This window comes from Brumicola blandensis (genome assembly GCF_031846165.1).
Lineage (GTDB): Bacteria > Pseudomonadota > Gammaproteobacteria > Enterobacterales > Alteromonadaceae > Glaciecola > Glaciecola blandensis.
In genome coordinates, this window is record NZ_JAVRIE010000001.1 from 115,343 (window position 1) to 576,715 (window position 461,373).

The window sequence follows — 461,373 nt, forward strand, 5'->3', positions numbered from 1 at the left end:
CTGATTCTCCAAAACGTGCTGATGCAATTTTGAAGCTAGGAATGGTCGAAAAATCGGTGAATAATTTGTCACAAGCCAGAAGTTTGTTCGAGCAAGTGATAAATGAGTACCCAGATTCGACACCAAGTCGCTTGGCAAATGAGCAACTAAAAAGCTTGTAATTTTCTAATTACGAGCTTTTTGTTTACTTTACACGCAAATCGTAAATTAAATTAAATAAAACGCATTTAAAGGTTGCACCGCGTTTCGATTTGAGTATTATATGCCGCCGTTGACGTAGATACGCAACTGAAAGAGATGCAATTGGGTCGTTAGCTCAGCTGGTAGAGCAGTTGACTTTTAATCAATTGGTCGCTGGTTCGAATCCAGCACGACCCACCAATTATCTACATCAACTATCCTTTTGAAAGTGGGTCGTTAGCTCAGCTGGTAGAGCAGTTGACTTTTAATCAATTGGTCGCTGGTTCGAATCCAGCACGACCCACCACTTCAAAATCTATGTGCAAATATTTACATCCTTCCTTGCACATTCAAATTAGCAAATCACAGAAATAGACAGCAATAGTTAATAACATTGCATTCAACGTAAAATTTATTTCCCCAGCCTACTAGCAAATTGTGAACTTTTTATTGCACTAGGTTATAATAATCAAACCATTGAAAAATACTTTAAAGCTCATGACAAACGCGGTAAAAGCAGAACGAATTTCATATCCTTTTCCAGCAAAGCCTATTCCAATCACTTCAGATTATGCAGAACAACTGAAAGCGGAAATACGCACCTTGCTGCAACAAAAAAACGCGGTATTAGTTGCACACTATTATACGGACCCCGTGATTCAAGCTTTAGCAGAAGAAACGGGTGGCTGCATTTCTGATTCTCTTGAAATGGCTCGCTTTGGTCGTGACGCGGAGCAAAAAACCTTGCTTGTTGCTGGCGTAAAATTCATGGGTGAAACTGCCAAAATATTAAGCCCAGAGAAAACCGTCATCATGCCAACCCTAGAAGCAACTTGTTCTTTGGACTTAGGTTGTCCAGTAGAGCAGTTTTCAGCTTTCTGTGATGCACACCCTGATCATACTGTGGTGGTGTATGCGAATACTTCAGCTGCGGTGAAGGCGAGGGCAGATTGGGTAGTAACATCTAGCATTGCACTAGAAATCGTTGAACACCTAGATAGCCAAGGCAAAAAAATTATTTGGGGTCCAGACCGCCACTTGGGTGCCTACATTCAAAAAGAAACGGGTGCTGAGATGCTCATGTGGGACGGCGAATGTATTGTACATGATGAGTTCAGCGCGCAGGCCCTAGAAAAAGCTAAGCACTTACATCCTGATGCAGCTGTCCTAGTGCATCCAGAATCGCCCGCTAGCGTGGTAGAGATGGCCGATGCAGTTGGTTCTACGTCTCAATTAATAAAAGCCGCGACAGAGCTTCCTAACAACAAATTTATTGTGGCAACAGATAAAGGCATTTTCTACAAAATGCAGCAGCTAGCGCCAAACAAAGAATTTATCGAAGCACCAACAGCAGGTAATGGAGCAACGTGTAAAAGCTGTGCTCATTGCCCGTGGATGGCGATGAACGGTTTAGAAGCAATGCGTGATGCGCTACTAGACCATGACGGTCGCGAAGTCTTTGTGAACGATGATTTACGTCAACGCGCTTTAGTGCCACTAGATCGTATGTTGGGCTTTGCTGCTGAGTTAAATATGAAATTAAAGGGCAATGCGTAGCTAATACTCGGTAAACGAAAATCAATGCTTGAAAGGTGCGATGGTTTTCCCTACTATACGCGCCGCATTTGCTAATTCCTGATTAGCAAACACAGTTTAGGAGAGGTGGCTGAGTGGCTGAAGGCGCACGCCTGGAAAGTGTGTTTAGGGTTAAACCTAACGAGGGTTCGAATCCCTCTCTCTCCGCCAGATAATCACTGAAGCCCTGTATTTACGGGGCTTTTTTGTATCAATTATATGGCGTAGAACAAAACTCTGTCTCAGAACTCTGTCTCAACAAGGCAGAAGACGATGCAAAAAAATACATCAACCTACCTCTACAAGTACAAAGATTCATCAAATTATTTTTTTCGTATCCGCGAGGGTATTGTCGACCGGAACATGCAGAAGGCTCGGTTGATATTGAAGCGCATATGATAAAATGTCGCCAATTTACCGATATTGACTACAAATTTTTTCATTTTGATAATCAATCCAATCGTATTATCGTACTTTCTTAGACTAGTAGCTTGCTGATAAATCCCTTTTATATTCCCCTTGGCGATTTCTATAGTGAATAAATCTAATGTATCGGGGTTTTAATGCTTTTATAGTGAAAATGTACACTATTAAAAGGGTTGCATAATAATGAATATAAACATTATAATTGTTCTTATATTCTACAATGATGTTAATTAGCAATATTATGAAGCTAGAAAAAATGAACAACAAGGCTATCATGATGGAGATGGGGCAGCGCTTTTTGCTGGCACGTTTAAATGAAGGCTTAGAACAAATAGAGTTGGCAGACAAGGCTGGTGTGAATGTAAGCACTGTCCAAAGCTTGGAAGGTGGTAAGCGAAGTGTTGGTTTTGAAAAAATCATTTCGATATTACGTGCTCTAGGGAAGTTGCACGAGTTGGATAACTTCATGCCTAAACCACCTGTGCGATCTACTTCGTTGCTCACCACGAAGAATCAAGTACGTAAACGTGCAGCAAAAGGTAAGAAGAAGCAATCCAGTAACGAGCCGTTTGAATGGAATAAAGTCATACCACACACAGATAATACTAAGGATTGAAAATGGGTGATGTGCTAGAAAAAGCCGATGTGTATTTGTGGGACACTAAAATAGGCTCAGTCATTTGGCAAAACGAATTAGGGTACTTTGAGTATGACCGGTATTTTCAGCGCTCAGGAATTCAGCTATCCCCAATTAAGATGCCGCTAAGCAACAAAGCGTATTCGTTCAGTGAGCTATCAAACGAGACTTTTAAGGGCTTGCCAGGCTTGTTGGCTGACAGCTTGCCAGACAAGTTTGGTAATCGTTTGATCGATCAATGGCTAGAAAGAAATGCGCGTACACCTGAGTCATTTAGCCCCATTGAGCGTTTATGCTACATCGGCTCTCGCGGAATGGGGGGATTGGAGTTCAGGCCAGCGGTCGGCTCGATAAAAGAAACAACATCCGAAGTGCAATTAGATGAATTAGTGGCGCTTGCCAATAAAGCCCTGCAAGAAAAAACAGAGCTTGATGTTCCCCTTGAAAATTCGGAGCAGGGTAAGCAAGAGGCAGTTGAACAAATCATTCTTGTGGGCACCTCAGCAGGCGGTGCCAGAGCAAAAGCTGTTATTGCATGGAATAAAAAGACCAACGTGATCAAAACCGGGCAAGCACCAGCAGGGCACGGCTTTGATTATTACCTGTTAAAGTTTGATGGTGTGGATGGCAACAAAGATAAAGAGCTGTTGGCTGATCCAAAAGGGTTTGGTCTACTGGAGTATGCCTATTATCTGATGGCAATCGACGCTGGCGTCAACATGAATGAAAGCCGAATATTTAACGAGAATGGTCGCTCTCACTTTATGACTAAACGTTTTGACCGATTAAATGGAGGTGACAAGCTTCACATGCAATCACTGTGTGGGATTGCCCACTACGATTTTAATGAATCGGGTGCTTATTCCTATGAACAGGCCATTGGCGTTATGCGTGAATTAGGCTTGTCAGCAAAAGAGATTGAGCAGTTCTATGTTCGTATGGTGTTTAATGTAGTGGCCGTCAACCAAGATGATCATACTAAGAATATTTCGTTTTTAATGGATCAAACCGGTCAGTGGTCACTGTCGCCAGCCTATGACATCACTTATAGCAATGGCGCTGGCTGGACAAGCCGACACCAGATGACGATCAATGGCAAGGCAAAAGAAATAACAATAGATGATTTGTTTGCCGTTGCCAGTCATGGAGATCTATCCAAAGCGAAAGCGAAAAAGATAATTAGGAGAGTGGTGTCGTCTGTAGCTAATTGGTCCCATTTTGCAAAGGTGTCCGGCTTGGCTGATTTTGGTAATATGTCTCAATTAGTTAAAGAGGTCGGCGAAGCTCATCGACTTTATCTTGGCGAAGATTTGTAGCCAGTATTTGATTTAATAGTTTGCTCTTGCCTAATCTGGTTTTAGTTTAAATGCAGAAGGCACCGTAATTTGAAATTGTGTATCAAAACACCGCAAAGCACTCCAATACACCTTGATTAAAACCTTATTTTCTTCACACACTCAAGCCCAGATATATTACACTGCTGACAATATTCTCTGGCATCAATCAAAGTTCGTCACCTAAATGCACATTCCCCAACACACAGGCTTTTTATTAACCCGACATGCCCAAGACACTCGTTCAGGTATTGTTATCACCCTGTGGTTAAAAACTGAAAGTGGGCCTGTAAAACTGACGATTGAAAACGAGCAGGCTTTGTTCTTTATTGAATCGAGTCAAATCGATAATGTATTAGGCTTATTGTCGAAGCATAAACTTCACTTCGTCTCTTATAAGCAACTGCCAATAAAAACCTTTGGTCATGAATCGGTATCGGCTATTTATTTTAAGCTCATGAAAGACTTCTATGTCGCTCGAGATACTTTAAAACAGCACGGTATTAAAGTTTATGAGGATGATTTTCGTCCCGATGAACGCTATTTAATGGAACGCTTTATAACTGCCAAAATCGCATTTGTGGGCAACGAAATAGATAGAGCTCAATATAAAGGAAACGTCAACAAAATAGCTAACAACAATGAGGCTAATAGCAAGCACCTCACGATAAAAAACGCTAAATGTAAGCCGGGTGATTGCGATGTTCACTTGTCAATGATTTCAATTGATATTGAATGCGCGGTTACTGATGATGAGGGCCATGGTGCTTTGTATTCGATTGCAGCATACAGTGATACTGAGCAAGTGGTGTTCATAATTGGCGATGCTCAAGAAAATTCTCCCCCTTACATACGTTGGCTTGAAGATGAGCACGCATTACTGGTTCAATTCATAGCATGGTTCAAGGACTACGATACTGACGTCATTATTGGCTGGAACGTGATCAACTTTGACTTCGATTTATTGCAAAAACGCTGTGATCTACACAATATTGACTTTGCTATTGGTCGCGATGGCCGCAAGCCGTATTGGCGAAAAAATCGAAACAGTGACAACAAATATATTTCAATTGCGGGTAGGGTAGTGCTTGATGGTATCGACTTATTAAAAACAGCCACTTATAGCTTTCCTAGCTTCTCATTGGAAAATGTCGCTAGAGAGCTGCTGGGTATTGGCAAAAAGGTCGACAACGTAGAAAGTCGCTTGGCCGAAATTACCGAAAATTTTATCAATAATAAACCTGCGCTGGCTGCATACAACCTTGAAGATTCTCGTTTAGTGTGGCTCATTTTCGAAAAAACGCATCTGCTAGAATTTGCCATGTTAAGAGCACATCTAACAGGTTTGGAGTTAGACCGAATGGGCGGCTCTGTTGCGGCCTTTACTAACTTATACTTACCTAAATTACACCGAGCAGGGTATGTCGCGCCGAATATGGGAGATGGTACCTCAGGTTTAGTCTCGCCTGGCGGCTTTGTGATGGATTCAATTCCCGGCTTGTACAACAATGTGTTAGTGCTCGATTTTAAGAGTCTTTACCCCAGTATTATCAAAACCTTTAATGTTGATCCAATGGGCTTGATCGAAGGACTAAATTCACCTTCAAGCGCAATAGAAGGTTTTGACGGCGCTTACTTTTCCAGAGATAAGCATTTTCTGCCCAACATAATTGATTGCTTGTGGAAGGAGCGAGATAAAGCGAAAAAAGAAAAGAACGCCGCCTTATCTCAAGCCATAAAAATTATCATGAATTCATTTTATGGTGTGCTGGGTTCAACAGGTTGTCGGTTTTTCGATCCTCGTTTATCAGGCTCTATTACTAAACGCAGTCATGAATTATTGATTACCACGAAAAAGTGGATTGAAGCCAAGGGCTACAAGGTTATTTATGGGGATACCGATTCGATATTCGTGCATGTGGGGGATGATAAAAGTGCCGATGAATGCAAGCATTTAGGCAAACAATTACAAACGTTCATCAATGATGAGTGGCAGCAAAATATTCAAGAACGCTTTAAGGTCGATAGTCAGTTAGAAATTGAATTTGAAACGCACTTTATTAAGTTCTTTATGCCAACAATACGCGGCTTGGATATTGGTACGAAGAAGCGCTATGCAGGCACAGTTGATAAAAACGGTGAGCAAGCACTTGTTTTCAAAGGCTTGGAAAGTGTTCGTACCGATTGGACCGAACTTGCCAAAGAATTCCAACAGACGCTATACCACAAAGTATTTAACGAGCAACCTGTTGAAGACTACGTGCGCAAAACGGTTGCCGATACGCTAGCAGGAAAATTTGATAGCAAATTAATATACCGCAAGCGTATTAGGCGCAATTTAGAAGATTATGTGAAGAATGTGCCACCGCATGTAAGAGCTGCGCGCTTAGCTGATGAGCACAACAAGCTGCTAAAGAAGCCACTAAAGTATCAAAAAAAAGGATGGATAGAATACGTGATCACGGTGAGTGGTCCGCAGCCTGTGGAGTACATTAATTCAGCGATTGATTATCCATTCTACATCGAGCGGCAATTAGCTGCGATAGCAGATGCTATCCTACCTTTCATATCAACAAGCTTTAATCAGATCACGAACGACCAGTTAGATTTGTTTAGGTAGTGTGGATACTGTGCCCCTTGAAAGAATATTTCAGAAATAGTTTGTAAAAATGCACGCTTAAATACTCCTTTTCCGGCGTGCAATGTGTTTTTTTAAGAACTAAAAGACGTAGTTAACTGCGAAGCGAACTAACGAATCTTCTTCGTCATTAATGTCGTTGGTGAATTTAGTGATATCCGCTTTCAGTGCAATGCTTGTGCTTAAGTCATATCGAGTTCCCACTGATAGTGTATTGTTTTCAGACATAACACTTTGCTGAATACCAACCACTAACTGAGTTAATGGCACCTGCAACGGAGCGGGGAAGGCAGCGATGTCGCCAACAAATTTCGGATCACGGTTGATGTCAGACTTTTCGTAGGTAATAAACGGTGTCCATTTACCCGCACGAATACCCGCGGTGACATAGTAGTTTTCTTCTTGAGGATAGAATGAATCCTCAATTTCGATGCCTGTATATTCAGCGGCAACAAACCAGTTAAAAGCATCGTATTCTATACTCGCGCCATAGAATACGCCCGAATCATCAACAGCTTGTAATTTGCTTTCAAAGTCGCTTGATATTTGGCCTAGTTGTCCCAGAGGTGCGTCTAAAGCAGGAATATCAAATGTGACCTTACCCGCGGCATAGACACCTCTAAACTTCCAATTCTCATATGCAAGATCTGCACTAACAAGAGCGACATTGTTGATGGTTAACTCACCTGGCTGACCACCTAGCGTAAACTCGTTGTTAACGTTACCCGTCACGAATTGCAGTCCGTACTCCCAATCACCGCTGTATCCTGTATAGTCCACACGAATACCGTCGATGTTGTTAAATGGCACGTCGTATACCGACGCTGGAGCAACTACCCAGTGATACGAATAAGCAACATCTAGTGATGACGAATATCTAAATAGCGGCATTCTTAGGCGACCAATTGATATACTCGTGTTTTCGGTTGCGGCGTAAGTAAGATAAGCCCACTCAAAGTTAGCACTAAAGTCATCTGAACCTCGAGTAACTATTTGACCTGTAGCCGTGACATTTTCAGAGACATCACCACTGACTTGAAGACCAAATAAACTCTGGTTTGCATAATCGATGGAATCTTCGAACCCGTACAAAGTATCTTCACTGGAAGCAATTCCACCAGTAAAGTTAGCGAACCCATTTATTCGAACATCGGCATGAGCAACAGAGCTTACTGCCAATGTAACTAATGACAGAGTGAATAGTTTATTAAATGATTTCATATTGAGTCCCCTTACAGTGAAATAACTTTGACAGCATCAGTGACGGATGCTTTATCAACATAGCCAATAACACTTGGATTCTGAGAAACCAGTTCAATGACGGCTGCGTCGTTGTCTACTTCTTTAGGTGGTACACCTTTACCAGTGAACACCAGTTTTGACCAATGAGCTGATACTTGGCTAGAAGTTCTTCCTAAAATATCGGAATCAAAAGATTGTCTAACTTCGCTGCCGCCAACTTGATTGACGGCAACTGTTTCGGCGCCGCTTGGAAATTTCTTTTCTTTGCCCAAAAAGATTCGTTGTACAACTTTTGTGTCTATAGCGTCGTTATTGGACGGATGCACAATAACCGCAATTTCTGCCATTGCTGTGCTAGACAGCAACACCAGTAGCGCTCCAATTAATGCTTTATTTAACATAGAGTGTTTCCTATAGTTGTGAGTGAATGTTATCGAAGTGAAGTGCTACTGCTTAATAAATCTTTACCTCTCCCTTATGTAACGGCACATTCACGGCAATTTTTAGGAATTTTATTTTATATTTATGAGTATTTTTTTGACTGACGCGACATCTTCATATTAAGTAGTATGCAGGTCAGAATAACCACGCGACTTTATCGCCCCCTTAATCACTGCATAAAACGCAAACGTAAGCCGAGAGAACATTGAAATGGACCACAATAAATTAATCGCTAAAAATGCAAAGGAAACACTAAAACCTTTAGGTTTTGTTCGCTCAGGAAAGTCCAGAATTTGGTTTAAAGATAATGGTTGGTGGGCAGTGCTTATTGAGTTTCAACCGAGCTCATTCTCAAAAGGTACGTATGTGAATATTGCTGTGAATCATTTTCTCTACGAATCTTCTGGTTGGACTTTTCATATATCCAAAAGGCTCTCACCTTTCGCAGATGCGCAAACAGATGATTTTGAATCAACGCTTGAAAGTATGGTTAGTCAAGCAGCAGCAGTTGCCCAAGAGCTACAAAATAAATTCAGTTCAGTGAAAGCATTCTTTGATTATTATCAATCCATGGAACAGCGTACTATTTGGAATAGTCTGTATGCTGGTATTTTTTCGGCATTGTTAGGAAATACCAAGAAGGCAAAGGAAAGCTTCCAAATAATATGCGATGACGTTTATTCAATGGGCTGGGAGTTGGCTATACAAAGTAGAGCGAAAGACTTAATGTTTCTTTTGCAGGATGAGAAAGCGTTTATTAACTCACTTCATGGCACTATTTTGAGAAGCCGAAGCATGATGGGTTTGGAGACTGCTAACGGTAACTTAGTAAAACTGCCAGAATAGGTACTATGCGTCCATTAGCAAAAAACGCAATTTTCATTACGTTTTTTGCTCTTATTTATATTAACTATTAATCCTGCACACGCACTGCTAACACGTCTTGTTTAACACCGTGCAAGACAGAATTAGCGGTAGATCCAAGTAATAATTTAATACCACTTCTTCCATGTGTTCCTATGACTATTAAGTCTGCATGAATTTGATTTGCAATGTTATGAATTTCGTCAGCGGCATCGCCCACCTTAAAGTGTACGTTTTGCTTGTCGATACCAAACTTTTCAGCGATATCGTGAAGTTGCTGACGCGCTTTACCCATTCGCTCTTCTTCATTGATTTGGTTGTAATCTAATCCATAAAGATAAGGGTTGATGTATGTCATTGGTAGTGGCACGTAGACCAAATTAAGCTGTTCTATCGACGAGCAAACATTCAGTGCTTTATTTATCACCTGCTCATACTGCGCATGAATATCGATTGCCACTAAAATTTTCGTGTAGTTACTCATAGTGTTTCCCTCTTAATATTATGTCAATGTATGTGTCGTCTTTCTTACTTCACTATAAGCTTAGCAACTGAGGTGAAAACAAGTTTGAGGTAGGTCAAGAGATGAGCGGAAATAGTCTGTCACAGTAATTTGTGTAAAAACGCAAACCTAGTAGTAGAACGCAAGGGCGTTATGATGCTTAGCTTTGTTAGAATGCGATCGCTTGCCCCTTTGTCGGTATGATGCTGTTGATGTTTTGCTTATCCCATAAAACGAAAGACAGCTTATCTAAGGCTAGCGCATCGCCATGAACCAATACGACGTTTGGTGTTGGTTTGAATTGCGTAATCCACTCTATAAGCTCTCTTTGTCCTGCATGAGCAGAAAACCCACCTAGGGTTTCTACTTTAGCTTTAACGGCAAAACTATCATTGAATATTCGGATCATTTTTTTACCATCCACTAACAGTCTGCCCAAGGTTCCCATTGCTTGGTAACCACAAAATATAACTGTGTTTCTACTGTCCCAAATTCGACTTTTGAAGTGATGTCGAATCCTGCCGCCGGTGCACATGCCACTTCCGGCAATAATAAGCGCTCCTTTGTTGATTCGATTAATTGCCATTGAGTTCTCTGGCGTAACAGATAAAAATAAACTAGGAATGAAGTCTTTGGTGATGGAGTGCGCGTCTGGGGTTGCTTGATCAATATCCTTGCTATCTAAGGAGGAAAACCATTTGTCATAAATTTTTGTAATTTCAATAGCCATCGGACTGTCGAGTATCACTTGCCAGTTTTGCAAAAGTCCCTCTCGATGCAACTGGCCGAGATAAAACAATATTTCTTGAGTTCGACCAACCGCAAAAGCCGGGATCATAATGTTGCCACCACGTTTTTCAGTTTCTACAATAATTTCCCTAAGCTGTTTGACGGTGTCTTCAATTGGACGGTGATTTCTGTCTCCATAAGTTCCCTCAACTAGCAAAATGTCTGCTTTGTCTAAAAAGCTCGGGTCCTTCATTAAGACGGCTTCTTTATTGCCTAAATCGCCCGAAAATACGAGTGTTTTTGAACTGCCTTTTTCTTGAATAGTTAATTGTACAATCGCAGACCCTAGTATGTGGCCAGCATCAAAAAATATGCAACTTGCTTGCTCACTGAGAGTAAAGCGTTCGTTATAATTCTTCGTAACGCAAAGAGACAGTACTTCATGCACATCGTCTTCACTGTATTCTGGCTCAAGTGGGCTTTTTCCTTTGCGCAACAGTTTTCTGTTTTCTCGTTCGAGATCACCCAAATAAATATTGATTGAGTCTAGCAACATGATTTTTAACAAATCAGCAGTAGCGTCAGCACAATAAATAGGTCCTTTAAACCCCAAACTAACTAACTTGGGTAGCAGTCCGCTGTGGTCTAAGTGAGCGTGAGATAACACCACAGCATCAATATCAGAAGGTTCAAAGTCAAAATCTTCTCTTCCTATTTTCTTAAGAGAATTTGCTCCTTGATGCATTCCGCAGTCTAACAGGACTTTACCCAAGGCAGGAGATTCAACTAAGTGACAAGATCCCGTAACTTCTTGTGCTGCACCCAATATTCTAACTGTCGCCATGTTAACTTTTCCGTTTTATAAAACCTGTATCTATTAACCTTAGCAAACAGTTAGGAAAGTGCGTAATTACATTAATCCTTGAACTGAACTTCCACTGTAAATTCAACACTAATGAACTACACTATTGTATTACATGATGTGAGCACAAAAGCTCAGGTATTTAGTCAACATGGACAACTCATATGAATAAAGTTTTTCGTTTCGCCGCTGCCATAGTAGTGCTCGCCTTAGCAGTCTATTTAATGGTGACATTATTCTTTGTATTTTTGGTTCTCGCTGGTATCGGCTTGCTGTATGTCCTATTCATGCGGTTTTTCGGTAAGTCGCCAAAGGCAAATATGCATGAACCAAGCGATGGGATAGTAATAGAACATGACCCCTTAGATAGTGATGACAAGAGTCGTAAAGATTGATCACGCTTTTTTCACTATCTTGCATTTTACATTTTAGCACCTCATACTGTTCATAAAACAAACAAGCTGTTACCTACATGGATGTACGCAGCCGAAGCGAGTGATTCGGTACTTTTAAAGGAAGAACGTAATGAAACGCCTTTCTGATTACATCAAGTTAGTGCCTGAAGAATTACTTGTCGTCGGCAATCTAAAAGACCTCATTGAAAAAATTAACGAGATTGACGAAAAACTAGATGAGGCGAGTGCTGCGATTGATGATGCTCAACTTATCAAAGATTTGCTAATACGCCTAAAAATGAATGCTCAAGAGCTTTTAGCAAGTCCCTCTATCGAAAAGCTCACAAATTTCATCAATTTGACCAATGATGAAATGAGCCATCTAAACCTAAATGCTAGCACTGATGTAACGAGTACCGACGCCTTCAAAAAAGCCTTAGTGAGCGTCGAAAAAGCGAAAGCGTTTTTGGCTAAAGGCGAAGAGTTAGTCCTGCCCATTGGTCAACAGGAGTCTTTTGAAAAAGATATCAAGTTTACGAAAGAGCATACAGTGTCTCCAAAAGAAGAGTTTGAACTGGGCTATTCAGTAAAAGCTGACGCTAAGTTCAGTATTAATGTTCTAAATCACGAGCAAGCAAAGGATTTATTGGCGATGCCGGTGAAAGAGGGCGATGTTGTTATTAATCAGGATGCCTTCGCCAGTTTCCTTGTAGGCGGGAAGGCATCGGCTAAGTTGCAATCGATTTCAGCATCAATTGGCGCTAGCTTTGGCGCAGAAATTGAGCTCGATACTTATTACCAAATAAACACGGCAACACCGAGTTATAAAGCGCTGTGGGCAATGTACTCTGATGGCATGAAGCCTTGGAATATCAAGAGCATGCAAAAACACCTGCAGTTCATCAATAACCAAGGTTTTCGAGCAATTACGGTAAGAGGAAGAAGGCAGCTATCGATTTGGGGGGAAGTTGCCCTTGGCGAATCATTTAGTACAAGTACAGATATAAATAATCAATCGCTAACTGCCGAGGTTACTGCCGCCGCTGGGTATTCGCGTAAACACACCTATGAGGGTGATACAGAGCTGTTTATGCGCAAAAATAAAGATAATCAACTCGAAATAAAAGTGAGCTTTGATGAGAAAACGGTGAATTCGAGTAACTTTAGCTTGTCGCTAAAATCTGAGTTCACAGGGCTTGATAAAATCGTCACAGAATATACCGATATTATATTTGGCCGAGGGGACGAGTTGATCGCCGAGCTTGAAAAATATAGCACTCCAGGCAAGACGATATTGAAGAAGATTAAAGATGAGCTTGACGAAGGTGCTTGGTACGCCTCAATCTCGCAGCTAGTCTTAGGTGAGAAAAATACTGATCAGGTTGTCACAGAAATGCTCGGTGAACAAATACAAGAGTTCTTCGATTCCGAGGTGTTGAGTGTAAAATTGGATCCTACAGAGTTATCTCGAAAGGTCATTGATACTTTGATGGAACAGTTTGGTAGTGAACTGGATAAATTACCCGGTTCAAACGCTGAAAAGAAACAGATATTAAAAGCTGCTGTTGATGGTTTGAGTACGGTTATTGGTGGTTGGCAAACCGAGGTAGAAGCCCAAGCACAAAGTTTTGTTGATAAGATAAAAGCCAAGGTAACAAATGAAGGTCGAAAGGTGCTTGCACCAATTGAATCCTTGAGTAAAGAAATAAAATCTCAGTTGGAAAGAGTAGACCAAATTACGACTGACATCTTTTCAGAAGCATTAACAAAGTACCAAGAATTTAAAACGCGAGTGAACGAAGGAGTCAAAAAAGCACAAACGATCAAATTAGCGATTGCACATGAGCAAAGCAAATCACTGATGGAGTCCGAAGCTTTAGGTTTTACAGTCGTGTTCCTCAGCAATTCAAAGTCCGCGCAAAGTTTGTATCAATTGCTAGTTGTCGGTGCTGACCAAGCAGCGAATCGATTAATGAGAAGCTTAGCGATAGATGGTCAAATTCTCATCAAAGACCGCACCCAAAGAATTCAACGAACCATGCAACAAGAGCTATCTCAGAGCTTGTCCATTATGGGCATAGATTTCAGCCAAAAAAAGGTTAGCGTTGGAGACCTCAGCATTGAAACAGATGCCGGTGGAAGTCTTAGCGTAATTAATCGCTTGGAAATTTCAGATACGGCCTTAGGAAAACATGAAGAGCGTAAAGCCGTTGCAAACCTAGCTTATCAATTCGCTAATGCTGCGTTGAGCGGTAAAACAGACACAACCTTTAATCTAGCTTACCGTAATGTTGACAAACATATGCATTCAAAGCAGCAAATGGAAGACATTTTTAAGTCATTTAGCTTTACAAAAGCACACCTAAGTAATCTAGAGCATGAATTGCCAGAGATTGTGTCACCTAAAGCAATCGAAAGGGCATTGGTAGAGTTCGATAAATACCGTGGTCTCTACAAAAAAAGTACGGTTAGTATACAAATGCTTTCTAGTAAGTTCGTTTATAAGCAATTAACAGAGCTAGAAGCCGATCCGTTATTTGATATGGCTGCTGATTTTTTAAGAGCTATTTATGTGAACGTTGATCGGCGAAAATTTTTAGAGCCTATCTATAGTGCATACAAAGCAGTAGAAAGAGAACTAGACTATTCAGCGTTCTTTGATTTCGCCGTAACAAATAAAAAGAATTTCATTATTAACCCTAGAAAATTTCGGTCTAATTTAAAAAGTAAATTTAAGAATACGAATTATCTTGATGATAATTTTTGGGAAAGTACCAAAATGGATGGGGCTATATCGGGCAGTGCAAAACGCTTTAAAGCTGCAGTGCTAGACCTAACAGACTTAGGGCAAGAATCTAAAGGCCTGTCGAGTTTACCCAGTATTCTCAGTCATATTGACAAAGAAGTTAGGTTGTTCTCTTCCTTATCACAAGCAGAAAAAGAAACAGGCATGAAGGTATTTAAGCAACAATTAGCGAGTCTACAAGATGCTATGGAAGAAGCTATTAACCCATGGATTGACGTTAATTCAGTTGGCGCTACCTGGGTCAAGGAAAAGCTACGAATTCCATCAAATGTGAACTATCAGTTACTGATGTTCATGTCTGTTCTATCAGAGTTGTGCAAACCAGCTGAAGCTGAGTCTTTGTTCTTGGTGACGATTACTTTGGAGAAAGAAGGTAAAGCGCCAAGGGTGATTGTTTTGAAATAAAAGCAACATCGTTTCTATCGAAAACGCAGAGTTGGTGAATACAAATAAACCAACTCTGTTTTTACCTCTATTTCACCCGTCATACATTATCCTCCTGATTTTAAGTCAAACTTATAAACAAGCTATAAATAGGAGATAGCACTCATGAAAATCTTTTTAGCTCTCGCGTTAGCATGCACTCTTTCGGCCTGCGTGTCTGTTAGCCCAAATGTCATTGATGAGGAACAGCCTTATGCAACAGTGACTATTTATCGAAGTGATCAAGTGCAAGGAAGTGCTGTTGATGTTTATGTAGGATGGGCTGATAACTATCATGTTGCGTTGTCCCCAGCGGATAAACTAGATGTTCAAGTGCCTGCTGGCTTACAAACGTTTCAAATTAGAGCACATGCTGATTTAAGCAATGATTTAACGATTAAAGTAATGCCGAATGAACATCTTTGTCTTTTAGCTGAAGTTAACCCACAAAATTTCGTCGGTCTAAATTGGTTTGTTTCCGGTTATCAGCTTCGCCAAATTGAGTGTGTTAGCCAAAACTAACTCTGACCCCTTTTCTGCTGGTTGGTGACAATTTCTTACATTTCCTAGCTGAATAAATTGAAATAGCGACTTATAATGGCGCTCTGAATCAATCGTAAGAAGCCCATTTTTGTCTGAATTAAGCAGTGTCCACCTTCGTAATAGAAAGCGACAACTACACGGTGTTGTCGCGGCTTTGATTTGTGCGAGTAGTTTCATACTTGGTTTAACCCTTATCCTTGTGGTTGTCCCAGACTTTAACAGTGGGCCAGACGCGAGGCTTGAAACTCTCACTAAATTTACTGGCTTTATGCAGTTTTGGTACTTTCTTGTCTACGTGGTGTTTGGTGCCAGTTTGTTGGTGTTGAGCGTCGCTCTGCTAGAGCCGGATGGCCGCGAGCACAAACCTCTTGAGCAAATGACGACCTTAGCGAGTTACCTATGGGCTTGTTATATCTTTGCCAGTGGCTTTATTGCTATTTTTTCCATCGAATTTTTATTTTCTCAAGACTACGAGTTCTCAGCTGGTATCACCGAGCTATGGCGTGACATCTATGCAGTTCAAATGGGCTTAGGTGAAGGAGCGGAATGGGTGGGGGCTATCTGGGTGCTTATGATGAACGCATGCCTACAAAAAGAAGGTCGCTTTGGAAACAGTATCGTATATTTTGGCTACGTGATTTGTGGGTTTGGCTTATTGACGCTAGTGCCTAGTTTAAAAGAAGTGGGAGCTGTATTTGGCTTGCTGCAGGTTGTTTGGTTTTTATGGGTTGCGAGACTCCTGTTTCTTGAACGATACAAATATATAACGCCATAAATTCACCCGCTATTCACTCTCAAAATGGAAAATGGACTAGGTCTATTAATAATCTATTTTGAGGAAATTATGAAAAAAACACTTTTATCTATCGCGCTTTTAAGCACCTTTGGCTCAGCTTCAGCTGAGCAACTCTCATACGACTTTGTGCAGGTAGCAGCAATTCAAACTGAATTTGCAGATATTGTAGGCTTCAAAGCAAAAGGTTTTGAAGTAAAGGGAAGCTACGAATTTTACCCTAATGTATTTACTGAAGTCACTTACTTCAGTGCTGATGATACTGCCAATGATATCAAGTTTGATGTTGACCAATGGCAAGTTAAGGCCGGATATATTCAGCGTTTATCAAGCAACACGGCACTCGATTACTCTTTGGGCTACGGGAAAATTGAATTTGATTATCGCAAAGGTGAACTGAGAGCAGGAGATGAGACCAATTACTACAGTCTTAATACAAGTATCAGGCATATGCTTGTTGAAGACGTAGAAGTGTATGCTGGTCTTGGCATTCAAAAATGGAAAAAAGGATCTGATCAGAAGTATTACACACTTGGTTCACAGTACACTTTTGGCGACTTTGTTGCAGGGGCTTCTTATACTAAGTTTTCTGATTCAGAAGTGTTTGCGATCACTGGGCGCTACACCTTTTAAACTATTGAAATACAATAAAGCACAAAAAAAGGTAAAAACGATGTTTTTACCTTTTTTATTGCCCGCTGATTTAAGCCTTTAAATTTTAGAACAATGCTACTTGAGCAATGAAACCACAATAGATTGCATCAGTTGTTGACTTTGACTAATACAGGCATCATAACCATTACAGTTAACAAACATTGAAATAGTTGTCTCTTCATTCACAAGGTGGTAATTCTCTGTTTTATAACCGGGTTCATCGCCACCATGATGATATGCTGCTCTGCCATTACCAGCCTCTTTGAATAGACCTAGGCCGTAAGAATCGTTTGAGTTAATTGTCACCATGGAATTTTCGCCAATTAACAAATCTCGAATGTCTTCTCCAATAATTGAGTCGTCAGTCAGTATTGCGTTTAGCAATAGGTTCATGTCTTGTACTGATGATACGAGAGGGGCATCGGCTACACCAATGTTCTCATAGATTACTTTAGAATCTTCTAAATCTTCGTCAAAGATCACGTAACCCGAAATAGTTGAGCCAAGATCCTTTTCTAAACCATTATAGTAGGTATGATTTAAACCTAAAGGAATAAAGATCCTGTTTCGCATGGCAACAGAGTGATGTTCGCCAAGCACTGAATCCATAATTAAACCCGCCAATAAGTAGTGTGTATTTGAATAATGAAAGCCTTCTCCAGGCTCGAAGTAAGCCGGTTTATCCAGAGCAAATTCAAGTGCAAAGCTATCTGTTTTCAGTGATGTAGGGTCGTTGATTAAGGCATCGTACCATTGTGCTGAACTAGCTGGGTCGAGGTAGTCGTAAACACCCGCAGTGTGGTTTAATAACTGACGAAGTGTGATGCTTTCGCTGTTCTCTATTTTTGACAGAATTGAGTCTGGCAGCCAAGTATCAATAGTATCATCAATATCAAGCAAGCCATCTCTGTGCAACATCGCGACAAGAAGAGCTGTTGCTTTTTTTCCTGAACTGCCGGTGGGCATGACGTCATCAATCTGCATTGGAGCTAATGTTGTTAAATTTGATACACCAGCGCTACCAACAAAATTCATTTCTGGTGATTCAATAGCTAAAATAACACCCGGCAAGTCACCCTCTACAGCTTCATTGATAATTTGCTGATAATCAATGTCTTGTGATGGAGTGAAGAACTCGTTGTTATCACTGCCATTGCAGGCACTTAAGCCCAGTGTGATTGCTGAAACCAGCAATAAAGGTTTAAATGGATTTTTACTAAACATAGTCGTTTCCTTAAAGTATGAAATGGATAATTGTCCAATTAAACTTTAAGGTGGCTGCGGTGAAGTTGAAGTGAATTTTCTAGCTCAGTTGGGTATCTACGATCACCCGATAGACGCCTGTTTTCTGGCTGATATCAATCTGCCAATTCATTTCTTCAGCTATCCGATTAACAAGATATTGTCCGTGACCAAGTCCCTGATAATAGGGGCGTTGAACCTCTCCCTTTATGTTGTTTTCAAATATTAATAGTGCGCCATCAGAACTAATTTTCATACCTGCACTGTTGCTATGGTAAAAGCCATTATTCACTAAGTTTTGGCATAACAAGCTGATCAGATAAGGATTACCTGTGGCTCTGAGTTTAGTGTCTACTTTAATACTCACATCAAAACTTGAATCAGGATAGCTATTATAAATATTCAGCACTGTTTTCTCGATAATTGGCAATAAGACTAACTCTTCAAAACATAAGTTTTCTTGTCGCGCTAAAGCCAATAATACTTCAACAGTTTGTTCTAGTTCATTTGATGCCTGAGAAACAACCTTTGTTGCTTCATTTCCTAGTTCTTTACTTGGATGCATCGCAAGCGTGTTTTTGATAAGCGTAATCGGTGTTCGCAACTCATGACTTACATCACGAGTAAAATTTTGCTCACGTTCAAGTAAAGCTTGAATTTGGGCATAAGATGCATCTAGTGCACTCGCAAGTTGACCAATCTCATCTTCGCGATCAATGCCATAGAGTGTTTGGGTAGGTTGTGAATGTCTATTGGCAATATCTTTAGTCAGCAGCCTAATTGGTGACGATAACCACTTGGCCAAATACCACGAACTAAGTAAGCAAAGTACCACTACACTGGCCGAAATGCTGTATAAAAATAATGACTTAAATCCACTCAAATGTTTGTTAGCGTTCAACTTTGAGATATCGAATATGATATAAATTGGCCGACCCTGAGTATCGATGATGGAATCATAAATGAAGTAACGCGTGCTAGCCTCATTGTTTTCTTTGTTAAGGTGAAATTCGCCAGACGACGAGCGTTGAACATTCGCTGCTATTGAAGGCGGAATTGTTGATTCACTTGTATAGATAGCAATGTAGTCGAGTGGAGAGTTCTTGTGGCTATGAAGGGGCAATTGATTCTTGAGTTTGCTCACTTCATTCGCTAATAGTGATTGGTAAACATTATTTTCAGCAGTCTCAATAAGCAACGCCGATAGGCGAATGAAAAACAAACAGATGATGATTGATAGCCCTGCAAATGCCAGCAATAGTCGGCTGTTTAGGCTATTAAGTTTAATCATTAAGGGCCTTCAACTGGTAACCAATATTGCTGATAGTATGAAGAATTTGTTGTCCAGCCACTTTATCAATCGCTTTGCGTAAAGCATATATATGTGATTTGAGTGCATTGCTTTCGGGCGGCTCATCGCCCCAAACATGTTGCAATAGTTCAGAACGGCTTACTGGGTAGGGGTACTCTTCCAGCAGTTTTTGTAAAAGAGTAAAGCCCACCTTTGTTGTTTTGAATACCTCACCATCCCATGACGCCTCATAGGCTCTCTTATCAATTTTTAGCTTACCTTCAGTAATTGTTGTGTTTTCATGTAACTTCGGGCGTCTTGCCATCGCTTCGCATCTAAGGACTAACTCGCGTAGATCAAATGGCTTCGTTAGATAGTCATCAGCGCCTTGTCCGAATCCTTTTACTTTGTCTTCGAATGCGTCTCGCGCAGTTAACATTAAGATGGGAACATTAACTTGTGCTTGCTTTTTCACTTCAGTACACACTTTCAAGCCGTCTATATCTGGTAAATTCAGGTCCAAAATAATTACATCAAAATGATGGTTTAGGGCAAGTTCGACGCCCTGTGTACCTGTCGCCGAGTAATCGACTAACCATCCAAGATTTTCAAGGAAGTTAGCTATTTGAGTGGCGATGGCTTGGTTGTCTTCTATCAGTAAGACACTCATTTGGGTTTTCATTTACTTGCCTTGTAAGTTAATCAAGCTGAAAGCAAACACTATCTTGTTTACAGTGATTTTAGGGTGAAATTTAGTTTATGAAAAGTGAATACACCATAAATTTCACCTCTTATTTACCCTTACTAGCTCAAGCTCGACTTTATCTAATTACTGAGTTATTTCCCTTGTTATTGATGGAGCTAGGCATTATGTTTGAAATTATTCACGGTAGGCACAACTATTTCTTTGCATTGTGCAGAGCGATGGTCTTTTCTCTTACACTCAGTCTCTTATTCTCAAGTGTGTCAATTGCTAAGGATACAGCAACAATCGAGAGAAAACGTGCCATTGTATATGCTTTGCAAGAGAGCATAGAAAGTCACTATGTCGAAACTACTCTCATTCCTGGTATTAAAGCAGCGTTATCAGATTTTATTTTGTCAGAGGATAAGGCTGCAAATGAAGATGAAGCGCAATTTCTTCTTGAGCTCAGGAGCCTTTTAAAGGAGTTCGACGAGCACTTTTCTGTTTCCCACCTACCCGAAACCACGCCAAATAAAGTTGAAAAACTATCTTGGTTTGAGCGTCTGGCACAAGACAATTATGGTTTTACTCGAATTGAAAAGCGGGACAACAATATAGGTCTAATCGACTTCTGGGGCTTCGCCGACGCTACCCAAGCTGCAAGGCAGAGCGTCAAAGAAAAACTTGAGTCTCTGCAGGGGGTGAAAGGACTTATTATTGATTTGCGCAACAATGGTGGGGGAAGTGCTCAAATGGTCCAGTACATCTCTAGTTTTTTTCTAGCAGGGAAAGTGCATTTAAACAGTTTTTATTCTCGTTCAAGCGAGCAAACGCAGGACTTTTATACATTTGAACTTATTGATTATCCTGCTTTTGAGCGTATACCTATTGTCATTTTAATTTCCAACAAGACGTTTTCAGCAGCTGAAGAGTTTGCATACACTTTCAAGCACTTAAATCGCGCTGTCATTATTGGAGAACCAAGCAAAGGCGGGGCAAACCCTTGGCAGTATTTTAACTTGCCACTTTTGGAGGAAACAAAGCCCGGTATTCGTGTTGCGATTCCAACTGCAAAAGCGATTAACCCGATCACACAGCAAAACTGGGAAGGGAAAGGTGTGCAGCCTCATCAGCTGGTTGAAAGTGAGAGTGCAGAAGAAATAGCGCAGTCTATGTTGCTCAGAAAAATGAGATGGTAAGTCCTACTACGATGTTTTTTTAGACCATCGTAAATCGAACTTGAATCTTCACGCTAAATTCACCAGCGAAAGAGTAGTCTGTTCTTTTTAAGGAGGTATTTTATGTTGAAAAAAGTCGGGTTTTTACTATTAGCCATTGTGCTAATCATTGGTGGTTCGGTCACGTGGTTTATTAGTCTGCTTGGAGATGAGTTGACCTACGATTATTCTCAGCATAGGCCAGAACAGATCCCTTACATTACGAATGCCATACATGAAAGTCGAGGTAGAATCTTGGCTGTTGTAACTAGCACCGAATTTATTGGTGAAACAACTAGAAAAACCGGTTATGAGTTAACGGAGTTGTCGCGTGCTTATTACGTTTTTAGGGTAAATGGCTTTGCTGTAGATGTAGCCAGTATTAGAGGGGGAAAGCCCCCAATGGTTTTAGATGCAGATGATATGGGAACGTTTGACTACGCCTTTCTCAATGATAAAGAGGCCATATCGAAAGTTGAAAACTCAATGCCAATCGATGAAGTTGACCCGCAAAAATATGATGCGATTTACTTCGTTGGCGGCAAGGGGACTATGTTTGATTTTCCGAATAATAGACATGTTCAGGCACTCGTAAACTATTTTTGGAAACAACAAAAAGTGATCGCAGCCGTGTGTCATGGGCCAGCTGCTTTTGTCAATGTTCAATCAGAGAACGGCGATTTCTTCGTGGCGAATAAAGCGCTCTCTTCATTTACAAATGACGAAGAACTATTTTTGATACCAAAAGCAAAAGAAATATTCCCATTTTTGCTCCAAAGTAAACTCGAAGAGCGAGGCGCCGATTTTATCGCAGGTGAAAATTATTTAAATAAAGTAGTAGTCGACGGCAATTTGATCACCGGGCAGAACCCTTGGTCAGTGTGGGAACTCGCCGAATCGACAATTAGAGCGCTTGGCTATTCACCCGTGCAACGGATGTTTACAGCTGAAGAAAACAGTATCCAAGCCCTTGGAATCTATTCGGCTTCCGGTTATGACGAAGCACACTCATTTGTTGTATCAATTAATCAAAATGCAGAACAAGAAGTCAGTCGTTTATCGCTTGCGACGCATGCAGTGGTAGCTCTCATTAATTCAGAATTTAAACGTGCAGCTCGTATCTTAATGCTTTTAAACGCGATCGAATAAACCCACCTGACTTTAATCACCAAAACTTTGTAGGTACTTAATATGACAAGATTAATCAGAACGATGTGTTTTTTACTGTTCACAACTATGAGCTTAAGTGCATGCTCAATTGCGAATAGCCTGCGCATGATGAATGCTAATAATGGTATTGAGCCCATCTGGAATCAGGATACTACTGGTATGCCATATACTGCGTTGCAGGCATTTTACATCGGAGAAAAACCCTATATAAAAGTCAAGGCCAACGGCCAGCAGGAGCTATTGTTCTTAATCGATACAGGCGCTTCCTTTACGATGCTTTTTGATACGAAAGACAGTGCGAAGCTGACATTTGAACGCGGTTTTTCTCTTGAAGTGGCGGGATGGGGAGAGGGGAAAAATACACCCGCTTATCAAACCGAGTTAAGGTCGCTTAGCTTTGGTGATATTGAGTTTAAAGACGTGAAGGTAGCCTATATTCCAATTTCGACAAGCCAGTATTATATGACACCGGATGAGGCGATTTTTGATGGCGTATTAGGGCACGATTTGCTGCAACATTTTGTATGGACCTTCGATAAACGGGAGGGCTTGATTAGTGCTTCCGAATTAGCATTTTCAGCCAATGAAAATGACGTCGTTTTACCTTTTGATGTCAGCCTATCAAAACTCAGTATACCGGTAAGCGTGACGTTTAACGACAAAGATACAATCAACAGAGAAGTACTCATTGACACTGGTAGTCGGCACTATATGAAATTAAACTCGGCATTCCCCAAAAACAACGATATAGAGCTACCAAAAGCGTCGATTCAAGCCGCAGACTTTGGTCTCAGTGGAAAAGCTGAGCACATAAGAGTGACATTGCCTAAGCTCGAGTTAGGTTCGCTTGTATTACACAACGTAAAAGCAAACATTATTGACAGTAACGATGAAGACGATTGGTGGATTATTGGTAGCGCGTTAATGAACCAATTTGTCACCATTTTTGACTACCCCAATAAACAGTTTGTCATACGTCAGTATCCCCATATGGAATTTATCACAAAGTTTAATTTAGCAGGGATTGATTTACGCAAACTCATCGACGGTAACTTTTTGGTACGCTATGTTTATCCTGGTTTACCTGGTGAACTAGCCGGCCTTAAAGCGGGGCAGCGAATCATGTCTATCAACGGTATTCAAAGCAATGAGCTTAGTGAACAGGATTGGCTAGAAATGAACGCGATACCTAGCAACTTTGTATTTTGCTTTGAGGATACAAGTTGCCAAAACCTCAGTAGTAAGCACATTTCAGGTTACTCTGATAATGAAGTTAACTAGCTTGTTTATTCACCTTTCATTTACCTAATGGCATCTATTATTGTGTTAGTTAATTAACACTAGGAAATGTAATGAAACGTATCGCGATCTTTGGAGCGAGCGGCTATCTAGGGACTTACCTCGTAGATGTTGCTCGCAAATTTGGCTTCGAGCCAATCTCGTTTGTGAGAGTAAACAGTACTATCAGTACCCAGCTCGAGAATAATAGCGAAATAAGGCTCGTCGATGTAACGAGCCCAAGCACGCTTATTGGTCAGTTGGATGATTGTGACTATGTCATTTCTACCGTCGGCATTACTCGTCAAAAAGACGGTTTAAGTTATGATGATATTGATTATCAAGCTAACATGAATATTTTGTGTGAAGCTCAATCAGCTGGCATTTCAAAGTTTATGTACACTTCGGTTTTTAAAGGTGCAGAACACCAAGAAGTGGGTCTGTGTGAAGCTAAAGAGCGATTTGTGAAGCAGCTACAAGTTTCAGGAATTGATTATTGTGTTGTGCGCCCAACAGGCTTTTTTTCTGACATGCTAGCGTTTTTGCAAATGGCACAGAAAGGTAGCGTGCATCTATTCGATCAAGGAAAGCAGAGAATTAACCCCATTCATGGACAAGACTTGGCGGAAGCCATGATTCATTTGTTTCGTATTGGACTTCCTTCCTTTATGCAAAACGAGGTACTCATCGGTGGGCCGAAAATATTTACCTATCGCCAGATTGCAGAACAGGCTTTCAGTGTTATCGGGCAACCAACCAAAGTAAGGTACTATCCTGATTGGTTACGCAGGTGCGCTATTTTTATGGGAAAGAAGTGTTTGTCTGAGTCAAGCTTCGGACCCTACGAATTCTTTTTGACGTTCGCAGCAGTAGAGATGGTAGCCCCCAAATATGGGTCCCACCAATTAGAAGCTTTCTTCGCTGAGTCAAAAAGGGGTCAGAGTTAATTTCTATACCTTGTTATTCGTATTTCAGTTCGTATTTCTGAAACTTGCGATACAGGGTTCGAGTGCTCACACCTAAGCAGGCTGCGAGCTCGTCTATTGGTAGCTTTTCTGTTTCGCAAATCCGACGAAGGTACACTTCTTCAGCTTCTTCTAAGGAGACCAATTGTTTTAAATGACTGTCTTGATGATTTGAAAAATGCACTTGCTCTGGCAGGTCGTCAATGGTGATCACATCTTCATTGGCTAATAGCGCAGCCTGTTCAACGATGCTTTTTAGCTCTCGAATATTACCTGGGAAGCTATATTCAGAGAGCCGATCCAACGCTTTTTTATCGAAACGTTTGTGGCGTAACTCCGAATGACTAAGAAAGTGTAAGGCGAGGGAAGGGATGTCTTCAGCCCGTTCATATAGCGATGGTAAAGTGATGGGAAAGCCAGCGATGCGATAATAAAGATCCTTTCTAAATTCACCTTTTTCGACTAGCTCGAGCAAATTTTTATGGCTGGCACATATTAGGCGGAAATCCGCTTTTCGTTGCTTTATTCCGCCGACCGTTCTGTAACATTGAGTTTCTAATAAACGTAGTAATTTAACTTGCATACTGAGCGGAACATCGGCTATTTCATCGAAAAATACCGTACCACCATTGGCAATTTCAATCAGGCCTTTTTTGGCATAACTGGCACCAGTGAATGCCCCTTTTTCATGACCGAACAATTCTGATTCGAATAAGTTTTCGTTTAAACCAGTACATTCGATTACTACGAATGGCTTTTCGGCCCGACGACTCGACTCATGTAAGGCTTTTGCTACTAGTTCTTTACCTGTCCCTGTTTCACCATGCAGCAGCACGGCAATTTCTGAACTGGCAGCACGATTAATTTTGGTGAGCATCGTTTTAAATGGCGCAGATGCACCAATCATTTTGTTGGCGTGCGACTCCGCGGTCGCAAATTCAATTTTATCTAAAATTTCTAAAAAACCAGTGGTGATCCCGTCAGCGTCTTTGACCGGCCGCATAATGATATCGCAATAGGTTTTCCCTTGCTCCGTATTGTGAATATGGATCACGCTGCTGGCACGTTCTGTTTTCACACACTGCCGAATTGGGCATTCTTCGCCATGCTTGTCGCAGGGTGAACTATGACCGTGAGAAACTTCAAAACAACGGCTACTGCCAACTCTAACTTCGGTCTCGTAGGTATCTCTGTATGCTTCATTAACCGCTAAAATAGTGTAGTCGGTATTGATAAAGATAGCGGGTTTATCAATAGAGTTGATCATAGCTTGAACGATCGAAACATTCATTTGGGTGATTCCAGAAGTGTGCCAACAATGTCTTATTCTGTGTCAATATTGACACCAATATCAAGGTGAATTCGCTAAAAATAAAAGTAATATACGAAATATACAACTAAAACAGTGTGTTAGCTTTTTAATTGGATTGGCATGCGTTTTGTTACTACATTCATACTACATTGTAATGGTGGGGATTGTGTGGCTGTCACACATCTGCCGTTTTTACGGATGATAAATAAGAGGCGAAAATGAATAAGACCAAACACATTTTTTGCGTGGCGTTACTTTTTTCGGTATCCCAAGCGATATCGGCGAACTCTCCACAACAAACGTTTCCGGAAACTCTCTCCAAGCAAGGTTCACCAGTGGAAGCCTTGGAATTTCATGCAGAGGATATGCAATATAAACAACTCGAAGCGCAAGCGAAGCAGCGCATCAAACTTTTTTCAACCAAGTTGAAGTCAGCATTAGTTGGCGCAATTCAAGAGGATGGCTTCAAGCACGCCGTGTCTGTTTGCAAAGACCAGGCGCCTGCGATTGCGCAAGAGCTGTCAAATGATGGTTGGACGATATCTCGAACAAGCATGAAGGTAAGAAATGCGGAAAACGCGGCGAATGATTGGGAGCAAACGATGCTCGAAAAGTTTGAACAGCGCTATAAAGCAGGGGAGCTAGCGTCTAATTTGCACACAAGTACCCTGGAAAATGAATCCTACAAATACATGCAAGCAATTCCGACTGGCGAGCTCTGTTTGGCGTGTCACGGCAAAAGTGTCGACCCTTCACTTTTGCAGCATATTCAAACTAACTATCCCTCAGACAAAGCAACAGGATTCACGCTCAAAGATATTCGAGGAGCGTTCGTTGTAACAAGCCCTGTTTTGAAGAATCTAGATTAAATCCTTTCATCGAATTATCTTATAAAATCCAGTGTCATTAATGGCGCTGGATTTTGTCATATGTGGCATTGGACTTTTGGTGGAGTTCAATTAATTGCGACGCCTTAATTTATTTTTCATTAAAAACAACGGTTTATGGTGATCTGTGAGTTTGGCATGTCTTCTGCAAACACACTAACAGCAATATAAATTAATTTACTTTTCTGTGTATTTTAGGAGAAACAGCATGAACGAGACTCTCGTTGAATTATCTCGTTGGCAATTCGCCATGACTGCCATGTTTCATTTTATATTTGTTCCTTTGACGCTCGGCATGACTTTTATGTTAGCTATCATGGAATCGGTATACGTGATGACGGGCAAAGAAGTCTACAAACAAATGACCAAATTTTGGGGCAAACTCTTTGGTATTAACTTCGCTATTGGTGTTGCTACCGGTTTGACCATGGAGTTCCAGTTTGGCATGAATTGGTCATACTACTCTCACTATGTTGGTGACATATTTGGCGCTCCACTGGCTATTGAAGGCTTAATGGCGTTCTTCTTAGAGTCTACTTTCGTTGGCTTATTTTTCTTTGGGTGGGACAGAATGTCTAAAGAGAAACACTTAATGGCTACCTGGTTAGTCGCTTTAGGCTCAAACTTCTCTGCATTGTGGATTTTGATTGCGAATGGTTGGATGCAATATCCAGTTGGTTCAGAGTTTAACTTTGAATCAATGAGAATGGAAATGACAAGTTTTACTGAAGTGATGTTCAACCCGGTTGCACAGGTGAAGTTTGTTCATACCGTTTCTGCAGGTTATGTAACTGCCGCTATTTTTGTTCTCGCAATATCTTCCTATTACTTATTAAAAGGCCGTGATATTGCCTTTGCTCGTCGCTCTTTCGCCATAGCTGCTAGCTTTGGTCTGCTGTCAGTTTTATCAGTGATCGTTTTAGGTGACGAAAGTGGCTATGAATTAGGTGATGTTCAACAAGTAAAATTAGCCGCGGTAGAGGCAGAGTATGAAACTCATCCCGCGCCAGCACCTTTCACCTTGATCGGCTTACCCAATGATGAAACTCAAGAAGTGGATTATGCCGTTCAAGTACCTTATGCAATGGGGATTATCGCCACGCGTTCACTGGATGAAGAAGTCACCGGTCTGAAAGACCATAAGATAGCTCATAGAGAACGCATTTTATCTGGTATCAAGGCTTACGAATTACTTGATAAAGTGAGAACAGGCGAAGCAACGGAAGCCGAGCGAGCTGTGTTTGAGCAGCACAAAGATGACATGGGTTATGCCATGCTGCTAGAGCCTTTCACAGATAATATTTCTGAGCCAAGCGAAGAGGCATTAGCTAAGGCTGTTGAGTACAGTATTCCTGCGGTCGCACCATTATTTTGGAGCTTTAGAATAATGGTAGCTTCGGGTTTTGCCATGTTGGTGTTGTTTGCATTGGCTTTCTATTACTCCACAAAACATCAAATTACGAAACCTCGTTGGTTGTTAAAAGCAGCATTATTGAGCTTACCATTACCATGGATCGCTTCTGAAGCCGGTTGGTTTGTAGCCGAGTATGGCCGTCAGCCATGGTCGATTGCGGAAATTTTACCGGTACATACCTCTGTTTCTAATCTCAGTGTATCGGATGTTGTGATTACGATGGTTGCTTATTCCAGTTTTTACGCAGTCATGTTCGTCGCCGCTTTTTATCTGATGCAAAAATATGCCAGAAAAGGGCCGTCTGCGACCTTTGCTGAGCAGGAAGAGCAAGCGCTTGAAGAAGCATCCAACCTCCTAACTGAAACTCAAACTCAAGGGGCACACTCATGATCGATTATGAATTTCTTCGTGTTATCTGGTGGGTACTTGTCGGTGTCCTTTTAATTGGTTTCGCAGTAAGCGATGGCTTCGATTTAGGCGTAGGAGCATTGCTTACACTCGTCGGTAAGACTGATGCGGATCGACGTGTCATGATCAATACAATTGGGCCGCATTGGGATGGCAATCAAGTTTGGTTTATTACTGCAGGTGGCGCCATATTTGCGGCATGGCCAATGATTTATGCCACAGCTTTCTCAGGCTTCTATTTAGCATTGGCTTTAACCTTGATTGCCTTGTGGATGCGTCCATTGGGCTTCGATTATAGAGGGAAAATCGCGAATAAAAAATGGCGTGCTGGATGGGATTGGGCACTTTTTGCCGGCGGTATTATTCCATCGCTCATTTTTGGTGTTGCTTTTGGGAACTTGTTCTTGGGTGTGCCATTCAGTCTTGATGACACCTTAAAATCAAGCTATGACGGTGGCTTCTTCGGTCTGTTAATGCCATTCGCTTTATTATCAGGTTTAGTCTCTGTCGCTATGTTGCTCAATCATGGTTCTAGTTGGTTGCAACTTAAAACTGACGGGGAACTTCGTCGTCGCGCTAGAGCGGTATCGGTAGTGTTGTCAGTTGCCACAGCTGTACTATTTGCTTTGGCAGGTTTATATCTGGCGTTCGGTGTTGATGGTTATGTGATTACGTCAGTAGTGGATACCCAAGCGACAAGTAATCCCCTTACTAAAACTGTAGAGGTGGTACCAGGAGCTTGGATGAATAACTACGCAACGTATCCATGGATGATTGTTGCACCATTGCTAGGTATTGGTAGCGCGATTGCTTGTGCATTTGCATCATACCGAGGGAGATGCGGACTTGCGTTTGTATCAAGTGCATTGACTATTACTGGCATCATTCTTACGGCAGGTTTTTCAATGTTCCCGTTTTTAATGCCAAGTAGCATTATGCCCGACGCCAGTCTCACTATGTGGGATGCCACTTCATCGTTACTCACGTTGCAGACTATGTTCATTGTCGCCTGTATTTTTGTTCCAATTGTGTTGGCCTATACCGCCTATGGTTTCTGGGTAATGCGTGGACGAATTAAACAAGCTGACCTTAATAAATCTCACGCCATTTACTAACGAGGAGTTTCAATATGTGGTATTTCACTTGGATTTTAGGCGTACTGCTCGCCTGTTCATTCGGCATTATTAATGCGATGTGGTTAGAAGCTAACGAAGATATGGACAGGAAAATGGAATCTGATATTCAACCTGACTCTACTTCGAACACAGAAGCTCAGAAAAACTCAGAGCTTGAGTCTTCGGACAAGTAAGTTATGAAGCAGACAACAGTAAATCAAGATAGCGCTCAACGATGGTTGCGGGAAACGACTAGTCAAGTTCGAGCGCGTCAAATGGTGCTGTTGTCTGTCCGTTTAGTGCAGCTTGTTGCTCAAATCAGTGCATTTTGGTTCTTGGCTTTCATCATGCATTTGATTGTGGTTGAGCAACAAGCGGCTCTTTTTAATGATCTTTTACCTTTGGTTGCATCATTATGCGTTTGGGGTTTATGCGTTTACTTAGCTGATTTCCTCGGTACAAACGTAAAGCAATCTATTGAGAGAGAACTAGAACACTCGATTCATCACATACTTAATTCACAGCAGATCGCAATCACCCGTCGTTTTTCTGCGACTTTTTGGCAACAGTTATTACTTGTTAATTTATCGGACTTAGGGGATTACTTTGTGCAGTACAGTGTGCAAAAGTACTTATCTGTTTGTACGCCAATTGTCGTGCTCTTAGTTATTTTCCCAATTAATTACCTGGTTGCTTTGTGCTTGCTACTAACCTTGCCCATCGTACCCTTATTCATGATTCTGGTTGGCTTTGGTGCCGCCAATTTACATCGAAAGCACTTTGTAGCGTTGGAACGTTTGGGCGACTTGTTCTCTGATCGCTTAAAGGCACTTCCTATGATTACAGCAAACGGGCAACATCAACAACAGGCGGAACGCTTGAGCACGGCTAGTAATATCGTTAATCGACGAACGATGAATGTTGTATCTATCGCGTTTCTGTCCTCGAGTGTGCTCGATTTCTTCGCCACGGTATCTATTGCACTTATCGCAGTATTCATTGGTTTCACGATGCTCGGCGAATTAAGTATAGGCCCGAAAATCAACTTGCATACGGGCTTATTTATGTTGCTAGTTGCACCGCTATTATTTTCTGAATTGCGCGCATTGGGAAAGTTTTATCATCAAAAGGCAAAAGCGGATGCGGGTGCTGAACGATTTTCACAGGTGCTCGCTGAAAGCGCTAAAGAAAATGTAGGTGTGAAGACTAAATCTGACCTCGTTGAAGGCAGTTTTAAAGGTGTTGCATGGCTCAATTATCAAATCCATACACCCGCATTGCACGCTAGCAAATTAGTATTGCAGCCAAATGATTGGATACTATTAAGCGGAGTATCAGGTAGCGGAAAAACAGCCTTATTGGAAGCGTTCTTAGGTTGTCGGCAAGCCACTCATACCATGAAAGCTGAGATAGCGTTATTATCACAACACGCCTGTATTCTGGATGCTAGCTTAGCGTTCAATCTTCATTTAGGGAGCGCTGCTTACTCAAGCTCTACATTAGAACGAATGCTTGCAGAGGTTGGACTTGCTGACTGGCTGTTATCTTTACCTGACGGTTTGCATACTCAACTGGGTGATCTCCCCGCAATGTCAGGTGGTGAAGCACAAAGGTTGGCACTGGCTCGCATTTTACTATTGCAAAAAGAGATTGTGCTGCTAGATGAACCAACGGCTCATTTGAGTGACGAGCAACGGAGAGATATCGCCAACCTTATCCGAGAAAAGCTTGCTGATAAAACGGTCATTTGGGCTTCCCATCATTCTTTACCCGAAAAGTGGTTTACACAGAGTTGGACAATCATAGATAGTGAAATACAGGTGCTATCATGAAGCTCTTCACCACGCTTGTCCTAGCAGTTTTGCATGCCGCTGCTGCTTTTCTAATACTGATGGTTGCTTCTTGGTTTATAGCGGCTTGCAGCGTCGCAGGGATCGGGTTTAACTACATGCTCCCAGCAGTTGTTATTCGGGCTCTGGCAATTCTTAGGATAGCCTCTGGCTATTTCTCAATGCTTGTTGGGCACTCACAATTACTCGACTCTCTCGCTCGCTTAAGAAGTACTTTGTTTGCTTCCCTAGATAACCACGTGAACGTTTCACGGAAAGACTCACTGCAAGCACTCGACCATCAGAGTGAAACTGTTGCTGCAATTTGGGTTGCTTGGGTAGGGCAAAATGCGGGTATGTTTACTTCTTTATTGTTACTTATTATTGGATGCTGGTGGTTGAGTCCTGAGTTGACCTCAGTGCTGACCGTATTTAGCCTTTTTTACTTGTGTCTTTATTTGGTTTTGTTGCTAACAATGCTGCGCAAAGCTAAAGACCTAGTGAAAGCGAAAAGTGATGCTCAGTTTGCGCTAGTACAACATATAGAATCGGCGCCTATCTGGCATTTGTTAAGTGACTATCAAGCCTATTCGCCTTCATTACGTACCCTTCGTTTACAAACGGCACGACTGCAAAGCCTAGTCAGAGTCGCAAGCCTTTTGTTGTTTGCCGGAAGCATGCTTAGTTTATGTTGGATATTGTCATTCTATGCGAACAAGTTTGCAGGGAATGCTGTCTTTTTAATTGTGCCTATAGCCTTACTTTCAGTAAGTGATTGGCTAACACCGTCACTAGCAAGTCAACGTCAACTGATTGATTACTTTGATGCAAAAGAGGGTTTAGATAAGTGTGCCCATGATACTTCCTCTCTCAATGTACTATCTAACGACATTCATAGCATTGAATTGAGTCAGTTTGTGCCAAGTTTCACTGCGTTGAAAGCCTTGGAACTAAACTTTGAAGCCAATACATTGAGTATCTTAGTTGGTAGTTCTGGGGTAGGGAAGTCGAGGCTTCTTCAATCGATAGCGGGTTTGGCAGACTATAAGGGTTTACGTCGGCTTATCTCTCCAAATGAGGAAGTAGAAAGTAGTATAGAAAAAGGTCTACTGTCCAGTGCCTTATATGTTGAGCAATTTCCTTACGTCTTAAGTGACACTTTGCGTGCCAACCTGCATATTGCCAATCCAAACGCGAGTGATGCACAAATTCGTCAAGCATTGAAACAAGTAAATTTGGACTACCTTCATAACCTAGACATGTGGCTTGGAGATGCTGGACGACCTTTATCAGGCGGAGAAAAGAAGCGCTTGGGTATCGCTAGAGCAATATTGACTGATGCGAACATCTTGTTAATAGACGAACCTTTTGAAGCGCTTGATCAGCAAAGCATCGCCAAATTGTGCAAGATCTTTACACAGTTAGCTGAGAATAAAACACTTATTTTGGCGACTCATTTAATCCCTTCAGATTTACCTTACGACCAGTGTATCTCACTTGAAAAAGTGGATGGCAGGTCTTCAGAACTTGTTATAGGAAACAAACACTATGAATAAACTTAATATTCAATCATTTTTTGATAATGCTACAAATACAATTACTTACGTGATAAGTGATTTGGCCAGTAAGCAAGCCGCTGTTATCGATCCTGTACTCGATTTTGATCCTAATGCTGGGACATTGAGTGCTCAAAGCGCGGACACAATTATTACTTTCTTAGATGATCATAACTTGAGTTTGGAGTGGATACTTGAGACTCATGCTCACGCAGATCACATTACGGCCTCTCATTATTTGAAAGAGAAAAGAGGGGGGCAGATTGGCATCGGTGAGCATATTAAAAAAGTCCAAAGCACCTTTAAAAAAACATTTAATTTGAACGGTGATTTACCATGCGATGGTAGCCAGTTTGATCACTTGTTTGAAGACGGAGAAATGATCAAGCTAGGCCATTTATCGATTGAAGTAATCCATACACCTGGTCATACACCTGCCTGTGTCAGCTACAAGGTAGAGGACGCTATATTCGTTGGAGATACCCTATTCATGCCTGATTATGGTACTGCTCGCGCAGATTTTCCGAGCGGAAGTGCCAGAACACTTTATCAGTCTATCCAACGAATTTTATCTTTACCTGATTCTACTCGCATATTTGTCGGTCATGATTACCTCAACGAAAAGCGGGATGTGTATCAATGGGAAACCTCAGTGCTTCAAGAGAAATGTCATAACATCCATTTGCGCAACGGAACCAGCGAACAAGACTTTGTGGAGCTCAGAAATACGCGAGACGCCAGCCTTCCCGTTCCTCGTTTGTTGTTACCCGCAATACAGATAAATATTCGTGCAGGCCATTTGCCCACGGAAGAGTCGAATGGCGTGAGCTATTTAAAAATACCAATCAGTACTGAGTTGAACTAGCTGTGTTTGATATCAGTGTCTGGGTAGGCGCGATTTGTATGGGGCTGAGTTTAGGTCTATTAGGCTCTGGTGGCAGCATTCTAACGGTTCCATTGCTTGTATATCTGGCACATGAACCGCAAAAAATTGCGATTGCTGAATCACTTTTGATCGTGGGAATAGTCGCACTAGTGGGCAGTATCAACCATATCTTGAAACGCAAGGTTGCGTTCCGGTCAGTTTTGGCTTTCGGCTTACCTAGTATGGCTAGCGCACTATTAGGCGCGTATGCCTCGCATTGGGTGAGCGGGCAAGTTCAGTTGTTGACCTTTGCGGTCATTATGTTGGCAGCCAGTGTGTTTATGCTCAAGCCGGTATCAAATAATCAAGAACAGCAAACCACCCGTCAAACTTTGAGTTTGCTGCTTGCTGGATTGTTTGTGGGTGCTTTGGCGGGCTTTGTTGGCGTTGGGGGCGGTTTTTTAATTGTTCCAGCACTCTTGTTGTTTGCTAACACTCCGATGAAAGCCGCCGTGGCCACAAGCCTAGTGATCATTGCAATGCAAAGCTTTGCTGGGTTTTCACAATATGCTTTTGAATTCGCTAAAACGAACACGTCACTCAATTGGCCGTTGATTGCTTTGGTAAGCACCTTTGCTGTTGCTGGTTCATTTGTTGGCATGTTTGCAGCCGAACGTTTACCACAACAGCACTTAAAAAAGCTATTTGGGATAGCGCTTATTCCATTATCGACATTTATTTTTATTTCGAATTTCTAAGAGAGTTTAATTATGACAATCAAACAACTATCCGAAAACTTTTCCGTGTCAGGTGAGCTGTCAGAGCAAGACTTTTCGACTTTAAAAGAGTTGGGGGTCAATCTCGTTATTAATGTAAGACCCGACAATGAATCAAGTGAGCAAGTTAGTAATGAAGACTACCAAGAGATTTCTAGGGCCCATTCGATTGAATATGCATTCATGCCAGTAAAACCTTGTGAGTACACAGATGCTGACATAAAAAAAATGCAAGCACTCATCCAGTCGACAGACGGCAGAGTGCATAGCTTCTGCCGAACAGGTGCAAGGGCTGCACATCTTTGGGCACTAACTAACAAACAGAAATTGTCCTACGCAAATCTACAAGAAATACTAGCGCAGCACGCTTACGACTTAAGCCCAATTGCACTTCGTTTTAAATAGGCTCGAAACGGGTTTAGACTTTGTTAGACAATTATATTGTTATTACTGTCATTCTAGTTTGGCAACAAACCCCTTGTTTTTAAGAGTGTTTGATTGTTTGGGAAGTCTTCTAATGCCTTAGTAAGTATTATAGTAGCTTGCTCATATTGCTTAGACTTTATGAGTGCGTAAGCGAAGTTGTTTAGATACGCAGGCTCAAACTTGCCTACGTGATAGCCTTTTTCAAACCAATCAATGGCAGCATCATGGTCAACGTCTACAAAGTGATTAGCCAGTAAAAAATAAGCTAGCCATTCTGAAGGCCATTGAGTTGTTGCGGTTTTTAAGAACGATATAGCTAAGCGAGGTTCACCTATTTTAAATAAGTCATATGCAGCACTTGTATACACAAATGAATTCATACTTTGGCTACTAACATCGGGTGGGACTGGCGCTAGAAACCAATAGTTTGCTCGTGCCCACGTTCTCTCGAATAGCTCAAACGACATTGAGTGATTTGGTGTTAGGCCAGTGTGTAAGGTAAACGTTCTCTCTTCTTTGTTATAACCAATGACTAAGGCATAGTGCCATTGCGGGAGCATTTGTATCGAAAGGTTTTGGAAAACAATGACTGGAATGTCATCATTTATGAGTGTCATAATTTGACTTAAACTACCTCGTTCCGAGTAAGGTAAAAAACCATAGCGTCTGCTTGCTCCAACCATTTCAAGCTGCAAGCTGCCTTCTTTACCAGGAATAAACAGATTAGGTGCAATTTCGTCAGCACTTATAGTGGCTCCATGGAAATTAAAAACTTCAGCTAGAGTGGTCGGGCCGCAATAAAACTCTTGTTGTGGGTAGAAAGGTACGTTTTCGATTGTTTTTGAGGCTGGTAATAATGTTAATTTCTGTGCGCCGAGTTTGTCTGCCTGTGGAGTTCCTTGACAAGCAGCGAGCAATAAAAAGCCCGCTATAAAGCAGGCTTTATTGATTAGTTTACTTAACATTCTTAGCTATTGATTGGTCGTATAAAAGGGAAAACATCTGTCACACCAACTAAATCTAGAATGGCAATTACTGCGAAAACAGTAAGCACCGCACCAACGATACCACCTGCTGGAGCTTCATTTAACTCTTGGTTTAACAATGCAATTTCATTGTCGGTTAAAGCATTTATTCTTGCTATCGCATCGTTTTTGTCGACACCTAGGCTTTCGAGTTCGCTCTCGACGTCGGTTCTATTCACCATGTCTAATAGTTGTTGCTTATTGTAGCTAGCATGCTGAGCTTGCATAACGCTATCGGAACTAACGACCTCAGCTTGAGCACCAGCCGTAAAAAGAATGAAAGAGCTAGCCGCAGCACATAATAATTTTGTTAAGTATTTCATATAATCTCCAACAGTTAATCACATTACTGAATATTGGAGTCTACGCTAACACTGCTCTTGTTGTTTTTCAAATGCTTAGAACGGTTATTGCCGCTAATTCTAAAAAGGGGTCAGAGTTACTTTCACGAAAAAGCACATGAAAACTGAGTTTGTAGCAGTAAGCAAAGCCTAAGCTTAGCAAACCTTCTAATGGCATGGATGCCATTAGAGAGCGGCCATGGATGGCGAAAAGCGTGTTTGTTAAGCTTAGGCTTTGCTTGCTGATGCTAACTCATTAAAAACAGGCGCAGTGAAATTAACTCTGACCCCTTTTTTGGCTTTTAGTTGAGCTGGTTTACTAGGTATGCGGCGACTTTGTCAAAACGAGGGTCGTCCGGGTTAGACTCCATGGTAGTGCCCAGAATTTTACCGTCGTGAGAAACGAAGAGAGTGGTTGGTGTTCCAAATATCTGAAACACATCCTCCGCCACTTCGTCACCATCGACCAAGGTTTGAAAGTGAATACCACGTTCTTTTAATGAGCCTTCTGGGTCAGCACCAATCGGTTCGTTCACGCTGATGCCCAATACTATAAGTCCCTGTTCTTCATATTTGGCTCGCACTTTTTCAAGCCCAGGATGGAGCTTTTTACAATAAGGACACCATGTTCCCCAAAATGTAATGATCATAGGTTTGCCAGCAAAATCACTGAAACTCACTTCTTCGCCACTTTGGGTTTTTAAGGTCCAGTGGGGCGCGTCGGGGTGACTTGGTGATGCTTTTTCAGAAACTGGTTTGTCTTGCGCTTGCGCAGGCGCCGAGTAGGAAGAGATAAAGGCAATAAATCCTGCAACAAACAGCGCGCTGATAAAAGATTGGGTGAAAGACTTCATTATAAACTGGCTCTTAGTATGTCGTATTAGTGCAATAGACAGACTAAGAGGCTTGAAACTTTCATACTAGTGGCTTCTTTCTCTTTATAGCTTACTCGCCTGAATCGCTAGACCTTCGCAGACAGAGTTAAACGCGTCACCCTCGATAACGGGCAGGTCAGGCAGCATAATTTCTTGTAGCTGCTTTTTGACAATAGGCGATAAGCTCATGCCACCGGTGATAAAAAGCATCTCTGGAGCTTGTTCGCTGTTCTTTAAACAATCTGAAACTAAGCGTTTAACCTTATCTAACCAGGGTTGCATTGATCTATCTAAATCTGCGAGTGAGATGTCTACTTGATAATCAGGCTCTACATAACTCAGTGGAAGCGTGATTTGTTGTTTTGACGATAGCATTTCCTTCGCAAGCCGTGATGAGTTCACCAGTCTGGCCGATAGTTTTTCTTCTTGAACCGTTAACAAGCGACCCAGCTGTGCTGGCTCTTTGACGATTGACATGGTTTGCGCAATGTCCAATCCATAATCGTCAGAGAAAAAGCGATTCAATTTTGGAATATCATCAACAGCACACATATCAGTGTAATAGGTAGGGGGAATAGGCAAACCACTTTGCATTTTTAAACCTGAACCCATGGTTGGCGCGATAGATTTAATAATCAGATTTTTGTCGCACTCCATACCGCCTAGTCGAGCTCCTGTGACTGACAGCACATCCTGTTGGCGATGTAAGTTAGTCAGTTTTTCAGGAGATAAAGTAATACAACAGATGTCGCTCGTTCCGCCACCAATATCGACCACTAAAACATTGGTTTCTTTGTCCAGTTCTCGTTCTATTTTATATGCTGCGGCAATGGGCTCTTCCAAAAACTCCACGTGGGTGAACCCCGCTGTTTTTGCTGCTTCACGCATAATATCAATAGCTTGACTATTACCGTCCTCGCCACGAGTCCCGTGAAAACGTACGGGGCGGCCAATCACTGCAGTATCAACAGTTTGCTGTAATTGCTTTTCAGCACTTTCTCGGAAGAAAGCTAATTGTTTTGCAATCATCCCAACAAATGCTTGTTGTTGACCTGACACTAAATTTGCGCCAAGAAAGTTCTTGGGAGAATAAATGAGTCGACCTTTGTCAGGTGATTTTAGATATCGGCGAAAACCTTCTTCGCCGAAAGCAAAGTCGCCACTTTCTACCAGTTGTAACAGGCTTAGATCGTCAACAGTCATATTTTTCAATAACAGCTGTATTGCTTTTCGCTGAAGAGCTGGACGGTTATGAAACTCAGCTCGAAGTTCATCAATTTTGTCGCCGTAGCTTTGTTGTTCGCGTGGATCTTGAGCTTCGTAGTAGTGTTGCTTGGCTTTGTCTATTTGGTCTGTGATTGCACGTTGAATTTGCGAGACTTTTGCCTCAATTGCGCTAGCAGGTGGTGTGGGTAATTCATCTTTGTAATAGATAAAGACAGACGAGCGAATTTTGTTCGAATTTTCTAGGCTTGGATCGAGTCTAATGTAATGATGTTTTTGCCCATCAAAATAAACTACTTCTGAGTTTGATGTGCCGTAGTCGATGCCAATTGCAGCCATTATGTTCCTAACTTTTTGTTTATTACGCGATAAAAAAGAACCGCGGATTGTAATGAAATAGATGCGTTAAACAAGCATTATTACCAAGCTCTGTAAACTTAAGCGCAGACTTTCCCTCAAGTATAGCAAAGACACTAAACCATGCGATATCGACTCCACTGTTGTTTGCAATAATGCGAGGTTTGTCATGTTCGATACCAAGTGCTACTCTAACCAAGACGTATTTAGGAGTTTGGCAAAATGTCCAGAACACACTTCACTTTCAGCACCACAAAAAAAATTATTTGTGAGTTGAACGGACTTAAAAATATAGCAGAAGAATGTCACAAGCTAGGAATGCAAACAGTGTTGATCGTGACTGATGTGGGTATCATTAATGCCGGTATCCTAGAACAATTGACCGCTGTTTTGGACGACTCGAATGTCAGTTTTCATATTTTTCAAGATGTTCAGGCTGATCCCAGTGAAGATAAAGTGCTCGATGCGAGTGAGTTTGCACTGTTACGCAATGTTGATGGTGTTATTGGCTTTGGTGGCGGTAGCCCCATGGATGTTGCAAAGCTAGTTTCTATGCTGTGTTCGCAACCTGTTGACTTCAAGGATCAGCGAGAAGAGTTGACGCGAAAGCTTAAAAGTAGTTATGGCTTGGAACAAGTTACTGGGGGAAGATTACCTCTAATATTAGTGCCAACGACTGCAGGTACAGGTTCAGAAGTGACGCCTATAGCCATTGTGACTACGGGAGAAACAACGAAATCGGGTGTTGTTTCACCCGTGTTACTGCCCGACGTAGCCGTCTTGGATGCCACTTTAACAGTAAAACTGCCAGCACACGTTACAGCGGCAACTGGCGTTGATGCAATGGTGCACGCAATCGAAGCTTATACCAGTCACATAAAGAAAAATCCTATTTCAGATATATTAGCGCAACAGGCACTTCGTTTATTATCGGCGAACATCAAAGTAGCGACGTTTGAAGGCCATGATTTGGAGGCAAGGCAAGCGATGCTGTTGGGAGCGTGTTTAGCTGGACAAGCATTTGCCAATGCGCCTGTTGCTGCTGTTCATGCCTTAGCTTATCCATTAGGCGGTCAGTTCCATTTACCGCATGGCTTGAGTAATGCCTTAGTCCTTGTCCCAGTCATGCAATTTAATCTGAGTCACTGCACAGACCTATATTCAGACTTAAGTGAATGTATGCATGGACTAGTGAGTTCGGGGGAGCAATCTGGTGCACAAGACCTGGTCAATTATCTGTCTGATTTAATTCGGGATTTGGCATTGCCTTCTTGCCTGCAAGATGTTGGTATTAAACACAGCGATATTGACCTATTGAGTGAAGATGCGATGAAGCAGACCCGTCTATTAGTTAATAATCCTAGGGCACTCTCGTTAGAAGACGTTAAAACGATATACCAAGAGGCTTTACATAGACAATGACGACACAAGATAAAAGCAAGGCAATGCCAGCCCGCAAAGATTTTCACAAAGAGTATGAGATAACAACGCGATGGTTAGATAATGATCAGTTTGGTCATATCAATAACGTTAATTATTATTCATTTTTCGATACCATCGTGAATCAGTTTTTAATCAATGAAGCGAATTATTCACCCATGCAAAGCGATAAGATTGGTCTTATGGTGGAATCAAATTGTCGCTATTTGAAATCATTGTCCTACCCAGATAAATTGATAGGTGCATTTAGGGTTAAAAAGCTAGGAAATAGCTCTGTTAGCTATGAGGTAGGCATCTTTAAACAACACCAAGAGCAATTGTGTGCACTGGGCACACTTACTCATGTTTTCGTTAATCGCGATGACTCAAAGCCTAGCCCGATACCTGAAGCGCTGCGTACAGTGCTCAGCAAGGCTATCTATAATTGAGCAAATAAGCCGCGGTTTACAAGTTTCCGATGGCTTTGTTCAAGAGTTTGGTCGCTTTATCGTATTCCAAATAACGAATATGCTCCTTCAAGGACTTAAATTGGTCGTCGTTTAAACACGTCTGAATATAAGGAAATTGCTCCTCGAGGTCTAACTCTGATAAAAACGCACCAGAGCGCAATGTATCAAGCAGCATTTCAATATAACGTTCTTTCTCGTGTGCAGGCATTTCTGCAAGCAGTGGCCGCATATTCGAATCCGTGGCTTCTGCTGAGTCATCCAATATTCTCTCGATTTCTTGTAATGCAATAGCCAGCTCATTCGTTAAGGCTTTTATTTCAAATGGCTGCGCTTTTTCAACGGCAGTCTCTACCTTAAAGGCTTCTCGTTGAACTGCACTAGCGCCAACTGTGCCCGCCGCCCCCTTAATAGTATGTGCGATACTTTGTGTGAGCTCAAAGTCGTGAGCCTCTACAGCAGCTTCTAAATTCTTTATACTCTCTTTGTGATCGTGTAAAAAGCTAGCAAGTAGTTGCTTGAACAGGATGAAGTTACCCGCCATGCGGCCCAATGCAGCGTCTATATCGAAGTGTTGCAGCTTTTGTGTAAACGTTGATTGCTCTGCATCGATTCCTTTTTGATTGAGTCGGCCCATGGAGTGAGTTGCACTTGTTAACTGAGCGTCACTTTTCCACGAAAGGTAAGTCGATAGTTTACCGTGCAATATCTCTATATCGATAGGTTTACTAATATGGTCAAGCATACCTGCATTCTTCACCTTATCTTGGGCGCTATCTAATACCGCTGCCGACATGGCTAATATTGGTATGTCTCTATCGTTTTCCTGTGCCATTTCAAGAATAGTAGAAGCTGCACTATAACCATCTAAGATGGGCATTTGTAAGTCCATTAGAATCAAATCAAAGCGCTCATTTTGAAAAGCAACAATTGCTTCTTCACCATTTTTAGCATGCACAGAGCTTATTCCAAGCATAGCAAGCATTTCTTCAGCCACTATCTTATTGGTCTCATTATCCTCTACCAGTAAAATATGATTTCCTGACAATGATTGAATAATCTGCTGATGGTTTCTATTCGGTTCATCATCTCTTACATCTTGAGGTTTTGTAGGCTGTAGAGGTAAACACACAGTGAAAATACTGCCTTTACCAAGTTCGCTTTCTACTGAAATCTCACCTGCCATTAAAGCACAAAGCGATTGGCTAATCGCCAAGCCTAGGCCGGTGCCGCCATACGAGCGCATAGAGCTATTATCTACTTGATGGAATGAGTCGAATAATTTATCAATATCTTTCGAGGCTATCCCAAGGCCAGTGTCTCTCACTTCAAAACAAACATACTCAATACCATCTTCGAAATGACTGCTAACGTTCAAAGTAACCCCGCCTTCAGTAGTAAATTTGACAGCATTGCCAATAAGGTTGTTCAGTACCTGGTTAATGCGAAGTTGGTCCCCGACATAATGAGTATGAAGCGTGCTTGAAATGCGAGTGTTTAAAAATAAGCCTTTGTCTTTTGCTACAAGACTATGAATACCTGTTGCCATATCAAGTAGTTTTTGCAGTTCAAAAGTCTTGTTTGATATTGAAAATTTTCCAGCCTCAAGTTTAGAAAAGTCCAGAATGTCATTTAAGATTTGCAGGAGTGCTTTAGAGGATACTTCCATTCTTTCTAAATGTTCACGCTGTTTATCACCCAAGTCCATTTTAAGCGTTAGACTGATCAAACCCAGTATTGCATTCATAGGAGTGCGCACTTCGTGACTCACATTCGCTAAAAAGTTGGTTTTTGTTTCGTTTGCTTGTTCGGCGTCATTTTTGAGTTTCACCAACTTAAATTGCATCGCTTTCTGGCTATCAATATTTAAAAAGCTACCCATCAGTTTACTTGCATTGCCCTCGGCGTCTCGCTCCAGGATCAAGTACTTGGCTAGGCACCAAACGTAATCACCGTTTAAGTGACGCATCTGAAACTCAATGTGCTCGTGATTGATATCTTTATGTTCGTTTATAATATTAGACAGGAAGGTCTTTAAATCACTGAGATGATCTGGGTGAACAAGGCTGAGTAGGCTATCAGTATTTGCGTCTTGAAAGTCGTCTAAGGTATAACCTGTTTGTTCGCTAAATGTTTGATTGAGATATTCAATTCTCTTATTCTGCAAATCGAAAATATAGACCGCGGTAATTGCTGCATTGAAGGCAGCATTAATGAAACTATCCTTTTGCTTAATGGCGAGTTCTTGTTTATGTGCCTGAGTAACATCGTCAAACAGCACGATTGCTGAATTCTGTTTACTTTGAAAGCTTTGCACGCGATAAACACCGCTGGCTTCTGAGTCGTCATAGTGCACGGTTTCGTCTTTCCATTCACCGCCATTGACAGCAATATTTTTATAGGTATCGACAATCTCTTTGCCTGCCACATCGGGGAAGGCAGCTTCAATAGTTTCACCTACATGCTTTGTATGGGCTTCGCCCAATATTTTTACCGCAGCTTTGTTGTACCCAGCAAAAAACAATTCATCACCTTTTAAGTCAAACATATGCAAGCCAATAGGCAGGGAGTTGAATATGCTCCGAAGTGTATTCTCGCTCTCTTTTATTGCTTCTTGAACGGACAGGTGACTTTCAGCCGTTAAGCGTTCAAGCTTCTCTTTGTGAGCGAGTTCGAGTACTTCTTTCATTGCGCTGGGTGTGGGTATTTTCAGTGCGTCGGGGATAATAGAGAACAGCTTGTAAGCGGTGATACATGAGACTATTGCTGTTGCCAGTTTGAATAAGCCATGCACTCCATATGCACCATGCCAAATAACAAAAATACTGACGACATGAGTCAAACCACACAGCAAAATAAAGGCAGAAAACAGAATAAAAATACCTTTGAACTCTAATTCTGGACGTTTTTTTACGAAGTAATACAAAATCACCGGTATTGAAAAATAAGCAAAAGCAATCATGCTGTCTGAAATGACATTTAACCATAAAATATCTGGCTTCCACAGATAGCAATGGCCATGTGGCATGTAACCAGTATTGAACAAGGATTCGAGCGTGTCGTTCATGCAATTGCCCCTTAATAATTGGTGGCTTTTTGTTCGATTCCTTGTTAGCTTAGCGTTAGCTTGATACTAAAGTCTAATAAATGTTAAAAAAAGGATTCTTTATCAATCGCATACCTGTATTAATTATCGATGACGACCCAAATATCATTAAGCTCATTGCTGAGTCGTTTAAGCATGATTTTAGCGTGCATTTCGCCACTAGCGGTGCCGCAGGTTTAGACTTGGCTATTAGTAAAAAGCCCGACGTTATACTGTTAGATGTGAAGCTACCAGATGTGCATGGTTATGAGCTTATTCGTCAACTTAAAAACAATCCTCAAACACATGACATTCCCGTCATGTTTGTCAGTTCGATGTGCAGCGTAAATGAGCAAGAAGTTGGTTTTAAAATCGGTGCAATTGACTATGTCGTCAAACCGATAGAAATTCCTTTATTAAAAATGCGCGTAAGAACACATGCGAAAATTCGCCAACAAGCCTTGATGCTTGAACAACTTGCCGCTACTGATTCCCTCACAAACATTGCCAATCGACGCAAGTTTGACGAAGTGCTGTCACATGAATTGGACCGCGCGAGGCGAGAGAAAACGTCTCTGAGTTTGTTGTTCATCGATGTCGACAACTTCAAAGCGTATAATGACAATTATGGACACGGCAAAGGCGATGAATGCCTTGTTGCTGTGAGTAAGCTTTTTAAACAAACCGTGCATCGCCCGGGTGATTTTTTAGCAAGAATTGGTGGTGAAGAGTTTGCTATCATCTTGTCTGATACTAATGAAACTGGTGCATGTAAACTTTGTGATGATATAAAACAAGGTTTGCAAGACTTGTGTTTGCCGCATGAGTACTCAGATGTTGCGCAACATGTGACGGTGAGTATTGGGGTGACGGTAGTGGAAGGCGAAAATCATGCTCAAGATGCCAAACAGGTTTGCGCATGGGCCGACTCAGCTTTATATTATGTAAAAGAAAATGGTCGTTCAGGCTATTCGGTATTTCGACACAGCAAGTAAAACAAGGAACAATGGAATGAAACAGTTGAAACAAGGCCTTTTTGTTTTAGGTCTATTTGCTTTACTTCAGGGCTGCTCAGCCACATCAGAACAAGCGAAGAATAAGGGTGTCGATAACACCAAGGAAACCAAATTGTCCTTGGATAAAATTTATAAAGATGCGTTCTATCGAAGTGAAAGAGGTGAATACTTTCGCTGGCTTGATGATGGTTCTGGTTATACCGTACTTGAGACTAGAAAGCTTGATGTAAGCAGCGACGACACGCCGACAGAAACAGAAGATGAAGTCGCTATCGAGCGTCAAGGTATCACTGGCAACGATATCGTATTCTATAATGTCGACGGTAGTGGGCGGAAAGTGCTTGTACCTTTTGAGGCATTAACGCCAGTGGGCCAAGCGGCGCCAATCGCAATAGATGACTACATTTGGTCGGAAGACGGCAAATGGGTACTTATCTATACTAACTCGAAAAAAGTGTGGCGTTCGCGTAGTCGAGGTGACTACTTTTTATTAAACCTAGCAAACCAGTCATTGCAACAAGTAGGACCGCAAATCGTTTTAGATGCGTTTAAAGAAAAAAAACAGGGAAGCACAGAAGCGTTGCCAAACGAAGCCCGTCTAATGTTCGCCAAGTTTTCTCCAGACTCGAGTAAGATAGCTTACGTATATCTTAACAATATCTATTACCAAGATATTCGAGGGGACGAAGGGCTAGCCCCAGAGGTGCATATGCTGACTACCGACGGTGATGATATTATCATCAACGGAAATTTTGACTGGGTTTACGAAGAAGAGCTCGCTATTCGTGATGGATTTCGCTGGTCCCCGGACAGCCAGAAGATTGCTTATTGGCAACTTGATACCTCAGGTGTGAAAGAGTTCATTATGATTAACAATACTGATTCTTTGTACCCTGAGCTGACTACTTTTCCTTACCCGAAAGCGGGGGAGACAAACTCTGCTGTCAAAGTAGGTGTGGTTTCACTCCAGAATAAGACAACACAATGGTTAGCGCTGGAGGGCGACAACAGAGAACGCTATATTCCAAGAGTTTCTTGGGCGAATGGGAACGAATTGTTAGTGCAAGATGTCGACCGTCCACAACAAAATAATCGACTATGGCTTTACAATGTAGCCTCTGATTCAAAAGAGCTCGTTTTTACGGATTCTGATAGCGCCTTCATCGGTTGGTATTACGATGCGGAGTTTATTCAGGAAGGAGAGCGCTTCTTATTTCACAGTGAACGCAGTGGCTGGCGACATCTTTACAGCATTTCAAAAGATGGTAACAGTGTGATCGATATTACCCCGGGTGAGTTCGATGTCATCAATATGTTAGCGTTCAATGAGAATGACAATGTGGTTTACTTCATGGCATCACCAGAAAACCAAGGTCATCGCTATTTATACAAATCCTCCTTAGACGGGACTTTACCGGTTGAAAGAGTCACACCAAAAGAATTTGCTGGGAATAATCGTTACCTTTTATCAAAAGATGCGTCCAACGCCTTGCATCAGTATAGTAACTTTATAACACCAACCAGCTCTCAAACTATTAAAGTAGAGGGTCACAAAGTCATAAAACCGCTGGTTCAAAATGCAGAGTTAAAAGCGAAATTGGCTAATACGACCTTACCCAAGCATGAATTTATTCAAGTAAACGCTCAAGATGGCACTGTCTTAGACGCTTACATCATGACGCCAAGAAGTATGACCGCACTTAAGAAATATCCTGTGATTTTCTATGTTTATGGAGAACCTGCGGGCTCGACCGTTCAGGATGCATGGGGAGGCTCTGGATATTTGATGCGTTCACTGTTAGTGCAAGAGGGGTTTATTGTTGTCTCAGTAGACAATAGAGGTACACGTTCACCAAAAGGAAGAGATTGGCGCAAATCGATATACAAGAAAATTGGCGGCATCACCGTCCAAGACCAAGCTGACGCATTGGATCAAATTGCGGCTAAGTATGACTTCATTGATACGAATCGCGTCGGTGTATTCGGACACTCAGGAGGAGGAAGCTCTACCCTAAATATGTTGTTCAAACATGCTGATAAATTTCATGCGGGTGTTGCAATTGCGCCGGTTCCAGATATTCGTTTATACGACACTATTTATCAAGAGCGATATTCTGGCCATCCCGAAACAGATCCTGACAGTTATTTTAACACTTCATCTATTAATTTCGTCGAAGGTTTTAAAGGCAAATTATTGCTGATACACGGCACAGGTGATGACAATGTGCATTATCAGGGAACAGAAAAGCTAGTGAATGAATTGGTAAAGCATAATAAAACGTTTGAGTTTATGGCTTATCCAAATCGCTCACACGGCGTGAGCGAGGGAAAAAACACAACATTGCATCGTCAAACTTTGTTACTTGAGTTTTTTAAACGCCACTTACTCTAAAGCTTATCGATATATTTAAGGATACTGCCAAAGGCGCGAGCTCCATGTTTTTGTATTTGCTTATCGAAATACAAATTGCCGAGTAGAGGGATCGTAATGTGACCTTGCGAGCGCCAGCTTACATGGGTGGTATTATCATCTTTCGCTTCGAGCTTTACTTCACCCAACTGATGGTCATAGGGGAGAGGTTTAGAATAAATAATCTTGTACCCCAATAGCACAGGAGCTTGATATGCGACGATTTCCTCATGCAAAGTGCTACCAGCAGCAACAATTTCTCTTACTGCACCCAGGCCGTTTCGCTCTTCTTTTCCTTCAACCAGCAGTGTTGAGGCGTCTACGCCTTTAAATTGAGAATAGTTAGCATGATCGCTTATTAAAGCGAATACTTCCGTAATGGGCTTATTAATTGTGCGCTCTACTTGGATCGAAAACATACAACTTCCTCGTTATTCTATGATTATCAAAGCGATGGGTTTATGATACCCCTTAATCTAAATGAAGAGTATCTCGCTTACGCTCAAAGTGGAACATTATTTCTTCATAATGCGAGCAAACTCAATACAAACATATGGAATAAAGAATGCGACAGACATTTATAAGCTTGACCATTGCTGCAAGCCTAGGTTTTATGCTTGGCGGTTGTGCAGTTTCAACACACTCAACGTCTGCTGACGCAAAGCAAGAAAGCGCAATTACGATAGCCAACAAAACGCCAGAATTAGCGCTTGCTATGCAAGTTAAAAACGCCAGCGAAGAAAGTGATTTAGCCTACGAAATTGTCAAATCACTCACTGTTGAAGTAGGCCCCCGAATTCCAGGTTCGCAAGGCGACAAGCGTGCCGTCGCATGGGCTGAGGCAAAATTCAACGAAATGGGTTTTGATAAAGTTTACAAGCAGCCCGTCAGAGTGCGTAATTGGGAGCGCGGATTTGCAGACGCAAAAGTCGTTGCTCCGTTTCCACAGGAGCTTGTCATTACGGCATTGGGCGGTTCGATTGCAACGCCTGAAAGTGGTTTGGAAGCAAAAGTGGTGATGTTTGATTCTTTAGCATCTTTAAGTGAAGCGGACAAAGCAACGGTAGAAGGCAATATTGTATTTTTGAATACGCGTATGCAGCGAGATAAGGCCGGGAAATTCTACGGTAAAGTCGTTCCTAACCGAGTAGCCGGCGCGGTAGAAGCTGCCAAAATGGGCGCGAAAGCAGTCATTATTCGCTCTGTTGGTACCGACAATTCACGATTCGCGCATACGGGTGTTATGCGATACGACGAAGAAGTAGAGAAAATTCCAGCCGGCGCAATTTCAACAGCAGATGCTGATAATTTAGAGGCAATGTTCTCTAGTGAGCAAGATGTCGTTTTGAATATCAATATGCAGGCAAAAGACGCAGGTTGGCAGACATCGTATAATGTGATTGGTGAGTTTACTGGTACTGAGAAGCCAGACGAAGTGGTGCTAATTTCTGCTCATTTAGATTCATGGGATGAGGGCACAGGCGCCCTAGACGATGGTGCTGGTGTCGGTATCGTTACTGCTGCCGCTAAGATAATCAAAGATACTATCGGTCAACCCAAACGCACTATTCGCGTGATTTTATACGCGGCGGAAGAGATTGGTCTCGTCGGCGCATATCAGTATGTGAGAACGAATAGAGAGAGTTTGGAAAATATTATCTTTGCTGCTGAATCAGACTTTGGTGCTGGAAAAATCTACCAGCTAGATACCCGCTTTGACGAAGCTGTCAGAAATGATCCGAGTGATTTGTATGCAGCATTAAAAAGTATGGGCGTCGAACTTGGCAATAACACAACAAATGGTGGTCCAGATGTGTCAATGCTGCCAAATTATGGCGTGCCAGTGATTGCCTTGAAGCAAGACGGGACCTACTACTTTGATTATCATCACACGCCAAATGATACTTTAGATAAAATTGAACTGGACGACATTCGTCAGAATCAAACAGTATGGGCATTAATCACAGCCTATATCGCCAACTCTGACTTTGATCCAAGGCCTGCGCCGAAGAGGTAACGCTTAGAAGCGCTTACCTATTCTCAGTGAGACGTTGTGATCAGACGTCGCGCTGGTTAATCCACTCAGATAGCGCCCATAAATATACCAACCATCTTGGCTATACATGATGGTTGGCCCTAATTGGTGTCGTTGCTCATTGCTATCACTGATATCGTTCAGTTCGCCATAGTTATTGTACATTTCCGCGCCAATCATCAGGCCATTGTTAAGCCGTTTGGTGATCGAAAAACGACTTGCTATTGTCGTCGGTTTTTCACCTGCACCATTTTCTGTGATGTTTTTATCGAGGATGGCGATTCCGCGCACGAACAGCGATTTATCTATATTGTATTGGTGAGTCCAATGAATTGCGATATCTTCGGGTCGTTGACCGCGACGTGTTCTAGCGTCGATTCTGACAGCTGCCGCATAGTTATCGCTGCTCGCTTTTTTATAGTTATACAGGAATTCCGCTTTTACGTTATCGTATTCAACGCTGCCGAAATCTCGATATTGTAAGACCATCCTTACTTGTAAACGATCATTAAATGCACGCTGATAATGCACTCTGTATTGCTCTCTACCGTCGGTATTGTCATCCGAATTAGTCGTATTCATTCGGAATTCTGCTGAGTGTGTGTCGGCATTGACATTCGGCCCATGTACGCCGCCATTGTTAGCTTTAACAAAGTCTGCGGGGCATAATAAGGTCATTGATAATAAACTAGCCAAAACGGTAGCGCGAGACATACAAAACATCAAAAACACTCTTGTGTGACAAAATAGGCGCGTAAGATACCATAAAATTACTTATGTTAACAAAAATGCTCATTCACCTCATGAATGATGTAGACTAAAGTTTAGAATTTAAACGATTCATAAGAATGGACTTTACTGGGATAGTTTAATAGCAGACTATAAAGACTCGCTAAGCCAATATTGGCGTGTCTTTACCCTAAATAGTCGCAGGTTGTCATGGAAAAAAAACGTAGCAATGCGGACGCCGAACAGTTTCTTAAGAGTGTACTGGACACCCTTCCCATGCGTGTTTTTTGGAAAGACACCGATTCGAATTTCGTAGGCGCAAACAATCTCTTTTTAAATGATCTCAAAGTTGCTTCCTTAGCTGAACTCATTGGTAAAAACGATTACCACTTCACCTTAAATAAAAAAGAGAGTGAGGCTTTCCAACGAGACGATAGAGAAGTCATGGAGAGCGGAGTTGCCAAGTTGGGTATCGAAGAGCCGCAAAGTATTAAGGGTGAAGCAACTCGCTGGTTGCGCACAAATAAGATGCCTTTAACAGATAAACATGGAAAGGTGATTGGTTTAGTCGGCACCTATGAAGATATTACGGAGCAAGTAAACTATCGAAAGGAAATCGAACTACAAGCCTTAATAGATCCGCTTACCAAACTAGCAAACCGGCGCAAACTCCAACAAAAGATAGATTTATTTACCGGCGAATGTGCAGGTTTGTTATTTATCGATCTTGACTACTTTAAGTCAGTCAACGATTCATTAGGGCACTTTATTGGCGACCTCTTACTCACCTTAGTGGCAGCTCGTTTGAAAAAAATAGCGCTAGATAAAGGCGGCTTGGTAGCCAGATTGGGTGGCGACGAGTTTAGTATTTTTGTGCCTTTAGAAAATCATCCTCAATACCAAATGAAAATGGCAAAATTAGCGGGTGCTGTCATTGATGAGTTGCTTCAGCCTTTTGAAGTTGACTCTCATGTATTGAACATTGGTGCCAGCATTGGTATTACAATGATGACGGGAAAAGATGCTGAGTACACTAAGGCCTTCAGAGAAGCCGATATGGCTATGTACGTTGCGAAAGAGAAGGGACGAGGCAACTTTCAGTTCTATAATGAAACGATGCGTTTAGAAACCGAGCGCAAACACTTAGTTCAACAACATTTACATTTGGCGATAGAAGCCGGTGAATTTTCCTTGGTGTTTCAACCCCAAGTGAATACTCAAGGCGATGTGATTGGTGCAGAAGCCTTACTTCGATGGCACAACGCTGAATTAGGTATGGTCGCTCCTGATGAGTTTATTCCATTAGCAGAAGAAACAGGGCTGATTCATAAGTTAGGTAAATGGGTATTTGAATCTTCTATGGAAACACTTGTACGGTTTCAGGAAGCCAATAATATTCATCCAGATTTTAAACTCGCTATTAATGTCAGCAGCAAGCAGTTCCGCAATTTGAACATTGTTAGTGAGGTTGAGCATGCAATTGTGTCGAGAGGTTTGAGTCCAAATAACGTGCAAATAGAAATTACAGAGAGCCTACTCATAGACAACAAAGACATTGCGGTTCGCTCAATGTTGAAACTGCAAAGTTTAGGCGTAAGCATCGCTATTGACGATTTTGGTACAGGGTATTCGTCATTAGCATACATAGCGAATTTACCGATTGATAAGCTAAAGATAGATCGAAGCTTCATCACCGATTTACACTTGAAAAGTACTAATCGTAAACTTGTAGACACTTTAGTGAATATGTCTAAGAGTCTGCACCTTGAAGTCATCGCAGAAGGGGTTGAGAATAAACAGGAACGAGATGTGCTAATCGATCTGGGTTGTTCCCAGTTTCAAGGTTACCTGTTCAGTCGACCGGTTCCAGCCGACAAACTCATAAAGGATTTTCTTGCTTAAAATACTAATGAGTTTAAGCCTAGGTCAAGGTCTGCTTAAGCATTACTAAGCGGCATGGCGGTGCTGTTCTTTATTTTTTCCATAGCAAAACTAGAGGTGACATCTCTGAGCTCAATTCCTGCAATAAACCGCTTATAAAAGTGATCATAACCCTGCATATCGCTTACCAGTACTTTTAGCATATAATCTAGTTCTCCACTTAAGCGATAAAACTCAACTACTTCTTCAAAAGAACTCGCATGATCTGCAAACTTTTTTAACCATGTCGAGTCATGTCTGGCTGCTTTTACGTGAACAAAGACAGTTAACTTTAAATTTAATTTGTCTGGATTGAGTAAAGTGACAGTTTTATGGATCACGTTTTGCTCTTGCAATCGTTGTATACGTCGCCAGCAAGGCGTTGTTGTTAAACCCACTTTCTCAGCAATCTCAGCCGTTGTGATACTGGCATCATTCTGTAATAAATTAAGTATGGATTTGTCTAACTTATCTAGTTGGGGCAAAATCATTCCCTATATTTTGTTAATGGTAGAATAATAAGCTAACATTTTGGTTTAATTTTCGCTATATGCAAAATGAATCTTGTTGCCTAATGTCACTATAAACCCTCATACATTCGCAAGTTGTCGAGCACAGCATGCCATCTGAGGAAATTTATGAAAGCAGTCAATGTATTAGCCGTTGATAATCAAATACACAGTGATTCAAGTCAGCTAGACAATGAAGTGAATTCTGGTGTTTACGCGAGTATCATCGACACTGTTGGTAACACCCCATTAGTGGCTTTGCCCAAACTTAGTGCTGAATATAATGTGCTTGCAAAATTGATGGCGAAATTAGAGTTTTTTAATCCGATGAGCTCTACAAAGGATAGACCGGCCAAGGCAATGATCGATGCCTTAATACGCTCACCAGATTTTTCCGAGAATACCCATATTATTGAAGCGACCTCTGGAAACAACGGTGTTTCTTGTGCTTGGCTATGTGCTATTTATGACATTCGGCTGACTATTGTTATTCCTGAGCATATGTCCTTGGAAAGGCGCAAAATGATCAAACATTTTGGAGCTGAATTGGTGACTACACCGAAGGCGCTTGGCACAAAAGGAGCGATAGACTTGGCCAAAGAGTTGGTTGCAAAAGATCCAAATGCAGTATCGCTAGATCAGTTTTCAAACTGTCACAACGCAGATGCTCATGCTCAGTCAACAGCGACTGAGATTTGGAGAGATACCGCTGGACAAGTCGATATTTTTGTTGCGGGTGTTGGCACTGGTGGCAGTATTACGGGTATAGGAAAAACACTCAAAAAATATAACCCTCAAGTGCATATAGTAGCGGTTGAACCAAAGAGTTGCCCCATATTAAGCACTGGTAGAAAAGGAATTCATGCGATTCAAGGATTAAGTTCGGGACATGTCCCTGAACTATTGGATAGAGGTGTATTGGATGAAATACTCACAGTATCTGATGATGATGCCTTGGATATGGCTAGAAAATTAGCGAGAACAGAGGGTATTGCGGTAGGCATATCATCTGGAGCAACGGTTGCAGCTGCGATTAGGCTTGCTCAAATGCCTGAACATACCGGTAAAAACATGGTCATGATTTGTGCAGACACCGCCGAGCGTTATTACAGTACAGCCTTATTTGGTGAGTGAATTTGCTAAAGAAGTGTGTTTTTCTCATAGTTGTCAGCGTGATTTGAACTCAGCACTGGACGAGTTTGATTGCGACCAGCCTTTTTAGCTTCATATAAATAATGATCGGCCAAGTTAATCGCTTGGTCGATATTCATGTCAGGAGTAATTTCGTTCAAACCGATGCTGATAGTGACAGAGATTCGCCTACCAGCAAATTCGAGGTCGTGCTTTTCTACGGCGAGTCGTATTTTCTCCGCTAAAGTAAACGCGTCAGTTGAATTAGTCTCAGGAAGCAGAAATAAAAATTCTTCCCCTCCCCAGCGTGCCACACGATCTTGCTCTCTGACACTGCTCACAAATAAACGAGATAAGTCTTCCAAAACAAAATCCCCACCATCATGAAGGAATTCGTCATTGATCTTTTTAAAATAATCGATATCAACAAGCAGCACGCTGAGAGGAGAGTTTGAACGGCGTGAACGTTTGTACTCGTGATCTAAAAATTCACGCATGCCGCGACGATTTGGCAAGTTCGTTAATGGGTCATGCATGGCTTGTTGCTCGAACTTATCGCTGAGCTCTCGGATAAACTCATACGACTTTTGCCTTGAATATTCGTAAAAACCAAACAGTAAGGTCACCGTAACAAACGAATACAATAAGCGCGTTTTAAACTCAGTACTATAAGCAGTCCCAACAAACATCTCATTCGGTGCAAAAAGCATCAACGAAACAACGACAATAAAAAACAGTATGTTGATTAGACCTATTTTGAGGCCGCTGAAAAAGAATGCAACGGGGGGGACGATATAAATCCATAAAGGCCCAGTTTGCGCATGTCCGCCAGAGTAGACTAAGAACAACATTAAGCTCATCAACATAACAAAAATAATACGTGTCGATATTTTTATCGTGTCACCTAACTGTTTAAAACGATGCACATGATGGCAGAAAAAGAACACGCAGCTAGACACGAATAACCATATTGCTAACTCATTATTGTTTCTCACTAGCGCGCTAATTGCGAGCACAAACGTAACCATATATCCAATGAAGGAAAACAGGTTAGATACGAATAACTGCTGATTCGTGTCATTATCGAAGCTAGAGTCAGTGCCTACTTTTAAGTAGTTTGCCAGCAAGTTTTTTAAAGGGCTTATCATATCAATTATGTTTATTCGTTTGGTCTTCTATATTCTCATCATGAGTGAATACGTGCAGCACTAATGGGCGCTTTATGCTCGTAAACTCCTTGGCTAACTATTCGCGTGCGTTTTTGTCGCGTGCGTTCTTAATTAACCGCGTGCGTTTTATCAAGCCGATTACCTTAATGCAACATATATTTTACAATGTTGTTTTAATTCCTAATACCTTAAAGTCCTCTTTCGTATAAACTAAACGTCAGATTAAGAGCAAGCTATAGAATAGCTCAATAATATTTATCGGAAAGTATGAAGTATGAATGGAATCACACCTACACCAATTGCATCTCAGCAAAGTGAGAAGCTTGAAGCACTCATTGATCAAGGCCAATTTAAAGATGCCTTAGACTACGCGCTTGATGAGTGGGGTCCAATGCAATCCTGGCAAACTATCGAGCAACGTATTTATTCCATTAAGCTTTGTTATCACTTGGGCGGCGACCGACTTTCTGATGCTATTTTGTTGCGAACATATCGAGAAAACAAGCAATCCACTAAAATCTTAGATCGAATGATGTATTACAAGTTGAGCCATCTCGGTTTGATCCTCGGAAGCGAGTTTATGCAAGAGCATGAACAAACAATGCTTGCAGACCATGCTATTCGCCCTCAATTTTATGCGTTTAAGTCAATAATTAGTAGAGAGCAGAAAGACTTTGAAGTCGCCGAAAAATTGCTTGAGGCTGCGCAAGAAGAAAGTCAAAAAAATGCTAACTGCACTCAATCTGATATGCGTTTTTATCGGATTCTTAAAGTGCGTCTTTTACTGGAGCAAGACCGAGATGAAGATGCCTTAAATTTAGCTCAGGAATTATTTAGTGCAGAACCAACAGTGGGAACACTTAGGGTATATATTCAAGTAGTTCAAAAAATCGAGGACTTAAAAGCGGGCACGAACCTTTTGAAAGCACATATTGAACGCTTCCAATCATGCCTTCTTTGGATGCAATTGGCTTCTATGTCAGCAACAGAGCTCGATTGGGATACGTGCCAGGTCGCTTTAAAGCGTCACCATGAACTCAAAGTATTCGATGATAAATACGACAAGCAACGAGCAATCGCATACGAGGGGCAAATTAAACTTCATCACGGAGACTATGAAGCCGCCCGTGAAATTCTTTCAAAGCATAAATCAAAATACTGGCAGATTGTCTGTGAAAACCTAGCGAAACACCAAGAACTTGAAACCGACAAAGCGACGCTCGGCGTGAAAGTGCTCGATGTACCTTTTTATCGCCAAGAACATTTGACGTGCGCACCCACAACACTGTCAGCAATAGCTGCTTATTTTGGTAAGAAGCACGACTCAAAGAGTATTGCTGACGAAATCTGTTATAGCGGCACGCCAGATACTAGTGAGAGACGGTGGTTACGAGAAAATAACTTTTACTTCGTAGAGTTTGATTTACAAGAACAATACCTTACTCAACTCATCGATAGCGGAGTGCCTTTTGGTTTGGTGACAACAAGTGCTTTTTCTGCTCATTTGCAAGCGGTGATTGGCTACAATTCCCATACCGGCAGCATGTTTACCATGGATCCTGGCTATTCTGGTATGCAGGAAATGTTAATTAAGGAAACCTTAGAAAGTGAGGCTTTTGCAGGGGCTAGGTGCGTCGCCTTTGTTCCTAGAGAAAAACAAGACCTCCTAACGAACTTTGTGCCCAGCGATCACGCTTTTTATGAGCTATGGGACAAATATATGCTCGCGAAAGAGCTTAACGATGTGGCTGTAGCAAAGCAATTTGTTGAGGCTTTGCATAATGAAGACGCACAACATCGTTTAAGTGTGAAGGCTGGGCGGGATTTTGCGCTTTGGAGTGGACAGTTAGATGTGCTGCAAGAGCTGAATGAATCCTTATTAGAACAGCACCCAGACCAAACAATCTTACTTTCCTCTCAGTATTACTGCTTGAGAGATTTAGGAAGGCGCGAGGAAGCCTTAAATAAGTTAGCAACTTACTTAGATAAAAATAAAAACCTCTATCTCTCGCGCGTGTTGTTCGATGAAATATACGATACCAATGAACGTCCTGAACTAAGCAAGAAACTCCTGACCTTTTTGAAGAAATATGGCAGTTATATAGAAGAGGTATATCAATCACTCGCACATTATTACTGGAATGAGGGCGAACGTGTAAAAGCACTTACTCATTACCGAATAGCCTTTTGTATGGATGATACCAGTGAGGCTTACGTCGAGAGTTACTTCAAAGCAAGTCGTTTTCTGCAAGGCGAGGATGAGGTCCTAGCGTTTTTAACTCGCCGCTTTAATAAGTACATCAAGCGCTCTCCTTTGCCAGCAATATCTTTACTTAGAGCTTATGAACTAAGTAATGAGGAACACAAAGGCATAGAGTTTTTAGAGCAGGCGCTTGTTGTGCATCCTCATCATATTACCTTGCTCAATACGCTAGGCAGTAAGTTAATCACCTATGGTCAACTTGATAAGTTTGAGTCTTACAGAGAGCAGTTTGAACGCTATTTGTCTGCAGATGATGTTAATTACTTGAATGCGAAATATCAGGTTAGACAGGGGGCCTTGCAGGATGCGCTTCCGCTTTACAATGCATTATTCGAACAGTCTCCGTTGCAGTCAAAAACAGCCGATGCATATTTTGGCTTGCTACAAAGCTTAAGCATGACGAAGGAGTTGGACGACGAGTTAAACAAGGCCATGTCATCCTATCCAGACAATGCCACTGTACAAGACTATCTTATCTATTGGCACTCTGATGCAGAGACACAAAAAAGGACATTGGAAAGAGCGATTTCACATCGTCCTGATAATGGTTCATTGCGCCGCCAATTGATTGATAAGCTGATTTACCTAGGGCAGAAAGAGAGAGCGTTGACGGTTGCGAAAGAGAGTTTCCTTGTTTTACCCAAAGATATAGAGTGCAAAGCGTACTTGGCTAGAGCAAATGCTGTTATTGGGAATTTTGATGAAGCAAAAGACATAGCAAAATCTGTATTGATGAGGAATATAGACAACGATTTAGCCTTCAATGTGCTAATGACATCCAGTCGTCACAACGATGATAAAATAGAGAGTCTACAGTTTGTCTTTGAACAAATTAAACTACAAGTTGTGTTTGGTGACAGTGCTTGGAATTATTGGTTTGAAGCCTGTCGAACGGTGTCGGATGAGGTTTTACAGTCTTTCACCGATTATCTGATTTCTGATCTACCTCACTTATGGTACGCCTACGCAATTAATGGATTCTATCAAAAGCAGCAGGGACACTTAGATAAGGCACTTGAGTACTTTCAGAAAGGTATTGAAAAGTTTCCGTTTACCCCTCGTTTACATAAGGAAGAGGGCCATCTATACGAACTTCTGGAGCAAACCGAGGCTGCAAAAAAATCCTATTTTAATGCTCTAGAAATTAACCCTGGTTGGTCAGAAGTCGTTAAGTTGATCGTAGATTTGTTTGAAAAAGAAATGCGATTTGACGAGGCGATTAATGTACTGAAAAAAGCGCTGAAACACACCCATGATGACGGCATTTTACATGGTTACTTAGCCGACTTATATTTACAAAAGAACGATGATGAATCGGCTTATACATGCTTAGAAAAAGCGGTTGAACACCAAGCCGATTATAACTGGGCCTGGCATCAGATTAGCCAAATTGGCGACCGTACAGACAGGCCAAGCTTAGCGTTAGAACTCGCTCGAGAACTCAGCGAAAAGTATCCTTATTTAGCGCAAGCTTGGTGTAATTTGTCGGCACAGAGCGAGGATAGAGATGAAAAGCTAGCCTATATTCGTAAAGCGATTGCGGTCAATCCTTTGTTTCAAAACGCCTATTCTGCTTTAGCTGATTTTTATCGAGAAGTGGGGGACTATCATCAGGCTTTAGCGGTATTCAAGGATACGCCGTGGAACGGCGAATTGCCGTTCCAATTAGCTAGCTTGCAGGCCCAAATTTACGCTCAAACTGGGCAGTACGAAAATGCTGCGCAAGTATTGCAAAATTTGCTGTCTGGCTCTGAAGGCAATAGTCATCTCTGGCAGAAACTGTATGAATGGCTTTATCAGTTGGACCGAAAATCTGACATTGTCAAAGCCAGTTATAAGCAGATTGAGTTAAATAAGCACGATGCAAATAGTCTTTGTATTGCAAGTGAAATGCTAAGTTTATACGGCGGAGAACAAGATAAATTAGCAGCTGATCAGCATTTGCTGCGTGCACACAAACTCGCGCCAAACGACCAGTATATCACCTTGACGCTAGCAGACGCATTAATGGAAAAAGGTGAGTTCGATGAGGCCTTGAGTACCTTAATTGATTTTGAGCGTTTTAGTACCTCACCGTTTGCAACAGCAAGAAAGGTAATGTGCCACTTAGAGCTTGAAGAACAAGAAACAGCACTGAGTTTGTACAAGGACCTATTGAATGACCTTGAGTCTGATTATTGGAGTTTGAACAAACCTTTCGAAGCGATGATTAGAAAGCTTGGTTTTAATGACGCAATTTCAATTTATACCGAGCGACTTAGTGAACTTAATGAAGTACAGGCCTATGTGTGGGCTGACAATAATTTAACCGTACTGGGTGTTGCAGAATACAAAAAGCTACTCAAAGAAATCAAAGAAATTAAGCATGATCCGCTGCATGCAGGTGCTACTAGAGCAATTTTTGAAGCCTGGAATGACCAGCACAAAAAAGGTGACAAAAAGGTTATTCAAGAATATGAAGAGATTATTTGCCGATACTCCCCAGTCTTTGAGCAAGCCAGTATGCAGCTCATTGCAAGAAATGATTATCAGACTCTAATTAACCTGTATGACCGCTTTGAAAATGTGAGTGATTTATCGATGTTTTCGTATTACCAAGTTCGCTGTGCTTATCAACTATTGAATCAATGGGATAAAGCGGGTGAGGTGATCCGTTTAGGTATACAGCAACAACCAGATAATACGCTTCAGAACATGAAGCTTTGGTATTTTTATGAGCTATGGCGCACAGGTCATATTTTCTCCGACGAAGAGCTCAGTGTTATTGATTATCATGAATTAATCGAAATAGAACGATATGTCTTTGCTACCCTGAAAGTCGCAGTGAAATTAGGTGAACGAGACCTCGAATCTTGTTTAGATGATATTACTCCTGAGCTTCGAAAATGCCAGCAAGATAATCAAGAAGTGAGTGGACATCCACTCGCTAGCGCTGCCCAATCACTGTTAAAAGAACGGCTACTTGCGCGTGTGAGTAGCTCGGGATTCTTTTCTAAGTTATTGATTAAATGGAAGTTAAGTAACAGGTTTTAAATAATAACAAAAATTAACAATTTTATAACGAAATTGTAAAATTATGTTGACGTTTAATTAATGATCTATTAGGTTAATAAAGCAACCCAGCTGTTTTGCTTTTTTTTGCACAATAATGAAAGCGCTTACATTTTATTTGGGGAGCAATGAAATGACGAGTAGTTCAGCCTTATCGACACAGATATTGCAGCGCCATAAAGTGAATAATAAGAGATAATTAAACAAGGACTTCAACTACGGTTGAGTGGGAATAATCATGAATAACACACAACAAATTTTTAAAAAAACGAGGCTCGCAACTAGCCTCTCTCTAGCTATTGGTGCGGCAACCATCGCTCCTCAAGCATTAGCGCAGGAATCGGCTGAAGATAAGGTCGAAGTCATTCAAGTAACCGGTATTCGCGCAAGTATTCAAGAATCAATGGGCGTAAAGCGTGACGCTGCAGGGGTAGTGGATGCAATTTCCGCAGAAGATATTGGTAAATTTCCAGATACTAACCTCGCTGAATCCTTGCAACGTATTACGGGTGTTTCGATTGACAGAGTTAACGGTGAAGGCAGTAAAATTACCGTGCGTGGTTTAGGGCCAGAGTTTAATATGGTTACTCTAAATGGCAGAACGATGCCAGCGGCGTCTCTTCCAGCAGGTGGCGGAACACCTAACTCTCGTGCTTTTGATTTCTCCGATATCGCGTCTGAAGCGGTAAGGTCGGTCGAAGTTTACAAAACGGGAAAGGCACAAATCGCAACAGGTGGTATTGGCGCTACAGTCAATATTAAAACGTCACGTCCAATGGATGCTAGCGAATCTGGATTAAGCGGCTCTATTGGAGGCAAAGCACTCAGTGACACGACTAACCGTGTGGGTTCTGACATTACGCCAGAAGTATCAGGTTTTATCAATTACCTCGACGACGATCGAGTTTTTGGTGTGAGCTTAAGTGCTAGTGTGCAAAAACGCGATAGCGGTGCAACAAGAGCGTTTGTGAATCAATGGCGAGTTAATCCATACACTGGCGTTATTCCTCAGTCTCCCGATGTTGATGCGAATCCAGCTTCTGGTCCTGCAGTCGTTGTTAACAATGAGCCGGCATTGGGGGCGTTATTCGCCATACCCTCAGATTTGCGTTATGCACAATCAGATCGTGAAAGAACAAGAACCAATGCACAGCTAACCGTGCAATATGCACCAAGTGATGCTCTGGTTGCTACACTCGACTATACATACAGTCGCCAAGACCTTTTTGAAGCACGTGCAGAACAGTCAATCTGGATGGATGACCGTTATTTTGCCGAACTCACCTTTGACGATAACCCTAATGTGGCCGCACCAGTCGTGATTCGTCAGGAGCGTCGTGAACTGTTGCCTCGTGATTTAGGTTTGGCGGTGCAAGAACTAAATCAGGTAAACGAAAACAAATCGATTGGTTTGAATTTAGAATATCAAGTGAATGATGAGTTGAGCTTTACCTTTGATGCTCACCACTCAACAGCAGAAGGTCGTCCGGACGCACCATATGGTACTTGGGTAAATGCTGGCTTGGGTGCAAATGTTGTGCAAGCGCAGGGCGTTGACTTTAGAGGCGACTTCCCAATCATGACGGTAGATTATAACGATGTTGCTCGCGGTAACCTATCCCCAAACAATAGCTTAGATGCCGGTGATGTAGGCACTTCTATCTTGGATATGAATTTCAATCAACAAGAAACAGAGATTGATCAAATCCGAGTGGATGGTAAATATGAACTCGATAATGGTTCAATTCATTTTGGAATTGAATCGCGAGCTATGGAGAGCACATCACTACAATCTTTGACACGACGCACGATGGGCAACTGGGGTGTTGAAAACCCAGGTGAATTACCCGCTGACTTTCTCACTCCCATCGATTTTGCACAAGAGTTTAGCGACTACAATACTGGCTCTGTGTTTAACCAAGGCTTTACAGCAAGTGCTCGCCAAATTGGTGAGTTTGCTGCCCAAGAGTATGGTTTTGTTTTTGCTGCAGATAACCCATTTGCAACTAACAGAACAATCAAAGAAGACATCACAGCGGCTTATGTTGCTGCGAGTCTAGAGGGTGAGCTAAATGAAATGCCTTGGAACTTACTAGCAGGTTTGCGATATGAAAGTACAGATGTCACTTCTGTTGCCAACGTTTCTTTGCCAAGTGGTATTGCTTGGGAAGGTAATAATGATTTCAATGTACGATTTGGAAGCGATACACAAGACTTTGCTCTCGGTTCTGATTACAACCATATGTTACCTTCGTTCGATTTTGATATTGAAATCGTAGACGACTTCATTGCTCGTGTTTCTTACAGCAAAACCATATCTCGGCCATCGTACAATAATTTAAGTGCTGCTTCGACAGTTGGCAGCCCGAGTGGCCCAGCGTTAACGGCTGGCACACCCACGGCAACAGCAAGTTCGGGTAATCCAGGCTTAGTGCCACAAGAGTCAGATAATGTTGATATTTCCTTCGAGTATTATTTTGGTGACACAAGTTATGTCTCTATTGGCTACTTTGAGAAACGTGTAAGAAACTTCATTGGTAATGCACAAGTAGTCGAAAACGTCTACGGTCTGCGCGATGCAACCGCGGGTCCGCGGGCGCAAGCTGCCTTGGCTGAGTTAAATCGTTTGGGTGTATCCGTTAACGATACTAACTTGTTTAACATGGTGGTTGCTATGGAGAATGGCATCGCTTTTGATTCTCTGACAGATGAGCAGTTTGAAGCACAGTATGATGTACTGCCTAACAGCGACGATCCTTTGTTACAATTCACTAATGCTAAGCCGGTGAACAATCAACAAGAGCGTATTGAAGGTGTTGAGCTAGCTGCACAGCATTTCTTTGGTGATACTGGGTTTGGCTTGCAAGCTAACTACACCGCTGTGAACAGTGGCGCTGAATTCGATCTATCTGCAGATCCTTCCGTGACACAGTTCGCCTTAGTTGGTTTGAGTGACACCGCCAACTTAATTCTGATGTACGAAAAGCATGGTATTCAAGCTCGTTTAGCTTATAACTGGCGTGACAAGTTCTTAGATGGTGCTGCTGTATACATCAATGAACCAGGCTTTACTGAAGCGACCACACAAGTTGACTTTAACGTGTCCTACGAAGTGAATGAAGATCTGACTGTTTTCTTCGAAGGGATTAATATCACAGAAGAAGACTTAAGAAGACATGGTCGCTCTGAGCGTTTGTTATGGAACCTAGATCAATTAGGTGCGAGATATGCCTTAGGAGCTAGATATACATTCTAGATGTTAGGTCACAACCCGCACGCTAGTGCGGGTTGTATTTCTGTATGTCAATAGAGTAATGTATTGACATACCTACACTTTTACAAGGAAGGATAGTGAGCGGTCCAGCAATTCAAGAAGTCGTTGTTGTTGGTGGTGGCACAGCCGGTTGGCTAGCCGCAGGTGTGCTCGCAGCTAAAAATAAACAGCTAGGTGAAGCCAAAATAAAAGTCACTTTAGTCGAGTCTCCTAATGTTGCGAGTTTAGGCGTTGGGGAGGGCACTTGGCCTTCTATGCGACATACCCTACAAATTATTGGTATTAATGAACAAACCTTCATCCAACGTTGCAATGTGAGCTTGAAGCAAGGCTCATTGTTTCAAGGTTGGGTAAACGGTAGTCCAAATGATGCCTATTATCATCCCTTTGTTACTCCACCACATTATGGTCAATATGATTTGGCGGGGGCCTGGCAACAACTCTCCAATAGAGAAATGAAGTTTGCAGATTTTGCGAGTGTGCAATCAAGCGTTTGCGAACTTAATCTAGCACCTAAACAATTATCAACGCCAGATTACGCTGGGGTAACGAACTACGGCTACCACCTCGATGCAGGTAAATTTGCGGAGCTCTTGTGCGAGCATTGCACCAAGCTTTTGGGTGTTAGACATATTAAAGATCATGTCACACAAGTGCACGCGGCAAAAAATGGCGATGTCAGTCATCTATCGACTAAACTTTCTGGCAATATTAGCGGGCAACTGTTTGTTGATTGTTCGGGGATGAACAGCCTTTTAATCGACCAGCACTACCATATTCCGTTCCTTAATCAGGAACATGTATTGTTTAACGATAGGGCTCTGGCAGCTCACGTGCCATACGCTTCAGACTCAGCACCGATTTTATCTGCTACGAAGTCAAGCGCGCAGACCAATGGTTGGATATGGGATATTGGTTTGCAAACACGAAGAGGTGTGGGTTATACCTATTCTAGTCAGTTTGAAAGCAAACAAAGCGCAGAAGATACGCTTGCAAAATATATTAATACGCTGACTGAAGACGGACTTAATAGCAGTATTACTCCAAGAACCATAAAGTTCACACCAGGTTATCGAGAAAAATTTTGGCAAAATAACTGCGTTGCCGTCGGAATGTCCTCTGGTTTTTTTGAACCACTGGAAGCATCAGCGATAGCCATGGTGGAACTCTCGCTAACAATGTTATCCGAACAGTTTCCTCGCAACAGACAACATATGGATATTGTCGCTGAGCGTTTTAACGAGCGCTTTACCTATCGCTGGCAAAGGGTCATCGACTTTTTAAAGCTACACTATGTATTAAGTGAGCGTCAGGATAAGTATTGGTTAGCACACCGTGATGCTTCGAGCATTCCGGATAGCCTGCAAAAATTATTGGATACTTGGCAATTTCAGGCACCCAGTCGTTATGACGTGATTCAAAACGAAGAGGTGTTTCCTTCTGCCAGTTATCAGTACGTTTTGTATGGAATGCGCTATAAGCGCTCTATTGAGAATACACTAGCTGCAACAACACTTTCATCGAGCATGTTGCAATATGCGGAACAGTTGATGCAACAAAACGAGCAATTAAAACACCAGTATCGTGCCGGTTTACCAAGCAATAGAACATTTATCAATAGTCTATTAGGCAAAGTTAACAAGGGCTCGGCTGTTTAAAGGATCTGTCATGGATGTAAAACCTGTATCAAAAGTTGTGATTGCCGGCGGAGGCACAGCTGGCTGGATGGCAGCCGCTTCGCTTACTCGGCTGCTAGGAAAGTCTGTTTCTGTGACTCTTATTGAATCAGATAGCATCAGTACTGTCGGTGTGGGTGAAGCAACCATTCCTCCGATTAGAACGCTGCATAAGTTACTTGGCATAAATGAGCAGTCCTTTATTAAAGCAACGAATGCTACCTTTAAGTTAGGTATTGAATTCAGTGGTTGGCGAAATGAAGACCATGCTTATATTCACTCATTTGGTATCACCGGCAAAGAATGCTGGGCAGGGGAGTTTCACCACTTTTGGCTACGAGGTTTAGAAAAAGGCATTGATGCGGACTTCGGTGAGTATTGCTTTGAATTGCAAGCTGCCAAGGCGGGTAAATTTGGAATGTCGAACCAACAACCAATTAATTTTGCTTATCATTTAGACGCCTCAAAGTATGCTCAATTCTTACGTGAATTTAGTGAGAATTTAGGGGCTAAACGAATAGAAGGGAAGATCTCAAAAGTAAACAAACAATCATCTAACGGCTTTATTAGTTCGTTGACCCTAGCGGACGGAAGTGAGGTAGAAGGTGATCTGTTTATAGACTGCACCGGTTTTAGAGCCTTACTCATAGAGCAGTCCTTACACACTGGCTACGATGATTGGTCTCATTGGTTACCGTGCAATACCGCTGTCACAGTGCAAACAAAATCTGTTAGTGAGCCTCTTCCATACACTAAAAGCCTAGCGCATGACGCAGGCTGGCAGTGGCAAATACCCTTGCAAAATCGAGTAGGAAACGGTTTAGTATTTTGCGATAAGTATTTGAGCGAAGATGCTGCTATCGCGCGCCTGAAATCCAATGTAGAGGGAGAGCTCATCAATGAACCGAGAGCGATTAAATTCTTAACTGGACGACGTCGGAAAGGGTGGCACAAAAACTGTGTTGCCTTAGGTTTATCGAGTGGCTTTATTGAACCACTTGAGTCAACCAGTATACATTTGATCATGACGGGCATTGTTCGCTTAATGCGATTGTTTCCCTTTAAAGGCATCACAGACAGTTTGATTGATGAATACAATACAAAACTCGACAGTGAATTAAATAGCATTCGCGACTTTATCATTATGCATTACAAGGTGAATAATCGTCGAGATGGTGCATTTTGGGATTACTGTCGGCAAATGGATATTCCGGAATCACTCAAGCATAAGCTTGATCTTTTCCAAGAAACAGGGAGGGTGTTTTTGGATGATGGCGATATTTTTAGAGTGGACTCGTGGACTCAAGTTTTATTGGGACAGGGTATGGTGCCACAACAGTATCATCCAATTACCGCTGAAATGTCAGATGCGGAACTAACTAAATTTTTGTCTGACCTAAAAGCTCAAGTCGACAATGCGGTTGCGCAACTGCCTAGCCATCAACAGTTTATCAATCAGCATTGCAAAGCGAATGGAATAGCGAGTGAGGCAAGAACTAAATAAGCACGCCAATTGCGAACAACTATTTATCTTGCTCGCAATGCTCTTTCGACTCTAAGGGGAGTTTAAAACCGGCTTTTGTAAGCCATTCAGCTGCTTCGCCTTTGGTTGAGAATAACTTTCTCTTGTATCCACTAAGAGAGGGTGCCACTTCATTTAATACATCTAAATGAGGGCTATTGCCTTTTATAATGTACGCAGCGTGAGATGAGCCAGCAGCCACTAAACGGTTGAGTTCAGCCCTTGCCGCGAAGATAAATTCATTGTCGCCACCTTTCCATGGTCGTAAATCGGTCATACTTCCCCATTCTTGTCCTTGCAAACGGATTAAATTTACTTTGACTTCAGAAATAAAGGAATCAAAAACATCAGCATCCCAATATTCATAGAAGGTGGCTTCAAGAATGTGACCGTTCAAACGTAGTTTATAGTACTTGATAAGCTGCCTCCTTGTGTTGCACCCGAAAATATAGATCACCAGAATCTGCTTTCCTGTGAGTTTAGTGGCTGAAATAAGAAGAATCAATCAGTTAAAGCCGATGAACAAATTCGAAAGCTCGGTCTGTAAGCGTTTTCGGTGCTTACAGACCTTTATCTTTTTACTTTTAGCTAGCTGGCTATGTATTTTGTAAGTTAGTGTTACGTTGTTTACGTTTCTTTAGCTTAGCCTTTATCGCGTTAAATGGGCGTGCTAAATCTAGCAAAATAACATATAGACATGGCACCAGAATAAGTGTGACGAACGTGGCATACAACACAGCAAAACCAAGTGCGACTGCCATTGGGATAACAAACGCAGCTTGAAGACTGGTTTCGAACATAATCGGCAAAACACCAGCGAAGGTGGTAATTGACGTGAGTGTTATTGCTCTGAAGCGGGCACATCCAGCTTCTATTACAGATTCTTTAACACTGTAGCCTTGCAAACGTCGTTGATTAACAAAGTCAGTCATGACCAAACTGTCATTTATGACGACCCCCGCGGCAGCAATTAAACCGAAGGTTGAAAACAGACTCATATCTAGGTCGAGTAGGAAGTGCCCCCAAATAGCGCCAGTTAAACTAAAAGGGATGACTGACATAACTATTAGCGGTTGTGCATAGCTTTTTAGTGGCACTGCCAACAAGATATAAACCATAATCATACCCGCAATAAAGAAGGTAATTTGTTCACTTTGCTGCGCTTGTTGTTCTTTGATATCGCCACCCAATTCGGTTTTTACCCGAGGAAAGCGCTCTTGCATTTTGGGCAAGAGTTCATCTGCAATCGATTCAACGACTTCACCTGGCTCTACCAATTGTTCGTCAATTGAACCGTACACATAAACGCTGCGATAGCCCCCTTCACGCCGTATATAACTGATCCCAGGCTTTTCAGAGAGCTCAACAACATCACCTAACAATACTTCTTGTCCGGTCGGTGTTGTAATGACGGCATACTTCAATTCGGCAAATCGTTCACGAGTGAATCGAGGGTATCTCACCATCACTTTTACTTCTTCACCGCCACGCAATATGCGTTGTGCTTCACCGCCATAAAAGCTTGCACCTACCTGTGACGCAATGCTTGCTAAATCCAAACCCAAATCATAGGCGACAGGTTTTAAGGTCATTTGGACTTCTTTACTTACTGGGTCGATACTAGAACTCACGTCAAACAAACCTTCTTGCCCTTGCAGCAGCTCAATCAGATAACGGCCTGCGTCATTGAGTTCATTAACATCTGGCCCGAATAGCAAGTAACCAAATTCACCGCCGCCACCGCTGCTATTGACGTCGTCTCGGACTGTGAAGGATTTCATGCCAGGAATGTTGGGGACCGCTTCCCGCCAACGGCGGCTGAGTTCGAACGTATCGAAATGTCGATCGTCTTCGGCAACGAGTGGCGCTAGTACTTGGCCAGAAGTTCTGCCTCGGTTGAATACGAGAATATCCGAAACCATGGGGCTACCGTATTCCTCAACGATTTTTTTGTCGACATCCATAATCACTTTTTCAATGATTTGTAAGGCATCGATGGTGGCTTGGTCACTGACGGTTTCTGCCATCTCTATATCGATCGAAGGGTAATCAGTTGGTACTTGGGGATTGGGAACAACTCTTACGTAGTTCGCGTTTAACAAGCCTATGCTAATAAAAAGCATTGCGATAAATACTGCAAATACCGGCCAGCGCCATGTTACACAGTTAGTGATAAAATTGCGGTACGGGCCGTTAACGATACTGAAGAAACGTTTATTAAAGCGTTGTCGCCAGCTTGTTGACTTAAGTGGCGGAAATTTGCTGTGGGCAATATGTGCAGGCAGAATTAACTTTGATTCGATCAAGCTGAATATTAAGCAGAAGATAACGACTGCGGCAATATTGTAAAAGAAAGTTCCCTCTGGCCCTTCACCCATGGTAAAGGGGATAAATACCGCAATAGTAGTAAGCACACCAAAAGTTGCTGGGGTAGCCACGCGTTTTGCACCACGCACGACATTATTAACGCCGCCACCTTTTGATTCTATTTCGCTGTAAGCACTTTCGCCAATCACAATGGCATCGTCGACAACAATCCCTAGCACCATAATAAAAGCGAACAATGAGAAAATATTGATGGTAATGCCGAACGCAGGCATCAGCATAACGGCACCGAGGAAACAGACTGGCAAGCCAATCATTACCCAAAACGCTAATTTAAAGCGTAAGAACAAAGCCAACATTGCGAAAACCAAAAACGCACCTTGTGCTAAGTTTCCAAGCATCATGTCAAGCCGACCGTTCAAGTAGTAGGTAAAATCAACCACAGTGTAAATTTGCACGCCGTTCGGAAGCGTTTCGTTTTTGGCTTCCATATAGGCATTCACTGAACTCGCGACTGGAATAATACTTTGATCTTTGGTTGCTGACACGACTAGGGAAATTGCGTTAATGCCGTTATAGCGGAAGTAGCGTTCTCCTTCAGTAAAGCCATCTTTGATATCAGCGACATCTTTTAATAAAACACGTGAACCACCACTACCAATTTTCACAGGAATATCACGGAACTCTTCCCCGTCATAAAACTGGTTTTCGATGCGTACTGCAATCATACCTGATTCGGTTCTGATTTGGCCGGCGCTGAAATTGGCAGAATAACGACGAACAGCTTGCGTTACATCATTAATTGTCAGGTTATATTTGCGTAAAACTTCAGGTTTGATTTCGATTGCTATTTCATCACTCGGGGTTTGCGCATTAGCTAATTGAATATTGTTTAGCTGGAGGAGTTCGATTTCAATTTGTTCAGCAATTGGCTTCAATTCGTCGAGTGGCAAGTCTCCAACGATTGAGAGATTCATTACCTCTTGCCTAAATTCATTCAAGGAAACGGTAACAGGCTCCATTGCGGCAGGGAAGGTACCAATGCTATCCACCCTCGATTTTACTTTATCCAGAACGTCAGATAGCTCAGCGCTTGGATATATTTCCAGGTTAACTCGACCACCACCGCGCCATGCATTACCAACGCTCTTTTTAACTTCAGCGAGGTCGCTCAATTGCTCCTCGATTTTGATAATGATATTTTCTTCAATCTCTTGAGGAGAAGCACCTGGGTATTGCACTGACACGTTTATTGAATTGAATTCTAGTGTCGGAAACATTTGTCGTTGGATCGTAGAATAGCTAAACAACCCCATGATAATGATAAACACCATCATTAAGTTTGCCGCTACCGCATTATTGGCGAAAAACGCAATAATGCCAGTGGGAGCATTATTCTCATCCTGATCGAGTGACGAGTTTGTTGAGTTTGAGTCAGTCATCCTTTTTCCCTACTGGTCGTTTGCTGCTACTTTATCGCCATCTTCACCCAATAATTTTACACCCATGCCGTTTTGAGGGTATTCAGGTAGCGTCATCACGACTTGGTCTTGCTCATTGATACCGCTAGAAATGAGGAAATAGGTACCTTCTTCTCTGACAACTTCAACATTTTTCGATAGTAGTTTTTGGTCTGCATCGATGACCCAAACTTTACGTTTATTGACTAAGTTTTGTGGAACCTTATACACATTCTCAATGAGTTTGCCGGCAAACGCTACTTCCACATAGGTGCCAAATTTGAGCTGTGGTGCATCCGTATTCAAGCTATATGGGTCATCAATTCTAACCACTAAGTGATTCATGCGAGTGCTCTGATCGACAATGCCAAGATCACGTTGTAAATAGGCAACTCGGGAAATGCCAGCGACATCTTTTGCTCTTACAGTAGCTGGGTTATTGTCGATTTTTTTAGGTAAAAAGGGACTGTCGAAACCCGCTACTGGAAATATCACTTCCGCCGCTTCAATGTTGTTAATTTCAGCGACTGTCATACCGACATTGACGAACTGTCCGGAGCCGATTTCTCTGGATAGCACCAGCGCATCATAAGGCGCTGTTACATCACAATTTGATAGATCTCTTTGAGCAATGCGATAGGCCGCTTGAGCAGACTTTAATTGAGCTTGAGCGCTTAATACTTGTGGTTTTCGAAGGTAGAGATCACTCACCTGATTAGCGGGTAAGTTCTTCGCTTCTCGCATCGCTACTTTTTGACGCGCTTGTTCTTCAATTAGACTTGCTTCAGCAAGAGATACTTGTGCTTCAGCTTGCAATAAAGCTGCCTCGTATGCATCTTTTTCGATTGAAAAGAGGATATCTCCGCGTTTTACTAAGCCGCCGGCAACAAAATTTGGGTTCCAACTGGTCACTTCGCCAGATACTTGAGCAGCCAAAACGGTTCTCTCCAAAGGAACAACTTCACCGAAGCTGCTAATAGCAACTTGGTGATCAATGGCATTTAATGCTTCAACACTGACAGTTGGGCGATTGTCAGTCTTTTCCTGTTCCTCTGGCTCTGGTTCACTGCCTTCGATTAACGCTTTAACCGCAAAGCCGGATCCTAGGATAACAATGAATATTGCTAATTTGATCAAATTTGATTTCATCTATGAATTTCCTCAAGCGTGTTGCTGCATATTACGTTATTTACGCAGAACTCGTATGTGCCAAATGTCACGATTCTTTGTTTTTCTTTTTGGGTGACACCGCTTAGATTATCTCTTCCATTTAGGTTTAAGATTGCGCATATATTAAACGATACAGATGATATCAAACTAAAGATATAAAAGCTTTAAATCTATGTGAGGAATTTGTGAATATCTGTTGAAAATTTGTACAAATTTCAATTGCTTGAATGAGACATTTGTGACCAGACACAAAAAAGGCAGGTAGCTTAAACGACCTGCCTTCGAGAATGTCAGCGTGTTGCTATACTGTCTAGTATTGAGCGTTGCCAGGTGTTCTAGGGAAGGGAATAACATCGCGCACGTTTTGCATACCAGTCACATAAGCCACTAAACGTTCGAAACCTAAACCAAAACCAGCATGTGGCACTGTGCCATAGCGACGTAAGTCTCGATACCAAGCATAGTCTTCTTGGCTGAGATCCATTTCGGCAAGACGGCGATCAAACACATCAAGGCGCTCTTCACGTTGTGAACCACCGATAATTTCACCAATACCAGGTGCTAAGACATCCATAGCAGCTACCGTTTTGTTGTCGTCATTAATGCGCATGTAAAATGCTTTAATATCTTTTGGATAGTTTTGCATAATAATTGGCGCACCTACGTGCTCTTCAGCAAGGTATCGTTCATGCTCTGACGATAAATCAACGCCCCATTCCACAGGGAATTCAAACTTTTTACCGCTCTTTTGCAGAATATCAATCGCATCTGTGTAGTCCATACGAACAAACTCAGAATTGACCACGCTTTCCAAACGAGTAATCGCTTCTTTATTTACACGTTGCGCAAAAAACGCCATGTCGTCTGGACGTTCTTCAAGCACGGCCTTGAAAACATATTTCAGTAAATCTTCGGCTAGCTGTGCAACTGTCGCGAGATCAGCAAAAGCAACTTCAGGTTCAATCATCCAAAACTCAGCTAAGTGACGACTTGTATTTGAGTTCTCAGCACGGAAGGTTGGGCCAAAGGTATATACTTTTGACATAGCAGCGCAATAGGTTTCAACGTTAAGTTGTCCAGACACGGTGAGGAAAGTTTCTTTACCAAAGAAGTCTTCTTTGTAATCCACTAGGCCTTTGTCGTCGCGAGGAATATTCATCATATCTAATGTAGACACTCGGAACATTTCACCCGCACCTTCAGTGTCCGACGCTGTCAGAATTGGAGTACTTATCCAAAAATAACCTTGCTCATGAAAGAATCGATGCACGGCTTGTGAAAGACAATTTCTAATGCGGGTCACTGCACCGATAATGTTTGTGCGAGGGCGTAGGTGAGCGTGCTCACGCAAATATTCGATACTATGTCGCTTTGCAGCCATAGGGTATGTGTCTGGGTTCTCTACCCAACCTAGCACTTCAACACTTTGTGCTTCGATTTCAAGTGCTTGTCCTTGACCTTGAGACGCTTTTACTGTGCCTACAACCGAAACAGAGCAGCTAGTGGTCAGTTTGGTAATATCTTCATAATTTGCCAATGAATTCATTGCAACGACTTGGATTGGGTCAAAGCAACTGCCATCATGCACGTTAATGAATGAAAGGCCTGCTTTTGAGTCGCGACGGGTTCTCACCCAGCCTTTGATGGTCACAGTGTCGTCGACACCATATTTGCCAGCCAAAACATCGGCGACTGGTGCATATGTCATATTATTCTCCATTGGGCATGACTAGACAAAACGATAAACGCTAGCTTTATTATCCGTTGTGGACAAATAAAGTGCTAATTCCGTATGATAGCAATAGGTAGTCTGAAAAAGAAACCTGTTGGCTCACCACGTTTGAGTTCGCGATGCTGACTTATATAAACGTCGGAAGCAAAGCATTTTTCGTCGGGTCTTATTTAGTTCTACTTTTAGCGGCTAAGTATACTTAACTATGCAAGGGATAACAGTAGGTAAAGTAGAATATGCACGATAAAAATGAAAAAAATACGAGAGGGAGAGAGGGTGGAGCCGAACCTTTGGGTTTTGTTGACCGCCGACAGACTCCAGCGAGCAAAGAGCCCTTGTTTCGAGTCATGGTCATTTTAAATGTGTCAGCTTGGTTTTCTTTGCTTGGTGCACTCGTTTTGTTCCATTATGCTCGTCCAGAGTTTATTAGTGGTGTACAGAAATTCTGGGGAGTTGAAGGCCGAATTTACTGGTCACAGGCTCACGTGGATGGATTGTTAGCAACCCTTCAGGTCTGTCTCGGTTTGAGTTTAGTTTCGATGATCCTGCGCTTGCGAAGAAACCGCAGGAAAACAGATAACTTTGGCATTAATTTGTTCATCTTATTAGCGATCACTGTCATTAGCTTAATTACGCTTTACACCACAATGTATATGTAAAGATACTCCCATCTTTTTTCATACTGAGATGACGGATGCGAGCGGTGCGTTGTTTCGACTGTCTGTATATTGCGACACCATCATTATCGCTTTAACTATCTGAAAGTATTGCACTATTTTGAATGTTTTCACTGTATTGTAAGAAATGACTAAAGCGGTGTCTTATATTAGCTTCACAATTCCGTTGTTTATTTTTTTGATTTCTTCTATGTTGTTGAATATGTTGTATAAATTAAGTTGGCATGTTCCTTGTAATACTACTTCTGCATGGTCATTTCGAACCAAACACCAATGGTCTAAATGAACCGTAAAAAGCACACTCAAACTGATAAAAATAATAATACAAGATGTCAGTAGGAAACAAACGTAAGTGAAGCTGCTTGTTCACCGCCGTTAATCCAATACTGAATTTAGGAGAGCGTACCATGGCTAACTTTTCAAAAATGATGAAGATCGCATTATCAATCATGCTGGTGCAAGGCATCTTAGCAATTCTTATATCAACTGCAGCGAATGCGCAAGAAAGTCTAATGGCAACATTAGACGATGATCAAGATGGGCTTATTTCCCTGCGAGAAGCCGTTGGTCATAAAACCTTACTTGAAAACTTCAATAAAATAGATGCGAACGAAGATGGTTACATCAGTCTTGATGAACTAGACGCAAGCGAAATCTCTAAAGGATAACGATGTAGTGACAGTTATGGCTCAATACACGGATGAGTGGGCCACTTTCATCCTTCCAACCTTCCCAATAAGATTGCATCGCTTTGTTGAAGCAAAACGCTGGCTATGTAATGCTTGATGACACTTACACTAAATCGTCCAGACTATTGCAAATTCGATCGCTAAAACAACTCATTTTAGGTAGCTTCTTTGTTGCACTCGTTCCTCTGTTTACTTTGCTTTGGCAAAGTCAGAGTGACTTGGCAAAACTGAATGATGCCATTGTGAAGCAGACTCAGTTTTTCGTTGAGACAGCAGGTACCATGCGCAACTTAGAAAGCATGGCACGAGATATCGAAAGACTTATGCGGCAGCACTTTGTATTACCCAACGCAACACTGAAGCAGTTGAACGACGATACATTAACGCTATTTCAACAAGAGTTGGAACCGTTTTGTCAGCAACTCTCTGATTCCGATGCTTGTGGTAAATTGCACCGCAATTTAATTCAGTTAGGAAATTATCCGAGCATGACAGACAAGCTAGTCTTGGACGCTCACTTAGCCTCTTTTACGCAAGCAATTAACGCACTGAGTGATGACGTGAAAGCAACAGTGAATCAACGAGTATCTGAGCAGCAAAGCTTCATGTCTGCACTGCAGCAAAAGCAGGCTTGGTCTACTGCAGCGCTCACTTTAGTCTCTCTTATACTCATTTTATTTGCCGCTAAGTTAATCACCAAGCCTGTAAATAAATTGAAAAATATCATTGCGGCTATCGCAGATAATCAAAATGAATTACCGGTGAAGTCGTCATCGGGACCGCGAGAACTTGTCGCAGTAGAAAAAGACCTTTATTTGCTACACAAGCGCATTCAACAACTTGAAAAAGTAAGAACAGCGCTGTTGCGTCATGCTTCACACGAATTGAAGACGCCTTTGGCGAGTTTTAAAGAAGGCTGCGCACTGTTAGCAGAAGAAATGGTAGGGCAACTGAATAAACAACAAAAAGAAGTGGTCAATCTACTCCAAGCATCAACTAACAGATTAAACCTTTTGATTGAGAAGTTGCTTGATTATAATGCTTTGCTACAACAAGCTGAGCCGTCTTTTGAACAAATAGATACGCAACAGATTATCAACGAATGTCTAACCCAGAACGGTTTGGCGTTGAAACAGTCTTTGTGCACTGTGGAAACTGACATTGCTGATGATTGCCAACTCATCGTATCTGATGCGGAGTTATTCAGGCGTATCTTAGATAATCTGATATCAAATGCAGTCGCCCATGGTACAGAAGCCACTGCCATTTATATTAAATTGCACCAGGCTATGGGTGATTACGTATTAGATGTTGCAAACCATGGTAATGAAATTTCGGCAGATGACAGAAAGAATATCTTCGAACCTTTTAAGCGCGGCCTGTTAACTAGAAATGACAGAGTGATTGGCGCGGGTCTAGGCTTATCTATCGTGTCAGATTGTGCTCGTTTGCTAGGAGGCGCTGTGTCCATAGTGGATGTGAAATACGCGTCAGTTTGCTTCAGAATAAAGCTACCTTTGAGAGATGAATCATGAAAGCGCTAGTTCTTCTTGCACTATTAATCCCCTTATCTGGGTGCGAGTTATTACAAAAAAATATGAATCAGGATCCGCCTGAAGTGCTTGATCTAATGCTCAGTACTTATTGTACCTCGCCTGAAAGTATGGCGACCTTTGAGGAATATTGTGAGCTTAAAGCGTGGGCTGATAAGCTGATCGAAGCTTCAAGCACTGCCTGGCCAGAGCGAAGTAAATTAATCGATAGTTTGGGTGATGAACCAAAGCAACTTTTAGAAAAAGTACTATTGAGTCAAAGCGAAGATACGCCTTACCGTAATCGCTTGCGCGCACAGAATTGGATTGAAGATTTACAAACTCGCACCGACAAAGCGATGACTCAAGTGCTAGATGTGATTATTTATTCACAAAGCCAACAATTACTTGAACTAGAGTCCGCTATCACTATCTTAAGTGAGGTGAACGGTAGGCAAGCAAAAACCATCGCATCACAAGAAATTCAATTAGAAGAAAAAAATAAAGAGATTGAAAACCAACGCAAGCAAGTCGAGCAGTTGTTAGATATTGAAGCGTCGATGGTGAATCAAAACAGGAGCGACAACAAATGAGTTTTTCTCAACCCTCTCAATTGCCGTCATCGAATACACATTCGAGCAATGATAATACGTCAGCGCGTGACCAGAATGCAGACGCACCAAAATTACTATTAGTAGAAGACGATGAAAACCTACTGCGCCTGCTTACTATTCGCTTGCAAGGAGAGGGCTATCAAGTGACTTCTTCTGAAAATGCCACTCAGGCATTGCGCCTCATGTTCAATAATAAATTTGATGTGGTGCTTAGCGATATTCGTATGCCGGGTTTAGACGGTCTCAGCTTTTTTGATGAAATTTTGAATCGCTACAATGATTTACCCGTTGTTTTGATGACGGCACACGGCACCATTAAAGATGCTGTGACGGCTACGCAAAAAGGCGTTTTTGGCTTTCTAACTAAGCCGATAGATCATGATGAATTGCGCAAAGTACTCTCAAGAGCTACGCAGAAGAACACATCTTCACAAATGGGCGATTGGTGCAAAGACATTGTGACTCGAGCGCCAGAGATGACGAAGCTGCTGAGCCAAGCTCATCGTATCGCAGATAAAAATGTCAGTGTGCTGATTAATGGCGCAAGTGGCACAGGTAAAGAGCTGTTAGCAAAGGCAATTCATAAAGCGAGTGACAGGGCAAACAAACCCTTCGTTGCAATTAATTGTGGTGCCTTACCTGAAAACTTATTGGAATCTGAGTTGTTTGGACACACCAAAGGTGCTTTCACAGGGGCGGTTCAATCATCCACAGGCTTATTTCGTGAAGCGCATGGCGGCACACTCTTCCTTGATGAAATTGGTGATATGCCAAGCTCCTTGCAAGTGAAGTTATTGCGCGCCATTCAAGAACGGACCGTGCGCCCAGTGGGCAGTGCGACGAATATCGATATTGATGTACGGATCATTTCTGCCACTCACAAAGACTTGCAAAAAGAAATGGAAGAGGACCGCTTCAGAGAAGACTTGTACTACCGTTTGAATGTGGTTAATTTACGCATTCCTTCACTGAAAGAGCGCTTTGAAGACATTCCTTTGTTAACGGATTATCTATTGAAACAAAGTGCTGAAAGGCATGGCGTTAAAGCCACACAATTTGCCCCTGATGCCTTGAAAAAACTGGTGACGAGTGATTGGCCTGGTAATGTTAGGCAGTTAGTGAACGTTGTTGAACAGTGCGTCGCGCTGACCCAGACTCCCGTTATATCTTTGAGTCTTGTCGAACAAGCGTTATCCGAGCTGTCTCAGAACTGGCCAACATTAACCCAAGCTCGTGACTCATTTGAATATCAGTATTTATGTCGCTTACTGCAATTAGCCGACGGAAATGTGACTAGAGCCTCTGATTTGGCAGGGCGTAATCGGACAGATATGCACAAGCTAATGAAAAAACACGGTCTGAACGCGGCAGACTTCAGGCTTAATAATTAAGCCTGAGCTAGTTGCCTCTTAATCAGGATAGAGTCGCCCGATAGCAAAATCGATTGCCTGCACAAGGGTGGCAAGCTCATCACTAGTAATAAGATAGGGCGGCATTATGTAAATCAACTTGCCAAATGGCCTTATCCAAGCACCTTTTTCAATAAAGAGTGCTTGAATTTCTGCGACGTTCACAGCCTGCTTCATTTCAACAACACCAATCGCGCCGAGTACTCTGGTGTCAGCAACACTGCTGTATCGTGATAAGGGTAGCAGTGTTTCAATGAGTTGATGTTCAATCGCAGAGACTTGTTCTTTCCAGTGACCTTCTAAAATGATTTCCAAGCTGGCGTTTGCAACTGCGCATGCGAGAGGATTTCCCATGTAAGTTGGCCCATGCATGAAAACACCGGGTTCAGAGGCACATATTCCTTCAGCAACTTCGTCGGTACAAAGTGTTGCAGCCATGGTCAAATAGCCACCTGTTAGTGCTTTACCTAAACACATAATGTCAGGGCTAATATCGGCGTGCTCACAGGCGAATAACTTTCCTGTGCGCCCAAAGCCCGTGGCTATTTCGTCACAGATTAAAAGGACATTGAACTCGTCGCATAGTTTTCGGCACGCTTTGACATATTCCGGATGATATAAACGCATACCGCCAGCACCTTGAACAACAGGCTCCATAATAATCGCAGCGATTTCGTGGTGATGTTGTTCGAGGATTTCTCTTACTGGTAAAACATCATCTGGGTTCCACTTTTGGCCGAATCTCGTTTGTGGGGCGGGAGCAAAAAAATGTTCAACTAATGTCTTTTGAAACAGACTATGCATGCCGTTAACCGGATCGCAAACCGACATGGCTGCAAAGGTGTCTCCGTGATAACCGAAACGAGGTGCAAGGAGCTTGGATTTTTGACTACGACCTTGGCAAGCCCAATACTGCAAGGCCATTTTAATGCCGACTTCTACTGATACCGAACCTGAGTCGGCTAGAAAAACACGATTTAGACCATCAGGCGTCATATCGATCAGTTTTTTACTCAAATCAATGGCAGGTTGGTGCGTGAGGCCACCAAACATAACATGTGAGAATGCATCAACTTGTTTGTGAGCTGCGTCGTTCAATCTCGGGTGGTTATATCCGTGAACGGCAGCCCACCAAGATGACATACCATCGACAATTTCTTCGCCAGATGCCAGTGTTAAATTAACGCCACTGGCCCCGATCACTTCATAACAAGGAAGCGGGTGTGTAGCAGAAGTGTAAGGATGCCAAATATGGCGTTTGTCGAAATCAATATTGTTCAAAAAATAGCCTTTAGTTCACTTTGTGATATTCATAACATTGACAAGTTTTCTTGTGGGCATAGACTAGGGAACATTAAACGCTTAGTAAAGTAAAAGTCGCCCTTAAGAGGCAATTTGATGACCATAAACTGAGCCCACGACCCAATAACAATAATATATTAAGAGTAGGAATAATATGACGACAACTACAACTTCACCTATGGGTGCACAAACGAATTTTGAGCCTCGACATGATTGGACTGTTGAGGAAGTTAATGCCTTATATGAACTCCCTTTTAATGACTTGTTGTTTCAAGCTCAGTTGGCACATCGAACACATTTCGATCCGAATTATGTGCAAGTGAGCACATTACTTTCTATTAAAACTGGCGCATGCCCTGAAGATTGTAAATATTGCCCACAAAGCGCGCGTTACGACACCGGTTTAGAAAAAGAACGTTTGATGGAAATTCAAAAAGTGATCGAGCGTGCAAAAGAAGCTAAACAGGCGGGCTCCACACGTTTTTGTATGGGCGCTGCTTGGCGTAACCCAAAAGAGCGTGATATGCCTTACGTTACTGAGATGGTAAAAGAAGTGAAGAAGCTAGGCATGGAAACTTGCATGACATTAGGCATGTTAAGTCGAGAGCAGGCATTAGCACTTAAGCAAGCGGGCTTAGATTACTATAACCATAACCTCGATACTTCACCTGAATATTATGGTGATATTATTACTACACGTACTTACCAAGACCGTCTGGATACGCTAAGTAATGTAAGAGATGCCGGCATGCACGTTTGTTCCGGCGGTATCGTGGGTATGGGCGAGACAGGGGATGATCGTTCAGGTTTATTAGTTCAGTTAGCTAACCTTGAAAGACATCCAGAAAGTGTACCGATCAATATGCTAGTCAAGGTTGAAGGAACGCCGCTGGATTCGGTAAAAGACTTAGAACCCTTCGAATTCATCCGAACCATTGCGATAGCAAGAATTATGATGCCAAAATCTTTTGTGCGTTTATCGGCGGGCCGCGAGTCAATGAATGAACAGATGCAAGCGCTTTGCTTCATGGCCGGTGCTAACAGTATCTTTTATGGGTGTAAATTGCTCACAACATCTAATCCTGATACACATGAGGATGTCATGCTGTTTAAAAAGCTAGGTATTAACTCGAAGCAAACGAAAGACTATTCGGACGAAGCTTTCGAGGCGGCACTCAGTGAAGAAATAGCCCAAAAACAGAACGAGTCGCTGTATGTCGATGCTGCAGCCACAACTAAACAAGCAAGCAAACAAGCAGAGATACTTTAACAGTAATGGCCTTCGAGTTTATGCAGCAAGCATTAGCTGAACGAGAACGTTCAGCTTTGCTACGAAAGCGTGTTGTTATCGATAGCAATCATCAGTCAGTGATTGAGGTTGCTGGTGAACACTATATTAGCTTCTCTAGCAATGATTATTTAGGTCTTAGCCAGCACCCAGATGTGTTGCAGAGCTTTGCTGAAGGCCTGAGTTTATATGGTGCGAGTAGCAGTGCTTCTTCTGTAGTTACCGGCTATTCAATCGAGCATAAACGTTTAGAAGACGATATTTGTACACATACGAACATGCAAAGTGCCTTGTTATTTTCTAGTGGCTTTGCTGCTAATCAAGCGATTTGTAAGACGCTTTTTAGTACGACTAACAAGCGTTCACAAGCTTGTCATATTTTAGCTGACAAGTTTATGCATGCTTCATTCATCGATGGTGCAATGGGCGTTAGCGCTAATGCGCAGTTTTCACGATTCAAGCATAACGATACTCGGCATCTTCTACAGTTACTCGATAAAGTTCCCTCGAATGAAGATACCTTAGTCGTGAGTGAAGGTATTTTTAGTATGGATGGGGATGCTTGCGACTTGACTGGTATTCAACAGCAAATCAAAGAGCGCAGTAACAATGTATGGGTCATGTTGGATGATGCACATGCCATGGGAGTCCTAGGTGCACAAGGCATGGGGACATGTGATGCTAGCGACGCTGATGCTCAAAAAGTGGATGTCTTAATGGGGACATTTGGCAAAGCTGTAGGTACGCAAGGTGCTTTTGTCGCAAGTAATTCTGCCTTGGTAGAGTATTTAGTGAACTTCTCAAAAGAGTATATCTATAGCACGGCAATGCCAGCGGCCCAAGCCAGAGCTACGCTCACTAGTTTTCAGATTATGCGTAAGGGGATGGAACGAGAGAAGCTGCGCAATAATATTGCGTTATTTCAGATGCTTGCAACCGAGGCCCAACTACCCTTAATGGATGCAAATGGTCCCATTCAAGGTTTGATAATTGGGTCACCAGAGAAAGCCTTAGCCTTATCTGAAAAATTAAAGTCATTGGGAATATGGGTAATTGCAATACGCACTCCTACAGTGCCAAAGCACACTGACCGCCTGCGTATTACTATAAACGCTATGCATCAAGAGAGAGATATTAGAGCACTAGTTGATGCCCTTGTTTTGGCGATGTCGAGCATGGAAAAATGAACGTGAATAGCCAAATTGCACAGCACTTCTCTGCTGCTGCTGGTCAGTATGAGCAGCATGCTTGTGTGCAAGCTGAGATCGCTCAAGCGCTATTTGATCTTATGAACAAGGCAACACCATCACTCGATACTACTTGCGCAAGAATCGATAAAACCGTTTTGGATTTGGGGTGTGCGACAGGTGTCAACGCTGCACAGCTTCATAACTACGCCGAATATTACCTTGGGATGGATATTTCACCTGGCATGCTGAAATACGCGGCTGCAAAGCTATCATCCTTACCCAATTCAACTAATATGAGCCTGCATTTAGGGGATGCTGAAGCCTTACCTTTGCAGAGCAACAGCGTTGACTTGGTTTATTCTAGTATGGCATTACAATGGTGTAACAAACCAGCAAGTGCAATTGCCGAAATAAAGCGAGTGCTGAAACCTGGCGGCGAAGCTTTCTTAGCAATCATGTTAGGTGGTTCTATGCACGAGTTGCATGACGCATGGGCACAACTAGGTTTGCCCAGTAGGGTCAATGAGTTTGCCGATGCGCATGCGTGGCTAAAGGCCAGCTCAATCGAGAGCACAAGCTTGAATTGTAGGCATGAATTTTCTTGTTTTACAGAATGGCATACTAATAGTTTATCAATGCTAAAAGGCTTAAAAGCGGTCGGGGCGGATACTAAGCAGGCAAGCGAAGAAAAAGTGACTCCGGATAGGCCGAGCAAGCAGATGATTATGCGGAGTGAACTCAAGGCCTTAGACCAGCAAATGTTTGCCACAGCAAAAGGTTATCCTTTGAGTTATGAAGTTGTGTTTTTGCACTTAAGTAAACTCAAGCATGACCAAGAACTTCTTTCTTTCGAAAAAGCTCCTCTTTGTACTTTAGGAAATAAATAAATGAAGCACGTTTTTGTGACCGGTACTGATACAGATGCGGGTAAAACATTTGTGAGTGTTTTATTGCTCAAGGCCTTGAACAAACAGAATTATCTAACCATCGGTTTTAAGCCCATCGCTGCTGGCTGTGAGTGGCATGATGGTGTATTGAAAAATGCTGATGCGCTAGCGTTGCAATCTGCCGCTAGCGTCAAGTTACCCTATGAAAAAGTCAATCCTATTAGTTTTGAACCGCCTATTGCACCGCATATTGCTGCTCAGCTTTGCGGCCAGACTTTGTCGTTGTCACAAATTTCAGGTGCTTTTGATGAGCTTCGCGAAGTGCCAGCCGATTTAGTTTTAGTCGAAGGGGCTGGTGGTTGGAGATTACCCTTATCCGCACCAAGCGATGGTGATCATGCTCTGTATCTATCAGACTGGGTCGCACAACAAAAGTTGCCGGTCATATTAGTCGTCGGCATGAAGCTTGGATGCTTAAATCATGCTCTGTTAAGTTATGAACAAATAAAACGAGATGGTTTAGAAGTTGTCGGTTGGGTGGCAAATCAAATGCAGAGCGACATGCTACATTACCAAGAAAATCTAGCGACACTTAAGGCCGCCATCAGCGAGCCTATGCTCGCCGAAGTGAAGTATCAAGCAACCTCGCTAGAGTTACTTTCACCTTTATTATAGAAATTCATTCAAGTCGGTTGCCTGAGTGATGTCACTTTTTTCTTTACCTAAGAAAAGCGTGCCATTTAAGGGGCCGATGAGCCGTAGCTTATTATTCTCACGCAGTAGTGCACTTCCTTCTTGGATCCCGATAACGGCGGTATCTGGATTAACGACACAAAACTCTGCAATACGTTGGTCCCGTGTTTCACCATTGTGACCGGGGGGCACGTAGTTCGTATAATGTGGGTTTAATTGAGCTGAAATAAAACCGAAGCTATTGAAACTTGGTGGCTCGACAATGGGCATGTCATTTGTGGTTTTAATACTTAAACCACATACATTTGAGCCGGCGCTCCAGCCAATGTAAGGCATACCACGCGCTACTTTATTTTTAATCTCTGGTAACAAATTTTGCTGATAAAGCTCATTAAGCATATTAAAGGTGTTGCCGCCACCAATCATAATAGCTTCAGCTTGGCGGATGGCTTCGATAGGATCTCCAGCTTCATGAATTCCGTTGATCTTATAACTAGGAAGAGCCTCTTGCACTTTCTTTGTATATTCTGTCCATGACATTGTTACGCCTGCGTAGGGAATGAACAGAACATTGCGACACTCTTTCAGATGATCCGCAATCATTGATTGAGCATGCTCTAAATATGCTTCATTTCCTTTGCGAGAACTACTTAACATCAGCACTTTGGCTTTCTCGTACATATTAAATACCGTTTAAATTTCTATGCTCAGAATGTTATCAATTTACACCGCGAACTTACATTAAAATTGCAGCAATTTGATAGTAGGTAGGTGATAAAATATCACCTACCTTGATTGCTAGCCGAGATCAGAATGATTCAACTTTTGCGATAATTTATGACGCCAAGCTACGCAGCACATAATGTAAAATGCCGCCATGCTGGTAGTAGTGCCATTCACTTTGCGTATCAATTCTAACCTTAGCAGTAAACTCAATGCGCTCGCCATCCTCTTTTTCAGCGATTACATTAATTGACTTCGGTTTGTCCGCAAGACTACCAAATGTATAAGACTCTTTGCCATCTAAGCCCAAGTCATCTGCATTTTGATCGTCAGCAAACTCTAATGGTAAAACGCCAAAACCAACTAAATTAGAGCGATGAATTCGTTCATAGCTTTGAGCAATCACCACTTCGATGCCGAGTAATTTAGTGCCTTTTGCTGCCCAGTCTCGACTAGAGCCAGTGCCATACTCCTTTCCAGCTAGCACAACAAGAGGTGTTTTACTTTCCTTATATCGCATCGCTGCGTCATAGATACTGGTTACATCTTGGTCTGGCCAATAGGTTGTGAAACCTCCCTCAGTACCCGGTGCCAATTGGTTACGTAAGCGGGTGTTTGCAAAAGTACCACGCATCATTACTTCGTGGTTACCTCGCCTTGAGCCCAAACTATTAAAGTCTTTTTGGGCGACACTATGGCTGTCTAAATATTCACCTGCAGGGCTTTTGGCTTGAATCGCACCCGCCGGTGAAATATGGTCAGTGGTAATAGAGTCACCCACTTTAACGATACATCTGGCATCTTTAATGTCAGATAAGCTCGCAATATCCTTACTTAAACCATCAAAATAGGGCGGGTTGCGAACATAAGTCGACTCTGGCCATGCATAGTTTTCACCTTCAGGGGTAGACAGCTCTTGCCATTGTGGCGTGCCATCAAACACGTCGGCATACTTTTCTTTATAAAGTTCTGCAGAAATCGAGCTGGTCACTTTCTCATTTATTTCTTGTTGGCTTGGCCAAATATCCTTCAGGTAGACAGGGTCATTGTTTTCATCGAAGCCTAATGCATCTTCTGCGATATTAATGGTCATGGAGCCAGCCAAAGCATATGCAACTACCAGAGGTGGTGACGCAAGATAGTTAGCTCGCACGTCTTGGTGTATTCGACCTTCGAAGTTACGATTCCCGGAAAGTACCGAGCAAGCGGTTAGGTTTCCTTTGTTAATAGCCGCGCTAACAGCTTCAGGTAAGGGGCCCGAGTTACCAATACATGTAGTACAACCAAAGCCTACAATATCAAAACCGAGCTCATTTAAAGAACCCATCACCCCTGCGTTTTCCAAGTATGCCGGGACGACTTGAGAGCCTGGAGCAAGCGAGGTTTTCACCCATGGTTTGACCTTTAATCCCCGTGCGATAGCTTTTTGAGCAACCAAGCCCGCAGCAATCATAACATCTGGATTCGAGGTGTTTGTGCAAGACGTGATTGCAGCAATAACGATGTCACCATGTTGCAACTGTGTTTTTTGCCCATTTATTTCAATAGGGACTGCATTTTCTCTTGGTTCCTGACCAATGGCATTGGCACCACCTTCGTCAGCAAATTGAGAGACATTGTTATCCTCAAGTTCGACACCCAAAATTTGCATGTGCTCAACAAAAGCACCTTTTGCCTCCGATAGTGCAATTCGATCCTGTGGTCTTTTGGGGCCCGCAATGCTGGGCACAACATCGCTCAAATCTAAGGCGAGTGTGGCACTATAATTGGCGGGTGCTTCACCATCTTCTCGCCACATTCCTTGCGCTTTTGCATAGGCTTCAACAATCGCAATTTGTTCTGTACTACGTCCACTGAGAGCTAAGTAATTTAAAGTGGCATCGTCGACTGGAAAGATACCGCAGGTTGCGCCATATTCAGGCGCCATGTTGGCAATTGTTGCTCTATCTGCAAGGGGAAGATTAGCTAATCCATCACCATAAAATTCAACAAACTTACCGACCACACCTTTTTTACGGAGCATCTCTACTACAGTCAATACTAAATCGGTAGCCGTTGCGCCTTCTGCTAATGCGCCACTCAGCTCAAACCCGACCACTTCTGGCAGCAACATGCTGATTGGTTGACCAAGCATAGCTGCTTCAGCTTCTATTCCGCCAACTCCCCAACCTAATATACCCAAGCCATTGATCATGGTTGTGTGGCTGTCAGTGCCAACTAATGTATCTGGATATAACATCGCATCGTCAGTGTCTTGCATGACCACCTGACCAAGGTACTCTAAGTTGACTTGATGCACTATTCCGGTGCCAGGTGGCACAACCCGAAAGTTCTTAAAGGCTTTTTGACCCCAGCGCAGAAACTGATAACGTTCTTGGTTACGTTCAAACTCTCTTTCAGTATTCTTTCTCAACGCTGAATCATCGCCAAAGTAGTCAACCATTACCGAATGGTCAATGACTAGGTCGACGGGAACTTGAGGGTTAATGGCCTTGGCTTCACCGCCAAGGTTGACAACGGCATCGCGCATAGCCGCTAAATCGACGATAGCGGGAACCCCGGTAAAGTCCTGCAGAACAACGCGAGCAGGGGTAAATGCAATTTGCGCGGAGGGCTCTGCATCACTTTGCCAATTGATAACCTCTTCGATATCTTTTTCACTCACATGAAGGTCATCAAAATTACGCAATAGATTTTCAAGTAGTACCTTGATTGAGTAGGGGAGTTTACTCACTTTATCTTGTGCTGAAAGCTTACCTAAATCGTAAAACTGATACGTTTTTCCTTCTACTTCAAGCTGATTCTGAGTGTTAAATTTATTTTTACTCATCCTAATCTCCAGTTCGTGATTGGTTTGGCGTGATCGTCGCTACGCTACTTATACTTTCGTTTAATATTAGCACTTAAAATAGAATTCGCTTATGTAAGTAAAAAAGCGCTAGCGGATTTACTTTTGTAACTTTAGCTGGTGTTTTTGTTGCTGCGATGTTCATTTGTCAACTTGCTGGGGTCCATGTAAGTTTTTAAATCGGCTCGCGATATACCAGATAGCTCTTCAGCCACATCTAATACTGAACGTTGCTCATGGAAGCTTTTTTCAGCAATTTCTGCGCACTTATCATAGCCTAGTTTATCGACTAAACTCGTCACCAAGATGGGGTTCCGCCAAAGTTTATCGCTTATGTGATCGTGGTTAACGGTCATACCGTCAATCGCCTTTTCAGCCAAGGCTGTGCTTGCGTTGCTTAATAGTTCAATGCTCTGAATGATATTAAATGCGATGAGCGGTAACATGGTATTCAATTGAAAGTTGCCAGCTTGGCCACCTAAAGAAATAGCAAAATCATTGCCTTGAACCTGAGTGCAGGCCATTAAAACGGATTCTGGGATAACTGGGTTTACCTTACCGGGCATGATGCTACTGCCTGCTTGCAGTTTTTTAAGCGTGATTTCACCTAAACCACTCGTTGGGCCGCTTCTCAACCAACGTAGGTCATTGGCTATTTTGCTCAAGCTTAATGCCGTTGAACGTAAAGAGCCACTTAGTGCAACAACAGCATCTTGCGAACTGATTGCCGCAAAATGGTTATCCGCCTCTTTAAATTGCAAGTTAAGACGTTTATTAATGTTTTTAGTGACTTCCTCACCAAATTGAGGGTGTGTATTAATACCTGTCCCAATTGCGCTGCCACCCACCGCAAGTTCCAGCAATTGAGGAAAACACACTTCAACATGAGATTTGGCGTTTTTTATTTGTGCTGACCAGCCACTGAGCTCTTGTCCAAAAGTCATCGGCACTGCATCCATAAGGTGGGTGCGACCAGTTTTAATCGTTTTTCGATTAGCGTGTGCTTGCTCATCTATTTTATCCGCAAGGTGATCAAGTGCAGGTAACAACGATTCAGACACACTAAAAGCAGCGCTAATGTGAATGCAAGAAGGAATAATATCATTGGAACTTTGGCCACAATTGACGTGGTCATTTGGATGAACTGCTGCCCCCGTCGATGCTGAAGCGAGCTTTGCAATGACTTCATTGGCGTTCATATTGGTACTTGTACCAGAGCCCGTTTGAAAAACATCGACATTAAACTGGTCGTCATGAATACCTTCGGCAACTTCAATGGCGGCTCTCTGTATAGCTGTGCTTATCTCTGGTTCTAGCTTACCTAAATCTCTATTTGCTTTGGCACAAGCGTATTTCAGTAGACCAAGTGAGCGAATAAACATTCGCGGCATTGTTAACTGGCTAATTTGGAAGTTCTCTAAGGCTTTTTCTGTTTCTTGGCCATATAGAATGCTTTCTGGATTAGATTTTTGCTTAAATGACATTGTCTGCCTTAGGAGCAATTGCCCCGTTAGGTCAATGAAGTCACTTTTTGAGAAAGTGAATGACGAACACTTTCCAAATAACTAAGTTCATTCAGAGATTCTGGCTTGTATTCAGGACACGCACGCACTTGTTCGAGCGTGAGATCGCACATCAGTGCTTGCGATGACCAACTGATTTCTGAAAATTGACTCGGCAACATCAGGACTTTCTTGCCGCCTGGTAGCCAATCCCTAGTATCGACCACAATGTAGTCAAGTGACCAAGTATAGGTATCTAAAATGAAGTCATACACATGCCCTTTAGCGCCATCTGTGGCGATAATTCCATAGTGCATAATTTCACGGATTGAACGCAGGTGGTTGTGACGGGTTTCTTCTTCCGCTTCTTCTAGTCGCGTTTTTTTACTGGCGACATCATCATCGGCTAAAGCGGTAGGGTAAGCGTGATCGCCCCAAACACTCGGGCCTATCCAATAGTAACCATAACCAAAGTAATCAAAATATGCTTTCTCAAACTCTCGTGAAACAGGCGTCTCTGAATCTGCAGATGGAGCAGCCTTCACTTGTTCCTTAGAAATAGAAACAAGCACTTCTTCTCCCTGTATATTTAATTCGTCCAACGCTACAGGCGAAATCAAGGCCTTATGACTCATTGGCATCCAGGTGTTGGTATCGGCGACCAAAAAGCGCGATGTCCACGAACGATCATCAATCAACAGATCATACGCTTTACCGACGGTACCGTTGTTTGCTTTTATCACAAAACTTAACACTTCGTTTAAGCTGATGAGCATATTGCCTCCCTCTCTTCTTCCCTAATTTAATTATTTCAAACAATCTCATTAACCAAAGATAAGGTATTGATTAGAATGGTTCGTGTTGTAATGATTATTATAGGTATCTTTAGGGGTTTATGCCAGTTTTGAGCTATTTAAAGGTTATGTTGTTTGATTTTATTGTTTGAGTTGTAACTAATGTGTGGTTTGGCATTTGATGAAGTGATACGCGCTCGGAAAGAATAGCGAGTCAGCTTTGATGTAAAAATATTTCTATATATGGCAGCGTAGTAATGTCATAATGACATTAAGAATACCCGCAAACTTGGCTCAAATAATGGTCTCTAATAAAGCCTATTTTAGCTCAGTAATATTTTTCAATAAACGACTGGATTTTTACGTAAGTGTCTGAAAAAAATAAAATAAACTCAGTTTTGTTCGTTTGTCTTGGCAATATATGTCGTTCACCAACTGCTGAGGGTGTATTCGCGCACAAAGCGCGACAAGCAGGCTTACCTATAAAAGTTGATTCAGCAGGTACTGCTGGCTTCCACGACGGGGCGGCACCAGATAAACGCTCGCAAGAAGTAGCAACGAAAAAGGGCTATGACTTATCAAAATTGAAGTGTCGCAAAGTAGTAGAGAGCGATTTTAGTCAATTTGATTATATTATGGCTATGGATGAAGCCAACCTGCGCGACCTAAAACGTAAATGCCCAAGTGAACATCAGCATAAGATTCGCTTATTTTTAGATTACGCGAATGCCGGATTTAGCGAGGTGCCAGACCCTTACTACGGCGGCAAAAGAGGCTTCGAATTAGTATTAGACCTTATTGAGCAAGCAAGCGAGGGCTTGTTACAAAAGCTCAAATAAGATGCTCTAGGAGACGCCCATTACATCTTCAGAACAAATGCGAAGTAGACCGCTCATTGGGGCGCTCGCATTTTTACTTATGAGTAGTTTTGTATTTTTGAGCGCTGATGGATTTTCTTATTTATCAGATCCCGTTGAACTGCACATATTGCTCCAAATTAAGCTTCCCGTTTTGTTCACCGCTATCTTGGTTGGAGTAGCAATTGCACTCAGTTCAGCGACTTTGCAAGTTCTGTTAAGAAACCCATTAGCCGACCCCGGCATAATAGGAATAAGCGCAGGAGCAAGCTTAATGGCTGCTGTGGTATTACTGACGGGGTCAATCACGCTTAGCTCTACCCAATGGGCGAGTTTGAGTTATTACATGCTCCCTTTGGCCTGTTTTGTTGGTGCAATGATTTCTAGTTTTTTAATCTTTGCCTTAGCGCGAAAGTTACAAGCTTCAATGAGTTCGGTGATCTTAGCGGGTATTGGTATCTCCACCATTGCGGGCGCAATCATTGGGTGGTTATATTTGTATGCGCCACCACAATCAATTAAAAACCTTAGTTTTTGGCTAATGGGTAGCTTGCACAATACCAATTACATTAGCTTATTATTCGCTGCACCTCTCATTCTTATCCCTGCAGTGCTTTTAATGCTACAAACTAGCAAACTTAATTGGCTTTATTTGGGGGCATCAGCAGCACAATTAAGAGGCTTAGAGCCGAAGAAATTTGAAAGAAACGTACTAATACTGTGCGCTTTATTGATCGGAACAAGTGTATCTATTGCTGGCAGCATTGCTTTTATTGGCCTGCTCATACCGCACTTTGTCAGGCAATTTTGGGGCCACGATAATCGAATTGTTATGCCAATGGCAGGTCTTCTAGGGGCTGGTTTGCTGATCTTTACCGCGAGCATTAATGAGTGGGTATTTGAATTTATTGTGCCAGTTTCCATGTTGACCGCCAGTATCGGCGGCCCGCTATTTATTTATAGTCTGCTTAAACAGCAGCGCCTTCACTAAACGCTAAAGTTGCATCAACCGCTTTTTGCCATTGAGAAAGAAGGGTAGTGCGAATCCCTTGGTCAATACGTGGACTAAAAGTATTTTCAATTTGTTTATGACTCATAATGTCTTCTAGGTTTTTATATAAACCCAGTTGTAAGCCGGCTAAATATGCTGCGCCTATTGCTGTGGTCTCCATATTTTTTGGGCGTTGAATATCAACTTGAAGAATGTCGGACAAGAATTGACACAACCAGTCATTAGCAACCATTCCACCATCAACTAATACTTTTGATGATGCAATCCCATCACTTGCCATCGCTTGCTGTAAATCATAGGTTTGATAGCAAACGGCTTCAAGCGCTGCGCGAGCGAAATGGGCTTGTGAAGTGCCTCTCGTCATGCCATATAAACTTGCTCTTGCATCGGGATTCCAGTGCGGGGCGCCTAAACCTGCAAAGCCTGGAACGAGGACGACGCCATGGTCATAGTCTAATGATTCAGCTAATGCTTGGCTTTCTTTTGCATCATTGATCACTCCTATGCCGTCTCTTAACCACTGAATGTTCGCTCCAGCAGTAAAGATGGACCCTTCTAATGCGTAGGTTGTTTTGCCATTAATAGTGTAACCGATGGTTGTGAGTAATTTATGCTGAGAGTTTAAGGCTTTGTCTCCAGTATTTAAGAGCGCGAAACAGCCCGTGCCATAGGTTGATTTTAAATCGCCTGGGTTAAAGCAACATTGACCAAACAGGGCGGCCTGCTGATCACCTGCAACGCCAGCAATAGGAAGTGACTTTCCGAATAGATTAGCTTGGGTAGTACCGAAGTCGTCAGCACATTGTAAGACTTCTGGTAGCACTGACTCAGGCACATCAAAAAGTGCTAATAGATCTTTATCCCATTTAAGATCATGAATATTAAATAGGTTTGTTCTTGAAGCATTGGTTGTATCGGTGACATGTTTTTTGCCACCAGTGAGACGCCAAATCAAGAAGCTGTCGATAGTGCCGAATGCTAATTTACCTTGCTCAGCCAATGCGCGTGCTCCGTCAACTTCATCAAGCAACCACTTTACCTTGGAGGCTGAAAAGTAGGGGTCTAACAATAGACCCGTTTTAGCCGTGACTGCAGCTTCCTTGACTTTAATACTGTTACAGAAAGCCGAGGTGCGGCGGTCTTGCCAAACGATAGCATTATAAATCGCTTGTCCTGTTTCACGATCCCAAACCAGGGTTGTCTCTCGTTGATTGGTGATACCAATTCCGGCAACCATCACGCCTTGTTCCTGTGCTTGATGAATGGCATCTTTACACGTTTCTACTGTGGTTTTCCAAATCTCTTCAGGGTCGTGCTCCACCCAACCATTGTTTGGATAAAACTGAGTAAATTCTTTCTGAGATGTTGCTACCTTCGTACCGTCCAAGTTAAAAACGATTGCTCTTGTGGAGGTGGTTCCTTGGTCTATGGACAGAATACCTTGCTGGCTTGACATGCGGACATCCTATTTGTTTTTTTTATTAAGATAAGCAGAATTTTAAACGCTTGCAACTGACAAACGATTTATCGATGGCACTTCGTTGTATGTTATCAAGGCTTGAAAGAATAATAAATCATATATATCATATTTACATGATACTTAAATGATTCGTCAGCGAAATTTCTACAATGTACCGATATTGTTCGATAAAAAATGCTTTTTTTGTCACAAAAATAAACACTTTAGAAATAAAGTACGTATGATTAAAGCGAGTAATGACGTAATCTTAAACGTTTATGAAAGCGTCTTCAATGAAATAGGGTATGGAAGGAAATATGATTCTTCGAGAAACCAATATAGACAAGCTCTCCGCTGAAGTATTTGATGTGCTTGTGCTCGGTGCCGGCATTAATGGTGCTGTATCTGCGGCTTCTCTTTCGCGAAAAGGGGCCAGCGTGGCGATGATTGATAAGGGGGATTTTGCAGGCCACACCTCATCTAACTCATCGAATTTGGCATGGGGTGGTATTAAATATCTAGAAAACCATGAATACCTGCTAGTGAATAAACTATGTAAAAGTCGAAATCATTTGATGAGAAGCTATCCATCGACAGTTCAAGAGATACGCTTTTTAACGACACTGCAAAAGGGTTTTCGATTTCCTGCTTGGTTTGTGTTTATCGGGACCTTTTTATATTGGCTAATGGGGCGCTTTTTTACGCAAGCACCTCAATTTCTATCTTCCGCAAAAATAAAAGCCTTAGAGCCGGCTATTGATGTCTCCAATGCTCAAGGTGGATTTGAGTATTCGGACGCATTTTTACACGATAATGACGCACGCTTTGTTTTTAACTTCGTGCGCAGTGCTATGGATAATGGTGCAATAGTTACAAATTATGTTGGCGCTGAGAAAAGTGAGAAGGTCGATGGCATTTGGCATACTCAAGCGATTGATCAAGAAACTGGGCTGGCTTTCACAATTCGGTCAAAGTCAATTATTAACGCTTGCGGTCCAATGGTAGACCAATACAACGATCAAGTTGAACAGAAAACCGAGCATCAGCATTTGTTCTCCAAAGGTGTTCATTTAATTGTTGATAAGCTAACGAAAGTCGACAAAGTTTTAGCCTTTTTTGCATCTGATGGTAGATTGTTTTTCGTTATCCCCATGGGGCAAAAAACCTGTTTGGGGACCACCGATAATCAAATTGAAGATCCACATCCTGAAGTGAGTGAAGCTGATCGCGACTTTATTTTGGATAACGTTAATGCTTTGTTGGATCTCGAGAAGCCATTAACGCGTGACGATATTATTTCTGAACGCTGTGGGGTGAGACCCCTTGCCGTGAAAGGTGGGCAGGGCGAAGCAGATTGGGTGCAACTATCCCGCAAACACGCCATTGATGTAAACAAAGAAGATAAATACTTAAGTGTATTCGGCGGTAAATTGACCGACTGCATCAATGTGGGTGAAGAGATTGCTGATATCATTGAAGACTTGGGTATTTCGTTAAGTCATCGAGATGCAATTTGGTATGGTGAATCGGCAGCAAACATAAAGCAAGAATTTGAATATCGAGCTGCTTTGATTGGCCTAGACGATATGACGCCAAGTTATAGCTCAGAAAAACTCACAACAAGACTGTGGCGAAGATATGATATTCACGCACTGCAAATATTAGATGAAATCCAACGAGATCCCACTCAAGCAGAGCAGTTGATGAAGAATGCTGAATACCTAAGAGCGGAGGTGCACTACGCTGCAAGACGTGAGATGATTACTAAGCTTGAAGATTTCGTGCGCCGGCGTTCAAAAATTGAAATGGTATTACGTAAAACAGATATTGTGAACACGCCTGGGATGATTGAAGCCTGTGAGATTCTGTTTGGTGAGAAAGCGGCAGAAAAGCGCAAAGAATATATCGACAAGGTTCTTCAACAATATCCTGGGACGCCTGTTGCCGTTGCGGCAAATAACAAATAAATTGTAAAAAGTAGGAATGAGTGAAGCCGACAGCCATGCTACAAGCCAGAAAACTCTGCTTACATAATCGCTTTGAGGATATCAATTTATCTTTGAATAGAGGCGAATGTTGGCACGTTTTGGGTCAAAACGGTGCAGGCAAAAGCTCCTTGTTCGATGTGTTGTCGGGGCTGACAGAGGCCAACGTTGGCGATGTCATCTATGATGGTAGGGCCTTAAGCGACATTAGTATTAGTGAGCGGGCAACGACCCGAGCTTATTTACAACAAACCTATTCTCTAGCTTTCTCACTTAGCGTGTCAGAGTTACTCAGCTTTTATTTGGACCAATCTACACTATTTCAGCAGCATACGACTCCAAGCTCTATTCCAGATATTTTAGTGCCTACTGAGTTAGATGAAGCTCTTCATGTCAACGCCTTGCTCGATCGTCCTCTGAATGAACTGAGTGGTGGTGAGCAACAACGTGTTCATATTGCACGTGTTTTGCTGCAAGTGTGGCCAGCAATTCAACAAGGTGAAGCCATTCTTCTAATGGATGAACCCTTACAAAATCTTGATATTGCCTTTCAGGAGTCGGTACTCATTCTATTTAAGACATTGGTAGTCATGGGAAACTTGCTAGTGATGAGTGTTCATGACGTTAATTTGTCTTTGCGTTTTGCCGATAAGGTCCTATTGCTCAAGCAGGGGAAATGCCAAGCCAGTGGTGAGAACAAGGCGATGCTTACAGCCTCCGGTGTCACTGAACTTTACGAATATCCCTTCGAATTGCTCCAGCTCAATAATAATATAGAAAAAACGTTTATTAGAAGACCAAATTAAAGATTGATATGGTAGTCTACACCCTTGTAAGCCTTTACTTAACGAAGTATTAGCATTGACAAGACAAGAATAAAAGAAGCGTAAGCATTTAATAGCATCACAATAAAAACATTTGAAACAGTAAAAAGGAAATACAGTGAGTCAATGGCAAGCCGATAGTTGGAGATCGAAACCTATTCTTCAACAACCCACCTATCAAGATCAAAAAGCACTTAAAGAGATAGAAGCAAAGTTAGCAAGCTATCCTCCTCTGGTTTTTGCCGAAGAAACACGCCAGTTGTTTAAACAATTGGGAGATGTTTGTGAAGGTAAGGGCTTCTTGCTACAAGGTGGCGACTGCGCTGAGTCCTTTGATGAATTCAATGCACCAAAAATTAGAGATACGTTTAAAGTCATATTGCAAATGGCGATTGTACTGACTTTTGCTGGTCGTTGTCCGGTAACAAAAGTAGCCAGAATGGCAGGACAATATGCTAAACCTCGCTCTTCCGATAGCGAGACGATTAATGGCATTACCTTGCCTAGTTATCGCGGCGATATCATAAACGGTTTCGAGTTTACAGAAGCGTCAAGACAGCCAGATCCAAACAGACTAATTGATGCCTATCATCGCAGTGCTGCAACCTTAAATCTATTACGAGCCTTTGCTCAGGGTGGTTTGGCCGATTTACATCAGGTTAATCGTTGGAATATGGCATTTTTAGAGAGCAACCCTCTGAAAGAGCGTTACCAAGATATGGCAGACCGTATTCAAGACACCTTGTCGTTTATGGATGTGATAGGCATTAATTCACAGAGTAATAGTGCTTTGCATGAGACTTCTCTGTTTACGTCTCATGAGGCGTTGTTACTGAATTACGAACAAGCGCTTACCCGTATTGATACTCTGACTGGCAAACCATATAACTGCTCGGCACATATGTTATGGATTGGCGAAAGAACGCGTCAGTTGGACCATGCTCATGTTGAGTTCTTTAGTGGTATCAACAATCCGATTGGAGTGAAAGTTGGTCCGAGCATGCAAGAAGATGAGTTGATACGCTTAATTGATGCCTTGAATCCAAATAACATTCCAGGGCGCTTAACCTTGATAACGCGCATGGGGGCCAATAATTTAGGTGATAACTTGCCGCGCCTGTTGCGCCGAGTAAAAGCTGAAGGTCGCAATGTTGTGTGGAGCTCAGATCCAATGCATGGTAATACAATTACCTCATCCAGCGGATATAAAACCAGAAACTTTGATGCAATCCTAACCGAAATAAAGCAGTTTTTTGATGCGCACAAAGCGGAAGGAACGCATGCTGGTGGTATCCACCTTGAAATGACCGGTCAACATGTTACCGAATGCACTGGCGGCGCTTACAAGATAGGTGATGATGACTTGTCTAAAGCTTATCAAACGCAATGTGACCCGCGCTTAAATGCTGATCAAGTATTGGAAATGGCATTCTTAGTCGCTGACCATTTGAAAAGCGCAAAGTAAGCAATATTCTTTTATTCCCGTTTTAACATATGATTCCTGCGAAGGCAGGAATCTAGCCTCCCACAATGCCCTTAAAAATTAGTATTGCTTGAGTAGTGACAATTAAGTTTAAAGAAGCATCCGTCTGCTATGAGGCAGTTTCTTACCCGTCACCATCGCGAACCACCTACGTCATTACCGCGAAGGCGGTAACCTCCAAAACAGCATAGTAATTAAAAAAACAGAATTATTTCAAAAATATAAAGCTAATGGCTATTGAAATATTTCTTGTGTGGCCTGAGATTCCTGCCTGCGCAGGAATGACGTAGGAGGTATTGGCTATGACTCCTTGTGGGATGGCTTGCGACCTTCATCAATCGGTCAAGTCTGAGGCACTAGCGGACTGTTGATTTTTTGAGGTTAAAGTCCGCGAAGAGCGATAAAGGGAAGGTCACCACATTATATAATTACCGTCGGCCAAGGTATTTTAAGCAACCACAATATTTCTACGCTTTTGGGCCGTTGGACTGATTTTTACCCATTTGAATAAAAACATAATAATGACTTTAGTAATACCACTGGTAATCGCCAACACTAGCAATGGCCATCCTATGCTTAGCCCCATACTTAAAGCAAAAGCTATAGTCGAAATATCCATCATAAAGATGAATTGACTCATCTTTAAATCGACAGCACCTGTGCTACCTGAATTAATAATTAGCTTTATTTGGTGGTAATAACCTTGAGCTATCAAGATTGTTACTAAAACAATGATAGTTGTAGAAATATATTTTCCTTGATCGATTATTGTTTCACCGATAAATAATCCTGCGATAGCAATCAGCAAAGTTGCACAGGCTAAGCTAAAGGAGCTTTTAGAGTGGTTAGATTTTCGGTCTTGCCAAATTTCAAACAAAATAAACGCTACTAATAGCGAAGCAAGTAATCTCGGCCAGACTATATAGTGATTAAACGGTTCTATTGAATATCCGTATATAAAAAACGACAAATATGCCAAGTAGCTAACTGTAAATTGGTTTAATGATAAAAGTGCAGTTGGCCTTTCGCTTTCAATACCAGACTCTTTTCTCTTCCATATCGTTCTCAATTGAGAAAACACACCATACAAACTAACAATAATAAAAATCGTATTGATCGTTCCGAAAATATTATATGAATCCAAATTAATCTTACCTATTTTATCGTCACACGCCTTATTGTCGACAATAATAGGGGTAAATCGAATATATATCAATTAAAATACTTTTTAAATTGATAATTGTCGACAATGTATTTGTTTGAGAAGGTGTAGATGTGATTCTGTTTTGCAACGATAGACAAGTGTCATCAGGTGTGGATTATGCAGATTAAATAAGTGAATTATGCAAGGGTATTTATCACTGTCCGCTTTTGGCACAAACTTCACAGTCACGATTACCGCACGAATGTGTGCAATTGGATGGCAACCGCCATTCATAAATGACCTTATCAATGTTGTGGATTGGCACAATGCGTACCTAGCTAACAAATTTCCAGAAAGGAAGCTTTCACCTGCAATCAACTCGGTTGAACGATCGACTTATTATCGTTATGTGTTTATTGCAAGTAATACCATTGAACCAGCGCTAACATTCGCCTCGTGTCATATACAACACCCAAACTCATCTACTGCTGTCGTTTCCCAGTTTGTCCGAATAAATGAATCTTTAAATCGTTTCCTTCGTCAAAAAAGCGAGCGATAACACCGGTTTCGTGAGCAAACTGATACTCACTGCCTTGGATCGGAATCATAGTAAGGGGAAGGCGATTACCTGCCGGAAATACAAATCTTAAAGAGTCTTGTTGGTTCACCACCGACACTTTCCAGCCCTGTGCCGGGAAAATATAAGTTCCTGTGAGTGATTGCAAAACTTCAGGGGATAGCTTAACGCGCTTAATGACTTTCTCTCGAAACACCGGCCATTCATAGGCTCGGGAGACTGCGCTGAAAAATTCTTCACCAAGGTTTGCTCCATTATCCGAATTCGCCAGAAACACTGCACCATTGCCGGTTCTCAAGTTCATAGTAATCCCAGCCCTGTATCCCACAGTGCCGCCATAATGAGTGATAAAAACTTGATTGTTACCATCGTTAATTAACCTAAAACCGTAAGCATGGTTAGCGATAGGAGTCGCTAGTATCTCTTCGATACTGGCCTGAGTGAATACATTACTTTTACCATGATAGCCTTTATGCATCTCTAACAAAAACATGGCCAAGTCCCTAGCCGTTGCCCACAGGCCCGCAGCGGCCTGCTCGGGATAGTTGTTCCAGCCTCCGGCAACGATGCCACCATCGATTTGATGTCCGCGCGCGGTATGAGGATGACTAGATATTGGCAAAGGCACAGTGAAATCTGCTTGCTTCATGCCAACCGGATCGAGCAGCCAATCGCGCATTATCAGTTCAAAAGGTTTATTCAGCTCATCCTTTAGGGCAATTTCAATTAAAGTATATCCGCCACCTGAGTAAGCGAGCGACGCGCCTGGTTCATTAACTACTTCTACTTTTCGCGAATTGCTCGGTGCTTCACCGCGCACGATCTGTTCGTCTGTCGGCATCTGCTCGCTCTTTGCGTAGCCAGCATATCCACCACGCACAATTCCAGCTGTATGTGAAAGCAAATTGCGCAGCGTAATAGGATTAGCTTTGCTTTGCTGACCCTCAGGTAGACGATAAGATGAAAAATAAGTTTCGATATCCTGATCAAAATCAACCAATCCTGCAGCTTTCATCCGTAGCGCTGCGAGCAACGTAAATGGCTTGGCGAGAGAGCCTGCTTGAAAAAGGCTGCCACAATCAGCATTGCTACCATCGTTTTGTAATTTTCCCCAAGCTTCGCTCCAGTCGAGCTTACCTTGGTGAATTACCGCGACAGAAAAAGCGGGAGTTTTGGACATGCTCATGCGCGTTTCGACACTAACAGGCTTAGTTTCACCTTCAAACACCATGTAGGGCAGAATACCTTCGGTGACTTGCTTTTTACGCGCTTGCGCATCGCTCGCTGTATAACAGTTCCAGACTTTTTGATATTCGGGATGTTTAATATCCGAGTTTACTGAATTGTGCGTTGTATCGGCAGCGACTGAACTAAGCGACCCACTAAAGAATAATATAAGGATAACGTACTTGATCATGTGTTTGCCCTTTCCGTTATCTCTTTTATCATTCAACTACCAACCTCAAAGTTATCTATGTCATCGGTTGAGAGTATAAGAAGAATAAAAGCTATTTACTACTCAATACTTTCTACAAAAAGGCATAAGCGTATCGCAGCATCACTTGAGAGCGTCATACCGACTAAAAGAGAGGAGTGAGAGCGACTACGATGATTTAGTAAAAAGCTTTCCACAGCTAGCCGTCATCGACAATGAAAACTATTTTGCTGTTAAATGTGATTAAACATAGGCCTCATCGGCTCATCGAGCTATTGCAATAAACGTTTTCATTTAGTGTGTTTTTAGAGCCGCCTACCGGCGGCGCAGAAACCGGACGTTGAAAAAATGTTAGTAAGCCAAATGTTGTCCAGATCAACTGGTGCCTGTTTAATATCAGTCAGTTTATCTCCACAAATGCCGTCGAGGTCGCTTGTTTGCTTTACGTGTGGCGACTAAAATCTTCAGCGTGAACATTATCCAAAACCTCAATTTCACTGAAGTCGAGGGGTGTCAGAAAAATTTACAATATGCGCTGAATGCCCATATTAATACGTTAAATATTGTTTTAAATCAATGAGTTAATGTTTTGGTCCATAATTTGCTTTTACTCTGCTAGGCAATCTTGTCAGTAATATTTTAAACGGGAAGTTCCAATGAAATTTAAATCAGTAATCGCAGTTTTGGCACTTATTGCAAGCTCTGCTGCAAATGCATCACTTATCTCTAATGGCAGTTTTGAGGCGCCAGGCATTCAAAGCGGTTGGACATACTTATCTGATAATTCAAATGGCTGGCAAGGCGACAATATCGAAGTTTGGCGTTCAGGTTTTAACGGCGTGACTTCTTACGAAGGTAATCAGCATGGCGAATTAAATGCGCACCCACATGACGGCACTAGCTTCTCAATTTATCAAACTTTTGCAACAACAGCGAACTCTACATATGCCTATTCGCTTGCTTACAGAGCGCGCTCTAACAACGACGAATCTTTCCGCTTAGAAATTTTCACTGGTGATTTGAATAATCGTGATCACGTAGTCAATTTCGAGTTCATTGACCACACTACAAGAGAGTGGAGCACATTTGCTAGTTCGTTTATCGGTTCAGGTTTTAACACTTATTTTATGCTGACGTCAGTCAACCCAACTGCTGCAACTGTAGGTAACTTCATCGATGCGGTTGTGGTTAACGATGTTTCTGCACCAACGAGCATTGCACTTCTTGGTATTGCCTTAGCGGGTCTTATTTCTGTGCGTCGCCGCGCTTAAGCGAACATATCAGATATCGACATAACGTCGAGACAATTTAAAAGCCTCAGTTTTTACTGGGGCTTTTTCATTTAGGGTTGATTATTTCAGTGCTTGCCCCTTTGATTCAGTAAGTAGGTGTGTCCGTTGGGCGCATTATAGGGTTTGAGCATACAGGCTTTTTCGAATGTTCTCCAACATGAATGTGAAATCTTTACTTAAATTGGCGAACAACATATCTCTGTTAATGTAGTAGGGCGCTCTTTGCCCATGATATTCAATCACAGGACCTATTTGTTCAAACTTGATACCAACGTAAGACATGCTTTTGGCGAGTTTGGGTTCCATCATCATGTAAGCATGCTTCTTACCAAGCTTTAGGCATAGCGCCGCAGCACTAAAATACAAACCTACAGCGATGAAAGGGAAGCATCGTAGTTCTTTGTCTGAGTCGATGAATTCATTTATGGTACCGGTTGCCGCGCCAACAAATTTGTCAGACGCGCGTCGTCTAAAAGCACTTGGCACAGCCAGACGAGAAATTTCACAAATATCTTCACGCGGGAAATTCGAAGGTAAATACTCGTGATCTAATACGCTATCAAGACAGTGCTTTTCGATGGGAAGTAATTGTTTGTCACTTTCAGGTGAAATCACACGCACAGTGCCCGCATAGGTACGAGATTTTATATGTTGAATTAGGGCATGCTTTGAGTAAGCGTCGAACTCATCGCTTTCTAAGCCATCGTCACGGCAGTCTTCATAATGTAACTCTTCGCAATACACGTCATGTCTTAATTTACTCGACAAATCTTGTTTAAAGTCACTATTTGCAATGACAGGAGTGAGAAATTGAGAAAAATGAAAACTAATTTCCTCAGCTTCTTTACGCTGCTTGCGCATCGCTATCCAGTTCCTGATAGCGCCAAGCAGTCCCTTATTCATTATGTAATCTTGAATATTATTGATAGAAAACTGCAAGCCTGATTTTTGCGTTGATGCCATGTAAAAGAATACCTTTATTATCCAGCTTGTATTTTACAAAGTTCACCATGCGAGGGCAGTATCCCACATCATAACTCGTATGTTGTTTTATACTTTACTAGACGATGTGATAGCGGAATTGATAGTGGTAATCCGGGGGGATTTAGATATGCTAGTTGAGAAAGTTAAAAAGGAAAATAAATCGATGAGAGTGATTTTTTACAAATTTGTTATCATAATTGCAATTTATTTTACCTGTCTCTCGAGCACTGCTGCTGGGACTCGTCCATACAATAGTTCTGAACAATCAAGAAGCCATTACTTAGAAACCTCCGGTTTCTTAGGTGTCGTTGTGAAAGTTGGCGGTCCTATAACCTTTCCTGAATTTAAATCATTAATGTCACACCGTAGCGATTTGGTGCACGTTGAACTTAAAAGACTATGGAAAAATCATTTAGTTAGCCTAAAAGAGAGCTTTATTGTGCTGAAGAGTTTTACACCTGATATTTCTGCAGGTGATGTCCTGTTTGCAGAATACGATAGTAGTAGCTCAAATTATTTTGATAATGGAGATGTGTTTTTTGTAGTGTTTTTTAACAGCAACCGCGATGGGAGGCCAATCAAGTTGGGATATGATGACTGTGGTACAATTACCAAAAACTATTCCAAGCTCCTAACTTCCTCTATTCAAAGTAAATCAGATGTAATCGAATTTATTGTAGAGAATAAAATGCTACAGTGTGCACACGACTAGTTGCGTATAGAATATCACTATCAGGCTTTTAACATTATAAGCCAACCCCCACGTTTGGCCTGCCATTTATCATAGGCATATAGGGTAAAACTAAGACTACTTAAAGCTATGTATAAGTAAAACAATATGCGTGGGAAATGCTGAAGGTAAAAAGCGACTAGCATGCCGCTAGAGAATAATAGGGCAAAATAAACAGATACTGATGTGTTTCTTTTATGTTTCATTATCTTATGAATTAAGTGATAGGGCGGTGCAAACTTTCGATTACCGCCAGGCGTTCATCCTCATCAAGAACCCCTGTGAACACCGTCGCTCTTCTCAAATTTCTCATTTTGAAGGATTTTTCTAGCAGTGCGGCCAGCATTTCCTCGGGTTGGTGTTTTAGTTCTAGTATTGATAGCCAAGTGAGATAAGCGCCATATCGCATTTGTTTGGCAGCGTAGCGAGTCTCAATGCGAGCTTCGATTTGTTCAAATAATGCTGGGTTAGCAAAGCACTTTTTAGCCATGGCTGCGTGCAACTGCAATATTTGGTGGTCTATTCCAATGTCTTTAACGGGGACTTTTGCATATTGAGGCATATTCTTACCGAAGGCTGATTTTCAAGGTTTTATGACTTAAGACAATACGTACTAAAAGCGATATTTATCGCGCTCTTGAATGTCTACTAGGCGTTTTTTTGTCTCTTCGGAGTAGCTTTCCTTTTGTCGATTTTCGTGTAACAAAGGTCGTAATACTGGTTCTAGGCCGTTCAATTTAATCTCATACATGATCGCGAGTTGTTCGCCGAGTTTGCTATTAGGAAACCCTTCTTTGTGAAACCAAACCAGATAGGGTTCTGGTAGCTCAAGTAATGGCGTTCCGGCATATTTGCCAAAGGGCATTTTGGCATTGACTAATTCCAACAATTCTTGCGCAGAATGTGCTGAGAAATCGAAGTCTTGCATTTTAGTTTTCCTCAATTTGCGCTTGATTCTTTTGTTGGGCTTGCCATAAACGGGAATATAGGCCGTTTAAGGCCAAAAGTTCTTCGTGAGAGCCTTGTTCAGCAACACTTCCTTGATCCATGACGATAATATTATCAGCGTCCACAATAGTCGACAATCTGTGTGCAATCATAAAGCTCGTATGACCTTTCGCAATTTCACGTAAAGCTGACAGTATGGCTTGTTCAGATTGAGAATCAAGACTTGAGGTCGCCTCATCAAATACCATTATTGGCGGACGTTTTAAAATTGTTCGTGCAATCGCAACTCGCTGTTTTTCTCCGCCACTGAGTTTCAGGCCACGCTCGCCAACTTGAGTATCTCCTTTATTTGGCAAACGATCTACAAACTCATCAAGGTGGGCTAGCTTTATCGCTTGATTTATTTCGTCATCACTTGCTTCTGGCTTACCGTATCGAATGTTTTCGTATAGGGTATCGTTAAACAAAACGGTATCTTCTGGCACTATTCCAATTTGTTGGCGAACAGATGCCTGAGTTTGCTTTGCAATGTCTTGATCATCAATTGAGATATGGCCAGCACTGGGGTCATAAAAACGAAATAAGAGTTTTACTAAGGTTGATTTGCCCGCGCCACTCTCACCAACAACGGCTACCTTACTTCCAGCTTTCACAGTGAAACTGACGTTTTTGAGTATTTGTCGTTTTTCGTCATAGTAAAAGCCCACCTCGTTAAACCTTATTTCGCCTCTACTGACTTGAAGCTCTGTAGCGTCGTCTTTGTCGAGTATTTTTGGCGGTTTTTCTAATAGGTCAAATAGGTTTTCAATGTTTGCCAGTGAGCCTCGAATCTCACGATATACAAAGCCTAGGAAGTTCAAAGGCATGAATATTTGCATCGTGAAAGCGTTGACCAGAACGAAATCACCAATGGTCATATTGCCGCTCGCAACATTCACTGCAGCGAGTCCCATCATGCTGGTCATTGCTACTGCGATGATTGTTGCCTGTCCGCCATTTAAGGCAAACAATGATAGCCGGTTTTTTCGTCGTGCGGTTTCCCAATTAGCAAGGTCGACGTCGTAGCGCTTAGCCTCAAAATTTTCGTTGTTAAAGTATTTTACGGTTTCGTAATTCAGTAAGCTATCGACCGCCCTGGAAGTGGTGCTGTTGTCGGCTTGGTTCACTTCTTTAACAAACTTTGTGCGCCAATCAGTGGCTTTCATTGAAAAACTGACGTAGAGAACGACAGAACCAAATATCACAAGCGCAAAGCTTGCACCGTAGTTATAAAATAACAAGCCAATGACGAGGGCTATCTCTAATAGGGTTGGGCCAATATTAAAAATCAAAAAACGCATCAAAAAGCTGATACCACTGGTTCCACGTTCAATATCACGAGATAGGCCGCCGGTTTGTCTTGATAAGTGAAAACTGAGATCAAGCTTGTGAAGATGTTCAAATACGGTTAAGCCTAAACGACGCATTGCTCTCTCTGTCACTCTACCAAATAGCGTATCTCTGATTTCCCCAAATAAGACGTTTGCTAAACGCAGGGCGCCATAGGCGACAATCAGACCTAGTGTTGCCCCCATAATGATTTCTTTGGTGGTATCTAAGTTGAGATTATCAACGGTGTGTTTTAAGACGAAGGGGAGGCATACACTAGCTACTTTTGCTGCTACCAGAAAACCGATGGCAAGCCAGACACGGCTTTTAAACTCTAGCAAGTAAGGCCAGAGCTTAGTGAGAACTGACCAATTTACTGGTTTGTCGTCAGGCGTTGAAAAGCGAGATGGTCGCATGAATAATTCGATGACTCAGTATGTAAATAATGAGTTGATTCTACGTGAAAACGTGCTTATACGTTCAGAAGATTTCGAAGTTTTTTGTACTTTTGCGCTTGTTCAAAACTCAACTTCTTCTGCTCAAGTAAGTTGACTGAGTGCAGCACGTGCGTATTCACTTCCTCTATTGCTGTACTAAGCTTCAGTTTGGATATGACATGTAGCAGGTTGAGTGCAATTGCCGTATTCTTTGGCATGATATTCGCGGCTTGGGAAAAAACATCAAACGCTTTTGCAAAATTGCCATTTCTAAAAGCTGTTATGCCTTCTGCGTTGAGCTCTTTAGGGTTTAAACGAACTTGTTCTTTTTCGAATCGTTCCTGTGTAATACATTGGCTAAATAGGGCGATGTCAGAAAGTTGGTCATCGACATAGTTAGCTCGTTTTTGTGCCCGTTCTTCAATGACTTTATATACAGCAAGGGCGTCGTCTTTCAAGCCCACTTCATGCAGTGCTTTCGCTTTATCTGCTAAGCTTTCATCACCCAGTTTACGATTGTCTCTGGTGAAATTTTCAACTAAGTCTGTTGCTTTTTGAACATCATTTTCCAAGTACGACATGCGAGCTTTAATAATGTTGATGTCTTCTTGAATATCCTCATTAACAAACTTTCTTTTTAATTCCGTCAGATATTGCCTTGTCGCATTCATCACTTCATTGACTTGGCTTGGATCCGCTGTCATTGCAAAGTCGATACCTGCGCGAACGACTTTCATATAAACTTCAGGCGTCTCACTTACTGTATTCTTTGAGTTACTCAACAGTAATTGAGTGACGGCGAACTCTGTTTCGTGATCGTGGGTCAAGCGAGCAATCAGCCTAGCGATATGTTGTCTGCGCATATTTTTTGGCGAAATCTCGGTCGCAATCAACATGCTCTCTAGTGCTTCACTGTATGCACCTTGTTTTATTTGTAGGCTAGCAAGAAGCTCATAGGCCATGGTCTTCGTTTCGCGTTTAGCTGCTAAAGTAATGATTTGTTTTTCTGCGTCATCATCGAAGCCCAGAGCGATTAAGCTTTTCACTAAGCCTTGTTCCGCCCATGCTAGTGATTCAATTTTTATCATTGACGTGAAGAACGCTTTAGCCTCTTCATATTGCTTAGCTAATAGTAAAAGATCCCCTTTCATTTTTAAGGCAAGAGGGAACAGATCTCGATTACTCTGGTAGCTTAGTATTTTATTTACTTCGGTAATTGCGGCGTTGTATTTTTCTTCATTAATAAAGTCGTGTACCGTGATGAACTTTTGTTTGCGACGCATCACTCTTGAGATTCGTTTGTAGAGCTTTTCTACTTTCAGTGGTTTAGCTAGGATATCGTCAGCAGGCAACTCTAAGATGCTTTGAATGATTTCAAAGTTAGTTTCGTGGCTTGTAAATACAAATGCGGTCTCGCTTGGCAGAAGTTTGCTTTGCAACAGCTTTTCATAGAAATACAAACCATCATGGCTTCGTTTGATGCTGTAAGCGCAGATAACTAGATCGAATGTGAGTTTTTCAAGGGCAAGTAGGGCGCGCTGAGTAGATTCAACATACTGGATGTTTCTGAAGCCAATCTGTTCAAGCTGCGGGGTCAGATGCTTAGTTGCGCTCTGCTTATTGTCTATAATGAGTATACGCATCCGTGAGATGACCGACAATTCCATTTGCTGTGATTCTTCAACATTAAGTAAACATTGAATAAGTTATCGTGATGCTAAGAATATACTTTAATTAAATTTGTAATGACAGATGTGGGGCAGTTTATTCATTTAAAATCAGTGCGTTTGCTGGATTTTTGATCAGCTATGCATGCACTCAGTTAGATTGATTTTTATTGCAATAAATTTATCGAATGCTGACCAATTCCACCATTTTAAGAAATTAACAATATACTTAATTCTATTTATCTACCAAATACAAAGGTATACGATAGTCATTCTGTCAAAAATGAAACCATACTATGATTATTTCAGCTACTACTGACTATCGCGCTGCTGCAAAAAAGAAACTTCCGCCCTTTTTATTTCATTATATTGACGGTGGATCTTATTCCGAGAGCACGCTTAGAGCGAATGTTGCCGACTTAGAAAATATCTCGCTTAAGCAAAAAGTACTTAAGGATATGTCGAGTTTGAGTCTTGAGCATGAGGTATTCGGAGAAAAGCTTGCTATGCCAATAGCACTGTCTCCAGTTGGTTTAACAGGAATGTATGCTCGGCGTGGTGAAGTTCAAGCAGCCAAAGCGGCAGAGAACAAAGGAATTCCCTTCACAATGTCGACGGTATCGGTGTGTCCCATCGAAGAAGTTACGCCTCAAATAGAGCGACCAATGTGGTTTCAATTGTATGTGCTTAAAGATCGCAGCTTCATGAAAAATGTATTGCAGCGAGCAAAAGCTGCGGGTGTGAAAACACTTGTTTTTACCGTTGATATGCCAACGCCGGGCGCGCGCTATCGAGATATGCATTCAGGCATGAGCGGCCCTGGGGCAGAGATAAAAAGGGTGCTTCAAGCGATGGTTCATCCCCTATGGGCGTTTGATGTTGGTCTGTTAGGTAAACCTCACGATTTGGGCAATATATCCAAGTATCGTCAAAAACAAACAAAGTTGGGCGACTACATTGGCTGGCTAGCCGATAATTTTGATACCTCTATTTCTTGGAAAGACTTAGAGTGGATTCGAGATTATTGGGATGGCCCACTCATCATAAAAGGCATTCTTGATGTCGAAGATGCAAAAGACGCAGTGCGCTTTGGCGCGGATGGCATCGTGGTCTCAAATCATGGTGGTAGACAACTGGATGGAGTAATGTCTTCAGCCAAAGCCTTGCCAATTATTGCTGATGCTGTAAAAGGAGACATTAAATTGTTTGTCGACTCTGGTATCAAAAATGGTTTGGATGTTGTTCGTATGTTAGCACTCGGCGCAGACTGCACAATGTTGGGACGTTCGTACATTTATGCGCTAGCCGCTCGAGGTCAAAATGGGGTTGAACATCTGCTGGAGCTTTACAAAAAAGAAATGCAGGTTGCTATGACGCTCACTGGCGCAAAATCGATAAGTGAAATAGGCAATCATTCCATTGCCCGAGGTGTATAATTGGCAATTGTTACGGGCTGTACTTGCGAATAGCTTGTGACAGCCTCTGCGATAATACCCCGTGTATAGGCATGTTTGAACTATAGAGGATAGCGAAATTCAATAAACTGATTAGCAGTTAACTTTGGCGATTCAATCATAGGGAGATGTCCAACATTTTCGATAATTTGAACAACAGCACTAGGAACTACTTTTTGCAATGCATGTGCGCCTTTTGGGTGCAGGATCGTGTCTTTATCTCCCCATGTAATAAGCAAGGGCTTATCAAATCCAGCCAAAGCCAAATCTGTTGGTGAAGAAAAGTATACTTGATAGTCAGCTGTTTGATGTATTTCATGAAATATCTTTTTATTGATAGAAAAATTGGCTATAGCATTGAGTGATAACGCATCAACAAAAAAATTGGGCATGTAGGGAGCCTTATGGAAAACACGAGCTATCAACTCTTTATATTCCAATTTAGAATTCGCCAAAACAACAGGACGTTTCTTTTGTGCAATATCTTCAAACATTTCACTATTGGGCGCCGTAGCAACACCCAGTGGGTTTAGCAACCATAAGCTTGATAATTTATCAGGGTGTAGTGCAGCATAATTTGCTGCAATGTAGCCTCCCATTGAATTGCCAGCTAGGTGAAATTGGGATAATTTGAGACCTTCCACAATCTCCTGTAGCCGCGTTACTTGTGCTTGTACATCATATTGTAGTTGCATGTCTTTAAAACTATTACCGAAACCAGGTAAATCGATTGCGATGACGTGAAAGTACGGGGTTAAATGTTGAGCTATACGATTCCACGTATCCTTATTGGCGCCAAAGCCATGCAATAGCATGAGTACTTCTCCTTTACCACCTTCTTGATAGGCTATTTGGCCCTCTTGAATATCCAGTTTACGGAGCGTCAACTTAGCTAGCCGTCGTTCTGAAAACAGTAGCCACTCATAAAGCTTACTTGGTGGGCTTAGCAGGTAAGTAATTAGAACAAACACACTCAGAGATATTGCTAATGCTAACAATTCATTCATAGACACCTTCTACATACATAAGTGAATGCCACTATAATTTAGATTCCGCAAGTATATTGGTTCAGCAACATGCCTTATAGAATGATATTGCACGAAGATGTTTCGCTACAGGACTTGTTCGGCTTGCTGCCAGTAGTCAGTCAACCAGCCGCTTGAATCGAGTGTCTGCATGTTTATTAACGAGCGCTTTAGTTTCGAGTCATTTATTGCTTGCGCCTCTCCATTAAGGTAGCGACTGAGGACATGCTCCATCATTGCCATATAGCCCAGCATAGAGTGTTGCGAGACTGGGCCATGTTGAGCTTGTTTGTCAATCATCAAAGAAATTGATTTTCCATTTTCTAACTGCTTAAGCGCATAGTTTTTAATGTGGCTAACAGGCACTATTGGATCTCTTGCACCCGCCCATATAAACAATGGTGCATTCAGAAGGTCAGCATGGTTTGAGGGAGACTGTTCATGGAGTTTATTAAGCAACTCCGCATCGTTTAAATCGCCCCATAAAAACGCTAGCCTTTGTGCGTCCTCAGTGCGCACTCGTCTGTTAAGAATTGACTGTCTCACTTTGCCTATATCCAATGCAGGCATAGCAGCAATAGCTACGACAAAGCGCTTATCGAATGTTGCAGAAGCGATGGCCGAAAAGCCACCAAATGACTCGCCGACTACTGCTGTCGAAGCATTTATTCCTATTCCTTGTTGCTTAACCCAGTCTGTCGCCTCTAGAATGTCATCGAGTACTCTTCCCCTACCAAAATTATTGTTACTACTTAACATATAGTTCAAGCCAAACCCGGTGGAACCGCGAAAGTTTGGTTTTAGTACTGCATAGCCTCGACTTGCTAAAAACAATGCGAATCGATTGGTTTGGAAATAATCACGAGAGTGGGGACCTCCGTGCGGATAAACCACTAGAGGAGTCGTCTCTAATGCTTGGTCTGCTGGTAGATAAAGGTAAGCGTATTGGGTCATTCCATCGCTAGTTTTATACGTTAGCGGCTGCACATTAATTTCAAGAGGACTATTTTGTAAAAGGTGCTGTAGCTCTAGTTTGTTGTATAACGCAATATTTTGAAGGCCTTTTGGATTATTGCGATACACATAGTAATCACGCGATAACTTGTTAGGAGATTCACTAATAAAAAGACATAAACTCAGGTTTTCGCTACATTGAATATCGTTAACTGTTTGCATCAGTTGCGGGGAGATAGATGAGAGCACTTGTTCAGCAGGCTTTTGCAAACCGTACCATTTGTTGGTCAACCCTCGATACAATGCCATCATAGGCTGGCCATCACGGTCTAGCAAAACTGTTTCTATATCTGCAACACCAAGCGGGTCTTGATGGATGAGTTCGAACGTGTTTGTGTCTATAGAATATACATATAAGCCAGTCAAATCTGATTGAAATCTGCCAATGACATAAACACCCTTACCATTGCTTGATTGGGCTATTAACATGCATGGGTTTTTCAATGTTGATGCTGCACAAGTGAACAAACTGCGTTGACTGCCATTAGCTATGTGACTCACTTCGGCAGTATGTGCCGACACTGTTTTTACATAAATATTCGAAGCATTGTCGTTAAGCAACGCACCAGTAATTTGTGCTGAATGTGAAAAGACTTCCTGTTTAACATCTTTAATAATTCGCTGTAAATAATTTGGAGACTTTACAGAGGAAGACTTGGATACAAGCAAATTGTGCGCTTGGCGTACCCCGTTGATAACTAACTTGTCTTTAGGCTTTAGTTGGGCAACAAGACGCGGCGGCTTTTCGCTTATCATATCGACCTGAGTCACCGTGTTCTTAGCAATCACCAATAGTTGATTGCTATTTTCAAACCAAAGTAACTCTCCACCTTGTCTAAGAACACTATGTTTGACTGCTGTCAGGCTTACCATATTGAACTGCCACAATTCAAATAGTTGGTTTGATGTTTTAAGTAGAATTGCTGAGGTTTGTCCATCAGGGGACAATGCCACATCAATGATAGGGTTAGGCTGAGTAAAGTGTTGTCGATCTATCAGCTCAGCAGCATTCGAATAGGTAATGTTAATAAACGCTATGAACAACACCATATAAGAAGCAAAACAGTTTTTTACTGTGTTGTGTCTCATATTAGTGCTCTCGTTTTAGCGAGAAATGGCGCTCATGTTCTAACTGCTTCAAGGTGCGTTTTGGGTTAGGCAAAAAATACATGATCAACATGGCTAAACAAACTGTTATACCAAATAGCGCTGCTAGCATTGCCCACGTTAGGCGCTGACGACCTTTTAGTGCCAATTTGGCACTGAGTAATAGACTAATCACAAAACTAAGAATTTGCATCACGATTATCTGAATATGCACAGATATCATCTTAAACCGCGACAGGGGCGCTAGTGGTGCCGAATTTTCTACAGTATTGGGGTTCATTGCATATCGCGTGACGTCAGAAAAGTATAGGGTTAGTGGTGAAACCAGCTCTTCAAGCTGTCGATACCAGGTTGGTTCAGCATGCTCTAAAACTTTGCGTTGACTTAACACTTCTGCAGGTCCATAAAATTGCTGATACGAAACAAGCGTGCCAGGTTGCTCATAACCGAAGAGATGATTCCCAGAAAATATTACTGCAAAACCATCAGCTAATTCATATAGCCACAAATCTTCAATTTGACGATAGTTAACCGGATATTCGATACTTACGACAGGCTCTGCAAGTTCTTCTGTTTGCAGCATCGTTGGGTTGAACATGAGTATGCGCTGGCTGGTTGGAATGCTAATATAACCATGAGTGAGCTTAGGTAATCCGATGAAACTTTCACCAGCCTCGGTTTGATAGATAGTTGAAATAGTTTGGTAGTCAAAATTTACCGCATAAATTTTAGTCTGCGTCATCAATACCGAATCATTAACGGGTACTGGAACTTCTTCAAAATACAGTTCTGAATTGTGGTTGTGTGTTCCTAGTTTTATATCTTGAGGTGTTAATACGCCAATTCGTTGACCAGTGCTCTTCTCAAAGCCAATAAATACCCGGTGTTGGTGTGAAAATTGCCACTCTTGGCCCCGCACTTTATCAATCAGCACTGTATCGGCTGAGCGATCAGGGCTCATATTAAAATAGGGAAATTGAAAGTTGTTTAAGCTGAGCCTAACGGTGTTTGCTAAAGATGCTTGATTGCGCAAGTTTTGGGCACGTGCATGCAGACTCGTATTTAGTGCTATATTCATTCGTTCGGAGCCAGTGCTGGCTTTCGTAAATAAGGAGAAGTGATCTCCATTCGCAGAGTCATTATGAATACCTGCTAGTTGGCTGATATTGAAAAGTACACTTACAAAAACAACCAGCAAAATGTGTAATCCAATGCTCATCATGAAATAAGATAGGACAATCTCCAATGGTTGTTGTGGAGGCGCTGTTAAATCTGGTTTAAAGCTGCGCAGGTTAAGATATATCAATACAGCTATAACGATGAGTAGTGGCAGAATATTTGTAAGGGTGCTTGTTCCCACATGACTCATGCTTAATATGCCTAGTGTTGCCAGGATTAAAATAGCTCCTTTGTTCACAGCCAATAAGGTAAGTGTGAAAACCAAGTAGATGACTGCGCATGCCAAATAAACATTAACTACAAAAATATAGTCTCTAAACTCTACTAATTGTTCAGTAAACAAGTGGGTATAAAGAGTGATGATGAGCACTGGTAATGCAGTAATTATAAACAATATAAATAGGGCGGAACCAAGTAGTGCTAGGTAAATATGTGTTGTACCTACCGGTCTATGTAGTAGGTAAATCCAACGACCATGACTTTTATGATAATAAAACTGCCAAGCACCAAAAGCGCCTGAGATTATTAAACCAAGGCCCCAAATAATACTGTAAGGTAACGATATTGCAGCTGATGGCGACGCATATTGAAAGTAAATCAGGCCAAACAAAAAGAGCATTGATACCGCAAGTGCTGGGCGCCAATAGTGCGAACATTCACTCCAAAATAAAGCTTTCATGCTTGTTCTCCTAATGCGAATTTTGGCGCAGAGTGTTTACGGGTAAGGAAGGCGTTGACCGCTTGTTCGAGGTTTGCAGCTTGTCTGTTCAGCAGCTGAGCGTCCAATGATGCTAACAGCGACTCAATTTCTCCATCGTTGTCGAGAACCCAGATATGCAATAAGTCATCAAGCTTATTAATTTTAAGCACCTTAGGGTGTTCCCTTAGTGTTTGCCAGTTGGAAAAGCGCTCGACTATCAGATTACTCACGCGATCTGAGAATGAGTCAGGATCATTGTTGTGTTGAATTTGCCCTTGTTCCATGACGATCAGGTTGTCAGCTACTCGTTGCACCTCTTCCATTTGGTGAGAGCAATAGATGAAGGTAGTTTGATAATTGACCTCGGTAAATAAGATAGCCTCTAAAAACGACTGCTTTGCAATTACATCAAGCCCCAAAGTGGGTTCATCCAATATCAGAAGATCTGGCTTTTGAGCAAATGCTAATGCTAGGTTGACACCTGCTCGTTCGCCGCGAGATAAGCTCGTGATTTTTTGCTTAGAGTTGACATTGAAATAACCCAAAACTGAGGCAAATAATGACTCATCCCATTGAGGATAAAATTGACGCTGAAAAGCGATGACTTGATCGACACGCATCCAATCTGGAAGAGAATGCTCTTCGTTAACATAACCCACTTTTTGTCTGATGCTGCGATCCAACTTCGAAGCGTCGCAACCTAAGATAGTGGCTTCTCCAAATGATGGCGTAATCATGCCTAATAGCACTTTAAATAAGGTGGACTTGCCTGCGCCATTACTGCCGACTATCGCATTGACTCCGCCGCTCCGTATATCTAAATCCACACGGTTCAGTGCGAGCTTACCCTCATACACCTTGCTTAGGTCACGTGTTTGAATACACAAGCTAGACATTAGTCATTCTCCAGCGATGAAGGAGAGTCAGTCGATACAGGCCCTAATTTTGACAAACCGTTCTTGACTTTATCGATGATGACTGACTGTTTAATATGTAAATCTGATACATCACTGACGAAATTAGTGACTGCAAAATCAAGCTTTTTCTGTTGTTCTGACTCGCTGAGTAACTGTCGGCGTTGATCAACAAATAAGCCGAGCCCTGGCTTAGAAACAAGCAATCCTTGAGCTGTGAGTATGTTATAGGCTTTGGCTACAGTATTGACACTAATGGTCTGTTCCATAGCTAGCGCACGGACACTTGGTAGTTTGCTGCCTGGTGCAAGCTCGCCAGATGCAATTAACACTCGCACTGCATCAACAATTTGTTTAAAAATAGGTTTGGGGTCTGTGAGAGATAATGAAAGCTTTAAATGTGACATAACAAAACACTGTATTGACTGTAATGTGTATAGCATTACAGTTGGTTCGGTTTTTGTCAATTATTCAATAGCAATTACTTTACTTTTGCATGATTACAATAGGGTTGAAAGGTGATATCAAGATACTGGCGTTTGACTCGACCAATATCATGATCTCTGCACCGCTTAAATAATGTAATCGTTCTTCTGCGTGCCAAACTTTTGTCAATTACCACGCTATTCATGTAACATTTCGGCACATCACAGTTGGGACATATTAGTGAATATCAGCAGTCAATTACTATTTTTTTTCAGTGCGCTTGGCGCGTTCAACGGTCTTTTGCTGACCGCTTATTTACTGTTATCTAAGCCAGTAAGCATCGAAAGACGGCTGCTTGCGCTATTAATATTGGTTATTAGTTTACGAATCTCTAAGTCAATCTGGTTTTATTTTGATCCCGATGTTGGTAAGCAATTTTTGCAATTGGGCTTGTCAGCATGCTTTTTTATCGGCCCTTTACTCTACTTTTATATTGCCAGTGCTCAAGGGCAATTAGCAATTCTACGAGTCAACTGGACTTGGCATTTGGGCCTCTTGACCGCAATAACGGTGGGAGTAGGGATTATTTTTCCATACGAAAGCAATCAAGAATTATGGGGCGTTTTTTATCGAGTCATCAATTGGACATGGGCACTATATATTCTTGGCGCTGCATCATTAATAATGCCAAAGGTGCTTGTTAATATTAGGGAGAGAAGAAGTTTATCTGCAACGGAAAAACTATCGTTAAGTGTTTTTTCGGGCACGACGCTTATTTGGCTAGCCTATTTTACTGCATCATTTACCTCTTATATCGTTGGTGCTTTGTCTTTTACATTCGTGCTGTACTTGTCAATTTTACTATGGGTTATCGCAAAAAATAATAAAGCAGAAAATCGAGAAAAAGCTAATCCATCGTACCTCGCTAATAAAATAGATCAGGCAAAAGCAGCCGAACTACAGTCAAAAATTAAAGAATTGATGGAGCATGAGCAACTTTATAAAAACGCCAATCTGACATTGCCGCAGCTAGCAAAAAGACTGCATATTTCAGTACCACTTTTATCTCAGTTTTTAAATGACAATTTGCAAAAATCCTTTGCTACATTTATTAATGAATGGCGAATTTTCGAAGCAAAAAAACTGTTAATAGAAGCGCCGAGAATGACCATGGAAGTGGTCGCTGAAGAGTCAGGTTATAACTCTCAGTCAACCTTTTATGCTGCTTTTAAAAAAATTGAGAAACTAACACCAGCAAAATATAGGCAACATGAACTAAACGCTGCGAACGTATCTCCTAAATTATAATTTCGTTGTTCGGTATTATTATATTTGTGCGAGTAATCGCACCTTTCCATTTATCTTGGCTGTCCAATGGATAAATGGAGAATACACATGAAATTAATCTTAATAATAATTTTTGCACTTGTTAGTTTTGTTGCTCAAAGTCAAGAGTTAACAAAACAACAAATAGCACAAGTCCTCAAAAACTATATTTCTGGCACATCTTTCAATGAGCCTTCTTTAATAAAAAGTGCCTTTTCAAAAGACGCTCAATTGCTACTTGATAAAAAGGGACAGGAAACCTGGTTGGTGCACCCTAACGAATATGCCTCTTGGTTTAAAAATAACAAAGGACAATTTAACGGTCGAATTGGAGAGATTTTGTCGATCGATGTAGAAGGTAATGTGGCAACGGCTAAAGTAGAGATATTACTGCCAGCGAACACAAAGCGATATGTTGATGTATTCTTGCTAAAGAAGCTTTCCAGTGGTTGGAAAATTACAAGTAAGAATGCAGCCAGTGAAGAGAGTAATAAGAATGGAGAACGAATTTTGTTTATCGTCTCTAATGCTCACTTTCACGGAAATTCAGATTTACCAACAGGTGTCAGTTTTTCTGAAATTGTTAAGGCTTATGACATCTTTCAAAAAGCCGGATTTACCGTTGACTTTATCAGCCCAGAAGGTGGTGCTATTCCACTGGCTTACATCAATACCTCTGAAAAAATTCATAAGCAATATCTATATAACACGAATTTTATGTATGCAATTGGACATACAAAATCGCCAAGTCAAATTGACCCTACTAATTATGTAGCTGTGCATTATGTAGGTGGGGGTAATGCAATGTATGGTGTGGCAGACAACGAAGCAATACAAAACATAGTGATGACAATATATGAAGATAACAATGGAATAGTGTCTTCAGTGTGTCATGGCACCGCCGGTATTGTTAATTTACAAACCAAAGATGGAAAGTACTTAGTCGACGGTAAACGTATCTCGGGTTATCCAGAAGCTTATGAAAATCAAAGTAAAGCTTACTTCAAAGAGTTTCCTTTTCTCATTCAAAAAACCATTGAGCAGAGGGGAGGGCGATTTTTTTATTCTGAAATGAATACCCCTCACATTGAAGTTGATGGTCGCATTGTGACAGGGCAAAATCACTTATCTTCACCATTAGTTGCTCAGAAAATGGTTGAAATGCTAGATGGGCGATAGCTAGGCAAGTTTGCCCTAATATTGATATGGATCTCCCGAGTTAGGCCGAGTAATGAACTTAATGGTTAAAAGTTACGACCTGGAAGAGCCCTCTCTTATTTGAGGGCGCAATACGGAGCAATAGCCTCCGAAAATTAATTATTGTTTGATATCGACACGAGCCTAACCCACTTATTGGGTGATATACCAACAAATCGCTTAAAAAAACGCGTGAAATGAGATTGGTCACTGTAGCCTAATTCATATGCAACTTCGCTAATACCATTCTTCTGACTCAATAACTCCTTTGCTTTAACCATTTTAGATGCATGAATATGTTGGAACAAAGTAACCCCAAAAAGAGGTTTAAACTTTCTGGATAGTTGCCATCGATTGATATTAAACCTCAATGATATATCGTCCAAACAAAAGGGTTCTTCCAAGTTCTCCTGAATGTATGCTTTTGCCGCCACAAACGCATCAAAATCAAGTTCTTCTAGCTTTATCATTTGTTTCATCTGCTTACTCAGTGCCAATAAGAAACCACTAAGCCATTGTGTATAGTGTTGGCTGTCTATGGATTTCTCAAGGTTGCTCAAGAGCTCGGGTGCCCAACTTTGAGTTGTTAATTTTGTTTCTAATAACGTATTAATATCAGGACATGTTATCCCTTCACTAACGATATAGGCTTCAATAGTGTCGATGTAGTGAAAGTTAACCAGCGCCGTTTCATTTGTCGGCGTATAAAATGCATGAATTTCCCCTGCAGGAATGAAAATAGTGTCGCTCGCTGCCAAAGCATAGTTACGTTCGCGATATTTGACCAATATGGTCCCTTCAATAACCATCGCAATAATATGAAACTCTCTTTGATGAGGCACAAAATTAGCGCCAACTAGTAAAGTTTGATAGCGCCGATTTGAGAACTCTTTAATCCAACTTTCTTGATTAGATTGGTTAATTGGCATGAAATCACTAAGTTACATTAATAAAATGAGGGGTGATAATTGATATCCGCAATATCATTCTATATTACACTTTATGAAACCTCTATCATTGTTGGCATAATGACAACCAATTGTTCATGACTACCCCTAGCGATGATCCCGTTCCAAGGCAGAAAATACGAGTTTGTTCACGAAACCAGTGTTATGCCCAATTTTGTCGATGAAGGAAATGAAGATCTATCTATTTGGCCAAATAGGGAAACGTCGAACCTTGAATAATACGATTGAATATACAGAACAGAAAGTTCGTTTCAGCAGCAGACCTTTTGCAAACTATTTTTATTTCTACGAATAAAAGCCATAAAATTCAGATAGATAAGTTTGCTGTCGTTAATTTGTCAGTAAAACGCCGTAGCAATATACAGCGATTAAACAGTACAAAGGTGATTCAATTTAACGAACAGAGATTACAGTATGAACATTAAAAACTTTTTACAGAATAAAACATTGTCAGCGTCTACAGCCATAGTGATATGTGCGGGTATAGCGATAGGCGGAAGTATCGGTAGCTATATTCTGGGTATCGTTATAATGTTACCGATAGGTATAGCTTTATATAAAACTCAAAACGATAAAAATCAATAAGGTTTGTAGGTGCTACATGATAATTGACAGAGAACTGGTTAAAAGACTTCGTAATAAGCAAGCGTGGTCCCAAGAAGAGCTTGCGGTTGCTTCGGGCTTAAATTTACGAACAGTTCAACGGATCGAAAAAGAAGGTAGTATCTCCTTACAATCGAAAAAAGCACTGGCCTCTGTATTTGGGTTGAATATCGAAGAACTCGATTACGTTGAACCTGAGTCTTGTTTCGAATACAAGTCAGTCGTTTTTAAAAATGATGTTGATTGGTTGTCGACGTGGGGAAGAAACAACAAACAAGCTGAATATAAATTTGACGCTCAAATTAATTCTTATGCGAAACAAGGATGGCGTGTGCACACTCTAAACTATGGTAGCAGTGTTCACGGCGGCGCAGGACAGGTTGCCGTATTATTTGAGCGTTTGATTGAGCTAGATTAACCTCAGTATAGATAGCAAGAGTCTACTGGGCTTGAAGAAGTGGTGGACGCTACTGGGCTTGAATCACTCGCCTCATCTCTTGTAAAGAACGGCGATGCATTTGAACTTGAAGAAGTGGTGGACGCTACTGGGCTTGAACCAGTGACCCTCGCCTTGTAAGGGCGATGCTCTCCCAACTGAGCTAAGCGTCCATATTGTTTTGGATATCCACATGGCTTTTACCAGTGAACCTCGCCCTTCTTGTAATAAGGAGCGGCGATGCTTGCTCTTTTTGCAACTGAGCTAAGCGTCCATATGTCTGATTTGTAACAAGAAAAAGTGGTGGACGCTACTGGGCTTGAACCAGTGACCCTCGCCTTGTAAGGGCGATGCTCTCCCAACTGAGCTAAGCGTCCATCTTGTTACTGACTTGCTGTGAGTGTTCCTAAGCAAGTGGACGCGTATTATAGAGTTGCGACCGCGTCTGTCAACAGCATTTTGAAAAAATTGTATCAAACGTTCATTTTTCGGCCAAACTGTGTTCTCCGAATAACATTGCAGTTAATAATGCATGAAATAAGGTCGAGCTTTACTTTTTCCTGTGGGCATTAAGCGGTAAACTACGCGCATTATTTTTTAAGGAAGTTTTTCTCATGACAGTGGTAACCCGTTTTGCTCCCAGTCCGACTGGCTATCTTCACGTTGGCGGTGCTCGCACAGCTCTTTATTCTTGGTTATATGCAAAAAGCCAAGGCGGTGAATTCGTATTGCGTATTGAAGATACTGACCTAGAGCGTTCTACCGATGATGCAAAGCAAGCAATATTGGATGGTATGTCTTGGTTAGGTCTTGATCATGACAAAGGGCCTTATTATCAAACTGAACGTTTTGACCGATACAATCAATTGATTGATGAGTTGCTAGAAAAAGGCTTAGCTTATAAATGTTTCATGAGCGTTGATGAACTCGATGCGATCCGTGAAGAGCAAGAAAAGAAAGGTGAAAAGCCGCGCTATCCTGGCACATGGAGAGATCGGAGTGATCATCCAGAAAACATGCCGTTTGTTGTGCGCTTTAAAAACCCACTAGACGGTGAAGTCGTGATAAATGACCATGTTCGAGGTGAAATTCGCATCGCCAATAGCGAGCTTGATGATCTTATTATTAAGCGCACTGATGGTGCACCTACATACAATTTCTGTGTGGTGGTCGATGATTGGGATATGGGTATTACACATGTGGTGCGTGGTGAGGACCATATTAATAATACACCGCGTCAAATAAATATTCTAAAAGCCTTAGGGGCACCCATTCCTGAATATGCCCATGTATCCATGATATTGGGGGATGATGGTAAGAAGTTATCGAAGCGTCATGGTGCTGTGAGCGTGATGCAGTATCGCGACGATGGCTATCTACCACAAGCGGTATTGAATTATTTGGTTAGGCTAGGGTGGTCACATGGTGACCAGGAGATCTTTAGTGTTGAAGAAATGATTGAACACTTTAGTTTAGATTCAATCAGCAAGTCGGCAAGTGCGTTTAACACGGAAAAACTAAACTGGTTAAATGAACACTATATAAAGAGCCTGCCAAGCGAAGAAGTTGCCAAGCACGCGCAGTGGCATTTTGAGCAGCAGGGGATTGATACTAGTAATGGTCCGTCAATAGCTGATGTCATTACTGTTCAAGCGGACCGAGTGAGTACATTGAAAGAACTGGCTAGTATCAGCCGTTATTTCTTTGAAGATTATGAGGCTTTTGATGAGAAAGCCGCTAAGAAGCACCTACGTCCGGTTGCTAGATTGCCTCTTGAAACAGTAAAAGAGAAGTTATTGGCAATAGAAGATTGGCAAGCGGAAAATATTCAAGCGGCGATTAATGCTACTGCTGAAGAATTGGACGTGGGCATGGGTAAAATTGGTATGCCGTTGAGAGTTGCAGCAACAGGTTCGGGAAATTCTCCATCTCTTGATGTCACATTAAACCTGATCTCTAAAGAGCAAATTGCTCAAAGAATCGACAAGGCGATTAATTACATAGCAAATAGAGAAAATTCTTAAAAAAATCGTTGACATAATTAATCCAGATGCCTAGAATGCGCCCCGCTGTCACGGAACTGTAGCACGAAACATAGCTCGCAGGTCCAATTGGACACGGGGCTATAGCTCAGCTGGGAGAGCGCTTGCATGGCATGCAAGAGGTCGGCGGTTCGATCCCGCCTAGCTCCACCAAGTTTGTCGTGACAGAAATCCAAACGTCGTAGTTTGGTCTAGGTTAGGTGATTTATCGTAATGATAATAAGCCTAACAAAAAACTGTTAAAGCATCGCTTTGACGAAAAGTTTTTTGTCCCCTTCGTCTAGAGGCCTAGGACACCGCCCTTTCACGGCGGTAACAGGGGTTCGAATCCCCTAGGGGACGCCATTTTCTCAGTGGTCAATATGAGACGTTAGTTAAACGTTAAGTAACTATAAATCCAAGCTGTCGTCGCTTGGTCTAGGTTAGGTGATTTATCGTAACGATAATAAGCCTAACAAAAAACTGTTAAAGCGTAGCTTTAACGAAAAGTTTTTTGTCCCCTTCGTCTAGAGGCCTAGGACACCGCCCTTTCACGGCGGTAACAGGGGTTCGAATCCCCTAGGGGACGCCATATAGAGAAACCACCCAATAGGGTGGTTTTTTTATGACTTAAATTTAGCAATTGCTAATAACACGCCCAATTGGATAGCATGAGAAACATCAATTTAATTACCTTAGATACGGCATAATGTAGGCTATGAAAATAGTATTAGCGCCGATGGAAGGTGTTGTCGATCATTTGATGCGAGATATGCTGACAAAAGTCGGTGGTTTTGACTTGTGCATTACTGAATTTGTGCGAGTAGTAGAGCAACTATTACCTCCCAGAACCTTCCATCGTTTATGCCCTGAATTGCATCATGGTGCAAAAACGCCTTCGGGTGTGCCTGTTAGGGTACAGCTTCTTGGGCAACATCCCCAGTGGCTGGCAGAAAATGCGGTTAGAGCGGTAGAGCTTGGTTCCCCAGGTATCGATTTGAACTTTGGTTGTCCAGCGAAAACGGTCAATAAAAGTAAAGGGGGGGCAGTATTACTCAAAGAGCCGGAAACATTGTATCAAATCATCAAAGCGGTGCGTGACGCAGTGCCTGCAGAACAGGCTGTTAGTGCTAAAATCCGCTTGGGCTTTGACGATAAATCATTGGCTCTTGAGAATGCCGACGCGATTACGCAAGCGGGAGCAAGTTTACTCACAATCCATGCTCGTACCAAAGTTGATGGTTATAAGCCGCCTGCTTATTGGCCATGGATAAAAAAGATCAAACAGACGACCGATATTCCAATCATCGCAAATGGTGAAATATGGAGTGCTCAGGATGCTGCACTATGCCAGGAGCAAAGTGGCTGTGACGATATTATGTTGGGTCGGGGGGCATTAGCGCTGCCTAATCTCGCAAATACGATTAAACATGGTCATCAAGGAATGACATGGGAAGAAGTGAAGGCTTTGCTTGTTTCTTATTCCGGCTATGAAATTTATTCAGATAAAGGCCGTTATTATCCAAACCGCATTAAACAGTGGTTCAACTATTTAAAGCGACAATATCCAGAAGCTGAAGAAATGTTTATTTCTTTGCGCACACTAAAAGACCCTCAAGCCATTGTTGAATTGCTTTCCTCTTAAGATATTTCTCACTTAGCTTGATTTTATCTGCTATTTCCCATTTAGGAATGGAAAAACTGGCTATTGTGTCCTAACTTTACAGCAGCTTCTGGCTATTTTATGCTTTTCGCTGAAACTCGATTGCACTCGTTTATTCTTTCTATTAATTTTACGAAGATTGTCTCTGCCTACAACAATTCGGCTGAGATAATAAAAGAATAAGAGTATCTAACAATAACAATAAATCCACTTTTCTAGGAACAAGGAAAGATATGTTTAAACCCAATATAAAATTCGGTTTGGCGCTGGCCGTATCTGCCGCGCTTCTCAGTGCGTGTAGCAGTGACCATGAAGAACAAAAATCAACAATCGTGGCTGGTATTGATACTAATCCATTCCCAAGCACCTATAAAGTAATAGACAGTGCGCCATTCATCATCACCAATGTCACCATACTCGACGGCATTGGTGGTAAAATTGAAGATGGTGAAATACTCATTCAAGATGGTGTGATTAAAGAAGTCGGTAGCAGTGTTAGCAGCGTTTCTGATGCGATTGAGATCGACGGTGAGGGGAAATGGCTTACGCCGGGTATTATCGATAATCATAGTCATTTGGGGGTATATCCTTCGCCTTCAACGCATTCTCATTCAGACGGCAATGAGATGACCGGACCAGTGACCGCAGAAGTATGGGCTGAGCACTCTATTTGGCCACAAGATCCTGGCTTTCAAAGAGCCTTAGCTGGCGGTGTAACTTCTTTGCAAATTCTCCCCGGCTCTGCAAATTTGTTTGGTGGTCGCAGTGTCACCGTTAAAAACGTGCCGAACAGAACGATGCAAGACATGAAATTTCCTGGCGCGCCTTACGGAATTAAAATGGCGTGTGGTGAAAATCCGAAGCGTGTATATGGTCAAAAAGGCGGTCCAATGACACGTATGGCAAACGTCGCTGGCTATCGCTCAGCTTGGATTGATGCCCAAGGGTATCAAAAAGACTGGGCTGATTATCAGGCAGACTTAGATGCTGGTGTATCAGCTACTCCACCAAAGCGTGATCTCAACTTAGAAACACTCGCTGGCGTGCTGAACGGCGAAATTCTGGTGCACATGCATTGTTACCGTGCTGACGAAATGACGGTGATGATGGATGTGATGAAGGAGTTTGATTACAAGATTGGGACTTTCCATCATGCTGTTGAAGCCTATAAAATTGGCGACAAACTTGCCGAAAATGGTGTTTGCTCAGCAATGTGGGCAGATTGGTGGGGTTTCAAAATGGAAGCTTACGACGGCATCAAAGAAAATGTAGCGATGGTACATGCAGCCAAAGCATGTGCAATTGTGCATTCCGATAGCGACTTAGGTATCCAACGACTTAACCAAGAGGCAGCAAAGGCTTGGGCTGACGGTAAGCGCGCAGGTATCGACATCTCGCAGGCCGATGCTTGGACATGGTTGTCAGCAAATCCAGCAAAATCGCTGGGTATTTTTGATAAAACGGGTTCACTAGAAGAAGGTAAGAATGCGGATGTTGTGTTGTGGAGCACTGACCCATTCTCTACTTATGCTCAAGCCGAAAAAGTATTTATTGATGGCGCGATGGTTTATGACCGAAATAAACCTGAGAGTTGGCCGGTGAGTGACTTTGAATTAGGACAAGTAGCAGAAGGAGACGCAAAATGAGTTTGTTCAAAAAAGTAAGCATAGTTTCCTGTATGGCACTCGGGCTGGGAATGTCTGCTTCGTCATTTGCTGAAAAAATTGCGATTGTAGGTGGTAAGGTACATACCGTTTCTGCAGCAGGTGTTATTGAAGAAGGTACGGTGTTAATTAATGAGGGTCGTATCCAGCAGGTTATTGAAGGGACCGATGTGCCAAGCGGTTACCGCGAAATTGATGCACGAGGTAAGGTTGTTACACCTGGCTTTATTGGTGCCTACACATCTTTAGGTCTGGAAGAAGTCAGTATGTCAGCTGGAGTGGTTGATGCCAGGACGAATGAACATCCAGTCTCATCAGTAGGGGCAGCCTTAGATGTTCAGTATGCTGTGAATAATGACTCTACGTTGATACCAATTACTCGCATTGAAGGCTTTACGTCTGCAGCGACGGCTTTAAGCCATACCGGGCAGCTCTTCCAAGGTCAGGGCGCAGTAATTAGCTTGGCGACTAGCTTTGATTCTGTGATGAAACCGAAAGCTTTCATGCAGATTGATGTCAGCAACAGTGGTGCAGAGGACAATGGCGGCAGTCGCGCAGCCATGTGGGTTGCTATTCATACCATTTTTGAAGAAGTGACCTTCGCGCAAAGCTATTCATTAAACCCAAGTGAAGATTGGGAAGGCATCAGCAGTATGGCCGATGCTAAAGCACTTATTCCCGTATTGAAGGGTGAAGTTCCTTTGCTGATGAAAGCAGACAGAGCGGCTGATATTGCTCAAATATTAAAACTAAAACAGCAATATTCTGACCTGAATATTGTGTTAGTTCATGGCTTAGAAGCTTGGCGTTTAGCGGATGAGTTAGCAGCGCAAAAGATACCCGTTATTGTGAATCCTGAGTACAATCTACCAGGTGGTTTTGATCAATTGGGAGCCACTCTAGAAAATGCCGCTCGTTTGCACAAAGCAGGTGTTAAAGTTGTTATTGGCATGGATACACACAATATTCGATTGGCCACTCAACATACCGGCAATGCCGTGGCAAATGGACTTCCGCATTCTGCAGGTATCGCGGCTTTAAGCATTAATATCGCAGAAATATTTGGTTTGGATAACGAGATTGGGAGCTTAGAGCCGGGTAAGGTTGCTGATGTTGTCATATGGTCTGGAGATCCTTTGGAAGTTACGCAGACTGCGGTTAACGTGATAATTCAAGGTGAAGAAGTTGAAATGACCTCACGCCAAACTAAGTTGCGAGACCGTTATTTAAAACGAGATGAGTCAGTCCCTGTGTCATACACAAGGCCTTAAACATGCTCTGATAAAGAGTTAAGCGAAAGACTATCGTTTCTTGTTAAAAGTCGTATTTCCCTCAAGGTGATATGGCTTTTTTTTGTTTTAAATTTCAATCAAATAGTAATTTATATTGTTCTTTAGGTTAAAAATACTATACATGGTGTCTGGTAATGTTTACTATATGTTTTATTCGAAGTGCGCTAAGCAATTATTTTGGTGAAAACGCGCTTTTATATTTTTAAATAAATAGTTCTTTTGGAGATAACAATGAACATGACCTTGAAAGAAAAAAGTACGTGGCTGTCACTGATAGCGACTTTGGTTGTTTTTGGTTTTTACACAATCAGAGTATTCAGCATTGACATGAGTAGTCTTTCAGAGCAAGAAGCAATCGATGTCGCTATGGCTAATTTAAGTAGTGCTATTTTATATATCATTATCATAGAGATTATTTTTCAGTCTCTTATCTCGGCTGCTGGTTCCAAAGCCGAAGTGGAAGGGGATGAGCGAGATCGCCTGATTGCACTTACCTCAAATAATAGTGGCTACTGGGTCTTAAGCATTGGTGTGATTATTACCTTGGGTCAATTGCTGCTGCCTCATGCCATTGGCATGGAATCATTGATAAAGGCATACTTCCCAATTCCGTTATTTGAAGTACATGTTTTATTATTTGTGTTTATTCTGTCAGAAATAGTGCGTTTTACTCATCAAATAGTACTGTATAGAAAAGATGCGGTGTAAACAGTATGGCAATTGTAAATAGAGTAAGAGAGTGTCGCTTTTTTGCAGATGAAATGACTCAGCAAGCTTTGGCGGAAGCTGTCGGAGTAACAAGACAAACAATCATGGCAATCGAGAAAAACAAATACAATCCCTCCCTAGAGGTGGCATTCAAAATTGCTCATCTGTTCAATAAACCTTTAGAAGAGGTCTTCACCTACGAGGCTGAGGATTAGTGAAATCAGCATATCCTATGGCAGGATATGCTGTTCCAGTTTAGGTTTGAGAAAATCTTTGATCATCGGCTGCGCTTCGGCAGTAGGATGAATGCCGTCATTTTGCATTAACTCTGGCTTGAGGGCTATTTCTTCAAGAAAAAATGGGATTAATGGAATGCCGTTAGTCTCTGCAACATCAGCGTATATTTGAGTGAACATTTGCGTGTAGCGGCGCCCATAGTTTGTCGGTATTTGCATCGCTTGTATCATCACTTCTACGTTTTGAGCTTTTGCTAGTTGAACCATTTCATTGATATTGGCTCTAATCTTTTTCGGATTGTGGCCTTGAAGCGCGTCGTTCCCACCCAATTCGATGAGTAAATGTGTTGGTTTGTGCAGATCGAGAAGTCTGGGTAGGCGAGAAAGTCCTCCGTCAGTTGTGTCGCCGCTGATAGCGCCGTTGACTACTTCTATCGCTCTTTCTTCTTTTTGCCATGCATTTTGTAACAAATAAACCCAGCCTTGCTGTTGAGTAAGTCCATAGGCAGCGCTTAGACTGTCACCGAGAACTAGCAACTTATGTTCTTGAATTTTCTGCTGATCTGAATAGGCTGAAAACGGGAATAAAAGAAGTATAACAAAGCTCATAACTACGGTCGTAGCGACACGTGCCGATTGGCGTGTACTCCCATCGTTATTTCGGGTTCTACTCCAACTAAATTTAAAGAATTGAATAAAAGAAAACACTATGACAACAGCTCCACTGATGATTGAAACGAAAAGCGTAATTAAAAAGGTTAATACGAGCGAAGGCGAGTTACAGATCCTTCAACCCATTAGCTTTCAAGTTAAGCCTGGTGAATCTGTTGCTATTATAGGCGCATCTGGCTCGGGAAAGTCAACTTTGCTTGGTTTACTTGCGGGCTTAGACGAAGTGTCAGGCGGTCATATTATGTTAGACGGAGAAGCGCTGCATGATATGGACGAAGAACAGCGGGCGCGCTTACGGGGTGACAAGGTCGGTTTTATTTTCCAAAGCTTTATGTTGGTCCAAAGTTTGACCGCAATTGAAAACATCATGCTTCCAGCAGAAATTGCGGGCCTACCTGAACCGAGAAAACTCGCGCAAAAGATCCTCGAGCAGGTTGGCCTAGAGCACAGGGCAAGTCATTTCCCTAATCAGCTATCAGGTGGCGAGCAACAGCGCGTAGCGATTGCGAGAGCATTTATCACCAATCCTAAGATTTTGTTTGCTGATGAACCTACCGGTAACTTGGACTCTAACAATTCAACAAAGGTGGAAGACTTACTCTTTGACTTAAATAAAGACTCCAACACCACTCTAGTCTTGGTAACTCACGATGATGCATTGGCACAGCGCTGCCAACGTCAACTGCGTATGCATGCTGGCGAGTTAAGTGAAGAAACAAAACCACTTAAAGTCGTTTCTGGAGAATAAGCATGTCTATGGTATTTCAATTGGCCTGGCGCTTGTTCAAACACGAAGCGAAGCGTGGGGAACTCACGATAATTCTATTGGCGATTGTGCTTTCTGTCGCCTCGGTTTTGTCCTTATCGTTATTTAGTGAACGTCTTCAAGGCGCTCTGACGGACCGCTCTGCCGAGTTCATCGCCGCTGATCGACAATTGCGTTCACGCACCCCTGTGGATGAAAGCTGGGTAGTCAAAGCCAGTGAGTTTGGTCTCGAAACGGCTTATCAAGTTTCTACCCGCTCGATGGTTTTTGGTGATGATGAGCTCGCTTTATCAGATCTACGCGCTGTTGATAGTGCTTATCCTTTGAAAGGTGCAATCAAAGTCACAGACAGAGCGTTTGGTGTCCCTGAAGCAACCAGTGATTCTCTCGCGCCAGGTGAGGTATGGCTTGATTCGAGGATGTTCCAACTCCTACAGATCGAATTGGGAGATAGCGTCGACATTGGCGATTCTAGCTTCACCGTGACGCGTGTGCTGAGCGAAATACCAGATGCCGGTTTCAGCGTATTTAATACTGACCCAATAGCGTTGATGTCAGCCGAAGATTTACCTAAAACTAACATCACAGGTCCCGGCTCGAGAGTCAGTTATAAATATTATTTCACCGGCGATTCTTCAGACTTAGACGAATACTATGATTGGTTACGCCCACAATTGGACCGCGAAATTCATCGCTGGACGTCAATCGAAGATGATGATTCAGCAATTGGTCGTTCTATTGCGCGAGCAGAGCAGTATTTCTTACTCGCGAGTCTTCTCGCTATTGTACTTGCAGCAGTTTCTATAGCAGTTGCTGCACAGCGTTATAGTCAACGTCATTTTGACCCTGTGGCGATCATGAAAACCTTAGGTGCTGGCAAAAAAATGGTTCAGCGCATTTACCTCTTGCAGATTTGTTTCATTACTATATTGGGAATTATACTGGGGGTAATTACAGGCTTCTTGCTGCAACAAGGGGTTGTGCATTTGCTCGCAGGTACAGTCGAGGTTTCTTTGGATGTGTGGCACTGGAGACCATTAGCCATTGCTGTATTTACCGGTGTTGTCTGTGCTGTATTGTTTTCTCTTTATCCTTTACTGCAATTGTTTTCAGTACCGCCATTGCGAGTGCTTCGAAGAGACATTAATACCACCTTATCATCAAAAGCATTGCAGTTTGCCACATCGGGTATTGCAGTCTTTTTGTTGATGTGGATATATAGCCAAGATCTGTTGATCAGCGCGATACTCTTTGTGTCAGGAATCATTTTAGTTGCATTGTTATTGGGTGTGACAAACGTACTCATCATTGTTGGTCGACGTCTTGGCAGCGGCAGCATGGGGGCGTGGACACTAGCATGGGCTAGGATACGTCGCCGAGCAATGGGGAACAGTGTGCAACTGATAAGTTTCGCAATTACCATTATGTTGCTGTTAGTTGTGCTGGTTATGCGCAACGATATGGTCAAACAGTGGCGAGACCAATTACCTGAAGGCACGCCAAACTATTTCCTGTCCAATGTAACTGAAACCCAGCGCTTAGGTCTCATTGAGCATTTTGACAAGAACAATGTAGAAAGTGATGGTTATTACCCCGTTGCTAGAGGCCGCTTTGTTGCCATTAACGACGAAAAAATTCGCACAGAAGTCACTAAAGAAGAGAGAGATGCTACTGATGATGGCCGTCAAGGCTTAGGTCGAGAGGCAAATCTAACTTGGAGCACAACGCTGCAAACAGGTAATAAAATTCTTGAAGGTGAGTGGCTGGATGTCTGGGAAGAGGGCGATCCCGTTCCCTTATCTATCGAAGCTGAGGTTGCGGAACGACTGGAAATAGAGCTAGGTGATGTGCTGACCTTTAATATTGGCAGTGAAGTGGTTTCAGCCACCGTGACTAGCTTGCGTGAAGTTAACTGGCAAACGATGCAACCGAACTTCTTCTTCGTATTGCATCCAAAAGCGATGGAAAACTTTTCGCCAACTTATATTACAAGTTTCCACTTAGACGAAGAGCGTAAACCTGAAATAACAAAATTAATGGCGCCGTTCGCCAGCGTGACATTGTTCGATGTGGATGCCCGTATTAATCAATTACGCGAAATCATAGACCAAGTGTCAATGGCTGTGGAGTTTATACTGATATTGGTCCTTTTAGCCGGTGCGCTAGTGTTGATAGCGCAAGTACAGGCGAGTATGGATGAACGTTTGCAAGAATTGGCCATATTAAGAACGCTAGGAGCGAAAGGATGGACAATTCGGTTCAGTGTGATTAACGAGTTCATTATCATTGGCTTAGTGGCCGGCTTGATGGCAGCCATATCTAACGAGTTTAGTCTATACATGCTACAAACGAAGGTTTTTCAAATGGAAGCAAGTCTACATTTAAGTTATTGGCTGATTGCGCCAGCAGTAGGTGCAGTGACAGTCGGTATTTTAGGTGCCATCGGGTGCTGGCGTCTGTTAAGCTTAAATACAGGTGAATTACTGCGCAAAATGGTGTGATAATGAGTGCTATCTCATTCAAAACTTTTCGATTCGACGACCTCAATGTCGCTGCGCTTTATAGCTTACTAAAGCTGCGTAGCGATGTTTTTGTGGTTGAGCAAGAGTGCGTCTATCCGGATTTAGACGACAAAGATACTGACCAGCACGCAGCCCATATTTGTTTGTTCGATGATGAGCAGGAACGTGTTCTTGCTTATTCACGTTGCTTAGCACCGGGTGTATCTTTTGTGGGAAGCAGTATTGGTAGAGTCGTCGTAGCACCGTCGCATAGAGGAAAAGGGATTGCCGAAGCGCTAATGAATGAAAGTATCGCGTATTGTAGACGCAATTGGCCACAACACAGTATACAAATTGGCGCGCAATGTTATTTGCAAACGTTTTATGAAGGGCTCGGCTTCGTAGCGTTTAGCGAACCTTATGATGAAGATGGCATCATGCATATAGACATGGAACTGATTTCATAGCGTACACTCAATTCAATTGCGATGTATGCATGCCCATTGTCATAAATCGAGTGCTTTTAAAGCGTCTTTTAGCTCTGGATAATGAAAGGTAAATCCTTCAGTCAATAACTTTTCAGGTACGACTTTTTGCCCATGTAAAACGAGGTCTGAGGACTCTCCCATTAAGGTCTTGAGAACAAAGGCAGGCACTTTAAAAATGCAGGGCCTTTCAAGCCGACGAGCTAAGGCTAAAGAGAAAAAGTGATTGGTGTTCGGGTTAGGGGAGGTCAGGTTATATACCCCCTGAGCAGACCTTGAATCAATAAGAAACGCTATGCCATTAAGCATATCTTCAATATGAATCCATGCCATAAATTGTTTACCAGTACCAATTGGACCGCCTAAGCCAAGTCTAAATGGCATTAGCATTTTAGCCAACGCACCACCTTCTTCAGATAAAACCACGCCAGTTCTCAGTATGCATACACGGCAGAATTCATTCGCTTGAAAAGCGATATCTTCCCATTTCTGACAAACCTCACGACTAAATTCATCATGAAAATCAGTAAATGTTTCCGTAACAACTGTATCGCCTTGACGTCCATATACACCGATTGCCGAGCCACTTATGAATGTATGCGGAGGGTTTTTAGCAGCCTTTATTAAGTCCACTAGCTTTTGAGTAATATCCCAACGGCTATGACAAATTCGCTGTTTTTGACTGTCAGTCCAGCGTTTATCTGCAATTGGTTCTCCAGCTAAATTAATTACAACATCAACGTCTTCTAGTGAACTTAAATCGTCAAGGGTCAGGTAATTGATTTCACTGCCCAGTAAGCGTTGCGCGCGGCTTGGATCACGACTCAACACGGTTAACTGATAAGCGCCTTGAAGTTTTTTAACTAACTGTCTGCCAATGAGACCAGTTCCACCAGTCAGCAAAATGTGTTGAGTCATGTGAATTATCCTTTCGTGCAAGATAGCGATAACGAAACTGAGTCAGAGAATCGCAATGCGTGCGGCTTATCTACTTCAGCTTCTGCGAATGTAACCCAAGGGTGCTCTGCAGCAATTTCAAGCACGTCATGTGTCAACTTCTCTAGTAAATAAAAGCGATTGTCTTCGACTAAGCGAATAATAGCTTTTGTAATGGTTTTATAATTTAAGGCATGATCCATTAAGTCTGAATCAGTCGCCTTCTTGGCGTCATAATGAATTTTTACATTAATCACTACATCCTGTTGGTTTTTAATTTCGTCTTCGTTAATGCCGATATAGGTGCGTAAGCGAAGGTTTTTAATTCTGATTGTTGCTTGATTCAAATTCATTGAATGAACATTTCCTTTTTGTCTAAATTTTACTTGAGTGATTCATTTTATTACTACTTTCTTAATCGGTGTTTATCACGCTGAGCTGTTGATCCTGTATCAGACTAGGGTAGACTGACGTCATACTATTGTAGTCTATGTTGTTTCGATAGCTATGCCACTTTCGATGGGCTCGGCAGCAATCAAAACTCAGCGTAACAGAATAAGGATATTTATGGATATTAAGTCACCTACAGCTAAAGCGATGATGGTAATGGCTTGCATCGTCATCGTCTTAGCAGGCATTAAAGCTGCCAGCGTGATTATGGTGCCATTCCTTCTTTCCGCTTTCATTGCGATTGCTTGTAGTCCATTAATTAACTGGGCTGCAAGATACTCTATTCCGCGTTGGGCATCTGTTACTTTAGTTATACTGATAATTTTAGTGATTGGTTTCATGCTAGCAGGCTTAATTACGCAATCATTGTCAGAGTTTCGTGCAAACATGCCCGTTTATCGAGAGCAACTATCTGGCGAGTTTGCATGGGTAATCAACAAGCTTGCTGTGTTGAACATAAATATCGATCAACAATTGATTATGTCCTACCTCGACCCCGGCGCAGCAATGTCTGTAGCCACCGGTTTTCTGAGTGGTATGGGTAGCGTGCTTTCAAACTTGTTTCTGATTATTTTAACCGTCATTTTTATGCTGTTTGAAGCTGAAACGATGCCGAAGCGAATTCATGTGGCTCTAGCTGATCCAGATATGAAAATGACTCATATCGACCGCTTCCTGCAGTCAGTCAACTCCTACTTAGGTATTAAGATGCTGGTTAGCTTGGGGACCGGTCTTTGCATTGGTTTGTGGCTTTATTTCTTGGGCGTTGATCACTTTTTACTGTGGTCTGTACTCGCCTTTATGCTTAATTTTATCCCTAATATCGGTTCAATTATTGCTGCCATTCCTGCCGTGTTAATGGCTTTTGTTGAGTTTGGTTTTGCCAAAGCGGGTTTAGCGGGTTTAGGCTTTGTTGTGGTGAATATGGTGATGGGGAATGTGATAGAACCGCGCTTTATGGGGCGGGGCTTAGGTTTGTCTACGCTAGTTGTGTTCCTATCATTAATTTTTTGGGGATGGCTCCTCGGCAGCGTAGGTATGCTTCTGTCTGTGCCCTTAACAATGGTCGTGAAAATTGCGCTGGAATCGCGTGATGAAAGCAAGTGGTTAGCAATACTACTATCGAGTGATGATCCAACGAGAGAAACGGTAGAGGAAGCTAAGGGTAACGAGGAAACTCAAGCTTCAAATTAAGTGAGCTCACTTAGTTATCCAATATAGAGCGTTGCGTCGGCAAATGGATAGTAAATGTGCTACCTCTTCGAGGGTGCTTGATAAGGTCATCTTTGTGCGTTTTATAAGAAACGATAGTGAGCTGGCCCCCGTAAGTGTCAAGCATATCAACAACTAAGGCTAAACCTAAGCCTTGTCCTTCTGAGTAGCTGTCCAGTCGTTTGCCTCGCGTGGTGATGGTATCTATCTCTTCTTGACTGATACCATCACCGTCATCAATTACCGAAACCTTAGTAAGGTCGGCATCGCGTTCATATTTAATGACCACTTCTTTTTTGGCTGCTTTACATGCGTTATCCAATAAATTGCCAAGAATTTCCATGAAGTCTGTTTGGTCGATTGAAAGTGGTGCTGGGCTTGGCGTATCGACATGCAAAGTAAGCGATTTATCTCTGTGTATTTTTTCCATTGCATCTACCATAGAGACACAAATTGGGTGCACATCGATACTAGGTAAGTAGCCAATGACGTTAATGGTCGCACGTTTCAATTGTCGTTTAACGATATTGTCGATTTGTAATACGGGCTGTTTTATTTCTTCGCTCAAATTGCTTTGACCCAAAACCACGCTCAATGGGGTTTTGATACTGTGAGCAAGATCATCGAGGCTCTTTTTATATCGCTCGCGTTGTAGTTTTTCACTGTCGAGGAGTTTGTTGATACTGCTTTGTAATGGTTGTAATTCAGGCGGATAGTCGTCGGTAATATGCTCAATTTCACCATGTTCTATTTGGCCAATACGAGCAATGATTTTTTGCATTGGCATAAACACACTGCGCAATGACAAGGCAATGAGGCCAAGCAATACAAATCCTAGCACTGCAATCCATCCCCATAGCCGATTGATAAACGTATTCAGTTCATTCTCGTATTTATCTTTGGCGTTAATCACGAGAAAGGTCACTTCTTCAAAGTTACCATCGATAAAGAACTCTGCCGTATTGCTGAGGGCAAAATGCGGGTCTTCAGGGTTAAAGTCAGAATTGAAGAGTAATTTGCCTGACGCTTGGTCTTCTGTCTGCCTGAATAATTTACCAAACAAACGCGTATCTATTTTGCTATCGATGGCGGATTGGGATTGCCATACTTGCTGTTTACGCCACTTAATGACAGCGACAAGATCCGAACCTGGTAAGTTTAAATCTTCAACGAAGAGCTGAGAAGGCATGGATGCTATTCCATCTTCGAATTCGAATTCAGATATCATGGCGAATACAGTGGTAGATAGTTCTTCTTTTTTGGCTAGAAGTAAACTGCGCTCATAGGCATTTTGCATGGAAAATATGATAGCTGGAAAGAAGATCGCGACGAACAAAAAGCAAGTGAGGAAAATCCGTCGCGTGATTGACCATGCTTTCATCGTTTATAGTGTCCTTGTCGCGCACTATAAGTTCGCATTGAGTCGATACCCTCGGCCTCTAAGTGTTTCAATGGGCTTTATTTCGTTATTCTTATCGATTTTTTTACGCAAGCGACCGACAAAAACTTCGATGACATTGCTATCCAAGTCGAAGTCCTGGTCATAAATATGCTCTACCATCTCAGTTTTTGATACTACCTTTTTAGGGTTTAGCATCAAGTACTCGATGACTTTATATTCATAAGCCGTAAGTTCGATTGCTTCTTCATTCACAAAGAGTTGATTAGCAACAGTATCAAGAGATAGTGGGCCTTTCTGAATGAGTGGACTTGCTTGGCCAACTGAGCGTCTAATTAAGGCTTTGACTCTTGCCAATAGTTCTTCATGAACGAAGGGTTTAGTCAGATAGTCATCTGCACCGCACTCTAAACCTTTTACTTTTTCTTGCCAGCGGTCGCGCGCAGTGAGGATGATCATAGGGCATGAAACGTCGGCAGCTCTTGCTCGTTGGATAACTTCGAAGCCATCGATGCTGGGTAGGCCAACATCGACAATGGCTAAGTCGTATTCGTATTCTTGTAGTTGAAACAGTGCTTTTTCACCGTCATCCGCAAGGTCGACGCTAAAGCCTTGGGATTGCATGTATTGGTCGAGTTGTAATAACAGTCTGCTGTCATCTTCAACAATGAGTATTCGCATGGATTTATCTCCGATTGTCCTTAATATGAGTCTATTGTTGACCGTTTATTTGCGAACTTTTCCGCTGTAAGCATCGACCATGACGAAAACGACTCGTCCAGAGCTTTGATGTATTTTGACTCGATATGCACTGCCTTTTAACTCTACCTTTAGCACTTTCCCATTGACCGCTTTTTGTGCTTGTCGCGCAGCTTGAGACTTGGTAATTTTTTTCTTCTCAGCTTGTTGAAAGGCATGAGCGTTTTTAACCAAAACAATCTGGCTAGAAAAAACGAGAAACAAACTTAGAATAAAAGACCGAACTAAAACCGATTTAATACAAATATCTCCTGTAGAGTGCTGTTGTCATTTGAAATTCGCTAGTTAATACTACTCAATTTTGCTGAACGCAGGCTGAATTATAGCGTTTCATGTGATTTTGCAAGCGACTACAAATCTGTCAATACATTAGCATGAGATGCACAAGCCTTGTAGTAATTTATCACATTGCAGGAGCGGGCTAAGGATTAAAAATCTATCTTTTTTCGCAGTTTCTTTTGTACACCGCTTTTCGTTTTGCTGTCTAAGCGCTTGCGCTGTGATGAACGGCTTGGCTTAGTTGCTTTGCGAATTGGTTTTTCGTAGCTACCTTCATTAATAAACTCTTTTAAACGAGCAATAGCCTCTCGTTTGTTTTGCTCTTGAGTTCGGTGGTTTTGAGAGCGAATAACCAGCACGCCCTCACTATTAATTCGATTATCGTTACTATTTAATAGTTTTTGTTTCAGGCGCTCTGGCAGCGATGAGGCATTAATATCAAATCGCAGATATATTGCAGTGGCAACTTTATTAACATGCTGCCCCCCAGCGCCTTGGGCGCGGGTAGCTGACAAACTAAATTCAGCCTCTTCTATACTCAAGGAAGGGTTAACAAAAATACTCATTGTGCTATGGCAGCACTTTCTTATAGGGTTTTACTACCACAGATTTAAAAACGCCAGCCTCAACATAAGGGTCAGTGTCTGCCCACAGTTGTGCGTCGGTCAAGCTATCGAACTGAGCGATGATCAAAGACCCTGTGAATCCCGCTGGGCCTGGATCTTCGCTATCAATCGCTGGGGTAGGTCCTGCAACCAATATTCTTCCTTGGTCAACAAGGTGTTTGATCCTATCCAAGTGTGCAGGCCTTGCAGCCATTCTAAGGTCGAGACTATTGTCTACATCCTCCGCGTAAATCACGTACCACATATATTTTACTCCTAGAAAAACAGCCCGTTATAGGGCTGTGGCTGCTTTCATCTTGGCGACAAATGAACCTAGCTCTGCAAGCATGGCATCTTTATCAGATAAATACTTAGCAATAATATTGACTGTCGCTGAGCCAGATATTGCGCCAGCAGCACCAGATTGAATCGCATCAGCTACCTGTGCAGGGGTGGATATACCAAAACCCAATAAAGGAGGCGCTACTTCAAATTTTGTTAGCTTCTCAATGAGGTCTGATGCTGGTATTTCAACGGCTGTTTCTGCCCCGGTAACACCTGCTCGACCAAGCAAATAAGTGTAACCGCTCGACTGTTCGCCAATTGATTTAAGTGTCTCATCGGAGGCGTTGGGTGGCGCAATCAAAATTTGCTCGATGTTATTCGCTTTTGCAATCTCTATAAAGCGTGGCGCTTCTCTCAATGGCACATCAGCAATTAATATACTGTCGACGCCAGCCGCTGCAGCCTTTTGATAAAAGGTGTCAATACCGTTAACGAGCACAAGGTTACTGTATAGTAACAAGCCAATCGGTGTATCAGGATGCCGCGCTCTTATTTCAGTCAGTATCTCAAAGCAATCCTGAGTTTTAATCCCAGAACCCAGTGCTCTTATCGCCGCTTTTTGGATCGTAGGACCATCGGCGATAGGGTCAGAATACGGTATACCAAGCTCTAGGGCATCAGCGCCGCTCTCCACTAATTGATCGATAATAGCGAGAGATGTTTCTCTGTCTGGATCGCCAATCATAACGAAAGGAACAAAGGCTCCTTGCTTGCTAGCTTTTAGCTTTGTGAACATGTTTGCGTAGCGTTGTGTGCTCATAGTTTATCTCCCAAAATACTGGTGACATGGGCAAGATCTTTGTCACCTCGGCCAGATAGATTCAAGACGATAATCGTTTCTTCTGTTGCTTCGTCTGCCATATTTAAGGCGTGAGCTAGGGCGTGAGAAGATTCCAATGCTGGGATGATCCCCTCTTTTTTGGCTAGCAATTGAAAAGCATTTAGCGCTTCTTCATCTGTCACGGCATGATACTCCGCTCTTCCTGTTTCGGCTAAAAATGCATGCTGTGGTCCAACTGCTGGGTAATCAAGCCCTGCAGAGACCGAATATGACTCCTCAATTTGCCCATCTTTATCTTGCATAATAAAGGTATACGCACCGTGTAAAATGCCTTTCGTGCCAGTGACGATAGTTGCACCGTGCTCTTTAGTATGCACGCCCTTTCCAGCTGGCTCTACGCCGACTAAGCGGACACTGGGTTCATCAATAAAATCAGCAAACATACCAATTGCGTTTGAACCACCACCGACACAAGCAACGACTGCGTCTGGCAGGCGGCCTTCTTTTTCCAATATCTGTGCACGTGTTTCTTCACCGATCATGCGGTGATACTCTCGAACAATCGTTGGGAACGGGTGAGGACCTGCAGCTGTACCAAGCAAATAGTGAGCTTTGTCATAATTAGCAGACCAATCGCGCATTGCTTCGTTCACCGCATCTTTCAAGGTGCCCGAACCTGAGTCTACCGGAATGACTTCAGCGCCCATTAAGCGCATTCTGAACACATTCGGAGACTGTCTTTCGACGTCTTTCGCGCCCATGTATATGCGCGCTTTCAATCCGAGCAAGGCACAAGCCAAGGCGGTTGCAACGCCATGTTGACCCGCTCCGGTTTCAGCAATAACTTCCGTTTTACCCATGCGTTTTGTTAACAGGGCTTGACCAAGTACTTGGTTCGTTTTATGCGCACCACCGTGCAATAAGTCCTCACGCTTTAGATACAGTTTAACCAATGGGTTTGAGACCAAATTGCGTGACAAGGTCATTGCCGTGGGGCGACCCGCGTAATCTTTTAAGAGATCCATAAATTCTTTCTGGAAACTAGGATCGTCCTTCGCATCTAAAAATGCTTGTTCAAGTTGGTCGAGCGCCGGGATAAGTAATTCAGGCACATACATACCGCCAAATTCACCAAATTTACTTTCTAAATTATTCATTATCTACTCGCTCTTTGTTTCTGAATTCGTATTTTCAATATTAATGCTTACAGCCTTTTGCTGTTTAGGGCTCAATGCCACTAGCATAAACGTTTGTTGTTTGGGTATCTCGTTCATCCCTCTTAATAGCTGCGTAAGTTGGCAAATACTTGTGACAGTTTCATCTGTGACTTCATTGCCGCTTGTTCTTCAACGCCAGAATTCACATCAAGAATGCCGACTCCACTTGCTTTGGCTTGTTGGATATTATGAGAATCCAAGCCGCCCGCTAAGATGAGTCTGTGTTTTTGAGGCACACCCTCTAACAATCGCCAATCAAAAGATACCCCCGTGCCGCCAAGTTGCTGACCAACTTTACAGTCTAAAAGTACTTTGTCAGCAACACCTAAGGCGTCTTGTATTTCGTTTTCAATAACTGACAAATTAGTAAGGTCACTGTCTTGTTCAATCGCAATCACTGACCAAACTTCGCAAGTTTGAGGCAGTAATGGTTTCAAAGCCTGCACGTAACCAAGAGACTCACTGCCATGCAGTTGCACAGCGCTAAGGTTCAATTTACGTGCATAATCCGATACTAACTCGATAGGGTGGTCGACAAAAACGCCAACGGTTTTTAGGCCGCTTTCAGATTGTGCAAAATTGGCTATTTCCATGGCATTTTCAATGGCAACAAAACGAGGTGATTTCGCTGCAAAAATGAGACCCAGGTAGGTTGCTGGAAATGCAGCAACTAGCTTCGCGTTTTCAATGGAATTAATACCACAAATTTTCACTTCACCGAAAATCAGTTTTTCAACCGCTTTACGTAGATTATGTTCAGCCATTAACGCGCTACCAACTAAAAAGCCATCGACTAAAGGTGTCAAGCGTTGGACTTCGCTGTGTTGATATATGCCTGATTCTGACAATATTACACCGTCAAAACCACTTTCCTTAATCAAAGGTACCAAGCGTTCAGTTGTTGCGAGATCTGTGCTGAGGTCGCGTAGGTTACGATTATTAATACCGATAATGTTGGCGTTTAGTGCCAATGCGCGCTCGACCTCTTCTTCATTGCTAACTTCTGTTAACACATGCATCCCGAGTTCATGCGTAAGGTCGTTTAACACTTTGAATTGTTCGTCATCCAAGACCGATAGCATCAGTAACACCGCGTCAGCATTGTAATATCTGGCAAGGTATATTTGGTATTCATCAACAAAAAAGTCTTTGTTAATTACCGGCTGGTCGACTTTTGAGGTTATATAATCTAAATATTCAAATTTGCCTTGAAAGTACTTTTCATCCGTCAGCACGGAAATACATGATGCATGCGGGCTATAAGCATCGATTATTTCATCTAAATCAAAGTGCTCACGGATTAAACCTTTGGATGGCGATGCTTTTTTACATTCAAGAATAAAACTCGCATTTGGCGCTGCTAATGCCGCATAAAAGTCTTTGGTACACGGGCGCAATGTTGCTTTAAACTGCGACAGCGGGAAGTCTATTTTGCGTTGCGCTATTTCTGCTTGTTTGTCATCGACAATTTTTTCTAATACATTTTTAGTCACTGCTTACTCACTCTGCGTAGTTTTAGGCTTACCAACACCTGAAAATTTTTCATTTTATTTGCCTTGGCTCAATCTTGCTGCCGCTGTCATTGTCTTCATCGGTTTAGCTTGTTCGATAGCTGCCATTGCTAAATCACACGCTTCTTTAAACGATTCGGTGAGACCATTTAACTGAATCAATGCAGCTGCATTCATTGCAATCGCGGCGGTATGCGCTGGCTTACCTTCTCCGTTAAATACATCAGCAATAAGTGCTTTGTTTTGAGCTGGTTCGCCGCCTTCAATGGCACTCAATGGATACTCGTTCAAACCAAAATCAGCAGGAGAGACTTCTTGCTTGCTTATTTCACTCCCGGCTATGCTGACAACTTGGCTTGGCCCATGCAGAGCTAACTCATCTAAACCACTACCATGAATGACATAAGCCCTTTTGTGCCCGAGCTTTACTAGGGTTTGAGCATAGTCATCTAGCAGCGTCGGTGTATACACACCTAATACGCTGTGACTTGGCTTGGCTGGATTAGCTAAAGGGCCCAATATATTGAACAGTGTGCGTGTCTTTAATGCTAATCTCACCGGCATCGCATGTTTGACACCAGAGTGATACGCAGGTGCGGCTAAAAAGCACAAATTTGCTTCGTCTAAACAGTGTCTTGCGGTTTCAGGTGACATATCGAGCTGTAAACCGAAAGCAGCGAATAGGTCGGAAGAACCTGATTTACTCGATACGCTTCGGTTACCATGCTTAGCCACCTTCACACCGCAACTTGCGGCTACGACAGCTGCTGCGCTAGAAACATTAATAGTATTATGGCCGTCTCCCCCTGTGCCCACTATGTCGCTAAAAGCGTAATCTGGACGAGGGAAGGGAACCGCATTTTGCACCATCGCTGAGGCTGCACCGGCTATTTCATCCGTGCTCTCACGTTTGATTTTTAGGGCAACTAGCAGCGCTGACAACTCGATTTCGCTTACTTCACCACGCATTACTTGGTTGAACACCGCTTGTGCTTCTTCAAAGCTGAGAGAATGACCGAGGTACAGCTTCTCTAAACTGGTTTGAATATGAGATCGTGCGTTAGTCATAATCACTCGTCCTTGTGTTGTTATTGCTGAGCCTTGTTTGGGTAGCTCTTATATCACTGTTTATTGTATTAGAAAGCATGATCATGTTGATGCCTTCGTTACTTTTTTCTCATTTGCAGAGATGGGTTCTTCGACTAAATAACGAATACTCTGCATCAATAACTGGCTACCATCACAAGTTAGAATAGATTCTGGGTGGAATTGAAAACCTAGCATTTTATGTTTTGGATGCAAGGCAGCCATCACCAAGCCATCTATACTGGCAATTGTCTTTAAGTCGTCAGGCATAGAGGTTGCCACGAGTGAATGGTAACGAGCAATCGACAAAGGGTTGGTTAAACCAGCAAATATTGATAGCGTGTCCTGATCTTCAAGAAACTGCATTTGAGAGCTTTTTCCATGCATGACATAAGGCGCTCGTGCAACCGTCCCACCATATGCTTCAACTATCGCTTGGTGACCTAAACAAATCCCTATTACCGGATATATTCCTTTCACTTTTTTTAGAAGTTCCGGCATACAACCTGCGTCACTCGGCGCGCCGGGGCCCGGAGATAACATCAATAAACTTGGGCCTTGCTTCTTATATTCGGCTAATTTATCGAGAACAGTTTGAGTGTCTACTGTGTTGCGGTAAATCGTCATCTCTACGCCAAGGCTACGAATTTCATCCACTAGATTATAAGTAAACGAATCGACGTTATCTATTAAGACAAGATTAATGGCGCTCATTTGTCTTCTCCTTGTTTAACAGGTTTATGAGCGGCGATAATCGCTGAAATGACAGCCTGTGCCTTTGCTCTTGTTTCATCGGCTTCTGATTGCGGTATGGAGTCATTCACAACACCCGCACCGGCTTGAATATAAGCCGTTTTTAAACGAACAAATGCACTTCGGATAACGATACATGTGTCCATATCACCATTGCCATTGAGATAACCAACAGCGCCGCCATAGCTACCCCGTTTCTGTTTTTCCACTTCTCGAATCAACGACGCAGCACTGACTTTAGGTGCACCGACTAGCGTCCCCATATTCATGCAGGCTTGGTAAGCGTGAAGAGCATCTAAATCCTCTTTTAATTCACCAACCACGCGAGACACCAAGTGCATAACATGTGAGTATCGGTCTACTTTAAGTAAGTCTTTTACGTGCCGAGTGCCGGGCTTGCTAACTTTTGCCACGTCATTTCTAGCCAAGTCAACAAGCATAATGTGTTCTGATTTCTCTTTCTCATCTTGACGCAAGTTCAACTCAAGGCGACTATCCATATCGAAGTTTATTGTGCCATCCTGGTTTTTGCCACGTGGTCTTGTGCCAGCAATCGGATACACTTCAACAACATTACTTTGTTGGTCGTATTTTAAGGCAGACTCGGGAGATGCCCCAAACATAGTGAAATCTTGATCATGTAGATAGAACATGTAAGGTGATGGATTCTGCTTCTTCAACTGTTGATATGAGGCCAGTGGAGACGGACAGGGTAAAGAGAATGAGCGTGACGGCACAACCTGAAAAATATCACCATCCAGAATATGCTCTTTCAAATTTTTCACGTCTTCACAGTATTCTTGGTCTGACTTATCGACTTGTAGAGTTATGTTTTTGACAATTTGAGCGTCTTCGATCTTATTTGGCAAGTCACTTAAATGATGTTTAATTTGTTCTAAACGCTGATTAATACTGAAATAGTGTTGCGCAACCATTGGGCCGCTAAAAACCGAACCAATTAATTCGGTTTTTTGGTTTTGGTGATCTACTAAAAGTAAGGTTTCTGCTAGATAAAAAACATACTCAGGACAGTTATTGTCGGCGAATGTTGCTTCGGGTAACTTTTCAAATGTACCAAGCAAGTCATAAGAGAATACACCACCGAGGAATAAAGCATTTGGATGGTCTCGAAGCGTGCTCACTTCGTTTTTTAACACTCTTAATACATCAAAAACACTGGCTTGTTTGAGCCTAGAGTCTTCATCTATGTTGCTGGATATTGCAGGAAACTCAAAACGCATCGAGTCTTCAGCCACCTCTTGGTGTGAATGATAGTCAGCCAATGCTGCTTTTAAGACTGGAAACACTGAAATACCGTTTGCTGTTAAAGCTGTAATTGTCACACTTTGGTCATTACACTCGATGCGAATAGCTGCATCTACCAGCAACAAACTCTTCAGATTGGCTTTGCTGTCTATTTCTGCCGACTCTAATAACAGACTGTTTTCTTTGCCTAATGCTTGGTAGGCCAATAATGGATCTTTGATGTAGGGGCCATCAACGATGATACTCTCGACTTGGCCGGCCTCTAGGCCTAATTCTGCTAAACTCATGATCTTCTCGTTTTCCGTTTTGACTGCTCTGATGTAATTTGTTTTTATTTTTTATGGGCGAAAAACAATCAAAAAAAAAGCCCGCTAAACGGGCCTTATTTTTGTGATACGAACACGTACACACAGCCCTTAGTTGAGCGTGTGCCACCACCAAACGCGTGCAAGAGTGCTTGCAGGGTTTGTTGTTATGTTCAAAATCACTGTATTCATTTTATGTTTTCTCACTATTTCTTTTTTGCCTGGGACTAAAACACCAAACTGATAAACACTTGCTACTGTTGCGGGTTTGCATCGTAATGAATGCGCATCCATATCTTCACTGCGTGTTTTTGTATATACTGCATAGAAGAAAACAAATCGCTCTCTGTGTCAAGTATCTTACTTGTTTTAGTTGTTATAATTAAGAAGAAAAAGTGTTGAAAATAGATTTACATAGTCACACAAATTGCTCTGACGGGGCTTTATCACCAATTCAATTGGTTCAACGAGCGCAACAAATGCAAGTTGATGTGTTAGCCATCACTGATCACGATACTGTGGCGGGAATACAAACAGCAAAAGACTATGTGCAAGCTGAAAATATGCGAATGCAGATAATCTCTGGTGTTGAATTATCGACTTCGTGGCATGGTTTTGATATTCACATAGTGGGTTTAAATGTGGACAATCATGATCCTATTTTCTTGGAACGTCTGAGTCAGCAGCTTGAAGAACGTGACCGACGCGCAGTGCGCATCTGTGAAAAACTCCACAAGTGTGGTCATGAGGGGATCTACGATCTGGCTTTAGCTTATGCCGATGGCGCTCAAATATCGCGCAATCATATCGCCAAAGCTTTAGTGCAAAGAGGCGTTGTGACACACGCGCAGCAAGCTTTTACAAAGTTTTTAGGTAAAAACAAACGAGCTCACGTTACACCCAAATGGATAAGCGTAAAAGAGGCGATTCAATGGATCCATGATGCTGGTGGTAGCGCTGTTTTAGCGCATCCTTCTCATTACGATATGACGAGCAAATGGCTTCGTCGCCTAGTTAATGAGTTTAGTCAGCATGGTGGTGACGCAATGGAAATTACGCATCCAAACATGGCTGCAGATAAAAAGCGTTTACTTCAAGAAATACTAAAAGATAACAACTTACTTGCTTCTGCTGGTTCAGACTTCCATTTTCCATCACGATTCACTGAACTGGGCCGTCGATTAGAAATTCCAGATAGTATAGTGCCGGTTTGGCACGATTGGAGTATGATCAGTGCTTAAGCAAGCCACATTAGTAACTTCGGTTTACGCTCAATAGTGGCAAAATATTACACGGTAGCGTTGCTACGAAGATTTCTATGCAGATTGCTACGGAGAGTTTAGCATGAGTCAATTTTTCTATATTCATCCCGATAACCCTCAGGCTCGATTAATCAAGCAGGCTTGTGAGATCATTAATTCGGGCGAGGTTATCGTATATCCAACTGATTCTGGCTATGCCATAGGTTGCCAGATGGAAAACAAAAAAGCACTCGAGCAAATTTGTCGCATTCGTGACATCGGCAAAGACCACAACTTTACCTTGATGTGCAGAGATATGTCAGAGCTTTCCGTTTACTCTCGCGTTGATAATGCCGCATTTAGGCAAATTAAAAACAATACTCCTGGCCCTTACACTTTTATCTTAAAGGCCACAAAAGAAGTGCCGAAACGCTTACAAAACCCGAAACGGAAAACGATTGGTATTCGTGTACCCGACAACCCTATCGCGCTTGCCTTGCTTGAAGAGTTAGGTGAACCACTGATGTCGACTACCTTGATTTTACCCAATGAAACCATGGCCGAAACCGACCCAGAGGAAATTCGGGATAAACTTGAAAAGTTGGTAGGTTTAATCATTCACGGCGGATATTTAGGTGAAGAGCCCACCACAGTTATCGATATGTCTGAAGGCGATACGGACGTGATCAGGGTTGGTAGTGGCGACCCAAGTCCATTTGAATAAATGCTTTAAACCACGCATGAATAGCGAAGATTGACATAGAGTATGAGCGAAGATGACAAGTCACTGCATGACAATGAGCCGAGGCCAATAGCGCAGATAAAGGAGCAACAACCTTTAGCTTTGGCGTTTGTAAACGGCGAGGCAATGATTGATAAGCCCGAAGATTTATATATTCCGCCTGACGCCTTAGAAGTTATCTTAGACAGTTTTGAAGGACCACTCGATCTTCTCTTGTATCTCATTCGTCGACAAAAATTCGATATCGTTGAACTTCCCGTGTTGCAAATCACCCAGCAGTATATGAAATATGTGGAAGTGATGACTGATTTGAAGCTAGAGCTAGCGGGAGAGTATTTACTCATGGCGGCAATGTTGGCAGAAATTAAATCGAGATTATTACTGCCTAAGCGAGAAGATGCGACAGAAGATGAAGAAGATCCTCGTGCTGAGTTAATCCGGCGATTGAAAGAGTATGAGCAAATTAAGAAAGCCGCAGAAGAACTTGATGCCGCGCCTAGAATTGACCGAGATAACTTTATCGCAAAGGCTCAAACTAGTGAAAATGTTCAACCAATCAAACACTTGCCGAAAGTAACTTTGCAAGAGATTGCATTCGCGTTTCAAGGTGCTATGCAACGTGCTGAGGCATTCGAACACCATCAAATTGAAAAAGAAGTATTATCAACTCGTGAGCGCATGTCGCATCTGTTACAATTGCTAAGTAATGATAAATACACTGAGATGTCGAGCTTACTTGACTCTAAACAAGGTAAAGGCGGTGTGGTAGTGACCTTTATCGCGATCTTGGAATTAGTCAAAAGTGGCTTGATTATCTGCTCTCAAGAAGGTGCTTTTACCAGTATTCATGTGAAATTAGGTGAAATTGAGTATGCAGAAGATCAATGATGTTCAATTAAAGCAGTTGGTTGAAGCTGGTATATTCGTTGCTGATGCTCCCTTGAGTATCGATATGATGAAGTCCACGTTTTTAAGTGATTTTAGTGTGAGTACTCAGCAGTTAAAGAAAGCACTAAAAGAGTTAGAGCTTGATTACGCATCTCGGGGTATTCGCTTAGTGCAGGTTGCCTCCGGCTATCGCTTTCAATCAGATGAAAGTTTAGGCGTATTGTTGTCAAAGTTATGGCAAGAAAACGCCCCTCGATATAGTCGAGCAATGTTAGAAACCCTGGCGCTAATTGCTTATCGCCAGCCAATTACACGTGGTGAAATAGAAGAAATTCGCGGTGTTTCTGTCAGTAGTAACATCGTCAAGTCCTTAACTGAGCGAAACTGGGTTAAGGTAATCGGTCATAAGGAAGTGCCAGGCAGGCCGGCTTTACTGGCAACAACTAAAACATTTTTGGACTACTTTTCATTATCTAGTCTAGCAGATTTGCCTTCTGCCCAAATGTTTGAAGAAAACTTGCAGATGGCAATGGATGCGGCTGACACAGATGCCCCGAACGCGCTAAGTGACGATAGCACGGGCATCAATACGACAGCAGAACAGGCGAACGATGCGCCAAACAACGAACAACTACACTAGTGCATGAATGCGCTAGATCAAGCAGTAACCAATAAAGTGAATAGAAAATGACTGATAGTCAAGAAACAGAAAAGCTACAAAAAGTCCTTGCCAACAATGGCGTGGGCTCTCGACGTGAAATGGAACGCTGGATAGAAGAGGGAAGGATTTCCGTCAATGGTACTGTTGCGAAGTTGGGAGACCGTGTTGGCGGTGATGACCAATTGCGTGTAGACGGGCATCTGCTCTCGCGCAGCAAAGAAAAGTCTCCTTGCCGTGTGCTTATGTACAATAAACCAGAGGGCGAATTGTGTTCTCGCAATGATCCCGAAGGCAGAGCAACCGTCTTCGATCGTCTTCCCAATATTCAATCCGATAGATGGATTGCGGTAGGCCGACTTGACATCAATACGAGTGGCTTACTTCTATTTACCAACGATGGTGAATTAGCAAATCGTTTGATGCACCCCAGACACGAAATTGAGCGCGAATATGCTGTTCGCGTATTCGGTGAGGTCGCGCCAGCTATGTTACGCACATTGCAAAAGGGTGTTGAACTTGAAGATGGTGTTGCTAAATTTACACATATTCATGTGCGCCCAACAGATGATGAAAGTTTGAATCAATGGTTTAACGTGACCTTATCTGAAGGTCGAAACCGAGAAGTCAGACGTTTATGGGAATCACAAGGTGTGCAGGTTAGTCGCCTAATCCGAGTGCGCTACGGTAACCTTGAATTACAAAAGCGTTTGCCTCAAGGGGCTTGGATAGAGCTCGATTTAGAAAAAGTTAATCAGCTTCGTAAAATGGTGCAGCTGCCGAAAGAAACCGAAACAAACCTCAAAACAGATGATGACAAACTTGATCATGCTCGTATCAGTCGCATGCGTCGCTCTGTTAAAAAGCACAAGCTTAATAAAGCCGGTCAAAGTCGACGTAATGTGGCGAGTACTCGCCCCAAACGATAGTAAAAATAAGAATATAGGTTAATTAATACAAGATGCGAATAGCGTTAGGCATTGAATATGACGGAAGCGCCTACCATGGCTGGCAACGTCAACAAGCTGATATTAGTGTACAAGAAGAGCTTGAAAAAGCCTTAGCGAAAATTGCCCTAGAACCCATTGCTGTAGTATGTGCTGGTCGGACCGACGCGGGAGTGCATGCAACTTATCAAGTGGTGCACTTTGATACCAATGCAAAAAGGCCAACAAAGGCATGGACGAGAGGCGTAAATACTCATTTGCCGCACAATATTGGTGTGAAGTGGGCGGTGGACACAAGTGAAGAGTTTCACGCGCGTTTCTCAGCGACCTCCAGGCGTTATCGGTACATTATCTATAATCATCCTTTGCGGCCTGCTATTCTGCATGGTGGCATTACCCATGTTTATTATCCGCTGGATCATGAGCGCATGCATGAAGCTGCGCAGTGTCTGGTGGGAGAGCATGATTTCACTTCTTTTCGTGCCGTTAGCTGCCAAGCAAATACAGCCAACCGAAATATGAGCGAAATAAGTGTGACGCGAAAAGACGATTACATTGTTGTGGAAGTTGCTGCCAATGCTTTCTTACATCATATGGTCCGCAATATTGTCGGTTCGTTAATAAAAGTAGGTACGGGTGAAGAGCCGGTAGCGTGGATGAAGGCTACGTTAGAAGCCAAGGATAGAACCCTTGCCGGCGTAACAGCTAGGCCAAATGGTTTGTACCTAGTAGACGTGTGTTACCCCGCACAATTTGCTATTCCAAAAAGCCCTTTTGGGCCTATATTTTTATAAAATTGCACAGTATTACTAACGCAAAGCTAACTTCTTAGACCAGTTTTACTTTCGTCATCCAAGGGATCTGTGATTTAATGCATCCCAAAGTTAGCAGCGTAGTCTGTATAAATTGACTATACTGAACGAACTGGCGAAAAAGCCTAACAGAATAAACATAGGAATGTTTCATGAGTTGGATTGAGAAAATACTTCCCCGCACGCAGTCTTCAACTAAAAGTAATGTGCCAGAAGGTATTTGGACGAAGTGTGGTTCTTGTAACGCAGTTCTCTATAAGACCGAATTAGAAAAGCTTCAGGAAGTGTGTCCTAAATGTGATCATCACATGCGCATCACTTCAAGAGCGCGAATCAATGCCTTTTTAGATGCGGCGGATAGAGAAGAAATAGCCGCAGATTTAGAGCCGCAAGATGTATTGAAATTCAAAGATAGTAAAAAGTATAAAGACCGCATTACAGCAGCACAAAAAAGTACTAACGAAAAAGATGCGCTGGTAGTGATGAAGGGTAAGCTAAACGGAATGCCTGTCGTAGTTGCTTGTTTTGAATTTGCCTTTATGGGCGGTTCAATGGCATCCGTAGTGGGTGCGAAGTTTGTTGCTGCGGTTAACTCTTGTTTGCAAAACAACACGCCACTTATTTGCTTTTCGACCAGTGGTGGAGCTCGTATGCAAGAAGCCTTATTGTCGTTAATGCAAATGGCTAAAACGAGTGCTGCTTTGGCAAAAATGAGTAAAAAAGGTCTGCCTTATATTTCTGTACTTACTGACCCTACTATGGGCGGTGTATCAGCAAGTCTTGCCATGTTAGGTGATATCAATGTGGCTGAACCAAAAGCTTTGATCGGTTTCGCTGGCCCAAGAGTTATCGAACAAACTGTCCGTGAAACGCTACCTCCTGGTTTTCAACGTAGCGAATTTTTAGTTGAAAAAGGGGCAATTGATATGATTGTTGATCGTCGCCAAATGCGAGATAAGTTGTACTCCGTACTATCGAAGTTGCACCGACCTCAAGAAGCCGTATAACCAACTATTCGTAGGGTTTCATGTTGAATGAACAGACAAGTCTAAACGACTGGTTAGCCTATATAGAACAAGCCCATACCAAGGAAATTGATATGGGCTTGTCTCGTACTGCAGAGATGGTAGAGCGTCTGCAGGTGGATTTTAGGCAGCAAAAAGTACTGACCGTGGGCGGTACAAATGGCAAGGGTACGACTTGCGCTTTAATCGAAAAAATCTGCTTAGCTGCGGGTTTCAGTGTTGGGGTTTACAGTTCACCGCACCTACTAAGTTATTGCGAACGAATTCGGATAAACGGTAAAAATATTGATGAAGACGCTTTGTGTTCTATTTTTCATCAAATTAACCAAGCGAGATCAATCTCGGAAAAAACACTTCCTTTAACCTATTTCGAATATGCGACGTTGGCCGCTCTCAAGGCCTTTAGCCTCCAAAAAGTGGATGTCGTTATTCTAGAAGTCGGCCTTGGTGGTCGCTTGGATGCCACTAATGTCATTGATTCTGACGTGGCTGTGATTACCAGTATTGGGCTTGATCATCAAGATTGGCTAGGCGATACCAAAGAAAAAATTGCTCTTGAAAAAGCCGGGATTTTCCGCTCTGGAAAAACCGCTATTGTGGGGGAGCCTTTGGCGCAACAATCCCTGTTAGAGTATGCTGCACAAATTGGCACTCCTTTGAAACTAGTCGGAAAAGACTTCTTTTACTCTCCTGAACGCGCAGAAGTGACAGTGGACAATCAATCGTTTTCGGTAGAAAGTGCCAGCATTCCAAAGCAGAACGTTGCAACCGCGCTAGCGGCGATAAACCTTTTAGCTTCCTTACTTAAGCATGAACATAGCTTCTTGCTACCCAGTGAAGAACTACAGTCAATTATCGACTCTATTTCGGTAATGGGGCGTCATCATGTCTTGCGTCATCGTGATGAATGCAAAGGTGAATGTCCTGTCATACTGGATGTTGCGCACAATGAAGACAGTGCAATGCAGTTGAGCTCCTTACTACGAACTTATTCATTTCGTACCTGTCATATCGTAGTCGGTATGCTGAAAGATAAAAATATTGAAGTGAGTTTGTCGGCGTTTGGCGAGATGGACATGCATTGGTATTGCGCGACATTGCCGACGAGCAGAGGAGAGAAAGCCGAGCGTTTATGTCAAGCGGTGCAAGATAACGATATTACCGGTCAGCTTGATGTTGAGAGGCTAATGTCTTTTCCAGACGTAGAAACTGCCTACTTGAAAGCGCTCGATAATGCTCAAGTTGATGATTTGATATTGGTTATGGGGTCTTTTTTAACAGTTGCGGCTGTTCTAGCGCGCCATGCTAAGGCATAATATATCAAAGGCTTGAGAAATAGTTGTACAATAACGCAGATCGCCTTTGTCATCATTAATAAATTGCAAAATTAGAGGACGCTGTAGTGTCAAATGCCTTACAGAATAGGTTAGTAGGTACCATTATTTTGGTTGCCGTAACGGTCATTTTTCTGCCAGATTATTTGGATGGAAAAAAACAAACGAACAATGAAACGTTTGTCGATTTTCCGCGTTCGACCTCTAATTTATCCGCCACTGAACCAGAAACGTTCCCTGCAGAGCAGGTGGCAAATGCCACTCGAAGAGAGGTGGTCATTGTCGATGATGTTGCTGCTGATGATTTACTCGAAAAGGCGGATGAAACCTCAGATGGCAATACTGCTAATGCCCAGACTGCTGATAATGCGAGTGAAAAAAGTGACGAGCAAGCGAATGAGTTGGCAAAAACCTTAGCGAAGAATATGCAAGCGGCTGCGAATGAGGCTTCAAATGAGCAAAAAGGGCAGGCGTCAGCTGAGACTGACAACAAAAACGTGACTGCTGATGAAGGTAAACCATCGACGCCAAATCAAGACAATTCATTAGCAACTCAAACTCTTCAGAAAGACACCTCAGCTGAAAAATTAAAAGACCAAGGATGGGTTGTGCAACTGGGTAGTTTTGGCAACTTAAAAAATGTAAATGACCTTATTCGAAAACTTGAAAAAGCCGGGTATCGCGTTTTTACACGAAAGGTGCAAACCAGTGCAGGCCGTTTGACTAAAGTGTTTGTTGGGCCAGAGATAGAACGAGACAAGCTCGACAAGGCGCTACCTCACCTAAAAGCCACAACGGGTTTAACGGGTAAAGTAACCCCATTTGATGTGAATGCAAACTAAGGCATAAATGGGGTAAGCCAAATAGCGTTTAGACGTAATTTGTCGATTTAAAGATTGGACAGTTTCCTGCCTTCTGGTAGAATGCGCGGCAAATTAAGAAGCCCGAAAAAGCATGTTTCTCATTGCATGTTAACCCCAAGGTTTATGACAAATTTTAATACTATCTCGCACCAAACTTGCGAAGCGGTTCTGACATCATGAATTGGTTTGATTTTACCGTTCTAGGTATTATTGCTTTTTCCGCTGTCATCAGCGTGATACGCGGCTTTATGAAAGAAGCTGTTTCCTTGGTCGTCTGGTTTTCTGCCTTTATTGTTTCTAGTCAGCTTTATCCCCAACTAGCAAAATTTCTTACCGGTATCTCTGACGAGATGTTTCGTAACGGTGTAGCAATAGCCATTTTATTTATATCGACATTGATTGTCGGTGCTCTGGTCAACTACGTGTTCTCACAATTGGTGAAAGCAACTGGTTTAAGTGGTACAGACAGAGCGCTTGGCGCCGTATTTGGTGCAATTAGAGGTGTGCTTATTGTCAGCGCATTACTTTTCTTCATGGATACTTTTACCCCATTGGCGGATAGCGAGTGGTGGAAGCAGTCAATCTTGGTTCCTGAGTTTTCAGTGATCATCGAATGGTTTTTTGAATATGTGAAAGAGAGTTCAAGTTTTCTCTCTCCAACCGAATAAAAGGGTTTTGGTATGTGTGGTATTGTCGGGATAGTAGCAAAAGGTCCGGTAAATCAAGATTTGTATGACGCATTAATTGTGCTTCAGCACCGTGGACAAGACGCCGCCGGGATCATGACCATCGATGACGGGATGTTCCACTTACGCAAAGAAAACGGCTTAGTTCGTGATGTGTTTAGAACTCGCCACATGAAGCGTTTAACCGGAAATGTTGGCATAGGGCATTGTCGATATCCTACCGCGGGTTCATCAAGCTCGGCAGAAGCTCAGCCTTTTTATGTTAATTCACCTTTTGGTATATCATTCGCTCATAACGGTAACTTGACCAATGCACATGAATTACAAGACGAAGTTTTTCGCATTTCTCGTCGCCACATTAATACCACTTCGGATTCAGAACTGTTATTGAATATCTTCGCACATGCTTTGCAAAACGCGGCCAGTTTTGAAGTACATCCTGAAGAAATATTTGCTGCGGTAGAAACTGTTCATAGTAAAATTAGGGGAGCCTACGCTGTAGTTGCGGCTATTATCGGCAACGGTATGGTAGCCTTTCGTGACCCCCACGGCATACGTCCTTTGGTGCTGGGTAAACGCCAGACAGAACATGGTGACGAATACATGGTAGCGTCTGAGAGCGTCGCGTTAGACGCTGTTGGTTTCCATTTCGTCAGAGATGTTGCACCAGGCGAAGCCGTTTATGTGAATGAAGCAGGTGAGTTATTCACAAAGCAATGCGCGTCTAAACCGAGCTGCACTCCTTGTATCTTTGAATTTGTCTACTTTGCTCGTCCGGATTCATTCATCGATGGTATTAGTGTTTATGCTTCACGCGTTAATATGGGACGTAAACTGGGTGAGAAAATCGCTCGTGAATGGTCAGATTTAGACATAGATGTGGTTATTCCTATCCCAGAGACATCAATGGATGTTGCATTACAAATTGCAAATACATTGGAAAAACCGTATCGCCAAGGCTTCGTGAAAAACCGCTATATCGGTCGCACCTTTATTATGCCGGGTCAAACACAACGCAGAAAGTCAGTACGTCGCAAATTAAATGCGATTTCCTCTGAGTTCAAAGGTAAAAATGTACTTCTAGTAGATGATTCAATCGTACGAGGTACAACATCAGAACAAATTATAGAAATGGCTAGAGAGTCTGGTGCCAACAAGGTTTACTTTGCATCTGCGGCGCCTGAGATTAGGTTCCCGAATGTATACGGAATTGATATGCCATCAGCAAATGAGTTGATCGCTTATGGTCGTGAAATAGAACAGATTGCTGACTGTATTAAAGCTGATGGCCTGATTTTTCAAGATATTGAGGACTTAGTCGAAGCAGTGAGAGAAGAGAATAATAACTTAACTGCCTTTGAAACCTCTGTATTTACTGGTAATTACATTACAGGTGATGTTGACCAGGCGTACCTTGAGAGCATTGACAAAGCGAGAAGTGAAAAAGCGAAGTCAGCGCCAGTTGTGCAAGAAGAGTTAAGTAACTTAGAAATGCATAATATGGGTCGTAACGCCTAGTCCAAGAGCTTAGCGTGATTATGTTATCTAGTAAGCAAGGTTCTTCTCAGACATAAAAAAGCCCGCATTTAGCGGGCTTTTTTGTGTTTGATAAAGACTTTGTTGCTACATATATTGCGGACCGATGCCAACACTCCATAGTATGACCGACGATGCCATTAAAATAACTAACAGCACTAAACCGCAGGTGACCACTGAACTACTATAGATAAAGCCTTTGTCTTCTGGAATGTGCAGCATAATTGGTACGCCAGAGTATAAGAGGTAAACTGAATACGATAAGCCAACTAGGCCAACCGACATAATAAACCACAATTCAGGGTAAAACGCACTGAATCCAGTCATGAATAAGGGCGTTGCAGTGTAAGCGGCAAGCTCTAATGACTGTGTATAATTAGGATGAGCATCAAACGACTTGGCTAACTCGTGAATGAGCACTGCAAGGGCGATTACACCAATAACAAGGCCAAAGTACATAGCTACTGCCATTTGCATGGCACTAGACTGCGTTAATTTAATGGTATCAGCGGTTGGACCTGCGCCAATATCCCAGCCTAAATGCGCAGAAGCGAAATACGCCATGCCTGCTGGTATCAGTGCAATAACCATAATGTGACTAAGCGCGTAAAAATAAGACTCATGGCGTTTATCAATGGTTTGCCATTCTTCTTTCGGATGAGTATAAATTCCCCATAAATGATTCAATATCATTGTGACTCCTACTACAACAAGGTTGTTATTAAATTTCCATTTGACCTTGGCAGCGCAGTCCCACCGAATAATAGCGCCATCAAGTATTCTTTTTTAGACACCCAATTCTTAGTTTTTATTTTTCAGGAATTGTAAGTGTTATGAAAAAGTTACAGGTAATATAAATTATTAACATAACTTTAACAAGAGTTTGGTGTAAGCCTCCTATTTGGTCAAATTCAAATCAGTGATTTAGATTTTTAAACTTATTCACCCAAGCTATGAGTAGAATGCAGTATAGTATTGGTATGTAAAAAATATCTAAGGCAAGACCTGAGTGAAATCGAGAAATAAAGCATTAAAGGAACACCTGGCTGAGTTGAGAGCCAGAGCAATAACGGCAAAAACGCCAGCTGATATAGACAAAGCAACTGAAGCAATTACCTCATTCAGTAAACAACAGAAATACCAGTTCAATCACACTTTTGCCATAATGGCACTCGCCTTTGCTGGACTTATGGCCATATTGTCATACTGGTCTCAAATGGATCTCACTTACGAGGACCGCATGTGGCTGAGAGTCGCAGCCGGTGTGAGTGCGATTGGCGCAATAGCTGTCATTTGGATGAGATATAGTACCGTTAAAAAAGCAGGCGATCTTTTGTATGTAAGGGCGGTAGCAATTCAAGCAGGCATTGTTAGAGACTACGAGTATAACGGCAAAGAATATTGGCGACAGTTAAAAGCGCTTTTTCCATTGTTCAAATGTGGGGATGAAGGGCAAAGTATCACTAAACGGTATTTAGGTGGTGTCGATACTACCCCGTTTACTCTGTTTGAATTTAAGTATGTTGATGTTAGCACTTCAACTAGCACCGATAGTAATGGCACAACACGAACAACTGAAAGTAAAACCACAAAATACAAATACGGTGTGCTTGTGCAGTTTACAGATTTTAATTATTTGAGTTTAAATACAAAACGATTTCAAGCTCGCTGGGATTCCGCTAGCCGTGCTTTTAACAAGTTATTCAAGGTGAGGGCGTTAACTGAAATGCATGCTGCAAAGTTTTTCGAACCTAAGGTCGTGCTTGAATTCACTGACAAGTTTAACTTTGTAAAGTCACTTGATGTAACCGGTGATTCAGTGGCATGTATTGAGCTGCCAAAACAGGTGTTTCCGAGTGAAGTACGAAAGCCGAAATTGCAAGAAACAACACGTTACCTAGAGGGGATTGATAAGCCAGCATCAATACCAATACTTGAGCTTACTAAAGAATTAGTGCAGTTTATTAACCAGAACAAATAGCGCATCAAGGATAAATCATGATCACTTCTATTATTATCGGCAGCTTAATCATTGTTGTTGTTGTTCTATACAACACAATAATTAGCAATTTGAATCGAGCAAAACGCGCTTGGTCAGACGTCATTACCTATGAAAAATTAAAACAGGACTTAATTCCTCAACTCACCGAGGTGGCAAATGACTTTAAAGAGTTTGAGAGTGACTTTATTGAAAAAGTCACCGCGCTGAGAGAGTCAATTTCCCAGTTAGATAAAGATGATATTGACGTACAAGCGCTTAGTACTGTTGAGGCAAAATCAAATGCCTTGTTTTCTAGTTTCAAAGCGACTGCTGAAAACTATCCCGAATTAGGTGCTAAAGAACTAGTTAAAGAGCTGATGAGTGAAATCAGCGATAAGAACGACAATGTTGCAGCTGCACTCACTATATATAACAGAGCGGTAGAACACTTTAATAACTCGATTCAGATGGTGCCATATAATTTAGTTAACTCGACTTTCGCTAAAAAAGAACCATTAGAGAATTTTCATCAATCAGGAACAGTAGAAGACTACGACTATAAACCAAACTTTTAATCGCTGTCGCCTTAGTCATCACCGCGCCCCATAGTCATCACCGCGCCCCATAGTCATTCCCGCGCCCCATAGTCATTCCGGGCTCCATAGGCACTCCCGGCTCCGTAGCCATTCCCGGCTCCGTAGCCATTCCCGGCTCCATAGTCATTCCCGCGAAGGCGGGAACCCATGCCCGCGCGCCACTGTCATTCCGAAATCCATAGTCATTCCCGCGAAGGCGGGAACCTACTTTATTTTTGCATATTCGAGAATATAGAGGGGATCTCCGCCTTCGCGGAGATGACGGTGTGTGCGGAGATGACGGTGTGTGCGGAGATGACGGTGTGTGCGGAGATGACGATGTGTGCGGAGATGACGGTGTGTGCTGAGGTGGCGATGTGTTCTGCAATGACCTTGTGTGCCGAGACGGCAGTGGAAGCGACTTCGATATCGCCAGAACGGGTAACTTGTTTGTAACAGGATATTTAGATTCGCCCCGTTTGTAACACAAACCACAAACTTTCTAGCCAACATTTAGCAAAACTCACCAATTCTAATCGCTTTATTCACCAATCAATGGAATCGATTATTCTTAAGTTATTGAAAATATTGATTAATTATTAATGGCACAGTCGGTGCAAACTTGTTTTCAACGATTCGCGCTTTTCTCGCGACTAATAGATAACACGCATCGCAAGCTATAAATATTTAAACAATTGCGATGTGACATTCATTTTTAATTTGATAGCACAGACTCAATAAGGGAAACCCATGACTTACTCTCATGATGATCAAGCAAACAAAAGCTCTTCACTTCAATTACTCCTATGTAGTTCTATTCTGGCACTCACTGTCTCTTTAAGCGCTTGCGGACAAGCTGCAGCAAACAAAGATTCTGAGCAAGCTGGTGATGTTGTTGAAGAAAAAATCATCCCAATTCCGGTAGAAGTCGACTCGGTTGCTGTTGGAAGTATCTCTTCAAATTATCAAACAACAGCGGTACTAGAAGCGAAAGAAGAAGCTTTTGTTGTTGGGCGAGCGTCAGGCATCATTGAAGAAATCATGGTCGAAGAAGGTGATTATGTTGAAAAAGGCCAAGTGCTTGCGAAGCTAGAACCAACTCGCTACGAGTTAGCCCTAAAGCGCGCTGAAGCCGACATGCAAGGAATTGAAAAAGAGTTAGCTAAAATCAATAAAGTCTATAATCAAAAACTGGTGAGTGATGATACCTACGATAAGATCACCGCACAGTATGAATCTGCAAAAGCCACCTTGGCGCTAGCTGAGCTTGATTTGAAAGAAGCGACCATTGTGGCACCTATCAGTGGTTATATAGCTGAAAGAAACGCGAAGGTAGGAAACTTAACCGAATCCTTCCAACGTGAAAGAATGTTTCACATCGTTCAGCAAAAAGAGCTATATGGCATTGTGTATTTGCCAGAAAAAGAACTCTCCAAAGTACATAAAGACCAAAAAGCAGGCCTAATTGTGACTGCATTGAGTGACAAACCCGTCAATGCTTTCGTTGAGCGTATTAGCCCCGTTATCGATTCTAAAACCGGCACATTTAAGGTCACACTTCGAGTACCAAACGATGAAAACCAATTAAAGTCTGGCATGTTCACTCAAGTAAAATTGAATTATGACACCCGTGACAATACTACACTAATCCCTCGTAAAGCGATGCTAGCGATAGATGACAAAGTGAATGTGTTTGTTGTTGATGACCAAGGTATGGCGAAAAAGGTAGCAGTCAAAATCGGTTATCAAGAAGGTAATTTGGTTGAAGTGATTGATGGTTTGATGGGTACTGAAAAGGTAGTGATAACAGGCCATCAAAACCTGAAAGACAACGCTACTGTTGAAATCGTAAACGGTTAATAAGGAAGTTCACCATGAAAATCATCGACGTTGCTGTTAATCGGCCGGTCACAGTGTGGATGTTTACCTTAGCTGTATTGCTTTTTGGTTTCGTTTCACTGTCTCGTTTGTCCATTAACTTATTACCCGAGTTATCTTATCCAACCCTGACTATTCGCACTGATTATATTGGTGCCGCCCCAGGGGAAGTGGAGCAGTTGGTGACTAAACCTATTGAGGAAGCGGTTGGCGTTGTGAAAGGCGTAAGAAAAGTGGTCTCTGCTTCAAAAGCTGAACAGTCTGACGTTGTGCTTGAGTTTGAATGGGGCACAGAAATGGACATGGCAAGCTTGGAAGTACGCGAAAAGCTAGATGTGCTTTTTCTGCCTTTGGATGTGACTCGTCCCTTACTACTGCGTTTTAATCCAAGTTTAGATCCTATTATGCGTTATGGGCTGGGAAGCAAGAACATCGATGCCGAGCAAAGCGATAGTGCTTCACTCACGGTGATGGATGTTAATACTACCAAACGTGTGCGGACCTACGCAGAAGAAGAAATTAAGCGTCGTATTGAATCAGTGGAAGGTGTTGCATCAGTTCGTGTTGGCGGAGGTTTAGAAAACGAAGTACAAGTGTTGATAAACCAGCAGCGTACAAGCCAATTGAATATCTCATTGAATGAAATTATCCAACGCTTAAAAGACGAAAACGTCAATGCGTCAGGCGGTCGAGTCGAAGATGGCTCTCAAGAGTATTTGGTGCGTACCATCAATCAGTTCGAAAGCTTAGACGATATGCGAAACATCTTTATTGCGAGCAGAGAAGGGCGCTATATTAAGCTTAGTGATGTCGCCGAAGTTATTGATTCATACAAAGAAAGAAGTTCTATTACTCGTTTCAATAGTTTTGAAGGTGTCGAAATTGCTATCTATAAAGAAGGTGATGCGAACACGGTTGATGTGGCAAATGCGGTAGCAAAACGCTTAGAGCGTTTGCAAAACAATATGCCGGATGAGTATGAAATTCAAAAAGTGTATGACCAGTCTGAATTTATCGCTAGTGCCATTGATGAGGTGAAGTCGGCAGCCATTATTGGCGGTGTTTTAGCGATGTTTATCTTGTATTTCTTCTTAAAAAATATCTGGCCAACGCTGATTATTTCTATTTCAATTCCGGTATCTATCATTGCCACATTTAACTTAATGAATAGCTATGATATTAGCCTCAACATTATGAGTTTAGGCGGTATCGCGCTCGCGATTGGTTTGTTAGTTGATAATAGTATTGTTGTTTTAGAGAATATTGACCGTCACAAAAAGAACAAAGTGAACGCGAAGGAAGCTGCGGCAAAAGGCACATCTGAAGTATCAATGGCTATTGTTGCCTCTACCTTAACGACTATGGCTGTGTTTTTCCCTTTAGTGTTTGTTGAAGGGATTGCAGGGCAGTTATTTAGCGACCAAGCCCTCACTGTTACATTCGCCTTAGCTGTATCCTTAGTTGTTGCGCTAACATTGATACCAATGCTAGCTGCGCGTGATAAAGCCGGTGCAACGAATAGTAATGATGCACCAGGTCTCGACTTAGGCCCACGCTCGTCACGTACAAAGCCAACGAGTAAAGTCGGTATATTTTTCTACTACCTGGGAGCGCCATTTAGGGGCTTAATTAAGCTAGTTTTTTACTATGTTCCAGCTGTTTTCGTTACCCTGGTATTAAGTATCTATAAACTTCTTGCAGTCGCGTTGTCTTATTTGTTTAAACCTGTTTTATGGGTGTTCGATAAAGTATATAACGTTTTGTCTGCCAGTTATTTTGTCGCTCTAAAAGGGGCATTGAAAGCGCGTGTATTAGTGATGATGTCCATCATGGCGGTATCTTTACTTTCTATCTTACTATTACCACGAATCGGTTTAGAACTGATTCCACCGCTTGCGCAAGGCGAGTTTGATGTGGAAGTTACCTTGCCTACTGGTACACGATTAGAAACGACTGATGCAGTGTTAAGTGAACTAGCCAGTTTCACGCAAGTTCAAGAAGGGGTTGAAAGAACCTATTCATTGGCAGGTACAGGTAGTTTAATGAATGCCTCACCAGCACAGGGCGGAGACTATTGGGGCAAGCTCAATGTCGTGATGAAAGATGGCACTACGCCAGAGCAAGCGAATGCAGTGCGGGAAGCCATGCGCGCTCATTTATCAAGAAAAGCCGGCGTGCAAAGTAAATTTGGTACACCTGAGTTATTTAGTTTCTCAACGCCACTAGAAATTGAAATTGCAGGTTATGACCTTGCGCTACTCAAGCAGTATGGAGATAAACTCGCAGGTGCTTTAGGTGAAGATAAGCGCTTTGCTGATGTGAAAAGCTCTTTGCAAACAGGTTCTCCAGAGTTAAAAATAAACTTCAACCATGCAAAACTTGCGCAATTGGGTTTAAATGCACCGGATGTATCACGTTTAATTGCGGCCAAAGTAGGTGGCGAAATTGCGACTAAATTTAGTATTGATGATCGTAAAATTGATATCCTTGTTCGCAATCAAAGCGACCAACGTAATTCTGTTGCGGATATTGGTCAGTTGATTGTGAACCCAGGTTCTTCACCGGCAGTCACACTGGCAACTGTGGCCGATGTTGAAATGTCCGTTGGCCCTAGTGAGATTTCTCGCGTTGATCAACAACGTGTTGTCTTAGTCAGTGCTAACCTAGCCTATGGTGATTTAGGTACCGCTGCAATTGAAGCGCAAAAGATCATTGATGAAACACAAGTTCCATTATCATTAGATGCCAAAGTAGCAGGGCAGAGCGAAGAGATGGAGGCAAGCTTTTCATCACTTTACCTAGCGTTAGCGCTGGCTGTGTTCATGGTTTATATTGTCATGGCCTCACAGTTTGAATCCTTCTTACATCCTTTCTTAATCTTGTTCACCGTGCCCATGGCTTGTGCTGGCTCCGTATATGGTTTGTTTATTACTGGCACGAACATTAGTGTCGTGGTGTTTATTGGCTTGATAATGTTGGCAGGTATCGTGGTGAACAACGCGATTGTACTTATTGATAGAATTAACCAGTTGCGCCAAGCGGGTACAGAGAAAATGGAGGCGATTATCGATGCTGCTCATAGCCGTTTGCGTCCAATTCTGATGACCACACTGACGACCGTTTTGGGCCTCTTACCGATGGCGATTGGTTTAGGTGAAGGCGCAGAAATTCGCACACCTATGGCAGTGACTGTAATATTTGGGCTGCTATTTGCGTCATTGTTAACACTGTTCTTGATCCCTATTTTGTACAGTATCTTTGATCGTAAACATTATGCTCAAACGAGCAAGGAATCGACGCCTGTGTTAACTGACGATGCGGAGGTTTCTCATGGATAAGTTATCGCATACGGGGGCAGCCTTAGCTTCATTTGCTATTCGCCGCCCAGTGACTATTACCATGCTGTTCTTTTCTTTATTGCTGCTTGGCTTAGGCGCGAGTCGCTTATTACCCTTGGAAAAATTTCCAGGTATCGACTTTCCTGAATTGTTTATTCAAATTCCATATGAAGATGCGACGCCAGCAGAAATAGAAAAAATGATCACGCGTCCTGTCGAAGAGGCATTAGCAACGATGTCGGGTATTAAACGCCTGCGCTCTTTTTCTAACGAGAACAACGCACAAATTAATGTGCGTTTTGACTGGAATGAAAATATTAAGGCAAAAGGCATCGAGGCCCGTGAAAAAATAGACGCAATCCGTCACTTACTACCTGACGATGTTGAGCGGGTAATGGTATTTAAGTTTAACTTAGCAGATATGCCAGTGTTTCAACTAAGGCTCTCCAGTGACCGCGATATTTCTAACTCCTACGACTTATTAGAACGCAACTTAAAAATGCCAATTGAACGCATTAAAGGCGTTTCGAGAGTGGAGCTGTACGGTGTATTAAAAAAACAAATATCCATTCGCTTAGATCCTGATCGTATCGCCGCTTTGCATATCGATACTGCACAGCTAACCAACACTTTACGTCAAGCTAACTTCTCTATGACAGCAGGGCAATTCTTTGATTTGGACCAAAAGATTACGGTCAACCCCGAGGGCGAATATAAAAGTAAGCAAGAAATCGCCGACTTGATTGTGGCAAAAAACGTGCGCTTGAGTGACATTGCTGAAGTGAGCTTTGAGACGCCAGAAGCAGATGAAGGTCGCCATCTTGATAAAACACATGCCATTGGTTTGAATATATTTAGAGAGTCTGGCGCAAACCTGGTAGAGGTCTCTACTGCGGTGATGAACGCAATTGATGAAGCAAAGGATAGTTCCGCGTTTAACGGTATTAATGTCTTTATTATGCAAGATGAAGCAGACAGCGTAACCACTTCATTGCAAGACTTATTAAACTCGGGCTTGATCGGCGCATTGCTGTCGATGGTCGTGCTGTATTTATTCCTTCGCAACGTTGCAACCACCTTGGTTGTTGTTCTGTCGGTCCCGTTTGCTATTTGTATCACGCTCGCATGCATGTATTTTATGGGTTATACCCTAAACATCTTATCACTGATGGGCTTAATGTTAGCTGTTGGGATGTTAGTTGATAACGCAGTGGTAGTGACTGAAAGCGTATTCCAAGAGCGTGAGAAAAATCACGCAGAAACAGAAGAGAGTAAAATAGAGGCCACTAAAAAGGGTGTATCCTTAGTTAGTTTAGCGGTGATTGCTGGAACGGCAACGACCGCAATTGTATTCTTACCAAATATCGTGGGTGTGAAAGCCGAGCTGACCGTATTTCTAGAGCACGTGGCTGTTTCCATTTGTATCTCTTTGTTTGCCTCACTTTTACTCGCGCAAACACTTATCCCACTATTGACGACAAAGCTAAAAATCCAACCTAAGCCCAAAGTGGCTAAGAATTCCATATTCAAGGCAAATTACGAGCGAGTATTGCGTTGGACCTTATCTCATCAAAAGATAACAGTACTCATCGCTTTTGGCATTTTAGCAAGCACCGCCATTCCATTTACCTTCATAAATAGTGATGAAGACAATAACGCTAATCAAGACCGGATTTGGTTGAACTATGATATTCAAGGTAATTACAACTTGGATGAGGTAGAGCTTACAGTCACGAAAATGGAAGATTTTTTGTATGCTAATCAGGAAGAGTTTCATATTAAGCAGGTTTACACCTATTTCACCGCAGGCTTTGCCGTTTCAGGTATTACCTTAGAACCCGATTTGCCCGTTAAAGTGAAAGAGTTAAAAGAAGCAATGAAAGAGCGCTTCCCACGTTTTGCCAGGGCTAAGCCCACGTTTCAATGGGATCAGGGTTCTGGAGGTGGTGTTCGAGTAACATTATTTGGCCGCTCATCTGAAACATTACTAACACTTGCTAATCAAATCGTACCAATACTCAACAGCGTTGATGGGATCACAGACGTGAAAACCGATGTGGATAGCCAAGATCTTGAACTGCAATTGAAAGTTGACCGCGAGAAAGCTTATCGCTTTGGACTGGGCAGCAGTGATGTGGCCACTATCGTTAGCACCGCTTTGAGAGGCTCTAATTTGCGTACGTTTAGAAACGACAGTGAAGGGGAAATCGACATTCGTTTAATGTACGACGAATCACTACAGACCTCTGTTGATCGCTTGAAGAACCTAGTGATATTTAGAGATGGCGATCAAAATGTGACCTTAGACATGGTTGCAGAAATGACAGTACAACCCCGCTTATCACAAATTCAGCGTAGCAGTCGCCAAACCTCATTAAGTATCGGTGGCAATTTGGAAGAAGATGTCACCATTGATGAAGCTCGCGAAAAAATTCAGTCTATTTTGCAAAACATTGAATTGCCATCTGGCTATTCATGGTCTTTAGAAGGAAGCTTTCAGCGTCAAGACGAAGATGAGTCGATTATGCTGACGAATATGCTGCTTGCTGTGGTGATGATTTATATAGTCATGGCGGCCTTATTTGAATCACTTTTATTACCTACAGCCGTTTTAACCTCTCTGATTTTTTCCATTACAGGCGTGTTTTGGGCCTTCTTAATCACTGGAAATTCAATGACAGTGATGGGGATGATAGGCATGCTGATCTTAATGGGCATCGTCGTGAACAACGGTATCGTCTTGGTCGATAGAATTAACCAGCTTGCGAATTTGGGCATGTCGGTTCCAGAGGCGATTGTTGAAGGTTGTTTGACTCGAGCAAGACCCATTCTGATGACAGTATCAACCACGGTATTGGGTCTATTGCCATTGGCGATAGGTAACGTCAATATTGGCGGAGATGGCCCTCCTTATGCTCCCATGGCGATTGCCATTATTGGCGGCCTTATTTTCAGTACGGTAACGAGTTTATTTTTGGTGCCAATTGCTTATTTATTGTTACTGAAGATACGGCGCGCAGCGAGCGAGATGCTAGGTGACACAAAACGCGTTATCGGACGGGTTATTAAAGTGTGATAAAAAAGGCCACTCATTTGAGTGGCCTTCTTATTTGCTTGCGATTTATTCAAGTGCTATGCAGCAAGCTTGTGACACTTAGAACTTGTAACTGACACTCACTCTCGCATTCACTGGCTCAGCGACGGTAATGTTGTTGTCATTGTGAGCAGCTGAGAAATACGCTTCATCTAAGAGGTTTTCAATATTGAATTGAACACTGGTTTTCTCGTTAACTTGGTAATAAGCTGCTAGGTCAACGCGAGTAAAACTAGGTAGCTCAACGGTGTTAGACAAAGAAGCGAACTGCTCCGATTGATATACAAAACCAAGACCTAAACTCAGCTTTTCGCTAAATTCATAGTTGTTCCAAAGCGATAGCATATTCTCAGGGACTTGCGACAAAGTTCGGTTGCTAACGATACCATCGCTAACTCGGCCCATTTCCTCAGCATCTAGTTGGCTATAACCTGCGTTGATTTGCCATTGGTCAGTAAGATAACCGACCACTTGTACTTCAAATCCACTGGTTTCTGTGCCAGTAAGTAGAGAACGTTCGGGGTTGCTAGGGTCAACCACAGTGCCATTTTCACGCTCTATTTCAAAAATTGCAGCAGTTACTGCAAGCGTATCTGTTGGATTCCACTTTACGCCGATTTCTTTATTCAAGAATTCTTCAGGCGCAAGCGCTTCACTGCTCAGATTAAGCGTTAAAAATTGATCACCAGAGCGCGGCAAAAATGATTTGCTATAACTAACATACAGAGACAGGTTCTCATCTGGTTTAAAGATAGCACCAAGTCTTGGCGATACTTCAGTATCTTTGCGGCCAAACAAACCCTGGGTATCGTTTCGAAGGGCAACATTGTCTGTAACATCAATATCAAAACTGTCGTAACGCAAACCTGCGACAAGAATTAACCAATCGGTGACGCGAGCTTCGTCTTGGAAAAACACCGATGTGAATGTTACGTCAGATGCTCTGTCTCTGGTATTGCGCTGCTCTTCAATGGGGGGCGCCACAAAGATACTATTCAATGGGATAGTAAACTTATCACTGCCGTTGAAACGTAATTCATCACGTTTGTTTGCAGTGTCTTGATTACCATATTCTGCACCCATTAGGATAGTGTGCTCAATCTCTCCTGTCATAATTTGACCAACAGCATTGATTTGCAGAATAAGGTTTTCACGCTGTGTCGGATCGATGTAGTTATCAATCGTCACTAGGTTCGTTTCTGCATCATATCCGGCAGGGTAAAAGTTTTGGTATAGCTTATCGTAGTCAGCAAATTGCAATGTACCGTTTATTGACCAGTCATCGTTAATGTTATGTTCAAGTACCGTTCGAGCGATATGACCTTCAAAAGTCGTAAGGTTGAAGTCTGGATCGCCAAAAAGCGTTTCATCTTGACCCACCAATGGTTCATTACCATTTGACGGCACACCACGGTCAATAACGCGCTCATCATCGACGTATTCATATGACAACGTTAACTTGGTTTCTTCACCAACATAAACAGAGTAGGTCGGGTTAATTGCAACGCGATCGCCTTCTTTCCCATCACGATGGTTTTCCATTGATTCGTAGAATGCGTTTACTCGGAGCCCTTGTTCATCGTCGATCTTGCGATTGATATCAAGTGAAACCGAATGGGCAGAGAAAGTATCAATCCCGGCATTCACTGACGCAAAACTATCGGTTAAGTCAGCTGTTTTTGAAACACGGTTAACGATACCGCCACCGCCACCGCGACCAAAGAGTAGGGCGTTAGAGCCGCGTAATATTTCTACGCGCTCAAGGTTGTATAAAGGACGGAAATATTGCACATCGTCGCGCAGACCATCAATGAAGAAGTCGGCTGTTGTATTTTGCCCGCGAATGGTCATTTGATCGCGATGATCTTCACCTTGCCCTGCGGAAGCTCCTGGCGTGTACTGAAGAATATCTGCCATGCTGCTTAACGATTGTCTTTCAATCTGGATTTTATCAACGACCGAAAGGGAAGATGGTACATTGATTAGAGCCGTAGGTGTTTTTAATGAGTCTGCAGAATTTTGCCCAAAGAAAGCACCTCTAACAGTGATCCTTTCAACAGCCTCTGCCGCATCTAAGTTAGCTTTGCTTGAAAAAGAGCTCGCCGCTAATACGGCGGAAATTGCTAAGCAGGTTTTTGTAAACTTCAATGTTAACTCCACTAATATTGAGATAATTTCATTATTTGCGGGCATTCTATAGGCATGTAATAAGATAGTCAATGCAAATGATAACGATTCTTATTAATGTTGTTGTGCGAGTAGTATCTTTTGTTCTAGTTGAAGGTTTGGGAGTGCAGCAATTAAGGCTGAATAAGCGGTTCTCATACTGGACCCCAACGTATAATTTTACCCTTTATTTCAGATGCTTAGCTAATGAATTATCGTCTAGTCCGATACGAGTAAGCAGGGCATCATATCGTAGATCATTTTTAATAGGCTCGAGTCTCTTATCGACACGGGTGAACACTAAGCAATTTGAACGAGATGAGACCGCTTCATTCAAAAGTGAAAATGCCCGTTCAAAGTCATCTAAAATGATGTAGTTGACTGCACTTTCATAGGGACACATATACTTATTCAGTGATTCTGCCTTTTGAAGTAATGAGGGTATTCTTTCTTTTTTACCAGCATACCCATAAGCTTGAGCCAATGCTAAGTAAGCATATGGAGATTCTGGGTCGAGCTTAATCCCTTTTTCCGCTATTTCAATTGCGCCAGTATAGTCACCATCTAAGGCTGAAGAAACACTAGCACCGCTGAAAACCATCCCTACCTGAGGATGTAAGCGTATTTGTTTTTTTGCCCATTCCCTAGCAAACTCTAGGTCGCCTACCATGGCCAAAGCCCAATGTCCCCAATCAGCAATTTCGACATTTAATGGGTCTAGCATTGTTGCTTTCTGCAATGCTCGATTGACTGATTTTTTATCTCCCATTGATGCAAAGTAGAGCGCAAAGCCTAGTTCTGTTAATGCTAAATCTGGGTTAGCTGTTTTTGCTCTGTTGAGAATTTTCCATGCATCTTCCCATCGCCAAGCAAGCACATAAGCTAAGCCTAATGCTGATAAAGCCTCGGCTGATTGGGGATCCTGAGTCAGTACTGCATTTACCGACGTAATGACCTTTGGTAGCACATCCGCAGGCTTTTCAAAATATGCCATAATAATGCGGTAGGCATTCGCTTTCGCGACTAAAGCGAGAATAAACGTAGGGTCTAATGTGATTGCTTGGTCAAACAGTTCAATTGATCGCAACAACGATGCATGGTTGAGGAGGTTAAGTTGTTCTTGACCTTTAACATAGAGCTCATAGGCCGCTAAGTTTTCCGTAGGTAGTGCACTCAATAGGGCTTTTTCGCCCTCGCCTAATACAATCTCCAATGACTCAGTCACGGTATTGGCAATATTATTTTGAATCGTAAAATAGTTTGACTCATTGACGTTAGTTTCAAAGTCTCGACTCCAAATGAGCTTTTCTGATTGTAGGCCAACCATATCGGCGCTTATTCGAATGTAGCCACTGCCACTGCCACTGTGATTGATTACAGCGTTCAAGACATAACTAACGTCCGGTAATTTATTGCGAATATGAGAGTAAGAAGGATCCTCTCTAAAAATAAATGCGGAAGAGGCAGGAATGACTCTCAAATCAGGAACATGGTTTAGTTTTCGTATGACTTCCCTTGTCATTTGATCAGCGAACGCTTGCCATTTTTCATGTTCAACAGACGACACGGCGAAAGGTAATACAAGCACAAGCCGTCGTTTATCTTCGTTACTTACTGACGTTTCGTTGGTCCACCATAGCCAAAAGCCAATAAACAATACGATTGAGATAAATAGTGTAGTTAGGCGCCTAATGTTTCGTTGATTCTTTACTGGTATTTCATTCAATTGAGGCTGAGCCAACTCCTCAACATCAGCTACAAACTGGTAACCACGCCCGCGAATTGTTTTGATCACGCTTTGTAATTCGCCGCTATCACCGAACAGTTTGCGAGCACTTTTAATGTGGTTGCTTAAGGTTGTATCAGTCACTTCTCGGTTGGCCCAGATTTGTGCAAACAATTCGTCACGAGAAATAACGGTATTTCGATGATTCAGTAAATAGACAATGACATCAAATACTTTTGGTTCAACAGGCACCGTCTTGCCCGAATCACTAAATGTAAATTGCGTTGTATTGATATCATATTGAGAGACACGATAAATCATGAACCTAGTCTTTCCTAACCATGGTGTATTTCCAATATTAACTATTTATGTCGTATAAGTCTTGTTGCATAACGTAAGCTTATTCATTCGTTAGGTAATCATTAGGCAAGTGTTACTGATAATTCATGTAAATAACACGAGAAGTTACAAAATAGGAATTGTCGCAATCTAATTTAAGGAAACTGCTGTGCCTAATCCAATTGAAGTGCTTATAGACCCTATTTCACTATCGTTGCTCGCTTTATTTTTTCTACTATTCATTGTCGAAAAGGCGTTTCCTGCGAGATATCAGCCGATCAGCAAAGGCTGGTATTTAAGAGGGGGTATATCGTTCATCGTCTACTTTTATGTGGCCACATATTTGCCATTAATTTGGGACAAATATTTACAAGCTTATCAACTATTTGATCTAACACAGGTGAGCACTTGGCTGGGTGTTCTGATAGCTTTACTGGTCTTCCAAGGACTATTGTATGTGTGGCATCGTTGTATGCATCAGAGTGATTCCCTGTGGCGTATTTTTCATCAAATGCATCACAGCGCAGAGCGAGTAGATACGGTAGGTGCTTTCTACTTTAGTCCTTTCGATATGATTGGGTTTACCTTTCTTGGTAGTATTGGTTTAGTGTTAGTGGTGGGTATTAGCCCGCAAGCGGCGACTTATTTTTTGCTGATATCGCAATTTTTAGTTGTTTTTCAACATTGCAATATCCGCACACCCCATTGGCTGGGTTACATCATTCAACGCCCAGAAAGTCATAGTATTCACCATGCTAAAGGCATACATGCATACAACTACAGTGACTTACCTATTTTTGATATTGTGTTCGGTACGTTCAGAAACCCGAAGCGTTACGATGTAGAAATAGGCTTTTACCATGGCGCATCAGCCCGAGTATTAGAAATGCTTAGGTGGAAGGATATTTCCAGAGATAAGAGATAACAATGCACTCGAGTGTGCACTTGCTAAATGCAAGTGCACGACCTCTTGGTCTTATGCCTTAAGTAGATTACTGAGTTTAGGCTTCTGCCTGCTCCTTTACCAAACCATTGCTTTGCATGATGGCTTTGATTTCATCTACGCTACTAGGATCGTCTATTGTGGAGGGAGTGATAAAATCTTGGTTTTCTGCTATTTGACGCAAAAGCTTCCTGAGGATTTTGCCTGAGCGTGTTTTTGGCAAGCGGGGCACAACGATGGTCTGCTTTAAGCAGGCCACAGCACCTATTTCTTTTCTCACCATTGCCACTAGCTCATTCTGAAGCTCTGCTTCGCTGATGGTAGCGCCGTCTTTTAACAAGGCCAAACCGACAGGGACTTGCCCTTTTAAACTATCATAGACGCCAATGACGCTGCACTCAGCAACGGCATCATGAGCTGCTAGAATCTCTTCCATTTCGCCAGTTGATAAGCGGTGACCGGCAACATTAATGACATCATCAGTCCGACCCATAACAAATAAATATCCGTCTTCATCAATGTAACCACCATCTCCGGAGCAATAGTAACCGGGGTATTCGGTTAAATAGCCAGAAGCGAAACGATCGAAATCGCCCCAAATACTGGCTAAACAACTTGGCGGCAAAGGCAACTTGATGGCAATAGAGCCTTGAGTATTTGCAGGTAGAGGCTTTCCATTGTTATCCAAAATCTGCACATGAAAGCCTGGTACAGGTTTCGTTGCAGAGCCCGGTTTGGTCTCTAACTTTTCAATTCCGACCAAATTAGAAGCAATTGCCCAGCCAGTCTCGGTTTGCCACCAATGGTCAATGACTGGTTTTGCGGTTTTCTGTTTAGTCCATTCATATGTTGGTGGGTCAAGACGTTCACCCGCCATGAAAATACTATGTAAGCTGGATAGGTCATAATTTGCCAACAAAGATGCCTCTGGATCTTCTTTTCTTATTGCACGAAACGCAGTTGGGGCAGCGAAAATAGCATTGACTTTGTATTCCTCAATGACTCGCCAAAATGCACCAGCGTCAGGCGTTCTAACAGGCTTGCCTTCATACACGATACTAGTGCAACCGTGCAATAGTGGAGCATATACAATATACGAGTGACCAACTACCCAGCCAACATCAGAAGCAGCCCAAAATACATCGCCTTGCTGCATATTGTAGACAGCAGACATCGAGTATTTTAAGGCGACTGCGTGACCACCATTATCGCGCACAACACCCTTGGGTTTACCCGTTGTTCCTGAGGTGTAAAGAATATAAAGAGGATCTGTTCCTTTTACACTGACACAGTCTGCTCTCGGTGCTTTGCAGACCGCGCTAGCCCAATCAATATCGCGACCTTCTTGCATTGAGGCCAGGCATTGCTTTCGTTGTAACAAGATAACTTTGTCTAGTTTGTGAGAAGCGAGTCTAATTGCTTCATCAACCATGGGCTTGTACTCAATGGTTCGATTGATTTCTATGCCACACGAAGCGGTTATTAATAGGGTAGGTTGGGCATCGTCAATTCTAACTGCGAGCTCGTGTGCAGAAAAACCACCAAAAACAACCGAGTGGATGGCGCCAATCCGAGCTGACGCTAGCATGGCGATGACTGCCTCGGCTATCATAGGCATATAAATGACGACGCGATCACCTTTACCAACACCATGACTTTGCATTAGGCCCGCGAAGTGAGCTACTTTCTCGAGCAAGTCATGATACGTGATTTTTTGCTTAGTTGAGGTCACCGGTGAGTCGTAAATGATAGCAGTTTGATCGCCACGGCCTTGCTCTACATGATAGTCAAGCGCCATGTAGCAAGTGTTCATTTCACCATCGGCAAACCATCTTGCAATCCCATTATCGTCTTCAGATAAAATTTGTTCTGGTGCTTTAAACCAAGGTAAGTCCGTCGCTTTTTTTCGCCAAAATGCCTCAGGATCGTTTATGGATGCTTGATATTCAGTGTTGTAAGACATGCTCATTACCTTCTATTATTCTGTCTTCATGCTGCGCAATTACAGTGAAGAGCATGATTTGATGAATTATTTTTTTAGTTAATCTTGGCTTGTGCCAACTACCATAATGCAAAGTAACAAGTGGCGATATGCGACTTCAGTTTTAGCTATGAAAGTTTTCAAGCGAGCTTTCAATTTTGTTAGAGGTCAATACGACTATAATCGCGTTGAATAACTCAGGTAAAATGCTAGCATCTACCTATACATCCCTAACGAAGTTCCACTGTGCTCGCAGCTCTGAAACCATTCTATCCCGTTCTGTTTTTACTCGTCTGGAGTGCTGGTTATGCCATGGGTAAACTTGCGTTGGTTTATACCGAACCATTCAATCTGTTGGCGTTCCGATTTTTCGGTGCATTTTTAGTTCTTACCCCTTTGGTACTTTTATGGCGATTACCGATACCTAATTTTCGCCAATCCTACGCATTAATGGGGACCGGGCTTTTCTTACATATAGGTCACTTCGGCAGTATTTACCTTGGAATGAAACTGGGGGCGAGCGCGAGTATTATGGCTCTCTTTGCGGCGTCACAACCGGTTTTGGTTATTATCTCTAGTGCATTACTCGCCAAGAGAGTGCCTGCGTGGAATGTATGGGCTAGCTTAAGTTTGGGTTTATTAGGCGCAGCTCTAATTATTGGTGTAGATATGGATGGAAATGAAGGATATTTATTGGGAGCTATCCTTGGTTTTACCGCCGTAGTTGGACTTTCTATCGGCCAAGTCATTGAAAAGCAGAGAAAGCTAGGTGTTCATCCTATTGTTGCTACATGGGTGCAATATGCGTTTGCCTCCGCGATATCTATCCCTTTTGCTTTGTTCTTTGAAGGCTTTGTTATGGAAAGTAGCCTACCTTTTTGGGGGGCAATTTCATTTTTAGTGATTGGTAATTCGATTGTTGGCATCTTATTAATGTTTGCAATGGTTAGGCAGGGCTCTATAGCAAAAGTTGCTTCTATCATGTTCATGGTACCTGCGGTTGGGGCCTTAATAGCATGGCTTGTTGCAGATGAAGTGCCACAGCTAATGATGATACCTGGCTTCTTGCTTGCAATGTTAGGTGCCTTATGGACAAATAAAATAGCCTCGAGAAATTAAAGGCTTGTTGCTTAGTGATTGTCTGAATAGGCCGACTCAGTTATCATTCGCACGCCTGAATAATTCAGGATCGATAATCCTGAGCGAATTCCAGAGGTGATAAACCTCTCACCTTTTTCAATCAGCCGTCACAGCAACAGAGTGAAAGTCTTTATGACCCAAGCAGAAAATATCCAAGGTTTATTAGCGCCAATTAACGCATTTCTTCTATGCGAAACACCTCAAGCTTGGGTAGATGAGGCTATTAAGCCGAAAAATCTTTCTATTGTGCTACTTGACCATTTAGTGTGTGAACTTAAAGCAGCACAAAGTGCCATGTTTTTGATTCGTCGTTACGCGGTGGACAAAGAAAGTGCTCAGGCACTGCTAGCTTGGTTAAAGCCATACGAAGACTTCACTTATCGAATGCAAGGAGATTGGCGAGATTTAGCGAAGCATAACAAGCTTAATAAATCTATGATGGCGCTTGAAGGTAATCAATACGGACAAGAGCTCGTTGATAAAATGGTCTTGTTGATAAAGGAAGAGTTACATCATTTCTATCAAGTACTTGAAATGATGGAGCATTATCAGGTGTCGTATGAAAACATCAGTTCAAGTCGTTACGCAAAAGGCATGCTTAAGCATGTAAAAACGCACGAGCCGAACGCGCTAATTGACAAGCTAATTTGTGGGGCCTTTATTGAGGCGCGCTCGTGTGAACGCTTTGCTAAGTTAGCGCCATTTGTAGATAAAAAGCTGGGCGATTTTTATGTTTCGTTATTACGGTCTGAAGCACGCCATTTTGAAGACTATTTGACGCTGGCTGAGTCAATCGCTGGGCAAGATATATCAGTAAGAGTGAATGAATTCGCACAAATTGAAGCTGAGCTGATTGTGTCGAGCGATGATGACTTTCGTTTTCACAGTGGTGTACCTACTCAGGGATTGAGCACAAACTCATCTTTGCGGATGAATAGCACGTCTCCACTTTGATATTTCCCATCAATAATATCCACGATATATTTACTCAAATGCTCGCAAGTCATGGCATTAGCATTTGACAGATTTAAACCATCTCTAAATTTCGTATCAATGGCACCAGGGCAAACACAATAAGCATCATATCCATCATTTGCTAAACTCTTAGATAGTGTTAATACACCAGCTTTCGCACTGCAATAAGAAGACCAATTGCCATAGGCATTGAAAGCTGCGGTTGAAGAGATATTAATAATTTGCGTATCTGGTTTCGCTTTAACTGCAGCTTGTGATACCAAAAACGTACCAATTAAATTTACGTTGATATCGTTTATCCACTTCTGGGGATCGGCATCTGCAAAACGTGCCGGATGAATGCTGCCAGCATTATTGATGACAACATCAAAGGACTTGTCGGCAAAGAAATTTGCGACGGCTTCTGGTGAGCTTACATCTAAGTCTTTGCGGCTAACTGTTGTGATGTCGAAGCGTTGCTGGTGTTGCTCCTTAAAACTACTGGCCCAATCACCTGCACCACCTGTTATTAGCACGTTCAGCATTACTTCACCTCAGGGTTTTGGTGAACATCTGCTTCATCAACCAGTTTTTTGTATTGATTATATATTTTCGTTTTTAAGTTCGAGCTGCTTACGCCAGCGCCGTAAGGGAAGTAGAACACTTGCACACCTAAGTCTCGCAAATAGTCATACTTACCACGCCAATCATCACCCACAACAAAAATATCAATATTTAGGTCTTTTACACGCTCTGAGTGCTCTAAGGAACGCTGTGGAATAACGACATCAGGGTACTTTAGCGCTTCAATAATGGCTATACGCTCTTCAAACGGAACGCTAGGTGGCTTTTTGTATGTGCAAACAAGTTCATCTGTGCTAACGCCGACAATCAAGGTATCGCCCAAGCCGGCGCCGTATTCAATCATTTTTAGATGATTGCGGTGGAAAAGATCAAACGTACCGGATACATAGACAACCGTTCTCATAAACGACTCCTCGTTGTTTTTGTTTAATGTTTGAGCTCAAGCTTCTCCACTAACTCCATTTCATTGACTTCGAAAGTCACGGTATATTCACCGGCTTGCGATTCAGAGTCACGAGGGAAGGGGAAGTTTATTAACTTAGCTTTCGTTGAATCAAAACTGAAGCGACCTATCACTTTTCCATTTGGATCGCGCAGGGTGGTTCTCACATCAGTTGTCGGTTTTTTACTAAACTGTGGACGAACAAGTAACCTTTCAACACAGACGAGTTCTTCAAAACGCGGCGGCTGACAGTATGTGGGGGTGGTATAGACCTGTTTCAAATAAATATTGCTAGACAAATCTCTTTCTAATTCACGGATAGTTTCTTGTAAACGCAACTTTTCTTTAGAAAATCTTAATGACTCTTCATTTACCTTGGCAAGTTCATTGCGAAGGACTTGAGTTTGTGTCGAAAGGTCGCTGTTTTTATTGTTCAAATCAGCCATGCGTTCTTTCATTGAATTTAATTGCTTACCTAAGAAACTAGCTTGGACAGCGTTATCACTGCACTCTTCGGCATTGTAGACCTGGCTACTGGTGATTTTTGCTCGTTCTCGCGCCTGTTGCTTGGATAATGCTAACGCTGCAGCTTGGTCATTACGACATTGAGCAAGTTGTGCAATATTTCTATCAACTAACCCTCTTGTCTGGGTCAATTGCGTTTGAGCGCTTTCGCTTGAAGACTCTAGGAGACTGTTCTTTGCCTCAAGTGCCTCTATTTCTGCCTCTAACTTAGTATTGGCGTCAAGTAAGCTGATCATATAGTCGGTATCTATCGCGTCAGAGTCTTTCTGATTTTGTTGAATATAAAGTGCGGCGAGAATCACGATGTTTATCACAACCAGTACTAAGTACTTGATGCTTCTTTTGAACATGTTAGATGTCCTTATCAAATTGCAAGAATGTGATGACGCTTTCTACTACCTGTTGGGCGTCGAGTCTGAGGGTTAATGAAAACTCAACTTGGAATGATAGACATCAATGAGTTGTTTTTCAAACACTTTTGGCCATATTGTCTGATTTAAAATTGTCGGGTTTCTAACGCGAGTGAATCGGGCGTTGCTACTAGGATGCTTCCTTGATCGTACCAATCTCCCAAGACGATGCGTTGCATGGGTTTGCCGTTAATTTTGAAGTGGTGAACGAAGGGGCGGTGGGTATGTCCATGGATTAAGAGATCCACTTCGTGATTGCGCATAGCGTCTTCGACTTCAGACTGAGTAACATCCATGATATCTGCGGTGAGTTGTTTTTGATTGTTTTTACTTGTTTCTCTGCCTTTCTCTGCGATGTTTTTTCGCATACTTAAAGGAAGCAATAACATTAGACGTGGCCACCACCAACTGCGAGATTTTTTCCTGAATTTCTGATATGCCACATCGCGTGTACACAATTCATCACCATGCATGATTAAGGCTAAGCGCCCATATAAATTAATCACGTCTTGTTCGGGGAGAATTGTCATACCCGCTTTTTCAGCGTATTCCTCACGAATCGCAAAATCACGATTGCCGTGAATAAAGTAAATAGGGACAGTTTTGCTTAATGTACGAAGTGCTTCAGCGATGCTTTCTGAAAACTCGGTGATGTTGTCATCGCCAATCCAGACCTCAAATAAGTCGCCGAGAATATATAAGGCGTCAGCTTGTTTAGCTTCGGTTTCCAGAAAACGGAACAAGCATGCGTTGATATCATCCCGATCTGCACTTAAGTGCAGATCTGAGATGAAATAAGTGACCGGTTTATTCAACAATGCTTGCCGATTCAATTACAACGTCTTCTAAAGGCACATCTTGATGCATGCCCATGTTCCCAGTTTGTACGCCTTTGATTTTTTCAACAACGTCCATGCCTTCAATCACTTCAGCAAACACGCAGTAACCGTAGCCTTGTACATTTGGTGCAGAGAAATCAAGAAAGTCATTGTCTTTCACATTGATAAAGAATTGCGCTGTTGCAGAATGCGGGTCTTGCGTTCTTGCCATTGCCAATGTGCCAGTTTTGTTGCTTTTGCCGTTGTCCGCTTCGTTCTCAATCGGATCATTCGTTGATTTTTGTTCTAAGCCAGCTTCAAAACCACCACCTTGGATCATGAAGTTACCGATAACACGGTGGAAAATCGTACCGTTGTAAAAACCTTCTTTTACGTAGGTAATAAAGTTTGCCACTGTTTTCGGTGCCGCATCTTCAAATAAGGCAATTTTGATGTCGCCGTGATTTGTTGTTAATAACACATGTTGCATAATGTCTTCCTAATATCAGAGAAATTTTGTCGCAATGTTAGCGTAAAACACCCACAAGACCAATGCTCAAGCGTTCATTTTGCTGCTTAATTCACAAAACGGGTTCACATTTATGGCTTGAGTGCTAGAATTCGCGGCTAATCATAAAACCAACATAGGTAAATAGCGCTGATGTTACAGATATTCAACACACTCACTCGTAAGAAAGAACCCTTTACTCCTTTAGTTGAGAACAAAGTGGGTCTTTATGTGTGCGGAATTACTGTTTATGACCTGTGTCATATGGGGCATGCTCGCACTTACTTAAGCTTTGATATTATGGTGCGTTATTTACGTCATGCGGGATATGAGGTGAACTACGTTAGAAACATCACCGATGTTGACGACAAAATCATACAGCGAGCTATTGCCAATAATGAAACGCCAAGTCAATTGACTGAGCGAACCATTGCTATGATGCATGAGGACTTTGCTTCAATTAATCTTTTAGAGCCTGATGTTGAGCCGAAGGTGACTGAGCACATGGACGAGATCATCGACGTGATACAGCGTTTGATGGATAAGAAGTATGCATATCAAGCGCCGTCGGGTGACATTTTGTTTGATGTTAGTTCGTACGAAGCCTATGGCCGTTTGAGCAAGCAAGACCTAAGTCAGCTTAATGCTGGTGCGCGGGTTGAAACTTCAAGTGACAAAGATGATCCGCTTGATTTTGTACTATGGAAATCGGCGAAACCTGAGGAGCCTAGTTGGGAGTCACCATGGGGCAATGGCAGACCAGGATGGCACATTGAATGTTCAGCTATGAATCACAAACACTTAGGTGAACACTTTGATATCCACGGTGGCGGTTCAGATTTGATGTTCCCTCATCACGAAAATGAAATTGCGCAATCATGCTGTGCATTTGATACACCATATGTGAACACTTGGATGCACGCGGGTATGGTACAGGTAGATGACGTAAAAATGTCGAAATCACTGGGTAATTTCTTTACATTGAGAGATGTGTTGAAAGTACATGATCCTGAAACCTTACGCTTTTTCCTCATGTCTGCTCATTACCGCAGTCAGTTAAGCTATTCTCAGGACAGTATCGCGCAAGCAAAAGCGGGATTAGAAAGACTATACACTGCACTACGTGGCATCGATGCCAACTTAGATGTAGCGTTATCCAAAGGTGGCTATTTGTCTCGTTTCGAAGCTGCGATGAATGATGACTTTAATATGCCAGTGGCTTTCTCTGTATTATTTGATGTGGCTAGAGACCTGAATAAAGCAGAAGGTGATGAAGCTGCCGACCTTGCGGGTGTTTTACAAAAACTGGGCGGTATATTAGGTATTCTGCAAATGTCACCTGCCGATTATTTGCAAGGAAATATTGCAGGAGAGGGCAGTGATGAATTTGCCTCAAAAGTAGAAGCGTTAATTGAACAACGCAATACGGCACGCTCAAATAAAGATTGGCCGGCAGCCGACGCAGCGCGCGATGCACTTAACGAGTTGGGCGTGGTGCTAGAAGATAGCGCTTCCGGCACCACTTGGCGTAAAGCTTAGGTTCTTGTTACGTCTACGTACAGCTTGAGTTTTTGCCCAGGCTGTAAGTAGCGCTTACTGTTCAGATCATTCCACTTAGTAATGTCACTAATTGAAACTTTAAACTTGCTGGCTATTCGAGATAATGAATCACCGTTTCTAACCGTGTAGGTCAGTTTGCGCATGATGCTATTGTCAGTTTGCTGGGGCGATACTTTATTTACCCAAACGACAAGGTCTTTACCTAGCATCAATGGATCTCGTGGTGCCATACCATTCCATTTTGCTAGTTCACGCACTGACACTTTGTATTCGCGAGACAAATCCCAGAAGGTATCACCACTCTTAATCTTATGAGTGAGTTGATAGGCCCCTTTCTTTTGAGCTTGAGTTCGGGCTAAGCGCTGATCTGCCGATAGTGAGTATTCTTCTAGGCTTTTCAATGCAACCGGTACTAACAAGTAATCGTTTGCGTATATGACGTTATTCTTCATGCCATTAATGCTTTGAATCACATCAATCGTGGTGTGATATTTATTGGCAATAAGACCAAGACTTTCACCCGACTTCACTTTATGGCGTACCCAATTTAATCTATCTTTAGGATCGGTGTCTTGTAGCGCCAGCGTAAATGTTTCAGCCACTCGCTTAGGTACGACTAAACGGTGTGGACCATCCGGATCAGTTGCCCAGCGATTAAATCCAGGGTTTAGAGCATGTAACTCTTCTGTTGTTAAACCAGCAAACTTCGCTGCCATAGCAAGGTCAATCTGAGAACCGACATCAACAATTTCAATCACCGGCTGATTGCTGATTTCAGGCCAATCAAAGGTATATTCTTGTTGATTTGCAAGAATATCTGACAGGGCCAATAGCTTCGGCACATAGGCACGTGTTTCGCGAGGTAAGTCTAAAGACCAAAAGTCCGTTGGTTTACCGCGGCGTTTGTTGTTTCGGATTGCTCGCATGACACGACCTTCGCCACTATTGTAAGCGGCCAGAGCATGTAACCAATTACCATCGAAAAGTTTATGAAGGCGCTGAAGGTATTTAATTGCACCTTCGGTAGAAGCGATAACATCACGACGACCGTCATACCACCATGTTTGCTTCATACCATAATTTTTGCCGGTGCCAGGGATAAACTGCCACATGCCTGCAGCACGCCCATGCGAATAGGCGAAAGGATCAAATGCGCTTTCAACGATAGGTAATAAAGCCAGTTCCGCTGGCATGTTGGCTTTTTCTAACTCTTCAACGATGTAATATAGAAATGGCTCAGCGCGCTTAGAGACTCGTTTCATGTAGGACGGGTGACGCAAATACCATCGACGTTGATTTTCAACTCGTTTTTGATCAGGCACCGCAAACGTCAAACTCTGACGAACTCGTTCCCAAACATTGGTAATTTCGATAGGGGCTGGTACTTCATCTTCAATTAGTGTGAGTTCAACCGGTTTCGCTGGATGAACGACTGGAAGCACGCCTTCTGCGTCACTTTCACAATAGGTATGGTCAGCGTCGACAGCGACGTTGCAGCTTAAATCGTTTGCAAAGGCAAAGTTTTCTTGGCTGGTATTCTCAATTTCATGCCCAATCTCATGCTCACTCTCGCTCGAGTTAGATGCATTATCGGTAGTCTCACTTGGTGTGACGAGGCAACCCGTCAACACTAGGGGCAGCATAGCTGCGAATATGTATTTCATTAGAACCTAATTTTATGCGCAAATTTATTGTTGTGTACCGTTATCGGTATCTGTTTTTATGGTGTTTTTATTCTTATTTTTGATCACCAACTCGTTCATCGACGAGTAAAAAAACAATCCTTAATCATACCTAATTCAAGGTGCAATTAATAACTGTCTTTTCGCGAACGTAAAGCCGCAAATACTTCGACTGCATTGGCAGGTGATAAGTTCATCTCTTTCGCAATGTTTTCCTCTATGCGTTTGTCCTCACAGCGCAGGAAAGGATTAATTCTTTTTTGCGTTTTGATATCGCTTGGCAGGGTAATTTTTCCAAGTGCTCGAGTTTCTTCGGCCCACCGGCTATATTCCTGTAATGCCATGTTTTCAGGGTCGACGTGTTTTGCAAATGCCAGATTTGCAAGTGTATATTCATGAGTGCAATACACTTTGGTATTCTCTGGAAGTGCGGCAAGTTTACTCAATGACTTGTAGAATATTTCTGGGGTACCTTCAAACATGCGACCGCAGCCAGCAGAAAAAAGAGTGTCGCCACAAAATACTAGGTCTTCATTAACGTAGCCGATGTGGTCCATTGTGTGACCATGAAGTTCGAGGACATTGAGTGTGACAGACGGGCTTTCAATGGAAACAATGTCTCCTTCCGATAAATTATGCGTTAAGCCTTTAATATTAGGGTTTTTGGGACCATATACAGGCACGTCGTTGTGCTTCTCTTTGAGTGCTAGAACGCCACCCACATGGTCATAGTGGTGGTGAGTTATAAGAATTGCAGTCAGTGTTAAATCTGCTGATATCAGGGCTTCTTCTACAGGCTTAGCTTGGCCAGGGTCAACAACAATGGCGTATTTGCCGTCATGTAAACACCAAATATAATTGTCATCGAAAGCGGGAATTGCGAAAATCTGATTCATCTTAGCCTCATTAAAATATCTATGCTATTAAGTGTGCAGTATGAGTATTACGCTTGCAAGTAGAGTCGTGTTCACTATAACCTTAGGCCAAGGTAAATTAACTAACAAGGTTTATGTGGCGTGATGAAATCAGCACTAAGTGCGGTTAAGCCTCAGTATCCTACTGGATGGTCTGATATTAGCCAAGGCGAGCTGATTAAACAGGAGCTTGAGCTAGCCTGTGCACCTTTAGTTGAGCGGATATTTGGTTATCATTTCGTCCGTTTAGGAACGCTCAGTGGTGATGTCGCCTTGGTTAATTCGCCAATAAAACACATCGTTAATCTAAGCGAGCCCATAACTGCAGGTTGCAATGTCAGGGGTATCTCGCGAGAACTACCTCTTCAACAAAACTCCGTTGATGGTTTCTTGTTGGCCGCCGAGCTAGATTTTGCTCAGGATCCTCACCAAATTTTACGCGAAGTTGATCGTGCCATCACTGCTAATGGGCAAGTCATTATTGCTGGATTTAACCCTTTCAGTATGGCTGGCGTGCTTAAATACTTTCCTATAAATAAAGGCAATTTATTGCATCAGGGACGCTTCTTCACCAGCGCTAGAATAAAGGACTGGTTGCAGCTTTTGGGCTTTGAAATAGTCGAGCAGGAGTATGTTATGTACTCGTCCTTATTTGCTAGCAAACGCTTTTCTCAAGGATCAAGAATACAAAAGTTTTGTAAGCGGTACTTGCCAGGCTTATCGTCAATGTACGTCATTGTGGCGAGGAAAAGAGAGATACCACTTTCGACGATAAAACCTAAATGGAAGGTGAAGAAGCCAAGTTTTTCTGCAGCAAGTGCTAGAGTGAGCCATCGCGACTCACTCTAACTATCTTAAATGACAGTTAAGTAGCTCGACAAGCTACTTAACTTTCATGCCAGGCTGGGCGCCATCATGAGGCTCAAGAATAAAGAGGTCGCTGCCACCAGGACCAGCCGCTAGCACCATTCCTTCTGACATTCCAAAACGCATCTTACGTGGTGCTAAATTAGCCACCATAACAGTCAGTTTACCTTCCAACTCTTCAGGTTGATACGCTGATTTAATACCAGCAAATACCTGTTTTGTTTCACCACCCAAATCCAATTCTAAACGAAGGAGCTTATCGGCTTTTTCAACGTGTTCGGCTTTTGCTATTCGAGCAACGCGTAAGTCGACCTTGGCAAAGTCTTCAAAGCTAATCGTTTCAGCGATAGGATCTTGTTCGAGGGGCGTTCCAGATTGAGTTTCAAGCGCCGGTGTAGAGGCTTTCTTTTTTGCTTCTTTCGCTGGTTTTGTTGCTGGTGCTAGACTTTCTTTTGAGTCTTCGATGATAGCATTCACTTTGTCCATCTCAACGCGTTGCAACAGCGCTTTGAACTTGTTGATTGAATGACCCAATTTAACTTCTTGTGCGCTGTCCCAATTGAATGAGTCATTCAAGAATGCTTGTGCCTGCTCTGATAACTTCGGCATAACTGGCGTTAAATAAACCATGAGGATACGGAACAAGTGGATACCAAGAGAGCACACATCATGAGTGAATGCTTGTTTAGCTTCATCTTTAATCGTCACCCAAGGTGCTTGTGCATCAATATATTGATTTGCTTGATCAGCTAATGCCATGATATCGCGGACGGCTTTATGATAGTGACGAGCTTCAATATGCTGAGCAATACCTTCACTGGCTTTCTGGAAGGTAGCAAGTAACTCAGGGTTTTCAATGTTATCAGACAGTTTGCCGTCAAAGCGTTTAGTGATAAAGCCTGCACAGCGGCTAGCGATATTGACAACTTTACCCACTAAATCAGAGTTTACTTTCTGGACAAAGTCTTCAAAATTTAAGTCGATATCTGTTACCGAATCGTTTAATTTCGATGCAAAGTAATATCTTAAGTATTCGGGGTTCAAATGCTCTAAATAGGTGCGAGCCTTAATAAATGTGCCGCTCGATTTGGACATCTTAGCGCCGTTAACAGTCACGAAACCATGAATGTTCACACCCGTCGGCTTTCTGAATCCAGCACCTTCAAGCATTGCTGGCCAGAACAAGCAGTGGAAGTAAGTAATGTCTTTACCAATGAAATGATACAGCTCGGTGTCAGTATCTTTTGCCCAAAACGGGGCGTCATCGATACCATTGGCATCGCAGAAATGTTTAAAGCTGGCCATGTAACCCACTGGAGCATCAACCCAAACATAAAAAAACTTGCCCGGAGCATTGGGTATTTCAAAACCAAAGTAAGGAGCGTCGCGACTGATATCCCATTGCTGTAGCCCTTGCTCAAACCATTCTTCTAGTTTGTTTGCCATCTCATTTTGTATAGCGCCGGAGCGGATCCAAGATTTCAGCATATCTTCAAACTTAGGAAGGTCGAAGAAATAGTGTTCAGAGTCGCGTAACACCGGTGTTGCACCGGACACTACCGAACGTGGGTTCTTTACTTCAGTTGGACTGTAAGTAGCACTGCAAACATCACAGTTGTCGCCGTTCTGGTTTTCAGCACCACAACTAGGACAATCACCCTTGATAAAGCGGTCTGGCAAAAACATTTCTTTTTCGGGATCATATAACTGGCTGATCACGCGTTTACTGATATATCCAGCGTCATTCAAATTGTTATAGACTAATTCACAAAGAGTCTTGTTTTCTTCTGAATGAGTCACATAATAATTGTTATAGTCAACGTGAAAATCAAGCAAATCTTGGTGATGTTCTTCGCGTGTTTTAGCGACCATTTGTTCTGGCGTAATGCCTAACTCTTGTGCTTTCAACATGACCGGTGTACCGTGCGCATCGTCTGCACACACGCTGTAACATTCGTGACCTCTCATTCGTTGGAATCGAGTCCAGATATCGGTTTGAATATGTTCTAAGAGATGGCCTAAATGAATTGAACCGTTTGCGTAGGGTAATGCACTGGTGACCAAAATACGGCGTTTTTCAGCCGTAGCAACTTGAGTAGTAGACATAGATTAAATATAGGTTTCACAAATAAAAATTAATGCGCAGATGGTAGCCCAAACAAGCTTATTTTGCATTACGTAATTCTATCGAATAAGTAGTTTTCTGACGCATCTTTATCCAAAAAGGAGTTTTTCGCCGTGTTTTCAAGAAAAAAGCTAGAAAGAAACGATGCAATTGAGCAGGCGGTCGCGTCATTTTTTAACCTTAATAGCGAACCAAAACACCGCGAAGCCATCGTTGCTTTAGCTGATGAGAAAAGCTTAGAGAAGGGTAAAAAGCAGGTTATTGAGCTCAGTTTGCCATTCTGTGCGAATTCACGTTTGGACGCACTTGCTGCTTATTTAACCGAGCAAATGCCATCCTTAAACAAGAGTGAAATAAAGGTTAGCTACAATATTCCTATCACAGCGGCGAAAACAACACCCATACCCAATGTTAAGAATGTGATTGCGGTTTCCTCAGGCAAAGGGGGCGTAGGTAAGTCGGCTACTAGTGTTAACCTTGCGTTTGCTTTGATGGAAGAGGGAGCACGCGTAGGGATTGTGGATGCAGATATTTACGGGCCATCTGTTCCGATCATGCTGGGTAACCCAGAGGCGCATCCAGCGAGTGAAGATAACCGAACTATGTTTCCAATTGATGTGCATGGCGTAGTTGCTAATTCTATCGGTTATCTAGTAGACAGTGAGAGCGCGGCCATATGGCGGGGACCCATGGCGACCAAAGCATTAAAGCAATTAATTTATGAAACGAAGTGGCCCTTGTTAGATTATTTAATCGTAGATTTGCCGCCAGGAACGGGCGATATCCATCTTACATTAGCGCAACAGGTTCCCTTGAGCGCAGCCGTCGTTGTTAGTACGCCTCAAACGATTGCTACTGCTGATGCGAAAAAAGGCATTGCGATGTTCGGCAAATTGGATGTGCCAGTATTGGGGATCGTTGAAAATATGAGCTATTTCCAATGTGCGTGCGGAGAGAAGTCCTATCCTTTCTCCAAAGGAGGTTCAGCTAAACTTGCACAACAATTTGAAATACCCGTGTTAGGCGAATTACCTTTGAGTAACGCTATTCGAGAGCATGCTGACGAAGGGAAGCCAATAGTGGTCTTTGATCCCGGCAATGAAGCCAGTCTTATTTATCGTGAAATCGCTCAACAAGTGTCTATAAAAATAGGCGCAGAATTGCCCCAGCACGCATTAGTAACGAAGCATACACAAGGAAATCCTGAGCTAGGTATACCTATTGTTAATCAACAATAAATGAAAATATTGCAAGCGCTGCGATCTGCAAGCATAATCAATCACATAAGTTTAGGTAAGCATTCCTAAATAGTGGTTGTTGTGTTTCAAGGAACAAAGTTATGCGTTTGTGTGACAAGGATATTCTAAAATATCTGCAAGAAGGGAAAATAAGCATCGTTCCTTCACCCGATTATGATCAAATCAGCGGCTTGACTGTCGATGTCAGGCTCAGTAATAAATTCAGAGTTTTTCAAGAACATGCAGCGCCTTATATTGATTTGAGTGGCCCGAAAGAAAGCGTTCAAAAAGCCCTCGATTCAGTCATGAGTGACGAAATTTGCATTGCAGATGAAGACTCCTTTTTCCTTCATCCAGGTGAGCTCGCGATAGCAGTTACGCATGAATCAATTACCTTACCAGACAATATCGTCGGTTGGCTTGACGGTCGTTCTTCACTTGCTCGATTGGGTTTGATGGTTCATGTCACTGCACATCGAATCGACCCAGGTTGGTCAGGTCAGATTGTTTTAGAGTTTTATAACAGCGGAAAACTTCCCTTAGCGCTGAAGCCTCTTATGAAAATAGGTGCAATAAGTTTTGAGATGCTTAGCGGTCATGCCGAAAAACCTTACAATGCCAGAGTAGATGCAAAATACAAAGGTCAAATAGGCGCAATTGCGAGTCGTATCAGCGCTGACGACAAGAGCGAATAAATGTAGTAAAGGCGTGAGCTATACTCAGGATGAGGTGAAAGTTTGGCAAAACCAAAACCAAAACTAAAAATATCAAGCTTAATTCAGTTTAAGCAAGCGTCGCTGCAGGGAGTAGGGCTTTCAGAATCCCAGGTCTCTGAAGTCCAGTCGAAGCTGTTGTCTATTATATCCAAACTTCTTTACGTCACCCAGCCTTTCAATATATTTAACGCCTTGTTACTGGCGTTCATGTTTCAAGATTATGGCAACTCTCAGTTCCTCAACTCGATTGCGTCCTTTCTCTGTTGTGTTTCGCTGTGTTGGCTCATATGGTCAGAGTACTTTTGGCGCCGCAATCAAGAATACATTACCAACCGGGTCGCAATGCGGATTCATTGTATTTTTTCTGTTGCGGTAGCGTCGGGCTTCAGTCTTTACTCTTATTATCTCTTTCCAATAGTCGGTGATGAAGGGCGACTCGTCCTAGTCGCGGTGGTGACAGGTATGATTTGTGGTGGAGCGTTTGCACTCTGCATGGTGCCAAGGGCAGCATTCTATTGGATTTTACCTCTAACGGTATCCTCTATTCACATTGGCTACATGCTCGGGGACCTTACTTTTAGTATCGTATTGAGCGGAATGATATTGTTCTACGCCGCACTGATTAGCACCATTATATTAGCTCTACATCGTACTTATCTAATGAGAATTGCAGCTGAACAACGCGCTCAAATTCAGAAATCCAAGGCGGAATATCAAAAAGAGAGTATGAGCGTTTTGATGCAGGACTTTGAAGATCACGTGAGTGATTGGCTATGGGAGCTGGATGGACGAGGTAAATTGTCACATTTACCGAGCAAAATTAAATCTGCTATTCATCTCGACAACGAACAAATCATTGAACTCGATCTACCGACCTTATTATCGCAACATTTTCATTGTACTGAAGCTGACCACCTCAAAAAAATTAAGCAAGTGGAAGAGGCTGTAGCGAATCAAATGGAATTTAACGGCGTTGTGTTGCCAATATACTTAAACGATCAAGTCGCTTGGATGTCATTATCGGGTAAACCTCTATTTGAGGACGATGAACTTATTGGTTGGCGCGGTGTTGCCAAAGATGTGACTTCAGAGTACACACACAAACAAGAAATTGAACGCTTGGCGAAAACAGATATGCTGACAGGGCTACCGAATCGCTTCCAATTCAATAAGCATGCAAGTCGCTTTGAGTCAGGTGCAATTCCTTTCATGATCATGTTGATAGACTTGGATAACTTCAAAGAAGTAAATGATGTCTTTGGTCATCATGAAGGAGATAAATTACTTCAACATATTGCTCACCGTTTTACACAAGCATTACTGTCAAAAGAAATGATCGCTAGATTAGGCGGAGATGAGTTTATTCTGTTCAGTACAGAGGTAAAAAATGCACAACGAAGAGCAAGGCAGATACTCGATTGTTTATCTGCTCCAATTCGCTTAACTAACACACAGGTTGAAATTAAAGCGAGTGTCGGTGTTAGTGTTGCGCCGCAACATGGCCTTGTTCTCGATGATTTATTTAAGAAAGCAGATATAGCGATGTATGCTGCGAAGGGAAGTGGTAAAGGCCAATTCACTATTTTTAATAATCTGCTTGAGGCTGAAAACAACAAACGTATTCAGATGATGAGCGACTTGCGGGTTGCGGTAGACGAAGGTCAGTTTTTTGTTGAATACCAACCTCAGGTTGACAGCTTAAATCATAATGTAACAGGCATGGAAGCTTTGGTACGTTGGTCTCACCCTAAACATGGCAGAGTATCGCCAGGCGATTTCATTGAATTAGCCGAAGAAACGGGGCAAATTATTTCTATTGGCAGTTATGTGCTGGAGCAAGCATGTCAGGACGCAAAAGCGTGGCCAAACGATTTGAAAGTGAGCGTCAATGTATCAGGTCTTCAGTGCCTATCTGATAACTTTATTGATATGGTGATGTTAACACTAGACAGGACTGGTCTTCCGCCATCCCGTTTGGAGTTAGAAGTGACTGAGTCGGCGATTATTGAGAACATTGATGCAGTAAACAATAAGTTAAAATTACTTAAGCAGAAAGGTATTTCCATTGCACTGGATGACTTTGGTACTGGTTTCTCATCGTTATCTTATTTACAGCAACTCTCCATCGATACCTTAAAAATAGACCGTTCATTTATTACTGAGTTAGATTCAGATGCCACAGCGGAGCGCTCAGCAGCGATTGTCGATGTAATATTAAAGCTAGCAAAAGGTCTTAATTTAAGTGTCACGATTGAAGGCGTTGAAACAGAAACACAGTTAGAAAAGGTGAATTTGTTAGGTGGTTATACAATTCAAGGCTACTACTTTTCTAAACCACTTCCTTTGAAAGAAGTGCGTAGCTTTATTACTGACTTTACGATGCCAGCTACAGGCGATGCCAAACTCCAAAGCTTAAATTCTGAGCTAAAAAGGGCAATTGTATAAAATTACTGGCTTTTTCTGTGTGGGTAAATATAATGCCCCACTTCGGTCGGTGTGTGGCGCAGCTTGGTAGCGCACTGTCATGGGGTGTCAGGGGTCGGAGGTTCGAATCCTCTCACACCGACCAATTCTCCTTTGCTTTGCGTGCAATCACTCTGGCGCAAATTACTGAGTAAAGGTAAGGCCTTGAATCGCTGACAAGAGTAATACAGATGAATGGCTGACTCTAATTTAAAAAGTCTTCCAAAAACCAAGCTGAAAATTCGTGTCTTCCACCTAAATTGCTTTTGTTGTAGATGCTGGAAGCTTGTTGCCTAACCGTCATTTCTTTTGTGTCTCTTACGCTTGCGATTTCTTTTAAGCTTAAGCCTTTTAATAAGAGCAGCGCGACCTGTTGCTCACCCATTGTTAACTCCCACTGTTCAAATTGATTTTTAATAATAAGACTGTAGCGTTTTCTTTCTTCTTGTATTTTACCGCTAAGTAAAGCGACCTGCTGATTTGCATCTGCAAGTTTCGATGCTAGCTCCTGCAAATTTTTGTTTTTTGTGCGCATGTGCAGAACAAGAACGGTAGCACCTAATCCAGAGAGGAGCACCAAGGACGCCTCTTGCGCAATATGCCAAAAAGGCATTCCCAACCCGACATCTACCATCACATCAAAAGCGTTTAGTGTCATGATGATAAATAAGATGGTTGCTACAACAGTGTTTCTCATTATTTCTTCCTTAATCACTACTTATGTGGCCTGAGAGCTATGCGTCATACATATGTGCGATGGCGCGTAATACCTATGTCTGATGCGCTTGCAGACGCAATCTTGTAGTATTGACGCAACTTTAACGAGCGCGAGAAATCAGTGACAAGATTCAAATCTCTTTGGTGGCCATGGGGCTATTTCGTTGTCTATATATGCGTAATTTTGCCAACGCATGCACAACCTAATCTAAGTTTACACGATAGTTTACAAGCAGCTATCGAAAAACAGTCAAATTTGTTAATAAAACCCAATATTGAGCAAGTTAAAGAGTCGGGTTTGTCAACTTGGCTTGACGGTTCACCATCAGTCTCTTTTATGCATTTGGAGAGCAGAGATGAATTGGGCACCAATGAAAGTGAGATTACCTTTAGTTTTGATATCAAGTCGCCCTTTTTAAGGGACATTGAGAAAAAGCTGGATAGCAAAGTAGACAAACTACAAAGCACTGCAAAGCAACAGTTCGCGCTAATTTTATCGGGTCGTTTAAGAAGTATTCTTTGGGAACTGAGCATACAAAAAGCATCTTTAGAGGCCTTGAACCGCAAGCAAACCTTACTGTCTAGTTTGACAACCCAGTTTGAGGAAATGGCTGCAGCTCAAGCTATTCCGCAATACCTTGCGCTAATAGTGCAAGCTGAAATGAATCAACTTTCTATTTCGTTCATGGAATATCAGCGCAATATTAGTAGTTTGCAGGAGCAATATTTTGCTCTCACCGGCCTTCGTGTTTTGCCTAATCAGATTAGTGAAAGCCTTGAGGGGGAAGAGATAGCTGAAATAGCGAATCACCCCGATGTTCGAGCTTTAGATGCCGAGTTTGAAAATGCCTATGAAATGTTACTAGGCAGCAGTAAACGAACTACGCCTTGGAGTATTCAACTCACTGGCAAGCATGTAAGCACGCCAGGGTTTTCAGAAAACCAGTTGGGTGTAGGTGTGGAAGTGCCTATTGGAATAGGGGAAACCCTTTCTTCCTTGCAAAAAAGTGAATATGCAAAGTTAACAATCGATCATGAAATCGCAAGAAAAAAACTGTACTTACAACTAACGGAAAACAAAGCATCAAGGGTGCGAGAATATACATTTTTACAAGAAAAGCAGCGATTGCTCGATAAAGGTTTATCCACATTACATGCATTAAATAAGGTAATGGATGAATTGCGTGAAGCGAATGCGCCGAACCAAGAGTTTTTCATTCGTACCTTACTGAACAATATTGATGCCCAATCAAATGTTGAATTGAACCGACTTTACACTCAGCGCCAAGTTGCGCTCATTAAACAAGCTGCTGGAATTACACTATGAAAACCTTCTCACTTTTATGCCTCGTACTTACCTTCACTAGTGTTTCTGCACAGAACTTGTCTGTTGAGCAAACCACGCTTCAAGATTTAGCGTTGCAAACGCAAACAATCGAAACAATAAATTCGTACCGTGGTAAAGCGCTTTTAGCACAAGCGAGTTCGTTACCAGGGCAGGCTTACGCTTTGAAGTCACCCATTAATGTGCAGCAGATTCGCTACCTGAAAGGGAGTGGTGCAAGCATCGCTGAAGGAGAGGCTTTCGCAGTGCTTCAAGGGCCAGAGGTACATCACTTTTACATGGCGTACCAAATGAAAAAAGAACTGTATAACCAAGCCCGCGCACATTTTGAAAATAGTAAAGCGCTATACAAACGAAAATCTCTCAGCGAAAAGGCATGGTTAGACGTCAGCAATGAATTTCATGATACTAAAATGGAATTTGATGAACTAACTCACTTTTTTGAACTGGTTGTTGGTTTTGATGAAGAAAAGGATGCCATGACTTTGGCTTCGCCCATTGATGGTTCGCTTGAATATAGTGGCATTCGGATGGTAGATGCTAACAGCCTTATCGCCTCCTTCGTGCCAAATGACGCGATGAGAATCAAACTAAAGCTACCCATCGATGGGAAGCAAAACCCCGAATATTTTATCGCGAAAAACTGCCAATTCGCACTCGATTTCACTGAAGTAAACGAATCTGCATTTTATCTAACGGCATGGGCTCAACTCACAAGTGGAGATTGTCGTCTGGTGAAAGGACAAATTGTAAGCGCAACGCCAGTATATTCCCTAGATGCTTACAAAGCCAAAAAGTCTGCGGTTTTTAGTTGGGAGGGAGCAAACTACATTTTTATTAAGACTGAAAATGGTTTTGATGGGGTTGAGGTCAGCTTGATAAATGCTCAAAACGACAATTATGTTTTTCAATCAAAAGCCTCTTTGGTAAACAAGGATGTGCTGGTCTCTTCTGTAAGCGCGTTGCAAGGGATCTTGCTAGGTTTGGGGCAGTAATATGCTAGATAAAGTTTTACGTTTCTCACTGACGCAACGCATATTTGTTCTCATTGTTTCGTTTTTTTTATTATTGGCGGGTGGGTCAGCATGGTTTGCATTGCCAATTGACGCCTTTCCAGAGATATCACCAACTCAGGTAAAGATAATTCTAAAGGCACCAGGGATGACACCTGAGGAAATTGAAGCGCAGGTTACGCTACCGATTGAAACCGAGCTTTTGGGTATTCCTAATAAAGAAGTTTTACGTTCAACAACGAAGTACGCGATTACTGATATCACTATCGATTTTAAAGAGGGGACTGATATCTATTGGGCCCGCCAGCAAGTCACTGAGCGCCTAGCCGCCGTCATGCCATCGCTACCAGATAACCTGGACGGTGGTATCGCACCAATGAGCACAGCATTGAGCGAGATGTTTATGTTTTCGCTCGAAAATCCGGCGATGAGTCTTATTGAAAGACGACAGTTATTAGAATGGGAAATTCGACCGTTGCTTAGAAGTATTAACGGTGTTGCCGACGTTAATATTTTAGGTGGCTTTGCAAAAACCTATCAAATAAGCCCAGATCCAATAAAACTGTCCAGTGTGGGAATGACATTTGAGCAGCTAAGCGAAATTATCCAGTCCATCAATCAAAATGGCAGTATTGGTCGAGTCAATATTGGTAATGACACGATGATTGTGCGCAGTGAGGGACGTATTAGCAATATTGATGAACTACAAAATATTGTTATCGCAAATATCGATAATAGTGTGGTGCGTTTACAAGATGTTGCGCTTATAGATATAGGACACTTAACTCGTTATGGCGCCGTAACAAGAAACGGTGTTGAAACTGCAGAAGCGATAGTCATTGCTTTAAAGGATGCGAACACAGCTGAAGTCATTGAGCAGGTCACTGATAAATTAGCTCAAATTCAAAGTTCATTGCCGAAAGGTACTGATATTAATGTGTTTTACAATCGCAAAAACTTGATCGATAAAGCCATTGGCACTATAGAGGAGGCTCTTCTAGTTGCTGTTTTACTGGTTATTATTTTACTGTCTTTGTTCTTAGGAAATATTAGAGCAGCCGTTGTGGTTTCTCTTATTCTGCCTATGTCGGCTGTGTGTACGTTTTTATTGATGGACTATTTCGGAATGTCTGCCAATTTGATGAGTCTCGGTGGACTTGTTATTGCTATTGGCATGCTAGTGGATGCGTCGGTGGTGGTGGTTGAAAATACAGTTAATAATTTAAAGCAGAATATGAAACTACCCAAATTGCATCTGATTTATCGTGCCTGCAAGGAGGTTGCGGTTCCTGTTGTTTCAGGAACGGTTATTGTTATCATCGTATTTTCGCCATTATTAACTCTTGGCGGCTTAGAAGGTAAGCTGTTTAAACCAGTGGCAATTACCATTGTTTTTGCCATGGTTTCGTCTTTAATTTTGTCGCTAACACTCATACCAGCACTGGCTTCACTGCTACTAAAAGCAACGGCCATAAACGAACCAAAGTTTGTTGTATGGCTCCAAAATAAATATCAATTAACGTTAACGAGCACTATTAAACAACCTCTTCCCGTTATATTGATTACCGGTGCACTTCTGTTTGCCAGTATCGTTTTATACAGTGCACTTGGTAAAACCTTTATGCCCGTTCTGGACGAGGGCGATATTATTGTTCAGTTAGAGAAATCGCCGAATATTTCACTTGAGGCGTCTACACAATTAGATATTCAAATTGAAAATGCCCTACTTGATAAATTTCCAGAAATACAACAAATCGTGTCAAGGGTCGGCTCGGATGAAATTGGTCTTGATCCAATGAGTTTGAATGAAACAGATATTTTCATGGAGTTGGCACCGGTTTCAACATGGCGATTCGAATCTAAACAAGCATTGATAGAGGAGGTTAGAAAAGTACTTGCAGGCTTTCCTGGGATCAATGTTGGCTTTACTCAACCGATACAAATGCGCGTGTCAGAGATGCTCACTGGTAGCACGGGTGATGTGTCAATTAAGGTCTTTGGAAATGATATTAACGAACTTGCCATGCTCGCAGGGCAGATTAGTGATACCACTAAAACACTCCAAGGTAGCGTTGATGTGAGTGCGTCGGTAATTGAGGGAGGCGACTTTTTAAGTATTCGCTTAAAGCCTGAAATCGCCAGTATATATGATATGACAATTGCTGAACTGACACTTTTCCTAAAGTCTCAAATAGAGTCTACGACAATAAATACAATGATAGAGGGAAAGCGGAAAACCCCCATCGTCTTTGGTTTACCTGATTTAAGCAACAGTCGACCATCGACACTAACTGAAATGCAGTCAATGACGATTTTGATGCCAGATGCAAGTTTGGTGCAGCTATCAAGTATTGCCAACATATCATTCAAACAAGGTCCTATCTTAATTGAACGTGAGGACAGTAACCGTTTTGCTGTCGTTACGACAAACGTTGCTGGTAGGGATATTGTGGGCTTTGTTGAGGAACTTAAAGGTGCGCTTACTGAGTCCTTAAATTTACCCGTAGGTTATACCTTAAGCTTTGGTGGAGAATTTGAGAATCAGCAACGAGCCGCTAATAACTTAATGGTAGTTGTGCCGATAGCAATTGCTCTCATCATGATCATTCTCTTCACTACCTTTGGTTCCTTAAGTAAAGCGAGTTTAATTTTGGTGAATATCCCGTTTGCAACAATGGGGGGCGTTATTGCACTCTCTCTGAGTGGCGAATTTCTATCGGTGCCCGCGTCAGTTGGGTTCATTGCTTTATTGGGAGTGGCGGTGCTGAATGGTGTGGTCATGGTCAGCTACTTCGAACAAACTAGGCTCTCAAGTGTTAATGTCATTGACCGTATTGTAGTCGGGGCCAAGCGACGATTGCGACCTGTACTAATGACAGCAAGTACCGCGATGTTCGGACTTTTCCCTTTAGCTTTTGCAACCGGGCCAGGTGCTGAAATTCAGAAGCCTTTGGCGATAGTCGTTATTGGTGGATTGTTTACATCAACTTTTACTACCTTATTCCTAATACCTGTTTTTTATATTTGGCTGGAGAATCGTCGTGACGCAAGAACAAAATGAATTGATATTAATTGCAATCGTGCCAGAACCTCTAAAAGATGATGTTGTGGATTCGTTGATGGCTGCCAGTTTCTTAAGTGGATTTAGTTTGAGTAAAATACAAGGCTTTAGCCAAGAACATAACCATTATAATTTATCCGAACAAGTTGAAGGGTATCGCGATTTTTATCGTTTCGAAATTTTACATAAAGCTGGTGATTCTGCATTTTTAGTCAGATTGCTGGGCGCAAGCAGCAGCGGTAACAACATTAGATACTGGGTTAGTCATTTAGTTGAGTCAGGGGTTGTTTGATTTTTAGTTTGTATTGTTTGCTTCAATTGAGCCAGCAATGATGATGGTAGGAAAGTTGAGTCGTCGGCCGGGTTGGATAAAACCATAGGGCTTCTGCAAAACTATGGCATTGAAAAAACGATTACGAGCAAATTTAAAACTGCATTAGGTAGACGATATAATATACAGCCGTTTCAATAAAGTACGCGCTATGCTATTTTTATTTCCTTTGTGCTGCTTTTCGCGGCCGTCGTTGTCACGAGCGTATTTTTAAACCAACAAATTAAAGCAAATGTCGACCAAGCGATCCTATCCGATAAGTAAAGACGTGTTGCTTGAGAAAGTAGCTAAGCAAATGCGTGAGAATGCCAAAAGCGAATGAAGTATTTGATAGGTAGGAAACAAAAACGGTGGAAACAAGTATGACAGCAAGTGCAGTAGAAATCATTCAGTTGGCGCTTGCCCCCATATTTTTGATTGTTGGTATTGGCACAATGGTTAACGTTGCCACGGGTCGTGTTGCGAGAGTCATTGATAGAGCTCGATGGTTTGAAGAGCTTGCCAGAGAGAAGTCTCAGCGAATTGATGCTAGAGCATTGAGAGAGCTTCGCTCGCTAAATAAAAGAATGCGTTTGGCTAACTGGTCGATTAACTTTTTGATTGCGGCAGCCCTTGTGATTTGTGTCGATGTCATCCTGCTTATGATCAATGGATTAGTGACGACCAGTTTAGACACAACAATCTTAGTGCTGTTTATGTTAAGTATGGTTTTCCTAACAGGCGGACTGATTGCATTCTTTTTGGAAGTGAGTGTTGCAACCGCTACGCTGAAAATTAATTCTCATTACTTTCAACAGTCGCATCAACTAGACGAGGATAGCGACTGATTTAACTTGCAAGAAGACAGGCATACCTACCATCAAAAACAGGTCATCGATTGATTTTCGTGTCACTCTAGCAACAAGCTCTTTGTTACCCACATCAATCTTGACTAGTACGCTAGCACTGCTGCTATCACGTTGAATTGAATTGATACGTCCTGCTAAACGATTCAGCATTGTGCTTTGCGGCGCTGGGTCTAGCGAAATGCTTAAGTCACTGGCAAGTAGTCGTACTTTTAACTGTTGGCCAAGTTCTTGACCCTTATCTTCAAGCCATAAATATGAATGATCAAAGCCCACTTTAATTAACTGCCACTTCTCTTTCCTTTCCAGCACGTGACAATCCAAGATGGTACTCGCTTCAGATACGTAATTTGAAGGGAGCTCTGTACTAGACAACACTTCATTAATCGGCCCGCTAGTTGCCAACTTCCCGTTATTAATAACCAATAAATGATTGGCTAACTTGCATACTTCATCGCTAGAGTGGCTAACATAGAGTATCGGTACCTTAGATATACACTGTAATGCGCTCAAATAAGGCAGTATTTCTTGTTTTCTGGTCTCATCAAGAGAAGCGAGAGGTTCGTCCATAAGAAGGAGTTTGGGTTTGATCAGGAGCGCTCTAGCCATTGCAACACGCTGTTTCTCTCCTCCTGACAACTTGTCTGGTGAGCGCGTTAATAGTTCTTCGATACCTAAGGCGTGAATGACTTCTTCATGGAAGGCGCGTGTGACCTTTTCATGACTACGCTTAAGTGCAAATGCGAGATTGTCTCTCACACTCAAATGCTCAAAAAGCCGTGCATCTTGAAACACGTAGCCAATTTCTCGCTTGTGTGTTGGTACATTAACTTGCTCAGAAAGCCAAGTGGTTTGGCCAATCTGCAAGTGTCCTCTAGCCGATTTTTCGAGACCAGCTATACAGCGAAGTAGGGTTGTTTTACCACTACCAGATTCACCCAAAATGGCAGTAACACCATTGTTCGGGAAACAGGCGTTGACATCGAAATCAAAAGGCTTCTCCCTAGAAGGGTAAGATAATTGAAATGCGAGATGATTTTGATTTTGTTCGCCCGTTTTTGAAGACATTTTTATCGTCCCAAACTAAATTTGCTGGCTTTACCACGGGATTGAAAAGTATATAGGGTCAGCAATACAAGGAATGAAAATAACACCATAATACCAGATAGGGCATGGGCACCAGTGTATTCTAGCGCTTCTACATAATCGTAAATCTGGATCGAAACCACTTTGGTTTCTTGCGGAATATTGCCACCTATCATAAGCACGATACCAAACTCACCGACAGTATGAGCAAAACCTAAGACACTCGCTGTTATAAAGCCCGGCTTAGCTAAAGGAAGAATGACATGAAAAAACCTATCTGCGGGGCTGCAGTGAAGTGTTGAAGCGGCTTCCAAGGGCTTTTCGCCAATCGCTTCTATCGCATTCTGGATAGGTTGTACGACAAAGGGCAAAGAGTAGAACAAAGAAGCAATCACTAAGCCCCAAAACGTAAAAGGCAGCAGGCCTAGGCCAATGGATTGCGTAAACTCTCCTAAAGGACCATTTGGACCCATCGCAATGAGTAAGTAAAAACCCAATACTGTGGGTGGTAAGATTAATGGCAATGCTACAATTGCGCTGACGGGTCCTTTCAACCATGAACGAGTAGACGCTAACCACATAGCTAATGGCGTGCTGATTAGCAGTAAAATCACCGTGACTGTGGTCGCGAGCTTTAAGGTTAGAACGATTGCATCTATGTCGCTGGTGGACAGCACTTTAAAATTCCTTCTTCTAAGATTTTATTCAGTTCTATATCCATGAGATTGTATGATGTTTTTAGCTTCTTTGCTTTGTAAAAATTCAATAAAGGCACTTGCAGTGGCGAATTGTTTGCTCGCGCTTAAGATCACGGCGTCTTGATTTATGGCTGGGTTATCCTCTTCAGCGAGTAACCAAAACGATCCATAATCAGGCAGTTGAGAGCGAGCAATAAAACCGATATCAACATTGCCACTAGCGACGAACTGAAAGGCTTGTGAAATACTTTCGCCTTGCACTTTGGTCGCGGGAGGTTTTTGTGTGCCATAGGTGTTCTGTAATAATTTTTGTGCAGCTAGTCCATAAGGCGCAAACTTTGGATTCGCCATTGAAAAGCGCTTAACTTGAAGCGAATTAAAAAGGCTAGCGAGATTATGAGTTTGGTCTGAATGCGTCAATATTTTGCCTGCACTCCACAAATTTTCGCGTCCAGACCACAGTATTAACTCACCATGCGCATAAGTAAACTGGCTAGAATGAATGGCATACTTGTTGTTGGTTAACAATGTGGGTTTAGTTTGATCAGCGGATAAAAACACATCATATGGAGCACCGTTCACTATCTGTGCATAAAGCTTACCTGACGAGGCATAGGAGACGGTGAGTGATACATTATGTAGGGTTTCAAACGCTTTTTGCAGGTCTTGCATCGGCGCTATGAAGTTGCTAGCTACGGCAATATGCAATGACTCTTCGTTCGCCGCATAAACACTCGGCAATGCGGATAGGAGCAGCATTGCCAAAGAGAAAAGTAGAATTCGTCGTTGTGTCATACCATCAGTATAGCACTAATGGCTTTTTTGATAAGTGGCCGTTAGTCTGTCTAACTTCTCTGCCAGTTCATTGAGCACTTTGGTTTCATTAGCAATTTCCAATACTTTTTCAGCGTTGCTATTCGCACTTTCTCGAATCTCAATCATGTGTTCACTGATCTCATCTATAGACAGCGTTTGTTCATTAACAGAGAGTGCTACCTGGGCACTGCTGGCGCCAATTTGGTCGAAAAGACTACGGTTCTTCAGGGAAATGTCCTGTGCAATCGCTATCGATTCTGAGGAGGCTTTTGATTGTTCGACAATTTGAGAAATCTCTTTTGTCGCACTAGACGAAGATTGTTTCAATACATCCATGATGCGTTGAATTTCCTGTGTCGAGTCGGCAGTGCGTTTCGCTAGGGTTCGTACCTCGTCAGCCACAACCGCGAAACCACGACCTTGCTCTCCTGCACGTGCGGCTTCTATCGCGGCATTGAGTGCTAACAGATTAGTTTGATCTGAAATTGCTTGAATAGTAGACAGCGCACCCGCAATGGTATCTGTATTGGTGGTAAGAGACTTAATCACATCAGCCACTTCGTCGATCTTAATGGCCAGTTGTGACATTTCACTTTGTGAGCTTTCAATGACCTCCCTAATTTGAGTGCCATTTTTTGCAATTTGTTGACTGACTGAGTTTGCTTCTTCCGCGTTACTTGACGCTAATGTTGAACTTGAGCGGACATCTTGTAATGACTCTGCAATTTTTACTGTTCTATCGGCTTCTGATTGCACATTTTGCATTGTGATAACAGAATCTTTCTCGAGTACGCTAGCGACATCTCGCAAATGCTGGCTATTTTGAGCAATATCCGTAAAAACATTCTCAAGCTTTTCAACAAATCGATTATAGCCTCTGGCGACGTCTTGTACTTCCTGTTGACCCTCAGCTCTCATCCGAAACGATAAATTTGCTTTGCCATCGCCCAGCTTTTGAAACATAGAGGCTAAGTGAGTGATCGGCTTACTGACCGTTGCGGACATATAGTAAGCAATAGCGGCGCCAATAATGGTTATCACGATTGACCAAATAACGATTGTCCATTTGGTTTTATTGACAGTAGAAAACACCTCATGGCTAGGCACTTCAGCGATAACATACCATTGCATGCTTGGTATATAACCCGACGAAAGTAAAACATCAACGCCATCACGTTCGCTTAAGGTCGTCTCAAATGCTTTACCATTTAATAATTCTGTATTGAATGACTGTCCATATAAGTCGGTAAGAGACGCTTTATTTGTCAGGGCTTTATTACTCGGAATAGCTATCTTACCTGTTTTGTCTACCAAGAAAACGAAGCCTGTTTGCTCTATTTTGAAGTTGCGTAACAAATTCACCACGTCATTAAATGACTTAGATGTGCCAGACAAACCGTTGCCGTTAATTTGCTGATGATTCACGAACAAGTCAGTTGAGCCTGTATTAGGATCGGAATAGACACTGACCGAATTTGCTTCTTTGCTGTCAACATAAGCAAAAAACCAACCGTCGGCTGCGTCGTTTTGTAATGTTCTTAGAAAGCCATCTTGATTCCAGTATTTTGCGGTATTTTTATCGGCAAATGAGGCGCTTGATAATCCGAAATTAAGTGTCGTACTTTTTAATTTGTCGACCAATAGTTTTTCGTCTTCGCCGCTAAAACCTGATGTAGACCAATTAAGGATAAATGGGTCATTCGCTATTTGCGTCGCGATGGTAAGCATTTGGGTAATTTCAGCGTCAATTTCTCCTGATATGCTACTGATCAGGGTAGGCAGTTCTTTGGTGAGAACGCGTTCAGAAAGATCACGTTTGGTGGTGACGACACTCAAGGTGCCCACAAACAATGCGGTAATGGCTACAAGCGAGCAGATAAGGAAAATGATTTTCTGACGGATGGATACATCGAGCATGTGTGTATAAACCTTATTTAAAGAAATTGAGTGTCAATAAGTTGATGAATCTAACGAACTTATTGCTTTTCTATTTGTTTATCGACCAAATCCACTTTGCCCGCATGATTTTTTTGCGAAATCGGAGAGTAGAACAGCGCAAAAACGAAAGCAAGTGTAGAGTGATGTTAATCATGACCAATGTATGCACGGTCATAGCAAGCTTCTGGGTTCTCAATAGCATTGGTTTGAGTACCGAACTGTGTCAAAATAACTGCATAATAAAACCAAAGAGACAGTCAAACATTGTGAAGAAAAACAAACATATTATAAAAACCAGTTTTGCTACTTTGATACTTAGCCTAGGTCTATTATCAATGACAGCATGCAGCCCCAACAATAAAGTCATTAATGAAACTGACACCGCAGTCCCAGCTAAAGCTGACGACACTGGCTCTATTGAGGTTGGTAAGGATTATCATAGCTTTGCAAATCCAGAAGAAATTACAGTCACTCACCTAGACTTAGATTTACGCGCTGATTTTGAACTGAAACAGCTCTCGGGCACCGTTGCTCTCGATATTCAACGCGCACAGCCGGGTGCCAATACACTTGTGCTCGACACTCGTGACTTAGATATTAAAAAAGTCACAGTGGCCGGTGAAGCGGTTCCTTTTGAACTAAAAACAGCTGACGAAAATTTGGGTTCGGCTCTCTATATCGAGTTACCAAATAATGCTGAGCGATTACTGATTGAATATCAAACGTCGCCATCAGCATCGGGTGCACAGTGGCTAACACCTGCGCAAACCGCTGGGAAAAAGCATCCATTTTTATTCACTCAAGCCCAAGCTATTCATGCGCGTAGCTTTATACCTTTGCAAGATTCACCAAAAGTACGTGTCACTTATACGGCAACAATTCGCACGCCAAAAGAGCTACTTGCAGTGATGAGTGCGTCAAATGACCCAGACACAGAGCGCGATGGTGTATACGAGTTCAACATGCCACAGGCTATTCCGTCTTACTTAATAGCCTTGGCAATCGGTGACTTAGAGTTTCAAGCGATGGGTCCCCGTACGGGTGTATACGCTGAACCCTCAATGCTTCAAGCGGCAGCAAAAGAGTTCGAAGACACAGAGAGTATGTTGATAGCAACGGAAAACAAATATGGGCCTTATGGTTGGGATCGCTACGACCTATTAATTTTACCTCCGTCATTTCCTTTTGGCGGTATGGAAAACCCTCGCTTATCATTCATTACGCCTACTGTCATTGCTGGCGATAAAAGCTTGGTTGCATTAATTGCACATGAATTGGCGCACAGCTGGTCTGGAAACACGGTGACTAATGCGACTTGGCGTGACCTATGGCTGAACGAAGGTTTTACAACGTATCTGACGTATCGAATCATGGAAATGATATATGGTGAGGCACGTTATAATATGGAAGCGGTCTTGGGCTACCAAGACTTACAAAACGATATCGCATCATTAACTTCGAAAGATCAAATTCTAGCGATTGATCTTCGCGGACGTGATGCCGATGACGTTTTCTCGAATATTCCTTATGAAAAAGGTGCATTGTTTTTACGAGAAATTGAGCAAAAAATTGGTCGCGATAACTTTGACACATTTTTATTGCAGTACTTTGAAGACTTTGCGTTCAAAAGTATCACCACAGACGAATTTATTGCTTATCTAAAAACGACATTGCTAGCGCAGTACCCAGATAAGTTATCAGCGGAACGTATTGATCTTTGGATATTTGAGCCAGGTATTCCTGAGGGGGCGCCGGTGCCAGAATCTGATGCGTTCGTTAACGTAGATAGTGCAAGAGATGCTTGGCTTGGCGGGAATATGAGCGCTAATGAAATTGATACAAACGCTTGGACTGTTCATCAGTGGCTTTATTTCTTAAATAATATGCCAGAACAATTGAATGATAAGCAATTGCTTGCCTTGGATACGGCGTTTGACTTAACAAATAGTAAAAATAATGAAATTGCACATAGTTGGTTGATGATAGCTGTGCAAAATGAATACAAGCCTGCCTACGATAGGTTGTTTGATTACCTCACCAGTATTGGACGGAATAAACTAGTGAAGCCATTATATCGCGAGCTAAGTAAGACAAAAGAAGGCAAAGCATTTGCTAAGAAAGCGTTTGATAAGGCGAAAGCGGGATACCACCCATTGACCGTATCGGCAAATGAGGGTTTTGTTAACTAGCTTAGCTGACTTTCTGTTGATCTTTGCTCACAAAAATAATTCATGGTGTAGGGCAAAATTATTCATTGTACAAGTATGAATCGATGCTTTTATTATGCAAATTCCTACAAATGGGTAATTAACATGAGCAAAGATTACAGGTTTCAGAAAGAAGAGTTAGACGACATTGAGCAGCAAGATTGGTTAGTTGGGAAATATCGTCATGACGCTATGAGTCAAAAAGCATCTCAGAGCAAGGCAGAAATCGCGCGTAAGAAGCGTGAGAGTAAACGCATGAGCTATGAGCGAGCTAATCTTACGGCGGAGTTTAATGACAAGCATTAGAGCCAACCAGCCCAAGTTAAAGTGCCTGATTAATCATAATAATGTGTGATTAAAGATTGATTACACCTAAGGTTTTACGCTATAAACCAGTTATCATTTGATAGCTGGTTTTTTTGTGGATATTCGTTTTCTTACTACATTCCTAGAAGTTGCCAATACCAGACATTTTGGGCGTGCCGCTGAAAACCTTTATCTGACTCAGTCTGCAGTTAGTGCGCGTATCAAACTACTTGAAGAGTACTTCAATACAGCATTGTTCATTCGTAATAGAAATAGCATCCAAATTACTCAAGCAGGACAAAGCCTTATCCCTTATGCTGAAATGATGTCTGCTACGTTAGCTGATGCTCGTAAAGCGCTAGCAGAAGAAGAGTGCATCCACATTAATTGTGCAAGCACTCCTCATGCGCAAACCTTATTTTTTGATACGGCGCTAGAGCATCTCAATCAACAGTTCCCTTCGATGACAATCCGTCATGAAGTGTCTTCAGTTGAAAACATTACGCGCCAATTGCATGAACATAGCATTGACTTTGGCTTGACGACCTCATTACTGAAATCAGATGACATCGAATGCCACTCGCTACTAGACGTTTCTTTAGCACTTTATGAATCAGAAGCTGGCTTATTGGCACAGAGTAATATAGACATCGGCGCCAAACTTGTTCATCTTGATTGGTCAGCAAGCACAACAGACTTGCTTGTTAAAACCTTGCCAGAAATGAAAAAAGCGAAAATTAAAACAAATGCAATTGAACTTGTTTTGAATACCTTGTTTAGCAAATCTGCAGCGGCCGTTTTGCCGAAGCCAAAAAACCCAAGTCTTTCTCCCCTTATTGCTACGCAAATTGCTAAATTTTATCAATGCTCGGTCACTCAGTTTGGTGATGAGACTGATTTAAGTGTCCCTGTCTATTTTTGCCAATTGAAAGCCAATAAACATGTTGGTGTAGTCGATGTGTTAACCACTTTACGAGCCTTATATCACTGAGCCTGCCTGAAATATGGGTGGCAAATAGGAGGGGCTTTGTCGATGTTTGAAAAAAAACGGTTCACTTTTCAGCGAACCGTTCTCAATTTATAAAGCCTTAGTAGATAAAAAGTGAATTACAAACCCAGTACTTTTTTACCTTGTTTGAAGGTAATATCTACTGGGATTTCGGCATCGGATAACTTCTGTAAATCTGCAGCCAAGTCAGGCTTAATTAAGCCCATTTCATTCACTAACTTATCTACGCCAGGGTAATCTCCATCGCCTTGTAAGACTAATATTTTATTAGACAACGCATCGATAGCTTGGCCCATCTTCTCGATATCAACTAAGTATTGTCCAGCTTCGTTTCTATTGAACGCGCCTTCTTGTTTGAAGAAGTTAAATCGCACCATGTTGGCTTTACCATGCGCACTAGAGGCTCCAAAGCGGATGGAGCGAAAAATACCGGCCATGAAAGTGACATAGTAATCTTCCAAAACCCCTTCGCTTATCACTCCTTTTTCTAACAACTGACGGACCATATAAAGGCCGAGGATATCTGCTTTGCCTTCTTCAAGCGCTGAGCCATGCTCTTTCAACGCTGCACGAACAGTACCGTCGCCATTCACTAGATTTTTGATCCCTAGACCATGTGCTACCTCATGAAACATAGTATTCCCAAAGAAAGCATCAAAGGTAATGTGTTTACGTTGCTCAGGTACAATCAGCTCTTCTGCAATGGGAAGCATAATATGGTCGAATTTGGCACGCATCGCGTTTTTAAGCTGAAGCCGGCGAGTACCTTTTTGAAGTTGAACCTCTTCATCATTGGGTAAGTTAATTGCGATAGTTTTACTACCTGCATTAGAATGCCCCGCGTAATAAATAACGTCGTAGGCATTTAAGTCTGCATCGGTACCTGGCATTTGCGCTTTGTATATTGCATCTACCGGCAAGCCTTTCTGAAGTTCTGGCAAATAGGCAGCATATTTGGCGAGTTTTTCACTCCAAGATAAATCTTTTAGTAACACGTAAGATTCAAAAGCAGCACGATAACCAAAAAGTTGGTCTTCATACACTTCGATAGGACCAATAACAACGTCGATTGGGTTCGTTTTCATATCTATCCATGCGAAATCAGATGCTTGGTATTGGTCACTGGTAAAAGCGGCAGCCCGCATTTTTAAATAGTTAGCAAATTCTTTATTTTCAGCAAGCTCAGCCGCCTGAAGCAAAAGATCTGCCGCTTCACTCAGTTCTTCAGCGTAGACTTCAGAATAAGGTGTGGCAATTAGCTTACCATTTTCATCACGGCTGACTATTGAATATAGGCCGTCTTTGTCACTGAAGCTTGCGGCTTCAAATTCATCCTTGCTCATGTCAGCGGGATAAAATTGAGCACCCAGTGCCTTTTCTTTAACACCGGATAAAAAAGGCTTGTCACCATTCAAACGGTCCCATGGACCGTAATTAATATCAGCGAAAGTCTGAACTTTTGCATCCTTAATAGTGGCTAAAAAATCACTTTTGTCTTGTCCATATGCTTGTTTCCAAAACAGGTCATCCATAATTTTTGATGCATCAATCAGCAAGCTCAACATTTCTTTTTGCTGAGGTGAATAAGTGGAAAGATCAGCACTTAATTCTACGGGGAAATAGATATCCAACCGCGACTGGTCAACGAGTAAATGATGATTGCTAGATTCTTTTGTTGGCGTTGGTGTCTCCAACGCTGTCGTGGGGCTGCTAGAGTCGCTGCATGCAGAAATGACCAGCACGGCAATGGCGCTCAAGGCGATAGTTTTTATTGTTTTCATTGTACGTCCTTTATATTTTTGGAATGTAATGTGTCTTTATTCGGTAATCATTTCAGTGGTATTGGCTGGGAGTGTTATATTTTTGGGTAGATCCGGAAACATTTCCCAAAGTACCTTTGGGTCATTCTTCAAGCCAGAACCATCGAGGTAGGTAAACTGATTATTTTGATCTTTCACCGCGATTAAAAAACCAACGCTTTTTATTTTTTGCTCTTGAATCTGCATGATCTGTATTCTTGGAATAATAGCTAACAAATCTTTACCTACTGTATAGTATGGTTTAGGGCTTAACAGTTCCGACTTAATAAGCTTTAGATCCATTTGTCTGATTTCTGTCAGTGCAGCGTCAAGAAAGGTCGTAAAGTTCTCTTTGCCGCCCAAATAAGGAAAGAGAGCAGGGTGGGTTTTTTGAATGAAAATATCGGCGTTACCTTCGAACATAGCATTCACCATAATATTGCTATCTTCTTGAATGAGTGTGAATTCATCTTCACTCATTTGAACTCGTTGGTCCGTGTTTTGACTGTAAGCGACTTGGTGAAAAAATAGGCTTAAAAATATAAAAAGAAGGACCTTCCAGTTAAATTGTTTTGCCTTAATAAAGGGCAGATTTATTATTTGTGTATGAGCAGGAGCGCTGGTATTCATAGCAAATCAGTGTAGGTAATTAAAATTATACGGCCTAAGGCTAACACTTTTTTTGAAAATATAGCATGACTAAAATCAAAATAAATTCACTGGCTCTTCGCGTGAATATTGCGATAATAGCCATTCTATCTAAACGAGGTAAGGTTTAATGTCGAAGGAAGTATTTACGCAAGCCAAAGATTTATCGCAAGTCTATCTTGTAGGTGGTGCTGTGCGTGACAAACTCCTTTGCATTGACAGTACAGACAACGATTATGTCGTTGTGGGGGAGACCGTTGAAAACATGCTAGCCCTCGGTTATCTCCCCGTTGGTGCTGATTTTCCAGTATTTCTACACCCAAAGACGAGAGAAGAATATGCCTTGGCAAGAACGGAGCGAAAAGTCGGTGTCGGTTACGCTGGCTTTGTGACCGAAGCAGATACCAGCGTTACCTTAGAGCAAGATTTAGCGCGCAGAGATTTAACTATTAATTCCATCGCAATGGACAGTTCAGGTCAATTGATTGATCCCTATAATGGTCAACAAGATCTGAAACAGAAAATACTACGTCATACTACTGACGCCTTTGCTGAAGATCCTGTCAGAGTACTTCGGGTCGCTCGATTTTTAGCTCGCTTTGGACCAGAGTGGACAATACACCCCAGTACAGTCGACTTGATGAAAAGCATGCATCGAGCTGGTGAGTTACAACATCTTGTTGCGGAACGAGTGTGGAAGGAAATGGAAAAGGCGTTAATGGAGCCACATCCTAGTTTGTTCTTTAAAACCTTGATTGATTTTGATTTATTTCCTGAATTACAGGCGATGCAAAGTGTGCCGCAACCTAAGCAACATCACCCGGAGGGCGACGTTTTTATTCACACAATGTTGGTGGTGCAGCGCGCAGCCGACCTGAAGTTTGACTTAATGACCCGATTTGCTGCATTAACGCATGATTTTGGTAAGCCTATTGCTTATGAGCAACAAGGAAACTTGCATGGACATGAAGCCTTGGGCATGTCGGTCATTGACGCTTTTTGTGAACGTCTACGCGTGCCTAATAAGCTTAAGGCGATAGGTACTTTGATGTCTGAGAATCATACCAAGTGCCACAAAATCAAAGAGTTAAAGCCTGCGACGATACATCGATTTATGGTCGAAAAAATGAATGCACTGAAACAACCTGAACGTTTTCTTCAATTTGTTAATGCCTGCATCTGTGATAGTCAGGGTAGAGGACCCACTCTGGTCAATAGGCCTTATCCACAAGCGCAGTTAGCACTTGGTTATTTAGCTGCACTGCAAGCAATGGACAATAAACAAATAATAAAAGAGGCAATATCACTTGGAAAAACGGGTGTCGAGCTAGGTGAATACCTACGAAATGCCCAGATAGATTGCCTCCGGAATACATACTTAGCTTAGCGTTCGTATACCTAAAACGCTGCCCTTTACGACTTGTTTAAAGAAAATTTAGATTACAATCAAGCGTCTATTGTTTTTATTTACTTGAATCGAACGGGTTTCATGCCTTTGAAAAGTGAGCGCAGCTATTAAACCATCAGAACTTCGTCAGAAAAGAATTATCGAGCGAGACTCTGTGTCTGCCTTATACGCAGATAGTGTGGGGGGCTTGTTGGTTACGATCGCTTGCGCGTTAGCGCTGATATTCGGATTTCCCGATTCAGGCTTGCAAGAATTCAAATATACTTGGGGTGCGTTATTCTTTTGCCTCATGTCTTTCCGCTTAATCGATACCGTTTACTGGCATAGAAAGCTTCGATATACCGACTATAAGCCTTCGGGTCCACAGAAGCGATTTGTTATCTCCGTCCTTATTACATCGATTATGTGGATGACCTATGCGTTAACGCTTATTCAGTCGGCTGATTGGCTTGAGCTATCAACACTCATCATCATCTTATCATCTCTCGCTGGTGGTGGAGCAACAGTGCTGTCAGGCAACCTGAAATTGTCAGTTATCTATTCACTTCTGATGACGGCGCCGCTTTCATTGATGATGGTGTTAAGTGACGATAAAAACCAGAATATTCTTGGTGTCTTGGGCTTGTTTTTCGCTGTCGTGCTCGTACTTGCTAGTATTAGAGCAGCGCAATTTACCCGTAATGCCATAATGTTGAAGAACCGAAATGCTGATTTGGTTGATTCAATGGAAGAGAAAAATAAAGAGATCTCTGAAGCAAATTCAGCACTTGAAAGTAAGGTGCAAGACAGAACAAGAGAGATTTATGAACTATCAAATATAGACCCACTAACTGGCTTATTTAACCGCAATGCGTTTTCTACCAGTCTTTCGAAAATTCTTGTAAATTGTGAAACGCAAGGACGTCCATTTGCATTGCTGTTTATCGATCTCGATGGCTTTAAAGCCATTAACGATACCCAGGGACATGGCGTAGGCGACAGGGTATTAGTCGCAATTGCTCAACGACTCACCCTATTTTCAACAGGTCCAGAGTATATCTGTCGCTGGGGGGGAGACGAGTTTATTATCGTTATCGAAGATGTAGATAGTGACGATGCTATTGATTTTGGCCGAGACCTTATTAAATCTTTGTCACAGCGTATTCAAGTAGACTTAAGCAGACTAACCGTTGGTGCGACGATTGGCGTGGCAATGTACCCAGAACATGGTAACGACGAATCTGAACTCATTTCACTTGCTGATACCGCTATGTATGTGCAAAAAGAAAAGGCTAAGTCAGATGTCTGTGTGTTCTCTGCAGATATGCGAAAATCCCAGTTGCGCGAACAGGAACTGAAAGAGGGTTTGGCGCTGGCGTTACAAAATCGTGAATTTCATCTTGTATATCAGCCAGTCATTGATAATCAAACCAACGAAGTATCATTTTGTGAAGTGCTGATTCGTTGGGAGCTCGATGGCGTTTTAATCCCTCCCCAAGAATTTATCCCAATTGCAGAGCAGTATGGCTTTATTCACGAAATTGGTGAATGGGTGTTAATGAAAGCCTGTGTTGAGTCTAGTAATTGGATTTTTGACGATAAAGTTGATATTTCCGTGAATGTATCGGTGCCACAATTATTACGCAATGACTTTGTTGATATTGTTAAAGCAGCTTTAGTTAATTCTGGCTTCCCGGCAACTAGCTTGCACTTGGAGATAACGGAATCGGTTTTTGCGAACAATGCGGACGTAATGTTTGCTAGGATTGCTGAGTTACAAAGTTTAGGTATCAAGGTGTCCGTGGATGATTTCGGTACTGGGTTTTCCTCTCTATCCCAGCTACAAAAAATGTCCGCAGATATTGTTAAAATCGATCGTTCTTTTATCGCGTCCATGGATGAGGGAGGACAAGCAATTATTCAGGCGACTCAGTACATGGCAAAGCAGCTTGGATATTCAGTGGTTGCAGAAGGTGTTGAAACAAAAGAGCAAGCAGATGAATTATCTGATATCGGTGTAAACTGCTCTCAAGGCTATTATTTTAGCTACCCTATGACTATTGATGAACTATCGCAGTGGTATGAAGATTTTAAGCAAGGCAAGCTGAATGATCCTTTATAAACTGGGCTTCGAATATTGGATTGGATCTTAACTACAAAGATCTTTATCCTTATCAAACTAGAATAATAAATAAACACTAGCAGCCCGAAGTCTGAGCACTTTGGCGCTCATTAACACAGAGAAGTCTATGTTCCTAAATCACAAGCTTAAAACACTGCATTCCTTTCTATTTACATGCGGTGCTGTGGCTCTTAGTCTTAGCGCAAATGCAGCGCAGAATAACGCAACATCGTATCAACAACTGGGTTACTTTCAGGCGCCAAGCATACATGTAGGTGAAGGGCAGTCAGGAACATCAACAAGCATGGTCTTTGCCGCAGAGGGCGATTTATGGCGTCTGTCTGCAGGGGCATTTGCAGGTCAAAATACGGCATTAAGAATAACGACACATTCAGCGGAGGAGCGCTTTCCGCATGTTTCACCGGATGGTAAAAGTATCGCGTTCTCTGCCAATTACGATGGTGCAACCGAAGTTTACATTATCGGTATGACCGGCGGTCAAGCAAAGCGCATTACCTTTGAAAGTACTCGGGCTTATGTTCAGGGCTGGACGAGTGAAGGTAAGGTCTTGTATAGCACTTCTAGCACAGTGATGGGGCCCGCGAATAGTTGGGTTTTAAAAATCGTTGACCCTTCCACTTTACAGCAATCGACCATTCCGGTCGCTGATGCAATCGAAGGTGTCATCGATGCAGACGGTAGCTACGTGTATTTTGTTCAGCATGGTCTGCAGTCTTCTGGTGATAATGCCAACCAATATAAAGGTGGAGCGCGCGGTGAGCTTTGGCGTTTTGCCTTGGGTGAAAGTAAAGAAGCCGTAAAGTTAACTGAAGAGCATAGTGGGTCGGTAAGAAACCCGATGCTATTTAAAGAACACCTTTATTTCGTCAGTAATGCCAGTGGGATAGACAATATTTGGCGTATGCAATTAGACGGCACAAACCTAGAACAAGTGACGCGATATACAGATTGGGGAGTACGACAGGCAGACATGCATCAAGGTAGGATTGCCTATCAATTGGGTGCCGATATTTTAGTACTAGACTTGCTTAATAACAGTAGTGAAAAACTCAATATCCAGCTAACATCTGACTTTCCAAATTTACGCGATAAATGGCTAGAACGCCCTTTGGAAAATCTGAATAGCGTGACGCTAGCGCCCAAAAAAGACAAGGTCGCCATAACAGCTAGAGGTCGCATTGCAGTTGCAACAACCAATGTATCTCGCTTAATTGAGCTTAATACAGACCCAAGCTCACGTAGCCGCGACGCAATCTTGAGCAAAGATGGTAAAACCGTATACGCGTTTAATGATACTAGCGGCCAGAATGAAATCTGGGCGTTTTCGGTCGACGGCAAAACGCCGGCAAAGCAATTAACTGACGATGCTAAAGTAGGACGCCGCAATATGTGGTTGTCGCCCGACGGCACAAAAATCGCCCATGACACCAAGAGAGGTCTGCTATATCTGCTTGATTTAAGTGATGGTAGCAATAAAGTGGTTTTATCCAATCTAGCTTCTGGTATCAATGATTTCACTTGGTCGAGAGACAGTCAGCATTTTGTTGCCGCTTATCAAGAGTCAGGCACAGAAAGATCCAGTATTTTCTTACACTCACTCGCTGAAGCAAGAACCGAAAGGCTCACATCGACGAAATATGAGTCATATAGTCCGGCATTCGGTGCGAAAGGAGATTGGTTATATTTTATCTCGGATCGCAACTTTAATGCTGACCCAAGCGGCCCATGGGGTGATAGAAACATGGGGCCAGGTTTTGATCGACGCGGCGAAATTTACGCCATCGCGCTAAATGAGAAAGCGGTATTTCCTTTCGCGGAGCCAACCGAAGAGCTCTTTGGCGAGTCAGATGACAGTGCAGCAGAAGACAAAGACACCGAAAGTGCTGGTACTGAAACTAATGAAGCTGAAACTGATGAGTCTGGCTTACAAATCGATTGGACTGGTTTAGCCGGTCGTCTATGGAAAGTACCCGTCAGTGCCGGCAACTTTAGTCAATTGTCTGTTAATAGTCGTCACTTGTATGTGATTGACGAGATAAGCGAACCTGGCGCCCGTCAGAGTTTAAAATCCTTGAGTCTTGAATTTGATGCTAGGCCAAGAACATTCACGTCTTCAGTTCGTTCGTATGCTTTGTCCGCTGATGGGCAGTCTATGTTGATAGTGAAGGGACGAGGAGCGTCGACGAACATGTATATTGTGCCTGCGAATTCGTCTTTCCCGAACAACCCTAGTGATAACCGAGTCCAAACTTCTTCTTGGAAGTTAAAAATTTCTCCGCAGGATGAATGGAGACAGATGTTTAAAGATGCGTGGTTGATGCATAGAGATTCTTTATTCGATGCAAATATGCGAGGGATAGATTGGCTTGCTACAAAGCAGAAATACGAACCTTTATTGGCGAGACTAAGCGATCGTCGCGAATTGAACGATATATTCAAGCAGATGATGGGAGAGCTTAACGCGCTTCATTCTCAAGTGAGGGGCGGTGATTTTAATGATAACGATGAAGTACCCAATGCCTCGGTATTAGGAGCCGCCTATGAAGATACTGCAGCAGGTGTAGTGATTAGTCACCTGTATCAACATGATCCTGAACTCCCGGGTGATGCTGCGCCATTGAGTCGTCCCGGTGTAGACGCTCGAGTGGGTGATGTCATTAAAGAAGTCAATAATCGACCTGTCAATAACATAGCAGAGTTAGTTGTTGCCTTAACACATCAAGCGAATAAACAGGTCTTATTAACCCTAGAGCGTGATGGAGAGCTGCTTAATACAATCGTAAAACCAGATGCGAGTCGGTCTGAATCACGCTATCGCTATCGAAACTGGGTATTCTCAAACGCGCAGAAAGTAACAGAAGCGGAAAACGACATTGGTTACTTACATCTTTACTCAATGACCAGAAGCGATTTAAGTTCATTCGCAAAAGAGTTCTACGCTCAATACCAAAAGCAAGGCTTAATCATAGACGTGCGTCGCAACAGAGGCGGCAACATTGATTCTATCATTATCGAAAAGTTGTTAAGAAGAAGCTGGTCGTTCTGGCAAGATACAAATGGCGAACGTTCTACGAATATGCAGCAAGCATTTAGAGGACACCTAGTCGTCCTTGCTGACGAGTTTACTTACTCTGATGGTGAAACCTTCACCGCAGGTATCAAAGCACTCGACTTAGGCACTGTGATCGGTAAACAAACTGCAGGTGCCGGTGTTTGGTTAAGCGGCGGTAATAATGTCGTTGATGGCGGAATAGCCCGAGCAGCTGAGTTTCCAGTCTATTCAATGGACGGACGTTGGATTACAGAAGGGCGAGGTATATCACCTGATATTGAGGTGAACAACTTGCCCCATGCAACGTTCAATGGCGAGGATGCACAGTTGGCTGCGGCAATTGCTTATTTAAAAAGTAAAATTGCTGAACAGCCTGTGATGCCAATAGAAGCAAAGCCCTTACCGCCAGTTAATGAAACTGCAGACGACATCGAATAGTCGCGTGCTAGTCAAATGGCTAAAGAGAAGTGTCATTATTGCACTTCTCTGTCTGTTTCTGCTCCTCATCGCTTTATGGCTGATATCGCCTGTCAGGCCTGTGGCATGGATACCCTCAAGTAACTCCGGTTTGATTGAGGATTTCTATCCTAATGATCATTTGTATTCTCATTCGCCGAACTCAAGCACGATAAAGCACAGACAAAAAGAGTTTCTACAGGGCGTTGGTCTTGGGCCAGAAGACATTGTGATTAGTGATGATGGTTATTTGTTCACTGCGTATGCAGACGGTCGAATTATCAAAACGCTCGTTGCCCCGATAATTGATTCGTTCGATAACGATAATGTTACTCGCCTTGACGTCATGGAGTTCGCCAATACAGGTGGTCGCCCCTTGGGCTTGAAACTGGATATACAAAACAACCTGATAGTTGCCGACGCGGAACGGGGTGTTTTATCCATTGATCAGCAGGGCAAAGTGACGGTACTCGTAGATGAAGTAAATGGTAAAGCGCTAAAATTTGTTGACCATCTTGCTATCGGGAATGATGGCGTTATTTGGTTTAGTGATGCTTCTACACGCTTTGATTATCATGGCTTTATGTATGACTTTATCGAAGCTAGTTCCACTGGGCGACTGCTGAGTTACGACCCTAAAAGTAAGTTAACTCAGGTCCATATCGATGGTCTATTCTTTGCTAATGGGGTAGCAATGAGCGAAGACAATAGCTTTGTCTTGATCAACGAAACGGGTCGTTCACGAGTTCATCGATTGTGGTTAAAGGGCGAAAAAGCCGGAGACTCAGAGTTATTTATTCAAAACTTACCGGCGATGCCCGACAATATTTCTGCAAACAATGGCTTGTTTTGGTTACCGCTTATAGCGCTGCGTGACCCGAAGGTTGAAGCACTCGCACAGTACCCATTGTTACGAAGAATAATAGGCGGTTTGCCCAAATGGCTCTTGCAAGCTAGTTCGTCATATGGCTTTGTTGCTGCGTTTAATGAGCAGGGACAGCTGGTGCATAATATGCAGTCTGATAAGGGATATCAGGCAATAACGTCTGTTGTCGAGTACCAAGGGTTTTTGTTCCTTGGCTCACTAGAAAACGACTCGATTGCGGTCATTCCTGCACCGCAATAGTTTTTCTCAGCGGATACTAAGGGTTTTTCGACGCGTGCTTGGTTTCCGGACGGTATTTTTTGACCATGCCCTGCAAGAAATTTCGTAGGAGTTGATCACCGCAGGCTTTGTAGCTTCGATGATCGGGTTTGCGAAACAAGGCAGATAACTCGCCTTTGCTGACGCGAAAGTTTGCATACTTTAGTATTTCAATCATGTCATCATCACGGTAGGTCATAGCGATTTTAATTTTGCGCAGTATTTCGTTGTTGTTAATGCGTTCTTCGCCCTTTAACACTTTGGGTTCGACACCTTCTTGTTTTCCTCGGCGCTTAATAATTAAGCCATCTAAAAACAAAGAAAGTATTTTATCGCGACAACGAATAAATCCTTCTTCCTCTTCCCGTTTCATGATGCACTGCAAGTAATCTTGCTCCATCTCATAGCCCGCTAATTTAAAAATATCGATTGCTGCACCATCATTCACTTTTAGTGCGAAGCGTAGACGTCTGAGAATATCATTGTGGATCATAGGTAACTTACGTGAAATAGAAAACCGCGAGTATAGCGGATCGTTTAACGAGATTATAGTTTTGTCGTGCTTCGTGGTTTAACCTAGAGGGGTTTTCGTGTATAGTGCGCGCGTTTCATCCATCGCAACTCTATGGATATTTTTACACCCACTTTTTTAAATTCGGATACTCCCTTGATAACAACAGCAAACATTACCATGCAGTTTGGCGCTAAGCCATTGTTTGAAAACATTTCTGCCAAATTCGGCAACGGCAATCGCTATGGACTGATAGGTGCGAATGGATGCGGTAAATCAACTTTCATGAAAATAATGAGTGGTGAGTTGCAACCAACTGGCGGTAATATCTCGGTATCACCTGGCGAGAAAATTGGTACCCTGAACCAGGACCAATTCGCATTTGAAAACTTTTCTGTTATCGATGCTGTTATCATGGGTGACGTGCACTTGTGGGAAGTGAAACAAGAACGCGACCGCATTTATTCATTACCAGAAATGTCTGAAGAAGACGGTATGAAAGTGGCTGACTTAGAGTCAGAGTTTGCCGAGATGGATGGCTACACTGCGGAAACAAGGGCTATTGAACTTCTTGTTGAAGCAGGTATTGGCGAAGAATATCACTTTGGTTTGATGTCTGAAGTGGCGCCAGGTCTTAAATTACGTATTTTGATCGTACAATCTTTGTTTGCGGATCCAGATATTTTGTTGCTTGATGAACCGACCAACAACTTGGATATTTTCACGATTAAGTGGTTGGAAGATGTTCTGAATCAACGAAAATGCACTATGGTCATCATTTCTCACGATCGTCACTTTTTAAACTCAGTGTGTACGCATATGGCAGACATTGATTATGGCGAGTTGCGTATTTATCCAGGTAATTACGAAGCCTATATGGCAGCCGCTTCGTTAGCGCAAGAACAAATCCACACAGAAAACGCAAAGAAGTCAGCGGAAATCGAAGAGTTACAAAGCTTTGTTGCACGCTTTTCAGCAAACGCATCAAAAGCGAAGCAAGCGACCTCTCGGGCGCGGAAATTAGAAAAAATTGAATTAACAGAAGTTGTGGCTTCAAGTCGCCAATCGCCTTACATCACCTATCAGCAACATAAGAAGTTGCATCGTTTAGCATTGGAGCTCTCTGGTTTGACCCATGGTTTCGATGGTGACACTCTTTTCAAAGGTGATGAGATTTTATTAGAAGCAGGTTCGAAATTAGCGGTTATCGGTGAAAACGGCGCTGGAAAAACCACTTTCATTCGTTGCTTAGTGGATGAACTAAAAGCCAATGGTGGTGTAGTGAAATGGTCGGAGAATGCCAGTATTGGTTACTGCCCACAGGATAGCACTAAAGACTTTGATTGTGACTTGAGTCTATTCGACTGGTTGTCACAGTGGCGTACACCAAAGCATGACGACCTTGCAGTTAGAGCGATACTGGGCCGTTTGCTGTTCACTGCTGATGATGTGAACAAAAAAGTTAAAGTGTGCTCAGGTGGTGAGAAGAACCGTCTAATGTTTGGTAAATTGATGATGCAAGATATCAATGTTTTGGTAATGGATGAACCAACTAACCACATGGACATGGAAGCGATAGAGGCTTTAAACAAAGCATTGAAAAATTTTGATGGTACCCTGATCTTTGTGAGCCATGACCGTGAGTTTGTTTCCAGCTTGGCAACAAGTATTATCGAAATACGAGACCAAAAACTGCATTATTTCCAAGGGACTTACGACGAGTATGTTTCTGGGAAACGCTAGTTTGCTATGAAAATAGAGTAGATTTATTATCAAGGCGAGGTGCGCAAATACCTCGCCTTTTTTGTAACATTTAGAAACGAATAAAGCGCACACTTTGTGCAAAAAACATTCATATTCATTGTTGTCACTGTTAGGGTAGACGCAAAAGAAAAACAGCAGACAAAGACGTCTAGCGCATAAAATAATAAAAAAGAGGGTGTTATGCTAAGTATCTCAGGGATCACAAAAACCTACGACAATGGTGTAAAAGCACTGAATAACGTTAATCTGACTATCCCGAAGGGACTGTTCGGCTTATTAGGTCCTAACGGCGCTGGAAAATCTTCTTTAATGCGTACTATTGCAACTTTGCAGCAGGCTGATGCGGGCACCATTACTTTCGATGGCATAGACGTGCTCTCGCAGCCCAACGAACTGCGCAGACGTTTAGGATATCTTCCACAAGACTTTGGCGTGTACCCTCGTGTGAGTGCTTATGACTTATTAGATCATTTAGCCATTCTGAAAGGAATTTCAAATAAAGCTGACCGAGTTGAAGCTGTGAATGGCTTACTTGCCCATGTTAATTTATACCAGCATCGTAAAAATGCTGTCAGCGGATTTTCTGGCGGTATGCGCCAACGATTTGGTATCGCTCAAGCATTATTAGGTGATCCTGACCTTTTGATTGTAGATGAACCCACAGCAGGCCTTGATCCCGAAGAACGAAATCGCTTCCACAATTTGCTTGTTACTTTAGGGGAAGACAAAGTCATTATTCTCTCTACCCATATCGTTGACGACGTATCTGAGCTTTGTGCAGACATGGCGGTTCTAGGAGCCGGCGAAATTCTGTTGCAAGGAAATCCGATCGAAGTGACTAACAATCTCGCCGACAAAATATGGCGTAAAACCGTTTCGATGGAAGAAGCAAAAGAAATTGAAGCAAATATGGCACTTATCTCAAAACGTTTGTTTGCTGGGCGAACCGTGGTGCATGTTATGGCTGACAGCGCGCCAGAAGGCTTTGAACTCGCTCCGACTAATTTAGAAGATGTTTACTTTTCAACTTTGCATAAACAGCGCAATACTGCTGCTTAGGAGAGTAATATGTTCTTAAAAATGCTTGCCTTTGAATGGCGTTATTATACCAAGCAGCCTTCTTTTATCGTGACTTGTTTAGTGTTTTTCTTGTTGCCATTTCTGGCAATGACAATTGATCAAATTACTATTGGTGCCGGCGGGAACACTAACCTCAATAGTCCCTATGCGATAGCTGAAACCTTGTTTTTGTTTAGCCTTTTTGCCATGTTCTTAGTGATCAATTTTGTTGCGAATACGGCGACCAGAAATGACAGTTCAATGATGTCAGAGATCATTTGTACCAAACCTATTCCACCTGTGCCGTACCGCCTTGGCCGCTTTTTTGGGGCGTTTTTAGTTTCAGTCACTGTGTTTTCCTTGGTGCCACTTGCGTTGTTACTAGGTTCATTAATGCCTTGGCTGGATCAGACTCGCCTAGGTGAATTTTCATTGATGGCTTATGTTAGCCCATTTGTGATTTTTTCAATCACTACTTTGTTTGTGTTATCCGCAATCTTCTATTCGGTCGCTTTGCGCTTTAGAAGTATGATGGCCGTTTACCTGTCGGCGCTTGGTTTATTCATTATTTATATCGTGTCTCGAAACGTATTCGATGAACCAGATCAGAAACAACTTTTGGCCTTATTTGACCCTTTTGGTTGGCATACATTTGGCCAATTAAGCAGTTATTGGAGCCCATTCGAGCGCAATACCTTATCTATTCCACTCAGTGATATTGTTATTTCAAACCGTCTCTTGTGGTTGAGCTTTGGGATAGGCTGTTTGTTAGTGTTTGGAAAAATGTTTTCTCCGCTATCCATCAAAATTTACTCTGAAAAGAAAAAACGAAAAAATAACATTGAGGAAGCGCCAACACTTCGTTTGAGTAAAGTGAAGTACCAAGCCGGCTCGGGTATAAAGCAATTTCTTACGCGTACGCGCTTTGAAATGAAGCAAATTATGTTCAGCCCTGCATTCCCAGTATTAATGGTGTTTTGTGCATTTAATTTAATTGCTCAGTTTATTGATCCGCGTGGTTTCTATGGCGCACCAAACTGGCCACTGACTCAATCTATGGTGCAGTTAATAGATGGTGCCTTTGGCTTGGTCAATATTATTGTCATTACCTATTACAGTGCAGAAGTGGTTTGGCGAGAGCGAAGTGCCGGAATCGGAGACATTACTGACAGTATGCCGGTGGCTAATGTTACCTACTGGTTGTCTAAGTTCTTCGCAGTATGTCTGGTCATTATCAGTATCTTCTCGATAGGGATGTTTGCAGCCATCGCTAATCAATTCGCTTTGGGTTATGCGAATATCGATATTGTGCAATATATTGTCTCGCTATTTTACTACTCGGCAAGTGGTTTAATCTTACTCGTTGTGCTGTCGTTTTTACTACAAACCCTGAGTTCGAATAAGTACATGGGAATGCTCTTGTTTGTTGGTTTCTTTGTTGTCTCTTTGGTATTCAATGAATTAGGCATTGAACACAATATGTTTCAATACGGCGCGACGCCAGGCTTAAGATACTCTGATATGAATGGCTACGGTTGGACGCTTGTGACTCAACATTGGTATTTAATTTACTGGTCTGCATTAGCTCTTATATTGAGTGTTATTTCTTTTGGTTTATGGCATCGAGGCCCGCACTCAGGTTTGAAATCTCGCTTTAAGCTCTTGCCTTATCAAATTGGTAAAGGTGGCCTAGCAACAGTGTTCATTGCTGCGTTTATCCTTATTAGTTCTGGTACGGTGATTCATTACAATACAAAAGTAGTGAATGAGTTTGTGACCAATGATGATAGTCAAGCATTGCGTGAGTACTACGAGAAAGAGTATACGAAATATGAAGACGACTCGGTTCCCGTGGTTGTTGCAATCGACGCTGATGTCGCAATCTTTCCTGAAGTGAGGAGAGTAGAAAGCATAACGACAATAATGCTCGAGAATAGATCAGATAAGCCAATAGAGCGCTTTCTAGTAAATCATCCTCAGCATAGTCCAATCTCCGAAGTGACTATTCCAGGCGGTGTATTGGGGCCTAAAGACGCTGACTTTAATACGGCTTGGTTTACCTTTAATGAGCCCATGTTACCGGGTGAAAAGAGAGAGGGAACTGTTCGTGTTGTACGTGAACATAAAGGCTTCAAAGACAGAGGTGAAGATGTCACGGTAGTCAAGAATGGCACCTTTATCTCAAACTTCACTTTGTTTCCGACGTTTGGTGTGAATCAGTCATATTACTTGGCCGATCAACATGAGCGCAGAAAGCGCGATTTACCGCCGCCAAGGCGAGCATACAAACTAGAGGATACTAGCCGTTACAATGAGAGTTTCTTTGGTCCACACGTGGCACTCATTGATTTTAAAGCTACTTTATCTACATCAGCAGAGCAATTTGCTATCGCCCCTGGTTATTTGAAAAAGGAATGGGAGCAAGACGGGCGTCGCTATTTTGAATATGAAATGGACAGTCCAATGGTGAACTTTTTCAACTTTATGTCAGCTGAGTTAGAGGTGAAAAAGGAAGTTCACAACGGCATTGAAATAGCGGTCTATTATCACAAAGACCACCATTGGAATATAGACAGGATGATTGAGTCATCCAAAGACTCTTTGGATTATTTTGCTCGAGTATTTGGTCCATACCAGCATAAACAACTCCGGATCATAGAGTTTCCTGGTTATCGTAGTTTTGCTCAAAGCTTTGCGAATACGGTGCCATACTCAGAAAATATTGGGTTTGTCACTGACTTGCGAAATAAGGATGAAATCGATCCGGTTTATTATGTCACCGCACATGAAGTTGCTCATCAATGGTTTGGTCATCAGTTAAACGCCGCTAATGTGCAGGGTAGTGCAGTATTATCTGAATCTTTGTCACAATATGCTGCTTTATTAGTGATGCTAGAGAAGTATGGAGAAGAGAAAATTCGCAAGTTCCTCACTTACGAATTGGACAGTTATTTGCGTGGTAGAGCAAATGAGTACTTGGAAGAGATGCCTATCCTAAGAGCTGAGAATCAACAATATATTCATTATAGAAAGGGGTCAGTTGTCATGATGGCGATACGCGACCGTATGGGCGAGGACGCTTTAAATAAAGCCTTGCGTGAACTTATTGAAGAGTACAAATTTAGTGACACCCTCCAACCGACAACCTTAGACCTCTTAGTTGCAATGAAGCGGAATACACCGCAAAGTAATCATCAGTATATCGACGATCAATTCAAGCAAATCAGTTTATACGACATGAAAATCGATGAAAGCAATATCCGAGAGACTGCAAAAGGTAAGTTTGAAGTCACATTAAATGTGATTGCGAAAAAACTGTCGGCAGATGGTAGAGGTGAAGAAACAGAACAGCCATTTGAAGATGATGTTGAAATTGTTTTATTCAGCGAAGACCCCAATGATTTTACTGCTGAAAACACGATTTTATATCGTGAAAAGCATAAATTAGTGAGTGGCGACAATCTGATAAAATTTACCTCTGATACTTTACCTGCTTTTGTTGGAGTAGATCCTTTCGTGCGTTTCATTGACCGAGACAGCAAGGATAACATTGCTCGGTTTTAACTTGTATATCATCACTGTGAAAGTAGGAATCTGGATCCCTAGCTACGCGGGGATGACAAGAGAGCGGGGATGACAATATAGCGGGGATGATAAGACGGCGGGGATGACAGGCTAGCCCACATGATAGGCTAGCCGCTGGGCCATCAGTCGACAGAGGTTTCAGTGCCGCCACTGCGGTACTTGTCAAACCACGCAACAATGTTACCCACTTTTTGAATCAAGTGACTAGGACGAGAGGCGATACCGTGGGACGCGCCAGGGATCCTAACCATAGCTGACTCTATTTTTTGCAAACGTAGAGCCTGATAGTATTGTTCTGTTTCGCTCATCGGCGTTCTGTAATCAGCTTCACCCGTTAACAGCATGGTAGGTGTTTTCACGTTTCCTACCAGAGATAAAGGAGAGCGTTTCCATAGTTTATCGCTGATATTCCATGGCATGTCTTCCATCCAATATTGAGTAAAGAAGGGGTAAGCATCTGCAGTTAATGCGAAGCTAAGCCAATTGATTACTGGTTTTGCTACCACAGCAGCGGCAAAGCGTTCCGTTTTACCAATACTCCATGCTGTCAGAACACCACCACCTGAGCCACCTGTGATGAATAGGTTGTTTTCGTCTACATAACCTTTTGCGATTACCGCATCTACGACATCCATTAAGTCATTGTAGTCTTCAGACGGATAGTTGTGATGGATGAGATTACCAAAGTCTTCTCCAAACGAAGAGCTACCTCGTGGGTTTGACCATGCAACAACATACCCTTTGGCTGCCATCAATTGCACTTCCATACTAAAGGTATCCGAATAAGCTGCATGCGGACCGCCATGTATTTCTAATATGAAAGGATATGTCTTATCTGCATCGAAGCCAGGTGGTAGAGCTACCCAAGCATCAATTTCTCGACCATCAACACTTGATTTTACGGCAACCTTTTTGGTTTTCGCCAATTCAAGATGCCCTAGACTATCTTCGTTAAGCTGAGTTAGGAGCTTGTAGTTATTGTTTTTACCCATTAACGCTAAATCAGCTGGGCGCTGTGGATTGTTCGCAGTAAATACAATTTGTTCTTTATTAGACACATCAAAATCGCCCGAGGTATATGGACGACCAAGGGCCTGACTACCGATTTCGGCTATTAGGGTCTTTAGTTTTCCACTTGTCGATACGTATGCGAGCTTTGTTGAACTCTTGTCTAAGTATGAGAAATACAAACCTTTGCTGTCACCTGCCCATTTAACTGAGTTGATAGCGCGATCCAGTTTTGGGGTCAAGGATTTGGCTTTACTGCTGTCGTCGTTAATTCCCTGAAGCATGATCTGGTTGACTTGATAACTGAGCTTTCTATCGTTTACCCATGAGTATGCTAGCAACTTCCCGTTAGGGCTTACCTGAGGAGACGTTTCTGGACCGCTTTGCGTTGTCACATTTTCCAAGTCACCGGAACTAACATTGACTTTGAAGATGTCGGATTCAAGAGGAAGTAGCTCCCAATCCTTATTTCGATTAGCCGAAAAATAAATGTGCTGACTGTCCTTTGACCAGCTTAAGGCCCCGCCATGGTTATAATTGCCATCTGTGATTTGTCTAGGAGAACCACCGTCTGCAGAAATGACATATACCTGAGTAAAGCCACTTGGGCTAAACCCTGCGCCATCTCTGCGATATTGAGTCGTATCAATGTATTTGGCTGTACCAGCCCAATTTGCACCTTCAGGTTTTTTTGGCATCTCTTTAAAAATACTTTTTGCTTCTGTTGGCGTAAACATAGTAAATGCAATCGACTTTCCATCTGGCGACCATGCAAGATTAGAGGGACTAGCACTTAAATGACTGAGCTTTGCTGTACGATCGCTTTCCAACCAATTTACATAGATTTGCTGGCTGCCACTGCGACTAGAGAGAAAAAGTAAGCGCGAACCATCGGGTGAAAATGCAGGTGAGGTATATGAATGTTCGTCAGCCAACAACGGTAAATGTTGATTGGTTTTTAGGTCGTAGGTCCATAAGCTGACTTTCATTCTATCTTGCATCACATCCATTGAGCGGCGTTCATATACCAACATTTCTTGCTGTGGATGAAATTCAATGTTTGCTGCATATTCTAGTTCAAAGACGTCTTCATAATTTAACACTCGATCTTGTTCTGCGAGGCTTTGACTGACCATCCCAACACTCATGAGCGCAGCGAGACAGACAGACCTCGCATTCCGTATCAGCGAAAATCGAAATTTCATATTTCTTCCTTATTTTTCATTGTTATTCCAATCGGAAAATTTTGACTCTTTTTGTATAGAGACTATAGCCTTTTAGTTCAAAAACAAAAATGCTTTCTAATCTTTTCATATCACTTAGTAATAATAACGTGATTAAAGAGTTGTCAACAACATGCAAGACACAAGCGTACAAGCGATGACTGAAGTGGCACTGGCGCTATCAATGGCATTTTTCGCTCTGTTAATGCTCGCGCTATTGTCGATGAGCGCAAATCAAGCAAGTACTTCTCATATTTCACAAGAAACAGACAAGATTATGGGTGACCATTTGCATGAAGTTTTAGAGTCAGAACAGGGAAGCGTAAAACCCCAGCAAGACTTCTTATTCTGGCATATGGGGCAGCTTTTTGAGCAAGATATGACACCCTTAAATAAGATGACAAGCGAAGCAATGATTGCCACTTACCTCTCAGAAAATATGCAAGCGGGAAATGAACTCGTCCTAGTTGTTTCACAACAAACGCCTGTTTCTGAAATAAGGGAATTGCAAATTTTGTTCAAAGCACAAGAATTTACACTTACTGTTATGACAGATGAATGGGAGGCTGCCTTTGAAGATCGTTAATAGGGCGACACCATCCGCTGATGAAAAGTCGGCGTTACTACTGCATAAGTGGCAGAGAGGGCAAGGCATGTTCATGGCTAAAAGTGTGATATTCCTTGTGATGTTCGCCATTATTCTCAGTGCAAGCTATCAAGCGCTAAAGCCTCAGGAGATGGCGCGAAGCAATGCTCTTATTGGCAATGTAAGTAATGCTAAAATTGATTCTTTCGATAAGGATACTCGGCAAGAAAATATAAGATTGTTGCAGAGTTTACGCATGAAAAATGTCAGGCGAGGACAAAGCATGTTGAGTGCTGCCAAGCTACTGAAGGTTAATCTAAGTGAGAATGTCTGTGCAAGCCTGTCGACTCTTGAACAGGTCAATAATGATTGGCAACCTAATGCCAAAACACCTCATATCAACAATGGTGTTAGCAGTGCTGTCGAAATTGAGCGCAATACTCATATTCTGCGCTATACGGATGCTGATGTCCCATCTTATGGCTGGTGATTCACCCACTTTGCCTTCATTTCTGTGTGCTCTGCTATGAGCCTTCTGACTTTTATATTACAAATATCGGCTACCTCCTCGTTCTAGCATGGTTATTGCATGACTTTTGTATGGTCTTTGTATAGTTTTTGCGTGTTCTTTGCGTAAGAGCAGTGCAATTTAAGGCCCATGTATGTTTAAGCCAATATTTTCAGTGTTTGAAACTGGTATATATTGCGAATAAGGGTCAGATAACGCGAATATTATGAGCTAGACTTATCGTAAGGTGTGTGATGACGGCTTTTTGGCGTTTGTGTAGTAGGGTATTTTTTTGTTTAAAAAAATTGGCAAGTATGACATTGTAGGGCTGATAGCACGCGGTGGTTTTAGCGATGTCTATCTGGCCATGGAGCCTTCACTTGATGTGCAGGTAGCCATCAAGGTATTTGCTGCTGAACACACACCGGTTGAAAGCGAATCTGCCTGGCGTCAGCGTTTTTTACAAGAAAGTAAAATGCTTCATTCCTTAAGCTCTGCCCCTCACATTGTGAATTTTATGGAATTCGGTTTTACTGAGGACCAAAAACCTTACATTGTGATGCCGTACTATAAACGAACATTGGCAGACCTATTAGGAGAAGATAACAGGCTGAGTCAAAACCAATGCCTACAAATTGCAAAGCAAGTACTTCATGCATTAGAAGCTATCCACAAAGTCGGCATTCTTCACCTCGATATCAAACCCAGCAATTTACTGATTGACGATCATGAGCAAGTGCAAATTGCTGATTTTGGGGTATCTGAATTACTCAATGAGCCAAATGCGCATAGTACACAAAATGTCAGCGAGCAGACGGCGAAATTTGGCAGTCAATACTTTGCCAGCCCTGAGCAAGTAGCAGGTACAGAGAAGCTTAATGCTGCTAGTGACATGTATTCTTTGGCAGCTGTGTTGTTCAGGTGCTTTACTGGAAAACATAAACACATCAATACCGATTTGCCGAAAATAGGAAACCAAGCTCATTTTCTCACTCTGCTAGCTAAAGTGCTTGAAAACGATCCGAACAAAAGGCCGCAAAATGCGGCTGAGTTTTCTGCTTTGGTGAACGCATTCGAACGTAACCAAGAGCTTGAAAGCGGTTCTGCTGAAGCACGATATGAAGCAGAAGTCGATGAGAATGCGACTCAACTTTTATCAGGCTTACAACACGGTGATAACCAAGAAGCTAATGGCTTAACACAATTGAAACACGACATCGTTGAAGTGCTTCGAAAGCAAGGCTATCTTAGCGATTTTGACTTCAGACGTTTATCTCTTATTGCAAAAGCCACTTTGCACGACGACTTTGAAACCTTTGATTTAAAAGAATACATTAGCATTGTTGAGCGGCAACTAAAGCACAATGAACCTGCGTTTGCGCGTTTTGTTCTTTGGCTAGAGCAAGTCGAAGAGCAGATAAAGCAGGAAATAGCCTTTCAAATAGAAAAAGGAATAGACGTTCCCAAAGTAGCTCTACCCGAAGATGTACGCGATAACTTGTTGCAGCTTGGTCTTGCTGTGTTACCAAATAAGACTGAGACTCACATTGCAAATCCAAACGACATGCACTTCGATAAAGCCACTCTCGAAAAGTTAATTGAAGATAGCTTAAAAACGTTTCAATTGAATAAAAGCCATACCGATAGCAAAAGTGCTTCGCGACAAAAGCACACGTTAAAACCCCGCTTACGCTCTACTAAGCGCACCTTCATTAGCATTAGTATGGCTTTGTTCGTCATTTTTATCGCAGCCCTTGTGTCAAACATCAATGAGTTTGGTGAAGAGGCCGCCACGAAGCGCATTGAAGTTCAGCAAGTGACGACACCAACAAAAGCAGCGATAAAAGAACCGGTAAAAGTAGTGCAAGATAACAATGCAATCTCAGGGGAGACCGCTGAAACAAGTCCGGTGCAAGAAGGCCCGATGAGAGTGTTTCCAATTAGCTTCAATATTCAGCCCGCTGACGCGATGGTCAGTTTTCAAGCCGCAAATGGTGAGATGGTGTCACCGGAGCAGCTTATTGCTGGCAATTACACTGTTCGTATCAGTAAAACCGGCTATTTAACAGAAAAGCAGCGCTTGATCCTCGATGACAGCGCCTTGTTGGATAAGGTCGTGACAATAAGCGCGAACTTAACGCTATCCAATAGCCGCTATTTTATTGGGGAGACAGACCTTAGTGTTGCAGATGGCACGCCTGTAGAGTTTATTTTGTTACCTAAGATAGAGGCTAGCTCTGAGCGAATAAGAATGATGTCATTTGAAGTGACTAACGAATTGTATCAACGATGTATCGATGACGGTGAGTGCCTTGCGTCTAATTTACTCTCTGATGACCCGCGTCAGGTCATCTTTGAGCAAGCCGATCACCCTGTGGTCAACGTGAGTTGGTTTGATATAACAGACAAGTTCATTCCTTGGCTTACAAAACAGACCCATAGTTTTTTGCGCTTGCCTACAGAGCAAGAATGGATACATGCAGCAAGCGTTGGGCAAGCAACAAATCGATATAGTTGGGGTGAGTCATTCCGCTTAGATCAGGCACATTGTCGAGATTGTTACTCACTAAATTGGCGGGGTGATGACTATCGTTTCAGCACCAGACCGGTCATGAGCTTTTTTGCAAATCAGTGGCAACTCTTCGATTTACACGGTAATGTACAGGAGTGGACCTCAGACTGCGTGGCTGCTGCCAACACATCCCTTCAAGAAAGATGCGATCAGGCCATTGTGAAGGGCGGTTCATGGTTCACAAATCATGTGGCGCTGTCTACTCAAGCCAAACAAGCTTTGCAGAAAAATGCGCGCTCACATACTACCGGGTTTAGATTGGTGGAAGTGCTAGAACCCAATATGCAAACAGGACCAAAAGATGAAGAGTAGTCTATATAAACTGCTGGTAATCTTTACTGCCTTCATGTCAGGGAATGCTCTAGCAAATGACTGGCAAGCTTTACTAGTCTCTGATTTTCAGGATAATTCTTCGGAACTCAGCGTATCGGAAGCCATTAACGATAAACTTATTGATGCCTTTACTCGTCAACAAATAGCGCTAGTGTCTCCTAGCGCCTTGTCCTTGAATTGTGAATTGTCCAATTGCGGTGAAGAGTCATTAATGTCCTTATCTACCCGTATGTTAAAAACACATCCCGATATTAATTTACTTGTATTATACAAACTCAGACAAGAACGTACCGGTATGAATGATCAACTAGTCATGCGTTTGAAAGCCGTAGATCCGGTCTCTGGCGTCGTTATTTTTAGCGCAGGCATTAGCGAAGAGTTTGAAAAAGAAGTGTCTAGCTCGGCTATTCGAGACTTAAGCGAAGAGCTTGCTTTAACATTGGGTGAGCGCTTTGCCGCGACGATAGCGCGTTCCGCAAAACGCTATACTTACACAGTATCAATGAAAGAGTTTACGCCAGAAGAGTCACGCGTATTGTCTAGTTTATTGTTGCCCAGTGCGGCTAACATTAGCACTACCTTGCTGACAGAAGAAACACATAATCATTTTTTAAGACTTTTACTGCCAACTAAAGATATATCTTTTCGTGTTACATCCCCATTAACACCTGCAAAATTTCGGCAGCAAGCCGCTGGTTTGAGTCAGCGCTTGGGGCTTGAAGCCAATATTCGCTTTATTCAGCAAGATAGGTTATTCAAATTAACGCGAACCCAACCGGCTTACTTTTGGCAAAACCTAGGGCTTTGGTTAGTTTTCATTGCGATTATTTATTTGGTTTTACTTTTATTGTTGCGATTTTGGATAGAGAACAACTTACGTCGATATGCACGTGAGAATGAATGCGGTCGTTGGTTAACACTGCTTGATACGATACAAAAAGTACCGTTTCCATTTTTAGTCAGCAAATCTTGGAAGAATAAAATTTCGCACTTCGAAAAACGGGTTGAGCAATCCAGAATGTGGTTCGACAACGCTACCAACCTTTTGCAAAATAATGAAGTCGAGTCGGCGAATGTATTTGTTAAAAGAGCTTTGGAACAAAATGCATCAAATATCTCTGCAAGGGCCTTAGAGAACGCAATATCAGAACAACAGTCCAAGCACCAAGAAATAAAAGATGAACGAGAACTATGGAAAGAATTGGTATCTAGTGCCGTTTCATTTGCCAAGCAGAACAATACCTTCCTTGCTTTGGAAAAAGCCTATACCGCCCTAGATTTGTGTAAAAGTCATGAGAAGTACAATCGCCCAGTCATTGACTTACAAATAGATTCCATCAATAAACTAATCGAGAGGATCAGCGCAAATAAAAGTGCTTTATGCGAAGGGCTTGTTATTTCGGCAAAAAACCAGCAACTGATCATCAATACGTCTTCACAAATGCATATAGGGCGACCGAATAAAAACAGTGCTCTAAATCAAGATTTACACTTGCAGTTGCCGCAAAGTAATTTGTCGAGATTAGGGCAGAGCGCAGCTGTAACTCGGCAGGATGCCGGGCATTTTAGTCTTGTTGATATTGGCGCAAGCAATGGTGTTTGGTTGCAGTACAAAAATATCGAAACCGAACGGGACTACGTCCTGAAGGAAATGAATCAGATACACTTATTACCGCCAGATGATCTCGGTACAATTGCGTTGCAAGTTGCTTATGTTCGGGGGGATTCGTGTCTAGCTTTGTGTCTTTCGCAAAACTCCATGTTACCGCGTGGCAGTAATATGGGTGCTGTTGGCTTTTTAAATCCGTCTATCTATGAGCACACTTTATGGTATCTCTCCCGCGAAGTATTTATCTTGGTAAAACGCGAGTACGATTGTATGTGGTATAGCGAATCGCAATGGTCGCAGTATCATAATGAAGCAATAAGTCGAGATGAAAAGAGTTTATTACTGCCTGTGGCATCCTTACAAATTGACGGTGGTGTGTACCTAGACCGCATGGGCGACACACCTCAAGAATCATTCGTTATTAAAGTGAATGGTGCTGAATTAAAAGGTAAAGTGCCAATCATGGATAATGTCACAATACAAGTTGACGATTATGTGGCTACATTAACCTTGCATCCAGTATCACAAAGTCAGAGCTCTGGCATCGGCGTGGCTAGCCAATCAGATAAAGAGCAGTTTAAAAAGTGAATCCTATTTCTTTTGGTGTCAGTAGCACCTTACAAGCTGATTTTGATTTACTGCGAGAGACACCCAATCTGCTAGGCGACGCTAAATATACTCAGAAAACAATCGACAAGTTGGCGCAGTACATTGTTTGTCGTAACTATGGCAAGTTATGTTTAGAACTCTGCTACTTATGTTGGCCGATCGTAAAATATGGTCGGCAGGGCCAGGCATTACTAGACTTCTTTTGGCTACAAGAGGTAATTAGCCCTAAGGGGTTTCGCGCATCTATTGAAGGAATGATTGAACAGCATTTTTCCACTCTTAGTAGTGAGGAAAGACTCAGTGCTAAGCCCAGTATCAAGCTAGACGAAGTGGGTTTGAAAATTACCCCCCAACAACAGTCATTTACGGTTAGCGCAACTCGTATTGCAGTATTAAGTGCATTTCTGGAATGGTTATCTAGTTATTTTAGCGGGTTTATCGAAGAGCTAGAACTTAATTTAAATACTGACAGCGAAGCGCAAGTAAAGAAAGTTGCTTCATTACTGCAACAGCGCATTTATGCTTTGCTCAAAGAGCATCTGCCGAGTGCGAATGTGCAACAAAAATTTCGCTTTATTCATGAATGGAAGCGCAGCAATAGTGCTGATGTTCGCTTCAACGATAAGCAGGTACTGCAATTTTGGCAAGCTGCCTTCCAGCAAGAGGGATATGTAAAGTATCAGAGCGCGTTGCTAGATGTTTTAGACTACGACCTTGCTTGCGAGCTAAATCAAAATAAATTAAAAGTGGAGCGTGCTAATAACATCGATGAGGCCTTTTTTGACTTTCAGGGTGGTGAACTAGAACCGCAAATGGGAGCATCGCTGTTTGAACTCTATACAGACTGTATTGACGGCATCGCAGATATGAGTCGGTTAACTCAGCAGCCTAAGCTTATCAGCAAGCAACAATACCAAGATGTTGCTCTATTGCTAGAGCAGCAAGAGAGTATACACCGCTTATCATTATCCCTGCTTCGAGCCACTGTGTTTTCTCCTTGGCAAGCTAAAATAATCCAACGCAGTCGGCAAAAAGATATTCACAGCACCAACAGTAATGTCACGGATCTTAGACAACCAGCCTTAGACTACGACGCCTACGCACTGGTGTTGGATAAATGGATTAAAAATGCCTGTGCCGCTATGCTTAGTTGCGTCGGTATTTTGTATGAGAAGAAAGATGCAAGATGCCTGGGAGCCTTGTTAATTACACTCAGTCATATGCTTGACGAACAAAGTAAGCGTACGTTGGATAATGTCGTGCGCAGCGCAAAAATCAGGGACTTGACGTTTAGTGGTGTGAGTGCCGCTTTATTACAGAACCCTTTGCTTAATAAGCACATGCAACTAGCCATGCAACACTTGAAAGCGAATAATCGAGACGGATTTCGAAAAGGCAGCGAATATGCTGATGCTGATATTTATAGTAGTGCGATAAATAATTTACACCAGTGTATGTCAACCATAGGAAAATTTAAAAAAGCGACAGCCTCTGTGCGAAATGAGGAAAATTATCGCTCTGACCTTTTCATATTCTTTAGTGAATTTGAAAAAAGACATGGAGGCATCAATGGATAGCCAAAATTTAGAGCCTGGCAGTAATACAGAAAGCCTATTTATTGCCAAACAACAACTGCGTGTATTAACGCAAAGCTTACCAAGTGAGAGCGCTTCAAAAACAACACGACCGCTATTCAACGATCTTGTCTATTGTGCCTGCAGACCCAACTCGGTCTTTGCAAAGAAGACACTGGGTTTAATCAATCAACAAGCCGATTTGGCCCAGCAGTTTGCTTGGGTGCTTAACAAGTTGTCTTTTACGCAAAGTGACGCGCAAATCGCGGCCAGTTCCGAAACGGATATAGAAGAGCGCAGTAATGACAAGTTTGAAATACGCATAAAGCAAGATAGACTCATGCCAAACCAAGCTTACATTACCCTTAAAATAAAATCTGATTTGCCAAACACTGAACAAGGTTTATATCTTCACTTGTTGCGAGATAATCAATTCTTTGTGTTGCACTTTCCTGAGTTGATCGATAGTAAAACGCAGCTTGTGATAGACAAAGATAGCCAAAGTTATGCGCTATTGTGTCATGTTGAAACGCAAATTTTCATACAACAACATTAAAGAGGATCTCTCTCTGAATATGAGTCGAAAGGTAAAAAAACTGCACGTAGGTATAAGATGAATCAAGTTGTTCACGTGTTTATTGCGAGCACAAAAGGCTTGGTTGCTGTGCAGAACATCACGGATTTGAATGATCCTGATTTGCAAAGCGTCATTACCCTCAATGGCACCTCAGACATGGCTAATATTAGTAGTGCGTATCACCGTTTTGTACAAAAAAGCACTGGGCTTATTCAACGAGAGTTTGGTGGCACTTCCTATAGACTTAATTTATCTCGGAACATAGAGCAGGGCGCAAGTTGGCAGCTGGGTGTTTATTTAGCTCATTATTTGTCGGATTTAGCAAAAACGTCACGCGCAGTCACCACAGAAAATGCAAAACTTGCATCGCAGAGCGTGTCACTTGGCAATGGCATAGTAGAACAAGGCGATATTGTTTTTTGTGTTACAGGTCAAGTAAACACCACAGATAAGCATGTGGAAGGTGTGACGGCGGTTGCAGAAAAAATCATTGCAGCCTCTGCACAAGTTAGCCAATGGCAAAAACAAGGAGTGTTAGCAGAGTTTGTTTATCCAGAAGCTAACAAGAGTCAGCACTTTCCTGAACTGGATTGTTCAATGCATAGGTGTAGTAAGCTAAGTGAGCTGATTGAACATGTAAATAGTTTCTTGCCAACAGTGCAAAATGAAAGACCTGCTGTGCCAGACGCAAGCAATCAGGTCTCTCAATCGAACATATATACAAAGGCCCAAAGCCACAACGCTGCAAACAGTATGCTGCTTGGTCGACTAAATCACCTACTGCGCAGCAAAATAAAATATGTCCTTATTCCCTTTGTATTATTGCTACTGACTTTCACCTATGTGCAAATGCATGAATCGTCTCCACCGGCTAGTAAAGTAGAGTATGTGATAAGTAAAAAAAGTGGCGGGAATTGCGATGCAAATGCGCAAACATTTCGTTTAGATGTCGGTGGGCAATATGTGACGCAGGCATCGCCGGCTTTTCTGGATGAGCTTTGTGGCTTGTATTTACATACGAGAGAGAGCGTGCCTCAAGTGTGGATGATCACCGATACTAAAACGGTCATGGAGTTACGCTTTTTAGAGAATGATAATGACCGTGTGTGGCGTATTAACCTACCGCAATACCAGCAGGCAAATAGACAGTTTTACTTGATCATAACGCCAGAAAGATTGGATCTTAGCGACCTTGCTAGCCTAACTGACTACTTAGGTCGCGTCCCTTCGTCTCAAAACCTGTCAGTAGAAGTGTTAGCTGAATTCTTTACGACAATTAATGTGAATCCTCAGTATCTATCACATCGTTTACTTGTAAAGCCAGAGTAAGTGAACATAGTCAAAGACCAATTTTCTATATTTTTTACTGTTAAAACAGACTGCTGCTAAAAAACTAGCCTAATCATTTCATAGCCTCCAGTAAGACTTAACAGGAGAGAACTATGAAGGCTCAATCACTACTCATTATTTTTGTCGCTGTCTTTGTGTTAGCCGCTTGCGCAAATACCAATGACGCTGCACCAATGTCTGTACTGAACACCAAGACACTTAATTCCGAGACTCGTGCTACCCAAAAAATGGAAGCTGAAGCCACCCCCGGATTATCAATGGCTTGCTTCACGCAATTGCGAGAGCAACAGCAGAATATGGGGGAACACAGCAATCCCGCACAACATATCGCCTTAGCTGATCGCGCGTCTCGATGCATTGAAGATTTACGTTTACATCCAAAGCACCCTGACAATCAAAGAGCGATGCAATTGAGTGCTTTAGCAGTTATCAATTATATCAAGGCCGGTGATTCAGAGAGGGCTGAAATGGCTTTTGAGCGTTTTCGTCATCAATTTCCACAGCAAGATTTACTCTATGTCGATTATAGTTCGTTTGTAGACACAATCACCGCGTTACTGAACTACGACACGCTAGCAAGTCATCAAATTAGAATGCTGAACATTAATGAGTCAATGCGTGATGAACTGAGTCGTCAATATCATTGGCGCAGAAACTAATAGGAGCCCACACATGAATTTATTACTACTTTTTATCAAGCGATTAAAGCGTCAAAAACGCATCGCAATTTCAATCTTGCTTTGTTTGTATTGGATGCAAATGCCACAGGCTTTGGCGCAAGATGCTGATTGGCAACCTGTTGCTTCCGAAACCTTAATCAAACTGCCTGCCAATTTGATTGAAAAGCGCATACAACAAGATTTCGATATGTCACCTTTAGCAAGTGAATTACTCCAATTAGAGAATGAAATCGCGTCGAAAGGAGACAAAATAGTCGCGTTGCAGACCATTCTTACAGATGTTCCCGAGCAAGAGATGATTGAAGAGCGTGTGAGTCTTGTACAACTAAAATCTAGTTATTTAGATGACATGCAATTGAGCCAAGTGCTGCGCCAGCAAGCATTAAATAAAAAGCAAAGTGTTTACGAAGATGTCTTGCAACAATTGTTATACCAAACCAACTCATCAGCTAATGTTGATATGCAAGCCATACGGAAACGTCAAGAAGCTGCGAAAAAGCGTATGGAAAAAGTCATTGCTCAAGTTGACGAAACGCTTTTGAATCAAGGTCTCGATAGTCGAAGTCCATATGCTGATGAGTTTGCTGCCAATTTAGACAAAATTGAACGATTGAAGTCTGCTATAGCGAAACACAAATCGTCTATGGCACCGACCATCGATGGTGTTGAGGTCAGTGCGCAAGAATACGTTCGCCAGTTGTTGATGCAAGCTGCCAGTGATCAATCCTTACTTGATCAAGAAGCACTCATGATCTCTTACATGGCGAAGCTCGTTGCCTTAGATGCTCAGTCTATTGAGTTTGCTTTGGCTTACGAAGAGACCGACGAAGGCGCTGTTATTAATAATTTCACTAAACCAAGTCAAGCTGCAGATTTGTTTCTGTAAGAGCATGTCAGGAGCCAAAAATGAAAAACACCACGAATAAGCCAATAAATAAGATCAATACATTATTTTCAGTGCCACTGTTACTCGCTCTTTTTATATCAATGAGTTTCGGAGCAAGCGCAAATAATTCTAAATTTGACAAAGATCTATTCAGTTTGAAAAATTTAGAACGTGAGAGAGCTGCGCTGATTGCCACGTTCTTAAACAATAATTTAAGCGTAGAACAAAAGCATGCAAAGCTTATGCAACAGCAGCGTCAGCTAGCTGATATGGAACGTATGGTCTTGCGCGACGAACGACTGCTGTCACACCAGTCAAATATGGTTAAGCGCGCTTTCAATGACTATGACACCACCTTTCTGGTGCACGCTGGTGCTGAGAACGAGCTTAACGCCATGAACCAATGGTTATTGCAGGTAAACCTAAGCAATCAAAGCATATTTGAGACTAAAGCAGGTTATCGCTAATGTTATTGGTCAAACATCAATGTCGCTCAAAGGGATTGGCTCTTTGGCCGAAAGCTATTCTTGTGAAGTGTGCAATCGCGTTTGCCTGTGCCGTGATATTGCTAGCAATAGCGAGCTTCACAACACAAACCAGTGCATTGGATCTGATTGGCTACATCCAGAAAGTGTTCAGCGTGTCGTTTGTCTCTATTTATTTGCCGTTAATGGCAACAGGCTTTATGGCCATTTATAAGATTATTCGAAACGACACTACCTTAAAAGAAAAAGAATTTTTCTTGGAAGTTAGTCATCAGATAGCTAACGCAATTTCAACACTGTCGTTAACCTATACTTTGCTAGGTATCAGTCTTGGGATCGGAAGCTTGTCACAACAAGAACTCAGCCCTGAGACAGTCAATAGCATCATTAGCGAACTCACTGGCCAATTTTCAATGGCGTTTATGACTACCGTTGTAGGTTTGCCAAGTGCTACGTTAATTCGAGCATTGGCAAGTATTTCGATGGCAAAGCGACTCGCTAGTTTGACGCGAGATCACGTTGCCAATAAATGAAATAGGAGGGATGTATGAAACATTTTAGTATTTTAGTATTTGTTGCTAGTTTCTGTATAGCACTTGTTTACTTAAGCTTACAATCTGAAGCGGGTAAAGCTTGGCTATCGTCTTGGCAGGATTCGCCGCAGCCATTGCAAACACATTCTGTTGACACATTAGCTCTTAAGAGAACAGAGCATCTGCAAGAGCAAGTACACACGTTATCTGTAAAGCTGGAGGAGCAGGCTGAAGCAATGCGTGCGATGCAAACGCTAATTTCACAATTAAGGCAACAAACTGATTTCCTGACAGAAAAGACCGATGTCCTAACACCGCAGTCTACAGTAGAGCCTAAAATGAGTGTGGCAAGGCAAAATAAACAGGTTTCGACTGAACTAAAGGTTGCAAGTGAGATAGCAAGCGACACTGGGAATGCTCAGAACATAAAAAGAGAGCAATTAGCGCGCTTGCAAGACGTGGTATCGAAAATGGAAATGGCTTCCTTGCGGGCATTGAGCAACTAAATGAAATGGATTAGCGCCGGTTTACTCATGTGCACCTTGATTTGGTTGTTTGGCATGGTTTGGTTTTCTCCCCTTGATGACGTCCAAACAAGCGAGCAAGCTCACGAGGCTAACCCGCAAGCTATGATGACTGTAAAATCGATACCTAACAATAAGACCGGTGCACATGACAGGCCTTTCGATGACACTGCCGACGATACGACGGCACATATAAACCAGCATTTAGTTGGGTCGCTAAAGGTTGCCTTGCCTTCGGTGCCAAAACAAAGACCTATCGAACAAGTTGATAAAACGGTGACGCCGAGCACACAACAAACCCGCGAGGTACTGACTACCTTGAATGAACTAGATGCAAAAGCGATACAGTTTTATTTTCCGCAAAACGACCGAAAAAGAAACGAAATTGTTCAGCATATGTATCGCTGTGAAGGCCTTGTTTTTGGTGCCGTGGATAAGGAAACACAAAGTCAATTGACCATCCTCAGCAATCAACAAGATGGGCAAGCACCTAGAAGTGAACTTTTACGAGTTGTGAATCAGAATTTAAGTAAACATGAACGCCAGTTACTTTCACTTTATGCTGCGCATGATACGCCGGTGAGAGTGTTTCCATACGCGCTTGATTTTACCTTAGCTTCACTAATTGCAAATGAGCTTATCAATCATCATGGTGCAGCAGAATTACAGCAGTTTGGTGCAACTTATGTGCTCGTCAACAAGCAATTGAGGCTGCGCAATATTAAAGTCAATGGGCGAGTATTAGATACCTCATGGCTTCTATCTGCTAAGCCTTGTTTATCGTGATATAGTGAAAGCGTATCAAGTTTTTTTCATATGGCGATAGTGTAAGCTGAGAGGTGAGGTAGCAAGATGAAAGTGGGCGTTGTATTGAATGGAGGTAAGTCTACTCGGATGGGGCGTGACAAGGCGCAATTGATAAAAGATGGACGAAGCTTACTTGCGCATGCCACCTCTATTTTACAATCATGTGATTTGGATAAGATAGTCGAGAGTGGTTCAGTTGCTGGCATACAAGATACCTTTCAACATAAAGGTCCAGTGGGCGGTATTTACTCCGTTATTCATGCATTAAATATGCAGCCAAAGGATATTTTACTGGTCGTGCCAAACGATATGCCTGCCTTAAAAGAGCATACCTTAAACCTACTATTACAACGCTGCATTGAGAGTAAACAATCGACTATTTTTTCTCAATTTTACTTGCCGGCGGCAATTTATTTGGATGAGCAACATTTGGCGTTCGCTGCCACCATCAAGCAACATCGAGGTTTGCCATTAAAGCAGCTACTTAATGTTGCACCTTTACATCAAATTGATGAGTCCAGCGTCAATATTCATCCGAACGAGTTTCTTAATATCAATACGCCGCAAGACTGGAAAAGCTTCTCTTAGCTTTTTGAGTCGAGAACTTGCTAAGGTTAAGATTTCTGCGTAATCTTTAAACAGTGTGTATGTGTCAATGACAAATAATAAAGGGAACTGATTATGAAACTCTATTCGATACTCTTACTAATTGCATTTTCTCTATTTTTTTCTGCGCCATCGGCGGCAGCAAAACTAGAGCCTTGCATGACAGAAGAGTGTAAAGCTTATTTTAAGGGCTTTAAAAAAGCAGCAAAAAACGGCCATCAGAAAGCAAATGTTGTGCTGGGTAATTTTTATTACTATGGCTATGGTGTTGAATCTAATCCAAGAACCGCCCTAACGTATTTTAAGAAAGCTGCTCGAGGGAAAATCACCTCAGCTCAGTATATGGCTGGCTTGCTGTATGTGAGTGAATCTGATTTTCAGGACGTCGAAGAAGGTATTGAATACTTAGAAAAAGCGGCAGAGAACAATCACAAAACAGCAAAATTTATGTTGGGTGTTGTTTACCTGACCGATGAATATGGTGTCAAAAATGTGAAGAAAGCTGACGAATATTTAGCGTCAGCTTACGAGTCTCGCCAGATAAACGTGCCAGAAATTATTGACCACATTAGGAAAAGTACTGAGATAACGAGTGATACTTTTCCAATGTTAGCTGCGCAAATAAATATGGCTCCTATGTTAAAGAGCGAGGAAGGTGAAAGTAAGTGGCCAGATGATGATATTGAGCGAATTACTATATCAGGGCCGTCGTTAACGAATATGCTGAACAGTCAGTTATTAAGTATGCGGAAGCCTATTAAATCGTTAGGAACACGCTTTAAAGGGAAAAGCTGCGCTGAGCGAATTGAATGCAAATCGACAACAGCAGATAAGCTCGATGATTTCTCAAGTGTTGTTATATTGCCAGGGAGCTTTGGTATTGTCTCACGCTAAGTAAGTCGATATGGGTGAGTAAAGGTCGAGTATTTAGAAGTAACTAAATTAGCGCTCTTTCACTAGGTGAATGGGCGCTAGTTGTTTTCGTACCTTTTGACGAACTTGTTTACCAAGCCCTCATTGATTAGCTTCGTGAGTTCTGTTTCAAAGTCGGCCCATAATTTAGGTTTTATTGAGCATTTTGATATGCCGAAATAACCGAGTTCTTCCGTGTACACTGAAAAGCGTTGTTTTGTAATACTCGTTCTGAATGCTTCATTACTACTAATAATAAAGTCGAAGACATTGTCCTGTCCCACAGCCACTTTAATATCTTTTTCTAATAAAGCTTGCAGGACTTTATAAGCACTTTCGAAATAGCGTTTATCAAGCGAATTGTCTTTATCGAGCTTGTCAAAAGAAGGAACACCATTTTCGAAACCTACCACCTTATCACTTAAGTCAGCGTAGTTTTCTAGTAGGTATTTCTGATCGCCTAACATATAAAAGCCACGATGAGTCCCAAGTAAATATGCAGGTTCAACAAAAGTTAGAAAGCGCTCACGTTCAGGTGTTCTAAACATGTTGGTCAGCAGGTCAACATGTCCTACGCGACCCTTCTCCAAACAGTCAGCCCAATTGCATTCGACGGTTTTTACTTCAACACCTAGCCGCGCAGCTATTTCATTCACGATATCTAAGTCGATACCACTCACTTTGCCACTTTTAATGATCATCCAAGGTTCGTAATTAGCTACCGCAAGTTTAATTTCTTTGGGTGCGCTATTGACTACTTCACATGCATCTGGCGCTCCTTGGGCTGAAGCGAGGCCTGAATATACCGAGCCTAACAGAAGCATAGCTGTGCACAGATGATCTTTGATATCCATGAGAAAACCTTAGTATTTGGGCTGTTAACTTAATGCATGCTTTCCAAGAGGAAAGCATTTTCGCCGACTAGAGTACTTGTTTTTTAATCACTATGTAAAGCATCTATTGGGTTCAATTTTGATGCTTTAATTGCAGGGAAAACACCAAAGCCAACGCCGACAATCATACAGATACTCAAAGATAAAAATATCGCTGGGATAGACCAACTAACAGCCCAACCAGAGTAGGTCCCAATTATTTCTGAAAGCACGAGCCCAAATACAATACCCAAAATCCCACCTAATACTGATATTGCGAAGCTTTCAGCCAAAAATTGTTCTTTGATATCTTTTTGAGTTGCACCAACAGCACGTAGTAGACCAATTTCTTTGGTTCTTTCCATTACATTCGCCAACATAATATTCATGATACCGATGCCGCCAACTAGCAAGGAAATACCAGCCACGCAAGCCATCACAATATTGAATATTTGCTGTGTTTGCTTTTGTTGCTCAAGCAAGGCTGCGGGGATGACAAGTGTATAGTCATCCACGCCACCATGGCGCAACTGCATCAGCTGTTCAACTGCTTTAGCGGCGATTACAGGGTCGCTTTGCTTCGAAATGTTTAGCTTGATTGTGTCGAGTTCGCTGGCGAGTACGTCACTGGAAAACTTCTGAGTGCTGGTTGAGACAGGAATAAAAATACGATACCGATCGCCGCCAATCTTTACCCCCTGAAACTCATTTTTGTCGCCAGGTGGAGGGTTCAGTACACCAACTACAGACAACCACACGTGATTCACTTTCACGTATTTATCAATGATACGGCTAGGGTCACTTATTAGGTCGGGAAACAATTCCGCAGCGGCATCAAATCCGAGTACCGCTGATTGGCTGATCGTTGTGTTATCTGTTTCATTTAATAACCTGCCTGATGCCAACTTGAGGTTTGCGTGCTCAAAGTAGCTTAGCGTTACGCCAAGGACTTCGGCTTGTGACTTGCTTTCATCACTGTATATATCGTGCACGCGTATCTTTTTACTTGCGCTAAAACCCTCAACGAAAGGTAAGGTCGACAAGGCTGCATTTACATCACCCATAGATAAACCCAAACTTTCTTCGCGTATTTCAACGAGTTCTTCGCTGGGATACTCTTTGCTTTCTACAATGATATTGTTGACGCCCATTGAGTCAATGAGCTTCAATGCTTGGCGTTCAGCACCTTCACCAATATTCAGCATAGCGATAACAGCGCCAACGCCAAATATCATGCCTAACAAGGTCAGGAATGTACGAAGTTTTTGCGCGGACAGTTCGGCAATAGCGTCTTTCAGTAAAACAATATATTTGTTCATTATGATTGAACACCTTCTGCGATATTTTCTGGTACGCTCAAAGCAATAATATCGCCTTTTTCAACGCCCTCTGTTATTTCTACTAAATACTGATTCTTGCGACCACTGCTGACTTCACTGCGCACGAATGTGCCGCTCTTTTTTAAGTAAACGTAAGACTTACCTTGGTCATGATGAATTGCTTGCAGAGGAATAACCACAGCACTGCTGGCAGTTTTAACTTGGATATTAGCGGTTAGTTTACGGCCAGGCTGCATAAGCTGCTTGTCTTGTTTATCTAAAGTCACGGTAACTTCATAATAAGTAACCGGATTACCGCGTTCTATAGAGCGTGGAAAGCCCGCAACATTGCTTATCTTGCCAGTGAATTCTTGATCAGGAAAGGCGTCAAGACGAATGCTCACTGTTTGTTCCAAAGCCAAGTCAATGGCGTCGTTAGCCAAGGCAAATATGCGTGCTTGCATGTTATCTAAGTTTGGGATTTGCGCGATTGGCCTGCCCGGGAATATTGTCTGTCCTACCGAGGGTTTTTCACCACGGCGGTCTTTTTCATATATTAATAAGCCAGAGTAGGGAGCAACGACTTCTAATTTCGATAGCGCTTGTTGATAGCGTTGAAATTTGGCAGCGTGCCCCTGCTTGCGGATATTAAGCACTGCTGATTCACTTTCATGCTGCTTATCGATGCTGGTTTCTTTCCACTCTAAAAACTCATCCTTGGCTTCCAAGAAATCACGGTTTTGCAGTGTGTCGATGATCTCCAATTGCGAATATATACGCAAATCATCAATCGCAAAGCGGTCAACAAAATCGAACTCTTGCTTTACAAACGTCTGATCAGATTCGATATCTTTGGACTGCTGGTTTTGAATCGCATTATTCTTGGTCATGTCTTCTTGCAGTTTGAGCATTTCAAACTCTTCTGCTCGACTGTCTTTTATGATTTGTTGAGCATCAAAGCGAGCTATTACATCGCCTTTTTGAACAATCGTGTTCTCGGGCGCCAACCACTCCAAGGTCATTGGTTGATTGCCAGGGGAGGGGATGCGCTGAGCCTCTGCCGCCTCAATTTCACCAAATGCAAATACCTTTATTTCAAAACTCCGGTCAGTAATTTCATAGGTTGGTACGGTAGCCTCTTCCTCGGAACAAGCGCTAATTAGCAAAGCAGACAATAAGAGTGCAAGGCTTGCTGACGGGACCTTGTATTTATTCATCATTTTCATGCTTCTTCCTCGGGAAGTTCAACGGTTGCTTTCATACCCGGTCTCATTACGTCGTTGTCTAGGGTATCTAATGTTACCCATGCGTCGAAGACGACTTTTAAGTTGCGTTGAGATTTGTTTCTGTATGCTTTGCCTATTTCACTGATTTTGCCTTTGAATGGCCTTTCGGGAAATGCGTCTAATGTCACTTTGACTTCCTGCCCTAGGTTTACTTTAGCTGTATGGGACTCATCAAATTCGACTTTCACCGAGATGTTGTCTAGGGAAGGCAAGGTCATTAGCGTCGCTCCCATATAGACCGTATCGCCAACGGCTGGCTTTGCGTCGTTCCAATCGTAGTAAATCACCATCCCGTCTTTAGGTGACTTTATGGTGAGTTTGGCAATGCTGTCTCGCAGGTCTTTCACACGAACACGGCGGTTTTCGATTCTGGCATTTTGCACTTTCTGGTTAATTGCCATTTCATTTTTATGTTGTTCGACTCGCTTCTGTGCTTGTAAATGAGATTCTTTTGCAATGATGAATTCTGCTTGCTGTTTTTTGCGCTCGATTTCAGAGCGAGAAGCATCAGTAATTTCAACTTTTCTGCGCGCTTTATCTTCATTCATTTTGGCTTCGGCTAAATCCAACAACAGGTCTTTAAGCGTCGCTTCATTATTGAGTTTTCGTTGCTCGGCCTCTTTAATGGCTGCCTCTAGCTCGCTTTGTCGGCCGACAAGGTCATTGCGCAAACGTTGACCATCGAACTTCACCAGCACATCACCGGGTTTGACAATGGCATTTTCTCTTGCCAGATATTCAATTTTAAAGTTCCACATTCTTCTAACGTTAGGCGGACCAATAGTGACTTCTTGCATTGATACAAGCTCTGCGGGTGCTTTGATGTTTTTGTCACCGCTGTCTTGCGCCGTTTCGATGATTTCTTCTCCACAGCCAAACAAGGCTAGAGAGAAAACCAATGCAATAGGTAAAATAGCACGTTGCTTAAGCATCATCTGAGGCCCCTTTGTTTACATGAATTCTAACGCTCATACCGGGTAAAAGTTTTAAGTCAGGTTCCTCTACAAACCGGATAATAGCAGGAAAGTAAGCGCTTTTACTCCATTGTGATTTTTTCTCGGACTGACTGGAGATGCTTTCTATTTCGCCTTTAAAACGTTGCTCAGGGTAGGCGTCGATCACTAAGTCAACTTGTGTGTTTTCTTGTAAACCAACAGCATCAATTTCATGTACCCAGGTTTCAATTTGAAAATCTGAACTTGCTTGCACATCCATTACCTTCCAACTCGGTTGAAGATTATTTCCGGCTGCAATTTTTTGCTGCGTCCAAGGATGCATGGCATAACTCACTGGGCCTGAAAGGGTCGCTTTGACATTCATTTTATTCAGCAAGCCCTCGAGGTAAGCAATTTCCTCTTCTACCTTTTGGTTATCAATGTTTTTCTTTTGTAGCTCAGTTGAACGTTCTTTCAACGCTCGCTGTAATGCTTCTTCGGCTTTTACTTGTTCTAACAGTGCTCGCTGTAAGGCCAAATCATACTGACCTTTGTCGTAACGACTAACATCCGACGCCGGTACTGAGGCTTCTATCCTTGCTCTGTCGACTCGCATGATGGCTAACTTTAGACTGCCCTCGGCTTCGCTGACCTTTCGTTCTTGCTCCATTTTGAGTTGTTCTAGTTCAAGCACTTGTCGCTCTAATGATTCAATGTTTTGATCTAAGCGACTTTGTTCATTCGAGCCATCAAATACAGCAATGACATCACCTTCATTGACGATTTCACCTTCTTCCTCCATCCATTGGATTTGTATTTGCCATCGACTAGACTGGGGCGCATTAACCACCTGCTTAGCTGAGGAGCTAACCTTACCAGTAAGGAGCAATTCGCTGGAGAAAGACATGTTAGCGCTACCCAGAAAAACAATGAGTGATGTAGAGATCACGCTGCACGTTTTATAAAAACGACGTCGTTTGGTATTGATATGAATATTTAGCATCTTACTTTCGGCCATGTTAATTTCCTGTTTGCACATTGGGTGCAGATAAATCTTGGCTTAATTGAGAACCTTTCCGTCTTTCATTCTTATGGTTCTTTGAGCATATTGTGCAATATCATCTTCATGAGTAACCATGACAATGGTTTGTCCGGCTTGATGAAGTTCTGTAAGTAAATCCATAATTTCGCTTGACGTTTTACTATCGAGATTTCCGGTAGGTTCATCAGCTAATATAACACTGGGTTTATTAATGAGTGCCCTAGCTATTGCAACTCTTTGCCTTTGTCCACCTGACATTTCGAAAGGTTTATGGTACTTCCTATGACTTAAACCCACTCGTTCAATCAGCTCAAAAGCGCGCTCGTTAGCTTCTTCTGCGCTGATATTGGAGTAACGAAGTGGGAGCTTTACATTTTCGATGACATCTAATTTGGGTAGTAGATGAAAGGTTTGAAAGATAAAGCCAATATGTTCATTACGAATGCGCGACAATTCGTCATCGCTTAAACTTGCAACATCTTTGTTGTCGAGTAGGTATTTACCGTCACTTGGTGTATCGAGACACCCAAGTACATTCATTAGTGTGGACTTTCCGCTGCCTGAACTGCCCATAATCGCGACAAATTCGTTTTGCTTGATAGTTAATGATACATCATCAATGGCAGTGACAATTTCTTCGCCATTTTGGAATCGCTTTTTAAGGGACTGAATTTCAATCATAGTGTAGTGTTCACATCCTTGTCTTTCATTCACAACGTTGCACTAACATACGTAGACAATGAAAGAACCGATTAGTTTGAGTCTATTTATTCTGTGTATTGGATCAGTGACTTTCTTTTCACTAGTTCTGGTTCAAAATATCGTTGAATCGCGTGCTTATGGCCATAAACATCGTTTAGCACCATACACGCTGCCATTTGCCCCATTTGACCAATTGGATTGTCAATGGTGGTCAGTTGAGGGTAAAGATACTGTGCAAATGAGGTATTATCAAAACCAATAATGGATAGGTCATTAGGAATATCTACACCCTCATCACGCGCTTGTTTCATTGCACCTGAAGCCATTTCGTCGTTTCCACAAATTAATGCGCTAAACTTTTTGGGTTTGTCGACTAATTGTTTGTAACAATCAGAGCCACTTTGTTCTGAATAGTCACCGTATACAATCAAGCTGTCATCAAAGTCGATACCTGATTCAGTCAATGCTTGTTGGTAGCCCCGGAGGCGCTCCATGGCATCTTCTTTTTGTTGAGGGCCGGCGATATACGCGATTTGAGTATGCCCATTATCGAGCGCAAATTTCGTTGCACGATAGCCCCCCAGTTCATTGTTCATATGAACGCAGCGATTCTTCATTGAATCTAAAACGCGGTTGATTAAATAAATAGGGACTTTACCTTCAGAAAGTTGCTGCAAATATTCTTCTGGCGTTTCTTCCACGTGAATAATTAGTGCGTCACAAAAGCGACTAAGTAAAAATTCAATACTTTCTTTTTCAATCTTTTCGGTATTATGGCCGGCTGCGAAAATCACTTGCTTACCGGCTCGTCTTAATTCGGTTTCGATACCGGACATCATTTCGCCAAAGAAAGGACTGTCCAATTCAGATACAAGTACACCGACACTATTACTTTTACTTGACGCTAAAGACTGCGCAATTGTGTTAGGACGGTAACCTAAGTCAAGCATCGCTTGTTCAACTTTTTCGCGAGTTTTAGCGCTAACTACAGCGTTCTTATTAATCACGCGAGAGACGGTTGCGAGCGATACGCCAGCAGCTTTAGATACTTCGTAAATTGTTGCCATAATTATATTTTTCTTATTTTAATACAACACTCTAGTGTCATTTTAGCCAATGCTTTGGTCTTTGTCTCGCAGCGAATGTGAATAAACTATAAATTAAATTGAAAGCGCTTACATTTTTATGTATAACTATATCATAATAAAAAATTTTACGCCGCGTTTACATTGGCGTTACATAAGAATACACGCAGTGTTGTAAGGACTTCCGCCATGAATCAAACCGAATTACCCTTAAAAGAAAAGGTAGGTTATGCCTGTGGTGATGTCGCTTCCAATTTTTATTGGCGTGTGTTTGACGTTTTCTTATTTATTTTTTATACCGACGTTTTTGGCCTGAATCCAGCCATTGTCGGGACGATGATGTTAGTTACTCGCCTTATCGATGCCGTGTCCGATCCAGTGATGGGGATTTTGGCTGATCGCACCCAGACCAGAATGGGAAAGTTTCGGCCCTATTTGTTATGGGGAATTATCCCGATAGTCGCGGCTGGGATATTAACTTTCACTGTGCCGGATCTTGATGATACTGGGAAGATCGTTTGGGCGTTTGCGACTTATATATTCATGATGCTAGCCTACACCTTCATCAATGTGCCATATGGCGCACTAATGGGGGTAATGACGGCAGACTCAAAGCAGCGGACAACACTGGTAAGTATTCGGTTTATTGGTGCATTTAGCGGTGGCACTTTAGTTGCGTACATTACTCATGACATGGTCAATTACCTAGGTAATGGCAACGAACAACTTGGCTGGCAACTCACTATGGCTGTTTATGGTGCAATAGCTGCAGTCTTATTTGCCATTACATTTGCGGCGTCAAAAGAGCGAATACATCCCCCACAGCGCACACCGACACCAGTGAAGACAGACATCAAAGATTTACTCAATAATCGACCATGGCAGATACTATTTATCCTAGCCATGCTGATCATGGTCACTATTTCACTGCGAGCCAGCAGCGGTACTTTTTATTTTAAATACTATGTTGAGCGTGAGGATTTAATAGGTGATTTTACGGCTCTTTATATGGTCGCCTTACTTATTGGAACTGCCTTCACTCCGTTTCTTTTAAATTGGTTTGATAAAAAGAAGCTACTGATTATTCTTATGGTACTGGTTGCCATTTTGTCGAGTTTATTCTTTTTTATTCCCAAAGATCAGATTGCTTTAATGTTTGTTTTACAAGCAGCTATTGGCTTGTGTTTGGGGCCGAAATCCCCCTTAGTATTTTCGATGTATGCTGATACAGCCGATTATTCTCAATGGCGAACGGGTAGGCGGGCAACGGCCATGATTTTCAGTGCTGCTTCGTTTGCGCAAAAGCTAGGAGGAGCGCTAGCGGGGGCGACTATCGGCTGGGTGTTAACGTATATGGGTTATGCAGCGAATGTACAACAGACTAGCAATTCCCAGTTAGGCATACTGTTGTTAATGACACTCATTCCTGGCGTCTTTGCCGTGCTTTCGGTCATATGTATCCGGTTTTACGCTTTATCAAAAGAACAATTGGTCGTTATTCATAGCGAACTAGGGTTGCTAAATAACGACGAAGATGAAACGAGAAGTAATGTGGGTAAAGGCCATGTCTAACGCGCAGCAAAGTATAAACTCACCTAGCAGTAAACCAAACGCTAGTGCGTTCTTGTGGAACCAGCACATGATGTTGAATGTGAACTGTCGTGGCTATCTTATTGCTCAGTTTATGCAACCTGAGCCAAGCAAGTATGCATTCGCTCCCAATATTGAAGCAAAGACGTTCATGCAACCGGAGCATCCCTATTTCGCTCATCATCCCGGTCGCTTTTTTTATATTAAAGACGAAGCAAGCAAGACTGTTTTTTCGGTCCCTTTTGCGCCATGCAATGAGGCACTCGATAAATTCAAATTCACAGCAACGCCAAAGCAGGTAATATGGCAGATTGAACATCTCGGCTTTGCTATTGATTTGTGTTTGCAGCTTGCCAACGATGCCCCATTTGAGTATTGGCAGATTTCGCTTGCCGATTTAACTGGACAAAATCGACGTGTTTCTGTGTATAGCTATTTTACATTGGGGTACATGTCTTGGATGAATCAAACTGCTAACTACTATCCCGATGAAGATTCAATTGTCGCCCAATATGTCACGCCTTATCAGAAATTAAGCGATTATCCTAAACTGAAAGACACGGCTCAATGCACTTTCCTGACGAGTAGTCACAAACCAGACAGTTGGTGTGCAAATCAGCTCAGCTTTGAGGGAGTGAAAGGTTTGCATTCGCCTGCAGGTATTCAGACAGTTTCGCTAAATAATAAGCCCGCTTTTTATGAGACACCAGTAGCAATAATGCAGCATCGCATGAAGCTTAGCCCTAAACACCAAAGGCGGCAGTTTGTATTTGGCCCATGTCATCGCTCTGCTGAAATGGCGAGCATTCGTAAAAAACATGTCAGCCTCTGCGAAAAAGCGTTTAGTTCAACATTAGCAGAACATGCGCCTCTAACTTACGAAAACTTTCAACTACAGAGCCGAGATGCAAAGTTCGATGATTTCATCAACCATTGGTTACCGAGGCAAGTTTACTATCACGGTGACGTCAATCGTTTAACCACAGATCCGCAAACCCGCAATTATTTGCAGGATAATATTGGCATGTGCTTTTTGCGACCAAGCTCAGCCCGCGAATGCCTATTAAGGTCTTTAGAGCAACAGTTTGCCAGTGGTGAAATGCCCGATGGTATCCTGATCCATCCTGAAGCTGAGCTGAAATATATCAATCAAATACCTCATTCAGATCATTGTATTTGGTTACCCTTGCTCCTGGAAGTGTATTTGGATCAGACCAATGACACTTCGGTTCTCCATCAAATGCTTGCTTTTCAAGATAGCAGTGAGGAAAAGTCGCTTATTGAGCATATTGAACTCGCTTTACATTGGGTACTCTCTAAACGAGATCATCGAGGTTTATGCTTTATCGAGCAAGGTGATTGGTGTGACCCTATGAATATGGTCGGCCCAAAGGGAAAGGGAGTGTCATCTTGGCTAACACTAGCCACAGCAACAGCAATCAAGGTCTGGATACGTTTAGTAAACGACTATAAGGTCGATGTACCTACGTCAGATTTCGCGCATTCTCTTCGTGAGTTGCAACAAGCGGTTATTCAACATTGCTGGGATGGTAATTGGTTTGCACGAGGCATTACCGATGATAATGAGTTATTTGGTATCAGTAGTGATAAAGAAGGCCGGATTTACCTGAATCCACAAAGCTGGGCTTTGCTGGCAGGTATCGATTCCGACGAGTACAAAAGCAAAATGTTAATGTCCGTTGATCAGCATTTACAAACGCCTTTTGGCAATCAAATGCTTGCGCCTTGCTATACTCAGATGGATGAACGAATAGGTCGAGTCACGCAGAAGTTTCCTGGGTCTGCTGAAAATGGCTCAGTGTATAATCATGCTTTCGCCTTCTGGATTTATGCCATGTTTACCTCAGGTGAAGCAGATAAAGGCTTACTCAATCTAAAAGAAATGCTATCAGCTATGCATTCAGAGCAAGCTGGCCAATTACCTATTTATTTACCCAACTATTTTCGCGGTGCATATACTCAATTTCCAGAGACCGCGGGGCGATCTAGCCATCTTTTCAATACAGGCACGGCTGCATGGATCTACCGCATAGTTATTGAGCAACTCTTTGGTTTACGAGGCTGTGGCAAAGATTTGTGGCTTCAGCCTCAGATACCTTCGAGTATGGGTAATTGCGATGTACGCTATCGTTTTCGAAACGCTGACATTCATCTGAAAATTGAGTTTGGAAATACCCTAACACCAAAATTGGAAATAAACGGGCGCATGGCTAAAGACCTTCGCATTGAAAATGTAAAAGAAGGAGAGCAATATGCACTTAAATTCCAGCTGCCTTATGATAAACAACAGCGTCAAGCTAAATTGATATTGGTATGTGGTGTATCTGGCGCGGGCAAATCAACTCTTGGGCAAGCATTGGCTGAAAAGCTAGGTGCAGTATTTATTGAAGGGGATGCTTTACATGCCAAAGAGGCTATAGCAAAAATGGCCGAAGGAGTCGCTTTGAGCGAAGACGAACGAGCACCATGGTTGGCTCGTTTACAATTGACTGCAGCACAAAAACTGGCGCATGGATATGATACTGTCGTCAGCTTCTCCGGTTTAAAAGCAGAGCACCGTGCGCTTCTTATGTCTATCAATGTGAATACGAAGTTAGTTATGTTGGCGCCAAGCGAGAGTATCCTACAGGAACGACTATTGAGCCGGAAAGGTCACTTTTTTTCACCCCATTTATTGGCATCGCAATTGGCAAGTTTAGAGATGCCAAGTCCCAGTGAAAATACACTGGTGATTGATGGAGGTCAGCAAGATAACGTTCAACAACTTCTGCATCAAATGCATGATTTTATTGCGAAACAAACCCCAAATGATGAATAGAACAACCAGATAGGATATCAATGATGAGGAAGTACTTTAATGAAAAAAAATGACTCAATGTTAATTTGCATAACTACTTTACTATTAGTTACGGCTTCAGTTAGTGCGACGGAGGCGCCTCCAACACCGTTACCAAAGGCGACTGGCGCTATCACGATCGATGCGCTAGCAACTGAGCAAGCATGGCAAAATGCAAAATGGCGCTCAGTGGACCAGCTCCTGATTGGTGAAAACCTCAGTGAACAAGATTTTACGGGGCGTTATAAGCTACTGTGGGATAAGAGTGCCTTGTATATGTTGTTCGAAGTACAAGATGATGTGCTTGCAGATACTCACCCAGATCCATTAGTTAATTATTGGGATGATGATTGCGTCGAAGTATTTATTGATGAAGATGCATCAGGTGGAGATCATCAATTTAATTACAACGCGTTTGCATATCACGTGGGGCTTGATCGTAATGTCAGTGATATGGGACCAAGTGCTAGCTCATCTGAGTCAAGTATCCAAACTTACAACGATCATATACAAAGTCAGTGGCTGCGGTCTCCAGAAACACACATAATTACTTGGGAACTGAAAATTTCAGTTTATGACGATTCTTTCTTACCAGGTAAAAAACAAAAGCCGGTTGCCTTGAAAAAAGATAAAAAAATCGGATTTATGCTTGCTTATTGTGATGCTGATGGACAGGGAACGCGTGAGCATTTTATTGGCTCTTACCCCATTCAAGCCGTCAATGGTGACAAAAACCTAGGCTATAAAACCGCTGATGTTTTTGAAAAAATGGTCTTACAATAGCGTGAGTAAACCAAACAAGGCAAAGAACAAGGGCTGGTGAACTAAATATATCACTAGACTATGCTGGCCTGGCAAAGCTAAGTATGGGTGTTTCCGAAAGTGACGTAAAGGGTCGTTCTTAAACCAATTTGTTGCACCAAGCCCGATACCAAGAAATACAACACCTAACCAAGGGAAAACACCGACATAGTCATTGGAGTATGACGGTAAATAAGGTCTGATGGTAGTAAATGGCCATAGGCCAGACACAATATTCAGTTGATATAAAGTGATGATGATAATACCCAGTCCAATGCTAAGCTTGGGTTGTGATGCAAAGCCAATACAAATAATACTGGCGACAGCAATGAAGTGTAATACGCCAAAATAGATATAGTTCTTGGGAAACATAATCAGCGACATGATAGTAATTGCCAAGGCACTGAGCGCAATTTGCAACAAACGAATAGAGAACTTTCTCCAACAGATCCTAGTACCATGAGACAAACGCAATGACGCTCCTAGGCACAAAAAAAATGAGATCAGGATCACGTGTCTAAAACTTCTCCATCCTTCACCGTCGGGTGTATTCCAATCGACATAGCCAAAAAATTTCAAATCATATATAAAATGAAAAACAACCATCAATACGATGGCAAAAGTGCGCAGTAAGTCGAGGGTGAAGATCCGTTGTGAAAACAAAAAGTAACTCCAAATGAATAGAAAAGCAAAGACCAACACGGAGTAGGGTAAGCCCTTTTGTTTGGCAATTCAAATGGCATAAAAAAGCCGAGCATATCGCTCGGCTGAAGGCCCTCTAGTATCCAATCACTCAGAGGCGGGAATACATGTTTCTATTTACTGTTAAAAAAAATGATCGGTTTGCTTACTTTGGCTGTTTTTACATTAAACTTTTGTAATAACATCAATTTGCAATGAAAGAATTAGCATGGGAGTAAGGTGTATTCGTAACTATCAAACAGTAAGGCCCAGCCATAAGGATTTTTTGTTTGTACCTCTGGGTGGAGCGGGGGAGATAGGCATGAATATGAATCTTTATGGACACAGCGATAGTTGGCTAATGGTAGATTGTGGCGCAACATTTAAAGCCCCTTTAAACCCAAATGACGACAAGGACGAAAGTGCCAAAACATATGATGTCGTTGCCGCTGATCCTACCTTTATAGAAAATCGGCAAGAAAGTTTAAGCGGTATTATTATAACGCACGCACATGAGGACCACGTTGGTGCCTTACCCGCGCTTTGGGAACGCTTTAAGTGTCCAATTTATACCACTGCATTCACGGCGGAAGTGCTCAGAAGAAAGCTTTATTACACCGCAATAGCAGGCCTAGTCACCATTGTTGTTGTAGAACCGGGACAGGTTCTGGATATTGGTCCATTCTCGGTCACTTGGTTACCCATTACGCACTCACTTCCTGATGCACAGGCCTTATTTATTCAAACACCTGTTGCTTCTGTTTTCCATACAGCAGACTGGAAAATTGACTTCAATCCAATTACTGATGAGCCCTTCCAACCGGCTTTGTACAAAGCACTCAAAAGCATCAAGCCAAGTGCGATGGTGTGTGATTCAACAAATGCACTCAGAGAAGGATATTCGGTTTCCGAAGGAGATTGTGAACTTGGTTTATTGAGGACATTTCAGAAGCAATCGAATCGAATTGTGGTGACTTGCTTTGGCAGCAATGTGGCGAGATTAATTAGCCTCGCTAGAGTTGCAGCGAAAACAGGACGCTATATGACCCTACTTGGTCGGTCATTAGAGAACATGTATAGCATTGCGAGAGCAACCGGATATTGGCCAGATGAGCTGAAAATTGCCCATCGTAGACACATTGGCTTTTTACCTAAACATGAAGTACTGATTGTCGCGACGGGTAGCCAAGGCGAACCCCGTGCGGCTTTAGGAAAACTGGCTGCAGGAACGCATAGAGATTGTGAGCTTGAAAGTGGTGACACCGTCATTTTTAGTGCCATCACTATCCCTGGTAACGAGAAGCCCATTGAAAAGATGGTTTCAGGACTGCGTGAAAAAGGCGTAAAGGTGATTAACTCTGAAAACAGTGAGCAGGTGATCCACGCTTCAGGGCATCCCTGTCAATCAGACCTAAGTGATATGTATCAGTGGGTATCGCCCAAAATCGCGATTCCGGTACATGGTGAAGCGGAGCACATGCAAGCCAATGCAAAGGTTGCGGCCGAGGCGGGCATTAAACAGCAGTTAGTAGGGCAAAATGGCGATGTCTTTCAGCTAGCCCCAAGCGTAGCTTTAATTCGAAAGGCAGTTAACACAGGACGAATTGACATAACGGGCCTTCCAAAAGCGGAACAGTAATCTAAACCAACAAGGTTATTTATTTTGACGAAATAAGGGAGGGATTATGTCGTTTATGGAAAAACACATTCCCTTTAACTTGGTTTTTCTTGCATGAATAAGCTCCTAGATTGGGATCACGCACACGTGATAACAACCCAAGGACTGATTCATGAAATCAATAGTTAAGCAACCCGCCGCGTTAGCAGTCATTGCCGGCATTTCGTCTCTCACTTTCGCACCATCAAGCATGGCCGGAATTGAACTGTTAAATGTGGAAACAGACAAGGGTAATACCAAAGTCGTACTGGGAGGTTATGCCAAAGCAGACATTCGTCACGTCAATGGCGATATCGCTTATCAAGACTATTGGGTTGCCAATTTTCCTGGGGGAGAGCCGATTGAAACCTCTCACACAGGATTCAATGTTCGTGAATCTCGAGTTAACTTTAAAATAACTCACGGTGAAGTGAGTGGTTTTATTGAGTGGGATTTCTACGGTGGCGGCGGAAACGAGGTCGTCAGCAATAGTTCGAATGAACGATTACGTCATTTCTACATTACATACAAAAATTGGATGGTTGGTCAGAACTGGTCCACATTTATGCCCTTGGCCGCGTTGCCAGAAAGCCTAGATTTCGGAGGGCCGCACGTAGGTGAAGTATTTATCCGTCAAACTCAAGTACGTTATACCAGCGGTAATTGGCAGTTTGCGATTGAAAACCCAGAAACAAATGGTGATGGCGATAATGGCACTCCAGCTAGCGCTGTAGGTGGGACAGGCACTCAGATCGATAGAGATGAATCTATTCCAGATTTGGTTGTTCGCTACAATCACAAAGCAGATTGGGGACAATTGTCGTTTGGAACCTTACTTAGAAAAGTAGACCAAGGAGGCATCGACGAGACCGCATTAGCTGCAAACTTTTCTGGACGTATAAAAACAGGTGGCAAAGATGATTTTCGTTTCCAAGTGAGTGTTGGTGAGCCCGGTCGTTACGTTGCAGCAGCACTAACGCCCGATATTGTCACTACACCTGCCGATGAGATTGTAGTGGAAGAAACCACTGCATTTACTGTGGCATATCGACATTTTTGGAGTGACTCATGGCGATCTACTGTATTTTATGGTGCCGCTCAAACCGATGTATTAGAGCGAGAGAGGTCACACTGGGGCATCAATCTAATTACTGATGTGACCGAACAAATGAACGCAGGTGTAGAGTTTGGGGAGTATGCCATTGATGATAGTAATCTAGATGCGATTTCTTCAGTGTATGCGCAATTTTCTTTGAAGTTTAACTTCTAAAGTGCAATGAGTACTGCTGTTGGTTGACTGTTTTTCGCATCAACAGTCAACTAAATGATAATGTGTAAGGTTTAGCAGTAGTACTCTTCTTTATTGTGTAGCGCATCCCTGAGGTGCGCTACCAATAATTTTAGTTTCTGATCTGGCTGGCGAGACTTTGGATAAACAGCATACATTCCCATTCGCTTACCGGCATAACTTGATAATACCTCTACTAGATGTTTATCTTCTAACTCCTCGTGCACCAATGCTTTTGGCAAAAAGGCAATACCGAGATCACACAAAGCGGCATTTCGAATCGCATTTAAATTGTTAGTATGAAAGCGGCCTTTTACTTGAATCTGACGGTCTTCGCCTTCAATCTTTACTGGCCAAATATCAGTACCAGCGCTCTCAAATTTATAAATTAAACACTCGTGCTTATCTAAGTCGCTAGGCTCACTTGGGGTGCCGTTTGCCGTCAAGTATGCAGGAGATGCGCAAATAACCCATTGGCTATCTATTAAGCGTCGAGCTATCAGCGAACTGTCTTCAAGGTATGCAGTGCGAATGGCAAGATCATAGCCTTCACCAATAAGGTCAACAAAGCGATTATTGATTTGAAGCTCTACCGTAATTTTTGGGTACTGTTTACAAAAATCAGCGACCGCTGCACTAAGGATCAGATTTGCAGAAACAACAGGCATGGTAATTCGAATATTGCCTCGCATTTCATCCGCATAGCCCGTGACTGCGTTTTCAGCGTCTTGCATAGCTAGTTTCGCCAGTCGAGCCTTCCCATACAGCGTTCGACCAGCATCAGTGAGATTGAGTTTACGAGTAGTACGATATAGTAGTTGCACGTTGAGGCTGGCTTCTAAACGGCCAATACGCTTACTAACAACTGAGTTTGTTAAAGACAGTTTTTCAGCTACTTTTGAAAACGAGCCTTCGTCCACGACTTGGACGAAAAGAACTATATCATCGGCTTTTACCATTCGCGTGCTCCATTTATGCGACTAATGTCTGATTTCAGGTCGTCAAACTAGATAGGTTTGGACGTTAACGGCGAGAATCAGCACTCGCAGGGCCTTTATCGATATTAATCACTATTATTCAGTGATTATGTCAAAAAAGGAAAATAACATTGTCTTTATGCATAATATATCAATTGATTAACAAGGAGTAGAGTTCTTTCCATTCTGCATTCTCTTAACAATTTTTTAATAATTGCCCAATGCAAGACCAAAGAGCCGCAGACAATTTGATACATAAAAAGAGGACAAACACGTGAACGAAACTACTTATGGATTGCTGGCTCTCTTGCCAATCGTACTTGCAGGAATACTACTTATTGGTTTGCAATGGTCAGCAAAAAAAGCAATGCCAGTGGTACTTGCCGTAACCGCTGTTATTGCTATTTTTGTTTGGGACATGACCTTCAATAGAGTGTCATCTTCTGTTATCCAGGGTTTAATTATCACGATTTCTGTACTATGGATTGTATTTGGCGCAATATTTTTACTCAACACTTTGAAACACACTGGTGCGATTGCCGTTATCCGCGCTGGTTTCACCAATGTTTCTCCAGACCGTCGAGTACAAGCAATCATTATCGCATGGTGTTTTGGTACATTCATCGAGGGCGCATCTGGTTTTGGTACACCTGCTGCCATTGCCGCGCCTTTGTTGGTTGCAATTGGCTTTCCAGCTTTAGCAGCTGTATTAATGGGCATGATGATTCAAAGTACGCCAGTGTCATTTGGTGCCGTGGGCACCCCTGTTGTGATTGGTGTTAACAAAGGCCTCGATTCTACAACAATCACCGCACAGCTTTTGCAGGAAGGGATGCAGTGGGAAGCATTTATTCAACTGATCACAAGTCAGGTTGCTATTATTCACGCCATCGTGGGTACATTTATGCCTTTGTTTATGGTGATGATGTTGACTCGATTCTTTGGCAAAAATAAAAGTTGGACCGAAGGTTTGCGCGTTCTACCATTTGCTATTTTTGCAGGCTTAGCCTTTACAATCCCGTATGCGTTAACAGGGGTTTTTCTTGGTCCTGAGTTTCCCTCATTGATGGGGGGCTTAGTTAGCATGGCGGTTGTTGTTACGGCTGCCAAGCAAGGCTTTTTAATGCCTAAAACGCATTGGGATTTTGCGCCAAAAGCAGAGTGGCCGGCGGCATGGTTGGGCAAGCTAGTGATTGATGATGTGAAAAAAGAATTAGAAACCGTCGGCAAAAAGATCTCACCAGTGGTGGCATGGATGCCATATCTTCTCGTGGCATTACTGTTAGTGTGTTCACGCGTGTTTGTTGAGTTCAAAGCGGTATTGACAGATGTGACATTGAGCTTCTCTTCTATACTTGGTGAAACCGGTATAAATGCTGGCTTTAGCCCACTTTATTTGCCAGGTGGTTTGTTATTGATTAGTGCTATTTTTGCCGCGTTAATACAGTCCAATAAACCCGGAGGCGCACTTAGCGCAGCATTTAAAGATTCTAGCAAAACCATCCTTGGAGCCGGCTTTGTATTGATATTTACTATCCCAATGGTCAGAATATTTATTAACTCAGGTGTTAATCTTTCTGAACTCATGAGTATGCCAGTCGCCAGTGCTGAATTGTTCGCGAATGTTTTTGGTAGTGCTTTCCCAATGATAAGTGCGACAATAGGGGCCTTAGGTGCTTTTATCGCCGGTTCAAATACTGTGTCAAATATGATGTTTAGTCAATTTCAGTTTGAAGCGGCCATGAATTTGCAGATTTCACCAACGATTCTAATTGCAGCGCAAGCTGTGGGTGCAGCTGCAGGGAATATGATTGCGATTCACAATGTGGTTGCAGCTTCAGCGACAGTGGGACTGCTAGGGCAGGAAGGCGCGACTTTAAGAAAAACAATTTTACCGACACTGTATTATGTTGTCTTCACTGGCATCATTGCTATGTTAGCCATTTATGTCATTGGGTTTACAGGACCATTAGTATGAGCGGACGAGAACCAACAGATTCAGGGCACGACGATAGTATACTGAACAACAATGAACACGCACATCATCAAGCCGAAGCGCTTCAGGTCGATGCTGATGTTTATTACGCGGGTGTCAATAATCGAGAGGTTCTGGCGTGCAGTGATGATGATGTTTTAGCGCAATTGAACACCATTCTCGATCCACAGTTTATTCAGGCAGACCCAAAGAAGAATGAGCACTATCGCGTAGGATGGCGTTCAGGAGGAGGCAGTGCGACTGCGGTCGTATTTCCTCAGACCCTAGTTGCACTCTGGCAGGTCTTGAAAGTGTGTGTGTCAACCAATGCTATTATCGTCATGCAAGCCGCAAATACAGGTTTAACAGAAGGTTCCACGCCAAGCGGTAATCAGTATGATCGCCCCGTGATTGTGGTTAATACCTTGGCAATGGATAATTTATACTTGCTGAACCGTGGAGAGCAGGTTGTTAGTTTGCCAGGCGCGACTTTGCATCAACTGGAAAAGCAATTGGGCGAAGTAGGTCGGGCTCCTCATTCCGTTATCGGTTCGTCATGTTTAGGCGCATCAATTGTAGGAGGCGTGGCTAATAATTCAGGTGGTGCCCTAGTAAAAAGGGGTCCAGCGTACACTGAATTATCCATTTACGCACAAATAAACGAGCACGGCGAACTGTGTTTGGTTAATCATTTGGGTATCGACTTAGGTGATTCTCCAGAAAGTATTTTGAATAACCTACAAAATGGACAATTTAGTCAGGACGATATACCTAAAACAAGTAAGTTGGCGTCTGACCGTGAGTATGTTGAAAGAATTAGAGATGTTGAGGCTGACACGCCAAGCCGATTTAATGCTGATCATCGTCGCCTCTATGAAGCGAGTGGTTGTGCTGGCAAGCTTGCAGTATTTGCGGTAAGACTAGACACCTATCCAGTTGCAGAGCAAGAACAGACTTTCTACATAGGTACCAATAGCGAACGTGAACTTGCTGAACTGCGTCGTCAAATGCTGAGAACCATGGAAAATATTCCTGAAGTTGGCGAATATATGCATCGAGATATATTCGATGTTTCTAAGAAGTACGGCAAAGATACGTTTCTAAGTGTTTTGCATTTAGGTACAGACCAACTCCCCAAATTGTTTTCAATCAAAGGACGTATAGATGCTGTGCTGAATAAAATTTCATGGCTTCCTAATGCTATTACTGACAAGTGTCTACAGTTAATGAGTTATTTATTTCCATCTCATTTGCCAAAGCGCTTACTCGCTTATCGCGAAAAGTATGAACACCACTTGATATTGAAGATGAGCAATCAAGGGATACATGAAGCAGAAGTGTTCTTGAACACGTTTTTCAAAGAATCTCCTACTGGGGACTTCTTTATTTGCGACAAAGATGAAGCCCAACGCGCCTATTTGCATCGATTTGCTGCGGCAGGCGCCGCCATTCGTTATCAAACGATGCGAGAGAAAAGCGTTGGAGACATATTGGCGTTGGACATCGCGATACCAAGAAATCAATTAGATTGGCTTGAAAAACTGCCGCCTGACATAGAGCAGTATATTGATAAAAAACTGTACTACGGCCACTTCTTTTGCTACGTGTTTCATCAAGATTACATCTTGAAGAAAGGAAGCGACCCGAGCGCCGTGAAAAAGGCGATGCTTAATCTCTTGAACCAGCGCGGTGCGAAATATCCAGCAGAGCACAACGTGGGTCATTTGTATGAAGCGGAGCCAGATTTAAGGCAGTTTTATCAAGAACTGGATCCGACCAATACGTTCAATCCAGGAATTGGTAAAATGGAAAAAACAAAACGAAACTGTTCTTGTTGTCATTAAGTCATAAACTTAATAAATGATGGAATCGATAAAAGGTATCAAAACGTCGATGAAAGTATAACTTGAGTCGTGACAAATGAGTCTGTGTGAGGTAAATTTCGATTCTGGCTAAGTTATAAGCAATATAAGTCAGGACTCTAACTTCTATCATAAAGAAGCAGATGTATTTTTAGCCTTCGGACTTTTATGACGACACTGTTTGCTCGACACTACAATTTTAAGCCTCAAACGGTTTTGTTCGAATTCACACGATATGTGCTCTTTTCTTTTTGCCTTTTTTTTGCAATTATCGCTAAATTAAGTGCTTCAACGCCACTTCATGAATCTCCTCGGTTATTGCATTTGGACACTTCTGATGGTTTAAATCAGAACACTGTATATGACCTCTTAATAGACAAAACTGGTTTTTTATATGTTGGGACTGAGGAAGGTCTCAATCGTTACGATGGCCACAATGTTATTAGTATTGAGGGTGAAAACCGTGAGTTTATTAGTAACCCAATATATGTTTTATTTGAGGATAGTCGCGATAAGATTTGGATATCCACCGGATTAAGTGGCGTCTATAAATTTGATTTGGCGACACGTAAAACTGAGCAAGTGTTTGCTGGAAAATATCTGAATGACGAAAACTGGCATCAGTATGTAGAATCTATTGTCGAGGATGATGAAGGGAATATCATTATAGCCGCGAATCAACAAGTGATTCGATATAGTTATGAAAGTGAGCAAACCGAAATACTATTTGAGCTAACGGAAGCTCAGATAAACGACACGCAGGATATCAGAGTGGCGCTTAAGTCCGGTGATATTCTGTTAGTTGGAACAAACCGGGGCCTGTATTCTAAAAATTTGCAGAATCAAGAAGTCCGACAAATAGATTTTATCAGCTCCGTTGATGGTTTATCCAAAACGGTCAATAACAATGACGTCAAAAAGCTTAGGCTTTTTAGCAATGGCAACCTTTGGATTGGGACAGTCGAAGGTTTATATCGAACGTCACTTTCAGCATTAAAGCAACATGTTTTAAATGACTCGCTTATGCCAAACGTAAGTGTTATCGATAGAACAAACAATATTTGGTCTATAGAGAACGTGGATGAAGACACGGTTTACGTCGGCACGGACAAAGGTTTATATCAATCAGACATTGAAAACACTCACTTTACTTTGCTCTTGCAACCCAAACAGGATCTCGAAGAAGTATCCTTCAAACGGATTTATACAATAGAGCATGATCGGCAGGGTAATATCTGGTTTGGAACAAAGTTTAATGGTGCAATGTTTTGGTCACCTACGAGCACTGATTTCTTGGAAATTACAAATTTAACTACCACACCCGACAGTCAAAAGTTAAGCAACAACATTGTCTGGGGTCTGCATCAACATCAAGATGGAGAATTGTGGGTAGGCACTGAAAATGGTTTAAATAAGGTTGATTTGTCCACTGGAAACATCCAACAGTTTATGACATCTCAAGTAGTTGAACCAACCTATACGGAATCGTCCATAGGTCAAATTATCAGTGTGAGCGAAGATGAATTGTGGTTGGCAACCGGAGACGGGTTGAGAACATTTAATACTCGCGACAACTCTGTTGGTTTTTTCGGCGAGGAGGGAAGCGAGACTCAGGCTTTGTTTAAGGGCTACTCATGGTCTATTGTCAAGGAGGACGAAAATATTGTTTGGTCTCTGCATGATGCTGAGCTAGTTAAATTTAATCTAAAAGACAAATCGAGTGAAACCTTCATAATCGACGAGCCGGGTTTTAATCATAATAACCTTCGCAGTATTATTGGGTTTGACATAAGAACATCCAACTTATTGCTTTCTGACGCTGGTAGGTTAATAGGTTTTAATACCAAAACCCAGAAGCTCTCAGTGCTACACTCGATTGTCAAAGAGGGGGCTACCTTGGAGATGCTTCCATCAGATTGGCTTAGAGACACAAAGAATAATTTTTGGTTAGCATATGCTGGAAGAGGATTGTTTCAACTTGATGGCACCACATTCGAGCAAATAGCCGAGTTAAATAAAAGTAACCTTTTACCAACAAATTTGGTTTACGACCTGGCTCTCGATTATCAAGATAATCTTTGGTTCTCATCTCACTCTGGGCTGCATGAACTGAATACTGATACCATGTTTGTTTCTTCTTATCAGTACATTCATGGTGTTTCTTCAACTGAGTTTAATAGTGGTGCACATGCTGTTTTATTAGATGGTCGTCTAGCTTATGGTTCAACTAAAGGCTTAACGATATTTTCTCCAGTCGAAGTTAGCCTTAATAAGGTTGTAGACCACAGTGAGCCAGTTATAACCGATGTCAGCCTTTTCTCTGGGCCGTTAAACATGCCGCTAAAAGCATTAAACGATATGACCTTAGAGATGGAACACGACGACTTGGGCCTGAGTGTTGGTTTCTCGTCTTTAAACTACCGTGCAGTTGAAACAGAACGTTACAACTATCGGTTGATCAGTAATGATAAAGTGATTAACTTCCCTGGAACTGTTAAAAATAGAGTCGAAATTTCTAGCTTGCCTCCTGGGGATCACGTACTTGAAGTTTTCAAGCAGCAGGGAAGAAATGCCCCCAATGAAACAGCAAAACTGTTCATCAAGGTTAACTATGCGCCACTGCTTTCACCACTAGCGATTGGGCTTTATGTTGTCTTTTTCTTCTCAGCCTTATTGATTTTTATTATCAGAAGAAACCATACGCAAAAAGTGTTAGCCAAGGCTAATCAGCAGATTGGGCTCTATAATAAGCGCCTAACTAGCGCACTAAAGGCAAGTAATTCTGATATCTGGGAATGGTCTTCGCAAACGAAGCTAATGACAACCACTAGATTAAAAAACGACTTGGGCTATATAGAAGAGTCCAATCAGCTTGAATTTGAGAAACACCTTGGCTTGATTCATGAGGTTGATCGCTTGCAATATCTATCAGCTTGGCGTCAGTTTATACGAGGCGAAGACGAGCAGTTCGATAATACATATCGAATGTTACACAAAAATGGTGAGTACTTGTGGTTTAGAGACGCAGGGAGTATTTCGAGCGGTAACGATGCTGATATTTTTGTGACAGGAACCTATACGAACGTAACGGAAAGTATGGCTTCAAAAGAGCGCCTTAAGTTATTTGGCGATGCCTTCAAACACACCAGAGACTGGGTAATTATTCTCGACAAAAACAAGTTGCCATTAGGGGCAAACCCCAGTTTTTGCAAAGCCTTTTCTATCAATGAAAATACCGAGTTTACTAAACAATTTCGAACGCTTTATAACAAGTTGGGGAACGTAAAACAGCACTTCATTTCTCAACTATCCAATCTAAAACCGGGTGAAAGATGGAAGTCAGAAATTGAGCTCAGTTTGTCGGATAAACCAGTTACGACAATCACCGACGTTAACGCTATTGCCGACGAGAATGATGAACGTTTAATTGAATATTATCTTGTGATAATGACGGATATCACTGAGCAGAAAGAGGCGCAAAAAAGTTTACAGCGTTTGGCCAATTATGATGTGTTAACGGGTTTGATAAACCGCACGATGTTAATTGAACGCCTCAAAACATCTATATTATACGCGCGACGTCATAGCACTAGTCTTGCTGTTGTATTTATTGATCTTGATAGATTCAAGCCGATCAACGATACCTTTGGCCATGAAGCTGGTGATATTGTGATTGTAGAGATTGGTAAACGCATCCAGCAGCAGTTCAGAGAAAACGATGCGGTATCTCGTTTAGGTGGAGATGAGTTCGTAGTTGTCTTAGAAGAAGTGCATGGTATTGCAGATGTTAACCGCCTAATTGGTAATATATTGGAAGTAATTGAACAGCCTATTTATCTTGGTGCTCAATCGGTTAGTGTATCAGCAAGTGCCGGTATTGCTATGTATCCAGATGATGCGATGGATGCTGAAAGCTTACTTCGAAATGCCGATGTGGCGATGTACAGCGCGAAAGAGTCGGGCAAAAACCGTTTCCAACATTTTACGTCAGCTATGAATGATCGTGTGCAGCAAGATATGCTAATGCAAAACAAACTGAAGGTTGCGGTCGGTCGCAACGAGTTTGAGAACTACTATCAGCCGATTATTGATGTAAATACCAAGCAAACAGCGGGCTTCGAAATGCTGATGCGCTGGAATACCAACAATCAGTTTATTTCGCCTGGTGTGTTTATTCCTATCGCTGAACAAATTGGTTTGATTGTTGATATGACGATGCAAGCGATAGAGCGCGGCCTGAAGGACGTAGCTAGCTGGTATGCTGAGGGCTTTGATGGTTATATGGCGATTAACCTGTCTGCAAAACATTTTTCAAGTAGGCCTGATTTTGAAAAGATTTTGAGCCTGCTTGCTGAGCATAAACTGCCGCCCTCATGTTTACGCTTTGAAATTACTGAAGGCCTGTTAGTTGATGATAATAATAATACACTCGATTATATGCATGAAATGAGAGAGTTAGGCTTCAAAATCTCTTTGGATGATTTTGGTACTGGTTACTCGAGTTTACGATACCTCAAAGACTTCCCAATCGATGTGTTAAAAATCGATAAATCCTTCGTTGATGATATAGATGTCGACAGTGGCACAGAGTCGATTATTGAATCGACACTGATTATGACGAAAATGTTGAAAATGGACACTGTGGCAGAGGGAATAGAAACACCTAATCAAGTGGCTTATTTTAGCAAGACACATTGTCGTTACTTACAAGGTTATTATTTCTCTAGGCCAGTAAGTAACCAAAATTGTTATGAATTGTTACAAAAAGACTGGAATTTGCAGTTTTCTGAAGCGAAGTCCATACAAGACGAAGCGTCCTCAAATTAATTTCATCACCGCGTAATTCCTGCCTTTGCGATAAACTCATCGGTTTACTTAGCTGTTATTTTTTTAAACATCGTAAAAAACTGAGAATAACAATGAAAAAAACCTATTGTATATTCTCATTTATCTATCATTATTATAGGTATGTGAAAATATTGTAAATTACGGAATAAATATGCCTTTAGATGATGCTAACTTGATATCGCAAGATAATGTCTCCTCACCACTGTCTATGCTTTATCAATGGGAAGCAGAACGCCCTGACGATTTGTTTTTAACACAACCGAAGGGTAGTCAAGAAGTTACTTATACTTGGGCGGAAACAGCCCAAGCTGCAAGGAAAGTTGCTGCAGGCTTAAGAGCGCTAAATTATCCAAAAGGCAGTCGAATTGCGATCCTATCAAAAAACTGCGCTGAGTGGATGATCGCTGACCTTGGTATTATGATGGCAGGGCATATTTCAGTCCCCATTTTCGCGACGGCGGGAAAAGATACGATTCAATACGTTCTCGAACATGCGAATTGTCCACTCATATTTGTTGGTAAGTTAGACAGCATGGAAGCACAAGTTGCAGCTATTCCAGATAGTGTTGAAAAGGTTGCTCTACCTTACCCTAACATTCCTGTTAAGACTTCTTGGGAGAGCTTCACGAGCGTGGATCCTGTGCTTGATAGTCCCGTGCCTGACATGAACGAGATCATGACCATCATTTATACTTCTGGGAGTACTGGTCAGCCTAAGGGCGTTGTTCATACATACAAAACTATTTGTTGGGCGGCGAGAAATAGCTTAAATGCATTGTCAGTATCCAAAGACGACAGGATACTTAGTTATCTACCCTTGGCGCACATCACTGAGCGTGTGCTAGTAGAAATTGCAAGTTACTACTCAACGATGCAAATACGCTTTGTTGAGTCTTTAGATACATTTACGCGAGATGTAAAGGCATGCCAACCAACTTTGTTTATCTCTGTTCCGCGTTTATGGACTAAGTTCCAGATGGGCGTACTCGCCAAGATCCCTCAGAAGAAACTTAGCTTTTTGTTAAGTATTCCCTTTCTTGGCAAAAAAGTGGCAAAGAAAATTCGTAATGAAATGGGGCTCGGTTCTGCGCGTTTGTGGGCATCGGGTTCAGCACCTTTAGCGCCAGCTACCATAGAATGGTTTTTAAGTATTGGCATTGAAATTTCTGAAGGTTGGGGGATGACTGAAAACAGTGCTTATGGCACTAGCAGCGTCCCGTTCCGAGCGGATAAGATTGGCTGTATTGGTAAAGCCTATGATGGTGTGGATGTTCGTATCGCTGATGACGGAGAAATACAGGTTAGTTCTCCATGTAATATGATTGGATATTATAAAGAGCCTGAAAAAACCGCTGGCGTGTTCACCAACGACGGTTACCTCCGAACAGGTGATAAAGGGGTTATCGACAGTGAAGGTTATGTGAAGATAACAGGGCGTTTAAAAGATATCTTTAAAACCGAAAAAGGGAAGTATGTAACGCCGGCGCCAATTGAGGCGAAACTGATGGAAAACCCTATTATTGAACAAGTTTGTGTTACAGGCACTAACTTACCCCAGCCTATTGCGTTGTTAGTGCTTTCTGAGGAAGCTCGTGCACACAATAAAACAGTCATTGAGCAGAGCCTTCAAGTGACGCTAGATGATGTCAATTCAGGTCTTGAAAGTCACCAAAAGCTCGATCGTATAGTGGTGTTCATAGAAGAATGGTCAATTGAGAACGATTTGTTGACGCCAACATTGAAAGTAAAACGGCACGTTATCGAAGAAAAGTTCAAGTCAGTTATTTTGACGAATTACACGGATAGTGTGGTCTGGAACGATTAAGATCATTTTTTATTATTTTAAAAGCGGCATTAGCCGCTTTTTTTATATGTAAATTTTATAATATGGTATGTAATCTTATACATATTGCAAAAGGTGATAAAGATATAATCTTGCTGTAAACAAATAGAGTGGAATGAGCATATGAAGAAAATTACCGTATTTACCTCTTTGTTCATTTTATTTCTGACTGCTGCGAGTGCAAATGCGGAACTGGTCATGATCGTAAATAAAGCGAATGCTTCAAACATCGATGCTAAATCAGTACAACGCATTTATCTAGGAAAAGAGAAAAAGTTTAGCAACGGTAATGTTGTAAATCCCATCAACTTTTCTAGTGGACACCCGCTACGTTCGGATTTTGATGAACAAGTCTTGGGTAGAAGTTCAAGTCAGGTCTCGGCCTATTGGTCGAAGTTGGTTTTCACCGGGAAGGGCGTACCGCCCGCAGAACTGAATGATACGGCAGCAATTATCGCTGCTATCGAGAGTGATACAAATGCGATTGCTTACTTGGATAGCGCTGATGCCGGAGACACAGTGTCGATAATCAAACTGAATTGATTATCCGCTATAGGAAAAGTACCTGGATGCACGACCAGAAAACTGAATAGCAATAAATAGAGGGCGATCTGCAAAGGATCAAAACGTTGCCCTTAAAAGTCATAGTAAAGTCGAAAATGGATGAGCACTTGCACTGTAACGCTAGAGTAGAGTTTTGCCATTTTTTTGTGCTTCCTCACTTAGCGAATAAAACACACACAATCTGTTATAGAGGAAAGTCAACTATGTTGAAAAAAATGTTCTTTGCAGCAACCTTGCTACTGGCAGCAAACTCAGCCTTTGCTGAACTTGTCGTCGTTGTTAATCCGGCAAATGGGAATGCACTTGATTCAAAAACTGTCCAGCGAATCTTCTTAGGTAAAGATAAGAAATTTGCAGATGGCAATGAAACGATTGCGGTTAATCAAGTTGCCGACAACCAGATTCGTCAAGATTTCGATGAGGCTGTCTTAGGTCGAAGCTCAAGCCAAGTTTCAGCTTATTGGTCGAAACTTGTTTTCACGGGCAAAGGTATACCACCAAAAGAAGTTGCGAATGACGCAGAAGTCGTTGATCTAGTATCTAAAAATCCGAGTGTCATTGGTTACATCAATAAGTCATCTGTAACTGACGCAGTTAAAGTCGTTGAATTGTAAGGACATGAACATGATAAAATTTAATAGTAAACTAGCAGTAGTTGCAACAGCAGTGATTGCTACTTTTCAAGCGCAAGCAGACGTTCGAATTAACGGCTTCGCAAATCTTACTGGCGGTATTACGAGCAGTGACGACACCTTGTATGGGTATGAAGACCGCCTTGACTTTAGTTCACAGAGTTTGTTCGCTATTCAAGTAAGTGGTGACATCAATAGCAGAACGACCGCAACCGGTCAGGTTGTAGCGCGCGGCAGTAATGATTTCTCTGCTGACTTTGAGTGGGCATACCTTACATACGAGATTAGCGACAAAACCAGCATTTCTGGTGGTCGATTGAGAATGCCTTTATTTAGGTATTCCGCTTCATTGGATGTAGGTTACTCCTATCACTGGGTAGCGGCGCCGCAATCAGTTTATAATGTTCCTTTTAACAATATTGAAGGCGTTAGACTTGATTATTCTGACTACTCAGGTGACTTGGAATACACCTTTCAAGCAACGACGGGTACGATTGATAATGAATTTACATTAGGTGGCGCCAGCGCAAATCTAAACGTTGAAAATGTTGTTGTATTGACAGGGGATTTCACTTATAACAATTGGAAGTTCCGCGGTGTTTATGCAACAGGTAAAGCAACTTTTGATATACCTACTTTAGCGCCGACTATAGGGCAACTCGAGCAGCTTGCACCTGATTTAGCGAGTACACTTGATGCAAATGATGACACTGGTGTCTTCTATGGTGCGAGTATCGAGTACGATACATTTAATTGGTTTGTTGCAGCCGAGTTTACTGGCGTTGAAATCGAACAGTCATTCTATCCTGACGAGCTTAACTACTATGTGACAGCAGGTATTAGAACAGGTAAATGGACTCCGTTTATTACCTATGAAAAGTCTGATTTGAATAACCCACCAAAATTTTTAGATGAAGTTGCTGCAGCTCCTGCACCATTTCAACCTGCGTTAACTCAAATTGTTGTTGGTGTTCAGCAACTAGCACTCGCTGAGGAAAGTACCGTTTCTGTTGGCGCTCGCTATGACTTAGACACAAACTTAGCACTCAAAGCAGATATTACTCGCAACACTAATGACCTTGATGATACCGACAGAACCTTACTTAGGTTTGCGGTTAACTATGTTTTTTAGTTTGGTGTAGCGCGTTACTCGCTCCCGATTAATATCTATAAAGATGACTACCCACAGGCGTGAGTAGTCATTTTTTTTTATTGCGGATAACGGCCTTGCAAACCTGCGTACAACAAATCTGCATAATTATCTTGTTGGCTATCTATTTCGCGTAAAACTTCCACCAGATGCTCATTATCTTCGCGACCATCCCATATTTTAATATATGTCCCTTCTTTGTAACCATGATCTTGCCTAAAGAAGTTCAACACATTTTTACCCACATATTGAGCGAACAAATCATCTGAAGTCATTTCTGCTTGTTTGACAATATGCATAAACAGGGCAATGTCAAAGCGTTTAGCGACACAAAGTCCAGCCATTAACTCTAAGTTTTCAACTAAATTTGCGGATGCAAAATCAATATTTTTTCCGTCAAAAGTCACGCTGGTATGTTGGTCATTTAAGGATGCCGCAAGCTCATTTGCAGCGGCTTGAATATTGCCATTATGCTGAATGATGATATGGGATAAGGCAAAATGCCAAATATCAACAAGTTCCATTTGTACTTGGGGAAGATCAAGGCGCTGTGCTTTCCACCATTTCCAGCCATGATGCTCAATGGCTTCCACTGACTCTATCATTGCTGCTCTCAAGTAACTGTAACCAGCGTGTAACCATTGTGGGTTTACTTTTTTATTCATACCATCTTGCAGGTCTAACATGGTCGATAATTGGGTTTCACTTAACATTGCTCATTCTTCTCCTCAAAAACATTGGTGAGATTGTATCGACTTAGAAAGCGAAGCACTAATGATTTATCCGTCATGCGAAGATTATCACAGCACCAAAAGTGTGCGCGAAATGCATTAAAGTGCACAAGTAGCAAACATCCCGCTCCTTGTAGAGTAAACAAAAAATCATAAGTGTATGATTTATATATAAATTGCGAGTTGGCAATGAATTTGCAAACACATTGGTGTTGTGTGTGTGTTCAACCCCACGCGGAATATGGGTGTCGTGTCCCATGTTTCGCTGAACACTTAGCCCAGCAAGCTTTTGTCCTTAGCTTGCTGGGTTTTTTCTTATTCTCAATGACATCAAATGCTGAATCATGGCATAGTATATCCATCGCAAATGGACCTCACGAGAAGTAGTGCTAACCCTATATCCTTCCAACAAATTAGAGCATCTAAGCTATTTGCTTAACGCCGTTATCCAGAAAAGTGAACAAGCTGTTCTAGCGCCTAAAATTATCTTAGTCGAGAGTACAGGGATGCAACATTGGTTAAATATGCAGATTGCGCAACATAGCGGTATTGCTATGAATTTGTCTTTTCCAATGCCAACACGTTTTGTATGGCAACTGTGTCGCGATATTTTGGGAGATGATAAGGTGCCTTTGCAATCGCCCTACAAACGGGAAGTAATGCAATGGCGAATTGAGGAAATACTAGCGTCTCCGGCTTTCATTGAGCAAGGGTTTGAAGCAAAGCTAGAAATGTATTGGCACTCGCAAGATTCCAACACAACTGAACTGAAAAGGCTTGATCTCGCTCGACTTATTGCGGATACATTTGAACAATATTTAATGTTCCGTCCGCAATGGTTACTAGATTGGGAAGCGGGCGAATCGATTGCGTCTGGTGCTTCCTCCGATAGAGTGAATGCAAGTATACTCAAACATGAACAATGGCAGCGTTGGATATGGTTAGCGTTAGTCAAACAGGAACCAAACCACCCGGTTCGACTGCAAAAAAACGCAGTAGAGGCACTTGCAAAAAGTAAGCACGTATTACCCAAAGAAATACATTTTTTTGCGATTAATACCATGGCGCCACAAACCTTGGATTTCTTCAATCAAATCGCAAAGTATTCACATATTCACTTCTATCATTTAAACCCGTGTATTGACTATTGGGGAGATGCGAGCTCTGACAAAGCGATTGCTGCAAAACTGAAACAAGGTCAAATTGATGCATGGGTATCGCAACAAAATATCAATCCTTTGTTGCGAAACCTCGGTGAACAGGGCAAAGATTTATTCAATCTGCTTTCGAATGCGAGCAATTACGAAATATCGGCCTTCGATGCTGATTATCCCAGCAGTTCGGTTGGCATAAGTTATCTTCATCAGGTGCAATCACAAATATTACAAGGTGAGAATGGGGGGAGCAATGCAACAGGCCTTGCAAGTAAAACAAACTCTGGCGCTGAGTCAAAGAACGACGAATCAATCGTACTGAGGTCATGTCATAGTCCTTTGCGTGAAGTACAAGTGTTACATGATTTTCTACTTGCTAAAATGGCAGATGATCCTGAACTTTCACCTCAAGATGTATTGGTGATGTGTCCAGCTATTGAAGACTACTCTCCGTATATTGGGGCGATTTTTGGTAAAGGTGTTAGAGAGCTAAACCGAGATGAAAACAAAAAGATCCCTTGCTCAATAGCGGATCGCACAGCACTTGATGCTGAACCTCTCATTGCGGCTTATATGCAATTATTATCGCTACCTGATAGTCGTTTTAGTGTGATTGAGTTACTGTCATTTCTGCAACTGCCCGCCGTAATGTCTAAATTCCAAATTCAATCGACAGACCTTGATATGTTCGAACACTGGATTGAACGTAGCAATATTTTTTGGGGCTTAAATGAGCAGCATCGACAAGCTGTTGTGGGCTCGCCGGAACAGAGTGCTTTTTATACTTGGGAATGGGGTTTATCTCGGATCTTAGAAGGTTTCGTACACGCCGATAACACGAGTATTCTTGCTGATGGCTGCGTGCCGGTAAACTTACTTGAAGGACAGTCCGCGCTGGCTTTGGGTAAACTTATTCAAGTGATTGAGAAGTTAGCACAATATCGTCAAACGCTCACTCAAATGCGCACGATGGATGAATGGAAGGCATACTTGTTAGCCTTGAAAGATGCTATTTTTAGCACCGCTGACGAGTCCGGTAACGATACTTATGCCTTGCATTTATTAAGTCAAACTCTGGGGCAGTTTTTCGAACATGTCGATATGGCTAAACACTATGATAAGACAGATGCAACAGCCAAAAAGTGGTCATATTTGAGTATCCGAAACGCCTTAAAACAATCATTTTCTTCCCCCGACAGTAGAAACCATTTTATGACCGGGCAAGTAACATTTTGCTCAATGATGCCAATGCGCAGTATTCCTTTTAAAATCATAGCAATACTCGGTTTGAACGATGAAGGGTTTCCGCGTAAAAACAGTCAAATTGATATTGACCTTATTCCCCAATTAGGCAGAAAAATAGGCGACCGTTCTCGTCGAGGGGATGATCGCTACCTCTTTTTGGAGGCCATACTGTCGGCAAGAGAAACATTGTACCTGAGCTATCAAGGACGCAGTATCAAAGACAATAAAGTGAAAGAGCCCAGCTTGGTGCTCAGCGAATTTACAGACTATATAGGTAACCAGTTTGGCGAATTAGTAGGGCAATGTGAACAGCAGTCTTTGCACCCATTTTCATCTGAAAACTATGCCGCGCTACCAATACGTAAAGTACAGCAAAGTTATGATGCGGGCTGGTATCGATTGATGACGCTCATTCATCAAAATCAAATAAAGCCAAGCCGTGAGAGTTGTACTGAGCAAACGACTTGCGATGAGAATACGAGTGCACAGGCACCAATAAGCCTGAGTATGAATGATTTAGTACGATTTTATAAAGACCCGGTCAAAGCTTACGCAAATCAAGTTGAAGGTCTGTACTTAGATGAGGTTCAACCTAAGATACTGGATGTAGAGCCCTTTGTAGTCAATTATTTAGATAAATATAGCGTGATTCATTTCTGTACTGAAGAACTGAATAAAATGAATGCACATGACACACTTGAGCCGGTGAATGCAGGATCACCGATCCAATTACTACAACAACGTCTGCTAGGCTCTGGTGATATTCCAAGAGATGAAGTGAATAGAGCTACCTTAAATGAATGGATAAGCCAGAGCCATGTTTTGGCTGCAAATTTGCAAAATTATTGGCCTCTTGAATCAAAATCCGGAAAGTTAGCATTGAGTCATGGTGAGTTGAGCTATCAGTTTGAAATAGCTAAGAATACGGTATTGGGTTTTCATACCAGTAACCGCAAATTAAAAAGCTTGTTTGAAATTTGGTGTCAGTATTTGTGTTGCATTGCTGACTCAGAAGAGACAGACGAGCCCTATAGCAGCGCATTTTTTAATCTTGAGAAAGTGAAAGGCGATACGGTTTGTCGGGTAACATGGTTTAAACCTGTAGGGTCATCTGAAGCGAGAGTTTTGCTAGATGAACTCATCAAATACTACCAGCAAGGAATGCGTCAACCCGCACTAGTGATCCCCGAGTTAGCAGAAGGTTTGATTAAAAAAATCAGTAGCGATAAGTCATTTGACCCACACGCTGCAACTGCAGAAGAATATGCGGATCACCACTTGATGTTGAAACGTTGGGAAGATGTTTTTACTAACTCATTTATGCCGGCTCGTTTTGTTAGTTCGCCGTACTTTACGCACTATTTTGACGAAGTGCCTGATTTTTCACTGCAAAGTGTACAGGCACTTTTAGCGTGTTTCCAACATTTATCTGCAAGCATTGAAATGAGTTCGGCGCCAATACAAGAAGCGGATGTAAACTCAGAAGGTGTTTTTTCAGGTGAGGATTCGAAATGAAGATACTTGATCCTCTCGCCCTTAACTTGCACTCAAGGCATCTAATTGAAGCAAGTGCAGGCACAGGTAAAACGTTCAACATCACACGCTTGTATGCCCGATTAGTATTAGAGAAAAGGTTGCCAGTACAACAAATACTGGTCATGACCTTCACTAAAGCTGCTACGGAAGAGATTAAGTCACGGGTAGCAGCCTTTTTACGAGAGTTGGCAGATGACTGGGAAAAGGAAAAGCCGGACACATTCACCCAAGAGTTGATTTCCATCACGGGAATTGAAGAGGGTCGCAACCTACTGACAGCGGCATTATTGTCGATGGATGAAGCTGCTATTTTTACGATCCATGGTTTTTGTCAGCGAGTGTTAAAGCAATTCGCAGTGTCACTGAACATGGAGTTAGAACCAGAGCTGCTGAATGACACTGCACCGATGAGCTTACAAGCGGTACAAGATTGGGTGCGTAGTATTAGTCATGATAGTGATAAGTTATTAGCGCTGGCTGAGCAGGACTGGCACGACCCTGCGGCCTTCCATCGCAGTTTTCAAACCGCGTTTGATAGTCAACAGTCTCTGTCTCGACCAAGCTTGAAGGACATAGTCCAGAGTGCCTATGATAATATTTTCCATTGGTTAGACGAGAATGATGCGTTGGATGACTCTCTGTTGAAAAGTGTCACTGAACATCGTGCTGACTTATTTGAGGCGGTAGTTTCTCATCATAAAGACTGCGATAAGCGTAGTGAAGAATACGCTGTACTTGAAGCTTGGTTAAAGTCGTTCAGTGCGTTGTCCTCACTCCAGGTTGATTATACGGGTGAGCAGGAAAGCTTAATTGAGCGCTTCAGCGAATTTGTAGACCAAATTGTAGCGCCAGAGGAAGTTGGGCAATTTATACAAGGTGGTCGCTACGGAAAATTCCCTGAGTTAAAAGCTGCCTTGGAACCAGTCAGAGAGTTTAGAAAAAAACTGAATGCTGAGAGCCAAAAGTGGAGAACTAAGTTATTAGCACAATTGCGTCTTGCTCAAGTCTTAGATATAGCCGAAGAGGGTATTGTGCATGTTCAGAAAAATCTCAAACGCGCGAAAGAGCAAGCGCAAACACTGAGTTTTAATGATCTTGTTAGACAGTTGGCACAAGCCTTAGATAGCGGTAATCAGACACTAATAGATGCGGTTAGAGCACAATACCCAGTTGCGTTAGTCGACGAGTTTCAAGATACCGATAGCCACCAATACAAAGTCTTAGACTTACTATATCCGCGTAACGACCCAACAAGTCTATTGGTCATGATTGGAGATCCAAAACAAGCGATTTATGGCTTTAGAGGTGGGGATATTTTTGTCTACCTCAAAGCAAAGCAGGAAGCTGACGAAATATGGATGATGGATACTAATTGGCGTTCGAGTGACGCTATGATCACCGCATACAATCGCATATTTTGGGGGCACTCCTTACGTGAGAAACTACCTAGGTCTGTTTTTGGGCAGGGCATAGACTACGAAATTATTCACTCCACGGATGCTGCCAAGGCAGCAAAGCATCCTTTATTCGATCCATCGAAGAAACGCAGTGCGGTCACCTACATGGTAGCTAGTGATGGCGCTCGCCAAGATGCTCAATCACGCCCCAGAAACAAGCTTGCTGAGCTTGAATCTCAAATCGTGGATTGGAGCTGTTTCGAAATCCAGCGTTTGCTGGCTGAAACTAAGATTGGAACCGCGAGAACGAAGCCTAGCGATATCGCGATTCTGATTAAAGATGGTATTCAGGCCGATATCATGCAGCAAGGTTTATCGCAAAAAGGTCTATCATCAGTCTATTTAAGCCAGAAAAAACCGTTATTTGAGTCTGCAGAGGCAATAGAGATGTATCGAGTGCTGCTGGCCATACACAAGCATAAGCAAATTCCAGTGCTTTCGGCGGGCCTGACCAGTAGCATGTTGGCTAACACTGTGTTGAACGAAAATAATGAGTTAGGAGCGAGTGCCGACCCACGCCCTCTCGTTAGCGATATGCTAAAAGATCCCTTGCACCCATCGTGGGATAATCTAAGCGCTAGTTGTGAGAGTTACCTTCGGTTGTGGGAAAACGAGGGCGTATTTAGCCTGCTAATGCATCTTATTAAAGCGAACTATCAACCAGCTTTAAAACCAGAACGCAGCATCACCAATATGATGCATGTGGCTGAATCCTTAGCGTCTATAGCGACATTGAATAAACTGCCGGAACAACAGCTGGCTTGGTTAGGACATCAGGTTTTCGATCATACTAATGATGATGAGTTGCAGCTGCGCCTTGAAAGCGATGCAAACTTAATAAAAATTGTCACTTTACATGGTTCAAAAGGCTTAGAGTATCCGGTGGTCTTCGTGCCGTTTGCGAATAAATACAAAGACCCTTCGATGCGCCGCATGAAGCCGATTCAATATTTTCGCTATCAAGACCCTCAGACACATCAAGCCATTTATCAATTGGGGGCCACTGCGCATTCTGTACAGCATTTTGTAGCGCAGTCTCAAGAGGAGGATGTTCGTTTATTGTACGTGGCTATTACGCGAGCTGAACATCGTTGTTACCTTGGACTTGTCGATGATATCAAAACGGCTAACTCGTCATTAAATCGTAGCTTGGGCATACCATCAAGAGTGCTTAATAGTAGTAATGAAAAAGAAGCCGCAAGTAATACACTGCTACCCTGGATGTTAGCCAATGTATGCGAAAACAAGCAACAGAATTCAGCTAATGAAGAAACGGTAACTTGTAACCATAACTCACTGATAGTGGTCGGTGATGGCTTTTTGGAGCTTGAAGCGCCGGCCTTCGCTAATCGTGATAAACATACAGAACATGAGCCTCAGCTAATGACAGCGTTCGAAACGCTGGCTGTAGGCACGCGCTTACCTTGGATTATTAGTTCGTTTTCGAATATCAGTCGCTTCACAGCCTCTCATGACAATGAGCATTTTGATATCGCACAACCGAAGCAGTTAACTCTGCACAAAGTTGAATCAAATCTAGAGCATAAAACGCATGCCAGAGAGTACAACAACACTGAGCAGAATTTGCCAACAGAGCTCAGGTTTACTCTCAAAAAAGGAGCTGAAACAGGCAATTTGCTGCATGATATTTTAGAAAACGTAGATTTCAGTAATGCCAATTGGGCTGAAGCGTCACAGGTAGCCTTAACTAAATTCACTGACTTAGATGACAATGACAAAGACGCACTTTTTGTTTGGCTAGAAGCGTGCTTATTAAGTCCACTTAAGGATGGCTTGCGCTTAGCTGATCTCACTTTGTCACAAACGCTCAGAGAAGCTGAGTTTTATTTTCCGATGGCAAACGTCAATCTGCAAGCTCTCGGGCGAGTGCTAAATAACTATAGAGATAGCCGTGGAGCAAAATTTCGCTGTGAAGCCCTAAAGGTAAACATGCAGCATATTCAGGATCTACAAGGAATGATGCATGGATTTATTGACCTTATTTTTGAACATCAAGGTCAGTATTTTGTGGCAGACTACAAGTCAACGCATCTTGGAAACGACTTCGAATCATACTCATTTTTAGCTTGTCATGAAAATAACCAGCAACACCTATACGACCTCCAATATTTACTGTACAGCCTTGCTTTGCATAAATACTTAAAGGCAACGTTGCCAAACTATCAATTTAAGCAGCATTTCGGTGGTGTGTATTATTTTTATTTACGTGGCATGGCACCAGAGTCACCGGTATATAAAGTCAGCAACGAACTAACTTGCCATTCTGGCGTCTTTTTCGACGATATTGAGTTCGTGTGGCTAGAGCGTCTCCAAGGGATATTTGAAGGCCCGGAACATACGCTGATATCAAATGATAAGCAGGGGATTGAATAATGATATTAGACGCTGCTATCGTTCAACAATTTGAACTGTACCGCTCTAGCGAACATTGTATGGCTCGGCTCCAAGGGATTGAAGCGATTGACTATTTTTTTGCTTGTCAGTTGTTAGCGCCTCGATTCAGCAAAGAGCAAACTCATGACACGTCGAAGGTGCCATTAGAAAAAGCGCAAGTGCAGCAGATATTTCATATTCTACTTGCACTTTCAATGTATCAACGAATGGGGAATAGTTGCTTAGAGCTTAATAGTATTGCAGGAAAGGTATTGTGGCAAAGCCTTGGGGAAGACGTGGCTGAAGTTGATGAAAGCAAAGGGTTTACGTTTGGTAGTGTTGCTAGTTTGATTTCTGATATCAATGCGTTTCTGGCGCAAAACACGCAACGACAAGATTTGGTACTTCAAAGTGAGGGAAAAACCTTGTTGTTTACTGCCAGGTATTGGCACTATGAAGAAGAAATTGCGACGTATTTTAAGCAAAACCAGCAAGAATTTGCCAGTGGCGAGGCCTTAAGGCAAATACGCGAGACAGTCAGTGAAGTCTGGCCTTTATTATTTCCAGATTCGCACGAAGTGCAAGCCAAGAATATTGACTGGCAAGCGCTTGCGGTATTGAATACGATGCTTTCAAAAACGTCTATCATTAGCGGTGGTGCAGGAACCGGAAAAACCTATACCGCGGCGCGCGTATTACTTACGTGGCTAATCCTACAAACAAAACAAGAATTAGTAAGGGCGGATACTTCGAACACACGTCATGCCAAAATATTACTGGCTGCGCCGACTGGAAAAGCAGCGCAACGTTTGGAACAATCGATTGACAATGAACTCAATCAATTGGAACAGCATTCACCCCTTGTCGGTGCATGCAAACAACTTCGAGACATGAATCAAGCGAAAACATTGCATCGACTTCTCGGTATTAGTTTTCAGAGTATTGATGCTAAATTCAATGAAAATAAGAAACTAGACTGTGATTTATTGCTAGTTGATGAAGTCTCAATGGTTGATATTGCAATGATGGCCAAACTCATCAGAGCCATGCCAACACACGCAAAGCTAATTTTATTAGGGGATGCTAATCAGTTACCCTCAGTTGAAAGTGGTGTGGTTCTGAAGGACTTAGTGAGCAATTACGATGCGAGTATCGTTCGCAGTAATGGTTACAGTGCTAGGCATATCGAGTTATTACGCACAATTGCGCCACACATGAATGTTGAGGCCTTAAATCGTCGGCAAAATGATGAACAGGCATATTTACACGATCATGTCAGCCTGTTGCAACAGACACGCCGCTCTGAAGGGGTCGTAAAAGGTTTTAGTGACCTTATTCTTGATGTCAATACCGACTCTCCGCGGGCTTTGCTTGCGCTTACAGAGATGTATGATAGCCATTTGGTAAATAGCCATTTGGACCCAGCATCGGCGAGCACACCAGCATCGGCGAGCAAAACTACGGGATTGGCATTTTTTTCAGGCGAGGCTGCATACACAAATGCATATGAGCTTGCGCCACAATTGATTATGAATATGGCGGCAAATTACAAAGCGATGTTTTTTGCGGGATCAGCATTACAAGCGCTTCAATCATTAACCAGCTACCGTTGCTTAACACCAACCAATACCGGCGTCTTTGGTACACAATCCTTAAATTATCATATAGAAAAAGCCTTAGTGCGCCAAAATTGTGCAGTTGACATCAATGGCATCTATCAAGGCCTGCCGATAATGGTAGTTCAAAACGATTACCGCCTTGGGATATATAATGGGGATGTAGGCATCATCTGGCAAGACGAAAGCCAACGCTTAATGGCTTGGTTTGCCAATGCTAATTTTACTCAGATTCGCCGCTACAGTATTAGTTCACTGCCACAATACGAACGCGTTTACGCAATGACAATTCACAAAACGCAGGGCTCGGAGTTCGAGGCAGTAGATTTGGTATTGCCTACTGTATTCAATGATAATCTGAGTAGGGAATTATTATACACTGGGGTGACACGAGCAAAAAAACGTCTGAATGTCATAAGCAGTAAAGAGATATTAATAAAAGCGATCAAAAACAAGGGAGTGCGTTTTAGTGGCTTACCAGACAAGTTAAGAGCACCTCTTGTTGGCTAGATTTGTTTGGCAGCGTAAAAGTTAATTACTCATAATCGAAAAAGCAAGGATCGCTTTAGATTTGCGTAAATCGGAATTTACTTTATGAATTTTGACTGCTTGAGCGAATGACAACTGGTTGCTCTCGACTCGAATAAATTGCTGAGCATCAAAGTATTGTTGGTGATGTAAGCACGCCAATTTGCTTAAGTCCGAATAATCTATCCACCCGATAACCTGGCCTGGGTAAACAATCATATTTTCCAAGCTTGCAATATCTTCTCTAAAGGTAAGATTTACGCCGAATACCGGTCGGTCTGAGAGCGTAATTAGCGTTGTCTCATCGGCAACTAAGGAGAGAATGGTTTTTGATAAGCCTTTGTCGTGGCGTACGTTTACACTGGATAATGGCATCGACTAACTCTATTATATTCAGTTACACGGGCAATTAATTGTGTCAATTCATTGCAAGGTAATTCTTCTTAGCCTGAAGTATAGTATGCTGGTGGAAAGGTGTGATGATATAGATCAATCAAAAGGGTAATGGCGTCACAACGGCGTCAAGCTTCAATGAATCGCTTTTGAAAGTAATAAATAATAATAAGAAACAATTTTAGGGAGAGGGAAATAATGCGATTTAATGTGAAAAGTGCTCTAAGCTGTTTCGTGCTGATATTAGCATGTCAATGGCAAGCCCTAGCAAATGATGAAAGCTTTTTAGATGGTAAAACTCAAATAAACGGTTTTGTCGATGTGCTGTACTCCAAGGCAGATGATAAAGTCTATTTGGCGTTGAGAAAAGAACAACTTGAGCAACAAATGCTCTTTCAAAGTAGTTTACCGCAAGGCGTCGGCTCAAATGATATTGGTCTTGATCGTGGCCAACTTGGCGATACCAGATTAATCACTTTCCAACGATTTGGAAATAAAATCTTATTGAAACAGCTTAATACGACTTATCGTGCAAGCTCATCAAATGAAGCTGAGCGTAAGAGTATCGATGAGGCATTCGCCGATTCAATCATCGCGGGTTTTACACTAGCGCATGAAGACAATGATTTTATATATTTTGACTATACTGACTTTTTACTCTCCGACATACATGGTGTAGCAAGCAAACTCAGTCGTACGGGGCAGGGATCTTATTCTCGCGATACTAGCCGTTCCGGTATTTATCTTCCAAGAACGAAAGCATTTGATTTAAACACTGAACTTGAAGCGCTTGTCACTTTTGCTGGCAGCCCCCAGGGGAGTTACATCCAGCAGGTAGCCCCGGATGCAAAGAGCGTGACAGTGCACTTGCATCACTCTTTCATTCAATTGCCGGATGATAATTATCAAACCAGAACGTTTCATCCTTATTCTGGTTTCTGGAAACACAGTTATATCGACTACTCTGTGCCGATTGACGCTGACATGGAACGCAAGTTTATCCCTCGCCACCGTTTAGCGAAAAAAGACCCCGAAGCACAACATAGCGAAGCAATCGAGCCGATTGTCTATTACCTTGACCCGGGTATTCCTGAGCCGGTTATGACAGCTCTGAAAGAGGGCGCACTATGGTGGGATCAGGCATTTACCGCAGCCGGTTATAAAAATGCCTTTCAAGTAAAGGTATTACCTGAAGATGCCGATCCGATGGATGTTCGTTACAACGTTATCCAATGGGTGCATCGAGCAACAAGAGGGTGGTCATATGGTAGTTCAGTCATTGACCCTAGAACAGGTGAGATTATCAAGGGGCATGTCACTTTAGGTTCTCTCCGAGTAAGACAAGATTTTCTCATTGCTCTGGGCATGACTAGTCCGTTTACTGAAGATAAGCCAGATACCTCACCACAACTTAATATGGCACTCGACCGCATCCGTCAGTTATCTGCACACGAGGTTGGACATACTTTAGGTATCGCTCATAACTTCGCAGCAAGCGAAAACGATCGCGCTTCTGTGATGGATTACCCACACCCTCTGTTTGAACTTGTTGATGGTGAAATTAGCCTAGCAAATGCATACGATAAAGGGATAGGCGATTGGGATAAGTTTGTAATTGCTTATGGTTATCAAGATTTCACAAACAATCAAAATGAAGCGATAGCATTGGCAGAGCTTGTTGCTAAGGCGCAAGAGAAAGGATTCTTGTATAAGTCTGATCCTGATGCCCGTATCGCCAAAAGAGCCTCTGCAGATGGTCACCTATGGGATAATGGAAGTAACGCAATAAAAGAATTCGAGCGAATGTCAGCGGTCCGAAATGTTGCGCTAGCAAACTTCGGGGCAAACTCACTCCCACTAGGTGAGGCTTTATCTTCACTAGAAGAAAGATTAGTGCCTATTTATTACTCTCACCGTTATCAGCTTGATGCTCTAGTAAAGCAGATTTCCGGTGTGAACTACGATTATGAAGTGAAACAACAGGGTAAAAGCTTAAAGGGCAATAGTTTTGTAAGCGGTGAGCAACAGTTCAAAGCCCTTGACCTGATGCTTGAAAGTGCTAGTGCCGACTATTTGCGCCTATCTAATGAGATCAGTGCTTTAATTAACCCTAAGTCCTACGGTAGCAACCGGAATCGAGAAAGCTTTAAAGGACGCATGGGCATTGCATTTGACCCAATTAGTGCCGCAGAGGCCGCAGCTGGTTACTCAATTAACATGCTTCTTGAGCCAATTAGGCTTAATAGGCTCGCCTACCAGCATAGTATTGATAAGTCGATTCCTAGCGTAGAGGCCGTAACGAAGAACGTCTTTGAAAAACTGATCAAGCTGAAGTCGAGCGATACTTTAGAACAGCGTATTCGACAGACTGCACTTAGTATTTACTTCGATACCATGATGTCAGATGAATTATCACCCGATGTTAAATTACAAATGCAAGCGCAGTTGTTGTCTTACCAAGGGTGGTTGAAGAGGAAAGATAAATCGCCTGAAGGCAAAGTGCTCTTGAAGTATATTGAACATTATTGGCAAAGTGGTGTTTGGCTGGGAAGCTTTGCAGTGAAACAATTGCCGCCGGGTTCACCCATATAAACGAAAAGTGAGTAAGAACAAAAGACGACTTTACCTTTAACAGATGAGTCGTCTTTTTTTGTGAATTTATATAACGCGACTATAGCGCAGTTGATGAGCAGGTTGAGACAAATACTGGTCAAAGCTCATGCAAATGTTTCGCACCAACATTCTTCCTCTATCTGCGATTTGAATAGAGTGCTCGTCTATTGTCACCAGCTGATCGTTCACAAAGCTTTGCAAGTCTTGTAAGGCGTCAGAAAAATACTCATCAAAATGAATACTATAGCGATCTTCAATGCTTCGCTTATTCAATGCGAAGTTACACATTAGGCTATGAATGACATGTCTTCTGATCTGATCATCATTGTTAAGAGCAAGCCCTTTAATAATTGCAGAACCCTGACTCTCGACAGCTTGATAGTAACTTTTAAGATCTTTTTCATTTTGCGCATAAAACGAATGAATACTACTTATGGAGCTGACGCCCAAGCCTAACAGCGCTGAATGCGATTTAGGGGTATAGCCTTGGAAGTTTCTATGCAAGTGACCCGCTTTAAGCGCTTTGCTTAATTCATCATCGGGCTTCGCAAAGTGATCCATGCCTATGAATACATAGCTAGCTTTAGTTAAGTAGTCGATGCCTAATCGAAGGAGGTCGAACTTACTATCTGCGTCAGGTAGCCATTCATCTTTGATTTTCCGTTGTGCAGCAAACTGCGATGGCAGATGAGCATAGCTGAACATTGAAATGCGATCAGGGTCAATCTCAATCACCTTTTCCAGTGTTTCAATAAAGGTTTCTGCGGTTTGCAGAGGGAGGCCATAAATTAAATCCAAATTGATAGAACGAAAATTAAACTGTTTCGCTCGCTCTACTAACTGACAAATAAACTCGGTGCTTTGTACCCGATTTATTTTTTCTTGGACTTGCTTGTTGATATCCTGAACACCAATACTTAAACGGTTAAAGCCAACACTGGCAAGATCATCAACGTAGCTTAACTCAATTTGTCTTGGGTCAACTTCAATGCCTGCTTCTAGTTCGTTAGAAAAGGTAAATGAAGCCTTCAATTTGTTTATCAAAGTTTGCAGCTGTGTTTTATCTAAGAAGCTAGGGGTGCCACCACCTAAGTGGATTTGTGACACTTGAAAGGCAGAAAATTGTTGACTACGGTGTTCAATCTCTTTGAACAGAAACGCTAAATATTGATCGGCTTTATGCTTGTGGCGCGTCACTATCTTATTGCATCCGCAGTAATAACAGAGCGAATGGCAGAAAGGGATGTGAATATATAAAGACAGTGCCTGTTTTGATTTACCTTGAGACTGTTCGACAATTAAGGATTCAAATTCATCTTCTGTAAAGCCATCATGAAACGACAGTGCCGTAGGATAAGAAGTGTATCGTGGTCCTGCGGTGTTGTATTTGTTCAGAATGCTCTTGTCAAAATATTCTAGGGCTGCCATGCAAACTCTTCTTTTATGCTAAGTACGAATTTAGGTGCAGTATATCTATCATTGTCCCCCCAAATATTGATCTCAAACAGCGTTTTCCCACATATCATTCGCTAATCAGACTATATCACTACAATCAATTACACTTATTAACCCAAAGGAAATAACATTTTGTTAACGATAAGTGTTTTTTTAGTGCGGCACTTAAGCGCAAGATTGGCGCTGATAATGAATGATAAGGAAACGACCTATGGGGCAGTTATATTTAGTGAGACATGGTCAAGCATCTTTTGGAGCTGCTGATTATGACAAACTAAGTGATGTGGGTATCAAGCAATCAGAATTATTAGGTGAGTACTTTGCTCAACGGAATATTCGTTTTGATAGCATCATTACTGGCGATATGCTCCGACACAAGGAAACTGCCAGCGGGATCCAAAAAGGCTTGAGTTGCGGTTTAGCTCAAGAGATAGATGCCGGTTGGAATGAATTTGATTTCAATGCTGTGGTTAGTGCCTATTTGAAAGTATTTCCTGAACAAAGGCCTGCGAGTAACGCGCCAAGAGCCGCTTTCTATCGCTTACTCAAAGCTGCAATGTTTGCTTGGTCAAAAGGTGAGTTGCCAGGGGCATTACCCGAAACATGGGAGCAGTTTACCGGTCGGGTGAAACAAGCTGTTGATAATGTATGCGCCTCTGAGGCTAAGCATGTACTGGTAGCAAGTTCTGGCGGTGCTATTGCGATTACGATGATGAATATGCTGGATTTGAGTATCGATAAAACAGTGAATTTTAATTTACAGATTAAGAACACCAGCGTTAGCCATTTTTACTTCAACAAAGATGGGATTCAACTCAGTAGCTTTAATAACGTTGGGCATTTAGATACACCCGAGCATATCCCATTAATTACCTACAGTTAGCTATGTACACAGAAACTGGGCGACAGAATATAAACACGATGAGTGAAAAAGGATAGAAATATGAACTTTGATTACAGTGAAGAAACTAAAGCTCGAATTGAAAAATTGGATGCTTTTATGCAAGAGCATGTGTATCCAAACGAAGAAAAGTATCACGACTTAGTACATAGTGGTCAGTCACCTTGGAAAACGCCTGATTTAATGGAAGAACTTAAAGCGAAGGCGAGGGAAGCTGGTCTCTGGAATTTATTTCTACCTGAAGAATATCTACCTCACGGTGCGGGTTTGTCTAACTTAGAATATGCGCCTTTATGCGAACTAATGGGACGGTCTTTGTGGAGCTCAGAAATTTTTAACTGCAGCGCGCCCGATACTGGCAACATGGAAGTCTTAGCAAAGTATGGGAATGATGAACAAAAGAAGCAATGGTTAGAGCCATTGTTAAACGGTGAGATCCGTTCAGCATTCGCGATGACTGAGCCAGAAGTCGCATCATCAGATGCTACTAATATCGAAACTTCTATTACTCGTGATGGCGAAGAGTACGTTATTAATGGTCGCAAATGGTACACCAGTGGCGCGATGAACGAGAATTGTAAAATCATGGTCGTCATGGGTAAAACTGATCCGAAAGCGGCAAGACACCAGCAACAATCTCAAATTCTTGTGCCTCTTGACCAGCCCGGAGTAACTGTTGTTCGTCCTATGTCTGCAATGGGTTATTTAGATGAACCTGTTGGTCATGCTGAAGTATTGTTCGACAATGTAAGAGTGCCCGCATCAAACTTATTGGTCGGCGAAGGCAAGGGTTTTGAAATTGCACAAGGGCGTCTCGGTCCGGGCCGAATTCATCATTGTATGCGTTTGATAGGTTGTGCACAAAGAGCCTTAGATATGGCTTGTGAGCGTGTTGAACAAAGAGTAGCGTTTGGTCAACCTTTAAGTAAGCAACAGTCGGTGAGAGAAGGCATTGCAAGCATGTATTGTAAGATTGAACAAGCCAGGCTACTGACCCTGAAAGCAGCAGATCATATGGATAAATATGGCAACAAGGTAGCGAAAAACATCATTGCTGCAATAAAGATTGTAGCGCCTAAGATGGCTTGCGAAGTAATAGATGAAGCAATACAAATGCATGGTGCTATGGGGACATCACAAGACACTGTGCTCAGTGCTACCTTGGCATACGCTCGAACCATCAGGCTAGCTGATGGGCCTGATCAAGTTCATATGATGCAACTTGGTCGTAATCTAGTGAAGCAGGCTGCTGAATAAGCACTTTGAAAAAATAGGCTGAGAATGATGTCTTTTGAAACGACGCCAGATATAGGCGTTTTGCAAGACTATGTACAAAGTGTGGGCTTAGACTTAGGTGAGCTGCGTAAAATTGAGAAATTTTCGGGCGGCCAAAGTAACCCAACATTCAAATTAACGACGTCTGAAGGGACATTTGTTTTGAGGCGACAGCCTTTAGGCAAACTACTAAAATCTGCGCACGCTGTGGATCGAGAGTATCGTATTATTGCGGCGCTTCAAACTACGGCTGTGCCAGTACCAAGGGCGATCCATTTATGCTCTGACCCGCAGGTTATCGGTAGCCAGTTTTATCTCATGTCATTTATTGATGGCGATATTTATTGGGATGCTAGCTTGAAAAAGCTAGGAACGGATAATGCGGCAAGAGCGACCATTTATGATCAGATGAACTTAGCCTTGAGCGAGCTTCATCAGGTTAATCCCGAAAAAGTCGGGTTGAGCGATTTTGGCAAACCAGGTAACTATTTTGCGAGGCAACTTGACCGCTGGACGAAGCAGTATTATGCGTCTAAAACCGAAGAAAATTCAGATGCAGATCAACTCATTCAGTGGCTTGACGAAAACTTAGTCCCAGATGATGGAAAAACAGCGATTGTACATGGAGATTTCCGACTCGATAACATGGTGTTTGATAATAATACCCATTCATTAATTGCCATCTTGGATTGGGAGCTCTCAACACTCGGTCATCCTTATGCTGATCTTGCTTACCAATGTATGCAGCTTCGCCTTCCTGCTAATATGGGTAACGTGCCTGGTTTAGGCGGTGTTAATCGAGCTGAGCTTGGCATAATGAGCGAAAAAGAATACCTTGAAAAATACTGCGAAAGAATGGGAATTGCTGATATTCCGAATTGGCAGTTTTACATTGTGTTTAGTTTCTTTAGACTGTTCTCTATCGTTCAAGGGGTAGTGAAAAGAGCAAAGGATGGCAATGCGTCAAATCCAAAAGCCTTGGAACTAGAAGCATTGTTGAAGCCGTTATCTCAATTAGCGCTAAGCGCAACAAAAGAAGGGAACTAATATGAAAGCGATTGTTTGTAAAGAATTTGCGCCAGTAGAACAGTTGGAGTTTACCGATGTACCAGCACCTAGCGCAGAGAAAGGGCAGGTTGTCATCAATGTAGAGGCAGCCGGCGTTAACTTTCCTGACAGTTTACTCGTTCAGGGCTTGTATCAAATGAAACCTGAGCTACCTTTTATTCCGGGTAGTGAGGTTGCAGGAACCGTAGCCGAAGTAGGTGAAGGCGTTCCGCACTTGAAAGTAGGACAAAATGTTATCGGGCTTTGTATGTTAGGCGGCTATGCGGAACAAGTTGCTTTGCCTGCCTCTCATACGATACCCATTCCAGATGGTATACCCTTGGACGAGGCATCAGCCCTCGTGACTGCCCACGCAACAGCCCACCACGCTTTGAAGCAACGTGCACAACTTAGCGCTGATGATGTACTCGTGGTAACAGGTGCTGCTGGTGGCACTGGCTTGGCAGCTGTCCAAATTGGGAAGATCATGGGAGCGAAGGTGATTGCTGTTTGTTCAACGGATGACAAGTGTGAAGTAGCCAAACAAAATGGTGCCGATATTTGCATCAACTATAGTAATGAAGATTTGAAAGCAGCCATAAAAGAGCACACGAATGGCAAGGGCGCTGACGTGGTTTATGAATGTGTCGGCGGTGATATGTTTCATACCTGCAGTCGCAGTATGGCATGGAATGGTCGATTACTCGTGATTGGTTTTGCAGGGGGAGAGATTCCAAAATTCCCAGTGAATTTAGCATTGGTTAAAGGATTTGCAGTACTTGGCGTATTCTGGGGTTCCTTCACTCAGCATCAACCACAGGACTTCATGGCAAATATGAAAGAGTTACTGACATGGTATGTTCAGGGTAAGATTAAAGTGGTTGTTGATGAACGCTTTTCATTAGAAAACGCTATTGCAGCTATCAATAAAGTGACGGATAGAAAAGTGAAGGGGAAAGTGGTCATTAAGCCATAGATGACTATTATTTAGAAATAACTAGAAATAAAAAAGGTGACTCGTTAGAGTCACCTTAAAGGCAAAGTTTCCTCCGCCTACCATGTTGAACTGGTTTTCAATATGGTTTGAAAAGTCTTAGATTCGGTCTAGGAGCGCAACAGCAATTGCACTATCACCTTTACCTTGTTCATCTATCCACGCTTGTAATGTTTTGCCATCTTCTTCAGGAGCAGCAAGGTGCTTTTTAGGCATTTTCTTCACTAATAAAGTACCTGCTTCAACTGCGTCATTCAAAACTGCAGTGCGGATCATACTATTACCATTGCATTTAACGCCTGTATAATAGTCTTTCAGTTTAAGTCTAAAGTTAGAACTCACTGTTTTGATTTTCTTACGTAACTCGCTTTTATCGTCAGCGACAACAATGTTACAAATGTTTGAAAGTGCGGCAGCAACTTCATTGGCTTGACTTGGCGCAGAAGCGAAAGTCAAAGGTAATACAGCAGCTAGAACACATAATTTCGTTTTCAACATGATAATTACACCTTGGTTTGTTTGGACGAGATGAATATTAAACAGCCCAAGGATAATGTTCATTAATTGCGCGAATACAAAAGTATCTCATTCAATACCAAAAAATCAGGTCAATATTTGTATTTGTTAATTAAATCATGGGTTTATGTGTTCTGGCTTTTTTGCTACTAAGGTCGTATAAATTCGCTTGAAAGCTCTGTAGGCCTACCAAGACGTGACTCCACCATCTACGGCAATAGTTTGTCCATTCATATACGTATTGCCTGGGGAGAGCATGAGTATCATGACATTCACCATTTCCTGAGGGTCACCCAGCCTTTTCATCGGAGTACCTTTTGCTAGAGTCGCTCTAACTTCCTCATTGTCGAGTCCCTCTACATCCATAATATTAGTTGGGCTAAAAAACGGGCAAATTGCATTAGTCTGAATATTATATCTACCATATTCGACAGCGGCCGTTTTGGTAAGACCAGCAACTGCATGTTTGGCTGCCACGTATGCACCAGCTTTTGGCGCGCCACCTAAACCTGCAAGAGAACTTACATTCAGTATATGTCCGCGGCCTGCTTTCAACATTGCTGGTATTTGATACTTCATACCAAAAGCCACACCTTTAACGTTGACAGCAAATTGTTGGTCGAATATTTCCTCAGTAAGTTCATGACTAGCTGCCATTTTATGAGCGATACCTGCATTGTTAATTGCCATGTCCAATGAGCCAAACTTTTTCAATGCGATCGCAACAAGCTCCTTCGAACTTTCTTCTTTTGCTACATCTGAACAAACAATGGTAGCGAGCTCTGGACGTTCGAGTAAATTCAGCGTTTCTTCCAAGCCTGTCTGATTAATATCACTTAACACTAACTGACACGAACGTTTATTAAGTGCTTGCGCTAAGAGTCGTCCAAAGCCATTGGCGGCACCAGTAATAATTGCTGTTTTATTGGTAAAATCTAGTAGACTATCCATTCTTTGTTCCTCTATTTTTTTCATAAAATGCTAACGCGGCAGTCATGAGCTCTTCGCCAACGTCTTCTTGTAAAAAATGACCGCCACCTTTTAATATTTTGTGACACTGTTGGTGACATCCCGGTACTCTTTTCTGAAATATTTTTTCTGCACCGGCAGTGATAGGGTCTGAATCTCCAAACACAGTCAAAAACGGTTTTTCAAATACTTCTAACACCTTCCATGCCTTTCTGTTGTTTTCAGTTTCGGGATTATCCGAGCTTATGGGTACTAGCAAGGGAAATTTGCGCACACCAGCCTTGTGCTTTTCCGTTGGAAATGGCGCATTGTAAGCATTGATAGTATCTTTGGGGAGCTCGGTTACAGTTGCTTTTTGGAGTACATCACCTACGGGAAATATTGGCACAGTCTGACTGAAATGTTGCCATTGTTTGAAAGCTTCATTAGCGCCTTGATCACCTGTTGGCAAAAAGGTGTTAGCAGCAACCACAGATGAGTACTTATCCGGTTGCTCTGCGACTAGGCGCAAGCCTAATAAGCCGCCCCAGTCTTGACATATTAAATTTATCTCTTCTAGTGCAAGCGTACTGATTAGTGACCACAGCCAAGCCAGATGATTTGCATAGGTATAGCAATCTGGGTCAATGGGCTTATCAGATTTTCCAAACCCAATGAGATCTGGCGCTATTACGCGATAACCCTGAATAACTGCCATATTTATCATTTCCCGGTACAGGAAACTCCAACTAGGCTCACCGTGCAACATCAGAATGATGCCTTTTGATTTTTCACGGGGTCTGAGATCCACATAATGCATTCTCATCCCAGATTTAGCATCAATAACATGGTGGTTTTCTGGGAAGGTATAATTCGGGATTGCCTCAAAGCAATTCGCTGGTGTGCGCAGATATTTCATTAAAATTCCTTTGTCATTGTCATATCGTTAAAACGATGACCTCAGTCTAAGTTGTTTACTTAGCTCTCGCTGATCTCATATTCTACGTTAGTTGATATGTTAAAGAATTGTTGCATCTCATTAAGTATATGCTCTGGTGGGGAGTTTGAGTATTTTTTATGTAAATAGTTATCTATTTATTACACAACAGCTATCGGCTAATGACGCAATTAACAAGGCACATTATTCCGAAGAATCAAGCACGAGCATCTATTACAGTGAAAATCAGCCAAACTTATTTCAACTTATAAAATCAATAAAGTGGGCTGATTGGGACCTTTATCTTAATCTGGACAGTATGCATAAAACGAATGATTATTTTGGGAGTGAATTATGTCACAGGATGCAAAAGAGTTTGGACCGATTAGCTATCACACGCAGGGCGATGTCGCTCTTATAGGTTTGAATAGTGCACCGGTAAATGCCTTGTCTAAAGCAGTGCGTATTGGTGTGATTGACAGCGTAAATGAAGCATTAGCAAATGACAGCGTTAGTGCGATTGTGCTGTATTCAAAGCTCCCTTTATTTTCAGCTGGTGCTGACATCTCTGAGTTTAGTGGCGGTGACTTATCACCGATGCTGCCAGAGGTGCTCGAGATTATTGAGCAGGCTAGCAAACCGGTGGTTGCTGCTGTAACTGGCAACGCATTTGGCGGAGGCTTGGAGTTAGCGTTGGCTTGCCACTACAGGGTGACACATAGCAAAAATAAAGTCGGTTTGCCTGAAGTACACTTGGGTATTTTACCTGGCGCTGGCGGTACTCAACGCTTGCCTCGTTTAGCCGACGCGAAAACAGCCTTAGACATGATCGTGACAGGTGCGCCTACTAGTGTCGTGAAATTAGGCGGTGTATTCGATCATGTGGTTGATGCTCCTGAGGAAACTGTAGAAGCCGCTATTGAATTCGCGAACAAAGTGGTTGCCGATAAGCTACCAATTAAACGAGTGTGTGATATCAACTTGAGCTTTGATGAACAAACTAAAGGGCTCTTTACAGCATATGCGGAGGGGGTTGCTGCTAAAACACGCGGGTTTTTCGCTCCAGGTCATTGTGTAAAAGCGGTTGAAGCCGCATTTACGCATTCTTTTAAAGATGGCTTAAGCCGAGAGTCCGAGCTTTTCATGGAGTGTATGAAAACGCCTCAAGCAAGAGCGCAGCAACATTTCTTTTTTGCTGAACGTGCCGCTTCTCATGTGTCAGGTTTGAGCAAAGATGTGAAGCCAAGATCAATTGATAAAGTAGGTGTTATTGGTGCTGGGACGATGGGGGGGGGGATCGCAATGAATTTTGCGAACGCCGGCATCCCAGTCGTTATGTTAGAAATGAAACAAGAGGCACTCGATAAGGGCTTAGCGTTAATTCGTCGCAATTACGAAAACTCAGCGAAAAAAGGTAAGCTTACCCAAGCGCAAGTAGAAGAGCGAATGGCTTTACTCTCTGGGACCACTGACTATGATTCGCTTGCAGACGTCGATTTAGTTATCGAAGCAGTGTTCGAAAAAATGTCGGTGAAAAAGGAAGTGTTTGGTGCACTCGATAAAGTATGTAAGCCAGGTGCTATTCTCGCTTCTAATACATCTACCCTCGACTTGAATGAAATAGCCTCTGCAGTTTCGCGACCGCAGGATGTTATTGGTCTGCATTTCTTTTCGCCAGCCAACGTGATGAAGTTGTTAGAAATCGTCAAAGGCGAAAAGACAGCAGATGATGTGATTTTAACTTCTATGAAGTTAGCTAAAACGATTCGTAAGGTCGGTGTTTTAGTTGGTGTTTGTTTCGGTTTCGTGGGGAATAGAATGATAGAACCCTATGGCCGTGAAGCAAATCGCTTGATGCTAGAAGGCGCAAGTCCAGAGCAAGTAGACAGAGTCATCGGCAAGTTTGGTTTGCCCATGGGCCCGTTCACTATGGGCGATATGGCCGGTCTTGATATCGGTTACTTTGTTCGTGAGTCACGCCGAGAATTTATCGCTCACGATCCAAGCTATTGTGTGGTTGCCGACAAGCTTGTGCAACAAGGTCGTAATGGCTTGAAGTCAGGACGAGGTGCCTATCTGTATGAACCAGGTAGCCGAAAGCCTATTCCTGATCCAGAGGTCATTGCTATTGCAAAAGAGGAAGCCGAGCGCTTAGGTATAAAGCAACGTGAAATCAGCGACCAAGAAATTCTTGAGCGTTGTATTTATCCTCTTATTAATGAAGGTGCGGACATATTGAAAGAAGGTATTGCTGCGAAGTCTAGTGATATCGATGTTATTTATGTATATGGCTATGGTTTCCCTGTTTTCCGCGGTGGACCGATGCAATATGCAGATGAAGTTGGTTTGTCTGAAGTGAGAGACCGTTTGAACTATTACAAAGAAAGTCTGGGAGAGTACGGCAAACATTGGTTTGAGCCGTCTGATTTATTGAACGAATTGGCTGATGCCGGAAAATCATTCTCATCAGTGAAATAAGAATTGAAACAATGAGTGATTTCACTCATCCGAAACAAAATTGAGGAAGTTATGCAAAATTATAAAGCCCCACAAAGAGATACTTTATTCGTGACAAACGAACTATTAGGTTTCGAAGAGCACTATCAAAGACTGGGTTTTGAAGATGCCACAGATGATCTTGTTAGAGCAATATATGCTGAAGCGGCAAAATTTGCAGAGAATATCTTGGCGCCGATTAATGCTGTTGGTGATGATGAAGGCTGTACCTTTAATGATGGTGAGGTAACTACTCCTACAGGCTTTAAAGAAGCGTATCGTCAATATGTAGAGGGTGGTTGGCCGTCAATGTCTCACCCAGTAGAGTTTGGTGGCCAAGGGCTTCCTTATTCATTATCTACCTCAATGGCTGAATGGTTCTCTGGCGCAAATCACAGTTGGGCTATGTACCCAGGTTTGAGTCAAGGTTGTATGGAAACTCTAAAAGCGCATGGTACGCCTGAGCAGAAAAAAGTTTACTTAGAGAAACTCGTAGAGGGCAGCTGGACCGGCACCATGTGTCTGACAGAACCGCACTGTGGTTCAGACCTTGGTATGTTGAAATGTAAGGCTGAACCAGCAGAAGATGGTACTTATAAGCTGACCGGTACTAAGATATTTATATCGGCTGGTGAGCATGACATGTCAGACAATATTGTACATATCGTACTTGCTCGCTTACCTGATGCACCGGCAGGCACAAAGGGCATTTCTTTGTTTATTGTACCTAAATATAATGTTGATGCAGATGGAAATATTACAGATCGTAACACGGTTAAATGTGGTTCAATTGAGCATAAAATGGGCATTAAAGGTAGCGCTACTTGTGTCATGAACTTTGATGCTGCAAACGCTATACTAATTGGTGAACCTAACCGTGGTCTGAACTGTATGTTCGTGTTTATGAATATGGCACGTATCGGCACAGGTGTTGAAGGCTTATCTGCGACAGAAGCCGCTTTCCAAGGCGCGCTTACCTATGCACAAGACCGTACTCAGTTTAGATCAATGTCAGGTGTTAAAAATCCTGATGGGCCAGCTGATCCGATAATCGTGCATCCAGATGTTAGACGTATGTTGCTTACACAAAAGGCATTGCGTGAAGGTAATAGAGCGTTATCGATTTACTGCATGCAGCTCGTTGATGTTAGTCAGCACGCAGCTGACGCTCAAGAGAAGCAAATGGCAGAAGCTAAGCTGGCTTTACTGACTCCAATTGTAAAAGCGTTTTTAACTGAAACAGCACAAGAAACCACTAGTTACGGTATGCAAGTATATGGTGGTCACGGTTATATCAAAGAGTGGGGCATGGAGCAGCTAGCGCGTGATACCCGTATTTGTACTATGTACGAAGGTACGACAGGTATCCAAGCAATTGATTTGTTAGCTCGTAAAATCATGGGTTCTAATGGTGAACTTCTTAAAGTGTTCACTGGTGAAATCAAAGAATACTGTGCATCGATTAGAGATAAACAACAGTTTGGACACTGGTCTAATGCGGTCGAGTCACATGTTGATGAGTGGCTTCAGATGACGCAAGACATTGGCTTATCAGCAGCTAATAACCCAGAAGAGCTGGGTGCAGCAGCGGTAGATTATCTAATGTATGCAGGCTATGTGACTGTGGGTTACTTCTGGTTGAAAATGGCAGTTGTGGCACAACAGAAGCTCGATGAAGGTACGACTGAAGTCGATTTTTATAATGCGAAGCTGCAAACTGCAAAGTTCTACTTTGACCGCATGCTAACGCGTACAAGATCACTAGTATCCGCTATCAGTTCAGGTTCTGAAAATCTTATGCAAATGGATGCAGAGCACTTTTTCCAAGGCTAGGTATTAAGTACACAAAAAAAGCCCGCTATGATGCGGGCTTTTTTGTTTAGTGATTATAGGTTTTTGCCACTTCTTGAATTTGTTCACGCATCCACATGTGAGCATAATCATGGTCGGCACTAACATGCCAATATAGAAAGTACTCAAGTTTCGGTAGCTCGAAGGGCATCTCATAGATCGCGAGATCATAATGTTTCGCCAAATGATAGGGTAGGCAGGCAATAAGATCGGTTTTCACAATTGCACTTGGTACCGTCAAAAAGTGCTGTCCACGCATGACCTCTTTTCTCTTCTTACCCATTTTGTCTAATTCGATGTCTATCGGACCAGCGCCTTTTTTACGGTGTGACACATTAATGTGGCCGAGCTTCAAGAATGTGTCGAGAGTTAAACCATTTTTCAATTCAGGGTGATTCTTGCGTGCCATTACGACAAAACGGTCCTCAGCGATTTTTTGCTTTAATAAATGAGGATCTGTAAAGGCAGACGCGTCTGCAAAGAAGTCGAGACTACCACTGGCCATTGCTGAAACTACATTTGTACGTGCTATTTCATAGTTTGTTAGCGTGATATTTGGCGCACAGCTTTGTAAACGTGACATTAGTCTTGGCATAATGCTCACCTCGAGTAAGTCTCGGCTGGCAAAATTAAATGCTTTTTGCGCTGTACTGGGATCAAATACGTGAGACTCCTGTACACTTTTCCGCAATAATCCTAAAGCCTCACGTGCAGGCCCTATAATATTTTGCGCAACGGGCGTTGGGGTCATACTGTGACCGGTTCTGACGAATAGAGGATCGTTCAACATTTCTCTCAATCTAGCTAAAGAGTTGCTGACAGCGGGTTGTGTAATACAAAGTACATCTGCCGCTTTGGTAAGACTTCCCGCAGTATAAATAGCATCAAATACAGCGAAAAGGTTAAGATCGATACGATTTAAATTCATCTTATAATTTCTTCCTATGTCACGTTATTGTTATTATCAATTCGACAATTAAGTCGAGATGAATCATTAATAACAATGATAGTATAATTAGAAATCAATTCAATTTAATAATAAAAAAAGGATCGTTATGGAGTTTTCACAATTGACTATTGGGGACAAATTACCCAATTCCGAGTGGTTCACGGTGGATCAAGCAAAGATCAACGAGTTTGCTGATGCAACAGAGGATCACCAATGGATACATATAGACGAAAAGCGATGCCGAGAGGAAAGCCCTTTTGGCATGACTATCGCTCATGGTTTTTTATCTGCATCGCTGATGCCAAAAATGTTTGAACAGGTAATTACCGTTGATCCGAAAAAGAATACGATGCTCAATTATGGTATCGATACGCTTCGGTTTTTAGAGCCAGTGCGAGTAAATGATCAATTGCAATATACTTTCGAGGTCAGTGATATTGAAGTGAAGCCAAGCGGGAAGTTATTTAAGGTAGCGGTACAAGTTAATATAAAAGGGCGCGACAAACCAGCGATGATAGGCACTTTTCTTACCTTGTTGCTCGGCGCATAGCATGTTGATAATGAAATTTCAGCATGTGGTCTGACCATCCTAACTATTAATGGCTACATATAAGTAACAATTTATTTACAAATGGGCCATCTCCACCTACTATCAGTGTAGGCTATACGATTGGTATAGCCGCACACTAACAGATGATAATAATATTCCGCGTTGTTGGATGGATTTCAAGAATGACGGAGTTTTGGGGACCAATATGAAATTTACTGCTAAAAAGACAGCAATTGCTGCCTTTGTTGCTTCACAGTTATTCGCATATCCAACGATTGCACTCGCACAAGACGCTGAAGAAGATGAAGCCAAAGAAGTTGAACTAATTCTCGTTACTGGTAGCTTCGTCCGTCGCAGCGAAAACTTCGACTCACCATCGCCACTTGCGGTTGTTGATAGTCAAGCTATTGATGCTATCGGTGCGAAAAACATTGGTGATATAACACAAACCTTAACCATCAACACCGGAGCTGAAAATACACCTGATGCATTTACTCAAAATGCAACGGCTGGAACGTCTAATATCAACTTGCGTGGTTTAGGAGTTGCATCAACGCTAGTGTTGCTCAATAACAAACGTCAAGTAGTTAATTCTCAGCCTAACAATGGTGGAGTGAATTTCGTCGATACCAGTTCACTGGTCCCTATGATAGCAATAGGACGCATGGAAGTTGTAAAAGATGGTGCCTCAGCATTATATGGTTCTGATGCCGTCGCTGGTGTGGTCAACTTTATTACTAAAAAGAATTACGAGGGCGCATCTGTATCACTTGATTACCAAGATGGTGCTCACGGCAACAATAAAGAATATGTAGTACAAGGTCTTTGGGGGGCTGTTGGTGATGACAGTAGCGTAATGGCTGCTTTGAGTTACACAAACCGTTCTCCGTTGTTTACCGGCGACCGACGATTGAGTCGACCTCAAGACGATACGAGTTCATTAGGTAACCCTGGTTCATTCTTTATTGGGGGAACGCCAATTATCGATCCTGGCTGCAGTAATTTCGGAGGCTCGCCTATATTACTGGCACCAGCCGGAGTTGGTCCTGGTGGCACAGATGTTGGATTCTGTGGTTTTGATTTCGGTTCAACTTATTCTTTTGTACCAGATGAAACGAGAGTAAATGCCTATTTTAGAAGTACATATAGCGTAAGTGATGAAATTGAGTGGATCAGTGAAATCAGTTATGCGAGGAACAGAGCTGAGCGAGGCGGTTCGCCAAGTTTCCCAATACTAACATTGCCAACAGTTCCAGCAGATCACCCTGATAATTTCTTCGGATTCCCTGTCCAGTTTTTCGGTCGTGAATTGGGTACTGGTCAACCTGGTGATCCGGCTCGTACAGAATCGGATACCTTTAGATTTAGCACGATGCTTCAAGGTGAGCTTGATGATGGCTTTTGGGAAGTAAGTTACACCGCGGCACGTAATGATTTTTATTTTACTGTTAGAGATACGCTCGCACAGCAATTCCAAAACGCCCTTCGCGGTTTCGGTGGTGTGAACTGTGATCCAGTGACAGGTACCCCTGGTGTTGGTGGTTGTGAATATTTCAATCCATTTTCTACGTCTTATGTAACACCGAACAGTCAAACCGTTATTGACTCGTTTATCGCTCGTCAAGAAATTGATTCTGAATCGAACTTAGAGGTAGTTGAAGGCTTTATCTCCACTGAACTATTTGAAATGGATGGTGGTGCAGCGGGTGTTGCTTTTGGTGCGCAATATCGCTATCAAGATCTGAAGCAAGATTATGATGACCTTTCAAACCAAGACAGGTTTGCATTTGTTATTGGTAATGCAGATGTCTCGGGTAAGCAAGATGTGGTCGCATTATTTGGTGAAATCGCCATGCCTGTTACCGATGATTTAGATATACAGATTGCCCTACGTTATGAAGACTACGGCGGCACTACTGGCGACACAGTCGACCCGAAGTTGGCTGTTTCTTATCGTGCAAGTGACCAATTGTCATTACGTGGTTCAATATCAACGTCTTTCCGTGCGCCTTCAATCTTCCAAAGAGATGGTGGTGCAACGTCATTGAATCAAATGGTTGATCCTTTGACGGGTGCGGCAGCATTTGCCGCGGCAAGAGCAACTGGGAACGAAGAGTTGGTTCCAGAAGAGTCAACAGCTTATAACTTGGGCTTTTCACTTGAGCCAGTTGACGATTTATCAGTTGAGTTAGATTATTGGAGTTTCGAATTCGAAAACCTCATTATTCAGGAGAGTTTCCAAGCTATTTTGAATGCTAACCCTCAAGATACAACGCGCGTTATTCGTGCAGGTGACCCATTGAACGGTCCACTTTTACAGGTAAATACCACTTATGTGAACGCAAGTTCGCTTGAAACATCTGGCCTTGACCTAGTGACTAGCTATAAGATGGAGACAGACGTAGGTACCTTTACACCGAGCGTGAGTGCAACTTATATAATGGCATATGACCTAGTTGATCCTCAAGCAGGTGACGTTGAAGGTGCTGGTTTGAGAAACTTTAACAACATCGGTACATCCAGTCCTGAACTGCGTTTCAATTTAGGACTTAACTGGAAAACCGAAGGGTACTCAGCAAATATATTTGCTCGTTACATCAGTGCATACGATGACGATCAAAACTTGCTAGACGCTACCAATGCTGCACTTGGTTTCCGAGAAGTTGATGCGCATACCACATTTGATGCACAGTTTAACGTAGACCTGGGTCGTTTAATGGATACAGAAGCTAATTACGTGCTGACAATTGGTGGTATTAACATTACTGACCAAGATCCACCTCAGGTGTTTACAAATGCTGGATTTGACTCAAAAGTTCATGACCCTCGCGGTCGTCAAATCTACGCAAGACTTGCTATGCAGTTTTAATTTGTAGAACTTGCCAAGTAAAAAACCCAGCATATCGCTGGGTTTTTTTTATGAACAAGAAAAGTGTAAACGCATTAGCAATCTTCAGTCACGACAGTTACTGTGCAGTTTGGCGTAGCAAAAGAGTCATAAATGATATAACAACCCTGAGTTAGCGGCACTCCACTTACAGGCACATCATATCCCAATAAAGTGTATTGATTGTCGATTCGGGTGCTAATGTCACTCGTTAACGATTCATTCATAAAGTCTAACAAGCGTAAATCATCTCCAAACTCACCAATACTCTCAGGGCAAAGCGTGTTGAACATAACTTCTGTTGTGCCAAAACCAAAATCAACGATGTAGCCAGACTGTCCTGAGCCAGGGTTATTGGTAACAGGGCGCAGGCCTTGCGCTCTTGCTTTGTTTTGCACAAGAGTGATTGTCGATCTCATCTGTGTTGCTATCCCGTTTAACGCAGCTATTCGAGCATCAGATGAAAAGTAACCAAAACGAGGCAGAGCGATAACCGCCAGTATACCCAATAGTACGATGACAATGATGAGTTCGATTAAAGTAAATCCGTCAACACGTTTAGTTTGCAATTTCACTCGAGTATTTTCCTTATTGTTTATGTCTCATCCATGAGTCGCTTGGACGTTCGCAAATGATGAGGGTCGACAAATTATCAATGTTTTTATTAATGCGGCAAGTATTTATTCAGAAACGTAGGCAAGTCTTTCGCTGGAAGAGGCTTCGACCACAAATATCCTTGTCCCTTTTTGCAAGATAGGGACTGCAGTTTTGCCAGTGTTTCAGCATCCTCGATACCCTCAGCGACAACTTCTAAGCCTAAGTTTTTCGCTAATTCGATAATGGCAGAAACGAGGAGCTCATTATCATGAGATGTACAAATATTGGTCACAAAAGAGCGATCTATTTTTAAGCGGCTCGCTTTAAACTCTCTTAAGTAGGCTAGGTTTGAGTATCCAGTGCCAAAGTCATCAATCGCAATAGTACAACCTTGCATTGTCAACATGTGTAATTGTTTCTGAATTTGTTCTGTTTCATCGATAAGTAATGATTCTGTTAGCTCAAATTCAAGCGCTTCCCCCAGAAGTCCTGACTGAGCTAGCGCTTCTTGTACTATCCTATTTAATTGACCATCTTTAAACTGCATAACAGATAAATTGACGGAGACTCTCAGGTCAGTAAATCCGCTGGCTCGCATCGACGCACAATACCGACAGGCTTCTTCTATGACCCATTTTCCTAAATCATTAATTGCACCACAGGTTTCTGCCAGTGGGATGAACTTATCTGGAGGAATAAAGCTACCATCTGCTTGTGGCCATCTTAGCAATGCCTCCACTGAAATGACTTTTGCGTTAGTCATATCTATGATGGGTTGATAATAAAGTTCAAAATCTTGGTTTTTTACAGCCGGTCTAATTTGCTGTAAGAGGCTAAATTTATCATCACTCGCCTGTTCTAAGCTCTCTTCATAAAAGTGGAAGGTGCTGCGACCATCTTTTTTCGCTCGATACATTGCAATATCGGCTTTTCTACAAAGCTGCTTAAAGTCATCGCCGTGTTCAGGACTTGATGCAATGCCGATTGATGCTGAAAGCACTAATCTGGTTTGCTTGACTTCGAAACCTTTAGTGCACTCGTTGATCACGGTGACAGCGAGTAACTCTAATTCACTCTTGTCCTCATAGGGCGATATGATCAAGAACTCATCACCACCGAACCTCACTAGGTGCTGAGTATTAGCTAACATTTCACGTAGACGCTTGCTCAATTTAACCAGCAGAGTATCGCCAGCTTCATGTCCAAGTGCATCGTTAACTGGCTTAAAGTTATCTAGGTCAATAAAGAGAATGCCTAGGTTAACATTTTTAGATTGGCTTGCTGCGAGTGATTGCTCGAATAAGATCTGCCCATAACTTCTATTTGGCAGACCGGTCAGAGAGTCGTGATGCGCTAAATGTTGTATTTGATTACGGCTCTCTTCCACTTTGTGGTTTTCTGTTTGGAGCCATCGCATCAAGCGTTTTATGTCGTTAACTAAGATGTAAACACTGAAGCCAATGACGATAAAAATAACTAGTATAAATGTGAGGTGAATCCAACTTAAGACAGGAACGTTTGGTGTAATAATCGCTTCCATCGTCATGTAGGTCAATGCTAAACACTGCAATATGATGACGCTTAGCATACTTAAAAAGAGAACTACGCCGCCTAATATCGCTGAGAAAATCAATAGGCCAGGATAGCCTAGAATAGCAAGATCGAATAAACCAGCACCAGTTAATGCGAAAGAAAACAACATTAACGACATGGAGGCGAGTAATACAGACGCTGATGAGAGGGTGAAATTCTTGTACGCTAGACCAAAAGCAAGTACAAGGAATGATAAACCTGCAGCGAAAATCCAAAAAGTGACGCCTCTAGCGACTAAAAGTGAGGCGAGCAAACCCAGAGCTGTTGCAGCACATATCTGCATTAACCTGTGTCTTCGTATCTTCCTTAGTACATCTGTTTCGACAAAGTCCTTCTGCGCTTCTTTGAAAGTGCTATTTTGTTCGGACATTCTTTACCATTGGTGGGTATTGCGACTCAAAGCAGCCTTATGTTTCTACACATAAAGTCCTAAAGTTTTTGTATACAAGTTCTATATCGAACCAGCACGCCCTAAACTGTACCCCTGATTTGCACAGGTGTAAATTTAGATAAAAAAAAAGACTCATCAAATGATGAGTCTTTTTTATGTGGTTGCGGGAGCAGGATTTGAACCTACGACCTTCGGGTTATGAGCCCGACGAGCTACCAGACTGCTCCATCCCGCGATTGTTCTGGTTTGTGACGACTTGGCCGTCTCAAGTGGTGCGTATTATACATAGCAAAAACTGCTTGGCAACCATAGTTTTCAACTTTTAGTAAAAAAACTCATAAGCGTTGAAACTATAAACAAATTGACTGAATTACGTACGAATTAAAACGATTTTGTGCGACCAACTAGGAAAACAATTCCATTTTAGTTGCCAGTTTGAAGTCAAGTTCACTGATCCCACCAACATCATGTGTGGTTAATTCAATCTCTACCTTGTTATAAACATTAAACCATTCAGGGTGGTGGTTTAACTTTTCTGCCCATATCGCTATTTGGCTCATCCAACCGAAGGCGCGAATGAAACTCTTAAACTTAAAGGTTTTGCACAACTTGTCTTCCTTTATCTGCCACTTTTGCCCATCTTCTAACTCTCTATTCAATTCTGTTAGGGCATCGTCTATTTGTTCTATCGAATATTTTTCTGGCATTGGCATCTCCTGTGTAGTGTGTTTGTTGTATTATTTGTTAGTTGATTTAATTGCTTTTATATAGGTTTAGCATGGCTTAAAAAAAATGCGAATGAAAGTGAGTTAATGACTTTGTGACCTATTCCTTGTTCAGATTAGGTTACGAACACTTATATTTGCGTCTGCAGCTCAACAGCGTTATACTTTGCGCAAGTTTTTGGGACGGGCTCCCTGCATAGTGTTCTTAGATTGCCAGCATTTGATGTTGTTGATTGTTCATAAGGCCTAGGCAAAGTAGCGTTCAGGTCAAGCGTCTTGATAGGCTAAGGCTTATCGAGCAGACAGTTGTAGTTATTGTAAGCTCCGCTTGACCGGGGCTTTTTTGTATCTTGAGTTTGGTAAAAAACGCGAGAGAAAGTATGGGCTGTAAGCCCTTTTTTTGTTTTTGGAGTGTAGATTTGTCGCAACTAGAGCGAAAATTGACAGACATGTTAAACGCACCTGTCGAGGCCTTGGGCTTTGAGCTGGTTGGTGTTGAGTTTGTTAGAGCTGGAAAGCATTCTATTTTAAGAGTGTATATCGATCATGAAAATGGCATCGATGTAGATGACTGTGCAGATGTCAGTCATCAAGTAAGTGCTGTATTAGATGTTGAAGATCCGATTTCAACTGAATACAACTTGGAAGTTTCTTCTCCAGGTATGGATAGGCCTTTGTTTAAAGAAGCGCATTATGAATCAGTGGTAGGTGAAACTGTTTCTGTGAAGTTATCTATGCCACAAGATGGAAGACGAAACTTTAAAGGACTTTTACTAAAATGCGAAGATCAAAACATTTTAGTAAAAGTAGATAATGAAGAATTTTCCTTGGCCATTGCTAATATAGAAAAAGGCAATTTGGTCCCGAATTTTGATTAACTATTAGGGAGTGTTTGTTTCTTTATCGAAACATTCTGTGAGGCTTATAAGATGAGTAAAGAAATTTTGTTGGTGGCTGAAGCCGTATCTAATGAAAAGCAAGTGCCAAGAGAAAAGATTTTTGAAGCGTTAGAATTTGCATTAGCGAGCGCCACTAAAAAGAAGAACGAAGGCGAAATTGAAGTTCGAGTTGCTATAGACCGTGAAACAGGTGACTTTGACACCTTCCGTCGCTGGTTAGTGATAGAAGATGATCAAGAACAAGAGAACCCTTATGCAGAAATGACAATTTCTGCTGCGCAAATCGACGAACCAGAAATTCAGTTAGGTGATTTTGTAGAAGAACAGATTGAATCAATCGCGTTTGACCGCATCACGACGCAAACTGCTAAGCAAGTCATTGTTCAAAAAGTCCGTGAAGCGGAACGTGCGCAAATGATTGCGGAATACGAAGATCGCGTTGGTGAACTGGTAACTGGAACGGTTAAGAAAGTTAACCGTGATAACATTATTATTGATTTGGGTAATAATGCTGAAGGTGTTATTTACCGTGACGATATGATCCCTCGCGAAACGTTCCGTCCAGGCGATCGTGTTCGTGGATTGTTGTACGTTATTCGTCCAGAAGCACGCGGTGCACAGTTGTTTATCAGTCGTACTCACCCAGATATGTTGGTGGAGTTGTTTAGACTGGAAGTGCCAGAAATTGCGGAAGAAACCTTAGAAATTAAATCCGCAGCAAGAGATCCAGGCGCTCGCGCCAAGATCGCTGTAAAAACGAACGATAAACGCCTAGATCCTGTTGGTGCATGTGTTGGTATGCGTGGTTCACGCGTCCAAGCTGTTTCAGGTGAGCTTGGTGGTGAGCGTGTCGACATTGTCTTGTGGGACGAAAACCCTGCATCATTCGTCGTTAACGCAATGGCGCCAGCTGAAGTTGCATCTATCGTAGTTGATGAAGATTCAAAAACAATGGATGTAGCCGTTGAAGCTGATAATTTAGCTCAAGCAATCGGTAGAAGCGGTCAGAACGTTCGCCTTGCTAGTCAATTGACTGGTTGGGAACTTAACGTAATGACAGTTGAAGACTTGAATACGAAACACGAAGAAGAAAACGCGAAAGTACTTGGAGTATTTACGTCTGGTCTTGATATAGACGAAGACTTTGCTTCTGTATTAGTCGATGAAGGTTTTACTTCTTTAGAAGAAATAGCTTATGTACCTGTAAGTGAATTACTCGCAATTGACGGTTTAGATGAAGACACAGTTGAAGAGCTGCGTAATCGTGCAAAAGCGTGGTTAACTACCAGAGCGCTGGCGAACGAAGAGTCTTTAGAAGGTTCAGAACCTACTCAAGAGTTATTAGACCTTGAAGGGATGGACAGACACGTTGCATTTGTACTTGCTAGCAGAGGCGTGACCGATTTAGAAGGTCTTGCAGAGCAGGGTACAGATGAGATTAGCGATATTGAAGAACTAGACGAAGAAACCGCAGGAAAGCTTATCATGGCTGCGCGTAATATCGTTTGGTTTAATGAAGAATAGGTCAGCAGGGGGATAGTAAAGAATATGGCAGAAGTATCCATAGAAAAGCTCGCCACAGATATTGGCACAACCGTTGATCGTTTGGTTCAGCAGTTCAAAGATTCTGGCGTAACAAAGGCCGCAGGCGAGATTGTTACAGAAGAAGAGAAAAAGACATTATTAGATCACTTGAGTAAATCTCATGGTGGTACGGGCTCGGAAGCGCCTAAGAAAATGACTTTACAGCGTAAAACAACTAGCACGATCAGCCTAGGTAAATCGAAAGCAGTTAAAGTGGAGGTACGTAAAAAACGTACCTACGTAAAACGCACTGATATTGAAGAAAAGCGATTAGCTGAAGAAGAAGCCGCACGTCTAGCCGCTGAAGCACAAGCGAAACTCGAAGCTGAGAAGCAAGCAGCAGAAGCAGCGAAAGCGGCGGCTGAAGAGAAAGCTAAGCAAGCAGCGGAAGCGCGTAAAGCGCAAGAAGCAGAACGTGCTGCTCGTGCTGAAAAAGCGAAGAAAGAAGCGGAAGAGCGTAAGAAGAACGAACCGACGCTAACAGACGAAGAGAAAAAAGCGCAAGAAGAAGCGCGCTCTGAAGCTGAACGCATTAGAAAGCAACAAGAAGAAGAGATTCAGCGTAAGTTAGAAGAAGATGCTAAAAAAGCGGCTGATGAAGCACGTAAATTAGCTGAAGAAAATGACAAGCGCTGGAAAGAAGAAGAAGAACGTCGTAAGAAGCAAGAAGCTGAAGACGTTCACCTTCACTCGAATCGCTATGCGCAAGAAGCTGAAGATGAAGAAGATATGCAAGTTGAGCGCTCTTCACGTCGTCGTAAAAAGTCGAAAAAGAATGCCGGTGAAGACCTTAAGCACGGTTTTAATAAGCCAGCTCAACCTGTTGAGCGCGTTGTTAAGATTGGCGCGACTATCACTGTAGGTGAACTTGCTAGCCGTATGGCTAAGAAAGGGACTGAAGTTATCAAAACCATGATGAAAATGGGTGAGATGGCGACAATTAACCAAGTTCTAGATCAAGACACTGCAGTGTTGGTCATTGAAGAAATGGGCCAACGCTATGAACTCGTCAATGATAACGCATTAGAAGATGAGTTGATTGCTGAAAGTTCTACAGGTGAGAAGGTAACACGTGCGCCAGTCGTGACTATCATGGGTCACGTTGACCATGGTAAAACGTCACTTCTTGACTATATTCGACGTGCTAAAGTTGCTGACGGCGAAGCCGGCGGTATTACTCAGCACATCGGTGCATATAGCGTTGAAACAGAGAATGGCAGAATTGCATTCTTAGATACTCCTGGACACGCCGCGTTTACCGCTATGCGTGCTCGTGGAGCAACAGCAACTGATATCGTTATCTTGGTTGTTGCAGCAGATGATGGCGTGATGCCACAAACTAAAGAAGCGGTGCAGCACAGTCGTGCAGCAGGCGTTCCTTTGATTGTTGCTGTGAACAAAATGGATAAAGAAGCCGCCGATCCAGATAGAGTGAAGCAAGAGCTTTCGCAGCTTGAAGTTATCTCTGAAGAATGGGGCGGTGAACATCAGTTCGTGAATGTATCTGCCAAAACAGGTATGGGGATTGATGAACTTCTCGAAGCAATTTCACTTCAAGCTGAAGTACTCGACTTTAAAGCAGTGGCAAGTGGCCCAGCTCGCGGCATCGTAATTGAGTCTCGCTTGGACAAAGGACGAGGCCCTGTTGCTTCGGTACTTGTTCAAGAAGGTGAATTGAAAGCGGGTGACATATTACTATGTGGCGAAGAGTACGGACGCGTTCGTGCAATGCGCGACGAACATGGTAAAGAAATTAAAGTTGCCGGTCCTTCTACACCAGTTGAAGTTCTTGGTTTGTCAGGTGTACCGATCGCAGGTGAAGACGCATTGGTGGTGAACGACGAGCGTAAAGCGCGTGAAGTCGCTTCTAAACGTCATACCAAGCAGCGTGAACTGAAGTTAGCGAAGCAGCAGAAAGCGAAGCTAGAAAACATGTTTGCGAACATGGAGTCTGGTGACGTTAGCGAATTGAATGTTGTATTGAAAGCAGATGTTCAAGGTTCGATTGAAGCTATCTCTGAAAGCTTAATTAAGCTGTCTACAGATGAAGTCAAAGTGAACATTGTTGGTAGCGGTGTTGGTGGTATAACAGAAACTGACGCAAGTCTAGCTGCAGCATCTAGTGCAATCGTTGTTGGTTTTAACGTTCGTGCCGATGCAACTGCTCGCCGAATTTTGGAAGCAGAAGAAATCGATCTTCGTTATTACAGCATCATTTATGAACTAATTGATGAAGTGAAACAAGCGATGAGCGGTATGTTAGCACCTGAGTTCAAACAAGAAATCATGGGTCTAGCTGAAGTTCGAGATGTATTTAAATCACCAAAAATTGGTGCAATTGCAGGTTGTATGGTTACCGAAGGTAACATCAAACGTAGCAATCCAATTCGTGTTCTACGCGACAATGTCGTGATTTACGAAGGTGAATTAGAATCATTGCGTCGCTTTAAAGACGATGTTCAAGAAGTTAAGAAAGGTATCGAGTGTGGTATCGGCGTTAAAAACTATAACGATGTTAAAGTTGGCGACCAGATAGAAGTATTCGAAATCGTTGAAGTGAAACGCGAGATCTAATTTTCGTATTCACTGTGAGTGCTTATTCCTAGCAAAGCTTGGAAGATAAACACTAAGTAATAATGACGGGGGCTACGGCCTCCGTTTTTTTCGTTTATGCCTCTCATCTCAAATTGAGCCGTATAAATAGAAAATAGGAGACAACAAATGGCAAGAGAATTTTCACGTACTGACCGTGTAAGTCAGCAAGTGCATAAAGAGATTGCAAGTATTCTACAGAATGAATTTAAACATCGTGAACCCGATGTAGGTATGATCACTATCTCAAGTGTCGAAGTGTCGCGCGATTTAGCGCATGCTAAGATATACGTGACTTTTTATAACAGTGATGAGGAAAAAATCAAAGCTGACCTAGTGCGTTTGCAAGACGCAAAGGGATTCGTCCGTTCTATTCTAGCGAAAAGAATTCGAATGAGAGCTGTGCCAGCTGTTCATTTCTTTCGTGATGAATCGATTACTGAAGGGATTCGAATTTCTACTTTGGTTAATCAAGCCAGAGCAAAAGATGAAGAAAAGTCTAATCAGGGAAAAGACGAAGAAGAGTAACATCGCTTCTTTAAATTTGTTTACCGAGCGTTTCAAGAATAGAAAAAGCATTTTGTAAATGCGTAGTAGTGAGATTTGATTTAAGGCATGGCGAGAAGAAAAAAAGGTAGGGCGATCAACGGCGTTGTATTGGTCGATAAATACACGGGTGAGTCGTCTAATTTCATCCTGCAACAGATAAAACGACTTTATGGTGCAGCAAAAGCCGGTCACACAGGGGCATTGGATCCATTAGCAACAGGCATGTTGCCAATTTGCCTAGGTGAAGCAACAAAGTTTTCGCAGTTTCTATTAGATGCCGATAAAACGTATATAGTGACTGCAAAATTAGGCGAGCGTACGGACACCTCTGATTCAGATGGCGAGATTATAGCTACAAAGCCTGTCAACGTGAGCGAAGCACAGTTGCATGATTTGCTGCCTAAATATCGTGGTGATATTAAGCAAGTTCCGTCTATGTTCTCAGCTTTAAAATACCAAGGTAAGCCTTTGTATTATTATGCACGACAAGGCATGGAAGTGCCGAGAGAAGCACGAGATATTCACATCTTTAGTTTAGAAGTATTGCGCTTTGAAAACAATGAAGTGGACATGCAAGTACACTGTTCCAAAGGAACTTATATCCGCTCATTGGTTGATGATATTGGTCAAGACCTCGGCTGCGGTGCACACGTCACTATGCTAAGACGAACTTCTGTGGCGAACTACCCAGTTGACCAAATGATACCGGTCACAGAGTTACAATCTCTATCAGAAAGCTTAGACATAGATCGCGAGTTCAGAAACTTCGATAAATTAGATGCTTTGCTACTACCTATGGATACTGCAGTTTTGAGCCTAGATGAAGTCAGAGTAGATGATAAATCAATAGATGACTTTCTGCACGGTCAACCCATTGTGCTTGATGGCGCATCAGCGAATGACGAGTTAATTCGTGTTTATCGACGTTCTGATGAGCTGTTTTTTGGTATAGGTAGCGTGGTTCGTCAAGACGAAAAGACAATAGAAATCTGGCCAAAACGCTCAGTCGTTTATCGAGAAGACTATTTTGGTGAGAAATAAGCTAAAATACTTGTGAAAACGTGCGCGCTGAGTATAATACGCGCTCTCTTTGGCATGACTGAATTAGTGATCGGCATGCTGTTGTTTAACACTACACTCTTTTGGAGATAAATATGTCACTAAGTACTGCAGAAATTGCAAACATCGTAGCTGAATTTGGCGTTAAAGAAGGTGATACGGGTTCACCTGAAGTACAAGTTGCATTGTTAACAAACAATATCAACAAGCTTCAAGGCCACTTTAAAGATCATAAGAAAGACCACCACTCACGTCGCGGTCTTTTGCGTATGGTAAGCCAACGTAGAAAATTGCTTGATTACTTAAAAGGCAAAAATGTTGAGCGCTATCAAGATCTTATTAAGCGTTTAGGCCTACGTCGCTAATTCGTTATAACGAATTAAGGCAAAGCCAAAAAAAAGCACCGAAAGGTGCTTTTTTTGTATCTGACGTATTTGTGTTAAGTAAGTATTAAACCAATAGATGTGCTAGACGAAGTGATTCGCCTAGCGAATACGACTAAACTGTTTTCTTTGCGATTTCTTGTAGCAATGCTTCTAAGTCAGATATTTTATCTAGTAAAGACGCGTTGCGTGCTTCTAGCAACTTGACCTTGTCATTCAGACTCTTTAGCTGGCTGCTTTGTGCTGACACTTTTTCACCTGCTTGCTCCGCATTTACATTTGCACTCAATATATCATTTGCTTGAGCAGAGATTTTTTCATTCAAACCATTAATACGGTTCATGACTTGTTGCACGTTTGTGCTAGCGCTAGCTAACTCACCTTCAAGTTTTTGAATACCATTATTCGTATTGGCTTTCGTTGTATTCAGTTCGCCGCGTAGATTTTTAATTTCATCTTGGTTACGTCGCCATGCAGACGCCCAAAGTTTATCCATTTGTTCCCAAAGCTCTTCAGTTTTTTCTGCAAGCTCAGTGACTTTCACTTGTAGTGCCACAGTAGAGTTGCCCATTTCTTCACCAGTGGCGGACAATCTTTGTTCAAGTGACTGTAGACGACTATCTGTTCTTGCCGCTTCTGTATTTGCTTTTTGTAATTCGCTGTAAAGATAACCACATCCTGCGCAAGCGGCAATAGCGACGACCAGTACAATACTTGTGAAGACATTTGAGCCACCCGTTGCCGAATCACTCTCAATAGGAGCAGGGCGCTTACCACTTGGGCGACGCTCATCCACATCTATATTGATAGGGGCAAAATCTTTATCATTCTGAGACATACAATGAAATTCTTATTAGTTAATCGACATAGCCAATGGTAAAGGAAAAAGCACAAAGAATCATGTGTAATTTACCAAACAAACCATACTTTTACTGGGGCTTCAAGCAAAATAAGGTATATGAATTCGTTCGTGGTCTCGCCAGTTTGGTATAGACACATATACATTAATCACCTATATTGGACAATGAACTAGTAATACAAGCGATTTATATGAAGCTAACCAGTAAAATATCCTTCTCTTTGGGGATCCGCTCCCTCATTTTGGTATTGTTACTAGGCTTCGTAATGTCTTTCCTCCAAACATATGTCGACTTTAAAACACGCTCTGAGGGTGTAAATGCATCGATGGAAAATATCGTTGAGGCAGCTAGAGATTCAGCGACAAACGCTGTTTGGAAGATTGACTCTGATTTAGCCGCTTTGGTAATCAAAGGTCTAACTTATTTCGACTACTTCTCATATGTTGTGATCGAAGATGAAAGCGGCAGTACGCTAGCAGAGGCAAGGAACAACTCTACACAAACATCAAACCCTGTACTTAGCTTTTTTCTCGTTCCAAATTATACCGAATCTACTGTTCTGCTGACTTACGATGAATTTATTCCGGGTGCGCCAGTAGACAACGGCGCAACTTATGGGCGTATGACGGTAAGAGTTAATAATCACATTGCTTTAAATGACGTATATAACCGCGCAATTCGTACCTTTGGTATCTCTTTGGCTGGCTATGTCATTATTTCATGTGCATTAGTTTTATTATTTCATTTCTCATTGGCGGCACCTTTAACAAGACTTGCTAGCCGGTTTGAACGTGTTAACACTTCTTCAATTACCGAACAATCCATTAGCAATCTTAAAGGTCACGAAACGGATGAGTTTAGTAAAATTATAGACTCCGCAAACGATCTCTTAGGTCGTATTGCCACCGGACAAATATTACTTACTCAACGAAGTCAGCGCTTTCGTTTAATATTAGATACGGCACCGGCAATGATCTTCTCCTTAAGTGGTGACGGTAAGTTTGTTTTCGCAAACAAAGCAACAGCGTCGTTCTACGGCTACTCTATCTTTGACTTAAAAGGAAAGCCTGCATCAGACGTTATTGGCCCGATTGATCCCAGTTTAATGAAAGCTTTAGATGAATTTCTAGCCGACAACAACCGCAAGCTGAATACAATTGTCGATGTGTATGATTCACATAAACTCAAATGCGTTATGGAGATGTCTTTCGTAAAATTCCACACCTATGATGGTCAAAGTATCTTGGTTGTGGGTAATGACGTAACGAAGCGCGTTGAAGCGGAAGAAAAAATTGAAAATTTGGCTTATAACGATGCGTTAACCAATTTGCCGAATAGAAATAAAGTCTACGAAATATTGAACTCTCAAGACGGTACTAACACAAGTTCACAATATCACGTTGCGATTTTAGCCGATTTGGATCAGTTTAAGCGCATTAACGACACCTTGAGCCACAGTGTTGGCGATCAGCTAATTGTGAAGCTGTCTGAACGCTTACGCGCCGATTTTAAAGATATTGGTTTTATCGCAAGGCTCGGTGCAGATGAGTTCCTCTGCCATAGTGAACAGCTATCGAATAACCGTAGTATCGCAAACAAAACGGCTATTGAATTGGCTGAAAAGCTTCGCCTATGTATCAATCGAGAAATTGATATAGGCTTGCATCGTTATAATTTGTCGGCAAGCTTAGGTGTTGTGGTATTTAAACCCGGTTTTGAAACGGCTGATGAAATTCTTCAATATGCAGATACTGCCATGTATGAATCGAAGAAAAATGGACGAAATTGTACCACGTTATTCCAGGATAAAATGGCAACCGAAGCAGCAGAACTACTGCGCTTGGAGCGAGATATATCATCTGCAATGTTCCAAGATGAATTCTTCTTTGTTTTGCAACCCATTGTTTCCTCTCAAACAAAAAAACTGGTAACTGCTGAAGCACTAATCCGGTGGAAACGGGGAGATATTATTGTCCCTCCTGACCAGTTTATTCCTTTCTTAGAAGAGAGCTCATTAATTATTGATGTTGGTGAAAGGATGTTGAACAAGGTATGTGCCTTGCTGTCGGATTTAAAACATCGTGGTGTACTGCCCGACGGTTTTAAAATAGCAGTTAACATTAGTGGTAAACAATTAGCGGAAAAAACCTTCATTACTAAGGTAACCGAAGTTTTAAGGAAGCATCAAATAGCAGGGCATTATTTAGAGTTTGAAATAACTGAAAGTGTCGCATTAGATAACTTGAAAAACACGATATACAAAATTAATGACTTGAAAAAAATTGGCATTAGCTTTTCACTCGATGATTTTGGTACGGGTTATAGTTCCTTGAGTCATTTGAAAGATTTACCTGTTGATAAGTTGAAGATCGACCGCTCGTTCGTTAACGATATCACGATAGACAAACAAGATGAGAACCTAGTGCGTTCTATTATCCAGTTATCGACAAACTTAGGCTTAATAACCGTTGCTGAGGGTGTTGAAACCGAACAGCAAGTTAATTGGTTGGAAGCCAATGGGAGTGAGTTATTGCAAGGCTACTACTTTAGCCGACCGATCGACGCGCCAGAATTTGTGAAAACATATTTTAATCCACCTCCTGTTTTGAAAGACGTATCGAAAAAACGATGATTAACAAAGCCGGTAATAAGCTCATATTACTTTTAGGCCTTTTGATTTCAAGCGTCAGCGTGTCTGCTCAACAATATGATACAGGTGTGTGTATCATAAAGTATCCCAGTCGCCAATCTGATAAAGACACTCGTAATAACTATCCAGTAGAGCTCTTAACTGACTACAGAGTTAAAAACAGTGAGACACCTGAGTAAAGCTAGGTAAGAAACTGCACACACCTGTATATCAATTCATAAGTGATTATTTTTCTTTTTTGATACCATTTTCCTAACCTCAAAATCATCTCAAGGCGAGTTGTCAGTCTATGAAAAAGCAGCAGGGCTTTACACTAATAGAGCTTATCATCGTGATTGTATTGTTAAGCATACTTTCTGTTGTAGCGATCCCGAAATTTTTATCCTTTCAGGATGACGCAAATGCCGCGGTCGTTAATGGCACAGGAGCGGCTTTCAGAGCAAGTGTTGAACTTGCTAACTATAAATGGCGAGCCAGCGGAAACAATGGCCAGGTAAATGATTTGGATGTTTACGGCAGTGGCAATAATTTAATAGACATTAATGCAAACGGTTGGCCTGCGCAATCTACATCAACGGCAGAGGCAAGCATTGCACTTAATGGCACTGATGATTGTATTTCAGTTTGGAGTGCACTATTGAACGATGGTAGCCCTGGAGTAGCAACTGATGCAAGCCAAGATTATCAAGTCGCTTATGCTTCAAACGCTTGCACTTATTTTTTGGTTGCCTCACCCGACTACAGTATCACCTATAATTCTTTGACAGGCCTTGTAACTATCGACGATACTATTTAGGCTTAGTTGAGCAGCGATAAATCATCCTACGTGCATTCTTGCTTGGCACCGAAAACACTCAGCGTACCGACACGCCAAAGTACACATATTTCACGCTCGGATAAAAGTGGCGAGCTTAAGAAAATGAATGAGCGCTACTTTCAGAAATAAGCTTTAATTGTATATACAAAAAAGACGCCAAAAGGCGTCTTTTTTTAATTGGTGGAGCTGGCGGGAATTGAACCCGCGTCCAGAAAGCGTCAACCGTTGGTACTACATGCTTAGTTTGTCTTTTATTTAATCCTACGGACCCCGACAAACAGGGTTCTTTCGGACTGGCCTAATACTATTTCGCGGTTCAGCCTTAGACAAGCATCCCTCGCTAGGTCATTAGTATGACCTTCCGAACCTCAGCTAGTGACCAAAGCTTGAGTGGAAGGGCCTATGCAGGTTATTAAGCTGCTAGTGCGTAGTTTTCGTCGTTTGCGACTATTTTTTTGCGGTTTTTTAAAGAGGCCAACCGCACCTCTGCATGCACCTCAAGCATCATTGAATCCTGTCGAATCCAGAGCAGCCCCGAGATAGTGTTGTAGTATAACACTTTTGTTTGGCTAAAACAGCTTGTTTTGCTGACTGAGGTTCTTTTTGTTGCTATTTAAAGCTAAGTTTATTCATATACTTATATTAGTGTATTTATATTTGAACTTGAATTTCCCACACTTAGTGGCATTGTTTAATCCATTACTTCTAAGGTCTTTAAGTCAACATGAATGCATTTACGCCGTTTCAGTTTAATTGTGGTATTGAAGTTAAAAATCGCTTTGTAAAAGCCGCAATGGAAGAGAATATGTCCGAGCCGAATCAGTTACCTGGTACAGCCCTAAAAAACCTCTATGCTAGTTGGGCGAAAGGGGGAGTAGGTCTTATCATTACCGGTAACGTTATGGTCGATAAGTTAGCTATGACTGGGCCTGGCGGAGTTGTGCTTGAAAAAGATACGCCGGTCAAAGCATTCAGAGAATGGTCTGAAATAGCAAAACAGAATGATACTAAAGTGATCATGCAGATCAATCACCCTGGTCGACAAGTTTTTAAAAAAATGGGTGGTAAAGTCCTTTCTCCATCAGATGTAGCACTTGATATGGGCAAACATAGCGGTTTGTTCACCGCACCCAAAGCAATGACTGAAGAAGAGATTCAAGATGTGATACAGCGTTTTGAAAATACAGCCTTACGTGCACGCGATGCAGGTTTTGACGGTGTACAAGTTCACTCAGCTCATGGTTATTTGTTGAGTCAATTTTTATCACCTTTAACCAATAAACGAAATGATGAATGGGGTGGAGAGCTAGCAAACCGCGCTAGGCTATTGCTCGAAGTCATTCAGCGGGTAAGAATAGCCTGTGGTACCGACTTTATTGTGTCGGTAAAGTTAAATTCTGCTGATTTCCAACGAGGTGGATTTGACGTTGAAGATGCTATACAAGTGGTGAAATGGCTAAACGACAGTAGCTTAGATTTTATTGAGTTATCTGGCGGTTCATATGAAGCCCCCGCAATGCAAGGCAAGAGTGGTGACGAACGAACGCTTGCCAGAGAGGCCTACTTTTTAACGTTTGCAAAGCGCATTGCTGAACATAGTAACATTCCTGTGATGACCACGGGGGGAGTAAAACGATTACCTGTTGCTAACGAAGTGCTCTCAAGCGGCATGGACTTAGTCGGTATTGCATCTGCCTTAGCTTATGATCCTGCGTTGGTTAACAAATGGACCGTCAACGCAGACTTTGAGGGTTTTATCCCGAACACTGGCTGGAAAGATAAAACCTTGTCGGGATTAGCCAATATGGCATTGGTGAAACGACAACTTAGGAATCTTGGCAAGGGTAAACGCCCCAGTCGCTCGAGCAGTCCTTTGATCAGTTTGATAATTGACCAAATAAGAGCGGCAAAGTTAACTAAGCGCTATCGAAAGCAGTTTATTGATTAAACAGGTAAACAGCGCACGCGAAACCTTATGCGCTGTGTTTCATCATTCTTTCTTTTTGTCTCGCCCAATCACGATCTTTCACTGTGTCTCGCTTATCGTGTTCTTGCTTCCCTTTAGCGAGTTGAATTTCTAACTTCACCCAGCATGCCTTCCAATACATAGCTGTTGCTACAATGGTTAAACCTTTGCGATCTAGGCCACCCATTAGCTCTTCAATTTCTCGCTTCTTCAAAAGTAACTTGCGTACCCTAGTTGGGTCGCTAATAACGTGCGTAGAAGCTTGGTTGAGAGGCATTATATTAATATTGCTCACGTAGGCTTCGCCGTCTTTGATAAAAACGTAACTGTCTGTGATGTTCGCTTTGCCTGCGCGAATACTTTTGACTTCCCAGCCCTGTAATTGCAGACCAGCTTCAAACTTGTCAATAAGATGGTATTCATGTCGCGCTCTTTTATTAAGTGCGATTGTATTGTTAGTATTTTTAGATTTTTTCATAGGCGTATTATATCAAGGTTCTCGGGTTTGTCTTTATGTACTTGATTTTTCGTTCTGTTATTCTTAAGTATCAGTGATAAACTACACGTAATTTAGTAAAGGTAGCTCGTAATTAATGCCCAGTATTCAGCGAAATGCACTTGTAGCCTATAGTGCAAATCAGATGTATGAACTTGTAAATGATGTCGAATCCTATGATCAGTTTTTGCCAGGATGTGAGAAGAGCTCTGTGCTTGAAGAAAGCGACTCTCATATGTTGGCTACGATGGTGCTATCTAAAGCGGGCGTGCGGCAAACCTTGACGACAAAGAATACCTTAGTAAAGGGGGCGTCTATCGAGATGGATTTATCTGACGGTCCTTTTAAGTCTTTAAGCGGTGGTTGGCGTTTTACTCCTCTATCAGATGAAGCCTGCAAAATTGAATTAAATCTTGATTTTGTTTTTACCAACAAATTAGTTGAGTTAGCATTTGGCAAAATATTCAATTCCTTGGCTAACAATATGGTAAACGCATTCAGTCAGCGTGCGAAGGAAGTGTACAAGTAATGGACAATGCTATTGAAATTGAAGTGGTTTACGGATTGCCAAACAAGCAAAGTTTGTTAAAAGTCAGTGTGGAAGCGAATTCAAGTGTAGAAGATGCTATTAACACCTCTGGTATACTTAGTTTACACCCAGAAATAGACTTAGAGAGCAATAAAGTAGGCGTTTGGAATAGAGTATGTAAACTTACGCAAAACCTTTCAGACGGGGATCGAATTGAAATTTATCGTCCTTTGATTGCAGACCCAAAAGAAGTACGTAAACGCCGAGCTGAAAAAGCCAAAGAAGAGGGCAGGGCCGATAAGGTAACAGGCGGCCGACCTAATTCACTTAAAGCAAAAGAGCAGCCAACTGATAAATAGTGATGCGGCCTACTAAGTTCAGTACTTTCTTCGTTGTAAGCCCGTGGTTGCCAATATTTTTGCCGATATTTCTTCAATAGAGAATTTGGTGCTGTTTAGAAACGGTATCTTCTCTTTTCGATATAAATTTTCCACTTCTCTAAGTTCCATTCGACATTGCTGCATAGATGCGTAACGACTGTTGGCTTTGCGTTCTGAGCGTATTTGATGTAATCGATTTGCATCAATGGTTAGCCCAAATAGTTTCTTCTGAAATCGTCTTAGAGTTGCCGGTAGTTTTAAAATATCGCCCATGTCATCTTCTGTAAATGGGTAATTTGCCGCCTTAATTCCATACTGTAGTGCCAAATATAAACTGGTAGGCGTTTTCCCCGAGCGTGATACACCGACTAGAATAATGTCAGCTTCATGGTAATCTTTGAGGTTACTTCCATCATCATTTGCTAAAGCATAATTTACGGCTTCAATTCGAATATCATACGTTTTTTCATGGATACTATGTGTGCGATGTTTTTCTGGTTTAGAAGGCAAACCGATGACCTTCTCAAGAGGCGCAACAAACTGGTCTAAAAAGTTGTAATTAATACCCACCGATTGACTCATTAATTTGCGAACATCGCTATTTACCATCGTATAAAAAACTAATGGACGGTCTCCACTTTCTTCAAAATGCTGTTTTATCTTTTCTAAGACCTCAAGAGCATGTTGTTCTGTTTCAACAAAAGGAATGGTGATATGTTGAAATTCTGTGGGAAATAAAGACAGCAAAGCGTGCCCAAAAACTTCTGCGGTAATGGCTGTACCATCTGATATGTAAAAAGCGGTGCGCACAACATCTCCTTAACATTGTTGTAAATTAATTACGAAAATAAATTAAATTTTACTTTCTTATGAGGGACAATTTAGAATCCCGACTGCGGAAAGTAAACAGTAATTTACAGCTGTGTACTATCGCATGAAATTAATCATACCTTGTTACAACAAAACGTGACAAAAAACTTATCGGCAATTAAACAAGCTGGAGGCTTTAAGCAGTGCAAGAATACGTACTTTGGTATCAAGAATTGGGCATGGATGATGTTAACCGTGTGGGTGGTAAAAATGCATCATTGGGAGAAATGATATCAAACCTGTCGAATGCAGGTGTTCAAGTACCGGGAGGATTTGCAACAACATCACACGCATTTAATCAGTTTCTAGAACAAAGTGGAGTTGAAGCTAAAATACACGATGTTTTGGATGCTTTGGACGTTGATGACGTCAATGCGCTTGCTGAAGCGGGCAAGAATATTCGTCAATGGATACTCGATACGCCGTTCCAGCCTGAACTAGAGGCAGAAATTAAATCTGCTTTTACTCATCTTCAGGGTGAAGCTGGCGATGAGGCATCTTTTGCGGTTCGTTCATCTGCAACAGCAGAAGATATGCCTGACGCTTCTTTTGCAGGGCAGCAGGAAACCTTTCTAAATGTGAAAGGGTACGAGTCGGTGTTAGTTGCCATCAAGCACGTGTTTGCTTCGCTGTTTAATGACCGCGCTATTTCCTATCGCGTACACCAAGGTTATGACCACAAAGGCGTTGCGCTTTCTGCAGGTATCCAGCGCATGGTGCGCAGTGATATGTCATCTTCAGGCGTCATGTTCACTATTGATACCGAGTCTGGTTTCGAAGACGTTGTGTTTGTAACCAGCTCATTTGGGTTAGGCGAAATGGTTGTTCAAGGCGCTGTGAATCCTGACGAATTCTATGTACACAAGCCAACCCTAGATGCTGGTAATCCCGCTATCGTTCGCCGTAATTTAGGTAGTAAATTAGTCAAAATGATTTACTCGGATGACCTTGAGCACGGAAAACAAGTCGAAATCGTTGATATTGATAAAGCCGATAGCATGCGCTTCTCTCTTAACGATGAAGAAGTCATGGAACTCGCTAAACAAGCCCAGACGATTGAAAAGCACTACGGCCGTGCTATGGACATTGAGTGGGCGAAAGATGGTATCGATGGCAAGCTATACATTGTGCAAGCAAGACCTGAAACTGTGCGCAGTCGCGAAGACATGCAAGTCATTGAGCGCTTTCAATTGACAAGTGATGCAACCAAGATTGTTTGTGAAGGTCGTGCGATAGGGCACAAAATAGGTGCTGGTAAAGCGAAAGTACTAGGTTCAATCGCTGAGATGGACATGATTGAAGTGGGCGATGTGCTGGTCACCGATATGACCGACCCAGATTGGGAGCCTATCATGAAGAAAGCCTCAGCGATTGTTACTAATCGTGGTGGCCGTACTTGTCATGCCGCTATTATTGCGCGTGAAATGGGTATTCCTGCGGTTGTTGGTTGCGGCAATGCTACCGATAGTATTGAGACTGGTGATGCGATTACCGTGAGTTGTGCTGAAGGTGACACCGGTTATATCTATAACCAAGAACTAAACTTCGAAGTCATTACCTCACGCATAGATTCTATGCCTGATCTACCTCTGAATATTATGATGAACGTCGGTAACCCAGACAGAGCATTCGACTTCGCGCGCTTACCGCATGAAGGTGTTGGCTTGGCTCGTCTTGAGTTTATTATTAACCGAATGATTGGTGTTCACCCTAAAGCACTATTGAATTTCGATGAGCAGCCTGAAGAGTTGAAAGACGAAATTTCAGAAATGATTGCTGGTTATGAATCACCTGTAGAGTTTTATATTCAAAAATTAGTTGAAGGTATTTCGACGATTGGCGCAGCATTTTCACCGAAGAAAGTGATTGTGCGTATGTCAGACTTTAAGTCAAATGAGTACTTTAATCTGGTAGGTGGTTACCAATACGAGCCAGACGAAGAAAATCCAATGCTAGGTTTTCGCGGTGCAAGTCGCTACATCTCTGAAGATTTTAGAGACTGTTTTGCCTTGGAATGTGAAGCGATTAAGCGTGTTCGAAATGACATGGGCTTAACCAATGTAGAGATCATGATCCCATTCGTTCGCACATTGGAAGAGGGTGAAAAGGTCATTGAGTTGTTAGCCGATCAAGGACTGGTAAAAGGAGAGAATGGACTGCGCATTATTATGATGTGTGAATTGCCTTCAAACGCCTTGTTAGCAGATCAGTTCCTCGACATTTTTGACGGTTTCTCTATTGGTTCTAATGACTTGACACAGCTAACGCTTGGTTTGGATAGAGACTCAGGTTTGATTGCACATTTATTTGATGAGCGTAATCCTGCAGTGAAAGCTTTGCTTGCGATGGCGATTAAAGCAGCGAAAGCACGAGGCAAGTATGTTGGTATATGTGGTCAGGGACCATCTGACCATGAAGACTTTGCAGCTTGGTTAGTCGAACAAGGAATAGACTCTGTTTCTCTCAACCCTGATACCGTTGTTGAAACATGGTTATACTTAGCTGAAAAGCATGGTTAAACTTGTGTAAATCTTAAAGGGCCTCACGACAGAAGCCAAAACAAGGGCGCAGTGAAAATGTATTCACCGCGCTCTTTTCGTTTTAGCTCATTTGGATCTGCGTAGATAAAAATCATGTTTCATATTCGTGATTGTGTTCTCATGCCGTTATGAACTTTATGAAGATGAACCAACGAGAATTTTATGGGCGAGCGCTTGTTCATATCACAGAGCTAACATTTGATCGTGTTGGGTTGGCACAAGCCTTAACAGTAAGCTGTTCGATAAATGTGAGCACTGCGATTAAAAGAAGAGATTTATTTGTTTAACACTTGCTTAGTGTTGAGCTTGCTCTTCTTGTATGAGTTTATATAACTTCTTGGTCTTAACCACTTTGCAGCCCATAGAGCCTTCAACGGTCTTGCGGCCTAGATATGCTACGGGAGCATAGGGGTGACGTTTCTTTAATAACTTTTTGAAAAATTTCTTCATTTCTTACTCCAATTCTTGGGTGCCTGTTGCGCAATAGTGTGGCACGCCTTTATTTCTGTCCTCTCATTAAACTATCGGCAGAAGAGATAATAACCTAATTAGGTATAAATTGCTATATTTAAATTCAGGTGGCGGGACAATTGACTTATTGTTAAGGGCTTTGCTTTTGAGAAAGATATAAGAAAAATTAAAATGGTCCATAAACCGACTAGAGCATTTTTAACGTAGTAGATATACTTGAGCTTGCTAAAAAGGAGAGCTTAGTTGACAGCATTACCTATCTTATCGCCCCGAGACACTATTAACGCAGATGTACGGGCATTTTTAGACCACTTACGCGAGAGCAAGTACGCTGGTGACATTGAGTTTAGCTATGCTAGTCGATTAGCGGTTGCTACTGACAACAGTATTTACCAACAGTTGCCACAAGCTGTGCTGCACCCACGAGGCACCGACGACTTGGGCTTAATTGCCAGTATTGCATCGCAGTGGCCTAGTGTCAGTTTTAGTGCCAGAGGAGGCGGCACAGGGACCAATGGACAGTCGCTAACGCCTGGTGTGGTTGTTGATACCTCGCGCTATATGAATAAGATTCTGGAGTACAACGCTGACGAGGGGTGGGTTAGAGTACAGTCAGGCGTGGTAAAGGATGCGTTGAACGATTATCTACGGCCCATGGGATATTTCTTCTCTCCCGACTTATCGACTAGCAATAGAGCGACCGTGGGTGGCATGATAAGCACTGACGCATCAGGCCAAGGCAGTCTTGTATATGGTAAAACCAGTGATCATGTATTGGGTTTGCGTTCAGTCCTTGCGAATGGAGAGCTTATCGAGACTCAGCCAATCTCTGTAGAGCAAGCTAAGGAAATTGCAAACGAAGAAAGTAGTCTCGGTCGAATTATGCGCCAAGTGCTGGCGACAGCGATAGATAAACGACAGCAAATTCTAGCTAAATTCCCGCGTTTAAACCGATTCTTGACCGGATATGACTTGGAACATGTGTACAACGATGAAAAGCAGACAATAGACCTCAGTCGCTTGATAACGGGTGCAGAAGGTTCTTTGGCCTTCGTTGCTGAAGCCAAGTTAAACATAACTAAAATTCCGAAATATACTGCACTGGTGAACGTCAAATATGATTTGTTTGAGTCCGCCTTGCGTCATGCTCCCAGTATGATTGAAGCAAATGCAACCTCGGTTGAAACGGTTGATAGTACTGTACTGAATCTTGCACGAGCGGATATTGTTTGGCATAGCGTAGCTGACTTAATCACTGATGTAGAGGGTAAAACCATGTTGGGTTTGAACATGGTGGAATATAACAGTGATGACAAAAATGAAATAGAAGCCAAAATTGCGAGCTTATCTGAATCGCTAAGGCAATCTGCTGAAAATGGTGATGATGGTGTCATCGGTTTTCAAGTGACCTATTCGCGCAGTGATATTAATAAAATTTATGGCATGCGCAAAAAGTCGGTAGGTTTGCTAGGCAAAACGAAAGGTAGCCAAAAACCAATTGCATTTGCCGAAGATACGGCGGTGCCGCCAGAAAACCTCGCTGACTTTATTATGGAGTTCCGCGATCTTTTGGATAGCCATGGTTTACAATATGGTATGTTTGGTCACGTTGATGCGGGCGTTTTACACGTGCGCCCGGCCTTGGACCTGTGTGATATTGAACAAGAGCTGCTCGTCAATACAATTTCCGATCAAGTCGTTGCCTTGGTTGCAAAATATGGCGGATTGATGTGGGGAGAGCATGGCAAAGGCTATCGCAGTGAATATGCCCCCGCGTTCTTTGGCGAAGACTTATACATCGAGCTTCGTAAAATCAAATCTGCCTTTGACCCATTGAACAAAATGAATCCTGGTAAAATATGTACGCCATTAGATTCAGATGCAACTTTGGTCAAAGTAGCAGATACAAAACGAGCGACGTTTGATCGCACCATACCAATTGCGTTTAAACAAGAATTTGAGCCAGCTATGAGCTGCAATGGCAATGGTTTATGCTTCAATTATGACACCAGCTCCCCAATGTGCCCATCAAGTAAAATTACGTCTGACAGACGCCATAGCCCAAAAGGTCGAGCTGGACTCATACGGGAATGGTTGCGTTTACTTAGTCGTGAAGACGTTGATTCCACCGCACTGACTTATAAACAGTTTCATAGCTCTTGGTGGCAAAAGCTACGTAATGGCAAGAGTAAGCAAGCTGACTTTTCACATGAAGTATTTGAAGCGATGAACGGTTGCTTGGCCTGTAAATCATGCTCTAGCCAATGTCCGGTCGGTGTCGATGTGCCAGATTTCAGAGCGCGCTTTTTATCAATTTATTATCAGCGTTATGCTAGACCATTGAAGGATTACTTTGTTGCCAACGTTGAAACACTCGCGCCAGCGATGGCTAAGTTTCCACGTTTTTTCAATTTCTTTTTAGATGCAGGTGTCATAAAAGGGGCGATACGCAAAACGATAGGTTATGTGGATGCTCCCTTGTTATCGCAACCAAATCTGCGTGTAAGACTGGAAAACGTAAACTGCGACAAAGACCTCAAGATCTTGAAAAGTATGAGCGAGCAAGACCGCAGTAAACACGTTGTGGTGGTGCAAGATCCTTTTACCAGTTTCTATGATGCAGAATGCGTCGAGCACCTAGTGAAAGTCATACAGGCTTTAGGCTTGAAACCCGTATTGTTGCCGTTTTCACCTAATGGTAAAGCGCAGCATGTGAAAGGCTTTCTGGATAGATTTGAGAAAACAGCGAGCACGACAGCAGGGCTACTGAATGAAATAGCATCCTTGAATCTTCCGATGATCGGAATTGACGCTTCTCTAGTCCTTTGTTATCGAGATGAATATACCAAAATATTAGGTGATAGAAGGGGTCATTTCGAAGTCTTAACAGCAACAGAGTGGCTGTCTAATTTAGCTGCTCCACAAAAAGCCAAATTGTTAGCTGCAGGCAGCAGTGAAGGCAATGACCTAAGAGATAAACAGTACAATTTATTAGCGCACTGTACTGAAAAAACAGCCCTTCCTAAAAGTGAACAACAATGGCAAGACGTGTTTCGTCAGGCAGGTTTGAATTTACAGATAAAAGCGGTTGGTTGTTGTGGTATGGCTGGAACCTATGGGCACGAATTAGAACAACTTAATAATTCAAAGGGGATTTATGACCTCAGTTGGTCTGGCGTAGTACAGCAATCTAAAGTTGATAATCAAGAAATACTAGCGACTGGGTATTCTTGTCGTAGTCAAGTAAAGCGTTTTGAATCTGAGCGTCCTAAACACCCCATTGAAGTGCTCTCTATGGCGCTAGAGCAACAATAACTACATAGGCTGGGGGATCCCAGCCCGTGTCATTATTTGTTTATTCTTCTGATAACGTTTTATCTGAACGGCTTTGTTCAGAGTTCCGTGCAAAGAAGCTTCTTTTGTATTCAAAAGGCTTGCCGGCCAACATCGTTTTTATATCGCTTTCAAATTGGATTTTAGCGAATTCTAACGATTGCTGTTCTAGCGAGTTATCGATTAACTGCATCGTAATCGTTTTGTCTTTAACAAGATCCTTGTTAATGTCGTTTTGTGCATTTACCGTCCCTGTAAATACGCTAAGTACTGAAAGTACCGTCACTGCTAATAGTTTAAGTTTCATCTTTGTTGCCTTAATTTAGTTAATTACTTTTTGCTTTCCATTGTTAAAAAAATATTAAACTATTGTAAAAGCTTTATTCCTTTAAAATACAATAATTTATTCCTTCTAACAGACAGGAATATTAGGCTAAAAATTTCAACAGAGATAATGATAAAAATTCAGCTTATTAATTAGATAAACTAATGTATAATGCGCTAAAGAAAAACAGCAGGTGACCGACAATGCCAAAACGACTTCCTCCCCTCAATGCTTTAAAAGCCTTTGAAACGGCAGCCCGGCATTTGAGTTTTACAAAAGCGGCAGAAGAACTCTTCGTGACACAAGCAGCGGTGAGTCATCAAATAAAATCATTAGAAAGCTATTTATCAACGAAATTATTTTTACGCAGAAACCGAACTTTATTGCTAACTGAAGAAGGGCAATCCTATTTTATGGATTTGCGAGATATATTTTCAAATCTACAGGATGCAACGGACCGCTTACTTGCGCTAGGTTCAAAGGGCGCTATTACAGTCGCCGCACCACCAAGCTTTGCGAGTCAGTGGCTGGTTTCAAAAATAAGCCAGTTTTCTATTTTGCATCCAGATATAGACGTGCGAATTAAAGCCGTTGATTTGGATGACGGATTTCTTGATGAAACGGTCGATGTTGCCATTTATTACGGGAAGGGAAAATGGCCACGGGTTGAATCTATTAAACTACATTCAGAATACCTAACGCCAATGTGTTCACCCATTTTATTGCAAAAGGGCAAGCCATTAGACTCACTCGAAGATTTAAAGCATCACCTCCTCTTGCACGATAGCAGTCGAAGCGCTTGGAAAAATTGGTTAAAGCACTTCCAAGTTAACGGCGTTAATGTAAATCAGGGACCCATGTTCAGCCATACCATGTTAGTCTTGCAAGCGGCTTCGTTGGGACAAGGGATCGCCTTGTCTACGTCAGTGTTGGCAAAGCCTGAAATTGAAGCGGGTAGGTTGATTTGTCCATTTGAGGAATCTTTCGAAAGCAAAGACGCATTTTATTTAGTGTGTCACCAAGGCCAATCTGAAGTAGCAAAGATTCAAATTTTTACTGACTGGATGTTAGCGCAAGTGGAGAGTGATAATGGATGAACAATACAATGATACAAGCTTAGAACTTGCAATAAAGGCGCGCTTTGCGATGATATTTGGCGCGCTATATCTTTGTTTAGGCATCATTTTAGGGGCCTTCGCTGCGCATGCCTTGAAAGGCAGCCTGAACGACTACCAATTAAGTATTATGCAAACAGGCGTAAAATATCAATTGGTGCATGGTGTCGCTTTGCTAATCATTGGCGTTTTAATACTATTTAGCCAACAAGTGGCTGGTCTAAAGGTTGCTTTATTGCATGCCAGTTCAATTGCTTTAGTCTTTGGCATTTTTTGTTTTTCGTTTTCTCTTTACGCTATTGCAATTTTCGATGCTTCGATGTTGGGTATTATTACGCCAATAGGCGGCATGGCTATGATTATCGCTTGGTTACTATTTATGCTTGGAGTGTATCGTGCAGGAAAATAAGCTTAAAATTGCAGCCAGTAAATCGATGCTTTTTTATTGTCGAGAAGGCTATGAAGCAGACTTAGCTGCAGAGCTTGATATGCTAAGCGCCAAAGAAAATCTTTACGGCTATGCTCAATTCATACCAAAAAGTACGCTTGTTCATTACCATTTTTATGCGGAATTAAGCCAAGCACAAATGCGCTCAGCAATTGCGCTTGGTGACCTCATATTCGCAAGAACCCGCTTAATAAATTTTGATAGCCTGACGTTTTCGAATCCTCACGATCGTGTTTCTAGTGTCCTTGAATACCTACGTGAAAACTCTCTGCTATTGGATGGTATGTTTGGCGACGTATTTGCGGAGCACCCTGATCATGAAGAGGGGAAACAGCTCGCCAAGTTTTGTAAGAAGTTTCTCGTTCCGCTGAGACAAGCGATGCGAAAGCAGGGGAGTTTGTCTGCTAAACCAAATACGGGTTTACCCTACTTACATTTATATTTTACGCAAAGCAATGAATGCTTAGTCAATATTTCTGTACCGAAGAATAGAAATTCGGAGCCCATGGGCATCATGCGATTGAAGTCGCCTGCCGATGCACCAAGTCGTTCAACACTCAAGCTAGAAGAGGCGATTCGCTTGTTTTTAAGTAAACAAGACCAAGCTAATTGTTTTCAAAAGGGCATGACTGCTGTCGATTTGGGAGCCTGTCCCGGGGGATGGACGTATCAACTAGTCATCCGCGGAATCAGAGTCGAAGCCATAGACAATGGCGAAATGGCTGATTCACTCATGGCAACGGGTATGGTCGACTATCATGCGGCTGACGGTTTTGTTTATCAGCCCAAAGACGGCCATGTGGATTGGTTAGTTTGCGACATGATAGAAAAGCCAGAAAGGGTAGCAAAGCTGATGCAAACATGGTTACTTAAACGACTCACAACAAGTTGTATATTTAATTTAAAGTTACCAATGAAGCGCCGTTTTCAAATTGTTGATGAATTGCTGAATGAGATTAAAAACTCTCTGGAAAAGCAGCAAATTGACTTTAAAATGCAGGCTAAACATCTCTACCATGATCGTGATGAGATAAGCGTGATTATTCGCACTTCAACACATTTAAGTTAGTTAAAACAATTATTTATGATTATATTCTGTATCGACGGGAGGTGCGGAATAAGCATGGGGTTACTGCCTTTCATAATTCTTTTTCAAGAATCGAATGAAAAGTGTGTAAATTCGTTGCAATAATCTATATAATCCGCCCCGATTTTTTAGAACCTATAAAGTGGAAACATGTCAGATTTAGCACATTACAGAAACATAGGTATTTTTGCTCACGTTGACGCGGGTAAAACGACCACGACAGAACGAATTTTGAAACTCACCGGTCAAATACATAAGACGGGTGAAGTACACGACGGTGAATCAACTACCGACTTCATGGAACAAGAAGCAGAGCGTGGTATTACCATTCAATCAGCAGCGGTAACTTGTTTTTGGAAAGATCACAGATTTAACGTTATCGATACTCCAGGACACGTTGACTTCACTGTTGAAGTATATCGTTCTCTTAAAGTACTTGATGGCGGTATCGGTGTATTCTGTGGTTCTGGTGGTGTTGAGCCACAGTCAGAAACTAACTGGCGTTATGCGAATGACTCAGAAGTAGCGCGTATTATCTTCGTTAACAAATTAGACCGTATGGGTGCTGATTTTTACCGTGTTGTTAAGCAGACGAAAGATGTACTAGCGGCCAACCCGTTGGTAATGGTATTGCCTATCGGTATTGAAGATGAGTTTGTGGGTGTTGTTGACCTCTTAACTCGTAAAGCATACGTTTGGGATGATACTGGTCTTCCTGAAAACTACTCAATCGAAGATGTTCCTGCTGACATGGTTGATAAAGTAGAAGAATATCGCGAAATGCTGGTTGAGACTGCTGTAGAGCAAGACGACGACCTAATGATGGCATATATGGACGGCGAAGAGCCTTCCATTGAAGACCTTAAGCGTTGTATCCGTAAAGGTACGCGCACAATGGACTTCTTCCCAACGTATTGTGGTTCTGCATTTAAAAACAAAGGTGTTCAGTTAATTCTTGATGCCGTTGTTGATTACTTGCCAAGCCCGACAGAAGTTGATCCTCAGCCACTGACTGATGAAGAAGGTGAGCCTACAGGACGTCATGCAATCGTTTCCGCTGATGAAACATTCAAAGCTTTAGCGTTTAAAATAACAGATGACCGTTTTGGTGCGCTCACTTTCGTGCGCATATACTCAGGTACGCTCAAAAAAGGCGATACGATTTTGAATGCTGCTACAGGTAAAACTGAGCGTATTGGTCGTATGTGTGAAATGCAAGCTGATGACCGTAACGAGCTAGATAAAGCGCAAGCGGGTGACATCATTGCAATCGTCGGCATGAAGAGTAACGTACAAACTGGTCACACTTTATGTGATCCGAAAGACCCAATCATCCTTGAAGCGATGGTATTCCCAGAGCCTGTAATTTCAATTTCGGTTAAACCGAAAGATAAAGGTTCAACTGAAAAGATGGGTATTGCAATCGGTAAGATGGTTGCAGAAGATCCTACCTTCCGTGTAGAAACGGATGAAGATTCTGGTGAAACTATCCTATCTGGTATGGGTGAGTTACACCTAGATATCAAAGTAGATATTTTGAAGCGTACTTATGGCGTTGAGCTAGAAGTTGGTCAACCGCAAGTAGCTTATCGTGAAACGATTACGAAAGAAGTTGATGATTCTTATACGCACAAGAAGCAGTCTGGTGGTTCTGGTCAATTTGGTAAAATTGATTATAAAATCCGTCCAGGTGAGCCGAACTCAGGTTTCACATTTAAGTCTGTCGTAGTTGGTGGTAACGTTCCTAAGGAATTCTTCCCAGCAATCGAGAAGGGCTTTAAAGGTATGATGGACGAAGGCACCATGGCTGGCTTCCCAGTATTGGATGTTGAAGTTGAGTTGTACGATGGTGGTTTCCACGCCGTGGATTCATCTGCTGTAGCATTTGAAATCGCAGCGAAAGGTGCTTTCCGTCAGTCTATTCCGAAAGCGGGCGTTCAGTTGATTGAGCCAATCATGAAAGTCGACGTGTTTACGCCAGACGATCATGTAGGTGACGTAATCGGTGATTTGAACCGTCGTCGTGGAATGATCAAAGACCAAGAAGCTGGCGCAACTGGTGTTCGCATCAAAGGTGATGTGCCACTTTCAGAAATGTTTGGTTACATCGGTTCACTACGTACAATGACTTCAGGTCGTGGTCAGTTCTCTATGGAGTTCTCACACTACAACCCTTGCCCGGCAAACGTTGCTGAGTCAGTTATCGAAGAAGTGAAAGCGAGAAAAGCTGCTAAATAAGCTGCTTATAGAAAGAATCAAAAAACCCAGCTAAGGCTGGGTTTTTTTTGACTATAATTTCTGTAAAGAGAGGCGGTTAGTGACGAGTCATTTGATATTCACTATGATTTTTGTGAGCTATTTTCTAATACCATCAAATGTTTATGCAGACGTTGTTTGACTGCTGAAAAGTCTTCAAGTTGTTGCTGTTGCGCATACTTCCATTGGTAATAAGACTTCACCATGAATGAAAGTGCCGCGCTAGAAGGTTTATCCAGATGGGGAGCTACGCGGTTTGAAAACTGTAATAATGTTTCGCCATCATCTTTTGTATGGCCCTGCTTTTCAATAAGTGCATATAATCCTTTGAGCCAATATTGGTCTTCATTGAGCTTTGTTTTCTTTCTTGGTATGAATAACAAAAAGATAAATAGACCAATGACGACAAAGCTTCCGATGAGGGCGTAAGAAAATGTTTGTGCATTCATACTACCGAAAATTCGTTTTAGTAAGAACTTTTGCGATTCTTGATTGTAACTGAGTATCGACTGACTCCAAGTATGGTCTATTTTAGCCATCAATAGTCTGACTTTGTTAAAGAAAGCATACTCTTGTAAATGTGATAACGAGAACGGGGTCTTTTTCATAAACTCTTCTCTGTTTTCAATCGAGCTCAATAGGCCCGAGAGAACGCGGTTAGGCGCCACAATCGCCGTGGGGTCTAACCTAGTCCATCCGGCTGATTTGTCCCAAGCTTCTACCCAGGCATGAGCATCGTATTGATGAACGCTAATAACGTTACCAGATTGTACTTCTCCACCTTGGTATCCCGTTACAATCCGAGCGGGTACATTTGCCAACCTCAGCATATAGGTAAGGGCCGAAGCATAATGCGAACAAAATCCGACTTGTTCTTCAAATAAAAACTGGTCGATCGGGTTGCTTTGCATCAGTGGTGGTGACAATGAATACTTGAATGGCTTTGAACGAAAAATATCATTGAGTCTCGCAATCTTCTCCTGTGTGCTCATACTGGGGCTTATATTCTTTAGGACAAACTCCACGGTCTCAGGATTGCCAGTATTTGGCACTTGTAGATATTGAGAAGTGTCTTCATAACCAGCATAGATATTCAAAGGTTGTTCTACAAATGAGCGCAATGCATACAAGCCTTTTGTATACAGTGGACTAGAGCTACTCAACTGAAATTGCTGATTGGTTTTTAAGGTTTGCGTACTAGTACCTTGAACTAAAACTGGAATGTCTAAAGAGTATAGCCAAGTGGTTGAGGTCGGCTCCGCTATCACTATGTAGTCTAATGACTTACCGGTGAAGGTCACAGATGGCGGCCCATGAAATGCCTTGGACCGTTCGGATAGTGACCATGTTTTACCATCAAATTCATCCAATACAATCGCACGCCAATAAGTGTCCTGTGGTTTTGGCAACGCATTGTCAAACTCTGCACGGAAGACCAGTTCGTCTGATTTTGCTAGGTTGGCAATATCGCCAGGGGTCATCGTCTCTGATAAGCCTGTTTGATTCGATTTATTAACTGGCATTTTCCATAGTGGGGATAGTTTCGGTGTGACAAAAAATAAAATAACAGCAATGGGAATGGTCTGTGCTAATAACAGAAGCGTCTGTTTTGCGTATTTTCGAAAGGATGTGTCGCGAATTTTAATCGCATGCAGCGTACAAAATAACAGAATGACAATCACGCCGTAAAATAGGCTGTAAGCAAGGCTTTGATGAAAAATAAGTCCACAACCGACTAAGAACAATTGAATCGACGCAACCATTTGATAATCGCCGGTATGGTGTAGATTTAGAATTTTTAAGCAACAGGAAACTACCAATAAATTGATCATCGTATTGAGAAGACCAAAATCCTTAGCTAACCAAACCAGAATGGCAATGCATAGCATTGCCATAAGATTGAGTAAACTGTTTTTCAGTGGCGGGCTATTATTGTGCGCTTTGTAAGCGGTTATTGAAAAAGAGCATGCGCATAGAACAAGTACCCATCCCATCATCGGTGACAGCAGTGACAGAATTAATGCTGTGAATGTACCCAAGCATAAAAAAGCGGCATAACTCCGATTGTGAACTTTGATCCTTTCCATTTAAGCCACCCAATCAGTGTGTTTGTAGAGGGCGATTGCTTCTAAACATTGTGTTTGATGAGCGTGCCCTTTACTTGGCATAATTTGCTGATTGCCGATGCTTAAACCAAAGCACGCATCCTGAGTGCCTAATTCAATAATTTGATATGACAGTAATGACAATGCTTGTTCAACGTCACCTTGAAGGTAGTCATTGAAATACAACCAACCATTCAGTGCCGCGTTTTCATTAAAATCACGAGTGAGCAGGCCTTGACCTTTGGCGAAGTGTTTCCAGGAGACATGATGAATTGGATCGGTATCTCGGTACTCTCTTAACCCTTGTAGATCATCACTATTCACTTTGTTGTTTTTACTCTTACCCGCCTTGCCTTGTTCATTTTGTTGTCGAAGCTTTAATGGACCCGCTAGAGGAGTGGGGTAGACAGTCAACTTGTCAGGCACAGTCAGATGTGTCCAACAGCGAAATAAGCCAAAAGGAAAGATACTTTCTATCGATAATCTACCAATAGTATGTCGACCCCTCTTAAAGCGGCCTAATGAAACAATGTTGGCATCATCGTCTAAATATTGAAACATAAATGGTGTTTTTCGGTAGGCTGCAATATTTGATAGAGCATGAAGTTGCGACCGGTTTGGTTTATGTTTTAAGTGTAAATTTACGCTAGCATCTTGGTTAGCAAAGTTAGCTTGCAGTGGTGAAAAACTAATATGGTATTGAACAAAGCTGACGTAACTATGAAACATGGATAAAAGCAAAATAGCGAAGACAAAATAACAAAACATCAAGATAACGTTATTCTGGTAGTTGGTGCCAAGTATAAATAAGCAAAGCATAAGGCCAGTCATAGCCCAACCGAATCGAGTAGGCAATATAAAGGTATTATTTACATCCAGTTGATACTGATTGCTAGGAGGTATTCGTTTCGTTAACCATTTGTCTAGCCTTGTGCTCGCCCAGCTACTCATTCTGTGTACCTTATGCGGCCATTGGATCTACTTTTTTTAATACTTGCTGGCTCAAAGAGACAGTTGCGCTTGCGAACTGATCTTGGCCGCGTAGGCGATGCTCTGTGACCGCTGAGAAAATAAATTGCACATCTTCTGGTGTAACAAAATCACGTTGCTCAATAAAGGCACATGCTTGTGCACAATGGTAGATTGCTTTAGTTGCTCGTGGTGAAAGGGGGTTAGGATAGTCTTGATTATCTCTGGTGATATTCACCAACGCTAATATGTAATCCACCACGGCTTCACTCACGACTATGTTCGCTACGGCATCTTGTATTCTCAACAAGGTGTCGGTGTCTAACACAGGACTCGTTTGTTTAGGCATTTGTTCTTCAAGCAGCATTTCTTTCTCAGCAGCAAAATTTGGAAAACCTAAGGATAGCTTCATTGTAAACCGATCGATCTGCGATTCAGGAAGCGGGTAAGTACCAGATTGAAAAAGTGGATTTTGTGTTGCGATTACAAAGAAAGGTTGCGGTAAGTCATAACTCTTTCCATCAACACTCACTTGGCTTTCCGCCATTGCTTCTAGCAAAGCACTTTGTGTCTTGGGACTTGCTCGATTGATTTCGTCTGCTAACAGAACTTGATTAAAAATAGGCCCTGGATGGAAGCTAAATTTGTGTGTATCTGGTTCATATATATTCACGCCCAACATATCGGCAGGCAAGAGATCTGAAGTAAATTGCACACGTGCATATTGCATGCTTAAAACAGAAGCTAAACATTGGCTCAAGGTTGTTTTGCCCATTCCTGGGAGATCTTCAAGAAGTAAATGACCTTTTGACAACAAACAGATGAGTGCAAGTTTTACTTGCTCATCTTTACCTTTTATTTGTTGACGTATTGCCTCAATACACTGACTTATCTCTGTTTGCATTGAATAGTATTCTCCTGTTGTAATACCATGAGTGTAGAATAATTGTCTAAAAACTACTTCAATATGATTAATACGTACGTATGTATGTTTTATGCAAAATACAGCGTATTATAAAAATGTGACTAACCAAATACGTTGAAAAGGAACCCAATGAGCCTTAATCCAATGGCTGGAAAGCCCGCTTTACCTGAACAGTTGATTAACGTTGCGCGTTTAATATCTGATTACTATACGAAGATCCCTAATCTTCAGATCCCAGAACAACGCGTCGCTTTTGGCACATCTGGCCATCGAGGTTGTTCGTCGCTTGGGACATTTAACGACACACATATCGCCGCGATTGCACAAGCGCTAGCCGAGTATCGACAGGGCAATGGTATTTCAGGACCTATCTTTATAGGGATGGACACACACGCTTTGTCCGAGGCGGCGATTACGACATCTATTGAAGTACTTGCGGCGAATGATGTAGATATTGTTATTCAAGAAGATAATGGTTATACGCCCACGCCCGTTATTTCTCATAAGATCCTGACTTACAATAAAGGACGAAAAACTGCGCTGGCTGATGGCGTTGTGATTACTCCTTCGCATAACCCGCCTTCAGATGGCGGGTTTAAGTATAATCCACCACATGGTGGTCCAGCTGATTCCGACGTAACGACGATAATACAGAATCGCGCAAATGAGTTAATTGAGGCTGGCAGTAAAGGCGTTAAGCGCACAAATATTGAGGAGGCGATGAAAAGTGGCAAGGTAACCAGCATTGATTTTTCGGAGGCGTATATCAATGATTTAGATAAGGTCATTGATATGAAAGCTATTGCTAACGCAGGCTTAAACCTTGGTACAGATCCTCTAGGTGGTTCGGGTATTCACTATTGGGATAAAATTGCTAAAAAATATAAGCTAAACATTGAAGTTGTAAACCAATCGCTTGATCAGCAGTTCAGCTTTATGCACTGCGACAAAGACGGCAAGATTCGCATGGACTGCTCTTCTGCAAGTGCGATGGCAGGTTTGATAGCACTCAGAGATCAATTTGACTTAGCCTTTGGTAACGATCCGGACTTTGATCGCCACGGTATCGTCACACCGACAGCCGGTTTGATGAACCCAAATCATTATTTAGCGGTTGCTATCAATTACCTATTTCAGCATCGGCCGCATTGGCCATCGACTTTGCAAGTAGGTAAAACACTGGTGTCGAGCAGCATGATTGACCGTGTTTGTGCAACGCTGCCTCGCGAGTTGACAGAAATGCCTGTGGGCTTTAAATGGTTCGTTGAAGGCCTGAACAACCAAAACATCGGGTTTGCAGGCGAAGAGTCAGCGGGCGGTATTTTCCTGAGAATGGATGCCACTCCATGGGCTACCGATAAAGACGGTTTTATAATGTGTTTGTTAGCGGCAGAGATGAAAGCAATTACGGGGAAGGACCCCTCGCAACTGTATGCTGAGTTAGTTAGCGAGTTTGGCGAGCCGAGCTACACCCGAATTGATGTTGCAGCAAGTTTAGAAGAGAAGACTAAATTGTCGAATATGGACGCTTCCGTTGTTAAAGCAACAGTATTGGCGGGTGAAAAAATAAGTAATATACAAACGCATGCACCAGGTAATAATGCCGCTATTGGCGGTTTAAAGGTGAGCACCGAAAATGGTTGGTTTGCAGCCCGACCTTCAGGCACAGAAAATGTCTATAAAATATATGCCGAAAGCTTCTTGGGACAAACGCATTTAGACTTGCTAATTAAGGAGGCTAAAGAGCTTGTTGGAGAAGTGTTAAATGCTTAGTTGTGTGATTTTGGTGAATGCCATGTAAATAAATTGTAATAAATTTAGATTTATTTGGTTGTAGTTACTAAAAAGTCTAAAAAAATTACAAAAAATTAACATATGCATACGTTTGCATATAAAATTGCGTGGTTTAATCTCAATGCCTGTAATAATATTACAGGCAGTTTATTAATAGAGAGAGCCCCGAAATGGCATCATCAACAAATTCGAAAGCATCGGCCGCAAAATCTTCACCGCGCAAGTCGAGCAAAGTATCCTCAAATGATTCAGTTCCTAGCTTAACGAAAGCTGAAATTAAACAGTCTATTGTTAAACATCTCCACTCAACGCTTGGTACAGATGAAAACAAAGCAAATAACCATGCCTGGTGGAAAGCCACAAGCGCTGCCATGCAAGAGCTAGTCTTAGAACGCTTGCGTACAACACAAAAAACGCACTACATGCATGATACCCGCGCAGTACATTATTTTTCTGCTGAGTTTCTTATGGGACGATTGTTATCTAACAATATGCATAATTTCAACTTGTTCGAAACAACGAATGCCGCCTTAAAAGAATTGGGAGTTGAGCTAAGCGATGTCTTAGAAGAAGAACCTGATATGGCACTAGGTAATGGTGGTCTAGGTCGCCTAGCAGCCTGTTTTATTGATTCGCTAGCGACCATGGAATTGCCAGCGATTGGCTATGGCATACATTATGAGCACGGCTTATTTCGACAAGAAATAAAAAATGGTGCACAAATAGAGCGTCCAGATAGTTGGCGAGACTATGGCAACCCATGGGAAATTTGCCGTCCAGAATCTATTCAAGAAGTGCCTCTTTATGGTTATGTTGAAACCAAATACGGTGAGAATGGAAGAGTCCAAAAAGAATGGCATCCAGCCTCCATAGTGAAAGGTGTGCCGTGGGATATTCCTGTTGTTGGATATGGCGCTAAAACAGTCAATGTGCTGCGTTTATGGCAAAGTGAGTCATCTGACTATTTCAACTGGGATGTATTCAATGCAGGCGGATACGTAGATGCCCAACGAGAAAATATACAAGCAGAAACGATTTCTAAAGTCTTGTATCCAAATGACGAAACTGAAGCAGGTAAAGAGTTACGCTTAATTCAGCAATATTTCTTCTGCGCCTGCTCTCTGAAAGACATTATACGTCGATACAAGCGTGCTCATGGAGATGATTGGAGCCGTTTTGCAGACCAAGTTGTTATTCAATTAAATGACACTCACCCAGCCATTGCTATCCCAGAGTTAATGAGGATCTTGGTTGATAGGGCTGAGTTAGATTGGGATACAGCGTGGGGTATTTGTTCTAAAACATTCGCTTACACTAACCATACTTTGTTGCCGGAAGCGCTTGAAAAGTGGCCGGTCAGAATGATAGAAAAAATCTTGCCGCGACATATTGAGATTATTTATGAAATCAATCACCGCTTTTTAACCTTGGTTGAACAAAAATGGCCGGGCGACAACGTGATGAAAGCCAAGTTATCAATTATTGAAGAAAGCAACGAGAAGATGGTTCGCATGGGTAACTTGTCAGTGATTGGCTCGTTCGCTGTCAATGGTGTTGCAGAAATACATTCTCAATTGGTTAAACAAAATTTGTTTCCTGAGTTTGAGGCCTTGTGGCCGGGTAAACTAACCAATGTCACTAATGGTATTACGCCAAGAAGGTGGTTGAAGGCATGTAATCCGATGCTTTCAGAGTTGATTAGTAAGAAAATTGGTGATGACTGGCCAACTAAGCTATCCAATTTGGAAAAACTCTCCGAGTTTGCAGATAATAAAACATTCCAAAATCAATTCATGAAGGTCAAACAGAAAAACAAAGATGCATTGGCTGCGGAAATTAAACGTCAAACAGGCATCAAGGTTGATACAAAAGCGATATTTGATATTCAGATCAAACGCTTGCATGAATACAAACGCCAACATTTGAATTTACTGCATATCATGGCCTTATATCGCAGACTGCTTGAAAACCCAAACTATGACATGCACCCACGCGTGTTTATTTTCGGTGCTAAAGCAGCGCCGGGTTATGCTTTGGCGAAAGACATTATTTTTGGTATTAACAAAGTTGCCGACAAAATTAATAATGACCCACGTGTTAATCAGAAGATTAAAGTTGTTTTCTTACCTAACTACAGAGTGTCAATGGCTGAGAAAATGATCCCAGCTGCTGACGTATCTCAACAAATTTCAACAGCGGGTAAAGAGGCATCTGGCACTGGCAACATGAAGCTTGCTTTGAATGGTGCTATTACGATTGGTACTTTAGATGGTGCCAACATCGAAATTGCAGAAGAAGTGGGCGATGACAATATTTTCATATTCGGAATGAATGTGGATGAAGTGACAGCGCTAGGCAAAAAAGGCTACAACCCATTTGATATTTATTATCAAAACAAAGAGATTAAAGCGGTACTTGACTGGCTGGATGGTGACTACTTTACTCCAGGGCAACCAGGCGCACTTTCATCCTTGAAAAATAGTATGCTAAGCGGCGGTGACCCTTATATGGTGCTTGCTGATTTTGAGTCATACAGTGAAGCCAATATTGCACTTGATATCGCATACAGAGATAAAGCGCGATGGGCAAAAATGGCGATATTGAATACTGCCAAAATGGGTAAATTCACCTCAGATCGGTCAATTTCTGACTATGTAGAACGAATTTGGAAGTTAAGTTCTTGTAAAGTAAGTTAAGCGATTGAAAAAAAGGTTATAATCTAAGAAAAGCCAGCTAATAGTTGGCTTTTTTAATTAAAGTTTTCGCAATTTTGGTCGATAACCTGTACAATAAATGAACATTTTAAATTCTTCTTACCTTCTCTTTACTTTCGGTGTCTTTTTTTATGACCTCAAAACACCAGAGCTTGTCTACTCTTCCCAATCGGTATCACTTTATCGATATGATCGATTCGATCGCTGACGAGACTCCCCACTTTTCTCTTATGCTTATAGACGTCATGCGTTTTTCAGATGTTTCTTCAGCATTTGACTATCAGGCTGGCGACGATATTTTGTTGCAGATAGCAAACAGAGTGCATACGATTTTTGGCAGCCGTTTGACGTTAGGTAGGATCAGCGGTGATATTTTTGGTTTAGTATTTGTAGGTAAATACACAGAATCAGAAATGCATAGTAAGTTTCAGCATTTAATTGAGCATTTCAAAACGCCCTTGTATACGAATGAAACTGCGTTCATTGCAGACTTCAATGTTGGGGTGGCAAGCCATAGCCAAAAAACGGTATCAGTAACACGCTTAATATCATTAGCTGAGGCTGCCCTTAAGCAAGCTAAAAATAACAAGCACCAAAACTTTAGCTACGTAAAAGACAACGAGGACTCTGTTACGGGTCGCGGTTTAGCTCTAAAAGCAGATCTTTCCAGAGCGATGGAAAAAGATGAGTTAGAGTTATATTTCCAGCCCAAAGTCAATCTATCCAATTTAACCATTACGGGGGCAGAATGTTTATTGCGATGGAACCATCCTCTCGACGGCGTGCTGTTTCCAGGGACATTGATTGAGGCTGCAGAGTCTTACAACATGATGAATGAACTAGGGCATTGGACGATCAGTCATGCCTTACGCCGCCTGTCAGAGTTAAATCAACTTGGTATCAATATGCCAATTTCTATCAATTTGTCACCGAGCCAATTGTACGACACTACATTGATAGAACATTTGTCCCATCTTATTGAGCAATTTCAAGTTCAAGCCAATATGATAGAACTTGAGTTAACTGAGGACGTGGCACTAAGTAACTCTCTGATGGTGAAACGCCAATTAGACGAAATTAGAGCAATGGGTGTGAAGATATCCATGGATGATTTTGGTAAAGGCTACTCAAATTTGTCGTTTATACGCGATTTGGAACTAACCTCCATCAAAATTGATAAAACCTTCGTAATGGAGCTAGAAGATAACCCGGTCAACCTTGCGATAGTTCAGGCGACTAAACTTATCTGTGAGGCAAAGCAGTGTGACGTGGTTGCAGAAGGGATTGAAACAGTACTTCAATTAAAAATACTGAATGAAGCTGGTATTAAAAGCGGGCAGGGCTTTCTATTTTCTCCTGCTGTGTGTTTCAATGAGTTTATTAGTTTGTGTGCAGAAGGTGATTTTCATAACTTGCTTGCACATAAGGCACAATTTAAAGTGAGTTAGTGATAAACTCTCGCTGTGTTTTGTAATTAAAAAGTTTTTATGAATTTATCCACTCTTCAGTTCCTCTCTCAGTCTCGTCAAACGCCAGAGTTATTCGATAAAAAAATGACAATGGCCCTAGGTGAGCAAACGTCAGTGTCCATTTTTGCGCCAGGCATTATTCAGTTTGAACCTGTTCTGGCACAAGCTGGAGCAGACGCTAAAGGTAACACGCTAAAAGCCCCAAAGAGCATCGTGTTGTCCTGTGGTATCCACGGTAACGAAACAGCACCTATTGAAATCTGTGATGCAATTGTGCAGGATTTGCTTGCGGGGAAGCTAAGCAGTCCACATCGTTTATTGTTTATATTTGGTAATTTACCGGCGATGGATATTGCTGAAAGATTCGTGGAGGAAAACCTCAATAGGCTCTTCAATACCAATGAATCTGAAGAGAACATGGAACAAAAAAGAGCGCAGGTCATCAAGCAAGCAGTGGCCGAATTCTTTGATAATGAGAATAAGCCGTCAAGTCATGTAGATACAGATCGCTACCACTATGATTTGCACACCGCAATCCGTGAGTCTAAGAATGAAAAATTTGCCGTGTATCCTTTCTTGCATGGCCAAGCGCATAATAAAGATCAACTGCGTTTTTTAAGTGCATGCGGCGTCAATACGATTCTACTTTCACAGTCTCCGACGAGTACCTTTAGCTACTATACGTCTTATCATTATTACAGCCATAGTTTTACGGTAGAGCTGGGTAAAGTAAGACCTTTCGGCGAAAACAATGCAGATGACTTTGCAGCGGTTACGACAAGCTTAAGACAGTTGATTTCTTCTGAATCACTCGATTTACCAGCTTATCAAGCATGTCCCTTAGAAGTGTTTGAGGTGAAACAAGTTATTGATAAGTCATCAAACGATTTTAGATTAACCTTCAGCGACGACACGCCCAACTTCATGGATTTTAGTGAGGGAGCAGTATTAGCGGTTGATGGTGATATCACATATACGGCGACGCAAGATGGAGAGGCAATTGTATTTCCAAACGCTAATGTCGCGATAGGCCAGCGAGCTTTGTTAACTGTGGTGCCTTGTGAATTATAGCTCAAATGGCTTTCAACTTGACCATAGACTAGAGAACGATAGTTTCTTCATTTGTCAGTTAGACTTATGCCAAGTCCGCTTGATCAATGATGCACAATTTGTCTGGCTACTTTTGGTACCAATGGTAAATGGGATGAGTGACGTCATCGATCTAGATGATGAATTACAACAACAATTGTGGCGCGAATCATCGTTACTGAGCCGTATCCTTCGAACTGAGTTTGTGCCTGACAAGCTTAATGTAGCGGCAATTGGGAATGTTGTATCTCAGTTGCACGTTCATCATATCTGTCGATTCAAGAACGATATCGCCTGGCCCGCACCTGTTTGGGGGAGACAAGCAATGGTTGCTTATGAACAAGCAGAACGGGAAGGTCTAATTGACACAATAAAAAGAAGGGTGACGGCGCGTTAAATTAAGCCGTCTCGATCATCTTCATCTTCTTTCTTGATTGCTTCTTGCCTCTTATCCTTAGCGGCTTCGTACTCGTCAGAAAAATGAAACGGTTTTACCTTCAGTAAGGCGGTCATCGTACTGATAATGAATGCGATCACGATAACGATGATGAGCACAATGATCCAAGTTTCCATAATGATGTCCTTAGGGTTTACAGAACCGAATGCGGTCTGAGATGATTAACCTGTGATTATACCCTTGTTTAAAGTATAGCGCTGATAAATACTATCTAATTCAGGTAAGACTGTGTCTATGCCTTCAATTTGCGCTTCTATTAATTGTTCTCGTAATGCACTAAGCGAATATTGTTTCTCAATCTGATCTGCGATAGCACGGTAACTCAAATGCCAAGGTTCTCGAGCAACGCCACCTGTGTAACAGGCGTAGGGAAGGGAAAAACCAAAATCTTGAATATTACCTTCTAACCAATGAGCAAGTGCCGAGCATGGCCCATCAGTTTCATATTCGCCTGTAACCAGTTCAAATTTCTGCCCACTAAATTCAACTTTTTGCTTGTCGAAAACGTCAATATCGGTCCCCCAATGGTGTCGACTTGCACCAGGTAGTGCAGACCAGAGTAGAATGGCATGGAGCTTATCGTGATCACTCAGTAGCTTTGCATCTACCGTCGTGCCCTCAAGCGTATTGAGAGGTAACAAGCCTTGCCATTTTTTGTTCCAAATAAGACACTGGCGCTCAAAACTACGATAGCTGCTAACCAAGCGTAAATCATGCCCTTCGCTTTTTGCTGCTGTTTGCATTCTCTGATAGGCATCGGCTACCTCGTCAAGCAACAGGTGCTGATCCTCAATTTTTATTAAATGCGAGGAATCTAGGCCTAATATTTGAGAGCGAGTGAGCGGCTTCATGTTAAACACTTTTTGAGAATTTCATAATAGATAGAAACTAAACTCTCAAGGTTGCTTATTTTCACTTTTTCATCAAGTTTGTGAATCGTGGCATTCTCCGGCCCTAACTCAATCACTTGCGCCCCTGTTGGCGCGATAAAACGACCATCAGATGTTCCACCGGCGGTAGACAATTCAGCATCAATCCCGCTGACTGATTTTATGCTCTCAACTGCAGCTTCAACTAGCGTTCCTGAGTCAGTTAAAAAGGGTTGGCCATTGAAAGTCCAATCGATATGAAAGTCTAGTTCATGTCGAGCTAGGATTTCCTCGACTTTTGCTATCAATATTTCATTGCTCAACTCTGTCGAGAAGCGGAAGTTAAAACATACGTCAATTGTGCCGGGAACGACATTACCTGCGCCAGTACCAGCATGTATGTTAGACACTTGAAAACTGGTAGGTGGAAAGTAATCGTTGCCAGTATCCCATTGGGTGCGTGCGAGTTCTGCAAGCGCAGGCGCAATGGCATGAATAGGGTTTTTGACCAAATGAGGATAAGCGACGTGGCCTTGTATGCCTTTCACTTGTAAGTCACCGGTTAGTGAGCCTCTTCGCCCGTTTTTGATAACATCGCCAGTGCGCTCGGTGCTTGATGGTTCGCCGACAATACAGTAGTCGATTTTTTCGTTTCTTTCTTCAAGCGTATCAATTACACGTGTTGTGCCATTAATAAAGGGACCTTCTTCGTCACTGGTAATCAGGTAGGCGATTGAACCTTTGTGTTGCGGGTAGTCTTTGACAAACTGTTCGGTAGCACACAACATAGCTGCGAGACTGCCTTTCATATCAGCCGTTCCTCGGCCATATATGAAGCCATCTTCAATAGTTGGTTCGAAGGGAGGATATTTCCATTTATTGCTAGGTCCTGTTGGTACAACATCGGTATGACCTGCAAAACAAAACAGAGGTGCCTTTGTGCCACGGCGTGACCACATATTCGTTGTGTCATGGAAGACAAGGTTTTCACGCTCAAAGCCCAAAGGCCCAAGAATGGCACTCATATAATCCTGGCAACCCTCGTCTTTAGGAGTGACAGATGGTCTTGAAACGAGATCTATTGTGGTCTGAGTAACATCACGCATAGTTATGAAAAAACCTGTTGATAAGTGTCGGCTGAAAACCCGACGGTATATTCTCCATCGGCGACGAGAATAGGGCGCTTTATCATTGCGGGAGCTTCAAGCATTAGTTTCAATGCACTATTTTGATCGATATTCGCTTTTTGCTCATCACTGAGTTGGCGATAAGTTGTCCCACGTTTATTTAACATGTTTTCCCATCCAAGCGCTTGCTCAGCTTCGTTTATCCACGCTTCACTGATGCCATCTTTACGGTAATCATGAAAAGAATAGTCAACATTGTTCTCATTTAACCATTTTTTCGCTTTTTTTATTGTATCGCAATTCGGGATCCCAAAAAGTGTATTCAAAATCAACTATCCTTTTTCTTGTTGTTGAGTAATCACGTCATAGCCTGACTTCTTTAACGCAGCAATCGCGTTTTCAAGCATCGCGTGTTTTACCAAAAAATAATCTGTCTCGAAAGTAGAAACCACAAAAATACTCACTTTAGCCTTGGCTAATACCGCGCCAATTTGAGCCATTATGCCAACCATAGACAAGTTGAGCGGTCCCAATACCTCTAATACTCGCCAATCGTAGTCGGATTCTATTGCTTCTATCGGAATGGTTTGTTTGACTACTAAGGATAATTCATCCTTGGTACGCCCAATAAAATAAAAATCGCTGCTCAAAACAGAAGAGGGAATCGGATGTTCTTCGCTAAGTGAGTGAATCGCGAAAGTCTCGTCTAAAACTGAAAGTGTTTGTTTTGCCAAAGTTATTCCTTTTTATCCACGGAATATGTGGATAACCTTGTGAGTGACTTAGTTTCAAGTTTATAACGTCATGTTTTAAATAGTAAATATCAATTGGCTATATATCGTGCACATAATATTTTTTGCTTAAAAAATGTATCTTTAGTACTGAAAATTCAAACAATTTACAGTACTATCATAACAGGAAGTTTGAATTATTCGTGATTCGATATCGTTTTTTTAGCAAGTGAAGGAAAGCATGGCAGCACTTAATATTTATGCAGGCAAAATGGCCATGCAAAGGATCCAACAGGACGGTTTTCAAGCCGATATGTTTGGTGGCTTTTTAGGGGCTTCTGGTGGGCCGAAATGGTTTGTACTTGCGGGCTTAGATAAGGTCATCTTCAAAGAGTTTCTTGATGATCGAAGTTCCAATATTGATATCATGGGGAGTTCTGCTGGTGCATTCCGGGCCGCATGCCTAGCTCAAAACGATTCAGCTGCGGCTATAGAGCGTCTTGCGATTAACTACGCGAATACAGTGTATTCAGAAAAACCGACAGCGGCTGAGATAACCACCAAAGGTTACGACTTGCTGTACACCATGTTAGGTGATTCCGGGATTGATGAAATTTTAACTGCAAAGAACAAGAATGTTCACTTTTTTGTACAACAGTGTCATGGCTTAGTTGCTTCACCTAACAAACTAGCGCAAATGACCGGCTTATCTTTGGCAGCTGCAAAAAATGCGATTGCAAGAAAAGGAATTGCAAAGCATTTCTCGAGAGCAGTCTTTTCTGCTAGGTGCAACACTGAACTGTTTACCGATCCTTATCACTTTCCCACTGATTTTTATCAAATGACCCAGCAAAACCTGGTTCCTTCGTTAATGGCATCGGGTTCTATTCCTGTGGTGCTAGAGGGTATTACGGATATACCCGGCGCTAAGCCAGGTATGTATCGTGATGGTGGGATCATCGATTACCACTTCGACCTATCATTTGAGACTGAAAAGTTAGTGTTATATCCGCATTTCTACGCAAAACCTGTACCTGGGTGGTTCGATAAAGGGCTTAAGCGGCGTTCGTGTCACGCCAGTAGTTATGACAATACGGTGATGATTGTCCCGAGTGATGAGTTTGTTCATGCTCTACCATATGGCAAAATTCCAGACAGAAAAGATTTTGAAACGATGCCGGCAGAACAGCGTAAAAAGTATTGGATGACAGTGATACAAGAATCAGATAAATTGGCTGATGAATTTTTATCCATACTCCATGAGCAGAACGTCGAACACAAGCTACTGCCTTTGCAATTGCAAAGAATATAAAACATAAACAGCATACGAGCAGGTTCATTTATCCAATGCTCGTAGAAAAGCTCTAAAAATAAAAATAAGAACAAGAACAAGAAGAGAAAGATGATGGAAATACCTAGACTACTAATTGTTGAAGACGATGCTGTAAATATCAATATGCTATCTGGTTTACTTAGGAATGATTACCAGATATCCATTGCAAGAACAAAGAAAAGGGCTCTTGAGATTTTAGAAAACGAAGATATCAGTCTGGTATTGCTTGATTTGAATCTGCCTGATGGCAAAGGTTTGGATATCTGTGAACAATTCAAGTCCGACAAAACTCGTTTCAGTCCTCCATTTATGGTCGTCATGACAGGTTATGATGAGGAAAACACAGAAGTGAGTTGTTTTGAGGCAGGGGCCAATGAGTTTATTAGCAAGCCAATAAAGAAAGAGTCTTTTTTAGCTAGACTTGCGTTGCAAACTCAACTTATGAAAGAGGCCAAGAGAAAAGAAATGTGTTTATCGTGAGCTGGAAAACTATCAGGGAGATAGTTTAATCTGCCCTGAAGTTAACCAAGCTCTCTGGAACATGCGAATAATAGCCCTGATAGTAGTCGATATTAAGAGAGCGCAAAATATCTAAGGATTCTGCTGTCTCAATGCATTCTGCAACGACTTTTATTCCTTTCGCTTTTGCTATACCAGCAATAGATTCAACCATCTTTTGACTAATGTCATCCTTGTCGATATCACGTACAAACATACCATCGATTTTTACATAATCGACCGACAGTTCTTTCAAATATTCATAAGAAGAAGTACCAGTACCAAAGTCATCAAGTGCGAATTTGAAGCCTAGAGGTTGCAAACTACTGAGCAAGGATTGTGTACTTTCAATATTTGAAATTGCAGAGGTTTCTGTTATTTCAAAGCAAACTTGATGTGGATTTATTTCATACTCTGCTAAGTAACGTTTTATCAAATCAACTGCTGATGATTTGGCAATGAAATCACCAGATAGGTTAATCGAAACTTCAACATGTGATGGGAGTTCTTTTACCGCAATAAACGCTTTTCTAATAACCCATTTATCGATTTCAGTAATGATATGAAATTTTTCTGCAATAGGAATAAATTGACCAGGCGGTTTTATTTTTCCATCGCTCCCTACTAATCGAATCAGGACTTCAATCTTGCGGGTGCCATCCTCAATGATAGGTGTGATTTCTTGGTAATAAAGCGTGAACTGGTCATGTTCTATAGCGTGGTGAATAAGCGGAATAATGCGCATTTGTTGATGCGTTTTATCGATGTGTTGTTTGGTATAGTTGTATACAGAGACTTCACTACCACCTTTCCGTTTACTCTCAAAACAAGTTCGTTCGGCGATACTCATTAAGTGGCTTACCGAATCGATGCTTTCATCAATTTCTACTAAGGCCGCGCTTAAAGAATGTTTGAACGCTTCATCTCCCCATTCAAAACGATAGCTTTCAACCGCTTCTTTTACTGCAGAGGTTCGACGTATGGCATGCTCAAGTGAATCTAAGTTAAATAAGACTGCAAACTCGTCGCCACCCATTCTGGCAATAATATCTTCTTTCGAAAATAAATTGCGAAGTAGATCAGCAACCTGTCTTAATAGTTCGTCGCCAGCGATATGCCCGCAGGTATCGTTGACCACTTTAAATTGGTCTAAATCGATGAACAGAAAATAGTATTTTTTATTTTCTTCGTAACTTGATTCCATGACATTCTTTAATTCCATCTCCATTGAGTTTCTATTAAACATGCGAGTAATGAAGTCATGATTCGATAAGTAAGTGAGCTTATCCTGAAGGCGACGTCTTTCGTCAATTTCGCGACGTAAGTTACTGTTAGCGGCAACCAACTCTTTTGTGCGCTCAGCCACTTTTATTTCTAAGCTTTCGTTAACGCTTTCTAACATTACGTTGGCTTTATCCAAAGAATCAACCAGAGTACTGAGCGTTAAATGTGTGTTGACACGAGCGATTAGTTCTTCTGATCTGACTGGCTTGATAATGTAATCGACGCCACCAACAGCAAATGCTTCGCTGATATCTTTTTCACTGCCTGTAAGAAAGAGGACGGGAATGTGCTTGTATAGTGGGTCGGATTTTATCTGTTTACATACTTCTAAACCCGACATGTTAGGCATGTTAATGTCTAGTATAATAAGGTCAGGTTGGACAGACTTGAGGATTTCTAAGGCAGCATCGCCAGAAGTGGCGATTAGCATTTTTGCGTTAAGTGGCTTTAAGTGACTGATAATGACATTGATGTTGGTGGGATCATCATCTACTGCCAGTATACTAAACGTCATGTTTCTATTAATCATAACTTCCCTTCGATTAATTTTTTGGATGTTTCATAGTCAAAATCCTCTAACGCTTCCACTATAGCATGAAGTTTGGCGTCGGCAAGATTATCTTTAGCGATGTTAGCGAGCTCCTCAACCAACTCAAAAGGCACCAGTTCACTTTTCTCAACGAGAGGTTGAATCTGTCTAAGGACATCTTGATATGTGCGCTCTGAACGAGTCCTATCACTGGCACCTTTATTAACATCTAGCATCAGTTTTATATCCATTAATGACTCCTCTAATATGTCATTAAATGTTTTTAAATCCTTACTGACGAGTGTGTTTTCGGATATTTTTCTCTCTAGTGCTAGCGCCGCGTTGTAAAGCTTGGTTACTCCGATATTGCCAGAGCTACCTTTAATCGAGTGTAATTTGTCTTTCAATACGTCCATTTCAAGTCTTTCATTGGGGAATGAAAATGACGAATCTTTATAGTGTTTGTGGAAAAGCGCGAGGCTCTTAAGGTAAATATTTGGTTGCTGAATCAAAGAGGGCGGAGAAGTCTCCCAATCCATAGTTTGTAAACCACTCGGGATAATAATTTGGCCTTCCATCTTCGTATTTTTGGGCTCAGTAGAGTTGATCGTAAAATCGAGTAAGGTTTTTGGCGTCAATTTAAAGCCTTCGTATATTGCTTCTTGCAGTAGGCTAGTATCAATTGGTTTTGCGACGTGATCATTCATTCCATATAGTAAACATTTTTCTCTGTCACCTTTCATGGCGTTTGCAGTCATGGCAATGATCGGTATATCAACATAGCGTTCACCTGCATCACCACTTCTGATAATCTCAGTGGCTCTATAACCATCCATCACCGGCATTTGGCAATCCATTAAAATCAGGGTGTAAGGCTGGTCATGGTCGCTGTTTACTAAAGTCGTAATCGCCAGTTGACCATCGCCAGCAACGCCATAGTTTAGGCCGAATTTCTTAAGCAAACCTTCCGCTACCAATTGATTGACTGGATTGTCCTCTACGATTAATACCTTGTGATAACTGGGCCACTCAATCTGTTTTGCCTTATTTGCACCAGTGTAAGACAGCAGAGTATTTTCAGTGATAAAGGTTTCATCACGTGACAACAGGGACAAAGAGTTGAATAATTCGGAAGAACCTACCGGCTTCATTAAGCAAGCATCTAAACCTAAGGTCTTAAATTCGTCAGCAGTCATTTGGAAAGACATGGAACTTAACATCATAATTTTGGTGTCTTTATATTTTTCCAAACGTTTTATATCACTGACGAGGCCTAAACCATCTTTCTTCGGCATATTCATATCAGTAATAATTAAATCTAAATCTGGCACGCGTTTTTTCAATATGTCCAAAGCAGATTCGGCGTCATGCGCTAGAATCACGTTGACACCCCAACTAGTCAATTGACTATCCAATATTTCGAGGTTGGTTTGATTGTCGTCTACCACTAGTGTGGTCCATGAATTTATATTTGATTTGGGCAAAGGCTTTTCTTTAAGCGTGCTAGTGCCCACTTTTATAGTGAAGGTAAATTTGCTACCGCTACCCAACGTCGACTCTACGTGAATATCACCTTCCATTAAATCGACCAATCGTTGGCAAATAGCTAAACCAAGACCAGAGCCGCCGTACATGCGCGTTGTTGAACTATCCACCTGAGTAAAGGAGTCAAATAAATTTTCAATTTTTGATTCAGGGATGCCAATACCACTATCTTCAATGCTGCATTCAACAATAGTGATATCGTCTAGCGCGGTAGATTTCGCAGTAATCACGATCTGACCTTGGTCTGTAAATTTTATCGCGTTATTGAGCAGGTTGGTTACAACCTGACGTAATCTTACCGGGTCACCGACAACCATTGTTTGATTAACACCGGTTACATCTATTATGAGTTCGACGCCCTTCGCATCAGAACGAATAGCGAGTGATTGTGCAATGGTCTCTATTTGATGAGATAAATTGAAATCGAGTGCCTCTAATTCCAGTTTGCCAGCTTCTACACGAGAAAAGTCGAGGATGTCGTTGATAATCGTCAATAAGCTTGAGGCGCTATTTTTAGCGACCTTTAATTTATGTCTCTGTTCCGCATTGAGTTGAGTGTCGAGGACAAGGTCTATCATGCCGAGTACACCATTCATTGGTGTTCGAATTTCGTGTGACATCCTAGCCAAAAACTCACTTTTTGCATTACTCGCTTCCTGTGCTGTTCGCGTAGCGTTTAGCATTGCTTCTTCAAAACGCTTACGATCGGTAATGTCACGGCTAATCCCTAAAATACCGGGCTGATTGTCATTTTCATACAGGATGAGTGTTTTACGCGTCTCGTAAAGAATTTCATTGCCGCTTGTATCGGTAGTAGGGCGCTCAACTACATGAGTTACCCCTGACAACAGCAGTTTTTCATCATCTTTGACAAAAAACTCAGCATCATCTTTGCCATATAGTTCTTTATCAGTTCTACCAATTAGCTCGTCAAGACCAAAGCCGGTTAGTTCAATGAACGATTGATTGGCTCGGACATAGCGTCCCTCACTGTCTTTGCAAAAAATAGGATCGGGAATATTATCTAACACGCTTTGTAAGGTGACCCTTTCAGCTTCAAGTGCATGGGTAGAATCTTGGAGTTCTTGCGTACGCTCATACACTTTCTGCTCCATCTCATTTGCTGCTTTCATCAGCTTTTTGTTGGCTCGATGGCTTAAGATAATGACCACCAATGACATCAGCAAAACAACAGCAATAGTAACGATAACTAGGGCAATGATAGTATTTTTAGCTCGGATAAAAGGTTGTCGCGCCTCAGCAATATCAATTTCGGTCGCCATACCTAGTTGCAATTCTGGTAGCCATTTCCAGGTACCAATCACTTCAATGCCGCGGTAGTCAGAATAACCTACTAGATTTTGTGCTGACTCGAGTTGCGTTAGACTCTCAGCCATAACCGTTAAGGGTGTCTCGCCTGTTTCAGTTGGCACAGTTAAATTCACTTTTAGGATCTCTGACTCGCCCAAAGCAATCCGTTCTAAGTTGACTAAACTATCTTGAAATCGCGAACGAGAAACGAGCCTAGCTTGTCTGTCAATAATATAGGATTCACCCGACTCTCCAATCCGGCCCAGTGCCATGATTGAAGATATTTCATTTTCCGGGAAGTGAGTCGAAGCAGCTATTGCAACTACAATTCCCTCAAAATAAACGGGTGCTAAAAAATACGCTGTCGCTTGAACAGTGCCATCATCACGGCGAATCTCTATCGGCGGGACAAAGACGGTTTGCCCGTATATTACGGATTGCAGAATGGAAGGGTGCTTGACTGAAATCAGAGACTGTCGACCAATGAAGCTCTTGTTATTTGAAAACAAGTAAAAGCCTTGAGGAGATAAAATTTGGTAACCATCATGTGTTTGCAAATTATCTATTGTTTGGATGTAGAGTCTGAAAGCGTCTTGTACCGATTGAAACCCATCTATATCTTGCGCAGAAAAAGTGTCGGCTAATTGTTGAGAAAAGGATTTGATGATTTCATTTTCAGACAGACGTAAAATTTCGGACTTTCTTTGTTCAGCCCAAAATAAGAGGGCAGCTTCTGTCGTTCCCATGACCGCGTTCAATGATTCGCCATATTCATAGGCGACATCTTGTTCAATTTTATCAATCGCAGCGTTAGTTAAAAACATGGTGACTGCGGCCACAAGCGCGATGCCGAGAATAATCAACAATATGCGATTTTTGATGGGTTTTGCTGCGATAGATTGCGTGTTCGACAAAGTACAACTCTCGATGATGGTAAACCGTTTTGCTTGTAACAAACGGGTTTCTAAAAATTGTGAAAAAAGCGCTTGCGCTAACGAGCACTCATCGTTATTATACGCGCCGTTTTGCACCTTCCACTAAACACACTTGGTGGGGTATTCCAAACGATGCGTCTATAGCTCAGTTGGTTAGAGCGCTACCTTGACATGGTAGAGGTCCCCTGTTCGAGTCAGGGTAGACGCACCATCTTCTGCAGTTACACTCCATTGTGTCACCAAGATTACGTTTACATCAGATATACGTCAACTGTTGATTAATCATACGCCTCTCAATATTCGAATAAAAATCGACTCAGTCGCACTTTACGAAAATGTTCTGCCACATAACAATATGCTCCCGCATAGCGGCTTGGTAATTCTCGAACGTATTGGTTTGATGGTTTTGTAACCACATTGAAAACTCGGGATGCACTTGAGGCACTGTTAACAAATCCATAAAGATTGGTTTAAGTTGATAATGATAATGGTTCATTTGAGAAGCAATGGCTTGTATTTCTTGAACAAAATATAGATTGAATACATTTCGTAGAATTTTTAAGTCCTCCCTATCTCTTCTTGTATTGCACTGGAACGTGCTAGACCAGTTGGTAATATCTTCTGTCATTGATTGAAGACTCTGTGTCAACAATAACTGGGAGCGCAGACTACGGGCATATAATTTATGTTGCTGCATTGATTGTAAGGCACTCTCTAAGTTGACCAGAGCCGACTCTGGCGACCGTAAGCTTTCTAAGATTTGTTGCAGATCAAGTTTAGCTTGCGTGAAGTTATCATCTGAATTGCCATCAATGAAGCCGCCTGAATGGACTAAGCTATTATATATCTCTTGGCTTTGTGAAAACATATTGGCCCAATTTAGGGCATATAAGTCTTGTTTTTGTTCTAGCCACATTGTGGTTTTGTTTTGTAGTTCTTCATTGCTCTGTTTCGACAATTGCTCCTCACAGAATCGCAGAGCAGTAATAAGTCGCCATTCGTATTGTAGCCGGGTTGAAGGAAGTTGTATTTTCCCCAGCGCCGTATTACGTTCAGCTACGATACTTTTTATCTCACAGCCATCTAAGGCATAAAATTCTCGCATGTTAATCTGTAAACTAGGTATGTCGATATTCCATGTGCTTTTAGGTGGAGCTTGCAAGTCTAAGTTAATGTCAAGGTCTGTATGAGGAAGCTCGAGTACACCATAAATACGTTCATGATACGTCTCTATTGCATCGGGTAAGTTCTGATGCTTCGTGCAAGCGGTCAGGTGAAACAAAGCCAGACTAATAATGAACAAGTATTGCGTGTAGTTGCTGGGCCCAGCTTTATTCATGCAGTTTCCTAATATTTTCAAAGGTTGCTTTTGTTGATTTTTCAACTTGTCTTTTTAAAAGGAATTTTGGAATGGATGGATCAATATCGGCTCTGCCACGGTAGCTTAATAAATAATCTTCATCGCTTTTAGAAAGTTGCCATTGACCGCTTGGGTTAGTGATCATAACAGCATCGTTAGGAAGCGCTTTAATTTCGTCGGCAGGGATCGGAGTAATGGTGATAAGGACATGGCTCTGATCGCTGTTGTAGCTAATAGTCGACTTTGTGTACATGATCCTATCACTGAAAGGCCAAGGGCTGTCTAATCTTGTGGCGATAACTCGAACATTATCGGTCGGCGGATTGAGTAATATCACTTCTTTACAGTTAAATAACCACTCACAGTTTTCGGGTCCTCTGTCCAAGAGCGTGACAAATTGTACGGGGGTCATTTGAATACGCATACTTGCGTTTACTTGCCAGATGCGTTCATTGTCATCAATAGAGAAATTTAGCGATACTTCTCCATCATCTGAAAATGCTGGGCTTGCGAGCATGGCTAGCGTCAAGATCCCAATGCTAATTCCCTTCATTATGTCAGTTTATCCACGTTTTCCATCTTGCAGCTCTCATTGAAATGACAGTATTGTCGGCTTAAATTCTTATTGTGTTGGTGCTTCTGCCGTTATTGTTAGCGAATTAAGGAAACTAGCAATTGCATCTCATGTCTCCATGTCGTTATAATTTGCGCCACGGTTTACAGACTAATGGTCTATAAACGCTGAAGTGTTAACTCATTATGCTGTGTACGCTCTTTATAGTGTAGCACTGCCTTTATCATTGTACGTCGTTTACGACAAAGAATATCAAGTGGCACATCGTAGGTGTCACCACTGTTAAGGAAAATTATGCCGGTCATTACTCTTCCAGATGGAAGTCAACGCTCTTTCGAAAACCCTGTTTCAATTGTTGATGTCGCTATGGACATCGGTCCTGGTCTAGCGAAGGCGACTATCGCAGGTAAAATCAATGGTGAACTGGCTGACGCCTGTGACATGATCACCAGCGATGCAAGTCTGCAAATTATTACCGCTAAGGATGACGAGGGCTTGGAAATTATTCGCCACTCATGCGCTCACCTGATCGGTCACGCAATCAAACAGTTATATCCTGACGTTAAAATGGCGATTGGACCGGTAATTGATAATGGCTTCTATTATGACGTTGACTTAGACCAAGCATTGAATCAAGAAGACCTTGATAAGATTCAGAAACGCATGATGGAGTTAGCCAAAACTAGCTATCCAGTGGTCAAGAAAGTCGTTTCTTGGCAAGAAGCTAGAGACACTTTCGAAGCTCGCGACGAAATGTATAAGATGCAGATCTTAGATGAAAACATCGCAAAAGATGATCAACCTGCACTTTATCATCACGAAGAATATACTGATATGTGTCGTGGGCCGCATGTACCGAATATGAAGTTTTGTCAGCACTTCAAATTAATGAAAGTCGCTGGTGCATATTGGCGTGGCAATAGTGATAACAAAATGTTGCAACGTATTTACGGCACTGCTTGGGCTGATAAAAAGCAACTTAAAGGCTACCTGCAACGCCTTGAAGAAGCCGAAAAACGTGATCATCGTAAAATTGGTAAAACACTAGATCTATGGCATTGGCAGGATGAAGCGCCAGGCATGGTGTTTTGGCACAATGACGGCTGGACAATTTACACTGAACTAGAAAAATTCGTACGCGAAAAATTACGCGAATACGACTACGATGAAGTAAAAGCCCCGTTGATGATGGATCGATCTTTATGGGAAAAGTCGGGGCATTGGGATAAGTACGCTGAAAACATGTTCACTACCGAATCTGAGAAGCGTGAGTACGCGATTAAGCCTATGAATTGTCCAGGTCATGTTCAGATTTTCAATCAAGGCCTTAAATCTTACCGCGATTTACCGCTCAAAATGGCTGAGTTCGGTTGTTGTCATAGAAACGAACCGAGCGGCTCTCTCCACGGTTTAATGAGGGTACGTGGCTTTACTCAAGATGATGCTCATATCTTTTGTACCGAAGACCAAATACTTAAAGAAGTGAGTAAGTGTATTCAGATGGTGTATGACACGTATGCCGCCTTTGGGTTCACAAACATTGCGGTTAAGTTATCCACGCGTCCAGAAAAGCGGGTAGGTTCTGACGAAGTTTGGGATAAGTCTGAGAAAGAATTAGCACAGGCGCTACAAGCCAACAACATCGAGTTTGAATACTTGCCAGGTGAGGGCGCATTCTATGGCCCGAAAATTGAGTTTACTCTTTATGACTGTTTGGAACGTGCTTGGCAATGCGGTACTGTGCAGTTAGATTTCTCAATGCCAGGCCGCCTAGGATCAACCTATGTTGCCGAAGATGGTGAACGCAAAACACCGGTTATGATTCACCGGGCGATACTCGGTTCACTAGAGCGATTTATTGGAATACTCACCGAAGAGTTTGCTGGAGCATATCCCTTGTGGCTAGCACCAACACAGGCAGTTGTAGCTAACATCACAGATAGTCAGTCGGAATATGTTAATTCTGTAGTGAAGCAACTAAAAGACGCTGGCTTACGTGTCAAATCAGACTTACGCAACGAGAAAATCGGCTTTAAAATACGTGAACACACATTGCGTAAAGTGCCGTATTTATTAGTTGTTGGTGATAAAGAGAAAGAGTCAGGCATGGTTGCTGTAAGAACGCGCAAAGGCGTTGATATGGGCAGTATGCCGATTGCTGATGTGGTGTCTCATTTACAGGATGAGATCAAAAGTAAAAAAATTCCATAGCAGGAATTGAAAATATAGGTATAATATGCCCGTTTCGAGGAGCTCAATACAGTTTTTTACACTGATTTTGACTTCTCGGCATCTTTTAATGTTTTGGAGGAAATGCAAATTAAAGGCGCTAATAATAAAGCTCAGGGCGACAAAGCCCGTATTAATGATGAAATTACAGCTACTGAAGTAAGACTAATTGGTAAAGATGGTGAACAAGCAGGTATTGTCACACTGTCTGAGGCTCAAACTATTGCTGATGAAGCCACTTTGGATCTAGTAGAGATTAGCCCAAATGCAGCTCCACCCGTTTGTAAAGTCATGGACTACGGGAAGTTCTTATTCGAAAAGAGTAAAGAACAAAAAGAACAGAAAAAGAAGCAAAAGCAAATTCAGGTCAAGGAGATTAAATTTCGCCCTGGCACTGATGAAGGCGATTACCAGGTAAAACTGCGCAACCTGCGTCGCTTTTTAGAAGGCGGTGATAAAGCCAAAGTCACAATCCGTTTCCGCGGACGTGAAATGGCTCACCAAGAGATCGGCATTGAATTGCTAAAACGCGTTAGAGCGGATTTAGAAGATATTGCTAACTGCGAGTCTTTCCCTCATAGGGTAGAGGGTCGTCAGATGATCATGGTGCTTGCCCCACTTAAGAAGTAGTAACGGTCTAAAGTAAATTAATCTGCACAATTAATTTCACCTTGCTGCTAAACATAAACCACTAACAGGGTCTGCAACCTACGTTAGTTATTAAACAATGCGGAGTTTTAGCAATGCCTAAAATGAAATCCAACAGCGGAGCTGCCAAGCGTTTTAGAAAAACTGCTTCTGGTCGTTTCAAAAGTAAACAGTCTCACTTGCGTCACATTTTGACCAAGAAGAGTTCTAAGCGTAAACGCCACTTACGTGGTAAGAAATTGGTTCACACTAGTGATACCGCTCTTATCCAACGTATGTTGCCATACGTATAACCTTAGAATTAGGAGACTGAAGAATGGCTAGAGTAAAACGCGGTGTAGTTGCACGCGCACGTCATAAAAAAGTATTAAAGCAAGCTAAAGGTTATTACGGAGCTCGTAGCCGAGTGTATCGCGTTGCGGTACAAGCGGTAACAAAAGCGGGTCAGTATGCGTATCGTGACCGTCGTCAACGTAAGCGTCAATTCCGTCAACTATGGATTGCACGTATTAATGCTGCTGCACGTCAAAACGGAATGTCTTACAGCCGTTTCATCAATGGCTTGAAAAAAGCTTCTGTTGAAATCGATCGTAAGATCCTTGCTGACATCGCTGTACACGACAAAGTGGCATTTACTGCTCTTGTTGACGCAGCAAAAGGCGCATTAGCGTAATATCTATTAACAATAGTTTAAGTTCTTTTTGAAAAAGCGAGCGGGATGCTCGCTTTTTTGATCCTGCTGTTAAAACCCATCTCAAATCATGTCCCTAAAATATTCCAAAAATACCCAAAAACTACGCGTAAATACTCATAAAACCGTGTAAAATACGTGGTTTATGTCATTTATTTATGCTTTTATTAACAAAGCAGAATCTACCGTCCAAGAAGAGGAAGTAATGGAGCTTGAAGCCATCGTAGAAGAAGCGCGCTTAGCAGTTGAGGCTGCTAATTCACCTGCAGAATTAGATGCAGTGCGTGTCGCTTTCATGGGTAAAAAAGGTAAGGTCACTGGTTTAATGAAGGGACTTGGTGCTTTATCCAATGAAGAAAGGCCTGCTGCTGGTCAAAAGATCAATGTAGCGAAACAGTCAGTTCAGGGTTTAATCAATACTAAGTTGAAAGCGCTACAAGATGCAGAGTTAAACGCGAAGTTGGCCTCTGAGTCGGTTGACGTTACCTTACCTGGTCGCTCGCAAAGTACCGGTAATATTCATCCTGTTAGCCGCACAATTAAGCGTATTGAGGGCTTTTTTGGCGACCTAGGCTTTGCTGTCAAGACTGGGCCTGAAGTCGAAGATGGTTTTCATAACTTTGATGCCCTGAATATCCCAGCAAATCATCCAGCGCGAGCTGACCATGATACGTTTTATTTCAATCCAGATGTCATGCTAAGAACGCAAACATCCGGTGTACAAATCCGTACGATGGAAGCACAGAAGCCGCCTTTACGAATTATTTCGCCAGGTCGTGTTTATCGAAACGACTATGATCAAACGCACACGCCGATGTTTCACCAAGTAGAAGGTTTGATGGTTGACAAAAATGTTAGCTTCGCTGAACTAAAAGGCATTTTGCACGACTTTTTAAATCACTTCTTTGAAGAAGAAATGACCGTTCGTTTCCGACCTTCTTACTTCCCATTTACAGAGCCTTCAGCTGAAGTTGACGTAATGAGTAAAGATGGTAGTTGGTTAGAAGTGTTAGGTTGTGGGATGGTGCATCCCAATGTATTGAAGGCAGTTAACATCGACCCAGAAGAATATACTGGGTTTGCCTTTGGTATGGGCGTAGAACGACTAACAATGTTACGTTATGGCGTGAATGATTTACGTGCCTTTTTCGAGAACGATCTTCGTTTCCTGAAGCAATTTAAGTAAAACAGAGTTTATCAATGAAATTCAGTGAAAAATGGTTAAGAGAGTGGGTAAACCCAGCCATCTCTACAAATGAGTTATCCGAACAATTAAGCATGGCTGGCCTAGAGGTCGATGACGTAGCGCCAGTTGCTGAAGCTTTTTCAGGTGTTGTTATAGGTGAGGTGGTTGAATGTGGCCAACATCCAGACGCTGATAAGCTACAGGTAACCAAAATTAATGTGGGTGGCGATGAGCTACTCGACATCGTCTGCGGTGCACCCAATTGTCGCTTAGGATTAAAAGTTGCTGTTGCAATGGTAGGTGCGGTCTTGCCTGGGAACTTTAAAATTAAGAAGGCAAAGCTTCGCGGTCAGCCCTCTTTTGGTATGCTGTGTAGCTTTTCTGAATTAGGTATGGGCGATGACCACAGCGGTATACTTGAATTACCCGCTGACGCCCCAATCGGTGCTGATATACGTGAATACCTTGACTTAGATGACAATTGTATCGAAGTTGATTTAACACCAAACCGAGCAGACTGCCTTGGTATGAAAGGAATCGCACGAGAAGTCGGCGTGTTGAATCAACTTGATGTTAAGGAAGTCGCGATCTCTTCTGCCAAAGTAACTACCGAAGAACAACGCGGGATTCAGTTAGCAGCGCCAGATGCATGTCCGATTTATCTCGGCAGGGTCATCAAAAATGTTGATTTATCAAATCCAAGCCCTTTATGGATGCAAGAGAAGCTGCGTCGTAGCGGTATCCGTAGTATCGACGCCGTCGTTGATGTCACCAACTACGTATTGCTCGAACTTGGCCACCCGATGCATGCGTTTGATAATGACGTTCTATCAGGCGATATTGTTGTTAGAATGGCTGAAGAGGGTGAAAAACTCACCTTATTAGATGAAAACGAAATTTCGCTAAAATCGAATACCTTAGTTATCGCAGACCAAGATAAAGCATTAGCGATAGCCGGTATATTTGGTGGATTGCACTCTGGTGTCAGTGAAAAAACTCAAAATATCTTTTTAGAAAGTGCTTTTTTCTCACCCGACGCTATCATGGGTAAAGCCCGTCAATACGGCTTGCATACCGATGCATCTCACCGCTATGAGCGCGGAGTTGATCCAGAGCTACAACTGCAAGCAATGGAGCGTGCAACTGAGTTACTCGTTGCTGTTGTTGGTGGTGAAGTGGGGCCAGTATTTGAAGCAAGAGATGCTTCACATTTGCCTACACCCGCCAAAATTACATTGCGTGCTGAGCGTTTGGCTCGTGTATTGGGCATCAATATTGATTCAGCGCGCGTGAGCGATATTCTTCAGCGTCTAGGTCTTGAAGTCACTGTGAAAGACGACCGTTGGGAAGTTGTGGCACCTCTTTACCGTTTCGATATGAATATTGAAGAAGACTTGATCGAAGAGATTGCTCGCGTTTATGGATACAACAACATTCCTAATCAAGCACCCGTTGCGAGCTTAAAAATGCGTGACAGCGCGGAAGCGAGTATCGATTTGAATCGCTTTAAGGATTTGTTGGTAGATGAAGGCTTCCAAGAAGCCATTACCTATTCATTTGTTGACCCGAAAAAACAATCAATGTTATTTCCAGATCTCGAAGGCTTAGTCTTACCGCATCCTATTTCTTCAGACATGTCAGTAATGAGAGTGAGTTTATTACCAGGTTTGCTTGGTGCATTGTCTTACAATCAAAAAAGACAACAAAGTAACATTAAGTTGTTTGAAACAGGCTTACGCTTTACACCAAGTAAGAGTGAAAAGTCAGGTGTCGTACAAGAAAGTATGTTGTCTGGAGTGCTTTCGGGTAATACGGCGAACGAGCATTGGTCTATTCCGTCTGCATCCCTTGATTTTTTCGATGCGAAAGCAGTCGTTGAAAATATTATGTCTCTGAGCAGAGATGAGCAGAATATTGAATTTAAAGCAGAAAGTCATTCTGCTTTCCATCCAGGTCAGTGTGCTGGGGTATTCAAAGACGGTCAGTTAATTGGACATGTCGGTGCGATTCACCCTAAACTTGAAAAAGGACTCGGATTGCAAGGTAAGACCTTTGCATTTGAGCTGGAATTGGTTAGTATTTCATCAAGAACATTGCCTTGGATCAAAGCAATTTCTAAATTTCCAGTGAATCGCCGCGACATTGCTGTTACAGTAAAAGAAACGGTCGATACTGGTAAATTACTAAAAAGTATCGAAAAACTTGGCGTAACCGACTTGATTGACCTAAACTTGTTTGATGTATACAAAGGGAAAGGGATTGAACCTGGCTATAAAAGCTTGGCACTTTCAATTTGGTTACAGAACCCAGAGCGAACACTTGAAGATGCAGATATTCAAAAATCTGTCGATATAGTAGTGCAAGCGCTGGAAAACAACTTTAGTGCATCTTTGAGAGATTAATCGAATGGCATTAACCAAAGCCGAAATGGCTGAACATTTGTTTGAAAAATTAGGTTTAAATAAACGCGACGCAAAGGATCTCGTAGAAGCATTCTTCGAAGAGATCAAAGCGTGCCTGGAATCTGGAGAACAAGTAAAGCTTTCAGGTTTTGGTAATTTTGACCTAAGAACTAAAAATGAACGTCCCGGACGGAACCCGAAAACTGGTGAAGATATTCCTATCAAAGCCCGCAGAGTGGTTACATTTAGACCGGGTCAAAAATTAAAAAGTCGTGTTGAGAATATCAAAACCGATTAAATCTGCCTTATGTTCCAGCGCTGTTTCGCGCTGGTCTATCTAAGTACTGTCTATATAAAGGTGCTCAAACTGAACACTCTATCAACGTCAATGCTGGTAAAGCGTTCGCTAATGGCGAGCGCTTTTCTGTTTTTATTTGCTTGCCAACCGAGCGATGAAGATGCAGTAAGCGAAGTATCCACTCTAGAGCGCGACCAAGCTTCAATTCCCTTGCTAAGCCTTTCCGAATTAATGAGTGCGAGTGATTTCCAAGAAGGCATTAAGCAAGCTGTTATAAACGATGACCGCGCTGCTTTAGTCTATTGGCAAGAACAAGCATTGCTAGTAGCAAGCGAAGCAAATTTACTGCAGAGAGAGCTAGAGCTAATAAGCGGTGAGCAGGGGCTTGTTTATATCGAGTATCAAGCTAAAAAGCAGTTATTCAATGATAGCTTCGTAGAAAGGTTCCTTTATTTTCAGGAAATTGACAGCCTTATCAACCAATACCCATACTTAACGGGTCTTCATGAAAGAGCCAGGAAGTTGGTTGCTGAAAGAGATGCTTTGGTGCTCAAAGCAATCGAAATACTAGAAAACGATGCTTACCAGGGGAACGCACGCATTGCCGCGGAGCAGCAATGGCGTGACTATGTCTTGCAAAGCGGCTTGTTAGACAAACTGTAAATTCACAATAAATCTATTCCACTTCAAAGACTAAGGTGTGTTGTACCTCTTCGGGTAGGAAACGTTGTGCTTCATTTTCAACAAACTCTGAGTACCCGGTTTTGAAAAACACAGAAAGTGGATGGCCAGATTGTCCTCCAGGGATCGTGAGGATACCATTTTCTTCGTTACCAGGTTGTACAATTAGTCGTTGTGATGCACCAAATGAGGAGCGCTGTACCGCGGGCATATAACTGTCACCGAAGCCGGCAGATTCAGGCATAGTAAGAAAACTGCCGAAAGGACCTAGTTGAGATGAAAAGGGATGTTTGATGGCGAGTTTGTTTACTTTTCCCCATTCTAATCCCACTAAACTTGATGGGTCAGCATTATGTTGTTTTATCAGGTCTGCTCTAGTTTTATCGTAGGAGCTTAAAAGAAACGAGCCGTAACTTGCTTCTCCAACAGGCAACCAAGTGTCCACTTCGTCATCAATCAACTGCCATACAGCAGGCTCAATTTTTCGTAAAGCATTTCGCAAACTTAAACCATTTGATCTTACTTGCTGATTAATTGGCTCTAGCAATCGGTTAATGACAGTTGAACGGAAATAACGCGTTAAGGTATAGCCAATTGAATCACTGCAGGCACAGTTTTGCCATTCTTGTAAGGCTTTTATATCATTTTGATATTTTTCAGGCTGAGACTCTAAAACATTTAATAGTAAGTTGTGCCAAGGCCCGAGAAATAGTGCTTGGTTGTTCAATTGAATATTATAAAAATCTTGTTCTGCAAATTTTGACTTAGCGAATAATAGGTCTCGTATTTGTAAGCCTCGAATGCCCAGAGCATAACCACCATCGCCAAAGCGACGCATGTCATCAATGGACATGACTCGTGCGTTAGCAGTCCATAGGCGACCGCTCGTTGGATTGATATTTTGCGGCGAATCGAATTCATGCTGTTGCCATAGAGAGGAGTATTCCGCTTCACTAATAGCAGAAAGTGAGGGACTTGGCCTCGCACTAAGTGCGCCAATCGTTCTCCATCCTGCGTTACCCTCTGCATCAGCGAGCACTAAGTTTTGGATTGGGATCCTTACTTGTTGTGCAATTTCAAAACCCTCTTTCAGGTTTTTAGCTTCAGCTAAGTCATTTACTTTTACATTGACAGCATAGGACTGGTGGGCAACCCAGGATAGCGCGTATTTTTTGTCGCGGATTTGTTTCACTGGGCCATATTGGCTCATTTCAATGACAAGTTCTTCAGCACCATCAGGGCTTAGTATGGTTTCGTTAACTTGTTGTGTTAATGCGTAGGGTGATAGCTCGACCCAATCGACATTATCGAGGTTTGCGTTTGTAAATCCCCAAGCAATGTGTCCATTTGAGCCCACAATAATGCCAGGAGAGCCTGGCAAAGAGACGCCTGTTACTTTTATCTCTTGTTGCCCAGCAGTATAATTAAGTTGAGCCTTGTACCAAATAGGGGGAACTCTGAGGCCTAAATGCATGTCATCGCTGAGCATGGCGCTTTTTGTGTTGCTGAGGGCTCCCGTCACAGCCCAATTGTTACTCCCAATATCATCGACCTCTTCGATTGCTTCATAGGCGAATACGTCCAGCTCATTTATTGAATTAATTTGGCTCGTAGTAGCTCGAAAAGTTTGTGTATTGTTGGGATCAGGACTTGGGATCGAAGGGCTGCTCATTACGCTGCCATCAAGAGCGGCTTGATAAGGGCTCGCTTGGTTTAAGAAGCTAAGCATAGATAGACCAAAACGTTGTACTATAAATGTGTTGGTAAAGTCTCGCTCTACTTGTCCACCTTGTAAATCGAGATACATACTAAAGCTAACAAGTAAGCTGTCCTCCATTTTCCAAGGTGCAAATTCACTACCAGTGAGAAGGTACTCAAAGGGCCTAACGCTATAAGCCTCAGCTGCTTCGTTAACGCCCTTAGCGTAGGCCTCTAGCAAAGCAACTTGAGCTGCAGGCAACTTGGTTATAATCGCTGCAGCACGTTGTCGAAATTGATGGAATCGATTTGATTTGTCGATATTTAACGCAGCAGCGCCGACAATTTCAGACAATTCACCTGCGGCGGTTCTGCGCAATAAATCCATTTGAAAAAGGCGATCTTGCGCGTGCGCATAGCCCAAGGCGAAGGCTGCATCCTTTTTATTGTCTGCGCTGATAATCGCAGTGCCATATCGGTCTCTTTGTATTTTAGTTTGAGCGTGAATATGTCGGGTTTTAATCGTCCCATCAAGGCTAGGTAGACTGCCTTTTAATATGAAATAGGCTATTATGCAAATTAGAAAGATAAGTAGAAATAGGGCAGCCAATGCAGGTTTGATAAACTTCATTTTTTGTTCTTATAGTTTGCTTTGGAATGAATAGGCTAAGTGAAAATAGCTTGGTACACAAGTAATTAAAAGGGGTAGAAATGTCACCAATCGTTTTAGATGTTTTAGCTTATGAGTTAGACCAACTTGAACGCGAGAAACTCCAGCACCCACTTGTGGGTGGGCTTATCTTATTTTCTCGTAATTTTGCGGACAAAGAACAGTTATCAGCACTCGTAAAAGATATCAGAAAAACCGTTTCTCGGCCTTTCCTGATTTCAGTGGATCATGAGGGGGGCAGAGTACAGCGCTTTCAAGAAGGTTTTACAAAAATACCGCCTATGGCCAGTATTGAGAACCGCTTTAATAATTTTTCTGAAACTGCAAAAGAGCAGCAGCAACACGCTTTGGCATTTGCAATGGGCTTTGTGATGGCGTATGAGTTGCTTATTCTCGATATTGATATCAGCTTTGCTCCTGTATTAGATCTAAATGGTGTCAGTGAAGTGATTAAATCAAGGGCCTTTTCCGCTGATCCTGCGGAGGTTATTCGACTCAGTGAATGCTACACCCAAGGTATGCATGCAGCTGGTATGAAAACAACAGGAAAGCATTTTCCTGGCCATGGCTCTGTGGCTGAAGATAGCCATATAGCGATGCCCGTTGATACGCGGACCTACGCAGAAATCAAAGAAAGTGACATGCATGTCTTTTCAAAAATGATTGCTAAACAACAGATTGATGCCATCATGCCAGCTCATGTCATCTATCCAGAGATTGACGATAAACCAGCTGGTTTTTCACGCACTTGGATCCATGATGTATTGCGCGGTGAACTTGGTTTCAACGGCACTGTCTTTTCTGATGACCTATCTATGGAAGCTGCGAGTGTTGGCGGCAGTGTTTGCGACCGCGCGGAACTGGCCCTTGATGCGGGCTGCGATATGGTCCTTGTGTGTAACTCTCCTAGCGAAGCAGAAAAGACCATCGATGGTTTGTCGCAATCAACCACGTATAGCCAACGTTGGCTATCACTGTTGGCACCGCGACCAGAGCAGGGCCGCAACACCTTAGAGGCAAAACGAGCGGAGTACCTAGAGCATCAGGCTTTGATCAATCGTTTACAAGAGGATTAACTTAGCTGAAAAGCTTACTGTTTCTGTGGGGCTTAAATTTCGATGTCGGCAATGCCTGTTCTTGCATTAAAACTGCGGGCCGCAACGAACAGATAGTCCGATAAACGATTAATATAAGCGATACAAATATCAGGGATGTTCTGCTGAGCGGATAAAGCAACAAGGTTTCTTTCTGCGCGTCTTGCAATGGTTCGTGCAACGTGAGCCTGGGCACCGAGTTGTGAACCACCAGGTAGAATGAATTTGGTTTGTGGTGATAGTGTTGACTGAAGCTCATCAATTGCTGTCTCCAATACCTCGACGCTATTTTCGTTTAATTGTGGCTTGTCTGATATTGCAAAGCCGATAGAAAACAAGTTGTGTTGGATTGATTGAAGAAACTCGCAACTCAAGGAGCTTGCACTTAAATTCTCTTTTTCATTTAACAAGGCTGACAACAAACCAATGTGGCTATTCAGTTCATCTAAGGTGCCATAACATTCTAAAATGATATCGTCTTTGCTCAGTCTTAAAACTTCTGAGGTGTATACCTGCGTCGTGCCTTTATCGCCAGTTTTCGTATATATTTTCATGTTGTGCAATTTCCGCTGTGTGTGTTTCTTCGCTTAGCCTTGCTATCGATAGCGTAAACTCAGTTTAACTGTTGTATAAGGATAAATAAGCCCTAGGCTTGAAACTAGTTTTCAGCAATCTCTTCTTTCGGAAACTCATACCGCTGAAGTCGCACTACAAAACCAAATTTAGGGTGATCGAAATAATGAATCTGCTTACTGATGATACGTCGACGCTGTTTGAAGGGATATTGTTCAAAGTAAGCATCACCGAAGGTATCGACTTTCAATTCTACATGCTCAAACTCAGCCTCAATATGCAGATAAGGTACTCTGTTGATGTATTTCAAATACACCTTCATTTGTCCATCTAACTCCCAAGGCTCAATGTGGCTTTCTGACCCTTTTGTATTTGGGACACTTGCTTCTTGGCGTGTCCAATCGACCGTATTGCCAGCTTGAAGTTGGGCTTTAAGCTCTTCAAAAAAGGTCTCTGAATTTTGATCAATTACGCTATCTTCGTCGGGCTCATACTTTTCTTTTAATTCATCATACCTTGGACTTGACGGTGGGGGAAGTTGCAAGCGTTGACCAGCGTAAACACGATAAAATTTGGCATTTTCTTCACCAAATACCACGGGTTGTCGCCATGCAACATGTATCAGGGCTTGCACGTCACGCTGTGCAAAAAGACGCGAAGCATAGTCTTTAAGATAGAACTGGTCGTCACTCAATAGGTGGTGGTTACGGGTTTGCTCTAGTGTTTCCTGTTGCAGATATATAGGGACTGAATCGACATTCTTATATTGAATCATCTGTGCAACGAGCTGTTCTCTCGTGTTATCGCACGCTTCCTTCTCTTTCAACTTTTGTGACCAGAGTGAGATATCGGCTTGAAAAGTGTCATCTATATCGGTTTGTTCAGTGTTTGTTTCTTCCTGACGGTTGTCTTCCACCATGTTGAATGGCGCTAATGGCGAGAATATATTCACTAAGCGGCTTGGAAATTCAGGCTCTTCGGGAATGCATTCAAAGACCATTTTTTGAATATTTACTAATGGGTTGGCTTTACGATACAAAGGATAAGAAAGCAGATCGACTGGCGACGTAGATTCTGCGTTAAAGGTCGCTTTCGAAAAATCTTCCTCAACCTGAGAAGATGCACTGCGTTGAAAAGCAATCACTTCAACATCGAACCACCAATCAGTATCTTCAACCGAAGCTGGATTATCTGATTGAGCATTGGCTGCTATGGGCATAGCTAATATTAGTAATGCATTGATAACCTTAAGCAAAGGTTTCACTGAGTTAGCTCGCATGGCATTCCTTGACAAATTTTTCTAGCAATTCTGTTACATGATCCAGTTTTTGTTGCGCGCTGTCGAGTTTTTTCACAAACCTAAGTTTTTGAGGCCCATCAAATTTATATTGACTGGGGTACTTTTGAATCAACTGAATTAGGTAGCCTGGATCAATCTTGGTGTTTTGCTCAAACTCAATACTGCCACCTGTTTGGCTAATTTCTATCTTTTGTATTCCGAGTTTCTCAGCGATGAGCTTCAAACTCGACTGACGAACAAGGTTTTTGGCGCTATCTGGTAGCAGTCCAAAGCGGTCTATCAGTTCAATTTGATATTCATCTATTTCTAGCTGCGACTTGCAGTTTGCTAGCTTCTTGTACAAGGAAAGGCGAGTATTTACATCACCAATATAATCATCTGGTAGCAAAGCGGGTATACGCAGGTCAACTTCTGTTTGCGCCGATAATACATCGTCTAATGACGGCTCTTTACCGTCTTTTAGAGCTTGTACGGCTTGTTCCAACATTTCCATGTACAAGCTAAAGCCAACCGAATTAATCTGACCTGATTGGTCATCACCAAGCAGTTCACCCGCACCACGAATTTCCAAGTCGTGAGTCGCTAACGCAAATCCCGCACCCAAGTCTTCAAGAGAGGCAATGGCGTCTAGCCGTTTACTCGCATCCTTGGTCATTCGACGTGGATGAGGTGTTAATAAGTACGCATAAGCTTGATGATGCGAACGCCCAACACGCCCTCTTAGTTGGTGTAACTGAGCGAGTCCAAGATGATCAGCTCTGTCCATGATAATAGTATTAGCGGTAGGTACATCAATACCCGTCTCGACAATCGTGGTACACACTAATACATTGTAACGTTGATGATAGAAATCATTCATTACATTTTCGAGTTCGCGTTCACGCATTTGACCGTGCGCAATTGCGATACGCGCTTCAGGAATGATTTCTTCGATTTCACGGGCAGTTTTCTCAATTGTCTTCACTTCGTTATGTAGAAAGTAAACTTGACCACCACGCAAAATTTCGCGCATAACAGCTTCACGCACGATGTCTTCCTGGCGAACCTGCACGAAGGTTTTAATCGCCAAACGCTTGGCTGGCGGCGTTGCGATGATAGATAAATCGCGCATACCACTCATCGCCATATTCAGTGTTCTAGGAATAGGGGTAGCGGTGAGCGTAAGAATATCGACATCTGCACGTAAGGCTTTGAATTTTTCTTTCTGGCGCACACCAAAGCGATGTTCTTCGTCAATGATGACTAAACCAAGATCTTTAAACTTCACATCATCCTGCAAGAGCTTATGCGTTCCTACTACAATATCTGCTTGGCCATTGGCTAGTTCTTCAATCACAACCTTTTGCTCTTTTGCACTGCCAAAGCGGGAAATTACTTCGATTTTAAATGGCCATTGAGCAAATCGATCTTTAAAGTTCTCGTAGTGTTGCTGAGCTAGTAGGGTGGTGGGAACTAATATCGCGACCTGTTTCCCGCTAGATGCAGCAATGTATGCAGCACGCATTGCAACTTCAGTTTTACCAAAACCAACATCACCACAGACTAGACGATCCATTGCATTTGGGCTGCCCATATCCTGTAAAACGGCATTGATGGCGGTTTTTTGGTCTACAGTTTCTTCAAAAGGAAAACTGTCTTCGAAGGTTTGATATTCTTGCCATTCAATTGGGTATGCGTAACCAGGTTTTGCAGCTCGTTTAGCATATACGTCTAGCAGCTGTGCAGCGACATCCCTGACTTTCTCTGCCGCCTTACGTTTAGCTTTGCTCCAGGTATCGTTACCGAGTAAATGTATAGGAGCATGGTCTGGATCTCCCCCAGAATAGCGACTTATTAGATGCAAACTAGACACCGGAACGTACAACTTAGCACCTTTTGCATATTCAATAGTGAGGTACTCTGTAGTCACTCCTCCCGCATCTAAGGTTTGCATGCCGAGAAATCTACCAACACCATGGTCAATATGCACAACCGGTTGGCCTTCGGTTAACTCTGCGAGATTTCGAACTATTGATGCTTCATCACTGACTTTGCGCTTATCTTTCAGTTTACGGCGGCTGACTTTATGCCCAAGTAATTGAGTCTCAGTGACAAACAAAAACGATTGCTTACCGTCCTCAAAAGCAAAACTGTTTTCAACCATACCTACACATATAAATATATGTTGGCTGGTATGTGTCAATGCATCCTCAAGGGTAGGTGAATTAGACGGTTTAATTTTCGCTTTATTAAGAATATCGATCAGGTTTTCTTTTCGACCTTGTGATTCTGCGATGAAAATCACTTTCGTTTTTTTCTCTAAGGCTTTTTTTACTTCTGCCTGTATAGCCTGATATGGATTCGTTGCGGTGAGATCAATACCAATATTTGTGACAGGGTGACATGAAAAATTATATTTGCCCGCTTTCTTCGGTAAGGTTTCTGGCACGATGAAAGCGCGTGGCCACTGTTTCAAAGAATTGAGTAACTCATGTGTATCTAAAAATAAATCGATTGGCGCTAGCAATGGACGCGCTAAGTTATAACGGTATTGTTCGTAACGGTTATTCAGATCTTTGCTAAATCGATCAGACGCCGCCTGCATATCACCCATACAGATGAGTAATGAGTCATCGTTTAAATAATCAAACAGGCTCGCTGTTTTATCGAAGAAGAGTGGAAGGTAGTATTCAATACCACTTGGCATTGTACCTTTGCTCACCTGATAGAAAATCGACTCTTTATCTGCAGTATTACTGCGTTCAAATTTTTCTAAATAGCGTTCACGGAAACCCGTAATTGCTGGTTTATCGGTTGGGAATTCTCTAGCCGGCAATAAGCGAATGGCATCGGTTTCATCAAGGCTTCGCTGACTCTCAGGATCGAATAGTCGAATAGAGTCAATCTCATCATCAAATAAATCGATTCTGAAGGGGTGATCACTACCCATTGGGAATAAGTCAATAATACTGCCTCGAACAGAAAATTCACTGTGTGACATCACCTGACTGACGTGTAGATAACCAGACTTTTCTAATTTGCGTTTGAAGTCATCAGTATCTATTGTTTCACCAACCTTGAGGTACAAGAGATGTTGTCCCACATAATCTACTGGTGCTAAACGCTGCAAGAGTGTATTCATGGGCACAATAAAGATACCCGCTTGCTTCTTATTTAATAAATATAAGGTCTCTAATCGCTGAGAAACAATATCCTGATGAGGTGAAAAACCATCATAAGGTAGGGTTTCCCAATCGGGAAAAAGCTGCACATGTATGTCATCGGCCCGAAGGAAAAATGCCAGTTCTTTTTCTAGCTTGATCGCTTTGGGGCTATCCTCGGTGATAACAATTAAAGGCCCGCTATGGCTTTTACCGGCATTTGCAATGCTAAGTGCTGAGCTAGCACCCTGCAGTTCGCCCCACTGAATATGATCGATGATGCGCGCAGACGCCTGTGAGCCGGAGGCAGATTTTGTTTTGGGTAATGGAATATTGAATAAATTTGACATACTACGAAGAAAAAAACTCTTTGATTATATAAGATTGCAAAACAAGTCCGCCCAATCACTCATCGCTAACACTAAAAATGTTAACGATTTTTACGAAGTTGAGAAGTTTGTAAATGTAAACTGGCACGAACCAAAAGTTCCTGGTCCTGCTCACGGATGTGTGTGTAAACGTAACTGACTTGATAAAGATCATCGATGTGTTCAACCTCAATGACTTCAGCTAGACAGAATATGGCAGCCGCTTCTTTTTCTAGAAAGATTTTAACTTCTGCAAGCTGACCTAATTCTGGCGCATCCTGATGTTCAACGATAACACCTCCGCCACCAAATTTAGATGCGGTTTTTCTAAGTGCCTCATCATCTTGTTGAATCAGTATGTAAGACATCATAAGGTCGATTTTTCGCGCTTGCATTTGCAAGTAATCCACTAAGTCTTCTAGTTTGTCACCTAGTGAACGCAGCGGTTTTAGTGCTTGAGATTCTATCTCAGAGAGTTCAGAAGCGATACGAAAAGCATAGGGCATACTGGCTTCAAATTCATCCATGCTTTGATTAACTAGGCTGCTATCAATAAATTTTACGTTTACTTTGGTTGCATGCTTTATTAAAAAGTATGAGCCGAAGTTGGCTTGTTTTTCTTCTAATGAGTTCAATGGAAACGTTCCTGTAATCGCCGCACATGGCATTAATCCCGAGTAGGGAGTAGCAGCCCCCCAATGCTTAGGGTAGAATGCAAGTCACGTAATTTAACAAAATTGTCCGCAAGTTTCACTGTTGTTTATGACTTATTACAACCTTGTAGGCTTGTGAGCAAATGCGTTAGCAAGACTTTGCTACACTTGTCGACCTTCCAATACATAAAATGGACTGAAGTATATACTCTATGTTGCGCCTACCAATTTCAGCATTCATCGGAATGCGATATTCCAAAACCTCAGTTAAACGCAGTTTTATTGCCTTTATAAACTTGTTCTCGGTGGTTGGTATCGCCCTTGGCATCGCATCATTGATCACTGTTATTTCAGTTATGAATGGGCTGGAGGGGCAACTTAAACAAAAGATACTGGGGATACTCCCGCATATTGTTGTTGAAAGTCGAGAACCGCTTGAGTTTTCAAGTGACCTTGCACAACAAGTCGTATTTACAACTGACTTCACTGAACAGGAAGCGATTATTCAATCTAGCAAGACAATCAAAGGAGTCTTTCTTCAGGGGATAGATACTGAGCAAGTGCAAAAGCACTCTATCATTGCAAAGAATATGATCGCTGGTAGCTGGCAGTCAATGCGTCAGGGGAGTTTTCAAGTACTGATCAGCCGAGCCTTGGCGAGTCAAATGAGAGTCAGCATAGGCGATCAGTTACGTGTTATTAGCCCAAACGCTAGCGTGTTTACTCCTTTAGGTAGAATGCCTAGTCAACGCTTGGTAACGATTGGAGGCTTGTTTCAACTGAATAGCGAGGCTGATGATAAAGTCATGCTAATGAATATTCATGATATTGCGAAGTTGTCTCGAAAGCGCAATCTCGACTTTGTGAGTCAACGTCTCTACCTTGAAGATGCATTCGAATACGAAAGTGTCACTCAGGCCCTAGATAAACAAGGTTTGGAATATACCACCTGGCGCTCAAGACAAGGTCCTTTGTTTGACGCAGTGAGTATGGAAAAGTCAATGATGTCTCTCATGCTATTACTGATCATTGCTGTCGCGGCTTTTAATATCGTTTCAGCACTGGTGATGGTTGTCAGTGAAAAAACCAGTGATATTGCAATATTACAAACCCAAGGCTTATTGCCGAAAGATGTGATGTTAATTTTCATTCTTAATGGTGTATTTAATGGCGTAAAAGGCATTCTGGCTGGGCTTGCATTAGGCTTGTTACTGGTGTCGCAACTGAATAATATACTCAGCTTGATTGGCGTAAATTTAGGCTTTGGTCCGAATGGTATGGGCCTGCCCATTGATTTACGTTGGTCAGAAGTGTTGGTAATATCGTTAAGTTCACTCGGCTTATGTATTGCTGCTACTTTATACCCTGCGTTTAGGGCTGCTTCAATTCATCCTGCAAATAGCTTACAAACCCAATAATCGTTATACTATGCGAACATGAATCTATAGTGGCAAGTTCTTACTTGTTTTTACCTTTATCTGATACAGATTTAACAGAGAGTTTATTTTGAGCAAAAAATATATCAGTTCACAATCCCTTTTAGAGGATAGTTTTCGTTTAGCATCAAAAGTGTTTAAAGACGGATTTAAGCCTGATTTTATCATTGGCATCTGGCGCGGCGGAGCGCCTATAGGGATTGCTGTTCAAGAGTTTTTTGAATACAAAGATACGCCAACTGATCATATCGCGGTGCGCACATCGTCTTACTACGGCATTAATAAACAATCCAAAGAAATAAAGGTTCATGGATTGCATTATCTTATTGAGAATGCGAATGCTGGAGATAGCTTGTTGATTGTGGATGACGTGTTTGATTCAGGCCGCAGTGTCGAAGCCCTTATCAATCAGATTGAAACGCTGATGCGCTTAAATACGCCGAAAGAAATAAGAATTGCGACTCCTTGGTACAAGCCTCAGAACAATAAAACACAAATTGTGCCTGATTACTTTGTGAATGAGAGTGATGAGTGGCTTGTATTTCCGCATGAGTTGGCTGGCTTGAGCGTAGAAGAGATAAAAGAAGGGAAGACAGAGCTAAGTAACATATTGGATGTTTTGCTCGACTAGTACATAGCGCAATTCATTGACCCTCATGGAAAAGGCTGCATCTGCAGCCTTTTTCGTTTTCCGAACAGAGTATTGCCATGCAATATACCGCTATTATTTGTTATCAATATAAAATTTGTCGTGGAAAGTATAAACCCAATGGGGTTTGTGGACGATGAGTACCGTCATTGTCATGCCATTGAACATCGCTTCTGGAAATAACAGGAGAGGGGTGAGTAGTACATAATTCTGATAGATAGTGTCCCATGTCAGGTCAGTATCGATGTAGTAATAACCGGCTAATATCAGCATTTTTAATGAAATTGTAATTGCACCAGGAAAGAAGCCACAAACGAAAAGGTAGACAAAAACGTTACGTGGCAACTTATGAAATGACCAACTGAAAATAAGATAGGTGATCGCAATTGGCATTGCGACGCCAGCCAACCAGTTTACTCCTAACATTGAGGCATGTTCATAGCCTAACAGAGTGACTGCAAGCAATACTAAACTGGCAGAAATAATGGCCCAGCGGAAGCCGAGAACTAGGGCTAAGGATGTTAGCCACATAAAGTGAACGTAAAGTTCATCGACTATTCCAGCACGAAAAATCCACAGAATAAACACCAACACGGTGGTGCCGAAAAAGCGATGTTGCAGTGTCGTATCGGTTTTGAGGTCAGCGATCTTTGTATTTTTTAATACAACGAAGAGCAGACACAAGGCGCCTATCAAGGACATGATTTCAATTATTGTCATTTGTAATACACATTATTTGCTGAAGTTTCATGAAGACAACTCGAAGAGTGAGTGTATATGATACATAATATGGGCCCTGACTTTTAGTCAAGCTGGCTATTTTTATTTTCAGATATCGAGGCAAAGTGAACTTTAAACCACAATTTCCATTCTTCACTGCACGACCAGAACAAGTGTATTTAGACAGCGCTGCTAGCACACAGCGGCTAGGTGCTGTGCTGAAGGCCAGTGAGTCGTATTACGTAAATTATAATGCAAGTGTGCATCGCAGCGCCTACGAAATAGCAAACGAAGCTACTCAAGCATATGAATGCTCTCGAACGGCTCTGCAGAAACTGATTAATGCTAGTTCGCCTTCCGAAATCGTTTTTACCAGTGGTGCGACAGAAAGCCTCAACCTGATAGCACAGGGCTTACATGCCAACATGCTGAGTGGGAGAAAAATCTTAATTATGACGAGTGAGCATCATGCGAATATCCTCCCATGGCAAATGCTCGCGAGACAATTGGGTTTGGAGATTGAAACGCTCCCTTTAGGAAGCGAAGGGCAGTTTGATAAACGCGAATTCCAGGCATTATGTTCAAAACTGACTCAAGATGTTGCTCTATTAGCGATTGCTCATGTGTCTAATGCCCTAGGGAATATTTACCCTTTAGAGTCTATCTTGAAGATAGCCCGGCAGCATAATATTCTCAGTGTGATTGATGGTACTCAAGCGCTAGCGCATGTTCCGGTTGATGTGCAAAAGCTTGACTGTGATTTTTATGTAGCCAGTGCACATAAAATGTACGGACCAACTGGCATTGGCATGCTTTTTGGCAAATATGACAACTTACTGGCTTTGTTACCAAGCAAGCTGGGCGGTGAAATGCTGAGCGATGCAAGTTTTGATAGTTTCGAATGCGCGCCCCCACCGCTGAAATTTGAAGCTGGTACGCCTAATATTTCTGGGGTGATTGGTTTTGCTACTGCGGCCCATTTTGTCCATCAACATTTGGCAGAAATTCAGGTACACGAAAATACCTTGAAAGCGTTTTTGTTGAGCTCTCTTTTGGATATCTCTGACATTAAAGTTTGGGGTAACCATGCGCAACCTGAAACAAGAGACAACAGTATTGCCACTGTCTCTATCAGCTTCCATCAGCTGAATGTCAATGATGTTGCTCAATACTTATTTCAATCGAATATTGCGGTTAGGATTGGTCATCACTGTGCCATGCCATTGATGAAAGTACTGGGTATCGGGGGAACCTTAAGGATTTCTCTCGGGTGCTACACCAGCAAAGAAGAGATTTCCTTTTTCATGAAACACTTACAAGCGGCTATATCAGCGTTAAAGCAAGATATGTCGAGTAGCGTAAGTAAAGACAGTGAGATAATTGAGTCAAGGGAGGGGATTGATTCAACAAGTTTAGCACTCCCAATTGCGAGTAAGATAGCAGCTAGCAAAGGGTGGGATAATCAGTATCGCCAGCTTTTGTTAGCAAGCAAAAAGTTAAACACACTGGTTGTGGAAGAACGCACAGAGGCAACTTTATTGAAAGGTTGTGAATCTGATGTTTGGGTGGCTAATATATCAGGTGAGTTACACGGGTACTCTGAGAGCAAAGTGATCCGTGGTATTCTTTCACTTCTGCTAGAAAAAGCGAATTCGCTTGGGCAAGAGGCTAGCTCATTTGATTATTTTACTTATCTTGAGGCTTTGCACCTCACTCAATACTTTAGCCAAGGTAGAAGAGATGGTGTCGGTCACGTAATAGAAAGAATTAAGCGACTACTGAAAACGGCATAGCCATTGTTAATGCTGAGTCAGCTAACCACCATAAACCCAAGATAACGTTACTTCAGTTTTGATTTGGCTTCTATCCATTGACTCATGTATTTCGTTGAACTTGTTGTATGGTGTTGAAGAATTTGCCCAAAAAAGTGCTTATTTCGATGTTGATTTAGGTTCGCATAGACTTTTTGTAACTTCTCTAATAGCCCATGTGATTGCGTTTCATAGTCAAATAGGGCATTGATATGCTGCGCACAGCCTTGGCTTGCCTCAAGCCAGCGCGCCTCATTCTGATATAACGCTATCGCTTCCTTGATGAAGTTATCAGTATTTTCACTGATATCGCTTATGGCGCCAGGCCAAGATGGTAAACCTACCGTGTGGTCTGTTGCTGCATCTGTCGCTACATCTGTCGTTACAATCAGGCCCTCGCTACCAATTGGGCTAGTGACACTGGGTGTGTTACAACGCATTGCGTCCACCAGCTTTCCCTTAATGCCTGCACCGAAGTTTATTGGAGCAAGTAATACACGAGATGAGCCAATGGCTTGTTCAGCGTCTTCAATATAACCATGCACCAAAAAGCCAAGTTTCTTATTCTCTAGTTGTTTAGCTTTAGGAGGTAAATAGGCACCATAAACATGACATTTCGCATCAGGAAGGTGCTTCTTTATAGTTGGCCAAATTTTGCTGCGCAGTGTCAGTACTGCATCCCAGTTAGGCGCATGTCGAAAGTTTCCAATCGTGATGAAGTCTCGTCGCTCTGAATAGAGGGGATCTTTTTGTGCATCCTTATTGGGGAGTAAAAAGCGACAGTGGTGAAGAAGGTCAGACGATATTCCGAAGTGTTCCACCAATAAGTTAGTTTCAAAATCCGATAATAAAATACTGATGTCGCACCGCCATATTGAGGCTAACTCTCGTTTGCAGGTATCTGAATAGAGGTAGGGCTCTACACTAGCAAAGTGGTTTGGATTGACTTGGTTTTTATACGCCTCATGTCTGGCATAACGCAAAAAATGTAAATCTTCACAATCCAAGACTTTTAGGCAATTTGGCGCAGCTTCTGCGACTCGCCAAGAAAACTGCTCTTCACTAATGTAACGGTCAAAAATAGCAATGTTCGGCTGATACTCACGAACGAATTCGTCAAAACTACTATCATTCAACAACACACTGCGTTGTTCATCAACAAGGCAATCTAGCGGTGTTGAGCGTTCAGACTTTTCAGATGCGCTGACAAAACATACCTCGTGTCCTTGCTGCTTGAACAATTCGATATAGCTTAAGATATTTTGGCTCGCTGCGGAGGAACGAGCCTCTGGCCATACAAGGCCAATAAATAGGACTTTTAACACTGACAATGATTGTGCCGATTAAGAATAATGTTTGGGGATTATAACGTGAAAATAAGCTTAACTGATACATTGTTAAGCTTTGTTGCGATTTTGGGCTTACGCCGTTCTTACACAGTTTCGCCCCGCCTTTTTTGCTTTATATAAGGCATTATCAGCGCGTTTTAAGGTTGGTTTGAAATCTTTGCTACCAGACAATGATTCAGCAATACCAAAGCTACATGTTACTTTCACTATCTCTTGGCGTAAGGGGCTTTGTCTTCGATTCCGCGATTGCGAGGCTGACTTTTGACTGCGCTTCTGAACCCTGATTGCCATTGGGTAGCTTTCAATTTCAACTCTTAGATCTTCGATCGTTTCACGCACATCATCAATATATTTACCGTCAAATACAAGTGTGAATTCCTCGCCACCATAGCGAAACGCTCTAGCACCGTTTCTCGTTTTTGCGATCTTGCTTGCTACCAGTTTGAGAACGTCGTCACCGGAATCATGCCCATATTTATCGTTGAAACGTTTAAAATGATCGACGTCTATCATCACAACAGTAAAGTGGCGGCTTAACTCATCAGCATATTGTGTCATAGAACGACGTGCTGGAATACTGGTCAATTCGTCGTTAAATGCCATGTTTCGACTATTCATGATTGCTGAATACAAGCACAACAAACTCGCTAAACATGCTAGTAAGACAATGGATACAGGGGACGGTTTAGCAATGACATAACCCGCCATAACCGCAATTGCTAGCAAATAGAGGTTTTTATGCGAACCCAAAACGATAACTAACATCGCGACCATTGTTATACAGATTAAAGCAAATTCTAATGGGGTAAACCAAAACGTCTCGAAAGGGTTGTGCATCGCTATACTACTGAATACCTTTGTTGACACCTCGATCACGATTGGCTCAGCTTTTGAAATGACGATGCTAAAAAAGACCCAAGCAATTAAGCTACCTAACAAATATAAGAAGCTTTTTATCAATCTATGGGCTGGGATTGTAATGAGCCCAAAAATCGGAAGTAGGACGATAAACGACATTAAGAGATGTTCGGTTTGTAGCTTGAGCATCAATGGCGCATTTGCGAGTGCTTGTTGTTCACTAAAATACGGTAAGATATAAAAGTGCGCGATTGTACTTAGCGCGATGATGCTGGCAACGTACATTGTAAGTGCCTGGCGCAGAGCTAAAGTGAAAATGACAACAACGAAAAGAATGATAGAAATGAAGGGGACTAAATTACTTAAGGGAGACGCTACTTGGTCGTGCCAGCGTTGTTCAACAAAAAACATAGTTGCAAGGCAACTAAGGCAAACAAATAGCATGGAAATAATTGAATTTCTGGCAGTCATGGCGAGTTCTTTGTTAAGATTTGTAATACAAGGTCAATTTCACCTCACTTTGATACACGGGCGTGATATTGCCATTTGTATTCGTATATTTCATTCTCTGTATTAAAACCGTTGTCGCGATCTTTATACCTTCTAGCTCAAATTTTGGCTAAATTGTTACGGCAACGTATGTTAGGTAATTTTTTGGTTTTCCGCAATCGGCGCTCATTGGTTGTTTTTACTACATAAGTTGTAAAAAATGACGAAACCAGGCTTAATTCACTGAAATAGTCCTAAATGTCTTGAACTTTCATTTCAAGTCGTGTTAAAAATTTGTGGTAGGGTTAACGTGTTTTTGAAAACAAGCGCTCAGAGGCAGGGTATTTTTGCTGATTCGCCAATGATTTGAAAAAACACAGACTGTCTAGGGAATAAATGAACGCGATAGATTACGCTAAAAAGGTATCAGACTTGTTTGCAGTGCCCAAGACGGCCATGCGAGTAAAGACCCTGATCGAGGACGAAACAACCGATGCCGCAAGCATTGCCGCATTGGTGCAGACTGACCCTGGCCTAGCAGCACATATTCTTAGAATTGCAAACAGTGCTATCTACCGTTTTCCCCGTAAAATTGAACAACTTCAACGAGCTGTCCAAGTCATCGGCACCTCAGCCGTTTATGATTACGCTTTAGTATTTGGTATTTCCAATGCCTTTAGTAATGAGCAGAGCGAATTTGTTGACCTCGATAAATTTTGGGAGCAAAGCGTAAGTTGTGCACTATTAGCAAAGCATTTCGGTTCACTCAATGGGATCAGAGATGCAGATAGGCTTTTTGTGAGTGGACTCCTACACAACATAGGTGAGTTAGTTGTGCTAAAAGTTAACCCGAATTTAGCTAAAGATTGTGGTCGATTTGATTCTCGTCTATTACCTCGCGATTGTCAGCAAGATATTATGGGTTTTACCTTCGCCGAGATTTCGGCAGCCTTATCGCAACACTGGATGTTGCCGGATTCAATCGTCTCAACGATAGCGATGCAGCATCACGACGACTCAGCAGCGGACATCTTAGAAGTTCAGATCATGCAATTAGCCTACGATTTGTCAGTGATTAATACCTTCGGTCACCATTATAGCGTTCAAACCCATTTACCAGAATTTCTGTTTAAATCGCTTAACTTGAGTGAGGAAGATATTGAAGAGGCGCTAGACATGACAAACTATCAGGTTGAACAGATTATTCATCTATTCAATCCTGACGTCTTTAAAGTGGCTTAAGCTACTCGCAAGCTTAATCGAAAATAGCCACAGTTTGTCTTGATATGGCAATCAATACGCCATGTGAATCCCAAATGTTAGCCTCAGTATGCCCATAACCTCCGGCAGCTTGACGTGTTTCGGCCTGATACGCAAACCAATCTGTTGGCTTTAACTCACGATGAGGATGGATAAATTCTACATTCCAACTCACTGTACTTGCAGGCGCTGGCCATTTTAACATTTGTAATAGTGTCGGAGGCCAAGCATCGATAATACTGATAATATGTGCGTCTGTTACCTTGCCGCGTATTTCTTTAAATCTCATCCAACCATGATAATGCGACGTTTTTCTTCCAGTAAAAGGTATCCCTCCGCTTTGAATCGACAAGTCAATGTTGCGTAGAAATTTGGGCGTTACTTTCGGGATCGGAGGAATGAAGTTACCTTTTTTAGGCGCCAACATGTTGTGTTTCTCTTGATTGTCTACACGAATTTTCGACTCTCGACTAGTACCAAAGCATATTTGAGATACAACACAGGTCTTGCCATTTTGAATCGCTCTGACCATTACTTGGCTAACATTTTTACCTTCTCTGACTATTTCAACATCGATAGAGAACGGTGTCTCTGCCATTAGTGGGCCTACAAAGTTGGTCGAATTAGAGCGCATTACTCTTGCTTCATCAACGTAAGGCCTTGCAGCTGCGTAAAGCATACCTGCGGAAAGGCCACCATAAACAGTTCTGCCTTGGCTCCAGCTAGAAGGCACTACAAAACTCATGTTTGGCGTTTCTTTTTGACTAGCGCTTTGCGCCAGTAAATCATCTATGTTCATGTAGGATAATTTCCACGGTGTTATATAACTGGTCGGACTTCTTATTGTATATAAGGATGATGGTCATGCAAGTACGTTCCACCTATTTTTGGTGATGTTCACAAATAATTAACATTTACTGGTATATTAAACTTAGCTACTCCACTATTAGATCATGCAAATCAACGGAGAATGATTTTGGCAAATGCCGACCTACCTTCAGAAAAGCTAAACTCAACAGAAGTTAAGCAAGCAAATAATGCCTACCGTACTTATGTGTTGATAATATTAACGATTGTCTATGCGTTTAATTTTATTGACCGTCAAATTATCGGTATTCTATCTCCATTTATAAAAGCTGATCTTGGCCTTGATGATGCGCAATTAGGTTGGTTAAAAGGTTTCGCCTTTGCCCTGCTATATACGGTTGTCGGTATTCCAATCGCTTGGTTAGCAGACCGCTATAATAGAGTCAATATCATAGGCGTTTCACTCACATTATGGAGTGGATTTACAGCCTTGTCAGGCTTTGCTAGTAACTTTTGGCAACTCGCCATTCTCAGAGTTGGTGTAGGCATCGGCGAAGCCGGTGGTAGTCCACCAAGTCACTCTATTTTATCTGATCTCTACGATAAAACTGAAAGAGCAAAAGCACTGGCTGTTTATTCGCTTGGGATACCGTTTGGCATTATGGCGGCTTATTTTGCTGCCGCATTTTTTTTAGATGGCGGTTCAGTAGATTGGCGCACTGTGATGATTGCTGTTGGCGTGCCTGGAGTTATCTTAGCTTTGCTACTCAAGCTGACGGTAAAAGAGCCGACAAGAGCCACAGTCAGTCATGGTCCAAAGCAAATGGGGTTTGTGGTTTCAGTAAAACGACTTCTTAAAATTCCAACGTGGTGGGGTATGTGTCTTGGTATTTCTTTTGGATCTTTTGGTAACTATGCGATTTCGACTTGGATAATCGACTTTTATTTTAGAGTTCATTCCGACATGCCCATACAGCAGTTGCTCATTGTATTTGGTATCGTAAATGGGACTGCTTATGCTGCTGGTGTTTGGCTTGGTGGCGTAATTGCAGATAAATGGGGGAGAACCACGAAACGCGCGTATGCCTTACTACCGACTTATGCAATGTTGATTGGTGTGCCATGCTTCTTTGTATCGCTGCATGTGGGTGATGTATGGCTATCTTTAGGATTAATGACGATATTACTATTTAGTAGTGGAATGTATCTTGGCCCTTGTTTTGCAATTGCTCAAACGCTAGCGCCAGTGAATGCAAGGGCAATGTCGACAGCACTATTTTTCTTTGTGCTTAACATCATAGCGTTAGGTGGAGGCCCTACTATTGTCGGGTTACTCAGTGAGTATTTAACAAGCTCATTGGGTGAAGCTGAAGCATTGCGAATGTCACTCAGTTGCTTACTCTTACCCTATATATTATCGATTATTACTTTCTATTGGGCTTCTACCAAAATTGAACATGACTGGGTAGAAGCCGAGAGAATGCAAGCACTAGATTAATCGGCGACGCTGGGCCTTAGCACTGATGCGTTCGGTCTTTTGTTGGGCCAAAATGGCTAATTCTTGTTCGTTGGCCATTGTTTCGTCCCAATGCTGAAGTTTAGAAGCCATAAGACGATACCAGAGTGGTGGTATTAGCACGAGAAGCATCGTTGAGATATAGCCACCGATCATAATGGGTGCATCAGGCATTGCTTCAAGCTTTTCAAATGGTACTGCACCTCGGGCATGGTGATGGCTGTGACGCGGCAAGTTGAACATGGCCCAACAGCTAATTTTTCGGTTGTTATTCCATGAATGACGAGGCTCTACTCGCTGGCGTGGATGGCGCACTAAACCGTAATGTTCCATATAGTTGACTATTTCTAATATCACTTTTGCGGCGATACCGACACCGGAAACAAACAACAAGCCTTGCCAACCGGCTAATATGGTCGCTAAGACCAGCCATGCGACAGTCATTAACCAACCCGTTATGTATTGGTTTTGCAAGCTTAGCACAGGGAGCTTCTTGCGTTGAAGCCGCTTCTTTTCTATTTCCCAGGCTGCTTTGCTTGTCCCATAAATCGCTAAAGGGACCTGTATATAAACTGAGCGGCCTCGGGGCGCAGTGACCGGGTCCTTTTCTGTTGCTACGTGAACGTGATGGTTAAACACATGCTCGATTGAAAAACTGGCATCAAAACTAAGAGACATTAACCATCTACCGGTTGTTACTGCTGTTTTGTTACCCACTCGATGCACTAGCTCATGGCCAACGACAGTCGCTACACCACTGAGCATTAATCCACAAAATACAACGGCAACAGCCAATTCTGCTAAGTTTGTATTTTGCTTAGCAGCCACAAAGTCATACACAAAGTGATCAGAGATCCAATGCATAAACGTCCAATCATACGGAGTGACTATCCAAAGGCACACGCTGAGTAAGAGGATTGTCGTGGGGACAGAGGCATATAGCATAGCGTCTAAGAACATTTTGTTATTCAGTTTGGGTTGGCTCATATCTTCGCCAAAAAATGCGTCACCAATCACATAGAAGGCAACGAATACAGCAAAACCCACTAATATCCAATGTTGACCTAGCAAAACAGTAGAAATGCCTAAAAGTGTGGATATAAAATAATTTGCAAACTTCAGATAGTGAAACATCAAGATTCTCCTTTTTGGTACTGCTGATAGTACAGACCTGAAGTCAAGAAATAGTAGCAAGGAGTGACATAAAACAGTCATTTGTTGCCATGGTGCTAATTTTAACGTAGCGTAGTCGTCACGCAGAAAGCTTATTAGTGCGAAACGGATGATGAAACAAAATATCAGTTTACCTACATATTACTTCGGTCACGTGATCAGCGTATTGAAGTCGCTAGGTGTGCAAGTTGACACTTGGTTAGCATCTGAAGGCTTAGATTTGGGGCAGTTGATTGCATTGGATGCGCGGGTGAGTGTTGAGCAATTTGATGCTTTGATGCAGAAAATAATTGAGACGAATGGATTCAACGACTTTGGTATACGGGTGGGCAAACGCTTGGAAATTGCTCATCATGGTGATTTCGGTTTAGCGGCTCTCAATTGTGCTAATTTGACAGAAGTACTCAACTTCCACCGTCGTTTTTTGGGGATTCGAGTGCCTTTTGTCTCTGTTGATTATACGGTAGTGAATAAGAACGTGGTGTTGACCTTGAAGGATGAGCATTGGCAAGGAAGTTTGCATCGTTCGATCATTGAAGCTGTTATGATTGCGATAGTGAACATGCTGCATTCATTGGATTTTCAAGATGGGAGTGAACTCGTGGTAGAAGATGCCCATTTTGATTACCCAGCACCGGAATACCAAATAAAATATCAAGCGATGAAAGCGCAAAATTTATATTTCGAGCAGGCCGTATCCAGTATAACTTTTTCAAGTGTATACTTGAGTAAAGCGCTAAGTAATGTGGATGAATTTAGCTTTCAAAGAGCGGTTGCTCGTTGCGAAAGTGAATTGGCGTTATATCAGCAACAGAACTTAACAATGAAAGACCGCGTACTTAAATTGTTGAGAGAAGAAGAGGGTTGCCATTTAAGTTTAGAGGATGTTGCCTCGCGTTTGTTTATCAGTAAGCGTACGTTACATCGAAATTTAGAACTCGAATCATGTAGTTTCAAAGATCTATTGCAAGGGGCGAGGGCAGAGCAATCGAAACGCTTATTATCAAATGCATACTCGGTCGCTCAAACTGCAGAATATCTGGGTTATTCTGACAGTGCCAACTTCAGAAGGGCGTTTAAGTCTTGGTATGGAATTTCGCCCAAACAATGGGTGAAACAACACTCTCAAAAGGGAAGATAATGCAGGAACCAAAAAGAGTTAACATGTCTGGTGAAGCAAAATGTCTCGTGCACTTTGCACATGCAAATGGCTTTCCAGCACAAAGTTACCGAAAGCTATTTGACCATGTAGACGAGTCATGTGAATTAATCGCTTTAGACAAATTCGCGCACAACCCAGATTTCCCATTGAATAATAACTGGCAAAACCAAGTTGACGAACTCGTTCATTTTATAAAAAGTGAACAAACGCAACGCTCAAAAAATGGCAAGCCTGAATTACCCGTCGTTCTGATTGGGCATTCTTTTGGCGCGGTTATTTCTTTCTTGGCTGCTTGTAAATATCCAAATATGTTTGCAGGCTTAATTATGTTAGATCCGCCCTTAGTCACAGGTGTGGCAAGCTGGGTGTTTAAGTTCGCCAAGCGAGGAAAGTTAATTGATAAAATTACGCCAGCAGGTAAGACAAAAATTAGAAATACTAAATGGCATCATAAAACGGACCTAGTCGCTTATTTTCATGAGCGTGCTCTATTTAGAAATATGGATAAAGAGTGCATTGCCGATTACGTCGAAGCCGTAACCCGAATGGATGGAGAATATCGTCACCTGCATTTCGATGTGAATATCGAGACAAATATTTTTCGCACATTACCTGACAACTTAAGCGCGCAAAATGGCAAATTAACTGTGCCAAGCTACTTGCTCACAGGGAAGCACACAGAAGTATGTATCCCACGATTAAGAAGTCCATTTATCCGCGGCAACAAGCAATATATTCAGCATATTGAGCTGCCGTTTGGCGGACACATGTTCCCGTTGGAGAGACCGACCGAAGTCGCCACTAAGCTGAATGAACTAATCGCCCAATTCAGTTTTAGTGACTAATACCACGCCATTTTCAGAGACTCTAAAACCACGAGCGCGATCTTCGTCGTGGTTGTGACCGATGACTGTATTGTCTGGAATAACACAACCACGGTCGATAATGGCTTTACGAATCTTACAATCTGTACCAATAGTCACACCCGGTAAAATCACGCTTTGATCAACAGTACTGCCGGATTTGACTCTGACGTTGCTAAAACACACGGTTTTCACCAAGGTGGAACCAGACACAATACAGCCACCAGATACAACGGAATTCAAGGCTTCGCCACGGTTGGTTTCACTTTCCATGACAAACTTCGCAGGGGGTAATTGTTCCTGATAAGTCCAAATTGGCCACTCTTTATCGTATATATTTAGCGCGGGCACAGGAGCCACTAATTCCATATTGGCCTCCCAATATGAGTCCAGTGTTCCTACATCACGCCAGTAAGAATCATTTTTACTACTTTTAGAGAACTCGAAGGCATAGACGTCATGTTTATCAATGAGTGCTGGAATGATGTCTTTACCAAAGTCACGTTCAGACCCTTTCGTTTGACTATCACGCTCTAATTGTTCAAATAAGAAATCAGTATCAAAAACGTAATTCCCCATTGAAGCAAGGCAGTGCGACTCATTGCCGGCGAGAGGCGTCGGTTCTGAGGGCTTCTCATGAAAATCGACTATTTTGTTGTTTTCATCAATTGATATGACACCAAACGCATTTCGAGCTTGTTCGATTGGTACCGCAATGGTACTCACCGTCATTTTAGCGCCGGACTCAACGTGTTGAGCAAGAATGTGTCCATAGTCTTGACGATAAATATGGTCGCCGGACAATACCATAACGTACTTTGGTAATTCATCGCGGATAATATCAATGTTCTGGTATACCGCATCAGCCGTGCCTTGATACCATTCTTCTGAAAAGCGTTGTGAAGCGGGTAGTATTTCTACTGATTCACCGAGTTCTTTCTTAAAGTGGCCCCAGCCTCTAACTAAGTGACGAATCAATGAGTGCGACTTATATTGGGTGAGTACGCCAATGTTTCGAATACCAGAGTTCACGCAATTAGAGAGTGGAAAATCGATGATGCGGAATTTGCCGCCGAAGTAAAGTGCAGGCTTCGCTCGCCAGTTTGTTAATTCATGAAGGCGGGACCCTCGACCGCCAGCTAAAACCAGTGCATAAGTATCTTTAGTGAGGTTACTAATATAGCGTACGTTGTTAGCTTTTGGCATAGGGCAATCCTTTACTATTTTTCGTTCGTTTTATTTAGTGTACTCTATTTTGTTCTTTTGTATATCCCTGAAAGCAATCAACTTTGTAACGCCATATTCGACTATTTTAAGCATCGTTTTCAGCGGTATTAAAGATATCTATTTTTTTGACTGCTTCCTCATTCTTGAGCGCTTTATGCCATATCTCAAAAAACTCTTTAGTAATCGCCTGCTGAATCGCTAAGTTTTGCTCTACAGGACAAAACAAATCTACTGTGATACAAATCTTTGCAAATTGGTTGGTGTGGATATGAAAGTGGGGTTTGACACTGATGAATTCAATGTCCATTCGCTTTTCGATAACACTCTTATAGCGTTCAGCAACATCAACAAAATCTGCACAATACTCTTCCGCTCTTTTTTCCAAGTGCTCAACAATAGGAACAACATCAATTAAGGGCTCACAAGTTAAGGTGAATTGATTCATGCAATAACGACGCAAGAAATTAAGGTTTTTAACGGTTTTTAATAGCAACTGATTGTTAGGAATAAAAAGGTGCTTTCCGGTATAGCTGTTTGAATGAAGATCAACTTCGAGCAAGGTGATTTTTGCCCAGTCTGAAGCCATTACTTCACCCACGCCTTCTTGAACTTGAATCCAATCACCAATGCGAAAAGGACGGGCACTTAGGTAATAAAAGTAGCCAATAAAACATTGAATATATTCTTTGGTCGCAAATACGATTGCAAACATAAAAGCGGCGATAGATAAGGCGAACTGTTGTATTTCTCCCGACCAAAAGATAATAATAAAAAACACTAAACTGATGTTTAGCGAATTGTTTAAGGTATTGACCTGCGAGCGGTAATTTTTATTGAGTTTTTTACCGCGGTCCACAAGTACACGCTTCAACAGTGATTTGGTTATTCCTACCAATATTATCAGGCACACACTAATGATAGATTTTTGTAAGTTTGAATCTTGCAGATAGTTGAAGTACTGATCAATTGGCATGTTTACAGCGATAACCTCTAGTAATATTTGTTGTGTTAGATCTTAGCAGATAAGCAAACCCATAGCGAAATTGAAATATGAGAATATACGGGATTTGCCCAAACACTGCTTGATGTAAGCGAATGAATAGTTGAGTTAGGTGTCGGCAAGATATGCCATAGTATGTGCAAGTGCTTAAGTCATCACTAAGTTCCTGAAAAAAATAAAAACTATAATTAATTCAGGACCGTAAGTAATTTATATATAAAATTAAAATAGACACACAGTGTATTAGGAGACTGAGTATCGCGCAAGCAAATAGTTCGGCCAAACATTCTGAGAATAAAGGGCTTATGCAAGTAAAGTGGCGAATTGTTGCGTCTCTACTGTTAAGTAAACTCGTTGATATATTGCTGTCAGCGAAAACGACCTTACCTACGTTTCTGACAAACTTGGGTGCGCCGTCATGGATGCTAGGCCTTCTCGTCCCGATAAGAGAGTCAGGAGCATTATTGCCGCAAGGATTGTTTAGCCAATATCTGAGTTCTCGAGCGAAGCGACATCGACTTTGGTTGGGTAGCATGATGATGCAAACCTTGTTCATTTTGCTAATGATCGTTGGCCCAATGCTCGGTCAACAGAGCGAGGGTGCACTATCTAATACGACTATCTTGGGAGCAATAGTGTTGGCCTGTTTGGCCGGTCTGAGCATCAGCCGAGCTCTGACGTCATTAACGATGAAAGATATTCAAGGACAGCACATAGATAAGGGGAAGCGAGGAGATTTGGTTGGAATAGCCTCTACACTAGCAGGTTTATTATCCTTAGGGTTTGCTTTCACCAGCCTTTTTTCTCAAAAGCTCAATAATGACATTATATTGAGCATAGGCATCATTAGTATTTTGGCAATGTTATTTGCCACTGCGGTTATGGTGGGCGTGAAGACGACAGTCGAGGTCGATACGTCTGAACAAAATAACAAGCAAGAAGCTGGCTCAAAACCAATCGCATTATTAAAAAGTGTGTGTGAGGCTTTCAAAGGTAGCTTGGGTCGCTTCATTCTTGTGCGTTCTTGTTTCGTGCACACCGCATTATTAGCGCCATTTTTTGTTGTATGGTGCACAAGTCTGAATTTGCAAAGCCAATGGTTGAGCCTTTCTTTGTTTATCGTGGCACAAGCATCCGCAGCCATTTTGTCTTCTTACGCGTGGGGCAGACTCTCTGATAGTAATGCAAAACTGACTATGCAACTGGGTGCTAGCATTGTGCTAACGGTGCTGGTGACCGTGGTCCTGTTGACTTATTTTGAACAGGCAGCGAATATTTCGCCGCACTGGTATGTTCTATTGTATTTTTGCTTGAGTCTTGGTCACGAGGGCGCACGAGCAGGACGAAAGGTCTACGCCTTGGATATAAAGCAGGGCAGTGAGCGAACAAACTTTATTGGTCAAGCCAACTCGGCCATTGGCGTCGTTTTGCTTGCGCTTGGATTATTTTATTCGGCCTTAAGTGTTGCTGGAACCTTTTGGGTATTTACGGTAATGGCTTTGGGTCTTGTTGCAGGCCTATTTGCAAGCCTGCAACTGAAAAAAGAGAAGTAAACTAACGCTTAAAATCTATTGACTGGCCAAGGCCATGCCTACTTTTGCGCCGTTGCTACGTGTCAATTTTGCCGAGATATCTTGCCCCACCTTAAGCAACGCGTTTAGGTCAACACCCGTGTCAATTCCCATGTTGTGAAGCATGTAGATTAGGTCTTCAGAGGCGACGTTACCCGATGCGCCATTGGCGTATGGGCAGCCTCCGAGTCCTGCTACTGAGCTATCAAAAATGCGAACACCCATATCCAACGCAGTGAGAGCGTTGGCCAGAGCCTGCCCGTATGTATCGTGAAAGTGTACTGCAACTTTATCTTTTGGGATGCTTGCAAAACATGCTTCTAATAAATGCTTTGTTCTTAAAGGGGTTCCAACACCAATAGTGTCACCTAAAGATATCTCATAACATCCCATGTTCAGTAGTGTCTCACTAACCTTGACAACGTCGGCGACATTTATTTCACCCTCGTAAGGACAGCCAAGCACACAAGACACGTATCCTCGAACTGGAATGCCTTTTCGTTTGGCAGCCTCTAAAACAGGAGTAAAGCGCTCAAGGCTTTCATCAATACTGCAGTTAATATTCTTTTGTGAAAAAGACTCAGAAGCAGCACCAAACACTGCTACTTCTTGAGCATTGGCTGCCATGGCGAGCTCAAAGCCTTTTAGATTAGGAGTAAGCGCGCTATAGGTGCTATCAGGAGCACGGTCAATTCCTTTGAGTACTTCGTCAGAATTAGCCATCTGAGGTACCCAACGAGGTGAGACAAAACTGCCGGCCTCAATGCGCTTAAGACCCGTTTTCGACAGAGCGTCTATGAGTTCGATTTTATCATTAACACTCAAATTTTTTTTTTCGTTCTGAAGACCGTCTCTAGGACCAACTTCGACTACCTGTACTTCACGAGGTAAGGAATCAAACATGTGTAATGTACTCCAATTCTAATAGCTAGGTATCTTGCTCACTGGCTTCCACTTCTAACAGTGCGATGCCGCCACTGACTAAATCACCCGTGTGAAAGAAACACTCTTTTACGGTACCTGCATAAGGTGCTTTAATCGCATGTTCCATTTTCATGGCTTCAACGATAATAAGGACTTGTCCTTTTTCAACCGTATCTCCTGGGCCAACTAACAGATCGACTACTGTCCCATTCATGGGCGCAACCACTGCATTTGTGCCATCGTCGTCGCTTTGCTCACCCAGGTCAATTTGTGCGATATCCGCACTTACTATGCCCATAGGAGTAAACAAACTCAGTTGAGCGCCAACCTGCATACAATGATAGCTTTGCTTCAGGCCGTTTTTGTTTATGTCTAATCTCTGGTCGATAAGACAGCCGCTCACTTCGATGTCGTCGATATTGAGCTTGCTGTCAAACATCAACTTCCAGCGATTTGCTGACAGTTGGATAATGCCGATAGAGTATGACTCTTCTGCGAAGTTAAGCACTAAAGTATCTTGATAAACATGGTTACTACGATAGTTATCAGCCCTTGACCAAGGATCATTGCTATGGTCGCTCGAGTAAGCGTCCTCATCCTGCTCACTTAGTAAGGCTAACAACGCAAGTTCGGATAAAAATGGCACTTCGTCTATCATCGTCTGAGTGCTGATACTATCTTGATGTCGTTCAATGAAGTCAGTACTCAGCTCTGCTGCTTGAAAAGGACCAGAGCAGGCAATGCGCTTTAAGTAGTCTATATTCGTCACGACACCGCCTATGGCGTAGTCAGCCAAACAAGCAGCCAATCGTGAAAGCGCTTTTTCTCTGTTTTCATCCCAAACAATGAGCTTTGCAATCATGGGGTCGTAATAAATAGAAACTTCATCACCTTGTTCAACGCCTGTATCTACGCGAACGAATCGATTTTCAATGGGGGCTTTTAATAATGACAGCGTGCCGGTTGCGGGTAAGAAGTCATTGTTAGGATCTTCGGCATATACCCTCGCTTCGAATGAATGCCCTCGCATACTGAGTTCTTCCTGAGTCTTTGGTAAAACCTCATTGTTAGCTACTTTGATTTGCCATTCGACCAGATCTTCACCGGTAATCATTTCGGTAACGGGGTGCTCAACCTGCAAACGAGTATTCATCTCCATGAAGTAAAAGCTACCGTCTGTATCGAGTAAAAATTCCACTGTACCAGCACCAGCATAATTGATTGCAAACGCGGCTTTGAGTGCGGCATCACCCATGCGCTCTCGCAAGTCTTGCGGCATGTTTGGTGCAGGGGCTTCTTCAATGACTTTTTGATGTCGGCGCTGAATGGAACAGTCTCGTTCAAATAAATAAACACCATTTTTATGATTATCACAGAAGACTTGGATCTCGACGTGTCTAGGTTCAGTTAAGTACTTTTCAACCAACATTTTGTCGTCATTAAAGCTCGACATTGCCTCGCGTTTTGCTGCAGCTAGCGCATCATCAAACTCCTGCGCAGACCAAACTTGTCGCATTCCCTTACCGCCGCCGCCAGCGGCAGCTTTGAGTAGTACTGGGTAGCCCATATCATTGGCGCTTTTGCGGATAAGCTCTGGGTCTTGGTCGTCGCCATGATAACCAGGCACAAGTGGAACACCTGCTTTTTGCATGATTTGTTTGGCTGCTGATTTAGACCCCATCGCTTCGATAGCTTCTATTGTAGGTCCAATAAATATGACGCCTTGTTTTGCGCATTCCTTCGCAAAGCCTGCGTTTTCAGAAAGAAACCCATAGCCAGGGTGGACGGCGTCAACATTGAGTCTCTTGCAGTGCTCTAAAATTAAGTCGCCCCTCAAGTAGCTATCTTTTGAAGGTGCTGGGCCAAGACGAACTGCTTCATCAGCCAATTTAACGTGCAAAGCATTTTCGTCAGCATCTGAATAAACTGCAACACTCGTGATGCCCATTTGTTTAGCTGTTTTGATTACGCGGCAGGCAATTTCACCTCTATTCGCAATAAGGATCTTTTTAATCATGTGATTTACCACCTATGCCTTTTTCCAAGTTGGAGCGCGTTTTTCTAGGAATGCCGATAGGCCTTCTTGACCTTCATTGGATACCCGAACATTTGCAATGAGCTCGCTAGTTTGTTCGATTAACTCACTATCAATACTTTGGTAGCTGATTTGATTTACTAGCGCTTTCGCCTTCGAAACTGAATCCGGTCCATTGTTGAGTAGGGCACTGATTAATGACTCAATGGTTGTATCAAGATCGTCTTCGCTGACTGTTTCAGATAGCAATCCAATACGTCTGGCACGGCGAGAAGAAAATACTTCTGCCGTCATAAAATAGCGCTTGGCTAACCTTGGACCGATCGCTTCAATGACGTAAGGGCTAATAGTGGCTGGCACTAAGCCCAGTTTCACTTCGCTTAAACAAAACTTGCTCATTCGCGTGCCTATTGCAATGTCGCAACAGGCGACTAAGCCAACACCGCCACCAAATACAGCGCCTTGCACTCGGGCTATCGTTGGCTTATTCAAATTGAAAAGTGTGCGATACAACTCAGCTAATTGGCCTGCGTCTTGTTTGTTCTCTTCATAAGAGTAAGAGGCCATTTTTCGCATCCAATTCAAGTCTGCGCCAGCACAAAAGGATTTTCCTTTTGCCGCTAGGATGACTGCTCTTACATCACTGTTATTGTTAAGTGTTGTAAATGCTTCAATAAGTTGACTGATGACATGCTCGTCGAAAGCATTATGTAACTCTGGCTTATTTAACGTCACTGTTGCGACGCCGCGGTCATCTATTGTACTAATTACTGCTAATTGTTCTGTCATGTTTGCTCCTTTTAGAGCGAATAAGTATGTGTATCGCTAGGCGATAATTACATTCTGAAAATGCCGAATTTGGTGTCTTCGATCTCTTTATTTTGGCTTGCTGATATTGCAAGGCCCAGCACTCGTCGAGTATCTGCAGGGTCAATAACTCCGTCATCCCATAAACGAGCAGAGGCGTAATAAGGGTGACCTTGCTTCTCATAAGTATCTATTACTGGCTTCTTCACGGCTTGGTCCTGCTCTGGTGTCCATTCTTCGCCGGCACGAGTCGCTTGGTCTTTTTTGACTTGAGCTAACACGCCTGCGGCTTGTTCACCACCCATGACCGAAATACGGGCATTTGGCCACATAAATAAAAATCGTGGATCGTAAGCTCGGCCGCACATGCCATAATTTCCTGCACCAAAACTACCGCCTATCAAGACAGTAAATTTAGGTACTTTTGCACAGGCCACTGCGGTAACCATCTTGGCACCATGTTTAGCAATGCCGCCAGATTCGTATTGCTTACCCACCATAAAACCGGTGATGTTTTGTAAAAACACGAGTGGTATCTTGCGTTGACTACACAACTCAATAAAGTGTGCGCCTTTTTGTGCTGACTCAGAGAATAAGATCCCGTTGTTCGCAACGATGCCGACGGTATACCCTTCAATTCGAGCAAATCCACAAATTAATGTCGTGCCATAAAGTGATTTGAACTCATCGAAGTCGCTATCATCCACGATACGAGCAATGATTTCGCGCACATCATAGGGTTGTTTAGTGTCTTTAGGGATAACACCATAAATTTCACTTGTTGGATAAGCTGGCAAGCTCGGCGTATGTTGTAAGGATGTAGCAGGCTTGCTCCTGTTCAAACGGGCAACTGCATCGCGGGCTATCTGAAGTGCATGATGGTCATTATTGGCTAGGTGGTCTACTACGCCAGAGGTTCTGCAATGAACATCACCACCGCCTAATTCTTCAGCGCTGACCACTTCCCCGGTTGCAGCTTGAACTAGCGGAGGACCGCCGAGAAAGATAGTGCCTTGTTCGCGAACGATGATTGATTCATCAGCCATTGCTGGAACATAGGCTCCGCCTGCTGTACACGAACCCATCACGACAGCTATTTGTGGAATATTCATGGCGGAAAGGTTAGCTTGGTTGAAGAAAATACGCCCAAAATGTTCTCTATCTGGGAATACGTCATCTTGACGAGGAAGGTTTGCACCGCCAGAGTCAACTAAGTAAATGCAAGGCAAGTTGTTCTGTTCAGCGATTGTTTGTGCTCGTAAATGCTTTTTCACGGTAAGAGGGTAGTAAGTCCCACCTTTTACGGTAGCGTCGTTTGCCACGATAATACATTCTACGCCTGATACTCTGCCTATCCCAGCTATAACACCAGCGCAAGGCACATAATCATCATAAACTTCCCATGCAGCTAATTGCGAAATCTCTAAAAAAGCGGTGTTTTTGTCAATCAAGGCATTGATACGATCTCTTGGGAGTAATTTTCCGCGGTCGGTGTGCCTTGTACGGGCCTTTTCGCCGCCGCCCAGAGAGAGTTGCTGAATGAGTTTTTGCAAGTCATCTACTTGTGCTTGCATGTGCGCTGCGTTGTCAGCAAACTCTTGGCTGTTTGGATTGATTTTAGATACTATTTTTGGCACTGATGCACCTCTTGTTGTCGCTCTGCCTGCATTATATGTAACCAGACGGCTGTGCAAATGACTCAACCGTCTAGTGGTTTGCGCAAACTATTATTTACGCTTCAGTGTGGTTTAGCTTGTTGGCTCTACGCCGACTCATTGAATAATTCACGGCCAATTAACATACGGCGTATCTCACTTGTTCCCGCACCAATTTCATACAGCTTAGCATCACGTAGCAGTCGACCTGTGGGATACTCGTTAATGTAACCGTTGCCGCCAAGCAACTGGATAGCGTCTAAGGCCATTTTGGTTGCCAATTCAGCACTATATAAAATAGCACCAGCCGCATCTTTACGGGTGGTTTCGCCGCGATCACATGATCGTGCAACGGCATAAACATAAGCTCTAGCTGCATTCATTTGAGTATACATATCGGCCACTTTACCTTGAACCAACTGGAACTCTCCGATTGATTGACCAAATTGTTTTCTGTCATGGATATACGGAACGACAACATCCATACAAGCTTGCATAATGCCTAAAGGACCACCTGATAGCACTAAGCGTTCATAGTCTAGGCCACTCATTAAGACTTTTACACCGCCACCAAGTTGACCTACGATATTCTCTTCAGGGATTTCACAATCTTGAAAAACTAATTCACAGGTATTGGAAGAGCGCATACCTAACTTGTCCAGTTTTTGGGCTTGAGTAAAACCGGGGGTTCCTTTTTCAACAATAAACGCAGTGATTCCGCGTGAACCTGCATTTACATCGGTTTTAGCATAGATGATGAATACATGAGCGTCAGGACCATTGGTGATCCACATTTTATTTCCGTTCAATATGAATTTGTCGCCTTTTTTCTCTGCACGTAATTTCATACTGACCACGTCAGATCCCGCATTCGGCTCGCTCATCGCGAGTGCGCCAATGTATTCACCTGAAACTAACTTTGGTAGATACTTTTCTTTCTGTGCTTGATTACCATTTTTTGCTAATTGGTTTACACAAAGGTTAGAGTGCGCACCGTAACTTAAGCCAATACCTGCAGATGCTCTTGATATCTCTTCCATAGCGACAGTATGAGCAAGGTAACCCATATCTGAACCACCGAACTCTTCTGTCACAGTGACACCAAGCAAGCCCATATCGCCCAACATAGGCCATAATTGATTTGGGAACATATTGTCTTCGTCTGCTTTTTCAGCGAGTGGTGCAATTTCGCTTTGGGCAAAATTGTAAACGTGTTCGCGAAGCATATCGATATCTTCGCCAAGACCGAAATTCAAAGTAGGATAGGGTGCGTTCATATTAGTTCACCTTTTTGTAATTCATTTAATTCTTCTTTACAGCGCGACTCAACGTCATCTAATTCATTCATCAACATTTGTATGTCGTTGAGTTGTTGATTCAACACTGCTCGTTTCTGCTCTGTTAGTTCCAACATAGTTTGCAACTGTGCAGCACTATTTGGATTGGTATCGTATAACTCAAACAATGTCTTTATCTCCGCTAGAGAAAAGCCTAGTCGCTTTCCTCGCAGAATCAATTTAAGACGGACTTTATCCTTTAGGTGGTAAATACGACTTTGTCCTTGTCGTTCTGGCACCAATAAGCCTTGTTCTTCATAAAACCGAATAGATCTCGCGGTAATATCAAACAGTTTCGATAGCTCACCGATGGTATATTGTTGGTCTTCCGACATTATTTTCACCTATAAATCAATAAACACCGCAGTGACACATGCTTGTCATGTCTTGTATCTACAATAGAATCAAGCTTCTGGAAGCGCATTCTTTGTTGCATTTATCTTTCATTTAACACAAATTATTTATTTATACATCTACTAGCTTTACGTTTACGTAAAGCTGGGTTAACGTAAAGGTAAAGTAAAGTTTAATGTAGATCAACAAAAAACCATTTAAATTTGGTCTACCACCAAAGTCGTCTTTTAAACGACCTGAAACGATTTATAGTCAAAATGTGGGTTATATTTTAAACAATAGGAAGAATGAAATGAGTGATTCAATTGTAATTGTCAGTGCGAAAAGAACACCTATGGGTGGTTTTATGGGAAGTCTTTCGGCCGTTGCTTCCACCGTTTTGGGTGCAACAGCGATAGAAGCTGCCATTGATGGCATTGATGTAAATGCGGTTGATGAAGTGATCATGGGATGTGTATTACCTGCCGGTTTAGGTCAAGCACCTGCAAGACAAGCGACACTCGGTGCTGGTTTGCCATTAGCGTCGGGCGCAACCACCATCAATAAGGTGTGTGGTTCTGGTATGAAGGCCATTATGTTGGCTCATGATCTAATAAAAGCAGGTAGTGCTGAGCTCATTGTCGCTGGCGGTATGGAAAGTATGAGTAATGCTCCTTATTTATTGCCTAAAGCGCGAGCAGGGTATCGCATGGGGCATGGCCAAACGCTCGATCATATGATGTTAGATGGATTAGAGAATGCTTATGACGGAAAAGCAATGGGCTGTTTTGCACAAGATACAGCGGATAGCGAAAGTATTACTCGTGAACAAATGGATGAGTTTGCCCTTGGCTCGCTGAGCAAAGCAAATAAAGCCATCGCTGATGGCACGTTTGTCGATGAAATTGCACCGGTAACCGTAAAGTCTCGCAAAGGTGACCTTGTGGTAGACACTGATGAAGGTCCAGGTAATGCACGTCCTGAAAAAATTCCAGCTCTGCGTCCAGCATTCAAGAAAGATGGCACTGTTACAGCTGCAAACTCGAGTTCCATTTCTGACGGTGCTGCAGCATTAGTTATCATGTCTGAATCCAAAGCCAATGCGCTAGGTTTGAAACCATTAGCAAAAATCGTCGCGCATGCTACGAACGCAATAAAACCGGAAGACTTTACGGTTGCTCCCGTTGGCGCTATTGAGAAAGTATTTGCTCAAACCGGTTGGACAAAAGATGATGTTGATTTATTTGAAATCAATGAAGCTTTCGCAATGGTCACGATGCTGGGTATGAATAAACTGGGTTTAGATAGCAGTAAGGTTAACATTAAGGGCGGCGCATGCGCGTTAGGCCATCCTATTGGCGCCTCTGGCGCACGTATCGTTGTAACGCTACTACATGCATTAAAACAACAGGGCTTGAAAAAAGGAGTTGCTGCGTTATGTATCGGTGGTGGTGAAGGCACCGCATTAGCTGTTGAAATGCTTTAATCTAAAAACAGTAAGCCTAAAATCAAAAACGCCGAACATCTTTGAATGTTCGGCGTTTTTTGTTGCTCAAACCAGCAGGTATATCCCTTTACACCAGTGGTTCGTATGTCCATTTTCCACCAACCAAACGAACGACGCTGCGCTTATAATCTTTCTCAGAGCGCCAGTTTCGTTTATTCTGCTTCACAGAGACACCATGAAAAAGTTCTTTGTTAGCGACAACGCGAGCATTAACTTCATAATCAATTTTAGCTTGGCGCATTTCAGCTTCAATATCTTCAAGCCATTTCAGTAAATGCTTCTCAGACTCAAAAGCGGAATCAATTTTTTCTACTTGGTTTAGCAGAGAGTTAGGGATGTGACGAGAGTGAATTTCTCGTAATTTCACTTCATGGTCGAAGTTGTTTTCTCGCAACTGTTTTAACGAAGTTAAAATGGCGTCATACCGCGTGTTCAATTGATTGATACCGTCAGAGAAATCGATAATCAAAGCACTGCCAGAGATTGCGCCCACGGTACCCGCAGCGAGAGTATTTCCGCAATGGATTTCACTTGCAAATAAGTTACCCTGGGGCTTTTCTGGGTCGCCGATAGTGACTTTACCTTGGCATTTTACTTTTGAATAAGCGAGCTGCTTTCTCACATTTAAATTCTTGCCAGCGGTAATATTTAAACCTTGGCCGTGCTGAACAAAAACACTACCTTTAGCTATTAGCTGGCAGTCTTCTTCATTCATCTTGCCCATTGCACCTTCGGTAATAATGATGTCACCGCCAGCACGAATGGTAGCCGACTCCACGAACCCGTTTATGGTGACATCACCTTTTGCAATCACTTGCATACTCTCTGTTACGTCGCCATTAACCAAAACAGCGCCTTCATAATTGATATTACCTGTGCCTACGTTCACGCCTTTGGTTTGAAAGGTATCATCAACGCACATCACACCGTTTTCAAACTTTGGCTGACCGGTCACCGTTGCAATTATGGTGTTTTCATCTTGAGGTTTAAGAGTCGTATTGTGACCTAATTTGACTTCTTTCCATTCACCTGCTTCGGGTGTTAAGGCTTCACCCGCTACGTTGTAGCCTATGCGCCCTTTGCTAGGAGCTTGGCGTCTAGCGACAGGTGTTTTCGCTGGTACACACAATATGTCACCTAAGTTGCGCATATCCACTTTGTCATCACCCGCATCTTGAGGTTGTAATATGCGGTCAAGGGCATTGGGCACCAATGGTTTGATATATGAGGGTTTGCCGTCACGCGATGGCAAACCCTTTGCTACGTCATTCGTAAATTCAGCGCCACTAGGTGCAGTGGAGGCCTGCTCTATCAAGCTAATCACTCGCTTCTTACTGATCCCGCGAGTAACCCCCTGCTGATTGAGCAGAGCGAGTATGTTCTCATAGGATGGTACACTGCCAGAATAGGGCGCCTCAATCGTTAGTTGAGCGCTCATTTTGTCATCAGCTATTTCGATAGAAATGGCGGCATCACGCACCTCACCAATAACTATTTTTTGTTCTTCCACGCTTTGACTGAGCTTCGCCGCGTTCGCTTTTTCACAAAGCGACGCAATAGCATTGGTCAGCATAAAATAACTGTTATGTTCTGATGACATAACGTAAGCCTCTAAACTCGCGGGCTTGAGCTCACCTTCTAGTAGAAGAGGGTCAACAGTCGCAGTTAACTGCTTCGTGCTGCTGTTTGCTGTTAGTGTTACGCCTTTCATCATTAAAAATTTACCAAAAGAGTGACTACTTAAATAGATACTTGTTTACACGAAATTGGTTTTATCAGTAATTTCGTTAAATTACAATTCTTCCAAAAACCGAGTTAGGGAATTGAGTATCGTCATTTTTTTCTGATCATCAGCATATTTCTCTGTCAGCATCGCTATTTCTTGCTGACATTCACTCAACGACAAGCAAGTCTGTTTACCTTGCTCTATAAAGCGTTGTTTCCTATGTGACTGCCAAGTTTCTAACTCTTGCTGATCAAAACTTGATGGGAAGTTTCTACCTCTATAGCGAAAAAGTTGCGCTTGATAATCGTCATTAGGGGCTTTGTTCTGCCATACAGCAAGTTGTTCTGGCTCGCTATGACGTACTTCCATCATCCATTCTTTATCGGCATGTGAAGGAAAACCTCTAGCGTATATGCTGCCGTCAACATCAAGGTTTTGTTTGTTTGTATTCTCTTGTGTATACACTTGTGTCACTTTAGATTGTAAATCCGACATTTGTTGCAAAGATTGAAGTTGTTGTAAGCAGAATTCACGATCAATATTGAGTCTTTGCGCATGTTCTGGGCTGAGTGTTTTAGCTGGCGCAACAAACGGACATTTGTTTATATGAATCAATTTTAAGGGAGGACGCGAAATACCCTCTGGTAATTCGTCACTGCGGGTGTATAAATATTGGCTAATAGTATCAGCATCTAAGCTTAACAGTGAGGAAATATCTTCTGCTAGGTCGATACAGATAATGGCATTCTTGTTCGTTGGGTGTTGAGCAACAGGATAAAACCAAGAGCAACATCCTCTTTCTGAAGAAATCATACCGCTAATATGCAGAAAAGGCTTATTGGCCTCTAAGTCTATATGTTGAAGGACCGTATTTTTATTACGTAGGCTAAAATAGAACGAGAACAATTTAGGTTGCTTCTCTTTTATCAGTTTTGCCATTGCAATTGTCGCTTTCACGTCAGATACCGCATCATGTGCCGACTCATGAAGAATACCATTTGCCGCAGTCAACTCCTCTAAGCGGAAAGAAGGTAGTTGTTTTTCATTAATAGGCCATTCAATCCCCTCCGGTCTTAGTGCGTAACAGGCCCGCATCAAATCAATGACATCCCAACGACTATTTCCGTTTTTCCACTCGCGTTCGTAGGGGTCATAAAAATTTCGATATAGCAGGTTGCGCGTTACTTCATCGTCGTAACGAATACTGTTATAGCCAACAACACAAGTGTCATTTTTACTCATTACCGAATGAATTTTCTTAGCAAACTGCGCCTCAGAATAGCCATCTCTGAGGCTTTGCTGTGGTGTGATGCCGGTAACCAAACATGCCATTGGGTTAGGAATGTAATCATTAGGTATCTGACAAAAAAAACTGTTTGGTTTTTCTAAAATATTCAAATCTACATCAGTTCTGATGGATGCAAACTGGCAAGGAAAGTCATACTTTGGATTCACGCCCCAACTTTCATAATCGTGCCAAAGTAAGGTTGGGCCGTCATAATCTGTGGTAGTTGGCAATTCGTCTTTATCATTCAGTTCAACTAAGAAGGATTTAAATTGTTCTTTTAATTCTGAGCTTGGCATGGATCCCTGCTAATTTGAGCGCAATAAAGTAATGCGACTGACACAACGTAGCGTTTACTTTAGCATGCTTAAGTCTACATTGAACCTGACCTCAAGATATTTTCCTGTGACGCTCATTTATACAAGGCTAATTGGGCATTGTACTTACGTAAATATCGTGGGATTTCTAAGCACAAACCTTTTTAAACACGCGTTGGTAAAAGTTGATGTTTTTTATGGGTTTAGTAGTTAAATTTATTGTAAGTATCTGAAAAGTAAGTTGTATTTGTATCTTGATGTTTTTGTTTGTTATTTTGTTTTTAATGATGATTTCGTTTATTCAGACTTTTTTGCTCTAACACGTAGCGTCATTTTTCAGGCGCATTTCGCGATGAATTGAAAATACAGTGTTTCTTTTTTTCCAATCACTTTTTGCTCAATAATTGTCAGTTTCTATTCCTTTTTTGACTAAGCCTAGACGTTATTGTGGCGCTAATATGCGACAGTCATTTTTAATTAGGAAGCGATTATGCGTGAAGTAATAAAAATGGAAGCTGACTATAAACAGGGTTATGCGGATGAGGGAATATCGTCAATGGGAACTGAAATCGATAGTGCAATTTTACCCTTCTTTTCCGTGAGAAAACTGCGCTTGATCTACAATGAGCTGATTGGAAGTAGTGGATTTGAATTTGACTCATACGATGCGTTCAAGCACCAAGTGATGTCGTCGGTCGCGCCGCAATTAGAACTAAACAAGTGGCAAGCAATTGCTGCGAGGAGATAAATAGATTTTGTTACCTATGTCTTGTCTATTTTTGTCAACGTGAGCGTCTGCGGGTTCTGCTGACAAAACCTAGACAAGGCACAAGCTAATAGCTTACTGTTACTGGCAATGTTAATGGACATAAAAAATAGGATATCCAACATGCAAGTAACCAATCTTTTGAGACTGCGCACGCAGTTTGTGTGCGCACTTATGCTATCAATAAGTTTTGTTTCAAATGCGTTTGAAACTGAATCTACTACAAGCTCATTAAACCCCAATGCTAAGGTGGCTATTGCGCTGCACGGTGGTGCTGGCACGATTTCTAAGGCCAATTTAAACGCTGAGCAAGAGAAAGCATACCGCGCTATTTTGGAGCAAGCTTTGCGCGCTGGGTACCGTGCTCTACAAGCCGGAGAAGACGGTTCAGTTGCGGTCATTACGGCGATACAAATTATGGAAGATTCTCCTTTATTTAACGCGGGTGTTGGTGCCGTCTATACCTATGACGAAGAGCATGAACTAGATGCCTCAATCATGCATGGTAGGACTAAACAGGCAGGCGCGGTAGCGAGTGTGAAGCATATCAAAAGCCCAATAGCTGCTGCGAATCTAGTCATGACTGAGTCTGTGCATGTCATGCTTACTGGGGGTGGGGCAGAGGATTTTGCATTTAAGTACGGTTTAGAAAAAGTCGACAATTCAGTATTTAATACTGAGCGTCGCAAAAAAGCGTTAGATAGTGCAAAAGCAAAAATACAGGCCAATGAGCAGGCTTTTTTTGCGAACCCTGAAAATGCAGACTATAAGTTCGGTACAGTCGGTGTTGTTGTATTAGATTTACACGGCAATTTAGTTGCTGGAACGTCTACTGGCGGCATGACAGCAAAGCGCTTTGGGAGAATAGGTGATTCACCTATTATCGGCGCTGGCACGTATGCAGATAATGACAGTTGCGCGGTCTCTGGAACGGGGCATGGCGAATATTTCATCCGTTTTAACGTGGCTGCAGATATTTGCGCGAGAGTAAAATATCAAGATAAGACCATAGAGGTCGCAGCAAATGAAGTCGTCAATCAAGTTTTGGCCGAGGCAGGTGGGACTGGCGGGGTGATCGCAATGGATAATCAGGGTAATATAAGCATGCCTTTCAATACCGAAGGGATGTACCGCGCCAGTATCGACACGTCAGGCAAGGTTACTATCGGAATATACGGTTCAGAAAAATAATAAATGCAGTTTAAAATTAATGACGCCTTAGAACGCTGCCTTCTAAAGGATCGCTTTCGACTTTCAAAGCAGTATCAAAAGCTAAGTCGCTTAGCTGATAGCGATACGAAACTCGCCTCTTTTGAGGCACTCTTGCACAGCATCGATGAGTCTCAGCTAGCGAGGCAGTCTCGTGCTGAAAGTGTGCCTTCGATTGATTATCCTGACTTGCCCGTAGCAGACAAACGTGACGACATTAAAGAGGCTATATCTAAGCATCAAGTGGTCATTATTGCTGGTGAAACGGGGTCGGGGAAAACCACCCAAATTCCAAAAATGTGCCTAGAACTTGGCCGAGGCGTTGCTGGTTTTATTGGGCATACACAACCCCGACGCTTGGCGGCAAGAAGCGTTGCGTCTCGTATTGCTGAAGAATTAGAAAGTGAATTAGGTCAAGCGGTTGGCTTCAAGGTCCGATTTAGCGACAACGTGGGTGACAATAGCCATATTAAACTGATGACTGACGGAATCTTGCTGGCAGAAATCCAACAAGATCGCTACCTGAATCAATATGACACGATCATCATCGATGAAGCTCATGAACGTAGTTTAAATATCGATTTCTTATTGGGGTACTTCAAGCAACTTTTACCTAAACGAAAAGACTTAAAATTAATCATCACCTCGGCGACAATAGACCCTGAGCGCTTCTCCAAACATTTTGACGATGCGCCAATCATTCAAGTTAGCGGGCGAACTTACCCCGTCGAGATTCGTTATCACGACCCAAGCTCAGGAGGGAGTGAGGAAGAGGCCGATACCGACCAAAGTTCTGCGATAGTGCATGCTGTCGATGAACTCATGCGGGAAAAACCCGGTGATATTCTGATTTTTCTAAGCGGTGAAAGGGATATTCGAGACACACGAGACTTATTGTCTAAACAGCATTATCGAAATACGGAAATTGTGCCCTTGTATGCGCGTTTATCTGCGGCGGAACAAAACCGTATTTTTCAGTCTCACTCGGGACGCCGGATTGTTTTAGCAACGAACGTTGCTGAAACCTCGCTGACGGTTCCAGGTATTAAATATGTGATTGATCCTGGCTTGGCTAGAATGTCTCGTTATAGTCATCGCAGCAAGGTACAGCGTTTACCCATTGAGGCTATTTCGCAGGCATCTGCAAATCAGCGAGCAGGGCGTTGTGGGCGTGTATCGGATGGTATTTGTATTCGACTTTACAGTGAACAAGACTTCCTTTCTCGACCAGAGTTTACAGACCCGGAAATCATTAGAACTCATCTCTCTTCCGTCATCCTCCAAATGTTGGCCTTGGGCTTGGGAGATGTGAGTCAATTCCCGTTTGTGCAACCGCCTGACGATAAGAATATTAATGATGGCATGAAGTTGTTAGAAGAAGTTCTTGCTATCCAGCGTCAGCATGGCAAGGTCAAATTAACCAGTTTAGGTCGGAAAATTGCTCGACTACCGGTTGACCCACGCTATGCCAAAATGGTAATCGCTGCTGCTGAGCGAGATTGTGCCAAGGAAGTCATGATAATTACCGCGGGGCTGAGTGTGCAAGACCCTCGTGAACGTCCTCAAGATAAAAAGCAAGCTGCAGATGAAAAGCATAAAGACTTTGCGGATGCAGATTCAGATTTTATTTCTCTACTAAACTTATGGACAGCCTTCGCTGAACAGCAGAAAGCATTGAGTAATGGGCAGTTACGTAAATGGTGCAAGCAGCACTTTGTGCACTATCTTCGTATGCGAGAATGGCAAGACATTGTCAGTCAGATGAAAAAATCCCTAGTCGAAGTAGGTTATAGACTGAATAGTAGCGAAGCTAACTACGAATCTATACACACCAGTATTGCAACTGGCTTATTATCTCAAGTCGGGATGAAAGATAAAAACAGAGAGTATTTAGGCCCAAGAAATACGCGCTTCATGATTTTTCCGGGGTCAGGCTTAAGTAAAAGCAGTCCCAAATGGATCATGTCTGCGGAACTGGTTGAAACCTCTAAATTGTTCGCAAGGAATGTAGCGAAAGTCGACCCTCGTTGGTTGGAGCCTATATCTGTTCATTTGGTCAATAAACAATTTGCAGAACCGCATTGGAGCAAAAATAAGGGTGCGGTGATGGCGTATTTAACCATCAATTTATTTGGTTTACCGATAGTTTCTAGGCGTTTACAGAATTACTCAAATGAAGATCCAGCCTTGTGTCGTGAAATTTTCATCCGCGAAGCTTTGGTTAATGGCGACACACGACTGAGTTATGCCTTCCTGAAAAAGAATCAAGCCCTGATTGCTGAAGTCGAAACCTTAGAGCACAAATCAAGGCGACGTGATCTACTCATAGACGAAGAAGATCTCTGTTTATTTTATCAAGATAAAATACCTAACGAGGTTTGCAATGATGTCACATTTAAAAAATGGTGGCAGAAAGAAGCACATAAATCACCGACTTTATTAGACGTCGATATTGATGCTTTGCTTAAAAAGGATGCTTCTGATATCCATGATAGAGACTATCCGGATGAATGGAGACAAGGCAATATCCGACTACCCTTAAGTTATGTATTTGAACCGAATGCTGATAATGATGGGGTAAACGTGAATATTCCTTTACCGCTCTTAAACCAAGTGAAAGATGTTGGTTTTGATTGGCTAGTACCGGGTTTCCGACATGAATTGATCGTTGCATTAATCAAGGCGCTACCGAAGCGACTGAGACGTAATTTTGTACCGGCGCCTAATTTCGCAGAGGCATGCTTAGCTGATATTCAGCCCACCGATGATAATGGCGGGCCTGTTAAGCTGATTGAAGCCGTCAGCCGTAAATTACGAAAAATGACGGGTGTGATGTTAACGGAAGAAGATTTTGAAGAACTGGTTTTGCCTAATCATTTACGAATGAATTTTTCCATTGTGGATGAAAATGGCAAGGTACAAAAGCAAGGAAAGTGTTTAAGGACTCTACAAGGTCTATTAAAGGGGAAAGTGAAGCAAACGCTTGAATCTGTTGCAACGCCAGATTTAGAAAGACAAGGTCTATTAGAATGGGATTTTAATTCACTGCCAGAATCTTTTGAGCAAAAACATGCCGGCTATCAGATCAAAGCTTATCCAGCCCTTGTTCAGCGAAACAATAAGGTCGATATCGTTTTATTGGACGACATAAATACGGCACGTGAGCAGCATCGTTTAGGTGTGTATCAATTGATAAAAAATACTGTACCTTCACCCTTAAAATTTTTGCAGCAAAAGCTGCCTAATAAAGCCAAGCTCAGTTTGTATTTCAACCCATTTGGGCAGATTTCAATCTTAATCGACGATATTATCATGGCTGCAATCGACCAACTGGTGCGTGAATTTGAAGTTAAAACAAAACAACAAATCAGAGATAAACAAAGCTTTCAAGCAGTGTGTGAAATAGTGCGGGAACATATTAATGATACCGCATTGGAAATCGCTACCAAAATTGAAAAAGGCCTGACGGTTGCTCATCAAATACAGAAGCAGTGTAAGGGGAATATTCCTTTGAATATGCTAAATAGTATTGGTGCGATAAAAGCGCAATTATCCCGCTTGGTTTATCGCGGTTTTGTGTTTGATTTCGGTATACACCGTTTAGATGATTGGAACCGTTACGTCACTGCCTTGCAACAGCGTATGGATAAATTGAAAGTTGACCCTAATCGCGACCGATTGAATCAACTAGAGGTTGAGAAAGCGGATAGCAAATATCAAGAAGTGCTGAGTAAATACAAGAAGCAAGGACTAGCGACAAATCAGTTGAACGAAGTTGAGTGGATGCTAGAGGAGTTTAAGGTGTCTTTATTTGCACAACAATTGGGGACAAGTATGCCAATATCGTTGAAGCGTATTACCAATAAATTGGCTGAATTTTAGTCTCTTTGTTGACTTATATTCCGAGGCACAATATAAAGGTACTACACGATGCAAGTTCTGATTGTTGAGTTGCAAACAATAATAAAGTCCGGAGTATGAAATGTTAGGCTACGACGACAAACGCAATTTCTATAGAATGATGGTAAATTCACCTTGTGAGCTAGCAATGCTAGACGACCCGGCACAAAGGACAATTCCCGCTATTTGTAAAGATATCAGTGCCACAGGCATGTCTTTGGAAATAGAGCAGGCATCAATGGAGATTGGTACACTACTAGAGGTTTCCATTGAGTCAAATAGCGACCAAATTCCTTCATTGAGTGCAAAGGCGAAAGTACTTCGCTGTCAAGCCGAGGGTGAAAATGCCTGTTTGGTTGGTGTTGAAATAAGTGAGATGAAGTAGGGATGCGCTGCATAATCTAGCAGCCCACGATGTTTACTATACAGAACAAACTAAGCCTTTTAGATAGTACCCTTCCGGAAAATTACCGCTCACAGGATGGTCTTCACTCTGCGATAAACGTTGGGTAAAGAATACGTCTGTTTGTGCATCTAAAGCAGCATCTGCCACAATCTTTTGAAACAAGTCTTGAGACATCAAGCCAGAGCAACTAAAGGTTAGAAGTACCCCATTTTTATTCAATAAAGACAGCGCTAATCTATTGATGTCTTTGTAACCGCGCGATGCCTTGTTTAAGTTATGCTTGCCATCGACAAATTTCGGTGGGTCCAAAATGATAACATCAAAGCGTTTCCCTTGATCTTTATACTCCCTGAGGAGTTCAAACACGTCTCGCTTCAAATGCGCTACCTTTTCTAAAGGCAAGTCATTCACTAACAGGTTTTGTTTGCTCATTTCCAATGCTGATTCAGAAGCGTCTACGTTGATCACATCCGTAGCACCTGCGGCTAAGGCATACAGTCCGAATGTCCCAGTGAAACTGAAGCAGTTAAGGACACTCTTGTCTTTGCAGTAAGTTCCAGCAATTCGACGGTTCTCTCGTTGATCTAAGTAAAAGCCAGTTTTATGGCCATTTATTAAATCGACAATTATCTTTATGCCATTTTCTTCAATAGTGACTGTCTTTGGCAGTTCACCTTTGAGCGTTTGGATGAGAGGTTCAAGACCTTCTTTTTTTCTGACATCAACGTCGCTGCGCTCGTGAATAATCGCCTCAGGGAAAAGCGTTTCTAATGCCCAAACAATTTTGTTTCTGTGTTTCTCAGCGCCAGCGCTAAGTAATTGTAAAACTACGACATTGTCGTAGACATCAATAGTAATACCTGGTAAACCATCCGCTTCAGCTGCGATGAGACGATATGCGTTGGTTTGATGTTTTTCTAGTATAGAACGCTTGCGTTCTATGGCTTGCTCTATTTTTCGTTTAAAAAATACGTTATCAATGGCTTCTGACTTCGTGAACGACCATACTCGGGCGCGAATTTGAGAGTGAGGGGAGAAGGCTGCTTTTGCTAACCACGTGCCATCGCTCGCTAGCACGTCTGCAGTATCACCTATCTTTAAACGGCCTTGAGTTTCCTGAATAGCGCCCTCAAATATCCAAGGGTGACGGCGCAACATCGATTTCTCGCGCCCTTCTTTTAAAATAATAGTACTCATGATTGGCTTTGCTCATATTCTTCGTCTGTATGTAATGCGTTGCCGCTCGCTGCTTCGCGCGCCAAATCATCGACTTCTTCGTTTTCAGGCTGACCAGAGTGACCTTTAACCCAATGCCAGTCTACATCGTGCTTTGAAACCGCTTCTTCAAGTTGCTGCCATAAATCAGCATTCTTTACTGGTTTTTTATCCTTGGTACGCCATCCATTCTTTTTCCAATTATGAATCCATTGGTTAATACCATTCTTGACGTACTGACTATCCGTATATAAATCAACCTGACATTTTTCTTTCAAACTATTGAGAGCTGCCACAGGCGCAAGTAACTCCATCCGATTATTTGTGGTTAATTTGTAACCCTTGGATAAGCGCTTTTTGTGTTCATTAAAGATCAAGAGGGCACCATATCCACCCGGACCCGGATTACCCAGACAAGAGCCATCTGTGTAAATTTTCAGTTTTTTCATATTAAGTCTTATTTATCATTGTCTGCGTGAACTGCTGCGAAGTATACTAGGGTCTGTTCACCTTTGCTGTACGTTTTTACCCGCAACTTAAAAATAGAAGAAGAAAAAATGCGTCAAATAGTGTTAGATACAGAAACAACCGGTATAGACCCAAAAGAAGGTCACCGTATTATTGAAATCGGTTGTGTTGAGATGATTAATCGAAAGCTGACTGGCAACACCTATCATCAGTATATTAATCCAATGCGGGAAGTAGAAGAAGAAGCGATTGCGGTGCATGGAATAACCAATGAGTTTCTGAAAGACAAACCAAGCTTTAAGGAAATAGCACCAGCATTTATCGAATTTATCAAAGGTGCGGAATTAGTCATACATAATGCGCCCTTTGATATTGGCCATATGGACAATGAATTTCAAATCAATCGATGCTCCATTTCGCAAACGAGTGAAGTGTGCACGGTTTTAGATACATTAGCTCTAGCTAGACAACAACGTCCGGGTCAAAAAAATAACCTTGACGCTTTATGCAAAGTCTATGGTGTTGATAATGCTCATCGTACTTATCATGGCGCTCTGCTGGATTCCGAAATTCTTGCCGAAGTTTATTTATGGATGACGGGCGGACAAACGGCCATGAGTTGGGCTCATGAATCTGAAGGCAGCGATCCTCAAAAGAAAAATGCGCCTCGCAAAGTTAATGTGTCAGGTTCCTTAAAGGTTGTGAAAGCATCTGCCGATGAACTAAGTAATCATGAGGCATATTTAGATAAAATTGAAAAAAAATCTTCAACAGTGGTATGGCGCGACGTTTCAGCTGACTAGGCCACGCTCCACTCAATCCAAGCTGGTCACTAAAACCATTGCAAGTATGTATATGGTTTTGTTTTGTGTCGTTGGTGCATTCGCGCAAGACGAACGATCGCCTGATCTTGATATGCTCTTGCAGAATAAAGAGCAGGTCGAAGAAGAGAAAGAAAGAAGTGGCCCAGCGATTATTGAATTGGGCAACGAATTTCAAAATAGCATTCAACTGCTCGGCAACCGCTTCCGTATTGATAACGATGTCGATGAAGTCACAATGGTGTTCTTTAGAGAGCCAGGTTCTTCGCCTATTGTGCTAGTGCGACCGGACGGCTCCAAAGTGTTCTTGGAGGATGACGACGACGACAATATGTTGCGTTGGTATGAAACCGAAACCTACGACATGATTTCGATTAAAAAGCCAATGCCTGGCCCTTGGCAAGCAGTTGGCCAAGTGCTCGATGGCAGTAAAATTATGGTAATCGCAGATATCGTCTTAGATGCTAAGCCGATACCACCAAATATTTACTCAGGCGAAATCATTAAGCAAACCGCAGTACTAAGAAACGCAGGAAAACAAGTCGATTTCTCTCCGTTTAGAGATGTTGTCAGTTTGAGCATCGACTTTGTCAGTAATAATAATCCCAATTATGAAAATTTTGGCTTAGGTTCTCGCACCATTGCGCGCTTCCAAGATAACGGTGAAGGTTTTGACGAAGTAGCGGCCGACGGGGTATTTACTGGACAATTCAATCTCAGTATCCCAAGTGGTGAGTGGCGTCCTACTTTTAGTATTCGAACCCCAATGTACACAAGAGAGCAAATCAACGAAACAGTAATATTGCATAAAAATCCTATTCGAATCGAGACAATTATCGACGAAACGAATGAGGGGGAACATGTCATCCTCATTGATGTTGACCCCGAGCATATTAAGCTAGATTCGCTCTTAGTCGATGGAAAAATAAAGCGCCCCAATGGCGAAACAGATAATATTTCGTTAACTGAACTGAGTAGTGAGGCACGAAAGGTGAAGGTGCTAAACGATAGCTTCGGGATTTACAGGATTAATATCACCACGTTTGCCGAAACGGTGAATGGGCGCGATGTGATTATTGATGTGCCAGAACATACATTTGTTACGAAAGCACCTCCACCGCCTGAACCAGAGCCTGTTCCTGAGGCTGAGATAGAGGGTGCGAGCCCCTCACTGGACTTGCAACCATTTGCTGAACCGATTGAACCTGAGTGGTCTGCTGCTGACACGTTTACAGTAGTGATTGCGATTAACTTGTGTATTCTTATTTTTGGTGGTCTAAGCCTATTTTTAATTATCAATAAGCGGAACAATCCCGACGATAATATTTTGATGAGATTGCAAGAAAGTGCATTGTCTTTGTTGAGTAAAATAAAAAACATTATTCCTAAGAAGTCAGCAAAAACCGAAGAAGCGACATCGGGGAAAAAAGAAAGTGAATAGAAGGTCACCGCTTTGCCTAAAATTCGCGCAAGAAAACAATGTTTTTAAAAAAGCTGTTGACTCAATAAGACTGAAACCGTATTATCTGCGCCGCAATGCAGGGACAGGCTTCTTCGGAAAAATGTAACTCATTGATTTTGCTTGTTAAAGCGGAGTGGTAGTTCAGTTGGTTAGAATACCGGCCTGTCACGCCGGGGGTCGCGGGTTCGAGTCCCGTCCACTCCGCCATTTAACAAACAAGATGACATCTTCAGCGGAGTGGTAGTTCAGTTGGTTAGAATACCGGCCTGTCACGCCGGGGGTCGCGGGTTCGAGTCCCGTCCACTCCGCCATTTGTCATCTCATATTAAACAAGCAAAAGCACATACCACTGCGGAGTGGTAGTTCAGTTGGTTAGAATACCGGCCTGTCACGCCGGGGGTCGCGGGTTCGAGTCCCGTCCACTCCGCCATTTATTGCAAAGACAATACTTCAAACATCTTTTCCTCATATTTTGTTGTTCCTAGCGCGCAAGCCTGTAAACTATCCATATTCAGTTGATTACATACAGCCAATTTTTAATTTAAATGACAGACTCATTATTTCGTTGTGAAAAAATAAATAAGCATTATTCCGACGCAAACCAAGATCTCCAAATTTTAAGAGACGTTGATTTTTCCATATCCCCTGGTGAAAAAGTAGCCATTTTAGGCGCCTCAGGTTCTGGTAAAAGTACCTTACTACATATTTTAGGCACACTAGACCAACCAGACTCGGGTGAAGTCTTCTATCAAAACCAAGCACTTTTTGCTAAGTCAAAAAAGCAACAAGCCAGATTTAGAAACAGCGAACTTGGCTTCGTTTATCAATTTCATCACCTGCTTCCTGAATTCACTGCAGCCGAAAACGTGGCAATGCCATTGTTTATAAAAGGTGACAACAAAAAGCAATCGCTTAAACACGCTACTGAACTGCTTGCAAGAGTTGGTTTGGAGAATCGTGTCGAGCACAAACCTAATCAACTTTCTGGTGGAGAAAGGCAGCGAGTAGCGATAGCTCGAGCTTTGGTCAACCAACCTAAAATGATTTTCGCAGATGAGCCAACGGGTAACCTTGACGATAAAAATACAGAGTCTATCTATGCCCTGATAGAAGATATCAATAAAGAGTTCGCCACAGCATTTTTATTAGTCACACATGACGAGCGCTTAGCAAGAAAAATGGACCGCACACTTCGTCTGGTCAAAGGTAAATTACTTCCAGATCAAAAAGGACGCTAGTTTTGTTTCTCGCGCTCACTATTGCTAATCGTTTTCGTCAAAGCAAACAACAGAGTGGCTTTATTTCCTTCGTGTCAGCATCTTCAACCATTGGTATTGGTTTAGGCTGTTTCGTTCTTATTTTGCTCCTTTCAGTAATGAACGGCTTCGAAAAAGAATTGCGAAATACACTCTTGTCATATATTCCTCATGCTGAATTTATTGCGGCGTCAGAACAGGGTGTATACTTAGACCAAGAAACAATTAATAAAGCCCAGAATGATCCCCGAGTACGCGCTGTGTTTTCTTACACCAAAGCTTCTGGTTTGCTACAAAAAGGCGCCAAAATGAAGTCTGTTGAAATACAAGGTGTAGATGCAGACTATATAAAGAATAAACCGGCATTTGCATTGGCCCCTGAGGTATTTGCAACCCAATCAACAGGGATATACCTTGGTTCTGGCATCGTGGAGACGCTTTCTATCGTGCCCGGTGATAAAGTGCAGTTATTGTTGCCAAGTGCTAGCGCCGATCTATCATTTCAAGCACCAAAAGCGATTTGGCTAGAGTTTTTGGGCGAAATATCTTTAGGCGGTGAAGTCGATGATTTTGTTGGCATCATGGATAAGCAAACGCTTTCGTCTGCTTTAAAGATAGAAAGTGGGGCAAGTCATATCGAATTTCAACTCAGCGATCCTTTCTTGGGACGTCAGCTTATTAGAGAATATGGTTACGATTTCAAACAAGTCGTTTATATGTCCGACTGGACCTTAACTAACGGTCACTTGTATCAAGATATTCAGTTGGTTCGCACCGTTGTTTACATCACTCTAATTCTCGTGATCTGCGTGGCTTGTTTTAATATCGTATCGTCGCTAGTAATGTCAGTAAAAGAAAAAACCAAAGAAATCGCTATTTTGAAAAGTATGGGGGCGGAAAATAAGCTCTTACGTCAAGTATTCGTTATAAAAGGTCTTATCAATGGCTTATATGGCGCCACAGTTGGGACTATACTCGGTGTACTGTCAGCTATTTATTTAGTAGAGATTAGCGGATTTATTGAAACCCTATTTAACTTTAGCTTGCTGGGCGACGGCGTTTATTTTATTAACTTTATTCCTTCCGATTTGCAGCTTGTTGATGTTATTGCCACTTATTTCTTAGCGATTGTCTTATGTGTACTAGCAACGTTGTATCCGGCTCACAAGGCCGCTAATGTTGATCCAGCTACTTCTCTAGCGTAAGTTTGTGGTGTATACAAGAAAGGCCTGTTCATTGCTGAAGAGGCCTTTATGTATCATTATGCTTTTAGTCGATTTGGGCTATTCAACGACACTTTTTTGCTTCGCAAGTGCTCTATCGTGATAGATATCTTCATCTAATTCACCTTCGGTTTTAGCAACGATGGTTGCTATGGTGCTATCACCAGTGACATTAACGACCGTGCGTGTCATATCGAGTAATCTGTCAATACCAATAATTAACGCTATCCCTTCAACCGGCAAGTTCACTTGTTGTAATACAACAGCAAGCAGTATCAAACCTACACCTGGTACACCCGCGGCTCCAACAGATGCAAGGGTTGCAGTTAATACGACCATCAATAGATCAACAGTAGATAAGTCGACTTGATAAGCCTGAGCGATAAATACTGTTGCGATACCTTGCATTATAGCGGTTCCATCCATATTGATGGTAGCGCCGAGAGGTAAGGTAAATGAAGACACTGAACGGCTCACACCAAGTTTCTGCCTTGCAGTTGCAATTGTTAGTGGAAGTGTCGCACTGCTGCTTGCTGAACTGAAAGCAAAAGCGGCGACTTCCTTTAGTTTAGATAACAAGATAAGTGGATTGAGACCTGTTGTCAGTTTTAATAGAAGAGGGTAAACAATAATGGCATGCAAAATTAAAATAATTAACACATTAAAGAAATATGCACCTATAGCAAAAATGTCTTCCCATTCTATTGTTGCACTTAGTTTGGCAATTAAACAAAACACGCCATATGGTGCAAAATTCATCACAATAGTCACTATCTTCATGATGACTTCGTTAAGGTCATTAAAGAAACCTGAAAGACGTTTACCTGCCTCGCCAGCGTAAGACATGGAAATACCAAAGAGAATAGCAAACACGATGATAGGTATCATTTGACCTTCTGCCATAGAGGAGATCGGATTGCTTGGCACCATGTCTATAATTACCTGAACTAAAGAGGGGGCTTCCTTGACTACATACTCTGGTGTATCACTTGGCGCCTGAAAACCAGCTCCCGGTTTAAATAGTAAGGCGGATGTCATGGCGAAAGTCACGGCAACAAATGTCGTGAACATATACAATGCTATCGACTTGCCCCCTAACTTACCCAGTTTGGAAGGGTCAGACAAACTGCTTGTGCCACACACCAAAGACACGAAGACTAAAGGGACCACGAGCATTTTCAGCGCGTTGATAAAGATCTTACCTCCGGCGTGAAATATACCTTCTACGAAAAATCCATACGTAGAAAACGTGATTGAGAATACCTGAAAATCAAGATCTCCGTTAAGATAGTTACCAAGTTGCAGTGTAAACCCAATCAGGATTCCGGCAATCATGCCGATAAAGATTCTAGAGGTTAGACTGAGTTTAGCGTTGGAATTTTGCATATATAGACCTTGTTGTTTTCGTTATTCGTCCGTATACGTAAAGATTACCAATTCTAGCCTCAAAGCTAAACCATTTATTGATTAGGTAAGCTGTTCAAAAAGCTAATTTGTTAGCGACAACTCAGTAGGGTATTTAAATGAAGGCGTTTATGAAATTCTTTTTAGTCTTGGCATCCACCATTATGCTTGCAGCATGTGGGGGTGGTGATGAGCTGACCAGAGATGGCAGTGGCAACACTCCGGATGACCCAGATCAATCTCCAGACGTGTCTTACGCGGTGACATTAACTATTGCTGATGCTGATGGCACAGCAACTAATGAAGTGAGCGAAGGTAATCCACTAGTAGTTACAGCGACGGTAACCGCAACAGGCGGTGCGGCTGTAAATGATATTCTAGTGACTTTTACCATGAGCTCCACTGGTTTAGCTAACTTCGATAATGACTCTTCAACAGCGTTAACTAACGCCGATGGTGTTGCTCAAATCGGTTTGGAAGTAGGGCAATTGAGAGGCGATGCCTTAGTCACTGGCTCAATCGAGATTGGATCGAATACCACATCTGCTAACGTTGGCTTTTCATCAACCGGTACTCAACAAACACAAGTAGTGCCTGCTACGTTGGAGCTGTTTTCTAGTCAGGTGCAAATGGAATCGAGTGGTTCTGACTCAGTCATTCTTACAGCGGTTGTAAAAAATGAGCAAAATGTCCTGTTAGAAGGTGTTGATGTTTCTTTCTCGGCAGACAATGGCGCGTCGTTAAGCGTAGATGATAACGGCGTAAGTAACGCTTCCGGTATTGTTACAGCAACCTTAACGACAGCAAATAATCAAATGAATCGCACCATAAACGTGTCAGCTAGCACAGCATCATTAACTGATGATTTGACTTTGGAAGTTGTTGGTACGGAAGTGAGAGTAAACGGTGCATCGTCTGCTATTATTAACGATTCAGTCCCACTAACAGTGAATTTAATTGATTCTGAAGGTAATGGCATTTCTGGCCAAACGGTCCAATTATCAGTATCTTCAGGTAGTTTAGATAACAACTCACCTTTGACGGGTGCAAATGGTCAGGTGTTAGTGAACTTTACGGCCAATGTATCAGGTGTAAGTACCATTACAGCCTCTGCTTTAAATGCAGAAGGTTCCTTTGAAGTGACCGTTCAGCAAGATGATTTCACCTTCTCGTCATTACCAAGTGATGATATTCCCTTGAACACAGCGCAAGATATTTCGGTGCGTTGGTTTAAAGATAACGCTGCGTTTGTGGGCGGTGATGTAGTAGTAACGACCTCTCGTGGTGACATCGCTACACCAAATATAGTAACCAACAATGCTGGTATCGCGACATTCTCAATATCTTCAGCGTTTGCAGGCCCTGCGTCAATTTCAGCGATTGGGACTGACAACAATGGAAATCAAGTAACAGCCAGAGCTAATGTTGAATTTATTGCTTCACAAGTGCAAAGTATTTTTGTTGATGCGACGCCTGATTTAATCGGACCTGAGGGCGAAACAAGTACCATTACGGCAGTCGTAAGAGACCCAAGTGGCAATTTAGTAAAAGGAAAAGTGGTCGACTTCTCTTTGTTAGACTCTAGTGGTGGTAGCATCTCTCCAAACAGTGCAACTACAGGGAGCGACGGTATCGCCTCTACTGTTTATACCTCAAATGCAGTCAGTGCTGAAGACGGTGTCACTGTGACTGCTTCAGCTGATGGGGTATCCAGCTCAGTTGATTTAACGGTCGGTGACAGAGCCTTTGATATTTCAATTGGTACTGGCGCAGAGATTGAATCTCCAGATTCCTCAACGTATCTAAAAGAGTTTGCTGTATTTGTAAGCGATTCTGTTGGACGCCCAGTTGAAAATGCCGAGTTAACTGCGTCATCTACGCCAGTGAAATTTAGCAGCGGTGGCACATATCAGAAGGGTTTTTATCAATATGATGCTGATTCTGACCGTTGGGTTAGATTCATTACTGCGACTTGTGACAACGAAGACATTAACAATAACGGTCGCCTCGATGCCGGTGAGGATGTCAATGGAGATGGTGAATTAACACCGGGAATTATCGGTACAATTAGTTTTCAAGATGGTATTAGTCGTACTAATGCTTCAGGGCAAGCGACCTTAGAACTCAGATACCCCAGACAATTCGCGCTATGGGCTGAAGTTGAAATAGCGGTATTCGGTCAAAGCTCCGGTAGTGAGGCAAGAGACAGTCAAACACTGACATTACCTATTGAAGCCAACGATATCAATGATGAGAATAAGGCTCCACCAGCGAATCCATTTGGTAGTGCGTTTGATTGTTCGGATCCTAACTAGTTAGGAATGCACACAAGAAACCCCTCAATAAGAGGGGTTTTTTATTTTTAGTTTAATGAAAGGGCTTAGCGTTGAAAAGGATAAACACTGCCTAAGTTGAGAAGTTGAGTAAGCTCATCAAGGGCAGTACGAGACTCAATAAGGAGTTGAGGGTCAACTAAATCAGCTACGTGTAACTCATCTCTGTAATGTTTATTCACCCAAGCACAAAGAGCGTTATAGCTATGTTCAGTGATCAAAGTATGTGGATTCACTTTATTCTTTTCTTGTTCCGTTAGTGCAACCCTTAAACGCAAGCAGGCGGGACCACCTCCATTTTGCATGCTTTGTTTTACGTCAAAATAATGCACTTCTTTAATCGGCGTATTTTGAGTGATGAGTTTGCTAAGGTAGCGCGATACACTTTCGCTATTTTCACACTCTTTAGGGGCCACAATTGCCATGTTTCCATTTGGCAGGCGAATCAACTGTGTATTAAATAAATAGGTTTTGACCGCCTCTTCTACACTCACGTCGGATTCATCGACTTGAATAAAATGAAAATCGTCAAACCCTAATTTTGAGAGAATTTCTTTTTTCATTTTAGTCGTGTCTAAAAAGGCTTTTTCATGGAAAAATAACACATTCTGGTTACCAACGGCGATAACATCGTTGTGAAACACGCCTGAATCAATCACGGCTGGGTTTTGTTGAGCGTACACTACCGTATCTTCAGAAAGCCCATGTAAGCGCGCGACAGCTTCACAAGCTTCGAATGTGTGCCTAGCTGGGAATTTGCGTGGTGCAGGTTTTGAATCGTCAAAAGCGTAGCGACCAAAGACAAATAATTCGACGCCTTTTCCTCCATAATCATGGCAAAAACGAGTATGGTTGGCAGCACCCTCATCGCCAAAATGTTCGTTTTCAGGTAAATGAAGGTGGTGAACAAAGTGCTCAGGATCAGCAAACGTAGCTTGTAAAATCCTGCCTGTAACTTCTGGTTCGAGAGAACGATGGTACTTATTGGTTAAATTAGCCGGGGTGAAATGAATTTTACCATCAGCGGTATCACCACTCGGTGATACCGTTGCCGCATTAGCAGTCCACATGCTAGAAGCTGAGCAGCAAGCGAGAAATATATGAGGGGCTAGTTTGTATGCCTGCTGCATGACAGTCGCGTCATTGCCAGTAAAGCCAAGTCTTCTGAGGGCATACACATCAGGACGCTCTTGTGGCGCTAATACACCTTGTACCATGCCCATATCTGACAAGGCTTTCATTTTTTGTAAACCTTGCAATGCCGCTTGTTTAGGATGGCTTGTTGCATTCGCATTGCTTTTCGAAGCAACATTGCCGAAAGATAAGCCTGCGTAATTGTGTGTGGGTCCGACTAAGCCGTCAAAATTAGCTTCGAACTGATGCATGGTAACTTCTCCAATTGAATCACTTTACGTCTTTGTCGATGACTGAACTTGCGTAAAGTGTTGCTATAGTGTCGTAGATTATTTCGCTATCTGCAGAGGAATTATACGCATTAAATTTAGGCTGCCAATTTAAAATTAAGAAAAAGTCATAAAAAACAATGAGTTTTGTTTTATTTGAAATATAAGTATGTGGAACAACTTGTTTTCTATTCACTTTGTAGATATATGTAAAAAAAGAAAAACATTAACTAGATAATACAGTCTTGTCTCAGTTTCAACGTAAATGTATGTAAATAATAAGGTTCTTTCCATAAATGGGTAAATCACTAGTCATAGTAGAGTCACCGGCCAAAGCGAAAACAATAAATAAATATTTAGGTAAAGATTTTATTGTAAAATCGAGTGTTGGGCACGTGCGTGATCTACCAACTAAAGCTTTAGGGCAAGTTGAGCCTAAAAAACCAGCAAAAGAATTGAAAGATTATTCAGACAAGAAGAAAGCGGATTACCTCAAAGATTTTGAATATCGCAAGTTAGTAGATCGCATGGGTGTGAATCCAAAACAAGACTGGAAAGCGCATTATCAGATTCTGCAAGGCAAAGAGAAAGTTGTCGCAGAACTCAAAAAGTTAGCTAAAGACGCTGACACTATCTATCTCGCAACCGATTTGGATAGAGAGGGAGAAGCGATTGCATGGCACTTACAAGAGTTGCTTGGTACTAAGAATAAAACCTATCAACGAGTCGTGTTTAATGAAATTACTAAATCTGCAATTCAGGATGCCTTCTCTGATCCCGGCGAAGTCAATATCAATCGAGTCAATGCACAACAGGCAAGGCGTTTCCTAGACCGCGTTGTTGGCTTTATGGTGTCACCTTTATTATGGAAAAAGGTCGCTAGAGGTTTATCAGCAGGTAGAGTTCAGTCCGTTGCCGTTCGATTAGTGGTTGAGCGTGAGCGTGAAATTAAAGCCTTCGTACCTGAAGAGTTTTGGGACATTCATGCCGATTTAGATACGGCAAAAAAAGACAAGCTACAAATGTTGGTTGCTAAGCATAAAGGTAGTGCTTTTAAACCGGTTAATGAAAAACAAGCCAGTACGGCCGTTGCTGAACTGGAAAGTGCTGAGTTTGTCGTCAGTAGCCGCGAATCTAAACCGACGCAAAGCCGCCCATCTGCACCCTTTATTACCTCGACGCTGCAACAAGCGGCGAGTACTCGCCTAGGATTTGGGGTAAAGAAGACGATGACCATGGCGCAGCGTTTGTATGAAGCTGGGCACATCACCTACATGCGTACAGATTCTACAAACCTAAGTAAAGATGCAGTAGAAGCATGTCGACAACTCATTCAAAAACAATTCGGTGATAAGTATTTACCACCAAATCCACTTGCTTATGGAAGCAAGGATGGCGCACAAGAGGCCCACGAGGCCATCAGGCCGTCGAACGTTGCTATAAAGGCAGACTCACTCAAAGAAATGGAAAGAGACGCTCAGAGACTCTATGAGTTGATCTGGCGTCAGTTCGTTGCTTGTCAAATGACGGCTGCAAAATATGATGCAACGACGATCCGTGTCGAGGCGAATAATTATGAATTAACGGCGAAGGGCAGAGTCCTGTTATTTGATGGATGGACTGCTGTACAACCTCAAATCAAACGTAAGGGCGATAACGAGTTGATGCTGCCGGATGTGAAACAAGGCGATAAGTTAGACCTGAAGGCTCTCGATCCCAAACAGCACTTTACCAAACCCGTCGCTAGATTTAATGAAGCATCTCTGGTTAAAGAACTTGAAAAACGTGGTATCGGTCGTCCATCTACTTACGCCAGTATCATTTCTACGATCCAAGATCGCGGCTACGTAAAACTTGACAATAAACGTTTCTATGCGGAAAAAATGGGGGAGATTGTCAACGATAGACTCGTCGAAAATTTCTCCGAATTAGTCAGTTTTGATTTCACTGCCAAAATGGAGCAGCGCTTAGATGATATCGCCCATGGTGAGAAAAAGTGGAAAAATGTATTAGATAATTTCTACTCAGAGTTTTCTGAGCAATTAGAACAAGCTGAAAAACCGGTTGATGAAGGCGGTATGAAGCTTAATCAAGCTGTTCCAGCTGGCATCGAGTGTGGTAAATGCGGTCGTGAGATGAATATTAGAACTGCCAGTACCGGGGTGTTTTTAGGTTGTTCTGGTTATAACTTGCCACCAAAAGAGAAATGCACAAACACCATGAACTTAACGCCTGGCGAAGAAGTCGTGAAGGTGGATGACGAGGAAGAATTAGAAACCGAAGCACTGCGTTCTAAACGTCGTTGTGACCTCTGTGGCACAGCCATGGATAGCTATCTGGTGGATGAGGGACGTAAGTTACACGTTTGCGGTAACACACCTGGTTGTGAGGGCGCTTTTGTTGAGTCGGGTACCTTTAAAATTAAAGGCTACGACGGCCCTATTATTGAGTGCGATAAGTGTCAAAGTAATATGGAATTGAAGAATGGCCGCTTCGGTAAATATTTTGGCTGCACCAATGAAGAGTGTAAAAATACACGTAAATTATTGCGGAACGGTGAAGCAGCGCCACCGAAAGAAGATCCTGTGTTCTTACCCGAATTAGAGTGTGAAAAATCGGATGCACATTTTGTTTTAAGAGATGGTGCTTCAGGTATCTTCCTTGCTGCACATACATTCCCAAAATCAAGAGAAACGAGAGCACCATTAGTCGAAGAATTGGCTCGTTTCCGAGATAGAATTTCACCGAAGTTTTATTATTTAGCGGATGCGCCAAAAGCCGATCCAGATAAGAACCCAACAATTGTTCGATATAGTCGCAAAACTAAGCAACAATATGTGATGTCGGAAGATAAGAAAGGCAAAGCAACAGGTTGGTCTGCGTGGTACCAAGATGGTAAGTGGGTAGCTGATGATAAACGTAAGAAAGCGAAAAAATAGGAGGTAATGTCATGGCATTATCACTACAAGATCAACTCCTAAAAGCGGGCTTGGCAGATAAGAAAAAAGCGAAGAAAATAAAGCAAGAAAAGCACAAGCAAGTAAAAGCCAAACAACGCAACAATGTTGAAGTTGAGAACGAGGCGAAAGTTGCCGCTGCGCAAGCGCTGGCAGCAAAGCGTGAAAAAGACCGCTTGCTCAGTGAAAAGCAGCGCCAAGAGCGATTGGAAAAAGAAATTGCCGCGCAAGTGATAGACCTCATCAAGGCCAACGCGCAAGAAAGAAAGCGCGGTGATATTGTCCTTAATTTCACAGACAATAAGTTAGTGAAGCGGATGTATGTTGATGGCAAAACGCATCGCTTAGTGACGCAAGGTCGGTTGTCTGTTGTCAGTTATGAACAAGATAGCTATGAATTGGTGCCGACACCCGTAGCTGATAAAATCAAAGAGCGTATGCCAGAGTCCGTTATTTACCAAGCGACAGAAGTCGCTGAAGAAAAACAAAACAACGCAGACGATGATTGGTATGCAGAGTATGAAATACCAGATGACTTAGTCTGGTAGTGATTAACTAGAGCCTCAATCTTGAGGCTCATAAAATAATTCGGGTTTGTGTATTAAATAACCTTGGCAATATTCGATATTCAAGGCCTCCAACTGTTTCATTTCAGCCTCAGTTTCTACAAATTCCGCCACCGTCGATAAGCTCAGTTCCTGGGCTAAACTAACAATAGATTTCACTATCGCTTTATTATGATCGACGTTGGCAATATTTCTAATAAAAGTGCCGTCGATCTTGACTGTGTCTATGTTTAATTGTGCAATATAACCAAAAGATGACATGCCAGTACCAAAGTCATCGAGGGAAATTTTACAACCATAACTCTTTAAAAAATTAATATTATTCAGTGCGATAGAGAAATTTCTAATGATGTCTGTTTCAGTTATCTCAAAGCCTAAGTGACTGAGCGGAAACTGACTATTCTCGAAAAGTTCTCTAATATATATTGGAAAGCGCTCATCGGATAAGGTTTGCCCTGATAAGTTGATTGAATAATGAGCCTTATCTTCTGGATGTTTATTTAAGTAAAGGATGGTTTCGCGCAAAACGTACTGATCAATCTTATTGATTAAATGGAATTTTTCAGCTGCTTGTAAGTAAGGGAAGGGCGAGTGGAACTCACCATTGTGCTTCACGCGCATCAGCACTTCGTAGTAAGTCGATTGTGACGCAGTATCGAAAGGACTGATTGCTTGGCGGAATAATACAATCGATTTTTGGTTTAATGAGTCTGCAACATGAGAAACCATGCGCATCAACTTTTGCCGACCAACAATAAAGCTATCCTCTTCGTCATAGCTCACCAATCGGTTTCTACCCAGAGATTTTGCTTCTAATAAACTGGCATATAAGCCATTTAGTACGCTTGTGTGTTCAACTGTATCGCCCTCATTAACCTCATAAATGGCAATGCAGCAGGTTAAACTCGTTGTCAGGTCTTGATAATGGAACTCGTACTGACTTACCGCTGTTTTTAATTGTTTTAGTGATTTGTTTGTTGCTTCGGATTGTAGGTATATAAAGCCAATGACGTCTGCACTAATGCGACATATGACAGCATCTTTCGGTAGGTGATTTTGCACCAAGCTACCGATTTCTTTTAAGTAGATATCTCCGCCACTATTTCCACAGGTTTCGTTAATGATTTTAAATTCATCTATATCGAGAATACCGACGGTAAAATCTTGTCGGTTTTTATGGAAATCAGCAATACTGTTAACGAATAACTCTCTATTCCCTAAACCGGTTATTTTGTCGTGTAAGTTCACATTTAAAAGGCGCTTGGTGAGACGAATTAAACCAAGGCATAAAACCCCTTGCAGTGCGATAAAAACGAGTGCGAGTGTTGTTTTGAAAGCAAATACCTCGGATTCGATAGTTTTAAGCCGGTAAGTAATATCGCTTTGCACATATATCGAAATTTCGCTTAAAAGCTCTTCAGGCTCTCTATCTATTCCCTTAACTTCTTTGTCGGCTGCATTCGCGTCAAATCCAGTTTGCTCATAAACCAACAATGCTTGTTGGTAGTCAGCCAATATACTTCGGTGTGTTTTCTGAAAATCGCTAGCCAACTCGGTAATCTTATTCGTCTTATCAAATTGGTCGATAAGCGCTTGAGCATAGTTTTGTGTTCGTTCGAACTCGTCAATAAACTGTTGATGATATTTTAGATAGTTTGCTGGGTCATTGCCTCTAAGCAATATATTTTTCCACTCTTGAACTTGTTTCTTGAAAGAGTATTGGACCTGTAAAGCAATGAGTTCTGAGCGAATAAGCTTTTTTACCTCTTCATCATATTCGGAGGATGTATCTTCGTAATACTTGATAAATGACATCGTAAAGGCAAGGATTACTAGCCCACCGATAATAATAAGCCCGTAATACTTTAATTTTTTCTTAGCAATAAAAGAGAGGTTCACACGTCTAACTTCAAAAGAGGTAAGTCGTTGGATTATGCCACATGATAAATACGAGAGTAAGAACCAAAAAAAACGGAGCGTCGAGCTCCGTTTTTATGGTTAGTATATTAACTGGCTACAAAGCCAATGCTAGGTTCAAATTAATCATCAACCTTTGCTGGGTTACTTGCTTCTGAACTAGCACTCGACTTTACGTTGCCTACAAGCGCTGTGCGTCCACCTAAGTCAAAAGAACCGCGCTGTTCGTCTGAGATAGCGTTAATCACTTCTCTTTCACTAGGTGCCTCAACCTTTTCTGGGTTGGTCATCGGATGTGAAGTCGACTTCAGTGGTGCTCTTACATAAGCTTCAAAAACGGTGGCTTTTATTGGCTCAGAGATAGGCGCTTCTTTTGCCTCAACCGCAGTACTGGTCTCAGTGTTTTCAATAACAGGGCTCTCAGGCGCTTTTTCTGTTTCAGTAGTTTGAGGAGCAACAACTTCGTCTACCTTGCCTGTTTCCTCAATATTTGATTCACCCAATTCGATTTCCGCTTGAACAGGCGCTTCAACTTCAGTTGCCACCTTGTCAGTTGGTGCCTCTGCGTCTGAAATAGCGTCTTTTGGCTCATCAAATTGAAGTTCATCCTGAACGACAGCTTCAGCATTTACTTCGGCGTTGTCAGACTTACTTTCTTTGTCTTTCTTACGCTTTTGACCAGCAGCTCTAACATGTCTTGGAGAACGTCTACCGCGACCTTTAGGCGCATCACCCTCAGCTCTTTCTTGCTCAGCATCTGCCTGCTTTGATTCCGCGTCTGTCTCGCTTGTTTTTGGTAACTCAGTGACAACGTCGCCTTGTGTCTGTTCAATAGCCTTTGTTACAGGCGCAGTGACAGCCGTGTCGACGCTTGCTGTTTCTGTGTTGCTTGTTTCAGGCTTCGCTTCTTTAGTTACTGGCGCTGTGACTTTTTCCTCAGTAGATGTTACTGGGGTTTCAGTCTTATTATCATCTGATACACGCACGTTACGTTTAGTATCACGGCGCTTTCTGCGTTCTGCAGGCGGCTTTCTTTTTGCCTGAGGCTTCGGCGCTTTTTGTGCATTGTCGTCTTGTTGATTCTGTTCTTCAACAGTCGACTCGCTCTTCGGATTGTTACGAGGGCTGTCATTACGATCATTCCTGCGTTTACGATTTCCTTGACGCTCATTCTTAGGTTTATCGGGACGCTCTTTGTTTTCAGTGCGCTCAGTGCGCTCAGCACCCTTGTCCTGACGAGGACCACGTTGATTGGTATTACGTCGTTTGTTGTTTCTATTACGATTGTTATTTCGACGTTGTGGTTTCGGTTCAGGTTTCTTTTCTTCCTCTACAAACAATGCTTTTAACCAAGCGATAACTTTAGTAACAATTGAATCTTCAGTTTTCTCTTTTGGTTTGCTTGGCGCAACTGTTGGTGCGGCTTGTGCTGGAGCGGACATACCTTGAAGCGCTGGTTCTTCACGTTTCACTACTTTCGGTGACGTCGTATCAGCAGCCGTTTGTGGTACTTCAGCTAACGCAATGTTGTAACTAATATCATCAATTTTGTCATCCGGACGACGCCTAACAATTTCGTAGTTAGGCGTTTCAAAGTTCGGATTAGGGATGATGAGTAATTCAACGTTATGTCGTTTCTCAACGCTATGAACCGCTTTGCGCTTCTCGTTGAGTAAATAAGTCGCCACATTAATAGGTAACTGCGCTTCAATTTGCCCAGTGTTATCTTTAATACTTTCTTCTTCAATGATTCTTAACACAGAAAGTGCGAGGGACTCAGTTCCTCGAACTGTACCGTGGCCACTACAACGAGGGCACACGTGATATGCAGACTCACCTAATGATGGACGCAAACGCTGGCGTGACATTTCTAACAAGCCAAAACGTGAAATGCGACCTAGTTGAATTCGGGCACGATCTGGTTTAACGGCATCTTTCATGCGGTTTTCAACTTCGCGTTGATGCTTCACTGGCGTCATATCGATAAAATCGATAACCACTAAACCACCTAAATCTCGCAATCGAAGTTGTCTTGCGATTTCATCTGCTGCCTCTAGGTTTGTATTGAAAGCTGTTTCTTCAATATCGCCACCTTTTGTTGCGCGTGCAGAGTTAATATCGATTGACGTAAGCGCTTCTGTAGGATCGATTACTATCGAGCCACCTGAAGGAAGACGTACTTCACGCTGGAAGGCAGACTCAATTTGGCTTTCAATCTGATAATGGCTGAACAATGGCACATCGCCTTTATACAACTTAACGCGATTGACGAAGTCAGGGCGCACTAGCTCAATGTGTGACAAAGCCTTTTCATAGATAGCTTGTTTATCAATAAGTATTTCGCCAATATCTCGACGTAAATAATCGCGTATCGCTCTGACGATAACATTACTTTCTTGATGGATAAGAAATGGAGCAGGGCGTGATTCAGCAGCTTTGGTGATATTTGACCAGTGATTAACTAGTACACCTAGGTCCCACTTTAATTCTTCATAAGATTTACCAACACCCGCTGTTCTTACAATTAAACCCATGTGATCAGGCAATTCAAGCTGATCCAATGCTTGCTTAAGTTCGGTTCTTTCACTTCCCTCAATACGACGAGAAATACCGCCTGCTCTAGGGTTGTTTGGCATGAGAACTAAATAGCTACCAGCTAGCGATATGAAAGTGGTTAAGGCTGCACCTTTCTGTCCACGTTCTTCTTTATCTACTTGAACGATAACTTGAGTGCCTTCCTTAACAACATCTTTGATGTTAGGACGGCCTTCTAGTTTATAGCCAGATGGGAAATATGTTTTTGCGATTTCTTTTAGAGGAAGGAATCCATGGCGGTCAGCCCCGTAGTCTACGAAAGCAGCTTCTAAGCTCGGTTCAACACGAGTGATGGTGCCTTTATAAATGTTTGCCTTTTTTTGTTCGTGACCTGGGCTTTCAATATCTAAATCGTAGAGTTTTTGGCCGTCTACTAGGGCTACGCGCAACTCTTCTTGTTGAGTTGCATTGATTAGCATTCTTTTCATTTGTATCTAACTCAGTGTAGGGAAAACCCTGTAGATACAGTTTCGAATTAACTGTTTTTCTGAGCCTCACGGCTGAGTATAAATTGTCCATTATTCTTAAAAGGAAATTACAAGTGATTGTTTATTATAATTTTTTAAACTTACACTGTACAAAAATATCCAACAACACGTGTAGGTCGATTTAGTCCTTGCTACAATTTTTCACTAATGATTTTTATCATTAATGTTAATTCAAATCTGTTCAACAGTTCGTTTTACCTGTTTAATTTATACCCTGTCGCATCTGTTTTTCGATGCAGTGCGTGTTTCTCGTAGCACTCTTTATCAAGGCTCACGTTTTCAATAATTGAATGATAAACGTTGTTAGTGGTGTTTTATCGCCGTTTACCGTTTATGGGTACAGCGCTTATTTGTCTGCTTCGCTATTCATTAATAGTCGAACATTGTTACACCGGCGCGCATTATTGCTTAATTACCACGGATAAACAAGCAAAACTATCCACACTGTCAAGTAAGGTGTGCGCTTTACTCGATAAAAATACAGAATTGTCAAAAAGAATTCAAAAGCATTGATTTGTCATTCATTTCTCAATAAGTTCTGTATAATGCGCGCATGACTGAAGAATATAATACCGTGCAACTCGTTGAAATCACGGATGACAACGAGCAGCAACGCATTGATAACTATCTCACTGGCAAACTCAAGGGTGTGCCGAAAAGCATGATCTACCGGATCGTGAGGAAAGGGGAAGTGAGAGTTAACAAGAAACGGGTGAAGCCTGAATATAAATTACGTTGCGGTGATATCGTGCGGATACCACCTGTCCGCACGTCAGTAAAAGAACAAAACAATGTAAATTTAAATCGAGTTGCGAATCTAGAGAGTCATATTATGTTCGAAGACGACCGCTTGATCGTGTTTAATAAACCGTCGGGCTTAGCTGTGCACGGCGGCAGTGGTTTAAACTTTGGCGTAATTGAGGGCTTGAGAGCTTTACGGCCTCAGCATCAATTTTTAGAATTGGTTCATCGAATAGATAGAGACACATCTGGCTGCCTATTAGTGGCTAAAAAACGCAGTGCGTTACGACATCTGCATGAACAATTAAGAACCAAACGAGTCGATAAGCGCTACCATGCTCTCGTAGCTGGTGACTGGCCACGTCATTGTTTCAAAGTGATAGCGCCTTTAAAAAAGAATATATTGAAAAGTGGAGAAAGATTGGTTTCTGTTGCGGATGATGGTAAGCCTTCAGAAACACGCTTTCGCATTCTACAATCGTTTAAGCAATGCACACTCATAGAAGCGAGTCCTATTACCGGGCGCACCCATCAAATTCGCGTGCATTGCCTACATGCCGGCCATCCCATTGCTATGGATAGTAAGTATGGGGATGAGGATTTCGATAGTCATTTAAAATCACTTAAGTTCAGACGTTTATTTTTACATGCCAAAAGCATTGCCTTTGACCACCCCTTGAATGACGAAAGAATGAAATTTGAGGCCGACTATGACAATGATTTGCTTAAGTTGATGGATACCTTGTCACATGAAGTTTAAATACATTATCTTCGATTGGGACGGCACAGTGATGGACTCTGCAGCTAAAATCGTCTCGTGTATGCAACAAGCAGCTGTATTAGGTGATATGCCTGTCCCTTCAAAAGAAGCGGTCGAACATATCATTGGTATTAGTTTACAACCCGCTATCAAACAGTTATTTGACGTTGACGATAAAAAAGCTGATGAGTTGAAAGAACATTATAAAACCGTTTTCATAAAGCAAGACACTACACCGTGTCCATTGTTCGCTCATGCTGAACCCACTTTAGATTTTTTAAGTAAACGAGCGCGCTTGGCTGTGGCGACTGGAAAAGCGAGAAGAGGTTTGGAAAGGGCGTTTGATGCAAGCACGACTCGACATTATTTTGAGCACTCTCGTTGCGCTGATGAAGCTGAGTCTAAACCCAGTTCAGATATGCTTATACAGATAATAGAGCAATGGCAGGTAAATGCAGGTGAAGTGTTGATGGTGGGTGACACCATTTACGACATGCAAATGGCTGAGAATATCGGTATGCCCAGAGTCGCTGTTTCTTATGGCGTCCACCATAGTGATGCGCTATCAGTTCACAAACCCTTGCGGATTATTGATTGTTTTTCTGAACTGCAAGAGTTTGTTTATATTTAGATAGTCACGGATAATCACAGAGTATTCATTTGCTCAATAGTGGATTGATACCTAAATCTCGTAATCGTTTTGACAGTGCAATCAACGGCAAACCAATAATTGTATTTGGGTCAGTGCTTTCCAGTTTTTCAAATAGTGCGATACCTAGACCTTCGGCCTTAAAGCTGCCAGCACAATCTAAAGGTAATTCTTGTTCAAGGTAGCTTCGAATTTCACGTTGACTCAAGTTTCTGAAGGTGACGTCGACGTAAGCTACTTCACAATACTTGTCGACCATGGCGCGGTTGCTTGCATCGATGGCACCAATACCAGAATCTATAATGCTCTGAAGTGGCGGTAAGCAACACAATCCAGTTAAAAACCGAACAGTTTTTCCAGAACAGGCCGTGAGTTGTTTTTCAGCGTTTGAAAGGGTGAGTGGTTTAGTGAGTAATCTGATATCCATTTGTTTAGACGAAAGAGTAGTTTGCTCTTCCTTTATAAAGGCAACTTGATCTGAAGCGATGATCAGGTGCTTTGGAAACTGTTTTTGTGCGCTCAAAGCTTTTTGAAAGCTCAAGCGTGTAACGACTTGCAATGGGCTTTCATTGACTCTTGGTGTTTCGTTTATGTTAGGTGAGTAACACTCGAAGCTTATATTCAGTTTGTTTAATAGTGATGCGCGATACTTGGACGAGGATGCCAGTAGAATTGGAGACTGACGCGACTGCATTGAGTTTTCTTCATTAGAATCGTTAGATTGAAGAGTGTTCGTTTTTGACACCCTGCTTGTATCAGACATTTAGTAAAACTCCGTTGTCGATAAAAAATGATAAAAAGTACCTAAGCGATTAGGTAATTTCTTTGACTATGCCTACGTAAACCTATATTATGCGCGCGCTATGGTCAAAGTGAAACTACCCCAACTAATCGATCCACAAAAAAGTGCGATGAAACGCTCTACTTATGTGGGTATTTATTCTACTGCTTTAATGGAGCGGTTTGTTGGATCAGTGGCGGCTTGCAGCGAAGAAGTATCGGTGGATGTTAAGTTTTCGAAAGACGCGCAGAGTCTTACTTACTTCCAGGGTACTGCAAATGCTCAGGTTGATTTACTTTGCCAGAGGTGTAACCATGAATTTCCTCATTCAATTTCTATTGAATATTGTTTCAGTCCTGTGCAGGGGCAAGAAGCTGAGGAAGAGTTACCAGAAGCTTACGAACCGGTAGAGGTCAATGACCACGGAGAAGTCGATTTACTTCAATTAATTGAAGACGAGTTGATTTTGTCTTTACCCATTGTGGCACTTCATGCAGAAGAAGATTGCCGCGTTGGTAAAGATGATATGACATTCGGAGTAATCGAACCGGAACAAGAGCGTAAAAACCCATTTGCGGTTTTAAAAGAGCTTAAGCGAGATTAGGAGTTTAACCTATGGCTGTACAAAAAAATAAGAAGACGCGTGCAAAACGTGGCACACGTCGTTCTCATGATGCATTAACAGGCGCAACTTTATCGGTTGATCAAACGTCTGGTGAAACACATCTACGTCACCATGTGACGGCGGATGGTTTTTACAAAGGCAAAAAAGTGATTGCTGATTAATTCGGCATTGCACATTGTCTAAGGTAAATATTGCATTAGATATCATGGGGGGCGATCTTGGCCCCCATGTTCTTTTAGATGCTGCAAAAAAATCACTCGAACATTATTCCGACTTGCATATCACACTATGCGGTCATTCTTCTGTATACCAATCCTTCATAAATACACTGTCCGGCGATCTGAAAGCACGCATCACACTCGAAGAATGTGATGAAGTTGTATCTATGAGTGATAAACCCACCACCGCTTTACGCCAAAAGAAACAATCCTCTATGCGTCGCGCAATAGATTTAGTTGAGCAAAGAAAGGCTGATGCCTGTGTCAGTTCGGGTAACACCGGTGCACTCATGGCGATGGCGTATTATGTGTTGAAAACCTTACCCGGAATTTCTAGACCCGCATTGATATCTTGGTTGCCTAAAGCCCAAGGTAAAAAGGTTCTATTACTAGACTTAGGTGCATCAGTGAATTGCGACGCGGAAGGCCTCTTCCAATATGCAGTGATGGGGTCGGTGTTCGCCAAACTGTGCGCCGGTGTCGAATCACCGAAGGTCGCATTATTGAATGTTGGTGAAGAAGACATTAAAGGTAACACTCTGGTGAAACATGCCGACCAGTTGCTGCGTGATAGTCAAAGTGTGGATTACATCGGTTATGTTGAAGGCGACCAAATATTTGCAGGTAAAGCTGATGTTGTTGTTACAGACGGTTTTACAGGTAATATCGCCTTAAAGTCTAGTGAAGGTATTGCAAAGCTCGTGATCGATGAGCTAAAACGCCTGACTACTGAAAATTTTACTGCTCGTTTACTGAGCAAACTTGCTCTCCCTTTTTTGAAAAAGCTCTATCAACGCATGAACCCCGACCAGTATAACGGCGCCAGTCTGATAGGATTGCGCGGAATCGTTGTAAAGAGTCACGGAAATGCAAACTCTGAAGCTAGTTTTTATGCAATTAAACAAGCTTATGAAGAAGCAAAAAATGCGGTTCCAGACAAAATAAAAACAAAAATAGAATCAGTCTTGATGGAGCATTAATTGATGTATTCACGGTTTATTGGAACGGGTAGTTATTACCCAAGTGATGTTCGCTCAAATGCGGACCTAGAGCAAATGGTAGACACTTCTGATGAGTGGATTACCGACCGCACAGGTATTAAAGAGCGCCGCATAATAGGTGAACATGAAACGGCAGCGACAATGGGAGCTGAAGCATCTTTTAAAGCCTTAGAAGCGGCAGGAATTGATGCCAAAGATTTGGATATGATTGTCTGTGCAACCACAAGCGGGCGTTATTCTCTTCCAAGTACGGCCTGCGAGATACAAAAAATACTGGGAGTTGATAATATTCCAGCGTTTGATATCGCCGCCGCTTGCGCTGGCTATTGCTATGCACTTAGTGTAGCTGATCAGTACATTAAGAGCGGTATGGCAAAACGGATATTAGTGATTGGAACAGATTGTTTGAGTCGATTGATAGATCCAGCTGACCGCTCTATGATCATTTTATTTGGTGACGGAGCTGGCGCAACAATCATTGAAGCGAGTGAAGAGCCGGGAATTCTTTCTACCCACATTAACGCGGCAGGCTCACATGGTGATCTGTTGTACGTAGGCAATCCCACTCGAGGTGATGAACAATCAGTCCACGAAAACTGGGGCGTCATGAGAGGGAACGAAGTGTTCAAAGTCGCGGTTACAAAGCTTAGCCAAATCGTCTTGGAGACTCTGGAAGCTAATAATCTTCAAAAATCAGACATTGACTGGTTAGTGCCACATCAGGCAAATTTCAGAATAATAAAAGCCACCGCTAAAAAGCTAGATATGTCGCTTGACCAGGTTGTCATGACATTGGAAAAGTACGGTAACACCTCGGCAGCAACAGTGCCAACTGCGCTTGATACAGCAATTCGTGATGGTCGTATTCAACGCGGCCAACATTTATTACTAGAGGCCTTCGGTGGCGGTTTTGCGTGGGCATCAGCCCTTGTTAAATATTAATAATAAAAAGATTTAAACGCTTTTATAGGAAACAATATGACAAAGTTAGCTTGCGTGTTCCCTGGTCAGGGCTCACAGTCCGTCGGCATGTTGAACACATTGGCAGAGCACGCTTTTAGTGTTCAAGAAACGTTTGCTGAAGCATCTGAAGCCTTGAACTACGACTTGTGGAAGTTAGTTCAAGAAGACGACGGAACTCAATTAAACCAAACTCACATTACACAGCCAGCCTTGTTAACAGCAAGTGTGGCAGCTTGGCGTGTTTTGCAAGCGGAAAAGAATCTTCAGGTTGATTATCTTGCCGGCCACAGTTTAGGTGAATATAGCGCGTTAACTTGTGCAGGTGTGTTGAATCTAAGCGATGCCGTTACATTGGTTCAAGCTCGTGGCGAATTTATGCAACAAGCGGTTCCTGCAGGTGTAGGTGCAATGTATGCAATCATTGGTTTAGACGACGCAAAGATAATGCAAATCTGTCAAGAAGTGTCTGAAGAAACCGCTCAGGTTGTATCTGCAGTAAATTTCAATAGTCCCGGACAAGTCGTGATTGCAGGCCATGCAGAAGCGGCAGAAAAAGCAGGCTTATTATGCAAGGAAGCGGGTGCGAAACGAGCGTTACCACTCGCTGTGAGCGTACCGTCTCATTGTGCCTTAATGAAACCCGCAGCTGAAAAGTTGGCTACATTGCTTGAAGACGTTTCATTTAATACGCCAAATATCAGTGTTATTAACAATGTCGATGTGAGTATTGAAACTGATGCGGGTCTTATAAAAGATGCGTTATTACGCCAATTGTATATGCCAGTGAGATGGACTGAATCTGTCTTAGCTTTGAGTGATTTAGGCGTGGATAAAATGATAGAAGTTGGTCCAGGCAAAGTGTTATCTGGGCTAAACAAGCGAATCAACAAATCGCTTAGTTTGGCGAATTTTTCTCAGCCAAGTGATTTTGAAAATATTTAAGCAACGGGAAGATTTATGTCAAATTTAGATGGAAAGGTTGCCTTAGTGACTGGAGCGAGTCGAGGCATTGGTAAAGCAATTGCTGAAGACTTGATGGCGAAAGGCGCAAAGGTAATTGGTACAGCAACAAGTGAGAAGGGTGCAGAAGCCATTAGTGCTTATATTGGTGCACAAGGCACGGGCAAAGTATTAAATGTCACTGACGATGAATCAATGACTACTCTGTTGTCTCAAATCAACGATGAGTTTGGCAGTATCGATATACTCGTCAACAATGCTGGCATTACTCGCGATAATCTGTTGATGCGAATGAAAGATGACGAGTGGAATGATATTATTCAAACCAACTTGACCTCGGTTTTTAAATTATCAAAAGCAGTTCTTCGCGGCATGATGAAAAAGAAACATGGTCGTATTGTTAACATCGGTTCTGTTGTTGGTTCTTCTGGTAACGCAGGACAGGCAAATTACGCTGCAGCTAAAGCGGCAGTGATTGGTTTTTCTAAATCAATGGCAAGAGAAATAGCATCAAGAGGAATTACTGTAAATGTCGTTTCTCCGGGGTTTATCGATACGGACATGACTAAAGGTCTGACCGATGAGCAAAAACAGGCTATTTTCAAGGACATACCTGCTAATAGGCTGGGTGACCCTAAAGAAATAGCGTCAACTGTTGGATTTTTGGTCAGTAATGAGGCAGGATATATTACCGGCGAAACAATTCATGTTAATGGCGGCATGTATATGTCGTAATTGCTTAGCCTTTGAAAATAAAGGTATTAAAGCAATTTATTATAGAGAAAAGTTGTTTTGTAGGAAAATCCAGTGATAAAATTGTGGTTTGACCACAGCATTTATTGCGGGAATATCTTGCAAGCACTGAGGTAGGGAAATAAACTACCGTCGGAATTTTTAAAAGGTACGTAAAGGAAACCTGAAATTATGAGTAACATCGAAGAACGCGTAAAAAAAATCATTGTTGAACAACTAGGCGTAAAAGAAGAAGAAGTAAAATCTGAAGCCTCTTTTGTAGATGATTTAGGTGCAGATTCTTTAGACACTGTAGAGCTAGTAATGGCTTTAGAGGAAGAATTTGATACAGAGATCCCAGATGAAGAAGCAGAAAAAATTACAACAGTTCAATCTGCTATTGATTACATCAACGCTAACAAAGACGCGTAATTGAATCTTTAGAAAAACGGCTCTTTACGAGCCGTTTTTTTATTTGTGAGCAATAATTTTAGTACGGAGGCTATTGTGGCTAAACGTCGCGTAGTGGTTACTGGTATTGGAATGCTGTCTCCACTGGGTAATAATGTTAATTCCACTTGGGAAAACATATTAGCCGGGAAGAGTGGTATTTCTGACATAACACGTTTTGATGCAACAAACTTTTCAACCCGCTTTGCTGGTGAGGTTAAAGATTTTAACCCCGAAGAGTTTATTCCTCGCAAAGAAACAAAAAAAATGGATCGTTTTATCCAGTTTGGTATCGTCGCAGGCTTACAAGCATTGCGTGATGCAAACATCAACATCGATGAACTTGATGCTGAAAGAATCGGTGTATCGATTGGTTCAGGAATTGGCGGTTTGGAATTAATCGAAGAGAACCACAGTAAGCTGATTAACAGCGGACCAAGACGGGTTTCTCCATTTTTCGTTCCTTCTACTATTACGAATATGATTTCAGGCTTTATTTCCATTATGGAAGGCTTGAAAGGGCCAAACCTTAATGTGGTGACAGCGTGTACAACCGGTGTTCATAACATAGGTATCGCGGCTAGAACGATTGCATATGGTGATGCTGACGGTATGTTAGCAGGCGGCGCTGAAGCGGCTATTACGCCTCTTTCTATCGCTGGTTTTGGTGCAGCAAGGGCCTTGTCTACAAATAATGACAATGTTCAAGAGGCAAGCCGCCCATGGGATAGTGCTAGAGATGGATTTGTTATGGGCGAAGGTGCCGGGGTTGTCATGCTCGAAGAGTACGAACACGCTGTTGCTCGCGGTGCTAAAATCTATGCAGAGCTAGTTGGTTTTGGTATGAGTGGTGATGCTTACCACATGACTTCACCCCCAGAAAATGGTGAAGGCGCTGCCGCAGCGATGAAGAATGCGCTGAAGGACGCTAATATTGATGCTAGTAAAGTGGGCTATGTTAATGCTCATGGTACTTCAACACCGGCGGGCGACGTAGCAGAGGTCAGTGCTGTTAAGAGTATTTTTGGTGAGGCAGCCAAAACGGTGAAAGTCAGCTCTACAAAATCAATGACTGGACATTTACTGGGTGCAGCAGGTTCTGTCGAAGCGATCTTTACGATTCTTGCTTTGCGCGATGAAATGGCGCCGCCAACAATTAACTTGGATAATCCTGGTGAAGGTTGTGACTTAGACTTTGTCGCCAATGGTGCAGCTAAATTTACAGAAGACTATGCACTATGCAACTCTTTCGGTTTTGGTGGTACCAACGGTTCATTGTTATTTAAGAAGTGGAAAGACTAAGTGCCGTCGACTAGCGATTGCGACATGTAACTTTGCAATCCTATCATTAAGAAAAAAAAAGCCACTTTCAGTGGCTTTTTTTATGTGAAAACTTACACTAAGCATATGAACCCCATTAAAATTTTATCTTAAGTTTATACATGACGACTTTGCTCAACTTTATCGTGAATGAGGATCTTGCCCATAACGATAGAGCCCTCAATTACGGTGATGGATGCTTCACTACGATAAGGTGCTATAAAGGACAAGCTGAACTCTTGGGCTTGCATGCTGCTCGTTTGTATAATGATGCTAAACGACTCTCTATGTTTTGTGAAACTGAGGGGCTAACAGCAAATGATTTTCGACTATTGGTAAGCCATGGTGCCCAGAATAATTTTAGTAAGACAGACCATGACTATTATGTCACTAAAATCTTAATTTCTAGGGGGAATGGAAATAGAGGCTATGCACCAGATGACCCCTCGGTGCCAACAATCATTATTTCGCATCATCATTTGGCTGACACTAAACGGTCTCCAATGCACATTGGGATCAGTGATGTTTCTCTCTCTCAACAGCGGCTGTTGGCAGGCATAAAACATTTAAATCGCCTCGAACAGGTCCTTGCGAAGCTTCATTTGAAAAAGCAGAGAGGGTGGGATGATGCATTAATGCTCGACGAGCAGAAACGTGTCATTGAATTAACCGCTGCTAATGTGTTTTTTAAAGTGGGCGACGTTTGGTATACACCTGAATTGACAAAGTGTGGTGTGAGTGGCGTGATGAGAACCTGTATTTTTGAGTATTTAGATGAACAGAGCATCGCTTACAAAGTGGGTGACTATCACTTGTCGTTTTTAGCAACAGCTAGCGCTGCGTTTTGTTGCAATGCGCTCAGTCATCTTAGAATAATTCAGTCCCTTGAGTATTTAGAAAATATAATTGAGTTCGACACGGCAGAGTCAGAAAAGCTCTCCATTCAAATAGACCAATTCATCTCGCTTGACCTTGAAGAGCAGTGTAAGGAAAACACTTGAAAATAAAAAAACGATTTATAGCTTTATCTTTGTTTATTTCTAGTGTGCTTGCCGTCTATGTTGGGTACGCGCATGTAAAGAATTTTGGATTCCAATATCAAATTCTTAAAGATGATATGACAATGAGTATTTCAAAAGGACAAACAGCTCATTCCTTACTTTCTGTGTTACAAAACGAAACGCAATTCGACAGCATACTCGTTGCTAAGTTCTGGCTAAAGTTGAACCCTCAATATAGTCAAATTAAAAAGGGCTATTATTCATTCGAAAAGGGCGAAAGTCTTGAGGATGTTTTTACCAAAATCTCTAAGGGATTAGTTGCTCAGTTTTCAGTGACGCTAATAGAAGGGCTCACCTTAACGCAATGGTTAGAAACACTGGCTACGAACGAGTACCTCGTTAATGATATTGAAAATGTAGATAACTTGTATGACACAATTGTTGTCGATGAAAACTCATTCTGTGCGAATAAGTACCGATCCCTTGAAGGGTGTTTGCTTGCTAATACTTATTTCTTTGAACGAGAGACAAAAGCAAGTGAGGTAATCAAGCGCTCCTTTGTCGAAATGCAAAAACTATTGAATGACGCTTGGACGAAGCGCTTTCTAGATACGCATTATCAAAACCCTTATGAGCTCCTTATAATGGCCTCGATTATAGAGAAAGAAACAGCGGTACCAAGTGAGCGAGGAATTATTGCTGGCGTTTTCGACAATCGGCTTGGAAAAAACATGCGTTTACAGACAGATCCAACCGTGATCTATGGTATTAAAGACTTTGATGGTAATATTACACGTAAGCATTTACGTGAAAAAACACCGTACAATACATATGTTATTCGAGGTCTGCCAATTACGCCTATAGCGATGGCAGGACCAGATTCCATTTACGCAGCAGCACAACCTGAGTTAACAGACGCGATTTATTTTGTCGCAAAAGGGGATGGCACTCATCACTTTTCTGAAACCTTAGCTGAGCACAATGCAGCGGTTCGAAAATATCAGTTAAATAAAGGAAAGTGATGACGCCATCATTTATTGTTGTCGAAGGTTTAGAGGGCGCAGGAAAGAGCTCTGTGATAGCTCTCATACAATCATTTCTTGAACAAAAAGGTCACTCAGTGACTTGTACTCGAGAACCAGGCGGTACGCCAATGGCTGAAGCGATCAGAGAGTGTGTTAAACATGATTGGGACGAATTTGTAACGCAAGAAACAGAATTGTTACTCATGTATGCAGCGCGCAGTCAACTCGTTCAGAACGTCGTTCAACCTGCATTAGAGCGCGGTGATTGGGTGATTGGTGATCGTCATGATATGTCATCAAAAGCATATCAAGGCGGGGGCCGAGGAGTACCCTTAAGCGACCTCGAGGCACTTAAACAAATTACTATTGGGCAGTTTGAACCAGACCTTGTTTTGTATCTTGACGTTGAACCCAGTGTAGGACTAGAGCGTGCGCGTGGACGAGGCGAATTAGATAGAATCGAACTGTCTGGAATACAGTTTTTTGAGAAAGCCCGTGCGATGTATAAGCAATTGGTTGCAGAAAGCACCAAAGCGATTGAGATAAGTGCTATGCAAGCAATGGATGAAGTGCAAGCCGAGGTTATTCGCAACTTAAATGAATGGTATTTGCGCATGGCTTCTGAGACAAAGGTGGGGATGGGATGATTTATCCTTGGTTACACCGCACCTTCGGACAGTTAATTTCCCGGTATGATGCAGGTACATTGCATCACGGCATACTTTTTATGGGTGCAAAATCACTTGGTAAGACAGAACTGTGTGAATCTTTAGCCGCGAGTCTGTTATGCCAAACAAAACCAAGAAGTGACGCTGGCGCATGCGGAAACTGTAAGTCCTGTTTATTGTTATCAGCGGGGTCACATCCTGATTTGAACATTGTTATTCCTGAAAAGACTCAGATTGGTATTGACCAAGTGCGTTCAGCCATTGCTAAGTTAAATCAAACGGCTCAACTCAGCGGTAACAAAGTCCTCGTCATTCCTAACATTGAATTAATGAGTGAGTCGGCAAGTAACTCATTGCTGAAAACACTTGAAGAACCGACGGCGAATACATATTTGCTGTTAACGAGTAATGAAGCACAAAAGCTACTACCGACGGTGCTTAGTCGCTGTGAAAAAATTACGATTGCAGCGCCGAGTTACCAAGAAAGTGCTTCTTGGCTGAAAACCCAAGACCTTGAAATCCCGTCGCAGGAAGCGATGCTAGCGAATGCAAATTCTCCTCTACGTTATCTTGCATCATTGTCAGATGACTCGCAGTTTAACTTCAGTGATTTTGAAAAGGCGCTTGGACACCTTAAAAGTGGCCAGGAGAGTCCAAGTCGACTTGCTGAAGTATGGAAAGCTGAGGCTAGCAATATGAGTAACTGGCTGGCGCAATACTTCTTGAATGAGTATAAAACCAAGCAAGACGAGAAGCTATTTAATAGTTACCAGAGCTGCCTAGAGACGGTGAAGTTGCTGTCGCACCCTGGCATAAATAAATCCCTATTACTGTTTGATTTGTTAACTCAAGCTCAAGCGGTACAAAAACAAATTTAACTTGGAGTATATTCTTGTTCGTTGATTCACATTGTCACCTAGATCGTTTGAAAAAGTCAGAGTCTGAACTGATTGATGTTGTAGCAGCTGCAGAAAAGAGGCGTGTTGAACATATGCTTTGTGTCGCAGTATCTGTGAAAGAATTTGAAGATATGCGGAATAGAGTGAAGGGCTTCGATAATGTATCAATGTCTTGCGGTGTGCATCCTCTACATAACGAAGACGTTTGCTCTTTTGACGAGCTGCTAAGCCATGTTTCGCGAGACGATGTCGTTGCTGTGGGTGAGACTGGTTTGGACTATTTTTATAGTGCCGAGACCAGAGATGTACAAAAAGCTTCTTTTGTTGACCATATCATTGCCGCAAACAAAGTGAAAAAGCCACTGATAATACACACAAGAGATGCTAGGGAAGATACTATATCCTTACTGAAAGAACATAAAGAAGCGCATACCACTGGTGTTTTGCACTGTTTTACGGAATCTCTAGAGATGGCACAGGAAGCGATGGAACTGGGTTTCTATATTAGTATTTCAGGTATCGTAACGTTTTCTTCAGCCAGTGAACTAAGGGAGACCGTGAAACAAATTCCTTTGAATAGACTACTTATTGAAACCGATAGCCCATGGCTTGCTCCTGTACCACACAGGGGAAAAGAGAATGAGCCAGCGAATGTAGTCGATGTTGCTTACTTTATTGCTGAACTAAAGGGGATAACGGTCGCTGAATTAGCTAAAGCTACGACTGAAAACTTCTATACATTGTTTTCACATATCAACAAATGAACACACAATTATTTCCGCCTTGGCGTCAGCGTTTAGTTAGAAGCCTCCATCTGAACAGGAGTCAGCCGCAATCGCGTTATTATCAAGTCGCAACTGTCGATGGCAGTGGCTTACCCAAAAATAGAACCATGGTGTTTAGAGGCTTTGAGGATGGTAATGATAACTTGTTGTCGATTACAGATAGACGCAGTGAAAAAATTATCGATTGGCAAGAGCAAGAGAACAAGACTTTTGAGTTGTGCTGGTACTTCGCTAAAAGTCGCGAGCAATATCGAGTGTCAGGTAGGGCTAAATTACTCTTTGCTAGCGATTTACCTAAATATACGGCGGGTGAAGCGGAAAATAGTCAGCTGATCAAAACATGGATTGAATTATCGCAAAACGCCCAACAAGCGTTTTATTTAGACACTCCGAAAACACCCTTTTGTGATAATTCCGAAATATCTGATATTCAAGGTAGTGACAACAACAAATTATCGACGAATATCAAAAAAACGAATATCAATAATGCAGAAGTCATTCGCAATATCAGTGAAAATTTTGTACTTGTTTCTTTCATTGCGGAGTCCGTTGATTATTTGAATTTAAGAGCAACACCACATGAGCGCCTGCTATCGGACAAGTCTCAATCTTGGCAAGAGCGTAAGGTTTTCGCTTAAGCTTTCTCTAAAGAAAGCATTTGTTTGCGATTAAATGTTTCTTTATCACCTATGAAAACTAAGTCGGTGCCACTAAACAAGGCCATTTCTTTTAAGAACGCTATTTGGTTCAAGGAGAATTGCGCGTCTGTGTGGATGATTCGACAAGTTTTTGCAAATAATAACTTTTCGATAATATCAAAAGCGTTAAATGAGGCCGTAGGTGACAACTGAAGTACAAGTTCTTCGGCAGACACCAATTGAGTTTTATCAGATACGTGTGCAACCCAACGTTTGAGTGGGAGATGCGCTCTAACTGAATTGTGTGCCAACTTAGTTGTTGGCAGGCTAGACAGTGAAGCAAAATGCATTGGCATTAGCGCTTGTGTAGACAGTTCGACGTTGTTAATACTCATATTAGTGCTCCTAATTAAAGGACAGATTTCAGAAGTGATAAACTCTTTTTAGCCAACGGAAAAAGCTTGATGTTGTGCTTCTATGAAGATATCAGGGTTCGTTCAATCTATTCTTATAGCTGTGTTCTTATCCATGTTGTATGGATATACAGTAGTACTGTATAAATAAACATGCAAGCACTAATTGAAAATATTTTTGATTTTTTTTCGTTTCATAATCATTAAGGACAGCACTATAGCGATATAAATAGCGGGCTCCATCCAAGATGACTTCACCAACCATAAATAATGTATGCACCCCAATATAACCGCTAGATAAGTCAAATTATGTAATTTTTGCCATGATTTCCCCATTTTTCTTTTTATATAAGGAAAACTGGTGAAAGCGAGTGAACTGAGTATGATAAACCCAGTAAAGCCAACGGTGATATAGGGGCGGTCAATAATTTCAGCAGCAATTAAACGAAACTCGAATTGCAATTCAAACGCAATAAATACGATGAAGTGAGCGAGTACATAAACCGCCGAGTAGACCCCAAGAGGGCGCCGAAAAACCATGACTTGCGCAAACTTTAGGTGTTGCGCAACAAGACTCACAACTAAGCTTGCAACAAGTAGGTTTAAGGCACCAATACCGGTAAAATCCAATAAATATTGCACTGGATCCCCAGGTAGTTGAGCGGTAAATCCGGCATAGAAAATCCACGTTAGCCAAATGAGTGTAATTAAGTGAAGGCTAAACTGAATAGCTTTTATTACTGCTGTATTAACTCGCATTGGCTTCATATTAAAATACGACGAAAACGACACTAATAATACTTACGCAAATTCATGCCAGCGTAGAGAGGTGCAACTTCGTCATAACCATTAAACGGTAGAGTATCAATACGATCTTGAGCGAGTAAACCGCCTCCTGTGATCCTTCTTTCCCGAGCCTGTGACCAACGAGGGTGGTCGACCTTCGGGTTGACGTTTGCGTAAAAGCCATATTCGTTTGGTGCAAGGATATTCCAAGTTGTAGGCGGCTCTTTGTCAGTGAGTGTAATTTTGACAATTGATTTAATACTTTTAAAACCATACTTCCATGGCACGACTAATCGAATTGGCGCACCATTTTGGGCGGGTAATGTTTTACCATACATGCCGACACTCAATAAACTCAGCTGCTGCATCGCTTCATCTATCCGCAGTCCTTCAACGTATGGGTAATCAACACCACCGCCAGTAAAGCGACTGCGCTGTCCTGGCATCTGTTTAGGATCGTATAAGGTTTGAAAAGCGACATACTTTGCGCTTGAGAGCGGGTCCGCTTGTTTTATCAGCTCAGCTAAAGAAAAACCAACCCAAGGGATCACCATTGACCATGCTTCGACGCAACGTAGCCGGTAGATGCGCTCTTCAAGGTCAAAGCGTGAATATAAATCCTCTAAGTTTAACTTCTGTGGTTTATTAACTAAGCCGTCAACAGTTAAACTCCATGGATCTACTTTAAAACCTTGCGCACGCTTTACTGGATCGCCTTTACCGGTGCCAAATTCATAAAAATTATTATAACTAGTCGCTCTTTCTTCAGGTGTTAATATTTGCGAATCAGGGCCACTTTTCTTGAAGGATAGAGGAGACGTTTTAAAAACCGGGTCATCGTCACTCGAGAACCAATCGAATGGACCCGCGTTAGCGTTGAATGCATTGCCTGCTAGCAGAGAACCTGCACCAATGTAACCCAGTTTCTTCAAGATTTCTCGACGCTGCAGGTACACCTTTTCGTCGGTTACATCACTTTCTGTGAGGTCGTGTTTTTTTCGAAATTTGAATATCATGACAAGGCCTTTTTCATTTTTAAATTAGACCCTGTTAACTCATTATATATTTCACTAAGGCGTTAAAGAGTCTGTGACGGCGTTCGATTTGGGTAAGAATAAATGGGTATATAGGCGCGTCGCATACTCATCTGTCATTCCAGAAATGTAATCAGCAATCACACGAAACTGTTGATGCTGATTATCCGGTGCAGTCTTACTGTCCAATTCTACAGCCTCCATCCATCGCTTCGCAGTGTTTGCCGGCAATAAACGCTCTGGCTCAGAACTAAATGCTTCAAACAACTCCATCACGATCTGCTGACCTTTATACTCCAACAATTGCAATTCGGGTTTACGAATAACGAATTCATATACGAAGGACTTAAAAAGGCTCAGTGCTTTCGCATACTCTGCAGGAAATTTGGCGTTGTAATCTAGGATATCAGCCTCAAAAATACCTTGCTTTTGAATGCTTATCGCTGTGATAAAGGTATTCACAAGTGCACCAATAGCATTTTTCCGTTTGTAAGGGATAGCGCTAAATAATTGTTCAGTAATATTGATGATATTTTCTGATAAACCATTGATATCCATGTTTAAAATTGCTTTTACCACTTGGTTTTGAAACTCGTCACGCGTAACCATTGACATCACAATGGCGTCTTCAAGATCATGAATAGCGTAAGCAATATCATCGGCTAACTCCATAATTGAGCAGTCTACCGATTTATATAATGTTCTGGCGTGCCGGTTATCACCGACTAATGATTCGGAGAATATTTCTTGATCGAGTTCTGATAAAGGCGAAACAACCCAATCAAACGCGGCCTTATCACACAAATATAAACCTTTAGGCGGATGCCATTGTTTGGATTTTACTAAACGGTGAGTGTGAGGTTTCGCTTCAGTAATGGTAGTGTTCTTTAAATTATCGATATAATTTGGATATTTAATTAAGCCTAATAGTGTTCTTCTTGCTAAATTCATACCGTCATCAGGGCTATAAGTTTCTAGCTTTGTAATGATCCTAAATGTCTGTCCATTACCTTCAAACCCACCGTAATCATTCATCATGTAATGCAGTGCAACTTCACCGCCATGGCCAAAAGGTGGATGACCAATATCGTGCGCTAAACAAAGACTTTCAATGAGATGCTCGTCAATCTGTAATCGTTTCGCCAGTTCAGTTTGCTTTTGCCAAACTTGCGAAGCTATGCCAGTACCAATTTGCGCCGCTTCAAGAGAGTGGGTGAGCCTTGTACGATAAAAATCACTAATACCTATGCCCAATACCTGCGTTTTCGCTTGTAAGCGCCTAAAGGCCGCTGAATGCATTATTCTCGCTTTATCTCGCTGGTACGCAGAGCGATGGTCTCCATCACGCTTTTCAACTCTTTGTAAGGCGCGTTCAGACCAGACATCCACTATACTCATTACGTATCCTTATGATTTGACTATTTCTACGATTGAAACAACGGCGCCTTAATGCTCTTTTCCGCTAAATGGCTCGGTTTTTGTCCAGGTGAACTAATACTTTGGCTGTTATCATTCCCACTGTTCGTCTGAGGTGATTTTTTGTCTGATTTAGTCATAAAAGTTCCGCTTAGATGTCACTATAACTGCATAAGAATTTGATAAAAGCTGTCAAACTTAATGGGACGTTCGACAACGTGAGTAAAACCAGCATTAAAGTACATCTTTTGATCTTCGAGCTTAACCTGATTACATATCGCAATAATAGGAATATATTTATTTTCTCGTCTGATTTTTTCACACAGGTTCATTGCGTTAATCACAGGTAAGTCTTCGTCCACAATGACAGCAGTGAAACTCTTCAACTTTCTATAACTTTCAATGGCTCGTTTGCCATCGATTTCTGTAATGACTTTAGCACCCGTTGGGCGAAGTAACTGTTGTACTATTTTACTGCTTTGAGGCTTATCTTCTGCAAATAAAATGGTATGTTTAGAAAGGTCTGGGACAGCTTGAGTCAGTGTTGAAACGCCTTCGTTTGTGACATTATCTTTAATCACGGGGAGGGGAAGTGTCACCGAAAACTCTGAGCCTAAACCCACCGTTGACTCCAAAGCAATTTCGCCACCCATCAACGACACAAGTTTTTTGGATATCGCTAATCCCAGCCCAGCTCCACCAAATTCTCTCGTTGTTGTTTCATCTACTTGTCTGAATGGTTCAAAAATATGGCTTTTATCGTCCTCGCTAATGCCAACTCCCGTATCTTTCACTGTGAGTTGAAAGAACTGATGGTCTCCACTTGCCGCAATCGAAATATTCCCATTGAGGGTGAATTTCACCGCGTTTGAAATTAAATTATCGATAATTTGATTGAAGCGTAAAGGGTCGCCCAAACGATTATTTGCGAAATCACTCGGTATATCCACACTCAGTTCGACACTAGGTCGAATCTCTGGCCTATACTTGCTTATTACGTTTTCGAGTAGCTCTTTGACGTTTAAATCAACTTGGCCAATATCGAGCTTTCGAGCATCTAGTTTTGATAAATCGAGTACATCGTTTAAAATTTGAAGCAGTTCATATGAGGACTGGCTTGCCATATCAATAATAGAGCGTAACTCATCATTGAAGTCATAGCTCTGAAGTATCTGAATTGCCCCTAAAACAGCATTCAATGGCGTTCTAACTTCATGGCTAACATTGGCAATGAAGCGTCCTCGAGCAGCATTTGCTTCTTGCAGGAGCATAGCGTTTTTTTGGGCAATTGTTGCCTGCTCTAATAACTTATCGTTCTGCAGTTGTGTTTCGGTAACGTCGTTACAAGTACCAATAATACGCACGACCTTTTGAAAATCGTTATAAAACGAACGGGCCTTGAGCTTAATATATTTGATATTACCCAGCGGAGTAACCGTTTGAAAGACAATATCAAGCACATCATCAGTATCACCTTTTTTCATGCCGCTGTTTATCTGATCCATAAACATGTCGCGATGATCAACATGGATTAAGTTCACCCAGTCGTGAAACTTTATCGTCTTTTGAGTTTGGCGAGCGTCGAACAAATTGTACATTGATACGTCCCAATACAACTCATTGCTGTCGACTCTATAATCCCAGGTACCTGTATTGGAGTTTAGTAACGCAAGTTCAACACGCTCTTGATAATAATTATTCTGTTCTGCTAGTTCGACGGTATGAGTAATGTCTTGAAATAATGCGACCCGTTTGCTTAGCTTATTTACTTCACCAATAAATTCACAACAATAACGAAGCCAACGATCCTTGCCTTGGGATGTTTTAAAAACCACTCTCAACTCAATTGGACTTAGATTAGATTCACCTAGACTAATACGATTCTTTAATAGCTTTTGAGTATGTTCAGAAAAGCAGGGTAGGTCCCATTCCGCGGGTATTTGCGAGTCATTTCTTTCTAAGCCAAGCAAATTAAGCAGGTTATTAGATACACTAACTTGACCAGTGTCGTAGTCAAACAGTAATGTGCCAGTTTGAGTATACTTTTCAACTAAACTTCGTTGGTTAGGCGTGTCTAATAAAGAGTGCAATTTTGGCTAGTTCCTTATATCTGAAATTCCATCGTTAAGCGTTTATTGATGTTCCTAAAATCGCGTCAGTAGAACTTAGAGTATTCTTGTATTTACAGTTCATAGCAAGAGTAAGTTCACTATTCGTCATTGCTAGTTATTCACTATTCAGCTAATTGGTCGACGCTAACAAAGCATTTGTCCTTAAAAATACTCAAGAAGTAGTCAACTTCTGGCATTTCTTCTTGGTATTGTTTTAACATGCGTTCAAGCCTGGTCTTCACATGTGAGAACTCTTCATTTTTGAAACGTAGTTCATCACAGGCCTTGAGATAGGCAGATATTAAATCAGCAGCCTTTACCAATGACTTATATTCACTATCAACTTCTTTTTGCACTAGCAACGGCTTGAAGATAGGCTGCAATTCCAAGGGAAGTGTTTTTAAACACTCGAGCTCCGCCATTTCTTCAATTTTTTTAAATTCACGGGTCAAGTCTGGGTTGTGATATTTAGTGACATGATTAATATCCTGTAACTTGGTTTCCGATACCTCGTGATACAACGCGATCGTTGCCGCCTTTTCAGCATTTAGATTGCCATCGAAATAAGTGTTTCTGATAACCGCAAGTAAATGGGCGATGACAGCAACTTGATGGCTATGTTCGGCAACGTTTTCGCTCTTTAGTGTGTGCATTAAAGCCCATCTTTTAATTAGGGGCATTCTAAGTATCCAAGCTAAAAAAGCGCTGTGCTTATTCTGAGTCAATGTCATGGTTCTCTGTTAATTTTGAGTGTAGTTGTCGAAAAACTGTTTAATTTGGCCCAAGGCCGGACGCAATTGCTCTTTGTGTGGCAAAAACACTAAACGGAAATAACACCCGTCAGTCAGATTGAATGCGCTGCCATGCACAAGTAATATTTTCTTTTGGTTGAGCAGGTCTAGTACCATGTTAACGTCGTTTTTGATGTTGAATTTTTTGGCGTCAACGCTAGCAAAACAATACATTGCCCCCATCGGCTTGCTGCAGTGAATACCATCGATCTCGTTTAGCATTTCATAAGCAAGATTGCGCTGCGTAAACAGGCGACCATCACCAGCAATCAATTCATTAATACTTTGATACCCACCCAACGCGGTTTGAATCGCATGTTGGCAGGGAACATTGGAACACATCCGCATTGAAGACAATATGGTTAAACCATCGATGTAACTCTTTGCACTGTCCTTATTACCGCTAACAAGCATCCAGCCAGCTCTAAAACCGGCGACTCTATAGTTCTTGCTGAGTCCGCTAAACGTGACGCAGAATAAATCAGGTGCCAATGACGCAATGCAGGTATGTTTTGCATCGTCGTATAAAATCTTGTCGTAGATTTCATCACTATAAATAATCAAATTGTGTTTGCGTGCTATCGCAGCAAGGTCGAGTAGTATTTCCTTACTGTAAACGGCGCCGGTAGGGTTGTTCGGATTAATGAGAACAATAGCTTTGGTATTTTTGGTGATTTTTGATTCGATGTCTTCTAGATCAGGGAACCAACCTGCATGTTCATCACAGCGATAGTGCACAGCTGTCCCAGAAGAAAGGTTGACCGCTGCTGTCCATAAAGGATAATCAGGTGCAGGTAGTAAAACCTCATCTCCTGCATTTAACAGAGCTTGCATTGACATCATAATTAATTCGCTGACGCCATTGCCTAAATAAATATCTTTTACTTTGATATTGGTGATGCCCATTTGCTGGTAATACTGCATAACCGCAACGCGCGCACTGTAGATGCCTTGAGCGTCAGTATAGCCCTGAGCTGCTGGCAGTTGATGAATCACATCTTTAAGAATATCGTCTGGTGCTTCAAAACCAAATGGCGCTGGATTACCAATATTCAGTTTCAATATTCGTTCACCCGCTTCTTCCATTTTGTTCGCTTGCTCCAATATTGGCCCTCGAATGTCGTAGTAAACATTTGCCAATTTATTCGAGCGATTAATCGTAGACATGGTGCATTAACTTAAGATATTGATTTATATAGACCTAGAGGATAATACAGCTAAGCCTAAGTGTTAAGCGCTTTGTCACTATTTGTCACACTTTTTCATTGGCTAATTTTTCAACGACTAGGTTAAGATACCAAACAATGAAAATGTGGAGAAATACATGCCTGCACCTTTACTATGGCTTGGCGCTGCTTGTCTTGGCTTATATGCTACGAACAAAGCCAATAATGCCTATTTAAAACACAAGGAATATGTGAGCTTACTGCCAGGAGAGTCTACTAAGCGAGTAGCGCCTAGAAACGGTGCTATTGTGACTTGTGGTATTTATGGCGTCTTAGACCATACTGGTATATGGGTGAATGGCAATATTTACGAATTGAGTGGTGCCGGCTTGATTCGCTGTATTTCACCTCGACGCTTCTTAGAAAATCGTAGCGGCGAATCAATTTTTGTTGCATGTGACGATGATTACCGGCCATTGGCTGCTGAAGCCGTTGCCCAACGTTGCATTGATAATTTATATCATACCCGGGATTATCATGTGTTGAGTAATAATTGTCATCAGTTTGTATTAGAGATGCTTAGCGGCGAAAAACAAAGAATTACTAGCTTCAGCGAATTGAATGAAGCAATTGCGTCAATGTTCATGAGCCCAGTGAGCTGGCATCAAGCTAAAATTCAAACTTATTGAGATAGGTCAGTAAATGTGCGACTAAATTTTGAACTAAACAGTGAAGTGGATTAGTATAAACTTGAGTTAAGTAAATATTCTTAAGCTCGACAGTAAGTTAATGACTAAACGCTAAATAGGAGATGTTATGTCTCAGCAGTTCGATGAAATGCCAGAAACAGCGATTAATAGCAGTGGTATCGCACGTGTTATACCCTGTAAAAAATTGGCAGTGTTCGATTCATTAAAATGGATCTCACTTGCCATTAACGACTTTAAAAAAGCACCTGTAATCAGTTTGACTTACGGCGCCGCTTTTACACTCATCCCTTGGATTATCTTCTATCTCATAGAAACGACAGGGTGGTATATGATCATATTCCCTGCGATGGTTTGTTTTATGTTGCTAGGACCCTATTTAGCCGCGGGTTTATATGATGTTTCATGGCAATTTGAGAAGAAACATAAACCCTCATTGCGACATTCATTAAAAGCGATGTCCCGTAACGCTGTAAATGAATGGGCATTTGGTCTTTTATTGATGGTGCTAATGTTATTTTGGCTACGTATTGCGTCTCTGATTCATGCGCTTTACCCAAGTCACATGGAATACTCCTTAGCTAATTTATGGCCATTCTTGATTATGGGTACCATAGTGGGCGCGGTTCTTACGGTCATTGTATTTTTCATAACGGCGTTTACACAGCCGATATTAATGGAACGCAGAGTTGATTTGGCAACAGCGGTATTAACCAGTATGAATGCTGTTTGGTTGAATAAAAGAGCAATGTTCTTTTGGGCATCAATTATCGTTTTCTCGGTGTTTTTAGGCTTCGTTACCTTTTTCTTTGCGTTCTTGTTCATTATGCCAATAATTGGCTATGCTAGCTGGCATGGCTACATTGATACAATTGAAGTAAAGAGAGAAAGGGGCTACGAATAAGCGCCTGCAACTTACTAAAAAAGACCACTCGAAGTGGTCTTTTTTTTGCCTTGATGTACTGCTTTCAAGGTTATTGGCAGGTTATCCGGTAGATTTGTTAGATATCCACATGGTTTGATACGGTTTTAGCACCAAGTCTTCGGTGTTAGGGTCTATCGGCTTTTCTCCAATCAGATCAAACCACAGACTATTTTCTATTAAGTTAATGTCTGAAAGCCTAACTTTCTTGGTCTTGTGAGATATGTTCGATATACAGAAAATGCTTTGTTGACGGTCAGCGCTTTGACGCCAGTACCCAAATATTCGTCTACCGAGTTGCAGGGTAAATTGCGTTGCATTTGGATGAAAGGCTGCTTGTGAGCGACGAATTCGAATCAACATTGACAGGGACGAGAGAACTTTCGCGTGCACAGACTTGTTATTGTCTAAGTGAGTCACGAGTGATTTATAATCCCAGCGGTGCCTATTAATACCACGGTTTTGCCCGGTGTTTAATACTTTTTCTTCGTCGTTCGGGGTGCCCAATAATGAGTGGATATAAATACCGGGTATTCCTTCTAAACCCAGCATGATAGCGTGAGCACAAATAAAGCGCTGTAGTTGATACTTATCAGCACCTTCTAACGTGCCTTTCAGTGCATCAATTAATGCAATATTCAATTCATAAGGCTTTTGTTCACCGTTTTCAGTGGCTCGCCAAGACACTCGCCCGCCAAAGTTTTGCATACAATTGGCTAAGCTAGTGAGCTCTTCATCACTTAATAGGCCCTCGGCTGGCCTTAAACCAATACCATCATGAGAGGCAATAAAATTGAAATAGGTAGTCCCGTTCTGAGCCGGCGGCATACTCATCATCCAGCTTTTCAAATAACTGCAATCTCCGGTCACTAGCGTATTTAACAATAGGGGTGGAAGCGAGAAATTGTAAATAGCATGAGCTTCGTTAGCATTACCAAAATAAGTGAGGTTTTCTCTATTTGGTATGTTTGTTTCGGTAATAATGACAGTTTCTGGTTCAGCATGTTCAATCAGAGTTCGCAACAAACGAACAACTTCATGTGTTTGATGTAAATTAATCGACGGACTTCCCGCGACTTTCCATAAAAAGGCGATCGCATCGAGACGGAAAATCTTTGTTCCTTTATCGAGGTATAGACGGATAATATCCACAAACGTGAGCAACACTTTTGGATTTCTGAAATCAAAATCGACTTGATCGTGACTAAAAGTACACCAAACATGTTCGATACCACTTGCTGTTTCAACTTCCTTTAGTAAGTCTGATGTCCTGGGCCTGACGACCGCTTTCAAATCATCGCTTGGAGAGGCTGTAAAAAAGTAGTCTGAGCCGATACCATCTTTCGCAATAAAGTTTTGAAACCACTGACTTCTTGATGAGCAATGATTAATCACCAGATCCGTCATTAATCCATATTTATCCGCGATCTTTTCTATATCAGACCAATCCCCTAAGCTTTGATTAACTGTTGAGTAGTCGATTACTGAAAAGCCATCATCTGAGCTGTACGGAAAGAAGGGTAATATATGCACATGACTGATTATCAAATCAGCATAGTCCTCAAGAAAGCGTAAGAGTGTTTTCAAGGGTTTTTGCTGATAACCAAACTCGCTCGTGTCCATATTCTCGACGATACTGTCACCATAGGTGATCATTATGATGTCAGATTCGTCCCAGCGATTTTTATGGGGCGTCGGATAGTGGCAATCTTCAGCTGATTGTATACCAATCTTTGAAATCAGTTCTGGGACAATCGCTGAAATATCACTGCTGTTTAGCACACCCTCATAAATCACTTCTAGATGGTGTTTAACTTTCTCTTGTAAGTTAACAAAAACATCTGCCATATCGCGCTCCTTATGCTTTTTTACTGAACTCTTCAGAGTCGGCTTCGACAGCTTCTTTAAGTCTTTCCAGTACATCTGGCTTGGCGCTTACTACTCGGTTCCAACTTGGAATAAATGGCGTTTCCATGGGGTTATCTAAGAAGCTTTGGCCTGCTTTCATGATATTTTGAGCGAACATTTCTACCGCTTTTTCTTCGCTATGAATGTCTAGTTTTAGTCCATTCATGATTGCATCGTTGTGATAGGTTTCTATAAAGTCTAAGGCAATTCGAAAGTAGGTTGCTTTTATTGTTCTGAAGGTTTCAGTATTGAAAGTCGTGCCTTGTGTCGCTAATTTTCTAAACAATGCCTTAGTAATATCTATCGACATCTTCGATAGGCCACCATGTTCGTTGTTTAGTGACAAGTCTTGGTGCTTATGATCATAGGTTTTTGCAATATCCGCTTGGCAGAGCCTATTATGAGAATAGTTCCTATGCATTTCTGACAGCACACCTATTTCTAAGCCCCAATCGCTTGGAATTCTAATATCGTTAAGTACATCTCGGCGGAATGAAAACTCGCCAGCCAATGGATATCTGAAGCTATCCATAAACTCAAGATATTCATTTGAGCCTAGGGTAGTTTTTAGAGCACGGAGTAGTGGTGTGACTAATAGTCGAGAGACTCGGCCATTTACCTTGCCGTTAGCAACTCTGGCATAGAAACCTTTGCAAAACTCGTAATTAAACTGTGGGTTAGCAACCGGATAGATGAGTCTGGCGAGCAAAGAACGGTCATAAGTTAAAATGTCGCAATCATGCAAAGCAACGCTCTCTACTTTACCTGACGCTAGGATGTAGCCCATGCAGTACCAAACGTTCCTGCCTTTACCCAACTCCTTTGGTGCAAGCCCTAGTGCTTGTAGTTCCGCATCTAAAGCTTGAAGTCTTGGACCATCATTCCAAAGAATACGGTGATGCTGTGGTAGTTTTGCGAAAAAGTCGATGGCATAGCGATACTGGGCTTCGTCTGCTCGGTCTAAACCAATAACGATTTCAGACAAATAAGGAACGTCTTTAATATGCTCTATGGTCGCAGGTAATGCTTCGCCCTCAAGTTCGGAAAACAAAGAGGGTAAAATTAAGCCGAGTGGTCTTTTGCTAGAGAACTCTACTAATTCTGACTCTAGCTCATCTATAGAACGATCCTCTAGATTATGTAGTGTCGTTACAATCCCATTTTGATAAAAATCAGCCATGAGTTTCTCCTAGTTTATGATTAAATATTCCAATTATTTCGCAAAAAATACAGACTCTGGAATGAGCTGATCGAGCACTTCCGCCCAGCCCTCAGGGCCGTACTTATTGCTTGTATATAGTTTTACTGTGCGTTCTAGTGGTGGCGGAGGATTAACGGGTGACGCGATGCGAACCGCGGTATCTGCTACTTCCAGCATCGCAATGTCGTTCTTGCCATCACCAAGCGCGATTGTGCTAACAGTAATTTTGCGATGTTGGCGTTGATACTCTTTGAGTAACCACAATAGTGCGATACCTTTATTGTTGTCACCACAAATGTGCAAGAAGCGACCGCCTTTAAGAGGGTGGGCCCCCAGCTTGCGGACATGGGCAATGAACTTATCCATTTCCTCTTCGCTACCTTTCCATAACAAAGGCTCACCAAACTGCCTTTGCGCCGCTAAACTCGCATCTGCTTCTTCTAATCCTGTCACTTCCATTATGCGGCCAATACTCATGCTGGAAAATGCTTCAAATAAATGCCCAAATTCTGGTAACACTTTGTTAATCAAGCCTAACCAGTATTGCCGTTTTGAGCTAAAAGACTTCATCCAGTAGCCATCCTGCCAAACTGCGCCACGAGGTTTTTCAGGTAAAAAGTCTTTGTCTATGTATATTGCAGCTCCATTCTCTACGATAAATGGGCCCTTTATACCGAGCCTCTTTCTAAGGGAGATCAGCTCAGCAAACGTTTTGCTCGTGTTTGGAATGATGGGAATACCGTGATTCAAAAGGCGCGTCATGCATGCAACTGCTGCCTCGTGTTCGTAGGTATAATGGTCTAACAGAGTGCCATCGAGATCGGTAAAAACGAGCACTTGTCGCTGATATTTCGTAATTAAATCACTTTGCATTGTGAGCGCTTTTGGTAATTGTTCGTTCATTGTCTAACTCAAATATCCAGTCACTGATGAACTCCAGTGTACACAAACTATGCTCAGTTAGTCTCTGATAATATTGAATAAACTCTGCAATCTCTCTATCGCTCATGATCTCTGCTTTGTTTCCGACCTTTTGCAATAGTTTGTGTTCTTGCTGGCAACGCCATTTATAAACGCTATCAAAAGAAGGCGCTTTTAAAAATATCCATTTATCCATATAACGATAAAGTGGCATGTAGTCGTTTTGTAACTTTCTGTTCACGTAATTACGCCATTCACCTGTCTGGTCTGAATACTTTTCTAGGTCGTTAAGCGGTGTCGACAGTTGCTCATTGGCTTGTGACGGTACTCCCCAGCACCAACCTTCAAAGATAACGACACCAATTTGTTCAAGAATTTTGGTATGTAAGGTTGTAGCACTGCGATCATCAATAGATTTATCGAAACGTGGGATAAGGGAGGGACTTCCTTGCTTCAGCGAATGCAGCACGCTTGCAATTAATTGCGTATCGTGAGTACCGGGTACCCCCCTTGTTGATAACAAAGGATGGATATCATCGGCTAGAGTCTGACGTTCAGATTTCTTCAAATAGAAATCATCTAACGACAGCACAAGACAAGATTTCTCATACACGTTTTCCAATATATTTTGGATCAAACCGCTCATGGTTGATTTTCCGGAACCTTGGCAGCCATTTACGCCAATAAATACTGTTCTCTTTGCTTTATTATGGTGCAGCGATATCTCTTCGATTAGCGGAGTGAACCAATTTAGTGCAGTGTCCAAATAAGTCTTTGGCAATGATTCTTGCTCAATAAATTGATTGATGCATTCTTCGAGTTTTAGCATTTTTACCTTAAGATTCATATTAAATAGGGCATTGAACACATATGAGTGAAAAAAAAGCTGCTAATATTGGTTGCTTTTTGCTCAAATGATGGACAATGAGGGCCTCTATTTAACACGATAATGTCTTATACTTTGGGTCTATGTGTTCTGTATAACAAGCTTCATGCCAATACATAAAGCAAAGACTCTCAAAGTAGGTAATTATTTCTTTTTAGCAGTAAAAACTGAACGAGTAGGGGCGGGATATCCTTCAATGGTTAAACTAATATCATTAGGATCTAAAAAATCAGCTAAAGAATGGTTAGTCATCCACTCTGTGGCTCTTTGTTCTTCACATGTTGTAATTGACTCATCAACTAACTTTATATCGATAAATCCAACTCGCTCTAACCATTGTTTGAGCGCTAAGTTACTGGGTAAAAACCATACATTTCGCATCTGTGCGTAGCGTTCACCTGGCATTAACACTGTGTCGATATCGCCATTAACAACAATCGTTTCTAATACCAGTTGTCCTCCTGACCTAAGTTGGTTTTTTAATTGATATAAAAACTCAATGGGATCACGCCTGTGATACAACACTCCCATCGAGAATACCGTATCAAAACGATTTTCAGATGGCATATCTTCAATACCTAGTGGGAGATAATGAATGGGAGAGTTAGAAAGGTATTTCTTAAAAATACTAAACTGATAAAAAAACAGTTCCGTGGGGTCTATACCAACAACCAGTTCCGCCTTTTCGCCGAGCATTCTGAACAGGTGGTAGCCACTCCCACATCCGACGTCCAACACTTTTCTTCCCTCGAGAGTTTCGATGTGCTGCACGACACGGTCCCATTTCCAGTCTGAACGCCATTCAGTGTCAATATCGATACCAAATAAAGAGAAAGGTCCTTTTCTCCACGGCATGAATTGTTTGAGTACGTTTTTGACATGAGATCGATGGCCTGAGCTCAAGGCTTCGTCTGCATCAAAGCTGACTGATGCCTTCAACTCGACAGAAGCAGGAGTGATATCAGGGAGTTGTTTTAATTGTTGTTGCCATTTTGTGCTATCACCGCGCCGGGCTGAATTTTCCCAAGCCTCTAATTGCGGCATAAGGTGCGCTATCCACGGTTCCATGTCTGTATCGATAAGCGCTTGGTATATAGCTGACTTCCAATTCATTCTATTCCCCCTTAATTGCACAGAAAGAAGCGAAATTAAACTGTTGATACCAGATACTCACGGCACTAAATCCGGCGGCTTTTAATCTATTTTCGTGTTCTGTGAATTCATCTAATATCATCACATTTTCCAAGGCTGTTCTTTTTTGCGCAATTTCTAACTCACTGTAGCCATTTTCACGCTTGAACTCATGGTGACAGTCGATAATTGCGCTATCAATTTTTGGGTGCCCGAGTTTTATTTTTTCTGACAATATTAATATGCCACCGGGTACTAAGGCTTCATGAATCTTCATCATGAGCGCATCACGTTTAGTTTTATCGATGAACTGTAAGGTGAAATTCATCACGATCACACTGGCCGGTTTGAAATCAATGCATGCAATGTCATCTTTTATGATGTGAATAGGGGAGCCATAGTTATAATTATTTACGTTACGTTGGCAACGAGAGACCATAGCAGCGGAGTTATCTATGCCGATAATCTCCAGGCCAGTTTTATCGATTTGCTTCGCCATCGACAGGCTTGCTGCACCAAGAGAGCAACCCAAATCATAAATGTGCGTATTGTCCTGAGCAAAAATAGCGCTCAGTTTGCCGATACCATCTATGATATTTTTATAGCCTGGAACTGAGCGCGCTATCATATCAGGGAAGACATCAGCTACTTGGTCATTGAATGAAAAATCTCTTACTTCCTCTTGCTTGCTACTGTATATTCTATCTTTGTTGTCGCTAGGTGTATTTTTAGCCATGGTATCTCAGTTATGGAACAAGCACTATGATCATTAAAAATCGAGTTGCTGTTAGGAAATGTCGTCACTTTTGAAGCAATGCAGCACGTAAGTTGGTAGTATATAAAAAACTACCGCTCTATAAAAATAATAATGATAAATATAATCTCGGGAAATGGTAAATGTACAAGTTTTTGATTGCTGATGATCACCCTTTGTTTAGAGAGGCGTTGAAGGGCTCTCTTTCTTCCTGTTACGACAGTGTCAGCTTTTTTGAATCAGATTCACTAGACACGACAATAGAAGTGCTTCGAAAAGGGAGAAAGATTGATTTAATCATCCTCGATCTGAATATGCCAGGTTGTGATAATTTTTACGGTTTACTTCGAGTGAAGCAATCTTACCCAGACATTCCAGTGGTTGTGTTATCCGCGAGTGATTCAACAGAAACTATCGCTCAGGTTATGGAGTTTGGTGCCAATGCTTTTATTCCAAAAACCACACCAACATCCGATATCAAAAAAGCGATAGACACCGTGCTTGCAGGTAGCAAATGGCTACCTAGTAACATCGAAGAAGCGTTAGTTCATGTAGATAGTGAAGCGAAAAGCATTGCTAATAGGTTGCGAGAGTTAACACCGAAGCAATTCAAAGTCTTAAAGCTCGTGAAAGACGGCATGATGAATAAGCAAATAGCCGATGCACTTAACGTGACCGAAGCAACAGTGAAGGCGCACATCGGGGTGATATTTAAGAAACTAGATGTTAAAACGCGCACGCAGATAGTACTGGCTGTTGAAAAACTCAAGCTTGACTGACCTTATCACTCTCAGTTAAATACTTTTAGTTTGTCACTCTTAGTTTATTATCAAGGCAAGGCGATTCATGACCTCATATCCTGCGCAATATTCGCCTCTAGTCGATTTGCATCGACATTTGGACGGCAATATCCGCCCGCACATAATGTGGAATTTAGCCCAGCAAAATAAGATTGCACTGCCAGTTGATTCGCTTTCAGAATTAATCAAGCTTACTACCATCGAAGACCGAACCAGCGATCTCATGCAGTTTTTGCAGAAATTAGATTATGGGGTGTCTGTTTTAGCGAATATCGACGCATGCTATGAGGTTGCTTATGATAATGTTGAGTCGGCCAAAAGCGAAGGCTTAGATTATACTGAATTGCGTTTCTCGCCATATTTTATGGCGAATAAATTCAACCTCCCCATGAACGAAGTCGTCAACGCGGTGGTGCAAGGTGTAAAAGATGGCAATCGTGTCTTTGGCACAAATTATCAATTAATTGGCATACTCAGCCGTACATTTGGTGTGGAAGCGTGTCAACGAGAGTTAGATGCTATA

The 461,373-nt window shown here is 42.2% G+C and carries 369 protein-coding genes, 14 tRNA genes, 1 other RNA gene and 2 pseudogenes (2 of these 386 only partly in view); 230 read left to right on the top strand and 156 right to left on the bottom strand.

Going from position 1 to position 461,373, the window contains the following annotated elements; genetic code table 11:
- The 9 genes from ybgF to RM544_RS00565 form a co-directional block, all read left to right on the top strand.
- Positions 1 to 161 carry the 3' portion of a tol-pal system protein YbgF gene (ybgF, locus tag RM544_RS00525; protein ID WP_311359832.1) on the top strand. 658 nt of this gene lie to the left of the window's left edge, so only the last 161 of its 819 coding nucleotides appear in the window; its start codon lies off the left edge, out of view; its stop codon occupies positions 159 to 161.
- Between the two features lie 144 nt (positions 162 to 305).
- Positions 306 to 381 (top strand) — tRNA-Lys (locus RM544_RS00530).
- Between the two features lie 30 nt (positions 382 to 411).
- A tRNA-Lys gene (locus RM544_RS00535) sits at positions 412 to 487 on the top strand.
- 191 nt (positions 488 to 678) lie between these two features.
- Entirely contained in the window at positions 679 to 1,737 is a 1,059-nt protein-coding gene (nadA, locus tag RM544_RS00540) for a quinolinate synthase NadA (protein ID WP_311359833.1), read from the top strand.
- 99 nt (positions 1,738 to 1,836) lie between these two features.
- Positions 1,837 to 1,926: transfer RNA gene (locus RM544_RS00545), tRNA-Ser, on the top strand.
- A gap of 35 nt (positions 1,927 to 1,961) precedes the next feature.
- The gene (locus RM544_RS00550; RefSeq protein ID WP_311359834.1) at positions 1,962 to 2,237 is read left to right on the top strand and encodes a hypothetical protein; all 276 of its coding nucleotides are present in this window, start codon (positions 1,962 to 1,964) and stop codon (positions 2,235 to 2,237) included.
- Between the two features lie 185 nt (positions 2,238 to 2,422).
- Entirely contained in the window at positions 2,423 to 2,797 is a 375-nt protein-coding gene (locus RM544_RS00555; RefSeq protein ID WP_311359835.1) for a helix-turn-helix domain-containing protein, read from the top strand.
- Between the two features lie 2 nt (positions 2,798 to 2,799).
- A complete protein-coding gene (locus RM544_RS00560) occupies positions 2,800 to 4,134 on the top strand; it encodes a type II toxin-antitoxin system HipA family toxin (protein WP_311359836.1) in 1,335 nt (444 codons plus the stop codon).
- Positions 4,135 to 4,339: 205 nt separating this feature from the next.
- Positions 4,340 to 6,772, top strand: coding sequence for a DNA polymerase II (locus RM544_RS00565; protein WP_311359837.1), 2,433 nt, complete (start codon positions 4,340 to 4,342; stop codon positions 6,770 to 6,772).
- Positions 6,773 to 6,871: 99 nt separating this feature from the next.
- Here the strand turns inward: RM544_RS00565 and RM544_RS00570 are convergent, their stop codons facing one another.
- Together RM544_RS00570 and RM544_RS00575 are read right to left on the bottom strand one after the other, a co-directional pair.
- Positions 6,872 to 8,011 (bottom strand): porin, encoded by a 1,140-nt coding sequence (locus RM544_RS00570; protein ID WP_311359838.1) that lies wholly within the window; start codon positions 8,009 to 8,011, stop codon positions 6,872 to 6,874.
- An 11-nt stretch (positions 8,012 to 8,022) separates the two neighbouring features.
- Positions 8,023 to 8,433: a type 2 periplasmic-binding domain-containing protein gene (locus RM544_RS00575; protein ID WP_311359839.1), complete on the bottom strand. Its 411-nt coding sequence runs from the start codon at positions 8,431 to 8,433 to the stop codon at positions 8,023 to 8,025.
- A 250-nt stretch (positions 8,434 to 8,683) separates the two neighbouring features.
- Between RM544_RS00575 and RM544_RS00580 the strand changes: the two genes are divergently transcribed.
- Positions 8,684 to 9,319, top strand: coding sequence for a DUF4304 domain-containing protein (locus RM544_RS00580; RefSeq protein ID WP_311359840.1), 636 nt, complete (start codon positions 8,684 to 8,686; stop codon positions 9,317 to 9,319).
- A 67-nt stretch (positions 9,320 to 9,386) separates the two neighbouring features.
- Here RM544_RS00580 and RM544_RS00585 read toward each other — a convergent pair whose 3' ends face one another.
- Entirely contained in the window at positions 9,387 to 9,821 is a 435-nt protein-coding gene (locus RM544_RS00585; RefSeq protein WP_311359841.1) for a universal stress protein, read from the bottom strand.
- A gap of 187 nt (positions 9,822 to 10,008) precedes the next feature.
- Positions 10,009 to 11,412: an MBL fold metallo-hydrolase RNA specificity domain-containing protein gene (locus tag RM544_RS00590; protein WP_311359842.1), complete on the bottom strand. Its 1,404-nt coding sequence runs from the start codon at positions 11,410 to 11,412 to the stop codon at positions 10,009 to 10,011.
- Between the two features lie 182 nt (positions 11,413 to 11,594).
- Here RM544_RS00590 and RM544_RS00595 point away from each other — a divergent pair, with 182 nt between their 5' ends.
- The 5 genes from RM544_RS00595 to RM544_RS00615 all read left to right on the top strand — a co-directional run bounded on the left by RM544_RS00595 (position 11,595) and on the right by RM544_RS00615 (position 17,023).
- Positions 11,595 to 11,825: a hypothetical protein gene (locus tag RM544_RS00595; protein WP_311359843.1), complete on the top strand. Its 231-nt coding sequence runs from the start codon at positions 11,595 to 11,597 to the stop codon at positions 11,823 to 11,825.
- A 130-nt stretch (positions 11,826 to 11,955) separates the two neighbouring features.
- Positions 11,956 to 15,036 (top strand): hypothetical protein, encoded by a 3,081-nt coding sequence (locus tag RM544_RS00600; RefSeq protein WP_311359844.1) that lies wholly within the window; start codon positions 11,956 to 11,958, stop codon positions 15,034 to 15,036.
- Between the two features lie 144 nt (positions 15,037 to 15,180).
- Positions 15,181 to 15,576 carry a hypothetical protein gene (locus RM544_RS00605; protein WP_311359845.1) on the top strand — a complete coding sequence of 132 codons (396 nt, stop codon included), beginning with the start codon at positions 15,181 to 15,183 and terminating at the stop codon, positions 15,574 to 15,576.
- A 109-nt stretch (positions 15,577 to 15,685) separates the two neighbouring features.
- Positions 15,686 to 16,372 (top strand): hypothetical protein, encoded by a 687-nt coding sequence (locus RM544_RS00610; protein ID WP_311359846.1) that lies wholly within the window; start codon positions 15,686 to 15,688, stop codon positions 16,370 to 16,372.
- Between the two features lie 69 nt (positions 16,373 to 16,441).
- Positions 16,442 to 17,023: a hypothetical protein gene (locus RM544_RS00615; protein ID WP_311359847.1), complete on the top strand. Its 582-nt coding sequence runs from the start codon at positions 16,442 to 16,444 to the stop codon at positions 17,021 to 17,023.
- Positions 17,024 to 17,119: 96 nt separating this feature from the next.
- On the opposite strand, the gene RM544_RS00620 is transcribed toward RM544_RS00615, so the two are convergent.
- The 3 genes from RM544_RS00620 to RM544_RS00630 form a co-directional block, all read right to left on the bottom strand.
- Positions 17,120 to 18,268, bottom strand: coding sequence for a serine hydrolase domain-containing protein (locus tag RM544_RS00620; RefSeq protein ID WP_311359848.1), 1,149 nt, complete (start codon positions 18,266 to 18,268; stop codon positions 17,120 to 17,122).
- A gap of 79 nt (positions 18,269 to 18,347) precedes the next feature.
- Positions 18,348 to 19,577, bottom strand: coding sequence for a HAMP domain-containing sensor histidine kinase (locus tag RM544_RS00625; protein ID WP_311359849.1), 1,230 nt, complete (start codon positions 19,575 to 19,577; stop codon positions 18,348 to 18,350).
- Complete coding sequence (locus tag RM544_RS00630) at positions 19,570 to 20,259, bottom strand: response regulator transcription factor (protein ID WP_311359850.1); 690 nt, start codon at positions 20,257 to 20,259, stop codon at positions 19,570 to 19,572. The genes RM544_RS00625 and RM544_RS00630 overlap by 8 nt, the downstream gene beginning before the upstream one ends.
- Positions 20,260 to 20,336: 77 nt before the next feature.
- On the opposite strand from RM544_RS00630, the gene RM544_RS00635 reads away from it, so the two are divergent.
- From RM544_RS00635 to RM544_RS00650, 4 genes are all read left to right on the top strand, one after another.
- Complete coding sequence (locus tag RM544_RS00635) at positions 20,337 to 21,461, top strand: S41 family peptidase (RefSeq protein WP_311359851.1); 1,125 nt, start codon at positions 20,337 to 20,339, stop codon at positions 21,459 to 21,461.
- Positions 21,462 to 21,563: 102 nt separating this feature from the next.
- A complete protein-coding gene (locus RM544_RS00640; protein WP_311359852.1) occupies positions 21,564 to 22,628 on the top strand; it encodes a type 1 glutamine amidotransferase domain-containing protein in 1,065 nt (354 codons plus the stop codon).
- A gap of 42 nt (positions 22,629 to 22,670) precedes the next feature.
- The gene (locus RM544_RS00645; RefSeq protein ID WP_311359853.1) at positions 22,671 to 23,930 is read left to right on the top strand and encodes an aspartyl protease family protein; all 1,260 of its coding nucleotides are present in this window, start codon (positions 22,671 to 22,673) and stop codon (positions 23,928 to 23,930) included.
- A gap of 71 nt (positions 23,931 to 24,001) precedes the next feature.
- Positions 24,002 to 24,874 (top strand): SDR family oxidoreductase, encoded by an 873-nt coding sequence (locus RM544_RS00650; protein ID WP_311359854.1) that lies wholly within the window; start codon positions 24,002 to 24,004, stop codon positions 24,872 to 24,874.
- 13 nt (positions 24,875 to 24,887) lie between these two features.
- Here the strand turns inward: RM544_RS00650 and RM544_RS00655 are convergent, their stop codons facing one another.
- Positions 24,888 to 26,183 (bottom strand): sigma-54 interaction domain-containing protein, encoded by a 1,296-nt coding sequence (locus RM544_RS00655; protein WP_311359855.1) that lies wholly within the window; start codon positions 26,181 to 26,183, stop codon positions 24,888 to 24,890.
- A 239-nt stretch (positions 26,184 to 26,422) separates the two neighbouring features.
- Here RM544_RS00655 and RM544_RS00660 point away from each other — a divergent pair, with 239 nt between their 5' ends.
- The 9 genes and pseudogenes from RM544_RS00660 to RM544_RS00700 all read left to right on the top strand — a co-directional run bounded on the left by RM544_RS00660 (position 26,423) and on the right by RM544_RS00700 (position 35,459).
- Positions 26,423 to 27,073 (top strand): Tll0287-like domain-containing protein, encoded by a 651-nt coding sequence (locus tag RM544_RS00660; protein WP_311359856.1) that lies wholly within the window; start codon positions 26,423 to 26,425, stop codon positions 27,071 to 27,073.
- Between the two features lie 226 nt (positions 27,074 to 27,299).
- Positions 27,300 to 28,895, top strand: coding sequence for a cytochrome ubiquinol oxidase subunit I (locus RM544_RS00665; protein ID WP_311359857.1), 1,596 nt, complete (start codon positions 27,300 to 27,302; stop codon positions 28,893 to 28,895).
- Entirely contained in the window at positions 28,892 to 30,028 is a 1,137-nt protein-coding gene (cydB, locus tag RM544_RS00670; RefSeq protein WP_311359858.1) for a cytochrome d ubiquinol oxidase subunit II, read from the top strand. Before RM544_RS00665 ends, cydB begins: the two co-directional genes overlap by 4 nt.
- Before the next feature lie 14 nt (positions 30,029 to 30,042).
- A pseudogene (gene cydX / locus RM544_RS00675) lies at positions 30,043 to 30,147 on the top strand (cytochrome bd-I oxidase subunit CydX); the annotation flags it as partial.
- 78 nt (positions 30,148 to 30,225) lie between these two features.
- Entirely contained in the window at positions 30,226 to 31,860 is a 1,635-nt protein-coding gene (locus RM544_RS00680) for an ABC transporter transmembrane domain-containing protein (protein WP_311359859.1), read from the top strand.
- Positions 31,857 to 33,413, top strand: a complete 1,557-nt coding sequence (locus RM544_RS00685) for an ATP-binding cassette domain-containing protein (protein ID WP_311359860.1) — start codon at positions 31,857 to 31,859, stop codon at positions 33,411 to 33,413. The genes RM544_RS00680 and RM544_RS00685 overlap by 4 nt, the downstream gene beginning before the upstream one ends.
- Positions 33,406 to 34,278: an MBL fold metallo-hydrolase gene (locus tag RM544_RS00690; RefSeq protein WP_311359861.1), complete on the top strand. Its 873-nt coding sequence runs from the start codon at positions 33,406 to 33,408 to the stop codon at positions 34,276 to 34,278. Before RM544_RS00685 ends, RM544_RS00690 begins: the two co-directional genes overlap by 8 nt.
- A gap of 2 nt (positions 34,279 to 34,280) precedes the next feature.
- A complete protein-coding gene (locus tag RM544_RS00695; RefSeq protein WP_311359862.1) occupies positions 34,281 to 35,036 on the top strand; it encodes a sulfite exporter TauE/SafE family protein in 756 nt (251 codons plus the stop codon).
- A 12-nt stretch (positions 35,037 to 35,048) separates the two neighbouring features.
- The gene (locus tag RM544_RS00700) at positions 35,049 to 35,459 is read left to right on the top strand and encodes a protein tyrosine phosphatase family protein (protein WP_311359863.1); all 411 of its coding nucleotides are present in this window, start codon (positions 35,049 to 35,051) and stop codon (positions 35,457 to 35,459) included.
- Between the two features lie 53 nt (positions 35,460 to 35,512).
- On the opposite strand, the gene RM544_RS00705 is transcribed toward RM544_RS00700, so the two are convergent.
- The 4 genes from RM544_RS00705 to RM544_RS00720 all read right to left on the bottom strand — a co-directional run bounded on the left by RM544_RS00705 (position 35,513) and on the right by RM544_RS00720 (position 39,284).
- The gene (locus RM544_RS00705; protein ID WP_311359864.1) at positions 35,513 to 36,445 is read right to left on the bottom strand and encodes a PA2778 family cysteine peptidase; all 933 of its coding nucleotides are present in this window, start codon (positions 36,443 to 36,445) and stop codon (positions 35,513 to 35,515) included.
- A gap of 2 nt (positions 36,446 to 36,447) precedes the next feature.
- The gene (locus tag RM544_RS00710; RefSeq protein WP_311359865.1) at positions 36,448 to 36,828 is read right to left on the bottom strand and encodes a PA2779 family protein; all 381 of its coding nucleotides are present in this window, start codon (positions 36,826 to 36,828) and stop codon (positions 36,448 to 36,450) included.
- Positions 36,829 to 37,148: 320 nt separating this feature from the next.
- Positions 37,149 to 37,700, bottom strand: a complete 552-nt coding sequence (locus RM544_RS00715; protein WP_311359866.1) for a TlpA family protein disulfide reductase — start codon at positions 37,698 to 37,700, stop codon at positions 37,149 to 37,151.
- Positions 37,701 to 37,784: 84 nt separating this feature from the next.
- On the bottom strand, positions 37,785 to 39,284 hold the full coding sequence (locus RM544_RS00720) for an Hsp70 family protein (protein ID WP_311359867.1): 1,500 nt from the start codon (positions 39,282 to 39,284) through the stop codon (positions 37,785 to 37,787).
- Between the two features lie 240 nt (positions 39,285 to 39,524).
- Here RM544_RS00720 and RM544_RS00725 point away from each other — a divergent pair, with 240 nt between their 5' ends.
- Complete coding sequence (locus tag RM544_RS00725; protein WP_311359868.1) at positions 39,525 to 40,724, top strand: iron-containing alcohol dehydrogenase; 1,200 nt, start codon at positions 39,525 to 39,527, stop codon at positions 40,722 to 40,724.
- Positions 40,721 to 41,170 (top strand): acyl-CoA thioesterase, encoded by a 450-nt coding sequence (locus tag RM544_RS00730; RefSeq protein WP_311359869.1) that lies wholly within the window; start codon positions 40,721 to 40,723, stop codon positions 41,168 to 41,170. The genes RM544_RS00725 and RM544_RS00730 overlap by 4 nt, the downstream gene beginning before the upstream one ends.
- Positions 41,171 to 41,186: 16 nt before the next feature.
- On the opposite strand, the gene RM544_RS00735 is transcribed toward RM544_RS00730, so the two are convergent.
- A complete protein-coding gene (locus RM544_RS00735) occupies positions 41,187 to 44,255 on the bottom strand; it encodes an ATP-binding protein (RefSeq protein WP_311359870.1) in 3,069 nt (1,022 codons plus the stop codon).
- 80 nt (positions 44,256 to 44,335) lie between these two features.
- Here RM544_RS00735 and RM544_RS00740 point away from each other — a divergent pair, with 80 nt between their 5' ends.
- Positions 44,336 to 45,268 carry a GGDEF domain-containing response regulator gene (locus RM544_RS00740; protein WP_311359871.1) on the top strand — a complete coding sequence of 311 codons (933 nt, stop codon included), beginning with the start codon at positions 44,336 to 44,338 and terminating at the stop codon, positions 45,266 to 45,268.
- 16 nt (positions 45,269 to 45,284) lie between these two features.
- The gene (locus tag RM544_RS00745; RefSeq protein ID WP_311359872.1) at positions 45,285 to 47,681 is read left to right on the top strand and encodes a S9 family peptidase; all 2,397 of its coding nucleotides are present in this window, start codon (positions 45,285 to 45,287) and stop codon (positions 47,679 to 47,681) included.
- On the opposite strand, the gene RM544_RS00750 is transcribed toward RM544_RS00745, so the two are convergent.
- On the bottom strand, positions 47,678 to 48,118 hold the full coding sequence (locus RM544_RS00750; protein ID WP_311359873.1) for an SRPBCC family protein: 441 nt from the start codon (positions 48,116 to 48,118) through the stop codon (positions 47,678 to 47,680). The two genes, RM544_RS00745 and RM544_RS00750, sit on opposite strands and share 4 nt — an antisense overlap.
- A 146-nt stretch (positions 48,119 to 48,264) precedes the next feature.
- On the opposite strand from RM544_RS00750, the gene RM544_RS00755 reads away from it, so the two are divergent.
- Positions 48,265 to 49,716: a M20/M25/M40 family metallo-hydrolase gene (locus tag RM544_RS00755; protein WP_311359874.1), complete on the top strand. Its 1,452-nt coding sequence runs from the start codon at positions 48,265 to 48,267 to the stop codon at positions 49,714 to 49,716.
- 3 nt (positions 49,717 to 49,719) lie between these two features.
- Here RM544_RS00755 and RM544_RS00760 read toward each other — a convergent pair whose 3' ends face one another.
- A complete protein-coding gene (locus tag RM544_RS00760) occupies positions 49,720 to 50,457 on the bottom strand; it encodes a hypothetical protein (protein WP_311359875.1) in 738 nt (245 codons plus the stop codon).
- 216 nt (positions 50,458 to 50,673) lie between these two features.
- On the opposite strand from RM544_RS00760, the gene RM544_RS00765 reads away from it, so the two are divergent.
- The gene (locus RM544_RS00765; protein ID WP_311359876.1) at positions 50,674 to 52,365 is read left to right on the top strand and encodes a putative bifunctional diguanylate cyclase/phosphodiesterase; all 1,692 of its coding nucleotides are present in this window, start codon (positions 50,674 to 50,676) and stop codon (positions 52,363 to 52,365) included.
- A gap of 35 nt (positions 52,366 to 52,400) precedes the next feature.
- On the opposite strand, the gene RM544_RS00770 is transcribed toward RM544_RS00765, so the two are convergent.
- Positions 52,401 to 52,868, bottom strand: coding sequence for an Lrp/AsnC family transcriptional regulator (locus RM544_RS00770; RefSeq protein WP_311359877.1), 468 nt, complete (start codon positions 52,866 to 52,868; stop codon positions 52,401 to 52,403).
- A gap of 153 nt (positions 52,869 to 53,021) precedes the next feature.
- Between RM544_RS00770 and cysK the strand changes: the two genes are divergently transcribed.
- The gene (cysK, locus tag RM544_RS00775) at positions 53,022 to 54,026 is read left to right on the top strand and encodes a cysteine synthase A (protein ID WP_311359878.1); all 1,005 of its coding nucleotides are present in this window, start codon (positions 53,022 to 53,024) and stop codon (positions 54,024 to 54,026) included.
- Positions 54,027 to 54,031: 5 nt separating this feature from the next.
- On the opposite strand, the gene RM544_RS00780 is transcribed toward cysK, so the two are convergent.
- Positions 54,032 to 55,171: a GGDEF domain-containing protein gene (locus tag RM544_RS00780; RefSeq protein ID WP_311359879.1), complete on the bottom strand. Its 1,140-nt coding sequence runs from the start codon at positions 55,169 to 55,171 to the stop codon at positions 54,032 to 54,034.
- A gap of 295 nt (positions 55,172 to 55,466) precedes the next feature.
- On the opposite strand from RM544_RS00780, the gene RM544_RS00785 reads away from it, so the two are divergent.
- The 4 genes from RM544_RS00785 to RM544_RS00800 all read left to right on the top strand — a co-directional run bounded on the left by RM544_RS00785 (position 55,467) and on the right by RM544_RS00800 (position 66,960).
- Positions 55,467 to 60,488, top strand: a complete 5,022-nt coding sequence (locus tag RM544_RS00785) for a tetratricopeptide repeat protein (protein ID WP_311359880.1) — start codon at positions 55,467 to 55,469, stop codon at positions 60,486 to 60,488.
- Between the two features lie 256 nt (positions 60,489 to 60,744).
- Positions 60,745 to 63,762, top strand: a complete 3,018-nt coding sequence (locus RM544_RS00790) for a TonB-dependent receptor (protein ID WP_311359881.1) — start codon at positions 60,745 to 60,747, stop codon at positions 63,760 to 63,762.
- A gap of 95 nt (positions 63,763 to 63,857) precedes the next feature.
- Positions 63,858 to 65,438, top strand: coding sequence for a tryptophan halogenase family protein (locus RM544_RS00795; RefSeq protein WP_311359882.1), 1,581 nt, complete (start codon positions 63,858 to 63,860; stop codon positions 65,436 to 65,438).
- A gap of 10 nt (positions 65,439 to 65,448) precedes the next feature.
- The gene (locus tag RM544_RS00800) at positions 65,449 to 66,960 is read left to right on the top strand and encodes a tryptophan halogenase family protein (RefSeq protein ID WP_311359883.1); all 1,512 of its coding nucleotides are present in this window, start codon (positions 65,449 to 65,451) and stop codon (positions 66,958 to 66,960) included.
- A 19-nt stretch (positions 66,961 to 66,979) separates the two neighbouring features.
- Here RM544_RS00800 and RM544_RS00805 read toward each other — a convergent pair whose 3' ends face one another.
- From RM544_RS00805 to asnS, 4 genes are all read right to left on the bottom strand, one after another.
- A complete protein-coding gene (locus tag RM544_RS00805; protein ID WP_311359884.1) occupies positions 66,980 to 67,375 on the bottom strand; it encodes a hypothetical protein in 396 nt (131 codons plus the stop codon).
- Positions 67,376 to 67,574: 199 nt separating this feature from the next.
- Positions 67,575 to 70,745, bottom strand: coding sequence for an efflux RND transporter permease subunit (locus tag RM544_RS00810; protein WP_311359885.1), 3,171 nt, complete (start codon positions 70,743 to 70,745; stop codon positions 67,575 to 67,577).
- Positions 70,746 to 70,754: 9 nt separating this feature from the next.
- Complete coding sequence (locus RM544_RS00815; protein ID WP_311359886.1) at positions 70,755 to 71,912, bottom strand: efflux RND transporter periplasmic adaptor subunit; 1,158 nt, start codon at positions 71,910 to 71,912, stop codon at positions 70,755 to 70,757.
- A 331-nt stretch (positions 71,913 to 72,243) separates the two neighbouring features.
- Entirely contained in the window at positions 72,244 to 73,641 is a 1,398-nt protein-coding gene (asnS, locus tag RM544_RS00820) for an asparagine--tRNA ligase (protein WP_311359887.1), read from the bottom strand.
- A gap of 260 nt (positions 73,642 to 73,901) precedes the next feature.
- On the opposite strand from asnS, the gene RM544_RS00825 reads away from it, so the two are divergent.
- The 5 genes from RM544_RS00825 (at position 73,902) to RM544_RS00845 (ending at position 78,568) form a co-directional block, all read left to right on the top strand.
- Positions 73,902 to 74,324: a hypothetical protein gene (locus RM544_RS00825; RefSeq protein ID WP_311359888.1), complete on the top strand. Its 423-nt coding sequence runs from the start codon at positions 73,902 to 73,904 to the stop codon at positions 74,322 to 74,324.
- A 425-nt stretch (positions 74,325 to 74,749) separates the two neighbouring features.
- Entirely contained in the window at positions 74,750 to 75,010 is a 261-nt protein-coding gene (locus tag RM544_RS00830) for an EF-hand domain-containing protein (protein ID WP_311359889.1), read from the top strand.
- Positions 75,011 to 75,093: 83 nt separating this feature from the next.
- Entirely contained in the window at positions 75,094 to 76,566 is a 1,473-nt protein-coding gene (locus RM544_RS00835) for a sensor histidine kinase (protein ID WP_311359890.1), read from the top strand.
- Entirely contained in the window at positions 76,563 to 77,156 is a 594-nt protein-coding gene (locus tag RM544_RS00840) for a hypothetical protein (RefSeq protein ID WP_311359891.1), read from the top strand. Before RM544_RS00835 ends, RM544_RS00840 begins: the two co-directional genes overlap by 4 nt.
- On the top strand, positions 77,153 to 78,568 hold the full coding sequence (locus tag RM544_RS00845) for a sigma 54-interacting transcriptional regulator (protein WP_311359892.1): 1,416 nt from the start codon (positions 77,153 to 77,155) through the stop codon (positions 78,566 to 78,568). Before RM544_RS00840 ends, RM544_RS00845 begins: the two co-directional genes overlap by 4 nt.
- Positions 78,569 to 78,586: 18 nt before the next feature.
- Here the strand turns inward: RM544_RS00845 and bioA are convergent, their stop codons facing one another.
- Complete coding sequence (gene bioA, locus RM544_RS00850) at positions 78,587 to 79,867, bottom strand: adenosylmethionine--8-amino-7-oxononanoate transaminase (RefSeq protein WP_311359893.1); 1,281 nt, start codon at positions 79,865 to 79,867, stop codon at positions 78,587 to 78,589.
- Positions 79,868 to 80,042: 175 nt separating this feature from the next.
- On the opposite strand from bioA, the gene bioB reads away from it, so the two are divergent.
- The 4 genes from bioB to bioD are packed head-to-tail and all read left to right on the top strand — an operon-like array spanning position 80,043 to position 83,928.
- Positions 80,043 to 81,158 carry a biotin synthase BioB gene (bioB, locus tag RM544_RS00855; RefSeq protein ID WP_311359894.1) on the top strand — a complete coding sequence of 372 codons (1,116 nt, stop codon included), beginning with the start codon at positions 80,043 to 80,045 and terminating at the stop codon, positions 81,156 to 81,158.
- Between the two features lie 20 nt (positions 81,159 to 81,178).
- On the top strand, positions 81,179 to 82,363 hold the full coding sequence (locus RM544_RS00860) for an aminotransferase class I/II-fold pyridoxal phosphate-dependent enzyme (RefSeq protein WP_311359895.1): 1,185 nt from the start codon (positions 81,179 to 81,181) through the stop codon (positions 82,361 to 82,363).
- A gap of 2 nt (positions 82,364 to 82,365) precedes the next feature.
- Positions 82,366 to 83,253, top strand: coding sequence for a methyltransferase domain-containing protein (locus RM544_RS00865; RefSeq protein WP_311359896.1), 888 nt, complete (start codon positions 82,366 to 82,368; stop codon positions 83,251 to 83,253).
- Positions 83,254 to 83,928 (top strand): dethiobiotin synthase, encoded by a 675-nt coding sequence (bioD, locus tag RM544_RS00870; protein ID WP_311359897.1) that lies wholly within the window; start codon positions 83,254 to 83,256, stop codon positions 83,926 to 83,928.
- Here the strand turns inward: bioD and pepE are convergent.
- The 4 genes from pepE to RM544_RS00890 form a co-directional block, all read right to left on the bottom strand.
- Positions 83,923 to 84,627, bottom strand: coding sequence for a dipeptidase PepE (pepE, locus tag RM544_RS00875; RefSeq protein ID WP_311359898.1), 705 nt, complete (start codon positions 84,625 to 84,627; stop codon positions 83,923 to 83,925). The genes bioD and pepE overlap by 6 nt on opposite strands.
- A 154-nt stretch (positions 84,628 to 84,781) precedes the next feature.
- Complete coding sequence (gene acnA / locus RM544_RS00880) at positions 84,782 to 87,499, bottom strand: aconitate hydratase AcnA (RefSeq protein WP_311359899.1); 2,718 nt, start codon at positions 87,497 to 87,499, stop codon at positions 84,782 to 84,784.
- A gap of 131 nt (positions 87,500 to 87,630) precedes the next feature.
- Positions 87,631 to 89,001, bottom strand: a complete 1,371-nt coding sequence (locus RM544_RS00885) for a class II fumarate hydratase (RefSeq protein ID WP_311359900.1) — start codon at positions 88,999 to 89,001, stop codon at positions 87,631 to 87,633.
- Between the two features lie 26 nt (positions 89,002 to 89,027).
- Positions 89,028 to 89,795 (bottom strand): PRC-barrel domain containing protein, encoded by a 768-nt coding sequence (locus tag RM544_RS00890; RefSeq protein WP_311359901.1) that lies wholly within the window; start codon positions 89,793 to 89,795, stop codon positions 89,028 to 89,030.
- Positions 89,796 to 90,181: 386 nt separating this feature from the next.
- Here RM544_RS00890 and RM544_RS00895 point away from each other — a divergent pair, with 386 nt between their 5' ends.
- Complete coding sequence (locus tag RM544_RS00895) at positions 90,182 to 90,652, top strand: low molecular weight protein-tyrosine-phosphatase (protein WP_311359902.1); 471 nt, start codon at positions 90,182 to 90,184, stop codon at positions 90,650 to 90,652.
- Positions 90,653 to 90,689: 37 nt separating this feature from the next.
- Positions 90,690 to 91,661: a FecCD family ABC transporter permease gene (locus tag RM544_RS00900; RefSeq protein ID WP_311359903.1), complete on the top strand. Its 972-nt coding sequence runs from the start codon at positions 90,690 to 90,692 to the stop codon at positions 91,659 to 91,661.
- Here RM544_RS00900 and glpK read toward each other — a convergent pair.
- The gene (glpK, locus tag RM544_RS00905) at positions 91,639 to 93,138 is read right to left on the bottom strand and encodes a glycerol kinase GlpK (RefSeq protein WP_311359904.1); all 1,500 of its coding nucleotides are present in this window, start codon (positions 93,136 to 93,138) and stop codon (positions 91,639 to 91,641) included. The genes RM544_RS00900 and glpK overlap by 23 nt on opposite strands.
- Positions 93,139 to 93,458: 320 nt before the next feature.
- Here glpK and RM544_RS00910 point away from each other — a divergent pair, with 320 nt between their 5' ends.
- The 3 genes from RM544_RS00910 to RM544_RS00920 all read left to right on the top strand — a co-directional run bounded on the left by RM544_RS00910 (position 93,459) and on the right by RM544_RS00920 (position 97,415).
- A complete protein-coding gene (locus RM544_RS00910) occupies positions 93,459 to 95,108 on the top strand; it encodes a glycerol-3-phosphate dehydrogenase/oxidase (protein WP_311359905.1) in 1,650 nt (549 codons plus the stop codon).
- A 20-nt stretch (positions 95,109 to 95,128) separates the two neighbouring features.
- Positions 95,129 to 95,932 carry an ATP-binding cassette domain-containing protein gene (locus RM544_RS00915; protein ID WP_311359906.1) on the top strand — a complete coding sequence of 268 codons (804 nt, stop codon included), beginning with the start codon at positions 95,129 to 95,131 and terminating at the stop codon, positions 95,930 to 95,932.
- A 136-nt stretch (positions 95,933 to 96,068) separates the two neighbouring features.
- Positions 96,069 to 97,415, top strand: a complete 1,347-nt coding sequence (locus RM544_RS00920; protein ID WP_311359907.1) for a class II 3-deoxy-7-phosphoheptulonate synthase — start codon at positions 96,069 to 96,071, stop codon at positions 97,413 to 97,415.
- A gap of 466 nt (positions 97,416 to 97,881) precedes the next feature.
- Here the strand turns inward: RM544_RS00920 and RM544_RS00925 are convergent, their stop codons facing one another.
- Positions 97,882 to 98,577 carry a hypothetical protein gene (locus RM544_RS00925; RefSeq protein WP_311359908.1) on the bottom strand — a complete coding sequence of 232 codons (696 nt, stop codon included), beginning with the start codon at positions 98,575 to 98,577 and terminating at the stop codon, positions 97,882 to 97,884.
- Between the two features lie 482 nt (positions 98,578 to 99,059).
- The gene (locus RM544_RS00930; RefSeq protein ID WP_311359909.1) at positions 99,060 to 100,571 is read right to left on the bottom strand and encodes a serine hydrolase domain-containing protein; all 1,512 of its coding nucleotides are present in this window, start codon (positions 100,569 to 100,571) and stop codon (positions 99,060 to 99,062) included.
- A 674-nt stretch (positions 100,572 to 101,245) separates the two neighbouring features.
- On the opposite strand from RM544_RS00930, the gene RM544_RS00935 reads away from it, so the two are divergent.
- On the top strand, positions 101,246 to 101,860 hold the full coding sequence (locus tag RM544_RS00935; protein WP_311359910.1) for a PEP-CTERM sorting domain-containing protein: 615 nt from the start codon (positions 101,246 to 101,248) through the stop codon (positions 101,858 to 101,860).
- A gap of 135 nt (positions 101,861 to 101,995) precedes the next feature.
- On the opposite strand, the gene RM544_RS00940 is transcribed toward RM544_RS00935, so the two are convergent.
- Complete coding sequence (locus RM544_RS00940) at positions 101,996 to 102,844, bottom strand: PEP-CTERM/exosortase system-associated acyltransferase (RefSeq protein WP_311359911.1); 849 nt, start codon at positions 102,842 to 102,844, stop codon at positions 101,996 to 101,998.
- Between the two features lie 148 nt (positions 102,845 to 102,992).
- On the opposite strand from RM544_RS00940, the gene RM544_RS00945 reads away from it, so the two are divergent.
- The gene (locus tag RM544_RS00945; RefSeq protein WP_311359912.1) at positions 102,993 to 103,577 is read left to right on the top strand and encodes a hypothetical protein; all 585 of its coding nucleotides are present in this window, start codon (positions 102,993 to 102,995) and stop codon (positions 103,575 to 103,577) included.
- A gap of 235 nt (positions 103,578 to 103,812) precedes the next feature.
- Here RM544_RS00945 and RM544_RS00950 read toward each other — a convergent pair whose 3' ends face one another.
- The 4 genes and pseudogenes from RM544_RS00950 to RM544_RS00965 form a co-directional block, all read right to left on the bottom strand.
- On the bottom strand, positions 103,813 to 104,157 hold the full coding sequence (locus tag RM544_RS00950; RefSeq protein WP_311359913.1) for a hypothetical protein: 345 nt from the start codon (positions 104,155 to 104,157) through the stop codon (positions 103,813 to 103,815).
- A 138-nt stretch (positions 104,158 to 104,295) separates the two neighbouring features.
- A pseudogene (locus RM544_RS00955) lies at positions 104,296 to 104,523 on the bottom strand (DUF3820 family protein); the annotation flags it as partial.
- Position 104,524: 1 nt separating this feature from the next.
- Positions 104,525 to 106,327, bottom strand: coding sequence for an ABCB family ABC transporter ATP-binding protein/permease (locus tag RM544_RS00960; protein ID WP_311359914.1), 1,803 nt, complete (start codon positions 106,325 to 106,327; stop codon positions 104,525 to 104,527).
- Between the two features lie 56 nt (positions 106,328 to 106,383).
- Complete coding sequence (locus RM544_RS00965; protein WP_311359915.1) at positions 106,384 to 108,015, bottom strand: response regulator; 1,632 nt, start codon at positions 108,013 to 108,015, stop codon at positions 106,384 to 106,386.
- Positions 108,016 to 108,311: 296 nt separating this feature from the next.
- Here RM544_RS00965 and lldD point away from each other — a divergent pair, with 296 nt between their 5' ends.
- Positions 108,312 to 109,451, top strand: coding sequence for an FMN-dependent L-lactate dehydrogenase LldD (gene lldD / locus RM544_RS00970; protein WP_311359916.1), 1,140 nt, complete (start codon positions 108,312 to 108,314; stop codon positions 109,449 to 109,451).
- Between the two features lie 80 nt (positions 109,452 to 109,531).
- Here the strand turns inward: lldD and RM544_RS00975 are convergent, their stop codons facing one another.
- The 5 genes from RM544_RS00975 to RM544_RS00995 form a co-directional block, all read right to left on the bottom strand.
- A complete protein-coding gene (locus tag RM544_RS00975) occupies positions 109,532 to 110,476 on the bottom strand; it encodes an alpha/beta fold hydrolase (protein WP_311359917.1) in 945 nt (314 codons plus the stop codon).
- A gap of 105 nt (positions 110,477 to 110,581) precedes the next feature.
- Positions 110,582 to 112,597 (bottom strand): alpha/beta hydrolase family protein, encoded by a 2,016-nt coding sequence (locus tag RM544_RS00980; RefSeq protein ID WP_311359918.1) that lies wholly within the window; start codon positions 112,595 to 112,597, stop codon positions 110,582 to 110,584.
- A gap of 1 nt (position 112,598) precedes the next feature.
- Positions 112,599 to 114,473 carry a hypothetical protein gene (locus tag RM544_RS00985; RefSeq protein ID WP_311359919.1) on the bottom strand — a complete coding sequence of 625 codons (1,875 nt, stop codon included), beginning with the start codon at positions 114,471 to 114,473 and terminating at the stop codon, positions 112,599 to 112,601.
- Positions 114,470 to 115,390 carry an ABC transporter ATP-binding protein gene (locus RM544_RS00990; protein ID WP_311359920.1) on the bottom strand — a complete coding sequence of 307 codons (921 nt, stop codon included), beginning with the start codon at positions 115,388 to 115,390 and terminating at the stop codon, positions 114,470 to 114,472. The genes RM544_RS00985 and RM544_RS00990 overlap by 4 nt, the downstream gene beginning before the upstream one ends.
- Entirely contained in the window at positions 115,390 to 115,815 is a 426-nt protein-coding gene (locus RM544_RS00995; protein WP_311359921.1) for a GntR family transcriptional regulator, read from the bottom strand. The genes RM544_RS00990 and RM544_RS00995 overlap by 1 nt, the downstream gene beginning before the upstream one ends.
- 574 nt (positions 115,816 to 116,389) lie before the next feature.
- Between RM544_RS00995 and RM544_RS01000 the strand changes: the two genes are divergently transcribed.
- Positions 116,390 to 117,142, top strand: a complete 753-nt coding sequence (locus RM544_RS01000; protein ID WP_311359922.1) for a helix-turn-helix domain-containing protein — start codon at positions 116,390 to 116,392, stop codon at positions 117,140 to 117,142.
- A gap of 87 nt (positions 117,143 to 117,229) precedes the next feature.
- Positions 117,230 to 118,339, top strand: coding sequence for a nuclear transport factor 2 family protein (locus tag RM544_RS01005; RefSeq protein WP_311359923.1), 1,110 nt, complete (start codon positions 117,230 to 117,232; stop codon positions 118,337 to 118,339).
- A 134-nt stretch (positions 118,340 to 118,473) separates the two neighbouring features.
- Here the strand turns inward: RM544_RS01005 and RM544_RS01010 are convergent, their stop codons facing one another.
- Complete coding sequence (locus RM544_RS01010) at positions 118,474 to 119,286, bottom strand: AraC family transcriptional regulator (protein ID WP_311359924.1); 813 nt, start codon at positions 119,284 to 119,286, stop codon at positions 118,474 to 118,476.
- 640 nt (positions 119,287 to 119,926) lie between these two features.
- Here RM544_RS01010 and RM544_RS01015 point away from each other — a divergent pair.
- Positions 119,927 to 120,346 carry a helix-turn-helix domain-containing protein gene (locus RM544_RS01015; protein WP_311359925.1) on the top strand — a complete coding sequence of 140 codons (420 nt, stop codon included), beginning with the start codon at positions 119,927 to 119,929 and terminating at the stop codon, positions 120,344 to 120,346.
- Between the two features lie 115 nt (positions 120,347 to 120,461).
- Here the strand turns inward: RM544_RS01015 and RM544_RS01020 are convergent.
- Positions 120,462 to 120,537, bottom strand: a tRNA-Val gene (locus tag RM544_RS01020).
- Positions 120,538 to 120,665: 128 nt separating this feature from the next.
- Positions 120,666 to 120,741 (bottom strand) — tRNA-Val (locus RM544_RS01025).
- Between the two features lie 237 nt (positions 120,742 to 120,978).
- Here RM544_RS01025 and gltX point away from each other — a divergent pair.
- The 9 genes from gltX (at position 120,979) to RM544_RS01070 (ending at position 127,927) form a co-directional block, all read left to right on the top strand.
- Complete coding sequence (gene gltX, locus RM544_RS01030) at positions 120,979 to 122,388, top strand: glutamate--tRNA ligase (protein ID WP_311359926.1); 1,410 nt, start codon at positions 120,979 to 120,981, stop codon at positions 122,386 to 122,388.
- Between the two features lie 95 nt (positions 122,389 to 122,483).
- A tRNA-Ala gene (locus RM544_RS01035) sits at positions 122,484 to 122,559 on the top strand.
- Between the two features lie 116 nt (positions 122,560 to 122,675).
- Positions 122,676 to 122,751: transfer RNA gene (locus tag RM544_RS01040), tRNA-Glu, on the top strand.
- A gap of 150 nt (positions 122,752 to 122,901) precedes the next feature.
- Positions 122,902 to 122,977: transfer RNA gene (locus RM544_RS01045), tRNA-Glu, on the top strand.
- A 126-nt stretch (positions 122,978 to 123,103) separates the two neighbouring features.
- Positions 123,104 to 124,030, top strand: a complete 927-nt coding sequence (dusC, locus tag RM544_RS01050; RefSeq protein ID WP_311359927.1) for a tRNA dihydrouridine(16) synthase DusC — start codon at positions 123,104 to 123,106, stop codon at positions 124,028 to 124,030.
- A gap of 251 nt (positions 124,031 to 124,281) precedes the next feature.
- Positions 124,282 to 125,694 carry an amidohydrolase gene (locus RM544_RS01055; protein ID WP_311359928.1) on the top strand — a complete coding sequence of 471 codons (1,413 nt, stop codon included), beginning with the start codon at positions 124,282 to 124,284 and terminating at the stop codon, positions 125,692 to 125,694.
- Positions 125,691 to 126,983 carry an amidohydrolase family protein gene (locus RM544_RS01060; RefSeq protein WP_311359929.1) on the top strand — a complete coding sequence of 431 codons (1,293 nt, stop codon included), beginning with the start codon at positions 125,691 to 125,693 and terminating at the stop codon, positions 126,981 to 126,983. Before RM544_RS01055 ends, RM544_RS01060 begins: the two co-directional genes overlap by 4 nt.
- A gap of 252 nt (positions 126,984 to 127,235) precedes the next feature.
- The gene (locus RM544_RS01065; protein WP_311359930.1) at positions 127,236 to 127,712 is read left to right on the top strand and encodes a hypothetical protein; all 477 of its coding nucleotides are present in this window, start codon (positions 127,236 to 127,238) and stop codon (positions 127,710 to 127,712) included.
- A 5-nt stretch (positions 127,713 to 127,717) separates the two neighbouring features.
- The gene (locus RM544_RS01070; protein WP_311359931.1) at positions 127,718 to 127,927 is read left to right on the top strand and encodes a helix-turn-helix transcriptional regulator; all 210 of its coding nucleotides are present in this window, start codon (positions 127,718 to 127,720) and stop codon (positions 127,925 to 127,927) included.
- Positions 127,928 to 127,942: 15 nt separating this feature from the next.
- On the opposite strand, the gene RM544_RS01075 is transcribed toward RM544_RS01070, so the two are convergent.
- On the bottom strand, positions 127,943 to 128,557 hold the full coding sequence (locus RM544_RS01075) for an arylesterase (RefSeq protein ID WP_311359932.1): 615 nt from the start codon (positions 128,555 to 128,557) through the stop codon (positions 127,943 to 127,945).
- 118 nt (positions 128,558 to 128,675) lie between these two features.
- Here RM544_RS01075 and RM544_RS01080 point away from each other — a divergent pair, with 118 nt between their 5' ends.
- The 3 genes from RM544_RS01080 to RM544_RS01090 are packed head-to-tail and all read left to right on the top strand — an operon-like array spanning position 128,676 to position 132,354.
- Positions 128,676 to 129,368, top strand: a complete 693-nt coding sequence (locus tag RM544_RS01080) for an ABC transporter ATP-binding protein (RefSeq protein WP_311360704.1) — start codon at positions 128,676 to 128,678, stop codon at positions 129,366 to 129,368.
- 2 nt (positions 129,369 to 129,370) lie between these two features.
- Positions 129,371 to 131,887, top strand: a complete 2,517-nt coding sequence (locus RM544_RS01085; protein WP_311359933.1) for an ABC transporter permease — start codon at positions 129,371 to 129,373, stop codon at positions 131,885 to 131,887.
- Positions 131,888 to 131,898: 11 nt separating this feature from the next.
- Positions 131,899 to 132,354: a GNAT family N-acetyltransferase gene (locus tag RM544_RS01090; protein ID WP_432264469.1), complete on the top strand. Its 456-nt coding sequence runs from the start codon at positions 131,899 to 131,901 to the stop codon at positions 132,352 to 132,354.
- Positions 132,355 to 132,393: 39 nt separating this feature from the next.
- On the opposite strand, the gene RM544_RS01095 is transcribed toward RM544_RS01090, so the two are convergent.
- Together RM544_RS01095 and folX are read right to left on the bottom strand one after the other, a co-directional pair.
- A complete protein-coding gene (locus tag RM544_RS01095; RefSeq protein ID WP_311359935.1) occupies positions 132,394 to 133,290 on the bottom strand; it encodes a TIGR01777 family oxidoreductase in 897 nt (298 codons plus the stop codon).
- 5 nt (positions 133,291 to 133,295) lie between these two features.
- Positions 133,296 to 133,661 (bottom strand): dihydroneopterin triphosphate 2'-epimerase, encoded by a 366-nt coding sequence (folX, locus tag RM544_RS01100; RefSeq protein ID WP_311359936.1) that lies wholly within the window; start codon positions 133,659 to 133,661, stop codon positions 133,296 to 133,298.
- A gap of 214 nt (positions 133,662 to 133,875) precedes the next feature.
- Between folX and RM544_RS01105 the strand changes: the two genes are divergently transcribed.
- Positions 133,876 to 134,952 carry an AI-2E family transporter gene (locus tag RM544_RS01105; protein WP_311359937.1) on the top strand — a complete coding sequence of 359 codons (1,077 nt, stop codon included), beginning with the start codon at positions 133,876 to 133,878 and terminating at the stop codon, positions 134,950 to 134,952.
- Positions 134,953 to 134,962: 10 nt separating this feature from the next.
- On the opposite strand, the gene RM544_RS01110 is transcribed toward RM544_RS01105, so the two are convergent.
- From RM544_RS01110 to RM544_RS01160, 11 genes are all read right to left on the bottom strand, one after another.
- Entirely contained in the window at positions 134,963 to 136,351 is a 1,389-nt protein-coding gene (locus tag RM544_RS01110; RefSeq protein WP_311359938.1) for an ATP-binding protein, read from the bottom strand.
- A gap of 24 nt (positions 136,352 to 136,375) precedes the next feature.
- Positions 136,376 to 137,050 (bottom strand): response regulator transcription factor, encoded by a 675-nt coding sequence (locus tag RM544_RS01115; RefSeq protein WP_311359939.1) that lies wholly within the window; start codon positions 137,048 to 137,050, stop codon positions 136,376 to 136,378.
- A 45-nt stretch (positions 137,051 to 137,095) separates the two neighbouring features.
- A complete protein-coding gene (locus RM544_RS01120; protein WP_311359940.1) occupies positions 137,096 to 137,302 on the bottom strand; it encodes a PepSY domain-containing protein in 207 nt (68 codons plus the stop codon).
- 254 nt (positions 137,303 to 137,556) lie between these two features.
- A complete protein-coding gene (gene arfB / locus RM544_RS01125) occupies positions 137,557 to 137,973 on the bottom strand; it encodes an alternative ribosome rescue aminoacyl-tRNA hydrolase ArfB (RefSeq protein WP_311359941.1) in 417 nt (138 codons plus the stop codon).
- Between the two features lie 4 nt (positions 137,974 to 137,977).
- On the bottom strand, positions 137,978 to 138,277 hold the full coding sequence (locus RM544_RS01130; RefSeq protein WP_311359942.1) for a YciI family protein: 300 nt from the start codon (positions 138,275 to 138,277) through the stop codon (positions 137,978 to 137,980).
- Positions 138,278 to 138,304: 27 nt separating this feature from the next.
- Positions 138,305 to 139,117: a tryptophan synthase subunit alpha gene (gene trpA / locus RM544_RS01135; protein WP_311359943.1), complete on the bottom strand. Its 813-nt coding sequence runs from the start codon at positions 139,115 to 139,117 to the stop codon at positions 138,305 to 138,307.
- Positions 139,114 to 140,295 (bottom strand): tryptophan synthase subunit beta, encoded by a 1,182-nt coding sequence (gene trpB, locus RM544_RS01140; RefSeq protein WP_311359944.1) that lies wholly within the window; start codon positions 140,293 to 140,295, stop codon positions 139,114 to 139,116. Before trpB ends, trpA begins: the two co-directional genes overlap by 4 nt.
- Before the next feature lie 122 nt (positions 140,296 to 140,417).
- On the bottom strand, positions 140,418 to 141,848 hold the full coding sequence (gene trpCF, locus RM544_RS01145; protein ID WP_311359945.1) for a bifunctional indole-3-glycerol-phosphate synthase TrpC/phosphoribosylanthranilate isomerase TrpF: 1,431 nt from the start codon (positions 141,846 to 141,848) through the stop codon (positions 140,418 to 140,420).
- Positions 141,849 to 141,902: 54 nt separating this feature from the next.
- Positions 141,903 to 142,934, bottom strand: a complete 1,032-nt coding sequence (gene trpD / locus RM544_RS01150; RefSeq protein ID WP_311359946.1) for an anthranilate phosphoribosyltransferase — start codon at positions 142,932 to 142,934, stop codon at positions 141,903 to 141,905.
- 81 nt (positions 142,935 to 143,015) lie between these two features.
- Positions 143,016 to 143,666: an aminodeoxychorismate/anthranilate synthase component II gene (locus RM544_RS01155; RefSeq protein WP_311359947.1), complete on the bottom strand. Its 651-nt coding sequence runs from the start codon at positions 143,664 to 143,666 to the stop codon at positions 143,016 to 143,018.
- Entirely contained in the window at positions 143,663 to 145,258 is a 1,596-nt protein-coding gene (locus RM544_RS01160; protein ID WP_311359948.1) for an anthranilate synthase component 1, read from the bottom strand. The genes RM544_RS01155 and RM544_RS01160 overlap by 4 nt, the downstream gene beginning before the upstream one ends.
- 416 nt (positions 145,259 to 145,674) lie before the next feature.
- On the opposite strand from RM544_RS01160, the gene RM544_RS01165 reads away from it, so the two are divergent.
- The 11 genes from RM544_RS01165 to purF all read left to right on the top strand — a co-directional run bounded on the left by RM544_RS01165 (position 145,675) and on the right by purF (position 155,990).
- The gene (locus RM544_RS01165) at positions 145,675 to 146,517 is read left to right on the top strand and encodes a PHP domain-containing protein (RefSeq protein ID WP_311360705.1); all 843 of its coding nucleotides are present in this window, start codon (positions 145,675 to 145,677) and stop codon (positions 146,515 to 146,517) included.
- Between the two features lie 103 nt (positions 146,518 to 146,620).
- The gene (locus RM544_RS01170) at positions 146,621 to 147,241 is read left to right on the top strand and encodes an L-threonylcarbamoyladenylate synthase (protein ID WP_311359949.1); all 621 of its coding nucleotides are present in this window, start codon (positions 146,621 to 146,623) and stop codon (positions 147,239 to 147,241) included.
- A 42-nt stretch (positions 147,242 to 147,283) separates the two neighbouring features.
- Positions 147,284 to 148,147 carry a segregation and condensation protein A gene (locus tag RM544_RS01175; RefSeq protein WP_311359950.1) on the top strand — a complete coding sequence of 288 codons (864 nt, stop codon included), beginning with the start codon at positions 147,284 to 147,286 and terminating at the stop codon, positions 148,145 to 148,147.
- On the top strand, positions 148,131 to 148,787 hold the full coding sequence (scpB, locus tag RM544_RS01180; protein ID WP_311359951.1) for an SMC-Scp complex subunit ScpB: 657 nt from the start codon (positions 148,131 to 148,133) through the stop codon (positions 148,785 to 148,787). Before RM544_RS01175 ends, scpB begins: the two co-directional genes overlap by 17 nt.
- A gap of 47 nt (positions 148,788 to 148,834) precedes the next feature.
- The gene (gene rluB, locus RM544_RS01185) at positions 148,835 to 149,734 is read left to right on the top strand and encodes a 23S rRNA pseudouridine(2605) synthase RluB (RefSeq protein ID WP_311359952.1); all 900 of its coding nucleotides are present in this window, start codon (positions 148,835 to 148,837) and stop codon (positions 149,732 to 149,734) included.
- Positions 149,735 to 149,766: 32 nt separating this feature from the next.
- A complete protein-coding gene (gene truA, locus RM544_RS01190; RefSeq protein ID WP_311359953.1) occupies positions 149,767 to 150,546 on the top strand; it encodes a tRNA pseudouridine(38-40) synthase TruA in 780 nt (259 codons plus the stop codon).
- A 170-nt stretch (positions 150,547 to 150,716) separates the two neighbouring features.
- On the top strand, positions 150,717 to 151,571 hold the full coding sequence (gene accD / locus RM544_RS01195; RefSeq protein WP_311359954.1) for an acetyl-CoA carboxylase, carboxyltransferase subunit beta: 855 nt from the start codon (positions 150,717 to 150,719) through the stop codon (positions 151,569 to 151,571).
- 20 nt (positions 151,572 to 151,591) lie between these two features.
- Positions 151,592 to 152,905 (top strand): bifunctional tetrahydrofolate synthase/dihydrofolate synthase, encoded by a 1,314-nt coding sequence (gene folC / locus RM544_RS01200; protein ID WP_311359955.1) that lies wholly within the window; start codon positions 151,592 to 151,594, stop codon positions 152,903 to 152,905.
- A gap of 86 nt (positions 152,906 to 152,991) precedes the next feature.
- Positions 152,992 to 153,765, top strand: coding sequence for an SPOR domain-containing protein (locus RM544_RS01205; protein WP_311359956.1), 774 nt, complete (start codon positions 152,992 to 152,994; stop codon positions 153,763 to 153,765).
- 197 nt (positions 153,766 to 153,962) lie between these two features.
- Complete coding sequence (locus tag RM544_RS01210) at positions 153,963 to 154,454, top strand: CvpA family protein (RefSeq protein ID WP_311359957.1); 492 nt, start codon at positions 153,963 to 153,965, stop codon at positions 154,452 to 154,454.
- Between the two features lie 12 nt (positions 154,455 to 154,466).
- A complete protein-coding gene (gene purF, locus RM544_RS01215) occupies positions 154,467 to 155,990 on the top strand; it encodes an amidophosphoribosyltransferase (protein WP_311359958.1) in 1,524 nt (507 codons plus the stop codon).
- 105 nt (positions 155,991 to 156,095) lie between these two features.
- Here purF and RM544_RS01220 read toward each other — a convergent pair whose 3' ends face one another.
- On the bottom strand, positions 156,096 to 156,701 hold the full coding sequence (locus tag RM544_RS01220) for a Yip1 family protein (RefSeq protein WP_311359959.1): 606 nt from the start codon (positions 156,699 to 156,701) through the stop codon (positions 156,096 to 156,098).
- Positions 156,702 to 157,017: 316 nt separating this feature from the next.
- On the opposite strand from RM544_RS01220, the gene RM544_RS01225 reads away from it, so the two are divergent.
- The 6 genes from RM544_RS01225 to RM544_RS01250 all read left to right on the top strand — a co-directional run bounded on the left by RM544_RS01225 (position 157,018) and on the right by RM544_RS01250 (position 166,856).
- Positions 157,018 to 157,989, top strand: a complete 972-nt coding sequence (locus RM544_RS01225; protein ID WP_311359960.1) for a hypothetical protein — start codon at positions 157,018 to 157,020, stop codon at positions 157,987 to 157,989.
- Between the two features lie 17 nt (positions 157,990 to 158,006).
- Positions 158,007 to 158,564, top strand: coding sequence for a LemA family protein (locus tag RM544_RS01230; protein WP_311359961.1), 558 nt, complete (start codon positions 158,007 to 158,009; stop codon positions 158,562 to 158,564).
- A 236-nt stretch (positions 158,565 to 158,800) separates the two neighbouring features.
- The gene (locus tag RM544_RS01235; protein WP_311359962.1) at positions 158,801 to 158,932 is read left to right on the top strand and encodes a hypothetical protein; all 132 of its coding nucleotides are present in this window, start codon (positions 158,801 to 158,803) and stop codon (positions 158,930 to 158,932) included.
- A 382-nt stretch (positions 158,933 to 159,314) separates the two neighbouring features.
- Positions 159,315 to 160,424: an efflux RND transporter periplasmic adaptor subunit gene (locus RM544_RS01240; RefSeq protein ID WP_311359963.1), complete on the top strand. Its 1,110-nt coding sequence runs from the start codon at positions 159,315 to 159,317 to the stop codon at positions 160,422 to 160,424.
- 14 nt (positions 160,425 to 160,438) lie between these two features.
- Entirely contained in the window at positions 160,439 to 163,780 is a 3,342-nt protein-coding gene (locus RM544_RS01245) for an efflux RND transporter permease subunit (RefSeq protein WP_311359964.1), read from the top strand.
- Positions 163,773 to 166,856, top strand: coding sequence for an efflux RND transporter permease subunit (locus RM544_RS01250; protein ID WP_311359965.1), 3,084 nt, complete (start codon positions 163,773 to 163,775; stop codon positions 166,854 to 166,856). Before RM544_RS01245 ends, RM544_RS01250 begins: the two co-directional genes overlap by 8 nt.
- Before the next feature lie 78 nt (positions 166,857 to 166,934).
- Here the strand turns inward: RM544_RS01250 and RM544_RS01255 are convergent, their stop codons facing one another.
- Both RM544_RS01255 and RM544_RS01260 read right to left on the bottom strand, forming a co-directional pair.
- Positions 166,935 to 169,022: a TonB-dependent receptor gene (locus RM544_RS01255; RefSeq protein WP_311359966.1), complete on the bottom strand. Its 2,088-nt coding sequence runs from the start codon at positions 169,020 to 169,022 to the stop codon at positions 166,935 to 166,937.
- Between the two features lie 205 nt (positions 169,023 to 169,227).
- Positions 169,228 to 171,087 (bottom strand): winged helix-turn-helix domain-containing protein, encoded by a 1,860-nt coding sequence (locus RM544_RS01260; RefSeq protein ID WP_311359967.1) that lies wholly within the window; start codon positions 171,085 to 171,087, stop codon positions 169,228 to 169,230.
- Between the two features lie 187 nt (positions 171,088 to 171,274).
- Between RM544_RS01260 and RM544_RS01265 the strand changes: the two genes are divergently transcribed.
- The gene (locus RM544_RS01265; RefSeq protein ID WP_311359968.1) at positions 171,275 to 172,030 is read left to right on the top strand and encodes a sterol desaturase family protein; all 756 of its coding nucleotides are present in this window, start codon (positions 171,275 to 171,277) and stop codon (positions 172,028 to 172,030) included.
- A 76-nt stretch (positions 172,031 to 172,106) separates the two neighbouring features.
- On the opposite strand, the gene RM544_RS01270 is transcribed toward RM544_RS01265, so the two are convergent.
- The gene (locus tag RM544_RS01270) at positions 172,107 to 174,011 is read right to left on the bottom strand and encodes a propionyl-CoA synthetase (RefSeq protein ID WP_311359969.1); all 1,905 of its coding nucleotides are present in this window, start codon (positions 174,009 to 174,011) and stop codon (positions 172,107 to 172,109) included.
- Positions 174,012 to 174,275: 264 nt separating this feature from the next.
- On the opposite strand from RM544_RS01270, the gene RM544_RS01275 reads away from it, so the two are divergent.
- Both RM544_RS01275 and miaE read left to right on the top strand, forming a co-directional pair.
- Positions 174,276 to 175,148 (top strand): DMT family transporter, encoded by an 873-nt coding sequence (locus tag RM544_RS01275; RefSeq protein WP_311359970.1) that lies wholly within the window; start codon positions 174,276 to 174,278, stop codon positions 175,146 to 175,148.
- Positions 175,149 to 175,301: 153 nt separating this feature from the next.
- Positions 175,302 to 176,123 (top strand): tRNA isopentenyl-2-thiomethyl-A-37 hydroxylase MiaE, encoded by an 822-nt coding sequence (gene miaE, locus RM544_RS01280; RefSeq protein WP_311359971.1) that lies wholly within the window; start codon positions 175,302 to 175,304, stop codon positions 176,121 to 176,123.
- On the opposite strand, the gene RM544_RS01285 is transcribed toward miaE, so the two are convergent.
- The 5 genes from RM544_RS01285 to RM544_RS01305 all read right to left on the bottom strand — a co-directional run bounded on the left by RM544_RS01285 (position 176,069) and on the right by RM544_RS01305 (position 179,393).
- Positions 176,069 to 176,668 (bottom strand): SDR family NAD(P)-dependent oxidoreductase, encoded by a 600-nt coding sequence (locus RM544_RS01285; protein ID WP_311359972.1) that lies wholly within the window; start codon positions 176,666 to 176,668, stop codon positions 176,069 to 176,071. The genes miaE and RM544_RS01285 overlap by 55 nt on opposite strands.
- Positions 176,668 to 177,111 (bottom strand): FAD synthase family protein, encoded by a 444-nt coding sequence (locus RM544_RS01290; protein WP_311359973.1) that lies wholly within the window; start codon positions 177,109 to 177,111, stop codon positions 176,668 to 176,670. The genes RM544_RS01285 and RM544_RS01290 overlap by 1 nt, the downstream gene beginning before the upstream one ends.
- A 23-nt stretch (positions 177,112 to 177,134) precedes the next feature.
- Positions 177,135 to 178,025, bottom strand: coding sequence for a hypothetical protein (locus RM544_RS01295; RefSeq protein WP_311359974.1), 891 nt, complete (start codon positions 178,023 to 178,025; stop codon positions 177,135 to 177,137).
- A 146-nt stretch (positions 178,026 to 178,171) separates the two neighbouring features.
- Positions 178,172 to 178,918 (bottom strand): UDP-2,3-diacylglucosamine diphosphatase, encoded by a 747-nt coding sequence (lpxH, locus tag RM544_RS01300; protein WP_311359975.1) that lies wholly within the window; start codon positions 178,916 to 178,918, stop codon positions 178,172 to 178,174.
- Positions 178,893 to 179,393 (bottom strand): peptidylprolyl isomerase, encoded by a 501-nt coding sequence (locus RM544_RS01305; protein WP_311359976.1) that lies wholly within the window; start codon positions 179,391 to 179,393, stop codon positions 178,893 to 178,895. The genes lpxH and RM544_RS01305 overlap by 26 nt, the downstream gene beginning before the upstream one ends.
- 171 nt (positions 179,394 to 179,564) lie before the next feature.
- On the opposite strand from RM544_RS01305, the gene cysS reads away from it, so the two are divergent.
- Positions 179,565 to 180,950 carry a cysteine--tRNA ligase gene (gene cysS / locus RM544_RS01310; RefSeq protein ID WP_311359977.1) on the top strand — a complete coding sequence of 462 codons (1,386 nt, stop codon included), beginning with the start codon at positions 179,565 to 179,567 and terminating at the stop codon, positions 180,948 to 180,950.
- Here the strand turns inward: cysS and RM544_RS01315 are convergent.
- Positions 180,947 to 182,635: a LysM peptidoglycan-binding domain-containing protein gene (locus RM544_RS01315; RefSeq protein ID WP_311359978.1), complete on the bottom strand. Its 1,689-nt coding sequence runs from the start codon at positions 182,633 to 182,635 to the stop codon at positions 180,947 to 180,949. The genes cysS and RM544_RS01315 overlap by 4 nt on opposite strands.
- A gap of 146 nt (positions 182,636 to 182,781) precedes the next feature.
- Entirely contained in the window at positions 182,782 to 183,549 is a 768-nt protein-coding gene (gene gloB, locus RM544_RS01320) for a hydroxyacylglutathione hydrolase (RefSeq protein ID WP_311359979.1), read from the bottom strand.
- A 123-nt stretch (positions 183,550 to 183,672) separates the two neighbouring features.
- Between gloB and RM544_RS01325 the strand changes: the two genes are divergently transcribed.
- Complete coding sequence (locus RM544_RS01325; protein ID WP_311359980.1) at positions 183,673 to 184,416, top strand: methyltransferase domain-containing protein; 744 nt, start codon at positions 183,673 to 183,675, stop codon at positions 184,414 to 184,416.
- A 33-nt stretch (positions 184,417 to 184,449) separates the two neighbouring features.
- Here the strand turns inward: RM544_RS01325 and metG are convergent, their stop codons facing one another.
- Entirely contained in the window at positions 184,450 to 186,540 is a 2,091-nt protein-coding gene (gene metG, locus RM544_RS01330) for a methionine--tRNA ligase (protein WP_311359981.1), read from the bottom strand.
- Positions 186,541 to 186,672: 132 nt separating this feature from the next.
- On the opposite strand from metG, the gene apbC reads away from it, so the two are divergent.
- The 4 genes from apbC (at position 186,673) to RM544_RS01350 (ending at position 191,082) form a co-directional block, all read left to right on the top strand.
- The gene (apbC, locus tag RM544_RS01335) at positions 186,673 to 187,797 is read left to right on the top strand and encodes an iron-sulfur cluster carrier protein ApbC (RefSeq protein WP_311359982.1); all 1,125 of its coding nucleotides are present in this window, start codon (positions 186,673 to 186,675) and stop codon (positions 187,795 to 187,797) included.
- A gap of 101 nt (positions 187,798 to 187,898) precedes the next feature.
- Positions 187,899 to 188,492, top strand: a complete 594-nt coding sequence (gene dcd / locus RM544_RS01340; protein ID WP_311359983.1) for a dCTP deaminase — start codon at positions 187,899 to 187,901, stop codon at positions 188,490 to 188,492.
- Positions 188,493 to 188,534: 42 nt separating this feature from the next.
- Positions 188,535 to 190,958, top strand: coding sequence for a putative bifunctional diguanylate cyclase/phosphodiesterase (locus tag RM544_RS01345; RefSeq protein ID WP_311359984.1), 2,424 nt, complete (start codon positions 188,535 to 188,537; stop codon positions 190,956 to 190,958).
- A 47-nt stretch (positions 190,959 to 191,005) separates the two neighbouring features.
- Positions 191,006 to 191,082 (top strand) — tRNA-Pro (locus tag RM544_RS01350).
- Positions 191,083 to 191,181: 99 nt separating this feature from the next.
- Here the strand turns inward: RM544_RS01350 and RM544_RS01355 are convergent.
- The gene (locus RM544_RS01355; protein ID WP_311359985.1) at positions 191,182 to 191,673 is read right to left on the bottom strand and encodes a helix-turn-helix transcriptional regulator; all 492 of its coding nucleotides are present in this window, start codon (positions 191,671 to 191,673) and stop codon (positions 191,182 to 191,184) included.
- 204 nt (positions 191,674 to 191,877) lie between these two features.
- Between RM544_RS01355 and RM544_RS01360 the strand changes: the two genes are divergently transcribed.
- From RM544_RS01360 to RM544_RS01380, 5 genes are all read left to right on the top strand, one after another.
- On the top strand, positions 191,878 to 193,020 hold the full coding sequence (locus RM544_RS01360) for a hypothetical protein (RefSeq protein ID WP_311359986.1): 1,143 nt from the start codon (positions 191,878 to 191,880) through the stop codon (positions 193,018 to 193,020).
- On the top strand, positions 193,017 to 194,033 hold the full coding sequence (locus tag RM544_RS01365) for a hypothetical protein (RefSeq protein WP_311359987.1): 1,017 nt from the start codon (positions 193,017 to 193,019) through the stop codon (positions 194,031 to 194,033). Before RM544_RS01360 ends, RM544_RS01365 begins: the two co-directional genes overlap by 4 nt.
- Before the next feature lies 1 nt (position 194,034).
- A complete protein-coding gene (locus RM544_RS01370) occupies positions 194,035 to 197,112 on the top strand; it encodes an efflux RND transporter permease subunit (protein ID WP_311359988.1) in 3,078 nt (1,025 codons plus the stop codon).
- Positions 197,093 to 197,404: a DUF3240 family protein gene (locus RM544_RS01375; RefSeq protein WP_311359989.1), complete on the top strand. Its 312-nt coding sequence runs from the start codon at positions 197,093 to 197,095 to the stop codon at positions 197,402 to 197,404. Before RM544_RS01370 ends, RM544_RS01375 begins: the two co-directional genes overlap by 20 nt.
- Before the next feature lie 401 nt (positions 197,405 to 197,805).
- Entirely contained in the window at positions 197,806 to 198,270 is a 465-nt protein-coding gene (locus RM544_RS01380) for a DUF2721 domain-containing protein (protein WP_311359990.1), read from the top strand.
- On the opposite strand, the gene modC is transcribed toward RM544_RS01380, so the two are convergent.
- From modC to RM544_RS01400, 4 genes are read right to left on the bottom strand one after another with little or no spacing between them, the layout of a single operon-like run.
- A complete protein-coding gene (gene modC, locus RM544_RS01385) occupies positions 198,250 to 199,356 on the bottom strand; it encodes a molybdenum ABC transporter ATP-binding protein (RefSeq protein ID WP_311359991.1) in 1,107 nt (368 codons plus the stop codon). The genes RM544_RS01380 and modC overlap by 21 nt on opposite strands.
- Positions 199,357 to 199,358: 2 nt before the next feature.
- A complete protein-coding gene (gene modB / locus RM544_RS01390; RefSeq protein WP_432264467.1) occupies positions 199,359 to 200,051 on the bottom strand; it encodes a molybdate ABC transporter permease subunit in 693 nt (230 codons plus the stop codon).
- A gap of 24 nt (positions 200,052 to 200,075) precedes the next feature.
- Complete coding sequence (gene modA, locus RM544_RS01395; protein ID WP_311359992.1) at positions 200,076 to 200,867, bottom strand: molybdate ABC transporter substrate-binding protein; 792 nt, start codon at positions 200,865 to 200,867, stop codon at positions 200,076 to 200,078.
- 15 nt (positions 200,868 to 200,882) lie between these two features.
- Positions 200,883 to 202,805, bottom strand: a complete 1,923-nt coding sequence (locus tag RM544_RS01400; RefSeq protein ID WP_311359993.1) for a methyl-accepting chemotaxis protein — start codon at positions 202,803 to 202,805, stop codon at positions 200,883 to 200,885.
- A 356-nt stretch (positions 202,806 to 203,161) separates the two neighbouring features.
- Between RM544_RS01400 and RM544_RS01405 the strand changes: the two genes are divergently transcribed.
- From RM544_RS01405 to RM544_RS01415, 3 genes are all read left to right on the top strand, one after another.
- A complete protein-coding gene (locus tag RM544_RS01405; RefSeq protein ID WP_311359994.1) occupies positions 203,162 to 205,015 on the top strand; it encodes a M1 family metallopeptidase in 1,854 nt (617 codons plus the stop codon).
- Between the two features lie 123 nt (positions 205,016 to 205,138).
- Positions 205,139 to 205,339, top strand: coding sequence for a hypothetical protein (locus RM544_RS01410; protein ID WP_311359995.1), 201 nt, complete (start codon positions 205,139 to 205,141; stop codon positions 205,337 to 205,339).
- 115 nt (positions 205,340 to 205,454) lie between these two features.
- Positions 205,455 to 206,330: a LysR family transcriptional regulator gene (locus RM544_RS01415; protein ID WP_311359996.1), complete on the top strand. Its 876-nt coding sequence runs from the start codon at positions 205,455 to 205,457 to the stop codon at positions 206,328 to 206,330.
- Positions 206,331 to 206,446: 116 nt separating this feature from the next.
- Here RM544_RS01415 and RM544_RS01420 read toward each other — a convergent pair whose 3' ends face one another.
- Positions 206,447 to 208,129 (bottom strand): dipeptidyl-peptidase 3 family protein, encoded by a 1,683-nt coding sequence (locus RM544_RS01420; protein WP_311359997.1) that lies wholly within the window; start codon positions 208,127 to 208,129, stop codon positions 206,447 to 206,449.
- 36 nt (positions 208,130 to 208,165) lie between these two features.
- Positions 208,166 to 208,627, bottom strand: coding sequence for a hypothetical protein (locus RM544_RS01425; RefSeq protein ID WP_311359998.1), 462 nt, complete (start codon positions 208,625 to 208,627; stop codon positions 208,166 to 208,168).
- Positions 208,628 to 208,925: 298 nt separating this feature from the next.
- Here RM544_RS01425 and RM544_RS01430 point away from each other — a divergent pair, with 298 nt between their 5' ends.
- The 4 genes from RM544_RS01430 (at position 208,926) to RM544_RS01445 (ending at position 216,959) form a co-directional block, all read left to right on the top strand.
- Complete coding sequence (locus tag RM544_RS01430) at positions 208,926 to 210,182, top strand: multifunctional CCA addition/repair protein (protein ID WP_311359999.1); 1,257 nt, start codon at positions 208,926 to 208,928, stop codon at positions 210,180 to 210,182.
- A 115-nt stretch (positions 210,183 to 210,297) separates the two neighbouring features.
- A complete protein-coding gene (locus RM544_RS01435; protein ID WP_311360000.1) occupies positions 210,298 to 212,304 on the top strand; it encodes a putative bifunctional diguanylate cyclase/phosphodiesterase in 2,007 nt (668 codons plus the stop codon).
- A 127-nt stretch (positions 212,305 to 212,431) separates the two neighbouring features.
- Positions 212,432 to 215,815, top strand: coding sequence for a S41 family peptidase (locus tag RM544_RS01440; protein WP_311360001.1), 3,384 nt, complete (start codon positions 212,432 to 212,434; stop codon positions 215,813 to 215,815).
- Positions 215,790 to 216,959 carry an SMP-30/gluconolactonase/LRE family protein gene (locus tag RM544_RS01445; protein ID WP_311360002.1) on the top strand — a complete coding sequence of 390 codons (1,170 nt, stop codon included), beginning with the start codon at positions 215,790 to 215,792 and terminating at the stop codon, positions 216,957 to 216,959. Before RM544_RS01440 ends, RM544_RS01445 begins: the two co-directional genes overlap by 26 nt.
- Positions 216,960 to 216,975: 16 nt before the next feature.
- On the opposite strand, the gene RM544_RS01450 is transcribed toward RM544_RS01445, so the two are convergent.
- The gene (locus RM544_RS01450) at positions 216,976 to 217,470 is read right to left on the bottom strand and encodes a YehS family protein (protein WP_311360003.1); all 495 of its coding nucleotides are present in this window, start codon (positions 217,468 to 217,470) and stop codon (positions 216,976 to 216,978) included.
- A gap of 174 nt (positions 217,471 to 217,644) precedes the next feature.
- Here RM544_RS01450 and RM544_RS01455 point away from each other — a divergent pair, with 174 nt between their 5' ends.
- The 3 genes from RM544_RS01455 (at position 217,645) to RM544_RS01465 (ending at position 223,875) form a co-directional block, all read left to right on the top strand.
- Positions 217,645 to 219,231 carry an ABC-F family ATPase gene (locus tag RM544_RS01455; RefSeq protein ID WP_311360004.1) on the top strand — a complete coding sequence of 529 codons (1,587 nt, stop codon included), beginning with the start codon at positions 217,645 to 217,647 and terminating at the stop codon, positions 219,229 to 219,231.
- Positions 219,232 to 219,432: 201 nt separating this feature from the next.
- Positions 219,433 to 220,311, top strand: coding sequence for an ABC transporter ATP-binding protein (locus RM544_RS01460; protein WP_311360005.1), 879 nt, complete (start codon positions 219,433 to 219,435; stop codon positions 220,309 to 220,311).
- 9 nt (positions 220,312 to 220,320) lie between these two features.
- Positions 220,321 to 223,875 carry an ABC transporter permease/M1 family aminopeptidase gene (locus RM544_RS01465; RefSeq protein WP_311360006.1) on the top strand — a complete coding sequence of 1,185 codons (3,555 nt, stop codon included), beginning with the start codon at positions 220,321 to 220,323 and terminating at the stop codon, positions 223,873 to 223,875.
- A 143-nt stretch (positions 223,876 to 224,018) separates the two neighbouring features.
- Here the strand turns inward: RM544_RS01465 and RM544_RS01470 are convergent, their stop codons facing one another.
- A complete protein-coding gene (locus tag RM544_RS01470; protein WP_311360007.1) occupies positions 224,019 to 226,109 on the bottom strand; it encodes a S9 family peptidase in 2,091 nt (696 codons plus the stop codon).
- Between the two features lie 151 nt (positions 226,110 to 226,260).
- Here RM544_RS01470 and RM544_RS01475 point away from each other — a divergent pair, with 151 nt between their 5' ends.
- The 15 genes from RM544_RS01475 to RM544_RS01545 all read left to right on the top strand — a co-directional run bounded on the left by RM544_RS01475 (position 226,261) and on the right by RM544_RS01545 (position 241,260).
- Positions 226,261 to 226,713, top strand: coding sequence for a hypothetical protein (locus RM544_RS01475; protein ID WP_311360008.1), 453 nt, complete (start codon positions 226,261 to 226,263; stop codon positions 226,711 to 226,713).
- Positions 226,700 to 227,203 (top strand): hypothetical protein, encoded by a 504-nt coding sequence (locus RM544_RS01480; protein ID WP_311360009.1) that lies wholly within the window; start codon positions 226,700 to 226,702, stop codon positions 227,201 to 227,203. Before RM544_RS01475 ends, RM544_RS01480 begins: the two co-directional genes overlap by 14 nt.
- A 310-nt stretch (positions 227,204 to 227,513) precedes the next feature.
- Entirely contained in the window at positions 227,514 to 230,105 is a 2,592-nt protein-coding gene (locus RM544_RS01485; RefSeq protein WP_311360010.1) for a protein kinase domain-containing protein, read from the top strand.
- Positions 230,095 to 232,323 carry an FHA domain-containing protein gene (locus RM544_RS01490; RefSeq protein WP_311360011.1) on the top strand — a complete coding sequence of 743 codons (2,229 nt, stop codon included), beginning with the start codon at positions 230,095 to 230,097 and terminating at the stop codon, positions 232,321 to 232,323. Before RM544_RS01485 ends, RM544_RS01490 begins: the two co-directional genes overlap by 11 nt.
- Complete coding sequence (locus tag RM544_RS01495; protein ID WP_311360012.1) at positions 232,320 to 233,921, top strand: hypothetical protein; 1,602 nt, start codon at positions 232,320 to 232,322, stop codon at positions 233,919 to 233,921. Before RM544_RS01490 ends, RM544_RS01495 begins: the two co-directional genes overlap by 4 nt.
- On the top strand, positions 233,914 to 234,474 hold the full coding sequence (locus RM544_RS01500) for a hypothetical protein (RefSeq protein WP_311360013.1): 561 nt from the start codon (positions 233,914 to 233,916) through the stop codon (positions 234,472 to 234,474). The genes RM544_RS01495 and RM544_RS01500 overlap by 8 nt, the downstream gene beginning before the upstream one ends.
- 57 nt (positions 234,475 to 234,531) lie before the next feature.
- Positions 234,532 to 235,824: a hypothetical protein gene (locus RM544_RS01505; protein ID WP_311360014.1), complete on the top strand. Its 1,293-nt coding sequence runs from the start codon at positions 234,532 to 234,534 to the stop codon at positions 235,822 to 235,824.
- A gap of 113 nt (positions 235,825 to 235,937) precedes the next feature.
- A complete protein-coding gene (locus RM544_RS01510) occupies positions 235,938 to 236,504 on the top strand; it encodes a hypothetical protein (RefSeq protein WP_311360015.1) in 567 nt (188 codons plus the stop codon).
- A gap of 13 nt (positions 236,505 to 236,517) precedes the next feature.
- Positions 236,518 to 237,411 (top strand): hypothetical protein, encoded by an 894-nt coding sequence (locus tag RM544_RS01515; protein WP_311360016.1) that lies wholly within the window; start codon positions 236,518 to 236,520, stop codon positions 237,409 to 237,411.
- Positions 237,412 to 237,431: 20 nt separating this feature from the next.
- Positions 237,432 to 237,878 carry a hypothetical protein gene (locus tag RM544_RS01520; protein ID WP_311360017.1) on the top strand — a complete coding sequence of 149 codons (447 nt, stop codon included), beginning with the start codon at positions 237,432 to 237,434 and terminating at the stop codon, positions 237,876 to 237,878.
- Entirely contained in the window at positions 237,878 to 238,429 is a 552-nt protein-coding gene (locus RM544_RS01525; RefSeq protein WP_311360018.1) for a hypothetical protein, read from the top strand. The genes RM544_RS01520 and RM544_RS01525 overlap by 1 nt, the downstream gene beginning before the upstream one ends.
- Before the next feature lie 14 nt (positions 238,430 to 238,443).
- Positions 238,444 to 238,935 carry a hypothetical protein gene (locus tag RM544_RS01530; RefSeq protein ID WP_311360019.1) on the top strand — a complete coding sequence of 164 codons (492 nt, stop codon included), beginning with the start codon at positions 238,444 to 238,446 and terminating at the stop codon, positions 238,933 to 238,935.
- On the top strand, positions 238,936 to 239,739 hold the full coding sequence (locus tag RM544_RS01535) for a hypothetical protein (RefSeq protein ID WP_311360020.1): 804 nt from the start codon (positions 238,936 to 238,938) through the stop codon (positions 239,737 to 239,739). It begins immediately after the preceding gene.
- 66 nt (positions 239,740 to 239,805) lie between these two features.
- Positions 239,806 to 240,348, top strand: coding sequence for a molybdenum cofactor guanylyltransferase (gene mobA / locus RM544_RS01540; protein WP_311360021.1), 543 nt, complete (start codon positions 239,806 to 239,808; stop codon positions 240,346 to 240,348).
- Positions 240,349 to 240,441: 93 nt separating this feature from the next.
- A complete protein-coding gene (locus RM544_RS01545) occupies positions 240,442 to 241,260 on the top strand; it encodes a tetratricopeptide repeat protein (protein WP_311360022.1) in 819 nt (272 codons plus the stop codon).
- A gap of 77 nt (positions 241,261 to 241,337) precedes the next feature.
- Here the strand turns inward: RM544_RS01545 and RM544_RS01550 are convergent, their stop codons facing one another.
- The 7 genes from RM544_RS01550 to RM544_RS01580 all read right to left on the bottom strand — a co-directional run bounded on the left by RM544_RS01550 (position 241,338) and on the right by RM544_RS01580 (position 248,501).
- Positions 241,338 to 242,132, bottom strand: a complete 795-nt coding sequence (locus tag RM544_RS01550) for a substrate-binding periplasmic protein (protein WP_311360023.1) — start codon at positions 242,130 to 242,132, stop codon at positions 241,338 to 241,340.
- A gap of 83 nt (positions 242,133 to 242,215) precedes the next feature.
- A complete protein-coding gene (locus RM544_RS01555; RefSeq protein ID WP_311360024.1) occupies positions 242,216 to 243,469 on the bottom strand; it encodes an ABC transporter permease in 1,254 nt (417 codons plus the stop codon).
- Positions 243,469 to 244,695: an efflux RND transporter periplasmic adaptor subunit gene (locus RM544_RS01560; protein ID WP_311360025.1), complete on the bottom strand. Its 1,227-nt coding sequence runs from the start codon at positions 244,693 to 244,695 to the stop codon at positions 243,469 to 243,471. Before RM544_RS01560 ends, RM544_RS01555 begins: the two co-directional genes overlap by 1 nt.
- On the bottom strand, positions 244,692 to 245,690 hold the full coding sequence (locus RM544_RS01565; RefSeq protein ID WP_311360026.1) for an HlyD family secretion protein: 999 nt from the start codon (positions 245,688 to 245,690) through the stop codon (positions 244,692 to 244,694). Before RM544_RS01565 ends, RM544_RS01560 begins: the two co-directional genes overlap by 4 nt.
- Positions 245,680 to 246,708 (bottom strand): HlyD family secretion protein, encoded by a 1,029-nt coding sequence (locus RM544_RS01570; RefSeq protein ID WP_311360027.1) that lies wholly within the window; start codon positions 246,706 to 246,708, stop codon positions 245,680 to 245,682. The genes RM544_RS01565 and RM544_RS01570 overlap by 11 nt, the downstream gene beginning before the upstream one ends.
- Before the next feature lie 42 nt (positions 246,709 to 246,750).
- A complete protein-coding gene (locus RM544_RS01575) occupies positions 246,751 to 247,413 on the bottom strand; it encodes an ABC transporter ATP-binding protein (protein WP_311360028.1) in 663 nt (220 codons plus the stop codon).
- 86 nt (positions 247,414 to 247,499) lie between these two features.
- The gene (locus tag RM544_RS01580; protein ID WP_311360029.1) at positions 247,500 to 248,501 is read right to left on the bottom strand and encodes a LacI family DNA-binding transcriptional regulator; all 1,002 of its coding nucleotides are present in this window, start codon (positions 248,499 to 248,501) and stop codon (positions 247,500 to 247,502) included.
- Between the two features lie 207 nt (positions 248,502 to 248,708).
- Here RM544_RS01580 and RM544_RS01585 point away from each other — a divergent pair, with 207 nt between their 5' ends.
- From RM544_RS01585 to RM544_RS01595, 3 genes are read left to right on the top strand one after another with little or no spacing between them, the layout of a single operon-like run.
- Positions 248,709 to 250,091, top strand: coding sequence for an MFS transporter (locus tag RM544_RS01585; RefSeq protein WP_311360030.1), 1,383 nt, complete (start codon positions 248,709 to 248,711; stop codon positions 250,089 to 250,091).
- Positions 250,054 to 252,948, top strand: a complete 2,895-nt coding sequence (locus tag RM544_RS01590; RefSeq protein ID WP_311360031.1) for a gluconokinase, GntK/IdnK-type — start codon at positions 250,054 to 250,056, stop codon at positions 252,946 to 252,948. Before RM544_RS01585 ends, RM544_RS01590 begins: the two co-directional genes overlap by 38 nt.
- A gap of 39 nt (positions 252,949 to 252,987) precedes the next feature.
- The gene (locus tag RM544_RS01595; RefSeq protein ID WP_311360032.1) at positions 252,988 to 253,749 is read left to right on the top strand and encodes a sugar-binding protein; all 762 of its coding nucleotides are present in this window, start codon (positions 252,988 to 252,990) and stop codon (positions 253,747 to 253,749) included.
- On the opposite strand, the gene RM544_RS01600 is transcribed toward RM544_RS01595, so the two are convergent.
- Entirely contained in the window at positions 253,741 to 254,430 is a 690-nt protein-coding gene (locus RM544_RS01600) for a heparan-alpha-glucosaminide N-acetyltransferase (RefSeq protein ID WP_311360033.1), read from the bottom strand. The two genes, RM544_RS01595 and RM544_RS01600, sit on opposite strands and share 9 nt — an antisense overlap.
- Before the next feature lie 340 nt (positions 254,431 to 254,770).
- On the opposite strand from RM544_RS01600, the gene RM544_RS01605 reads away from it, so the two are divergent.
- Together RM544_RS01605 and RM544_RS01610 are read left to right on the top strand one after the other, a co-directional pair.
- Positions 254,771 to 256,087: a ribonuclease J gene (locus RM544_RS01605; RefSeq protein WP_311360034.1), complete on the top strand. Its 1,317-nt coding sequence runs from the start codon at positions 254,771 to 254,773 to the stop codon at positions 256,085 to 256,087.
- Between the two features lie 151 nt (positions 256,088 to 256,238).
- Entirely contained in the window at positions 256,239 to 257,375 is a 1,137-nt protein-coding gene (locus RM544_RS01610) for a DcaP family trimeric outer membrane transporter (protein WP_311360035.1), read from the top strand.
- Positions 257,376 to 257,446: 71 nt separating this feature from the next.
- Here the strand turns inward: RM544_RS01610 and RM544_RS01615 are convergent, their stop codons facing one another.
- Positions 257,447 to 258,352: a LysR family transcriptional regulator gene (locus tag RM544_RS01615; protein ID WP_311360036.1), complete on the bottom strand. Its 906-nt coding sequence runs from the start codon at positions 258,350 to 258,352 to the stop codon at positions 257,447 to 257,449.
- Between the two features lie 292 nt (positions 258,353 to 258,644).
- Between RM544_RS01615 and RM544_RS01620 the strand changes: the two genes are divergently transcribed.
- The 7 genes from RM544_RS01620 (at position 258,645) to RM544_RS01650 (ending at position 271,226) form a co-directional block, all read left to right on the top strand.
- Positions 258,645 to 260,348: an L-lactate permease gene (locus tag RM544_RS01620; protein ID WP_311360037.1), complete on the top strand. Its 1,704-nt coding sequence runs from the start codon at positions 258,645 to 258,647 to the stop codon at positions 260,346 to 260,348.
- The gene (gene dld, locus RM544_RS01625) at positions 260,345 to 262,189 is read left to right on the top strand and encodes a D-lactate dehydrogenase (RefSeq protein WP_311360038.1); all 1,845 of its coding nucleotides are present in this window, start codon (positions 260,345 to 260,347) and stop codon (positions 262,187 to 262,189) included. The genes RM544_RS01620 and dld overlap by 4 nt, the downstream gene beginning before the upstream one ends.
- Positions 262,190 to 262,531: 342 nt before the next feature.
- Complete coding sequence (locus tag RM544_RS01630) at positions 262,532 to 267,034, top strand: EAL domain-containing protein (RefSeq protein ID WP_311360039.1); 4,503 nt, start codon at positions 262,532 to 262,534, stop codon at positions 267,032 to 267,034.
- Positions 267,035 to 267,206: 172 nt separating this feature from the next.
- Positions 267,207 to 268,880 (top strand): AMP-binding protein, encoded by a 1,674-nt coding sequence (locus RM544_RS01635; protein ID WP_311360040.1) that lies wholly within the window; start codon positions 267,207 to 267,209, stop codon positions 268,878 to 268,880.
- 141 nt (positions 268,881 to 269,021) lie between these two features.
- Complete coding sequence (locus RM544_RS01640) at positions 269,022 to 269,441, top strand: phosphate ABC transporter substrate-binding protein (protein WP_311360041.1); 420 nt, start codon at positions 269,022 to 269,024, stop codon at positions 269,439 to 269,441.
- A 224-nt stretch (positions 269,442 to 269,665) separates the two neighbouring features.
- Positions 269,666 to 270,076: a type 2 periplasmic-binding domain-containing protein gene (locus RM544_RS01645; protein ID WP_311360042.1), complete on the top strand. Its 411-nt coding sequence runs from the start codon at positions 269,666 to 269,668 to the stop codon at positions 270,074 to 270,076.
- Positions 270,077 to 270,086: 10 nt separating this feature from the next.
- The gene (locus RM544_RS01650; RefSeq protein ID WP_311360043.1) at positions 270,087 to 271,226 is read left to right on the top strand and encodes a topoisomerase IV; all 1,140 of its coding nucleotides are present in this window, start codon (positions 270,087 to 270,089) and stop codon (positions 271,224 to 271,226) included.
- Positions 271,227 to 271,303: 77 nt separating this feature from the next.
- Here the strand turns inward: RM544_RS01650 and RM544_RS01655 are convergent, their stop codons facing one another.
- Complete coding sequence (locus RM544_RS01655; protein WP_311360044.1) at positions 271,304 to 271,957, bottom strand: dUTP diphosphatase; 654 nt, start codon at positions 271,955 to 271,957, stop codon at positions 271,304 to 271,306.
- A gap of 404 nt (positions 271,958 to 272,361) precedes the next feature.
- On the opposite strand from RM544_RS01655, the gene recC reads away from it, so the two are divergent.
- From recC to recD, 3 genes are read left to right on the top strand one after another with little or no spacing between them, the layout of a single operon-like run.
- Positions 272,362 to 275,889, top strand: a complete 3,528-nt coding sequence (gene recC, locus RM544_RS01660; RefSeq protein WP_311360045.1) for an exodeoxyribonuclease V subunit gamma — start codon at positions 272,362 to 272,364, stop codon at positions 275,887 to 275,889.
- Complete coding sequence (locus RM544_RS01665) at positions 275,886 to 279,761, top strand: UvrD-helicase domain-containing protein (protein ID WP_311360046.1); 3,876 nt, start codon at positions 275,886 to 275,888, stop codon at positions 279,759 to 279,761. Before recC ends, RM544_RS01665 begins: the two co-directional genes overlap by 4 nt.
- Complete coding sequence (recD, locus tag RM544_RS01670; protein WP_311360047.1) at positions 279,761 to 281,887, top strand: exodeoxyribonuclease V subunit alpha; 2,127 nt, start codon at positions 279,761 to 279,763, stop codon at positions 281,885 to 281,887. The genes RM544_RS01665 and recD overlap by 1 nt, the downstream gene beginning before the upstream one ends.
- A gap of 21 nt (positions 281,888 to 281,908) precedes the next feature.
- On the opposite strand, the gene RM544_RS01675 is transcribed toward recD, so the two are convergent.
- Positions 281,909 to 282,280 (bottom strand): hypothetical protein, encoded by a 372-nt coding sequence (locus tag RM544_RS01675; protein WP_311360048.1) that lies wholly within the window; start codon positions 282,278 to 282,280, stop codon positions 281,909 to 281,911.
- 216 nt (positions 282,281 to 282,496) lie between these two features.
- On the opposite strand from RM544_RS01675, the gene RM544_RS01680 reads away from it, so the two are divergent.
- Positions 282,497 to 284,890 (top strand): zinc-dependent metalloprotease, encoded by a 2,394-nt coding sequence (locus tag RM544_RS01680; protein ID WP_311360049.1) that lies wholly within the window; start codon positions 282,497 to 282,499, stop codon positions 284,888 to 284,890.
- 66 nt (positions 284,891 to 284,956) lie between these two features.
- On the opposite strand, the gene hemN is transcribed toward RM544_RS01680, so the two are convergent.
- Positions 284,957 to 286,339, bottom strand: coding sequence for an oxygen-independent coproporphyrinogen III oxidase (hemN, locus tag RM544_RS01685; protein WP_311360050.1), 1,383 nt, complete (start codon positions 286,337 to 286,339; stop codon positions 284,957 to 284,959).
- 238 nt (positions 286,340 to 286,577) lie between these two features.
- Here hemN and RM544_RS01690 point away from each other — a divergent pair, with 238 nt between their 5' ends.
- From RM544_RS01690 to RM544_RS01705, 4 genes are read left to right on the top strand one after another with little or no spacing between them, the layout of a single operon-like run.
- Entirely contained in the window at positions 286,578 to 287,249 is a 672-nt protein-coding gene (locus RM544_RS01690; RefSeq protein ID WP_311360051.1) for a histidine phosphatase family protein, read from the top strand.
- Positions 287,250 to 287,309: 60 nt separating this feature from the next.
- Complete coding sequence (locus tag RM544_RS01695; RefSeq protein ID WP_311360052.1) at positions 287,310 to 288,524, top strand: acyl-CoA dehydrogenase family protein; 1,215 nt, start codon at positions 287,310 to 287,312, stop codon at positions 288,522 to 288,524.
- Positions 288,525 to 288,551: 27 nt separating this feature from the next.
- A complete protein-coding gene (locus RM544_RS01700) occupies positions 288,552 to 289,589 on the top strand; it encodes a phosphotransferase family protein (protein WP_311360707.1) in 1,038 nt (345 codons plus the stop codon).
- A 1-nt stretch (position 289,590) separates the two neighbouring features.
- Positions 289,591 to 290,565: an NADPH:quinone oxidoreductase family protein gene (locus RM544_RS01705; RefSeq protein ID WP_311360053.1), complete on the top strand. Its 975-nt coding sequence runs from the start codon at positions 289,591 to 289,593 to the stop codon at positions 290,563 to 290,565.
- 117 nt (positions 290,566 to 290,682) lie between these two features.
- Here the strand turns inward: RM544_RS01705 and RM544_RS01710 are convergent, their stop codons facing one another.
- The 3 genes from RM544_RS01710 to RM544_RS01720 form a co-directional block, all read right to left on the bottom strand.
- Complete coding sequence (locus RM544_RS01710; protein WP_311360054.1) at positions 290,683 to 291,081, bottom strand: DUF3718 domain-containing protein; 399 nt, start codon at positions 291,079 to 291,081, stop codon at positions 290,683 to 290,685.
- 204 nt (positions 291,082 to 291,285) lie between these two features.
- Positions 291,286 to 292,050: an SDR family NAD(P)-dependent oxidoreductase gene (locus RM544_RS01715; protein WP_311360055.1), complete on the bottom strand. Its 765-nt coding sequence runs from the start codon at positions 292,048 to 292,050 to the stop codon at positions 291,286 to 291,288.
- Positions 292,043 to 292,966, bottom strand: a complete 924-nt coding sequence (locus tag RM544_RS01720; RefSeq protein ID WP_311360056.1) for a haloalkane dehalogenase — start codon at positions 292,964 to 292,966, stop codon at positions 292,043 to 292,045. The genes RM544_RS01715 and RM544_RS01720 overlap by 8 nt, the downstream gene beginning before the upstream one ends.
- Before the next feature lie 372 nt (positions 292,967 to 293,338).
- Here RM544_RS01720 and RM544_RS01725 point away from each other — a divergent pair, with 372 nt between their 5' ends.
- Together RM544_RS01725 and RM544_RS01730 are read left to right on the top strand one after the other, a co-directional pair.
- Positions 293,339 to 295,462: a 3-hydroxyacyl-CoA dehydrogenase NAD-binding domain-containing protein gene (locus tag RM544_RS01725; RefSeq protein ID WP_311360057.1), complete on the top strand. Its 2,124-nt coding sequence runs from the start codon at positions 293,339 to 293,341 to the stop codon at positions 295,460 to 295,462.
- Positions 295,463 to 295,513: 51 nt separating this feature from the next.
- Positions 295,514 to 297,313 carry an acyl-CoA dehydrogenase C-terminal domain-containing protein gene (locus RM544_RS01730; protein WP_311360058.1) on the top strand — a complete coding sequence of 600 codons (1,800 nt, stop codon included), beginning with the start codon at positions 295,514 to 295,516 and terminating at the stop codon, positions 297,311 to 297,313.
- 46 nt (positions 297,314 to 297,359) lie between these two features.
- Here the strand turns inward: RM544_RS01730 and RM544_RS01735 are convergent, their stop codons facing one another.
- Positions 297,360 to 298,259, bottom strand: coding sequence for a LysR family transcriptional regulator (locus RM544_RS01735; RefSeq protein ID WP_311360059.1), 900 nt, complete (start codon positions 298,257 to 298,259; stop codon positions 297,360 to 297,362).
- A gap of 127 nt (positions 298,260 to 298,386) precedes the next feature.
- Here RM544_RS01735 and RM544_RS01740 point away from each other — a divergent pair, with 127 nt between their 5' ends.
- Together RM544_RS01740 and RM544_RS01745 are read left to right on the top strand one after the other, a co-directional pair.
- The gene (locus RM544_RS01740) at positions 298,387 to 298,830 is read left to right on the top strand and encodes a MaoC family dehydratase (RefSeq protein ID WP_311360060.1); all 444 of its coding nucleotides are present in this window, start codon (positions 298,387 to 298,389) and stop codon (positions 298,828 to 298,830) included.
- Between the two features lie 205 nt (positions 298,831 to 299,035).
- Positions 299,036 to 301,699, top strand: a complete 2,664-nt coding sequence (locus tag RM544_RS01745; RefSeq protein WP_311360061.1) for a TonB-dependent receptor plug domain-containing protein — start codon at positions 299,036 to 299,038, stop codon at positions 301,697 to 301,699.
- A gap of 74 nt (positions 301,700 to 301,773) precedes the next feature.
- Here the strand turns inward: RM544_RS01745 and RM544_RS01750 are convergent, their stop codons facing one another.
- The 4 genes from RM544_RS01750 to RM544_RS01765 all read right to left on the bottom strand — a co-directional run bounded on the left by RM544_RS01750 (position 301,774) and on the right by RM544_RS01765 (position 305,005).
- Positions 301,774 to 302,292 carry a pilus assembly FimT family protein gene (locus RM544_RS01750; protein WP_311360062.1) on the bottom strand — a complete coding sequence of 173 codons (519 nt, stop codon included), beginning with the start codon at positions 302,290 to 302,292 and terminating at the stop codon, positions 301,774 to 301,776.
- An 89-nt stretch (positions 302,293 to 302,381) separates the two neighbouring features.
- The gene (locus RM544_RS01755) at positions 302,382 to 304,277 is read right to left on the bottom strand and encodes a putative bifunctional diguanylate cyclase/phosphodiesterase (RefSeq protein WP_311360063.1); all 1,896 of its coding nucleotides are present in this window, start codon (positions 304,275 to 304,277) and stop codon (positions 302,382 to 302,384) included.
- Between the two features lie 179 nt (positions 304,278 to 304,456).
- Positions 304,457 to 304,533: transfer RNA gene (locus tag RM544_RS01760), tRNA-Met, on the bottom strand.
- A 169-nt stretch (positions 304,534 to 304,702) separates the two neighbouring features.
- Entirely contained in the window at positions 304,703 to 305,005 is a 303-nt protein-coding gene (locus tag RM544_RS01765; RefSeq protein WP_311360064.1) for a 4a-hydroxytetrahydrobiopterin dehydratase, read from the bottom strand.
- Between the two features lie 437 nt (positions 305,006 to 305,442).
- Between RM544_RS01765 and rimP the strand changes: the two genes are divergently transcribed.
- From rimP to rpsO, 6 genes are all read left to right on the top strand, one after another.
- Positions 305,443 to 305,901, top strand: coding sequence for a ribosome maturation factor RimP (gene rimP, locus RM544_RS01770; RefSeq protein ID WP_311360065.1), 459 nt, complete (start codon positions 305,443 to 305,445; stop codon positions 305,899 to 305,901).
- A gap of 51 nt (positions 305,902 to 305,952) precedes the next feature.
- Positions 305,953 to 307,446 (top strand): transcription termination factor NusA, encoded by a 1,494-nt coding sequence (gene nusA / locus RM544_RS01775; RefSeq protein ID WP_311360066.1) that lies wholly within the window; start codon positions 305,953 to 305,955, stop codon positions 307,444 to 307,446.
- A gap of 24 nt (positions 307,447 to 307,470) precedes the next feature.
- Positions 307,471 to 310,080 (top strand): translation initiation factor IF-2, encoded by a 2,610-nt coding sequence (infB, locus tag RM544_RS01780; protein WP_311360067.1) that lies wholly within the window; start codon positions 307,471 to 307,473, stop codon positions 310,078 to 310,080.
- A gap of 147 nt (positions 310,081 to 310,227) precedes the next feature.
- A complete protein-coding gene (gene rbfA, locus RM544_RS01785) occupies positions 310,228 to 310,626 on the top strand; it encodes a 30S ribosome-binding factor RbfA (RefSeq protein WP_311360068.1) in 399 nt (132 codons plus the stop codon).
- Positions 310,627 to 310,713: 87 nt separating this feature from the next.
- Positions 310,714 to 311,688, top strand: a complete 975-nt coding sequence (truB, locus tag RM544_RS01790) for a tRNA pseudouridine(55) synthase TruB (protein WP_311360069.1) — start codon at positions 310,714 to 310,716, stop codon at positions 311,686 to 311,688.
- Between the two features lie 113 nt (positions 311,689 to 311,801).
- On the top strand, positions 311,802 to 312,071 hold the full coding sequence (gene rpsO, locus RM544_RS01795; protein ID WP_311360070.1) for a 30S ribosomal protein S15: 270 nt from the start codon (positions 311,802 to 311,804) through the stop codon (positions 312,069 to 312,071).
- 133 nt (positions 312,072 to 312,204) lie between these two features.
- Here the strand turns inward: rpsO and RM544_RS01800 are convergent, their stop codons facing one another.
- Complete coding sequence (locus tag RM544_RS01800; RefSeq protein ID WP_311360071.1) at positions 312,205 to 312,927, bottom strand: hypothetical protein; 723 nt, start codon at positions 312,925 to 312,927, stop codon at positions 312,205 to 312,207.
- Between the two features lie 212 nt (positions 312,928 to 313,139).
- Between RM544_RS01800 and RM544_RS01805 the strand changes: the two genes are divergently transcribed.
- From RM544_RS01805 to RM544_RS01815, 3 genes are all read left to right on the top strand, one after another.
- Complete coding sequence (locus RM544_RS01805; protein ID WP_311360072.1) at positions 313,140 to 315,581, top strand: sensor domain-containing protein; 2,442 nt, start codon at positions 313,140 to 313,142, stop codon at positions 315,579 to 315,581.
- Positions 315,578 to 315,778 (top strand): hypothetical protein, encoded by a 201-nt coding sequence (locus tag RM544_RS01810; RefSeq protein WP_311360073.1) that lies wholly within the window; start codon positions 315,578 to 315,580, stop codon positions 315,776 to 315,778. Before RM544_RS01805 ends, RM544_RS01810 begins: the two co-directional genes overlap by 4 nt.
- Before the next feature lie 110 nt (positions 315,779 to 315,888).
- Complete coding sequence (locus RM544_RS01815) at positions 315,889 to 316,395, top strand: prepilin-type N-terminal cleavage/methylation domain-containing protein (protein ID WP_311360074.1); 507 nt, start codon at positions 315,889 to 315,891, stop codon at positions 316,393 to 316,395.
- A 199-nt stretch (positions 316,396 to 316,594) separates the two neighbouring features.
- Here RM544_RS01815 and ssrA read toward each other — a convergent pair.
- Positions 316,595 to 316,952, bottom strand: a transfer-messenger RNA (tmRNA) gene (gene ssrA, locus RM544_RS01820).
- Positions 316,953 to 317,140: 188 nt separating this feature from the next.
- Between ssrA and RM544_RS01825 the strand changes: the two genes are divergently transcribed.
- Positions 317,141 to 318,364, top strand: a complete 1,224-nt coding sequence (locus tag RM544_RS01825; RefSeq protein WP_311360075.1) for an NADH:flavin oxidoreductase/NADH oxidase family protein — start codon at positions 317,141 to 317,143, stop codon at positions 318,362 to 318,364.
- 25 nt (positions 318,365 to 318,389) lie between these two features.
- Here RM544_RS01825 and smpB read toward each other — a convergent pair whose 3' ends face one another.
- Positions 318,390 to 318,860: an SsrA-binding protein SmpB gene (gene smpB / locus RM544_RS01830; protein ID WP_311360076.1), complete on the bottom strand. Its 471-nt coding sequence runs from the start codon at positions 318,858 to 318,860 to the stop codon at positions 318,390 to 318,392.
- Between the two features lie 115 nt (positions 318,861 to 318,975).
- Here smpB and RM544_RS01835 point away from each other — a divergent pair, with 115 nt between their 5' ends.
- Together RM544_RS01835 and RM544_RS01840 are read left to right on the top strand one after the other, a co-directional pair.
- Complete coding sequence (locus RM544_RS01835) at positions 318,976 to 319,407, top strand: SRPBCC family protein (RefSeq protein WP_311360077.1); 432 nt, start codon at positions 318,976 to 318,978, stop codon at positions 319,405 to 319,407.
- Positions 319,407 to 319,766, top strand: a complete 360-nt coding sequence (locus RM544_RS01840; protein WP_311360078.1) for an RnfH family protein — start codon at positions 319,407 to 319,409, stop codon at positions 319,764 to 319,766. Before RM544_RS01835 ends, RM544_RS01840 begins: the two co-directional genes overlap by 1 nt.
- 18 nt (positions 319,767 to 319,784) lie before the next feature.
- Here the strand turns inward: RM544_RS01840 and ppsR are convergent, their stop codons facing one another.
- Complete coding sequence (gene ppsR / locus RM544_RS01845; RefSeq protein WP_311360079.1) at positions 319,785 to 320,597, bottom strand: posphoenolpyruvate synthetase regulatory kinase/phosphorylase PpsR; 813 nt, start codon at positions 320,595 to 320,597, stop codon at positions 319,785 to 319,787.
- Positions 320,598 to 320,800: 203 nt separating this feature from the next.
- Here ppsR and ppsA point away from each other — a divergent pair, with 203 nt between their 5' ends.
- The gene (ppsA, locus tag RM544_RS01850; RefSeq protein ID WP_311360080.1) at positions 320,801 to 323,176 is read left to right on the top strand and encodes a phosphoenolpyruvate synthase; all 2,376 of its coding nucleotides are present in this window, start codon (positions 320,801 to 320,803) and stop codon (positions 323,174 to 323,176) included.
- 315 nt (positions 323,177 to 323,491) lie between these two features.
- On the opposite strand, the gene RM544_RS01855 is transcribed toward ppsA, so the two are convergent.
- Complete coding sequence (locus tag RM544_RS01855; protein WP_311360081.1) at positions 323,492 to 323,647, bottom strand: hypothetical protein; 156 nt, start codon at positions 323,645 to 323,647, stop codon at positions 323,492 to 323,494.
- 264 nt (positions 323,648 to 323,911) lie between these two features.
- Here RM544_RS01855 and ydiJ point away from each other — a divergent pair, with 264 nt between their 5' ends.
- The gene (gene ydiJ, locus RM544_RS01860) at positions 323,912 to 326,983 is read left to right on the top strand and encodes a D-2-hydroxyglutarate dehydrogenase YdiJ (RefSeq protein ID WP_311360082.1); all 3,072 of its coding nucleotides are present in this window, start codon (positions 323,912 to 323,914) and stop codon (positions 326,981 to 326,983) included.
- Between the two features lie 40 nt (positions 326,984 to 327,023).
- Here ydiJ and RM544_RS01865 read toward each other — a convergent pair whose 3' ends face one another.
- A complete protein-coding gene (locus RM544_RS01865) occupies positions 327,024 to 327,308 on the bottom strand; it encodes a hypothetical protein (RefSeq protein ID WP_311360083.1) in 285 nt (94 codons plus the stop codon).
- Between the two features lie 221 nt (positions 327,309 to 327,529).
- Here RM544_RS01865 and RM544_RS01870 point away from each other — a divergent pair, with 221 nt between their 5' ends.
- From RM544_RS01870 to fusA, 4 genes are all read left to right on the top strand, one after another.
- Positions 327,530 to 328,423, top strand: a complete 894-nt coding sequence (locus RM544_RS01870) for a transcriptional regulator GcvA (protein WP_311360084.1) — start codon at positions 327,530 to 327,532, stop codon at positions 328,421 to 328,423.
- Positions 328,416 to 328,850: a DUF423 domain-containing protein gene (locus RM544_RS01875; RefSeq protein WP_311360085.1), complete on the top strand. Its 435-nt coding sequence runs from the start codon at positions 328,416 to 328,418 to the stop codon at positions 328,848 to 328,850. Before RM544_RS01870 ends, RM544_RS01875 begins: the two co-directional genes overlap by 8 nt.
- Positions 328,837 to 329,958 carry a 23S rRNA (cytidine(2498)-2'-O)-methyltransferase RlmM gene (rlmM, locus tag RM544_RS01880; protein WP_311360086.1) on the top strand — a complete coding sequence of 374 codons (1,122 nt, stop codon included), beginning with the start codon at positions 328,837 to 328,839 and terminating at the stop codon, positions 329,956 to 329,958. The genes RM544_RS01875 and rlmM overlap by 14 nt, the downstream gene beginning before the upstream one ends.
- Positions 329,959 to 330,126: 168 nt before the next feature.
- Positions 330,127 to 332,214: an elongation factor G gene (gene fusA / locus RM544_RS01885; protein ID WP_311360087.1), complete on the top strand. Its 2,088-nt coding sequence runs from the start codon at positions 330,127 to 330,129 to the stop codon at positions 332,212 to 332,214.
- 101 nt (positions 332,215 to 332,315) lie between these two features.
- Here the strand turns inward: fusA and RM544_RS01890 are convergent, their stop codons facing one another.
- From RM544_RS01890 to RM544_RS01900, 3 genes are read right to left on the bottom strand one after another with little or no spacing between them, the layout of a single operon-like run.
- On the bottom strand, positions 332,316 to 334,319 hold the full coding sequence (locus tag RM544_RS01890; RefSeq protein ID WP_311360088.1) for a transglutaminase TgpA family protein: 2,004 nt from the start codon (positions 334,317 to 334,319) through the stop codon (positions 332,316 to 332,318).
- Positions 334,320 to 335,288 carry a DUF58 domain-containing protein gene (locus RM544_RS01895; RefSeq protein WP_311360089.1) on the bottom strand — a complete coding sequence of 323 codons (969 nt, stop codon included), beginning with the start codon at positions 335,286 to 335,288 and terminating at the stop codon, positions 334,320 to 334,322.
- Between the two features lie 10 nt (positions 335,289 to 335,298).
- Positions 335,299 to 336,210: an AAA family ATPase gene (locus RM544_RS01900; protein WP_311360090.1), complete on the bottom strand. Its 912-nt coding sequence runs from the start codon at positions 336,208 to 336,210 to the stop codon at positions 335,299 to 335,301.
- A 150-nt stretch (positions 336,211 to 336,360) separates the two neighbouring features.
- Between RM544_RS01900 and pgm the strand changes: the two genes are divergently transcribed.
- The 5 genes from pgm (at position 336,361) to RM544_RS01925 (ending at position 343,694) form a co-directional block, all read left to right on the top strand.
- Entirely contained in the window at positions 336,361 to 338,004 is a 1,644-nt protein-coding gene (gene pgm, locus RM544_RS01905; protein WP_311360091.1) for a phosphoglucomutase (alpha-D-glucose-1,6-bisphosphate-dependent), read from the top strand.
- Positions 338,005 to 338,195: 191 nt separating this feature from the next.
- Positions 338,196 to 340,721, top strand: a complete 2,526-nt coding sequence (locus RM544_RS01910) for a glycogen/starch/alpha-glucan phosphorylase (protein WP_311360092.1) — start codon at positions 338,196 to 338,198, stop codon at positions 340,719 to 340,721.
- Positions 340,722 to 340,870: 149 nt separating this feature from the next.
- Positions 340,871 to 342,187, top strand: coding sequence for a putative bifunctional diguanylate cyclase/phosphodiesterase (locus RM544_RS01915; RefSeq protein WP_311360093.1), 1,317 nt, complete (start codon positions 340,871 to 340,873; stop codon positions 342,185 to 342,187).
- A 39-nt stretch (positions 342,188 to 342,226) separates the two neighbouring features.
- The gene (gene astE, locus RM544_RS01920; protein WP_311360094.1) at positions 342,227 to 343,279 is read left to right on the top strand and encodes a succinylglutamate desuccinylase; all 1,053 of its coding nucleotides are present in this window, start codon (positions 342,227 to 342,229) and stop codon (positions 343,277 to 343,279) included.
- The gene (locus RM544_RS01925) at positions 343,269 to 343,694 is read left to right on the top strand and encodes an HIT domain-containing protein (protein ID WP_311360095.1); all 426 of its coding nucleotides are present in this window, start codon (positions 343,269 to 343,271) and stop codon (positions 343,692 to 343,694) included. The genes astE and RM544_RS01925 overlap by 11 nt, the downstream gene beginning before the upstream one ends.
- Here the strand turns inward: RM544_RS01925 and RM544_RS01930 are convergent.
- From RM544_RS01930 to RM544_RS01950, 5 genes are read right to left on the bottom strand one after another with little or no spacing between them, the layout of a single operon-like run.
- The gene (locus tag RM544_RS01930; protein WP_311360096.1) at positions 343,691 to 343,870 is read right to left on the bottom strand and encodes a DUF2897 family protein; all 180 of its coding nucleotides are present in this window, start codon (positions 343,868 to 343,870) and stop codon (positions 343,691 to 343,693) included. The two genes, RM544_RS01925 and RM544_RS01930, sit on opposite strands and share 4 nt — an antisense overlap.
- 45 nt (positions 343,871 to 343,915) lie before the next feature.
- The gene (locus tag RM544_RS01935) at positions 343,916 to 344,605 is read right to left on the bottom strand and encodes a M15 family metallopeptidase (RefSeq protein WP_311360097.1); all 690 of its coding nucleotides are present in this window, start codon (positions 344,603 to 344,605) and stop codon (positions 343,916 to 343,918) included.
- A complete protein-coding gene (gene dapE / locus RM544_RS01940) occupies positions 344,602 to 345,729 on the bottom strand; it encodes a succinyl-diaminopimelate desuccinylase (RefSeq protein ID WP_311360098.1) in 1,128 nt (375 codons plus the stop codon). The genes RM544_RS01935 and dapE overlap by 4 nt, the downstream gene beginning before the upstream one ends.
- Positions 345,730 to 345,731: 2 nt before the next feature.
- Positions 345,732 to 346,076 carry an ArsC family reductase gene (locus tag RM544_RS01945; protein WP_311360099.1) on the bottom strand — a complete coding sequence of 115 codons (345 nt, stop codon included), beginning with the start codon at positions 346,074 to 346,076 and terminating at the stop codon, positions 345,732 to 345,734.
- A gap of 6 nt (positions 346,077 to 346,082) precedes the next feature.
- Entirely contained in the window at positions 346,083 to 346,484 is a 402-nt protein-coding gene (locus RM544_RS01950) for an ACT domain-containing protein (protein WP_311360100.1), read from the bottom strand.
- Between the two features lie 238 nt (positions 346,485 to 346,722).
- Between RM544_RS01950 and RM544_RS01955 the strand changes: the two genes are divergently transcribed.
- Positions 346,723 to 347,793, top strand: a complete 1,071-nt coding sequence (locus tag RM544_RS01955; protein ID WP_311360101.1) for a patatin-like phospholipase family protein — start codon at positions 346,723 to 346,725, stop codon at positions 347,791 to 347,793.
- 90 nt (positions 347,794 to 347,883) lie between these two features.
- The gene (locus RM544_RS01960; protein WP_311360102.1) at positions 347,884 to 348,294 is read left to right on the top strand and encodes a response regulator; all 411 of its coding nucleotides are present in this window, start codon (positions 347,884 to 347,886) and stop codon (positions 348,292 to 348,294) included.
- 25 nt (positions 348,295 to 348,319) lie between these two features.
- Here the strand turns inward: RM544_RS01960 and RM544_RS01965 are convergent, their stop codons facing one another.
- The gene (locus tag RM544_RS01965) at positions 348,320 to 350,125 is read right to left on the bottom strand and encodes a two-component system response regulator (protein ID WP_311360103.1); all 1,806 of its coding nucleotides are present in this window, start codon (positions 350,123 to 350,125) and stop codon (positions 348,320 to 348,322) included.
- Positions 350,122 to 354,012 (bottom strand): response regulator, encoded by a 3,891-nt coding sequence (locus tag RM544_RS01970; protein WP_311360104.1) that lies wholly within the window; start codon positions 354,010 to 354,012, stop codon positions 350,122 to 350,124. The genes RM544_RS01965 and RM544_RS01970 overlap by 4 nt, the downstream gene beginning before the upstream one ends.
- 38 nt (positions 354,013 to 354,050) lie before the next feature.
- Between RM544_RS01970 and RM544_RS01975 the strand changes: the two genes are divergently transcribed.
- Positions 354,051 to 354,127, top strand: a tRNA-Val gene (locus RM544_RS01975).
- A 105-nt stretch (positions 354,128 to 354,232) separates the two neighbouring features.
- Here RM544_RS01975 and RM544_RS01980 read toward each other — a convergent pair.
- The 3 genes from RM544_RS01980 to RM544_RS01990 all read right to left on the bottom strand — a co-directional run bounded on the left by RM544_RS01980 (position 354,233) and on the right by RM544_RS01990 (position 356,155).
- Entirely contained in the window at positions 354,233 to 355,255 is a 1,023-nt protein-coding gene (locus RM544_RS01980) for a DUF3080 family protein (protein WP_311360105.1), read from the bottom strand.
- Positions 355,248 to 355,829 carry an SRPBCC family protein gene (locus RM544_RS01985; protein WP_311360106.1) on the bottom strand — a complete coding sequence of 194 codons (582 nt, stop codon included), beginning with the start codon at positions 355,827 to 355,829 and terminating at the stop codon, positions 355,248 to 355,250. Before RM544_RS01985 ends, RM544_RS01980 begins: the two co-directional genes overlap by 8 nt.
- Before the next feature lie 179 nt (positions 355,830 to 356,008).
- A complete protein-coding gene (locus RM544_RS01990) occupies positions 356,009 to 356,155 on the bottom strand; it encodes a hypothetical protein (RefSeq protein ID WP_311360107.1) in 147 nt (48 codons plus the stop codon).
- Here RM544_RS01990 and thrS point away from each other — a divergent pair.
- The 8 genes from thrS (at position 356,145) to RM544_RS02030 (ending at position 363,967) form a co-directional block, all read left to right on the top strand.
- A complete protein-coding gene (thrS, locus tag RM544_RS01995; protein WP_311360108.1) occupies positions 356,145 to 358,061 on the top strand; it encodes a threonine--tRNA ligase in 1,917 nt (638 codons plus the stop codon). The genes RM544_RS01990 and thrS overlap by 11 nt on opposite strands.
- Positions 358,062 to 358,163: 102 nt before the next feature.
- Positions 358,164 to 358,709: a translation initiation factor IF-3 gene (gene infC / locus RM544_RS02000; RefSeq protein WP_311360109.1), complete on the top strand. Its 546-nt coding sequence runs from the start codon at positions 358,164 to 358,166 to the stop codon at positions 358,707 to 358,709.
- Positions 358,710 to 358,822: 113 nt separating this feature from the next.
- Complete coding sequence (rpmI, locus tag RM544_RS02005; protein WP_195732607.1) at positions 358,823 to 359,020, top strand: 50S ribosomal protein L35; 198 nt, start codon at positions 358,823 to 358,825, stop codon at positions 359,018 to 359,020.
- A 23-nt stretch (positions 359,021 to 359,043) separates the two neighbouring features.
- The gene (gene rplT / locus RM544_RS02010; RefSeq protein WP_311360110.1) at positions 359,044 to 359,400 is read left to right on the top strand and encodes a 50S ribosomal protein L20; all 357 of its coding nucleotides are present in this window, start codon (positions 359,044 to 359,046) and stop codon (positions 359,398 to 359,400) included.
- 223 nt (positions 359,401 to 359,623) lie between these two features.
- Positions 359,624 to 360,604: a phenylalanine--tRNA ligase subunit alpha gene (gene pheS, locus RM544_RS02015; protein ID WP_311360708.1), complete on the top strand. Its 981-nt coding sequence runs from the start codon at positions 359,624 to 359,626 to the stop codon at positions 360,602 to 360,604.
- A 14-nt stretch (positions 360,605 to 360,618) separates the two neighbouring features.
- Entirely contained in the window at positions 360,619 to 363,006 is a 2,388-nt protein-coding gene (gene pheT, locus RM544_RS02020) for a phenylalanine--tRNA ligase subunit beta (protein WP_311360111.1), read from the top strand.
- Positions 363,007 to 363,010: 4 nt separating this feature from the next.
- Positions 363,011 to 363,304, top strand: a complete 294-nt coding sequence (locus RM544_RS02025; protein WP_311360112.1) for an integration host factor subunit alpha — start codon at positions 363,011 to 363,013, stop codon at positions 363,302 to 363,304.
- Between the two features lie 111 nt (positions 363,305 to 363,415).
- Complete coding sequence (locus RM544_RS02030; protein ID WP_311360113.1) at positions 363,416 to 363,967, top strand: hypothetical protein; 552 nt, start codon at positions 363,416 to 363,418, stop codon at positions 363,965 to 363,967.
- Positions 363,968 to 363,980: 13 nt separating this feature from the next.
- On the opposite strand, the gene RM544_RS02035 is transcribed toward RM544_RS02030, so the two are convergent.
- Positions 363,981 to 366,314: a penicillin acylase family protein gene (locus RM544_RS02035; RefSeq protein WP_311360114.1), complete on the bottom strand. Its 2,334-nt coding sequence runs from the start codon at positions 366,312 to 366,314 to the stop codon at positions 363,981 to 363,983.
- Between the two features lie 80 nt (positions 366,315 to 366,394).
- Here RM544_RS02035 and nagZ point away from each other — a divergent pair, with 80 nt between their 5' ends.
- A complete protein-coding gene (gene nagZ / locus RM544_RS02040) occupies positions 366,395 to 367,429 on the top strand; it encodes a beta-N-acetylhexosaminidase (protein ID WP_311360115.1) in 1,035 nt (344 codons plus the stop codon).
- A gap of 32 nt (positions 367,430 to 367,461) precedes the next feature.
- On the opposite strand, the gene RM544_RS02045 is transcribed toward nagZ, so the two are convergent.
- The 4 genes from RM544_RS02045 to RM544_RS02060 form a co-directional block, all read right to left on the bottom strand.
- Entirely contained in the window at positions 367,462 to 368,001 is a 540-nt protein-coding gene (locus RM544_RS02045; RefSeq protein ID WP_311360116.1) for a cob(I)yrinic acid a,c-diamide adenosyltransferase, read from the bottom strand.
- Positions 368,002 to 368,105: 104 nt separating this feature from the next.
- Positions 368,106 to 369,299 (bottom strand): CsiV family protein, encoded by a 1,194-nt coding sequence (locus tag RM544_RS02050; RefSeq protein ID WP_311360117.1) that lies wholly within the window; start codon positions 369,297 to 369,299, stop codon positions 368,106 to 368,108.
- A complete protein-coding gene (mfd, locus tag RM544_RS02055) occupies positions 369,289 to 372,810 on the bottom strand; it encodes a transcription-repair coupling factor (RefSeq protein ID WP_311360118.1) in 3,522 nt (1,173 codons plus the stop codon). The genes RM544_RS02050 and mfd overlap by 11 nt, the downstream gene beginning before the upstream one ends.
- 80 nt (positions 372,811 to 372,890) lie before the next feature.
- The gene (locus tag RM544_RS02060; protein ID WP_311360119.1) at positions 372,891 to 373,463 is read right to left on the bottom strand and encodes a PilZ domain-containing protein; all 573 of its coding nucleotides are present in this window, start codon (positions 373,461 to 373,463) and stop codon (positions 372,891 to 372,893) included.
- A 230-nt stretch (positions 373,464 to 373,693) separates the two neighbouring features.
- Between RM544_RS02060 and RM544_RS02065 the strand changes: the two genes are divergently transcribed.
- On the top strand, positions 373,694 to 374,899 hold the full coding sequence (locus RM544_RS02065) for a lipoprotein-releasing ABC transporter permease subunit (RefSeq protein WP_409220033.1): 1,206 nt from the start codon (positions 373,694 to 373,696) through the stop codon (positions 374,897 to 374,899).
- 88 nt (positions 374,900 to 374,987) lie between these two features.
- Positions 374,988 to 375,548 (top strand): phosphoribosyltransferase, encoded by a 561-nt coding sequence (locus RM544_RS02070; RefSeq protein ID WP_311360120.1) that lies wholly within the window; start codon positions 374,988 to 374,990, stop codon positions 375,546 to 375,548.
- Between the two features lie 93 nt (positions 375,549 to 375,641).
- Here the strand turns inward: RM544_RS02070 and RM544_RS02075 are convergent, their stop codons facing one another.
- Positions 375,642 to 376,286 (bottom strand): energy-coupling factor ABC transporter permease, encoded by a 645-nt coding sequence (locus RM544_RS02075; RefSeq protein ID WP_311360121.1) that lies wholly within the window; start codon positions 376,284 to 376,286, stop codon positions 375,642 to 375,644.
- Positions 376,287 to 376,411: 125 nt separating this feature from the next.
- Here RM544_RS02075 and RM544_RS02080 point away from each other — a divergent pair, with 125 nt between their 5' ends.
- On the top strand, positions 376,412 to 378,079 hold the full coding sequence (locus tag RM544_RS02080; protein WP_311360122.1) for an aminotransferase class V-fold PLP-dependent enzyme: 1,668 nt from the start codon (positions 376,412 to 376,414) through the stop codon (positions 378,077 to 378,079).
- A 47-nt stretch (positions 378,080 to 378,126) separates the two neighbouring features.
- Here RM544_RS02080 and RM544_RS02085 read toward each other — a convergent pair whose 3' ends face one another.
- The gene (locus tag RM544_RS02085; protein ID WP_311360710.1) at positions 378,127 to 379,422 is read right to left on the bottom strand and encodes a glycosyltransferase; all 1,296 of its coding nucleotides are present in this window, start codon (positions 379,420 to 379,422) and stop codon (positions 378,127 to 378,129) included.
- A 96-nt stretch (positions 379,423 to 379,518) separates the two neighbouring features.
- Positions 379,519 to 380,775, bottom strand: coding sequence for a GGDEF domain-containing protein (locus RM544_RS02090; RefSeq protein ID WP_311360123.1), 1,257 nt, complete (start codon positions 380,773 to 380,775; stop codon positions 379,519 to 379,521).
- Positions 380,776 to 381,189: 414 nt separating this feature from the next.
- Between RM544_RS02090 and RM544_RS02095 the strand changes: the two genes are divergently transcribed.
- Complete coding sequence (locus tag RM544_RS02095; RefSeq protein WP_311360124.1) at positions 381,190 to 382,035, top strand: HDOD domain-containing protein; 846 nt, start codon at positions 381,190 to 381,192, stop codon at positions 382,033 to 382,035.
- A 13-nt stretch (positions 382,036 to 382,048) separates the two neighbouring features.
- Here the strand turns inward: RM544_RS02095 and RM544_RS02100 are convergent, their stop codons facing one another.
- On the bottom strand, positions 382,049 to 382,852 hold the full coding sequence (locus RM544_RS02100; RefSeq protein ID WP_311360125.1) for an acyl-CoA thioesterase: 804 nt from the start codon (positions 382,850 to 382,852) through the stop codon (positions 382,049 to 382,051).
- A gap of 177 nt (positions 382,853 to 383,029) precedes the next feature.
- Here RM544_RS02100 and RM544_RS02105 point away from each other — a divergent pair, with 177 nt between their 5' ends.
- Positions 383,030 to 384,358, top strand: coding sequence for a spinster family MFS transporter (locus tag RM544_RS02105; protein ID WP_311360126.1), 1,329 nt, complete (start codon positions 383,030 to 383,032; stop codon positions 384,356 to 384,358).
- Here RM544_RS02105 and RM544_RS02110 read toward each other — a convergent pair.
- Positions 384,350 to 385,510 carry an alkane 1-monooxygenase gene (locus tag RM544_RS02110; protein WP_311360127.1) on the bottom strand — a complete coding sequence of 387 codons (1,161 nt, stop codon included), beginning with the start codon at positions 385,508 to 385,510 and terminating at the stop codon, positions 384,350 to 384,352. The genes RM544_RS02105 and RM544_RS02110 overlap by 9 nt on opposite strands.
- Positions 385,511 to 385,658: 148 nt before the next feature.
- On the opposite strand from RM544_RS02110, the gene RM544_RS02115 reads away from it, so the two are divergent.
- Together RM544_RS02115 and RM544_RS02120 are read left to right on the top strand one after the other, a co-directional pair.
- Complete coding sequence (locus tag RM544_RS02115; RefSeq protein ID WP_311360128.1) at positions 385,659 to 386,690, top strand: AraC family transcriptional regulator; 1,032 nt, start codon at positions 385,659 to 385,661, stop codon at positions 386,688 to 386,690.
- Positions 386,690 to 387,556 (top strand): alpha/beta fold hydrolase, encoded by an 867-nt coding sequence (locus tag RM544_RS02120; RefSeq protein WP_311360129.1) that lies wholly within the window; start codon positions 386,690 to 386,692, stop codon positions 387,554 to 387,556. Before RM544_RS02115 ends, RM544_RS02120 begins: the two co-directional genes overlap by 1 nt.
- On the opposite strand, the gene glgC is transcribed toward RM544_RS02120, so the two are convergent.
- Together glgC and RM544_RS02130 are read right to left on the bottom strand one after the other, a co-directional pair.
- Positions 387,527 to 388,780 carry a glucose-1-phosphate adenylyltransferase gene (gene glgC / locus RM544_RS02125; protein ID WP_311360130.1) on the bottom strand — a complete coding sequence of 418 codons (1,254 nt, stop codon included), beginning with the start codon at positions 388,778 to 388,780 and terminating at the stop codon, positions 387,527 to 387,529. The two genes, RM544_RS02120 and glgC, sit on opposite strands and share 30 nt — an antisense overlap.
- 106 nt (positions 388,781 to 388,886) lie before the next feature.
- On the bottom strand, positions 388,887 to 389,774 hold the full coding sequence (locus RM544_RS02130) for a mechanosensitive ion channel family protein (RefSeq protein WP_311360131.1): 888 nt from the start codon (positions 389,772 to 389,774) through the stop codon (positions 388,887 to 388,889).
- 332 nt (positions 389,775 to 390,106) lie between these two features.
- Here RM544_RS02130 and RM544_RS02135 point away from each other — a divergent pair, with 332 nt between their 5' ends.
- A complete protein-coding gene (locus tag RM544_RS02135; RefSeq protein WP_311360132.1) occupies positions 390,107 to 391,354 on the top strand; it encodes an MFS transporter permease in 1,248 nt (415 codons plus the stop codon).
- Between the two features lie 15 nt (positions 391,355 to 391,369).
- On the opposite strand, the gene RM544_RS02140 is transcribed toward RM544_RS02135, so the two are convergent.
- The 6 genes from RM544_RS02140 to RM544_RS02165 all read right to left on the bottom strand — a co-directional run bounded on the left by RM544_RS02140 (position 391,370) and on the right by RM544_RS02165 (position 398,465).
- Positions 391,370 to 392,275, bottom strand: a complete 906-nt coding sequence (locus RM544_RS02140) for a hydroxymethylglutaryl-CoA lyase (RefSeq protein ID WP_311360133.1) — start codon at positions 392,273 to 392,275, stop codon at positions 391,370 to 391,372.
- Positions 392,276 to 392,300: 25 nt separating this feature from the next.
- Positions 392,301 to 394,313 carry an acetyl/propionyl/methylcrotonyl-CoA carboxylase subunit alpha gene (locus RM544_RS02145; RefSeq protein WP_311360134.1) on the bottom strand — a complete coding sequence of 671 codons (2,013 nt, stop codon included), beginning with the start codon at positions 394,311 to 394,313 and terminating at the stop codon, positions 392,301 to 392,303.
- 12 nt (positions 394,314 to 394,325) lie between these two features.
- Complete coding sequence (locus RM544_RS02150; protein WP_311360135.1) at positions 394,326 to 395,120, bottom strand: enoyl-CoA hydratase/isomerase family protein; 795 nt, start codon at positions 395,118 to 395,120, stop codon at positions 394,326 to 394,328.
- Between the two features lie 47 nt (positions 395,121 to 395,167).
- Positions 395,168 to 396,775: a carboxyl transferase domain-containing protein gene (locus tag RM544_RS02155; protein ID WP_311360136.1), complete on the bottom strand. Its 1,608-nt coding sequence runs from the start codon at positions 396,773 to 396,775 to the stop codon at positions 395,168 to 395,170.
- 125 nt (positions 396,776 to 396,900) lie between these two features.
- Complete coding sequence (locus tag RM544_RS02160) at positions 396,901 to 398,070, bottom strand: isovaleryl-CoA dehydrogenase (RefSeq protein ID WP_311360137.1); 1,170 nt, start codon at positions 398,068 to 398,070, stop codon at positions 396,901 to 396,903.
- Positions 398,067 to 398,465, bottom strand: a complete 399-nt coding sequence (locus RM544_RS02165; RefSeq protein ID WP_311360138.1) for a MerR family transcriptional regulator — start codon at positions 398,463 to 398,465, stop codon at positions 398,067 to 398,069. The genes RM544_RS02160 and RM544_RS02165 overlap by 4 nt, the downstream gene beginning before the upstream one ends.
- Before the next feature lie 311 nt (positions 398,466 to 398,776).
- On the opposite strand from RM544_RS02165, the gene RM544_RS02170 reads away from it, so the two are divergent.
- On the top strand, positions 398,777 to 399,949 hold the full coding sequence (locus RM544_RS02170) for a thiolase family protein (RefSeq protein WP_311360139.1): 1,173 nt from the start codon (positions 398,777 to 398,779) through the stop codon (positions 399,947 to 399,949).
- Between the two features lie 88 nt (positions 399,950 to 400,037).
- Here the strand turns inward: RM544_RS02170 and RM544_RS02175 are convergent, their stop codons facing one another.
- Together RM544_RS02175 and sbcB are read right to left on the bottom strand one after the other, a co-directional pair.
- Positions 400,038 to 401,684 carry a flagellar assembly protein A gene (locus tag RM544_RS02175; RefSeq protein WP_311360140.1) on the bottom strand — a complete coding sequence of 549 codons (1,647 nt, stop codon included), beginning with the start codon at positions 401,682 to 401,684 and terminating at the stop codon, positions 400,038 to 400,040.
- A 78-nt stretch (positions 401,685 to 401,762) separates the two neighbouring features.
- On the bottom strand, positions 401,763 to 403,280 hold the full coding sequence (gene sbcB / locus RM544_RS02180) for an exodeoxyribonuclease I (protein WP_311360141.1): 1,518 nt from the start codon (positions 403,278 to 403,280) through the stop codon (positions 401,763 to 401,765).
- A gap of 508 nt (positions 403,281 to 403,788) precedes the next feature.
- Here sbcB and RM544_RS02185 point away from each other — a divergent pair.
- The 4 genes from RM544_RS02185 (at position 403,789) to RM544_RS02200 (ending at position 409,558) form a co-directional block, all read left to right on the top strand.
- The gene (locus RM544_RS02185; RefSeq protein ID WP_311360142.1) at positions 403,789 to 404,046 is read left to right on the top strand and encodes a hypothetical protein; all 258 of its coding nucleotides are present in this window, start codon (positions 403,789 to 403,791) and stop codon (positions 404,044 to 404,046) included.
- 141 nt (positions 404,047 to 404,187) lie between these two features.
- Positions 404,188 to 405,255 carry an isoaspartyl peptidase/L-asparaginase family protein gene (locus RM544_RS02190; protein WP_311360143.1) on the top strand — a complete coding sequence of 356 codons (1,068 nt, stop codon included), beginning with the start codon at positions 404,188 to 404,190 and terminating at the stop codon, positions 405,253 to 405,255.
- Positions 405,256 to 405,258: 3 nt separating this feature from the next.
- Complete coding sequence (hrpA, locus tag RM544_RS02195; RefSeq protein ID WP_311360144.1) at positions 405,259 to 409,155, top strand: ATP-dependent RNA helicase HrpA; 3,897 nt, start codon at positions 405,259 to 405,261, stop codon at positions 409,153 to 409,155.
- Positions 409,156 to 409,255: 100 nt separating this feature from the next.
- Positions 409,256 to 409,558 carry a PilZ domain-containing protein gene (locus RM544_RS02200; protein WP_311360145.1) on the top strand — a complete coding sequence of 101 codons (303 nt, stop codon included), beginning with the start codon at positions 409,256 to 409,258 and terminating at the stop codon, positions 409,556 to 409,558.
- Positions 409,559 to 409,594: 36 nt separating this feature from the next.
- On the opposite strand, the gene RM544_RS02205 is transcribed toward RM544_RS02200, so the two are convergent.
- Both RM544_RS02205 and rnhA read right to left on the bottom strand, forming a co-directional pair.
- Complete coding sequence (locus tag RM544_RS02205; RefSeq protein WP_409220040.1) at positions 409,595 to 410,779, bottom strand: class I SAM-dependent rRNA methyltransferase; 1,185 nt, start codon at positions 410,777 to 410,779, stop codon at positions 409,595 to 409,597.
- Positions 410,773 to 411,243 (bottom strand): ribonuclease HI, encoded by a 471-nt coding sequence (rnhA, locus tag RM544_RS02210; protein ID WP_311360147.1) that lies wholly within the window; start codon positions 411,241 to 411,243, stop codon positions 410,773 to 410,775. Before rnhA ends, RM544_RS02205 begins: the two co-directional genes overlap by 7 nt.
- 108 nt (positions 411,244 to 411,351) lie before the next feature.
- On the opposite strand from rnhA, the gene dnaQ reads away from it, so the two are divergent.
- The 7 genes from dnaQ to RM544_RS02245 all read left to right on the top strand — a co-directional run bounded on the left by dnaQ (position 411,352) and on the right by RM544_RS02245 (position 416,006).
- Positions 411,352 to 412,065, top strand: a complete 714-nt coding sequence (gene dnaQ / locus RM544_RS02215) for a DNA polymerase III subunit epsilon (RefSeq protein WP_311360148.1) — start codon at positions 411,352 to 411,354, stop codon at positions 412,063 to 412,065.
- On the top strand, positions 412,016 to 413,524 hold the full coding sequence (locus tag RM544_RS02220) for a TIGR03503 family protein (RefSeq protein ID WP_311360149.1): 1,509 nt from the start codon (positions 412,016 to 412,018) through the stop codon (positions 413,522 to 413,524). Before dnaQ ends, RM544_RS02220 begins: the two co-directional genes overlap by 50 nt.
- Positions 413,525 to 413,675: 151 nt before the next feature.
- Positions 413,676 to 413,752 (top strand) — tRNA-Asp (locus tag RM544_RS02225).
- A 27-nt stretch (positions 413,753 to 413,779) separates the two neighbouring features.
- Positions 413,780 to 413,856: transfer RNA gene (locus tag RM544_RS02230), tRNA-Asp, on the top strand.
- Positions 413,857 to 413,898: 42 nt separating this feature from the next.
- A tRNA-Asp gene (locus RM544_RS02235) sits at positions 413,899 to 413,975 on the top strand.
- Positions 413,976 to 414,090: 115 nt separating this feature from the next.
- Complete coding sequence (lolD, locus tag RM544_RS02240) at positions 414,091 to 414,783, top strand: lipoprotein-releasing ABC transporter ATP-binding protein LolD (RefSeq protein WP_311360150.1); 693 nt, start codon at positions 414,091 to 414,093, stop codon at positions 414,781 to 414,783.
- A gap of 2 nt (positions 414,784 to 414,785) precedes the next feature.
- Positions 414,786 to 416,006 carry an FtsX-like permease family protein gene (locus RM544_RS02245; protein ID WP_311360151.1) on the top strand — a complete coding sequence of 407 codons (1,221 nt, stop codon included), beginning with the start codon at positions 414,786 to 414,788 and terminating at the stop codon, positions 416,004 to 416,006.
- Between the two features lie 78 nt (positions 416,007 to 416,084).
- Here the strand turns inward: RM544_RS02245 and RM544_RS02250 are convergent, their stop codons facing one another.
- Positions 416,085 to 417,410, bottom strand: a complete 1,326-nt coding sequence (locus RM544_RS02250; RefSeq protein ID WP_311360152.1) for a dicarboxylate/amino acid:cation symporter — start codon at positions 417,408 to 417,410, stop codon at positions 416,085 to 416,087.
- A gap of 149 nt (positions 417,411 to 417,559) precedes the next feature.
- On the opposite strand from RM544_RS02250, the gene RM544_RS02255 reads away from it, so the two are divergent.
- Positions 417,560 to 419,743, top strand: coding sequence for an Ig-like domain-containing protein (locus RM544_RS02255; protein WP_311360153.1), 2,184 nt, complete (start codon positions 417,560 to 417,562; stop codon positions 419,741 to 419,743).
- Between the two features lie 65 nt (positions 419,744 to 419,808).
- Here RM544_RS02255 and astB read toward each other — a convergent pair whose 3' ends face one another.
- Complete coding sequence (gene astB, locus RM544_RS02260; RefSeq protein ID WP_311360154.1) at positions 419,809 to 421,146, bottom strand: N-succinylarginine dihydrolase; 1,338 nt, start codon at positions 421,144 to 421,146, stop codon at positions 419,809 to 419,811.
- Between the two features lie 314 nt (positions 421,147 to 421,460).
- Here astB and topA point away from each other — a divergent pair, with 314 nt between their 5' ends.
- Complete coding sequence (topA, locus tag RM544_RS02265; protein ID WP_311360155.1) at positions 421,461 to 424,103, top strand: type I DNA topoisomerase; 2,643 nt, start codon at positions 421,461 to 421,463, stop codon at positions 424,101 to 424,103.
- Between the two features lie 11 nt (positions 424,104 to 424,114).
- Positions 424,115 to 424,669, top strand: coding sequence for a DUF2058 domain-containing protein (locus tag RM544_RS02270; RefSeq protein WP_311360156.1), 555 nt, complete (start codon positions 424,115 to 424,117; stop codon positions 424,667 to 424,669).
- A gap of 15 nt (positions 424,670 to 424,684) precedes the next feature.
- Here RM544_RS02270 and RM544_RS02275 read toward each other — a convergent pair whose 3' ends face one another.
- Both RM544_RS02275 and rne read right to left on the bottom strand, forming a co-directional pair.
- A complete protein-coding gene (locus RM544_RS02275) occupies positions 424,685 to 426,586 on the bottom strand; it encodes an EAL domain-containing protein (protein ID WP_311360157.1) in 1,902 nt (633 codons plus the stop codon).
- Between the two features lie 140 nt (positions 426,587 to 426,726).
- Entirely contained in the window at positions 426,727 to 429,618 is a 2,892-nt protein-coding gene (rne, locus tag RM544_RS02280) for a ribonuclease E (protein ID WP_311360711.1), read from the bottom strand.
- Between the two features lie 622 nt (positions 429,619 to 430,240).
- Here rne and rluC point away from each other — a divergent pair.
- Together rluC and RM544_RS02290 are read left to right on the top strand one after the other, a co-directional pair.
- On the top strand, positions 430,241 to 431,188 hold the full coding sequence (gene rluC, locus RM544_RS02285; RefSeq protein ID WP_311360158.1) for a 23S rRNA pseudouridine(955/2504/2580) synthase RluC: 948 nt from the start codon (positions 430,241 to 430,243) through the stop codon (positions 431,186 to 431,188).
- Positions 431,178 to 431,819 carry an HAD family hydrolase gene (locus RM544_RS02290; RefSeq protein WP_311360159.1) on the top strand — a complete coding sequence of 214 codons (642 nt, stop codon included), beginning with the start codon at positions 431,178 to 431,180 and terminating at the stop codon, positions 431,817 to 431,819. The genes rluC and RM544_RS02290 overlap by 11 nt, the downstream gene beginning before the upstream one ends.
- Positions 431,820 to 431,844: 25 nt before the next feature.
- On the opposite strand, the gene RM544_RS02295 is transcribed toward RM544_RS02290, so the two are convergent.
- Positions 431,845 to 432,600 (bottom strand): Maf family protein, encoded by a 756-nt coding sequence (locus RM544_RS02295; protein WP_311360160.1) that lies wholly within the window; start codon positions 432,598 to 432,600, stop codon positions 431,845 to 431,847.
- Positions 432,601 to 432,700: 100 nt separating this feature from the next.
- Between RM544_RS02295 and yceD the strand changes: the two genes are divergently transcribed.
- From yceD to RM544_RS02365, 14 genes are all read left to right on the top strand, one after another.
- Entirely contained in the window at positions 432,701 to 433,222 is a 522-nt protein-coding gene (gene yceD, locus RM544_RS02300; RefSeq protein WP_311360161.1) for a 23S rRNA accumulation protein YceD, read from the top strand.
- Positions 433,223 to 433,233: 11 nt separating this feature from the next.
- The gene (rpmF, locus tag RM544_RS02305) at positions 433,234 to 433,404 is read left to right on the top strand and encodes a 50S ribosomal protein L32 (RefSeq protein ID WP_311360162.1); all 171 of its coding nucleotides are present in this window, start codon (positions 433,234 to 433,236) and stop codon (positions 433,402 to 433,404) included.
- Positions 433,404 to 434,441, top strand: coding sequence for a phosphate acyltransferase PlsX (gene plsX / locus RM544_RS02310; RefSeq protein ID WP_409220041.1), 1,038 nt, complete (start codon positions 433,404 to 433,406; stop codon positions 434,439 to 434,441). Before rpmF ends, plsX begins: the two co-directional genes overlap by 1 nt.
- Before the next feature lie 3 nt (positions 434,442 to 434,444).
- Entirely contained in the window at positions 434,445 to 435,404 is a 960-nt protein-coding gene (locus RM544_RS02315; RefSeq protein ID WP_311360712.1) for a beta-ketoacyl-ACP synthase III, read from the top strand.
- Between the two features lie 36 nt (positions 435,405 to 435,440).
- Positions 435,441 to 436,367, top strand: coding sequence for an ACP S-malonyltransferase (gene fabD / locus RM544_RS02320; protein WP_311360164.1), 927 nt, complete (start codon positions 435,441 to 435,443; stop codon positions 436,365 to 436,367).
- Between the two features lie 15 nt (positions 436,368 to 436,382).
- Positions 436,383 to 437,120 carry a 3-oxoacyl-ACP reductase FabG gene (gene fabG / locus RM544_RS02325; protein WP_311360165.1) on the top strand — a complete coding sequence of 246 codons (738 nt, stop codon included), beginning with the start codon at positions 436,383 to 436,385 and terminating at the stop codon, positions 437,118 to 437,120.
- A gap of 189 nt (positions 437,121 to 437,309) precedes the next feature.
- Positions 437,310 to 437,549: an acyl carrier protein gene (gene acpP, locus RM544_RS02330; RefSeq protein ID WP_018981476.1), complete on the top strand. Its 240-nt coding sequence runs from the start codon at positions 437,310 to 437,312 to the stop codon at positions 437,547 to 437,549.
- A 75-nt stretch (positions 437,550 to 437,624) separates the two neighbouring features.
- Entirely contained in the window at positions 437,625 to 438,869 is a 1,245-nt protein-coding gene (fabF, locus tag RM544_RS02335; RefSeq protein WP_311360166.1) for a beta-ketoacyl-ACP synthase II, read from the top strand.
- 140 nt (positions 438,870 to 439,009) lie between these two features.
- The gene (gene pabC, locus RM544_RS02340; protein WP_311360167.1) at positions 439,010 to 439,888 is read left to right on the top strand and encodes an aminodeoxychorismate lyase; all 879 of its coding nucleotides are present in this window, start codon (positions 439,010 to 439,012) and stop codon (positions 439,886 to 439,888) included.
- Positions 439,885 to 440,910, top strand: coding sequence for an endolytic transglycosylase MltG (gene mltG / locus RM544_RS02345; RefSeq protein ID WP_311360168.1), 1,026 nt, complete (start codon positions 439,885 to 439,887; stop codon positions 440,908 to 440,910). Before pabC ends, mltG begins: the two co-directional genes overlap by 4 nt.
- Positions 440,910 to 441,560 carry a dTMP kinase gene (tmk, locus tag RM544_RS02350; protein WP_311360169.1) on the top strand — a complete coding sequence of 217 codons (651 nt, stop codon included), beginning with the start codon at positions 440,910 to 440,912 and terminating at the stop codon, positions 441,558 to 441,560. Before mltG ends, tmk begins: the two co-directional genes overlap by 1 nt.
- Positions 441,557 to 442,459, top strand: coding sequence for a DNA polymerase III subunit delta' (holB, locus tag RM544_RS02355; RefSeq protein ID WP_311360170.1), 903 nt, complete (start codon positions 441,557 to 441,559; stop codon positions 442,457 to 442,459). Before tmk ends, holB begins: the two co-directional genes overlap by 4 nt.
- 14 nt (positions 442,460 to 442,473) lie before the next feature.
- Positions 442,474 to 443,244: a TatD family hydrolase gene (locus RM544_RS02360; RefSeq protein ID WP_311360171.1), complete on the top strand. Its 771-nt coding sequence runs from the start codon at positions 442,474 to 442,476 to the stop codon at positions 443,242 to 443,244.
- Positions 443,241 to 443,903, top strand: coding sequence for a pyridoxamine 5'-phosphate oxidase family protein (locus RM544_RS02365; RefSeq protein WP_311360172.1), 663 nt, complete (start codon positions 443,241 to 443,243; stop codon positions 443,901 to 443,903). Before RM544_RS02360 ends, RM544_RS02365 begins: the two co-directional genes overlap by 4 nt.
- On the opposite strand, the gene RM544_RS02370 is transcribed toward RM544_RS02365, so the two are convergent.
- The 7 genes from RM544_RS02370 to RM544_RS02400 all read right to left on the bottom strand — a co-directional run bounded on the left by RM544_RS02370 (position 443,900) and on the right by RM544_RS02400 (position 451,621).
- Positions 443,900 to 444,298: a hypothetical protein gene (locus RM544_RS02370; protein WP_311360173.1), complete on the bottom strand. Its 399-nt coding sequence runs from the start codon at positions 444,296 to 444,298 to the stop codon at positions 443,900 to 443,902. The two genes, RM544_RS02365 and RM544_RS02370, sit on opposite strands and share 4 nt — an antisense overlap.
- A 180-nt stretch (positions 444,299 to 444,478) precedes the next feature.
- Entirely contained in the window at positions 444,479 to 445,075 is a 597-nt protein-coding gene (gene msrQ / locus RM544_RS02375) for a protein-methionine-sulfoxide reductase heme-binding subunit MsrQ (RefSeq protein WP_311360174.1), read from the bottom strand.
- 32 nt (positions 445,076 to 445,107) lie between these two features.
- Positions 445,108 to 446,118, bottom strand: coding sequence for a protein-methionine-sulfoxide reductase catalytic subunit MsrP (msrP, locus tag RM544_RS02380; RefSeq protein ID WP_311360175.1), 1,011 nt, complete (start codon positions 446,116 to 446,118; stop codon positions 445,108 to 445,110).
- 54 nt (positions 446,119 to 446,172) lie between these two features.
- The gene (locus RM544_RS02385; RefSeq protein WP_311360176.1) at positions 446,173 to 447,534 is read right to left on the bottom strand and encodes an anti-phage deoxyguanosine triphosphatase; all 1,362 of its coding nucleotides are present in this window, start codon (positions 447,532 to 447,534) and stop codon (positions 446,173 to 446,175) included.
- 179 nt (positions 447,535 to 447,713) lie between these two features.
- The gene (locus RM544_RS02390; protein ID WP_311360177.1) at positions 447,714 to 449,642 is read right to left on the bottom strand and encodes an ATP-binding response regulator; all 1,929 of its coding nucleotides are present in this window, start codon (positions 449,640 to 449,642) and stop codon (positions 447,714 to 447,716) included.
- A gap of 143 nt (positions 449,643 to 449,785) precedes the next feature.
- Entirely contained in the window at positions 449,786 to 450,394 is a 609-nt protein-coding gene (gene yfbR, locus RM544_RS02395; RefSeq protein ID WP_311360178.1) for a 5'-deoxynucleotidase, read from the bottom strand.
- Between the two features lie 9 nt (positions 450,395 to 450,403).
- Positions 450,404 to 451,621: a pyridoxal phosphate-dependent aminotransferase gene (locus tag RM544_RS02400; RefSeq protein WP_311360179.1), complete on the bottom strand. Its 1,218-nt coding sequence runs from the start codon at positions 451,619 to 451,621 to the stop codon at positions 450,404 to 450,406.
- A 157-nt stretch (positions 451,622 to 451,778) separates the two neighbouring features.
- Between RM544_RS02400 and RM544_RS02405 the strand changes: the two genes are divergently transcribed.
- Both RM544_RS02405 and RM544_RS02410 read left to right on the top strand, forming a co-directional pair.
- Entirely contained in the window at positions 451,779 to 452,309 is a 531-nt protein-coding gene (locus RM544_RS02405; RefSeq protein WP_311360180.1) for a C97 family peptidase, read from the top strand.
- 127 nt (positions 452,310 to 452,436) lie between these two features.
- Positions 452,437 to 453,231 (top strand): DUF2189 domain-containing protein, encoded by a 795-nt coding sequence (locus RM544_RS02410; RefSeq protein ID WP_311360181.1) that lies wholly within the window; start codon positions 452,437 to 452,439, stop codon positions 453,229 to 453,231.
- 81 nt (positions 453,232 to 453,312) lie between these two features.
- Here RM544_RS02410 and RM544_RS02415 read toward each other — a convergent pair whose 3' ends face one another.
- From RM544_RS02415 to cmoA, 6 genes are all read right to left on the bottom strand, one after another.
- Positions 453,313 to 455,097, bottom strand: a complete 1,785-nt coding sequence (locus tag RM544_RS02415; RefSeq protein WP_311360182.1) for a sugar phosphorylase — start codon at positions 455,095 to 455,097, stop codon at positions 453,313 to 453,315.
- Between the two features lie 10 nt (positions 455,098 to 455,107).
- Positions 455,108 to 456,337 (bottom strand): glycosyltransferase family protein, encoded by a 1,230-nt coding sequence (locus RM544_RS02420; RefSeq protein WP_311360183.1) that lies wholly within the window; start codon positions 456,335 to 456,337, stop codon positions 455,108 to 455,110.
- 33 nt (positions 456,338 to 456,370) lie between these two features.
- On the bottom strand, positions 456,371 to 457,231 hold the full coding sequence (locus RM544_RS02425; RefSeq protein ID WP_311360713.1) for an HAD-IIB family hydrolase: 861 nt from the start codon (positions 457,229 to 457,231) through the stop codon (positions 456,371 to 456,373).
- Positions 457,221 to 458,108 carry a hypothetical protein gene (locus tag RM544_RS02430; RefSeq protein ID WP_311360184.1) on the bottom strand — a complete coding sequence of 296 codons (888 nt, stop codon included), beginning with the start codon at positions 458,106 to 458,108 and terminating at the stop codon, positions 457,221 to 457,223. The genes RM544_RS02425 and RM544_RS02430 overlap by 11 nt, the downstream gene beginning before the upstream one ends.
- A gap of 201 nt (positions 458,109 to 458,309) precedes the next feature.
- Positions 458,310 to 459,278 (bottom strand): tRNA 5-methoxyuridine(34)/uridine 5-oxyacetic acid(34) synthase CmoB, encoded by a 969-nt coding sequence (cmoB, locus tag RM544_RS02435; RefSeq protein ID WP_311360185.1) that lies wholly within the window; start codon positions 459,276 to 459,278, stop codon positions 458,310 to 458,312.
- Position 459,279: 1 nt separating this feature from the next.
- Positions 459,280 to 460,032, bottom strand: a complete 753-nt coding sequence (cmoA, locus tag RM544_RS02440; RefSeq protein ID WP_311360186.1) for a carboxy-S-adenosyl-L-methionine synthase CmoA — start codon at positions 460,030 to 460,032, stop codon at positions 459,280 to 459,282.
- 161 nt (positions 460,033 to 460,193) lie between these two features.
- On the opposite strand from cmoA, the gene RM544_RS02445 reads away from it, so the two are divergent.
- Positions 460,194 to 460,829, top strand: coding sequence for a response regulator transcription factor (locus RM544_RS02445; protein ID WP_311360187.1), 636 nt, complete (start codon positions 460,194 to 460,196; stop codon positions 460,827 to 460,829).
- 67 nt (positions 460,830 to 460,896) lie between these two features.
- Positions 460,897 to 461,373, top strand: partial view of an adenosine deaminase gene (gene add / locus RM544_RS02450; RefSeq protein WP_311360188.1) — the beginning only. Its footprint extends 492 nt past the window's final position; the window shows 477 of its 969 coding nt (coding positions 1-477); its start codon is at positions 460,897 to 460,899; its stop codon lies beyond the right edge, outside the window.

Bases quoted from the DNA above. Each gene is read 5' to 3' on its own strand.
- scpB (WP_311359951.1), top strand. From the start codon at position 148,131: ATGCAGAAGATCAATGATGTTCAATTAAAGCAGTTGGTTGAAGCTGGT.
- RM544_RS00985 (WP_311359919.1), bottom strand. From the start codon at position 114,473: ATGAAAGCTTTATTTTGGAGTGAATGTTCGCACTATTGGCGCCCAGCA.
- RM544_RS01580 (WP_311360029.1), bottom strand. From the start codon at position 248,501: ATGGCAACAATTTACGAAGTATCTAAAGCTGCTGGCGTATCGCTCGCA.
- RM544_RS01355 (WP_311359985.1), bottom strand. From the start codon at position 191,673: ATGAGAAACACTGTTGTAGCAACCATCTTATTTATCATCATGACACTA.
- RM544_RS00980 (WP_311359918.1), bottom strand. From the start codon at position 112,597: ATGAGACACAACACAGTAAAAAACTGTTTTGCTTCTTATATGGTGTTG.
- yceD (WP_311360161.1), top strand. From the start codon at position 432,701: ATGGTCAAAGTGAAACTACCCCAACTAATCGATCCACAAAAAAGTGCG.
- cmoB (WP_311360185.1), bottom strand. From the start codon at position 459,278: ATGAATTGGAAGTCAGCTATATACCAAGCGCTTATCGATACAGACATG.
- RM544_RS00680 (WP_311359859.1), top strand. From the start codon at position 30,226: ATGAAGCAGACAACAGTAAATCAAGATAGCGCTCAACGATGGTTGCGG.
- rplT (WP_311360110.1), top strand. From the start codon at position 359,044: ATGGCTAGAGTAAAACGCGGTGTAGTTGCACGCGCACGTCATAAAAAA.
- RM544_RS01720 (WP_311360056.1), bottom strand. From the start codon at position 292,966: ATGAAATATCTGCGCACACCAGCGAATTGCTTTGAGGCAATCCCGAAT.
- truA (WP_311359953.1), top strand. From the start codon at position 149,767: ATGCGAATAGCGTTAGGCATTGAATATGACGGAAGCGCCTACCATGGC.
- rbfA (WP_311360068.1), top strand. From the start codon at position 310,228: ATGGCAAGAGAATTTTCACGTACTGACCGTGTAAGTCAGCAAGTGCAT.
- gloB (WP_311359979.1), bottom strand. From the start codon at position 183,549: ATGAATCAGATTTTCGCAATTCCCGCTTTCGATGACAATTATATTTGG.
- folX (WP_311359936.1), bottom strand. From the start codon at position 133,661: ATGAATTTGAATCAAGCAACAATCAGAATTAAAAACCTTCGCTTACGC.
- RM544_RS01565 (WP_311360026.1), bottom strand. From the start codon at position 245,690: ATGATGCTTAAGCAACGTGCTATTTTACCTATTGCATTGGTTTTCTCT.
- pheT (WP_311360111.1), top strand. From the start codon at position 360,619: ATGAAATTCAGTGAAAAATGGTTAAGAGAGTGGGTAAACCCAGCCATC.
- RM544_RS00910 (WP_311359905.1), top strand. From the start codon at position 93,459: ATGATTCTTCGAGAAACCAATATAGACAAGCTCTCCGCTGAAGTATTT.
- RM544_RS01825 (WP_311360075.1), top strand. From the start codon at position 317,141: ATGAATGCATTTACGCCGTTTCAGTTTAATTGTGGTATTGAAGTTAAA.
- RM544_RS02200 (WP_311360145.1), top strand. From the start codon at position 409,256: ATGTTAGGCTACGACGACAAACGCAATTTCTATAGAATGATGGTAAAT.
- rne (WP_311360711.1), bottom strand. From the start codon at position 429,618: ATGCTAATCAATGCAACTCAACAAGAAGAGTTGCGCGTAGCCCTAGTA.
- RM544_RS00620 (WP_311359848.1), bottom strand. From the start codon at position 18,268: ATGTTTAGTAAAAATCCATTTAAACCTTTATTGCTGGTTTCAGCAATC.
- RM544_RS01535 (WP_311360020.1), top strand. From the start codon at position 238,936: ATGAAATGGATTAGCGCCGGTTTACTCATGTGCACCTTGATTTGGTTG.
- RM544_RS00595 (WP_311359843.1), top strand. From the start codon at position 11,595: ATGAATAAAGTTTTTCGTTTCGCCGCTGCCATAGTAGTGCTCGCCTTA.
- RM544_RS00700 (WP_311359863.1), top strand. From the start codon at position 35,049: ATGACAATCAAACAACTATCCGAAAACTTTTCCGTGTCAGGTGAGCTG.
- RM544_RS01700 (WP_311360707.1), top strand. From the start codon at position 288,552: ATGTCTTTTGAAACGACGCCAGATATAGGCGTTTTGCAAGACTATGTA.
- rpmI (WP_195732607.1), top strand. From the start codon at position 358,823: ATGCCTAAAATGAAATCCAACAGCGGAGCTGCCAAGCGTTTTAGAAAA.
- RM544_RS01060 (WP_311359929.1), top strand. From the start codon at position 125,691: ATGAGTTTGTTCAAAAAAGTAAGCATAGTTTCCTGTATGGCACTCGGG.
- RM544_RS02150 (WP_311360135.1), bottom strand. From the start codon at position 395,120: ATGACAGAACAATTAGCAGTAATTAGTACAATAGATGACCGCGGCGTC.
- nadA (WP_311359833.1), top strand. From the start codon at position 679: ATGACAAACGCGGTAAAAGCAGAACGAATTTCATATCCTTTTCCAGCA.
- RM544_RS01550 (WP_311360023.1), bottom strand. From the start codon at position 242,132: ATGGATATCAAAGATCATCTGTGCACAGCTATGCTTCTGTTAGGCTCG.
- RM544_RS00750 (WP_311359873.1), bottom strand. From the start codon at position 48,118: ATGTTTTCGATCCAAGTAGAGCGCACAATTAATAAGCCCATTACGGAA.
- trpA (WP_311359943.1), bottom strand. From the start codon at position 139,117: ATGAGCACACAACGCTACGCAAACATGTTCACAAAGCTAAAAGCTAGC.
- RM544_RS02025 (WP_311360112.1), top strand. From the start codon at position 363,011: ATGGCATTAACCAAAGCCGAAATGGCTGAACATTTGTTTGAAAAATTA.
- RM544_RS01420 (WP_311359997.1), bottom strand. From the start codon at position 208,129: ATGAAAACAATAAAAACTATCGCCTTGAGCGCCATTGCCGTGCTGGTC.
- RM544_RS01305 (WP_311359976.1), bottom strand. From the start codon at position 179,393: ATGCAACATGTGTTATTAACAACAAATCACGGCGACATCAAAATTGCC.
- RM544_RS01765 (WP_311360064.1), bottom strand. From the start codon at position 305,005: ATGCCAGAAAAATATTCGATAGAACAAATAGACGATGCCCTAACAGAA.
- RM544_RS00625 (WP_311359849.1), bottom strand. From the start codon at position 19,577: ATGATTAAACTTAATAGCCTAAACAGCCGACTATTGCTGGCATTTGCA.
- RM544_RS02415 (WP_311360182.1), bottom strand. From the start codon at position 455,097: ATGGCAGATGTTTTTGTTAACTTACAAGAGAAAGTTAAACACCATCTA.
- dapE (WP_311360098.1), bottom strand. From the start codon at position 345,729: ATGCGTGATGTTACTCAGACCACAATAGATCTCGTTTCAAGACCATCT.
- RM544_RS01800 (WP_311360071.1), bottom strand. From the start codon at position 312,927: ATGTCTCAGAATGATAAAGATTTTGCCCCTATCAATATAGATGTGGAT.
- gltX (WP_311359926.1), top strand. From the start codon at position 120,979: ATGACAGTGGTAACCCGTTTTGCTCCCAGTCCGACTGGCTATCTTCAC.
- hrpA (WP_311360144.1), top strand. From the start codon at position 405,259: ATGCAGTTTAAAATTAATGACGCCTTAGAACGCTGCCTTCTAAAGGAT.
- RM544_RS00830 (WP_311359889.1), top strand. From the start codon at position 74,750: ATGGCTAACTTTTCAAAAATGATGAAGATCGCATTATCAATCATGCTG.
- RM544_RS00605 (WP_311359845.1), top strand. From the start codon at position 15,181: ATGAAAATCTTTTTAGCTCTCGCGTTAGCATGCACTCTTTCGGCCTGC.
- arfB (WP_311359941.1), bottom strand. From the start codon at position 137,973: ATGAGTATTTTTGTTAACCCTTCCTTGAGTATAGAAGAGGCTGAATTT.
- RM544_RS01085 (WP_311359933.1), top strand. From the start codon at position 129,371: ATGTCTATGGTATTTCAATTGGCCTGGCGCTTGTTCAAACACGAAGCG.
- RM544_RS01605 (WP_311360034.1), top strand. From the start codon at position 254,771: ATGAATATGAATCTTTATGGACACAGCGATAGTTGGCTAATGGTAGAT.
- pheS (WP_311360708.1), top strand. From the start codon at position 359,624: ATGGAGCTTGAAGCCATCGTAGAAGAAGCGCGCTTAGCAGTTGAGGCT.
- dcd (WP_311359983.1), top strand. From the start codon at position 187,899: ATGCGTTTGTGTGACAAGGATATTCTAAAATATCTGCAAGAAGGGAAA.
- RM544_RS02050 (WP_311360117.1), bottom strand. From the start codon at position 369,299: ATGCGAGCTAACTCAGTGAAACCTTTGCTTAAGGTTATCAATGCATTA.
- RM544_RS00965 (WP_311359915.1), bottom strand. From the start codon at position 108,015: ATGGAATTGTCGGTCATCTCACGGATGCGTATACTCATTATAGACAAT.
- RM544_RS01370 (WP_311359988.1), top strand. From the start codon at position 194,035: ATGCTAGATAAAGTTTTACGTTTCTCACTGACGCAACGCATATTTGTT.
- thrS (WP_311360108.1), top strand. From the start codon at position 356,145: ATGCCGGTCATTACTCTTCCAGATGGAAGTCAACGCTCTTTCGAAAAC.
- RM544_RS01735 (WP_311360059.1), bottom strand. From the start codon at position 298,259: ATGAATTTAAATCGTATCGATCTTAACCTTTTCGCTGTATTTGATGCT.
- RM544_RS01470 (WP_311360007.1), bottom strand. From the start codon at position 226,109: ATGAAATTTCGATTTTCGCTGATACGGAATGCGAGGTCTGTCTGTCTC.
- RM544_RS02130 (WP_311360131.1), bottom strand. From the start codon at position 389,774: ATGCCAATTGATCAGTACTTCAACTATCTGCAAGATTCAAACTTACAA.
- RM544_RS00815 (WP_311359886.1), bottom strand. From the start codon at position 71,912: ATGAAATCAAATTTGATCAAATTAGCAATATTCATTGTTATCCTAGGA.
- RM544_RS01855 (WP_311360081.1), bottom strand. From the start codon at position 323,647: ATGAAGAAATTTTTCAAAAAGTTATTAAAGAAACGTCACCCCTATGCT.
- RM544_RS01160 (WP_311359948.1), bottom strand. From the start codon at position 145,258: ATGAGTTTAGCAGAATTAGGCCTAGAGGCCGGCCAAGTCGAGAGTATC.
- accD (WP_311359954.1), top strand. From the start codon at position 150,717: ATGAGTTGGATTGAGAAAATACTTCCCCGCACGCAGTCTTCAACTAAA.
- nusA (WP_311360066.1), top strand. From the start codon at position 305,953: ATGAGTAAAGAAATTTTGTTGGTGGCTGAAGCCGTATCTAATGAAAAG.
- RM544_RS02430 (WP_311360184.1), bottom strand. From the start codon at position 458,108: ATGCTAAAACTCGAAGAATGCATCAATCAATTTATTGAGCAAGAATCA.
- RM544_RS00720 (WP_311359867.1), bottom strand. From the start codon at position 39,284: ATGGCTGCAATTGGCATCGACTACGGCACATCAAACTCAGAAGTAGTT.
- RM544_RS01175 (WP_311359950.1), top strand. From the start codon at position 147,284: ATGAGCGAAGATGACAAGTCACTGCATGACAATGAGCCGAGGCCAATA.
- RM544_RS01295 (WP_311359974.1), bottom strand. From the start codon at position 178,025: ATGTTCAAAAGAAGCATCAAGTACTTAGTACTGGTTGTGATAAACATC.
- RM544_RS01260 (WP_311359967.1), bottom strand. From the start codon at position 171,087: ATGATTTATCGTGTCTCTCAATATGATATCAATACAACGCAATTTACA.
- RM544_RS02030 (WP_311360113.1), top strand. From the start codon at position 363,416: ATGGCGAGCGCTTTTCTGTTTTTATTTGCTTGCCAACCGAGCGATGAA.
- sbcB (WP_311360141.1), bottom strand. From the start codon at position 403,280: ATGCCAAGCTCAGAATTAAAAGAACAATTTAAATCCTTCTTAGTTGAA.
- RM544_RS02385 (WP_311360176.1), bottom strand. From the start codon at position 447,534: ATGAGTATAGTGGATGTCTGGTCTGAACGCGCCTTACAAAGAGTTGAA.
- RM544_RS01985 (WP_311360106.1), bottom strand. From the start codon at position 355,829: ATGAAGGGAATTAGCATTGGGATCTTGACGCTAGCCATGCTCGCAAGC.
- cysS (WP_311359977.1), top strand. From the start codon at position 179,565: ATGTTACAGATATTCAACACACTCACTCGTAAGAAAGAACCCTTTACT.
- rpsO (WP_311360070.1), top strand. From the start codon at position 311,802: ATGTCACTAAGTACTGCAGAAATTGCAAACATCGTAGCTGAATTTGGC.
- RM544_RS02185 (WP_311360142.1), top strand. From the start codon at position 403,789: ATGCGTGAAGTAATAAAAATGGAAGCTGACTATAAACAGGGTTATGCG.
- RM544_RS00580 (WP_311359840.1), top strand. From the start codon at position 8,684: ATGGACCACAATAAATTAATCGCTAAAAATGCAAAGGAAACACTAAAA.
- RM544_RS00555 (WP_311359835.1), top strand. From the start codon at position 2,423: ATGAAGCTAGAAAAAATGAACAACAAGGCTATCATGATGGAGATGGGG.
- yfbR (WP_311360178.1), bottom strand. From the start codon at position 450,394: ATGACATTGACTCAGAATAAGCACAGCGCTTTTTTAGCTTGGATACTT.
- RM544_RS00745 (WP_311359872.1), top strand. From the start codon at position 45,285: ATGAAACAGTTGAAACAAGGCCTTTTTGTTTTAGGTCTATTTGCTTTA.
- truB (WP_311360069.1), top strand. From the start codon at position 310,714: ATGGCGAGAAGAAAAAAAGGTAGGGCGATCAACGGCGTTGTATTGGTC.
- RM544_RS01380 (WP_311359990.1), top strand. From the start codon at position 197,806: ATGACAGCAAGTGCAGTAGAAATCATTCAGTTGGCGCTTGCCCCCATA.
- RM544_RS00730 (WP_311359869.1), top strand. From the start codon at position 40,721: ATGACGACACAAGATAAAAGCAAGGCAATGCCAGCCCGCAAAGATTTT.
- glgC (WP_311360130.1), bottom strand. From the start codon at position 388,780: ATGCCAAAAGCTAACAACGTACGCTATATTAGTAACCTCACTAAAGAT.
- RM544_RS01155 (WP_311359947.1), bottom strand. From the start codon at position 143,666: ATGAGCGCCATTAATCTTGTCTTAATAGATAACGTCGATTCGTTTACT.
- RM544_RS00585 (WP_311359841.1), bottom strand. From the start codon at position 9,821: ATGAGTAACTACACGAAAATTTTAGTGGCAATCGATATTCATGCGCAG.
- RM544_RS00565 (WP_311359837.1), top strand. From the start codon at position 4,340: ATGCACATTCCCCAACACACAGGCTTTTTATTAACCCGACATGCCCAA.
- RM544_RS01425 (WP_311359998.1), bottom strand. From the start codon at position 208,627: ATGAGTGAAGATGAATTCACACTCATTCAAGAAGATAGCAATATTATG.
- RM544_RS00560 (WP_311359836.1), top strand. From the start codon at position 2,800: ATGGGTGATGTGCTAGAAAAAGCCGATGTGTATTTGTGGGACACTAAA.
- lolD (WP_311360150.1), top strand. From the start codon at position 414,091: ATGACAGACTCATTATTTCGTTGTGAAAAAATAAATAAGCATTATTCC.
- RM544_RS02250 (WP_311360152.1), bottom strand. From the start codon at position 417,410: ATGCAAAATTCCAACGCTAAACTCAGTCTAACCTCTAGAATCTTTATC.
- pabC (WP_311360167.1), top strand. From the start codon at position 439,010: ATGACGACTTTGCTCAACTTTATCGTGAATGAGGATCTTGCCCATAAC.
- mobA (WP_311360021.1), top strand. From the start codon at position 239,806: ATGAAAGTGGGCGTTGTATTGAATGGAGGTAAGTCTACTCGGATGGGG.
- RM544_RS00995 (WP_311359921.1), bottom strand. From the start codon at position 115,815: ATGTCACATTTAAAGCTTTCATTATCTCTCACAGACCCCAAACCTATT.
- RM544_RS01870 (WP_311360084.1), top strand. From the start codon at position 327,530: ATGCCAAAACGACTTCCTCCCCTCAATGCTTTAAAAGCCTTTGAAACG.
- RM544_RS01960 (WP_311360102.1), top strand. From the start codon at position 347,884: ATGATGGAAATACCTAGACTACTAATTGTTGAAGACGATGCTGTAAAT.
- RM544_RS00780 (WP_311359879.1), bottom strand. From the start codon at position 55,171: ATGATAAGCCCTTTAAAAAACTTGCTGGCAAACTACTTAAAAGTAGGC.
- RM544_RS01990 (WP_311360107.1), bottom strand. From the start codon at position 356,155: ATGACCGGCATAATTTTCCTTAACAGTGGTGACACCTACGATGTGCCA.
- acpP (WP_018981476.1), top strand. From the start codon at position 437,310: ATGAGTAACATCGAAGAACGCGTAAAAAAAATCATTGTTGAACAACTA.
- RM544_RS00615 (WP_311359847.1), top strand. From the start codon at position 16,442: ATGAAAAAAACACTTTTATCTATCGCGCTTTTAAGCACCTTTGGCTCA.
- RM544_RS01365 (WP_311359987.1), top strand. From the start codon at position 193,017: ATGAAAACCTTCTCACTTTTATGCCTCGTACTTACCTTCACTAGTGTT.
- rpmF (WP_311360162.1), top strand. From the start codon at position 433,234: ATGGCTGTACAAAAAAATAAGAAGACGCGTGCAAAACGTGGCACACGT.
- RM544_RS01110 (WP_311359938.1), bottom strand. From the start codon at position 136,351: ATGAAAGCATGGTCAATCACGCGACGGATTTTCCTCACTTGCTTTTTG.
- RM544_RS01715 (WP_311360055.1), bottom strand. From the start codon at position 292,050: ATGGATAGTCTACTAGATTTTACCAATAAAACAGCAATTATTACTGGT.
- modC (WP_311359991.1), bottom strand. From the start codon at position 199,356: ATGTCTTCAAAAACGGGCGAACAAAATCAAAATCATCTCGCATTTCAA.
- RM544_RS02420 (WP_311360183.1), bottom strand. From the start codon at position 456,337: ATGGCTGATTTTTATCAAAATGGGATTGTAACGACACTACATAATCTA.
- RM544_RS00655 (WP_311359855.1), bottom strand. From the start codon at position 26,183: ATGAATGTTTCGATCGTTCAAGCTATGATCAACTCTATTGATAAACCC.
- RM544_RS02365 (WP_311360172.1), top strand. From the start codon at position 443,241: ATGAACACACAATTATTTCCGCCTTGGCGTCAGCGTTTAGTTAGAAGC.
- RM544_RS01005 (WP_311359923.1), top strand. From the start codon at position 117,230: ATGAAATTAATCTTAATAATAATTTTTGCACTTGTTAGTTTTGTTGCT.
- RM544_RS00755 (WP_311359874.1), top strand. From the start codon at position 48,265: ATGCGACAGACATTTATAAGCTTGACCATTGCTGCAAGCCTAGGTTTT.
- asnS (WP_311359887.1), bottom strand. From the start codon at position 73,641: ATGACATATGCACCAGTCGCCGATGTTTTGGCTGGCAAATATGGTGTC.
- RM544_RS00765 (WP_311359876.1), top strand. From the start codon at position 50,674: ATGGAAAAAAAACGTAGCAATGCGGACGCCGAACAGTTTCTTAAGAGT.
- astE (WP_311360094.1), top strand. From the start codon at position 342,227: ATGAATTTATCCACTCTTCAGTTCCTCTCTCAGTCTCGTCAAACGCCA.
- cysK (WP_311359878.1), top strand. From the start codon at position 53,022: ATGAAAGCAGTCAATGTATTAGCCGTTGATAATCAAATACACAGTGAT.
- smpB (WP_311360076.1), bottom strand. From the start codon at position 318,860: ATGAAAAAATCTAAAAATACTAACAATACAATCGCACTTAATAAAAGA.
- RM544_RS01460 (WP_311360005.1), top strand. From the start codon at position 219,433: ATGCTAAGTATCTCAGGGATCACAAAAACCTACGACAATGGTGTAAAA.
- acnA (WP_311359899.1), bottom strand. From the start codon at position 87,499: ATGAGTAAAAATAAATTTAACACTCAGAATCAGCTTGAAGTAGAAGGA.
- RM544_RS01615 (WP_311360036.1), bottom strand. From the start codon at position 258,352: ATGGTAAAAGCCGATGATATAGTTCTTTTCGTCCAAGTCGTGGACGAA.
- RM544_RS01680 (WP_311360049.1), top strand. From the start codon at position 282,497: ATGCGATTTAATGTGAAAAGTGCTCTAAGCTGTTTCGTGCTGATATTA.
- RM544_RS01405 (WP_311359994.1), top strand. From the start codon at position 203,162: ATGACAGCATGCAGCCCCAACAATAAAGTCATTAATGAAACTGACACC.
- RM544_RS01955 (WP_311360101.1), top strand. From the start codon at position 346,723: ATGGCAGCACTTAATATTTATGCAGGCAAAATGGCCATGCAAAGGATC.
- RM544_RS00600 (WP_311359844.1), top strand. From the start codon at position 11,956: ATGAAACGCCTTTCTGATTACATCAAGTTAGTGCCTGAAGAATTACTT.
- RM544_RS01635 (WP_311360040.1), top strand. From the start codon at position 267,207: ATGCCTTTAGATGATGCTAACTTGATATCGCAAGATAATGTCTCCTCA.
- topA (WP_311360155.1), top strand. From the start codon at position 421,461: ATGGGTAAATCACTAGTCATAGTAGAGTCACCGGCCAAAGCGAAAACA.
- RM544_RS02270 (WP_311360156.1), top strand. From the start codon at position 424,115: ATGGCATTATCACTACAAGATCAACTCCTAAAAGCGGGCTTGGCAGAT.
- tmk (WP_311360169.1), top strand. From the start codon at position 440,910: ATGACGCCATCATTTATTGTTGTCGAAGGTTTAGAGGGCGCAGGAAAG.
- RM544_RS00885 (WP_311359900.1), bottom strand. From the start codon at position 89,001: ATGTCATTTAAGCAAAAATCTAATCCAGAAAGCATTCTATATGGCCAA.
- RM544_RS01645 (WP_311360042.1), top strand. From the start codon at position 269,666: ATGTTGAAAAAAATGTTCTTTGCAGCAACCTTGCTACTGGCAGCAAAC.
- cmoA (WP_311360186.1), bottom strand. From the start codon at position 460,032: ATGGCTAAAAATACACCTAGCGACAACAAAGATAGAATATACAGTAGC.
- fabG (WP_311360165.1), top strand. From the start codon at position 436,383: ATGTCAAATTTAGATGGAAAGGTTGCCTTAGTGACTGGAGCGAGTCGA.
- RM544_RS01895 (WP_311360089.1), bottom strand. From the start codon at position 335,288: ATGAGTAGCTGGGCGAGCACAAGGCTAGACAAATGGTTAACGAAACGA.
- RM544_RS00950 (WP_311359913.1), bottom strand. From the start codon at position 104,157: ATGCCTCAATATGCAAAAGTCCCCGTTAAAGACATTGGAATAGACCAC.
- RM544_RS00790 (WP_311359881.1), top strand. From the start codon at position 60,745: ATGAATAACACACAACAAATTTTTAAAAAAACGAGGCTCGCAACTAGC.
- hemN (WP_311360050.1), bottom strand. From the start codon at position 286,339: ATGGCAGCCCTAGAATATTTTGACAAGAGCATTCTGAACAAATACAAC.
- rluC (WP_311360158.1), top strand. From the start codon at position 430,241: ATGACTGAAGAATATAATACCGTGCAACTCGTTGAAATCACGGATGAC.
- mfd (WP_311360118.1), bottom strand. From the start codon at position 372,810: ATGTCAAATTTATTCAATATTCCATTACCCAAAACAAAATCTGCCTCC.
- RM544_RS01290 (WP_311359973.1), bottom strand. From the start codon at position 177,111: ATGAGAACGGTTGTCTATGTATCCGGTACGTTTGATCTTTTCCACCGC.
- metG (WP_311359981.1), bottom strand. From the start codon at position 186,540: ATGTCTACTACTCAAGTTGCTACGGCTGAAAAACGCCGTATTTTGGTC.
- RM544_RS00705 (WP_311359864.1), bottom strand. From the start codon at position 36,445: ATGTTAAGTAAACTAATCAATAAAGCCTGCTTTATAGCGGGCTTTTTA.
- RM544_RS00710 (WP_311359865.1), bottom strand. From the start codon at position 36,828: ATGAAATACTTAACAAAATTATTATGTGCTGCGGCTAGCTCTTTCATT.
- RM544_RS02140 (WP_311360133.1), bottom strand. From the start codon at position 392,275: ATGTTTGATTCCTTACCTCGTGAAGTACAGGTAGTCGAAGTTGGTCCT.
- msrP (WP_311360175.1), bottom strand. From the start codon at position 446,118: ATGATATTCAAATTTCGAAAAAAACACGACCTCACAGAAAGTGATGTA.
- RM544_RS02135 (WP_311360132.1), top strand. From the start codon at position 390,107: ATGCAAGTAAAGTGGCGAATTGTTGCGTCTCTACTGTTAAGTAAACTC.
- RM544_RS01640 (WP_311360041.1), top strand. From the start codon at position 269,022: ATGAAGAAAATTACCGTATTTACCTCTTTGTTCATTTTATTTCTGACT.
- nagZ (WP_311360115.1), top strand. From the start codon at position 366,395: ATGTCACCAATCGTTTTAGATGTTTTAGCTTATGAGTTAGACCAACTT.
- RM544_RS01095 (WP_311359935.1), bottom strand. From the start codon at position 133,290: ATGACTCAACACATTTTGCTGACTGGTGGAACTGGTCTCATTGGCAGA.
- RM544_RS00735 (WP_311359870.1), bottom strand. From the start codon at position 44,255: ATGAACGACACGCTCGAATCCTTGTTCAATACTGGTTACATGCCACAT.
- RM544_RS01585 (WP_311360030.1), top strand. From the start codon at position 248,709: ATGAATCAAACCGAATTACCCTTAAAAGAAAAGGTAGGTTATGCCTGT.
- RM544_RS00590 (WP_311359842.1), bottom strand. From the start codon at position 11,412: ATGGCGACAGTTAGAATATTGGGTGCAGCACAAGAAGTTACGGGATCT.
- RM544_RS01065 (WP_311359930.1), top strand. From the start codon at position 127,236: ATGAACATGACCTTGAAAGAAAAAAGTACGTGGCTGTCACTGATAGCG.
- RM544_RS01520 (WP_311360017.1), top strand. From the start codon at position 237,432: ATGAAAAACACCACGAATAAGCCAATAAATAAGATCAATACATTATTT.
- RM544_RS02190 (WP_311360143.1), top strand. From the start codon at position 404,188: ATGCAAGTAACCAATCTTTTGAGACTGCGCACGCAGTTTGTGTGCGCA.
- RM544_RS01745 (WP_311360061.1), top strand. From the start codon at position 299,036: ATGAAATTTACTGCTAAAAAGACAGCAATTGCTGCCTTTGTTGCTTCA.
- RM544_RS01900 (WP_311360090.1), bottom strand. From the start codon at position 336,210: ATGCAAACAGAGATAAGTCAGTGTATTGAGGCAATACGTCAACAAATA.
- RM544_RS01935 (WP_311360097.1), bottom strand. From the start codon at position 344,605: ATGAAGCCGCTCACTCGCTCTCAAATATTAGGCCTAGATTCCTCGCAT.
- RM544_RS01270 (WP_311359969.1), bottom strand. From the start codon at position 174,011: ATGTCTTACAACACTGAATATCAAGCATCCATAAACGATCCTGAGGCA.
- RM544_RS01915 (WP_311360093.1), top strand. From the start codon at position 340,871: ATGACCTCAAAACACCAGAGCTTGTCTACTCTTCCCAATCGGTATCAC.
- modA (WP_311359992.1), bottom strand. From the start codon at position 200,867: ATGACACAACGACGAATTCTACTTTTCTCTTTGGCAATGCTGCTCCTA.
- RM544_RS00665 (WP_311359857.1), top strand. From the start codon at position 27,300: ATGAACGAGACTCTCGTTGAATTATCTCGTTGGCAATTCGCCATGACT.
- RM544_RS01810 (WP_311360073.1), top strand. From the start codon at position 315,578: ATGATTAACAAAGCCGGTAATAAGCTCATATTACTTTTAGGCCTTTTG.
- RM544_RS01690 (WP_311360051.1), top strand. From the start codon at position 286,578: ATGGGGCAGTTATATTTAGTGAGACATGGTCAAGCATCTTTTGGAGCT.
- RM544_RS01475 (WP_311360008.1), top strand. From the start codon at position 226,261: ATGCAAGACACAAGCGTACAAGCGATGACTGAAGTGGCACTGGCGCTA.
- RM544_RS01445 (WP_311360002.1), top strand. From the start codon at position 215,790: ATGAAACTGCAGACGACATCGAATAGTCGCGTGCTAGTCAAATGGCTA.
- RM544_RS01055 (WP_311359928.1), top strand. From the start codon at position 124,282: ATGTTTAAACCCAATATAAAATTCGGTTTGGCGCTGGCCGTATCTGCC.
- RM544_RS01805 (WP_311360072.1), top strand. From the start codon at position 313,140: ATGAAGCTAACCAGTAAAATATCCTTCTCTTTGGGGATCCGCTCCCTC.
- RM544_RS01610 (WP_311360035.1), top strand. From the start codon at position 256,239: ATGAAATCAATAGTTAAGCAACCCGCCGCGTTAGCAGTCATTGCCGGC.
- bioD (WP_311359897.1), top strand. From the start codon at position 83,254: ATGAAGCACGTTTTTGTGACCGGTACTGATACAGATGCGGGTAAAACA.
- RM544_RS02255 (WP_311360153.1), top strand. From the start codon at position 417,560: ATGAAATTCTTTTTAGTCTTGGCATCCACCATTATGCTTGCAGCATGT.
- recD (WP_311360047.1), top strand. From the start codon at position 279,761: ATGATATTAGACGCTGCTATCGTTCAACAATTTGAACTGTACCGCTCT.
- glpK (WP_311359904.1), bottom strand. From the start codon at position 93,138: ATGTCAAGCCAGCAAGGTATTCTGTCCATAGACCAAGGAACCACCTCC.
- RM544_RS01710 (WP_311360054.1), bottom strand. From the start codon at position 291,081: ATGTTGAAAACGAAATTATGTGTTCTAGCTGCTGTATTACCTTTGACT.
- RM544_RS02045 (WP_311360116.1), bottom strand. From the start codon at position 368,001: ATGAAAATATATACGAAAACTGGCGATAAAGGCACGACGCAGGTATAC.
- RM544_RS02160 (WP_311360137.1), bottom strand. From the start codon at position 398,070: ATGAACGCACCCTATCCTACTTTGAATTTCGGTCTTGGCGAAGATATC.
- RM544_RS01835 (WP_311360077.1), top strand. From the start codon at position 318,976: ATGCCCAGTATTCAGCGAAATGCACTTGTAGCCTATAGTGCAAATCAG.
- RM544_RS01210 (WP_311359957.1), top strand. From the start codon at position 153,963: ATGAATTGGTTTGATTTTACCGTTCTAGGTATTATTGCTTTTTCCGCT.
- RM544_RS01705 (WP_311360053.1), top strand. From the start codon at position 289,591: ATGAAAGCGATTGTTTGTAAAGAATTTGCGCCAGTAGAACAGTTGGAG.
- RM544_RS01250 (WP_311359965.1), top strand. From the start codon at position 163,773: ATGGATAAGTTATCGCATACGGGGGCAGCCTTAGCTTCATTTGCTATT.
- miaE (WP_311359971.1), top strand. From the start codon at position 175,302: ATGACCCAAGCAGAAAATATCCAAGGTTTATTAGCGCCAATTAACGCA.
- RM544_RS01560 (WP_311360025.1), bottom strand. From the start codon at position 244,695: ATGAAAATGATGAATAAATACAAGGTCCCGTCAGCAAGCCTTGCACTC.
- RM544_RS00990 (WP_311359920.1), bottom strand. From the start codon at position 115,390: ATGTCTAGCTTGTGTATTCAAACACGTGACCTAAGCAAGGTGTATGAG.
- RM544_RS01740 (WP_311360060.1), top strand. From the start codon at position 298,387: ATGGAGTTTTCACAATTGACTATTGGGGACAAATTACCCAATTCCGAG.
- dnaQ (WP_311360148.1), top strand. From the start codon at position 411,352: ATGCGTCAAATAGTGTTAGATACAGAAACAACCGGTATAGACCCAAAA.
- dld (WP_311360038.1), top strand. From the start codon at position 260,345: ATGAGCGGACGAGAACCAACAGATTCAGGGCACGACGATAGTATACTG.
- RM544_RS00640 (WP_311359852.1), top strand. From the start codon at position 21,564: ATGTTGAAAAAAGTCGGGTTTTTACTATTAGCCATTGTGCTAATCATT.
- RM544_RS01665 (WP_311360046.1), top strand. From the start codon at position 275,886: ATGAAGATACTTGATCCTCTCGCCCTTAACTTGCACTCAAGGCATCTA.
- trpB (WP_311359944.1), bottom strand. From the start codon at position 140,295: ATGAATAATTTAGAAAGTAAATTTGGTGAATTTGGCGGTATGTATGTG.
- RM544_RS02295 (WP_311360160.1), bottom strand. From the start codon at position 432,600: ATGTCTGATACAAGCAGGGTGTCAAAAACGAACACTCTTCAATCTAAC.
- RM544_RS01170 (WP_311359949.1), top strand. From the start codon at position 146,621: ATGAGTCAATTTTTCTATATTCATCCCGATAACCCTCAGGCTCGATTA.
- RM544_RS02170 (WP_311360139.1), top strand. From the start codon at position 398,777: ATGAGTGATTCAATTGTAATTGTCAGTGCGAAAAGAACACCTATGGGT.
- RM544_RS02075 (WP_311360121.1), bottom strand. From the start codon at position 376,286: ATGACAATAATTGAAATCATGTCCTTGATAGGCGCCTTGTGTCTGCTC.
- RM544_RS01930 (WP_311360096.1), bottom strand. From the start codon at position 343,870: ATGGAAACTTGGATCATTGTGCTCATCATCGTTATCGTGATCGCATTC.
- RM544_RS01450 (WP_311360003.1), bottom strand. From the start codon at position 217,470: ATGATCCACAATGATATTCTCAGACGTCTACGCTTCGCACTAAAAGTG.
- RM544_RS01590 (WP_311360031.1), top strand. From the start codon at position 250,054: ATGAAACGAGAAGTAATGTGGGTAAAGGCCATGTCTAACGCGCAGCAA.
- RM544_RS01755 (WP_311360063.1), bottom strand. From the start codon at position 304,277: ATGTCCGAACAAAATAGCACTTTCAAAGAAGCGCAGAAGGACTTTGTC.
- msrQ (WP_311360174.1), bottom strand. From the start codon at position 445,075: ATGCGAGTTAATACAGCAGTAATAAAAGCTATTCAGTTTAGCCTTCAC.
- RM544_RS00825 (WP_311359888.1), top strand. From the start codon at position 73,902: ATGCACGATAAAAATGAAAAAAATACGAGAGGGAGAGAGGGTGGAGCC.
- RM544_RS01910 (WP_311360092.1), top strand. From the start codon at position 338,196: ATGGCATCATCAACAAATTCGAAAGCATCGGCCGCAAAATCTTCACCG.
- holB (WP_311360170.1), top strand. From the start codon at position 441,557: ATGATTTATCCTTGGTTACACCGCACCTTCGGACAGTTAATTTCCCGG.
- RM544_RS01815 (WP_311360074.1), top strand. From the start codon at position 315,889: ATGAAAAAGCAGCAGGGCTTTACACTAATAGAGCTTATCATCGTGATT.
- RM544_RS01575 (WP_311360028.1), bottom strand. From the start codon at position 247,413: ATGATTGAAATTCAGTCCCTTAAAAAGCGATTCCAAAATGGCGAAGAA.
- RM544_RS02095 (WP_311360124.1), top strand. From the start codon at position 381,190: ATGAACGCGATAGATTACGCTAAAAAGGTATCAGACTTGTTTGCAGTG.
- RM544_RS02035 (WP_311360114.1), bottom strand. From the start codon at position 366,314: ATGAAGTTTATCAAACCTGCATTGGCTGCCCTATTTCTACTTATCTTT.
- RM544_RS00715 (WP_311359866.1), bottom strand. From the start codon at position 37,700: ATGAAGTCTTTCACCCAATCTTTTATCAGCGCGCTGTTTGTTGCAGGA.
- RM544_RS01075 (WP_311359932.1), bottom strand. From the start codon at position 128,557: ATGAGCTTTGTTATACTTCTTTTATTCCCGTTTTCAGCCTATTCAGAT.
- RM544_RS02370 (WP_311360173.1), bottom strand. From the start codon at position 444,298: ATGAGTATTAACAACGTCGAACTGTCTACACAAGCGCTAATGCCAATG.
- RM544_RS02120 (WP_311360129.1), top strand. From the start codon at position 386,690: ATGCAGGAACCAAAAAGAGTTAACATGTCTGGTGAAGCAAAATGTCTC.
- RM544_RS01105 (WP_311359937.1), top strand. From the start codon at position 133,876: ATGGATATTAAGTCACCTACAGCTAAAGCGATGATGGTAATGGCTTGC.
- RM544_RS01650 (WP_311360043.1), top strand. From the start codon at position 270,087: ATGATAAAATTTAATAGTAAACTAGCAGTAGTTGCAACAGCAGTGATT.
- RM544_RS00630 (WP_311359850.1), bottom strand. From the start codon at position 20,259: ATGAAAACCCAAATGAGTGTCTTACTGATAGAAGACAACCAAGCCATC.
- RM544_RS00890 (WP_311359901.1), bottom strand. From the start codon at position 89,795: ATGCTCATCAGCTTAAACGAAGTGTTAAGTTTTGTGATAAAAGCAAAC.
- RM544_RS01230 (WP_311359961.1), top strand. From the start codon at position 158,007: ATGATCACTTCTATTATTATCGGCAGCTTAATCATTGTTGTTGTTGTT.
- RM544_RS02115 (WP_311360128.1), top strand. From the start codon at position 385,659: ATGATGAAACAAAATATCAGTTTACCTACATATTACTTCGGTCACGTG.
- RM544_RS01840 (WP_311360078.1), top strand. From the start codon at position 319,407: ATGGACAATGCTATTGAAATTGAAGTGGTTTACGGATTGCCAAACAAG.
- RM544_RS01570 (WP_311360027.1), bottom strand. From the start codon at position 246,708: ATGGCCGAAAGTAAGATGCTAAATATTCATATCAATACCAAACGACGT.
- dusC (WP_311359927.1), top strand. From the start codon at position 123,104: ATGAAAATAGTATTAGCGCCGATGGAAGGTGTTGTCGATCATTTGATG.
- RM544_RS00945 (WP_311359912.1), top strand. From the start codon at position 102,993: ATGCTAGTTGAGAAAGTTAAAAAGGAAAATAAATCGATGAGAGTGATT.
- RM544_RS00930 (WP_311359909.1), bottom strand. From the start codon at position 100,571: ATGATCAAGTACGTTATCCTTATATTATTCTTTAGTGGGTCGCTTAGT.
- RM544_RS01525 (WP_311360018.1), top strand. From the start codon at position 237,878: ATGTTATTGGTCAAACATCAATGTCGCTCAAAGGGATTGGCTCTTTGG.
- RM544_RS01220 (WP_311359959.1), bottom strand. From the start codon at position 156,701: ATGATATTGAATCATTTATGGGGAATTTATACTCATCCGAAAGAAGAA.
- RM544_RS01240 (WP_311359963.1), top strand. From the start codon at position 159,315: ATGACTTACTCTCATGATGATCAAGCAAACAAAAGCTCTTCACTTCAA.
- bioB (WP_311359894.1), top strand. From the start codon at position 80,043: ATGACGACAACTACAACTTCACCTATGGGTGCACAAACGAATTTTGAG.
- RM544_RS01980 (WP_311360105.1), bottom strand. From the start codon at position 355,255: ATGAATAAAGCTGGGCCCAGCAACTACACGCAATACTTGTTCATTATT.
- RM544_RS01695 (WP_311360052.1), top strand. From the start codon at position 287,310: ATGAACTTTGATTACAGTGAAGAAACTAAAGCTCGAATTGAAAAATTG.
- purF (WP_311359958.1), top strand. From the start codon at position 154,467: ATGTGTGGTATTGTCGGGATAGTAGCAAAAGGTCCGGTAAATCAAGAT.
- RM544_RS00935 (WP_311359910.1), top strand. From the start codon at position 101,246: ATGAAATTTAAATCAGTAATCGCAGTTTTGGCACTTATTGCAAGCTCT.
- RM544_RS00860 (WP_311359895.1), top strand. From the start codon at position 81,179: ATGCAGCAAGCATTAGCTGAACGAGAACGTTCAGCTTTGCTACGAAAG.
- RM544_RS01130 (WP_311359942.1), bottom strand. From the start codon at position 138,277: ATGTGGTACGTGATTTACGCGGAGGATGTAGACAATAGTCTCGACCTT.
- RM544_RS01430 (WP_311359999.1), top strand. From the start codon at position 208,926: ATGTCGAAGGAAGTATTTACGCAAGCCAAAGATTTATCGCAAGTCTAT.
- RM544_RS00845 (WP_311359892.1), top strand. From the start codon at position 77,153: ATGAGTTTTTCTCAACCCTCTCAATTGCCGTCATCGAATACACATTCG.
- RM544_RS01315 (WP_311359978.1), bottom strand. From the start codon at position 182,635: ATGAAATACATATTCGCAGCTATGCTGCCCCTAGTGTTGACGGGTTGC.
- RM544_RS02175 (WP_311360140.1), bottom strand. From the start codon at position 401,684: ATGATGAAAGGCGTAACACTAACAGCAAACAGCAGCACGAAGCAGTTA.
- RM544_RS02065 (WP_409220033.1), top strand. From the start codon at position 373,694: ATGTTGCGCCTACCAATTTCAGCATTCATCGGAATGCGATATTCCAAA.
- RM544_RS00690 (WP_311359861.1), top strand. From the start codon at position 33,406: ATGAATAAACTTAATATTCAATCATTTTTTGATAATGCTACAAATACA.
- RM544_RS02165 (WP_311360138.1), bottom strand. From the start codon at position 398,465: ATGTCGGAAGACCAACAATATACCATCGGTGAGCTATCGAAACTGTTT.
- RM544_RS01080 (WP_311360704.1), top strand. From the start codon at position 128,676: ATGATTGAAACGAAAAGCGTAATTAAAAAGGTTAATACGAGCGAAGGC.
- RM544_RS01070 (WP_311359931.1), top strand. From the start codon at position 127,718: ATGGCAATTGTAAATAGAGTAAGAGAGTGTCGCTTTTTTGCAGATGAA.
- RM544_RS00570 (WP_311359838.1), bottom strand. From the start codon at position 8,011: ATGAAATCATTTAATAAACTATTCACTCTGTCATTAGTTACATTGGCA.
- RM544_RS00650 (WP_311359854.1), top strand. From the start codon at position 24,002: ATGAAACGTATCGCGATCTTTGGAGCGAGCGGCTATCTAGGGACTTAC.
- RM544_RS01865 (WP_311360083.1), bottom strand. From the start codon at position 327,308: ATGAAACTTAAACTATTAGCAGTGACGGTACTTTCAGTACTTAGCGTA.
- RM544_RS00940 (WP_311359911.1), bottom strand. From the start codon at position 102,844: ATGGCATCAACGCAAAAATCAGGCTTGCAGTTTTCTATCAATAATATT.
- RM544_RS02290 (WP_311360159.1), top strand. From the start codon at position 431,178: ATGAAGTTTAAATACATTATCTTCGATTGGGACGGCACAGTGATGGAC.
- RM544_RS02425 (WP_311360713.1), bottom strand. From the start codon at position 457,231: ATGCAAAGTGATTTAATTACGAAATATCAGCGACAAGTGCTCGTTTTT.
- infC (WP_311360109.1), top strand. From the start codon at position 358,164: ATGCAAATTAAAGGCGCTAATAATAAAGCTCAGGGCGACAAAGCCCGT.
- RM544_RS01875 (WP_311360085.1), top strand. From the start codon at position 328,416: ATGGATGAACAATACAATGATACAAGCTTAGAACTTGCAATAAAGGCG.
- RM544_RS02315 (WP_311360712.1), top strand. From the start codon at position 434,445: ATGTATTCACGGTTTATTGGAACGGGTAGTTATTACCCAAGTGATGTT.
- RM544_RS01490 (WP_311360011.1), top strand. From the start codon at position 230,095: ATGAAGAGTAGTCTATATAAACTGCTGGTAATCTTTACTGCCTTCATG.
- cydB (WP_311359858.1), top strand. From the start codon at position 28,892: ATGATCGATTATGAATTTCTTCGTGTTATCTGGTGGGTACTTGTCGGT.
- RM544_RS01965 (WP_311360103.1), bottom strand. From the start codon at position 350,125: ATGATTAATAGAAACATGACGTTTAGTATACTGGCAGTAGATGATGAT.
- RM544_RS00685 (WP_311359860.1), top strand. From the start codon at position 31,857: ATGAAGCTCTTCACCACGCTTGTCCTAGCAGTTTTGCATGCCGCTGCT.
- RM544_RS01655 (WP_311360044.1), bottom strand. From the start codon at position 271,957: ATGTTAAGTGAAACCCAATTATCGACCATGTTAGACCTGCAAGATGGT.
- RM544_RS01675 (WP_311360048.1), bottom strand. From the start codon at position 282,280: ATGCCATTATCCAGTGTAAACGTACGCCACGACAAAGGCTTATCAAAA.
- astB (WP_311360154.1), bottom strand. From the start codon at position 421,146: ATGCATCAGTTCGAAGCTAATTTTGACGGCTTAGTCGGACCCACACAC.
- RM544_RS01325 (WP_311359980.1), top strand. From the start codon at position 183,673: ATGAAATCAGCACTAAGTGCGGTTAAGCCTCAGTATCCTACTGGATGG.
- RM544_RS01245 (WP_311359964.1), top strand. From the start codon at position 160,439: ATGAAAATCATCGACGTTGCTGTTAATCGGCCGGTCACAGTGTGGATG.
- RM544_RS01515 (WP_311360016.1), top strand. From the start codon at position 236,518: ATGAATTTATTACTACTTTTTATCAAGCGATTAAAGCGTCAAAAACGC.
- RM544_RS01010 (WP_311359924.1), bottom strand. From the start codon at position 119,286: ATGCCAATTAACCAATCTAATCAAGAAAGTTGGATTAAAGAGTTCTCA.
- RM544_RS01440 (WP_311360001.1), top strand. From the start codon at position 212,432: ATGTTCCTAAATCACAAGCTTAAAACACTGCATTCCTTTCTATTTACA.
- RM544_RS00785 (WP_311359880.1), top strand. From the start codon at position 55,467: ATGAATGGAATCACACCTACACCAATTGCATCTCAGCAAAGTGAGAAG.
- fusA (WP_311360087.1), top strand. From the start codon at position 330,127: ATGTCAGATTTAGCACATTACAGAAACATAGGTATTTTTGCTCACGTT.
- RM544_RS02445 (WP_311360187.1), top strand. From the start codon at position 460,194: ATGTACAAGTTTTTGATTGCTGATGATCACCCTTTGTTTAGAGAGGCG.
- RM544_RS01465 (WP_311360006.1), top strand. From the start codon at position 220,321: ATGTTCTTAAAAATGCTTGCCTTTGAATGGCGTTATTATACCAAGCAG.
- RM544_RS01890 (WP_311360088.1), bottom strand. From the start codon at position 334,319: ATGGAAAGGATCAAAGTTCACAATCGGAGTTATGCCGCTTTTTTATGC.
- RM544_RS00725 (WP_311359868.1), top strand. From the start codon at position 39,525: ATGTCCAGAACACACTTCACTTTCAGCACCACAAAAAAAATTATTTGT.
- RM544_RS00810 (WP_311359885.1), bottom strand. From the start codon at position 70,745: ATGACTGACTCAAACTCAACAAACTCGTCACTCGATCAGGATGAGAAT.
- RM544_RS02090 (WP_311360123.1), bottom strand. From the start codon at position 380,775: ATGACTGCCAGAAATTCAATTATTTCCATGCTATTTGTTTGCCTTAGT.
- RM544_RS01410 (WP_311359995.1), top strand. From the start codon at position 205,139: ATGAGCAAAGATTACAGGTTTCAGAAAGAAGAGTTAGACGACATTGAG.
- RM544_RS02145 (WP_311360134.1), bottom strand. From the start codon at position 394,313: ATGATTAAAAAGATCCTTATTGCGAATAGAGGTGAAATTGCCTGCCGC.
- RM544_RS00975 (WP_311359917.1), bottom strand. From the start codon at position 110,476: ATGAATGAATTGTTAGCATTAGCAATATCTCTGAGTGTGTTTGTTCTA.
- RM544_RS00575 (WP_311359839.1), bottom strand. From the start codon at position 8,433: ATGTTAAATAAAGCATTAATTGGAGCGCTACTGGTGTTGCTGTCTAGC.
- RM544_RS00740 (WP_311359871.1), top strand. From the start codon at position 44,336: ATGTTAAAAAAAGGATTCTTTATCAATCGCATACCTGTATTAATTATC.
- pgm (WP_311360091.1), top strand. From the start codon at position 336,361: ATGAGCCTTAATCCAATGGCTGGAAAGCCCGCTTTACCTGAACAGTTG.
- RM544_RS01015 (WP_311359925.1), top strand. From the start codon at position 119,927: ATGATAATTGACAGAGAACTGGTTAAAAGACTTCGTAATAAGCAAGCG.
- RM544_RS00960 (WP_311359914.1), bottom strand. From the start codon at position 106,327: ATGCGACCATCTCGCTTTTCAACGCCTGACGACAAACCAGTAAATTGG.
- RM544_RS01730 (WP_311360058.1), top strand. From the start codon at position 295,514: ATGCAAAATTATAAAGCCCCACAAAGAGATACTTTATTCGTGACAAAC.
- trpD (WP_311359946.1), bottom strand. From the start codon at position 142,934: ATGACTAACGCACGATCTCATATTCAAACCAGTTTAGAGAAGCTGTAC.
- pepE (WP_311359898.1), bottom strand. From the start codon at position 84,627: ATGTACGAGAAAGCCAAAGTGCTGATGTTAAGTAGTTCTCGCAAAGGA.
- RM544_RS00635 (WP_311359851.1), top strand. From the start codon at position 20,337: ATGAAAAGTGAATACACCATAAATTTCACCTCTTATTTACCCTTACTA.
- rnhA (WP_311360147.1), bottom strand. From the start codon at position 411,243: ATGAAAAAACTGAAAATTTACACAGATGGCTCTTGTCTGGGTAATCCG.
- RM544_RS01725 (WP_311360057.1), top strand. From the start codon at position 293,339: ATGTCACAGGATGCAAAAGAGTTTGGACCGATTAGCTATCACACGCAG.
- RM544_RS01555 (WP_311360024.1), bottom strand. From the start codon at position 243,469: ATGAACAAATATATTGTTTTACTGAAAGACGCTATTGCCGAACTGTCC.
- RM544_RS02410 (WP_311360181.1), top strand. From the start codon at position 452,437: ATGTCTCAGCAGTTCGATGAAATGCCAGAAACAGCGATTAATAGCAGT.
- rluB (WP_311359952.1), top strand. From the start codon at position 148,835: ATGACTGATAGTCAAGAAACAGAAAAGCTACAAAAAGTCCTTGCCAAC.
- RM544_RS02100 (WP_311360125.1), bottom strand. From the start codon at position 382,852: ATGAACATAGATGATTTACTGGCGCAAAGCGCTAGTCAAAAAGAAACG.
- RM544_RS02400 (WP_311360179.1), bottom strand. From the start codon at position 451,621: ATGTCTACGATTAATCGCTCGAATAAATTGGCAAATGTTTACTACGAC.
- folC (WP_311359955.1), top strand. From the start codon at position 151,592: ATGTTGAATGAACAGACAAGTCTAAACGACTGGTTAGCCTATATAGAA.
- RM544_RS01400 (WP_311359993.1), bottom strand. From the start codon at position 202,805: ATGCTCGATGTATCCATCCGTCAGAAAATCATTTTCCTTATCTGCTCG.
- RM544_RS00900 (WP_311359903.1), top strand. From the start codon at position 90,690: ATGCGAAGTAGACCGCTCATTGGGGCGCTCGCATTTTTACTTATGAGT.
- infB (WP_311360067.1), top strand. From the start codon at position 307,471: ATGGCAGAAGTATCCATAGAAAAGCTCGCCACAGATATTGGCACAACC.
- RM544_RS00645 (WP_311359853.1), top strand. From the start codon at position 22,671: ATGACAAGATTAATCAGAACGATGTGTTTTTTACTGTTCACAACTATG.
- RM544_RS01530 (WP_311360019.1), top strand. From the start codon at position 238,444: ATGAAACATTTTAGTATTTTAGTATTTGTTGCTAGTTTCTGTATAGCA.
- RM544_RS02110 (WP_311360127.1), bottom strand. From the start codon at position 385,510: ATGTTTCACTATCTGAAGTTTGCAAATTATTTTATATCCACACTTTTA.
- RM544_RS01115 (WP_311359939.1), bottom strand. From the start codon at position 137,050: ATGCGAATACTCATTGTTGAAGATGACAGCAGACTGTTATTACAACTC.
- RM544_RS01285 (WP_311359972.1), bottom strand. From the start codon at position 176,668: ATGCTGAACGTGCTAATAACAGGTGGTGCAGGTGATTGGGCCAGTAGT.
- RM544_RS01510 (WP_311360015.1), top strand. From the start codon at position 235,938: ATGAAGGCTCAATCACTACTCATTATTTTTGTCGCTGTCTTTGTGTTA.
- lldD (WP_311359916.1), top strand. From the start codon at position 108,312: ATGATTATTTCAGCTACTACTGACTATCGCGCTGCTGCAAAAAAGAAA.
- RM544_RS01595 (WP_311360032.1), top strand. From the start codon at position 252,988: ATGAAAAAAAATGACTCAATGTTAATTTGCATAACTACTTTACTATTA.
- RM544_RS00760 (WP_311359875.1), bottom strand. From the start codon at position 50,457: ATGTTTTGTATGTCTCGCGCTACCGTTTTGGCTAGTTTATTATCAATG.
- RM544_RS01545 (WP_311360022.1), top strand. From the start codon at position 240,442: ATGAAACTCTATTCGATACTCTTACTAATTGCATTTTCTCTATTTTTT.
- RM544_RS00800 (WP_311359883.1), top strand. From the start codon at position 65,449: ATGGATGTAAAACCTGTATCAAAAGTTGTGATTGCCGGCGGAGGCACA.
- RM544_RS01500 (WP_311360013.1), top strand. From the start codon at position 233,914: ATGGATAGCCAAAATTTAGAGCCTGGCAGTAATACAGAAAGCCTATTT.
- RM544_RS02405 (WP_311360180.1), top strand. From the start codon at position 451,779: ATGCCTGCACCTTTACTATGGCTTGGCGCTGCTTGTCTTGGCTTATAT.
- RM544_RS00840 (WP_311359891.1), top strand. From the start codon at position 76,563: ATGAAAGCGCTAGTTCTTCTTGCACTATTAATCCCCTTATCTGGGTGC.
- fabD (WP_311360164.1), top strand. From the start codon at position 435,441: ATGACAAAGTTAGCTTGCGTGTTCCCTGGTCAGGGCTCACAGTCCGTC.
- RM544_RS00660 (WP_311359856.1), top strand. From the start codon at position 26,423: ATGAATAAGACCAAACACATTTTTTGCGTGGCGTTACTTTTTTCGGTA.
- RM544_RS01505 (WP_311360014.1), top strand. From the start codon at position 234,532: ATGAATCAAGTTGTTCACGTGTTTATTGCGAGCACAAAAGGCTTGGTT.